446 protein-coding genes, 3 tRNA genes and 2 other RNA genes (2 of these 451 running past the window's edge) are annotated in these 447315 nt (G+C 63.4%); 217 read left to right on the top strand and 234 right to left on the bottom strand.

The features are described 5' to 3' along the window. A protein-coding gene (tyrS, locus tag ACO06J_RS05595) for a tyrosine--tRNA ligase (protein ID WP_421759717.1) crosses the window boundary here: on the top strand, nt 1–991 show its 3' portion. The gene continues 254 nt to the left of window position 1, outside the view; the window shows 991 of its 1245 coding nt (coding positions 255–1245); the start codon falls outside the window, past its left edge; the stop codon is at nt 989–991. Nucleotides 992–996: 5 nt separating this feature from the next. Here tyrS and ACO06J_RS05590 read toward each other — a convergent pair whose 3' ends face one another. Both ACO06J_RS05590 and ACO06J_RS05585 read right to left on the bottom strand, forming a co-directional pair. Further along, complete coding sequence (locus tag ACO06J_RS05590) at nt 997–1446, bottom strand: universal stress protein (protein WP_421759716.1); 450 nt, start codon at nt 1444–1446, stop codon at nt 997–999. A gap of 89 nt (nt 1447–1535) precedes the next feature. Continuing rightward, nucleotides 1536–5006, bottom strand: a complete 3471-nt coding sequence (locus tag ACO06J_RS05585) for a hypothetical protein (protein ID WP_421759715.1) — start codon at nt 5004–5006, stop codon at nt 1536–1538. A gap of 153 nt (nt 5007–5159) precedes the next feature. Here ACO06J_RS05585 and ACO06J_RS05580 point away from each other — a divergent pair, with 153 nt between their 5' ends. From ACO06J_RS05580 to ACO06J_RS05570, 3 genes are all read left to right on the top strand, one after another. Further along, nucleotides 5160–5675: a peroxiredoxin gene (locus ACO06J_RS05580; protein ID WP_421759713.1), complete on the top strand. Its 516-nt coding sequence runs from the start codon at nt 5160–5162 to the stop codon at nt 5673–5675. A 284-nt stretch (nt 5676–5959) separates the two neighbouring features. Then, on the top strand, nt 5960–6946 hold the full coding sequence (locus ACO06J_RS05575; protein WP_421759712.1) for a M23 family metallopeptidase: 987 nt from the start codon (nt 5960–5962) through the stop codon (nt 6944–6946). 110 nt (nt 6947–7056) lie between these two features. Beyond that, the gene (locus tag ACO06J_RS05570) at nt 7057–10368 is read left to right on the top strand and encodes a beta-ketoacyl-ACP synthase 3 (protein ID WP_421759711.1); all 3312 of its coding nucleotides are present in this window, start codon (nt 7057–7059) and stop codon (nt 10366–10368) included. Between the two features lie 25 nt (nt 10369–10393). On the opposite strand, the gene prfB is transcribed toward ACO06J_RS05570, so the two are convergent. Further along, nucleotides 10394–11522 (bottom strand): peptide chain release factor 2 gene (prfB, locus tag ACO06J_RS05565; RefSeq protein WP_421759710.1). Its coding sequence is split into 2 segments (ribosomal slippage): nt 10394–11452 and nt 11454–11522, totalling 1128 coding nucleotides; the frame shifts between segments, so codons are not numbered across the junction. 80 nt (nt 11523–11602) lie between these two features. On the opposite strand from prfB, the gene ACO06J_RS05560 reads away from it, so the two are divergent. Then, nucleotides 11603–12409 (top strand): NAD kinase, encoded by an 807-nt coding sequence (locus ACO06J_RS05560; protein WP_421759709.1) that lies wholly within the window; start codon nt 11603–11605, stop codon nt 12407–12409. On the opposite strand, the gene ACO06J_RS05555 is transcribed toward ACO06J_RS05560, so the two are convergent. The 3 genes from ACO06J_RS05555 to ACO06J_RS05545 all read right to left on the bottom strand — a co-directional run bounded on the left by ACO06J_RS05555 (nt 12406) and on the right by ACO06J_RS05545 (nt 15183). After that, complete coding sequence (locus tag ACO06J_RS05555) at nt 12406–13614, bottom strand: DUF2336 domain-containing protein (RefSeq protein ID WP_421759708.1); 1209 nt, start codon at nt 13612–13614, stop codon at nt 12406–12408. The genes ACO06J_RS05560 and ACO06J_RS05555 overlap by 4 nt on opposite strands. An 87-nt stretch (nt 13615–13701) precedes the next feature. Beyond that, nucleotides 13702–14541, bottom strand: coding sequence for a transglycosylase SLT domain-containing protein (locus ACO06J_RS05550; protein ID WP_421759707.1), 840 nt, complete (start codon nt 14539–14541; stop codon nt 13702–13704). 63 nt (nt 14542–14604) lie between these two features. Then, a complete protein-coding gene (locus tag ACO06J_RS05545) occupies nt 14605–15183 on the bottom strand; it encodes a nitroreductase family protein (RefSeq protein ID WP_421759706.1) in 579 nt (192 codons plus the stop codon). A gap of 114 nt (nt 15184–15297) precedes the next feature. Between ACO06J_RS05545 and ACO06J_RS05540 the strand changes: the two genes are divergently transcribed. From ACO06J_RS05540 to ACO06J_RS05520, 5 genes are all read left to right on the top strand, one after another. After that, complete coding sequence (locus ACO06J_RS05540; protein ID WP_421759705.1) at nt 15298–16308, top strand: hypothetical protein; 1011 nt, start codon at nt 15298–15300, stop codon at nt 16306–16308. A gap of 33 nt (nt 16309–16341) precedes the next feature. Beyond that, nucleotides 16342–16854 (top strand): YciI family protein, encoded by a 513-nt coding sequence (locus tag ACO06J_RS05535; protein WP_421759704.1) that lies wholly within the window; start codon nt 16342–16344, stop codon nt 16852–16854. A 24-nt stretch (nt 16855–16878) separates the two neighbouring features. Further along, nucleotides 16879–18165 (top strand): RNA polymerase sigma factor, encoded by a 1287-nt coding sequence (locus ACO06J_RS05530; protein ID WP_421759703.1) that lies wholly within the window; start codon nt 16879–16881, stop codon nt 18163–18165. Between the two features lie 96 nt (nt 18166–18261). After that, complete coding sequence (locus ACO06J_RS05525) at nt 18262–18513, top strand: PilZ domain-containing protein (protein WP_421759702.1); 252 nt, start codon at nt 18262–18264, stop codon at nt 18511–18513. 97 nt (nt 18514–18610) lie between these two features. Next, the gene (locus ACO06J_RS05520) at nt 18611–18967 is read left to right on the top strand and encodes a cupin domain-containing protein (RefSeq protein WP_421759701.1); all 357 of its coding nucleotides are present in this window, start codon (nt 18611–18613) and stop codon (nt 18965–18967) included. 39 nt (nt 18968–19006) lie between these two features. On the opposite strand, the gene thrS is transcribed toward ACO06J_RS05520, so the two are convergent. From thrS to ACO06J_RS05505, 3 genes are all read right to left on the bottom strand, one after another. Beyond that, entirely contained in the window at nt 19007–20980 is a 1974-nt protein-coding gene (gene thrS / locus ACO06J_RS05515) for a threonine--tRNA ligase (protein WP_421759700.1), read from the bottom strand. A gap of 141 nt (nt 20981–21121) precedes the next feature. Next, nucleotides 21122–21433: a membrane protein insertion efficiency factor YidD gene (gene yidD, locus ACO06J_RS05510; RefSeq protein WP_421759699.1), complete on the bottom strand. Its 312-nt coding sequence runs from the start codon at nt 21431–21433 to the stop codon at nt 21122–21124. Further along, a complete protein-coding gene (locus tag ACO06J_RS05505) occupies nt 21433–21882 on the bottom strand; it encodes an iron-sulfur cluster assembly scaffold protein (RefSeq protein WP_421759698.1) in 450 nt (149 codons plus the stop codon). The genes yidD and ACO06J_RS05505 overlap by 1 nt, the downstream gene beginning before the upstream one ends. A 161-nt stretch (nt 21883–22043) precedes the next feature. Here ACO06J_RS05505 and folE point away from each other — a divergent pair, with 161 nt between their 5' ends. From folE to hisI, 3 genes are all read left to right on the top strand, one after another. Then, nucleotides 22044–22667 carry a GTP cyclohydrolase I FolE gene (gene folE / locus ACO06J_RS05500; protein WP_421759697.1) on the top strand — a complete coding sequence of 208 codons (624 nt, stop codon included), beginning with the start codon at nt 22044–22046 and terminating at the stop codon, nt 22665–22667. A gap of 134 nt (nt 22668–22801) precedes the next feature. After that, nucleotides 22802–23635: an AraC family transcriptional regulator gene (locus ACO06J_RS05495; protein WP_421759696.1), complete on the top strand. Its 834-nt coding sequence runs from the start codon at nt 22802–22804 to the stop codon at nt 23633–23635. Nucleotides 23636–23676: 41 nt separating this feature from the next. After that, nucleotides 23677–24123, top strand: coding sequence for a phosphoribosyl-AMP cyclohydrolase (gene hisI, locus ACO06J_RS05490; protein WP_421759695.1), 447 nt, complete (start codon nt 23677–23679; stop codon nt 24121–24123). Here the strand turns inward: hisI and ACO06J_RS05485 are convergent. Then, entirely contained in the window at nt 24117–24332 is a 216-nt protein-coding gene (locus ACO06J_RS05485; RefSeq protein WP_421759694.1) for a SlyX family protein, read from the bottom strand. The genes hisI and ACO06J_RS05485 overlap by 7 nt on opposite strands. Next, nucleotides 24329–25078, bottom strand: a complete 750-nt coding sequence (locus ACO06J_RS05480; protein ID WP_421759693.1) for a rhomboid family intramembrane serine protease — start codon at nt 25076–25078, stop codon at nt 24329–24331. Before ACO06J_RS05480 ends, ACO06J_RS05485 begins: the two co-directional genes overlap by 4 nt. 182 nt (nt 25079–25260) lie before the next feature. On the opposite strand from ACO06J_RS05480, the gene ACO06J_RS05475 reads away from it, so the two are divergent. From ACO06J_RS05475 to ACO06J_RS05465, 3 genes are all read left to right on the top strand, one after another. Beyond that, a complete protein-coding gene (locus tag ACO06J_RS05475) occupies nt 25261–25932 on the top strand; it encodes a PAS domain-containing protein (RefSeq protein WP_421759692.1) in 672 nt (223 codons plus the stop codon). A 164-nt stretch (nt 25933–26096) separates the two neighbouring features. Then, complete coding sequence (locus ACO06J_RS05470) at nt 26097–26669, top strand: PilZ domain-containing protein (RefSeq protein WP_421762456.1); 573 nt, start codon at nt 26097–26099, stop codon at nt 26667–26669. Between the two features lie 148 nt (nt 26670–26817). Further along, complete coding sequence (locus ACO06J_RS05465; protein ID WP_421759691.1) at nt 26818–27450, top strand: transglutaminase-like cysteine peptidase; 633 nt, start codon at nt 26818–26820, stop codon at nt 27448–27450. Nucleotides 27451–27453: 3 nt separating this feature from the next. On the opposite strand, the gene ACO06J_RS05460 is transcribed toward ACO06J_RS05465, so the two are convergent. Beyond that, a complete protein-coding gene (locus ACO06J_RS05460) occupies nt 27454–27774 on the bottom strand; it encodes a DUF6949 family protein (protein WP_421759690.1) in 321 nt (106 codons plus the stop codon). Nucleotides 27775–27891: 117 nt separating this feature from the next. Between ACO06J_RS05460 and ACO06J_RS05455 the strand changes: the two genes are divergently transcribed. Further along, nucleotides 27892–28563, top strand: a complete 672-nt coding sequence (locus tag ACO06J_RS05455; RefSeq protein ID WP_421759689.1) for a hypothetical protein — start codon at nt 27892–27894, stop codon at nt 28561–28563. On the opposite strand, the gene ACO06J_RS05450 is transcribed toward ACO06J_RS05455, so the two are convergent. The 4 genes from ACO06J_RS05450 to ACO06J_RS05435 form a co-directional block, all read right to left on the bottom strand. Beyond that, on the bottom strand, nt 28564–28887 hold the full coding sequence (locus ACO06J_RS05450; RefSeq protein ID WP_421759688.1) for a YbjQ family protein: 324 nt from the start codon (nt 28885–28887) through the stop codon (nt 28564–28566). It lies immediately after the preceding gene. Next, on the bottom strand, nt 28887–29105 hold the full coding sequence (locus ACO06J_RS05445; protein WP_421759687.1) for a DUF3126 family protein: 219 nt from the start codon (nt 29103–29105) through the stop codon (nt 28887–28889). The genes ACO06J_RS05450 and ACO06J_RS05445 overlap by 1 nt, the downstream gene beginning before the upstream one ends. Before the next feature lie 117 nt (nt 29106–29222). Then, nucleotides 29223–30050 carry a serine O-acetyltransferase gene (gene cysE, locus ACO06J_RS05440; protein WP_421759686.1) on the bottom strand — a complete coding sequence of 276 codons (828 nt, stop codon included), beginning with the start codon at nt 30048–30050 and terminating at the stop codon, nt 29223–29225. A gap of 108 nt (nt 30051–30158) precedes the next feature. After that, a complete protein-coding gene (locus ACO06J_RS05435) occupies nt 30159–30917 on the bottom strand; it encodes an alpha/beta fold hydrolase (protein ID WP_421759685.1) in 759 nt (252 codons plus the stop codon). 153 nt (nt 30918–31070) lie between these two features. Between ACO06J_RS05435 and ACO06J_RS05430 the strand changes: the two genes are divergently transcribed. The 4 genes from ACO06J_RS05430 to ACO06J_RS05415 all read left to right on the top strand — a co-directional run bounded on the left by ACO06J_RS05430 (nt 31071) and on the right by ACO06J_RS05415 (nt 34992). Continuing rightward, complete coding sequence (locus ACO06J_RS05430; protein WP_421759684.1) at nt 31071–31316, top strand: zinc-finger domain-containing protein; 246 nt, start codon at nt 31071–31073, stop codon at nt 31314–31316. A gap of 6 nt (nt 31317–31322) precedes the next feature. Further along, nucleotides 31323–32558: an FAD-dependent monooxygenase gene (locus tag ACO06J_RS05425; RefSeq protein ID WP_421759683.1), complete on the top strand. Its 1236-nt coding sequence runs from the start codon at nt 31323–31325 to the stop codon at nt 32556–32558. 71 nt (nt 32559–32629) lie between these two features. Then, the gene (locus tag ACO06J_RS05420; RefSeq protein WP_421759682.1) at nt 32630–33943 is read left to right on the top strand and encodes a TCR/Tet family MFS transporter; all 1314 of its coding nucleotides are present in this window, start codon (nt 32630–32632) and stop codon (nt 33941–33943) included. 98 nt (nt 33944–34041) lie between these two features. Next, nucleotides 34042–34992 (top strand): ornithine cyclodeaminase family protein, encoded by a 951-nt coding sequence (locus ACO06J_RS05415; RefSeq protein WP_421759681.1) that lies wholly within the window; start codon nt 34042–34044, stop codon nt 34990–34992. On the opposite strand, the gene ACO06J_RS05410 is transcribed toward ACO06J_RS05415, so the two are convergent. After that, nucleotides 34989–35543, bottom strand: coding sequence for an NUDIX hydrolase (locus ACO06J_RS05410; protein ID WP_421759680.1), 555 nt, complete (start codon nt 35541–35543; stop codon nt 34989–34991). The two genes, ACO06J_RS05415 and ACO06J_RS05410, sit on opposite strands and share 4 nt — an antisense overlap. A gap of 14 nt (nt 35544–35557) precedes the next feature. Beyond that, the gene (gene gndA, locus ACO06J_RS05405; protein ID WP_421759679.1) at nt 35558–36976 is read right to left on the bottom strand and encodes an NADP-dependent phosphogluconate dehydrogenase; all 1419 of its coding nucleotides are present in this window, start codon (nt 36974–36976) and stop codon (nt 35558–35560) included. A gap of 219 nt (nt 36977–37195) precedes the next feature. On the opposite strand from gndA, the gene ACO06J_RS05400 reads away from it, so the two are divergent. Both ACO06J_RS05400 and ACO06J_RS05395 read left to right on the top strand, forming a co-directional pair. Continuing rightward, nucleotides 37196–37966, top strand: coding sequence for a glucose 1-dehydrogenase (locus tag ACO06J_RS05400; RefSeq protein ID WP_421759678.1), 771 nt, complete (start codon nt 37196–37198; stop codon nt 37964–37966). Then, nucleotides 37935–38495 carry a gluconokinase gene (locus tag ACO06J_RS05395; protein WP_421759677.1) on the top strand — a complete coding sequence of 187 codons (561 nt, stop codon included), beginning with the start codon at nt 37935–37937 and terminating at the stop codon, nt 38493–38495. The genes ACO06J_RS05400 and ACO06J_RS05395 overlap by 32 nt, the downstream gene beginning before the upstream one ends. Nucleotides 38496–38499: 4 nt before the next feature. Here ACO06J_RS05395 and ACO06J_RS05390 read toward each other — a convergent pair whose 3' ends face one another. Both ACO06J_RS05390 and ACO06J_RS05385 read right to left on the bottom strand, forming a co-directional pair. Further along, on the bottom strand, nt 38500–39030 hold the full coding sequence (locus ACO06J_RS05390) for a methylated-DNA--[protein]-cysteine S-methyltransferase (RefSeq protein ID WP_421759676.1): 531 nt from the start codon (nt 39028–39030) through the stop codon (nt 38500–38502). Between the two features lie 39 nt (nt 39031–39069). Then, complete coding sequence (locus tag ACO06J_RS05385; protein ID WP_421759675.1) at nt 39070–39630, bottom strand: TetR family transcriptional regulator; 561 nt, start codon at nt 39628–39630, stop codon at nt 39070–39072. A gap of 55 nt (nt 39631–39685) precedes the next feature. Here ACO06J_RS05385 and ACO06J_RS05380 point away from each other — a divergent pair, with 55 nt between their 5' ends. After that, nucleotides 39686–40213 (top strand): dihydrofolate reductase family protein, encoded by a 528-nt coding sequence (locus ACO06J_RS05380; protein WP_421759674.1) that lies wholly within the window; start codon nt 39686–39688, stop codon nt 40211–40213. A 235-nt stretch (nt 40214–40448) separates the two neighbouring features. On the opposite strand, the gene ACO06J_RS05375 is transcribed toward ACO06J_RS05380, so the two are convergent. The 4 genes from ACO06J_RS05375 to ACO06J_RS05360 all read right to left on the bottom strand — a co-directional run bounded on the left by ACO06J_RS05375 (nt 40449) and on the right by ACO06J_RS05360 (nt 42495). Further along, entirely contained in the window at nt 40449–40745 is a 297-nt protein-coding gene (locus ACO06J_RS05375; protein ID WP_421759673.1) for a hypothetical protein, read from the bottom strand. 22 nt (nt 40746–40767) lie between these two features. Next, nucleotides 40768–41751 (bottom strand): hypothetical protein, encoded by a 984-nt coding sequence (locus ACO06J_RS05370; RefSeq protein WP_421759672.1) that lies wholly within the window; start codon nt 41749–41751, stop codon nt 40768–40770. Between the two features lie 100 nt (nt 41752–41851). After that, a complete protein-coding gene (locus tag ACO06J_RS05365) occupies nt 41852–42202 on the bottom strand; it encodes a DUF1304 domain-containing protein (protein WP_421759671.1) in 351 nt (116 codons plus the stop codon). 110 nt (nt 42203–42312) lie between these two features. After that, nucleotides 42313–42495 (bottom strand): CsbD family protein, encoded by a 183-nt coding sequence (locus ACO06J_RS05360; protein ID WP_421759670.1) that lies wholly within the window; start codon nt 42493–42495, stop codon nt 42313–42315. Between the two features lie 216 nt (nt 42496–42711). Here ACO06J_RS05360 and ACO06J_RS05355 point away from each other — a divergent pair, with 216 nt between their 5' ends. Then, on the top strand, nt 42712–43098 hold the full coding sequence (locus tag ACO06J_RS05355) for a hypothetical protein (protein WP_421759669.1): 387 nt from the start codon (nt 42712–42714) through the stop codon (nt 43096–43098). Between the two features lie 39 nt (nt 43099–43137). Here the strand turns inward: ACO06J_RS05355 and ACO06J_RS05350 are convergent, their stop codons facing one another. The 3 genes from ACO06J_RS05350 to ACO06J_RS05340 form a co-directional block, all read right to left on the bottom strand. Beyond that, complete coding sequence (locus ACO06J_RS05350) at nt 43138–43620, bottom strand: hypothetical protein (RefSeq protein ID WP_421759668.1); 483 nt, start codon at nt 43618–43620, stop codon at nt 43138–43140. A 3-nt stretch (nt 43621–43623) separates the two neighbouring features. Continuing rightward, complete coding sequence (locus ACO06J_RS05345) at nt 43624–43908, bottom strand: hypothetical protein (RefSeq protein WP_421759667.1); 285 nt, start codon at nt 43906–43908, stop codon at nt 43624–43626. Between the two features lie 19 nt (nt 43909–43927). Beyond that, nucleotides 43928–44013 (bottom strand) — tRNA-Leu (locus ACO06J_RS05340). Nucleotides 44014–44118: 105 nt separating this feature from the next. On the opposite strand from ACO06J_RS05340, the gene ACO06J_RS05335 reads away from it, so the two are divergent. Continuing rightward, nucleotides 44119–44445 carry a type II toxin-antitoxin system RelE/ParE family toxin gene (locus tag ACO06J_RS05335; protein ID WP_421759666.1) on the top strand — a complete coding sequence of 109 codons (327 nt, stop codon included), beginning with the start codon at nt 44119–44121 and terminating at the stop codon, nt 44443–44445. Further along, entirely contained in the window at nt 44442–44720 is a 279-nt protein-coding gene (locus ACO06J_RS05330) for a helix-turn-helix domain-containing protein (protein ID WP_421759665.1), read from the top strand. Before ACO06J_RS05335 ends, ACO06J_RS05330 begins: the two co-directional genes overlap by 4 nt. Before the next feature lie 3 nt (nt 44721–44723). On the opposite strand, the gene gpt is transcribed toward ACO06J_RS05330, so the two are convergent. Then, nucleotides 44724–45227, bottom strand: a complete 504-nt coding sequence (gene gpt, locus ACO06J_RS05325; protein ID WP_421762455.1) for a xanthine phosphoribosyltransferase — start codon at nt 45225–45227, stop codon at nt 44724–44726. 63 nt (nt 45228–45290) lie between these two features. Continuing rightward, on the bottom strand, nt 45291–46064 hold the full coding sequence (locus ACO06J_RS05320; protein WP_421759664.1) for a competence/damage-inducible protein A: 774 nt from the start codon (nt 46062–46064) through the stop codon (nt 45291–45293). A gap of 192 nt (nt 46065–46256) precedes the next feature. Between ACO06J_RS05320 and map the strand changes: the two genes are divergently transcribed. Then, a complete protein-coding gene (gene map / locus ACO06J_RS05315) occupies nt 46257–47087 on the top strand; it encodes a type I methionyl aminopeptidase (protein WP_421759663.1) in 831 nt (276 codons plus the stop codon). 3 nt (nt 47088–47090) lie between these two features. Beyond that, entirely contained in the window at nt 47091–47813 is a 723-nt protein-coding gene (gene radC / locus ACO06J_RS05310; RefSeq protein WP_421759662.1) for a RadC family protein, read from the top strand. On the opposite strand, the gene ACO06J_RS05305 is transcribed toward radC, so the two are convergent. Beyond that, the gene (locus ACO06J_RS05305; protein WP_421759661.1) at nt 47791–49203 is read right to left on the bottom strand and encodes an MFS transporter; all 1413 of its coding nucleotides are present in this window, start codon (nt 49201–49203) and stop codon (nt 47791–47793) included. The two genes, radC and ACO06J_RS05305, sit on opposite strands and share 23 nt — an antisense overlap. A 121-nt stretch (nt 49204–49324) precedes the next feature. On the opposite strand from ACO06J_RS05305, the gene ACO06J_RS05300 reads away from it, so the two are divergent. Continuing rightward, nucleotides 49325–50215, top strand: coding sequence for a LysR family transcriptional regulator (locus tag ACO06J_RS05300; RefSeq protein ID WP_421762454.1), 891 nt, complete (start codon nt 49325–49327; stop codon nt 50213–50215). A 6-nt stretch (nt 50216–50221) separates the two neighbouring features. On the opposite strand, the gene ACO06J_RS05295 is transcribed toward ACO06J_RS05300, so the two are convergent. Both ACO06J_RS05295 and ACO06J_RS05290 read right to left on the bottom strand, forming a co-directional pair. Further along, the gene (locus ACO06J_RS05295) at nt 50222–51433 is read right to left on the bottom strand and encodes a GNAT family N-acetyltransferase (protein ID WP_421759660.1); all 1212 of its coding nucleotides are present in this window, start codon (nt 51431–51433) and stop codon (nt 50222–50224) included. Nucleotides 51434–51551: 118 nt separating this feature from the next. Further along, on the bottom strand, nt 51552–52289 hold the full coding sequence (locus tag ACO06J_RS05290) for a cytochrome c biogenesis CcdA family protein (protein ID WP_421759659.1): 738 nt from the start codon (nt 52287–52289) through the stop codon (nt 51552–51554). Between the two features lie 142 nt (nt 52290–52431). On the opposite strand from ACO06J_RS05290, the gene rpe reads away from it, so the two are divergent. From rpe to ACO06J_RS05265, 5 genes are all read left to right on the top strand, one after another. Continuing rightward, on the top strand, nt 52432–53112 hold the full coding sequence (gene rpe, locus ACO06J_RS05285) for a ribulose-phosphate 3-epimerase (RefSeq protein ID WP_421759658.1): 681 nt from the start codon (nt 52432–52434) through the stop codon (nt 53110–53112). Nucleotides 53113–53146: 34 nt separating this feature from the next. Next, nucleotides 53147–54469, top strand: coding sequence for an adenylosuccinate lyase (gene purB / locus ACO06J_RS05280; RefSeq protein WP_421759657.1), 1323 nt, complete (start codon nt 53147–53149; stop codon nt 54467–54469). Next, a complete protein-coding gene (locus ACO06J_RS05275) occupies nt 54469–54879 on the top strand; it encodes a GNAT family N-acetyltransferase (protein WP_421759656.1) in 411 nt (136 codons plus the stop codon). The genes purB and ACO06J_RS05275 overlap by 1 nt, the downstream gene beginning before the upstream one ends. After that, nucleotides 54876–55424 (top strand): RBBP9/YdeN family alpha/beta hydrolase, encoded by a 549-nt coding sequence (locus ACO06J_RS05270; RefSeq protein WP_421759655.1) that lies wholly within the window; start codon nt 54876–54878, stop codon nt 55422–55424. The genes ACO06J_RS05275 and ACO06J_RS05270 overlap by 4 nt, the downstream gene beginning before the upstream one ends. A gap of 268 nt (nt 55425–55692) precedes the next feature. Continuing rightward, on the top strand, nt 55693–55956 hold the full coding sequence (locus tag ACO06J_RS05265) for a DUF1344 domain-containing protein (RefSeq protein WP_421759654.1): 264 nt from the start codon (nt 55693–55695) through the stop codon (nt 55954–55956). 85 nt (nt 55957–56041) lie between these two features. Here ACO06J_RS05265 and ACO06J_RS05260 read toward each other — a convergent pair whose 3' ends face one another. Further along, on the bottom strand, nt 56042–56365 hold the full coding sequence (locus ACO06J_RS05260) for a DUF1476 domain-containing protein (protein WP_421759653.1): 324 nt from the start codon (nt 56363–56365) through the stop codon (nt 56042–56044). A 250-nt stretch (nt 56366–56615) separates the two neighbouring features. On the opposite strand from ACO06J_RS05260, the gene purC reads away from it, so the two are divergent. The 11 genes from purC to purL all read left to right on the top strand — a co-directional run bounded on the left by purC (nt 56616) and on the right by purL (nt 66363). After that, a complete protein-coding gene (purC, locus tag ACO06J_RS05255; protein WP_421759652.1) occupies nt 56616–57380 on the top strand; it encodes a phosphoribosylaminoimidazolesuccinocarboxamide synthase in 765 nt (254 codons plus the stop codon). 57 nt (nt 57381–57437) lie between these two features. Continuing rightward, complete coding sequence (purS, locus tag ACO06J_RS05250; RefSeq protein ID WP_421759651.1) at nt 57438–57680, top strand: phosphoribosylformylglycinamidine synthase subunit PurS; 243 nt, start codon at nt 57438–57440, stop codon at nt 57678–57680. Nucleotides 57681–57882: 202 nt separating this feature from the next. Continuing rightward, nucleotides 57883–59091, top strand: a complete 1209-nt coding sequence (locus tag ACO06J_RS05245) for a nucleotide disphospho-sugar-binding domain-containing protein (RefSeq protein WP_421759650.1) — start codon at nt 57883–57885, stop codon at nt 59089–59091. A 50-nt stretch (nt 59092–59141) separates the two neighbouring features. Then, nucleotides 59142–59315, top strand: a complete 174-nt coding sequence (locus tag ACO06J_RS05240; protein ID WP_421759649.1) for a hypothetical protein — start codon at nt 59142–59144, stop codon at nt 59313–59315. Nucleotides 59316–59464: 149 nt separating this feature from the next. Further along, nucleotides 59465–60547 carry an acyltransferase family protein gene (locus tag ACO06J_RS05235; protein WP_421759648.1) on the top strand — a complete coding sequence of 361 codons (1083 nt, stop codon included), beginning with the start codon at nt 59465–59467 and terminating at the stop codon, nt 60545–60547. Nucleotides 60548–60713: 166 nt separating this feature from the next. Continuing rightward, on the top strand, nt 60714–61382 hold the full coding sequence (purQ, locus tag ACO06J_RS05230) for a phosphoribosylformylglycinamidine synthase subunit PurQ (RefSeq protein WP_421759647.1): 669 nt from the start codon (nt 60714–60716) through the stop codon (nt 61380–61382). 6 nt (nt 61383–61388) lie between these two features. Further along, complete coding sequence (locus ACO06J_RS05225; protein ID WP_421759646.1) at nt 61389–62036, top strand: Pr6Pr family membrane protein; 648 nt, start codon at nt 61389–61391, stop codon at nt 62034–62036. Continuing rightward, nucleotides 62033–62671, top strand: coding sequence for a Pr6Pr family membrane protein (locus tag ACO06J_RS05220; protein WP_421759645.1), 639 nt, complete (start codon nt 62033–62035; stop codon nt 62669–62671). Before ACO06J_RS05225 ends, ACO06J_RS05220 begins: the two co-directional genes overlap by 4 nt. Before the next feature lie 59 nt (nt 62672–62730). Beyond that, a complete protein-coding gene (locus tag ACO06J_RS05215) occupies nt 62731–63603 on the top strand; it encodes a CHAD domain-containing protein (RefSeq protein ID WP_421759644.1) in 873 nt (290 codons plus the stop codon). Next, nucleotides 63603–64073 carry a CYTH domain-containing protein gene (locus tag ACO06J_RS05210; RefSeq protein WP_421759643.1) on the top strand — a complete coding sequence of 157 codons (471 nt, stop codon included), beginning with the start codon at nt 63603–63605 and terminating at the stop codon, nt 64071–64073. Before ACO06J_RS05215 ends, ACO06J_RS05210 begins: the two co-directional genes overlap by 1 nt. Before the next feature lie 67 nt (nt 64074–64140). Continuing rightward, nucleotides 64141–66363, top strand: coding sequence for a phosphoribosylformylglycinamidine synthase subunit PurL (gene purL / locus ACO06J_RS05205; protein ID WP_421759642.1), 2223 nt, complete (start codon nt 64141–64143; stop codon nt 66361–66363). 5 nt (nt 66364–66368) lie between these two features. Here purL and ACO06J_RS05200 read toward each other — a convergent pair whose 3' ends face one another. After that, nucleotides 66369–67355, bottom strand: a complete 987-nt coding sequence (locus ACO06J_RS05200; RefSeq protein WP_421759641.1) for a sodium-dependent bicarbonate transport family permease — start codon at nt 67353–67355, stop codon at nt 66369–66371. A 99-nt stretch (nt 67356–67454) separates the two neighbouring features. On the opposite strand from ACO06J_RS05200, the gene ACO06J_RS05195 reads away from it, so the two are divergent. The 7 genes from ACO06J_RS05195 (at nt 67455) to grxD (ending at nt 71228) form a co-directional block, all read left to right on the top strand. After that, nucleotides 67455–68297, top strand: a complete 843-nt coding sequence (locus tag ACO06J_RS05195; protein WP_421759640.1) for a LysR substrate-binding domain-containing protein — start codon at nt 67455–67457, stop codon at nt 68295–68297. Between the two features lie 84 nt (nt 68298–68381). Further along, nucleotides 68382–68894: a peptide-methionine (S)-S-oxide reductase MsrA gene (msrA, locus tag ACO06J_RS05190; protein ID WP_421759639.1), complete on the top strand. Its 513-nt coding sequence runs from the start codon at nt 68382–68384 to the stop codon at nt 68892–68894. 135 nt (nt 68895–69029) lie between these two features. Beyond that, nucleotides 69030–69263, top strand: coding sequence for a BolA/IbaG family iron-sulfur metabolism protein (locus ACO06J_RS05185; RefSeq protein ID WP_421759638.1), 234 nt, complete (start codon nt 69030–69032; stop codon nt 69261–69263). A 225-nt stretch (nt 69264–69488) separates the two neighbouring features. Beyond that, on the top strand, nt 69489–69593 hold the full coding sequence (locus ACO06J_RS05180) for a DUF559 domain-containing protein (protein WP_421762453.1): 105 nt from the start codon (nt 69489–69491) through the stop codon (nt 69591–69593). 158 nt (nt 69594–69751) lie between these two features. Continuing rightward, nucleotides 69752–70378, top strand: a complete 627-nt coding sequence (locus ACO06J_RS05175; protein ID WP_421759637.1) for an HAD-IA family hydrolase — start codon at nt 69752–69754, stop codon at nt 70376–70378. Continuing rightward, nucleotides 70375–70788, top strand: coding sequence for a GNAT family N-acetyltransferase (locus ACO06J_RS05170; RefSeq protein WP_421759636.1), 414 nt, complete (start codon nt 70375–70377; stop codon nt 70786–70788). The genes ACO06J_RS05175 and ACO06J_RS05170 overlap by 4 nt, the downstream gene beginning before the upstream one ends. A 104-nt stretch (nt 70789–70892) precedes the next feature. Beyond that, the gene (gene grxD / locus ACO06J_RS05165; protein WP_421759635.1) at nt 70893–71228 is read left to right on the top strand and encodes a Grx4 family monothiol glutaredoxin; all 336 of its coding nucleotides are present in this window, start codon (nt 70893–70895) and stop codon (nt 71226–71228) included. Between the two features lie 67 nt (nt 71229–71295). On the opposite strand, the gene ACO06J_RS05160 is transcribed toward grxD, so the two are convergent. Both ACO06J_RS05160 and ACO06J_RS05155 read right to left on the bottom strand, forming a co-directional pair. Next, nucleotides 71296–71754, bottom strand: coding sequence for a hypothetical protein (locus ACO06J_RS05160; protein ID WP_421759634.1), 459 nt, complete (start codon nt 71752–71754; stop codon nt 71296–71298). A 123-nt stretch (nt 71755–71877) separates the two neighbouring features. Next, a complete protein-coding gene (locus tag ACO06J_RS05155) occupies nt 71878–72198 on the bottom strand; it encodes a Dabb family protein (protein WP_421759633.1) in 321 nt (106 codons plus the stop codon). A 163-nt stretch (nt 72199–72361) separates the two neighbouring features. Here ACO06J_RS05155 and ACO06J_RS05150 point away from each other — a divergent pair, with 163 nt between their 5' ends. Together ACO06J_RS05150 and ACO06J_RS05145 are read left to right on the top strand one after the other, a co-directional pair. Further along, nucleotides 72362–73588, top strand: coding sequence for an MFS transporter (locus ACO06J_RS05150; RefSeq protein WP_421759632.1), 1227 nt, complete (start codon nt 72362–72364; stop codon nt 73586–73588). Between the two features lie 109 nt (nt 73589–73697). Next, a complete protein-coding gene (locus tag ACO06J_RS05145; RefSeq protein ID WP_421759631.1) occupies nt 73698–74951 on the top strand; it encodes a multidrug effflux MFS transporter in 1254 nt (417 codons plus the stop codon). On the opposite strand, the gene ACO06J_RS05140 is transcribed toward ACO06J_RS05145, so the two are convergent. The 3 genes from ACO06J_RS05140 to ttcA are packed head-to-tail and all read right to left on the bottom strand — an operon-like array spanning nt 74948 to nt 77444. Next, a complete protein-coding gene (locus ACO06J_RS05140) occupies nt 74948–75667 on the bottom strand; it encodes an SAM-dependent methyltransferase (RefSeq protein ID WP_421759630.1) in 720 nt (239 codons plus the stop codon). The two genes, ACO06J_RS05145 and ACO06J_RS05140, sit on opposite strands and share 4 nt — an antisense overlap. 32 nt (nt 75668–75699) lie before the next feature. Then, the gene (locus tag ACO06J_RS05135; RefSeq protein ID WP_421759629.1) at nt 75700–76521 is read right to left on the bottom strand and encodes an inositol monophosphatase family protein; all 822 of its coding nucleotides are present in this window, start codon (nt 76519–76521) and stop codon (nt 75700–75702) included. Between the two features lie 47 nt (nt 76522–76568). Continuing rightward, the gene (ttcA, locus tag ACO06J_RS05130; RefSeq protein WP_421759628.1) at nt 76569–77444 is read right to left on the bottom strand and encodes a tRNA 2-thiocytidine(32) synthetase TtcA; all 876 of its coding nucleotides are present in this window, start codon (nt 77442–77444) and stop codon (nt 76569–76571) included. A 127-nt stretch (nt 77445–77571) separates the two neighbouring features. On the opposite strand from ttcA, the gene sbmA reads away from it, so the two are divergent. Together sbmA and ACO06J_RS05120 are read left to right on the top strand one after the other, a co-directional pair. Continuing rightward, nucleotides 77572–78906, top strand: a complete 1335-nt coding sequence (gene sbmA, locus ACO06J_RS05125) for a peptide antibiotic transporter SbmA (protein WP_421759627.1) — start codon at nt 77572–77574, stop codon at nt 78904–78906. A gap of 192 nt (nt 78907–79098) precedes the next feature. Continuing rightward, a complete protein-coding gene (locus tag ACO06J_RS05120) occupies nt 79099–79788 on the top strand; it encodes an outer membrane protein (RefSeq protein ID WP_421759626.1) in 690 nt (229 codons plus the stop codon). Between the two features lie 166 nt (nt 79789–79954). Here ACO06J_RS05120 and rpsD read toward each other — a convergent pair whose 3' ends face one another. After that, nucleotides 79955–80572, bottom strand: a complete 618-nt coding sequence (gene rpsD, locus ACO06J_RS05115; RefSeq protein WP_421759625.1) for a 30S ribosomal protein S4 — start codon at nt 80570–80572, stop codon at nt 79955–79957. A gap of 416 nt (nt 80573–80988) precedes the next feature. Here rpsD and ACO06J_RS05110 point away from each other — a divergent pair, with 416 nt between their 5' ends. Then, complete coding sequence (locus tag ACO06J_RS05110; RefSeq protein WP_421759624.1) at nt 80989–81372, top strand: hypothetical protein; 384 nt, start codon at nt 80989–80991, stop codon at nt 81370–81372. Nucleotides 81373–81449: 77 nt separating this feature from the next. On the opposite strand, the gene ACO06J_RS05105 is transcribed toward ACO06J_RS05110, so the two are convergent. The 4 genes from ACO06J_RS05105 to ACO06J_RS05090 form a co-directional block, all read right to left on the bottom strand. After that, complete coding sequence (locus tag ACO06J_RS05105; protein WP_421759623.1) at nt 81450–82700, bottom strand: MFS transporter; 1251 nt, start codon at nt 82698–82700, stop codon at nt 81450–81452. A gap of 75 nt (nt 82701–82775) precedes the next feature. Next, a complete protein-coding gene (locus tag ACO06J_RS05100; protein ID WP_421759622.1) occupies nt 82776–83579 on the bottom strand; it encodes an RNA methyltransferase in 804 nt (267 codons plus the stop codon). Nucleotides 83580–83626: 47 nt separating this feature from the next. Beyond that, on the bottom strand, nt 83627–84232 hold the full coding sequence (locus tag ACO06J_RS05095; RefSeq protein WP_421759621.1) for a GNAT family N-acetyltransferase: 606 nt from the start codon (nt 84230–84232) through the stop codon (nt 83627–83629). A gap of 82 nt (nt 84233–84314) precedes the next feature. Continuing rightward, entirely contained in the window at nt 84315–84899 is a 585-nt protein-coding gene (locus ACO06J_RS05090) for a GNAT family N-acetyltransferase (RefSeq protein ID WP_421759620.1), read from the bottom strand. 110 nt (nt 84900–85009) lie between these two features. On the opposite strand from ACO06J_RS05090, the gene ACO06J_RS05085 reads away from it, so the two are divergent. Continuing rightward, entirely contained in the window at nt 85010–85336 is a 327-nt protein-coding gene (locus ACO06J_RS05085) for a TfoX/Sxy family protein (RefSeq protein ID WP_421759619.1), read from the top strand. Further along, complete coding sequence (locus tag ACO06J_RS05080) at nt 85333–85680, top strand: TfoX/Sxy family protein (protein WP_421759618.1); 348 nt, start codon at nt 85333–85335, stop codon at nt 85678–85680. The genes ACO06J_RS05085 and ACO06J_RS05080 overlap by 4 nt, the downstream gene beginning before the upstream one ends. A gap of 69 nt (nt 85681–85749) precedes the next feature. Here the strand turns inward: ACO06J_RS05080 and fabF are convergent, their stop codons facing one another. Both fabF and ACO06J_RS05070 read right to left on the bottom strand, forming a co-directional pair. Continuing rightward, nucleotides 85750–87018: a beta-ketoacyl-ACP synthase II gene (fabF, locus tag ACO06J_RS05075; protein WP_421759617.1), complete on the bottom strand. Its 1269-nt coding sequence runs from the start codon at nt 87016–87018 to the stop codon at nt 85750–85752. Nucleotides 87019–87081: 63 nt separating this feature from the next. Then, nucleotides 87082–87570: a MarR family winged helix-turn-helix transcriptional regulator gene (locus tag ACO06J_RS05070; RefSeq protein WP_421759616.1), complete on the bottom strand. Its 489-nt coding sequence runs from the start codon at nt 87568–87570 to the stop codon at nt 87082–87084. 701 nt (nt 87571–88271) lie between these two features. Here ACO06J_RS05070 and ACO06J_RS05065 point away from each other — a divergent pair. The 5 genes from ACO06J_RS05065 (at nt 88272) to ACO06J_RS05045 (ending at nt 93642) form a co-directional block, all read left to right on the top strand. Beyond that, a complete protein-coding gene (locus ACO06J_RS05065; RefSeq protein WP_421759615.1) occupies nt 88272–89486 on the top strand; it encodes an NADP-dependent isocitrate dehydrogenase in 1215 nt (404 codons plus the stop codon). A 2-nt stretch (nt 89487–89488) separates the two neighbouring features. Continuing rightward, a complete protein-coding gene (locus ACO06J_RS05060; RefSeq protein WP_421759614.1) occupies nt 89489–89947 on the top strand; it encodes a GyrI-like domain-containing protein in 459 nt (152 codons plus the stop codon). A gap of 96 nt (nt 89948–90043) precedes the next feature. Next, on the top strand, nt 90044–91582 hold the full coding sequence (locus ACO06J_RS05055) for a hypothetical protein (RefSeq protein ID WP_421759613.1): 1539 nt from the start codon (nt 90044–90046) through the stop codon (nt 91580–91582). Nucleotides 91583–91710: 128 nt separating this feature from the next. Continuing rightward, nucleotides 91711–92685: a DMT family transporter gene (locus tag ACO06J_RS05050; RefSeq protein WP_421759612.1), complete on the top strand. Its 975-nt coding sequence runs from the start codon at nt 91711–91713 to the stop codon at nt 92683–92685. 3 nt (nt 92686–92688) lie between these two features. After that, nucleotides 92689–93642, top strand: a complete 954-nt coding sequence (locus tag ACO06J_RS05045; protein ID WP_421759611.1) for a DMT family transporter — start codon at nt 92689–92691, stop codon at nt 93640–93642. 3 nt (nt 93643–93645) lie between these two features. On the opposite strand, the gene alaS is transcribed toward ACO06J_RS05045, so the two are convergent. Beyond that, nucleotides 93646–96288: an alanine--tRNA ligase gene (alaS, locus tag ACO06J_RS05040; RefSeq protein WP_421759610.1), complete on the bottom strand. Its 2643-nt coding sequence runs from the start codon at nt 96286–96288 to the stop codon at nt 93646–93648. A gap of 864 nt (nt 96289–97152) precedes the next feature. Then, nucleotides 97153–98232 carry a recombinase RecA gene (gene recA / locus ACO06J_RS05035; RefSeq protein ID WP_421759609.1) on the bottom strand — a complete coding sequence of 360 codons (1080 nt, stop codon included), beginning with the start codon at nt 98230–98232 and terminating at the stop codon, nt 97153–97155. Between the two features lie 332 nt (nt 98233–98564). Between recA and ACO06J_RS05030 the strand changes: the two genes are divergently transcribed. The 3 genes from ACO06J_RS05030 to ACO06J_RS05020 all read left to right on the top strand — a co-directional run bounded on the left by ACO06J_RS05030 (nt 98565) and on the right by ACO06J_RS05020 (nt 102453). Further along, nucleotides 98565–98900: a hypothetical protein gene (locus ACO06J_RS05030; protein WP_421759608.1), complete on the top strand. Its 336-nt coding sequence runs from the start codon at nt 98565–98567 to the stop codon at nt 98898–98900. A 157-nt stretch (nt 98901–99057) separates the two neighbouring features. Further along, a complete protein-coding gene (gene araD1, locus ACO06J_RS05025) occupies nt 99058–100050 on the top strand; it encodes an AraD1 family protein (protein ID WP_421759607.1) in 993 nt (330 codons plus the stop codon). Nucleotides 100051–100353: 303 nt separating this feature from the next. Further along, on the top strand, nt 100354–102453 hold the full coding sequence (locus ACO06J_RS05020) for a calcium-binding protein (RefSeq protein WP_421759606.1): 2100 nt from the start codon (nt 100354–100356) through the stop codon (nt 102451–102453). Nucleotides 102454–102499: 46 nt separating this feature from the next. Here the strand turns inward: ACO06J_RS05020 and ACO06J_RS05015 are convergent, their stop codons facing one another. Together ACO06J_RS05015 and ACO06J_RS05010 are read right to left on the bottom strand one after the other, a co-directional pair. Then, the gene (locus ACO06J_RS05015) at nt 102500–103498 is read right to left on the bottom strand and encodes an ABC transporter permease (protein ID WP_421759605.1); all 999 of its coding nucleotides are present in this window, start codon (nt 103496–103498) and stop codon (nt 102500–102502) included. 2 nt (nt 103499–103500) lie between these two features. Next, a complete protein-coding gene (locus tag ACO06J_RS05010; protein ID WP_421759604.1) occupies nt 103501–104241 on the bottom strand; it encodes an ATP-binding cassette domain-containing protein in 741 nt (246 codons plus the stop codon). Between the two features lie 315 nt (nt 104242–104556). Between ACO06J_RS05010 and ACO06J_RS05005 the strand changes: the two genes are divergently transcribed. The 3 genes from ACO06J_RS05005 (at nt 104557) to ACO06J_RS04995 (ending at nt 107333) form a co-directional block, all read left to right on the top strand. Then, nucleotides 104557–105528, top strand: a complete 972-nt coding sequence (locus tag ACO06J_RS05005) for a substrate-binding domain-containing protein (protein ID WP_421762452.1) — start codon at nt 104557–104559, stop codon at nt 105526–105528. A gap of 158 nt (nt 105529–105686) precedes the next feature. Then, complete coding sequence (locus ACO06J_RS05000) at nt 105687–106715, top strand: aldo/keto reductase (protein ID WP_421759603.1); 1029 nt, start codon at nt 105687–105689, stop codon at nt 106713–106715. 24 nt (nt 106716–106739) lie between these two features. After that, on the top strand, nt 106740–107333 hold the full coding sequence (locus ACO06J_RS04995) for an HAD family hydrolase (protein ID WP_421762451.1): 594 nt from the start codon (nt 106740–106742) through the stop codon (nt 107331–107333). Here the strand turns inward: ACO06J_RS04995 and ACO06J_RS04990 are convergent. The 9 genes from ACO06J_RS04990 to flgB form a co-directional block, all read right to left on the bottom strand. Further along, entirely contained in the window at nt 107325–108515 is a 1191-nt protein-coding gene (locus ACO06J_RS04990; protein ID WP_421759602.1) for a class I SAM-dependent methyltransferase, read from the bottom strand. The genes ACO06J_RS04995 and ACO06J_RS04990 overlap by 9 nt on opposite strands. 40 nt (nt 108516–108555) lie before the next feature. Further along, on the bottom strand, nt 108556–111120 hold the full coding sequence (gene cckA, locus ACO06J_RS04985) for a cell cycle histidine kinase CckA (RefSeq protein ID WP_421759601.1): 2565 nt from the start codon (nt 111118–111120) through the stop codon (nt 108556–108558). Nucleotides 111121–111244: 124 nt separating this feature from the next. Further along, on the bottom strand, nt 111245–112330 hold the full coding sequence (flhB, locus tag ACO06J_RS04980; protein ID WP_421759600.1) for a flagellar biosynthesis protein FlhB: 1086 nt from the start codon (nt 112328–112330) through the stop codon (nt 111245–111247). A 1-nt stretch (nt 112331) separates the two neighbouring features. Then, nucleotides 112332–113102 carry a flagellar biosynthetic protein FliR gene (gene fliR, locus ACO06J_RS04975; RefSeq protein ID WP_421759599.1) on the bottom strand — a complete coding sequence of 257 codons (771 nt, stop codon included), beginning with the start codon at nt 113100–113102 and terminating at the stop codon, nt 112332–112334. Between the two features lie 5 nt (nt 113103–113107). After that, nucleotides 113108–113374 carry a flagellar biosynthesis protein FliQ gene (gene fliQ, locus ACO06J_RS04970; protein WP_421759598.1) on the bottom strand — a complete coding sequence of 89 codons (267 nt, stop codon included), beginning with the start codon at nt 113372–113374 and terminating at the stop codon, nt 113108–113110. Between the two features lie 69 nt (nt 113375–113443). After that, on the bottom strand, nt 113444–113620 hold the full coding sequence (locus ACO06J_RS04965) for a flagellar hook-basal body complex protein FliE (RefSeq protein WP_421759597.1): 177 nt from the start codon (nt 113618–113620) through the stop codon (nt 113444–113446). 3 nt (nt 113621–113623) lie between these two features. Beyond that, nucleotides 113624–113770, bottom strand: a complete 147-nt coding sequence (locus ACO06J_RS04960; protein WP_421759596.1) for a hypothetical protein — start codon at nt 113768–113770, stop codon at nt 113624–113626. A gap of 11 nt (nt 113771–113781) precedes the next feature. Next, nucleotides 113782–114195: a flagellar basal body rod protein FlgC gene (gene flgC, locus ACO06J_RS04955; RefSeq protein ID WP_421759595.1), complete on the bottom strand. Its 414-nt coding sequence runs from the start codon at nt 114193–114195 to the stop codon at nt 113782–113784. 16 nt (nt 114196–114211) lie between these two features. Continuing rightward, nucleotides 114212–114613 (bottom strand): flagellar basal body rod protein FlgB, encoded by a 402-nt coding sequence (gene flgB / locus ACO06J_RS04950; protein WP_421759594.1) that lies wholly within the window; start codon nt 114611–114613, stop codon nt 114212–114214. Between the two features lie 176 nt (nt 114614–114789). On the opposite strand from flgB, the gene ACO06J_RS04945 reads away from it, so the two are divergent. Together ACO06J_RS04945 and fliP are read left to right on the top strand one after the other, a co-directional pair. Then, a complete protein-coding gene (locus ACO06J_RS04945) occupies nt 114790–115419 on the top strand; it encodes a hypothetical protein (RefSeq protein ID WP_421759593.1) in 630 nt (209 codons plus the stop codon). 88 nt (nt 115420–115507) lie between these two features. Beyond that, nucleotides 115508–116203, top strand: a complete 696-nt coding sequence (gene fliP / locus ACO06J_RS04940) for a flagellar type III secretion system pore protein FliP (RefSeq protein ID WP_421759592.1) — start codon at nt 115508–115510, stop codon at nt 116201–116203. Here fliP and ACO06J_RS04935 read toward each other — a convergent pair. From ACO06J_RS04935 to ACO06J_RS04915, 5 genes are all read right to left on the bottom strand, one after another. Further along, on the bottom strand, nt 116200–119574 hold the full coding sequence (locus ACO06J_RS04935) for a hypothetical protein (RefSeq protein ID WP_421759591.1): 3375 nt from the start codon (nt 119572–119574) through the stop codon (nt 116200–116202). The genes fliP and ACO06J_RS04935 overlap by 4 nt on opposite strands. A gap of 134 nt (nt 119575–119708) precedes the next feature. Continuing rightward, a complete protein-coding gene (locus tag ACO06J_RS04930) occupies nt 119709–120812 on the bottom strand; it encodes a MotE family protein (RefSeq protein WP_421759590.1) in 1104 nt (367 codons plus the stop codon). Beyond that, nucleotides 120809–121240, bottom strand: a complete 432-nt coding sequence (locus tag ACO06J_RS04925) for a DUF6468 domain-containing protein (RefSeq protein ID WP_421759589.1) — start codon at nt 121238–121240, stop codon at nt 120809–120811. The genes ACO06J_RS04930 and ACO06J_RS04925 overlap by 4 nt, the downstream gene beginning before the upstream one ends. Then, nucleotides 121240–122403: a flagellar motor switch protein FliM gene (gene fliM / locus ACO06J_RS04920; RefSeq protein WP_421759588.1), complete on the bottom strand. Its 1164-nt coding sequence runs from the start codon at nt 122401–122403 to the stop codon at nt 121240–121242. Before fliM ends, ACO06J_RS04925 begins: the two co-directional genes overlap by 1 nt. Further along, the gene (locus tag ACO06J_RS04915) at nt 122403–122894 is read right to left on the bottom strand and encodes a flagellar basal body-associated FliL family protein (RefSeq protein WP_421759587.1); all 492 of its coding nucleotides are present in this window, start codon (nt 122892–122894) and stop codon (nt 122403–122405) included. The genes fliM and ACO06J_RS04915 overlap by 1 nt, the downstream gene beginning before the upstream one ends. Nucleotides 122895–123172: 278 nt before the next feature. Here ACO06J_RS04915 and flgF point away from each other — a divergent pair, with 278 nt between their 5' ends. The 6 genes from flgF (at nt 123173) to ACO06J_RS04885 (ending at nt 129463) form a co-directional block, all read left to right on the top strand. Further along, nucleotides 123173–123910 carry a flagellar basal-body rod protein FlgF gene (gene flgF, locus ACO06J_RS04910; protein WP_421759586.1) on the top strand — a complete coding sequence of 246 codons (738 nt, stop codon included), beginning with the start codon at nt 123173–123175 and terminating at the stop codon, nt 123908–123910. A 12-nt stretch (nt 123911–123922) separates the two neighbouring features. Further along, nucleotides 123923–124708 (top strand): flagellar basal-body rod protein FlgG, encoded by a 786-nt coding sequence (gene flgG / locus ACO06J_RS04905; RefSeq protein WP_421759585.1) that lies wholly within the window; start codon nt 123923–123925, stop codon nt 124706–124708. A gap of 15 nt (nt 124709–124723) precedes the next feature. Continuing rightward, complete coding sequence (gene flgA, locus ACO06J_RS04900; protein ID WP_421759584.1) at nt 124724–125662, top strand: flagellar basal body P-ring formation chaperone FlgA; 939 nt, start codon at nt 124724–124726, stop codon at nt 125660–125662. Nucleotides 125663–125676: 14 nt separating this feature from the next. Continuing rightward, a complete protein-coding gene (gene flgH, locus ACO06J_RS04895) occupies nt 125677–126423 on the top strand; it encodes a flagellar basal body L-ring protein FlgH (RefSeq protein WP_421759583.1) in 747 nt (248 codons plus the stop codon). A gap of 209 nt (nt 126424–126632) precedes the next feature. After that, nucleotides 126633–128144, top strand: coding sequence for a carboxypeptidase M32 (locus ACO06J_RS04890; protein WP_421759582.1), 1512 nt, complete (start codon nt 126633–126635; stop codon nt 128142–128144). A gap of 56 nt (nt 128145–128200) precedes the next feature. Next, nucleotides 128201–129463 carry a PQQ-dependent sugar dehydrogenase gene (locus ACO06J_RS04885; RefSeq protein ID WP_421762450.1) on the top strand — a complete coding sequence of 421 codons (1263 nt, stop codon included), beginning with the start codon at nt 128201–128203 and terminating at the stop codon, nt 129461–129463. On the opposite strand, the gene ACO06J_RS04880 is transcribed toward ACO06J_RS04885, so the two are convergent. From ACO06J_RS04880 to ACO06J_RS04870, 3 genes are all read right to left on the bottom strand, one after another. Next, nucleotides 129464–130294 carry a transglutaminase-like domain-containing protein gene (locus ACO06J_RS04880; protein ID WP_421759581.1) on the bottom strand — a complete coding sequence of 277 codons (831 nt, stop codon included), beginning with the start codon at nt 130292–130294 and terminating at the stop codon, nt 129464–129466. It lies immediately after the preceding gene. A 235-nt stretch (nt 130295–130529) separates the two neighbouring features. After that, nucleotides 130530–130943, bottom strand: a complete 414-nt coding sequence (dksA, locus tag ACO06J_RS04875; protein WP_421759580.1) for an RNA polymerase-binding protein DksA — start codon at nt 130941–130943, stop codon at nt 130530–130532. An 84-nt stretch (nt 130944–131027) separates the two neighbouring features. Then, complete coding sequence (locus ACO06J_RS04870) at nt 131028–131456, bottom strand: flagellar assembly protein FliX (RefSeq protein WP_421759579.1); 429 nt, start codon at nt 131454–131456, stop codon at nt 131028–131030. 281 nt (nt 131457–131737) lie between these two features. Here ACO06J_RS04870 and ACO06J_RS04865 point away from each other — a divergent pair, with 281 nt between their 5' ends. From ACO06J_RS04865 to flaF, 8 genes are all read left to right on the top strand, one after another. Further along, nucleotides 131738–132820, top strand: a complete 1083-nt coding sequence (locus ACO06J_RS04865; RefSeq protein WP_421762449.1) for a flagellar basal body P-ring protein FlgI — start codon at nt 131738–131740, stop codon at nt 132818–132820. After that, on the top strand, nt 132820–133149 hold the full coding sequence (locus ACO06J_RS04860) for a rod-binding protein (protein ID WP_421759578.1): 330 nt from the start codon (nt 132820–132822) through the stop codon (nt 133147–133149). Before ACO06J_RS04865 ends, ACO06J_RS04860 begins: the two co-directional genes overlap by 1 nt. Beyond that, nucleotides 133146–133613 (top strand): hypothetical protein, encoded by a 468-nt coding sequence (locus tag ACO06J_RS04855; protein ID WP_421759577.1) that lies wholly within the window; start codon nt 133146–133148, stop codon nt 133611–133613. The genes ACO06J_RS04860 and ACO06J_RS04855 overlap by 4 nt, the downstream gene beginning before the upstream one ends. 103 nt (nt 133614–133716) lie before the next feature. Continuing rightward, nucleotides 133717–134058: a hypothetical protein gene (locus ACO06J_RS04850; RefSeq protein WP_421759576.1), complete on the top strand. Its 342-nt coding sequence runs from the start codon at nt 133717–133719 to the stop codon at nt 134056–134058. A 246-nt stretch (nt 134059–134304) separates the two neighbouring features. After that, a complete protein-coding gene (locus tag ACO06J_RS04845; RefSeq protein WP_421759575.1) occupies nt 134305–135735 on the top strand; it encodes a flagellin in 1431 nt (476 codons plus the stop codon). A gap of 258 nt (nt 135736–135993) precedes the next feature. Next, nucleotides 135994–137415 (top strand): flagellin, encoded by a 1422-nt coding sequence (locus ACO06J_RS04840; RefSeq protein ID WP_421759574.1) that lies wholly within the window; start codon nt 135994–135996, stop codon nt 137413–137415. A 163-nt stretch (nt 137416–137578) separates the two neighbouring features. Continuing rightward, nucleotides 137579–137965 (top strand): flagellar biosynthesis repressor FlbT, encoded by a 387-nt coding sequence (gene flbT, locus ACO06J_RS04835; RefSeq protein WP_421759573.1) that lies wholly within the window; start codon nt 137579–137581, stop codon nt 137963–137965. Continuing rightward, a complete protein-coding gene (gene flaF / locus ACO06J_RS04830; RefSeq protein ID WP_421759572.1) occupies nt 137955–138326 on the top strand; it encodes a flagellar biosynthesis regulator FlaF in 372 nt (123 codons plus the stop codon). Before flbT ends, flaF begins: the two co-directional genes overlap by 11 nt. Nucleotides 138327–138398: 72 nt before the next feature. Here the strand turns inward: flaF and ACO06J_RS04825 are convergent, their stop codons facing one another. The 3 genes from ACO06J_RS04825 to ACO06J_RS04815 form a co-directional block, all read right to left on the bottom strand. Then, nucleotides 138399–139901 carry a hypothetical protein gene (locus ACO06J_RS04825; RefSeq protein WP_421759571.1) on the bottom strand — a complete coding sequence of 501 codons (1503 nt, stop codon included), beginning with the start codon at nt 139899–139901 and terminating at the stop codon, nt 138399–138401. An 8-nt stretch (nt 139902–139909) separates the two neighbouring features. Further along, a complete protein-coding gene (gene flgK / locus ACO06J_RS04820) occupies nt 139910–141760 on the bottom strand; it encodes a flagellar hook-associated protein FlgK (protein WP_421759570.1) in 1851 nt (616 codons plus the stop codon). 65 nt (nt 141761–141825) lie between these two features. After that, nucleotides 141826–143598, bottom strand: a complete 1773-nt coding sequence (locus ACO06J_RS04815; RefSeq protein WP_421759569.1) for a flagellar hook-basal body complex protein — start codon at nt 143596–143598, stop codon at nt 141826–141828. A gap of 266 nt (nt 143599–143864) precedes the next feature. Here ACO06J_RS04815 and ACO06J_RS04810 point away from each other — a divergent pair, with 266 nt between their 5' ends. Together ACO06J_RS04810 and ACO06J_RS04805 are read left to right on the top strand one after the other, a co-directional pair. Then, nucleotides 143865–144731 (top strand): ATPase, encoded by an 867-nt coding sequence (locus ACO06J_RS04810; protein WP_421759568.1) that lies wholly within the window; start codon nt 143865–143867, stop codon nt 144729–144731. Between the two features lie 59 nt (nt 144732–144790). Further along, nucleotides 144791–145702: a homoserine O-succinyltransferase gene (locus ACO06J_RS04805; protein ID WP_421759567.1), complete on the top strand. Its 912-nt coding sequence runs from the start codon at nt 144791–144793 to the stop codon at nt 145700–145702. On the opposite strand, the gene ACO06J_RS04800 is transcribed toward ACO06J_RS04805, so the two are convergent. After that, nucleotides 145699–146847: a hypothetical protein gene (locus ACO06J_RS04800; RefSeq protein ID WP_421759566.1), complete on the bottom strand. Its 1149-nt coding sequence runs from the start codon at nt 146845–146847 to the stop codon at nt 145699–145701. The genes ACO06J_RS04805 and ACO06J_RS04800 overlap by 4 nt on opposite strands. Further along, entirely contained in the window at nt 146844–148790 is a 1947-nt protein-coding gene (locus ACO06J_RS04795; RefSeq protein ID WP_421759565.1) for a glycosyltransferase family 2 protein, read from the bottom strand. The genes ACO06J_RS04800 and ACO06J_RS04795 overlap by 4 nt, the downstream gene beginning before the upstream one ends. A 198-nt stretch (nt 148791–148988) precedes the next feature. Here ACO06J_RS04795 and ACO06J_RS04790 point away from each other — a divergent pair, with 198 nt between their 5' ends. From ACO06J_RS04790 to ACO06J_RS04775, 4 genes are all read left to right on the top strand, one after another. Continuing rightward, the gene (locus ACO06J_RS04790; protein WP_421759564.1) at nt 148989–150443 is read left to right on the top strand and encodes a YcjX family protein; all 1455 of its coding nucleotides are present in this window, start codon (nt 148989–148991) and stop codon (nt 150441–150443) included. Then, nucleotides 150440–151471 carry a YcjF family protein gene (locus tag ACO06J_RS04785; protein ID WP_421759563.1) on the top strand — a complete coding sequence of 344 codons (1032 nt, stop codon included), beginning with the start codon at nt 150440–150442 and terminating at the stop codon, nt 151469–151471. Before ACO06J_RS04790 ends, ACO06J_RS04785 begins: the two co-directional genes overlap by 4 nt. Nucleotides 151472–151585: 114 nt before the next feature. Then, entirely contained in the window at nt 151586–152179 is a 594-nt protein-coding gene (locus ACO06J_RS04780; protein ID WP_421759562.1) for an NADPH-dependent FMN reductase, read from the top strand. A gap of 80 nt (nt 152180–152259) precedes the next feature. Further along, a complete protein-coding gene (locus tag ACO06J_RS04775) occupies nt 152260–152601 on the top strand; it encodes a hypothetical protein (protein ID WP_421759561.1) in 342 nt (113 codons plus the stop codon). Between the two features lie 50 nt (nt 152602–152651). Here the strand turns inward: ACO06J_RS04775 and ACO06J_RS04770 are convergent, their stop codons facing one another. Then, nucleotides 152652–153212: a DUF2269 family protein gene (locus ACO06J_RS04770; RefSeq protein ID WP_421759560.1), complete on the bottom strand. Its 561-nt coding sequence runs from the start codon at nt 153210–153212 to the stop codon at nt 152652–152654. 127 nt (nt 153213–153339) lie between these two features. Beyond that, nucleotides 153340–153696 (bottom strand): winged helix-turn-helix transcriptional regulator, encoded by a 357-nt coding sequence (locus ACO06J_RS04765; RefSeq protein ID WP_421759559.1) that lies wholly within the window; start codon nt 153694–153696, stop codon nt 153340–153342. Between the two features lie 187 nt (nt 153697–153883). Between ACO06J_RS04765 and ACO06J_RS04760 the strand changes: the two genes are divergently transcribed. Beyond that, nucleotides 153884–154480: an NADPH-dependent FMN reductase gene (locus ACO06J_RS04760; protein WP_421759558.1), complete on the top strand. Its 597-nt coding sequence runs from the start codon at nt 153884–153886 to the stop codon at nt 154478–154480. 26 nt (nt 154481–154506) lie between these two features. On the opposite strand, the gene ACO06J_RS04755 is transcribed toward ACO06J_RS04760, so the two are convergent. Further along, nucleotides 154507–154827 (bottom strand): 2Fe-2S iron-sulfur cluster-binding protein, encoded by a 321-nt coding sequence (locus tag ACO06J_RS04755; protein WP_421759557.1) that lies wholly within the window; start codon nt 154825–154827, stop codon nt 154507–154509. A gap of 107 nt (nt 154828–154934) precedes the next feature. On the opposite strand from ACO06J_RS04755, the gene ACO06J_RS04750 reads away from it, so the two are divergent. After that, nucleotides 154935–155651 (top strand): class I SAM-dependent methyltransferase, encoded by a 717-nt coding sequence (locus tag ACO06J_RS04750; protein WP_421759556.1) that lies wholly within the window; start codon nt 154935–154937, stop codon nt 155649–155651. A gap of 90 nt (nt 155652–155741) precedes the next feature. On the opposite strand, the gene ACO06J_RS04745 is transcribed toward ACO06J_RS04750, so the two are convergent. From ACO06J_RS04745 to ACO06J_RS04705, 9 genes are all read right to left on the bottom strand, one after another. Continuing rightward, complete coding sequence (locus ACO06J_RS04745; protein WP_421759555.1) at nt 155742–156767, bottom strand: NAD(P)/FAD-dependent oxidoreductase; 1026 nt, start codon at nt 156765–156767, stop codon at nt 155742–155744. A 147-nt stretch (nt 156768–156914) separates the two neighbouring features. Beyond that, nucleotides 156915–158198: a phosphoadenylyl-sulfate reductase gene (locus ACO06J_RS04740; RefSeq protein ID WP_421759554.1), complete on the bottom strand. Its 1284-nt coding sequence runs from the start codon at nt 158196–158198 to the stop codon at nt 156915–156917. A gap of 218 nt (nt 158199–158416) precedes the next feature. Then, a complete protein-coding gene (locus ACO06J_RS04735) occupies nt 158417–160075 on the bottom strand; it encodes a nitrite/sulfite reductase (protein ID WP_421759553.1) in 1659 nt (552 codons plus the stop codon). Further along, nucleotides 160062–160370 (bottom strand): DUF2849 domain-containing protein, encoded by a 309-nt coding sequence (locus ACO06J_RS04730; RefSeq protein WP_421759552.1) that lies wholly within the window; start codon nt 160368–160370, stop codon nt 160062–160064. The genes ACO06J_RS04735 and ACO06J_RS04730 overlap by 14 nt, the downstream gene beginning before the upstream one ends. Continuing rightward, on the bottom strand, nt 160367–161758 hold the full coding sequence (gene cysG / locus ACO06J_RS04725; RefSeq protein ID WP_421759551.1) for a siroheme synthase CysG: 1392 nt from the start codon (nt 161756–161758) through the stop codon (nt 160367–160369). The genes ACO06J_RS04730 and cysG overlap by 4 nt, the downstream gene beginning before the upstream one ends. Nucleotides 161759–161930: 172 nt before the next feature. After that, nucleotides 161931–162314: a type II toxin-antitoxin system VapC family toxin gene (locus ACO06J_RS04720; RefSeq protein WP_421759550.1), complete on the bottom strand. Its 384-nt coding sequence runs from the start codon at nt 162312–162314 to the stop codon at nt 161931–161933. After that, complete coding sequence (locus ACO06J_RS04715; RefSeq protein ID WP_421759549.1) at nt 162311–162595, bottom strand: type II toxin-antitoxin system Phd/YefM family antitoxin; 285 nt, start codon at nt 162593–162595, stop codon at nt 162311–162313. Before ACO06J_RS04715 ends, ACO06J_RS04720 begins: the two co-directional genes overlap by 4 nt. 61 nt (nt 162596–162656) lie before the next feature. Further along, the gene (locus ACO06J_RS04710; RefSeq protein ID WP_421759548.1) at nt 162657–162977 is read right to left on the bottom strand and encodes a 2Fe-2S iron-sulfur cluster-binding protein; all 321 of its coding nucleotides are present in this window, start codon (nt 162975–162977) and stop codon (nt 162657–162659) included. Between the two features lie 106 nt (nt 162978–163083). After that, nucleotides 163084–163470 (bottom strand): Hpt domain-containing protein, encoded by a 387-nt coding sequence (locus ACO06J_RS04705; protein ID WP_421759547.1) that lies wholly within the window; start codon nt 163468–163470, stop codon nt 163084–163086. A gap of 452 nt (nt 163471–163922) precedes the next feature. Between ACO06J_RS04705 and ACO06J_RS04700 the strand changes: the two genes are divergently transcribed. Beyond that, the gene (locus ACO06J_RS04700; protein WP_421759546.1) at nt 163923–169241 is read left to right on the top strand and encodes a hypothetical protein; all 5319 of its coding nucleotides are present in this window, start codon (nt 163923–163925) and stop codon (nt 169239–169241) included. A gap of 229 nt (nt 169242–169470) precedes the next feature. On the opposite strand, the gene ACO06J_RS04695 is transcribed toward ACO06J_RS04700, so the two are convergent. From ACO06J_RS04695 to ACO06J_RS04685, 3 genes are all read right to left on the bottom strand, one after another. Then, the gene (locus ACO06J_RS04695; RefSeq protein ID WP_421759545.1) at nt 169471–170697 is read right to left on the bottom strand and encodes an MFS transporter; all 1227 of its coding nucleotides are present in this window, start codon (nt 170695–170697) and stop codon (nt 169471–169473) included. Between the two features lie 82 nt (nt 170698–170779). After that, nucleotides 170780–171805, bottom strand: a complete 1026-nt coding sequence (locus ACO06J_RS04690; RefSeq protein ID WP_421759544.1) for a glycosyltransferase family 4 protein — start codon at nt 171803–171805, stop codon at nt 170780–170782. A 165-nt stretch (nt 171806–171970) separates the two neighbouring features. Next, entirely contained in the window at nt 171971–172873 is a 903-nt protein-coding gene (locus tag ACO06J_RS04685; RefSeq protein WP_421759543.1) for a LysR family transcriptional regulator, read from the bottom strand. A gap of 123 nt (nt 172874–172996) precedes the next feature. Here ACO06J_RS04685 and ACO06J_RS04680 point away from each other — a divergent pair, with 123 nt between their 5' ends. Further along, a complete protein-coding gene (locus ACO06J_RS04680) occupies nt 172997–173851 on the top strand; it encodes an alpha/beta fold hydrolase (protein ID WP_421759542.1) in 855 nt (284 codons plus the stop codon). A 243-nt stretch (nt 173852–174094) separates the two neighbouring features. Here the strand turns inward: ACO06J_RS04680 and ACO06J_RS04675 are convergent, their stop codons facing one another. The 5 genes from ACO06J_RS04675 to acs form a co-directional block, all read right to left on the bottom strand. Beyond that, the gene (locus ACO06J_RS04675; protein ID WP_421759541.1) at nt 174095–174901 is read right to left on the bottom strand and encodes a UDP-2,3-diacylglucosamine diphosphatase; all 807 of its coding nucleotides are present in this window, start codon (nt 174899–174901) and stop codon (nt 174095–174097) included. 107 nt (nt 174902–175008) lie between these two features. Continuing rightward, entirely contained in the window at nt 175009–175512 is a 504-nt protein-coding gene (locus ACO06J_RS04670) for a cupin domain-containing protein (RefSeq protein WP_421759540.1), read from the bottom strand. A 26-nt stretch (nt 175513–175538) separates the two neighbouring features. Then, nucleotides 175539–176627 (bottom strand): glycoside hydrolase family 3 protein, encoded by a 1089-nt coding sequence (locus ACO06J_RS04665; RefSeq protein ID WP_421759539.1) that lies wholly within the window; start codon nt 176625–176627, stop codon nt 175539–175541. Between the two features lie 71 nt (nt 176628–176698). Beyond that, on the bottom strand, nt 176699–177259 hold the full coding sequence (locus tag ACO06J_RS04660; RefSeq protein WP_421759538.1) for a hemerythrin domain-containing protein: 561 nt from the start codon (nt 177257–177259) through the stop codon (nt 176699–176701). A 61-nt stretch (nt 177260–177320) separates the two neighbouring features. Continuing rightward, the gene (gene acs / locus ACO06J_RS04655; RefSeq protein ID WP_421759537.1) at nt 177321–179264 is read right to left on the bottom strand and encodes an acetate--CoA ligase; all 1944 of its coding nucleotides are present in this window, start codon (nt 179262–179264) and stop codon (nt 177321–177323) included. Nucleotides 179265–179415: 151 nt separating this feature from the next. Here acs and ACO06J_RS04650 point away from each other — a divergent pair, with 151 nt between their 5' ends. Beyond that, nucleotides 179416–179982, top strand: coding sequence for a hypothetical protein (locus tag ACO06J_RS04650; protein WP_421759536.1), 567 nt, complete (start codon nt 179416–179418; stop codon nt 179980–179982). Between the two features lie 147 nt (nt 179983–180129). On the opposite strand, the gene ACO06J_RS04645 is transcribed toward ACO06J_RS04650, so the two are convergent. The 4 genes from ACO06J_RS04645 to ACO06J_RS04630 form a co-directional block, all read right to left on the bottom strand. Beyond that, nucleotides 180130–181461 (bottom strand): lipopolysaccharide biosynthesis protein, encoded by a 1332-nt coding sequence (locus tag ACO06J_RS04645; RefSeq protein ID WP_421759535.1) that lies wholly within the window; start codon nt 181459–181461, stop codon nt 180130–180132. Further along, nucleotides 181458–182618, bottom strand: a complete 1161-nt coding sequence (locus tag ACO06J_RS04640; RefSeq protein ID WP_421759534.1) for a lipid II:glycine glycyltransferase FemX — start codon at nt 182616–182618, stop codon at nt 181458–181460. Before ACO06J_RS04640 ends, ACO06J_RS04645 begins: the two co-directional genes overlap by 4 nt. A gap of 114 nt (nt 182619–182732) precedes the next feature. Further along, nucleotides 182733–183425: a TerC family protein gene (locus tag ACO06J_RS04635; RefSeq protein ID WP_421759533.1), complete on the bottom strand. Its 693-nt coding sequence runs from the start codon at nt 183423–183425 to the stop codon at nt 182733–182735. A 170-nt stretch (nt 183426–183595) separates the two neighbouring features. After that, complete coding sequence (locus tag ACO06J_RS04630) at nt 183596–184096, bottom strand: ferritin-like domain-containing protein (protein ID WP_421759532.1); 501 nt, start codon at nt 184094–184096, stop codon at nt 183596–183598. 162 nt (nt 184097–184258) lie between these two features. Here ACO06J_RS04630 and ACO06J_RS04625 point away from each other — a divergent pair, with 162 nt between their 5' ends. Then, nucleotides 184259–184576, top strand: a complete 318-nt coding sequence (locus ACO06J_RS04625) for a hypothetical protein (protein ID WP_421759531.1) — start codon at nt 184259–184261, stop codon at nt 184574–184576. 6 nt (nt 184577–184582) lie between these two features. On the opposite strand, the gene ACO06J_RS04620 is transcribed toward ACO06J_RS04625, so the two are convergent. Further along, nucleotides 184583–184658, bottom strand: a tRNA-Lys gene (locus tag ACO06J_RS04620). Nucleotides 184659–184788: 130 nt separating this feature from the next. Here ACO06J_RS04620 and ACO06J_RS04615 point away from each other — a divergent pair. Further along, nucleotides 184789–185646: a mechanosensitive ion channel family protein gene (locus ACO06J_RS04615; protein ID WP_421759530.1), complete on the top strand. Its 858-nt coding sequence runs from the start codon at nt 184789–184791 to the stop codon at nt 185644–185646. A gap of 9 nt (nt 185647–185655) precedes the next feature. On the opposite strand, the gene msrA (ACO06J_RS04610) is transcribed toward ACO06J_RS04615, so the two are convergent. From msrA (ACO06J_RS04610) to ACO06J_RS04580, 7 genes are all read right to left on the bottom strand, one after another. Further along, nucleotides 185656–186300 (bottom strand): peptide-methionine (S)-S-oxide reductase MsrA, encoded by a 645-nt coding sequence (gene msrA, locus ACO06J_RS04610; RefSeq protein ID WP_421759529.1) that lies wholly within the window; start codon nt 186298–186300, stop codon nt 185656–185658. A gap of 124 nt (nt 186301–186424) precedes the next feature. After that, complete coding sequence (locus ACO06J_RS04605) at nt 186425–187381, bottom strand: endonuclease/exonuclease/phosphatase family protein (RefSeq protein WP_421759528.1); 957 nt, start codon at nt 187379–187381, stop codon at nt 186425–186427. A gap of 74 nt (nt 187382–187455) precedes the next feature. Beyond that, nucleotides 187456–188235, bottom strand: coding sequence for an SDR family oxidoreductase (locus tag ACO06J_RS04600; protein ID WP_421759527.1), 780 nt, complete (start codon nt 188233–188235; stop codon nt 187456–187458). Nucleotides 188236–188279: 44 nt separating this feature from the next. Beyond that, the gene (locus ACO06J_RS04595) at nt 188280–188735 is read right to left on the bottom strand and encodes a GNAT family N-acetyltransferase (protein ID WP_421759526.1); all 456 of its coding nucleotides are present in this window, start codon (nt 188733–188735) and stop codon (nt 188280–188282) included. After that, complete coding sequence (locus ACO06J_RS04590; protein WP_421759525.1) at nt 188732–189505, bottom strand: HpcH/HpaI aldolase family protein; 774 nt, start codon at nt 189503–189505, stop codon at nt 188732–188734. Before ACO06J_RS04590 ends, ACO06J_RS04595 begins: the two co-directional genes overlap by 4 nt. Before the next feature lie 18 nt (nt 189506–189523). Next, the gene (locus tag ACO06J_RS04585) at nt 189524–191098 is read right to left on the bottom strand and encodes a 2-isopropylmalate synthase (protein WP_421759524.1); all 1575 of its coding nucleotides are present in this window, start codon (nt 191096–191098) and stop codon (nt 189524–189526) included. A gap of 113 nt (nt 191099–191211) precedes the next feature. Beyond that, nucleotides 191212–191337, bottom strand: a complete 126-nt coding sequence (locus ACO06J_RS04580; RefSeq protein ID WP_421759523.1) for a hypothetical protein — start codon at nt 191335–191337, stop codon at nt 191212–191214. 144 nt (nt 191338–191481) lie between these two features. Between ACO06J_RS04580 and ACO06J_RS04575 the strand changes: the two genes are divergently transcribed. Continuing rightward, entirely contained in the window at nt 191482–191775 is a 294-nt protein-coding gene (locus ACO06J_RS04575; protein ID WP_421759522.1) for a hypothetical protein, read from the top strand. Between the two features lie 18 nt (nt 191776–191793). On the opposite strand, the gene ACO06J_RS04570 is transcribed toward ACO06J_RS04575, so the two are convergent. The 3 genes from ACO06J_RS04570 to ACO06J_RS04560 all read right to left on the bottom strand — a co-directional run bounded on the left by ACO06J_RS04570 (nt 191794) and on the right by ACO06J_RS04560 (nt 193786). Further along, complete coding sequence (locus tag ACO06J_RS04570) at nt 191794–192219, bottom strand: hypothetical protein (protein ID WP_421759521.1); 426 nt, start codon at nt 192217–192219, stop codon at nt 191794–191796. Between the two features lie 122 nt (nt 192220–192341). Further along, nucleotides 192342–193229: a PhzF family phenazine biosynthesis protein gene (locus tag ACO06J_RS04565; RefSeq protein WP_421759520.1), complete on the bottom strand. Its 888-nt coding sequence runs from the start codon at nt 193227–193229 to the stop codon at nt 192342–192344. A 62-nt stretch (nt 193230–193291) separates the two neighbouring features. Further along, complete coding sequence (locus ACO06J_RS04560; RefSeq protein WP_421759519.1) at nt 193292–193786, bottom strand: heme-degrading domain-containing protein; 495 nt, start codon at nt 193784–193786, stop codon at nt 193292–193294. A gap of 179 nt (nt 193787–193965) precedes the next feature. Here ACO06J_RS04560 and ACO06J_RS04555 point away from each other — a divergent pair, with 179 nt between their 5' ends. From ACO06J_RS04555 to ACO06J_RS04545, 3 genes are all read left to right on the top strand, one after another. Beyond that, on the top strand, nt 193966–194118 hold the full coding sequence (locus ACO06J_RS04555) for a DUF1127 domain-containing protein (protein ID WP_421759518.1): 153 nt from the start codon (nt 193966–193968) through the stop codon (nt 194116–194118). 86 nt (nt 194119–194204) lie between these two features. After that, nucleotides 194205–194363, top strand: a complete 159-nt coding sequence (locus ACO06J_RS04550) for a DUF1127 domain-containing protein (RefSeq protein ID WP_421759517.1) — start codon at nt 194205–194207, stop codon at nt 194361–194363. A 121-nt stretch (nt 194364–194484) separates the two neighbouring features. Beyond that, nucleotides 194485–194952: a DUF1003 domain-containing protein gene (locus tag ACO06J_RS04545; protein WP_421759516.1), complete on the top strand. Its 468-nt coding sequence runs from the start codon at nt 194485–194487 to the stop codon at nt 194950–194952. A gap of 6 nt (nt 194953–194958) precedes the next feature. Here ACO06J_RS04545 and ACO06J_RS04540 read toward each other — a convergent pair whose 3' ends face one another. From ACO06J_RS04540 to ACO06J_RS04525, 4 genes are all read right to left on the bottom strand, one after another. Further along, nucleotides 194959–195195, bottom strand: a complete 237-nt coding sequence (locus ACO06J_RS04540; protein WP_421759515.1) for a hypothetical protein — start codon at nt 195193–195195, stop codon at nt 194959–194961. An 84-nt stretch (nt 195196–195279) separates the two neighbouring features. Then, a complete protein-coding gene (locus tag ACO06J_RS04535; RefSeq protein WP_421759514.1) occupies nt 195280–195669 on the bottom strand; it encodes a carboxymuconolactone decarboxylase family protein in 390 nt (129 codons plus the stop codon). Beyond that, nucleotides 195635–196033, bottom strand: a complete 399-nt coding sequence (locus ACO06J_RS04530; protein ID WP_421759513.1) for a MerR family transcriptional regulator — start codon at nt 196031–196033, stop codon at nt 195635–195637. Before ACO06J_RS04530 ends, ACO06J_RS04535 begins: the two co-directional genes overlap by 35 nt. A gap of 82 nt (nt 196034–196115) precedes the next feature. Beyond that, on the bottom strand, nt 196116–196775 hold the full coding sequence (locus ACO06J_RS04525; protein WP_421759512.1) for a cysteine hydrolase family protein: 660 nt from the start codon (nt 196773–196775) through the stop codon (nt 196116–196118). A 213-nt stretch (nt 196776–196988) separates the two neighbouring features. Between ACO06J_RS04525 and ACO06J_RS04520 the strand changes: the two genes are divergently transcribed. Beyond that, nucleotides 196989–197957, top strand: a complete 969-nt coding sequence (locus ACO06J_RS04520; protein WP_421759511.1) for an aldo/keto reductase — start codon at nt 196989–196991, stop codon at nt 197955–197957. Nucleotides 197958–198029: 72 nt separating this feature from the next. On the opposite strand, the gene ilvC is transcribed toward ACO06J_RS04520, so the two are convergent. The 3 genes from ilvC to ACO06J_RS04505 form a co-directional block, all read right to left on the bottom strand. After that, complete coding sequence (gene ilvC, locus ACO06J_RS04515; RefSeq protein WP_421759510.1) at nt 198030–199049, bottom strand: ketol-acid reductoisomerase; 1020 nt, start codon at nt 199047–199049, stop codon at nt 198030–198032. A 111-nt stretch (nt 199050–199160) separates the two neighbouring features. Then, nucleotides 199161–199796, bottom strand: coding sequence for a TetR/AcrR family transcriptional regulator (locus ACO06J_RS04510; protein WP_421759509.1), 636 nt, complete (start codon nt 199794–199796; stop codon nt 199161–199163). A 102-nt stretch (nt 199797–199898) separates the two neighbouring features. Further along, nucleotides 199899–200321: a MerR family transcriptional regulator gene (locus ACO06J_RS04505; protein ID WP_421759508.1), complete on the bottom strand. Its 423-nt coding sequence runs from the start codon at nt 200319–200321 to the stop codon at nt 199899–199901. A gap of 70 nt (nt 200322–200391) precedes the next feature. On the opposite strand from ACO06J_RS04505, the gene ACO06J_RS04500 reads away from it, so the two are divergent. The 5 genes from ACO06J_RS04500 (at nt 200392) to ACO06J_RS04480 (ending at nt 206670) form a co-directional block, all read left to right on the top strand. Next, nucleotides 200392–202575, top strand: coding sequence for a heavy metal translocating P-type ATPase (locus ACO06J_RS04500; RefSeq protein ID WP_421759507.1), 2184 nt, complete (start codon nt 200392–200394; stop codon nt 202573–202575). A gap of 84 nt (nt 202576–202659) precedes the next feature. After that, on the top strand, nt 202660–204069 hold the full coding sequence (locus ACO06J_RS04495) for an MFS transporter (protein WP_421759506.1): 1410 nt from the start codon (nt 202660–202662) through the stop codon (nt 204067–204069). Nucleotides 204070–204184: 115 nt separating this feature from the next. Then, nucleotides 204185–205303, top strand: coding sequence for an NADH:flavin oxidoreductase/NADH oxidase (locus ACO06J_RS04490; RefSeq protein ID WP_421759505.1), 1119 nt, complete (start codon nt 204185–204187; stop codon nt 205301–205303). 161 nt (nt 205304–205464) lie between these two features. Beyond that, entirely contained in the window at nt 205465–206160 is a 696-nt protein-coding gene (locus tag ACO06J_RS04485) for a DUF7424 family protein (protein WP_421759504.1), read from the top strand. A gap of 84 nt (nt 206161–206244) precedes the next feature. After that, nucleotides 206245–206670 (top strand): hypothetical protein, encoded by a 426-nt coding sequence (locus ACO06J_RS04480; protein ID WP_421759503.1) that lies wholly within the window; start codon nt 206245–206247, stop codon nt 206668–206670. Between the two features lie 82 nt (nt 206671–206752). On the opposite strand, the gene ACO06J_RS04475 is transcribed toward ACO06J_RS04480, so the two are convergent. Then, nucleotides 206753–207958, bottom strand: a complete 1206-nt coding sequence (locus ACO06J_RS04475) for a multidrug effflux MFS transporter (RefSeq protein ID WP_421759502.1) — start codon at nt 207956–207958, stop codon at nt 206753–206755. Between the two features lie 245 nt (nt 207959–208203). On the opposite strand from ACO06J_RS04475, the gene ACO06J_RS04470 reads away from it, so the two are divergent. Further along, nucleotides 208204–208854, top strand: a complete 651-nt coding sequence (locus ACO06J_RS04470; protein WP_421759501.1) for a TetR/AcrR family transcriptional regulator — start codon at nt 208204–208206, stop codon at nt 208852–208854. A gap of 132 nt (nt 208855–208986) precedes the next feature. On the opposite strand, the gene ACO06J_RS04465 is transcribed toward ACO06J_RS04470, so the two are convergent. The 6 genes from ACO06J_RS04465 to ACO06J_RS04440 form a co-directional block, all read right to left on the bottom strand. Beyond that, nucleotides 208987–210639 (bottom strand): DUF4166 domain-containing protein, encoded by a 1653-nt coding sequence (locus ACO06J_RS04465; RefSeq protein ID WP_421759500.1) that lies wholly within the window; start codon nt 210637–210639, stop codon nt 208987–208989. Continuing rightward, the gene (locus ACO06J_RS04460) at nt 210636–211847 is read right to left on the bottom strand and encodes an FAD-dependent oxidoreductase (protein ID WP_421762448.1); all 1212 of its coding nucleotides are present in this window, start codon (nt 211845–211847) and stop codon (nt 210636–210638) included. Before ACO06J_RS04460 ends, ACO06J_RS04465 begins: the two co-directional genes overlap by 4 nt. Nucleotides 211848–211900: 53 nt before the next feature. Next, nucleotides 211901–213814 carry a potassium transporter Kup gene (locus tag ACO06J_RS04455; RefSeq protein WP_421759499.1) on the bottom strand — a complete coding sequence of 638 codons (1914 nt, stop codon included), beginning with the start codon at nt 213812–213814 and terminating at the stop codon, nt 211901–211903. Between the two features lie 216 nt (nt 213815–214030). Next, on the bottom strand, nt 214031–214636 hold the full coding sequence (locus ACO06J_RS04450; protein WP_421759498.1) for an NADPH-dependent FMN reductase: 606 nt from the start codon (nt 214634–214636) through the stop codon (nt 214031–214033). 307 nt (nt 214637–214943) lie between these two features. Then, on the bottom strand, nt 214944–215252 hold the full coding sequence (locus tag ACO06J_RS04445) for a hypothetical protein (RefSeq protein WP_421759497.1): 309 nt from the start codon (nt 215250–215252) through the stop codon (nt 214944–214946). 179 nt (nt 215253–215431) lie between these two features. Beyond that, nucleotides 215432–216190, bottom strand: a complete 759-nt coding sequence (locus ACO06J_RS04440) for a pyridoxine 5'-phosphate synthase (protein WP_421759496.1) — start codon at nt 216188–216190, stop codon at nt 215432–215434. A gap of 146 nt (nt 216191–216336) precedes the next feature. Here ACO06J_RS04440 and ACO06J_RS04435 point away from each other — a divergent pair, with 146 nt between their 5' ends. Further along, entirely contained in the window at nt 216337–216591 is a 255-nt protein-coding gene (locus ACO06J_RS04435) for a BrnT family toxin (protein WP_421759495.1), read from the top strand. After that, nucleotides 216581–216868, top strand: coding sequence for a BrnA antitoxin family protein (locus ACO06J_RS04430; protein WP_421759494.1), 288 nt, complete (start codon nt 216581–216583; stop codon nt 216866–216868). The genes ACO06J_RS04435 and ACO06J_RS04430 overlap by 11 nt, the downstream gene beginning before the upstream one ends. Nucleotides 216869–216874: 6 nt before the next feature. Here ACO06J_RS04430 and ACO06J_RS04425 read toward each other — a convergent pair whose 3' ends face one another. The 6 genes from ACO06J_RS04425 to ACO06J_RS04400 all read right to left on the bottom strand — a co-directional run bounded on the left by ACO06J_RS04425 (nt 216875) and on the right by ACO06J_RS04400 (nt 223615). Further along, nucleotides 216875–217762, bottom strand: a complete 888-nt coding sequence (locus ACO06J_RS04425; RefSeq protein ID WP_421759493.1) for a DMT family transporter — start codon at nt 217760–217762, stop codon at nt 216875–216877. A gap of 51 nt (nt 217763–217813) precedes the next feature. Continuing rightward, nucleotides 217814–218368, bottom strand: coding sequence for an acetolactate synthase small subunit (ilvN, locus tag ACO06J_RS04420; protein WP_421759491.1), 555 nt, complete (start codon nt 218366–218368; stop codon nt 217814–217816). Between the two features lie 78 nt (nt 218369–218446). Next, on the bottom strand, nt 218447–220216 hold the full coding sequence (locus ACO06J_RS04415; protein ID WP_421759490.1) for an acetolactate synthase 3 large subunit: 1770 nt from the start codon (nt 220214–220216) through the stop codon (nt 218447–218449). Between the two features lie 276 nt (nt 220217–220492). Then, complete coding sequence (locus tag ACO06J_RS04410; protein ID WP_421759489.1) at nt 220493–222325, bottom strand: ATP-dependent nuclease; 1833 nt, start codon at nt 222323–222325, stop codon at nt 220493–220495. Nucleotides 222326–222422: 97 nt separating this feature from the next. After that, nucleotides 222423–222782, bottom strand: a complete 360-nt coding sequence (locus ACO06J_RS04405; RefSeq protein ID WP_421759488.1) for a DUF2200 domain-containing protein — start codon at nt 222780–222782, stop codon at nt 222423–222425. Nucleotides 222783–223159: 377 nt separating this feature from the next. Next, the gene (locus tag ACO06J_RS04400) at nt 223160–223615 is read right to left on the bottom strand and encodes a DUF805 domain-containing protein (RefSeq protein WP_421759487.1); all 456 of its coding nucleotides are present in this window, start codon (nt 223613–223615) and stop codon (nt 223160–223162) included. 558 nt (nt 223616–224173) lie between these two features. On the opposite strand from ACO06J_RS04400, the gene ACO06J_RS04395 reads away from it, so the two are divergent. Continuing rightward, nucleotides 224174–224719, top strand: coding sequence for a hypothetical protein (locus tag ACO06J_RS04395; protein ID WP_421759486.1), 546 nt, complete (start codon nt 224174–224176; stop codon nt 224717–224719). A gap of 937 nt (nt 224720–225656) precedes the next feature. Beyond that, nucleotides 225657–225824 (top strand): hypothetical protein, encoded by a 168-nt coding sequence (locus ACO06J_RS04390; protein ID WP_421759485.1) that lies wholly within the window; start codon nt 225657–225659, stop codon nt 225822–225824. A gap of 248 nt (nt 225825–226072) precedes the next feature. Here ACO06J_RS04390 and ACO06J_RS04385 read toward each other — a convergent pair whose 3' ends face one another. Beyond that, nucleotides 226073–226279: a cold-shock protein gene (locus ACO06J_RS04385; protein WP_421759484.1), complete on the bottom strand. Its 207-nt coding sequence runs from the start codon at nt 226277–226279 to the stop codon at nt 226073–226075. A 217-nt stretch (nt 226280–226496) separates the two neighbouring features. Continuing rightward, nucleotides 226497–226847, bottom strand: coding sequence for a hypothetical protein (locus ACO06J_RS04380; protein WP_421759483.1), 351 nt, complete (start codon nt 226845–226847; stop codon nt 226497–226499). A gap of 221 nt (nt 226848–227068) precedes the next feature. Here ACO06J_RS04380 and ACO06J_RS04375 point away from each other — a divergent pair, with 221 nt between their 5' ends. Then, nucleotides 227069–228508 (top strand): MATE family efflux transporter, encoded by a 1440-nt coding sequence (locus ACO06J_RS04375; RefSeq protein WP_421759482.1) that lies wholly within the window; start codon nt 227069–227071, stop codon nt 228506–228508. Here the strand turns inward: ACO06J_RS04375 and miaA are convergent. Next, nucleotides 228505–229389, bottom strand: a complete 885-nt coding sequence (miaA, locus tag ACO06J_RS04370; RefSeq protein WP_421759481.1) for a tRNA (adenosine(37)-N6)-dimethylallyltransferase MiaA — start codon at nt 229387–229389, stop codon at nt 228505–228507. The genes ACO06J_RS04375 and miaA overlap by 4 nt on opposite strands. 27 nt (nt 229390–229416) lie before the next feature. On the opposite strand from miaA, the gene serB reads away from it, so the two are divergent. Then, nucleotides 229417–230289, top strand: a complete 873-nt coding sequence (serB, locus tag ACO06J_RS04365; protein WP_421759480.1) for a phosphoserine phosphatase SerB — start codon at nt 229417–229419, stop codon at nt 230287–230289. Continuing rightward, on the top strand, nt 230286–230843 hold the full coding sequence (locus ACO06J_RS04360; RefSeq protein ID WP_421759479.1) for a GNAT family N-acetyltransferase: 558 nt from the start codon (nt 230286–230288) through the stop codon (nt 230841–230843). Before serB ends, ACO06J_RS04360 begins: the two co-directional genes overlap by 4 nt. A gap of 16 nt (nt 230844–230859) precedes the next feature. Here the strand turns inward: ACO06J_RS04360 and ACO06J_RS04355 are convergent, their stop codons facing one another. The 9 genes from ACO06J_RS04355 to ACO06J_RS04315 form a co-directional block, all read right to left on the bottom strand. Next, nucleotides 230860–232350 carry a Do family serine endopeptidase gene (locus ACO06J_RS04355; RefSeq protein WP_421759478.1) on the bottom strand — a complete coding sequence of 497 codons (1491 nt, stop codon included), beginning with the start codon at nt 232348–232350 and terminating at the stop codon, nt 230860–230862. A 156-nt stretch (nt 232351–232506) separates the two neighbouring features. Beyond that, nucleotides 232507–233601 carry an SPFH domain-containing protein gene (locus tag ACO06J_RS04350; protein WP_421759477.1) on the bottom strand — a complete coding sequence of 365 codons (1095 nt, stop codon included), beginning with the start codon at nt 233599–233601 and terminating at the stop codon, nt 232507–232509. 3 nt (nt 233602–233604) lie between these two features. Next, entirely contained in the window at nt 233605–234696 is a 1092-nt protein-coding gene (gene hflK, locus ACO06J_RS04345; protein WP_421759476.1) for an FtsH protease activity modulator HflK, read from the bottom strand. A 61-nt stretch (nt 234697–234757) separates the two neighbouring features. Continuing rightward, entirely contained in the window at nt 234758–235282 is a 525-nt protein-coding gene (locus ACO06J_RS04340) for a dihydrofolate reductase (RefSeq protein WP_421759475.1), read from the bottom strand. Continuing rightward, entirely contained in the window at nt 235279–235758 is a 480-nt protein-coding gene (locus ACO06J_RS04335) for a GNAT family N-acetyltransferase (protein ID WP_421759474.1), read from the bottom strand. The genes ACO06J_RS04340 and ACO06J_RS04335 overlap by 4 nt, the downstream gene beginning before the upstream one ends. 4 nt (nt 235759–235762) lie before the next feature. Beyond that, nucleotides 235763–236080 (bottom strand): phosphoribosyl-ATP pyrophosphohydrolase, encoded by a 318-nt coding sequence (locus ACO06J_RS04330; RefSeq protein ID WP_421759473.1) that lies wholly within the window; start codon nt 236078–236080, stop codon nt 235763–235765. Beyond that, entirely contained in the window at nt 236080–237108 is a 1029-nt protein-coding gene (locus tag ACO06J_RS04325) for a DUF4424 domain-containing protein (protein WP_421759472.1), read from the bottom strand. Before ACO06J_RS04325 ends, ACO06J_RS04330 begins: the two co-directional genes overlap by 1 nt. 113 nt (nt 237109–237221) lie before the next feature. Further along, the gene (locus tag ACO06J_RS04320) at nt 237222–238736 is read right to left on the bottom strand and encodes a DUF5060 domain-containing protein (protein WP_421759471.1); all 1515 of its coding nucleotides are present in this window, start codon (nt 238734–238736) and stop codon (nt 237222–237224) included. Nucleotides 238737–238745: 9 nt separating this feature from the next. Further along, complete coding sequence (locus tag ACO06J_RS04315; RefSeq protein ID WP_421759470.1) at nt 238746–239150, bottom strand: DUF5605 domain-containing protein; 405 nt, start codon at nt 239148–239150, stop codon at nt 238746–238748. A 784-nt stretch (nt 239151–239934) separates the two neighbouring features. Here ACO06J_RS04315 and ACO06J_RS04310 point away from each other — a divergent pair. The 3 genes from ACO06J_RS04310 to ACO06J_RS04300 are packed head-to-tail and all read left to right on the top strand — an operon-like array spanning nt 239935 to nt 243154. After that, complete coding sequence (locus tag ACO06J_RS04310; protein ID WP_421759469.1) at nt 239935–240732, top strand: transketolase; 798 nt, start codon at nt 239935–239937, stop codon at nt 240730–240732. Next, nucleotides 240732–241688: a transketolase family protein gene (locus ACO06J_RS04305; protein WP_421759468.1), complete on the top strand. Its 957-nt coding sequence runs from the start codon at nt 240732–240734 to the stop codon at nt 241686–241688. The genes ACO06J_RS04310 and ACO06J_RS04305 overlap by 1 nt, the downstream gene beginning before the upstream one ends. Next, nucleotides 241685–243154, top strand: coding sequence for an FGGY family carbohydrate kinase (locus ACO06J_RS04300; protein ID WP_421759467.1), 1470 nt, complete (start codon nt 241685–241687; stop codon nt 243152–243154). The genes ACO06J_RS04305 and ACO06J_RS04300 overlap by 4 nt, the downstream gene beginning before the upstream one ends. Here ACO06J_RS04300 and thyA read toward each other — a convergent pair. Further along, nucleotides 243151–244065: a thymidylate synthase gene (gene thyA / locus ACO06J_RS04295; protein ID WP_421762447.1), complete on the bottom strand. Its 915-nt coding sequence runs from the start codon at nt 244063–244065 to the stop codon at nt 243151–243153. The genes ACO06J_RS04300 and thyA overlap by 4 nt on opposite strands. Before the next feature lie 173 nt (nt 244066–244238). Between thyA and ssrA the strand changes: the two genes are divergently transcribed. From ssrA to ACO06J_RS04280, 3 genes are all read left to right on the top strand, one after another. Beyond that, nucleotides 244239–244593: a transfer-messenger RNA gene (gene ssrA, locus ACO06J_RS04290) on the top strand. Nucleotides 244594–244674: 81 nt separating this feature from the next. Continuing rightward, the gene (locus ACO06J_RS04285) at nt 244675–245163 is read left to right on the top strand and encodes an SspB family protein (RefSeq protein ID WP_421759466.1); all 489 of its coding nucleotides are present in this window, start codon (nt 244675–244677) and stop codon (nt 245161–245163) included. 6 nt (nt 245164–245169) lie between these two features. Continuing rightward, nucleotides 245170–245382, top strand: coding sequence for a ribbon-helix-helix domain-containing protein (locus ACO06J_RS04280; RefSeq protein ID WP_421759465.1), 213 nt, complete (start codon nt 245170–245172; stop codon nt 245380–245382). Here the strand turns inward: ACO06J_RS04280 and ACO06J_RS04275 are convergent. After that, nucleotides 245379–248975 carry an AsmA-like C-terminal region-containing protein gene (locus ACO06J_RS04275; protein ID WP_421759464.1) on the bottom strand — a complete coding sequence of 1199 codons (3597 nt, stop codon included), beginning with the start codon at nt 248973–248975 and terminating at the stop codon, nt 245379–245381. The genes ACO06J_RS04280 and ACO06J_RS04275 overlap by 4 nt on opposite strands. A gap of 178 nt (nt 248976–249153) precedes the next feature. Then, complete coding sequence (locus ACO06J_RS04270) at nt 249154–251319, bottom strand: esterase-like activity of phytase family protein (RefSeq protein WP_421759463.1); 2166 nt, start codon at nt 251317–251319, stop codon at nt 249154–249156. 162 nt (nt 251320–251481) lie between these two features. Here ACO06J_RS04270 and ACO06J_RS04265 point away from each other — a divergent pair, with 162 nt between their 5' ends. After that, a complete protein-coding gene (locus ACO06J_RS04265) occupies nt 251482–253818 on the top strand; it encodes an ATP-dependent helicase (protein ID WP_421759462.1) in 2337 nt (778 codons plus the stop codon). 142 nt (nt 253819–253960) lie between these two features. Further along, on the top strand, nt 253961–254197 hold the full coding sequence (locus ACO06J_RS04260; protein WP_421759461.1) for a DUF2798 domain-containing protein: 237 nt from the start codon (nt 253961–253963) through the stop codon (nt 254195–254197). A gap of 35 nt (nt 254198–254232) precedes the next feature. Here the strand turns inward: ACO06J_RS04260 and ACO06J_RS04255 are convergent, their stop codons facing one another. Further along, complete coding sequence (locus ACO06J_RS04255) at nt 254233–255204, bottom strand: DMT family transporter (protein ID WP_421759460.1); 972 nt, start codon at nt 255202–255204, stop codon at nt 254233–254235. A gap of 155 nt (nt 255205–255359) precedes the next feature. On the opposite strand from ACO06J_RS04255, the gene cls reads away from it, so the two are divergent. The 3 genes from cls to ACO06J_RS04240 all read left to right on the top strand — a co-directional run bounded on the left by cls (nt 255360) and on the right by ACO06J_RS04240 (nt 258499). Then, nucleotides 255360–256790 carry a cardiolipin synthase gene (gene cls, locus ACO06J_RS04250; RefSeq protein WP_421759459.1) on the top strand — a complete coding sequence of 477 codons (1431 nt, stop codon included), beginning with the start codon at nt 255360–255362 and terminating at the stop codon, nt 256788–256790. A gap of 5 nt (nt 256791–256795) precedes the next feature. Beyond that, a complete protein-coding gene (locus tag ACO06J_RS04245; protein WP_421759458.1) occupies nt 256796–257503 on the top strand; it encodes an endonuclease/exonuclease/phosphatase family protein in 708 nt (235 codons plus the stop codon). Between the two features lie 126 nt (nt 257504–257629). Next, entirely contained in the window at nt 257630–258499 is an 870-nt protein-coding gene (locus tag ACO06J_RS04240) for a 50S ribosomal protein L11 methyltransferase (protein ID WP_421759456.1), read from the top strand. 334 nt (nt 258500–258833) lie between these two features. Here ACO06J_RS04240 and ACO06J_RS04235 read toward each other — a convergent pair whose 3' ends face one another. Beyond that, nucleotides 258834–258968 carry a hypothetical protein gene (locus ACO06J_RS04235; RefSeq protein WP_421759455.1) on the bottom strand — a complete coding sequence of 45 codons (135 nt, stop codon included), beginning with the start codon at nt 258966–258968 and terminating at the stop codon, nt 258834–258836. A 247-nt stretch (nt 258969–259215) separates the two neighbouring features. Between ACO06J_RS04235 and ACO06J_RS04230 the strand changes: the two genes are divergently transcribed. After that, the gene (locus tag ACO06J_RS04230; RefSeq protein ID WP_421759453.1) at nt 259216–261045 is read left to right on the top strand and encodes an aminopeptidase P family protein; all 1830 of its coding nucleotides are present in this window, start codon (nt 259216–259218) and stop codon (nt 261043–261045) included. Between the two features lie 254 nt (nt 261046–261299). Here ACO06J_RS04230 and ACO06J_RS04225 read toward each other — a convergent pair whose 3' ends face one another. The 7 genes from ACO06J_RS04225 to ftsZ all read right to left on the bottom strand — a co-directional run bounded on the left by ACO06J_RS04225 (nt 261300) and on the right by ftsZ (nt 270039). Then, entirely contained in the window at nt 261300–261788 is a 489-nt protein-coding gene (locus ACO06J_RS04225) for a hypothetical protein (RefSeq protein WP_421759452.1), read from the bottom strand. A gap of 94 nt (nt 261789–261882) precedes the next feature. Continuing rightward, a complete protein-coding gene (locus ACO06J_RS04220; protein ID WP_421759451.1) occupies nt 261883–262350 on the bottom strand; it encodes a DUF3828 domain-containing protein in 468 nt (155 codons plus the stop codon). A 61-nt stretch (nt 262351–262411) separates the two neighbouring features. After that, nucleotides 262412–264562 carry an NAD-dependent DNA ligase LigA gene (gene ligA, locus ACO06J_RS04215; RefSeq protein WP_421762446.1) on the bottom strand — a complete coding sequence of 717 codons (2151 nt, stop codon included), beginning with the start codon at nt 264560–264562 and terminating at the stop codon, nt 262412–262414. Nucleotides 264563–264624: 62 nt separating this feature from the next. Then, the gene (gene recN / locus ACO06J_RS04210) at nt 264625–266295 is read right to left on the bottom strand and encodes a DNA repair protein RecN (protein ID WP_421759450.1); all 1671 of its coding nucleotides are present in this window, start codon (nt 266293–266295) and stop codon (nt 264625–264627) included. Between the two features lie 102 nt (nt 266296–266397). After that, entirely contained in the window at nt 266398–267237 is an 840-nt protein-coding gene (locus ACO06J_RS04205; protein WP_421759449.1) for an outer membrane protein assembly factor BamD, read from the bottom strand. 82 nt (nt 267238–267319) lie between these two features. Continuing rightward, nucleotides 267320–268276, bottom strand: coding sequence for a UDP-3-O-acyl-N-acetylglucosamine deacetylase (gene lpxC / locus ACO06J_RS04200; protein ID WP_421759448.1), 957 nt, complete (start codon nt 268274–268276; stop codon nt 267320–267322). A 104-nt stretch (nt 268277–268380) separates the two neighbouring features. Then, nucleotides 268381–270039, bottom strand: coding sequence for a cell division protein FtsZ (gene ftsZ / locus ACO06J_RS04195; RefSeq protein WP_421759447.1), 1659 nt, complete (start codon nt 270037–270039; stop codon nt 268381–268383). Nucleotides 270040–270346: 307 nt separating this feature from the next. Here ftsZ and ACO06J_RS04190 point away from each other — a divergent pair, with 307 nt between their 5' ends. Beyond that, complete coding sequence (locus tag ACO06J_RS04190) at nt 270347–270592, top strand: hypothetical protein (protein WP_421759446.1); 246 nt, start codon at nt 270347–270349, stop codon at nt 270590–270592. An 80-nt stretch (nt 270593–270672) separates the two neighbouring features. On the opposite strand, the gene ftsA is transcribed toward ACO06J_RS04190, so the two are convergent. The 7 genes from ftsA to ACO06J_RS04155 all read right to left on the bottom strand — a co-directional run bounded on the left by ftsA (nt 270673) and on the right by ACO06J_RS04155 (nt 278759). Then, complete coding sequence (gene ftsA / locus ACO06J_RS04185) at nt 270673–271986, bottom strand: cell division protein FtsA (RefSeq protein WP_421759445.1); 1314 nt, start codon at nt 271984–271986, stop codon at nt 270673–270675. A gap of 2 nt (nt 271987–271988) precedes the next feature. Continuing rightward, nucleotides 271989–272951 (bottom strand): cell division protein FtsQ/DivIB, encoded by a 963-nt coding sequence (locus tag ACO06J_RS04180; protein ID WP_421759444.1) that lies wholly within the window; start codon nt 272949–272951, stop codon nt 271989–271991. Next, nucleotides 272939–273859 carry a D-alanine--D-alanine ligase gene (locus ACO06J_RS04175; RefSeq protein WP_421759443.1) on the bottom strand — a complete coding sequence of 307 codons (921 nt, stop codon included), beginning with the start codon at nt 273857–273859 and terminating at the stop codon, nt 272939–272941. Before ACO06J_RS04175 ends, ACO06J_RS04180 begins: the two co-directional genes overlap by 13 nt. Before the next feature lie 226 nt (nt 273860–274085). Continuing rightward, the gene (murB, locus tag ACO06J_RS04170; protein WP_421759442.1) at nt 274086–275084 is read right to left on the bottom strand and encodes a UDP-N-acetylmuramate dehydrogenase; all 999 of its coding nucleotides are present in this window, start codon (nt 275082–275084) and stop codon (nt 274086–274088) included. Beyond that, on the bottom strand, nt 275081–276505 hold the full coding sequence (gene murC / locus ACO06J_RS04165; protein WP_421759441.1) for a UDP-N-acetylmuramate--L-alanine ligase: 1425 nt from the start codon (nt 276503–276505) through the stop codon (nt 275081–275083). The genes murB and murC overlap by 4 nt, the downstream gene beginning before the upstream one ends. Next, nucleotides 276502–277599, bottom strand: coding sequence for an undecaprenyldiphospho-muramoylpentapeptide beta-N-acetylglucosaminyltransferase (gene murG / locus ACO06J_RS04160; RefSeq protein WP_421759440.1), 1098 nt, complete (start codon nt 277597–277599; stop codon nt 276502–276504). Before murG ends, murC begins: the two co-directional genes overlap by 4 nt. Next, nucleotides 277596–278759 carry an FtsW/RodA/SpoVE family cell cycle protein gene (locus ACO06J_RS04155; RefSeq protein WP_421759439.1) on the bottom strand — a complete coding sequence of 388 codons (1164 nt, stop codon included), beginning with the start codon at nt 278757–278759 and terminating at the stop codon, nt 277596–277598. The genes murG and ACO06J_RS04155 overlap by 4 nt, the downstream gene beginning before the upstream one ends. A gap of 151 nt (nt 278760–278910) precedes the next feature. Here ACO06J_RS04155 and ACO06J_RS04150 point away from each other — a divergent pair, with 151 nt between their 5' ends. Next, nucleotides 278911–280449 (top strand): glycosyltransferase family 39 protein, encoded by a 1539-nt coding sequence (locus ACO06J_RS04150; protein ID WP_421759438.1) that lies wholly within the window; start codon nt 278911–278913, stop codon nt 280447–280449. Here the strand turns inward: ACO06J_RS04150 and mraY are convergent. From mraY to ACO06J_RS04090, 12 genes are all read right to left on the bottom strand, one after another. Next, nucleotides 280446–281531: a phospho-N-acetylmuramoyl-pentapeptide-transferase gene (mraY, locus tag ACO06J_RS04145; protein WP_421759437.1), complete on the bottom strand. Its 1086-nt coding sequence runs from the start codon at nt 281529–281531 to the stop codon at nt 280446–280448. The genes ACO06J_RS04150 and mraY overlap by 4 nt on opposite strands. A gap of 27 nt (nt 281532–281558) precedes the next feature. Next, nucleotides 281559–282983, bottom strand: a complete 1425-nt coding sequence (locus ACO06J_RS04140; protein ID WP_421759436.1) for a UDP-N-acetylmuramoyl-tripeptide--D-alanyl-D-alanine ligase — start codon at nt 282981–282983, stop codon at nt 281559–281561. Between the two features lie 5 nt (nt 282984–282988). Continuing rightward, nucleotides 282989–284431 carry a UDP-N-acetylmuramoyl-L-alanyl-D-glutamate--2,6-diaminopimelate ligase gene (locus ACO06J_RS04135; protein WP_421759435.1) on the bottom strand — a complete coding sequence of 481 codons (1443 nt, stop codon included), beginning with the start codon at nt 284429–284431 and terminating at the stop codon, nt 282989–282991. Nucleotides 284432–284456: 25 nt separating this feature from the next. Further along, nucleotides 284457–286181 carry a peptidoglycan D,D-transpeptidase FtsI family protein gene (locus ACO06J_RS04130; protein ID WP_421759434.1) on the bottom strand — a complete coding sequence of 575 codons (1725 nt, stop codon included), beginning with the start codon at nt 286179–286181 and terminating at the stop codon, nt 284457–284459. After that, nucleotides 286182–286556: a cell division protein FtsL gene (ftsL, locus tag ACO06J_RS04125; RefSeq protein ID WP_421759433.1), complete on the bottom strand. Its 375-nt coding sequence runs from the start codon at nt 286554–286556 to the stop codon at nt 286182–286184. Further along, nucleotides 286553–287539, bottom strand: coding sequence for a 16S rRNA (cytosine(1402)-N(4))-methyltransferase RsmH (rsmH, locus tag ACO06J_RS04120; RefSeq protein ID WP_421759432.1), 987 nt, complete (start codon nt 287537–287539; stop codon nt 286553–286555). The genes ftsL and rsmH overlap by 4 nt, the downstream gene beginning before the upstream one ends. A 115-nt stretch (nt 287540–287654) precedes the next feature. After that, nucleotides 287655–288051: RNase P RNA component class A (gene rnpB, locus ACO06J_RS04115), an RNA gene on the bottom strand. Between the two features lie 46 nt (nt 288052–288097). Further along, nucleotides 288098–288796 (bottom strand): TerB family tellurite resistance protein, encoded by a 699-nt coding sequence (locus ACO06J_RS04110; RefSeq protein WP_421759431.1) that lies wholly within the window; start codon nt 288794–288796, stop codon nt 288098–288100. Between the two features lie 114 nt (nt 288797–288910). Further along, entirely contained in the window at nt 288911–289642 is a 732-nt protein-coding gene (locus tag ACO06J_RS04105; RefSeq protein WP_421759430.1) for a hypothetical protein, read from the bottom strand. Between the two features lie 139 nt (nt 289643–289781). After that, nucleotides 289782–290681 carry a methylenetetrahydrofolate reductase [NAD(P)H] gene (gene metF, locus ACO06J_RS04100; RefSeq protein WP_421759429.1) on the bottom strand — a complete coding sequence of 300 codons (900 nt, stop codon included), beginning with the start codon at nt 290679–290681 and terminating at the stop codon, nt 289782–289784. Continuing rightward, complete coding sequence (locus ACO06J_RS04095) at nt 290678–291646, bottom strand: metalloregulator ArsR/SmtB family transcription factor (protein WP_421759428.1); 969 nt, start codon at nt 291644–291646, stop codon at nt 290678–290680. The genes metF and ACO06J_RS04095 overlap by 4 nt, the downstream gene beginning before the upstream one ends. Nucleotides 291647–292305: 659 nt before the next feature. After that, nucleotides 292306–293436: a DUF2336 domain-containing protein gene (locus ACO06J_RS04090; protein WP_421759427.1), complete on the bottom strand. Its 1131-nt coding sequence runs from the start codon at nt 293434–293436 to the stop codon at nt 292306–292308. 230 nt (nt 293437–293666) lie between these two features. Between ACO06J_RS04090 and ACO06J_RS04085 the strand changes: the two genes are divergently transcribed. After that, nucleotides 293667–293855, top strand: a complete 189-nt coding sequence (locus ACO06J_RS04085; RefSeq protein ID WP_421759426.1) for a hypothetical protein — start codon at nt 293667–293669, stop codon at nt 293853–293855. Nucleotides 293856–293927: 72 nt separating this feature from the next. Here the strand turns inward: ACO06J_RS04085 and katG are convergent, their stop codons facing one another. Continuing rightward, nucleotides 293928–296111, bottom strand: coding sequence for a catalase/peroxidase HPI (gene katG / locus ACO06J_RS04080; protein WP_421759425.1), 2184 nt, complete (start codon nt 296109–296111; stop codon nt 293928–293930). Nucleotides 296112–296293: 182 nt separating this feature from the next. On the opposite strand from katG, the gene ACO06J_RS04075 reads away from it, so the two are divergent. Continuing rightward, nucleotides 296294–297193, top strand: coding sequence for a hydrogen peroxide-inducible genes activator (locus tag ACO06J_RS04075; protein WP_421759424.1), 900 nt, complete (start codon nt 296294–296296; stop codon nt 297191–297193). Here the strand turns inward: ACO06J_RS04075 and ACO06J_RS04070 are convergent. From ACO06J_RS04070 to ACO06J_RS04055, 4 genes are all read right to left on the bottom strand, one after another. After that, nucleotides 297181–297762, bottom strand: coding sequence for an MOSC domain-containing protein (locus ACO06J_RS04070; protein ID WP_421759423.1), 582 nt, complete (start codon nt 297760–297762; stop codon nt 297181–297183). The genes ACO06J_RS04075 and ACO06J_RS04070 overlap by 13 nt on opposite strands. Then, nucleotides 297759–298673: an EamA family transporter RarD gene (gene rarD, locus ACO06J_RS04065; protein WP_421759422.1), complete on the bottom strand. Its 915-nt coding sequence runs from the start codon at nt 298671–298673 to the stop codon at nt 297759–297761. The genes ACO06J_RS04070 and rarD overlap by 4 nt, the downstream gene beginning before the upstream one ends. Nucleotides 298674–298848: 175 nt before the next feature. Continuing rightward, nucleotides 298849–299361, bottom strand: a complete 513-nt coding sequence (locus tag ACO06J_RS04060) for a hypothetical protein (RefSeq protein ID WP_421759421.1) — start codon at nt 299359–299361, stop codon at nt 298849–298851. Nucleotides 299362–299493: 132 nt separating this feature from the next. Beyond that, entirely contained in the window at nt 299494–299901 is a 408-nt protein-coding gene (locus ACO06J_RS04055; RefSeq protein WP_421759420.1) for a rhodanese-like domain-containing protein, read from the bottom strand. Between the two features lie 94 nt (nt 299902–299995). Here ACO06J_RS04055 and ftrA point away from each other — a divergent pair, with 94 nt between their 5' ends. Next, nucleotides 299996–300958: a transcriptional regulator FtrA gene (gene ftrA / locus ACO06J_RS04050; protein ID WP_421759419.1), complete on the top strand. Its 963-nt coding sequence runs from the start codon at nt 299996–299998 to the stop codon at nt 300956–300958. Between the two features lies 1 nt (nt 300959). Here the strand turns inward: ftrA and relB are convergent, their stop codons facing one another. Both relB and ACO06J_RS04040 read right to left on the bottom strand, forming a co-directional pair. After that, entirely contained in the window at nt 300960–301193 is a 234-nt protein-coding gene (gene relB / locus ACO06J_RS04045) for a type II toxin-antitoxin system RelB family antitoxin (protein WP_421759418.1), read from the bottom strand. A gap of 41 nt (nt 301194–301234) precedes the next feature. Continuing rightward, nucleotides 301235–302080 (bottom strand): alpha/beta fold hydrolase, encoded by an 846-nt coding sequence (locus ACO06J_RS04040; RefSeq protein WP_421759417.1) that lies wholly within the window; start codon nt 302078–302080, stop codon nt 301235–301237. A gap of 131 nt (nt 302081–302211) precedes the next feature. Between ACO06J_RS04040 and ACO06J_RS04035 the strand changes: the two genes are divergently transcribed. Next, the gene (locus ACO06J_RS04035; RefSeq protein WP_421759416.1) at nt 302212–302571 is read left to right on the top strand and encodes an ArsR/SmtB family transcription factor; all 360 of its coding nucleotides are present in this window, start codon (nt 302212–302214) and stop codon (nt 302569–302571) included. Then, entirely contained in the window at nt 302571–303056 is a 486-nt protein-coding gene (locus ACO06J_RS04030) for an SRPBCC family protein (protein ID WP_421759415.1), read from the top strand. The genes ACO06J_RS04035 and ACO06J_RS04030 overlap by 1 nt, the downstream gene beginning before the upstream one ends. Here the strand turns inward: ACO06J_RS04030 and tam are convergent. Genes tam through ACO06J_RS04015 form a run of 3 tightly spaced genes read right to left on the bottom strand, consistent with a single transcriptional unit; the run spans nt 303053 to nt 304956 of the window. Beyond that, the gene (tam, locus tag ACO06J_RS04025) at nt 303053–303817 is read right to left on the bottom strand and encodes a trans-aconitate 2-methyltransferase (protein WP_421759414.1); all 765 of its coding nucleotides are present in this window, start codon (nt 303815–303817) and stop codon (nt 303053–303055) included. The genes ACO06J_RS04030 and tam overlap by 4 nt on opposite strands. Before the next feature lie 33 nt (nt 303818–303850). Next, complete coding sequence (locus ACO06J_RS04020) at nt 303851–304711, bottom strand: alpha/beta hydrolase (RefSeq protein ID WP_421759413.1); 861 nt, start codon at nt 304709–304711, stop codon at nt 303851–303853. Continuing rightward, the gene (locus ACO06J_RS04015; RefSeq protein ID WP_421759412.1) at nt 304708–304956 is read right to left on the bottom strand and encodes an antitoxin MazE-like protein; all 249 of its coding nucleotides are present in this window, start codon (nt 304954–304956) and stop codon (nt 304708–304710) included. The genes ACO06J_RS04020 and ACO06J_RS04015 overlap by 4 nt, the downstream gene beginning before the upstream one ends. 224 nt (nt 304957–305180) lie before the next feature. Here ACO06J_RS04015 and ACO06J_RS04010 point away from each other — a divergent pair, with 224 nt between their 5' ends. Then, on the top strand, nt 305181–305906 hold the full coding sequence (locus tag ACO06J_RS04010) for a hypothetical protein (RefSeq protein WP_421759410.1): 726 nt from the start codon (nt 305181–305183) through the stop codon (nt 305904–305906). Nucleotides 305907–305922: 16 nt separating this feature from the next. On the opposite strand, the gene ettA is transcribed toward ACO06J_RS04010, so the two are convergent. After that, on the bottom strand, nt 305923–307578 hold the full coding sequence (gene ettA / locus ACO06J_RS04005) for an energy-dependent translational throttle protein EttA (protein WP_421759409.1): 1656 nt from the start codon (nt 307576–307578) through the stop codon (nt 305923–305925). Nucleotides 307579–307674: 96 nt separating this feature from the next. Then, entirely contained in the window at nt 307675–308361 is a 687-nt protein-coding gene (locus ACO06J_RS04000) for a DUF2461 domain-containing protein (RefSeq protein WP_421759408.1), read from the bottom strand. A 303-nt stretch (nt 308362–308664) separates the two neighbouring features. Between ACO06J_RS04000 and ACO06J_RS03995 the strand changes: the two genes are divergently transcribed. Next, entirely contained in the window at nt 308665–309399 is a 735-nt protein-coding gene (locus ACO06J_RS03995) for a proprotein convertase P-domain-containing protein (RefSeq protein ID WP_421759407.1), read from the top strand. 64 nt (nt 309400–309463) lie between these two features. Here ACO06J_RS03995 and ACO06J_RS03990 read toward each other — a convergent pair whose 3' ends face one another. Both ACO06J_RS03990 and ACO06J_RS03985 read right to left on the bottom strand, forming a co-directional pair. Further along, a complete protein-coding gene (locus ACO06J_RS03990; RefSeq protein WP_421759406.1) occupies nt 309464–311092 on the bottom strand; it encodes a pentapeptide repeat-containing protein in 1629 nt (542 codons plus the stop codon). Beyond that, on the bottom strand, nt 311089–313263 hold the full coding sequence (locus ACO06J_RS03985) for an FdhF/YdeP family oxidoreductase (protein ID WP_421759405.1): 2175 nt from the start codon (nt 313261–313263) through the stop codon (nt 311089–311091). The genes ACO06J_RS03990 and ACO06J_RS03985 overlap by 4 nt, the downstream gene beginning before the upstream one ends. Nucleotides 313264–313417: 154 nt before the next feature. Between ACO06J_RS03985 and ACO06J_RS03980 the strand changes: the two genes are divergently transcribed. The 3 genes from ACO06J_RS03980 to ACO06J_RS03970 all read left to right on the top strand — a co-directional run bounded on the left by ACO06J_RS03980 (nt 313418) and on the right by ACO06J_RS03970 (nt 315463). After that, nucleotides 313418–313783 (top strand): YciI family protein, encoded by a 366-nt coding sequence (locus tag ACO06J_RS03980; protein WP_421759404.1) that lies wholly within the window; start codon nt 313418–313420, stop codon nt 313781–313783. Between the two features lie 103 nt (nt 313784–313886). Then, nucleotides 313887–314426, top strand: a complete 540-nt coding sequence (locus tag ACO06J_RS03975) for a cysteine hydrolase family protein (RefSeq protein ID WP_421759403.1) — start codon at nt 313887–313889, stop codon at nt 314424–314426. After that, nucleotides 314423–315463, top strand: a complete 1041-nt coding sequence (locus tag ACO06J_RS03970; protein WP_421759402.1) for a GlxA family transcriptional regulator — start codon at nt 314423–314425, stop codon at nt 315461–315463. The genes ACO06J_RS03975 and ACO06J_RS03970 overlap by 4 nt, the downstream gene beginning before the upstream one ends. On the opposite strand, the gene ACO06J_RS03965 is transcribed toward ACO06J_RS03970, so the two are convergent. Then, nucleotides 315451–316209 (bottom strand): hypothetical protein, encoded by a 759-nt coding sequence (locus tag ACO06J_RS03965; protein WP_421759401.1) that lies wholly within the window; start codon nt 316207–316209, stop codon nt 315451–315453. The genes ACO06J_RS03970 and ACO06J_RS03965 overlap by 13 nt on opposite strands. A 413-nt stretch (nt 316210–316622) precedes the next feature. On the opposite strand from ACO06J_RS03965, the gene ACO06J_RS03960 reads away from it, so the two are divergent. The 11 genes from ACO06J_RS03960 (at nt 316623) to ACO06J_RS03910 (ending at nt 329721) form a co-directional block, all read left to right on the top strand. Further along, entirely contained in the window at nt 316623–317975 is a 1353-nt protein-coding gene (locus ACO06J_RS03960) for an efflux RND transporter periplasmic adaptor subunit (protein ID WP_421759400.1), read from the top strand. A 37-nt stretch (nt 317976–318012) separates the two neighbouring features. Then, entirely contained in the window at nt 318013–321180 is a 3168-nt protein-coding gene (locus ACO06J_RS03955; protein WP_421759399.1) for an efflux RND transporter permease subunit, read from the top strand. A gap of 36 nt (nt 321181–321216) precedes the next feature. Further along, a complete protein-coding gene (locus tag ACO06J_RS03950; protein ID WP_421759398.1) occupies nt 321217–321861 on the top strand; it encodes an ankyrin repeat domain-containing protein in 645 nt (214 codons plus the stop codon). Nucleotides 321862–322257: 396 nt separating this feature from the next. After that, entirely contained in the window at nt 322258–323568 is a 1311-nt protein-coding gene (gene urtA, locus ACO06J_RS03945) for an urea ABC transporter substrate-binding protein (RefSeq protein ID WP_421759397.1), read from the top strand. 87 nt (nt 323569–323655) lie between these two features. Beyond that, nucleotides 323656–325287 carry an urea ABC transporter permease subunit UrtB gene (gene urtB / locus ACO06J_RS03940; protein ID WP_421759396.1) on the top strand — a complete coding sequence of 544 codons (1632 nt, stop codon included), beginning with the start codon at nt 323656–323658 and terminating at the stop codon, nt 325285–325287. Between the two features lie 175 nt (nt 325288–325462). After that, a complete protein-coding gene (gene urtC, locus ACO06J_RS03935; protein ID WP_421759395.1) occupies nt 325463–326641 on the top strand; it encodes an urea ABC transporter permease subunit UrtC in 1179 nt (392 codons plus the stop codon). Then, nucleotides 326638–327390, top strand: a complete 753-nt coding sequence (gene urtD, locus ACO06J_RS03930; protein WP_421759394.1) for an urea ABC transporter ATP-binding protein UrtD — start codon at nt 326638–326640, stop codon at nt 327388–327390. The genes urtC and urtD overlap by 4 nt, the downstream gene beginning before the upstream one ends. Before the next feature lie 178 nt (nt 327391–327568). Further along, a complete protein-coding gene (gene urtE, locus ACO06J_RS03925) occupies nt 327569–328273 on the top strand; it encodes an urea ABC transporter ATP-binding subunit UrtE (RefSeq protein WP_421759393.1) in 705 nt (234 codons plus the stop codon). A gap of 2 nt (nt 328274–328275) precedes the next feature. Beyond that, entirely contained in the window at nt 328276–329100 is an 825-nt protein-coding gene (locus ACO06J_RS03920) for an urease accessory protein UreD (RefSeq protein WP_421759392.1), read from the top strand. Nucleotides 329101–329108: 8 nt separating this feature from the next. Then, nucleotides 329109–329411: an urease subunit gamma gene (locus ACO06J_RS03915; RefSeq protein ID WP_421759391.1), complete on the top strand. Its 303-nt coding sequence runs from the start codon at nt 329109–329111 to the stop codon at nt 329409–329411. Between the two features lie 4 nt (nt 329412–329415). Next, on the top strand, nt 329416–329721 hold the full coding sequence (locus ACO06J_RS03910) for an urease subunit beta (RefSeq protein ID WP_421762445.1): 306 nt from the start codon (nt 329416–329418) through the stop codon (nt 329719–329721). A gap of 18 nt (nt 329722–329739) precedes the next feature. Here ACO06J_RS03910 and ACO06J_RS03905 read toward each other — a convergent pair whose 3' ends face one another. Further along, complete coding sequence (locus tag ACO06J_RS03905) at nt 329740–330132, bottom strand: hypothetical protein (RefSeq protein ID WP_421759389.1); 393 nt, start codon at nt 330130–330132, stop codon at nt 329740–329742. 133 nt (nt 330133–330265) lie between these two features. On the opposite strand from ACO06J_RS03905, the gene ACO06J_RS03900 reads away from it, so the two are divergent. After that, a complete protein-coding gene (locus tag ACO06J_RS03900; RefSeq protein ID WP_421759388.1) occupies nt 330266–330661 on the top strand; it encodes a hypothetical protein in 396 nt (131 codons plus the stop codon). A gap of 24 nt (nt 330662–330685) precedes the next feature. Here ACO06J_RS03900 and ACO06J_RS03895 read toward each other — a convergent pair whose 3' ends face one another. Next, on the bottom strand, nt 330686–331537 hold the full coding sequence (locus tag ACO06J_RS03895; RefSeq protein WP_421759387.1) for a cytochrome C: 852 nt from the start codon (nt 331535–331537) through the stop codon (nt 330686–330688). A 203-nt stretch (nt 331538–331740) separates the two neighbouring features. Here ACO06J_RS03895 and ureC point away from each other — a divergent pair, with 203 nt between their 5' ends. The 10 genes from ureC to ACO06J_RS03845 all read left to right on the top strand — a co-directional run bounded on the left by ureC (nt 331741) and on the right by ACO06J_RS03845 (nt 339408). Continuing rightward, a complete protein-coding gene (ureC, locus tag ACO06J_RS03890) occupies nt 331741–333450 on the top strand; it encodes an urease subunit alpha (RefSeq protein WP_421759386.1) in 1710 nt (569 codons plus the stop codon). Nucleotides 333451–333576: 126 nt separating this feature from the next. Further along, complete coding sequence (locus tag ACO06J_RS03885; protein ID WP_421762444.1) at nt 333577–333891, top strand: helix-turn-helix domain-containing protein; 315 nt, start codon at nt 333577–333579, stop codon at nt 333889–333891. After that, nucleotides 333888–334403, top strand: coding sequence for an RES family NAD+ phosphorylase (locus ACO06J_RS03880; protein ID WP_421759385.1), 516 nt, complete (start codon nt 333888–333890; stop codon nt 334401–334403). Before ACO06J_RS03885 ends, ACO06J_RS03880 begins: the two co-directional genes overlap by 4 nt. A gap of 73 nt (nt 334404–334476) precedes the next feature. After that, complete coding sequence (locus ACO06J_RS03875) at nt 334477–334824, top strand: MliC family protein (RefSeq protein WP_421759384.1); 348 nt, start codon at nt 334477–334479, stop codon at nt 334822–334824. Between the two features lie 5 nt (nt 334825–334829). Beyond that, complete coding sequence (locus tag ACO06J_RS03870; RefSeq protein ID WP_421759383.1) at nt 334830–335429, top strand: hypothetical protein; 600 nt, start codon at nt 334830–334832, stop codon at nt 335427–335429. Between the two features lie 135 nt (nt 335430–335564). Further along, nucleotides 335565–336053, top strand: coding sequence for an urease accessory protein UreE (locus tag ACO06J_RS03865; RefSeq protein ID WP_421759382.1), 489 nt, complete (start codon nt 335565–335567; stop codon nt 336051–336053). After that, the gene (locus ACO06J_RS03860; protein ID WP_421759381.1) at nt 336050–336709 is read left to right on the top strand and encodes an urease accessory protein UreF; all 660 of its coding nucleotides are present in this window, start codon (nt 336050–336052) and stop codon (nt 336707–336709) included. Before ACO06J_RS03865 ends, ACO06J_RS03860 begins: the two co-directional genes overlap by 4 nt. Next, nucleotides 336706–337134, top strand: a complete 429-nt coding sequence (locus ACO06J_RS03855) for a DUF3995 domain-containing protein (protein ID WP_421759380.1) — start codon at nt 336706–336708, stop codon at nt 337132–337134. The genes ACO06J_RS03860 and ACO06J_RS03855 overlap by 4 nt, the downstream gene beginning before the upstream one ends. Then, a complete protein-coding gene (gene ureG, locus ACO06J_RS03850) occupies nt 337131–337763 on the top strand; it encodes an urease accessory protein UreG (RefSeq protein ID WP_421759379.1) in 633 nt (210 codons plus the stop codon). Before ACO06J_RS03855 ends, ureG begins: the two co-directional genes overlap by 4 nt. A 94-nt stretch (nt 337764–337857) precedes the next feature. Continuing rightward, nucleotides 337858–339408 carry a methyl-accepting chemotaxis protein gene (locus ACO06J_RS03845; protein WP_421759378.1) on the top strand — a complete coding sequence of 517 codons (1551 nt, stop codon included), beginning with the start codon at nt 337858–337860 and terminating at the stop codon, nt 339406–339408. Between the two features lie 71 nt (nt 339409–339479). Here ACO06J_RS03845 and glgX read toward each other — a convergent pair whose 3' ends face one another. The 7 genes from glgX to ACO06J_RS03810 all read right to left on the bottom strand — a co-directional run bounded on the left by glgX (nt 339480) and on the right by ACO06J_RS03810 (nt 352798). Further along, nucleotides 339480–341768, bottom strand: coding sequence for a glycogen debranching protein GlgX (gene glgX, locus ACO06J_RS03840; RefSeq protein WP_421759377.1), 2289 nt, complete (start codon nt 341766–341768; stop codon nt 339480–339482). Beyond that, nucleotides 341653–343284 carry an alpha-D-glucose phosphate-specific phosphoglucomutase gene (locus tag ACO06J_RS03835; protein WP_421759376.1) on the bottom strand — a complete coding sequence of 544 codons (1632 nt, stop codon included), beginning with the start codon at nt 343282–343284 and terminating at the stop codon, nt 341653–341655. The genes glgX and ACO06J_RS03835 overlap by 116 nt, the downstream gene beginning before the upstream one ends. Continuing rightward, on the bottom strand, nt 343265–344725 hold the full coding sequence (gene glgA / locus ACO06J_RS03830) for a glycogen synthase GlgA (protein WP_421762443.1): 1461 nt from the start codon (nt 344723–344725) through the stop codon (nt 343265–343267). The genes ACO06J_RS03835 and glgA overlap by 20 nt, the downstream gene beginning before the upstream one ends. Nucleotides 344726–344757: 32 nt before the next feature. Beyond that, entirely contained in the window at nt 344758–346029 is a 1272-nt protein-coding gene (glgC, locus tag ACO06J_RS03825) for a glucose-1-phosphate adenylyltransferase (protein WP_421759375.1), read from the bottom strand. Between the two features lie 110 nt (nt 346030–346139). Next, nucleotides 346140–348368, bottom strand: coding sequence for a 1,4-alpha-glucan branching protein GlgB (gene glgB, locus ACO06J_RS03820; protein WP_421759374.1), 2229 nt, complete (start codon nt 348366–348368; stop codon nt 346140–346142). Next, the gene (locus ACO06J_RS03815) at nt 348341–350818 is read right to left on the bottom strand and encodes a glycogen/starch/alpha-glucan phosphorylase (RefSeq protein WP_421759373.1); all 2478 of its coding nucleotides are present in this window, start codon (nt 350816–350818) and stop codon (nt 348341–348343) included. The genes glgB and ACO06J_RS03815 overlap by 28 nt, the downstream gene beginning before the upstream one ends. A 135-nt stretch (nt 350819–350953) precedes the next feature. Beyond that, a complete protein-coding gene (locus tag ACO06J_RS03810; RefSeq protein WP_421759372.1) occupies nt 350954–352798 on the bottom strand; it encodes a monovalent cation:proton antiporter-2 (CPA2) family protein in 1845 nt (614 codons plus the stop codon). Between the two features lie 237 nt (nt 352799–353035). Between ACO06J_RS03810 and ACO06J_RS03805 the strand changes: the two genes are divergently transcribed. Together ACO06J_RS03805 and ACO06J_RS03800 are read left to right on the top strand one after the other, a co-directional pair. Beyond that, complete coding sequence (locus ACO06J_RS03805) at nt 353036–353974, top strand: nucleoside hydrolase (RefSeq protein WP_421759371.1); 939 nt, start codon at nt 353036–353038, stop codon at nt 353972–353974. Between the two features lie 47 nt (nt 353975–354021). After that, nucleotides 354022–354639 (top strand): LysE family translocator, encoded by a 618-nt coding sequence (locus tag ACO06J_RS03800; protein ID WP_421759370.1) that lies wholly within the window; start codon nt 354022–354024, stop codon nt 354637–354639. On the opposite strand, the gene ACO06J_RS03795 is transcribed toward ACO06J_RS03800, so the two are convergent. Beyond that, entirely contained in the window at nt 354640–356049 is a 1410-nt protein-coding gene (locus tag ACO06J_RS03795) for a phosphomannomutase (RefSeq protein WP_421759369.1), read from the bottom strand. It abuts the gene before it with no gap. 118 nt (nt 356050–356167) lie between these two features. Between ACO06J_RS03795 and ACO06J_RS03790 the strand changes: the two genes are divergently transcribed. From ACO06J_RS03790 to ACO06J_RS03770, 5 genes are all read left to right on the top strand, one after another. Next, complete coding sequence (locus ACO06J_RS03790) at nt 356168–356407, top strand: hypothetical protein (protein WP_421759368.1); 240 nt, start codon at nt 356168–356170, stop codon at nt 356405–356407. Nucleotides 356408–356448: 41 nt separating this feature from the next. Then, complete coding sequence (locus ACO06J_RS03785) at nt 356449–357015, top strand: DNA-3-methyladenine glycosylase (RefSeq protein WP_421759367.1); 567 nt, start codon at nt 356449–356451, stop codon at nt 357013–357015. A 75-nt stretch (nt 357016–357090) separates the two neighbouring features. Then, the gene (locus tag ACO06J_RS03780; RefSeq protein WP_421759366.1) at nt 357091–357393 is read left to right on the top strand and encodes a hypothetical protein; all 303 of its coding nucleotides are present in this window, start codon (nt 357091–357093) and stop codon (nt 357391–357393) included. A 24-nt stretch (nt 357394–357417) separates the two neighbouring features. After that, on the top strand, nt 357418–358542 hold the full coding sequence (locus tag ACO06J_RS03775) for a PQQ-dependent sugar dehydrogenase (RefSeq protein ID WP_421759365.1): 1125 nt from the start codon (nt 357418–357420) through the stop codon (nt 358540–358542). 74 nt (nt 358543–358616) lie between these two features. Then, nucleotides 358617–358692 (top strand) — tRNA-Ile (locus ACO06J_RS03770). Between the two features lie 122 nt (nt 358693–358814). Here the strand turns inward: ACO06J_RS03770 and ACO06J_RS03765 are convergent. The 8 genes from ACO06J_RS03765 to ACO06J_RS03730 all read right to left on the bottom strand — a co-directional run bounded on the left by ACO06J_RS03765 (nt 358815) and on the right by ACO06J_RS03730 (nt 366761). Continuing rightward, a complete protein-coding gene (locus ACO06J_RS03765) occupies nt 358815–359162 on the bottom strand; it encodes a hypothetical protein (protein WP_421759364.1) in 348 nt (115 codons plus the stop codon). Continuing rightward, nucleotides 359159–360160 carry a Gfo/Idh/MocA family protein gene (locus tag ACO06J_RS03760; RefSeq protein ID WP_421759363.1) on the bottom strand — a complete coding sequence of 334 codons (1002 nt, stop codon included), beginning with the start codon at nt 360158–360160 and terminating at the stop codon, nt 359159–359161. Before ACO06J_RS03760 ends, ACO06J_RS03765 begins: the two co-directional genes overlap by 4 nt. Before the next feature lie 74 nt (nt 360161–360234). Beyond that, nucleotides 360235–361410, bottom strand: a complete 1176-nt coding sequence (locus ACO06J_RS03755) for a hypothetical protein (RefSeq protein WP_421759362.1) — start codon at nt 361408–361410, stop codon at nt 360235–360237. A 10-nt stretch (nt 361411–361420) separates the two neighbouring features. Continuing rightward, complete coding sequence (locus ACO06J_RS03750) at nt 361421–362626, bottom strand: amidohydrolase/deacetylase family metallohydrolase (RefSeq protein ID WP_421759361.1); 1206 nt, start codon at nt 362624–362626, stop codon at nt 361421–361423. A gap of 76 nt (nt 362627–362702) precedes the next feature. Further along, nucleotides 362703–363782 carry a Gfo/Idh/MocA family protein gene (locus tag ACO06J_RS03745; protein WP_421759360.1) on the bottom strand — a complete coding sequence of 360 codons (1080 nt, stop codon included), beginning with the start codon at nt 363780–363782 and terminating at the stop codon, nt 362703–362705. A 67-nt stretch (nt 363783–363849) separates the two neighbouring features. Next, nucleotides 363850–365010, bottom strand: coding sequence for an ABC transporter substrate-binding protein (locus ACO06J_RS03740; protein WP_421759358.1), 1161 nt, complete (start codon nt 365008–365010; stop codon nt 363850–363852). A 70-nt stretch (nt 365011–365080) separates the two neighbouring features. Then, entirely contained in the window at nt 365081–365929 is an 849-nt protein-coding gene (locus ACO06J_RS03735; protein WP_421759356.1) for an ABC transporter permease, read from the bottom strand. 7 nt (nt 365930–365936) lie between these two features. Continuing rightward, a complete protein-coding gene (locus ACO06J_RS03730) occupies nt 365937–366761 on the bottom strand; it encodes an ABC transporter ATP-binding protein (RefSeq protein ID WP_421759355.1) in 825 nt (274 codons plus the stop codon). Between the two features lie 301 nt (nt 366762–367062). On the opposite strand from ACO06J_RS03730, the gene ACO06J_RS03725 reads away from it, so the two are divergent. After that, entirely contained in the window at nt 367063–367992 is a 930-nt protein-coding gene (locus ACO06J_RS03725) for a MurR/RpiR family transcriptional regulator (protein ID WP_421759354.1), read from the top strand. 178 nt (nt 367993–368170) lie between these two features. Then, entirely contained in the window at nt 368171–369478 is a 1308-nt protein-coding gene (locus ACO06J_RS03720; RefSeq protein ID WP_421759353.1) for an alpha-L-fucosidase, read from the top strand. Between the two features lie 61 nt (nt 369479–369539). Here the strand turns inward: ACO06J_RS03720 and ACO06J_RS03715 are convergent, their stop codons facing one another. After that, nucleotides 369540–370532, bottom strand: a complete 993-nt coding sequence (locus ACO06J_RS03715; protein ID WP_421759352.1) for an N-acetylglucosamine kinase — start codon at nt 370530–370532, stop codon at nt 369540–369542. A gap of 107 nt (nt 370533–370639) precedes the next feature. On the opposite strand from ACO06J_RS03715, the gene ACO06J_RS03710 reads away from it, so the two are divergent. From ACO06J_RS03710 to ACO06J_RS03695, 4 genes are all read left to right on the top strand, one after another. Next, the gene (locus ACO06J_RS03710) at nt 370640–371569 is read left to right on the top strand and encodes a MurR/RpiR family transcriptional regulator (protein WP_421759351.1); all 930 of its coding nucleotides are present in this window, start codon (nt 370640–370642) and stop codon (nt 371567–371569) included. Nucleotides 371570–371589: 20 nt separating this feature from the next. Continuing rightward, nucleotides 371590–372339 carry a sugar isomerase domain-containing protein gene (locus ACO06J_RS03705; protein ID WP_421759350.1) on the top strand — a complete coding sequence of 250 codons (750 nt, stop codon included), beginning with the start codon at nt 371590–371592 and terminating at the stop codon, nt 372337–372339. A 65-nt stretch (nt 372340–372404) separates the two neighbouring features. After that, the gene (gene ngcE, locus ACO06J_RS03700) at nt 372405–373781 is read left to right on the top strand and encodes an N-acetylglucosamine/diacetylchitobiose ABC transporter substrate-binding protein (RefSeq protein ID WP_421759349.1); all 1377 of its coding nucleotides are present in this window, start codon (nt 372405–372407) and stop codon (nt 373779–373781) included. 11 nt (nt 373782–373792) lie between these two features. After that, complete coding sequence (locus ACO06J_RS03695; protein WP_421759348.1) at nt 373793–375685, top strand: ABC transporter permease subunit; 1893 nt, start codon at nt 373793–373795, stop codon at nt 375683–375685. A gap of 2 nt (nt 375686–375687) precedes the next feature. Here the strand turns inward: ACO06J_RS03695 and murQ are convergent, their stop codons facing one another. After that, nucleotides 375688–376614 (bottom strand): N-acetylmuramic acid 6-phosphate etherase, encoded by a 927-nt coding sequence (gene murQ / locus ACO06J_RS03690; RefSeq protein ID WP_421759347.1) that lies wholly within the window; start codon nt 376612–376614, stop codon nt 375688–375690. A gap of 32 nt (nt 376615–376646) precedes the next feature. Further along, nucleotides 376647–377810 (bottom strand): N-acetylglucosamine-6-phosphate deacetylase, encoded by a 1164-nt coding sequence (gene nagA / locus ACO06J_RS03685; RefSeq protein WP_421759346.1) that lies wholly within the window; start codon nt 377808–377810, stop codon nt 376647–376649. Between the two features lie 422 nt (nt 377811–378232). Here nagA and ACO06J_RS03680 point away from each other — a divergent pair, with 422 nt between their 5' ends. Beyond that, nucleotides 378233–379360, top strand: coding sequence for an S-(hydroxymethyl)glutathione dehydrogenase/class III alcohol dehydrogenase (locus ACO06J_RS03680; protein WP_421759345.1), 1128 nt, complete (start codon nt 378233–378235; stop codon nt 379358–379360). 63 nt (nt 379361–379423) lie between these two features. Here ACO06J_RS03680 and ACO06J_RS03675 read toward each other — a convergent pair whose 3' ends face one another. The 4 genes from ACO06J_RS03675 to ACO06J_RS03660 all read right to left on the bottom strand — a co-directional run bounded on the left by ACO06J_RS03675 (nt 379424) and on the right by ACO06J_RS03660 (nt 384178). Continuing rightward, nucleotides 379424–380632, bottom strand: coding sequence for an MFS transporter (locus tag ACO06J_RS03675; RefSeq protein WP_421762442.1), 1209 nt, complete (start codon nt 380630–380632; stop codon nt 379424–379426). Nucleotides 380633–380788: 156 nt separating this feature from the next. After that, on the bottom strand, nt 380789–381421 hold the full coding sequence (locus ACO06J_RS03670) for an outer membrane protein (protein WP_421759344.1): 633 nt from the start codon (nt 381419–381421) through the stop codon (nt 380789–380791). A gap of 101 nt (nt 381422–381522) precedes the next feature. Next, nucleotides 381523–382962 carry an aldehyde dehydrogenase family protein gene (locus tag ACO06J_RS03665; RefSeq protein WP_421759343.1) on the bottom strand — a complete coding sequence of 480 codons (1440 nt, stop codon included), beginning with the start codon at nt 382960–382962 and terminating at the stop codon, nt 381523–381525. Between the two features lie 61 nt (nt 382963–383023). Further along, nucleotides 383024–384178, bottom strand: a complete 1155-nt coding sequence (locus ACO06J_RS03660) for a fumarylacetoacetate hydrolase family protein (protein ID WP_421759342.1) — start codon at nt 384176–384178, stop codon at nt 383024–383026. 259 nt (nt 384179–384437) lie between these two features. Between ACO06J_RS03660 and ACO06J_RS03655 the strand changes: the two genes are divergently transcribed. The 3 genes from ACO06J_RS03655 (at nt 384438) to ACO06J_RS03645 (ending at nt 388458) form a co-directional block, all read left to right on the top strand. After that, nucleotides 384438–385166, top strand: coding sequence for an SIMPL domain-containing protein (locus ACO06J_RS03655; protein ID WP_421759341.1), 729 nt, complete (start codon nt 384438–384440; stop codon nt 385164–385166). Between the two features lie 265 nt (nt 385167–385431). Next, the gene (locus ACO06J_RS03650) at nt 385432–387753 is read left to right on the top strand and encodes an OmpA family protein (RefSeq protein WP_421759340.1); all 2322 of its coding nucleotides are present in this window, start codon (nt 385432–385434) and stop codon (nt 387751–387753) included. Nucleotides 387754–387909: 156 nt separating this feature from the next. After that, nucleotides 387910–388458 (top strand): TIGR00645 family protein, encoded by a 549-nt coding sequence (locus tag ACO06J_RS03645; protein ID WP_421759339.1) that lies wholly within the window; start codon nt 387910–387912, stop codon nt 388456–388458. A gap of 77 nt (nt 388459–388535) precedes the next feature. Here ACO06J_RS03645 and ACO06J_RS03640 read toward each other — a convergent pair whose 3' ends face one another. Then, nucleotides 388536–389000, bottom strand: coding sequence for an Lrp/AsnC family transcriptional regulator (locus ACO06J_RS03640; protein WP_421759338.1), 465 nt, complete (start codon nt 388998–389000; stop codon nt 388536–388538). Between the two features lie 267 nt (nt 389001–389267). Here ACO06J_RS03640 and ACO06J_RS03635 point away from each other — a divergent pair, with 267 nt between their 5' ends. The 3 genes from ACO06J_RS03635 to ACO06J_RS03625 all read left to right on the top strand — a co-directional run bounded on the left by ACO06J_RS03635 (nt 389268) and on the right by ACO06J_RS03625 (nt 391935). Then, nucleotides 389268–389948 (top strand): tellurite resistance TerB family protein, encoded by a 681-nt coding sequence (locus ACO06J_RS03635; RefSeq protein WP_421759337.1) that lies wholly within the window; start codon nt 389268–389270, stop codon nt 389946–389948. Nucleotides 389949–390035: 87 nt separating this feature from the next. After that, nucleotides 390036–391079 (top strand): LLM class flavin-dependent oxidoreductase, encoded by a 1044-nt coding sequence (locus ACO06J_RS03630; RefSeq protein WP_421759336.1) that lies wholly within the window; start codon nt 390036–390038, stop codon nt 391077–391079. Between the two features lie 115 nt (nt 391080–391194). Further along, complete coding sequence (locus ACO06J_RS03625) at nt 391195–391935, top strand: glycosyltransferase family 25 protein (protein ID WP_421759335.1); 741 nt, start codon at nt 391195–391197, stop codon at nt 391933–391935. Between the two features lie 4 nt (nt 391936–391939). Here the strand turns inward: ACO06J_RS03625 and ACO06J_RS03620 are convergent, their stop codons facing one another. From ACO06J_RS03620 to ACO06J_RS03585, 8 genes are all read right to left on the bottom strand, one after another. Next, nucleotides 391940–392161, bottom strand: coding sequence for a hypothetical protein (locus ACO06J_RS03620; RefSeq protein ID WP_421759334.1), 222 nt, complete (start codon nt 392159–392161; stop codon nt 391940–391942). Nucleotides 392162–392251: 90 nt separating this feature from the next. Further along, the gene (locus ACO06J_RS03615) at nt 392252–393208 is read right to left on the bottom strand and encodes an endonuclease/exonuclease/phosphatase family protein (RefSeq protein WP_421759333.1); all 957 of its coding nucleotides are present in this window, start codon (nt 393206–393208) and stop codon (nt 392252–392254) included. Nucleotides 393209–393281: 73 nt separating this feature from the next. Then, entirely contained in the window at nt 393282–393575 is a 294-nt protein-coding gene (locus tag ACO06J_RS03610) for an HlyU family transcriptional regulator (protein WP_421759332.1), read from the bottom strand. 75 nt (nt 393576–393650) lie between these two features. Further along, nucleotides 393651–394277: a GyrI-like domain-containing protein gene (locus ACO06J_RS03605; protein WP_421759331.1), complete on the bottom strand. Its 627-nt coding sequence runs from the start codon at nt 394275–394277 to the stop codon at nt 393651–393653. Between the two features lie 141 nt (nt 394278–394418). Next, entirely contained in the window at nt 394419–396500 is a 2082-nt protein-coding gene (gene rpoD / locus ACO06J_RS03600) for an RNA polymerase sigma factor RpoD (protein WP_421759330.1), read from the bottom strand. Between the two features lie 211 nt (nt 396501–396711). Further along, nucleotides 396712–398664 carry a DNA primase gene (gene dnaG / locus ACO06J_RS03595; RefSeq protein ID WP_421759329.1) on the bottom strand — a complete coding sequence of 651 codons (1953 nt, stop codon included), beginning with the start codon at nt 398662–398664 and terminating at the stop codon, nt 396712–396714. Nucleotides 398665–399203: 539 nt separating this feature from the next. Continuing rightward, nucleotides 399204–399722, bottom strand: coding sequence for an AAA family ATPase (locus ACO06J_RS03590; protein WP_421759328.1), 519 nt, complete (start codon nt 399720–399722; stop codon nt 399204–399206). A gap of 41 nt (nt 399723–399763) precedes the next feature. Then, entirely contained in the window at nt 399764–400330 is a 567-nt protein-coding gene (locus ACO06J_RS03585) for an HdeD family acid-resistance protein (RefSeq protein ID WP_421759327.1), read from the bottom strand. A gap of 152 nt (nt 400331–400482) precedes the next feature. Between ACO06J_RS03585 and ACO06J_RS03580 the strand changes: the two genes are divergently transcribed. Both ACO06J_RS03580 and ACO06J_RS03575 read left to right on the top strand, forming a co-directional pair. Beyond that, entirely contained in the window at nt 400483–401658 is a 1176-nt protein-coding gene (locus tag ACO06J_RS03580; RefSeq protein WP_421759326.1) for an MFS transporter, read from the top strand. Between the two features lie 13 nt (nt 401659–401671). Further along, nucleotides 401672–402826, top strand: a complete 1155-nt coding sequence (locus ACO06J_RS03575) for an MFS transporter (protein WP_421759325.1) — start codon at nt 401672–401674, stop codon at nt 402824–402826. Between the two features lie 20 nt (nt 402827–402846). Here the strand turns inward: ACO06J_RS03575 and ACO06J_RS03570 are convergent, their stop codons facing one another. Beyond that, nucleotides 402847–403296, bottom strand: coding sequence for a GatB/YqeY domain-containing protein (locus ACO06J_RS03570; protein ID WP_421759324.1), 450 nt, complete (start codon nt 403294–403296; stop codon nt 402847–402849). A 132-nt stretch (nt 403297–403428) separates the two neighbouring features. Here ACO06J_RS03570 and carA point away from each other — a divergent pair, with 132 nt between their 5' ends. Both carA and ACO06J_RS03560 read left to right on the top strand, forming a co-directional pair. Further along, nucleotides 403429–404646, top strand: a complete 1218-nt coding sequence (gene carA / locus ACO06J_RS03565; protein WP_421759323.1) for a glutamine-hydrolyzing carbamoyl-phosphate synthase small subunit — start codon at nt 403429–403431, stop codon at nt 404644–404646. A 3-nt stretch (nt 404647–404649) separates the two neighbouring features. Next, complete coding sequence (locus ACO06J_RS03560; RefSeq protein ID WP_421759322.1) at nt 404650–405435, top strand: hypothetical protein; 786 nt, start codon at nt 404650–404652, stop codon at nt 405433–405435. Nucleotides 405436–405501: 66 nt separating this feature from the next. On the opposite strand, the gene ACO06J_RS03555 is transcribed toward ACO06J_RS03560, so the two are convergent. Continuing rightward, on the bottom strand, nt 405502–405747 hold the full coding sequence (locus ACO06J_RS03555; RefSeq protein ID WP_421759321.1) for a hypothetical protein: 246 nt from the start codon (nt 405745–405747) through the stop codon (nt 405502–405504). A gap of 372 nt (nt 405748–406119) precedes the next feature. Further along, entirely contained in the window at nt 406120–407058 is a 939-nt protein-coding gene (locus ACO06J_RS03550; protein WP_421759320.1) for a neutral zinc metallopeptidase, read from the bottom strand. A gap of 186 nt (nt 407059–407244) precedes the next feature. Here ACO06J_RS03550 and ACO06J_RS03545 point away from each other — a divergent pair, with 186 nt between their 5' ends. From ACO06J_RS03545 to ACO06J_RS03530, 4 genes are all read left to right on the top strand, one after another. Next, nucleotides 407245–409212, top strand: coding sequence for a bifunctional 2',3'-cyclic-nucleotide 2'-phosphodiesterase/3'-nucleotidase (locus tag ACO06J_RS03545; protein WP_421759319.1), 1968 nt, complete (start codon nt 407245–407247; stop codon nt 409210–409212). Nucleotides 409213–409623: 411 nt separating this feature from the next. After that, nucleotides 409624–410424 carry a ribonuclease T2 family protein gene (locus ACO06J_RS03540; protein ID WP_421759318.1) on the top strand — a complete coding sequence of 267 codons (801 nt, stop codon included), beginning with the start codon at nt 409624–409626 and terminating at the stop codon, nt 410422–410424. A 100-nt stretch (nt 410425–410524) separates the two neighbouring features. Then, complete coding sequence (locus ACO06J_RS03535) at nt 410525–411292, top strand: ABC transporter ATP-binding protein (protein WP_421759317.1); 768 nt, start codon at nt 410525–410527, stop codon at nt 411290–411292. Continuing rightward, complete coding sequence (locus ACO06J_RS03530; protein ID WP_421759316.1) at nt 411289–412824, top strand: permease; 1536 nt, start codon at nt 411289–411291, stop codon at nt 412822–412824. Before ACO06J_RS03535 ends, ACO06J_RS03530 begins: the two co-directional genes overlap by 4 nt. Here ACO06J_RS03530 and ACO06J_RS03525 read toward each other — a convergent pair. Both ACO06J_RS03525 and ACO06J_RS03520 read right to left on the bottom strand, forming a co-directional pair. Further along, nucleotides 412821–413978: an MFS transporter gene (locus ACO06J_RS03525; RefSeq protein WP_421759315.1), complete on the bottom strand. Its 1158-nt coding sequence runs from the start codon at nt 413976–413978 to the stop codon at nt 412821–412823. The two genes, ACO06J_RS03530 and ACO06J_RS03525, sit on opposite strands and share 4 nt — an antisense overlap. Before the next feature lie 91 nt (nt 413979–414069). Beyond that, nucleotides 414070–415245, bottom strand: a complete 1176-nt coding sequence (locus ACO06J_RS03520; protein WP_421759314.1) for an MFS transporter — start codon at nt 415243–415245, stop codon at nt 414070–414072. Nucleotides 415246–415357: 112 nt separating this feature from the next. On the opposite strand from ACO06J_RS03520, the gene ACO06J_RS03515 reads away from it, so the two are divergent. Together ACO06J_RS03515 and ACO06J_RS03510 are read left to right on the top strand one after the other, a co-directional pair. Beyond that, a complete protein-coding gene (locus tag ACO06J_RS03515) occupies nt 415358–415717 on the top strand; it encodes an ArsR/SmtB family transcription factor (protein WP_421759313.1) in 360 nt (119 codons plus the stop codon). A 5-nt stretch (nt 415718–415722) separates the two neighbouring features. Further along, nucleotides 415723–416181, top strand: coding sequence for a GNAT family N-acetyltransferase (locus tag ACO06J_RS03510; RefSeq protein WP_421759312.1), 459 nt, complete (start codon nt 415723–415725; stop codon nt 416179–416181). A gap of 148 nt (nt 416182–416329) precedes the next feature. On the opposite strand, the gene ACO06J_RS03505 is transcribed toward ACO06J_RS03510, so the two are convergent. Next, nucleotides 416330–416659, bottom strand: coding sequence for a DUF6665 family protein (locus tag ACO06J_RS03505; protein WP_421759311.1), 330 nt, complete (start codon nt 416657–416659; stop codon nt 416330–416332). A 115-nt stretch (nt 416660–416774) separates the two neighbouring features. Between ACO06J_RS03505 and ACO06J_RS03500 the strand changes: the two genes are divergently transcribed. Together ACO06J_RS03500 and clpS are read left to right on the top strand one after the other, a co-directional pair. Next, nucleotides 416775–417677, top strand: a complete 903-nt coding sequence (locus ACO06J_RS03500) for a DMT family transporter (protein WP_421759310.1) — start codon at nt 416775–416777, stop codon at nt 417675–417677. An 84-nt stretch (nt 417678–417761) separates the two neighbouring features. Beyond that, a complete protein-coding gene (clpS, locus tag ACO06J_RS03495; protein ID WP_421759309.1) occupies nt 417762–418067 on the top strand; it encodes an ATP-dependent Clp protease adapter ClpS in 306 nt (101 codons plus the stop codon). 57 nt (nt 418068–418124) lie between these two features. Here the strand turns inward: clpS and ACO06J_RS03490 are convergent, their stop codons facing one another. Next, nucleotides 418125–419240, bottom strand: a complete 1116-nt coding sequence (locus tag ACO06J_RS03490; RefSeq protein ID WP_421759308.1) for an SH3 domain-containing protein — start codon at nt 419238–419240, stop codon at nt 418125–418127. 195 nt (nt 419241–419435) lie between these two features. Between ACO06J_RS03490 and ACO06J_RS03485 the strand changes: the two genes are divergently transcribed. The 6 genes from ACO06J_RS03485 (at nt 419436) to ACO06J_RS03460 (ending at nt 423203) form a co-directional block, all read left to right on the top strand. After that, complete coding sequence (locus ACO06J_RS03485; RefSeq protein ID WP_421759307.1) at nt 419436–419939, top strand: hypothetical protein; 504 nt, start codon at nt 419436–419438, stop codon at nt 419937–419939. 164 nt (nt 419940–420103) lie between these two features. Then, complete coding sequence (hpt, locus tag ACO06J_RS03480) at nt 420104–420640, top strand: hypoxanthine phosphoribosyltransferase (RefSeq protein WP_421759306.1); 537 nt, start codon at nt 420104–420106, stop codon at nt 420638–420640. A gap of 25 nt (nt 420641–420665) precedes the next feature. Beyond that, nucleotides 420666–421016, top strand: a complete 351-nt coding sequence (locus ACO06J_RS03475; RefSeq protein WP_421759305.1) for a hypothetical protein — start codon at nt 420666–420668, stop codon at nt 421014–421016. 134 nt (nt 421017–421150) lie between these two features. Then, nucleotides 421151–421282 (top strand): hypothetical protein, encoded by a 132-nt coding sequence (locus ACO06J_RS03470; protein WP_421759304.1) that lies wholly within the window; start codon nt 421151–421153, stop codon nt 421280–421282. 100 nt (nt 421283–421382) lie between these two features. Continuing rightward, a complete protein-coding gene (locus tag ACO06J_RS03465; protein ID WP_421759303.1) occupies nt 421383–422894 on the top strand; it encodes a winged helix-turn-helix domain-containing protein in 1512 nt (503 codons plus the stop codon). Between the two features lie 102 nt (nt 422895–422996). Further along, nucleotides 422997–423203 (top strand): hypothetical protein, encoded by a 207-nt coding sequence (locus ACO06J_RS03460; RefSeq protein ID WP_421759302.1) that lies wholly within the window; start codon nt 422997–422999, stop codon nt 423201–423203. 8 nt (nt 423204–423211) lie between these two features. Here ACO06J_RS03460 and ACO06J_RS03455 read toward each other — a convergent pair whose 3' ends face one another. After that, nucleotides 423212–423478: a DUF2277 domain-containing protein gene (locus ACO06J_RS03455; RefSeq protein WP_421759301.1), complete on the bottom strand. Its 267-nt coding sequence runs from the start codon at nt 423476–423478 to the stop codon at nt 423212–423214. A gap of 115 nt (nt 423479–423593) precedes the next feature. After that, a complete protein-coding gene (locus ACO06J_RS03450) occupies nt 423594–424496 on the bottom strand; it encodes a prohibitin family protein (RefSeq protein WP_421759300.1) in 903 nt (300 codons plus the stop codon). Nucleotides 424497–424784: 288 nt separating this feature from the next. Here ACO06J_RS03450 and ACO06J_RS03445 point away from each other — a divergent pair, with 288 nt between their 5' ends. Further along, complete coding sequence (locus ACO06J_RS03445; protein ID WP_421759299.1) at nt 424785–425150, top strand: DUF423 domain-containing protein; 366 nt, start codon at nt 424785–424787, stop codon at nt 425148–425150. Here the strand turns inward: ACO06J_RS03445 and ACO06J_RS03440 are convergent. Further along, nucleotides 425147–425695 carry a dihydrofolate reductase family protein gene (locus tag ACO06J_RS03440; RefSeq protein ID WP_421759298.1) on the bottom strand — a complete coding sequence of 183 codons (549 nt, stop codon included), beginning with the start codon at nt 425693–425695 and terminating at the stop codon, nt 425147–425149. The two genes, ACO06J_RS03445 and ACO06J_RS03440, sit on opposite strands and share 4 nt — an antisense overlap. A gap of 205 nt (nt 425696–425900) precedes the next feature. On the opposite strand from ACO06J_RS03440, the gene carB reads away from it, so the two are divergent. Continuing rightward, nucleotides 425901–429227: a carbamoyl-phosphate synthase large subunit gene (gene carB / locus ACO06J_RS03435; protein WP_421759297.1), complete on the top strand. Its 3327-nt coding sequence runs from the start codon at nt 425901–425903 to the stop codon at nt 429225–429227. 144 nt (nt 429228–429371) lie between these two features. Further along, a complete protein-coding gene (locus ACO06J_RS03430) occupies nt 429372–430232 on the top strand; it encodes a DMT family transporter (RefSeq protein WP_421759296.1) in 861 nt (286 codons plus the stop codon). A gap of 27 nt (nt 430233–430259) precedes the next feature. Here the strand turns inward: ACO06J_RS03430 and ACO06J_RS03425 are convergent, their stop codons facing one another. Beyond that, the gene (locus ACO06J_RS03425; RefSeq protein WP_421759295.1) at nt 430260–431213 is read right to left on the bottom strand and encodes an HD domain-containing phosphohydrolase; all 954 of its coding nucleotides are present in this window, start codon (nt 431211–431213) and stop codon (nt 430260–430262) included. Between the two features lie 608 nt (nt 431214–431821). Between ACO06J_RS03425 and ACO06J_RS03420 the strand changes: the two genes are divergently transcribed. Both ACO06J_RS03420 and ACO06J_RS03415 read left to right on the top strand, forming a co-directional pair. After that, nucleotides 431822–432601, top strand: coding sequence for a sulfite exporter TauE/SafE family protein (locus ACO06J_RS03420; protein WP_421759294.1), 780 nt, complete (start codon nt 431822–431824; stop codon nt 432599–432601). 211 nt (nt 432602–432812) lie between these two features. Next, nucleotides 432813–433607, top strand: coding sequence for a phytanoyl-CoA dioxygenase family protein (locus tag ACO06J_RS03415; protein ID WP_421759293.1), 795 nt, complete (start codon nt 432813–432815; stop codon nt 433605–433607). A 57-nt stretch (nt 433608–433664) separates the two neighbouring features. On the opposite strand, the gene ACO06J_RS03410 is transcribed toward ACO06J_RS03415, so the two are convergent. After that, nucleotides 433665–434570 carry a methyltransferase gene (locus ACO06J_RS03410; RefSeq protein ID WP_421759292.1) on the bottom strand — a complete coding sequence of 302 codons (906 nt, stop codon included), beginning with the start codon at nt 434568–434570 and terminating at the stop codon, nt 433665–433667. Between the two features lie 434 nt (nt 434571–435004). On the opposite strand from ACO06J_RS03410, the gene ACO06J_RS03405 reads away from it, so the two are divergent. The 8 genes from ACO06J_RS03405 (at nt 435005) to ACO06J_RS03370 (ending at nt 441984) form a co-directional block, all read left to right on the top strand. After that, nucleotides 435005–435214, top strand: a complete 210-nt coding sequence (locus ACO06J_RS03405; RefSeq protein WP_421759291.1) for a cold-shock protein — start codon at nt 435005–435007, stop codon at nt 435212–435214. Nucleotides 435215–435925: 711 nt separating this feature from the next. Then, nucleotides 435926–436399 (top strand): transcription elongation factor GreA, encoded by a 474-nt coding sequence (greA, locus tag ACO06J_RS03400; RefSeq protein ID WP_421759290.1) that lies wholly within the window; start codon nt 435926–435928, stop codon nt 436397–436399. Between the two features lie 150 nt (nt 436400–436549). Then, nucleotides 436550–437500 carry a thioredoxin-disulfide reductase gene (gene trxB / locus ACO06J_RS03395; RefSeq protein ID WP_421759289.1) on the top strand — a complete coding sequence of 317 codons (951 nt, stop codon included), beginning with the start codon at nt 436550–436552 and terminating at the stop codon, nt 437498–437500. A gap of 3 nt (nt 437501–437503) precedes the next feature. After that, a complete protein-coding gene (locus ACO06J_RS03390) occupies nt 437504–438397 on the top strand; it encodes a LysR family transcriptional regulator (RefSeq protein ID WP_421759288.1) in 894 nt (297 codons plus the stop codon). A gap of 235 nt (nt 438398–438632) precedes the next feature. Next, nucleotides 438633–439133 (top strand): hypothetical protein, encoded by a 501-nt coding sequence (locus ACO06J_RS03385; RefSeq protein WP_421759287.1) that lies wholly within the window; start codon nt 438633–438635, stop codon nt 439131–439133. A gap of 604 nt (nt 439134–439737) precedes the next feature. After that, nucleotides 439738–439953 carry a hypothetical protein gene (locus ACO06J_RS03380; RefSeq protein WP_421759286.1) on the top strand — a complete coding sequence of 72 codons (216 nt, stop codon included), beginning with the start codon at nt 439738–439740 and terminating at the stop codon, nt 439951–439953. A 367-nt stretch (nt 439954–440320) separates the two neighbouring features. Beyond that, complete coding sequence (locus ACO06J_RS03375; RefSeq protein ID WP_421759285.1) at nt 440321–441439, top strand: hypothetical protein; 1119 nt, start codon at nt 440321–440323, stop codon at nt 441437–441439. 95 nt (nt 441440–441534) lie between these two features. Beyond that, nucleotides 441535–441984: an SRPBCC domain-containing protein gene (locus ACO06J_RS03370; RefSeq protein WP_421759284.1), complete on the top strand. Its 450-nt coding sequence runs from the start codon at nt 441535–441537 to the stop codon at nt 441982–441984. A gap of 30 nt (nt 441985–442014) precedes the next feature. Here ACO06J_RS03370 and pip read toward each other — a convergent pair whose 3' ends face one another. From pip to ACO06J_RS03355, 3 genes are all read right to left on the bottom strand, one after another. Continuing rightward, nucleotides 442015–442959, bottom strand: a complete 945-nt coding sequence (gene pip / locus ACO06J_RS03365) for a prolyl aminopeptidase (protein WP_421759283.1) — start codon at nt 442957–442959, stop codon at nt 442015–442017. Nucleotides 442960–442966: 7 nt separating this feature from the next. Then, nucleotides 442967–444169 (bottom strand): pyridoxal phosphate-dependent aminotransferase, encoded by a 1203-nt coding sequence (locus ACO06J_RS03360; protein WP_421759282.1) that lies wholly within the window; start codon nt 444167–444169, stop codon nt 442967–442969. An 89-nt stretch (nt 444170–444258) separates the two neighbouring features. Further along, on the bottom strand, nt 444259–444726 hold the full coding sequence (locus tag ACO06J_RS03355; RefSeq protein ID WP_421759281.1) for a DUF4864 domain-containing protein: 468 nt from the start codon (nt 444724–444726) through the stop codon (nt 444259–444261). Between the two features lie 168 nt (nt 444727–444894). On the opposite strand from ACO06J_RS03355, the gene ACO06J_RS03350 reads away from it, so the two are divergent. Together ACO06J_RS03350 and ACO06J_RS03345 are read left to right on the top strand one after the other, a co-directional pair. Next, the gene (locus tag ACO06J_RS03350; protein WP_421759280.1) at nt 444895–445308 is read left to right on the top strand and encodes a hypothetical protein; all 414 of its coding nucleotides are present in this window, start codon (nt 444895–444897) and stop codon (nt 445306–445308) included. A 130-nt stretch (nt 445309–445438) separates the two neighbouring features. Further along, nucleotides 445439–447315, top strand: the 5' portion of a protein-coding gene (locus tag ACO06J_RS03345; RefSeq protein ID WP_421759279.1) for a hypothetical protein. It continues 31 nt past the right edge of the window; only the first 1877 of its 1908 coding nucleotides appear in the window; its start codon is at nt 445439–445441; its stop codon lies off the right edge, out of view.

Below are 447315 nucleotides of genomic sequence, written 5' to 3'. Positions count from 1 at the left end.
CTTCCGCGATGACCAGCGGCAGTTGCTGACCGTCGAGAAGATCGCTGCCAATATCGACAGCATCAAGAAGGTGTACGCAAACATCCTTGACTATAATGGCTCAAATCCAGCCATCATGGTCAACAATGCCGACTGGCTGCTCAAGCTCAACTATGTCGAATTCCTTCGCGACGTCGGGCGTTTCTTCTCGGTCAACCGCATGCTCTCGTTCGACTCGGTCAAGACCCGGCTCGATCGCGAGCAGTCGCTGAGCTTCCTTGAGTTCAACTACATGATCATGCAGGGCTACGACTTCGTCGAGCTCAACCGCCGCTACGGCACCGTCCTGCAGATGGGTGGCTCCGACCAATGGGGCAATATTATCAACGGTGTAGACCTCAGCCACCGCATGGGCGGCGCGCAGCTCTACGCCCTGACGACGCCACTGCTCACCAAGTCATCCGGCGAAAAGATGGGCAAGTCCGCCTCCGGCGCCGTCTGGCTCAACGGCGATCTCTTCTCGCCCTACGATTTCTGGCAATACTTCCGCAATACTGAGGATGCCGACGTCGAAAAGTGGCTGAAGATCTTCACCCGGCTCCCGCTGGACGAGATAGCGCGCCTCACCGCGCTCGGCGGTACCGAGGTGAACGAGGCCAAGAAGATCCTCGCAACCGAAGTCACCGCCATTGTCCACGGCCGCCAAGCTGCTGAACAAGCTGCGAAAACTGCCGCGGCGACGTTCGAGTCCGGTTCGCTCGACCTGTCCCTGCCCACCGCAGAAGTGCCAGGCCTCCCAGAAGGCATCGGCTTGCTCTCGGCGCTGGTCACCTCAGGCCTCGCCGCGTCAAACGGTGAAGCCCGTCGTCACGTCCAGTCCGGCGCGGTGCGGGTGAATGATCAGCCCGCCACCGACGAGCGGCGCGCCTTGGCCGCTTCCGACCTGCTGCCGGAAGGCGTGATCAAGCTCTCCGTCGGCAAGAAGAAGCACGCTTTGCTGAAGCCGATCTGACCGGCTTAACGCGTTACCAGGACAGGGATTTTCGAGTGCGCCAGCACCTCGTTGGTTTGGCTGCCCAGCAGCAGCCGGCCCAGCGCGCGACGGCCATGCGAGCCCATGACGATCAGCGTGGCGCCAATGCTCTCAGCCGTCGAGATGATCCCCTCGGCCGCAAACGCATTCTCCACTAGGACGGTTTTCACCGCTACCCCGGCAGCCGCGACGCGCGCCTCAGCTGCCTTCAACAACTGCCGCGCGCCTTCGAGCTGCGCTTCAAGCACTTCGGGCACCGGGTCGAACGTCGTACCAGCAATGCCTGCATAGCCGCCCATGTAGACGTTCAGCGGATCGGTCACGGTAACGACGGTAATGGTCGACCCCGCCAGCATTGCGAGTTCAATTGCGTGGTCGAGCGCCCGCATGGCAAGCTCGGAACCATCTGTAGCAACAAGCACTTGAGCGTACATTCGCGCCTCCAAATCTGATTGGGCGACACTGCCCTAAAAGATGTGGGGCTGCCTTGACCAAGATCAAGAGGGAGTGCGATTGGCCCGCGCTACTCGACCCGCGGGATCTCTTTCGCACGATACTCAAACATCCGGCGGAACGCGCCTGGCGCCAGCGCCGACATCGGGTTGACCTTGAAGTCCGGCTTGTCGAGCGGCCCACGAATGGCGAACGTCACGCCAAACAGCCCCTCGTTCTTCCGCCCGGCCAATGGCCCAAGCAGCTTGGCAAAGGCATTGTTGAGCCCAAACAGCGGGACGTAGGTGCCGGTAATGTCGTATTGGCGCTTGTCCGTGTAGATGAACCCACGCGCCGTACCGCCCACCGTGGAACCCGCCAGCACGGCATCCGTGATCTCGACGCGGTCGCTTCGGCGCACGAAGTTCACTTCCCCGCTCTTGAACTCAAGCTTGTTCGACTTGGCAATCAAGGCTTTGGATTCACTATGGTTTCCGAGAATTTTGGCAACCGTCGCCTCGTTGACGAAGGCAAAGTTCTTCAGAACGAACTGCCCTGAATCCGTCCTCTGCTCGGTGTTGGTAGCCATCACCAGGCTACCCTCACCACCCTCCACATTGGGGTAGACGCCAAGCAGCCGCAGCAGCGTACCGAGGTCGTTGAACGCCACCGACATCACCTTGCCGTCGGGCGAGGGATTGGTCGTCACGGAGACACTGCGATCCCCACCGAGGTTGGCTTGCAGATTGACGCTCCGCAGATCCGCGCCGTTCAGCGACAGGTTCAGATTGACGTTGAACGCCGTCGTCTTGAAAAACCCAAGTGCCCGCTTGAGTTCGACATCGGCGACAATGGTCTGCTTGATCGCGGTGGCTTGCGGACCGCCCGTCGAATCTGCGCTCAACCCAAAAAAGCGCCGGAACATGGGCTTGAGATCAAGCTGGTTGCCTCGCACCTTGATCTGGTAGCCGCCCTTCACCGGCGCTACGGACAACTGAGCGTCGTCGTCGGGACTCAAGGCGAAGGTCGTGAATTCGGCTGACTGTAGTCCGTCCTTGGAGTCGTACCCGATCCCGCCATTCAGCCTGACATCCCCGAACGCCACCTCGATGTGACTGATGTCCACAAGGTCGCCAGTCTGCTTCACGGCTGCCTGGGCCGAGCCAGCCACTCCGGCCGCCTTTTCGATGCCAAGATCCTTGATCGTTACCTTGGCCTTCTGCAGATCCAGCGCCACCTGCAGCGTGCCATCGGCCATCGGCCGCGCAACAAACGTCACCGACCCCGACATGAAAGAGGATGCATCGAACCCCATCTTCTTGAGGTCTGCGGCGTCCAAAGTGGCGCTCAAAAGGATATCCGGCGGCGGCGCCCCAACGGCGATCTTGCCGTCCACGACCAGATCGGCAGGCAGGCCATCGACCTCGGCCGTTCCTGTCAGGCGATAGCCGGCCTGCGAAACGAGGAAGGACAACTGCCCGTTGCCGATCGTCCGCCCCTGAAGGGGAGCGGTGGAGCCAAAATCCTGCACCACGCCATTGATCGCGTAGTCGACGCTCTTGGTCGCCCCACTGGCCTTGTCGAGCACGATGGTCGAAACTAGGGAGAGCGTGACACCACCCTTAAGAGCCGAAACGTCGAGCGGTAGTTTTGCGTTTTTCAGGGCGTCGGGCTGCTGCTCATTGGCAAAAGCCACCAGCGCCGGAATGCTCCCCGAGAGATCCCCGGAAATCTCGAACAGCGACTCACCAGGGACTTCCGATTTGATCACCAGCGCCGCATTGGCGACGGCCAGCCCACCCGCTGGGGTTTCGAGTTGCGCACCGCCAGCGGAAATCGTGACATTGGCTTCGCGAATAGTGAGCTTGGTTTCACCATCAATGGAGATGGGCGCCATCGTCGCCGTCGGCTTGACCGTCACCCCCTCGCCAACCAGATCGATCGATAGTGATCCGGGCGGCAGGGGCTGATCCTTCACCGTGGGGTCGAGCGACCCCACTGGGAAGTTGTACCGCATAGACGACGCCTTCAGGCGGCCGCCAACCACGTTGTTCACAAACCAGGCTCGCGAATCCGCAGAGACAAACGCCGGCCAAACCCGCTTCAGGTCGTCCGCACTGACGCCATCGCCAGCGATCGTCATCTGAAAGCCGACGCCCTTGCGGATCATATCGACCCGCCCAGTGGCCGCGATCTGACCGCCGTCCGCTGTCTTGAGTTCAAGCTGGTCGATACCGGTCGCGCCGTAGAGCGGCGCTGACCAGCCAGAAAACGTGAGTGAACTGAAAGGACTAGCAGGCGCGCCAATGTCCGAATAGATGGCGATATCCCGCGCGCTCATCTGCATGCTGATCGTGGGTCCATACTGAGCGTCAAGGCCGAGCCTGAACACCCCCTGCACGTAACCCGTATTCATCCCGACGCTGACCTGGGTTTCTGCCATTGTGAACTGGCCGAGCTCGGGCTCCCAGTGCACCTCAGCGATGGAGGTCGCAACGGGGAAATACTGACCTGCAACCTTCAGATCCATGCCCGTCATATCAACATGGAAGTCGCCGCCCGTCAGTTTGAGGCTCTGGGCGTCAAAGCCCACATCGATCGAGACCGCCATGGTACCGACCAGTTCTGCTGCAGCCCCCGTCTCCCCAGCCGCAGGCGAAAACGCCGAGGGATCGAAGTTGGTGATCGACATCTTCATGCGGTCATCGTTGGAGGACCCAGGCACCCACTCAACGATGCCGTTCATGATGGTGCCGGCAAACTCCGCGGTGAAGTTTCCGGCAGCAGACTTGGCATCGGCGCTCGGAGCAATTTCGACGTTGATGTCCTTGAAGGTCCGGAACACGCCATAGACGGCGTCGTTCATTTCGAGGGTGCCACCACGAACCACCAGTTTGGAGAAATTCCCCAACCGCGCCTGTTCGATGATCCCTGCAATGCCCTTACCGGCCGCCTCGAGGTTGTAAACCAACCAGTCGTTGTCCGACCTGATGCCAAGTTTGGGGTCCGGAACCGTTCCCTTAACGTCCACGCCCTCCGGAGAAAGCGTTACATCGGGGAACGAATCCTGCCCCTCGATAACCCGGACCGTCCGCGAACCGTCTGGCGCATCCTCATATTCGAACTTGGCGAGCCGCGGCCCGAACAGGTCCTGATTGACCTGCAGATGCGGCCCGACGATCGTCACCGTCGCCCCGGGCTGCCCGACCAGCGCCCGAACCGGCGAAAAACCAACCTCGAGCGCGTCCATGCTGACGGCGCCACCGGTCTTGTCGTCCTTATACGTCACCGGCTTGAACTGGATGACCGGCCAGACGTAGTCCTCCAGCGCCAGGGCCATATCGCCCAGCTCGAGCTGGCTGCCTGCCGGCATTGAATTCACGACGATATTTCGTACCTGCTCGCTTACGAACGGCAGCGGAATAGGCGTGACCAGCAACACCACATAGAGCACAGCAACAAGCACGACGGGCGCACCAACAGCTGCCGCCGCAATCCTGCCCAGAATGCGCCATGCCGAGCGCTTGCGGTGCTGGAGGCCAGGTGCTGGTGTGGGTTTCACTGCGTTCCGACTTGAGAGGGCCCAGTTCGCTGCCATAATCTAGAATCAGAATTGGGCAGCCATTCACTGGGTGATGATACCGGCTGTAATATGGCACCAACACCCCTCACTTCCGTGAGTTTACACCTTCCCAGCCCAAGGCGAGCAAATCCGATGTCTGTACCTGCCATTGGCACTCCTGCCCCAGATTTTGAACTGATGACAGACAGCCGGGAGTTGTTTCGTCTGTCCGCTCACAAGGGGCAGATGGTTGTCCTCTACTTCTATCCCCAGGATGACACTGAGGGTTGCACGCTGGAGAACATCGAGTTCACCGACCTTTTGCCCGAGTTCAAAGCCTTGAAAGCCGCAGTGGTGGGGATATCGCCCGACACCATAGAAAAGCACTGTACGTTTCGGGACAAATACAACCTCGGCGTGCCGCTCGCTTCAGACCCCGACCGCACGGTCATTTCCGCCTACGGCCTTTGGCAACTCAAGAAACTGTACGGCGTCGAGTTCATGGGCGTGAAACGGGCCACGGTCGTCATAGATACCGAAGGCAGGATCGCGGAGGTCCTTTATGCAACCCGGATCAAGGGGCACGCAGAAAAGGTACTCGCAGCAGCCCGGGCACTCGCCAATCCTACCGATCAAGCTGGCAAAACCCCCAGCAAAACCAAGAGATAAGCGGTTCAACTGAGGGTTTTTCGCGTTTATTAACCTTAACGCTCCATGATCACCGGACGAGAGTTGCGTCCCGGAGTTCCATTGTGCGTACGAAGTTGAGTAGCGCAAAACACGGTCACAAGGTGTTCAGCCGGCCCCACGTGAAGCCGGTGCCGCACCCGCACAAATCTGGAATCCGTCCGGCAGTTTTCTACGGTTGTTTTGCCGCCCTGTTCGCCACCAACGTCGCCACTCTCGTTGGCTTCCTAATGGCCCCAGACATCTCAGCACTCATGAGCGGCCGCATGGACGTGGTAGTTTCTGCCTACGAGGATCGCATTTCGCAACTGCGTGTCGAGGTAGACCGCCTTCACTCGCGCCAGTACGCCCAGACCGGTGACATAAACCTGCAACTGCAGGAAGTGACCCAGCAGCAGGAGTTGCTGCTCGAACAGCACCAACTGGTCAAGCAATTGGCCCAGAAAGCCAACGAACTCGGCATCGACACCGAAAACCTGCCCGAGCGCGAGGATGCCGCTGAGGCCGCGCCTGCGGTGCAACCCGGCTCGCCTACCGGCAACCTCGACCTGGCCCAGGTGTCCGCCAGCATGACCTCGATGATGGATGACAGCCGCCTGGCTCTCGCGACGTTGAACGAGACCGCCACGGAATCTACCGACGCGATTCTTGGCACGCTGGGCGGGCTCGGCATAAAGCCGAAGATGCCCAAGGACCTCGACAGCGGCGTCGGCGGCCCGCTGCTCCCCGCTGTCGATGCGCCGGACGACTCGAGCTCGATTGTTGACGACGCCAACGAAGTCTACCTCGCCCTCGCCCGCTTCAAGGCGGCACGCGGTGCCATCGACATGGCGCCGATTCACGGCCCAATGGACCAGATGACCCGCATCAGCTCCGGGTTCGGCAACCGCACCGATCCGTTTACCGGCGGCCGCGCCTACCACGCCGGCCTCGACTTCCCAGCGCCCAAGGGCACAATCGTGCTGAGCGCAGGCTATGGGCAGGTGACGTTTGTGGGCGAACGCTCCGGTTACGGCAACACTTTAGAGATCACCCATGGCTCAGGTCTGGTGACGCGGTACGGCCACCTGTCGGCCTTCCTCGTCAAGGAGGGCCAGGTGGTCGATACAGGTACGCCCATCGCCCGGGTCGGCTCAACCGGCCGCTCAACCGGACCACACCTGCATTTCGAAGTCCGGCAACGGGATGTGGCTGTCGATCCCGGAAAATACCTGTCTGCTGGCAAGGCCTTGGCCCGATTTCTCGGAGCTTGAGCCCGGCGCACTTTCTGTTGACGCCAACTGTTGCAAATCAGCCATGCACAGCGACAAGGGAGACACTTGTTCTGGTTTTTCTCGCCGGGCGGGTTTAGGGTCGCGCCACAATGCTGATGACCTCAGATATTCCGACGATGCTCAGGCTGCATCGCGCGATGTTCGTCGCGCGTGAGGTGGACCGCGTTGAACAGGACCTCGTCAAACAGGGACTGGCGCATTTTCATGTTTCCGGGGCCGGGCATGAAGCGACGGCACTTGTCGCCGACTATCTCGGGCCGCAGGACTGGCTGCACCTCCATTATCGGGACAAGGCGCTGCTGCTGGCGCGCGGCCTGCCAATCGCAGAGTTTTTCCGCAGCCTCCTTGCTACTGGTTCTTCGCACTCGGCCGGCCGGCAGATGAGCGCGCACTTTTCGGCGCGTGACCTGCAGATCACCTCGATGGTCGGTCCTGTCGGCAACAACGCGCTGCACGCGGTGGGCAACGCGCAGGCCGTAAAGTACCACCCAGATGCACCAGTCGTGATCTGCTGCGTCGGCGATGGCACAACGCAGCAGGGTGAGTTTCTTGAGGCGGTGGCCGAGGCGGTGCGCTCGGAAGCGCCAGTTGTCTTCATCGTCCAGAACAATCGCTGGTCGATCTCGACGCGCACGTCGGGGCAGACCTTCTTCGACTTGCCCGGCGGGCCGGCGGAGAGCCTTTTCGGCCTGCCGATCCGGCGTGTCGATGGCGTTGACCTGAGCGCCACTCGTGCCGCTTTCGAAGCTGCCGTCACAGAGACGCGCGCCAATCGCGCCCCGACCCTTCTGCTGCTCGACGTGGAGCGCCTGTCCGACCACACGAACGCCGACGATCAGGCGCTCTATCGTACCGCTGACGATATCCGTGCAAGCCGCACGCGCGACCCACTTGAGGCCATTCGACAGTCGCTGCGTGAGTCGCAGATGGGCGACGCCGCCCTCGCGATGCTGGAGACCAGCCTCATTGCGGAAGTTGCCGCTGCGGCCGCCGAGGCGCGCGCCGATGCGGCGCCGACTGTCGCGGGGAGCGCCAAGGCGCCCTACCCAGCCGAGTTTACCAGCCGCCGGGAGTACAGAGGCGATGCCAAGGCACCGCGTCTCACCATGCGCGAAGCACTCAATCGCGTGCTGCGCGACCAGTTGGACAACAACCGCGATATTTACCTGCTCGGCCAAGACATCGAGGATCCCAAGGGTGACGTCTTTGGGGTAACCCGAGGGCTATCGACGGCGTTCCCGGGCCGCGTGCACAATGCTGCGCTGTCGGAGTCGACCATCGTCGGCACATCCATTGGACGCGCCCTCGCTGGCCAGCGTCCCGTGGGTTTTCTCCAATTCGCCGATTTCCTGCCGCTCGCGTTCAACCAGATCATCTCCGAGCTCGGCTCGATGTTCTGGCGGACCAATGGCGCCTGGCAGGTCCCGGTGATCCTGATGGTCAGCTGCGGCGGCTACAAGGCGGGCCTCGGCCCGTTCCATGCGCAGACGCTGGAATCCATTCTCGCGCATGTTCCGGGTATCGACGTCGTTATGCCCTCAAGCGCCGGCGACGCAGCAGGCCTTCTGAACGCCGCCTTCTCCTCGGGACGGCCGACGGTTTTTCTCTACCCCAAGAGCAGCCTCAACCTCGCCGACCGGCGCACCTCCGAGGACACAGCCGACCAGTTTGTCCCTCCCGGCAAGGCGCGAACTGTGTCGCAGGGCAACGATCTGACGCTCGTCACTTGGGGCAACCCGCTGTTACAGAGCGTGCTGGCCACGGAAACGCTCGGCGCCAATGGAGCAACCGTCGAACTCATCGACCTGCGTTCGATTTCGCCGTGGGATCAGGACTCCGTCCTCCGCTCGGTGCGCCGCACTCGCAAGCTGCTCGTGGTCCACGAAGACAACCATACCGCTGGTTTTGGCGCAGAGGTACTGGCCACTGTGATGGAGCACGCCGGTGTCCCGGTCATGGCCAAGCGGGTCACACGCGACGACATACACGTGCCATTCCAGTTCGAACGCCAGATCGAGACGCTCCCGTCCTATCGCCGCATCATGCAGGCGGCGGCGGAACTGCTCGAGTTCGACCTGAGCTGGGAAGTCGAAGCCGCATCGACCGGCCCGGTGGCAATCGCCGCAATCGGCTCCGGCCCTGCTGACGATGAGGTCGAGATCGTCGAGCTGTTGATCAAGCCCGGTGACCACGTCAAGATCGGCGACCTGATCGCCGTGGTAGAAGCCACGAAGGCCGCCGTCGACGTGCAAGCAACCGTTTCGGGCAAGGTTCTGGTGGTCCCAGTCGCATTGAAGCAGAAGGTGCCCGTGGGCGCCCCTCTGGCTTATGTCGAGGCCGATGCAGGCTCGGTTCGACAAGCTGTGACAGTCACCAGCGAGCGGATCGATAAAGCCATTCTCACGCGCCGTGCCGCCGTGCAGTCGGCGCCCATCATTGGTCGCGCCGAAGTTCCAGTTGGCGTGGCCGGAATTGCGGGCGTGTCCGGTGGTCGCAAAGTCCAAAATTCCGATCTCAGGGGGAACTGGCAGACCCGCGACTCTGCGGACATCGTCAAGCTGACCGGGATCGAAAGCCGGCGCTGGGTTCAGCCCGGCGAGACGGTCTTGTCGCTGGCTGCTACCGCTACGGAAAAGCTGCTCGGCGAGCAGAAACTTGAAATCGGCGATATCGATCTGGTGATCGCGGCCACCGGGACGCCGGATGTGATCACGCCATCGCTGGCCTGCCGAGTTGCAGACCTGATGGCGAAGGGCAGCCGCGCCAACCTGCCCGCGTACGATATCAACGCCGCGTGCTCTGGCTATCTCTATGCGCTGGCGCAGGCCCGGGACTTTGTGACCAACCACCCGCAGGCGCGCGTGCTGGTCGTGACGTCGGAGGTCCTGTCTCCCCTGCTCGACCAGAACGACTTCAACACCGCGGTATTGTTCGGTGACGCGGCGACGGCATCGCTGGTGCAAAGCGGCGAGCGAGAAGTGCTGTTCACCTACGCCCGCCCGACCATCGCCGGAGCTCCGGAGCCCGGGGAATTGCTGAGTGTGCCGCGCGCTGGCGAGGGCTATATCACCATGAACGGCCGCGAGGTGTTCGCCGATGCCGTTCGAGCCATGACGCAGACCCTGATGTCGGCCTGCGCTTCCGAGGGCATCACCATGGAGGACATCGACCTGATGGTCCCCCATCAGGCCAATCAGCGCATTATTGATGCCATCGCACGCCGCTCTGGCCGCCCGGCGCATTCGATCATCCGCACCATGGGCAATACCAGTTCATCGACCATCCCGATGGCGCTGATGGACGCCTTGCCGACACGCAAGGCGGGCGATCGCCTCGGCCTCGTAGCCTTCGGCGGCGGCATCACCTACGCCGCCGCGATCGCGACAGTCGGCCAGTCGTAACTGGCCGACGCTTGCCAAGACGCGATCAGTCGACGTCTGTGACCCTGTCCGCGTACCCGGTGACTCGCGCCGCGAGTGATGCTTCCATGAAGTCGTCCAGGTCGCCATCGAGCACGGCTGACGTATTGGACGTCTCGTGGCCGGTTCTGAGGTCCTTGACCATCTGGTAGGGCTGCAGCACGTAGCTGCGGATCTGGTGCCCCCAGCCCACGTCGGTCTTAGCGGCAGCCTCGGCATTTGCCGCCACCTCGCGCTTCTGCAACTCCGCCTCGTAGAGGCGAGCTTTCAGCATTGCCATGGCCGTTGCGCGGTTCTTGTGCTGACTGCGCTCCTGCTGGCATGCCACGATGATGCCCGAGGGCACGTGGGTGATGCGGATGGCCGAGTCGGTCGTGTTGACGTGCTGGCCGCCGGCACCGGACGAACGATAGGTATCGACCTTCAGGTCGCTCTCGTTGATCTCGATGTTGATGGTGTCGTCAACCACCGGATAGACCCAGGCGCTCGAAAAGCTGGTGTGCCTCCGCGCTGCGCTGTCGTAGGGCGAAATGCGCACCAGGCGATGCACGCCGCTCTCCGTCTTCATCCAGCCGTAAGCGTTATGGCCGGTGACCTTGATCGTAGCGGACTTGATCCCGGCTTCTTCGCCGTCATGAATTTCCATCGTCTCGACTTTGAACTTACGCCGCTCCGCCCAGCGCGTGTACATGCGCAGGAGGATATTGGCCCAGTCCTGGCTTTCGGTGCCGCCCGCACCCGAGTGGATTTCGACATAACAGTCATTGGCGTCAGCTTCGCCTGACAGGAGCGTTTCCACCTGCGCGGACCGTGCTTCCTTCAGCACTTCGCGCAAAGCATCCTCTGCTTCCTTGACGACTTCGGCGTCGCCCTCGGCGTCGCCCATTTCGATCAGTTCGCGGTTGTCGCGGATCGCGGCTTCGAAGTGCTTGACCGCCTTGACCTGCACGTCGAGCTCATCACGCTTCTGCATGATCGGCCGCGCCTTCTCGGGATCGGCCCAGAAGTCTGGGTGCTCGGTACGGGCGTTCAGGTCATCTAGGCGAGACTGGGCAGTATCCCAGTCAAAGATGCCTCCTCAGCAGGCTTATGACCTGCTCGATTTCAGTGACGATTTTCTCAATTTCGGCGCGCATGGCTATCCTCAAAACTCTTGCCGTTCATGTAGTTGAGAGACGGCATCCGATCAACCCGTTCTTCCCCGCCTGCCAGACGCATGCTACGCAACTGGGCCAGCACAAGGGGCGATGCCGTGCCTACGATAGCAGAGATCAGTTTCGTCTCGAGCGGGACCCCCGAAGCAGACGCCGCCGCTGAGGCCCTGCGCCAGCGCTACGGCAACGTACCGTTTGCCGATGCCGGCGTGGTCGTTGCCCTCGGCGGCGACGGTCTGATGCTCCAGACCCTGCACCGCAAGATGGGCCAGGATGTTCCGGTCTACGGGATGAATTTCGGCTCGGTCGGCTTCCTGATGAATGACTACTCTGCCGAAGACCTGGTGGCCCGCCTTGCCGCCGCCAAGCCTACGCACATTTATCCGCTCGAAATGAAGGTGCGGCTTGAGGACGGTAGCGAACACGTGGCGCTCGCGCTCAACGAAGTCTCGCTGTTCCGCATGACCTATCAGGCGGTGAAGATCGAAATCATCGTCGATGGCCACACCCGGCTTGAGGAATTGATCTGCGACGGCGTGCTGCTATCCACTCCTGCCGGGTCCACCGCCTACAACCTCTCGGCACATGGCCCGATTCTGCCGATCGACTCGCCGCTCCTGGCCTTGACGCCGATCTCACCGTTCCGGCCCCGACGCTGGCGCGGCGCCATCCTCAACAATGCGGCCACGGTGACGTTTCGGACGCGCGAGGAGGCCAAGCGGCCGGTCAGTGCCGTGGCCGACAATGTCGAGTTCCAGCATGTCGTTGAAGTGATCGTGCGTGAAAACCGCAGCAAGCGGGTGACGCTGCTGTTTGACCCTGGGACGGGTTTGGACGAACGGGTGCTCAGCGAGCAGTTCCGCTACTAGGCAGCGGGCAATGCCAGCCGCTCTTCGAACCCGAGTTCAGGCAACGGCATTTCAGACTGCGTTTCTCCCGCAAAGGCCGACATCACCCCCCGTGCTGCACGGCGTGCCAGAATGACGTTCTGCTCCGACAGATAGCCAAACGCCTCTTCGAGATCCGCCGGGATCATCCCCTGATGATCCGCGATCAGTTCTTCGGTCAAAGCTGTGACCACAAAGTGCCGGGCCGCCAGATCGTCGGCAAGATCGGCCACCCGGGCATGAAAGATCAGCCGTGCCAGCAGGTTACGCACCGGTTCGGTCAATCCACAGCGGGAGAACAGAGCGTTGAGGGCAGCACGGCTGCCAGACTCAAGCAGCGTGAAGACCTTCTCGCGCGGCGTTTCGCCGAGTTCAGCGACGCAATCGGCGAAGAACAACACATGACCCTGGACGATCGCGTGCAGCAGTACCCGCGAGGACACCTGTTCGCGCTCAACCAACTCGCTAGCATAGGGCGAGCGCCCGGCCACAGCCTCTTCCTCGCCAATCCCGGTCAACGCTGTGTCGGTCGCATCGCGGAGCAAACGGTCCAGTCGCTGCGGCGCGATGGCACCCTTGACGATCCGCAGGTGACGCAGCGCCGAAGCGACGGCCTGCACCAGCAGGAAACGGCCCTCTGCGGGCAGATCAGAGCGGGCCAGAAGTGCGCCGCGTATCTCTGCGTCAGCAAGTCCCGCGCCACCGGCAAGGCGGACCAACGCCGAGGTGGAAAATTCAATGTCTGGCCGGCCCAGCAGTTTGAGCGTCAGCCCCCTGTCGCCAACATCGAGAAGTGCTTCGGCAACGCGGGCGCTCAGATGCTCCCGCATGGCGAGTGCCAGCAGCATGGTTGGCTCGCCAGCGCGAACCAGCGCCATCAGGTCGGCATCGACCAGCGCCGGGGAATACTGGGCAACGGCCCTCGCAATGACCGGGCTATCCTGCAGCAGCGCCAGGATGATTGGGCGTGGCGCATCGCCGGCATGCAGCAGGCCATAGGCCAGTGCGCCACGCACCCGAACTGACGGATCATCGAGGAACCCTATGAGAGCGGCATAGAGCGCGGCGTGTTCATCGGCAGGACCTTGGTGGCCGATATACGCCATTGCCGCCAGGTGGGCCGCTTGACCGCGGTCCTCGCTGTCACGCGACTGGCTGAGGGTGACAAAATCCTGGTACGCAACCATCAAACTCTCCGGCCGAACCGACCGGAAACCAAGCTAGCCGCGAAGGCTTAAGGAACGGTTCACCCTATTTGTTCAGGGCTCGCTAACCTACTGTTCGGCGCCACCCTGCCCATAAAGCTGGGTGAACAGCGCATTGCCTACCGCCTCATCCGCTGGGCTGATCAGCGCCCTGCCCGGCAGCGACGACTCGTTTGAGAACAGCGACGTGAACGACATGTCGTCGGTCGAAAACCGGGAGGGAATTGGCGTGGTGTCGGGCCATTTGCCGCCGGGAACGGCCGCCAGTTGCTGCGCGGCAAAGTTTACATCCGTGCCAGTCGCCGCGTCGTGCTGGGCCACAAGCGACTTGTAGACCTCCCGCACGCTGCGCGCCTCTCCGTTGGCATAAAAGATCGACCTATTGGCTTTCGCCTGTCTCGGAAACAGCGGCGCCGCCGCCTGATCGGGGTCGGCCAGCCCGGCCTTGAACAGCTTCTCTGCCCCCTGTGCTCCGAGGAAGTGGGCGATGTAGAGCTCGCCAGGACTTGGCATCCGCCCAAACTTTTCCTGCAGGTAAGCGCCGTTGCTGCGCGTATAAGCGGCCGCCAGATCGGCCGAGATCTGCGGGTCTTCACGTAGTTTCAGAACTTGCTGCTTCAGCGCCTTGTCGGCAATATAATAATCGCCGTCGGCATCGGTCTGGATGGCATCGGCATAGGCCTGATAGCCGAGCCTGGGGCCTTCTTGCTTCATCACCTGCAACCAGGTGCTATCAAGAAACTGGAACAGCCCAGTGGCGCTCGACGTCTGTGCCTTCGCCTTGGGATCGAGGCTGCTTTCGCGAATAGCCGTGTTCAACAAGTAGTCGAAGTCGACGTCGCTTTTGTCGCCTGCAGAGTCGATTGCGTAAGCGAGCGGCTGCGGCACCGAGACCGGTAACACCCCCATTGCTCGCCCCACCGCTCCGCTAACCTTTAGTTAACCAATGCACCGAGGCTGGTTAACAAATGGTTACGGAGCCCAGTGAGTCACCACGCTGTCGATTGAGGGCCGCTCGCGGTCCTCGGGAACGATTGTCGCGGTGCCGATATGCACAAACCCGACAAACCGCTCCCCGCCCTTGGCGCCCAGCATGGTCTGCGCCTCGACATTCTGGCCGTACCAGCGATTGGTCCAGCTCGCCGCATAGCCCATGGCAAAGGCCGCGTGGGACAGGTTGAAGCAGACATTGCCCGCCGACAGCAGTTGCTCGGTTTCGGACGCTTTGGGGTTGGGTTTGGGGGTGAGGATCACGCCTACCGTCAGCGGCGCCGGAAGGAACTGCCGTCGCTCGATCTCCAGCCCTGCTTCGTCGAGGTCAGGCCGCAGGCGCTTGGCAATTTGGGCGAGCTTTTCTCCAGCTTCCAAGCGCGCCGCGCCCTCGATGAGAATCAGCCGCCATGGCACGAACTTTCCGTGATCCGGCACACGGACGCCGATAGTGAGGATTTCCGAGAGCTCCTCAGGCGTCGGACCAGGGTCCTTGAGGAAGCCAATGCCAACGGAGCGGCGGGTTTTGAGGTAGTCACGAAGAGCAGCGTTGATGGGCATGTTCCAGTCCTTGCAGGGGGTGTCCGCTTATGACACAGCTTTTCCCTATTCCAAGGGTATGGGACGTTTTCTCAAGAAGCGAGCCGTCCCTTGCGGTCGGTCGGAGTCCTGCGGGTGAAACTCAAATTCCTGATCGGCATGCTCGGAATTGCGGCGATGCTCGCACCGATGCTGTCCTTTGCCGAGACCGCGCCGTTGCCGCTGCCGCGACGGGCCGATCGCATGCCGCAGGCAATTTCTGCGACCGCCGACCCGGCTGCCGAGGCCCCACCAGCGGCCGAGCCTGACGCCCTCGCAGAGGCGCCTCCCGCCGCCGAAACGCCCGCAGTTGCGGCGACTGAGGCGATAGCTGCAATCCCCGCCGATCCCCAGCCCGTGACGCTCGTCGCCAAGATCACCGATTCAGGCGGCGACATTCCCGAGGGCGTCGTCTGGCGGGTGTTCGAGACCAAGACCGACGCCTCGGGCAATCTCGCGTTGGCAGCCAAGTCCGAGGATGCTGAAGCACACCTGAGCCTCGTCCCCGGGAACTACGTCGTGCATGTCGCCTATGGCCGGGCGCAAACCACCGACACAATTACCGTGGGTGAAGGCGACAATACGAAGGCGCTGGTGATCGACGCAGGCGGTCTTCGCCTCAATGCCGCCGTGACCGGAGATGTGGCGATCCCGATCAACCTCCTCCGCTTCGATATCTATACTGCGGGAAGCGAAGCGGATCGCGTGCTGGTGGCACAAAACGTCAGCCCCAGCGATATCGTCACGCTCAATTCCGGCACTTACCACGTCATTTCCTACTTCGGCGACGTCAACGCGGTGGTCCGCGCCGACCTGCGCGTCGAGCCAGGCCAATTGACCGACGCCACACTTTACCACAAGGCCTCGCAGATCTCGTTCAAGCTGGTCAGCGAGGCCGGTGGCGAGGCGATTGCGGATATCGACTGGACCGTGAAAACCGCGGACGGGCAGACTGTCTTTACCAACACCGGCGCCTTCCCCTCTACCGTGCTGGCAGAGGGCGATTACCTGGTCTTCGCCAAGCAGGGCGAGAAGGTCTACAACCGCCAGTTCCAGGTCATCGCCGGCGCCAGCAAAGAGATCGAAGTGCTGACCACGGTCTACTGACCGTCCCTCGTAACAAAGCAGCCGCAAGTTTTCTTGGGCACCAATGTCGATTGGCAGCGTTACGGTTCGTTGTCCTATTGCACGGCGGGACAGCAGCCCGCCACAACAAGGAGATTGCAAATGCGCTTCATGATGATCGTCAAAGCCAGCGCCGACAGTGAAAATGGTGTCATGCCCCAGCCCGAAGTCTTCAAGGCCATGGGCAAGTTCAACCAGGACCTCATCGACGCAGGAATCCTGCTGGCGGCAGAAGGACTTCATCCGTCCGACAAGGGCAGCCGGGTGACGTTCAAGGACGGCAAGCATGTGGTCAAGGACGGGCCGTTTGCAGAGACGAAGGAACTGATTTCCGGCTTCTGGATTATACAGGTCAACTCGCAAGAGGACGCGCTGCAATGGGTCAAGCGGATCCCAATGGGCAATGGCGAAACCATCGAGCTGCGCCGGGTCTTTGAGGCAGCGGATTTCGCAGAGGTCGTGCCGGAAAAGGAAATCGCCAGGGAGCAGGCCTGGCGCGATGCCAACCAGAAACCGATCACCGGCTGATCCTTGCGCAGGTGATCCGCCCCGATGAGCCAGATTGAAACGCGTCAGGCGGTAGAGGCGGTGTTTCGAATCGAGCGGGTTCGGCTCATTGCCGGCCTCGCTCGGATTGTCCGCGACATTGGGCTCGCAGAAGAACTCGCGCAGGACGCGCTGCTGGTCGCGTTGCAGGTGTGGCCCGCTAGCGGTGTCCCCGCCAACCCCGGGGCGTGGTTGATGACCACGGCCAAGCGCCGGGCACTCGACTACTTCCGTCGCAACAAGATGGCAGCCCGCAAGCTCGAGGAACTGGGCTACGATTTGCGTGAGACCGAGGCAACAGCGCCGGATCTCGACACCCCGCTCGATGATGACATCCGCGACGACATCCTTCGGCTGATCTTCACCTCCTGCCACCCCGCGCTGTCCGAGGAAGGCCGCATCGCGCTTACTCTGCGGGTTGTCGGCGGGCTGAAGACCGATGAAATCGCACGCGCTTTCCTGCTCTCCGAAGCGACGGTGGCGCAGCGCATCGTCCGCGCCAAGCGGAACCTCGCCGAAGCCGGATTGCCTTTTGAGGTCCCCACCGGCGATGATCGGGCAGCGCGGCTGGCCTCGGTGCTCGAGGTCCTCTACCTCATCTTCAACGAAGGCTATGCGGCAACAGCAGGCGAAGACTGGACCCGCCCGCAACTCTGCGAAGAGGCGATGCGACTGGGGCGGATCCTCGCCCGCCTGATGCCGGATAGCGCCGCAGTGCATGCCCTGCTCGCCCTGATGGAACTGCAGGCCTCGCGCTTTCCAGCCCGCCAGAAAGCGAACGGGGAGCCCATCCTGCTGCTCGAACAGGATCGTACGCGATGGAACCAGACGCTGATCCAGCGCGGGCTCGCCGGGCTTGGTCGCGTCGATGCACTAGGCGGGGCCGACGACCCCTACGCCATCCAGGCCGGGATTGCTGCCTGCCACGCCCGGGCCGCTCGCGCGGCCGATACTGACTGGGGGCGCATTGCCGGCCTTTACGACCGGCTGGCGGTCGTCACCCCCAGCCCGGTCATCGAACTCAACCGGGCGATGGCCCACGCGATGGCGTCCGGGCCGGCGTCGGGCCTGGCCATTGCAGACAGCGTTGCCGATGACCCCCGGCTTGCGAGCTACCATCTGCTGCCGACTGTGCGCGCTGACTTGCTTAAGAAACTGGGCCGGACAGAAGAGGCTGCCGCGGAATTCGAGCGAGCGGCGGGCCTGACGCGCAACGAGCGGGAGCGGCAGGTATTGCTGGAACGCGCAGCCGCATGCGGTCGTTCAGGAGGCGCTGCTGGCCTTCCCAAATGAACCATTTCTCGACAAAACCATTACAACTCTAATCACGCGGTAAGGTCTTTCCCAAGTTTCTGCGACCACAGTGCCGTCAAACCAGAGGCGGTGCAGATGGATGTTCGGCTTGAGAAGCGGCTAATACCGCGACGGAACACAGCGATCGCGGCGGCCATCGTGTTCGATGGTGGACGGCAGAAGGTCAACTGCATCATTCGCAACATGTCCGAAAACGGCGCCAAGCTTGAGGTCGCCTCGGTGACGCGCATCCCGCGGGTGTTTGACCTCGTGGTCCCCAAGGTCCCCGCGCAGCCATGCTTCGTCATCTGGCGAAGCATGAAGGAACTGGGCGTCCAGTTCACTTGAAGACGTCGGCAAGATAGTCCTGTTCAAGTGCGGTTCATCAGCGCACAAATAAACGCACGAAGCGGAGAGGGGCACTTGTTCCGCTGGGCGTTGAAACATGTCGAGACAGGCATTCTTTGTTGCGGACGGCAAGATCGTCCATATCGCAAATCCCTGCGATGCAGGGCTGCAGTATCAGGCGCACCAGGCACTGGTGCGCGGGAACGAGGTGTTCGGCCCGTTCTGTCATCAGACCTCTGAGACCGTAGTGCTGGTGCGTGAAGGCACTATCGAGGTGATGATCAACGGCGCTATCTGCGTCGTGAGGGCGGGAGACTTCGTGCGTGTTGCGCCAGGCCTCCACTACGGCTATCGCAACTACGGCGATGCCCCTGCCCGGCTGCTGATCCGCATAGCGCCCGAGCCGCCGCGGCGGCGCTGCCGCAAAATCACCATTGAGATGACTGCCGCCTGAATGGCGAAGGCCGCCCGGAGGCGGCCTTCTTGAATTGGGTCAGGCAGCAGACTGCTTGAGGTCCGGCGGGACGGCCTCGGCCATCAGTTCGATGATCGCGTCGGTCGACGGCATCACCTTCTGGCCTTCGGTACCGAGGCGACGGACGGACACGGAGCCCTCCTCAGCCTCGCGCTTGCCGACCACGAACATCAGCGGCACCTTTTGCACCGAGTGCTCGCGCACCTTGTAGTTGATCTTCTCATTCCGCACGTCGAGCTCGGCACGGATGCCGCCGGCCTTGAGCTGCTTGACCAGCTTGGCCGCATAGTCGTCGGCCTCCGAGACGATGGTGGCGACCACCACCTGGACCGGCGCCAGCCACATCGGCATCTTGCCGGCATAGTGCTCGATCATCATGCCGATGAAGCGCTCGAGCGAACCCAGGATGGCGCGGTGCAGCATGACCGCGTGCTTGCGGGTGCCGTCTTCGGTGACGTAGGTCGCGTCGAGCCGCTCGGGCAGCACGTAATCGAGTTGGAGCGTACCAACCTGCCAGGAGCGCCCGATGGCGTCCTTGAGGTGGAACTCGAGCTTGGGGGCATAGAAGGCTCCCTCGCCCTCGGCGATGACGAAGTCATAGCCGGTGGCGCGGAGCGCGTCGCCCAGGGCCTTCTCCGCCGCGTCCCAGCGCTCGATGGTGCCGCCGAACTTTTCCGGCCGCGTCGCGAGCTTGATGACGACGTTGTCGAAGCCCATGTGCTCATAGACCGAATAGAGCAGATGCACGAAGTGCTCGGTCTCGGCCTGGATCTGGTCTTCGCGGCAGAAGATATGTGCGTCGTCCTGGGTCATTTGGCGCACGCGCAGCAGCCCGTGCAACGCGCCGTGGGCCTCGTTGCGGTGGCAGCAGCCGAACTCGGCCATGCGGATGGGCAGGTCGCGGTAGCTCTTGATGCCCTGGTTGAAGATCTGGATATGGGCCGGGCAGTTCATCGGCTTCAATGCCATGAGCTCTGCCTTGCCCGACAGAACCGGGCCTTCTTCTTCGGTGCCGGGCACTTCGTCGGGGACCACGAACATGTTCTCGCGGTACTTGCCCCAGTGGCCCGAGGCCTCCCAGAACTTGGACGACATCAGCTGCGGGGTCTTCACCTCGTTGTAGCCAGCCGCGTTCACCCGGCGGCGGATGTACTCTTCCATCTGGTTATAAAGTACGAACCCCTTGGGGTGCCAGAACACCGAGCCGGGGGCCTCTTCCTGCAGATGGAACAGGTCGAGATCCTTCCCGATCTTGCGGTGATCGCGCTTTTCGGCCTCTTCCAGCATGTGAAGGTACTCATCGAGCTCCTTCTGGCTGGCAAAGGCCGTGCCGTAGAGGCGGCTCAGCACCGGGTTATTGCTGTCCCCGCGCCAATAGGCACCGGCCACCTTGGTCAGCTTGAACGCCGTGCCGATATCTTTGGTTGAGCGCATGTGCGGGCCACGGCAGAGGTCGAACCACTGGCCCTGCTTGTAGATCTTGATCATCTGGTCCGCCGGAATGGCATCGACCAGTTCGACCTTGAAGTTCTCGCCCTTGGCGGCAAAGACCCGCTTGGTCTCATCGCGCGTCCAGACTTCCTTGGTGAAGGCCGCACCGCGGGCGACGATCTCGGCCATCTTCTTTTCGATGACCGGGAAGTCGTCTTCCGAGAATGGCGTGTCGCGCTTGAAGTCGTAATAGAAGCCGTTCTCGATCACCGGACCGATGGTGACCTGCGTCGTGGGCCAGAGTTCCTGCACGGCTTCGGCAAGGACGTGCGCCGCGTCGTGACGGATCAGCCCGAGCCCATCCGCGCTATCGCGCATTACAAACTCAATGCGGCCATCGGCCTCGAGGGGATCGGAAAGGTCCGAAAGAACCCCGTTCCACTTCATGGCGACAGTCTTCTTGGCAAGGCTGGGAGAGATCGACTCGACCACGGTGGTCCCGGTGGTGCCACGCGCATAGTCGCGAACTGCACCGTCGGGGAACGTCACCTTGATCGTCATTTTCATCTCCAATGGGTTGTTGCCGGAGCATTGCCGACAAGGCGGCGTGTCTAGCACGCGTTGGCGCGCACTGTCACCACGTGCCGAAGCGGCGGAAGTTGGGAGCTCAGGCGAGCGAGTCTCTGCGGAGGTTCGCAGGCTTCACTTCCAACGCCCGTAGCCCCATGGCGCGTACCAGTGCGCCGTCACCGGAACCGCATCAGGCACCGGATCATAGCCGTGGGTGCCGCCCGGCCGGCAACGGACGATGCGGGCAAGACCCATCCAGCCGCCGGGCCAGAAGCCATGCCGCCAGATGGCGTCGCGCGTGAACTCCGAACAGGTCGGCGCGTGGCGGCAATTGCGCCCCATGAACATCGACAGCGAATAGCGATAGCCCTGGATCAGCCCGTAGGAGATGACGCGGAAGGGCCAGTCGACAATGCGCCAGAACAGGCGGACGACGTCGTGCATCAGGTGGCGGCCGTCTGTGCCTGCTCGGCCTTGTCGATCGCCTCGGTGACTGCCTCGAACACCAGCAGGGTTGAGGTATGACGCGGGCGGTACTCGCGCACCGGCTCCAGGTACTTGAGGTCAACCCAGCGCTCGCCCACAGGCGGCGCGCCGTCGGCCTTGAGCATCGCCGTCATCTCGTCGCGTACGCGGCGGAATTCCGCGACCGGCGTGCCAACGACATGGGTGGCGACGATCGCAGCCGAGGTCTGGCCGAGCGCGCAGGCGGATATCTCGTGGCCGTAACCAACAATGACCCCGTCACTGAGCTTGATATCGACTTCGATCGATGACCCGCAGACGCGGCTGACTTTTCGCGACGACGCATCAGGATCGGCAAGCCGGCCCGGCCGGGGCTGGTTGCCGGCGATCTCAAGGATCCGGTCGGAGTAGAGGTCGGTGAGCTCCATCGGCCACACAATTCTGTTTCTTGAGCCAGATAAAACAACACCTATATAGTGCCACCAGGGTGGGAAGTCAGCGGGCACCCGAATATTCGTGCGCCTTACTGGTCCGGGAACCGATTGCCCCCGTAAAGCGTCTTGTATCCCGTGCGAACAAGGAACAGCGAATGGACGCGATCGTGACGCCCTTGCAGGCGCAGCATGCTGCCTCCCACTCAATCCGGCGTCCTAGCAAGGAAGAGGCCGAAGCCGCCGTACGCACGCTGATTGCGTGGGCAGGCGATGACCCGACCCGCGAAGGGCTGCTCGATACGCCCAAGCGTGTCACCAAGGCCTTTGGCGAGTTCTTTGCGGGCTACGAACAGGACCCGGCGGAAACGCTGAAGCGTACTTTCAAGGAAGTGGGCGGCTACGACGATATCGTGCTGGTCAAGGACATCCCGTTCTCGTCGCACTGCGAGCACCACATGGTGCCGTTTGTGGGCAAGGTGCACATCGCCTACCTGCCCCATGACGGCGTCGTTGGCCTGAGCAAGCTGGCACGTCTCGTCGAGGTGTTCGCCCGGCGCCTTCAGGTGCAGGAGAACATGACGGCGCAGATCATCGATGCCATCAATGACCACCTCAACCCGCGCGGCGCCGCCGTAATGGTCGAGGCGGAGCACATGTGTATGTCGATGCGTGGCGTACGGGCCCACGGCGCATCGACGATCACTCATCGCTTCACTGGTGTGTTTGCCGAAGACCGCAATGAGCAGGACCGCTTCTTCATGATGGTCGGCAAGCGCTGATCAAAGCGCCTCATTTGAACACGAAACGCCGCCTTCACCGGCGGCGTTTTGCATTTGAAGAGAAGTGGGCGGCAGCAACCACGATCAAGTCGACAGCGTCGCCGGGACGCATATGATGGGCACGGGAGAGCATCGTGCAGGCCATCGCGAAAACCATCTGGATGATCGAGTCTCGCTTCGGCATGCCGCTGTCGCTTGACGACCTGGCCCAGCACGCGGCCCTCTCCCGCGCTCATCTTTCCCGACGCTTCGCGGCTGAGACCGGCATCAGCATCTCGGCCTACATCCGTGGCCGCCGGTTGAGCGAGGCGGCGAGAGCGCTGGCCGCCGGGGCGCCGGATATTCTCGCCGTCGCACTGGATGTGGGCTACGGCTCGCATGAGGCGTTCACCCGGGCGTTTCGTGACCAGTTCAATGCGACCCCAGAAGCGGTGCGGCTAGGCGGCAGCTTGGGCGGACTGACGCTGGTCGATCCGCTGCCGATGGACTTCGCGGTCGCCGCACAACTCGGGCCACCGCGGATCGAGCAGCACCAGCGCATGCGGGTGGCGGGTCTGCTGGAACGCCACGATCTCAGCCGGGGCAACCCAATCCCCGCGCAGTGGCAGCGCTTTTCACCCTATATCGGCAATATCGACGGCGCTGTGAGTCGGGCCACCTACGGGCTGGTGGGGCTGAGCGAGGGCCCCTTCTGCGACTACATGTGCGCAGTCGAGGTCGGTGATGGCGCTGAGATTCCGCCGGAACTGGCGATAGCTGAACTGCCACCAGCCCGCATTGCCCGGCTCGGGCACCGCGGCCATATCACCTCGATCCGTTCAACCATCGAGGCGGTGTATCGCGAGTGGCTGCCGGGTTCGGGTGAGGTGCAAACCGACCCCAGCCGCTTCCTTGAATTCTACAGCAGCGATTTCAACAACCGCACGGGGCTGGGCACGGTCGAGATCTGGATCGGGCTCAAAGGCTAGCACGACTGGCAAAACCGCCCTGCCCGCGCTAGATGTCGCCCATGAGCACGCCATTTGCCGACCCCAGCACACTCTCCCACGAGGCCATCGAGGAAGGCGCGACCTTTGCGCCGAAGTTCGATGCCAACGGGCTGGTCACCGCCATCGCGCAGGAGGCGGGGAGCAATCGTGTGCTGATGGTGGCGCATATGAATGCCGAGGCGCTGCGCCTGACGCTTGAGACCGGCGACGTGCACTACTATTCGCGCTCACGCAAAAAGCTCTGGAAGAAGGGCGAGAGTTCCGGCGAGGTGCAAAAGCTCATCGAGATGCGGACCGACTGCGATCAGGACGTGGTGCTTATGCTGGTCGAGCAGACCGGCCGCGGCGCCGCCTGCCATACCGGGCGGAAGAGCTGCTTTTATCGGATTGTCGAGGGTACCCACACGCTGCGCCAGAGCGGCGAGCCACGGCTGTTCGACCCCAAGGACGTCTACAAGGCTCAGTAGTGCGGCGGTGGCGGCTCGCGCCCGGTGGCGAGTGCCGGGTGCGACTCGACGTCGCGCAGTTGTGCGCCGAGGTGCTTGAGTTCACGGCGAAGCGTCTCGATCTGCCGGTACTGCTCGGCGAGCGCCTGGCTAAGTTCCTCGATGGTCTGCTCCTGGAACGCCAGCGTGGTCTCCAGCGCCTCGATCCTGCTGTCGGTATCCTGGCTCACAGCCCCGTCTCCTTGGTATGGCGCTCGAACAGCGGCACCATCAGCAGCCCGGCGATGAACCCGGCAAGGTGCGCCTGCCAGGCGATGCCGATGCTCTCACCAAACAGCAGCGGCACGAAGGGCACAGCAGCATTCAGAATCAGCCACATGGCGATGAAGAATCGCGCCCTGCCCTCGCGCATCAGCTCCATCAGGCTGGCTGTGCGCCGGCCGAGCACCAGCACCTCGCCAGTCTCCGGATTGCGCGAGGCGAGGACAGGCTGGAACATGAAGCGGCAAGCTGCACCAGTGAGACCGGCAATGCCGCCAGAGGCGCCAATCAGCACCTGAACCTGCGGCAAGGTGGTGGCCGCAAACAGCGCAGCGCCAGCGATGGCGCTTGCACCAAACAGAATCAGCAGCGGCACTGCCCCGTAGCGGCGCGCCACGGGCGTTCCGAAGATCGCCAGCCACGCACAATTGATGATCAGGTGCTCCCAACCGGCATGAAGAAACGCATGGGTGATCGGAGTCCACAGCAAGGGCAGCCATCCGCCATCGAGTTGTCCACCGGCGATCAGGCGCACCGGGATGAAGCCGAACCAGGTGACGAAGTTGAGGTCGCCCACTTCGTTAAGAACGAAGGTCCTGCCGAGGTGTACGGCCACCATCAACCCCAAAAGCGCGGTGATCACGGATGGCAGCAGAATTGCCGGTTGATGCGCGGTTTCGCCTTGATTCTGCTTAGGGTTCTGGGAGTCGGTCATCGGGCATCCTGGGTTGGGCCTCTTGTAGCTTAATTAACCGGTTTATCCACACGGGGCCGCCCCGTTAACCTTAAGACTTGTTTAATGACGATTTTGCGCCCCGCTTTTGACAGTGTGCATTCGGCGGCGGCACTCCCCCACTCTCGGTCGGAGGCTGTGTTGAGTTTGGGAACAGGTCTGATATGCAAAAAGCCAGCACCAAGGCGCTCTTTGACTACTGGAACGCCCTTCGCGGCTCGCGCAGCGCACCCGACCGGCGGGATATCGACCCCACCCGGATCCGCTCAGCACTCGCCAACACCTTTATCCTCGAATTGAACGACGCCAACGAGTTCGACTTCCGGCTCGCCGGATCGCACCTTTGTTCGGCCTACTCGCGTGAACTGAAGGGCCGTTCGTTTTCAAAGCTCTGGCACCAGCGCGATCGCGATGCGATGGACACGCTGGTCCGCGCCGTCACCGAGGATCACGCCGCCGCGCTGGTGACGTTTGAAGGCACCACTGCCGTTCACACGCGCCTGTCGGTCGAAACGATCCTGTTGCCGCTGCGCCACAACGGCACAACTCACTCGCGCCTCCTCGGTGCGATGACCACACTCGATGAGCCCTACTGGTTTGGCGTGCAGCCGATCATGGAGCAGCGCATCACCGGCCTCCGGCTGATCTGGCCCGACGATGTCGGCATGGCTGATCTCGCCCGCGACATGTCTACCCCGGTGCCGCAGCGCCAGGACTCAGACCTGGCCTTTGCTACAGCCAATTCTGGCATCCCCACACCCATGACAGCGACCGTCTATGGCCGTTCGGCGCGCCGCTATGCGCATCTGGCGGTGATTGACGGTGGCCGCAGCTGAAAAACGTCAGCATTGGGGCAAACTTAGGCCCCTGTCTTACGTTCGGTTAACCAAAAGCAATTAGCCTCTACTGATCACGAGTTTCGATCAGGTGCCGGCTTACAATGCTCAGCGACGATCCAGCACCGCAGCGCCTCTCCCGCCCGACGCGCACCTATGTGCAGATGCCGCGGTTCCAGCGCGTCAAAGTCTCCATCCTGGGCCGCTACATGCTGGCGGACCGGAGCGAGTTCCCATGCCAGATTCTCGAGATGTCGCCCGGCGACGCCGTGGTGATTGCGCCGGTGGCCGGAACGGTTTCGACGCGTGTCATCGCCTATCTCGACCATATCGGCCGTATCGAGGGTGACATTACCAGCCTGATCGATGGCGGCTTCAAGATGGATGTCGTCGCCTCGCCCCGCAAGCGCGAGAAGATGGCGGCCCAGCTCACCTGGCTGGCCAACAAGGATATCCTCAACCTGCCCGAGGATCGGCGACATGAGCGCGTCGTGCCCGATAACCGGCACTCAACGGTCGTGCTCGATGACGGCCGGCGCTACAATTGCAAGATCATCGATATCTCGCTCTCCGGCGCGGCGATCGAACTGGCGGTTCGTCCGGCGATGAACACGCCGGTGACGCTCGGCCGCATGCGCGCCCGGGTCATCCGTCACTTCCAGGATGGGGTTGCGGTCGAGTTCGTCTCCGCCCAGGAGATGATGACCGTGGTTCAGCAGAACCTCCGCATCAACTGACCTCGCGGCCGGGTTGGCCGCCTCCAGATTTCGTATGGCTAACAGGTCCTTTCCGGGACCGTTCAAACTTGCATAAAAACTAGCTTGCAGTTTTCGCGTCGGGGCAATTTGGCCCGGGCATCGTGGCGTCCGTCAGGGGACAAACACGATGTCGACGATCAAGACCTTCATCACCGCAGCCATCGCAATCGGAATGGCAGCTTTCATCATCGCGATGCCGGCTCGCGCCGACACCACGCTGGTAGATTTCGCCAACCCGGCATTCGCGCCAGTTGGCAAGACCACCAGCATCCCGATCGGGGCGGCTGAGTTTTGCAAGACGCACAAGGCGGATTGCGCCAAGAACCTCAAGCCGGTTGAAGCCATGGCGCTCAGCGACGCACGCTGGAACCAGTTGGTCGACACCAACAACCTCATCAACACCGCCGTGGTGCCCGAGACTGATCAGGATCTCTACCATGTTGCCGAGTTCTGGGCTTATCCCGATGGCGCCGGCGACTGCGAGGACTTTGCCCTCGCCAAGCGCAAGGCGCTGATCGGCGCGGGCTGGAACCCCTCGACCCTGATGATCGCCGTGGTGCGTGAGCGCAATGGCAACGGGCACGCCGTGCTGATGGTCCGCACGGACCGTGGCGACCTGGTGCTCGACAACCAGGATGGCCGCGTCCTGCTCTGGAATGAGACGCCCTACCAGTTCCTCAAGCGCCAGACCCAGGCCAGCGCCGGCCAGTGGGTGGACATCCTCGACAACCGCCCCACGGCCGTCGTCGCGTCGAAGTAGAACTTATCCGACGATCGTGAAATACCCGCCGACAAAGATCAGGCCGGTGATAAAGGCCCAGCCGAACGCTACGAATGCCGACAGCAGCGCCATGCTCATCGTCAGCGTACCGCCCGCCTCCTGGCGCCAGCCCATCTGCAGCATGATGTAGGGCCCGCAGACAAAGCTCATGGCCAGGTTGCCAAAGGCATGCAGGAACGTCTTGCCATCGTAGCGCAGCATCGCCTGCTGCTTGGCCAACCACTGGTAGAGATGAGTCCCCATCCCCGCGATGCTGAGCCCAACGGCCATCAGAAACCCGGCCAGCAGCAACTCTTTCAGCATGAACGCCCCCAATGGCTTAACACCGCACCAAATCCTAGACGCGGATTAACGATTTGTTAAGCATAGTTGGCGCCTGTTCAACTGTCACGCGACCTCCGCCAGACTGGTTAATGCGACATGCCGGGCAACGCCCACACGAGACATCACCCGCAGGGCTCTATCGGTTTCAACCTCGGCGCCATCATGCTGGTCGTCGCCATGCTGGGCCTCGGCGGCGCCTATCTGATCGACGCTGCCGGCCGCGCCGACCGCCACCCAACTGCCGGCGATGACACGCAGACCACCCTGACGCGCACGCTGGGCGGCAAGGACCTCGAAATCCCGCAGGCCTGGTTCCGCTATGACGAGCAGCGCGTCGAAGGCTTTGCCAAGCAGATCGACCTGCGGTTGCAATTGCCGCTGGGCGCCAGGGGCAAGCTTGAGGCCATTGACATCACCCTGCTGCCGCGCAGCCGGGTGCGCCCGAGCGCCAGCCTGCTCGATGGCGTCTATCTGCACCAGTTCCTGCCCGAACAGATCGCCGGCCCGCCCGGCCTCGTCGGCAAGCCACTGCGTGCCGATGACGGCTATGAGGATGAAATCGTCTGGTACGATGCACTGGCGGCCGATCCGTTCGTCGCCAAGTGCAGCAAGCCGGTGGTGGAAACTGAGGCCTCCCAATGCCTCAGGACTGTCTATCTGGGCGAAGGGATTGCCGCCGTCTACGCCTTCCCGGTGGCCGTGCTCGAAAACTGGCGGCAGTTCGACCCGGAAGTGAAGGCCCGGCTGGGAAAGATCGGCGCGCTCTAGCTAGAACTCTTCCACCACCACGGCCGTCCCGTAGGCCAGCATCTCCGTGATGCCGTCGGTGATCTCGTTGGCGTCGTAGCGCATGGCGATGATGGCGTTGGCGCCCATATCTTCAGCATGCGCGATCATCAGGTCGAGCGCCTCCTGGCGGGTCTTTTCCGCCAGCGAGGTAAAGAGTGTGATGTTGCCACCAACCAACGACTGCAGCGCGCCGCCGATCGTGCCGAACACGCTCCGCGACCGCACGGTGATGCCGCGCACCAGCCCAAGCGACCGCACGATGCGGTAGCCGGCCAGATCGTTGGTGGTCGCAACGATCATCATCAGATCACTTCGTCCAGATCGACGTCGAGAATGGCCATCTGGAAGTTGTACGAACGGTCGCCATCTTCGTCGTCGACATATATCAGGCCGAGAAACTCATCGCCCAGATACACTTCCACGCTGTCGTTCTGCTTGTTGCGCGGGCGCACATCGATGGCGCGGTTACCGAATTTCTGCTGCAGAAATTTCTGCAGCTTGATGATTTCTGGATGAGTCACCGGGTGGTCCTTGGAATGTTGGATGAGTGGCTTGATTGCGCGCCACAATAGGCATTGCGCGCAGTCGGGCAATCCCGCCGCGGCTTTTTCCCATGTGGAGTGGCTAAATTGCGGCGGTCAGCCGGTCATGTCCTGAACGGTCGCGACCTGATCCATAACCGACGCCGGGTGTGCGTGCACCGCCTGGCCGATGATCTTGGCAGGAACGCCAGCGACGGTAACCCGCGGTGGCACTTCCTTCACGACAACCGAGCCCGCGCCGATCCGGGCGCAGTCGCCGATCTTGATATTGCCCAGCACCACCGAGTGGGCACCGATCAGGACGCCATTGCCAATCTTGGGATGGCGGTCTTCTTCTGACTTGCCGGTGCCACCCAGGGTCACGCCCTGCAGGATCGAGACATTGTCACCGATGACCGCCGTCTCGCCGACAACGAAGCCGGTTGCATGGTCGAGCATGATGCCCTTGCCGATACGGGCGGCCGGGTTGATATCGACCTGGAAGACTGAACTCGACCGGCTCTGCAGATAGAGCGCGAAATCGCGGCGTCCACCCATCCAGAGTGCATGGGCGAAACGGTGGGTCTGGATGGCGTGAAAGCCCTTGAAATAGAGGAAGCAATCCACCGCCTTGTGCAGCGCGGGATCGCGCTCGAGGGTGGCGGCGAGATCGGCACGCGACTCAAGCCCGATCTCCGGGCGCATCTCCAGCGCGTCGTGGAACGCCTGACGGATCAGATCGGCGGACACGTCGGAATGGTCGAGCCGCTCGGCCAGCCGGTGCGCCAGCGCATGCTCGAAACTGGGGTGGTTGAGAACGTTGGAGTAGACCAGATTGGCGAGCGACGGTTCGCTCTGCACCACCTGCCGCGCGCCAGACGTGATCGCGTCCCAGACCGGATCGATCGCCCGCACTTCAGCGGTTTTGGTGTTCGTCGAGCTCATCGGTCTCTCCATCGCAGGATGCCGATATAAGGCATCTTGTTCCCCATATCCAACCCTTAGCGCATAAAAAGTCGCGCTGCCGCACTCGGCTGGATGAATGGTTACTCTTCACAGGTCCATGTGACGGGAGAGAAACGCCAGCGCCGCCTGCTTGAACTGCTTGTCGCCAGTGGCGCGCATATGGTCTCGCCGCTCGATGGTGAAGGCTTCGGCATCGGGCATCAGATCGGCCAGCGCCTGCGCCGAACCGGCCATCACGTCATCGCTGCCCACTGCAACCAGCACAGGCACCGAAATCGCGCGCACCTGCGTCTCACTCATTGGCTCACGCGAGTTCACCATGCAGGCGGCCAGCGCCGCGCGATCGGCCTTGTTGTGATCGGCAAAAATGCGGAACATCCGGCCGGTGCGGCCCGTGACCTGATCGAGCGACTCGGCAGTGAGCGCGGAAATGATCTCCTCGCTGTCTTCGAGCCCCGAGATCAGGTTGAGCCCCATGCCACCGAACACCGCGCAGCTGACCATTTCCGGATGCGCAAGGGCGAGGAACCCGGCGATGCGCGCCCCCATCGAATAGCCGATGACCGGACACCGGTCGATGCCAAGATGCGCCAGCAGCCGCTGTGCATCGAGCGCCATCTCGTGCGCGAAATAGAGCTGCGCGTCATAGAGTTTGCGGGAGGCACCATGGCCGCGATTGTCGAAGGTGATCGGCTGGTATCCAGCGTCGACCAGCGTTTCGACCCAGCCGGTGTCGATCCAGTTGACCTTACCCGAGGAGCCGAAGCCGTGGATCAGGAGGATCGGGCGGCCGGTGCCGTGCACCTCATAGGCAATGGCGATTCCCTGGGACGAAAACTGTGGCACGGCGCACCTCTGGCTCAAGCGTGCCTTCTAGCAACGCCGCCGCGCTTGGCCAAGCCGCGTGATCAAGGCACTGCAGCGCTCTGCCGCTCCCTTCCGCCTTCCAATCGCCACCGCGCTTGGATATGTTCGCGCCAAATCGAACCGAGGCTGACGATGGCACACGAGAGCACTCCGCATTTCCACAATACCGAGGGCCTTGCCCGGATCGAAATCGGGTCCAAGGAATTTCAGTGCGTCGGCGCCCTGCCCCCGTTTGACCACCCGCATGTCTATCTCGACATGGGCAAGGACAACGAGATCGTCTGCCCCTATTGCTCGACGCTCTATGTGTTCAACAAGGCGCTGGCCGCCGGGACCTCCGAACCGCTCTCGGCGATCTATCACTCCGAAGCGGCCTGATCCAAAATGTCCGGCAACGGACGCACCATCTATATCGCGGGCGCCGGCATCGCGGGGATGACGCTGGCGCTAGCGCTGGCCAAGTTCGGCGCCACCGTGGTGGTGCTCGAGCGCAACAAGCAGGTACAGGATGTCGGCGCCGGGCTGCAGATCAGCCCCAATGCCCGCCACATCCTCAACCGGCTGGGCCTCGACAAAGGGCTGACCACCCGCGCCTTCGAGCCTGACGGCATAGATATCTACCCCTATGGCGCCAAGCACCCGCTGGTAACCATGCAGCTTGGCCGCGCGATGACCGACCTGTTCGGCGCGCCCTATGCCGTGATGCACCGCGCTGATCTGGCTGATCTCTTGCACCGCGCCTGCAAGCGCTTCGCCAATATCGACATGCTGTTCGGCGTCCGCGCCTATGATGTGGTGAGCCATGCCCGCGGCATATCGGTGACGGTCGATGAGGCCGACGGTAAATCCCGCTCCGCCCGCGCCTTCGCCTTTATCGGCGCTGATGGCGTCAACTCGCGCACCCGCACCGATGTGCTGATGGGACCGGCTTCGACGTACTCCGGCATGGTCGCCTGGCGCATCACGCTGGAGCAGTCCGCGCTCGAGGGCGTTGTGGCGCCCGACCGCACCAGCGTGCTGTTCGGGCCCGGCTTTCACGCCGTGTGCTACCCGCTACCCTATCGCAAGCAGTTCAATCTGGTGCTCTTCACCAAGATGTCCAGGGAGCAGGCGCTGGGCGGCGCTGCCCCCAAGACACCACAACTGCCATGGGCGGCAGCGCCGAGCCCGCGCTTCAAGGCGCTGCTGGCGGCTGCCGGCGACAACTGGGGCTTCTGGCCTTGCTCGACCGTTGAAACCGACGACTGGTACGAGGGGGGCGTCGGCCTGATCGGCGATGCAGCCCACGCCATGCTGCCGTTCCAGGCGCAGGGCGCGGTGATGGCCATCGAGGACGCGGCGATCCTCGCGCCGCTGCTGATGACTGAAACCGGCCCCGAGGGCGCGCTACGCCGCTATGTGTCGCTGCGGCGCGAGCGCGTTGCCAAGGTGAAAAAGCTCTCGGCCAGCAACGGCTTCGCCTTCCATATGGAGTGGCCGCTGACGCTGGCGCGCGACGCAGTGATCGCGTCGCAAGGCACTCGCGGGCACCTCAAGCGCCTCGCCTGGCTTTATGGCTACGACGCTGCGCCCGATCCTGCGACACCACCGCCAAGAACGGTGCGTTCGGGCGCCAATTGATCGCCACCCGGCTTGCCTAAGCCAAGTTCGTTGTATCAACTGCCCGCCTCAAAGAAGGTCAAAGCACCCGCATGCCTGTCTCGCCGCAATCCAAGCTCACCCTCATCTGCGTTCTCGTCACGATCCTGCTCGACATGCTGGGCTACGGCATCATCCTGCCGGTGCTGCCGCAACTGATCAAGCAACTGACCGGCGGCGGGCTGGCCGAAGCGGCCGTGATCGGCGGCTGGCTGGTGTTTGCCTATTCGCTGATGCAGTTCATGTTCGGCCCCGGGCTCGGCAACCTCTCGGACCGCTTCGGGCGCCGCCCGATCATCCTGATCGCGCTGGCCGGGCTGACGATCGACTACACCATCATGGGCTTTGCCAATTCGCTGGTGCTGCTGTTCATCGGCCACACCATCGCAGGCATTTCCGGCGCCTCGGTTGCCACCGCCACCGCCTATATCGCCGACATCACCAGCAAGGAAAAGCGCGCCCAACGCTTCGGCCTGATCGGCGCGGCAGTGGGCCTCGGCTTCATCATCGGCCCAGTGGTGGGTGGCTTGCTTGGCGAGCTCGGCCCGCGTTGGCCGTTCTACGCCGCCGCAATCCTCGCCGCGAGCAACCTGCTGTTCGGCTTTTTCGTGCTGCCCGAGAGCCTTGCGCTCGACAAGCGCCGCAAGTTCAACATCCGGCGCGCCAACCCGTTCGGCGCGCTGTGGAGCCTCAGCCGCAACCCGCTCGTGCTCTGGCTGCTCGCCGCGCTGGGACTGTTCCTGCTCGCCAGCCAGTCCTTTCCCTCGGTCTGGAACTTCTTCACCATCGAAGTGCTGAACTTCTCGTCCAGCCAGATCGGTATCGCGCTCGGTGCCTTCGGCCTCGGCTTCGCGCTGAGCCAGGCGCTGCTCATCAGCCCAGTGATCAAACTGATCGGCGAATGGCCCACGGTCCTGCTCGGCATGGGTGCGGCCACGATCGCGTTGGTCGGCACTGCCTTCATCCACTCCGAAATCGCGCTCTACGGCTTTCTGGTGTTTGGCTCACTCGCCGGCCTCGCCGGTCCCGCCATCAACTCGCTGATGTCGCGGCAGGTACCCGATGACGCACAGGGCGAGTTGCAGGGTGCCATCAACGCCACCAACTCGCTGGCTGCTATCCTCGGCCCGCTGCTCGCCACCCAGTTGTTCCGCTTCTTCACCCAGGCCGAAAAAGACGCCCCCGGCTACTTCCCCGGCGCGCCGTTCCTCGGCGCAGGGATCCTGGTGGTGGCCGCTGCCTTGGTGTTCATCTACACCGTCCGCCGCTTCGACCTCTCGCACCGGCCAAGCGTCGCCAAGACAGCACATGTCCACGAGACCGCCCAGCCTGGCCAACAGCAGATGCCGCCGCACGAGGGGAAATAGCCCCCTCGTCAAAATCGTACGTCCTGACGGCGAATTCCCCTTTACCTCAACCGTGGTTGAGGTGCGATCTTCCGCAATACGTTGCCTGAGACTGTACGATGCCCCTGCTTTTGACCGATACCGATCTGGCCCGCCTGCCGACGATGCAGATTGCCATTGCTGCAATCGAGGAGGCGATGGCGGCACGGACCGCCGGAACCATGGTCGCGCCCCCGCGGCACTCCGTGCCCTTTGCGCCACAGGGCGGCCTGACCTTCACCATCGGTGGCCGCTCTGGTGGAGACGGCATTGCCGGTTTCCGGGTCTACGACACCTTTGGAGGCGAGGTTGAAGACCAACTGGTTGCAGCCTGGTCGATCGAGACCAAGCGCCTGCTCGGCGTCTATGTCGGACGAACCCTGGGCGACATCCGGACCGGGGCGATCGGTGGCGTCGCCGTACGGCACCTATGCTCCGCCGATGCAGACAGCGTCGCCGTCATTGGTACAGGCGCGCAAGCCCGCACGCAGCTCGCAGCGGTAGCCGCAGTGCGTCCACTCCGCGCGATCCAGGTCTTCGGGCGCAATCCGGCCCGCCTCGAGGCCTTCGTTGCTGAAATGAGTGCTGAGCTCAAGCAACCGGTCACCGCAGCCTCATCAGCACGGGCTGCAGTTGCCGAGGCGGCCATCGTCATCTGCGCCACCACCAGCTCCACACCGGTCCTTGAGGCCGGCTGGCTGCGGCCAGGCGCCCATATCAACACTGTCGGTCCCAAATCTGTCACCGGCCACGAACTGGGGCTCGACGTGGCCGAGCGCGCGGTGACTATTGCCACCGATTCACCCGACCAGGTGCGCGCCTACGACCCGCCCTTCTTCCTCGATGGCACTTCGATGGGGGCCCGGATGATCGACCTCGCCGACATAGTCAGTGGCAAGGTGAAGCCTCGGCCGCAAGGTGATGAAATGACTCTGTTTTGTTCAACGGGGCTGGCCGGTACCGAAGCCCTGGTCGCGGCCAGGGTTTTCGCCGCCCACCTGGCACGGGGCAAAGCTCAGACCGACCGCTAAAGCCGCCTGATCCGCTCCAGCCCACGCACAGAGATATCGGCCAGTGTGCCGATTGGCTGCCACTGCGCGGCGTGCACTTCTTCGAGTTGCGCGACGAGCGGCTGCGCGGGATCGGCGACGAAAAGATATTGCAGGTCGTGGTGCACGTGATCGACCTCGCCGCGCGACGGCTTGCCCGGCACGTCGTGGCTATCGATGACGAACGGGATGTCGGCGTCGCCATGCCAGGGGTGGAGCCGCAGCCCGGCGACGCCGGTTTCCTCCACCGCCTCCCGCGCCGCTGAGTCTGAGAAGCGCGCTGCGGGTTCATAGTGCCCGCCCGGCTGCAGCCAGCGGCCGATGGTGACGTGGTCGATCAGGAGGATCTGGCTGTGGTCGGGGGAGACGACGAAGGCGCTGGTCGTGACATGACCCGGAAGCGTCGTGCGATCGTCGAGCGCGTGCCCGGCCGCAATCTGCCAGCGCAGCAGCGAGAGCCGCTCACGCGGCCCCGCCACCTGAAGGCGATAGCGCTCGACCGCATAGGCGAGCGCTTCAGGAAAGGACGGCATCGCCGCCCTGCCCCTTACTTGCCGAGCGTTGACGGCCAGGTGCCGTGCTGCTCACCCTCGCGGTCGATCAGGATGAAGCCGTGGGCGCCGAAGAAGTCGCGCTGGCCCTGCGTCAGGTTGGCCGTGCCCAGCGCCTGACGGTAGCTGTCGAAATAGGCGAGCGAGGCGGACAGGCAGATCATCGGGAACTCGCCGATCGCCGCCGCGGCGATGATCTTGCGCAGCGACTTGTGCGCGTCCTTCATGATCACCACGAAATCCGGCACCATCAGCAGGTTTGTCGCCTCGCCCTTGGCATAGGCCGCCGACATCTGGTCGAGGAAGCGCGAGCGGATGATGCAGCCGGCGCGCCAGATCTTGGCGATGGTGGCAAGCGGCAGGTTCCAGCCATGGTCTTCCGACGCCTTGGCGAGCACCGCGAAACCCTGCGCATAGGACACGATCTTGCCGGCTAGCAGCGCCTTTTCGAGTTCGTCCAGCGATACGTCGGCCTTGCCCGCGGCGCGCTTGCCATAGACGCCCTCGGCGGCAATGCGCTCGTCCTTGCGCGACGAAATCGAACGGGCGGCCACCGCGCCTTCGATGGCGGTTGCCGGCACGCCCAACTCCTGCGCTGCGATGGCGGTCCAGGTGCCGGTGCCCTTCTGGCCGGCCTTGTCGAGGATCAGTTCGACCAGCGGCTTGCCGGTCTTGGGCTCCACCGCCTCCAGCACGTAGCCAGTGATTTCGATCAGGTAGGAGTTCAGCGGTCCGCCATTCCAGCCCTTGAACACGTCGGAGGCGGCCTTCGGGGTCATCCCCAGTCCGTCGCGCATCACGCCGTAGACTTCGGCGATCATCTGCATGTCGCCATACTCGATGCCGTTGTGGATCATCTTGACGAAGTGGCCCGCTCCCCCCTCGCCGAGATAGGCGCAGCACGGCTCGCCATCGAACTTGGCCGAGATGGCCTCGAGGATCGGCTGGGCGTTCTTCCACTGCTGCTCGGCGCCGCCGACCATGATCGAGGGGCCGTGGCGCGCGCCCTCTTCACCACCGGAGACGCCAATGCCGAGATAGCCGATGCCCTTGGGGGTCAGGTAGTCGAAGCGGCGCTGCGTATCGGTGAACAGCGAATTGCCGCACTCGAGGATGGCGTCCCCGGCTTCGAGATGCGGCAGCAACTGCTCGATCATCTCATCAACCGGCTTGCCCGCCTTGACCATGATGATGATCGACCGCGGACGCTTCACCGACTGGATGAACTCCGCGAGGTCGGCTTCCGGCACCACCTTGCCATCGAGCCCCTGCTCCTTGGCCATCACCACAAAATCGTCGATCTTGGAGGCGGTGCGATTATGGACCGCGATGGTGTAGCCTTTTTCGGCGATGTTAAGCGCCAGGTTCGAACCCATAACTGCGAGCCCGATCAGGCCGATATCGGCGGATGCCATCATCTTCTCCACTGCAAGCCATTGTGTGCTTTTCTTGCGCGACTTTCTGGCACGCCGGGGGGCCGATTGCCACCCCCAAGCGCAAGCCGGAGACTGACTTGTGCACGTGGCCAAACGGTGGGGTTACCACTTTGGCTTGGTTGCACTAGGGTGCCCGCCAACACATCGAGACCCGGTCGCCAGTGAAGCGAACCGGCACCGCCTGGGAGGGCTTCGTCGTTGAATACACTGTCGCAATTCAGCCTCGCCGGAAAACGCGCGCTGGTCACCGGATCGAGCCGCGGCATCGGCTTCGGCATTGCCACGGCGCTCGCCGGTGCCGGAGCGGAGATCCTGATCAACGGCCGTGACCAGGGCGCGCTGGGTGAAGCCGCCGTCAAGCTGGCGGAATCAGGCGCCACCGTGAAGGCGCTGGCATTCGACGTGACCAGCGAAGAGAGCGTCGAAGACGCCATCGCGCACACCGAAAACGAGATCGGGCCGATCGACATCCTCGTCAACAATGCCGGCATGCAGCACCGCACGCCGCTCGAGGATTTCACCCTCGACAAGTTCGAGCAGGTGATGTCGACCAACCTCACCTCGGTGTTCCTCGTTGGCCGCGCCGTGGCGCGCGGCATGATCGGCAGGAAGACCGGCAAGATCATCAATATCTGCTCGATCATGAGCAACCTCGCCCGCCCCTCCATCGCCCCCTATGCGGCGAGTAAGGCAGCTGTGGCCAACCTGACGCGCGGCATGGCGGTCGACTGGGCCAAGCATGGTCTCAACGTCAACGGCATCGCGCCCGGCTATATCCGCACCGAGCTCAACGAGGCGCTGCTCGCCAACCCCGAGTTCAACACCTGGGTCGAAAAGCGCACCCCGATGGCCCGCTGGGGCGAGCCGGGCGAGTTGGGCGGCGCTGCCGTGTTTCTTGCATCAGACGCTTCCAGCTTCGTAAACGGACACATCCTCTATGTCGACGGCGCCTTCACAGCCACGGTTTGAACCGGCTCGCATCATCATCGCCATGGGTGTCTCCTCGTCGGGAAAATCGGCGACCGGAGCGGCCATCGCGCGCCGTCTCCACGCCCCTTTCCTCGATGGCGACGGCTACCACCCGCCCGCCAACAAGGAAAAGATGCGCGCCGGCATCCCGCTGACCGACACCGACCGCTGGCCCTGGCTCGAAACCCTGGCCGGTGCGCTGCATGAGGCTGCCGACCAGAAAGGCGTCGCCGTCGGCGCCTGCTCGGCGCTGAAACGCGCCTATCGCGATTTCCTGACCGAGAAAGCCGGAGAGCCAATCCTCTTCGTCTTCCTCGACGGCGACATCGAAGTGATCCGCAAGCGCATCGAAGCCCGCGCCCATGAATTCATGAACCCCAAACTGCTCGACAGCCAGTTCGCGACACTTGAGCGCCCGGCGCCCGACGAGAACGTGCTGGCGGTGGATGTCACCGACCCGGTGGAGACGATCGCCAGCCGGGTGGTAAAGGAACTGGGGCACCTCAAGGTGTTCAAGCGCGGTCAGTAAGCGCCTAAAACCCAAGCGAAAACTGACCATCCGGCGTCGCGGCACGCTCAAGTGTCAGCATCCGCATCTTCGATGTCACACCGCCGGGCGCGGAAAACCCGCCGGTCCTGCCATCAGCGGCAAGCACACGGTGGCACGGGATGATCAGCGGGATCGGGTTGGCGCCCATTGCAGCGCCTACGGCACGTGACAGGCCCACATCGCCCAGCCGTCGCGCTATCGCGCCGTAGGTGGTGGTTTCACCCCATCCAAGCTGCCGGATGTCGTCGTAGCAGCGGCGGTTGAACTCGGAGATGCCCGCCAGATCGAGCCGCACATCGGCAAAGGCATCGGACTCACCCGCCGCATAGGCGACGATCCGCTCTTCGAGTTCAGCCATATCGCGCTGCGGCTCATCAGCCACCCCGCCAAGCCGCAGCATTCGTGCTTCGGCATCGGTCGCGTCATCGCCCGGAAGCGCAACACGACAGACACCGGCCTCGGTCCAGCCGAGCCCGAAGGTGCCGATCGCAGTGTCGATGAGGCAGTAGAGCATGGGCAGAGACTAGCCCAACCACCTCGCGGGCGAAACGCGTTACAAGCCGAGCGCCGACAACCATTCGCGAAGTTCACTCCCCAAGTGATCGGTCAGCCTCCCGTCGCGGGAAAAACCCCACCACAGCACAGCACCCTGCCACTGGCTGGCCATCAGCCGGCCCAGACGCTGCTGGTCCGCCGCGTCGTCGCTGAGCCGCCGCCCGAGCGCCGTCGCGAGCGCAACGTTCCAGGCGGCCCCGCGCGCCCGCAGCACCGGATCGCGATAGTCCTCGCGCAGCAGCAACAGCCCCTCGGCGGCAGCCTCGCCCGACCCGTAGCCGGCGGAGAGCTGGGTCAGCACATCGATTGCCCCCTCAGCAGAGATTGCCTGCGCCGCATCGGCGGCGGCGGTCTCGCGATCCGCCTGATCCCACATCGAGAGCAGCGCCGCGCGCAAGAGAGCGTCACGGCTGCCAAAGCGCTGCACCAGGGTCGCAGGCGAGAGCCCGGTTGCCGCAGCCGCCGACGCAAAGGTCAGCCCGCCCGGCCCCGTTTGCACAAGGAGCGCGGCCACGGTGTCGGTGACACTGGCATCAGAGATGGTTCGGGGTCTGGACATAGCCACTATTATAAACGAACATTCATTTATAAACCAGATACAGGGAATCGCGCCTGTGGCCAGGATCGTCGGGTACATCGCCGCCAGCCTTGATGGCTTCATTGCAGACCACAACGAGTCGCTGGATTGGCTGACAGAACGCACAGATCTCGATCTGGGCGAGCACCACTATGATCTTTTCATCAATCACATCCGCACCGTCGTGATGGGCCGCAACACCTATGACTGGCTGGCGCGCCAGCCCATGGACTGGCCCTATGCCGCGCAGCGATGCATCGTCGTCACCTCGCGCCCTATCCCAGGCCCGACGGGCAAGATCGAGGTGCGGAACGATATCGACGCACTGGTCGCCGAACTGCGCGCGCTGGATGACGGCGACGTCTGGATGGTCGGCGGCGGCCAGCTGCAAATGGCCTTCATGGAACGCGGCGCGCTCGACGAGATCGAGGTCTTCGTCATCTCGCACCTGCTGGGCGGCGGCGTCCCGCTGTTCCCGCCGACGGGATTTTCGCGCAACCTGCGGCTGCTTTCGGCAAAGCCGCTCGGCGCCGGCTGTGCGCGGCTACATTATAGTTTCGAGTAAAGGGGCTGCCGGCCCATGATCCTCTGCGTTCGTCTCGTCGGAGTCATCACCACTCCCTTCTCCCCTTGTGGGAGAAGGTGCCCGAAGGGCGGATGAGGGGTTCTCTCCGGGCGCTCTGTCGCTCGTCGCTTCGCTCCGATCGCGCAACACAAAGGTGTTGCGAACCCCTCATCCGGCGCTACGCGCCACCTTCTCCCACAAGGGGAGAAGGCAAGACTGCGGCCCCGAACCTTTGCTAAATCGGCTGGCTCTCCAAGACGATCTGCCAGCGATCACCAATCGCCAGTTGAATCTCCGACACAACAAACGGCAGCAGCGCGTTGAACTCGTTGCGGTCGCGCTCGGAGATGCGCCACAGCGGATCGTTCGGATCGTCCCAGTTGATCTGCCGGTCGTAAAGTTCGTTGAGCCGGGTCAGCCGACGCAGCACGTCGGAGGAAAAGCCCCAGAATCCGAGTTCCGTCGGATGGCCATCGACGAACAGCGGGGCAAGGCCGTGGCCGACCATCCCGTAGTCCACCAGAAATGTCACTTCCTTCAACGCAGTACGGGCCTCAGCGTGAGGTGCCCATGCCCCCCTGGGCACCGCGTCCGCCCATCCATTGGACGGCTCTCTCTTTGAGCTCATTGAACTTGCGCGATACGCCAGAAATGCGGCTCTCCCACTCCGGATCAGGTGCCTGGCCTGCAGTGGTCCGGAAAAACACCTGCATCATGCAGGTGATGGCGAATGGTTCGATCAACGCTGCCTTCACCGCCCAGGCAAAGATCAGCGCAAAAACAAAGCCGCCCGCCGACCAGCCGCCCGGGATCAACCAGACGACAAATGCCGCGGGGGCGAGCATGAACAGGAACACCACGAAGCTCAGCCCATAAGTGATGATGGTGAGCCAGGCGGCGTTCTTCAGCATGGTCGGATAATTCTGCGCGTAGAGCACCAGCGCCTCCTGGGCCGACGCCCAGGGGTTCGCCGCACGAGTGCGGATGGCATGGGCGAGGATCACTTCATCGACGAGGCCGATTGCGATGCGCAGGAACCCCTTGACCAGTTGCACCATGCCCTGCAGCCCGGGAATAGGAAGGAACGACGCGATGCCCTGGATCAGGCCGAGAATGGCGGCGAGCACGCCCTTTATCAACTGATCGATGGCAAACAACACATTGGCCTCGGCGAAGCGTTCTTTCACCACCGCCGTCGCGAAATTGATCTGGTTCTGCCCCTCGGGCACCAGCTCGCCATCCATCAGCTTGACCAGCACCGCGATGTGCCCGGCCTTCACGATGTAGAGGATGTATTCGCGCATGAAGTAGAGGACGCCGGCCGTCAGCCCGAAGCCGATCACCCCGCCCCAGACGGTGCTGCCGGCCCGGAATTCCTCATCGCCGAAGGCGCCGACACCCCAGCCGACCCCTGCCCCGACGCCGGTGACCAGCACATAGGCAATGGCGATACCGGCATAGACGATGATGCGCAGTACGATGAAAGGGAGGGTCTTTCCCATCAGTCCAAGTGCCTGACTGATGGAAAAGTCCCACATCCGGTTATCCTCAGGTCCGCCGTCGCACCTGAAACGTTACCCGCAAGTTCAGCGGCAGAACATATCTATCGCCTCACGCGCAGCGACGCTGTGAATAACTCTAGGTCAACAGCACAGCGATAAGTGCCAGAACAGCCGGAACTGTCTGTACAAACAAGATCTTGCGGCTCGCAGTCGCGGCTCCGTATAAACCCGCAGTTGCGACGCACAAAAGGAAGAAGATCTTGACCGGATCGCCCGCCTCGCCGAGCCAGATGCCCCAGATCAGCCCGGCCGCGAGAAACCCGTTATAGAGCCCCTGGTTGCCCGCCAGCACCTTCGTTTGGGCGGCAAACTCCGGCGTGGTGCCAAAGGCCTTCATCGCGCGCGGCGTTTCCCACCAAACCATCTCGAGGATGACGATGTAGACATGGATGAGCGCCACGACGCCCGTCAGGATGCTGCCGATCATGTTCCCGCGACTCCCCACTCGTGTCGCGCAACATTATGCGACCACCGGAAAAACCAAAAGGCCGCCCATTGGGCGGCCTTCGGTGTCTGTCGGGGGAGGATCAGACGAACTTAGTTCTTGAGGGCGTCGCGCGCGGCTTCCTTGACCTTGCCGGCAGCCTTCTGCACGGCGCCTTCAACCTTGTCGGCTGCGCCATCGGCCTGCAGCTTCTTGTCGCCGGTGGCCTTGCCAATGGCGTCCTTCACGTTGCCGCGGGCTTCCTTGGCAGCGCCTTTGATCTCGTCCTTGTGCATGACAAACTCCTCAGTTCGTGTTGTCGAAAAGGAAAACGAGGACTGATGAATATGGTTCCGGGCTTGCAATCATTTTGCGTCTGGACGGTCGAGCGACACTCTGCGGTCGTCTGAGTGCACGAACCTCGGGTATCGAGTTTAGAATTCATCAACCATTCCCAGCCGAAGCGGGGGATGAGGGCGCAACGGTCATGGGTCCGCCTCGTTTGAAACGGCATGACTACTCACATGCCAAGCTTCACCGGCCAAAGCATCGATATCGAGGACCTGCTGGTCTGGGCCTTCCGCGACCAGGCGGTCGAGCGCGCCCTTAGTCCGCATCCTGACGCCACGACCGTCTACTGGGCAGTGCTGGCGCTGCCCGCCGCGCACCTCCGCGTCATCATCCATTTCGCCAAGCTGGGTGCAGGTCCGGAGTGGCACGCCGGACCTGACCACGTGGTGTCGCTCGAAGCGGTGCGGAAGTCGCGCAGGCTCTACACCGAGTGGGTGCGCGCCATGGTGGTGCTGCAGCGCACGCTGGACGGCGCGCTTTCGCACTACCGGGTCAGCGGACCACGGCTGGAAGAGACGCCGTGGCGGGGTTTTGGCGCCAGAGCCTGACCTTCCCCAGCCACTCGGCGCAGAGCCCACCGGCCCCGATCAGTGGCAGGCCTGCAAAAGCGCACCGATCGCCTTGGAAGACCCCTCGAGCGAGAACTGGTGTTCGGCAAATGCGCCGGCCGCATCGCGAACCGACAGCGACGTGCCCGACTGCAGCAATTGGACAAGTGGTGCATCGGCTGAAAGGCTGGTCGCGTGACGGCCGTCCATCTCCTCGTAGATCATCGCCAGCGTCTGCGAGCCGCCTTCAGTCGTAAAGTTCACGTCAACGGGCGACCCCGTCAGATCGGCCGACTCGTCGGTCGCAAGGTCCACTCGCAGCCCGAACTCACCCCCGTAGCAGGTCAGCAGCAGTTCAACATCGGGCGCTTCGGTGGAACACACATGGGCCGTCAGCACCGGCCCACCCTCGTCCTCCAGCATCTCCGCGGCCCAGCGTCCGCAATCCTCCGCGGCCACCGCCGGCAGCGCGGACGAGGCCATGATGGCGATCATCAACCCCTTAAACAGCAAACCCCTCATCACTCACTCCTCCCCGAGAAAGCTCACTTCGATGCGGTGAAACAACGGCCCCTCTTTCATCGTATCCAGCCAGCGCCGGAAAGCCGGGATATCGGCAAAGCCAGCGGCTCTCGCATCAACCTCTGTCACGTCATCAGGAGACATCTCGTCGATGCGGCCGATCCTGAGCAACCCGATCCGCGTCTTCAGCGTGCCACCGGCCTTCACCGAAGGCCGCGTCCAGCGCCGGAACTGCAGCGTGATCTCACCCCGCCGGATCGCCTCAAGCACCTCAAGCTTCAGCAGCATTCTGCGCTCCTATCTGGCCTGGTACGGGCGGCGGGACTCGAACCCGCATGGGGATACCCCCTCCGGATTTTAAGTCCGGTATGTCTACCATTCCATCACGCCCGCGCACGATACGCCGTTTCCCACAGGTGGTGGCAAAACTCAAACGATTGGTGGAACAGACCGCAAAGGCATGTTGAACAAATATAGCATATACGCTATATCATTGGCATGAGCTGGACGGTCGAAACACTCGACGATCGGGTCGACGCTGAGATTGGCGCCCTGCCGCCTGGTCTTCAGGCCCGGCTGGTGCGTCTACTCGAAATGGTAGAGTCGATCGGCCTGGAGCAACTGCACGAGCCACATGTGAAGCACCTTGGAGGCAAGCTTCGGGAACTGCGGGCCAAAGCGAAGGAAGGCATCGCACGGGGACTGTACGTGACCATGACGGGACGTCGCGTTGTCGTGCTGCATGTCTTCGTCAAATCGTCTCAGAAGACACCAGCTCGAGCGCTTGAGATCGCACGTGAACGGATGAAACAGATATCAAAATGACCAAACTGGCAGACCTCAAAGCCAAGCTCATGGAAGACCCTGCCTTTAAGGCGGAGTACCCTGCGGCCGACGCCGAATATGCGTTGATCGAGGCATTGGTCGGCGCACGTACGCGCGCCAAACTTTCGCAGGCGGAACTGGCGCGTCGCATCGGCACCACTCAATCCGCAGTCGCCCGCCTCGAAGGTGGACACGTCTCGCCTTCGCTCGCAACGCTGAGAAAGTATGCTGCTGCGACAGGCGCTACCCTGCAAATCGATCTTGTGACGCGCTAGTCGTCAGTCCGTGGCACCGGAAATCGGCGGCACGTACGCCACGTCAAGGTCCCAGGGGAAGAAGATCCAGGTGTCCTGGCTGACTTCGGTGATGAAGGTGTCGACCATTTCGCGGCCCTTGGGCTTGGCGTAGACGGTGGCGAAGTGTGCGCCAGGGAGCATTTCGCGGACCACGCGGGCGGTGGCGCCGGTATCGACAAGATCGTCGACGATCAGAATTTTGCCGCCGCTGCGAGCCTTGGCCAGCAGGTCTTCGGTGATCGGCTTCAGCACCTGGATGCCGCCCTGGTTCTTGTGGTCGTAGCTCTTGACCGACACGCACTCGACGACGCGGATGTTGAGTTCGCGCGCCACGATCGCCGCCGGAACCAACCCGCCACGGGTGATCGCCACCAGCGCGTCGAACGGGCCGAGCCCCTGCAACCGCCAGGCGAGCGCCCGGCTGTCGCGGTGGAACTGGTCCCAGGTGACGGGGAAGGACTTCTGGCCGGTCTGGTTCACTTTAATCTCCTTGAGCGGTTATGCCGCCGCAATTGCCTATGGGCCGCGAGGCCCGGATAACGGGACGTCTCAGGTGACGTCGATTTCTTCCGGCAGCCCGGCAGCGCGATGGGCCTCGGCCACCATGGCTTTGACCGCTTCGGCCGCTTCGGCGAGCCGCGTCTCGTCGGACGAGCGCAGCACCAGTTCGGTCATCACGAAGGTCTGCCCCATCTGCGGATAGCTCCCCATCTTCACGTCGGGGAAGGCCTCCTGCAGCCGGCCGAGCGGGCCACCAATGGTGCCCTCGCCCACCCGGCAGCGGATGGTCGTCGACTTGATTTTCTTGCCGCCCTTCAGCGTCGGCGCGATGGCTTCGAGCATCGCCGCCATGATCTTGGGAACGCCCGCCATCACATGCACATTGCCGATGCGGAAGCCGGGCGCGGCGCTGACCGAATTGACGATCAGCGAGGCGCCTTCGGGGATCCGCGCCATGCGCAGCCGCGCCTCGTTGACCTCGGTGCCCATGGCCTTCCAGCGCGCCTCAAGCATAGCGCGCGCCTCGGGGTTGATCGGCAGCGCCACGCCAAACGCCTTGGCGATGGCGTCGGCCGTGATGTCGTCATGCGTCGGCCCGATGCCGCCGGTCGTAAAGATGTAGGTGTAGCGCGCCCGTACGGCGTTCACCGCAGCGACGATGTCCTCTTCCACGTCTGAGACGACGCGTACTTCGCGCAACTCGATCCCGAGGTCGGTGCAGAAATCGGCAGTGGCACCGATGTTGATGTCCTTGGTCCGGCCGGAGAGGATTTCGTCGCCGATGACGACGAGACCGGCGGTAACAATTTCAGGCGTGGACATGGGTGACCTTGGCTGGCGCAACAAGGCACAATCCATTGCCCCGCGCGCCCAAAAAGGTCAAGCAATCCGGGCGGCCCTCCTCCGCGATTGCCACAGCTATGGCAGCGTTCTGTGGGCGTGATGCCTCAGCGCTGCGCTGGCCCTTCCAATCGCTGGGCTTAGCGCCTATTTTCGCCCTGAACGGAGCCGCAGATGATCACCTTTGTAGATGCCGAAGCCAAGAGCCGCCGAACGTCGGGGGTCATCCCCCTCCATGGCGAAGCGGGATTTGCTGGCATGCGCAAGGCGGGCCGGCTGACGGCGGAGGCGCTGGACCTTCTGGTAGATGCAGTGCAGCCCGGTGTGACCACGCTGGCACTCGACAAACTGGCCTATGAGTTTGCCCGCGACCACAATGCCATCCCGGCAACGTTGTTCTACAAGGGCTACCGGCACTCGATCTGCACGTCGATCAACCATGTCGTCTGCCACGGCATCCCCGAAGACCGCCCACTTCGTGAAGGCGACATCGTCAATATCGACCTGACACTAATCGTCGACGGCTGGTACGGCGACAGTTCGCGCATGTATCCGGTGGGCGAAATCAGCCGCAAGGCCGAGCGGTTGATCGAGGTAACCTACGAGAGCCTAGAGGCGGGCATCGCCGCTGCCAAGCCCGGCAACACCACAGGCGATATTGGCGCGGCCATCCAGACCCATGCCGAGGCCGAGCGCACCAGCGTCGTGCGCGATTTCGTCGGCCACGGCGTCGGCCAGCTGTTCCACGATGAGCCCAACATCATGCATTTCGGCACCCCCGGCACCGGCGTGCCGCTAAGGCCGGGGATGATCTTCACCATCGAGCCGATGATCAATCTCGGTCGTCCGCACGTCAAAATCCTCGCCGATGGCTGGACCGCCGTGACGCGCGACCGGACGCTCTCCGCACAAGCCGAGCATTCAATCGGCATCACCGAGACCGGCAACGAGGTCTTCACCCTCTCCCCGCGCGGGCTCTTCAACCCGCTCGATGCCCGCCGCTAGCCGATGAGCAAACGCGGCGAGGCGGAACCGCAGGGTCTGAGCGAAGCGGCGGAGCCGCTCCATCTTGGTCATCGCGAACGCGCCCGCCAGCGCTTCCTCGCAGTCGGCGCCGACGCCCTGCAGGATTACGAACTGCTCGAGCTGGTCCTGCAGATCATCATCCCGCGCAAGGATACCAAGGCCATCGCAAAGGGCCTCCTGGCCCGATTCGGATCGTTCTCCGGTGTTCTGGGCGCCCCGCCGGCCCGGCTCGCCGAGATCAAGGGCTTGGGCGAAATCTCCGGCACCAACCTCAAGATCATCCAGGCCGCCGCGCAGCGCTTCGCCAAGGACAAGGTCACCCCAGACCTGCCGATCCTCAGTTCGTGGTCGGCACTGATCGAATATTGCCGCTCGCAGATGGCCTTCAACGATGTCGAGCAGTTCCGCATCCTGTTCCTCGACAAGAAGAACCGGCTGATCGCCGACGAAGTGCAGCAGACCGGCACGGTCGACCACACGCCGGTCTATCCGCGCGAAGTGATCAAGCGCACGCTGGAGCTCAGCGCCACTGCGCTGATCCTCGTCCACAACCACCCTTCGGGCGATCCGGCCCCCTCGTCTGCCGATGTGCAAATGACCCGCCAGATCAACGACATTGCCCGCCCGCTCGGGGTGACGGTGCATGACCACATCATCATCGGCAAAAACGGCCACGCCTCGCTCAAGGGGCTGAAGCTGCTTTAGGTCGTCCAGCCGCTGCGCCTGCCACCGCGATCCATGCCGCAACCGCCAGCAACAGCGCCGCCACCGCAAAGGTGATGGCCATACCCGAGCCCACCGCAGCGGGCGCTGCCTTGGTGACGTCGTCACTCAGTGTCGCCAGAGCAAAGATCGCACCCATCAGCGAAGCGCCGGTGATAAGACCCAGATTGCGCGAGAGGCTCAGCAACCCCGACGTGACGCCGCGCCGCTCAGGCGCGACATCCCGCATCACCTGCGTCGTATTCGCGGCCTGGAACAACTGATAGCCCGGCGTCAGCACGGCAATGCCGACGATATAGCCGCCCACGCCGAGCAGCGCCGGCAACGCCACCAGCGCACCTGCTCCGATCACCATCCCGGCCAGCCCGGCAACCGCAGTCCGTGAGGCTCCCAGCCGGTCAACCAGCCGGCCAGCAAACACCCCACTGACCGCCGACACGATCGGGCCAATCGACATCACCGCTCCCACCAGAGCCGGCTCCAGTCCCAGCGCGCGCGACAGATAGAACGGACCAACGACCAGAGTTGTCATCATGACCGTTGCAACGAGGCCGCTGGTGGCAAGACCGGAACGCAGGCCGCCATCGGCAAACATCGCCAGGTCGATAAGCGGCGACGCCGCCCGCCGCTCAACCACAAGGAAAGCTACGGTTCCGAGCAATGCCACCAGCAAGAGCCCGAGGTTGAGTAGTCCAAACTGGCCCTTCCCGAGCGTCATGGCGAGCGCATAGGCGCCGAGCGTCAGCGCCAGCACGGCGGTACCCACCAGATCGAAACTCTGCTGCACGCGCCGCTCTGGCTTTCCGTCCGGCAGCCCCCATGCGGCGAGCACCACCGCCAGCGCCCCAAGCGGCACGTTCACGGCAAACAGTGCCGGCCACCCGAACGTGGCAATCAGCACACCACCCAGCGACGGCCCAAGAGCGGTGCCGAGCGCCGACATCGTCCCCAGGAGCCCCATCGCGCTGCCGAGCCTCGCCTTGGGCACCGCCTCGCTGACAAACGCTGTGCTCAGCGCCATCATCACCGCCGCTCCCAACCCCTGCGCTGCGCGCGCCGCAATCAGCACCCACAGGGACGGCGCCACGGCGCACGCCGCTGAAGCGATGGTAAACAGCCCAATGCCGCCAAGGAGCAGCCTTTTCCGGCCGAACAAGTCCCCTAGCCGCCCCACACTGACGATCAGCGTCGTGATGGCGAGCAGGTACGCCAGCACCACCCACTGCACCGCCTGGAACGACACCCCGAAGGCCTCTGCGAAACTGGGCAAGCCGACATTGGCAATGCTGGTCCCCAGCGATGACAGCAGCATCGCCAGCGACAGGCTGGCGAGCCCCCACCGGGGGGCACGTGGGGTCGATGGAACAGTCATTACAGAACTCCGTGTAGGCAAGCCTCAGCGTTAGCCCTGACCACTCGATTGCGGAACACGCAACGAATGCACTTCATTGCTGCGTTTGACGCCATATCACGGCACCAGCTACACTTCCGCCATGGCCCATCCCGATCTCAACCTGCTGATCACCCTCGATGTCCTGCTGGCCGAAGGCAGCGTCGCGGGTGCAGCGCGCCGCCTCAACCTCAGCCCGTCCGCGATGAGCCGGGCGTTGCAGCGGCTGCGGGACACAGTGGGCGATCCGCTGCTCGTGCGCGCTGGCCGGGGTCTCGTGCCGACGCCGAGGGCGCTCGAATTGCGCGAACAAGTCGGGCAGATCGTCGAGGACGCCGAAGCGGCCCTGCGCCCGAGCAGAACGCTCGACATCACCACGCTGAAGCGCAGCTTCACCTTCCGCAACCGCGACGGCTTTGTTGAAGCTTTCGGTGCGGCGGTGCTGGCTCACGTCACTGCGGAAGCGCCGGGAGTGCAGCTGCGCTTTTTGCCCAAACCCGACCGCGACAGCACCCCGCTGCGCGAGGGCAGTGTCGACCTCGAAACCGGCGTCGTAAGCCAGTTCACCGGCCCCGAATTGCGCACCCAGGCGCTGTTCAAGGATCGCTTCATCGGTATTGTCCGCTCCGGACATGCATTGGCGACCGGCACCGTCACATCGGAACGGTTCGCGGCAGCGCGCCACATCATGATTTCGCGCCGAGGCTTGGAACGTGGCCCGGTCGATGATGCGCTAGCGCCGCTTGGGCTGGAGCGGCAGATCGCCACCGTCGTCGGCAGCTTCTCCGAAGCGCTGTCGTTGGCCCGCTGCACCGATCTGGTCGCGACTGTCCCCGAGCGCTACACCGCCAGCCTTCGGGGCGGCCTCGCGAGCTTTGACCTGCCGGTCGCCCTGCCCGGGTTCACCGTCTCATTGCTCTGGCACCCGCGCCTCGATGCCGATCCGGCCCATCGCTGGTTGCGCGGCATCATCCGCGAAATCTGCGTCGCCTGATCGATATCAGTGCGCCTCGCCCGCCTCCGCGGGCTGGTTCTTGTGCAATCTTGCACGCAGCCGCTTGGCCAACGCCAGCAGCGTCTTGTTCGCCTTGATTTTCGCCCTGAGCCACTGCGTGCCGCGATGCCCGGTGGCAGCCGCGGTGCCGAGGGCGGTCAGCGGCACGTAGTGGTGCCTGAGCGGCGTCTGCACATTGCACCAGTGGCGCTTTTCGTCGGTGAACCCGGCGCCCATGTCGAAGACGCCGAAGCCGGCGTCGAACACCGTCTGCATGACCCGGAGAAGGCATTGCTTGCCCGGTGAACCCGTCTGGATCTCCAGACAGTCGCTCATCGAGGAAATGAGGCAGAACATGCGGTCGCCATGAGCGACGTTGTAGCGCATGGCGACGATCTCGCCATTGAGCCGCAGCACGTGCAGCCGTACATCGACGCCCGATTCGGCCGCAATCGTGGCGTTGTAGAACTTGCGCACCGAGCAGGCGAACGGATCGGCAATCCCCATGTCGCGGAACCGCGCGGCCCGCTGCCGGAACAGCACTTCGAGGAGATCGGCGGACTCGGGACCGGCTTTGATCTCCTCAAAGCTAACCTCGCCCAACGCCTCCAGCCGCTCGCCCTGCTGCCGATCGTGCTTGCGGCGCGATTTCGAGCGCTGCGTGGTATTGGCCTCGTCCCAGTTGGCGAACACACTGCGATACAGCGTTTCCGCCGCGAGTGACTGGCCAAGCTCTGCAAAGATATCGACGCCGTCGACTATCGTCTCGGGTATTGCCCGGAGGTAGAGCATGTCCACACCCTCCAGTGGCCCCAGCAGCGCCGACCAGAGCGCGGCACGCTCGACCGAACCCATCCGCGCGAGGCGCGCGCTGTCGACCAGAGGCGCGTTGCAGCCGACATGGTCGCCTGGAAAGAACGAAAGAACGCGCACGCCTTTGACCCGCCGCCGATAGACCGGCAGCAGCGCTAGCGGGCATCCATCGAGCTCGGCGACGAGGAAGAACTGGTCCGCTTCCTGAATCTCCAGCGCACCAATCCAGGTGCGGACAAAGCCGATATCCTGCCCCGGCGAGGCAATGTCCGCCGCTGCCAACGCCACCCACGCGTCGGCGACCTCATCGAGATTGTGCGACAGGTGCACCGAGACACGGGCGTGCTGCGCACGCACCGGCATCGCGAGCTGCGGCTCGTCGTCAATCAGCGTTTGAATAGCCATGGTGGCCCTGCCCCGTCCAGAACGGCCGCATCGTGGGGGCCTTGGGTGAATCGCACGTTGACATTGCCGTGAACGGCGCGCCGGCGGCGGGGTTTTGGCGAGGACAGTTAAGCGGGCGTTACCCGAAGGTGGACAATATCGGGAACGTTTCGAGGAACCAGTACGAGATGCGGGTGAACTGCCCGGTAATAAACAGCAATCCCGTCACCACCAGCAGCGCGCCCATAATCTTTTCCACAACCCCCAGATGCTTTTTGAAGTTGGAAAAGAACGTCAGGAACGGGCCAATGGCAATTCCGGCCAACAAAAACGGCACCCCCAGCCCGAGCGAATAAATGGCGAGCAGCCCCGCCCCCTCGAACGCCGTGTTCTGGCTCGCCGCTACCGCCAGCACAGCCGCCAGCACCGGCCCGATACAGGGCGTCCAGCCAATGGCAAAGGCAAGACCGAGCAGGAAGCCACCAAGCGGGCCGCTCGCGACTCCCGGCCCATTGTGGCGCAACTGCCGGTCGAGGAACCCGATGCGGAACACACCGAGGAAATGCAGCCCCATCGCGATGATGACGATTCCGGCGAGCGGCGTGATGATCGGCAGCGCCTGCCGGAACGCCTGACCGAACGCCGTGGCGGTGGCCCCGAGCGCGATGAACACTACCGAGAACCCGAGGATGAAGAACAGCGAAGTGAAGACGCTCCGCCGCCACAGCACGCCCGCGCTCACCCCATCGGCGCGCAACTGGTCGAAACTCGCGCCGCTCATATAGGTGAGGTATGGCGGCACCAGCGGCAGCACGCACGGGCTGAGGAAACTCAGCACGCCGGCCCCAAAAATCAGCGGGAACGAAAACCCGTCCATGTCGCCTCCACAAAGCCCGCCTCTCTTAGCCCCTCCGCGTCCGAACGCAATGCGTCGTCGCGCCGCTCGCCGCCTTGTGAAGCGCGGGCGGAGGGGATAAGCAGCCTTTAGGTCACCCGTCGTTACCAGCTGCGAGCCCCGCATGGCGTCCCGCCCGATCCGCATCGCTCCCTCGATCCTCTCAGCCGATTTCACCCGGCTCGGCGAAGAAATCCGCGCCATCGATGCGGGCGGCGCCGACTATATCCATGTCGATGTGATGGATGGCCATTTCGTCCCCAACATCACCATTGGCCCGCTGATCGTCTCGGCCATACGGCCGCTGACTAAAAAGGTCATCGACGTCCATCTGATGATCGCGCCCGCCGACCCTTTCATCCACGATTTCGCCAAGGCCGGTGCCGACTCGATCACCGTGCACGCCGAAGCCGGTCCGCACCTTCACCGCTCGCTGCAGGCGATCCGCGCCGAGGGCAAGCGCGCTGGCGTCGCCATCAACCCGGCGACCCCCGTCACCGCCATCGCGCACGTCATCGCCGATGTCGACCTGGTGCTGGTGATGAGCGTCAACCCTGGTTTCGGCGGGCAGAAGTTCATCCCCGAAAGCCTCGAAAAGATCCGCCAGGTCCGCGCCCTGATCGGCCACCGCAACATCGACCTTCAGGTTGATGGCGGTATCAGCACCGACAATGCCCGCGCCCTCGCCGAAGCCGGTGCCGATCTCTATGTCGCCGGCACCGCAGTGTTTTCCGGCAACGACCCCAAGACCTACGCCACCCGCATCGCGGCCATCCGCAATGCTGCACAGACCCTGACCGCGTAACCGATCTGTTACGCGAGAAAACGAGCCCAAGCCCATGATTCCGCGCTATTCCCGCCCCGAGATGGTCGCCATCTGGTCCCCCGAGACCCGCTTCAAGATCTGGTTCGAGATCGAAGCACACGCGACCACGCGGCTGGCGGAACTGGGCGTGGTGCCGAAGGAAGCGGCGGAAACCATCTGGGCCAAGGGCGGCACCGCCACCTTCGATGTGGATCGCATCGACGAGATCGAGCGCACCACCAAGCACGACGTCATCGCCTTCCTCACCCATGTGTCGGAGATCGTTGGGCCCGAGGCGCGGTTCCTCCACCAGGGCATGACCTCGTCCGACGTGCTCGACACCTGCCTTGCGGTGCAGTTGGCGCGCGCCTCTGATATCCTGCTCGGTGATATCGACCGCCTGCTCGCCGCTATCGCCAAGCGCGCCAAGGAGCACAAGTACTCCATCACCATCGGCCGCAGCCACGGCATCCACGCCGAGCCAACCACGTTCGGCATCAAGCTGGCCGAAGCCTACGCCGAGTTCGCCCGCAACCGCGCACGGCTGGTTAGTGCGCGCGCCGAGATCGCCACTTGCGCCATCTCCGGCGCCATCGGCACCTTCGCCAATATCGACCCGCAGGTGGAGGCCTATGTGGCTGAAAAGCTGGGCCTCGCGGTCGAGCCGATCTCGACCCAGGTGATCCCGCGCGACCGGCATGCCATGTTCTTTGCGACGCTCGGCGTCATCGCCTCCTCGATCGAGCGCATCGCCACCGAGATCCGGCACCTGCAGCGGACCGAAGTACTCGAAGCCGAGGAGTTCTTCTCGCCCGGCCAGAAGGGTTCGTCGGCCATGCCGCACAAGCGCAACCCGGTGCTGAGCGAAAACCTCACCGGCCTCGCTCGCCTGGTGCGCGGCATGGTGACCCCGGCGCTCGAAAATGTCGCCCTCTGGCACGAGCGCGACATCTCGCACTCCTCGGTCGAGCGCATGATCGGCCCCGATGCGACGGTGACGCTCGATTTCGCGCTCAACCGACTCGTAGGGCTGATCGACAACCTGCTCGTCTACCCCGAGAACATGAAGCGCAACCTCGACCTGTTGGGCGGGCTGCACAATTCGCAGCGCGTGCTGCTGGCCCTCACCCAGGCAGGGATGAGCCGCGAGGACTCCTATGCAGCCGTGCAGCGCAACGCCATGCAGGTCTGGCAGGCCCGCGGCGACCGCGCCGGGCTGTTCGCGCAATTGCTGAAGTCAGACCCCGAGGTCTCTTCAAAACTATCCGCCAGCGACATCGATGCGATGTTCGACGATTTCTACCATTTGAAGCATGTCGACGCCCTGTTCGAACGGGTGTTCGGACCCGCAGTCTGATGGCGATCGTCTACGCCCGCGAAACCAGCCTGAGTGCCGACGAGTATATCGCGGTGCTCTCGGCCACGACCATGCGCAGCAAACGCCCGCTCGCCAATCGCCAGCGCATCGCTGCCATGCTCGAGGGCGCAAATCTTGTTGTCACGGCGCGGGAGGACGGTGTTCTCGTCGGCCTCGCGCGCTGCCTCAGTGATGACGCCTGGGTCTGCTATTGCGCCGAACTGGCCGTGCGTGAAGACCAGCAGGGCAAGGGGATCGGCCGCGGCATCCTCGAGCAGTGCTATGAACTTCTCGGCCCCGGTATGGGCCTCATTCTTGCGGCGGAGCCCGAGGCCGCGGCGTTCTACGAGCGGATCGGCATGGATCGGGTCACACACGCCTTCTTTCATCCAAGGACTGATCGCGCATGAAGATCGCTGACGCTGACATCCTCCTCGTTCCAGGCCTCGGCAACTCCGAGCCGACCCATTGGCAGCGTCGCTGGGCCGATCGCTTCTCGACCGGCAAGGTGATCGAGCAGGACGATTGGGATAATCCGGACGTCCGTGACTGGACGGCCGCCATCGTCGAAGCCGTAGAGACCGCTGAGCGGCCCGTGGTCCTCGTGGCCCATTCCCTCGGCGTATCGGCGCTCGTCCATGCCGCAGCCCGCTTTCCTGCAGGCAAAGTGCGCGGCGCCCTGTTGGTCTCGCCGCCCGATCATGAGAGCGACAAGCTACCGGCGGGTACACGGAGCTTTGACAACGTGCCGCGCGATCCCCTGCCCTTTCCCTCGCTGCTGGTCGCTTCCAGCACCGACCCGTTCGTAACCACGCTCCGCGCCGCCGATATGGCGAGCGCCTGGGGCAGCGAGTTGCACCACGCGGGCGACGCCGGCCACATCAACCTCGCGTCCGGACACGGTCCCTGGCCCGAAGGACTGCTGATGTTCACCCGGCTGATGCAGCGGATTTAGGCAGCGCGATACGGCGGCAGGCAGCTGCCGCGAATCCTGCCTTATAGTCGCCAGAAAGCCGTCTCGATTGGCTTGATTGCGGCGGCGACCTTACCCCGACTTTACTTATATGTAAGTTGATTAGGCCAAGTATATCAATAGTTTGTCACTCACGAACTGGGTGGCGCCGGCAGTTATTCTCTCAGAGACACTGCGACACGACGCGGCTGGTCAGTTCGTTACCGGGGCGAGCCTTGAGGGGCAGCTCCGCCTAAAAGGACAAATCGAAATGCGTAAGTTCATCCTCCCCTTGTTCCTCATCGTCTCGGTTGCTGCTCCGTCGCTGGCCATGGCTGCCGCTACGCCGAACACTGACATCGGCACCATCAAGGCGCTCAATGCCAAGGCCCTGACGCTGACCCTCAGCGACGGCTACAAGTTCAAGCTGACCAAGAAGATCAGCCTGGCGGACCTCAAGGTCGGCGAAAAGGTGAAGATCACCTGGGTGAAGCTCCACGGCATGCGCAAAATCGAAGCCATTCACGCCGAGTAATTCGAGCCGGCAAGACTTGGGGCGGCGCTCGCCACGAGCCCGCCCCATTTAATTCCCGGAAATGCCGCTCGCTGCAGGCAGCGACTCAGCCTTCGGTCAATACCTGCTGCTGCGCGACGCCGACCAGTTCGGCCATCTTCGAGCGAATCACGTCGTCACCGACCGCCGCGCCCTTGGCCTTGAGGTCGCCCGCGATCTTGCGGAAGACATCCTCGTCACCGGCTTCCTCGAAATCTGCCGCCACCACTTCGGCGGCGTAGGCCTTGGCGGCCTCTTCGGAAAGCTTCATCAGCCCCGCAGCCCACAGCCCCAGGAGCTTGTTCCGGCGGGCTTCGGCCTTGAAGGCAAGCTCGGAGTCATGGGCGAACTTGGCTTCCTGACCTTTTTCACGATCGTCAAATCCCGACATCTACTGCTCTCCGCATTGTGCGCCCTGTTGCCGGGCCCTCGTGTGCCTTGCACATATGATGGAAAGGGGGTCAAATCAACGCCAACAGCGCGCGGCATTCCGTCAATCTCCGGCCCCGGGCACCCGAAGACGGGATGCTGAATCTGCCAGCGATTGCAACGGCAAGGCTGGTGGTCCGTGAAAAGGCTTGCAAAAAGCGTACTTTCTGGCGCATGAACGCGCCAATTCATCCCCACATGGCAGAGCCCCAATGACCCGCCGGCGCAAGATATATGACGGTAAGGCCAAGACCCTTTATGAGGGTCCCGAGCCCGGCACGCTGATCCAGTATTTCAAGGACGACGCGACCGCCGGCAACGGCGCCCGGCACGAAATCATCGACGGCAAGGGTGTGCTGAACAACCGGATCTCCGAGTTCATTTTCTCCAAGCTCAACGGCCTCGGCATCCCGACCCACTTCATCCGCCGCCTCAACATGCGTGAGCAGTTGATCAAGGAAGTCGAGATCATTCCGCTCGAAGTGGTGGTGCGCAACGTCGCGGCAGGTTCGCTCGTCAAGCGCCTCGGCCTCGAGCCCGGCACGCAGCTGCCCCGTTCGATCATCGAGTTCTACTATAAGGACGACGCCCTCAACGACCCGATGGTGTCCGAAGAGCACATCACGGCGTTTGGCTGGGCGACCCCGCAGGAACTCGACGACATCATGTCGCTCGCCATCCGCGTCAATGACTTCCTCACCGGCCTGTTCATGGGCGTCGGCATCCAGCTCGTCGATTTCAAGATCGAATGCGGCCGCCTCTACGATGGCGACCTGATGCGCATCGTCCTCGCCGACGAGATCTCGCCGGACAATTGCCGGCTGTGGGACATCAAGACCCGCAACAAGCTCGACAAGGATCGCTTCCGCGAGAACCTCGGCGGGCTCGTCGATGCCTATCGTGAAGTGGCCCAGCGCCTCGGCATTCTTGTGGAAACCGAGAACGCGTTGACCACTGGCCCGCGACTCGTGCAATGACCGCGCCATCAGCATGAATGACGGGGCATCGGAGCCCCGCCAACAACGGGAACGTCGATGAAAGCCCGCGTCACAGTCACCCTCAAGTCCGGCGTGCTTGACCCGCAGGGTCAGGCCATCGAAGGCTCGCTAAAAAGTCTCGGCTTTGGCGGGGTTGGCGCGGTGCGCCAGGGCAAGGTTTTCGACGTCCAGCTGACCGAGACCGATCCGTCACAAGCTGAGGCTAATGTGCGGGCGATGTGCGAAAAGCTCCTCGCCAACACGGTCATCGAGAATTTCGCGATCGAAATCACGCCTTAAGATTCACCGCTTATGGTGCACGGCGCACTGCGTAAGTGTGCTCAAGTTTCAGTAAAGACCATCCGATGATCAAGACCTTCTCGCTCTCGATTGCCTTTTTCCTCGCGCTCGGCCTGCTCTTTGCGGCCTATGCCTCGGTTCCCGTCTAGCCCTTAGCTTTATGCCGTCATAGGCTATTCCCGCTTGAGCGGGGGCCTGGGCAATGTCGAAGATCGTCGTACTGAGCATGCCGGCCTTCGGACACATGATTCCGATGCTGGGGCCGGTGGCCGAACTCGTACGCCGTGGCAACGACGTGGTGGTCTATAACTCCATCGAGTTTGAATCGCTGGTGCGCGGCACTGGCGCAAGCTTCGTGGCGTACCCGCCAGCGCTTAATGCGATGGATTTCGCCAAGCGGCTGAAGGATGGCAACCTGATTGCCGCCTTCGAAATGCTGCTGCGCGCCACCGCACCCCTCACCGATTTCGCGCTCGAACGGCTGCCGCTCGAAAAACCCGACGTGGTGGTGTTCGATTCCGCCGCCTTCTGGGGCTACATTGCGACGAAGACGCTGAAGCTCCCGAGTGTTTCCGACTCGCCAATCTTCGTCTTCGAGCTGTTCCGCAACCTCACCAGCTGGCGCGAACTCTGGGGCCACGCGAGGAACTTCATCCCTGGCGCCCCGCGCCTGGCGCTCGCACTCATGAAGCTGGTGCGCTTTGGCGTCAGCAACTGGCCGCGCAGCATCCCGATGGTTCCGCTCCGCGGCGACCGCACGATCGTCCTCACGAGCCGAGAACTGCACCCCAAAACGCCGCTCGCCAACGATCCGACCTGGGTCTTTCCAGGTGCTTCGATCGACGCCCGCACCCGCCCCGACCAGTTCGACTTCTCGCGCCTCGATGGCCGCCCGGTGATCCTTATCTCCATGGGCACCGTCCAGTTCCTGCACGACGCCTTCTTCAGGCGCTGCCTGGATGTCTTTGCCGACTACCCGGCACAGTTCCTGCTCGCCGCTGGTCCGGGCAGCGACACAACGCGTTTCGGCACCATCCCCGACAACTTCATCGTGCAGCAGACCTTCCCGCAGATGCCGGTCCTGGAGCGCGCCACCGCATTCATCACCCACGGCGGCCTTGGCAGCATCCACGAGACGCTCTGGAACGGCGTTCCGTTCGTCTCTGTGCCTCAGCACTTCGAGCAACTGCGCAACACCCTCGCCGCGACCCGCCACGGCGCCGGAATCGTCCTCGACGGCGAGTGCTATGGCCGGCCAATCGAGGGCCCCGCGATATACGACGCCCTGCAGCGCGTCCTCGCCGATCCGTCCTATCGCGCCAACGCCAAAAGTCTGGGCGACACGCTCCGCGCGGGCGGTGGTTATACCAAGGTCGCAGATGTGATCGAATCCGTCGCGATTAACCACTGACGTTCAGTTTTCATTCAGTCGGCTGGGTGCATTGGAGGCATGCGAACGGGATGGCTATCGCGTCCCGGCAAACAGACTTACCTAACCGAAATCTCAACCAGCGCGACCGGCCATCGGCGACGCGCAGAACGCGACTTAAAATGCTCAAGACCTTTTCGATCTCCGCCATGTTTTTCATGACCATGGGCGTCCTCTGCGCCACCCATATCGGCCTGCCGCTCTAGCTCTAGCCGCCGGCCTCGCGTCCTCTCCAAACTCTCGATCACAGCTCAGGCCCGCCCGTTAAGCACGCGCCTTAAGCCTGTTTCGAGGTTTGCCTGATAACGCTGCCACAACGCGTTAAAGTGGACCATACGTTACAGGGTCCACCACCATGCCTACCTCGCCAAACCGCCTCGATTGGGTCGACACCGCCAAGGGCCTGTCGATCATTCTGGTTGTGATGATGCATTCCGCCTATGGCGTGGGCGAAGACCTCAACAACACCGGTATCCTGCACTACATTATCGGCTGGGCGACGCCCTTCCGCATGCCGGAATTCTTCCTGATTTCGGGCCTGTTCCTCGGCCAGGTGATCGCCCGGCCATGGACGCTGTTTTCGGACCGCCGCGCCGTCCACTACCTCTATTTCTACTTCCTCTGGGCTGTGCTGCAGATCCTGTTCAAGGTTGGCCTCGGCACCGGCGACCTCGGCGAGTCTGCCCGGCAGATCGTCAGCACCGTGATCGAGCCGTATGGCGTGCTGTGGTTCATCTACATGCTTGCCGTCTACTCGATGGTCACCAAGCTATTGTTCACGCTGCGGGTCCCGCACTGGCTCGGCTTTGGCGCCGCTGCGCAGCTGATGCTGGCGCAACCGGTGACCGGCATTTCGATCATCGACCACTTCGCGTCCTACTACGTTTATTTCTACGCCGGTTACGCCTTCGCCCCGCTGGTGTTCCGTATCGTCGCCTGGGCTCAGGATCACGTCGCGATCACGCTGGTTGCCCTCATCGCTTATGCAGTGCTTGAGGGCCTGCTGGTGTTCGGCGGCGGCTCTGAGATGCATCCGCGCGGCATCACCATGGGCTTTGCCGCCTTCCCGCCGCTGCACCTGGCGCTGGGCTTTGCTGGCTCGCTCCTGATCTGCCTTACGGCTGCGCTCCTCGTCCGGCTCCCCCGGATGGATTGGCTGCGCTGGCTCGGCGAGCACTCCATCGTGGTCTACCTGAGCTTTTCGATCCCGATGGCCGCCATGCGGACGCTGATCCTCAAGACCGGCCTGGTCAACGACACCAGCGTCGTCAGCCTCATGGTCATGGCCGTTGCCCTGGTCTCGCCGCTGATCCTCTACGCGATCATCCAGAAGACCGGCTGGGGCAAGTTCCTGTTCGAACGCCCGGCCTGGGCACACTTGCCCGGCACCCCTGGTTCTCGCAACCCGGCACAGGCGCACCCGCAGCCCGCAGAATAGCCTCTGCGAATACGGTACCGCGGCTCTTTGAGCAGTTTCTGACGGCCACCACCTGTGCCGAGCGGCCACCTTCGACGTCGCAAACACCTTGGCATAGTGCGACGTCGCCCTTGCTTTTGACCCTGAGACTCATCAAAGCATCGGCATCGCTTCACAGGAGCAGCCGATGAAAGCCGCCGTTGTCATGTTCCCCGGCCTCAACCGCGACCGTGACATGATCGCCGCCCTGACCAAGATCGGCGGCGTCGCGCCCACCCTGGTCTGGCACCAGGACGCGGAACTGCCCGACGTCGATCTCATCGTCATTCCCGGCGGCTTCTCCTACGGCGACTATCTGCGGGCCGGTGCCATCGCCGCACGCTCCCCGCTGATGCAGACCATCCGCGAGCGCGCCGCCAAGGGCGTCAAGGTGCTGGGCGTCTGCAACGGCTTTCAGATCCTCACCGAGGCGCAACTGCTGCCAGGCGTACTGATGCGCAATGCCTCCCTCCGCTTCGTCTGCCGCGAAGTCACGCTCTCGGTCGAAAACGCCGCGACCGACTTCACCAGCGGGTACACCCAGGGCCAGTTGATCCGCTGCCCGGTCGCCCACCACGACGGCAATTACTTCGCCGACAGCGAGACCCTGGCGCGCATCGAAGATAACGGCCAGGTCGCGTTCCGTTACGCCGATGGCACCAACCCCAACGGCTCGATGCATGACATTGCCGGGGTGTTCAACGAGCAAAAGAACGTCCTGGGGTTGATGCCACACCCTGAAAACCTGATCGAGCCTGCCCATGGTGGAACGGACGGCCGCGCACTGTTTTCAGGCATCCTGCAACTCGCCGCGTGAGTTGAGGTGAATAGCTTCGTTGTCTTGATTGGCTTGATCCTCGGCGTCGCCGGGCTGGCCATCGACGCCGCGTCGATCTTTCCCGCCGTGATGACTGTGTCCGCCGAAAACCTTCAGGCGCGCTCGCTGCTCGACGCGTTTGTCTACTTCTGGAGCTTTTTCACCCACCTCACCAACCTGCTCTTGCTGCTGGTGTACATCTCGGAGCTGACCAACTGGCGGGCTTTGGCCTGGTTCAGGAGCGCTCAGGCTCAGGCGATGGCGGCCAGCTACATCATGCTCGTCGGGCTCTATTTCCACTTCATGCTCTCGCCCTACCTCCATCTCGAAGGCGCGCTCGGCATTGCGACGTGGATTCTCCACTACCTCACCCCTGCCCTCTACATGCTCTGGTGGCTGGGCCTTGCGCGCCACGGTGCCCTGGCCTTTCGCGCCATCCCGATGCTGCTGGCCCCTGGCTTGGTCTATGTGGTCCTTATCCTCATCCGCGGCGCGTTCACGGGAGAGTACCCCTACGAAATTCTCGATGTGGGCAAGAATGGCTATGGCGGGGTAGCTATTGGCGTCGGTGTTCTGGTGCTTGCCGTCGCGATCTTTTCTGTGATCATCGTTGCCGCAGACAAACTGTTGGCGAGGCGAAGTCGACCGGCATGACACTCAAGCGCGTCATCACAACGCTGGCCTTCGCTATCACCCTCGGGGTGCTGGTGTTTCAGGTTGTGCTGACCGTCAACCAGCGCCTTTCCAATGGCGACAGCCTGATCGGCGCGCTGGTCTACTACTTCACCTTCTTCACCATCCTCACCAACCTGATGGCGGCGGCGGTCTACCTGTCGGACCTTGTAAGATGGGCCTGGCTCCAGTGGTGGCGCACGCCATGGGTCCGCGCCATGACAGCCGGAGCAATCGTACTGGTGATGGTCGTCTATCACTTCCTGCTGTTCGGCCTTGCCGACTTCGACATCTGGTTCACAATCGCCGACCGCACGCTGCACTATGTCGACCCGACGATGTATGCGCTGTGGTGGGTCCTGTTTCAGGCTCACGGCCAGCTCAGGTGGGCTGAGTTGCCCAAGATGCTGGTCTATCCCCTAGTGTATGTCATCTGGGCGATGGCGCGGGGCGCTGTGGTGAATGAGTACCCCTACCCCTTCCTCGCCGCTAACCAGCTTGGATACGGCCCAGTGCTGCTCAACGGGCTGGGGGTCCTCGCGGGCTTTGTCGTGCTCTACGCCGCAACTATAGGCCTTGACCGCCTTCTCGCACGCCGCACGCCGCTAACACCCTGACTTGTTTGTGACACGCGCGTGCCGTTAGTCTCGCGCGACGCAACCGCGCCGGAGTGAATATGGCCTTCGAATGGACCCGGACGGATGTCACCTTTGGGGAAGGGTTCCTTCGCATCGCCCGCGAGCAGGTGAGCCGGGCGGTGGCAGCTGCTCTCGACGAAGCCACCATCCCCGCCCAGCGCATCCATGAATCGCGCCGCCGCTGCAAGAAGTTGCGCGCTCTGTTCCGCCTCGTGCAACCCGACTTCCGCCGCTACCGCGACGAAAACACCAATGTGCGAGACGCTGCACGGCACCTGTCCGAAGCACGCGACGCCAATGTGGTGCAGCAAACCCTGTTCGACCTGATGCAAGCCGCCGGCCGCCCAATGCCGGCTATCGAGACAGAGCCGGCCAACGAGGCAAAGGAACACGCCGCCTTAGTGCGCTTTGCCGCCGAGATGGAGGATATGCTCAGCCGCAGCCAAGACTGGAACATCGCAAAGATCGACCAGCACACTATCGAGGACGGGCTTGAGCGCACCTATCGCGCCGCCCGCGACGCAGGCAAGGCGACGCTGGCCGATCCAAGCGACACCGGTTTTCACGAGTGGCGCAAGCTCGCCAAATACCATTGGCACCATCTCAACTTGCTCGAACAGTGCGCCGAAGCCATGCTCGGCTCGGAGGCAAGCGCTTCCGGTGACCTCGCGGAACTGCTCGGCGCACACCACGATCTGGCGGTGCTGGCCGAAATCCTGGCTTCTGATCCTGACCGTCTCGGAACCAACCTGGATATTGCCTTCATCCAGGATGCCATCAAGCAGCGCCAAACCTTGCTTGAGGCCGAGATCACCCCGCTCGGCGCCCAGGTCTTTGCCGAAACTCCCAAGGCCCTGCGCAAGCGCTTTGCCGCCTATCTGACTGCCTGGCGTGCCTACGAGGCGGCATAGTGGCGATAGAGGTCGAACGGAAATTCCTGGTCGAGGGTGACGGCTGGCTCCCCCATGTCATTCGCACCGAACAACTGCGCCAGGGATATCTCTCCACTGGCGGCGGCGTCACGGTCCGCATCCGCACCATCAATGATGCCGCTGCCTTCATCACCATAAAGGGCGGTGGCTCGGCGCTGGCTCGCGCCGAGTTCGAGTATGCGATCCCCATCGAGGACGCGCGGCAACTGCTCGGCTACTGCAACAACCAGCCCATCCTCAAGCGCCGCCATATCCTCAACCTCCCCGGTGGCGACTGGATCGTTGACGCCTTCGAAGGCCGCCATCTCGGCCTGACTCTCGCCGAGGTCGAACTGAAGCCCCCTTTCGGCGCGCTGGACTTGCCCAAATGGCTTGGCCGCGAAGTTACCAGTGACCCGCACTACTACAACTCAACCCTCGCCGCCGCGCCGAGCGGTGGAGAAAACTAGCTGCGGCTATGTCGCACCGGGAGCGCTTGGGCTATAGCGGGCTTGTCCCTCCCCCCGGATTCTCCTGATGACCTTCGACAACCACATCGCGATTACCCCGCAGCTGGTCGCCGACCACGGCCTCAAGCTCGACGAGTACCAGAAGATCATCCAGCTCATCGGCCGCGCGCCGACCTATACCGAGCTCGGCATCTTCTCGGCGATGTGGAACGAACACTGCTCCTACAAGAGCTCCAAGCGTTGGCTGCGCACGCTGCCCACCACCGGTGAGCGCGTCATCCAGGGTCCGGGTGAAAATGCCGGCGTCGTCGATATCGGCGATGGCCAGGCGGTGGTCTTCAAGATGGAGAGCCACAACCACCCCTCCCATATCGAGCCCTACCAGGGCGCGGCTACCGGCGTCGGCGGCATCCTGCGCGACGTCTTCACCATGGGCGCCCGCCCGATCGCCGCGATGAACGCCCTGCGCTTCGGCGACCCCTCGCACGAAAAAACCCGCCACCTCGTCTCTGGCGTCGTCGCCGGCGTCGGCGGCTATGGCAACAGCTTTGGCGTGCCCACAGTGGGCGGTGAAGTCGAGTTCGACGAGCGCTACAACGGCAACAACCTCGTCAACGCCTTCGCGGCGGGCCTCGCAGACACCGACAAGATTTTCTATTCGAAGGCCGAAGGTGTCGGCCAACCGGTCGTCTATCTCGGTGCCAAGACCGGCCGTGATGGCGTCGGCGGCGCCACCATGGCGTCCGCCGAGTTCGGCGACGACATCGAGGAAAAGCGCCCCACCGTGCAGGTCGGCGACCCCTTCACCGAAAAGCGCCTGCTCGAAGCCTGCCTCGAACTGATGGCCACCGGCGCCGTCATCGCCATCCAGGATATGGGCGCCGCCGGCCTCACCTGCTCGGCAGTCGAGATGGGCGCCAAGGGCGACCTCGGCATCGAGCTCAACCTCGATATGGTCCCGGTCCGCGAGACCGCCATGACCCCCTACGAGATGATGCTCAGCGAAAGCCAGGAGCGCATGCTCATGGTGCTGCACCCCGAAAAGGAAGCCGCCGCACGCGCCGTCTTCGAAAAGTGGGAACTCGATTTCGCCACCGTCGGCAAGACCACCGACGACCTCCGCTTCCGCGTCCTCTGGCAGGGTGAGGAAGTCGCAAACCTCCCGATCAAGGATCTCGGCGACGCCGCCCCCGAATATGACCGCCCCTGGACCGCCCCAAAAATCCCGGCGCCGCTCGCCGCCGACGATATCCCGCAGATGGATGTCGCGGACGCCGTCCTCCGCCTTCTCGGCTCGGCCAATTCCAGCTCCCGCCGCTGGGTCTACGAGCAGTACGACACATTGATCCAGGGCAACTCGCTGCAGCGCCCCGGCGGCGACGCCGGCGTCGTCCGCGTCGAAGGCCACCCCACCAAGGCCCTCGCCTTCACCTCCGACGTCACCCCCCGCTATTGCGAGGCCGATGCCTATGAGGGCGGCAAGCAAGCCGTGGCCGAAGCCTGGCGTAACCTCACGGCTACCGGTGCCGACCCCATCGCCGCCACCGACAACCTCAACTTCGGCAATCCCGAGCGCCCCGAAATCATGGGCCAGCTCGTCCACGCCATCAAAGGCATCGGCGAAGCGTGCCGGGCGCTGGCTTTCCCGATCGTTTCAGGGAACGTCTCGCTCTACAACGAAACCAACGGCCGCGGCATCCTGCCCACGCCGACCATCGGCGGCGTCGGGCTCCTGCCCGATTGGTCGAAGATGGCGCGGATCGGCTTTGCCGCCGAGGGCGAAGCCATCCTGCTGTTCGGCGCGCCGGATTGGTGGGGCACCCACCTCGGCCAGTCGATCTACCTCCGCGATCTCTTCGGCCGCCGCGAGGGCACCCCACCGCCGGTCGATCTCGACCACGAAAAGAAGGTCGGCGACCTCGTCCGCATCCTGATTCGCGACGGCGTCGCCACCGCGGTGCACGACCTCTCGAGCGGCGGCCTCGCCCTCGGCCTCGCCGAAATGGCCATGGCCTCCGGCATCGGCGCCAAGGTCAACCAGCTCGACGGCGGCGACCCCATTCCGCTGTTCTTCGGCGAAGACCAGGGCCGCTACCTCGTCACCATGAGCCGGGACAACCTCGATAAGTTCTACGAAGAGGTCTACCCCTACGCCGGCGTCTTCGCCCCCTGGATCGGCAACACCGGCGGCACCACGCTGACCCTGGGCGAGGCCCGCCCCGTACCTGTCGCCGACCTCAAGGCAGCGCACGAAAGCTGGTTCCCCAACTACATGCAGGGCGAGATCTAGCCCCCTCACTTCAACACCATCTCAGCAGCCCAGAGATAGAGCGGGATGCCGAGGCTGATGTTGAACGGGAAGGTGATGGCGAGCGACAGCGGCAGGTAGATCGCCGCTTTCGCCTCGGGCAGTGCCAGCCGCATCGCTGCGGGCACCGCGATATAGGACGCGCTGCCGCACAAGACCATGAACAGCGTGCCCGTCCCCACATCGAGCCCGATCAGCCGAGCGATCAGCAGCCCTGCGCTTGCGCCGAGCAACGGCATGTAGAGGCCAAACGCGGCCAGCGGCAGGCTGAACGACTTCATGTGGTGCAACTGCCTGGCCACCATCAGCCCCATATCGAGCAGGAACAGCGCCAGGATGCCCTGGAACGGCGTCACCAGGAACCCTTCCATCTTCTCAAGCCCGGCCTTGCCCGACAGCATGCCGATGATGAAGCTGCCGAACAGCAGCAGGATCGCGCCATTGGTCAGAATCTCCCGCAGCAGCCGGCCACTGGCTTGTTTGCCGGAGGCTACGGTTTCCGGCGCTACCCGGTGCGCGATGAAAAGCGCGGAGAGAATGGCTGGCGCCTCCATTAGTGACAGCACGGCCACCATGTAGCTCTCGTAGCCCACCCCGGCCTGCCCAAGGAAGCTGACCGCAGTGACGAAGGTCACGATACTGACCGAACCATAATGGCCGGCGACTGCTGCCTGGGTCGGCGCGTCCAGCCGCGTGGTGGCCTTCAAGAGTCCGAAGGCGGCAAAGGGCTGCAGAAAGCTCATCGCCAGACCCGCGACCAGCACCAGCACCAGCGTCAGGGTAATCGCCCCCGTGCCGACAATCGCCGCTCCGCCTTTGAACCCGATCGACATCATTAGGTAGATCGAGAGGTAACGGCTGATACTTTCCGGCACCGTCAGGTCGGACTTGAGCCAGCCAGCCAGTATGCCAAGCGCGAAGAACAGGATGGCGGGGGACAGCAGGTTTTGCGTGATGATTGACAGGAATTCCATGGCGACCTCGAGGGACCTCGTTTGGGGGTTGCCTGCTCCTACCCACCCGTGCTTCATTAGGAAAACGCGTAATACATATAGTTTAGATCAGAAAATCGAATGATCTTTGACGCCCTGACCCTTCGCTGCTTTCTCGAAGTTGCCGACGGCGGCAGCTTCACCCGCACCGCCGAGCGCGTCGGCCGCAGCCAGTCCGCCGTCAGCCAGCAAATCGCCAAGTTGGAGGATCTGCTCGGCAAGCGCCTCGTCGCGCGCGGCAAGACCGTGTCGCTCACTGCCGACGGCCAGATCTTCCTCGCCTATGCCCGCCGCATCCACGATCTCCAGCGCGAGGCGCTCGACCGCTTCCGCGAGCCCGATCTCGAAGGCGAGGTGCGCTTCGGCCTCCCCGAGGACTTTGCCAGCGTCTACCTCTCAGGCGTCCTCGCCGAGTTCGCCCGCATCCACCCCCGCATCCTGCTTTCGATCGAGTGCGACCTGACGGTCAACCTCTTCAACCGCTTCAAGTCGGGTGATTTTGATCTGGTGCTGGTCAAGATGAACCGGCCCGAGGATTTCCCGAACGGCGTCGACGTGCTGGACGAGCCTCTCGCCTGGGTCGGCGATCCAACGCTCGTCGCCGGCAATGGCCCACTGCCGCTGGTGCTCGCGCCGCAACCTTGCGTCTATCGCGCCGCCGCCTTGCGCACCCTTGAAGGCGCGGGCCTGCGCTGGCGCCAAGCGCTGGTCAGTCCCAGCCATGCGGGTACCATCGCCGCCGTCCGCGCCGGCCTCGGCCTCACGGTGCTGCCGCGCCCGATGATCCCGGACCGGCTCTCCGCCCTGCCGGCCGGCCTGCTGCCGAGCCCCGGCGATATCCATGTCTCGATGCTCAAGCACGAGACCGGCAACAGCGTCATCAACTCGCTCGAAGATTTCGTCCTGCGCCGCTTCCGCAACTGACACTTGCCGATTTCGTGATCGCTGTAACGAAATCGGACCGCAATGCGTATATATCGTTGCGAACCAAACATGGGAGACCTGAGCATGACGACCACAACCGAGCGGGCAGTACTGGCTGGCGGGTGCTTCTGGGGCGTGCAGGAGCTGTTGCGCAAGCGCGACGGCGTGATCTCGACCAAGGTCGGCTATTCCGGCGGCGGCGTCCCCAATGCCACCTATCGCAATCACGGCACCCATGCCGAAGCCGTCGAGATCATCTTCGACCCCACCCGCTTCAGCTTCCGTGACCTCCTGGAGTTCTTCTTCCAGATCCACGATCCCTCGACCAAGAACCGCCAGGGCAATGACGTCGGCGCGAGCTATCGCTCGGCCATCTACTACACCTCCGACGAGCAGAAGCGCGTCGCCGAGGAGACCATCAAGGACGTCGACGCCTCCGGCATCTGGCCGGGCAAGGTGACCACCGAACTGCAGCCCGTCGGCCCCTTCTGGGACGCCGAGCGCGAGCATCAGGATTATCTGCAGCGCATCCCCAATGGCTACACCTGCCACTTCGTGCGCCCCAACTGGAAGCTCCCCAAGCGCCAGGCGGCCTAAGCACCAGCCTGCTCCCTCCCCCTCCTCAGGGGGAGGGTTGGGTTGGGGTGGGGGTCACCACGCACCGCCCCCTCCGTTGAACGCCCCCTCCCCGCATGCCATATCTGAGGCCACTGCATCCTCGGGAGACTCGCCATGGGCATGGCCGCCAACGAAATCGAAAAACGCATCCTCGCCGCGATTCCCGACGCCAAGATCGAGATCCGCGACCTCGCCGGCGACGGCGACCACTACGCCGCCACCATCATCTCCGAAGCCTTCCGCGGCAAAACCCGCGTCCAGCAACACCAGATGGTCAACGCCGCCTTCGGCACCGACATGGGCACCACCCTCCACTCCCTGGCGCTGCAGACTAAAGCGCCGGATTGACGGCTCCTTCCTGATCCTCCCCCGTTCACGGGGGAGGGGGACCGCCGAAGGCGGTGGAGGGGGCAGCCCCACACTGGAGAGCAGGGATGCGGGCACCAGAGGACATTATCAAGCGCGCCAAGCGACTCCGCCGCGAAATGACCCTGCCGGTGGTCGTCCTTTGGCACCACTTGCGCGTCACCGCCTCGGCAACTTCGTTTTCGCCGCCAGCATCCCGTAGGGCACATTCACGATTTCTATTGCGCCGCAGCAAGGCTCTGCGTCGAAGTCGAGGGAACTGATCACGACAGCCCAGAACAAGCTGGGCACGACGAGCGCCGCGATTTTTGATTGGAAAAACAAGGTATTAAAGTTTTGCGCTTCAAGGCCACGGACATTTTGGAGACCTCGAGCCTTGAAGGCGTCCTCCAGCAGATTGCGCTTGCCGCCGCCCCCTCCACCGCCGTTCCGGCGGTCCCCCTCCCCCGCTTTGCGGGTGAGGACCACCCATGACCCGTACCGTCCTCTTCGACGTCGATGGCGTCCTCATCCACGGCTACCACACCAAGCCCGAAAAGCAGGTCCGCTGGGATGCGACGCTGAAGGCCGATCTTGGAGTCGATCCGGATCAGTTCCGCGCCGAGTTCATCTTCGACGTGTTCGTCAAGAAGGTGCTGGTCGGTCAGGTCTCGCTGCTCGAAGCGCTGGAACGTGTGCTGCCGCGGCTTGGCTATCGAGGTCCGGCCATGGCGTTCGTCCGCTATTGGCTTGAGCATGACAGCCATCTCAACCAGCCGCTGCTCGATGTCGTGGCGTCCCTGAAAGCCAAGGGCACACCGCTGTTTGTTGCCACCAACCAGGAGCATATGCGCGCCCAGTGGTTGTGGAAGAACCTCGGTCTTGAAAACTACTTCGATGACATGTTCCATGCCGCCCGCGTTGGCGCTCTCAAGCCGACCAAGCCATATTTTGAGTGGGTGAACGCCCGGCTGGGCCCGCAAGCCGAACCACCGCTGTTCTTCGATGACACACCGGAGGTGTTGAAGGCCGCCCGCACCCACGGCTGGGAAGCCGTGCAGTATGACGATCTCAAAGACGTCACCACCCACCCCTGGATCAAGGACCGCCTCGCGTGACCAAAGCCTACACCCTCGTCGCCCGCCTCCCCACCGTCACCGAATTCTGCGCCCTGCGCCTCGGCGCCGGCCTCAGCGCTAAATCCGAAGCGGCTGCGGCCAAGGGACTCCCAAACTCGCTCCACGCGGTCGTCGTCGAGCATGAGGGCAAGGCCATCGGCATGGGCAGGGTTATTGGGGACGGCGGCACGGCCTTCCAGATCACCGATATCGCGGTGCTGCCCGAACATCAGGGCCAGGGCCTCGGCAAGCAGATCGTCGCCGCGCTCGTCGCCTGGCTCAAGGCCGAAGCCCCGGCCACCGGCTATGTCAGCCTGATTGCCGACGGCGAGGCGAGCCGCCTCTACGCCCAGTTCGGTTTCGCTCCCACCGCGCCCGAGTCGATCGGCATGTATTTGCGGATCACCTGATCTCCATCGGCTTTTGACGATGCGCATCTCGACAGTAGGCCTCGCGAGGACTATTTAACCCTCAGCGGGCCGGCATCCTCCCCGGCGACACGAAAGGCATGACCATGAGCGACATCAACGCGTTCATCGACGACAAGGTGAAGAACAACGACATCTACCTGTTCATGAAGGGCACGCCGGATTTCCCGATGTGCGGCTTCTCGGGCCGCGTCGTGCAGATCCTCAACTATCTCGGCGTCGACTACGACAGCGCCAACGTGCTCGAGAACCAGGACCTGCGCGAAGGCATCAAGGCCTACGCCAACTGGCCGACCATTCCGCAGCTTTACATCAAGGGCGAGTTCGTCGGCGGCGCCGACATCGTCACCGAAATGTTCCAGGCCGGCGAACTGCAGCAGCACCTCACCGACAAGGGCATTGCGGTCAAGCAGACCGCCTGACGCACGATTTCTATTAAGCGATTGAGCGCCGCGCCCCACGGGACGCGGCCCTTTTTTGGAGTTTGGCTCAGTACGCCAGCCCGAACTGAATCTCGATGCGGTGGTATTTGGCGCCCTGCCCGGCCCACTGGTGGTAGATTTCGCGGCTTTCCCCCGAGAAAGTGTGTCGGGAGTGCTCTATTTCCCGAACCAGCGGTGCGTAGCCCTGCGTGAATAGTGTGCGCATTGGTCCCTGGTAAATCGCGCTGGCCACCATGATCGGCTCGAACTGGTGCGTCTCGAACGCCCCGACATAGTCGCTGGCGCTTACGACTGGACGGCAGAAGCGCACGTCGAAATCGGTGCTGCCGTCTTTCGGCAGGTTCTGAGCGACAAACACCCAGGGACCGGCAATCTCCAGGTGATCGCGCTTGATGTCCGCATCAATCGCCGCGGTGATCTCTGCGGCCACGCTCTTCACCTGCGGGATGGTGAGCGTCCTTCTGGCACTCAGCACCAGCATCGGCTCGGCTTCCTTGATTTCCATCTGGCGAGTCCCCAATGACCGGCTGAAACTCGCGCACGCCGAGTTGGGCGGCAACCTGGACGTTAGATTCTTCGTCCGCAGATCGTAGATTCTTCTACGTCCGTTAGAAAAGTCTACCACGACTCATGCCGAGCGGCGCACCTTTGCGGCTACCGCCTCGCGCGCCGCAAAGTCGGCCGCGAGGCGAACCTCGCGCAGCGGCCGCACCCGGCGCGTTGCCTCCGCGTAAGTCGGATGCGCCTTGTAGGCGTAGAGCGCCGCCTCGTCTGCGAACTCCGCATAGACCACCACATCCACATCATTGCCGATCTGGTCGAGCTTGCCGTTCCGGCTCACCTCGAAGTGCTGGCTGTGCGGTATCGTGCCCAGAAGCTCCAGCCCCGCAACGATAGCATCGATATCGCCTGAATCCCTGGCGGTGAAAAACACGATGTGACGGATCATGGGTAAGGCTCCAAACGATGCCCTCTAGATAGGGCTCCGCCGGGATTGGTCAACTGTGGCATGGCGGCGCGATCAATTCGCGTGATCCTCGCCATCAGGCAAATGCGTTTCACCGTGAAGACCGCCGCGGGTATGTACACTGCGCACTACCGGGAATCGCGCCATGTCCATCGTCTCTGCCGATCGCTCCATCTCGCGTCCGCTGCTGACCCTGATCATTGCCGGCTGCATCATCGCCGCCATCACCAACGGCATCCGCACCAGCTTCGGGCTCTTCACCCTGCCGGTGACCGCTGATCTCGGCATCACGCGCGAAACCTGGGGAATGGCCATCGCCATCCAGAACCTCGCCTGGGGCGTTGCCCAGCCTTTTGCTGGCGGCATCGCAGACCGCTATGGCACAGCGCGCGTCGTGGTGTTCGGGCTGATCGTCTACGCGCTCGGCCTCGCACTGATGGTCCTTTCGCCCACCGGCACGCTCCTCAATCTGTCGGCGGGCGTCCTCACCGGCGTCGGCATCGCTACCTCGTCCTTTTCCATTGTCATGGCCGCCTTTGGCCGCAACGTGCCGCAGGAAAAGCGCAGCCTGATCTTCGGCGTCGCCACCGCCGCGTCCTCGTTCGGCCAGTTCGTGTTCGCGCCGATCGGCCAGTCCTTCATTTCCAATTTCGGCTGGCAGAGCGCCCTGCTCTATCTCGCCACCATCCTGATCCTTGCCATTCCGCTCGCCTACGCTCTGCGTGGCCGGGCGGAGCACACCACAGGCGGCGCCGACCTCAAGTTCATGGAGGCGCTCAGCCGCGCCATCGGCCATGGCTCCTACCGGCTGCTGGTCGTCGGCTTTTTCGTCTGCGGCTTCCACCTCGCCTTCATCAGCGTTCACATGCCGGCCTATCTGGTGCAGTGCGGCCTCTCGCCGGCTGTCGGCAGCTGGTCGATCGCCGTGATCGGGCTGTTCAATATCGCGGGCTCGCTGCTCTCGGGCTATCTCGGCAGCCGCCTGCCCAAGCATTTGCTGCTCGCCACCATCTACTTTAGCCGCGCCGTTGCCATCGGGCTCTTCGTGCTGTTCCCGGTCACCGAGGTCACGGCCTACGTGTTCTCGGCCGCGATGGGCCTCCTCTGGCTCTCCACGGTGCCGCTCACAGCCGGGCTGGTCAGCCTGTTCTTCGGCGCCCGTTACATGGGCATGCTCTATGGCCTCGCCTTCTTCAGCCACCAGCTCGGCTCGTTCATGGGCGTCTGGCTTGGCGGGTTCGTGTTCGACCAGACCGGGTCGTACAGCCTCGTCTGGTATCTCGGCATCCTGCTCGGCCTCGGCTCCGCCGCCTTGCACCTGCCGATCCGCGAACGCGGCGCCCGCTCTTTCGGCATGGCTGCCGCCGAATAGAATTAGTTTGGATCATCACAATTTGCGCTCGCCGGGTTGCAAAAATCCGGCCGAGCGTTCATCGTAAAGCACCGATGGCTCATCCCCCCGCCATCCAAGAGCACTTCACATGACCGATTCTGCCGTCGCAACGCGGGACCTCTCCCGCGTCGAATTCATTATCCTCATCGCCGCCCTGATGGCGTTGAACGCCCTCGCCATCGACGTGATGCTGCCTGCGCTCCCCTACATGGGCGAAGCGCTTGGCATCGCCAACGAGAACGAGCGCCAATACGTGGTCGGTGCATACATGCTGGGCTTCGGCATCGCGCAGTTGGCCTTCGGTCCCCTCACCGATCGCTACGGCCGCCGCGCCCCGCTCCTCGTCGGGCTCGCGCTCTATCTCGTCTGCGCCTTTGCCGCGACCTTCGCGCCAAACTTCGCCGTTCTCCTCGCCCTGCGCTTTACGCAAGGCCTCGGCGCGGCCGGCACGCGCGTTATCGCCACCGCCGTGGTGCGCGACAAGTTCTCCGGCCGCGAGATGGCCGAAATCATGTCGCTGACCTTCATGGTCTTCATGGCCATCCCGATCATCGCACCGGGCATCGGCCAGGTCATCCTCCTCACCGGCCCATGGCAGTACATCTTCCTGTTCATGAGCGGCCTCGCGCTGCTCATCAGCATCTGGGCCTTCCTGCGCCTGCCCGAGACCATGCACCCCGAATATCGCCGGGCACTGAGCTTCAAGTCGGTGACCGATGGCTTTGCCATCGTGCTGACCAACCGGCAGGCGCTGTTCTATGGCCTCGCCGGCACGTTCCTGTTCGGCGCCATGTTCGGCTTCATCTCTGCCAGCCAGCAGATTTTCGTCGAAATCTACGGCTTGGGGCCATACTTCCCGGTGGCTTTCGCCGTCATGGCCAGCACCATCGCCATCGCACAGTTCATCAACTCGCGCGTCGTGCGCCACTTCGGCATGCGCCGCATCAGCCACACCGCCATCCTCGTCTACGTGACGATGGCGTTGATCTGGGCAGGCTTCGCCCTCGCCGGCCCGGTCCCCTTCCCGATCTTTTTCGGGCTGCTGCTGGTCATCCAGTTCTTCTTCGGCTGGGCTGCGTCGAACATGAACTCGCTGTCCATGGAGCCCCTGGGGCAGGTCGCCGGCACCGCTGCCTCGGTCTTCGGCTTCACCCAGACCGTCGGCGGCGCCCTCATCGGCACCTATATCGGCCAGCACTACAACGGCACGCTACTGCCCAATGCGCTGGGCTACGCGGGTATGGGCATTGCCGTCCTCACCTGCGTGCTGATCGCTGAAAAGGGCCGGCTGTTCGGCGTCGGCGCACAATACGCGCACCCCGAGCCCAGCGGCGGACACTAGTCCGCCGTCCGCCCCACAAAGATCGTCCAGCCGAGCATCGGCCGGATATGCCGCTGGTAGTGCACCCAGTCGGCGCGGCTCTTCTTCAGCACTTCGGCATGATCCGGGTGGCCGGGATTTTCCCGGCCCCAGGTCAGCGTCGCGTGCCGGTGGTGGCTCGCATAGCGCTCGAAATCCGCCTCTGATGCACTGATCGTCGCCGACACTTCCGCGCCATGCCGCTCCACCACGTTCATCATCGAGATCGTATCAAGCGGCAAGATCTCGCCCCGGTGCACTACGGGCGCATGCCTGAGCGTCAGGTCGCCCACCACCACCCGCCCGCCGGGCTTGGCTGCCTTCACCATCCAGTCCAGCGCCTGTGGAAAGTCCCCCAGCGTGAATGTCGCACCGAGGCACATCACCACGTCATAGCTCTGCGGCGCGACCGAGAACCCCGACATCGAGCGGTTGTGAAACGTCAGCCTCCCCCGAGCCGGTGACTTCCGCCGCGCCACTTCGAGAAACCGCGCGTTGACGTCGATCCCCACGCCCTCGATGGCGAATTTCTCCGCCCACTGCCGCATCAGCCAGGCCTTGCCACAGCCGATGTCGAGCACGCTCAGCCCGTCGCGGATGTCGCAGTAATTATCGAGCAGCCGCAGCTTCCGGTCAGTAACCGGATTCTGGATTTCGATATCGCGCTCGGCAATCGCCCAATAATTCAACGGATCCAAACCGCGTCTCCCCTCGACGGTTCAAGTCCCTACTATAGCGTGAACACCTCGCGCCGAAGCAAGTCCCACGTTTCGCGATCCGGCGTCAGCAGCAGCCCGCCATCGCGATGGCTGGGGAGGTACCGCGAACCATCAAAGCGCCGCACATACGCCCCGACCTCTTCCGAGATCAGCGTTCCGGCGAGGTGATCCCAGGGCATCAGCTTGTTGAACACCACAAAGTGCGTGTGCCCGCCCGCAAACGTCCGGTAGTCGTGGCCCGCAACGCGATAGTTCCCCGCCACCCGCACCTTCACGAGGTTCTGCATGATCTGCGGCTTGGCCGCCATGGGGAGGAAACTGATCGACACCGTCCCCACCATTTGGTCGAGCGCAGGCGCCGTCGCCACCTTCAGCCGCCACTCGGATCCATCCGGCCGCCGCTGCCAGGCGCCGCTGCCCTTTTCGGCCAGCACCCAGTCATCGCCCATCGGATCGTAGATGATGCCGGCAATCACCTCGCCCTTCGAGACCACCGCCGCCATCACCGCAAACAGCGGCAACCCGGCCGCGAAATTGGCCGTGCCATCCACCGGGTCAACGACAATCGCCAGGTCGGCCTCGTTGAGCTGATCGAGCAACTCAGGCCGCGCCGCCACCGATTCCTCACCCACGAACAGCGCCCCAGGCCAGAGCGCCGCGACCTGAGCCTTGATCCGCCGCTCCGCCTCGATATCCGCCTCAGTCACGAGGTCGATCGCCTCGGTCTTCTGATGCACCATACCCGGCTCCAGCCGGCGAAAACGCGGCAGGATTTCGGTCTTCGCCGCGTCCCTCAGGATCGCGGCGAGCTGCTGGATATCAATGGCGGGCATGGGCAATCCTCGGCGGAATTCCGCCGGCTTGGTGTTGGAAACGCGCCTCAGCGCCCGGCGACAACCGGTGCGGTAGCGGCAGAGAAATCGAACAGCTTCGGGTCGAGCAGATGGCTGGCGTTGACGTTGCCCAGCGCCCGGATCATTACATCCTTGCGGCCCGGCATCTTCTTTTCCATGTCGTCCAGCATCGCCTTCATGGCATTGCGCTGCAACCCATCCTGGCTGCCGCAAAGGTCGCAGGGGATGATCGGGAAGGCCATGTGCTCGGCAAACCGCGCAAGGTCCGGCTCGCCGCAATAGATCAGCGGCCGCAGCACCTCGACGTCGCCGTCGTCATTGAGCAGCTTGGGCGGCATCGCTGCAAGTCTGCCGCCATGGAACAGGTTCATGAAGAACGTCTCGAGGCTGTCTTCACGATGGTGCCCCAGCACCAGTGCGGTACAGCCCTCCTCCCGCGCGATCCGGTAAAGGTGCCCGCGCCGCAGCCGTGAACAGAGCGAGCAATAGGTCGCCCCCACCGGCAGCTTGTCGGTGACGATCGAATAGGTGTCCTGATACTCGATCCGGTGCTTCAGCTCATATTTGTCCAGCCACTCGGGCAGGATGTGCTTGGGAAAGTTCGGCTGCCCCTGGTCGAGATTGCACGCAATCAGCTCCACCGGCAGCATGCCGCGCCACTTGAGGTCATGCAGCAGCGCCAAGAGCCCATAGCTGTCCTTGCCGCCCGAAATCGCCACCAGCCACCGATCACCCGGCCGCACCATGCCGAACTTTTCGATCGCCTCGCACATATTGCGCATCAGGCGTTTCCTGAGCTTGTTGAACTCCACGGTCCGCGGCGCATCCCGAAACAGCGGATGCGCGCCGGAGAGCTCTTCGGCGTCGGCTTCGATCTGGGTCTGCGCAACGATCTCGTTCATGGCCCGCTGAATACTCCGCCACGACGACAAGGGAAAGACCCAAGCGCCGCAGATGCCCGCCATCCTTGGATTACATCGGGGTAAGGTCCCACGCGATTCCTTGCGGGTCAGGAATTTAGTCAGTTACATGACGGAATTACCCTCGGTGCCGCAGGAGTCGTTCGTGTTCCGCTCGTTCTTCCCCAACCCCAGGCTGTTCTTCGGCTCGGCAATCATCTGGACAGCTGTCGCAATGGTGATCTGGTTCACCATTGGCAGCGCGATCGAGCCCTACCTGAGCCTCGGCCCGTGGCTCGGCCAACCGGTTGTCGATGGCGCACCTCCGCCGTTCTTCGACACCCACAAGGTCTGGCTCTATCAGTACGTTCTCGCTGCCGGATACCTCTTCTGCGTCCCCTGGTTCTTCCTTGGCGACAACAGACGCTGGTACTGGTGGAGCGTCGTCGGCACCGTCACCATCATCGAGGTGGTCTATTTCAACGTGCAGGTCGATGCCTGGTTGAACGACTGGTATGGCGATTTCTACGATCTGATCCAGACAGCGCTCGGCGCACCCAACACCATCAGCCTCGACTCATTCCTGGGGAAGATCGGCACGGTCGCGGCCGTCCTGGCCGTGAACATTTTCGTCCTTGTCATCAATGCATTCCTCAACGCGCACTACCTGCTGCGGTGGCGCCGCGCGATGAGCTTCTACTACATGGCCAACTGGCAGAGTGTTCGCACCATCGAAGGTGCCTCGCAGCGTATCCAGGAGGACACCCAGAACTTCTCCTCGATCGTCGAAAGCCTCGGCCTGAACATCGTCTCGTCGCTGATGACGCTGATCGTGTTCCTGCCCATTCTGTGGGGCCTGTCAGACCACATCACCTCGCTGCCATGGATCGGCAACGTACCTCAGGGAAGCCTTGTCTGGCTGGCCCTGTTCTCGGCAATCGCCGGCACATTCCTGTTCGCCGTGGTGGGCATCAAGCTGCCCGGGCTGAACTTCGCCAACCAGCGCGTCGAGGCTGCGTTCCGCAAGGAACTGGTCTTCGGCGAGGACGACGCCGGCCGCGCCCAGCCCGTGACGGTTCGGGAGCTGTTCAAGAACGTGCAGCGGAACTACTTCCGTATCTATTTCCACTACACCTACTTCAACGTCGCCCGGTACGCCTTCATCAACGCGTCCCAATTCTTCCCCTATCTGGCGATGGGGCCGGCCGTCGTTACGGGTGCGATCACGCTGGGCATTTTCCAGCAGATCCTCAGCGCCTTCAGCCAGGTCTCGGACTCGTTCCGGTTCCTGATGAACTCGTGGACCACGATCATCAACCTGATCTCCATCTACCAGCGCCTCCGCGGCTTCGAAAAACAGATCCCTGAAAGCGGTCGAGTCGATGCCAACGACTACGACGACCCGCGCTACATGGACACGGGCACGGTGGCCCCAGCCATGGCCCCCGTCGTCGCGCCGGAGTGAGTCGAAAGGGGCCGTCGCCAGTACAGCGCGGCCCCTTCCCACCTAAGCAGGCCCGGCCTGTACCCAAAACGTCCAAGAATTTGGTGGGTATTCCTGCAACAGTCCACTGCAATCGCGCTCCCGGTTCCGGTACGTGATTTGACCCAGGCGACGAACGGGCGCCCTCGTAAGGTGCATCTAAAGGAGCCTATAATGAACAAATTTGCATTGGCCGTTCTGTCGGTCGCGCTACTCACCGGCACTGCATCGGCAGCGGACCTGATCATTGACGCACCCGCCCCCGAAGCCATGGCCCCGATGTCCACCGACAGCGCTATGTACTTTTCGATCTTCGGCGGCGTGAACCTGCTCGACAGCATCGACTATGACTCGACCGGCGGCGGCGGCACCAGCGGCGAGCTGAACTTCGACAGCGGCTACAGCATCGACGCAGCGCTCGGCGTGAACCTCGGCGGCGGTCTTTCGCTCGAAGGCCAGCTTGGCTACCTGAACGCTGACCTGACGGACGGCACCTATGGTGGCACCCCGTTCGGCGCTGAAGGCTCGGCTTCGGCCGTCTACGCAATGGCCAACGCCTGGTATGGCATCGATCTTGGCGGCATCACTCCGTTCATCGGCGCTGGTGTCGGTATCGCGAACCTGACGCTGGATTCCCAGTACGACGCGCCTTTCAATAATGCATCGTTCGAGGATTCAGGCGTCACCTACGCTGCCCAGGTCGGCGCCGGCGTGTCGCTGAACGTCACCGACAACATGGCGCTGACCGCTCGCTATCGCTACCTCATGACCGGTGATGTCGATTTCACCGACGGCGACGGCGACACCGTGACCGGCCACCTCGCGACCAACATCGTCGACGTTGGTCTCAAGATTTCATTCTAAGGTCTGATTGCATGCAGACCCAACGGGCGGCCTCGGCCGCCCGTTTCTTTTTGGGCGGATTGCAGGTTGGCCCAGCCCCCCTCTGAAAACAAAAAGGGCAGCCGCACAAAGTGCAGCTGCCCTGTAAGTCACGTCCCCAGCGCCAGCGGCGCCAGGAGGTTCGCGATTAACGCGAGTAGAATTCAACCACGAGGTTGGGTTCCATCTGAACCGGATACGGCACGTCGGCCAGAGCCGGGATGCGTGCATAGACGGCGGTCTGCTTGCCGTGGTCGACTTCCAGATAGTCCGGAATGTCGCGCTCGCCGAGCTGGTTGGCTTCGAGCACGATGCCAAGCTGCTTGGAACGTTCCTTGATCTCGACCTTGTCGCCAACCTTCACCTGGTATGAAGGAATGTTCACGCGCTTGCCGTTGATCAGGATGTGGCCGTGCGACACGAACTGACGCGCAGCGAACACGGTCGGCACGAACTTGGCGCGGTAAACGATCGCGTCCAGACGGCTCTCGAGCAGGCCGATCAGGCGCTCGCCGGTGTCACCCTTGACGCGCGAAGCTTCGGTGTAGAGCTTCTTGAAGGCCTTTTCGGTGATCGAACCGTAATAGCCCTTGAGCTTCTGCTTGGCGCGCAGCTGCAGACCGTAATCGGAGGTCTTGCCCTTGCGGCGCTGGCCGTGCTGGCCGGGGCCATAGGCACGGTTGTTGAGCGGGGACTTCGGCCGGCCCCACAGATTTTCGCCCAGACGGCGGTCAATCTTGTACTTAACTGAATCGCGCTTCGACATCGGAATCCTTTCAAAGATCGTCGAAAGAGATTGCGCCCTCCTCTGCCCTACCTTGCGGCGAGAGCCGACAGATCGCTGAAATCCAGCAAATCCCGGGTGCGCTCGTGGAACCTGACGGCTCAACAAGTTGGCGCGTGATAGAGCGCATGGCTCCGGAAGTCAAGCGAAGCTGGCCTGTCCACCTATCTCGCCGCGCTGCTCCGAACTCTCACGCGAGCTCATTGGCTGATGAGACTCAATCCCCAATCCGTTCCAAGTCCAAAAGTCGGCACGTCCTGCGGGCAGCTGAGGGAGCAGATGCACTTATCCGAAGGCCATTGGTTCCCGTTCCGAGACACAAGTTACTGTGATCGGCCATCCGGAACGATAGCTGATTCAATGGGTTGTGCTCTCGGATACCAACCGGAGTACATCCCATGAAGACCTCTTTTGCTATTGCCCTCGCCACTGTTCTCGCCATCGGCGCCCCCACCTTTGCCCTCGCTCAGGACACTCCTGCTAGCGACGAAATGATGTCGTGCAGCACGCTCGGCAATGCGACCCAGATCGCAGCCATGGAAAAGGTTGACGCCGCGACCATCGCAGCCGCGACCAAGGTCAACGTCATCCTCGTTTCCGAGTGTGATTCCGACACGTCTTCTGCCCTGCAGACCAAGGGCGCTGGCGTTGTCGAGCAGCTCGGAATGAACGAAGCCGTCAAGACCGCCATCCAGACGCGCAACGCAACCGTCGGCGATCTGCTCGGCGCCACCTACGAAGGCGACACCCTGACGGTCTACGTGCTGAACAAGGCGTCGTAAGCCTATCGCATAACGCCCGATCTATCGGGCGCTGAGCGAACCACCGTCCTTCCCCTGGGACGGTGGTTCTTTCTTTGTCAGCCTTCGACCATCGCCTTGTCGAGGGTCCGCTGCTTGCGGATACCGGGAAAGATCTGGCTCCAGATCCCCGCAACGGCCACGGTGGCCGCGCCGCCAAGCGCCACTGCCGCTGAGGCGCCGATGACCGTCGCCATCATGCCGGCGCGGAACTCACCCAACTCATTGCTCGCCCCGATAAACACCGAGTTCACCGCGTTCACCCGTCCGCGGACGCTATCTGGCGTCCACAGCTGCATGATGGTCTCCCGGATCGACACCGAAACCATGTCGCATGCCCCGATCAGCGCCAGCAGCGGCACCGAGAACCAGATCGAGGCCGAGAGCCCGAACAGCATGGTAAAAAAGCCAAACCCGGCGACGAAGATGAACAGCGTCACCCCGGCATGGTCACGCACCGGAAAGCGAGAGAGGAACAAGGCCGTTGCGATAGCGCCCACCCCCGGCGCCGCGCGCAGCAGCCCCAGCCCCCAGGGCCCCGTCTCCAGAATATCGCGGGCAAAAACCGGCATCAGCGCCACTGCACCACCCATCAGCACCGCGAACAGGTCGAGCGAGATGGCACCAAGCACCACCTTTTCGCCCCAGATATAACGGAACCCTGCAAGCAGCGTCGTGATGCTGGTTTCCTGGTCGTGTGGCTTCTGCACCGGCGCCTTGATCATGCTGACGCTGATCAACGCCGCCACCACCAGCGCCGCAGCGACGCCATAGGCGAGCCAGGGCGAGACCCCATAGAGCAATCCGCCCGCCACCGGCCCGACGATTGTTGCCAGCTGCCAGGCCGTCGCGTTCATCGCCACCGCGTTCGAGAGCGCCGGCGCTGGAACCAGATTGGGCGCCAGCGACGATCCCGCCGGTCCGATAAACGCCCGGGCCGTGCCGAGGGTGATCAGCACCAGGTAGATCGGCCACACCTCGTGCGCGCCACTGATCGAGGCAAACGACAGCAGCACCAGCGAACAGCCGATCTCGACCGCAAGGCTGATCTGCATGATGCGCTGACGCGAAAACTTGTCCGCCGTCAGCCCGGTGATCAACACCAGCACCAGCGCCGGCAGGAACTGCGCCAGCCCGACCAGTCCAAGAAAGAACGGATTGCGGGTGATATCGTAGACCTGCCACCCAACCGAAACCGACATGATCTGCGCGGCAAAGCTCGCGGCGCAGATCGTGGTCCAGAAGTAGCGATAGCTGGGGTAAGAAAAAGCCCGTTCGGAGGGCGTCGAGGCGGGATCGTGTGTGGTCATGGTGGCGCTGAAATGCCACGCGCGCCGCCTGCGGTCAAATGACACATTCGTCTTGTTAGGGCAGCCCTCAGGGCCTCACTCGCCCTCGTCCTCAGACGGCATCCGCTCCGGACGGTGCCTCAGGTGCGCACGGTCAATCGATGATATCACCCCGCGCAGCGTACGGATTTCCTGGCTCGACAGCGTCGCCCGCGAAAAAATCGCGCGCAGGTTGTCGACCATCGTCGGCCGCTTGTCCTCAGTCTTGAAGAAACCCGTGCGGTCCAGCGTGCCTTCGAGATGCGAGAACAGCCCGAGCAGTTCCTCGCGCGGCGCTGCGGGATCGAGCCCGCCGGTAAACGGCAGTACCTCGCCCTTGTCCGCCTGCTGCCGCCATTCATACGCCATCAGCAGCACCGCCTGCGCGATGTTGAGCGAGGCGAACGCCACCTCTACCGGGAACGTCACGATGGCGTCCGCCACAGCGACTTCCTCGTTATAGAGCCCCCACTTTTCGCGCCCAAACAGCAACCCTGCCCCAGCGCCAGTCGCGATATGCGATACCACGCGCTGCGCCCCTTCCTCGGGGCCATACACAGGCTTCTGCAGATCCCGCCGCCGCGCCGTCGTCGCAAACACCAGCGATAGATCGGCAATCGCCTCCCCGACGGTGTCGAACACCCTCACCTTCTCGATGACATGATCAGCTCGCGATGCCGCCGCCACTGCGCGCTCATTGGGCCAACCGTCACGCGGATTAACCACGCGCAGGTCCCACAGCCCGAAATTGGCCATCGCCCGCGCCGCAGTGCCGATATTCTCGCCCAACTGCGGCTCGACCAGAATCACCGCCGGGCTGGGACGAAGCGTAATTTCCTGCGATCTGTCGGTACCGGCCATGGTCTACCCCTTGCTGCCCGGCAAATACGGCGCAAGCAGGCCAAAGATCAAGCGGCGCTGTTGGCAACGCTATAGCGCGTCAATTCCGTCACCTTGTTCCCGCATCGCCACTCGCGGTCCAGAAGCGCGAAATGCAGTTCATCGTCCCACTCGCCCTGGAACAGCTTGTGTTCCTTGAAATGGGCCTCAAGCCGCATCCCAACCTGCCGCAGCAATTGCGCCGCCGGCGCATCCTTGGCGCTGCAGCGCGCAAACATCCGATGGAACCCAAGCCGGTCAAAGCCCAGTTCCAACGCCGCTTCCACCGCTTCGCGGGCATAACCCTGCCGCCCATAGATCGGGTTAAACACAAACCGCAGTTCCGCCTGGTTTGCCGTGGCATCCGTCCAGCGCAGCACTACATGCCCGATCACCACGTCGTCGACCCGCCGCACCACTGCCAGCGCCAGCGCATCGCCCGGCCGCTGCAGCCGTTTCTGGTTGCGCAGGCTGTCGAGGGCACGTTTGACATCGCCCCCATCCCGCGCAGTGATATCGAGATAGCGCTGAACCTGCGGCAGGACGTAATAGTCCGAGATATCTGCCAGGTCGTCAGCGCTGAAAGTTCGTAAAGCAAGCCTGTTGGTCTCAAAAGGCAGGTCGGGCCGGTCCATATTCAAGCCTCCTACGGGATATGGTGGGTGCAATTCCCCATCCTTCAACGCAGTGGCGACCCTTCCGTTCCCCTGGTGCGTCTCACGCCGCCCCCGGCGCGCGCGCCTGGTCGGCCCGCCATTTGTCCTCGATAATGCCGTAAACCAGTTCCTCGTCCCAGGCGCCCTTGACGAAAACGTGCTCGCGGAAGTGCGCCTCCTGCGCCATTCCGAGCCGCTCCATCACCCGCGCCGATGCAAGGTTCGCCGCCGCGCACCGGGCGTAGATCCGGTGCATGCCGGCGCCGTCGAACCCCATCCGCAGCAGCTCCCGCGCCGCCTCCGTCGCGTAGCCCCGCCCCTGAAAATCCGGATGAAAGATATAGCCGATCTCGGCCTGCCGGTTCGCCTCGCTGCGCAGGATCAGCGTCACCTCGCCGATGAGGCTGTGGCCCTCCCGCAGTTCCACCGCGAGAAATATCTTGTCCCCCTCGGCCACCAGCGCCGTGTGCCCGATCCGGGCCTGCACCACCTCTGTGACCGCCTCGCGATCCATCGTCTCGTCGAACAGGTACCGCGCCACTTCATCGAGCCGGCGGTAGGCATAGACCGCGTCCACGTCCCCACGGGAGAATGGCCGCAGCCGGAGCCGCTCTGTTTCGATGGGAAAGGCGGGTGCGTAGACCATATCCTGCTCTACGAGGCTCCCACGTCCGGATCAAGCACCCCGCTTGCATCCCCGACGCCGCTGCGGCAGATTTCGCGCTGCGTTGCTGCAGCGCATCCGATGGAGTCGTCATGACCGCCGCTTCCGACGCCCTTGCAGATCGCCTGCGGCCCCTGCTGCCCGCCCTTGCTGCCAAGAGCATGTTCGGTGGCGTGGGCTTCATGCTCAATGGCAACATGGCAATCGGCACCACCGCCAAGGGCGCCCTGCTCGTCCGCATCGATCCAGCGCACCAGGCCGAAGCCCTCGCGCGCCCCGGCGCCTATGAGATGCATATGGGCCCGCGCCCCATGACCGGCTTCATCGCCGTCGCCCCTGAAACGCTGGCGGACGAAGCGGAACTGCGCGGCTGGGTCGCCTACGCCCTCACCTATGCGGAGACGCTGCCCCCGAAATGAAATCCGCCTCCACCACCATGGATCACCTCGCCGATCGCATCCGCGACCTGCTCGACGGCGATCCGCGCATCACCGAAAAGACCATGTTCGGCGGCCTGACGTTCCTCCTCAACGGCCACATTCTCATCGCCGCCAAGAAGGATGGCAACGTCCTGCTCTCTGTCGGCAAGGACCACAACGACGAAGCCCTCGCCCGCCCCGGCACCACTCAGATGGTCCACGGCGGCCGCACCATGCGCGGCTTCATCTGGGTTGACGGCGACGCCATCGAAGACGACGACGCCCTCCGTGACTGGCTCGACACAGCGACGCGCTGGGTAGCCCAGATGCCGGTGAAAGGCTGAACTCTTCCTTCCCTCTCCCCTTGAGGGAGAGGGTGCCCGAAGGGCGGGTGAGGGGCAGTTTCTGTTCTGCTACACCGCCGAAAACACCAGCGACGCATTCACCCCGCCGAACCCGAACGAGTTCGACAACACGTGCCGCAACGTCTTCGCCTTGGGAACCTTCGGCACCAGATCGAACCGCTCGCCAACGTCCGGTTCTTCGAGGTTCAGCGTCGCCGGCACCAATCCATGCCGCATCGCCTCGATCGAATAGACGGACTCAAGAGCCCCCGCCGCACCCATCAGATGCCCCGTCGCCGACTTCGTCGATGAAATCATCAGGTCCTTGCCGCGGTTGGCAAACAGCGTCCCGATCCCCGCCAGTTCCGCTGCATCGCCTACCCCGGTCGAGGTGGAGTGGGCGTTGATGTAGTCGATCTCGCCCGTAGACACGCCCGCCATCTTCAGCGCATTGCGCATCGCCGCCTGCGCCCCTACGCCGCCCGGCTCGCCTGAGGTCAGGTGGTAGGCGTCTGCCGAAGTGCCGTACCCGGAAAGCACAGCCAGCGGTGTCGCGCCCCGTGCCAGCGCATGGCTCAACCTCTCGATCACCAGCACCGCCGCGCCTTCCGCGAGTACGAACCCATCCCGCGCCCGATCAAACGGCCGCGACGCCGCCTTCGGATTGTCATTGAAGGCCGTGGACAGCGCCCGCGCCGCGCCGAAACCACCTACCGAAATCGGATCGACAGAACCTTCGGCGCCACCGACCACCGCCACTTCGGCTTCACCTGTGAGGATCAGCCGCATCCCGTCGCCGATCGCCTGTCCCGACGCGGCGCACGCCGTAACCGGGGCACCTATCGGCCCCTTGAACCCATAGCGGATCGAAATCCATCCGGCGGCCAGATTGGCCAGGAACGACGGCACCGTGAACGGCGACAGCCGCCGCGGGCCTTTCTCGATAATCGTTTCCACTGCTGCCGCCATTACCGGCGAGCCACCTACCCCCGTGCCGATGATCGTTGCAGTCGCGGCGCGATCTTCCTCGGTCTCAGGTGCCCAGCCGGCCTGCGCCAGCGCTTCCTGCGCCGCCACCAGCCCGTACTGGATGAACAGGTCCATCTTCTTGATGTCCTTGGCGTCGATCGCCACCAGCGGATCAAACCCGTCCGGGTCGTCGGACTTGGCGGGCACCAGCCCGGCGATCTTCGCCCCATAATTGGTCACATCGAACCGCGTGTTGCGCACCACCCCGCTACGGCCCGCAATCAGCCGCGCCCAGTTGGTCGCAACGCCAACCCCAAGCGGGCTCACAGCGCCCATGCCGGTAACAACGATCGGATCAGATTGGCTCATTTGAAGCTCCATTTATCGTGTATATACACAGCATCGGCAGATCGTCGCCTTGCCGACATAGGTCTACATCGCGGCCAGCCGCCGCAAAGTCTTGAGCGTGTCGTCGAACCCGCTGTCCCCAAGTTCAGCGCGAATCTCCGCCTGCGCCTTGCGCCAGTGCGGCAGCAATTGCGCCACCAGTTCCCGGCCCTTGTCTGTCAGCCCGCAGATCCGGCCGTTGCCCTGCTCCGCGGCATTCGAAGCAATCAGCCCCATCTTTTCCAACCGGTCGAGGTTGCGCGTCAGCGTCGTGCGCTCAAACCCGCGCTCTTCCGCCAACTGGCTCACGGTCTGGTCGCCCGCCGCAACGATCGTCCCCAGCAGCGAAAACTGCGTCGAGGTGATCCCGAACGGCCGCGCATAAGCATCATACCGGCGCGTAATTGCCCGCGCCGCCATCCGGCTGTTCGAAACCATGCAAAGCGAGAAGTCGTCTTTCATCACGCGATAGATAGAGTGTATATGCACAGTGTCAAGGTTCTGCTCCGCCAGGAACCAATCGCCGCTCGTCATCCCAGCGAACGCTGGGACCCATGCCTAGACCCTTACTGGCGGAAAGTTGGGTCCCTGCCCTCGCGGGGATGACACTGAGTGTCTTTCAAGACGCGGCCCCCTCGGTCCCCTCTACCCTCATGGGGAGAGGGCTAGCGACGCTAGGCCCGTCAGGGCCGTAGCAAAGCTGGGTGAGGGGCTTTTGAGCGTCCGAAGGCAAATCAGTCCGATGGACTGATTTGAGCGAGAAAGGCCATGAGAGCTATGCTTGAGTGGCTAGGGACTGGAGCCTCAGTGCATTGACACTGCAGAGAAACCCCCAACTTATCCCCGCCTCTCCAACCTGCGCTATTCTTCCGGTGTCCCCCACACGGGCGCGGTCGCGACGAACGAACGGTGGGGGGATCAGGGGCCAGGGAAGTCGTTTCCTGGCGGGCTGATGGTATTGGCAACCGACCGACCGGTCAGGCTCCGTCTTGGTAACAAGTCGCGAGGAGCGCCGGCCAGTACGCTCCCCGATACCGGAGGTCTCACAAAGACCCCGATGGTTCCGGCGTGGCGACGGCCATACAAAACTGCGGACTACCCGCGTCGGTCAACGCCGCGCCGGAACCCGCCTACACCTAAATCCCGAGGGCTCAGCGCCAGTCGGGCGCTTTCGCGCGACCATTTTCATGCTATGAGCGCTGCATCATTTTCACGCGCTGCCGAGGAGCCCAAGCATGGCCAAGATCAAAGTTGCCAACCCTGTCGTCGATCTCGATGGCGACGAGATGACCCGCATCATCTGGCAGGCGATCAAGGACAAGCTGATCCTCCCCTACCTCGACCTGAAGATCGAGTACTATGACCTCTCCGTCGAGAACCGCGACGCCACGTCCGACCAGGTAACCGTGGACGCTGCGAACGCCATCAAGAAGCACGGCGTCGGCATCAAGTGTGCCACCATCACCCCCGATGAGCAGCGCGTCGAAGAATTCAAGCTCAAGAAGATGTGGAAGTCGCCCAACGGCACCATCCGCAACATCCTGGGCGGCGTCATCTTCCGCGAGCCGATTATCTGCCAGAATGTCCCGCGTCTCGTGCCCGGATGGACCTCCCCGATCATCGTCGGCCGTCACGCCTTTGGCGACCAGTACAAGGCCACCGATTTCCGCTTCCCCGGCAAGGGCAAGCTGACCATCAAGTTCACCGGCGATGACGGCAAGGTCATCGAGCACGAAGTGTTCGATGCGCCGTCCGCAGGCGTCGCCATGGGCATGTACAACCTCGACGACTCGATCCGCGATTTCGCCCACGCCTCGCTGAACTACGCCATCAACCGCAAGGTCCCCTGCTACCTCTCCACCAAGAACACCATCCTCAAGGCTTATGATGGGCGCTTCAAGGACATCTTCCAGGAAGTCTTCGAAGAGCACTACAAGGCCAAGTTCGATGAGTTGAAGATCTGGTACGAGCACCGCTTGATCGACGACATGGTCGCCTCGGCGCTGAAGTGGTCCGGCGGTTACGTCTGGGCCTGCAAGAACTATGATGGCGACGTGCAGTCGGACATCGTCGCCCAGGGCTTCGGCTCGCTCGGCCTCATGACCTCTGTGCTGATGACTCCCGATGGCAAGATTGTCGAGGCGGAGGCCGCCCACGGCACCGTCACCCGCCACTATCGCCAGCATCAGCAGGGCAAGGAGACCTCGACCAACTCCATCGCCTCGATCTTCGCCTGGACGCGTGGCCTCGCCCACCGCGCCAAGCTCGACGACAACGCCGAACTGCTGAAGTTCGCGCTGACGCTCGAAAAGGTCTGCGTTGATACCGTCGAAGCTGGCCAGATGACCAAGGATCTCGCGCTCCTCGTCGGGCCGGACCAGAAGTGGCTGTCCACGATCGGCTTCCTCGACGCCATCGACGCGAACCTCCAGAAGGCCATGGCTGCCTGATCATGACCAGCCACGTCGTTACGCTCGGAACGGCCGAACCGATCCCGCTCGCTGCGGTGCGTCGCGAAGTGCCCCGTTCCGCAGTGTACGACGCGGTTATCGGCGCCCCCATCTGGGGGCTCGCCGAAGCGCGCGGTATTCCTCTGCTGATGCGAACCGTGGTCATCTTCCACGGTTCGCGATACCCGGCCGACGACACAATCGTGACCCTGGACGTTGGCCTCGCCGTCGCCGAGCCGTTCGAATCCGATCTGCAATTGCAGTCGATCGCGACGCCATCGGGCCGCACCGCCGAAGCGACCCTTGTGGGCGACTACGAGCGTCTGCCGGAAGTTCACCACGCTATTGCCCAATGGTGCGCCGCGCACGGCCATGTGCCAACTGGCGTCAACTGGGAAATCGTGACCTGGCACGAAGAGCCTGAAAAGCGCTTCACCAAGGTCTACTATCTGCTGGAATAGAAACGCGCTCGCCTCGCTAGATGTCGGCGAGCCCAAGGAGTCTTGCATCACCGACGTCAAATGCTCGACAGTTCAGGAACGGGGGGGAATACTGAGATGACGAGACTGACTATAGGACTGGTCGCGTTGTTCCTGGCGCTTGCCTGGGGACCAGCGCAAGCGGCGACGATATCGATCGTCTCCATGCAATATTCCGCCGCCCACCCGGTTCCCCACATCCACTACGAGGGCGAGACGGTCGCCGGCGATGTGGCGACCCTGCAGTCAGTCTACAACAGCTTCGTCAAATGCCGCCTCGCCTGCAGCGGCCCCGATGGCAGCGCAACCGCTGTACTCACGCTGAACGGCCCCGGCGGCAGCTATAGCGAGGGGCTGGCCCTGGCCGACTTCCTCCGCGCCAATCACATCGCCACTGTCGTTGAGCGCGGCGCCCAGTGCTACTCGGCCTGCGCCTTCGCTTTCCTCGGCGGTTCCGCCTATTCCAGCCAGGAGGGTATGGGGACCTATATCGACCGCATGGTCGAGCCCGGCTCCGTCGTCGGCTTCCACGCCCCCTATTCCGACGAAAATTCCTTCCTGCAAGCGCTTCAGGAACGCGGCGCGATGGAGACCCAGGGCGAGACCCGCGACAGTCTCGCTTTGATGGTCAAGGAACTGGTGAAGTGGAACGTCGACCCCGAAGTGCTGTTCTACATGGTCGGCATGGGTCCGGACGAAACCTATAATCTTCTGGCCGCCGACGACCTCTACCTCGCCCGCGTCGCCCTGCCCCCGACCCCAACCTCCAGTTGGATCACGGATCTGCCCAGCGCGGTCAAGAACGTCTGCGAGCGCCTGCTTGCCATCGATGAGCGAGCAGACCCGCTCGATATGGTCGAGCGCTTCCAGTCCGACTACACTACCGATATCGGCAAGACCCAGTATTCCGGCGCGCTCTCCGGCTACAAGCTTGGCGACCGTCCGCTGGCAATCGGTAGCTGCGCGATTACCGAACAGTCGCTAGCAACCGATGGCGACTACGAGATTGCGCTCTACTACACCCCCGGCCTCGATGGCCTCAACGCTCCCGGAACCAGCTTCTTCAACCGCCAGCGCGGCTGGTCCAGCGCCGGCACCGGAGGCGATCCGCTGAAGCGCATCCTGCAGAAGGGCCCGCTCAACTCGTACTTCCTCCCCATGGGCGTCAAGATCGATGACCTCGACTTGCCGGGCGAGGCGGAGATCGACAAGAACCGCTTCAACGCCCTGCTTCCTCCGCTCCTCGCCACCATCCCGGACGAGTTGACCATCGACAACGTCACACCATCTTCGCGTGTCTCGCATTCGGGCAATGTCTTCGTCTTCGAGCGCGTCGGCTCAGACCTGGTGTTCGATAGCGCGCGCGCCAAACCTGTCCTTGGCCGCACCCTAACCAACGACGCCGGCAACGACGTGAGCTTTGTCCGCGAAGGCACCTACGACGATACCGGCGCCAGCTTCTCCTGGTTCGGCTTCAAGAACGGACCCGACAGCACCGTGATCGAGGCAGTCATCGTCACGCCCGACAATAGCCCCGCAACCGCCGACGACCTGGACACTCTCCGCCGCGTTCAATGCGCCATTACCTTCGAGGACCTCGCACTCGACTGTTCATGAAACGGCGACCAATCGAGACGAAATAATTAGTCGCTGTGCCCTTCGGGCCCATCGACGCCTCGGGGGCACGCGCGTATAGGATCGTACATAATTCGCCGTCGTTCCTCCCCAATTTCGGATTACCAAAGATGCCCGTCGGCGTCGCTTTCTCCCTTGTTGCGTACTTCCTTTATTCCTGCTGCGACGCCATCATTAAAGCGTTCGGCAGCGGCCTGACCGTCTTCGAAATTGCTTTCTGGACCGCACTGTTTTCCTTCGTGCCCGCCATTTTCACCAAACCAAAAGGCGAAAACTGGCTGCGCTTCTGGGACATGAAGCATCCGTACCTGGTCAATCTGCGCAGCATCACCGGGCTCGTCGGCAATTTCTGCATCATCTTCGCCTTCACCCACATCCCGTTGGCCGAGGTCTACTCCATCGCCTTCCTCGCCCCGATCTTCGTGGTGGCCCTCTCCATCTTCTTCCTCCACGAAGAGGTGCGCTGGCAACGCTGGCTATTCCTCGCCGCCAGCTTTTGCGGTGTGCTCCTCGTCGTCCGTCCCGGCTTCCGCGACCTGCAACTCGGCCACCTCGCCGCGCTCTGCGCTGCGCTGATGGGCGGCGTGACCACCACAACGCTGCGGAAGGTCGCTCCCGTCGAAACCCGCGTCAGCCTTCTTGGCATCCCGCTGGGTTATATCGTCCTGGTCAACGGCCTACTGATGCTGCCGACATTCCAGTGGCCGTCGCTGCAGGAGTTCATCATGCTGATGACCATCGGTGCCATCGGCGGCACTTCAAACATCATCTTCATCGCCGCCACCCGTCGCGCGCCCGTCAGCCAGATTGCACCGGCGCAGTACAGCCAGATCGCCTGGGCGGTGATCTTCGGCGCCATCTTCTTCACCGAATACCCCGACCTCATCACTTACATCGGGCTCGCGGTTGTCGCAGGTGGCGGGATCATGAACGTGATGTCCGACGAAACCCGCATACGGATCTTCTCCCGCCTGTCGGTCTTCGGCCCGGCGAGCGCGATATCTGAGGTCAGCCCGCCGCTGGGCGACGATGCCAAGCCCCAACTGCGTCCCGGCGACGATGCAGCAGCTGCGGTAGGCAAGTAGCTCATGCGTGGCCTGACGCAGACATCGCTGGGCGTTATCCTCGGGCTATGTGCCTACGCCGCCTATTCGACCGGCGATGCGATGGTCAAAGGTCTCGGCAGCACGCTGGGCGTGTTTGAGATCGGCTTCTTCACCACGATCTTCTCGGTCCTCCCTGCGGCCTTTACCAAGCCAAAAACCGAGCGTTGGCGCGACACCTTCAAGCTGAGCCACCCGGCTCTCGTCCACCTGATCGCTGTCTGCCGTACCATAAGCGCGATCCTTGCAGTGTTTGCGTTTGTCACGATCCCCTTGGCAGAGGCCTACTGCATCATCTTCCTGATCCCGGTGTTCATCACCATCCTGTCGGTTTTAGTGCTGAAGGAGGAGGTCAGCGCGGGGCGGTGGGGACTGGCGGTGCTGAGCTTTGTGGGTGTGCTGATCGTCGTCCGGCCCGGGTTCCAGGCCCTCCAACTCGGCCACCTCGGCGCCTTTGCCTGCGCCATCACCGCCGCGATATCGGCCACCGCTACGCGGCTGATCTCGGGGACGGAGAAGCGCACCAGCCTGTTTGTGATCCCGGGGCTTTATACGCTCGTCGTCAATGGCGCATTGCTGGTGTTTGGCTTTACCGCACCGACATGGTTCGAGCTCGTGGCCCTGCTGGTGTGCGGCGTGCTGGGCGGGGCAGGCTATCTGTTCCAGATCGCAGCGCTGGTGAAGGCGCCGGCGAGCCGGGTGGCGCCGATGCAATATAGCCAGATCGTCTGGGCGCTGATTTATGGCGCTCTGTTCTTCAAGGAAGTGCCGGACGCGGTTGGTCTGGTCGGGCTGTCGATCGTCGTCGCTTCCGGCATCGCCGGGATTTTCTCCGATGGTGCCCGCGCCCGTATTGCCGGGCGCTGGGCAGAGTTCCGTGGGCGTCGCAGCGAGGTCGCGAGACCGGGCGATGTTGGTCCCGGCCCCGACGCAGTCTAGCCCCTAGAGCGCCGCGCGGACGGCTGCGATGGCGGCGTCGGCCTTCGACCCGTCAGGGCCGCCGCCCTGCGCCATATCGGGACGGCCACCGCCGCCCTGCCCGCCAAGTGCAACCGTTGCGAGCTTGACGAGATCAGCCGCCGACTTGCGGGCGGTGAGGTCTTCGGTGACACCGATCGCGACTGTACCCTTGCCATCCTCGCTGACGAGGATGAGGGCAACGACGCCTGAGCCGAGCTTCTTCTTTTCGACATCGATCAGTCCGCGCAGATCCTTGGCCTCGACGCCACGCACGGTGCGGCCAGCAAAGGCGATGCCGTTGACGGTTTCGGCCGCAGGCGCGGCTTCGGCACCGCCGCCACCACCGAGCGCCAGCTTCTTGTTGGCTTCGCTAAGCGCCCGCTCGGCCTTCTTGAGGCTGTCCTGCACCGCTTCGATGCGATCAAGCACCTCGTGCGACTGCGTGCGGAGGAGGCTGGCGGCCGCATCGACGATCCGTACGTGGTCGTTGCCGCGATGGCGCGCGGCCTTGCCGGTCAGGGCTTCGAGACGACGCACGCCGGCGGCGACGCCCGCTTCGGCAACGATCGAGATGAGCCCGATATCGCCAGTGCGGCGCACGTGGGTGCCGCCGCAGAGTTCGACCGACCAGCCAAGGCCGTTGCCGGTCGGCTCTCCCATCGACACGACGCGCACTTCATCGCCGTACTTTTCGCCGAACAGCGCCCGCGCACCCGAGTTCTTGGCGTCATCGACGCTCATCAGACGGGTTTCGACGGGAGTGTTCTGCAGCACGATCTCGTTGGCGATATCTTCGATCTGGACGAGTTCCTGCGCTGTGATGGGCTTGGTGTGGACGAAGTCGAAGCGCAGGCGGTCGGGCGACACGAGCGAGCCGCGCTGCGCCACGTGATCGCCCAGTACCAGGCGAAGCGCTTCGTGCAGCAGGTGCGTCGCGGAGTGGTTGGAGCGGATGGCCGAGCGGCGTGTGTGGTCGACGGCCAGGGCGAGGCCCTGCCCGAGCTTCAGCGTGCCCTGCTCGACCGTTACCTTGTGGCCGAACACGCCATGATGCTTGCTGGTCTCGAGCACGGTCGCGGCAACGCCATCCCCGGTGATCCGGCCGCTGTCGCCAACCTGGCCGCCGCTCTCACCGTAGAACGGGGTCTGGTTGAAGACCGCAAAGCCCTCGTCACCGGTGGTCAGCACCTCGACCATCTGGCCACCCTTGACCAGGGCGACAATCTCGCCTTCCGCAGTCTCGGTTTCGTAGCCGAGGAATTCCGTGGGGCCGACTTTGTCCGCGACGGCGAACCAGACCTGATCGTCTGCGGCTTCGCCAGAACCCGCCCAGCTCTTCCGCGCCTCGGCCTTCTGAGCAGCCATGGCGGCATCGAAACCGGTGGTATCAACGGTGATGCCGCGGGTGCGGAGTGCATCCTGCGTCAGGTCGAGTGGGAAGCCATAGGTGTCATGAAGCTTGAAGGCGACGTCGCCGGCCAGCACGCCACCTTCGCCAAGGTCCTCCGTCTCGTCGGAAAGAATCTGGAGGCCACGGCCGAGCGTCTTGAGGAACCGGTTCTCTTCGAGTTCAACCGTTTCAGAAATGCGGGATTCGCCTGCCACCAGCTCGGGATAGGCCTGCCCCATCTCGCGTACGAGGGTCGGTACGATCTTGTAGATCACCGGCTCATTCGCGCCCAGCAGCGTTGCGTGACGCATGGCGCGGCGCATGATGCGGCGCAGCACGTAGCCGCGACCTTCGTTGGAGGGCAGCACGCCTTCGGCGATCAGGAAGCTCATCGACCGCAGGTGGTCCGCAATGACGCGGAGACTCGCCGTCGAGCTGTCACCATTGAAACCGATGGCCTGCTGCGTCGACGCGATCAGCGACTTGAACAGATCAATCTCGTAATTGTTGTTGGTGCCCTGCATCACGGCGGCAACGCGTTCGAGACCGGCGCCAGTATCGATAGAGGGCTTCGGCAGCCCGGTGCGCGACCCATCGGCCGCCTGCTCGAACTGCATGAAAACGAGATTCCAGATCTCGACGAACCGGTCGCCATCTTCCTCGGGCGAGCCCGGAGGGCCACCCCAATACTTGTCACCATGATCGTAGAAGATTTCCGAGCACGGACCGCAAGGGCCGGTGTCGCCCATCTGCCAGAAGTTCGACTTGGCGCCGAGTCGAACGATGCGCTCTTCGGGCAGGCCGGAAATCTTCTTCCACAGCGCCATCGCCTCGTCGTCGTCCTGGTAGATCGTCGCCGTCAGCTTGTCCTTGGGCAGGCCCCACTCCTTGGTGAGGAGGTTCCAGGCGAGCTCGATTGCGTGTTCCTTGAAGTAGTCGCCGAACGAGAAATTGCCGAGCATTTCGAAGAACGTGTGGTGGCGCGCCGTGAACCCGACATTGTCGAGGTCATTGTGCTTGCCGCCTGCGCGCACGCATTTCTGCGAGGTGGTGGCCGTCGAATAAGGGCGCTTTTCAACGCCGGTGAAGACGTTCTTGAACTGCACCATGCCCGCGTTGGTGAACATCAAAGTCGGGTCATTCCGCGGCACCAGCGGGCTCGACGCAACTGCCTCGTGCCCATTCTTTTCGAAATAGGAGAGGAAGCTCGACCGGATATCGTTCACACTCGTCATTTGGGGTCTCTTACAGACAAAAGGCGGGGCCGAGGCTCCGCCGTAAACAACAGGAAAAGCCTTCTATCGCGGGGGTCGCGCCTCTGTCCAGCGCGCGGGCAATAGACTGTAACAAAATGGACACGCGAACGCGCCCGCTGGCCACATGGCTTCGGGTGAGAACCAGTGAGGACGAGCGCCGGCGAGGCCCAGGCCTCAAGGCGGGTAGTCCGCAGTGTGTGCGAGGTCGGACCTCGCCGGCGCGATCGGACGTTTCCACCTCGCTCCGGCGGACCGCGGGGACTTCCCCGGAACCGCAGTGCCTGGCCACCGGCGGATCGCTCCGACCGGCCTCCCGAAGGAGGGGGGCTTATCCCCGCAGTCCAGATCCACGGAGCCAAAACCCCGGACGTTTCTGCGCAGGCACCCCGGCTCCCCGTGAGGGGAGCTCGGCCCCTGGCCGCCCGAAAGCGGCCGTGACACCACTGGCGGCCCTCGTCCACCCTTTGGGGAATGGCATCCGGCCGGCCGGAACTTCGGCAAGGAGGGTGCGACAACCTCCATCCGATCCTGTCCCCGCAAACCGTTCGCTCGCGATCCCGTCCAGCGCGGGGGCAGTGAGCGCAGTATAGTCCGGCGTGAAGGCGCGGGGATAAGTGGGGGGTTTTGTTAGGGGATCAAAGCACTATCGTGGCTCCGCACACCCCCTCCCGGCCTCCCCCATCAAGGGGGAGGTGCTGATCGAGCGTGTGGCACGCCCGTTGCGAACCGCACCAGCTGGCACCCTCCCCCTTGTGGGGAGGGTTGGGGAGGGGGCGGCGCGTCCCCCAAAAGCGAAGGGCGCCACTGGGGCGCCCTTGGGATGCGTAACGGAATGCGAACCGATCATGCGTCCGCGTCGTCGGCCTCGTCGCCTTCCGGAGCGGCCAGGAGCGCTTCGCCGAGGACGCCGGAGCTCTGGCGGACGCCCTGCTCGATGAGGTCGGCGATCTGCGGGTTGTCCTTGAGGAACTGGCGCGAATTCTCGCGGCCCTGCCCCAGGCGCTGGCTGTCATAGGAGAACCAGGCGCCGGACTTCTCGACGATGCCAGACTTCACACCCAGGTCGAGCAGCTCGCCGGTCTTGGAGATGCCTTCGCCATACATGATGTCGAATTCGACCTGGCGGAACGGCGGGGCAAGCTTGTTCTTGACCACCTTGACGCGTGTCTGGTTGCCGATCACTTCCTCGCGCTCCTTGATCGCGCCGATACGGCGGATGTCGAGACGAACCGAGGAGTAGAACTTCAGCGCGTTGCCACCGGTGGTGGTTTCGGGCGAGCCATACATCACGCCGATCTTCATACGGATCTGGTTGATGAAGATCACCATCGCCTTGGACTTGGAGATCGACCCGGTCAGCTTGCGCATAGCCTGGCTCATCAGCCGCGCCTGAAGGCCCGGCATGGAATCGCCCATCTCGCCTTCAAGTTCGGCCTTGGGCGTCAGCGCCGCAACAGAGTCGACCACGAGGATATCCACTGCGCCGGAGCGCACCAGCGTATCGGCGATCTCAAGCGCCTGTTCACCCGTATCGGGCTGCGAGATCAAGAGCTCGTCCACCTTCACACCGAGTTTCCGGGCATAGATCGGATCCAGAGCGTGCTCGGCGTCGATGAACGCGGCTGTACCACCGTTCTTTTGCGCCTCGGCGATCACGTGCAGTGCCAGCGTCGTCTTGCCCGAGCTTTCTGGCCCGAAGATTTCGACGATACGGCCACGCGGCAACCCGCCAATTCCGAGCGCAATATCGAGGCCGAGCGAACCGGTGGAAATCGCTTCGACCTGGGCAATGGCGCCCTCGCCGAACCGCATCACCGTTCCCTTGCCGAAACTCCGCTCGATCTGGCTCAGCGCTGCAGCGAGCGCCTTTTCCTTGTCCATCGATCCCTCAACCACGCGCAACGGCGTAACAGCAGCAGCCATCTTCGGTCTCCTTATTCCACTTCGGTTCGCCCTACGCAAACCAAGCGCTTGTCCATGTAACGTACCTAATCTGTTCTCATTTTGTTTCTAAATCGTCAAGGGACAAAATAAGAACAGACAGCTTTATGTGGCCGGCACTTCAGTCGGGCGCTGTAGTTGCATGATTCGACGAAAGGCCGGTGGGCATCGCTCCAGGCTGTTCCGCGGGAGATTGCGATGAAATCTCTGCGATCAGCCCCAAGGACCTGCTGTTGAGCGTCGTCTCAGCTTTATGGGGGGCAAGCACGAGCGCGACGGATCCCCACTCACAGCAACCTTCAATGGACACACCCATGTCGACCAAGATCGCCGGTATCGCCGCCCTCTCGTTCCTGCTTTTCGCCGTGCCTGCAACCAGTGCCCTGGCGCTCGATCGCCATGTTCTGGTGACCAACGACACCTCGTACACAATCCGTGAGTTCTACGCGTCCAATGTCGGCGCCAGCTCGTGGCAGGAGGATATCCTCGGCAATGAGGTACTGGCTCCGGGGGACACCATCAACGTCAACATTGATGATGCCAGCGGCTATTGCAAATATGACTTCCGCGCCGTCTTCGACGATGGCACCGAGGCCACCAAGCCCGCCGTCAATGTGTGCGAGGTCGCCAAGTTCACTTTCACCGAGTGATGCCTCTCGGGCCGGACTGGAAGCAACACCGGTCCGGCCCCGTATATCGGCCAAAAGTTGCAGTGTACCGGTTGGTGATACACACCCAAAATGCGGATGCGTTCCCCGTCGCGCCGCGCTATAGGGACACCACCAAAAACCGGGGGACCCCAGCACCATGCATCTGATCCAGTTCCAGGACGAAACCGGCGCCCGCGCCGTTGCCGCGACCGAAGGCACAACCACCAGCGTCGTGACCGGAGCCACCAGCGTCTACGAGCTTGCGACAGAGGCCGCCGAGCGGGGCCTGACGCTGCGTGCGGTGGTTATCGAAAAGGGTCTGGGCAGGAGCGTTGACCGCGCCGCGCTGGCTCGCGAGGGGCGCCTGCTGGTGCCGGTCGATCATCCCGATCCGGCCCATCTTTATGTCACCGGCACCGGCCTTACCCATCTTGGTTCGGCCTCGACCCGCGACGCGATGCACAAATCCAACCAGCAGCAGGCAGAAGCCCCGCTGACGGACTCGATGAAGATGTTCCGCATGGGCCTTGAGGGCGGCAAGCCCAAGGCTGGCGAGATCGGCGTACAGCCCGAGTGGTTCTACAAGGGTAATGGCTACGCCGTCGCCGCGCCGGGCGCGCCGATCCCGTCGCCGTCCTTTGCCAAGGACGCTGGCGAAGAGCCGGAAATCGCCGGCATCTACCTGATCGGCAAGGATGGCACACCCTTCCGCCTCGGCTTTGCGCTGGGCAACGAGTTTTCCGACCACGTGACGGAGCGGGTGAACTACCTGTTCCTCGCCCATTCCAAGCTCCGCTTCTGCTCGTTTGGGCCGGAACTGCGTGTCGGCGAGTTGCCGCGCAATGTGTCGGGCATGTCGCGCATCCTGCGTGACGGCAAGGTGATCTGGGAAAAGCCGTTCCTCAGTGGTGAGGACAACATGAGCCACACCATCGCCAACCTCGAATACCACCACTTCAAGTACGACCTGTTCCGCCAGCCCGGCGATATCCACGTGCACATGTTCGGCACGGCAACGCTGAGCTTTGCCGATGGGATCAAGACCGAGCCCGGTGACGTGTTCGAGATCGAGGAGGCCCAGTTCGGCCTGCCGCTGAGGAACGCCGTCGCCTGGGACAAGGAGCGCCCGGTGGTGATCCACCAGCTCTAGGTAGCTTCAGGTAGACCCATGTTCTGGCCGGGCACGTTGCCCGGCCAACTGCTTAGTGCCCCATCGGCAACATCTCAAAATCGACGCGTCGTGGCCGTTTTCGTGCCCGTCCTTCGCCCCATTCCTCCGCCCTGATCGAGATGCGCAGACTGCTCCGGCCCCTTGCCGGATGGTCATTGGGATGATTTTCGCCAAATCCAACCTATCGGACAGAGGCCTAATTCATCCAGCGCAGCAAGTGTGCTTGGCGCGGTGGGTTGGGAGGCTTTCGCACCAGTTGTAACCGAGGCGAAGGGCCAACTCATGATCTATGTTTCATCGACAACGACGGCTGCCGAACTGCAGGCCATCATCGATTCGGCGCCGGCCGGAACCACCATCCAGCTGGGCGCAGGTGACTTCACGTTCGACCGTACGGTGGTGATCAACCGCGACGATATCGCAGTGGTCGGCGAGGGCTCGGATGCCACTACGATCAACCTCGTGGGCAATGCCCGCGCCGGTGGCGCCTTCCAGATTGGCGGGGTGATCGACCAGGAGACCTATAGCGGTAGTTTCGACCTGGTGAGCACTGCGGCGGAAGGCAACAAGGCGCTGCACCTCGCGGATACCACAGGGCTCAAGGCCGGTGATGTGCTATGGGTGGAACTGCCCAACACGCCCGAATATCTCGACTCGATCGGCGACACCCAGTGGCGCGAGGACAAACCGCTCCGCACCTCGATGGTCGAAATCGCGTCGGTGAACGGCAATACCGTAACGCTCGTCAATGGCCTTGCTTTCGACTTCACCGAAGACGCTACCGTGCAGCGGATCGAGGTTGCCGAGAATGTGCGCGTCGGCGGTTTCACTATCGATTCGGGACTGGCCGATGCGGACCCGGCCGTGTTCGAAAATACCGTCGCGGCCTTCGACCGCTCCAATGTGATTTCGATCTCCGCTACCGCGGATACGCGGTTGTTCGACGTGGTCATCCACAATGCGCCCTCGAACGGAGTGACGATTTCGCAGTCGATCCTGGTCGATGCCTCAAACATCACCGTAGATGGCGCGATCAACAAGGGCGACGGCGGCAACGGGTACGGCATTCAGCTCAAGGCCGTGTACGACAGCAGCCTCGTCGGGCTCGAGGCCTATGACACGCGTCATGCGGTGCTGTTTGCCAGTTGGACCAGCGAGGCCAACAATACCATCAATGTGCGCGGCACCAATCGCGACATCAATTTTCACGGTGGCGCCGACCATGACAACGTGGTCGAGGTGGTGACCTCGTCGCGCACCGACGCCGAAGCTGGGTATCTGTCGCCAACGCTGTTCGTCAATTCGGACGGAACCAGCTACGGCGCTCCGACGGATCCAAACGCCAATACCGTGACGTTCCGCTACGTCAACGGCACCAACAAAGCCGAGGTGCTGGTGGCCGATCCGCTGGGATCCGAATTCCACGCCCGGTCTGGTGCCGACACGCTGATCGGCGGCAAGGGCGTCGACCTGCTTTACGCAGACAAAGGCGACGACCTTATCTACGCATCGGGTGGCAATGACCGGATCGATGGCGGGCTGGGTAACGACAGGCTCTACTATGATGGCGACCAGTCCGGTTTTCAGATCACCAAGTCGCTCGACGGCGGATACATCGTGCACAAGCCCGATGGCAGCTATGACCGGGTGGGCGGAGTGGAGACACTGGTGTTCAACGATGGCAGCGTCACCGTTGCGAGCCTCACCAATCTCGGCACGACATATTTCGGCACAGGCGATGCTGACCGCATCACCGTCACCTCGAGCAATGACGTGGTGCTGGCCGGGGACGGCTATGACCGGATCGTGTCGGCGGTCAGCTTCACGCTCGGCGCAGACAGCGAGGCACTGGAGTTCACCGGCACTGCAGCAGTCAACGGCTACGGCAACGAAGGCGCCAATTCGTTTACCGGGAACGATGCAGCAAACCAGCTCTTCGGGCTTGGTGGCAACGACCGGTTCTTCGCGCGCGGCGGCAATGACTACGTCGCTGGTGGAGACGGCAATGACGAGCTTTATGGGCAGGCTGGCAACGACCGGCTGTTCGGCGGCGATGGGCTCGACACCCTCAATGGCGGCTCGGGGAGCGACACGTTCGTGTTTTCCCGCGGCCACGACGAGGTTGAGGATTTTTCGAGCAGCGCGAAGGACCGGGTGGATATCGGATTGACCAGTTTCACCAACGCTGCGGACTTCTACGCGGCTTTCAAGCTGGCCGCCAACGCCAGTGGAGATACGCTTGCGCAATATGGCATCGACGTGAATGCCCACGGCTCTCAGGTCGATATCTACGTGACCGATGCGAACGGCGAGGTGCTCTCGATGTCGCTGCATGGCGCAGCGTTGCAAAGCCTGTTGGCCAGCGGCGACTGGATCGTTTGATGTGTTGCCCCCGGGACAGCGGCGTCCCGGGGGTATTCCGCCTCGATCAGTCGCGCGCCCGGAGCTGGCGGACCCGCTCGAACGCTACAGCGATGATGATGAAGCTGCCGATGAAGGTGCCCTGCCAGAAGGCACTGATGCCGAGGAGGCCCAAGCTGTTACGGATCACTTCGATCAGTGCAGCACCAACCAGCGCGCCGAGCGCCGTTCCCGCGCCGCCGACAAGGCTGGCCCCGCCGATGACCGCAGCAGCGATCACCTGCAGCTCCATCCCATTGCCCAGATTGGTGGTCACCGCGCCGAGCCAGCCGGTCTCGATGATGCCGCAGATGCCTGCCGTCAGGGCCGAGATGATATAGACCGCGACCTTGATGGGCTTGACAGGAACACCCGTCAGCTCAGCCGCGCGCTCATTGCCGCCGATGGCAAAGATATGGCGGCCAAACCGCGTCCAGCGCAGCATGAAGCCAATAATCAGCGCGAGAACGATCGTGTAGATCACCGGATTCGAAATGCCGAACACCCACGCCCCGCCGCCGAGGGCAAGAAGCTTGTCGTGATCGGGCCCGAACTGGAACACCACGGTGTTGTTGGACGCCACCATCGCGAGACTGCGGGCGATCGACATCATGCCCAGCGTCACGACGAAAGGTGGAAAGCCGAGATAGGCGATCAAGACGCCGTTGATGGCGCCGACGATGACGGCCACCAGCAGGGTTACCGCGATGCCAATCTCGATGCTGAAACCGGCATGCATCACCACCGCCAGCACCATGCTGCAAAGGCACAGCACCGAGCCAACCGAGAGATCGATACCCCCGGTGATAATCACCACAGTCATGCCCAGGGCGATAATGGCGGTGAAGGTGAAGTTGCGTGTGATGTTGTAGATATTCTGAGGTGTCGCGAAGGCTTGCGTCGCAAAGCTGAGGAATACGCAGGCCAAGAGGATAGCGACGATCACCCACAGCGCCTGGCTGTTGAGCGCATTGGTGAACCAGTTGTTCTGCTTGCGCGCGATGGTTTGTTCGAGGGTCATGGCCATCTTTACACCTGCTCAATCGCGCCGGTGATGAGACCGGTAACTTCTTCGGGCGAACTCGCCGCAACCTTCTTGTCGGCAACCTTGCGGCCGCGGCGCATGACGATCACGCGGTCGGCCACAGTGAAGACGTCGGGCATGCGATGGCTGATCAGCACAATGGCGATGCCCCTGTCGCGCAACTGCTTGATGTGGTTGAGCACTTCGGCCACCTGCCGCACGGAGATAGCGGCAGTGGGCTCATCCATCAGCACGATTTTGGCGTCTGACAGCATGGTTCTCGCGATGGCCACGGCCTGGCGCTGGCCACCTGACATCATCTTGATCAGGTCGCGCGGCCGGGTCTCGGATTTCAGCTCCGCAAAGAGCTTGCCTGCCTTTTCGTACATGCCGGCATAGTCGAGCACGCTGAACGGCCACACCCCACGGCGCAGTTCGCGACCGAGGTAGACGTTGGCGGCAGCGGTCAGGTTGTTGCAGAGCGCCAGATCCTGGTGGACGATCTCGATGCCATGCCGGCGCGCGTCGAGCGGGCTGTGCAGATGTACGGGCTTGCCGTCCATGCGCATGCCACCACCCGAGGGCGGGAAGTTGCCCGCGATCATCTTGACCAGCGTCGACTTGCCAGCGCCGTTGTCGCCCATCAACCCGACGACCTCGCCGGGCTCGATCGACAGCGACACATCGGTGACCGCGTGGATCGCGCCGAAATGCTTTGAAATGTTTTCTAGTTCGAGAACCGCCACGGCTCGTCAATCCTCCCCTGGATGCAGCCGGTGACCTTGCTGGCCTTTCGTGCTGCAAAAAACGCCGCCGGCAGGATCCTCCATCCCATCGGCGTAGCTGACCTGATTAATGCAGAACCCCAAAAACGCGTCAACTTGAGGGAGCGTCAAATAGTACGACTTTTTGGCAGTTGATGGGTTGACGTACGTAACCGGTCAAGATTAGCTGATAGACGGGAGGGTTGTTCTGCCTGTCACCACGGTATCAAGCCGGGGACGTCAGTACATCGCCCTCTTGTTCCAAGGGAGGGAAATATGAAAGCACTGAGTTTATTGATGATTGCTGGCTTCGCGGCTTTGACCGCAAGTCCCGCACTCGCAGAAAAGAAGCAGCTGGTGATCGTGGTCAAGGGCCTCGACAACGCCTTCTTCGAAGCAATCCACCAGGGTTGCGAGAAGTGGAACGGGGAAAACGCCGATTCCGAATACGAATGCTTCTACACCGGCCCGGCATCGACCTCCGATGAAGCAGGCGAGGCCCAGATCGTGGCCGACATGCTTGCAAAGTCGAGCACTGCCGCCATCGCGATCTCGCCGTCCAACGCGCCGCTGATCGCCCAGACCCTGAAGTCTGCCAATGCGACGATCCCGGTGATGACGATCGACGCCGACCTCGCCAAGGAAGATGCCGGCCTGCGCAAGACCTATCTCGGTACCGACAACTATCTGATGGGCAAGCGCATCGGCGACTACATCAAGGCTGCCGCACCTGAAGGCGGCAAGATCTGCACGATCGAAGGCAACCCGGCTGCCGACAACATCCTGCGCCGTGCGCAGGGTATGCGCGACGCACTGTCGGGCAAGGAAGGCCTGGCAGCGCTGGCTGGCGAAGGCGGCTGGACCGAAATCGCCGGCTGCCCGGTGTTCACCAACGACGATGGCGTCAAGGGCGTCCAGGCAATGAGCGATATCCTCGCTGCCAACCCCGACCTTCGCGCCTTCGGCATCATGGGCGGCTGGCCGCTGTTCATGGCACCGCAGCCCTACCGCGATCTGTTCAAGCCTCTGGCTGACAAGATTGCGTCCAACCAGCTGGTCATCGGCGCTGCCGACACCATTGGTGACGAAGTTGCCATCGCCGGTGAAGGTCTCGTGACCGCCCTGGTGGGTCAGCGTCCGTTCGAAATGGGCTACCTCGCTCCCAAGACCATGATCTCGCTGATCAAGGGCGAAGCTGTCGCCGACCCGGTGTTCACCGGCCTCGACGAATGCACCAAGGACACGGTTGCGACCTGTATCCAGAAGTAAGTTTTCGCTCCGGCGGAACGAGAGGCGCGCTTCGGCGCGCCTCTTTCATTTTGGGCCTAGCACCTTTGGAGAGTTTACCCTAACCAACTGACATGTCAGTGTCCGCCGCCGCTGCAACCCTAGTCGCAGCCGGCTCGACCATGGGAGAGACTTGCTAAATGAGCGCTACCAAATTCAAGACGCGCCGCGTCGGGACCACCAACCTCGAAGTGACCGAACTCGGACTGGGCAGCGCGACGCTCGCCAGCATCTTCCAGGCCGTTCCGGATGATCAGGCGCGGGCCACGGTGAGCGCGGGCCTCGACGCGGGTATCAACTATTTCGACACGGCGCCGCAATATGGCTACGGCCGCGCCGAGCATCTGGTGGGTGATGCCCTGCGCTTCCGCCCGGAGCCTAAAATACTCTCGACCAAGGTCGGCAGACTGCTGCGCCCCGTGCAATCGGAAGCTGAGCGCGACTACGGCCACGCATGGGTCAACCCGTTCCCGTTCGAGCAGGTGTACGACTACACATATGCCGGTGTGATGAAGTCATACGAGCACAGCCTGGCACGGCTGGGACTGAGCAAGATCGACATCCTGTTTGTCCACGATATCGGGGTCGCGACCCACGGCGCGGAGCAGAACGCCATCTACTGGAGGCAACTGGCCGAAGGCGGTTACCGCGCGCTGACCGAACTGAAGGCGTCGGGCAAGGTGTCGGCAATCGGGCTTGGCGTCAACGAATGGGAAGTCCTGATGGACGCGTTCGAACTGGGCGACTGGGACGTCTTCCTGCTCGCCGGCCGCTATACGCTGCTGGAGCAGACCTCGCTGAACCCGTTCCTCTCGACCTGCCTCAAGCGCAACGCTTCGGTTGTCGTCGGCGGGCCGTTCAATGGCGGCGCTCTGATGGGCACGGGCATGTGGAACTACGCCAAGGCGCCTGAGCACGTGATCCAGCGCGTGGCCGACCTCAACGCCACCTGCGCCGAATTCGGCGTGCCGCTCGGCGCCGCAGCCCTGCAATTCCCGCTGGCCCACAAGGCCGTCTGCAACGTGCTCCCCGGCCCCAAATCGCCGGCAGAGCTGGATGGCATTTTGAACTGGTGGAACACCAAGATTCCCGACGGACTCTGGGATGCCTTGGCCGACCGCAAGTTCGTCGCGCCAGGTACGCCGTTGCCGAACGGGCGCACTGCTTAGGTGAAGACGCCTGCCAAGGTCCTGATGATGGACGTAGACGGAGTGCTGGTCAGCGGCCGCCCAAGCGACGGCCGGCATCTGTTCGCCGAACTCGAGAGAGACCTCGGTTTGTCGCCCGACAAGCTTCGGGAAACTTTCTTCGCGCCATTCTGGGAGGCCATCGTTACCGGCCGCGAAGGACTGACCGAGCGATTGGCACCAGTGCTCGCGGAGATCGCGCCAAGGGTCTCCACAGAAAGGCTGATAGCCTACTGGTTCGAAAATGACTCGAGAGTGGATGAGGGTGTGCTGGCGGCCTTGGCTCAGTATCGCCAACGCGGCGTGCCGGTGTTCCTCGCGACGAACCAGGAGCATATGCGCGCCGACTACCTCATGAAGAAAGTTGGCCTGGTCAACCATGTAGACGGCATCATCTACTCAGCCGCACTTGGTCACCGGAAGCCCGACGCCGAGTTTTTCGACCGAGCTGCAGCGATCGCGGGAGCTGAGCCGGAAGACCTCGTGCTCGTCGACGACACTCTTGCAAATGTAGAGGGTGCCAGGAGACGCGGATGGGGTGCCGTTCACTGGACCGGCGAGCAAGCATTGACCGACGCGTTAGCGCCATTCTTAGGCTGATACCAAGAGCCCGGCCGCCTCTTCGAGATAGTGGCGGCGAATGCCGAAATAGGCTTTGGCGTCGGCCAGCTTCTGCAGCGCGGCGGGGTCCCTGCCCCGCTTGGTGCGGGTGCCGACGATAAGCACGTTCTTGGGCGTATGGAGGTCCGAGATGAACTCGAAGACCTTGGTGCTGTAGCCAAAATACTCAAGGATCATGGCGCGCATCGCGTCGGTGACCATCTCGGCCTGCCGTTCGACGAAGATGCCATGCTTCATCAGGAAATCGAGGTCGTTGCCGGTATTGGCCGTCTCGATCTCGCGCCGGATCTGCTTGTGGCAGCACGGCGCAACGACGATCAGTTCAGCTTCCGCGGCGATGCCCTTCGCGATGGCATCATCGGTCGCGGTATCGCAGGCGTGGAGAGCGATCAGCACGTCGGCGCCGGTGGAATCATAGTTCTCGATGGTGCCGGGAACGAATTCCAAGTTGGCGACGCCGGTGCGCTCGGCAATGTCGTTGCAGAGCGTCACGAGGTCAGGCCGGAACTCGACGCCGACGACCTCAGTCGGGAAATGCAGGGTGTTGGCGAGATAGTCGGCGACGGCGAAGGTCAAATAGCCCTTGCCGGCGCCCATATCGACGAGCTTGCGCAGCCGGTCTTTCGGAATCGCCTTGAGGAGCGGCGCGAGGATTTCAACGTAGCGGTTGATCTGGCGGAACTTGTCGCCGGAGTTCTTCAGCACGGTACCATCGGCATCGGTGACGCCGAGCGCGGTGAGATAGGATTTGCCACCGGCGGGGATCAGGCGGGTTTTGCTGCGATCATGCGCCAGCGACGGCGGTGCCTTGCTGGTGGGAGCGGTTTGCTTCAGCCGAGGCGCCTTGCCCTGCGTATCGAGCAAAAGATCGAAGCCGGTGGTGAAGAGATAGCCTTGTTGAAAATCCGTCGTCAGTGCCTTGCGCAACTGCCCGATTGCACCGGCCGGCGGATGGTTCTGCACCAGGTCTTTGGTCTGGTGATGCATGGTGAAGCCGAGCTTCACATCGCCCCGGATCAACACCGGCTTGATGTCGACGCTCTTCAGCGTCTCGTCGGGGCCTACGGGATTGCGCAACGCCAGCCGCACGAAACTGCCATCGGCGACGGCGGTCTCAAGTGTGGCAAGGAACTGATCGAGTTTGCTGAGCGTGCTATCCATTCATGCGATATAGGCGCACGCCGCGCAAAACGCTACCGCACTACTCGCTCGAATTGTCGATCTTGCCGAGCACGTCCTTGACCTTGGAGTTGATCTGGTCGAGCGAGTACGGCTTGGGCAGGAACTCGACGCTCTGGTTGTCGGCGATATCCTGGCGCACGTTTTCCTCGGCATAGCCGGAAACGAAGATCACCTTCAGCTCCGGCATCCGCTGGCGCACTTTGGTGAGGAGCGTCGGCCCGTCCATTTCCGGCATGACGACGTCCGAGATCATCAGGTCGATCTTGTAGTCGAGCTCATCGAGCACATCGAGCGCTTCTTCCCCGCCGTCGGCCTCGAACACCTCGTAGCCGGTGGCGCGCAGGGCGCGGGCGGAGAAGGCGCGGACGCTATCCTCGTCCTCGACGATGAGGATGCGCTCGTGCCCGGTGAGATCCTTGACCGGCGCGGCAACCACCTTAACTGGCGCTTCGCCTTCGGTGGGGATGTGCCGCGGCAGGAAGATGCGGAAATTGGTACCCTTGCCGACAACCGAGTCCGGGTAGATGAAGCCGCCGGTCTGCTTGATGATGCCATAGACCGTCGACAAGCCGAGCCCGGTGCCCTTGCCCAGCTCCTTGGTTGAAAAGAACGGCTCGAAGATTTTCTCGAGCACTTCGGGCGGCATGCCGGTGCCGGTGTCTTCGACCTCGATCAGTACGTATTCGGCCGGGGGCATACCCGTGTAAGTGAGGCCAGCGGCTTCGGATTCGGTCACATTGCGGGTGCGGATGGTGATGCTGCCGCCATTGGGCATGGCATCGCGGGCGTTGACCACAAGGTTAACCACCACCTGCTCAAGCTGCACGAGGTCTGCCTTGACCGGCCAGACAGAGCGGCCATGCTCGACGCCCAGGGTGATCTGCTCGCCAATCAGGCGCTTCAGCAGCACCGTCAGGTCATCGACGTGGCCGGGGATCTCTAGCACCTGCGGTCGGAGCGTCTGCCTGCGCGAGAAAGCCAGGAGCTGGCGGGTAAGGCCGGCGGCGCGGTTGGCGCTGTTCTTGATCGACATCAGGTCGGCGAAGGAGGGATCGCCGGGCTTGTGCTTGAGGAGCAAGAGGTCGGAGAACCCGATGATGGCAGTGAGCACGTTGTTGAAATCGTGCGCCACGCCGCCGGCCAGCTGGCCCACGGCCTGCATCTTCTGGCCCTGCGCGAACTGCGCCTCGAGCTTGCGCTGCTCGGTCATATCCAGCGCATAGACGTTGACCCGCTCGTCAGAACCCTCGACTTCTTCTGAGCCCGAGACATAGAGCCGGACTGCCTGGTCGCCGCCATTGGGGAGGGTGGCATCGACCGGCTCGATTTCGGAGCGTTCGGAGACAGCGGCGGCAACGGCTTTGCCAAATCCCTCGCGGCTCGCCTCACCGATCAGATCGGCCATCGGCTTCAGGTCGATAGAAGCCTCGCCGCCGGCCCAACCGAAAATCCGGCTGAACGGCGCGTTGGTGCGGACGATGCGGCCGGCTTTGTCGAGCGTGGCGATAGCGAAGGGCGTGTCGTTGAAAAAGCGCGAGAAACGCACTTCAGAGGCGCGCAGGGCCTCTTCCTTGTCGGCGCCGTGGCGGCGGTCGAGAACCAGCGTACGGGTTTCACCCAATTCGCCATCGGCGAGGCGGGCTGCGCGGTGCATCAGGCGGACGGGAAAGCTGGTGCCGTTGCGGCGGACGAGGTCGATATCGATGATCTCGGTGCGGATTTCACCATCGCTGCGGCCGCGCATCAGGAGGCTGGCGCCATCGCCGCGCACCACATCGTCGAGCCGGATCGCATCGCTCTCGAATTCGGCAAGGTCGTAACCAAGCCAGTCGGCCAGCGTCGAGTTGAGGTACTGGATCCGGCCCTTGGCATCGGCGGAAAAGAACCCGGCAGGCGCGTGGTCCAGATAGTCGATGGCGCGCTGCAACTCGAGAAAGGCATTGTCCTGCCGCTCGCGGTCGCGGGTGATATCCTCCACCGACCAGAGGACCAGCGGCTTGCCGCTGCCATCGATTTCCGGCAGAGCGCGGACGCTGACGCGATACCATGATGGCTTGGCGCTGCCACCGGCTGAACCGCCCAGACCGCCGACGATGCGCACGTCCTCGGATGCCGGACGGCCATCTCTGGCAGCACGCGAGATGCGGTAGATGGCTTCGCTGGCTTCTGGCTGGCCAGCGAACAGACGGGGCACCGAAACCGGTACGCCGTCGCTGACGCCACCGGCAAACTCGCCATAGTGCGCATTGACGTAGGAGATCTTGCCGTCTCGATCGGTAACGACAGCGCCGAACGGCAGGCTGTCGACGACGACGCGGCTAAGCGAGGTTCCCTCTTCCGAGCCGCCGAGGCGAAACAATCCCGCGGCAATGCCGAACAGGCAGAACACGCCGACCACTGCGAGCAGGCCAAGGAAGATCAGAATGAGGTCGGGTGGGATGTGATCGCCCATGGTGGAGAGCAGCACGGCCACGAGAATGAAGAACGCCGCCAGCGCCACAACGCGCCAAAGGCCGGTGCTTCCTCTGGCCCGGCTCAGCAGCGGGTTGGGATAGTTGTCTTCGTCGAGCGGCAACGGTGCCATGCGCTGGTCAGGTCCCCGAAAATCACGGCGAATCAGGCACTCAAAGGTCTAGCAAATGGGCTCGTCGGTTGGGTAGCAGCAAAGGGGTTATCCCCGATCTGCGCGACACGATTGTGGCGAGCGCCTAGCCCGCCGTGCGCCAACCCCTGGATTTCTTGAGCCGCATCACAAAGCCGATGACTTCGGCCACAGCCTTGAAATGCTCGCCCGGAATGCTCTCGTCAACATCGACCGCCGCATAGAGCGCGCGGGCCAGCGGCGGGTTCTCGACGATGGGCACATCGTGTTGCCTGGCGAGTTCGCGGATACGCAGAGCAATGGCGTCTGCGCCTTTGGCGACACATTGCGGCGCGCTCATCGTGCTGTCGTACTTCAGCGCCACCGCATAGTGGGTCGGGTTGGTGATGATCACTGTCGCCTTGGGCACGTTAGCCATCATGCGCTTGCGCGCCCGCTCGTGCCGGATCTGGCGAATACGGCCTTTGACCTTGGGATCGCCTTCCTGCTGTTTGTACTCGTCCCGAGTCTCCTGGACCGTCATCTTGAGCCGGCTCCACCAACGGTTGCGCTGGTAGACGTAGTCGGCAATGGCGATGATGGTGATGATGGCGAGCACCGCGCCAAAAATCTTCATGGAAAGCTCCATGAAATCGGTGAGGATCGCCGCCACATCGAGCGTCGCGGTGGCTTCGAGCTTGTCAAACTCGGGTGCCAGCACGAACCACAGCACGGCCGACACCAGCCCGAGTTTCAGCAGCCCTTTGACGAAGTTGACCAGGGCATCGCGTGAGAACAGCCGCTTGGCGCCCTCCAGCGGGTTGATCTTGGAGAGCTTGGGCCTGAGCGGCTCCAACGAAAGCAAGGGGCGGTGCTGGATCAGGTTTCCGGCGACGGCGAAGGCGGTCAGGATGGCGCAGGGGACCAGCGCCACCATGAGGATAGAGGACGCGAGGCTGCCCCAGAACGCATTGAGCGCCTGGCTGCCGACCTCGTATTTTTCGGCATTGCCCATCAAAATGGCGAAAGTCGACATCAGGCTCTGGCTGGTCGGAACCGCCAGCATAGCAAACACCAGGGCGGAGCCTGAGAGCAGGAACCAGGTGTTGACCTCCTGGCTCTTGACCACATCGCCCTTTTCATGGGCGTCACGGAGCTTTTTTTCCGAAGGGTCTTCGGTTTTTGATGACTGTTCCGGTGCGTCGTCGCTCATCTCAGGCGACGCCGCGCAGCATGGCGAGCGTCGACTCGAAATGCATCAGGTAGAGACCCATCATCATCGAGAGCAGCAACGCCATCAGGAGCAGGCCCACGCCAATAGTGGCAGGCATGGCGAGAAAGTAGACCTGCAATTGGGGCATGAGCCGGCCCAGAATCCCGAGGCCCAGGTTGAACACCAGCCCGAAGATGATGAAGGGCGCCGACATCTGAACCCCAACGACGAAAGCCGAAGCGATGACTTCGATCACCGTCTCCGCCGCATCGCCGAACATCAGCGGCTCCTTGGGCGAAAAGATCATATAGCTGTCGTAGATGGCCGAGATCGCGACGTGATGGAGGTTCGACGCAAAGATCAATGCTACCCCGAGGAACGACAGGAACGCGCCAATCAAGGCGCCCTGCGCCCCGCCATTGGTTGGATCGGCCGCCTGCGCCAGCGAGATTCCCGCCGATGACGCAATGATGGCGCCGGCAACCTGCGCACTCATCACCGAAAGCCGCGCGATGGCTCCGATGAGCAGCCCGATCGCGATCTCGTGCAACACTACGACAATGGTGGCGAAAATATCGGCCGGTGGCGGCGGAAGTTGGGGCGAAATACCGGGATAGAGGACGAGCGAGAGTGCCAGCCCGAAAGTCAGACGTAAACGCGCCGGAATCGTCGTCTCGCCCAATGCCGGAATGAGCATCAGGGCCGAGCCAACGCGCGCGAAAATCAGGATGAAGAAGTACGCAGTCTCGGGCAGCCAGTTGAGCGAGATCATGCTGCTCAGCCGCCCGCTATGACCATATCCGCAAGCCGGGTCATGTAGTTGCCGAGCGTCGCCCCCATGAAGGGCAACGTGATGATCATGGTCACGAAGATCGCAAGGATTTTCGGAACAAACACCAGGGTCTGTTCCTGGATTTGGGTGAGGGCCTGAAACAGCGCCACCACCACGCCGACCACGAGCCCGACGATCATCATCGGCGCCGCGACAATAATCATCACCCAGGTGCCGTCACGGGCCAGATCGAGAATTACAGGTCCGGTCATGAGTCGCGCTCCTGCGCCAGTGGCTATCCTTGGCGGATAGAGATACCGAGTCGGCTCGTTGCAGAAGGCCTAGATCGGCATCCGCATGATTTCTTCGTAGGCGGAAATGACCCGGTCACGAACGGTAACCATGGTCTCCATCGCCAATTCCGTCTGGCTGATCGCGGTGACGACATCGACCATGTCGCCCTTGCCGTTAACGACATCCATCGCCTTGGCGTCCGAAGTCTTTCCGGAATCGACCACGCCCTAGACAGCCTGGCTCAACAGTTTGCCGAAGTCCTGTCCACCACCGGTGGAGGCGACCTGATCGACGGCGGGCGACTTCAGCGCCTGGGTCATCAGCTTGGCGGCGTTGGAATAGGCGGCAGCGGCAGCGTTCAGTGGGATTGCCATCAGTCAGATCCTCAGCCCTTGAGCAGGTCGATGGTCTGGCCCAGCATCTGCCGGGTAACCGTGACGACGTTAAGATTGGCCTCGTAGCTACGCTGGGCCTCGCGCATGTCCATCGTCTCGATCAAGGCGTTCACGTTGGGGTACTTCACGTAGCCATTGGCGTCAGCGGCCGGGTGGCCGGGCTCATAGCGGCTCTGGAACTCGCTCTGGTCGAGCGCGATCTTGCCGATCTTGACCACCTCGCCCCCGATGTCGTTGTCCATCACCGACTTGAAGGTCGGGATCTTGCGCCGGTACGGATCCTCCCCCGGCGTCTTGCCGGCAGAATCCGCATTCGCAAGGTTCTCAGCGAGCACTCGCATCCGCGCCGTCTGGGCGTGAAGGCCGGTTGCAGCGATCCGCATGGAGGAGAGGAAGTCGTTCATCCTGGTGATCCTTGGCCTAAGCCGACTTGCCGAGTGCGGTCTTGATCAGCTTGATCGAGTGCGTGTAGAGCGCCGTGATGGCCTGGTAGTCCATCTGGTTGGAGGTGACCTTCATCATCTCGTCTTCGAGGGAAACCGCATTGCCCTCGGGCGTGACCTCGAAATTATTCGAGACCGTATCGCCGAACCCGTTGATCCCAGCGCTTGACGACACCGAGAAATGCCCCGGCTGCGTCGCAGTGGTCGATACGGTCGCGACCGACAGTGGCTTCATCTGGTCAGAGAACGAGGGCTGCTTCAGATCGCGGCCCTGGTACCCGGGGGTATCCGCATTCGCGACGTTTTCAGCGAGAAGCGTCTGGCGCGCCTGATGCCACTTCATTTTTTCGGTCAATGTGTCGAGCAATGCTAGCTTCATCGAACGGGCCCAGAATCTCCTGCAACTGGGCAAATCCTGCCTATCAGAAGTTAACCACACGTTAACCATGGGGTCCGACAGCCCTGCTGTCTCGCAATCTGCGCAATTTAGGCGCTATGCTCGGCAATAACTGCCCTGCTTCGCGCCAGTGGCCACCCGGCGAGATGGAGACCAAGATGCAATTCCTCACCAGCCTGTTTGGAGAGACCGGCAACACGGTGATTACCACCGCGCTGGCGCTCGGCATCGTGCTCGTCCTCATCGTTCTGGGCCTTTGGGTTCTTAAGGTCACCATGAAATCGACCAGCAAGCTGGGGCGCGGCCGCGCTCGACGACTGACGGTGGTCGACCAGTTGCAGGTCGATGCGCGGCGGCAACTGTTGATTGTCCGCCGGGACGATGTCGAGCATCTGATCCTCACAGGCGGTCCGCAGGACCTCGTGGTGGAAAGCGGCATCGAGGTGCAGCGTCCAGCAACGCCGGCGAGAAGGCCGGGGGTAGTGCCCGAGACTATCGACACGCCAACCGCACCCGTGCCGCCCCGCTCACAGATGGAAAAGCTCAAGGAGATGGCGCGGCCGGACGGCCTGCGCCGGTCACGCTCGCTGCGCCATACCGGCCTGTTGCGGCCGATCAGCACCATGGAACCCGCGATTATTCCCGTACCGCCGATGGCTGGGGATAACTCAGGCCGCTACGAACAAGACTCAGCTACAAGGCCCAGAAGCATCGACGACAAGGGGCGAACTGGTCTTGGAACTGGTCTTGGCGCGACACCCGGCGCATCGCGCGACTCAATCAGCTGACGGACTCCCCGCTTCCGGGGCACCGGCTTCGCGGCACCTCGTTACGAAACGAACCCTGACGCTCATTGCCTTTGTAGGCGCGATCGTCTTGCCCAGTCTGGCCTTCGGTCAGGACGTTTCCATCAGCTTTGGCGACGATGCTAGCGTGACGCAGCGCGCCGTCCAGTTGGTCGGGCTGGTAACGCTTCTGTCTCTGGCGCCGTCGATCCTGGTGATGGTCACCAGCTTCACCCGCATCGTGGTGGTGCTTTCACTGCTGCGCACTGCCATCGGTTTGCAGTCCGCCCCGCCCAACTCGGTAATGGTCAGCCTCGCCTTATTCCTGACGCTGTTCGTCATGGGGCCAACGCTGCAGCAGAGTTACGACAACGGCGTCGCCCCGCTGATTGCCGGGAACATCCAGGTCGAGGAGGCCTTCAACCGCGCCTCGCTGCCGATCCACGACTTCATGGCCGCCAATGTGCGGGAGGAGGACGTGAAGCTCTTTTACGACATGTCGCAGACCGCGCCGCCGGAGGACGCCAAGACGATCCCGCTGCAGATTCTCGTGCCGGCGTTCATGATCTCCGAGCTTCGCCGCGCCTTCGAGATTGGCTTCCTGCTGTTCCTGCCCTTCGTCATCATCGACATGGTGGTCGCGTCGGTCCTGATGTCGATGGGCATGATGATGCTGTCGCCGGTGGTGATCTCCCTGCCCTTTAAGCTGATCTTTTTCGTGCTCGTCGACGGTTGGCACCTCGTCGCGGGCTCGCTGATCCGAAGCTTCGTCGCTCCCGGCAGCTAGGCGGCGTTCGGGGCCTTGGCGCCGTTTGGTGCGATGCTGCCATCGGCGTAGATCGCACGATACGTCGTCAGGAAGGCATCGAGCGGATCGATCCCTGATACCTCGTGCAGCGCCTGGCGGAACTCGGCGCTCTGCGGCGAGATATCGCGCGTCACGAAGTCAAAGAGCGGCCACTCGGCAGAATTGGCCATCTGGTCGCCGAGCTTGGTGCGGAGGCGCGACAGCCCGATCTTGTCGCCTGCCAGCACAAAGCCAACCGCAGCCTTGATGACATTGAGCCGCTCCGCCTGCGTCATCTGCGGCGCGCCGGGCTGCGGGGTGTAGAGCACTTCGAGCAGTTCCGAGGCCAAGGCGTAGTTCTTGGACTTCCAGTAGCCATCGACGCGCAGCAGGTCGGCATCTTTGCCGGTGAGCTTGGAGATCAGGTCAAGCGCAAGGTCCTGCCGCCCGGAATCGATGAGCGCCCGCGCCTCCAGCACGCGGCGTTGCCGGTCGAGCAATGGCGAAAGGTCTGCCATCCGCGTCCGGTTGAGCACGCGCAGCGCGCTCTCAGGGTCGCGGTCGGCAATGCGGATGATCGCGAGGTCAGCGGCCACCTGGGCCTTGGCCACTCCGGCCAGACGGCTATCGACCTGATACTCGAGGAGATCGCCGGCCTGGGTAAGCAAGCCCGCCTTGACCAGCCGGCGCACCAGGTTACGGATCATCTCGTCGCCGCGGGCGCCCGGCGGGGTGAACTCACGGAAATCGTAATAGAGCGACAGCGCGCTCACGTCGTCCAGCGCGTCCGCCGCACCATTGAGATAGAGGTCTTCGAACGTTTGTGATGCGTCCGCGATCAGGCTGCCAACGGCCTCAGAGTTCGGGAAGCTGGTCGAGGCCTGCTTCACCGTGTCAAAGCCGAGCCGGTAGTCCTTGTGCTTGAAGTAGAGCTCGCCGAGCAGCTTCTGCATGTCGGCCTCCAGCCGGCCGCCGCGCCAGGTCATCGCCTCGGTGGCGAGCGTATCGGTGGCTTTGGCGAGATCGATGTCGCCACTCTTTTCGAGCATCAGCAGCGTGCGGTAGACGGCCTCGGCCCGCGTCGGGCGCACATCGGTGGCGATCACCTGGCCATAGCTGTCCAGCGCCTCCTGCTGATGCCCTTCAAGCTCGGCAATGCGGCCCTGCATCAGCTCATAAAGGCTCACTTGATCCAGATCGAGCTTTGCAAACTCGATCTCGCCGATGAGCCGCAGAGCCATCGGCGTATCGCTGGTTTCCACGGCGGCAAGGAGAGCCGCAAACTGGAACTTCTGCTGGATCCAGACAGGATAGCTCGCGACCACCGGTTCGGACGCCAGCGCATCGGCGCGGGCACCGACGAAGTCTCCCCCATCTGCCTTGGCCATTGTGCGCCACATCAAGGCATCCGACTGGTCAGGAAAGCCGTTGCCGTTGAGGATGGTCAGCGCATCGGCATAGCGCCCGGCCAACGTGTCTGCGATCGAGCGCGACAGCATCAGCTTGCGCCGCTGGTCTTCGCTGGAGAGTTCCTTTTCGGCGACGTCGAGGACACCCAGAGCCTCGTAGCTGAGTTGGTTTGCGACGAGCAGATTTGCGAGCTCCAGCCGTGCGACGTCTCGGAGGCGCCCTTCGGCCGATGACGCCTTGCCGATCAATTCCTCACGCTTTTCAGCGAGCTTGCCGAGATCCTGTTCCTGGAACAGCCCAAGATCGACATAGCTTTCTCGCAGGTCCGGGGCGATGCCGGCATCAAGGGTGCGCGCCGCTTCGGCTGCCGACAGCACCAGCCCGTCCTTGCTGCTGATCTGCGCGACCTTGTCGGCGATCGCCACGTCCAGACTATCGGTGAGTGGCTTGATCACGAGGCCATGCGCTGACTGCAGCGCATCGAAATCGACATAGTGCAACTCGCGCACCAGACCTCTGGCGGGCGGCATCACGGTGACGACGCGAAGGGTGTCGCCAACCACGGGATCGCGCAGCATGTGAACCTTGCCGGGCCGCTGCAGATCGGCGGTCATGATGTAGCGGCCATCCTCGCCGCGCGAGCGATCGAGAGTCACCGGCTCGGTAGCGTTGAGCAGCACGTCGCCAAGCGACAGCACCCAGGCCCTGCCCTCTGAGCCGAGGGTTGCGAGCCGATCAGCCGCAAGATCGAGGCGAACGACGGTGGTGTCACCGGCCGCAACAACTTTCAACGAGGACGCGACGCTGGAAAGCGCCTGGGAGGGCGGTGGGTCGGAAATGGACTGATCGGTGTCGAACACCATCCACACCGTGTCGCCACGCCGAAATACGGCGGACGCCGTGTCCTTGGCGAAGGGGAACGAAATGCGGACCGTGTTTCCAGCGGTGGTGACCTGCGGCACGATGGGCGCACCGGCAACTGCGGCGACCTCGCCGCCCGTGCCGTCATTCACATTGGCCGGCTTATCGTCATGACCGGCTTTTGCGGCCGCTTCAGCATCTGCGGCCTGCTTGGCCTTCTTGGCCGCCTCCTCAGCCGCCAGCGCCAGCTTGAGCCCGTCTTCAGCGGCGATGTCGATATCGACGACGAAATTCCTGGGGCTGAGCTCGTAAAAGCGTGGCACCACACCATCGGCCAGTTTCATGGACACCCGCGAGCCTGCCGGGCTGACATCGTTCGTCGCGCTCTTGATCTGCTTGGGCAGATCGGCCTTCAGTTCATAAAGATCCACCGGAACCGGCCAATCGAACATCAGCGCGCCCTCACCACCCGAAAGGGCAAAGCTCGCCTTGGTATCGACGTTCCAATCGAACTCCATGCGGATGAAGGTCGGATTGCGACCCATGCGCACCGTCGCGACCGGCTTCAGCGTCTTGGCTTCCTCGGCCTTGCGGTTCTGTTCGGCAATGATCGCGGCATTCTTGGCGCGTTCTACCAATTGGGCGACGACTTCTGGGGGCAGTGCCGGCGGCATGCCCTGCCAATCGGCGGGCATCAGATCGATGAAGAGCTTCTCGCCCGCCTCCATATGGTTGAGGTTGAACGCCGCGCGGAGCCCGATACGGATGCCTTTGCCGTCGGGATCCTGCCGGGCGATGGTCGCATAACCCGGCATGGTTGCGGCCATGTCGGGAAGCGCAATGCTCACTGGCGACTGGAATTCGATGGCAAGGACGCCATTGTCATATTTGATCTTGTAGGGCGGCAGCTCGATGCGGTCTGGAAAGGTCAGGACCAGCCGGCCAAATCCGGCCTCTTCGGTAGCAAGAATCTGGGCACGGTCAGCGGCGTTCGCCCCGTCGATGAACAACATCCATCCGCAGATGAACGCGAGCAGCAGCGTCAATGCGCGCCACGGGGACGACACGCCCCCTCGCTCTGCTGGTTCGCGACTAATCATGACCGGCTTCTGCCGCTCCGCCTTCTGGTGAAAGCGAGCATAAGGAGGCGGGCTTAACGTGGGGCTAACCGGACCACGTGGGATTGCGCATGAATACTACCCGTCAAACGCGGCCAGGGCGGAGTTGGGCAACCCTACTTCCCGACGATTTGCGGCAGGTTCGCGAGATCGGCGCCGGTCAGGTCGCCGCCGTTCTGTTCGGCCTGCTGTGCGGCCATCCCATCGGTCAGGGCCTTGGCCTTGAGCGGATCCATTTTCGCCAGAATTGGCCCCATCTTCTTGGGATTCATCGCTGAAGCCACCTTGATCAGGAGCGGAGTCTCAAGCTCGTTGAAGATCGTCGCCGCGTCCTTGGGCTTCATCTGCTCGTACATGGCAACGATCGAGGTGAACTGCTGCTGCTCGGCTGACTTCTTTTCCTCGACGAGCGCGTTGACCTTTTCTTCGATGGCCTTGAGTTCCGCCGTGCGATCGTCGAGCTGCTTCTCAGCTGCCTTCAGCAAATCCTCACGCGCGGCAAGTTCGGCCTCGCGCGCATCGAGATTGTCGCGACGTTCGCCGAGGCGCTGCAGCACTGCTGGTTCCGACCCAGCGCTCTCCTGCGAGAGGGGCACGATTTCGCCTTTGGCATTCTTGATCAAGGCAAGAGCGTCGCCCTGCGCATTGGTACCGGGATCAGGAATGCAGTTTGGGGTAGCGGCGGCTGAGGCGGCAGCAGCATCTGCTGGCGTTGCGCCGTGCGCCGACGCATCTGCCGGTGCAGGAGCAGCGCCGGGTGCAGCGCCAGAGGCGGTCGCGTCCGGTTGCGCGACGGTATGCCCGTTGGCGTCCAGGACGGGTTCTTCTCTCGGGCAGAACTGCTGTGCAACAAAGCCGCCATCGGCAGGCACCGTGTCGGCTGGTGCGGCTGCGGGGTCCGCCGGCGCGGCTTCAGCCGTCGCAGCGGCTTCACCGTGCGCGGCAGCCGGGTCGGTGAGCGGCATGGTGGCGCTCTTGTCATCCAGCACCGGCGCCGTGTCGGTCATGGTCGCTTCCTGGGGAAGCGCCATGGTCGGGTCGGTGCTGCCAGGTTGGGCCTCCGCACCGCCACTGGCGGCCGTGTGACCGCCGCCCTCGGCAACCGCGACGCTCGTTCCGGTGAGCACATAGCTGCCAGTCGTAAGGAGGCCGATCCCCTTGAGGATCAGCAGCGCTGTCGTGGCGGCGATGACGACCGGAATGAGCCGAGGTGATTTCACGCGGCGTTGCCCCGGATACGGGGGCGCATCGACAGCTGCTGCAGCGCCGACTGCACCTTGTTGGGCTCGGCGAGGCGATCTTCCATCGGCTGACCGTTGCGCGCCACGCTGGTGATCCGCGCGATCTTGTCCATGATCTGCTGGCCGGCCGTGACATGGTTCGCGAGTTCGATGCCAAAGCGTTCGGCTTCGCCGAGACGGGCTTCGAGTCCGATCTCGGCTTCCTGCGCCGTCGCCTTCAGCTCCTGGATTGCCGCATTGGCGAGAGTGGTTGCCGAGACCAGATCGGCCACCATCTTGCGAAGTTGATCACGATCGCCATGCAGCCGCTTCAGCCGCTGGTTGAGCACGATGCAATACCCGATCGTGGTGGCCAGCAGCACGGCAACCAGTGTCTCGACCAGCATTCCAAGCGACATGCCAAGCATCAGCGCACTTCCTGTTTTTCGTCGATGGCCTCGAAGGCGGCCATGGTCACTTTCGGTGGGTTCAAAGGCCGCGCGACGCGCACCGATACGTTCTTGCCAATGTGACCCATGATGGCATCGGTGAGGTCCGTGTCGCCGCACCGGAGCCGGATCGGATCGCCGGGCGCCCGGTCGAACATTACCGTGTCACCGGGTTGCATCTTCAGCACTCGGCTGAGAGGCAGATCCATTTCGTGGAGGATTGCGTCGATCTCGACATCGGCTGAGTAAATCTCGGTCGCCAGATGCCCTTCCCAGATCGGGTCACGACCAAACTTTTCGCCCATATACATCTGCAGCAGCTGCTCGCGGATGGGCTCAATCGTGGCGTAGGGCAGAAGGATTTCGATCTTGCCGCCGCGGTCGTCCATCTCGATGCGGAGCTCGATCAGGATCGCTGCGTTGGCAGGACGGGAGATGGCGGCAAAACGTGGGTTGGTCTCCAACCGCTCGATCTTGAAGTTTACCGGCGTCAGAGGCTCGAATGCCTTGTGCGTGTCTTCAAGAATAACCTCGATCATCCGCCGGGCGAGCGCCATTTCGATCGTCGTGTACGGCCGTCCCTCAACCCGGATGGTGCCCCCAACGCGGCGGCCGCCGAGCAGCACGTCGATCATCGAGTAGATCAAGGGCGAGTCGACGGTGAGGAGACCGAAATTATCCCATTCCTCAGCCTTGATCACCGAAAGGATCGCAGGCAGCGGGATCGAGTTCAGGTAATCGCCGAAGCGCACCGAGGAGATGGAATCCAGCGCCACTTCGACGTTGTCGGAGGTGAAATTGCGCAGCGAAGTCGTCGCCAGCCGAACCAGCCGGTCGAAGACGATTTCGAGCATCGGCAGGCGTTCGTAGCTGACAAGAGCCGAGTTGATCAGCGCCTGAACGCCGGTGAGCTCCGCGCCGCCCCCGGCATTGGGATCAAATCCGAGAAGGCTGTCGATCTCGTCCTGGTTGAGGACGCGGTCGCCGGTCCCTTCAGCGGCCTCGTCGTTTTGCAGCATTGCCGCCCAGTCGGCGGTAGCGTCGTCGCTGTCCTCGGTGGCCTCTGCTGGTGAGGCATCGAGAATTTCGGCACCAAGGCCCCAGTCGTCCGAGAGTTTGTCCTGCTCGCCCGGGCCGGCCATTACTGCACCAGGATTTCTTTGAACAGGATGCTGACCACCTGTTGAGGGAAGATCGCGATATTGACGCGCCGGCGCAGCTCTTCCTTGAGACGATAGATACCAGCCGATCCCTCGAGGTCGCTGACCCGGAGCTCACGCAGATAGACCTGGAAGGCGTCGACCACTTTGGCCATGCGCGGCTGGATCTCGGTCATCACCTCTTCATTGGCCACTTCGAGCGCAATGGTCAGCTTCATGAACTGCGCAGCGCCGCCGTCGGCACTGAGATTTACGGTCATGGTGGGCAGATTGAAGATGAAGGTCTCAGGAGCTGCGGCAAGCTCGCCTTCGTGCGCAGCATCCTTGCCACCTGAAAAGAACAGGAAATAGGCAGCCCCGCCCACCCCGAGCAGCACCACCACCGCGCCGATGATGGCGATGAGCATGATGGGCAGCTTCTTCTTGGCCGCTGGTGCGCCTTCACCCGCTTCGATTTCGGCTTCCGCGGCCATACCCAAGACTCCAGGGCGCACCGGACGATTCCGCTGCTGCAAGGAGCTAAGCGCCCGAGGGTTAACGATTGGTTACGATACGCCCCAGACCGGCACAAATTGCCGGGCAGTTTTTACCGCCGACCGCCCTGAGCAGCGGTTCCTGCCTGGTGCATCCGCAGTCTAAACCATTGATGAATAACGATATCCAGACTTGGCATGGTTGCTGCAATGTTAACAGCGAGCCGGACGGCCTGGGGAGGTCGGATGGTTCTGGGACGTAACGGGGACTCTGCGCCATGGAAAATGCGCAACTCATCAGCTTGTCGCGCCAGGTCGCCTTGCAGCGGCAGATGGACGTGGTGGCCAACAATATCGCCAACATCAACACAACCGGTTTCAAATCCGAGCAGTTGCTGTTCGAGCAGTACATGATGCCTGTCGCCAAGGATAAGGACTTCTCCTTTCCCGACCAGCAGCTGAGCTTTACCGACGACTGGACCACCATTCACGACATGTCGGGCGGCCCCCTGTCACAGACCGGCAATCCGCTCGACGTCGCGCTCGAAGGTAAAGGCTTCTTCGTGGTCAACACGCCGCAAGGCGAACGCTGGACCCGCGCCGGGTCCTTCGCCATCAACTCCGCCGGCACCCTGGTCGATCTCGATGGCAACCCGGTGATGTCCGAAGGCGGCGAGGTCAAGTTCTCAAATAACGAAACCGACATTGCCATCGGCACCGACGGTTCGATTTCAAGCAGCGCCGGCGTCAAGGGCAAGCTGCGGGTCGTCGAGTTTGATGATCCGCAGGCCACGGTGCGCGAAGGCAACAACCTCTATTCCGGCGGCACTCCCGTCGCGGCCACGCAGACCCGCGTCGTGCAGGGCGCAATCGAAAAGTCCAACGTCTCAGGCGTTGGTGAAATGACCGAGATGATCCGGGTGCAGCGCGCCTACGAGAACATCGCCTCGCTCATGCAGGAGCAGGACGACATGCGCCGTTCGGCAATTCAACGCCTCGGCTCGCTGGCCGCGTAAGGAGATTTCGACATGCAGGCTCTCTATATCGCTTCCAGTGGCATGGCCGCTCAGGAACGCAACGTCGAGGTGATCTCCAACAATATCGCCAACATGCGGACCACTGGCTACAAGCGCCAGCGCGCCGAGTTCCAGGACCTGCTCTACCAGAGCTTCCGCCGCGCCGGTTCGACCACCTCGGCCACCGGCACCGAAGTACCCGTTGGCATCGAGATCGGCTCGGGCGTCAAGACTGCTGCCACACCGCGCGTCATGAGCCAGGGCGACGTGGCGCCGACGGAAAAGGAACTCGATATCGCCATCCGTGGCGAGGGCTTCTTCGCCGTGTCCCTGCCCGACGGCCGTACCGGCTACACCCGTGACGGCTCGTTCGAACGTGACTCCAGCGGCCAGCTGGTCAACGTGGACGGCTATACCATCCAGCCGGGCATCGTCATTCCGAGCACCGCCAACTCCGTCTCCATCGCCCCTGATGGGACCGTCGAGGCCTACCTCAACAACTCGACCACCCCGACGACCCTGGGCCAGTTGCAGATCGCTCGCTTTGCCAACAAGGCGGGTCTCGAATCGATTGGTAACAACATGTTCGTCGAAACCGGCGCCAGCGGCCCGGCACAGAGCGGCACTCCGAACTCGGATGGCATGGGCGACCTGCTCCAGGCCTATCTCGAAAGCTCGAACGTCAACTCCGTCACGGAAATCGCTGACCTGATCGCCGCTCAACGCGCCTACGAGATGAACGCCCGCGTCATTACCGGCGCCGACGAGATGCTCCAGGCCACGACGCAGATGCGCTGATAGGGGACCCTGATCATGAAACTCTCGCTCATCGCCCTCACCTTCGCACTCCTTGCCACTCCGGCTCTCGCGGCTCCCATCCTAAAGTCCGACGTCACGGTAACCGGCCCGCTCGTGACCCTGGGCGACATGTTCGACGACGCTGGCGCCCTTGCAGCGACGCCGCTGTTCCGCGCCCCTGCCCCCGGCACCTCAGGTCTGGTCGGCCTTGACGCGATCCGCCAGGCAGCCAGCAACGCAGGACTCGTGGATTTCGACCGCCACGGCCTTCTCGAAGTTGGGGTCGCCCGCAGCGGCACTGTGGTTGACGGCGTCATGCTCAACCGGCTGATCGCAGACGAGCTGCAGCGCCGTGGCCTGCTCTCTGAGGGCATCGAAGTCGAAGCCCGCTTCAGCCAGCAGGACCCGAGCTTCAATGCCGAGGCGGTGGCAGACCCGGTCCAGTTGGCCAACCTGCAGTATACCCCCGGCAGCAAGAGCTTCGCCGCCCGCTTCACAATCGCCGGCATGGCGCTCCCGGTCGACGTCAGCGGCACGATCGACCTGATGATCGAAGTGCCGCACCTCGCCAACAACCTGCAGGCCGGGGCCGTGCTGACCCCCGCCGACATCGAGATGAAAAAGGTGCCCGCCGACTACGCGGACGCAACCGGCGTCGACACAGTGGACCAGTTGGTCGGCAAGGCTCTGCGGCGCAATGCACGCGAAGGCCTGATGCTGAAGCTGAGCGATGTTACCGAGCCACTCGTGATCAAGCGCAATGCCGATGTGCTGGTGCTGTTCCATTCCGGCCCGATGACCTTGAGCCTTGAAGGAAAGGCTCTGAGTGACGCCAGCACCGGCCAACTTGTGCAGATCCTCAACCCGGTGAGCAGGAAGATCTTCACCGGCACCGCTACCGCTACCGGAACCGTGGAAGTCGGTTTCTCCTCCACCAAACTTGCCGGCCTGTGACGGGCACAAGGGACATGATCATGAACATCCTCAAGCTCTCTGCCACCGCCGCCCTCGTCTCGCTCCTCGCCGGTTGCGCCACCATCGACAAGCTGGCCTCGGTCGGCGAAGCGCCCAAGCTGACCGCCATCGCTGACCCGACGGCACAGCAGGGCTACCGCCCGGTGCAGATGCCGATGCCGGAAGTGGTGCCGGTCTCCTACCAGGCCAACTCGCTGTTCTCGACCGATGCGCGTGGCTTTTTCAAGGACCAGCGCGCCCACAAGGTCGGCGACATCCTGACGGTGACGGTGACGATCGACGACAGCGCCAAGATCTCCAACACCACCGACCGCAGCCGCAGTTCATCGAGCGAAGGCAGCGTTGGCGGCGTCCTGGGCTCGATCTTCGGCGGCAAGGTCCCGCTCGCCGACGTGGAGGCCAGTGGCAAGCTGAGCACCGAGGGCGCTCTGGCCGACAGCGGCACCGGCTCGGTGAACCGCAAGGAAAGCCTCGAAACTCAGGTGGCCGTCGTGGTCACCCAGGTCTTGCCGAACGGCAACCTCGTCATCGAAGGCCACCAGGAAGTGCGTGTGAATTTCGAAGTGCGCGACATGATCGTCGCCGGCATCGTCCGCCCCGAGGATGTGCAATCGGACAACACCATCGCCTCGTCCAAGATCGCCGAAGCGCGGATCTCCTACGGCGGCCGCGGCCAGATCACCGATGTGCAGCAGCCGCGCTACGGCCAGCAGATCGCGGACGCCATCCTGCCTTTCTAAGGCGGATTACAAATCGCTGGCGGCACAATCCCCCATTGGTGCCGTCAGCCTTAGGCAGGTTCCAGAATAGAACCCGCCATCTCAGGGCGCAGTCTCCCCGGCTGCGCCCTTCCCAATTTCCGAAAGTATAGTCCGGACAGCCCGGATTAGGGTTCCAACGGGAGCGCCTATTGGCTATTCGCTAGAGGCAGTTGCCGATGGAGTGTTAGATGTCCGCCAATTCCGCCTTTGCCAAACTCGATGCCCTGGGGAAACGCCTGGAGGCGATAGAGCACGCGCAATCGATGCTGGGCGTCGACGAGGCGGTGATGATGCCGACGGGTGGCGGCGAAAAGCGCGCCGAGGCCATGGGCACGCTCGCTGGCATGTATCACGAGATGGCCACGTCGCCCGAGGTTGGCGACTGGCTGGGCGACGCCGAGGCCGAGCCGCTCGATGCGATGCAGGCCCGGGCTGTGGCTGAGTTCCGCCGCGTCTACACCAACATGACGTGCCTTTCCTCGGAGTTTGTCTCCCGCCAGGTCAACGTCCGCATCCGCTCCGAGCAGCTCTGGCGCCAGTTGCGGCCAACCGGCGACTGGAAAGCCTTCCTGCCGGCGTTTGAAGGCGTTGTGGAAATTCTGCGCGAGGAGGCGGCGCTGCGCGCCGATGTCCTCGGCCTCACGCCCTACGATGCGCTGATGGAACAGTATGACCCCGGCAACCGCGCCGCCGATATCGAGCCTGTGTTTGCCGATCTCAAGCGCTTCCTCAAGGGCTTCATTCCCGAGGCTATCGCACGCCAGACCGAGAAGCTGGCGCGTCGGCCGCTCAAGCCATTCAACGCGCCGTTCCCGATCGAAAGGCAGAAGGCGCTCGGCCTCGCCATGATGGAGGCGGTCGGCTTCGATTTCGACCACGGCCGGCTCGATGTCTCGCACCACCCGTTCTGCGGCGGCGTGCCGACCGATGTGCGCATGACCACGCGCTATGTGGAAGCCGAGTTCATCTCGTCGCTGATGGGCATCCTGCACGAGACCGGCCACGGACTTTACGAGCAGGGCCTGCCCAAGGAGTGGTCGCACTGGCCGGTGGGCAAGGCACGCGGCATGACCATTCATGAGAGCCAGAGCCTGTTCGTTGAAAAGCAGATCGCCCGTTCGGCCGAGTTCTGGGAATGGGCGATGCCGCATGTGCGCACCCATCTCGGCGACGGCGCGCTGGCCGGCTGGGACCTCGAAGACGTCCTGGCGCAGGTGCACCTGATCGAGCCCGGCCTGATCCGCGTCGATGCAGACGAGGCAACCTATCCGCTGCACGTCATCCTGCGGTTCGAACTCGAGCAGGACCTGGTCGGCGGCAAGCTGGCGCCAAGGGATGTCCCCGAAGCCTGGGACGCCAAGATGCGCGAGTATCTGGGGCTCTCGACCATCGACAACATGAAGGACGGGCCGATGCAGGACGTGCATTGGCCGAGCGGCGCGATTGGCTACTTCCCGAGCTATACGCTTGGCGCGATCACGGCCGCCCAGCTCTGGGCCACCATCGAGCGCGAGAACCCCAATGCCCGTGACGACATGCGCCACGGCCGCTTCACCGGCCTGAACGACTGGCGCCGCGACCATATCTGGAGCGAAGCCAGCCAGTACCCGACACCCGAACTGATGGTGCGCGCGACCGGCGAAAAGCTGAACGCCCGCCATTTTCAGGATCACTTGCAGCGCCGATACCTGGGCGCGTGACACGCAAAGAGGGACGCACGATGAACATTACCGGGATAGTGGGGCGCCTTGTCGCCATGGTCGGCGCCACCATGATCATGCTCCGCCGCCAGGATGGCGATGCGCTGCCGCAGGCGTTTGGCCCCAGCCCGGCCATTCCTGAAGCCAAGCCGCAGGGTATCCCCACCCTCAAGATGCCGACCGCCAAGGGTTGGGTCGCCGGCCAGTTGCCGGTTGCAGCGCCCGGTCTCAAGGTCAACGCCTTCGCCACCGGGCTGAAGCACCCGCGCGAACTGCATGTGCTGCCGAATGGCGACGTTCTGGCGGCAGAGTCCCTTACCGCGCCTGGCGGCATCCGGACGGCGTTCGACTATGCCCAGTACGCGACAATGAAACGCGCCGCCGCCGTCGGACCGAGCCCTAACCGCATCATGCTCTTGCGGGATGCGGATGGTGACGGGGTCGCAGAGGTTCGCGAAACCTTTCTCGAGGGCCTGAACCAGCCCTTCGGCATGGCCCTGATCGGCGAGACGCTCTATGTCGGCAACACTGACGGCATCGTCGCCTACCCCTACAAGGGCGGTGAAACTAGGATCACTGCGCCGGGCAAAAAACTCACCACCTACAAGACCAACGGCCACTGGACGCGCAGCCTGATCGCCAACCGCGACAAGACCAAGCTCTATGTCGGTGTCGGATCGCTGGGCAATATCAGTGAGAACGGCATGGCGGCAGAAGTCGATCGTGCCCTCATTTCTGAGTTTGATATCGCCACCGGCACCAGCCGCACCTTCGCCTCGGGCCTGCGGAACCCGGTCGGCACAGCTTGGGAGCCGACAACCGGGGCGCTGTGGACTGTGGTCAACGAGCGCGACGGGCTCGGCGACGAGACGCCACCGGACTACCTGACCTCGGTCCAAGATGGCGGCTTTTACGGCTGGCCCTACTGCTACTGGGGCCAGACCGTCGATGATCGCGTTCCGCAGGATCCCGCGATGGTGGCAAAGGCCATCCAGCCGGATTTTGCGCTGGGCGGCCACACGGCCTCGCTGGGTCTCTGCTGGATGCCGGCAGGCACCCTGCCCGGCTTCCCCGACGGCATGGTCATCGGCCAGCACGGCTCATGGAACCGCAGCAAGCTGAGCGGCTATCGGGTCGTGTTCATCCCGTTCGAGAACGGCAAGCCATCCGGCGCGCAACGCGATATCCTCACCGGCTTCCTCTCCCCGGACGAGCGCGACTCCTACGGCCGCCCCGTCGGGGTCAAGATCGGACCCGACGGGTCGCTGCTGGTGTGCGACGACGTTGGAGACGTGGTCTGGCGCGTAACTGGTGCCTGATCAGCCCGTTGCGCGGGCGACGGCGGTGTCGATTTCGTCAGTCACCACGTTGAAGCCGACCAGTGTGGTCGGGCCGAACTGGGTGGACAGAGCGACGTCGGTGGCATCGCGGCCGATAGCCATGAGGATGCGGCCAATGCGCGGGCGATTGTTGCGCGCGTCTGCAGTGTACCAGTGGCCACCCAGGTAGACCTCGAACCAAGCGGAAAAATCCATTGGCGCAGCGGTTACCGGAACGCCGATGTCGCCCAGATAGCCGGTGCAGTAGCGGGCCGGGATGTTCATGCAGCGGCAGAACGCGACCGCGAGATGGGTGAAATCGCGGCAGACGCCTTCCTTCTGCAGATATCCGCCATAGGCCGAACGCGTCTTGTCGGCGCGCATGTAGTCGAATCTGATGTGGTTATGAACGAAATCGAGGATCGCCTGCACGCGGGGCCAGCCCGGTTGCGTGTTCTGGAACAGGCGCCAGGCGATGTCCGAGAGCACGTCGGTTTCGCAATAGCGCGACCCCAGCAGGTAGACCAGCGTATGGTCTGGCAGGTCCTTGATGTCGTGCTGGATGGCATCGTGGGGAATGTAGTCCTGTCGGCCGGAATCGTGGATCTCGAACGAGGTGGAGATCGTCAACCGGCCAGCAGGCGCAGTCAGCCGGGTGCACACGTTGCCGAAGCCGTCGGTATAGTCCCAATGCTCGACCGGCGGGTCGAAGGTCAGCACTTCCGGCGTCAAAAGGTCTGCGCGCCGTGAGGGATGGATTTTGAGCGCCAGGAGAGTGGGGGTGGGCGCGGGACATTCGTAGGTCAGCGTGTAACCAGCTTTAATCTGCATGAATGTTCCCTAGCCAATGCAGGCGCCCAAACGGCACCTTCTCAATCACAACTCGCGAAACACCTCCCTGTTCCCTTGCGAGAACCAACTTTCGTCGGCGGCAACGGGGTCTGCACGCGCGTCAATCAACTGAACTGAAAACAAGCTATCACGGATGAGCACAAAGCCCTAACCGCAATACAAAAGGGCCCGCGCGTCCGCAGGCCCTTCCAAACTCTCGTGAGGCCGAAGCCCCTTACTCGTCGCGATAGACCTTCTCGCGGCGCTCGTGCGTTTCCTGCGCCTCAAGGCTCAGGGTTGCGATCGGGCGTGCATCGAGACGGGCGAGCCCGATGGGCTCACCGGTTTCTTCGCAATAGCCGTAAGAGCCATCTTCGATGCGCTTCAGCGCTGCGTCGATCTTGCTGATCAGCTTGCGCTGGCGGTCACGCGTCCGGAGCTCGAGGGCCCGGTCGCTTTCGGACGAGGCGCGATCGGCCATATCCGGATGGTTCTGGTTTTCTTCCTGCAGGTTCTCAAGCGTTTCGCGGCTTTCCCGGAGGATATCCTCCTTCCAGCGCTCCAGCTTCTGCCGGAAGTAGTCCCGCTGGCGCGGGTTCATAAACGGCTCATCTTCGCTGGGCCGGTATTCAAGAACTTCAGTAGACATTCCTGACTCGATTCCTAACGCCCCTACTGGCGCGCCTTATAGTGGCGCAAGGGGCTGGTGGGCAAGCGCTGAACGGCGCGGTTGTTAACACAGGCAGCCTGCAGGGAAGAGCCCGCGCTTTGCGAGCTCAACCCGTACCCTGAGTTCTATGTCATCAAGAAGACTATCGAGACCCGGCTCGCTTTGCTCGCGCCCCTCGCTGATGATCGACATCAACTGCGTCAGTTTCGCCTCGCTGAAGCGGCCGACGAGCAGATCGCTGCGCACCTCATCCAGCCCATCAAGGAGGCTCGCACCACGGCGAACCAGCTTCTTCTTTTTGACCAGTGGGTCTTCGACCGCTTGCAACGCCAGTAACGCATCAAGGCTCGCAACCGATGCAATCGCGGCCGCAGGACGAGCGGTCGCAGTCGTCGGCCCCTCCCCGATCTGGAATGGCACGCCGGACGCAGCAGCGCCGACGCCAGCGCGCGCCGCCACATTGCCAACCCGTCCATTGCCGTCGATGCGCACCGGACTCACCCCTTTGCTCGCAGATGGGCAAAATCTGCCGCAACCGGTTAAGCAAACGTTAATTCACCCGGCAGGAACTGCCCGGGAAGGGGCGCCGTGATGCCAATCGAGAGAAATAGACATTTAATAACAGGGAGATAGTCACATTAGTCCGACTTGGCACGGATTTCGCAAGTTGGATATCGAACGTCGGCCCATGGGGATGGGTCGCCACTTCGGGGACTTAAGGCATGAAACGCTCACTCATCACCCACCTCGGCCGGCGGTGCTTCGCAGCCCTGATGACCGCCGTGCTGCTGCTGCAGCCGTTCGAGGTCCAGGCCGCATCGGCGCGCATCAAGGATATCGTCAATATCGAGGGTGTGCGCGAGAACCAGCTGGTGGGCTACGGCCTCGTGGTCGGCCTGAACGGCACCGGCGACAGCCTGAACAATTCCCCGTTCACCAAGCAGAGCCTCACGGCCATGCTCGAGCGGCTGGGCGTCAACACCCGCGGCGAAAACATGCGCACCGCCAATGTCGCCGCGGTCATGGTGACGGCGAACCTCCCGGCTTTCGCCTCGCAGGGCTCGCGTCTCGACGTCAACGTGGCGGCGATCGGCGATGCATCGAGCCTGCAGGGTGGCACGCTGCTCGTTACGCCCTTACTCGGCGCTGACGGCGAAGCCTATGCCATCGCGCAGGGCTCGATGACCATCAACGGCTTTTCGGCGAAAGGTGATGCGGCGTCCGTCGTTTCCGGCGTCCCGACGACGGGCCGGATCGCGTCAGGCGGCTTGATTGAGCGCGAAATTGGCTTTGTGCTCGGAGCGCAGCGGACGTTGCGGCTGTCGCTGCGCAACCCGGACCTGACCACGTCGCGGCGCGTCGCCCTCGCCATCAACGACTTCATCGGCACGCCCTGCGCCACGCCTGAAGACCCGACGAATATCAGGATCACCCTGCCCCGCAACTTCAACGGCAATATCGTCGATCTGCTGACGGACGTTGAGCAGCTGGTGGTTCAGACGGACCTGCCGGCGAAAATCGTCATCGACGAGAACTCCGGCATCATCGTCATGGGCCAGGACGTGCGGGTCTCGACGGTCGCTGTGGCGCAGTCGAACCTGACCGTTACCATCGCCGAAAACCCGACAGTGGTGCAGCCCAATCCGCTGAGCCAGGGACAGACGGCGGTGCAACCGAGCACGACGCTCAACGTCAACACCGTCGACAGCAACCTCGCGGTGATCCCGGACTCGGTGACGCTGCAGCAGTTGGTGGATGGCCTCAATGCCCTCGGCATCGCGCCCCGCGACCTGATCGCAATCCTCCAGGCCATCAAGGCCTCAGGTGCGCTGCAGGCCGAAATCGAGGTGCTCTGATGCTCAACGCACTCGCCTCCTCAACCAGCAAAGCCGGCACCACATCGCCTGCCCAGATTGGCCATCTGAAGCAACAGGCCCAAGACCTCGAAGGCATGTTCATCAACACGCTGATGAAGGAAATGTTTTCCTCGCTGAAGACCGACCAGAAATCGGGCGGGGGCGGCGACGCAGAGGGCACCTGGCGCGGCATCCAGGCCGAGCAGATGTCCGACGCCGTGTCCAAGGCCGGCGGCGTTGGCATTGCCGACGCCATCTATTCCGACCTCCTCGCCGTGCAGGAGGCCTCCCAGTCCACCCAGTCGTCTACCGGAGTATCAAGATCATGACTGCAGCTGAACGCCTCGCGGCCATCGATTCCCTGCCCGCACTGGAACTGTGCACCCTCGTGATGCACACGCTCGACACTCTCGTCGGCATCCTGAACCAGGAAACCACCCTGCTCCGCGCCGGTCGGCTCAAGGATGCTGGCACGCTCACAGCCGAGAAAACTCGCCTCGCCCAGGACTACATGGGCTTTGCGCGGTCGGTGCAGCGGCAACTGCCACGGTTGCGGCTGGAAGCGCCGATGGCAGTGGAGCAGTTGAAATCGGGGCACGAGCGGCTTGCGACCCAGATGGCAGAGAACCTGCGGGTCATCGCTACGGCGCGCGCCGTGACCGAAGACCTGCTCACCGACGTCGCCACCGCGCTCGGCGCGAAGTCCCGCCCCAAGACCTACGGCGCGACCGGACAGGTGGGCGGCAACAGCCCGCCGCCTGCAAGCGGCGTATCGATCAACCGCGCGCTCTAGTCCATCCTTCCAATTTGCATCAAATTGCCCTTGGCCGCTAAAGCCGGGGGCAATGGCTTTTTGACCATGCTGTCAGCGGACGTGGCCAACAAGGATGCGGGTCATGAGCGCGAGAATAGCGCCAGAACCGGTAAGCGCAGGATCTAGTGTCGTCGGAGACTACCGCTCCCGGACGGCGACTGGCGATTCCCGCAATTGGGATGCGACGGTCACGCAGAGTGGCTCGAAGCAGCAATTCATGGTGCTGGAAAAGACCAGCGCTGCCGCCGATATCCTGCCACCGCTACCAAAGCCACCTGCCCCTCCCGGAGCTGCCTTCGCGGTCGCGCTCCTCTCGGGCCAGCTGCTGCCCAGGCCAACCACCGAGCGAGAGATTCGCATGCGGCTGGGAAGCGCGGAATTGCCTGCCCAGGGCTCGCTGGCACTGCATGACAGGCGAGTCTAGGTGGCCGATTCTGGGTCATAACGGCTCGGATTGATTAACCGCCGGTCTGCTGAGCAAGTCGCAGACGATCGGTGATTTCGCTATTTAAGCTATTAGCAACAGTGACTTAAGGTCCATGTTATCGCTTGGTCGAAGACAAAATTAACCTTACCAAGAAGCCTCTCGTTAACCATTCTTAAGCGGCTCCCAACTACAGTGGTGGCATCTCAGGAAGAGACACCTACTTAGCCAGGAGGGATTGTCCCCATGTCAGACGTGAACCTCTCGAAAGCGGTTCGTTCGAACCTTTTGAGCCTACAGTCCACCGCGGCCAACATGGCAAAGACGCAGGAGCGTCTTGCCACTGGGCTGAAGGTGAACTCTGCTCTCGATAACCCGACCAACTTCTTCACCGCGGCCTCGCTGAACAGCCGCGCTGGAGATATGGGCAACCTTCTCGACTCGATGTCGAACGGCATCAAGACGATCGAAGCGGCCGACAACGGCCTGACTTCGATCACCAAGACCGTCGAGACCATGCAGTCGACCTTGCGTCAGGCCCGGCAGGACAAGTCGTTCCACACCGCGTCATACGCAATCGATACCGCACTGACGACGGGCAATATCTCGTTCTCTGGCGGTGCGGTTGGCACGACGCCGATCGATGTGTCGCTCACCAAGACCACCAAGACGACTGCCGCGGCAATTCCGCCGGTCGTCGTCGGCGACAACGGCAAGCAGTTTACCGTCAGTGACGGCACCACGGCCACTGCCGACATCACTCTGGCGACGGGCGATACCGTTGATGCCATCGTCACCAAGATCAACGCGGCTACCGCGCTTGCTGGCAACGGTATCACTGCCAAGAATGACAACGGTTCGATCACGCTGACGAGCACCGCTGGCGCTGCGATTACCGTGGCCAACGGTACCACCACCGGTGGTGCGACCGTCCTTGGCTTCGGTGCCGACGTTCCTGTTGCCAAGACCGCCGATGAGTTCGTCGCCGAGATCAACAACACGGCGAGCCTGCAGGGCAAGATCCGGGCCTCCAACGACAACACCAAACTGCGCATCGAGAACCTCTCGACCGCCGAACTGACTGTAGACGGTGTTTCGGCGCTCGGTACGACCGACGGTGTGTCGACGGCAGCTTCGACGGTGGACGGAAACAAGGTTCGCAAGAACCTCGTGACTCAGTTCAACGAACTCCGCGATCAGCTTGATAAGTTTGCAGATGATGCCTCGTTCAACGGTATCAACCTGCTCCGCGGCGACAAGCTGAAGCTGACGTTCAACGAGACCGGCACCTCGACCATCGACATCCAGGCAAAGGATGAAGACGGCAATTCCACAGCGATTAACAACACCACGCTGGGCATTGATTTCGTGGTGAATTCCGATTTCGACAACGACACCACGCTGGACGGCAAGCTCGGCACCCTGTCCGATGCCCTTGGCAAGCTGCGCTCGCAGTCGTCGGCTTTCGGTTCCAACCTGTCGATCGTGCAGAACCGCACGGACTTCACCAAGAACATGATCAACACGCTGGAAACCGGCGCGTCGAACCTGACTCTTGCCGATACCAACGAGGAAGCGGCCAACCTGCTCGCGCTGCAGACGCGCCAGCAGTTGTCTTCAACCGCCCTCTCGATGGCGTCGCAGGCAGACCAGGCAGTACTGCGCTTGTTCGGCTGATCTCGCTCAAACGATCTGGGATTGCCAAAACGGCGGGCTTCGGCCCGCCGTTTTTGTTTTCCGGCATTCGCGCGGATTACTCTGTGCCATCCCGGCGCATATACGGAAGATTTCGTTAACCGCTGTTCACTCCAGACGAACAATTTCGAATTGCGGGGAGCGGTTTAAGGGTTTTTTACGGAGCTGACTCCAATGATGCCCCCACGTCTCAGGAAGAGACGGTTGTAAAACGTGTTCGACCCCAGAAAGGGACCTACAATGGACGTCAATCTCTCAAAGGCAGTTCGTCAGAACCTGCTCAGCCTCCAGTCCACCGCTGCCTCGATGGCCAAGACGCAGAATCGTCTCGCCACCGGTCTGAAAGTGAACTCGGCTCTGGATAACCCGACGAACTTCTTCACTGGCGCGTCGCTGAACAGCCGCGCCGGCGACATGAGCAACCTGCTCGACTCGATGTCGAACGGTATCAAGACGATCGAAGCAGCCGACAACGGCCTGACCTCGATCACCAAGACTGTTGAATCGATGCAGTCGACGCTCCGTCAGGCGCGCCAGGACAAGTCGTTCAAGACGGCCTCGTACGGTGTTGATAGCGCTGTGACCACCGGCAACATCTCGTTCTCCGGCGGTGCTGTGGGATCGACCGCTGTCGACGTGAGCCTAGTCAAGACTGAAAAGACCACTGCCGCAACCGTTCCGCCGGTTGTCGTTGGTGACAACGGCAAGCAGTTCACCGTTTCCGACGGTACCACTGCGACTGCAGACATCACCCTCGCGACTGGCGATACTGTCGACACCATCGTCGGCAAGATCAACGCCGCCACGACCACTGCCGGCAACGGCATTGTGGCCAAGAACGACAACGGCTCGATCAAGCTGACCAGCTCTGCTGGCGCAGCCATCACCGTTGCTAACGGCACGACCACTGGCGGTGCCACGGTCCTCGGTTTTGGTGCTGACGCTTCTGTTGCCAAGACGGCCGACGAGCTGGTCTCCGAGATCAACACGACGACCGCTCTCGACGACAAGGTCACTGCCTCCAACGACAACGGCAAGCTCCGCATTCAGAACCAGTCCACTCAGGATCTGACTGTTGACGGCGTGTCGTCTTCGGGCACGACCGACGGCGCTTCGTCGGGCTCGACCATCAAGGGCAATGATACCCGCAAGAACCTGGCCAAGCAGTTCAACGAACTGCGCGACCAGCTGGACAAGTTCTCTGATGACGCGTCCTTCAACGGTATCAACCTGCTCCGTGGCGACAAGCTCAAGCTGACGTTCAACGAAACTGGCACTTCGACCATCGACATCCAGGCTAAGGATGCCAACGGCGCCGCCACTTCGGTGAACAACTCGACGCTGGGCATCACCACTGTTGCCGACACCGACTTCGACAGCGATACCTCGCTCGACGCCAAGTTGGGCACTCTGTCGGATGCCCTTGGCACGCTGCGCTCGCAGTCGTCCGCCTTCGGCTCGAACCTGTCGATCGTTCAGAACCGCCAGGACTTCACCAAGAGCATGATCAATACCCTCGAGACCGGTGCTGCGAACCTGACGCTCGCTGACACCAACGAGGAAGCCGCCAACCTGCTCGCTCTGCAGACCCGTCAGCAGCTGTCTTCGTCGGCACTGTCGATGGCCTCGCAGGCCGATCAGGCCGTGCTGCGCCTGTTCTAAGAACTCCAAAGTCGACTGGAAAAGGCGGGCTCTCGGGCCCGCCTTTTTCTTTGGGCGGCAGCCATGAGAAACAGCGGCGCCGTCATTCGAGCGTTGAAAGTAGCGTTTTGGGAACCCGTTAGGTACATAATGCGGGCTCCAAATCAGATGAAGAGCCAGCCTCATGTCCCTCAAAGTCGAGCTCAAGCCCGGTGAGCGCCTGATCATCGGCAACTGCGTGATTACCAACTCCGATCAGCGCACCCGGCTGTTCATCGATGGCAAGGCTCCGATCCTGCGCGAAAAGGATATCCTGACGCCAGACACTGCGAACAGCCCTGCCCGGCGCATCTACCTCGCTGTGCAGCTGATGTATATCTATGAGGATGTAGAACGCATGCGGAAGGATTACTTCCAGCTGATCAACGACATCGTCACAGCGGCGCCATCGACTATCCATCTTGTAGACGAAATTAATAACGAGATATTAACTGGCTCGCTCTACAAAGCTCTGAAGGCTGCAAAAAAGCTGATCCAGTACGAGCAGGAACTCCTGACCCATGCAACATAGTGCGGCGCACGCCTACCAGCAGGTAGGACGGCAAACGGTTAATCCGCGTATTCTTGAAGCCAATCTCCTCTCCAAATCCGCTGGCCAGTTGCAGCGCATCCGGGATGACTGGGACAATACCCGGCCCGAGCTTTATGCAGCGCTGCTCTTCAACCGCAAGCTGTGGACGGTGTTCCTGAGCTCGGTGACCGGGGAAGACAGCGCCCTGCCGAAGCCGCTCCGCGAAGCGATCGCCAACCTGGGGATCTTCGTGATGAAGCAGACCATCGCCATCCAGGACAAGCCCGAGGCTGCCAAGCTGACTGTGCTGATCAACATCAACCGCGAACTGGCTGCCGGGTTGCGAGCCGACCCCGCCTGAGCGCAGAACCACTGACAACAAAAAGGGGCCCGCAGCGATGCGGGCCCTTTTTGTTTCAGCGGTTTGCCCGCCCTACTTCATGTAGTTGACCAGCGAAAGCTGGCTGATGATCGAGGTGGTCTGATAGCTCGCCTCGAGCCGAGTTTTCAGCGCCAGAAGCTCCATCGCCACCGTCTCGCCCGGCGCCGTCTCAATGCTCTCGAGCATGTTACCCAGCTGCGCCTTATGGGCGGTGTGCCGTTCATCGATAGCACCGGCGGTCGTTTTGGCGAGACCGAGTTCCACCGAGATCACCGCGATCGAGCCGGAGCTGTTGTCCTGGGTGTCGGCCAGCCGGGTGGAGTTGCGCGACACCATTGCCGAGAACCGGTCAGCGGAAGTGGGATCGGCATCGGGGAAATTCTGCACCGCCACTGCTGCAAGCGAGCGGAGCAGATTGACAATGCCGCCCTCATTGGCCTGCACGCCGTAACCTACGGTGGTGCCATCCCCGACCTTGGCGGTGATGGTGTGACGAGGGTCAGTACTATCCTCGCCCTTGTACCAAAGTACAGTATTCGCGGCAGTTGCTGCGATCTGCCCAGTGGCGGTGTCGTAGGGAGGGCCATCGACCCGCATCGAGGTCTGCCCCTGCCCATTGAAGAAATCGTCAGCAGCGGCGAAGGCCGAGGCGGCTACCAGCTTGCCCTCAGCCATCTGCTTGACGGAAGCAGAGAGTGCGGTTCCAAAATTTGCGGCCGTCGTATTGGCGTCGGCGCCGATCTGAAATTCGCCGGCAACGGGTGTGCCGGTTGTCGCGACCATAACCACCTGCTCTTCGGTGCCGTCGGGCATGGTGAGGCTGACCGAAACCTGCTCACCGGCCACTGGCAAAGTAGCCCCGAACTGGACCGTGAGCGATTGGGGACTGCCTGTGGGCGAGGTCACGGCGATGTTCGAGGAGGTCGTCGAGATGGTGCCGAGCTTCATGCCGAACGGCGGGGCGTTCTCTTCGGCAAAGGTCACAGTATCGGCTGCAGTGGTGACCGTGGTGCGCCCCATGTGCGTGGCGCCGAGATCGGCCTGTTTGCGCTCGCCGGCAATCTGCTTGAAGCCGGCCCGGCCGCCAATTCCGTTGAGCACCGTGTAAGGCTCTTCGACTGGCTTCGACTCTGTCAGCCCGCCACCGAACATGTAGCGCCCGGCGATATCGGTGTTCATCAGCGTCAGCACTTCGTCAAAGCGCGAGGCGGCCATTGTCGGCGTGGTCTGGTAGTTCGCGCCGGTCGAACCGCCGCCGCCAGCGCTGGCCGCCGCACGCGCATCGGACTCGATCGTATCGAGGCGTGTCATCACCGTATCGAGCACTTCGAGGCGCAGGTTCACCGTCTTCACGCTGCCCTGATAGCCGTCGATGCGCGCCACCCGCTGGCGCAGGGCGAGATCGAAGTAACGATCTGTCCCCATCTCGGCGAGGTTGGACGCCTTGAGACCCGTCGCGAGCTGCGTCTGAAGCTTGTCGTAGCTCTCTTTCATGGTGGTGATATTCTTGATCCCGCTGGAGAGTGGGAACATCGATCTGCTGACAGTGGTCATCGCCTACCTCACGCCGCCTGCAACAGGGATTGGATGAGTTCCTGTGCGATCGACATCACACGGGCATTCGCAGCAAAGGCGTTCTGAAGCTCCATCAGGCGGGCCATCTCTTCGTCGACATCGACCCCGTATTCGCTCTCGAGCCGTTGTCCCAGCGCATCGACGGTAAGACCCTGTGTTTCATTGTCCGAGATTGCTGTTTCAGCAGCGTTGCCCTGGTAGTTGATGGCCTGGGAAATGAAGTCACTGACAGTGCCGGCCAGCCGGGAACTGGGGCTGCTGCCTGTCTTTCCGAGGGCACCGGCAAAGCGCATCTTGTCGAGGCTGTCGACGATGTTGTCGACGCGCGCCGAGTCACCCAGGGACGTGGTCGGGGTGTACTGCACCAAGAGCTTGCTGTCGTTGAGGATGGCGCTGTTGACGTTGATGCGGCCAGCAAAACCGAGCTTCTGGCCGCTGCCGTTGAGCGCGTTGGTGTAGTCGGCATCGTTATAGTCGACAAACAGCGAGATGCCCAACGAACCGTCCTGCATCCCGCTCGATGTGGTCCGCGTTTCGAGCGACATCATGTCGGTCGTGCCCGAAGCGCCATCGTCCACGATCTGGATATTGGTGCCCGACGGGTTGGAGACGGAAAGGCCAGAGCCGAGTTTGGCCTGCAATTGGGTCGCGATGGCTGCCGTGCCGCCGGAAAAATCGAGCCCGATCACCCGCGCGCCGTTGGCATCCACGTAGTCGAGCGGCAGCTTCGACGTATCGTCGACACGGAGGACGCGCACGGTCTTGTTGGTGCCATTCTCTTGATACTTGAAGGAGAACTCGTTGCCGTTCCGCACATCGGCGATGTCCACCTGATAGCCGTTCGAGGCGCCGGCGGTCACCTGCGTGCCGGCGACGGTGTTGGACGACATGGCCAGTGACAGCGAAGAGGCGATTTCGTCCAGTTGGTCCTGAGCCTGCACGAGGGTCTTGTCCCGCAGCTCGATCAGCCCGGCCAGTTCGCCTGAACTGAGGACGTTCTGCTTGACCAGATCGATCTTGAGACCGGCAGGGGTCATCATGGTGAGCTTGCCGACGCCAGTCTTGGTGTCATCGGCATTGAATTGAGCGTTGGCGTTCAGCGCGCCCGCACTCTCAAACGTCAACTGCGAGGCGCGGCCATCGAGAATGCCGACACCGGCGCGGGTCATCAGCGCGACGGTATCGTCTTTCCGATAACTGACGCGGATGTCCATCTGCTTGCTGAGGCTTTCGATCAGACGGTCGCGCTGATCGAGCAACGTGGCGCGCGAACCGGGGTCGATGCCCTGGTCAGCGAGGCGGTTGTTGATCTTCTCCATCGATTGCAGCTGGCTGTTGATGTCATCAACGCTGGTCGACAGCTTGCTCTCGATCTCCTGACGCAGCGACTGCACGTCGGTGGTCATCCGGTTCAGCGTTCCGGCCAGCACCTGAGCCTTCTGCACTGTATCTGCCCGATTGGCAAAGCTATCGGGGCTGGTGGCCATGGCCGACAGCGACGTCTGGAATTCGTTGTAGGCAGAATCGAGCGAGCCGACGGTGCCAGGCTTGCCGAACAGCGTCTGGACCCGGTCCATGAAGCTGGAACGCACGCTGGCAAAACTCGAGTCCGACACGGCCTTGGTGTAGTGCGTCTGGAGGCTCTGGTTGAAGGTACGGGTCAGCGCACCTTCGCGGGCATAGGTCGAGCCGACGCCGAGAGTATCGATGACGCTGATCGACCGGCGGTGGTATCCAGGCGTGCCGGCATTGGCGACGTTGTGCGACAATGTATCGAGCGCACCCTGGCCGATCTTCATGCCGGAAAGCGCGTTGCTCAGCGTTACTGAAAGACCCATACGAACCTACTCCTGTCGCCTTATGCCCGGCGCCGCGTGCGACGCCGGGCCGTTCCCCATCCGCCTTAGCGGAGCATGTTCAACGCCTGCTGCAGCATCTCGTCCGCAGTCGAGACGATCTTGGTGCCGGCGGCGTAGGCCTGCTGGGTGACGATGAGCTTGGTGAACTCTTCGGAGATATCGGTGTTCGATGCCTCGAGCGAAGACCCGATGACACCGCCGCCATTGTCGAGAATCGGCTCCCCGGATTCTGAGGTGGCTGCAAACAGCCCGCCATCCATGCGCTTGAGCTGGTTGACGGCGTTGAAGTTGGCGGTCACCACCTGTGCGACTTCGAGCTGCTGGCCGTTGTTATACGAGACCACCACGCGACCGCTGTCATTGACGGCAACGGAGACGAACTCGCCGGCCGGATAACCGTTCTGCTTGATCGTCGTCACCTCGGCAGTGCCGTTGGGATCGGCGAACTGGGTCAGGCCATGTGCGCCGTGCTGCAGGCGGATATCGCCCACCAGCACACCGTTCACAGTGAGGTTCGGCAGGTCGGTATGGTCGATCGCCGGGCTGGGCGAACCGTCGGCACCGAAGGTGTAGTCGCCGCCCATGCGGGTCCATGCCGTGCCACTGCCCGTCGCATTGCCGTTGGTGAGCACAAACAGGTTCCAGCGCTCGGCGCCGCCGTTTTCCGTCGAATTGACCTTCGCCCAGCGCATCTGGATCTGCGCGGGAGCGCCGTTGCTCGAGTAGACAGTGATGGCGCCACCGGAGACGGACTGATTGAGGAAGTCGTCGGTCTGGTCGGCCGTGACGGTGGCCACGCGAGCCGCAAGCGCGGTCGAGGTAGCGACCGTCGGATCGGTCGTCCCGTTGGCAAGGTTGAACCCGGTGGCGGATGTGCCCGAGGTGCCATCCGTAACGGTGATCGTGTCGGTGGCATTGCCAGCGGTGATCGCGATCTTGCCCGTACCATCGAGCCCAACTGTAGCGCCGGTTGCGCCCGCGGTCACGAGATCGGCCTGGATGGCGGCCAGCACTTCGCCGATGGTATCGGTCGACGTATCGGAGATATCGATCGCCGGCATCGTGGTGCTGCCACCGGAGTTGAAGGTATACGTCCGCGAGGTTGCACCGATCTGGATCGTCAGCGTCTCGCCCGCAGAAGCGAGCGACGACGTGGCTGCACCAGCGGTGGTCGCTGCGCCCGTCGTCGTTGCCGCCTGGTCTGGCGTGAGGGTCATGAAATCGGTGGCGGACAGCAGTTCACTGCCAGAGGACTGCGACGCCTGGTACTTCGGCGTCTTGGGAAGCTGCGGCAGGTTCAACTCGTAGTTGACGCGTGTGGTCTGCTGCGCCGGCAGGAAGGCATTGGAGACCTGCAGGACCTGAGGCACCGAGCCCGAGATATTCTGCGTCGCCGCATCGATGGGCAATCCCTTGAGATAGTAGCCCGCGCCGTTGACGAGGTAGCCCGATTTATCGAGTTCGAAGTCGCCGCGGCGCGTGTAGAAGTTGGCGCCCGAAAAGGTCGCCGAACCGTCCGCCTGGCCCGCACGCGGCTCAACGACGAAGAAGCCGTTGCCGTTGATGGCCATGTAGGTCTCGGTGGCCGCGCCCTTGACGTCGCCCTGCACGTTATTGGTCGAGTGCGCCTGGGCGAGCACCGAACCTGACGTCTGACGCTTTGGCGCCGCATCCGGGATCAGATCGACGAAGTCGGTGTCGATGCGCTTGAAGCCGATGGTCTGGCTGTTGGCGATATTGCCCGAAACGTTTTCGAGCGCGAAGGATTGGGCGCGAAGCCCGGTGACTGCGGTCGAAAGTGCGCCGTAGATGCCCATAGAAAACTCCAAAACCCAGATTGCGTGGCGACACGCCTGTTCGTGGAATTCAATGCAAGGGTGATGCCAAACTCTGGGCCCATTGATTTTGCTTGCGTTTCCACGCCGGTAGTAACGCTTGCGGCGACAAAGAGGCAAAAGAGTCCGGGCCGAGCGGCAGGAATTGCCCAGCGCATGAGGCCAACCGGCGGAGCGCCCGAGCCCGGGAGCTTGTCCGGACCCCGCCATTGGGCTAAACGCTTGCCCCGGAACCCGGATTTTTCGCCATGCTGTTCAAGTCGCCAGACGAGTTTCTGAACGCCCCGCACCATGCGGTGACGGTGTTCGGCATGGCTGGCGTCGGCAAGACACGGCTGGCGGCATTGCTGCGCAACAACCAGTGGTTCCACTACTCCGCCGACTACCGCATCGGCACGCGTTATATGGGCGAGTTCATCGTCGACAACTTCAAGGCCGAGGCCATGAAGGTGCCGTTCCTGCGCGAGTTGCTGCGGTCGGACTCGATCAAGATCGAGAGCAACATCACCTTCTCCAACCTCGCCCCGCTATCGACCTATCTCGGCCGGCCGGGCGATGTGACGCGTGGTGGTCTGCAACTCGCCGAGTACCAGCGGCGGCAGGAGCAGCACCGGGTGGCGGAGATCGACGCCCTGTTGGATGTTTCCCGCTTCATCGAGCGCGCCGAAACGCTGTATGGCTACAAGGACTTCATCGCGGACACCGGCGGCTCACTGATTGAGGTCGTTGACCCCACCGACCCCGACGACCCGGTGATCAAGGCGCTGACGCGCGACACGGTGCTGCTCTATATCCGCGGCACTGAGGCGGATGCGGCGGAGCTCGTGCGCCGCTTCAAGCACAGCCCCAAGCCGATGTACTACCAGCCGCATTTCCTTTTGGAGAAGTGGGCGGAGTTCAAGGCACTCAACAAGGTCAGCAACGACGCCGATGTCGACCCTGAGGCTTTTGGCGCCTGGGGCTTCGAGGCCCTGCTGCATGACCGCCTGCCCCGCTATCAGGCGCTGGCAGATAATTTCGGTTATGCTGTCGAAGCTGCGGACCTTGCAACGGTGCGCGACGGTGACGAATTCCTCGACCTGGTAGCGGGCGCGATCGGCAAGCGAATGCGATAGCGCCACCCGGCGCCGCAATCCGCTCACCGCTCGTTTTCCGAACCTCAAAGAGGCAAACCATGCCCATTCGTATTCCCGACCACCTGCCCGCCCGCAAGACCCTCGAAGCTGAGGGAGTGACCGTCATGGATTCCTCCCGCGCCGCCCGCCAGGACATCCGCCCACTGCAGATCGGGTTGCTCAACCTGATGCCCAACAAAGAGCGGACCGAGACCCAGTTCGCCCGGCTGATCGGTGCCACACCGCTGCAGGTCGACCTGACGCTCGTGCGGGTGACCGACCACAAGGCCAAGAACACGTCGGAAGAGTATCTCAACAGCTTCTATTCGACCTGGGAGCAGGTCAGGGAACGGAAGTTCGATGGCTTTGTGGTAACCGGCGCGCCGGTGGCCAACATGCCGTTCGAGGAGGTCAAGTACTGGTCCGAGATGCTCGAGATCATGGACTGGACGCAGACCAATGTGCACCACACGATGTTCATCTGCTGGGGCGCCCAGGCGGCGCTGCATCACTTCCACAAGGTGAAGCGCTACCGCATGGCGTCGAAGGCGTTCGGCGTGTTCCGCCACCAGTTGGTGGGGCCGCAAACGCCCTGGCTGCATGGGTTCTCGGATAGCCCGATGATCCCGGTGAGCCGGTACAATGATATCGACCGCAGCAGCCTTGGAGATGGTCTCGAGGTGCTGATCGACAACGAGGACATCGGCGTCTGCATGCTGCGCGACCTAACGCGGCCGGCGCTCTACATGCTCAACCACCTCGAATACGACAACCGCTCGCTTGCCGACGAATATGAGCGCGACCGCAACGCCGGCCTCGACACGCCGCAGCCGGTCAACCTCTTCCCCAACGGCGACACCAGCGTTGAGCCGGAGAACCGCTGGCGCAGCCACGCACATCTGCTGTTCCAGAACTGGATCAATGAGATCTACCAGACGACGCCCTACGACCTGGCCGAGATCGGCCGCTAGAGCAGTGCTGGCAACAGGGATCGGAGCCAGACCAGCCCCGGTCCCAGCACCCCGTCGAGCCAGGCGGGGTCGTCGATGATGCCGCCGTAGCGGAAGCCCAGCCAAACGCTTGGGATCATCAGCAGCACGCCCGCAAGCCGCATCATCCAGTGCAGCCTAGTTACCGTCAGCCACGCCGCAAAGCAGAACAGCAGCGCCGTCGCGGGTGTCCAGTACGGCAGCTGCCAGGCAAAAGCTGCTTGCCCCATAGCCAGATAGACCGGGAAGCCGACAACCGCGAGGGCGCTCCACGCCTCACGCCGTCGATCCGGGATCAGGCAGTAGAGCAGCGGCACCAGCGCCATCGGCGAGGCGAGCGCCAGCGGCAGAAGTCCACTGGCCCAACGCTCGGGATGCATGCTGGTGAACACAGTGGCATAGCGCGCGAGGACGGTCCCCAGGTCGTGGCCCGCACGGAGGCTGAAGCCGACAATACCGACGACAATTACGAGGCTGGGCACCACGGCAACGATGAACATCGCCAGAAAGGCGCGAACATCATGCCGCGCGTCCCGGTTGGACGCGGCGCAGAGCACCGTCAGCGGCAGGATCAGCGGCGCCGTTTCCGGGCCGGCCAGCAGCAACAGTGGCAGCGTGAGGCCGAGCGTCACTTCCGATTGCACGTCACCCACGGCAGCCACCCGCCGGATCGCCGGAATGAGCAGCGCAAAAGCCACGTAGATGGGAATGGGCAGGGTTGCCGCAGTGACCGTGTAGAGGACCAGCGGGTGAACCGCGAGGATCAGCACGACGATGGCTGCGCCAGGAACCGTCCAGCGGTTGCTGCGCATCGCATGATACTGCGGGCCCAGAAGCCCCCCGGTCAGGGTGGCCGCGAGGAAGCTCAGCACCAGCTGCTGCGTCGCCTCGCCCGGCAGGAACCGGACAAAGAACAGCAGTAGCTGCGACAGCCAGTCGCCATCGCGCCAGGCCGCACTGCTGGCGCGCAGACTGAAAACCTCACCGTTGGCATAGCCGCCAACCAGCAGACGGTAGACGAGGTAGACCAGCCAGACGGTAGCAGCGACGCCGATCAGAAAGCTGACGCTCCCCCGAAGGGACAGTGGCTTGGTGACGGCTCGCGGCGGAAGCGCCATATCGCTCACGTGTCGCCCCCCGACAGTTTGTCGAGTGTCTTCTGGGTGACGGTCGAGGTGCCGTGCTCGGTCTTTTCCCAATAATGCGGGTTATAGAGGAGCTGCCACAGCGCCTTGTAGGCCGCGACCGAGTGGAGGATCCAGTAGAACGGGTGCAGCAGGCCGCTGGGAACGAGGTCGTAGTAGCGGCGCTTGAGCGCTGCGACGACGCCGAAGTAGATCAAAAACAGATTGCCCAGCAACAGGTTGAACAGCGCCAGCGAGCCAAAGGGCTCGGGAAACAGCCAGCCGAAATCGAAGGTGGAGGTGAACCAGACGAGGAGCGTCACCACCCACAGGATCGGGTTGAGCAGCATGGTGAGCGGGGGCGCGCCGATGAAGAACTGAAACGCCAGGAAGCCCTTGGTGCCCAGCGATCTCCACAATCGGTACGGGTGGCGCATGTGCACCAGCCAGGTCTGCATATAGCCCTTGATCCACCGCGAGCGCTGTTTGACCCAACTTGGCAGCACGCCGTTGGCTTCTTCATAGGTGGTCGAGTTGATGACGCCGACCGAGTACCCCTCCTGCGCGAGGCGGATGCCAAGGTCGGCGTCCTCGGTGACGTTGTAGGGGTCCCACGCGCCCACCTGACGCAGCACGTCGAGCTTGAAGTGGTTGGAAGTGCCGCCCAACGGGATGGGGACCTTCAGCCAGTCGAGGCCCGGCAGCAGGAAATCGAACCACTGCGAGTATTCCAGCGTGAACATCTGCGTCAGCCAGTTTTCGGAGCGGTTGAAATAATTGAGGCGGGCCTGGACGCAGGCGAGCTCCGCCGGGGCGTTGCGGAAGGCGAGCACGGCCTTTTTCAGCTGGTCGGGCTCGGGCTGATCCTCGGCGTCATAGATTGTGATGTACTCACCGCGGCAGAACTGCAGCGCGTAGTTGCAGGCCTTGGGCTTGGTCTTGGGCTGACTGGCAGGAACGCGGACGATTTCGAAAGAGCCGGGCAATTTCAACGCCTTGGCGGCCTCGATCGTCTCGGTATCGTCCTCTTCCAGAACCAGCTTTACCTCTAGCCTGCTCGAAGGATAGTCGAGCCGCCGCAGCGCATCGACCAGCAGCGGCAGCACTTTGGCCTCGCGGTACATCGGGACGAGCACGGTGTAGACCGGCAGGCTCCGCACATCGAGATCGGCGATCTCCTCGGGCCGGATCACCATATCGACCTGCCGGCTCGAGCCGATCCATGTCAGCGCGAACTTGAACACAAAGGTCAACGTGTAGAGCGCTGTCGCTGCCGACATCAGGACGACGGCCGTCACCTTCGTCGCGACTATGAGGAATGCCAGGAGCAGCGCGAGCGCCGCCCATGTCGCGATCTTCTGCGAACGATCGAACGTTACCTTCGCAGAGTGCTCAGGCTTCCACGAAAACAGCGCCTCCCGGGCGAAGAAACCGTCCCAGTCGCGGAACAGGCTTTGCGTTTGCCACAGGATGTCGAACGGAGAAGTGATAACGAAATCATATGCATCCGCGCCAAATTTGGCGTCCGCCCAAGCAATCTGGCTGGCGGTAACCTCGGTCGTTGCCAGCAGCAGCGTCCCCACCACCCGGCGCCAGGGCATGATGTTCAGCTCTGCGTAGGCCGCACGGTCGAGGACGCTGGTCAGCGCCGGATCGACGGGCTGCTCCATCAGATTGACGAACTGCAGGCCGTAGACATCAGCGACGGCCCGGTAGTAATCGACGCGCCGCACGTGACCATCGGCCACCAGGATGTGAGCGAGATCTGAACCTTCGGTGGCGCGCTTGTTCAGCGAGCGGGCCAGTCCGGTAAGAGACAGCAGCTTTCTGCCGAGCAGGATCTTGGCGACTTCCAGCTGGAAAGAGTCAAAAACGGTGCTCTTCCGATCGACCCCGACAAGGTCCTCGGTGTTGGTGACAGGGGATTGGAACGCAGCAAAGGCCATGTTCCGGAAATTAATCGAGGACTACTAATTTTTCGCTCCAGCCACACTGCGGCAAGGCGCGTCGCTCAGCATTTTTCTCAAACCGGCCCATAGTATAAGCTGGTTTTGGGCCGTGGGGATAAGTGGGGCCAAGCACCTGTTGCGCCGATTGATTTTCGCCGTGCACTCCCCACTTGTGCAGCATCGAGAGGACCTGCTGTGCCACAAGCGCCGACCACCCTGTCTGACGAGATCGGTATCGCGCTGGGCAACCTCGCCGATGCGGCGGCAGCGCCGTTTACACCCACGCTGCGGCTTGGGGTGACGGGGCTAAGCCGTTCCGGCAAAACGATTTTCATCACTGCCCTAATCCACGCCCTGCTGACCGGTGGCCGCCTGCCGGGTTTTGCGCCACTCACCGAGGGCCGGTTTATCGGGGCACGCCTGGCTGAGCACCCTGATGCCGGCATTCCGCGTTTTGCCTATGAGGACCACCTCGCGGCGCTGACCGGAAAGACCCCCGTCTGGCCAGAATCCACGCGCAAAATCAGCCAGTTGCGGCTGGTGTTGAAGTTCCAATCGAAACGTCTTTTCGCCGGAATGTTGGGGCCGACGTCGCTCAATCTCGACATTGTCGACTATCCGGGCGAGTGGCTGCTGGACTTGCCGCTACTCTCGCAGAGCTTTGCGCAGTGGAGCGCCAGTGCACTTGGAAGAGCGTCAAAGCCACATTCCAACCACGAAGCTGAAGGATTTTTGAACGCGCTCGAAGGGCTCGATCCGGAAACTGAAGCCTCCGACGTTACCGCCGAGCGGCTCGCCAAAGCGTTCACCGAATATCTGCGGTTGAGCCGCGAGGACGGGCGGGCGCTGAGCACCCTGCCCCCGGGTCACTTCTTGTTGCCCGGCGACATGGAGGGGAGCCCGGCGCTGACCTTCGCGCCGCTGCCGCCGCCCAAGGGTCCGGTGCGGTCCGGCAGTCTCTATGCGATGCTGGAGCGGCGCTACGAGGCCTACAAGGCACTGATCGTCCGACCGTTCTTCCGCGACCACTTCGCGCGGCTGGATCGGCAGATCGTGCTGGTGGATACGCTGCGCGCACTGAACGCGGGGCCGGCTGCCGTAGCCGACCTCGAAACGGCCTTGACCGAAATCCTCGGCTGCTTCCGGCAGGGCGAGAACAACCCGCTGACTTGGCTGGTAGCGCGGCGGATCGACCGGATCCTGTTCGCAGCGACCAAGGCCGACCACCTCCACTCATCGAGCCATGACCGGCTTGAGGCGGTGATGAACCGGTTGGTGGCTGGCGCGGCGCGGCGGGCCAAGTTCGCGGGCGCTGAGACGCGCTCGATCGCCATGGCGGCCATCCGCGCCACCCGTGAGGGCGTGGTCGATGATCGCGGCAAGCCGCATGAGGTGATCGTCGGCACGCCCATGGCGGGCCAGATGCTTGATGGCGTCACCTATGACGGCAAGACCGAGATTGCCTTGTTTCCCGGCGACTTGCCGGAAAGACCGGATTCATTGTTTGAAGACAGCACGCCCGTATCGCTCAACTTCCTTCGCTTCGTGCCGCCGCAGAAGCTCGACCGGAACGCCGAGGGCAGCGTGGTGTTGCCTCATATCCGGCTCGACCGGGCGCTGGACTTCCTGCTCGGGGACAAACTCAGATGACTGAGCCCTTTGCCAAGCCCGTTGGCGGCGTCACCAGCGACACTGAGACGTTGCGGCGTCCGCGCGTCTTCGCACCGACCGAGGCGGCAGACCTGCCGGCGACGATCGAGGCGCTGAGCGAGGACGACGTCACCGTCGATGCCATCGCCAAGCCGCCGCGGCTGCTGGGCTGGCTCGGGCGCATCGTGTGGACCGCTGGTGGCCTCCTCGTGTCGATGGCGCTGGGGCTTGCCGCCGAGCGGCTGGTGGCGGATCTGTTTGCCTCGAACGCGTGGCTGGGCTGGCTAGCGGTTGGGTTGGTGGCGGTGCTGGTCGTGGCGCTGATCGCGATCATCATTCGCGAGGCGGCGGCGTTGATGCGGCTCCGCGCACTGGATCGGCTGAAGCGCGATGCCGCCGCGGCTCTGATCTCGGACACGCCGAAGGCCGGCAGTGCCGTCACCACAGAGCTGCTGACGATCTATGCGGGCCGCGCCGACCTCGCCCGGAGCCGACAGCAACTGGAGGCGGACCAGAGCCAGGTATTCGATGGCGCCGAGCATGTAAAACTGGCCGAGCGGCTGCTGATGACGCAACTCGATGCCCGCGCCAAGGCGCTCACTGCCGCCTCGGCACGACGCGTGGCGCTGGTGACGACTGTCTCGCCGCGTGCGCTGATCGACATCGCCTTCGTAATCTTCGAGAGCGTGCGGCTGGGCGGCGATATCGCGCGGCTCTACGGCGCGCGGCCGGGCATCATCGGCGCCTGGCGGTTACTGGGCGCGATCCTCGCGCACCTTGCCGTCACCGGCGGGCTGGTGCTGACCGATGGTGTGGTCGAGCAGCTGCTCGGCCAGGGCCTCGCGGCAAAGCTCTCGGCACGCCTTGGCGAGGGCGTGGTCAACGGGTTGATGACGGTGCGGGTCGGCATCGCGGCTATGCGGGTGGTCCGCCCCCTGCCCTTTGCTGCCCTGCCGCAGCCGATGGTCAAGGACTTCATCCCCGAACTTGCCAATGTGCTGAACGCGGAAAAGCGCAACCCATTGTAGCCGCCGCGTCGAACAGTGTGTCGCGCGGTTACACCTGTGTGCCGTCTTGCATCTTGTCCGCCGCAGGCACACCTCTAGCCCCAGTTACGGTTTGATACCAAGGGCTGGATAATCATGTACAAGGTCGCAGTCATTGTCGGGAGCACGCGCCCGACCTCGAGCAACCTCAAGCTCGCCAAGGCGCTGGAAAAGCTGGCTGCCGGCAAGCTGGAGTTCAACTATATCGATATCGCGTCGCTGCCGTTTTACGACGACGCGCTGTGGAACGACCCGCCGGCCGAAGTGATCCGGCTGAAGCGCGAAATCCTCGACACCGATGCGGTACTGATCGTGACGCCCGAATACAACCGGTCGATCCCCGGCATCCTCAAGAACGCGCTCGATTGGCCGTCGCGGCCCTATGGGGAGAGCGTGTGGAGCGGCAAGCCGGCGGCGATTGCTGGGGCTACCGGAGGCGTCAGCGGCACGGCGGCGGCGCAATCTCACCTGCGGTCGATCCTGCCGATGATCGGCCTGACGCTGATGGGCACGCCGGAAATCTACTTCCAGTCCAGGCCCGGTGCGTTCGATGACGACGGCAACGTTGCCGACGACCGGATCCGCACCAATCTCGGCATTTGGGTGGATCGCTTCGTCGAGTGGATCGCCAAGACCGGTACGCCGCGCCGGGCGCTGGAAGAGGTCGAGCGCGCGTCGTCAGCCGCCTGACCTTCACATTCTGGTCGCAGGAGCGCGGTACCGCTGCTCGCCTATCCGGCACGGGGCCGGCTCAAAGGGGAGACCACACCATGTCCGCTTACCTGTTTGTCTACCATGGCGGCGCCACGCCTGAAGGTGACGAGGCCGAAGCCGCGTCGCTTGAGGCCTGGAACGCGTGGATGGAGAGCATTGACGACCAGTTGATCGACGGCGGCAATCCGGTTGGCGAGAGCAAGGTGCTGAACGCTGACGGTTCGGTAGGCGAGGCCCCGGCGAACCGCGTTTCCGGCTACTCGATCGTGGTGGCCGACGATATGGACGGCGCGCTGGAACTGGCGCGCAACTGCCCCGTGTTCGCCGAAGGCGGCAACGTGGAAGTTGCCGAGTTGCTCGATATGGGGCTCGATCTCGATGAGGACGAGGAGGAATAATCTCCCCGAATCCGGTCAGGGGAGAGCCAGGCTCTCCCCCACCACTCGAGTTACTCGGCGGGTGTCGCCTGCTCGTCGGCGGGCTTGAAGCCCGTACCGAGAAAGACCACGGCGGCCAGCACCAGCACCGTCGCCATGATGGCAAGCACCAACACATCGCCCCAGGTCGGCTTCAGCACCATCAGGGCGATAACCAGCGCCATCAGCACGTAGTCGAACTTGCTGATCTGCATGATGCGGGCACCAAGCGGAGCCGCGAGATCGGGGCGCCCCTCCGCATTGCGGGCCGCAATGGCTTCCGACAGCGGCTTGATGGCAAACAGGCCAGTCGAGAAAGTGCCGGCGAACCCAAAGAGACCCAGCACCACCCAGGCGTCGCCCCAGAGGTTGCCGAGGAACGTGGTCATGAGCCCGAACATCAGCGTCAGCAGCGAGGTGGGCACAAACCAGCGCGGTCCCAGGAACGCCACGTGATTGACGGCGCTGTTGAGCGACGCGAAATCCTTGCGCATCCCGTACATCAGCGCCAGCGCAAAGAACGTCAGCCCGCCACCCAACCAGGCGATTGCCGACATCACATGCAGAAACTTGAAGATAGAATAGAAGTCCATTTTTGCCTCAAACCAGTACGCCCCCCGGCGAAGGAAGGAGCGGATAGAGGGGCGAGGCTGAACGGCAAATGAATACTGGGACGGTCCGCGCGCATGCTTGAGCTCAGCAAGCAGGCCGTCGTCAGAACTACCAGGCGAGGGAGCGCGCTTCAGCCTCACGCTTTGCGAATTCCTCGCGGGCAGCTTCGACGCGGTGACGGTTGGCATGCGCCCAGTCGCCGATGGTGCGAAGCGGCAGGTGCAGTTCCGAGCCCATCTGCGTCAACTCATAGTCAACGCGCGGTGGGATGCTGGGCGTCACCTTGCGGGTGACGAAACCATCCTTTTCGAGATCGCGCAGCGTCGACGTCAGCATCTTCTGCGAAATGCCGTCGATCTGCCGTTTGATCTCTGAGAAGCGCCGCGGCCCGTTGCTCAGCGACTGAATGATGAAGATGGTCCACTTGCCGCCAATCTGCGCCAGCACCTCGTGCACGGGGATCATCGCCCGGGTGCATTCCTCGAAATTCCTTGGTTCCCTGGGGGTGACTTGGTGGTGCACGGGTGACTCCGGTCAACAAATGGTGCCGTCTTGCGGCTCAATTACAGGCACCAATATAGTGTCAGTTACCAATGGTGACTAGGTCTCCGTTGGTAGCTGCCCCCTGATTTTCCTGATAGGCAATTTCAAAATGACCAAGCCCAAGATTGGCATCATCCTCTCCAGCACCCGCCAGAGCCGCTTTGCGGACCGACCGGCCAAATGGGTGCTCGACATCGCGGCCGCACGCGGCGATGCGGACTACGATATCGTTGACCTGCGGGACTATCCTCTGCCGTTCTTCGATGCGGTGGGATCGCCGCGCTTCGTGCCGCTGACCGACGAGGCGCAGCTGCGCTTCGTGCGCAAGATCGCCGCGTTCGACGGCTATATCTTCGTCACTGCCGAATATAACCACACGCTTCCGGGCGTGCTGAGCAACGCCCTCAGCTTCATCTTCAACGAGACCGAAAAGAAGCCGGCGGCATTCGTGGGCTACGGCACCGTGGGCGGTTCGCGTGCGGTCGAGCACCTGCGGATGCTGGCAGTAGAACTATCGATGGTACCGACGCGCTTCGCGGTCCACATCAACATGGAACCGCTGCTTGGCATGCTGCGCGGCGGTAAGGACTTTGGCGACTATGACTATCTCGAACCCACTGTGACCACGATGCTCGACGAATTGAGCTGGTACACAAGGGTGCTGAAGAGCGGGCGCGAAACCACAGCGCTGGAAAAAGCCGCGTAGACCTCTGTCCGACTGGGCCGTCGCCGTCAGTCCTTGGCGGCGCTCTGCGCCAGAGTGACCTTCATGCCGTCCAGCTCGTCGGACAACAGGATCTGGCAGCTAAGACGAGATGTAGGCTTCTTGTCGAGGGTGGAGAACAGCAGGTCCTCCTCGTCGTCGCTGGGCGGCGGCAGTTTGTCGAACCAGGCTTCATCGACGTAAACGTGGCAGGTGGCGCACGAACACGCGCCGCCGCACTCGGCCTTGATGTTGAGGCCCCAGTCGCGGATCACTTCCATGGTCCGCCAGCCATCGAGCCCTTCGAGCTCGTGTTCGATTCCGTCCTGATCGGTGACGATGATCTTCATGGGCTGGGCCGGTCCGCTTGCTGACGGCGCCCTATTACCATAGGGACACCGCCGCGAAAGCCACAATTTAGGCTAAGGCCTGCGGAAGGTGGCTTGGGGAGGACATCATGACGGACGGATGGGAAGAATCGGCCGCGGGCTGGATCGCTGATGTCGGTGATCGGGGCGACACTGCCCGTCGCTTCGTGCTCGATGCGCCAATGCTGGCACGTGTCCGCGACCGCGGCTTCAGGACCGCTCTCGATGTCGGATGCGGCGAGGGTCGCTTTTGCCGCATGCTACGCCCGCTCGGCATCACGCCAATCGGTCTTGATCCGACGGTGGCGATGATTGCGGAAGCCCAGCGCCGCGACCCCGATGGCGACTACCGGGTGGGCGCTGCCGAGCAGATGGACTTCGCCGACGGCAGCTTCGACCTCATCGTCTCCTACCTCTCACTCATAGATATTGCCGATATCGGCCGCGCCATCGCGGAAATGGCGCGCGTGCTCCGGCCCGGCGGCACGCTGCTCATCGCGAACCTCAACAGCTTCACCACGGCAGCCTCCCCACCGGGCTGGCGGCGCGACAGCCAGGGCAAGCGCACCCACTACCCTGTCGACAATTACATGGACGAGCGCGCCGAATGGGTGGCGTGGCGCGCCATCCGCATCCGCAACTGGCACCGCCCGCTCAGCACCTACATGCGGCTGCTCCTCGCCGCCGGGCTGGAACTCCGCCACTTCGACGAGCCACAGCCTAGCCCGGACGCGCCGGCCGACGAGATCGACCAGCACCGCCGGGTGCCCAATTTCCTGATTATGGAGTGGCAGAAGGCAGCGTAGCGGATCAAGATCGCCGCCCCCCTCCACCGCCTGCGGCGGTCCCCCTCCCCCGTGAACGGGGGAGGATCATGGAGAGGTCCGCGCTGTGCCTTACGCCACCCCGAGCTTCTTCTGCAGCTTGGTCGAGCTGGTGGTGTACTGGAACACCACGCGCTCGCCCGGCGAGACGATCGCCTTAGCGGCCTGCGCCATCAGCGCGGCTTCGTGGAAGCCCGAGAGGATGAGCTTCAGCTTGCCGGGGTACTGATTGATGTCGCCGATGGCGAAGACACCCGGCACCGAGCTCTGGAACTTTTCGGTATCGACGGCGATGAGATTGTCGTTGAGCTCGAGCCCCCAGTCACCGACGGGACCAAGCTTCATGGTGAGCCCGAAGAACGGCAACAGCCGCGTCGCGGGGACCGAGAGATCGCCCGAATCCATGGTGATATGGATGTGGTCGAGCTGGCCATCATTGCCTTCGATGCGGCCGATCTGGCCGAGGAGGAAGTTGATCTTCCCCGCCATAACCAGTTCCTTCATCTTGCTCACCGAGGCCGGCGCCGCCTTGAAGGCGTCGCGCCGGTGCACCAGCGTCAGCGAACGGGCGATGGGCTGCAGGTTCAGCGTCCAGTCGAGCGCCGAGTCGCCGCCGCCGACGATCACTACGTCCTGGTCGCGGAAATCTTCCATCTTGCGGACAGAATAGAACACCGACTTGCCTTCATAGGCCTCGATGCCTTCGACGGGCGGCCGCTTGGCCTGGAACGAGCCACCACCGGCCGCGATCACCACCACCTTGGTGAGGAACACTTCTTCGGCGTCGGTGGTCAGCCGGAAGGTACCGTCGGTCAGCTTTTCGAGCCCGGTGATCATCCGATTGAAATGGAACTGCGGCCCGAAGGGCGCGATCTGCTGCATCAGGTTATCGACCAGCTGCTGGCCGGTGACCACCGGGAAGCCGGGAATGTCGTAGATCGGCTTTTCCGGATAGAGCTCGGCGCACTGGCCGCCCGGCCGGTCGAGAATATCGACCACATGGCATTTGAGATCGAGCAGCCCTAGTTCAAACACGGCAAACAGCCCCGTCGGGCCCCCGCCGATGATGACTACGTCCGTGACGATTTCGTTGCTCATTTGCTTCTCAGTCGTTCGCGGCCGTCGCACGGCCGTGGTTTCAATCCAGCGTCATCCCTGCGCAGGCAGGGACCCATTTCCCGGCTAGCTCAGGTGGCGCCATGGGTCCCTGCTTTCGCAGGGATGACACCCGTGTTTGGGGTCGTCTCAGACCGTCTCCACCGCGCGGCGGAGGAAGGGGCGGGTGCCGACGGGGATCTCGGTGGTGCCGACCGGCTGGTAGAAGATATCGACGGTGGCGAGCTTGCCTTCGATGAGCGCCTTGCGGGTCGGCTCGTGCTTGACCACGAACGCCGTGATGCCGCAGCGGCGCATCAGCGGGACCTGGTCCTGGAGGACGTCGCCCACGGCCCGGAGTTCACCCTTGTAGCCATAGCGCTCGACCAGCAGCCGCGCGCTGGAATAGCCGCGGCCATCGGTGAAGCCGGGGAAGTTGATGGCGACGGAAGCAAAGCGGCCGAGGTCTTTTTCGACGAGTTCGACATTGTCGCCCGGCGAGACCAGCAGTCCCAAGGGATGCGGGTTGGCAAGGAACGCCTCGCGCTGCTCGAGGAAGACCTTGAGCGGCACGTGGGTGTAACGAACCGAGCCCGCGTCATCGCCCTCGGCCCAGGTGCGGAACGGATCGGCGATGAAGGCGCCGTCCTTGAACAGATTCAGCTCTTGAGCAGCCATGGGTTTGGCGATCGCCCCGTTGAAATCGAAATGGATGCCGCATTCTTTCTTGTTGAGCCCCCGCCAGCGGCCGGCACGGGGATCTTCGCCTTCGGCGACAACAGACGTGCAGGGCGCACAGCCGATCGACTTGTAGCCCATATTGTAGAGCGGATGCTCGGGCAACCCGTACTTCAGTTTGTAGGCCGTGACGTCCGCATCGGAGAAATAGGCTAGCGGATTGACCTTGATACGGTCATCGCTCGTGAGCTCAAAATGCGGCAGCACGCCGCGTTCCTTCGTCTGGTAGCGTTTGCGGCCGGTGACCCAGCCACCAAGGTTCGTCACCACGGCATCGAGCGGCTCGGTCTTCCTGATATGGCAACACGAATCCGGGTCGGTCTCCCAAAGGTCTCCGGCTGGATCGAAGCGGACAATGTCTTTGGCATCCGGCGTCAGCGCGATGACGTTGGTGAGCCCCAGATGCTGCTTCAGCGTTTCGACGTAGGCGAGCGTTTCAGGAAAGTGCTTGCCGGTTTCGAGGAAATAGACCGGCAGGCTGGGATCGACCTGCGACACCATGTGCAGCAGCACCGAGGAATCGGCGCCGAAGGACGAAACGATCGCGACGTCGTCTACCAGCAGCTCGGTCACGGCCTGGCGGAGAACGGACACGCCATCCATCTCGTCGAACATGCCGTTGAGCGCCATGATCCCCAGCGCCCGGAGCTTGTCGGGCTTGGGCGCGGATGCGATCTGGAAACTAGCGGCGGCCATGGGGAGCCTCCTCTGAGAGGGTACGCACCCCTTCCCTTCTCCCCTTGTGGGAGAAGGTGGCGCGCAGCGCCGGATGAGGGGTCCGCAACACAATGGTGTTGCGCGATCCGAGCAAAGCGAGGAGCGTCTCGCGCGCGCGGAGAGAACCCCTCATCCGCCCTTCGGGCACCTTCTCCCACAAGGGGAGAAGGCGATCACCACCAGCGTCGTGCGAGAGGTCACGCACTGCCATAGAGCGCCTCCTTGAACGGCTCTGCGCCGAGGCGGCGGTAGGCGTCGATGAAGGTTTCCGCAGGGCTCTGGCGGCGGGCGATGTAGGTGTCGACCAGCTTTTCGATGACACCCGGCACTTCCTCGACGACAAAGCCGTGGCCGAGGATCTGGCCGATGGCGGCGTGCTCGGTGGCGTCGCCGCCGACAGTGATCTGGTAGAGCTCGGTGCCCTTCTTTTCGACGCCCAGAATGCCGATGTGGCCGACATGGTGGTGGCCGCAGGCATTGATGCAGCCCGAAATCTTGATCTTCAGATCGCCGATTTCCTTCTGGCGCTCAGGCGAGGCGAATTTCTTCGCGATGTCCTGGGCCAGCGGGATGGAGCGTGCATTGGCCAGGGCGCAGAAATCGAGGCCGGGGCAGCAGATCATGTCCGTGATCTGGCCGACATTGCCATCGGCTAGGCCTTCGGCCACCAGCACCTCGTAGATCGCCGGCAGGTCGGTGAGCTTGACGTGCGGCAGCACCAGGTTCTGCTCGTGCGTGACGCGGATTTCATCGAACGAGTAACGCTCGGCGAGATCGGCGACGACCTCCATCTGCCTGTCGGTCGCATCGCCGGGTGCACCGCCGATCGGCTTCAGCGAAATGGTAAGCGAGGCATAGCCGGGCTGGCGGTGGGCGTTGAGGTTGCGCTCGAGCCAGCGGCCATAGGCCGGGTTGAGGATCTTCTCACGCGCCACATCGACCGTCGTCTGGTTGATCAGCTCGTACTTGGGCGCCGCGAAGTACTTGGTGATCCGGTCGAGTTCTTCCTGCGGCAGGCGCAGCACGCCGCCCTTCACGTGGGCGAACTCCTCCTCGACCTGCTCGCGGATGGTGTCGATGCCGGTCTCGTGGACGAGGATCTTGATGCGGGCCTTGTACTTGTTGTCGCGCCGGCCATAGCGGTTGTAGACGCGCAGGATGCTCTCGAGATAGGCGAGCAGGTGCTCGTGCGGCACAAACGGGCTGATCTGCTTGCCGATCATCGGCGTGCGGCCGAGGCCACCGCCGACCCATACCTGCCAGCCAATTTCGCCGGTGGCGCTGGTCGTTGCCTGCAGGCCGATATCGTGGAAGCGGATAGCGGCGCGATCGTTGGGCGAGCCGGTCATCGCAATCTTGAACTTGCGCGGCAGGAACGTGAATTCCGGGTGGAGGCTCGACCACTGACGGAGGATTTCCGCCACCGGGCGCGGGTCGATGATCTCGTCGGCGGCGGCACCCGCGAACTGGTCGGTGGTGATGTTGCGGATGCAATTGCCCGAAGTCTGGATGGCGTGCATCTCGACCGAGGCGAGATCCGCGAGGATCTTCGGGATGTCGCGCAGCTTGGGCCAGTTGAACTGGATGTTCTGGCGCGTCGTGAAGTGGCCGTAGCCGCGATCATAATCGCGCGCGATCTTGCCCAGCATCCGCATCTGCTTTGACGACATCGTGCCGTAGGGCACGGCGATGCGCAGCATGTAGGCGTGCAACTGCAGGTAGAGCCCGTTCATCAGCCTGAGCGGCCGGAACTGGTCCTCGTTGAGCTCCCCCGTCAGCCGGCGTGCCACCTGGTCGGAAAACTGCGACGTGCGTTCCTTTACGAACGCGGCGTCAAACTCGTCATATCGATACATGGCCGTCCTCGTCGAGATGCTGGCGTTCAAAGCGCGGAGCCGTCGGGCCCTCGGCGCGGATACGCTCACGGATGCGGTCGGGGTGAATGACGCCGTCGTGCAGCGTCACGCTCTCGATCTCAATGGAATTGATGCGCTGCGTTTTCTTGGTCGCGGCAATTGCACCGTCACGCGCCTCCGCCTCTTCAGCCACGAACACGCGCGCCTGCTGCAGGTCTTCGACCCAGTTGCCGGCGCGGTCGAGATAGACAGTCGCCCCGCTCATCAGCTCGTTGCCGGTGAGGATTTCCATCATGCCACCCTGAATTCCTGCACGGCGAGATTCACCGCTGCCTCCCAGTCACCGTGCGCAATCGAGTTGCCCACGAAAATGATTGCCGGACCATCGTCCAGCTCGACCTGCCCACTCGCCAGCGAGCCAAGCGTGCCGCGATAAAGCTTACGCGTCTTGCGCCCCGCCCGGATGACGACACCGACCGGAATGAGCGGGCTGGCCCCCTCCCCGATCAGACGCGCCGCCGTCGGTGCGGCAACGCTCTTGCCCATGTACAGCGCGAGGGTCAATCCGGCAGAGGCGAGCGCCGCCCAATGCTTCAGTTCTTCCGAATTGGCACCATGCGCCGTCGCCAGCACGAAGCCGGTCGAGACTTTGCGCAGCGTCACCGGCGTTGCGGTGTCGGAAGCGGCCGCAAGCGCCGCGGTAATGCCCGGCACGATCTGATAGGCGATCCCCGCGCCGCGCAGCGCCTCGAGTTCCTCGCCAGCGCGCCCAAAGATCATCGGGTCGCCGCTCTTCAGCCGCGCCACCCGCTTACCTTCGCCACCCAACCGCACCAGCAGCGCGTTGATTTCGGCCTGGGTGAAGGAGTGATGGCCCTTCTGCTTGCCCACCAGAATGCGCTCGGCATCCCGTCGTCCCATGTCGACCACGGCGGTCGGGACCAATTGGTCATGAACGATGACGTCAGCTTCCTGCAGCAGCCGCTGCGCCCTGAGCGTCAGCAGGTCCTCAGACCCCGGTCCAGCGCCAATCAGCCAGACGACGCCCGGTGCCTTGCCGAGAGAAGCGTGCTGCGCCAGTACGGCTTCCGCCTTCTCGGCCCCCTGCCCGCGGATCAGCGCTGCCTCAACCTCGGGAGAGGTGACCAGCTCTTCATAATAGCGGCGTGCGGCCGCCCCTTCGAGCACCGCCGCAACTTTGTCGCGCATCGCACCCGCAAGTGCGGCCAACGCGCCGACATGCGGCGACAGCACCGCTTCGATCCGCGCCCGGATCAGCCGCGCCAGCACCGGCGCGTCGCCTTCGGACGCAATCGCAATGCTGATCGGCGCGCGGTCGATGATCGACGGGGTGTAGAAATCGCACTCATGCGGCACATCGACAACATTGAGCGGGATACCGCGTGACCGCGCTGCGAGCTTGGCAGCTTCGCCATCCGGACCTTCGTCCGCGACAAAAACCAGAGCTGCGCCAATGAGATCGTCCGGCTCGAAGGGCCGCTCCAGCACCGTCACCGGCAGCTCGGAAAAGTCGATTTCCATGTGAGCGGCTATAATCACGACTGATGCAGTCGTCTTAATGGCCAACCGGGCTTTGTTGAGAGCTTCGTCGCCACCGCCGACAATGACGATGCGCTTACCCTCGACTTTATAGCTGACAGGAAATGTCTTCAGCTCACCCATCTGCGGCCTTTCGGAAGCCGGATACATACTGATTACCGGTCGTGGGAACAAGCTATTGAAAATCAATAGCTTTAATGTTTCCTGCCTGAGCCGCGTATTAGAATGGCGTTGAGGGGAAATACCCGCGCCCGCGAAAAGAATCCACGGCTTCGTATGGCAGTGGAATGCGTGGCTACAAAACGCTCGTTATATCGGTCTGGCTGAAGTCGTCGCCGATGAACAGCAGCGGACAGCCCAGTTCTTTAGCGGCAGCGTATGAGAAGCAGTCCCCGAAGTTCAGGCGGGCAGGATGTCGACCCTTGCCATATTGGCGAAACGCAACTAGCGCGAGGCGCGCGGACGCCTCTGTCACGGGTACAACTAAGGGATCGAGTTCCTCGATCAGCAGCGCCATTTCCGGACCGACGCCTTTGTGCTCCGATGTGACAAAGGCCTCCGTCATGGTTCCTGCTGAAATATGCAGCTCTCGCTCCCCTTGCAGGGCCTCGATACACGCTTCTCGGCTCGGCTCACCCAGCACAATGGCAAGGAGAGCCGAGGTATCGACAACGATCATATCGGCAGGCCAAACGCGTCGTACATGTCATCGTGACTGGACGATGGCACCTTGCCTGGAGGGAACTTCGCCACCGCCTGCCTCGTAATCTCGTCAATCCGCTGGCGCCACTCATCCGATCCACGTGCCGGGCGAGCATGGTCCGCAGCTATCGCCGCGGGAACGGGACCGATCCGGGCGACCGAGCGTCCATCACGCGTGAGGATAATCTCTTCGCCGGCTTCAGCGCGATGAACAAGTTCCTCCAACTGCTCACGTGCAGTGGCAATGGTGACGTCCATGGACGGTCCTCGCGCAGGTCTCACGAAGCCAATATAGTGCAAAATAGAGCGCTCGGACAGATCAGCCCTGGCGGCTCGGCACGTGGACGATCAGGCCGTCCAGTAAGTCCTTCACCTTGATCTGGCAGCTGAGCCGCGAGGTGGGTTTCACTTCGAAGGCGAAGTCGAGCATGTCTTCTTCCATCATCGACGGGCCGCCGACGGTTTCGGTCCAGGCGGCATCGACATAGACGTGGCAGGTGGCGCAGGTGCAGGCTCCGCCGCACTCGGCGACAATGCCGGGAACGCCATTGATGATCGCAGTCTCCATGACGGTGGAGCCGACCTCACCCTCGGTTTCGTGCCGGGTGCCGTTGGATTCGATATAGGTGATGTGGGGCATGAGACGCCTTGCCTTGAGACCAGCCGCATATAGCGACGCGAGGCGGGCTCGGCAAGCCAGCACCGCCGCGGCATCCCGTCAGGCGGGCATGCGGGGGGCTGGAACCTTAGTGCGCTGCCGAGGGCTGGATCGCTTCGATGAAAGCGTTGCATTCCTGCACGGTCATCGCGAGGTCGGCGATCAGTTCCGGATTGACCGGGGCGCCGGTGAGGAGGCCATCCTCAATGGAGCGCGCCAGATCGCGCACAGCCCATGCCCCGATGCCCGCCGCAGCGGCCTTCAAGGTGTGCAGGTGCGGAAGCAGTTCGGCGATGCTGGTGCTGGTCTCGATACGCTCCAGATAGAGGCGCGACATCTGGGTGTAGAGCAGCAGGATTTCCTCGGCGAGGCCGGTATCGCCGAGTGCCTGGCGGCTGACATGCTCAAGATCGATCGGCCCCGGCGTAAAGCTGGAGGGTGCCGACGGTACGACCTCTGTCAAAAGTTTCGCCATGCATGCCACCCTGATTATAAGTCCGCCCGTTTGCGGGGCAATTGGGTGGCGACGATAGGCGAGGCGGGTGAACAGGCTCTTAAATGGATGGGGACAAGGCAGTGCGTGCCCTTAACCCGCCCCAGTCCTGCCCATATTAACCTTCTGTTAAGAAAACACGCGGTTTGCCTCAAATTGAATGTATATCTGAGGTCCACCTAGCGAGCGGCGGCGTGGGTTTAGGACGGATGCGGGGCTTTTGAATCGCATTTTACCAAATTTGGATGTCATCCCCCAACGGGAGAGGGTGTCCAATGACAACTCACAAGGCCCGATAGTGCCACTGGCACCCCGTCGGTCGAAGTTATTTCAAAGACTTCAGACCACCTGGCGGAATGCCGAACGAGGATAGGACGCCCTGCCCGTGGCCACACGGGGTAGCCGTCCGAGCCGATGCGAGAGTTGTAAAGAGTATGGCTAAGAAGTCGACGACCACACAGAACGACCCTGCAACTCTGGCATTCTCGGCGGTCGAGGACGCTCTCAAGGACTCGGTGTTTGCTGGTCTCGACCAGCCTGAAGAACCCCAAGCGCAGCAGGAACGGCCCGGCCCCAAGCCGATGCCTCGCGATAATTCGCCGCGCTCGGAACGCCAGCGCACCGCGGACAAGTTCGCCGCGCAGACCGGCTCGGTCGCCAATGACGACCGCTTCCAGAGCTCAAAGATCCTCTACGGCCTGCAAACCAAGAATTCCGGCGCGCCGACCATGATTGCCGCGCTCATCGCGCTGGGCTGGGTCGCCGCTATCATCCTCGTGGCCATGATCCGCAACGGCGCAGATATGGGCTCGGCCGACTTCTGGGGGTCCAACGACTTTATCGGCCTTGTCGCGCTCGCCGTCGTACCGGTTATCGGCATCTTCGCTATTGCCGCCCTGATCCGCCGCGCCCAGGAGCTGCGCAATGCCGCGGCTGCCGTGACCCAGGCCGCGATCCGCCTTGCCGAGCCCGAAACCACGGCGTCCGAAAAGGTCGCCTCCGTGGGCCAAGCCGTGCGCCGCGAAGTGAATGCCCTTGGCGATGGCCTTGAGCGCGCCCTGAGCCGCGCCGGCGAACTCGAAGTGATGATCCACAACGAGGTCACCGCGCTCGAACGCACCTATTCCGACAATGAATCGCGCATGCGCGCCCTGATTCAGGAGTTGGCCAGCCAGCGCGAAGCCGTCATCACCAATACTGAGCGCGTCCGCGAGGCCATCACCGAGAGCCACACGGGCCTCGTGTTCGACCTCGACATGATTTCGCAGCGCATCGCCGGCACCATCGTCGAGTCGGGCGGCAACCTCACCAAGGCGCTCGAAACTGCCGGCAACTCGCTCAACGGTGCGTTCGGCGAACGCACCGAAAGCTTCGTATCACTGATCGACCAGCGCACCAGCCACCTGCTCGTCGCGCTCGACGATTCGGCCTCGCGCCTCAACATCACGCTCGAAGACCGCGCCGCGACCATCTCGAACGCCTTCGAGAACCGCACCGTGGAACTGAGCTCGGTGATCGATGGCCGCATGCAGTCGCTGACCGAAGCGCTCGACAGCCGCGCCGTGACATTGTCGGACGCCATCGACAACCGCACATCTTCGCTGGCGAAGCTCCTGAGCCAGGGCGGCATCACCCTGCTCGACCAACTCCGCGACCGTGGCCACGAAGTGTCGAGCGCGCTCGACATGATCGGCACGCGCATTGCCTCCGACATTACCGGCCGCTCGCGTGAAGCCGAACAGCTGCTCTCTGGCCTCAGCCATCAGCTTGATGAGCAGGTGCAGATCCAGGTCAACTCGATGGAATCGCGCCTGCAGTCGGCGATGATTGAGCTGTCTGGTGCCCTTGACGACACCACCGAACGCGCCCGCGTCACCCTGATGGGCGCCGGCTCGCAGAACCTCAGCCAGTTCGATGCCCGCCTCGACGAAATTGCGGTTGTGATTGACACCCGCCTGCAGGCTCTCGATGGCGTCATCGGCGACAAGGGCGACCGCTTGGTCGCTGCGCTCGACAAGCACAATGCCGGCTTTGCCGCCCGCGCCAACGTCCTCGAAATGGCGCTCGACGAAAAATCCGAGCACTTCAACGAGATCGTCAGCCAGCGCACCCGTGAGATGACCGAGACCCTCGGCCAGCGCACCAAGCAGATCACCGAGACGATTGCCAACCGCAGCCGCGAAATCTCGGACTCGCTGGAAGGCCACACCCAGGTCATCGCCGACGCCATCGACGGACGCACCCAGTTGCTCAACGAGACGCTGCAGAGCCGCAATGTCGACTTCTCGGAGACCCTGCTCGGCCGGGCCCGCGAGATCGACGACGCGCTCTCTGGCCGCACCCGCGAGCTGGAACTGGCGCTGACGACGCGCACCAATGAGCTTGAGCAGGCCATCACCACCAGCACCACGGCCTTCGGCCAGACGCTGGGCGGTCACACCACTGAACTGAGCCAGACTCTCGCTGCGCGCACTGCCGAATTCGCACAGACGCTGGCTACTCGCACCACTGAACTCAGCCAGGCCCTCGTCGGCCGTGTCGGAGACGTGGCGCAGGCCCTGGCCCAGCGAACGAGCGAGCTCGACCAGGCCATTTCCGGCCGGGCCCGTGAACTCGACCACACCCTCACTCAGCATGTCACCGTGTTCGACAAGACCATTTCGGGTCATGCCCAGGCGCTCGACACCAACCTCGTTGGTCATGCCGCCAACATGGATACGACGCTGATCGCGCATGCCGCCAACATCGACACCACGCTCGGCAACCAGGCCAAGGCGCTGAGCGATACACTCGACCAGCGCACCCAGGTGCTGGCGCAGACGGTCTCGACCCGCTCGGCCGAACTTGCCGACGCGCTCAACTCGCGCACCCAGCAACTGGCCGAAACCCTCGGCAGTCACACTGTCGGCATCGCCGCTGCGATCGGCGACCGCACCACCGAACTCGCCCGCACCATTGACGCCCAGGGCGCCACGGCGCGTGACCGGATCGATGCGAGCCTGCGCAGCGTCACCGACACAATGGGTGACCGCGCCGCAGCAGTGACCACTCTGATCCAGTCCAAGGTCGCCGAAGTCAGCGAGAACCTCGGCCGCGGCATCGACAACGCCATCCTCCGCATCGCGGACGCCGAATCGGGTGTCACCGCCCGCATCGACGGCGCGGCAGCCACCGTTGGCGACAGCGCCCGCAAGGCTTCCGACATCATCGAGACCGGCGTCAATTCCGCCCGCAAGGCGATCACCGATATGGTGGACCAGCGTCTCGGCACCCTGCCCGAGGCCATCACCGCCCGCGCCGATATCACGGCGGAGCGCCTCGCTTCGCTGAACACCGCGATCAACACCGCCCTCGTGCAGTCGATGACCGACCTCGAGGCCGGTGCCGACCGCATCGAGGAAACCATCTCCCGCCGCATCGTGGCGGCGACCGAAGGCATTGCCCAGGACGTCACGGTCACTGCCGAGCGCATGGACGTTGCCGTCCGCAGCGCGCTCGAACGCATCCAGCAGGCCTCGAGCAATATCGATGAGCTGATCTCGATCAAGGCCGTGGCCGCAGCCGACGCGATTGGCGGCAAGGTCGCCGAGATCAACCGCGTCGTCAGCGAACAGACCGATGGCTTTGCCGCCCTCGTCTCGGATCGCTCGGCTCAGCTCGAACTGGCGCTGCAGAACCACAACAACGTCCTTACCCAGGCGCTGGGGCAGAATGCCCGTGACGCCGAAGAGCTGATGAGCCAGTCGACCTCGCGCATCCTCACCGATGTGACCGCGGCGCTGGGCAAGCTCAACGACAGCAATATCCTTCTGCAGCGCGTGCTCGACGCCTCGACGGCAAACCTCGCCAACCTCGAGACCAGCGTGGCCCAGCAGACCGCCAGCTACTCTTCGACCGTCCGCGAAGCGATCGGCTCGACCGAGGAAGCAGGCCGCATGGTCACCGAGCATGTCGGCGCCCTCCAGACGACGATTGCCGCCATGGTCTCCGAGTTTGGCTCCATCCTCGGCAACCTCAACGCCGAGGCCGTGGGCCTCGACCAGACCGCACAGAACCTGACGGCGACCGGCTCGATGACGCTGGGCATGCTCGATGAGCGCCGCACCGCCATGGACAGCCTTGCAATGAGCTTCACGGCTCGCGCCGACGAGATCGACCAGCGCATGCGCGGCTTCGCGCAGTCGATCGTCGACACCGTCGATGAGACCGAGCAGCGGCTGCTCAATGCCCGCGAGTTGATGGAAACGCTGCTGGCAACAACGACCACCAACGTTGCCGAAACGCTCGAAGCCACCACCGGCTCGATCAACACCGCTCTGTTCGAAAGCACCGAGCAGTTGCAGAGTGTCCTTACCAGCACGACCGGCCAGCTGCAGAGCGCGCTGAGCAGCACGACAGACCAGCTTCAGGGTGTGCTGACCAGCACGACCAACCAGGTTCAGGCTGCACTCGCGGATACGACCAGCCAGGTCGATGGCGTGCTTGGCGCGACGGCCCAGAAGGTGCAGTCCGCCCTCGCAGACACGACGCAGAAGCTGGACGCAGCGCTCACCGCCACCTCGACGCGTGTCGAAACCGCGCTTGGTGCCTCGACCGAACAGTTCGAAAACGCACTGGGCAAGAGCACCAACCTCCTCGAAGAGGCGCTGGAAGGCACCTCGCAGCGGGTTGCGACGCAGCTTGGCTCGTTCACCAGCACCGCCGGCAACGAGAGCCAACGTGCCGCGGACGCCCTGCGCCAGACGCAGGCAACGATGATCCTCGAAATGCAGTCGGCGCTCGAAGAAGCCACGCAGCGCTTCAACGAAACCGCCTCGGCCATGCGCGCTACCGCAAAGGAAGTGGGCTCGGAACTCGAAGCCACCCGCTCCGAACTGGCGCGCGGCGTCATGGAGCTGCCCGAAGAGACCAAGTCGAGCGCCGCCGCCATGCGCCGCGTCGTCGCCGAACAGATCGAGGCGCTGGCCGAGCTCAACGCGATCGTCCGCTCGCAGCCGGCAACGCATGATCTGCACGAACGTCGCCCGCCCGCAGCCCCGACCCGTCAGTCGATCGCTCGCGACGACGTCCCGGCCAGCCGTCCTGAGCCGCGTCAGGAGCCGGTTCGTCCCGAGCCCGCTCGCATCGAAACCCCTCGCGTCGAAGCTCGTGCGGCTGAAACGCGCGTCATTGAAACCCCGCGTCCGCGCTTTGTGCCGATGCCGGATGTTCCGACGCCCGCACCGGTCGCCGCAACGCCGCGCCCGCAGCCAGCACCAGTTGAGGCCAAGGCCGCGCCGGCACCCGCTCCTGCAGCCGCCAAGGCTGAAGACGGTGGTGGCTGGCTCCGTGACGTGCTCCGCAACGCATCGGGTCCGGCAGCCCCCGCCGCTGCCCAGCCGGCGCCCACCGCACCTGCTCCTGCAGCGCCGCAGCCGCAGAACCTCAACACGCTGACCGATGAAATCGCACGGTCCATGGACCAGGCCGCACTGGCCGAAGCCTGGCAGCGGTATCAGGCCGGCGAACAGAACGTCTTTTCGCGCCGGATCTACACGCTGACCGGCCAGGCGACCTATGACGAAGTCAGAAAGCGCATCCAGCGCGACCAGGATTTCGCCCGCACCGCCGCAACCTACATGGCCGAGTTCGAACAGTTGCTGAAGCGCGCCGCCACCGGGTCTGACCCGGCCGGCGAGACCCGCGAGTACCTGCTGTCGGATCGCGGCCGCGTCTACACCATGCTGGCCCACGCCAGCGGCCGCCTCGGCTGACCTATCTGAGAGTAGACCTCCAACTTCAAGCCCCGCGACAGTGTCGCGGGGCTTTTTCTTGCCTTCTCCCCTTGCGGGAGAACGTGGCGCGCAGCGCCGGATGAGCGGTCCGCGGCACCTTGGTGTCGCGCGTTCCGAGCGCCGCGAGAAGCGATGGAGTGCGTGGAGAGAACCCCTCATCCGCCCTTCGGGCACCTTCTCCCACAAGGGGAGAAGGCAAGGTGGTGCCTCAGGGCGTTGCGTCGCCGGTGCGGGGGATGTCTTCGACCGCGGCCACCGGCACCGGATGAGCGGTCGGCGGACGGAGCCGGATCGACAGCAGCACGAGGCCCGCGCCGAGCAGCGTGTAGATGCCGAGCGCCAGCCACGCCCAGGCACCGAGTGCGGTGACCACCCAGCCCATCGCCACCAGCGCCAGCACCGAAATCCCCTGCTGGACGAAGTAGGAAAAGCCCTGCGCTTCGGCCGCGATATCTTCGCTGGTCCAGTTGGCGATGAAGTACATGCCGCCGAGATACCCCATCGCGTAGGTGAAGGCGTGGAGCGTTTGGAGCAGGAACAACACCCAGACCGGCGGTGAAAAAGCCATGGCGGTCCACCGGAAAGCCGCGATCAGGCAGGCGAGAATGATGAGGTTGCGCGCCGGTATTTTAAGCTTCAGCCGCTTCCACAGGAACATCATCAGGGCTTCGGCCGCAGCCATGGTGGCGACCAACGGCCCGATGATCTCGCCGGGAATGCCCTGATCGCGCCAGAGCAGCGCCGAGAACGCGCCGAAGGCGCTGTGGGTCGAATAGAGGACGCCCATGCCCAGCAGCGTCAGCATGAACCACGGCTTCAGCACCGCCTTGAGCTTACCCGGCGTCACGGCCTTGCGCACATGGTCGGGCGCGCGGAACTGCGGCAGTTGCAGCGATAGCAGGCCGCGCAAAAGGGCGAGCGCAATGAACAGCGGCGCGAAGGCAGCGTCGCCCAGCCAGGCGATCAACGGCCCGGCAGCGCCCGTCGCGATCATGAAACCAACCGTGCCCCAGGCGCGCACGAAGCCGAAATCGCTGCCCCGCCGCTGCGTCAGGCGCATCGTCGCCGCATCAACCAGCGGCACAATCGAAAACGCCGGGATCACCGACAGCGACCAGATCAGCAGGATGCCCCAGAAACCGGAAACGAAGAGCAGGCCGATGGGGATGGTGGCCGCGAGCAGCGACAGCGCGATGATCATCTGCCGCCAGTCCTTGGCGCGATCGGCGAGCCGGCCGACCACCAGGTTGACCAGCAGCAGACCAAGCACCGGCACGGCATTGATGATGCCGATCTCGTCGGGGCTGATGCCGCGGTTACTGAGCCAGATGGCAAAATAGACCGATGCAACACCGGTCGAGCCGAAGACTGCAAAATGATAAATCGCGGCCCGCAGCTCCGGCACAATGCGCGGCTCGGCCAAACTGGTTGTCATTTGAAATTCGTGTCCAGGCGGGAGAATCCGCCATAGCGTCTGAATGTGCCGGGGCTCAGGGCAATGTCAACGCAACTTGCCTCTAGGCGGCTTCTGCCAGCTGCAAACGCACCGGCACCAGCACCGACAGGAAGATATCGGCGCAGCGCGCCCATGAATATCCCAGCGCATGCCGCCGCGCGGCGGCGCGATCGAGCGTCAGCGCCCGACGCACCGCCACCGCCAGATCCTCGTCCACCGCGCCCGCCGCTGGGTCGGTGAGAATATCAGCGGGTCCGGTGACCGGATAAGCGGCGACCGGCACACCCGACGACAGCGCTTCGAGGATGACATTGCCGAAGGTATCGGTGCGGCTGGGGAAGACGAACACATCGGCCGAGCGGTAGTGCGCAGAGAGCGCTTCGCCGGTCTTCAGCCCAACGAAATGCACATCGGGATAGCGCAGTTCGAGCTCAGCGCGGGCCGGGCCATCGCCCACCACGATTTTAGTGCCAGGCACATCGAGGGTAAGGAACGCCTCGATGTTCTTTTCCACGGCGACGCGGCCGACATAGAGCAGGTGCGGGCCGGGCAGATCGAGAAACTCGGTCTTTTCGCCGGGAGAGAAATAGGCGTGATCGACACCCCGGGTCCAGAGCGCCAGCGTGCCGAACTGGCGCAGCGTCAGCTCGTCCTTCAGCGATTGCGTCGGCACCAGCGTCGCCGCCGCCGGAGCATGGAACCAGCGCAGGAACGCATAGGTCCAATCGGTCGGGATCGGCAGCCGCGCGGCCAGATATTCAGGAAAGCGCGTGTGGTAGCTGGTGGTGAACGCCAGCCCCTGCTCCACCGCCACGTAACGCGCCAGGAGGCCAAGCGGCCCCTCGGTCGCGATGTGGATATGGTCGGGCGCCTCGCGGGCAATGGTCGCGGCGATGGTGGTGGGCGTCACCATCGAAATGCGGATTTCCGGGTAAGTCGGCAGCGGCACCGTCCAGAACCCATCCGGCGTCAGGTAGCTCACCACATGCCCGCGTGACGCGAGCTCCCGCCCCAGATTCTCAAGGCACCGCACCACCCCATTGGTCTGCGGCAACCAGGCATCGGTAACAATAAGGATACGCGCCATCTGAACCTCGGACGAGGGAGGAGACGGCAGAAGAGATAGACCTCGTGGATGTCAGGCGGATGAAGGGGGATTGAGGAGGCAACTACCCGATCCCGGGAGCGCCACTCCATCAACGTCGCGGCCGCTTTGCGGTCAACCATGAAGCGACCCAAAAGACTACGCCCACTACGCCTCCGCGCGTGCTCCCTTCAGCACCTCTCCCAACTCAGCTGACAAAAAGTCGGCCACCCGTCGTATCCGAGCGTTGTTGCGCACCTCTTCGCTCATCACCAGCCAGACCGGCAACGCTCCAAGGCCGATGCCACCATCGACCTGTTCGAGCTCCTTGTGGCGCTGCGCGAGGATAACTTGCCCGACGCCTATGCCTGCGCCGGCCAGCATGAGATTCCAGGTCAGGAGGCCATCGTCGGTCCTGAGGGCGAAGTCTTCGCGCGCCAGGGCGATGCCATAGGCTGCAAAGCCGCGGATCAGGAAATCGCTGCGATCAAGACCGATAAGGTCGTGCTGCAGGAGGTCCTCCTTAGAACGGATGCGGCCCCGCCGATCGAAATATTCGCGGGTGGCAAACAAGCCGATCGGCGTGTCGCCGAGCTTGCGGGCAATGAGGGCGTTCTGGGTTGGATCGGCCATGCGGATGGCGATATCGGCGTCGCGACGCAACAGGTTCTGGTTGGTGTCCGAGGCCACAATCTCGATCTGAATGCTCGGCTCCGCCTGCCGGAAAGCCGCCACAATGGGCGGCAGCATCAGGTTGGCGACGATCACCGACGCCGTAATCCTCACGGTGCCGAACAGTTGCTGCGAGCGGCCCTGCGCCTTGAGGTTCAGGGCTTCGGCGGCTGCGCCCATGGCGCGGGCATCCTCGATCAGGCCTAGCGCCGCGTTGGTGGGATCGAGCCCTTGCGCCGACCGGGTGAAGAGGATCACCCCCAGCGCCGTTTCCAGTTCACGAATGTGCCGGCTCAGCGTCGGCTGGGTCGCGCCTGTCTTTTTGGCGGCTGTGGACAGGGAACCGCCCTCGACCACGGCGAGGAAGGAGCGGAGCAGTGTCCAGTCGAGGCTATCCATTTTTGGAATGACGCTATCGTTTCTTGGCCGATTACCATCCAGAAATAGGGCAGCTACATTGGTGAGGTCAACAACAGAGATCGCGGCACAGCCCGGCGGTCGACCCAACCGAGAGAGACAGAAATGAACACCACCAGCACCCAGACCAAGTTCGTCACAACTGAAGGCGGCCGCGTCGCCTTCGAGGACACCGGCGGCAATGGCCCGGCCATCCTCGCCATCCCCGGCATGGGCGACCTGCGCTCCGAGTATCGCCTGATCCGCCCGGCCCTGCAGCAGGCCGGCTACCGCGTGATCACCATGGATGCGCGGGGCTTCGGCGAAACCTCGGCAAAGTGGAGCGACTACTCGGCGCGTGCCGTCGGCCGTGACGCAGTGGCCGTGCTCAAGCATCTGGGTGTCGGCCCTGCCACGATCATGGGCAACTCCTTTGCCGCCGGCTCGGCACTGTGGGCGGCGCAGGACGCACCGGAACAGGTCAATGGCGTCGTGCTTGTCGGGCCAATCGTTCGTGACCTCGAAGCCTCGTTCATCCAGAAACTCTCCCTGAAGGTCGGCTTTGCCGGACCCTGGAAGGTTGGGTTCTGGACCATGTATTGGGACACCCTGTTCCCCACCCGCAAGCCTGCTGACCATGCCGAGGTCAAGGCCGCGATCACGAGGAACCTGAAGGAGCCGGGCCGCGTCGACGCCCTGATCGCTATGCTCGGGCTGTCGAAGGCGGACACTGCGGCCATCCTGGAGCGCACCAAGGTCCCGGCACTGGTCGTCATGGGCACCAAGGACCCGGACTTTGCCGATGCGGTCGAAGAAGCGCGCATGCTCGCCGGCAAGCTGAAGGCCGAGACCATCATCGTGGATGGCGCCGGGCACTATCCCCATACCGAAATGCCCGATCTGGTCGCGCCGAAGCTCCTGTCTTTCCTCGGAGGTCTTCAGCGCAACGGTTCCAAGACCAATCTGCGCACCACCGCCTAAAGCAGGTTACCCCCACGCTTCGGCGCCACCCGCGACACCGCGAGTGGCACCCCAGCCCCCGCCATCCCCACGGCTCCACCCACCTCGACAATACCGAGACGTTTTCGGGTTGGCTGGTGTGGCCGCTAGAGGGCCTGTTCAAACCGAACGAAGCGCGCCGCGCCAACGGTTGTGATGGGTTCAATCAAGCCCTGAAACAGCGGGTAGAGGCGAAGTCCATCCGCTAAGCACCGGCCGCGTCCGTCACCGCGCCGGCGCGCGGCGCAGCCTCAGTCGCCGCGGGGTGCGCGGTTGAGGGGTTTCGGTCCAGCGCAGGAGTTCCAGCACGCCATCTTCGGTTTCGGCGACTGCCGTGCAGCTTTCCACCCAGTCGCCGGTGTTGACGTAGTGGATGCCCATGCGCTCGTGCATATCGGCGTAGTGGATGTGGCCGCAGATGACGCCGTCGACGCCGCTTTCCTTGGCTTCGAGGGTCAGCGCTTCCTCGAAGCGGCCGATGACGCTGACGGCGTTCTTCACCTTGTGCTTGGCCCAGGCGGACAGTGACCAGTAGGTGAGGCCCAGCCGGCGGCGGACCCAGTTGACCACGAGGTTGACGCGCAGCGCGAAGCGATAGGCCCAGTCGCCCACATAGGCGAGCCACTTGGCGTGGGCGACGACCACGTCGAATTGGTCGCCATGCATGACGAGATAGGTCTTGCCGAGCGCCGTGGTGTGGATGGTGCGATCAACGAACTCGACCTCACCGAAATAGGTGCCGAGATACTCGCGCAGGAACTCGTCATGGTTGCCGGGCAGCACGACGATGCGGGTGCCGGCCAGCGCCTTTTCGAGGAAGAGCTCGACCAGTTGGTGATATTCGGCCGGCCAGAACCAGCTCTTCGCCAACCGCCAGCCATCGACGATGTCGCCGACGAGGTAGATCGTTTCGGCCTCGTGCCAGCGCAGGAAGTCGTTGAGCTGGGTAATCCGGGTCGGCCGCATGCCCAGATGCACGTCGGACAGAAACAGCGCGCGAACCCGCCGAACCTCCCTGCCCTCATCGATCATGTGCATGCCCTTCGAAATATCGGAGTTGGAGACTACCCCATTCAGCTGTCGAGGCAGAGCGCTTTAACACCCAGCGCGCCGCCAGATGGGGAAAACTTGTGACGGCCTTATGTCGCCTCGGGCGTCAGCCGGGTGATAACGGCCGCGTGCTGGGGGAATTTCGCCAGCAGTTCGGCGCGGGTGACGAGGATCATGTCGTCCATATCCCAGGCCGGAGAAACCACCTCGCTGACAAGGCCATAGGACCCTTGAGGCAACTCCGCTGCCTTCCACACACCGCCGGCAACGGCGAGGCTCGGGACCTGGCCTGCCGCCAGATCGGGCCCCAGCACCACCGCTTCGTAGCGGCCATCGGGGTGGATCAGGTGGTAGGTCAGCGGCGCGCCCATGTGATGGTACTGGATGCCGTCGGAGTGCTTGGTGTGGAAGTGATCGACCGGCGAGTCGTCGGTGAGCATGTAGTAGATCGAGCTCATGGTGCCGCGCGGGCCGTGCTCGGTGGCAAACGGCGCGCGGTGTTCAGGTCGGAAGGTCTCGCGGAAATAGCCGCCCTCGAAATGATCCCTGAGGCCGAGGGCCGCGATGATCCCGGCCTTGTCCAATGTCGTCATGTGCTGCTCCGGCGCTTCCGGCGGGCTTAATGCCCGATCCGCGCCTTGAGCGCCACTATGCGCGCGTAGCTTTCTTCAATCCGCGCCTTGAACGCCGGATCGGCCTCGGCCTCGGCGACGAGGATGGCGCGCACTTCATCGCCCAGAGTGATGCGCGGTTTCACCGTGTTGGAGAACAGCAGCACATCAACCCCGGCATTGACCGCCTTGATCACCGCATCCTTCAGCCCGAAATGATCGCGGATGGCGCCCATCTGCAGATCATCGGAAATCACCACGCCCTTGAAGCCGAGTTTGCCGCGCAGCACACCATCGATCCAGGGCTTGGAGAGGCTGGAGGGGAGGCCGGAGGGATCGACCTTGGTGTCGATCAGGTGCCCCACCATCACGAAATCCTGGTAGCCGCCCGCGATCAGCTCCCGATAGGGTTCGAGTTCGGCATCGCTCCAGGTGCGGGTGATATCGACAAAGCCCTCATGGCTGTCGGCGGTGGATGAGCCGTGGCCGGGGAAATGCTTGAGCGAGGTCAGAAGGCCCGCCTCGTGATGGGCAGCGATCACCTCGGCGGCGTAGCTCGCGACAACGTCCCCGGTCTTGCCATAAGCGCGACCGAACTTGGCGATCACTTGATTGTTGGGGTTGACGGCGAGATCGACCACCGGCGCGAAATTGACGTTGAAACCCCAATCCTTCACCCCTTGCGCCAGCCCGGCATAGACGGCACGGGCCTCGGCCGGGGTGTCCGTTTTGGCGATGGTCGCCGCGTCAGGCACTTCGGTAAAACCCACAGCTCCGGTGAGCCGCTCAACCAGCCCGCCCTCCTGGTCGATAGTGATGAACGGCGGCAGGTCGGGCGAAGCGCCAACGAGCGCCGCATTGATCGCCGTCACGGCCTTGCGGTTCTTGACGTTGGTCTTGAGGAACATCACGCCACCGAGGTCACCGGCGGCGATCTCCTTGGTGAGCGCCACCACGGACTTGTCGGCCACGTCATCGCCGGTAAAGCCAATCACGATCATTTGGCCAGCCATCTGATCGAGGCTCTGGGCAGACGCAGGATGAGCCGCCAGCGCCAGGGTTAGCGCTGCAGCAAGGCCGATGGAAAATCTGGGCATAGGGTCCCGCAAGGTGTGAATCGCTTTGGCTCACACTCTAGACTGAAAGCGGCGGAAACCGGGATGGGCCGCTACATGCCAATGCCATAGAACCCAATCGCATCGCCGATCTCGTCTTCCTCGTAGACAAAGTGCGAGAGCAAAACCCGCTCCAGCGCTTCGTAAGTCTCACGGCAGATCTCGAAATTGTCGCGCGTCGGCGCATCGGCCAGCTCACCGATGGCAGCCATCAGACGCACCAGCAACTCGTGCACCACGCCGTGCTCCGCCTCCAGCCGGTCCGCAACTCGTGCCAACAGTTCGCTCTGATCGCGCAGGGCGGGGAAGAACACCTGATCCTCGATCGAGTGGTGGCCATGGATCATCTGGCAATGCTGGCCGCACAGCGTGCCGAAGCGCCGGTAGTTCGTCACCAGCGACAGCGCTTCTGCCTCAGCGGTCAGCTCCGCACCGCTCACCGCGCCGGCGCTCGCCCGCTCGATCAGGCGCCGGAGCAGCGCCATCTCGCCACGGAAATGTTCGTGCACCATCCTGAGGTGCTCGCCCGGCGCGCGCTGCTCCGGCGTCAGACCGGTAAGTTTGGGAGCAACCGGACGAGTTGAGTCATCAAGAAAACCGATATCGAGCAGCATGTGGAGGTTCCGCGCCGGAGGGAGAGACCTAGATCGGCGCGGAAGCCTCGTTTTGCAAGCGCTAGCGATTCTGCCGGTTCTCGACGAGGTCGGTCACCACGCCCGGATCGGCGAGCGTCGAGGTGTCGCCCAGTGCGCCATAGTCGTTCTCCGCAATTTTGCGCAGGATGCGGCGCATGATCTTACCCGAGCGAGTTTTCGGCAGGCCCGGTGCGAACTGGATCAGGTCGGGCGAGGCGATGGCGCCGATTTCCTTGCGGACCCAGTTGCGGAGCTCGAGCTTCAGCTCGTCGCTGGAGGCCTCGCCCGCCATCAGGGTGACATAGCAATAAATGCCCTGCCCCTTGATGTCGTGCGGATAGCCGACAACGGCAGCCTCCGAGACCTTGGGATGCGCCACCAACGCGCTTTCGACCTCGGCCGTGCCAAGGCGGTGACCCGAGACGTTCAGCACGTCGTCGACGCGGCCAGTGATCCAGTAGTACCCGTCCTCGTCGCGCCGGCAGCCGTCGCCGGTGAAATAGTAGCCCTTGTAGGTCTCGAAATAGGTCGAAACGAACCGCGCATGGTCGCCATAAACGGTGCGCATCTGGCCCGGCCAGCTGTCCTTGATGCAAAGCACGCCTTCGGCCTTGGTCTGCTCCTGCAGCTTGCCTTCGGGCGAGAGCACCAGCGGCTGCACGCCCGGCATCGGCAGCGTCGCGGAACCGGGTTTCGCAGCGATGGCGCCAGGCATGGGCGAAATCAGGATGCCACCGGTCTCGGTTTGCCACCAGGTATCGACGATCTCGCAGCGGCCCTTGCCGACGTGCTTATGGTACCAGAGCCAGGCTTCCGGATTGATCGGCTCGCCAACCGAACCGAGCAGCCGTAGCGAGTCCATCGCGTACTTGTCGACCCAGTCGGGACCGGCACCCATCAGTGCGCGGATGGCGGTGGGGGCGGTGTAGAAGATGTTGACCTTGTGCTTTTCGATCACCTGCCAGAAGCGCGAGGCATCGGGATAGCTCGGGATGCCCTCGAACATCAGCGTCGTCGCGCCATTGGCGAGCGGGCCGTAGACGATATAGCTGTGCCCGGTGACCCAGCCCACGTCTGCCGTGCACCAGAACACTTCGCCCTTTTTGTAGTCGAACACCTTTTCATGGGTGTACGACGCCCAGACGGCATAGCCGCCCGTGGTGTGGAGCACGCCCTTGGGCCGGCCTGTCGAACCAGAGGTGTAGAGGATGAACAGCGGGTCTTCGGCGTTCATCGGCTCGGGCTCGCAGAACGGCTCGACGCCTGCAGCCGCCTCATGCCACCAGACGTCGCGGCTGCCCTTCATCGCGACATCGGCGCCGGTATTGTGGACGACCAGCACCTTTTCGACGCCGGGCGCATTCTTCAGCGCCTCGTCGACGTTCTTTTTGAGAGGAATGGTCTTGCCGCCACGGCGGCCCTCGTCGGCAGTGATCACCACGCGGCTGTCGCAATCGTTGATGCGGCCCGAGAGCGAATCCGGCGAAAAGCCGCCGAACACCACCGAATGCACGGCCCCGATCCGCGCGCAGGCGAGCATCGAATAAGCGGCCTGCGGGATCATCGGCAGATAGATGGTGACGCGGTCGCCCTTCTTGACGCCCAGCGATTTCAGCACGTTGGCGCAACGGCTGACGCGTTCGTGGAGCTTGCGGTAGGTGATCAGCTCCTGGGTACCGGGCGTATCGCCTTCCCAGATGATCGCCACTTCGTCGCCGCGCTCGGCGAGGTGCCGATCGATGCAGTTGACCGAAAGGTTCAGGATGCCATCCTCGAACCACTTGATCGAGACGTTCGGGTATTCGTAGCTGGTGTTCTTGATGATGGTCGGTGGCTTGATCCAGTCGAGCCGCTTGGCTTCCTCTTTCCAGAAGCCGTTGGGGTCGCTTACCGACCGCGCATAGGCATCGGCGTACTGCGCCGCGCTGGTCAGGGTGTGGGCCTTCGCCGCCTCACTGGGCTCGAACACCAGATTGTCACTCATAGTCGTCCTCCTCATTGCCTCCGTTCTAGCCAAGGCACCGAGGCCGGGCAAGCAGACCACTTGCGGCCTTTAGGCGTATGGAAACCTTGGCGATAAACGGTTTGTCGGCGGTTTTGTGCGACAAGCAGATGGAAATCACGCGGAGGCAGCGATGCCCGAACTTGGCTACCACGCCGCAAGGCCCGACGAACTCGACATGATCCACCGCGAATTGATGGCGGTGATCGATGAGTCCCCCCACTATTCAGACCGCTTCAAGGCACACGAGAAGGGCCGCCTGACCAAGGGGTTCCTCCGCGCCCTGCAGCGGGTCGACCCCTTCCACGTCATTATTCTGACCGTCGATGGCGAAGCTGGCGGCGGGCTGATCTCGGGGCCGGAATGCGGTGCGGTGTTCCGCTACTGGAGCTGGATTTTCCCCTCGCACCGGAAGACCCGTCTCGGCCTCCATGGCATGCGGATTTTTGACGAGCACTGGGACAACGGCAAGTTCCACAAGGCCTTCACCTGGGTGCGCCCGGAAAACGAAGTCGCCCTCGCCCTGCTCCGCCGCTACGGCTACGAGCAGAGCGCTTACCTCAAGCAGCAGCTTTTCGGGCAGGACTACGTGGTGATGGAAAAGTTCTACACCAAGGTCACGGAGGACTATGACTCCGGGATGAGCATGGGCCGGGTGGCGCGCTGGCGGGCGCGGTTTGATACGCTGCTGGGGCGCTAGACGAAGCGTCGGAGCGGGTTGCCCACCCCACCCTTGATCCCTCCCCATCGAGGGGAGAGAGACGACTGATGCTCCAACGAACCCGATCGGCCTCCCTCCCCCTTGTGGGGAGGGAATGAGGGTGGGGGGTGCCCCGCGCGGCGGCGCCTAGACGTCCTTGACCTGTCGCCCCGCCAGCAACTCACGCAGCCGCGGCAACACCGACACATCCACACCCGCGAGCCGCCGTGCAGTCAACCACATCGCCGCCGACCACAGCGTCTGCGCCGCGAGCGCCGCCAGCGCTGCGCCCATCAGCCCAAGCGACGGCACCAGCAGCAGGTTGCCCCCGACCAGCACGGCCATGCCCAACGCAATCGCCGGAAGCGGCGCGTAGGGACGGTCGTGGATGGACAGCACCAGCGCCGCTGGACCGAAAGCAGACCTGACGCAGAGCGCGAGGCAAAGCACCGCCAACGGCGCCTCGCCGGCGGCAAAGGCAGGTCCGAACAGCATCAGGAGGATCGGCGCCCCTACGAGTACTCCGGCAAACAGCGCCAGCGAGATGCCGCAGGCGAGGAGGTTCGCCTCGCCGATCTGTCGGACAAAGCCGGGCCGGTCGCTCGCAGCGTTGCGCTCGAACATTTCGGGCAGGACGATCGCATAGACCGCCGACACACCGAACGCGACGATCGAGAACACCCGCGTCGCCACGCCGAACACCGCCAGCGTTTCGCGATCGAGGAGGTTCGAGATGATCAACAGATCGATGTCGAAGAAGAAGTCGGTAGCAAGCGCAATCACAACCCACGGCAACGCAAATCGCCACCAGCGGCGAGGCTCCATCGTGCTGGGAGCAGTTCCTTCCGGAACCGCCCGTACTGCACGCAGCACAACCATGAACTGCCCGGCCGCGACCGCCAAGAAACCAATGGCCAGCAGCCAGACCAGCGCGTCGAGCCGTTGCACACCAGTGAACGCGAGAGTCGCTCCACTGATGACCAGAACGATCAGCAGTGGCCGGAACAGTGTATCGGCGAGAATGCCGGCGAGTGGGCGCTTCAGCCCGATGAGGATCGCGCTGTTGGTGTAGACCACCGCCGTCGCGGCTGCCATTAGCACGCCGGGCACCCAGTGCTCCGCCAGCACCCTGCCCGGCTCACCCACGAGCCCGACCAGCGGCGCCCCCAGCACCAGCAGCGCCAGAGCCGTGATCGCCACGAAGCCATAAGCGCGCGCCATGAAGCGTTTGAGCAGCACAGCCTCACCTTTGGCTCGATAATCAGCCGCGAAATACGTCCCGATCGTCTGAAATCCGAGCGGCAATACCACCGCAACGATGTTCACACTGGCGATGATGACAAGGTATTCGCCCAGTTGCTGAGCGCCCCAGAAGCGCGCGATGGCGGCCTGGGCGAGAAAGATCACGCCCGCGCCGAACAGGCGCGCTGCGAACAACAGGCCCGATTGCGACAGGAGGCGCTGGCGCAGCCCCATCATGGCCGCCGGTGCTGATCGGGCTTGGCCCGATCGGGTCGCAACCGGTCGATCCAGCGGTTGACCCGGTGGAGCAGTTCGCGCCCGGCAAATGCCGTCTCGCCGACGAGGCGAGGCCAAAGGCGCGCCGCATAGTTGGCAACGGGCGGCACCGGACGGATCAAACCGCGCGCGCCGACCATCCCCTTCTTGAACTGGTGCAGCCCCTGGAACCCATCGGTGCCGCCGAGATCGTACCAGCAGGCAGCGGTGTTATCACGGAGCCAGCCGATGATCTTCCAGTGCAGGAAGTAGCCGGCCCTGAGCTCCAGCGCCTCCGCGCTGGTGGCGCCGTAAAGATAGACCGCGCGGTCACCTGCCTTGAAGATGATAGCACCGGCAACGATTTCGCCGCTATGCCGGACGAAGAAGAGCTCGGGCCGAAGCAGCGGGTTCTCGAGCATCATCAGCTCGCGCACGGTGTCGAAGGCTGAGTGATCGGGGAATCTCTTGCGATCGACCATCTGCTCGTAAAGCGCGTTGAACGCGTCGAACTGCTCGGGACCAGCAACCTCGAAACTCAGATCGGCTCGCTCCGAGCGCTTCAGATGGTAGCGCCACTTTTGCTCGAAGCTCTGCAAGTGCTCGGCATCGGTGAGCTGCAGATTGACCAGATAGCGGTTGGGAAACAGCAGCCGCGCACCCTTGCGGAAGCCGCGGCTCAGCAAGTGGGCGTAGTCGGAATTGTCGGCACCCAGTGACGCACGCGGCAGCACTGAAAGCATCATGCCGCATCGCTCAGCGTACTCGGCGGTAAGGGCGTCGATCATGCCGCGATAGATCGCTGCGGCATCCGGATGTTCAGTGTCGCGCAGCATCGGCGCCCACTTGGTCACCGCGATGGCGCCAAGCCGCAGCGGCAGCGGCTGCACCATCACCAGGCACCCACCCACCAGCTCCTCGCCGCGATAAAATAGCACCGGCTCCTGCACCACGCCCGGCCAGCGCGAGCTGGCAAAGGACGAAAGCTGCTCCTGGCAAACTTCGTCAAACGCAGCAACAGCGCCGTCCCATTGCGCGGGAGCAATCGACTGCATGGTGAGTTCCGCTGGCCGCGCCGATGCCAGCTGCGGCGCCTTTGGCGCAGTTTCAGCAGCAAACGTGAGTGTGGCAGACGGCATGCGCGGGCATCCATATCGGATATTGTCCCGGCGACCCTATCGTCCTGATAGTGATGACTTTCCTTACCGCACGGCGCCAAAGCGCACAAAAAGCACGCCTTGGTTAGGAGAGGCTTAGTGCGGCAGCGGCGGTGGCCCCTTGATCAGCGGGATCATCGGCAGCGTATGCCCCATCAATTGGTCAGCGCCCTCGTACAGCATCTTCAGCGACACGTAGAAGATGATGGCAAGACCGACCCAGGCGATCCAGCGAAACCGATGGAGGAGGCCAGCAATGAACGAGGCGGCAACGCCCATCATCACCACCGACAGCGCGAGACCGAAAACCAGTGCCTCGATATGGTGCTGCGCCGCGCCGGCCACCGCCAGCACGTTGTCGAGCGACATCGATACGTCGGCGATGATGATCTGCATCACCGCCTGGCGCAGCGTCTTCTGCGGCGCGCGGCCGCTCACCTTGCCATCGGCATCGAGATCTGCGTTCGCCAGCGCCTCGGCGGCATCCTGCTCATGGGTATGAGAGCCGAGCTCGCGATACATCTTCCAGCAGACCCAGAGCAGCAGCAGCGCACCGGCAATCAGCAGCCCACCGCCAAGCGCCAGCAGTTGGGTGGTGACCAGCGCAAAACCGATGCGCAGAACGGTAGCGGCTGCGATGCCGATGAGGATCGCCTTTTGCCGCAGAACCGACGGCAACCCGGCCGCCGCCAGCCCGATCACCACGGCATTGTCGCCCGCCAGCACCAGATCAATCAGGATAACCTGGAAAAACGCAGCAAAAGCCGAAGGTTCTAGGCCGAAAGGCATGCTGGTTTCGCTCCGGAAACGTGAGGATTAGGACGTTTATGTAGGGGCTGCACGGCAGGCTGTGAAGCCCTGCACACAAGATGGGCTCGGAAAACGGCTGGCGCGCCCGCGCGTTGGGCCAACTGGCCAAAGAAAACGCGGCGGAAATGCCGCCGCGTTTATTCATTCCATCACGCAGCCTTGGCGTTGTCGCCGCCGGCTTCTGCGAGCTTGGTCAGGGTCTGGTCGGTGGTGCGCTCTTCAAGCAGCGTTGTCTCGAGCAGCTTGGCCGCATCGGCATAGCCGAGCTGCTCGGCCCAGGTGCGCAGCGTGCCGTAGCGGGCCATCTCGTAGTGCTCGACGGCCTGAGCGGCGGCGATGAGGCCGGCATCGAGGGCGATGGTGCCCTTGTAGTCTTCCATGATCGACTTGCCTTCCTCGAGAATGCCGAGGATTGCGTCGCAGGTCTTGCCGCGGGCCGGCTTGCCGATGATCTCGAACACCTGCTCGAGGCGTTCTATGTGCACCTCAGTCTCGCCCATGTGTTTTTCAAAGCCCGCCTTGAGGCTCGGATCCTGAGCGGCCTTTGCCATTTTCGGCAGCGCCTTCACGATCTGCTTTTCTGCGTAATAGATGTCCTTGAGCGTATCGATGAACAGATCCTCAAGACCCATTTCCGTTTTGACAGCCATTTGTCGTTTCTCCGGTTTGAGTATGGGGGAACAACAACGATCCGCACGAACCGTTCCCACTAGTTTTCGAAGAGATCATGTGGGCGCCACCGGCCCTTCTCAATGCAGGCAGGCAACCTATTGGAGGGTAACGCCGTTGCGCCTTTGAACCGGGATTGCCACATGATCGAGCTTGAAAGTAACCAGGACCGCGAGCTTCTGGTCTTTGAAACCAACGCCCAGCTGTGGCGGCTAGAAGCACACCGATTTGCCAACGCGCTATCCGAACAGGCCGCTTTCGGCACCGCGCCCGATCAGGCGCTCCGTACCAGCGCCATGGTCGCGCTTGACGGGATCGAGATGGAAATCGCGCGGTTCCAGAAATTCGCGACCAGTAACCCCGGCCGGGCACTAGACGTGCTGGTGCGGCTCGCCGAGGTCGCTGTGGCGCTGCAGGCGGCCCGCACTCGTCTCACGAGTGCGTTGAAATTCAACGATTAAGGGGATTGGTGGGTGCGCACGGGATCGAACCGTGGACCCGCTGATTAAGAGTCAGCTGCTCTACCATCTGAGCTACACACCCGGTCCGAGCGGGGGGATAGCAACATCATGGGGGGGTGTCCAGCAATAATGTTGCCTGCTCGACACTTTCGTAGTTTTGGCCGATTGGTAGGTTAACAACCGCCCGTCCCGCCCTCGTCCGCAAAAGCCCCATGCCCCACGTTTCTGACTTCGCATCGGCTGTCCTCGCCTGGTTCAGCACCAACGCCCTTCCCATCGCCATCGCCCTCGCGATTTTGATCGGCGGCTGGAACGTCGCGCGTTGGGCCTCAAAGATGATTCAGCGGCTGCTGCCGCGAGCCTATGGGGTAGACAAAACCTTCGCCCCCCTGCTTGCCCAGGCCGCGCGCTACGGCATCATCATTTTTTCGCTGGTCACCGCCCTGAGCGTCGTCGGCGTTTCGAGCGCCTCGATCTATGCCGTGCTGGGCGCGGCCGGCCTCGCCATCGTGCTGGCGCTGCAGGGCACGCTTTCAAATATCGCAGCCGGCATCATGCTGATCTGGCTCAGGCCCATCGCGGTTGGCGAGTACATCGTCGGCGATGGTGTTGCGGGCATTGTGGTCGAGATCGGGCTATTCGGCACAAGGCTCCGCTCATCGAGCGGACTTTTCATCTTCACGCCGAATCAACGGCTGTGGAACTCCACCATCACCAACCACAGCCGGGAGAAGCGACGCCGCATCGACGTCAACATCAGCCTGCCCGACACCTCGGACATGGGCCAGGCCCGTAAGGCGATGCTGCGCGTGGCAGCCTCCGACAAACGCGTTGAGGTGGACCCCGCCCCAACCGTGCACGTCGATTCCTTCGCAGGCGACCGCATCGTTCTGCAACTGCGCGCCTGGGTGCCGACGCCGGAATATCTCCCGGCGCTCCGTGACGTGACGGAAAAAGCCAAGCTCGCCATCAACAAGCAGCTGGCGCAGGCCGGCGAACGCGCCGAAGTGACCCCGTCGGGCGACCCGCACAGTCAGTTGCCGGGCGGCCAGGCGCCCGACATTTCGTAGTCAGCCTCCTCAGGCGTGCCCGTCGAGGCCCTTGAACGCCTCCTTGCCCCAGATCGCCTCGACCTGCGCATTCTTCCCGCAGCCGATGCGATAGCGCATGTAGTGCTCCATCCGTGTGAGCCCGTTATTGAGCATCTCCGTGCCGCGCCAGAAATTCTGATGGTACTCTTCGGCGGGCCAGAACGTCGGCGCCATGGCGATGACCGTGGCGACCGGCTTGCCGAGTTGCTTGGCAACGTCTGCCTTCTCAGCCTCTGCCACCTTCATCTCCGCTTCGCTGCCGACATAGACGGCAGTCGTGTAGCTCTCGCCAAAATCGCAGAACTGGCCGTTCTTTTCCATCGGATCAATCACGTGAAAGAACGTGTCGACCAGCTTGTCATAGCTGGTGATTGCCGGATCGTAGACGATCTTGACCGCTTCGCGGTGCCCGGTGGTCTCGGTCACCACCTGCTCGTAGGTGGGGTGGTCGACATGCCCGCCGATATAGCCCGAAGTGGTCGAGATCACGCCCGGCGCATGGTCGAAATCGCTTTCGATCGACCAGAAACACCCGCCGGCAAAAATCGCGGTCGCTGTCTCGGCGCCCTGTACGCTACAGGTGGCCATGGCGCCGACAACGGCGATCGCGACGGCAAGCTTGTTGGTCTTCATGGAAATCTCCCGGAATTGCTGCCCAAACGTGGACCCGGGAGGCGCCGCACTCAACACAAACTAATGTGCACCGGCGCCCTGTAACCTCGGGCGCCCCTTGTACGAATGAACTTCATCAGGCCGATCACGGCGCCGCGTCGCCCGCGATCGAAATATCCGCAATCAGCCCGCGATGGTTGGAACCCAGCGCATCCGGCATCGCCGAAATATGCGCGATCAGCAGCGGCGAGCGGGTCCACATGTTGTCGATCGGCACGCCAAGCATGCCGGCCCGGATCGGCCAGGTTGCGGGGTAGAAGGGCCCAGGGATCAGCGTTTCGGACTTCGCAAGCCGGTCGATATTGTCCGACCATCCCGCCGCGTTGAAGTCTCCCGCCAGCACCAGCGGGCCCTTCAGCGCCTGTATCGCCTGGCGCAGCACATAGACCTCACCCTCGGCAAAATCGTCGAAATAGGGCTTCACCAGATGCGCGCCAACGAGATTGATCGTCTGCCCGCCGATCACCGTGGTCGCTGTGATCAGCCGGTTGCTCCACACCGGGCTCATCGAGCGGATCTGCACATCGGCGAGAGGTGTCTTTGAGAACAGGATCGTCTCGCAGCGGTTCACCTTGTCCTCGCACCCCGCACGGCTGGGATAGGTCTCTGCCAGTTTATCAATGAAGGGCTGCACCGGCCCCGCTTCCAGCAGCAGCACCACATCAGCGCCCGAGGCGAGGATGTAGTCGGTGATCTTCTGACCGCTATCGAGGTTGGATTGCAGCGTGTTGAAGCTCAGCATCCGGAACAGGGGCTTTGCCGCCGCGGCGCCGATGATCTCGCGCCGCTGCTGCTGCTCAAGCACGATCGCCGCACCCTCCCCGGCGCTCAGGCCGAAGACCACTACAAACAGCAGCGCCCGCCGCCATGCACCTGTGAGAAAAAGGACCAGCACGATGGCCAAGAGGCCCGCCGCGATGTGAAAGCGGATCGATTGCAGCAGCGCCTGACCGGGCACACCCAGGTTGACGCTGACCGCGACCAGCACCCCGGTGATCACCAGCGCCAGCGCGGTGATCGCTCCCCTCAACTCGCGTAGCACGATGTCCCGGCCCCCTCAGCTAGGGCGCACCCTAGCTGGCTCCGCGAAAGGCACAAGCCACCCCGAGCGCAACCCTAGAATGCGCCGGGGAAAGCTCCGCCATCGATCAGGAGGTTTTGCCCTGTGATGTAGCCGGCATGCACTGAGCAGAGGAAAGCACAGGCCTGCCCGAATTCTTCCGGCGTGCCAAAGCGCTGTGCAGGGATGGCCTTCCTCCGCTCGGCTGCCAGCGTTTCGATATCGATGCCGCGTTGCTGCGCCGTACCAGCCATGCCGCCGCGCAAACGGTCGGTATCGAACGAGCCGGGTAGCAACTGGTTGATCGTGACACCGGTGCCCGCCACCGACCGCGCCACACCTGCGAGGAACGCCGTGAGCCCGGCCCTCGCGCCCGACGAAAGATCAAGCCCCGCGAGAGGCGCCTTCACAGAACTGGAAGTGATGTTGACGATCCGCCCGAACCCCTTGCGGCCCATCGGCCCGATGGCGCGCTGCACCAGCTCGATGGGCGACACCATGTTGCCGATGACGCCGGCGAGGATCTTTTCGCGGTCCAGTTCGCGGAAATCGCGGTACGGCGGGCCGCCATTGTTGTTGATGAGAATGTCCGGCTCGGGACACGCCGCGAACAGCTTGTCCTGCCCCTCTTTCGTCGCGACGTCGGCCGCCACCGCAACGATCGTCGCGCCAGTCGCAGCGCGCAGTTCGTCCGCTGTTCGCTCCAGCCGGTCCGCATCACGGCCATTGATCACCACGACGCACCCGGCTTCAGCCAGCGCCATCGCGCAGCCGCGCCCGAGCCCCTTGCTTGAGGCACCGACGATGGCCCATTTGCCCGCAATTCCGAGATCCATTCCTCGCGCTCCCTTGCCGATCCTCAGGCGCAACGCGCCGCAATCTAGATCGGTTTCACCATCTGCACGCACTTGCTGGCGATGCCCACCAGTTCTTCGGCATCCCAGACCTGCTGCTGCCAGCCGTTCTTTTCGTAAAAGCCGAGCGCCGTGCGCGCCGCATTGACCTGCAGCAGGCGCACCCCGCGCCGCTTCGCCTCGTGGACCGCCAGCGCATCAAGCATCCGGCCGTGACCACGCCCCTGCTCCGCCGTCAGCATGCCGACCAGCCGCACAACGGCCGTCTCGCGATGAAAGTCCAGCCGCACCACGCCTATCGGCCGGCCATCGAGCTCCAGCAGAAAAGGCACGTGGCCATCGGCGCGATCGTGCGGATGGTTCTCGTCATAAACGACGGTGTCGGCGTGCCGCCCCGGCGCAAACAGCGTATCGCGGCGGATGGCGTGCATGGCCTGCCAGTCCGCGTCTGTCGCGAGTCGGCGCAGGACGTAGCCTGTCACCGGCCAAAGTCCTTGAGCAACTGCTTGGCATACCGGCTCATCGACGCGGTATCGCCGCCCACAGCGAGGAAATTGAAGCCCTCCGCGAGGAGTTTCTTGCAAGTCTCTAGATTGAAGTCGAGCATCCCCGCGGCCTTGCCGCCGGCCTGGGTCAAGGCCCGCGCCTCGTCGATCTTCGCCAGCACTTCGGGGTGCTGTGTGCCCCCCAACCGTCCCATATTGGCCGCAAGGTCATTGGGCCCGACGAGAATCCCGTCGACCCCGCCATGGCGGCAGTATTCGGGAATAGCGGCAACTGCCTGCGGCGTCTCGACCTGGAGGATGATGCAGATGTCTTCATGGGCGGTCGGGTGATACCCGGCCTGCATGCCATACCGAGACGAGCGCGAATTGCCAGAAAAGCCACGGATCCCGTCTGGCGGAAAGCGCGTTGCCGCTACGGCAAGCGCCGCCTCGGCCTCATTCTGGACGAAAGGATACATGAACGAGCGAACGCCAGCGTCGAGCAGGCGTTTCACAAGGATCGGGTCGATGCTTGGAATGCGCACCACAAACTCGGCGTCCCCGCCATGCCGAGCCGCGAGGAGATGCCGCTCGACCGTTTCGAGGTCATAGGGGCTGTGCTCCATGTCGAGCAGCACCCAGTCATAGCCGATCCCCGCCGCGATTTCGGTCGCGGCGAGGCTGTTCATCGACAGCCAGAAGCCAAGCTGCGTCGTGCGGTCGGCAAGCCGCCGCTTGAAAACGTTCGGCGCCAGTGGTCTGAGCATATTCCCCCCAAATGGATTTTAGCCGGCCAGCGCCCCTTGCGCCGACGCGCCGCGTTCGAGCAGCAGGCGATTATAGGCGTTGATATAGGCGCGGGCCGATGCGACCAGCGTATCCGGTTCTGCGGCATTGCCCGAAACAATGCGGCCGTTCATTTCCAGCCGCACATGCGCGCTCGCCTGCGCATCGGTGCCGCCGGTGACGCCGTCGATCGCGTAGAGGACGAGGTTCGGGTCCTTGCCCACCGCCTGCTTGATGGCGTTGAAGATCGCGTCCACCGAGCCGGTGCCATCATAGGTGGCCTTGGCCTCGACCCCGTCGATCGCCAGCGTCAGGTCGCACCGGTGCACGCCGCCAGTCTTCGAAATCACTTCCATATCGACCAGCTTGATCCGGTCATCGACCGAACCCGCTTCGTCATCGACCAGCGCCACGATATCGGCGTCGTAGACGTGCTTTTTACGGTCAGCCAGATCCTTGAAGCGCTGGAAGGCTTCCTGAAAGGCATTGTCGCCCAGCTCGTAGCCCAGTTCCCTCAACTTGTCCTTGAAGGCGGCGCGGCCCGAATGCTTGCCCATGACCAGGGTGGTTTCCTTGATCCCGACGCTTGCCGGGGTCATGATTTCGTAGGTCTGGGCGTTCTTCAGCATCCCGTCCTGGTGGATGCCGCTCTCATGCGCGAAGGCGTTCTTGCCCACGATCGCCTTGTTGTACTGCACCGGGAAGTTCGCCGCCGCCGATACAATCCGGCTGGCACGGCTGAGATGAGTAGACTCGATCTCGGTGTGATACGGCAAGGCATCGGCGCGGGTGCGCAGCGCCATCACGATCTCTTCGAGTGCGGCATTGCCCGCCCGCTCGCCCAGCCCGTTGATGGTGCACTCCACCTGCCGCGCCCCACCCCGCACCGCCGCCAGCGAATTGGCAACTGCGAGGCCCAGATCGTTGTGGCAGTGGGCGGAAAAGATCACCTTGTCGGCGCCCGGCACCCGCTCGATGATCGAGCGGAACATCGCCTCGTGCTCGTCGGGCACCGCATAGCCAACCGTGTCGGGCAGGTTGATCGTCGTCGCACCGGCCTTGATGGCGAGTTCGACGCAGCGGGCCAGGAAATCGAACGGCGTGCGGGTCGCGTCCATGGCGCTCCACTCCACATTGTCGATCAGGTTGCGCGCCTGCGCCACGGTGCCGGTGATGATCTCCAGCACCTGCTCCTCAGTCTTTTTCATCTGGTGCGCCAGATGGATTGGCGAGGTCGATACGAACGTGTGGATGCGGCCACGCTTGGCGTGGCGTACCGCTTCACCGGCCCGCGCAATGTCCGCCGGAATGGCGCGGGCGAGTCCGGCCACCACGGAACGCTTGACGTGCTTGGCAACGGCGACCACGGCCTCGAAGTCGCCGTTCGAGGCAATCGGGAAACCGGCCTCAATGATATCGACGCCCATCTCGTCGAGCGCCTCGGCAACCTGCAGCTTTTCTTCCAGCGTCATCGTCGCGCCGGGGCTCTGCTCGCCATCACGCAGCGTGGTGTCGAAGATATAGACGCGATCCTTGTTTGAAGGATTTGCTTTATTGGTATCGGTGGTGGTCATTCTCGTTTTCCTACCTGACGGCCGGGCATGAAAGCCTCGCGGCCGGACAAAATGCTGTTCGGCTTGCAGTCGTTATCCCCTGACCACCCGCTCGCATACCGAGCTGTCGGTTATCAGGGGCTGATAAGAAGGAGAAGCAGGGCGGCCGGCAGCAGCAGCAAGCTCGCAGCAAGGATCAGCTGGCTCTGGCGAGCCTTCTGGTCGGCGACTGCGATGGCAATGGCGCGATTGCGCTGCATGGCTGAAATCCGTTTACCGCCAGTAGTATTGCGCGAGAATCCGAACAAAGGCAACCGCCCGTGCACAAAAACTGAGCCGACGGCTCCCTGCATTGCCACCGGCCCTCCTCCGGGCCACACTGGCGCCGCTCTGGAGGGCTGCCTATGCCGGATTTTCTGCTGCTCATGCACAACGACACCAAGGCCGACGAAAGCCCCAAGCTCTGGGAGCTCTACCTGCAGTCGCTGCGCACGATCGGCGCCTTTGTTGGCGGCAGCGCCGTAGGCGGCGGCACCACAATCCGCCGCTTCGACATCGCAGCCCCGCTAACCACCCATGTCACCGGCTTCATCCGCATCACCGCAAAGGACCTCGACGAGGCCAAGCGCCTCGCCGAGGGCAATCCGGTGCTTGAAGCGGGCGGTACCATTGAGATCCGCGAACTGATCCCAGATTGATAAGCCCGCACTCAAGGATCAGTTGAAGGCGAACACCGCCGACAGGATCACCACGGCGAAGGCGACGCCGGTCAACTGCCCGAACATCTTGGATGCCTTGGCGGCCGCCATGTCACCCGTGCGCGCCTTTTTCTGGTTGATCTCGTTGAGGCTGATAAACACCAGCATCCCGACGATGCCCAACATCTTGATCCAGAACCAGAAATTTGGAACCACAAAGTTCCACTTGAGCCACAGCACCAGGATGCCCGTGACCAGCAGCGTCGCCATCGCGTACTTGCCCACCTTGGCGACGGCATCGACGACCGAGATCAGGCTTGCGCGTACTTCAGGTGTCGCTGTTGCCATCTTCGGTCCAAGGATGGGCATCAACACGCTGTTGGCCCCGCCCGCAACGAACGCCACGATGTGAATGAAAAACAGAATCAGTGCGATAATTTCCATGTCCAAGCCCTCCAGCTCGGCGCGAAACTTAGCTGAGCCGCAAAAGCTGGGCTAGTCCGCACTGCGGCAAAAGGCAGCACAGTTGAGCTGGCTATCGCGTGCTGACTGGAGCCGTCGAACCCCTAGTCGCCGAGGTCCAGCGTCCCCTCGCCCACAATGATGGCGTGTCCGCCAATGCCGCCATGGGTCAGCACGTCGCCATCCTTGCGCAACTGGATCGAGATCAGGCTCGGGCGGCCCATCTCATAGCCTTGCCGCAGCTTGAACTCGGTTTGGCCCGGCCCGGCAAAACGGCCCAACAGCCCAATCAGCGCCGCCGCAGCTGCCCCGGTCGCGGGATCCTCGCCGATGCCCATTCCAGGCGAGAACATCCGCGCCGCGAAATCGATGCCACGTTCCTCGGGGGTCTCGGTGAACACGTAAACCGATCCATGCCCCGCCGGGTAGACGTGCTCCCATCCCCGCCGTTCGAGCTTGATAGCCTTCAGCACCGCCGCATTGCGCACCGGCACCAGGTAGAATGTCACCCCGGCCGAAAACACCGCCGGCTGGTAGAGCCCGCAACCAATATCCTCCGGCGCAATGCCAAGCGTTTCGGCGATCGCCAGCTTGTCGGGCGCCTTGCCGATCTCCTCGGGCAATTGCGGCAGGGCGAAGCGCGCGTGCCCCACGTGCTTGTCCACCCGCTCGATCACGCAGGTGACGACGCCTATTTTTTCTTCGAGCCGCACCGCAGTGGAGCGATTTTGGAGCCCCAGCACTACCGCAGCACCGACGGTCGGATGACCGGCAAACGGCAATTCCACCTGCGGGGTGAAGATGCGCACCGCCGCAGCGTGGCGATCCGATTTCGGCTTTGAAATGAACACGGTTTCCGAGAGGTTGAACTCCCCGGCAATCGCCTGCATCTGGTCGTCCAGCAGCCCGTCGGCCTTCAGCACCACCGCAAGCGGGTTTCCCGCCAGCCGCGTCGTGGTGAACACATCAAGTAAAAGGTAATTAAGCTTCATCCGCTGCCCCGGGTCATGCCCAAATGCCGAATCGACAATAACCCATCCGCCTTCACGGAGCGTTATTTGGCGAGCGTGAATGCCGCCTTGTCGAGTCCCAGTTCCTCGCACACCGCATCGACCGCAACCTGGTGATCGTCGCGCTCATGCAGCCCGGAAATGGTCAGGCAGCCGATCGGCCCAAATCCCTTGATCCGCAACGGAAAGCCACCGCCTGCAAGCACATAGTCTGCTGCGTCGAGCGCCCGCGTCGGCGGAAACAGCCGGTCCTCACGATTCTGCTCGAGCACTAGGCGATAAGTCGATTTCTGCAGCCGCCGCACCACGTTGAATTTGCGGCGCACCCATTCCGGATTGTCAGCCGTGGTGCCGGGCATGGCGCAGTAGAACATCGGCCGGTCCCAGGTGCGAATATCGACGACGAGGCCCAGCTTCTCGCGCACCGCGCGCTCGCGCACCCTCGCGCCGAGCGAAAACGCCATCGACTCGTCGAACTGGGCGAACACCAGCCCCTGCTCCTGCTCGATGATCTTCGCGATGTCCTCAGCAGCAGCCATGGCCGTTCAACTCCCCGTGTGATGGGTCGCGATATAGCCAGTGCGTCGCCTCAACGGCAAGGCGGCACGACCAATCTCCTCGCCGTCACCGTTTCGACATTCATGTGCGGTTCACCGCCGCCCTCTATGAGAGCGCGCCGCGGCACCTGTAGCTGCAAATGAAGAATGAAGAGACCACAATGAACAAGCTTATCGACTCCCTCATGCTCGAAATGCGCCGCCGCTCGCAGCGCGCCCATCTCGAGTCCCTCGACGACCGCCTGCTGGCTGATATGGGCCTCACCAGAGATGATATTCGCGGCAAACGCCGTCAAAACAGGAATGCGTTCTAATTCGCCTGCTGTTCATAGAACATTCATCCACAGAACGGCATAAGCCGATCGCCACTAAGGCACACTGAAAAAGGAAGGAAACCCAAATGTCCCTGCTGACATCCCTGTTCCGCCGTGCGGAACGCAAGAAGGTCTTCGCCGACCTGATCAAGTACGACGACCACCTGCTCCGCGATATCGGGCTCACCCGCTCCGACGTTGCACTGATGCGCGCCGGTCGCAGCGCTTTCCGCGCCCATGAGTAAGAAACCAGCCGGCGATATGCCACGCTGAAAGGGCTCCGAGATCATCGGGGCCCTTGTTGTTTGTAAGCCCGGTTGCGCCGCCAGCCTGATAGAAGACCATCGCGCAACCTGCGAGATGCTCATGACCACACCCACCCAGTCTGAAACCGCCCGGCGCTTCAGCCTCAGGCATATCAATCCCGATCAGTTGCCGCGTACCACCGGGGAGTTCCTCGCCGATCGCATCGCGGCGATCATGGGCTCCTGGCGCTTCATCATCGTGCAATCGGCGCTGCTGGCGCTCTGGATCGCGCTCAACATTATCGCCTGGGTCCAGCACTGGGACCCCTACCCATTCATCCTGCTCAACCTGGTGCTGTCGTTCCAGGCCGCCTTCACCGCGCCGGTGCTGATGATGGCGCAGAACCGCCAGTCCGCCATCGACCGGCAGAAGGCGCAGCTCGACTATGACGTGAACCTCCGCGCCGAACTCGATATCGAAGCGCTGCACGAAAAGATCGACCTGCTGCGGCAGGAGGACATCACCCGGCTCGTGGGACTGCTTGAAATGCTCACCAAGGAGCGCATCGAAAAATCCGAGCGCCCCTGACCCGCCTCACGAATCGCGGAACCGGATCCCCAGCACCGCGCCGATGAACAGCCCCGGTGACCCGAAGCGCAACGCCGAGAGCCAGTCGCCGCCGGTGACCACGATCTGCAGCACCAGAAACGCGCTCCAGAACACCACCACGCCCCAGATGAACCAAGGGCTGTAGCGCACCACCCGACGGGCGGTGAGTTCAAGGCTAGGCGGCGCGTCGGGGTCAGACGGGGGCGGTTCGATAGTCTTCATGTGCTGTAGTCCAGTAAGGCTCTGGAGGCCTGATGGCCGCAAAAGGCTTGGAAATCCAGCTCACTGTCAAGCCTGCCGCGGGCGTCACTCCGCCGCTGCAAACACCTCCCTCGCGGCGAACAGCCCATTGAGCGCTGCGGGAAACCCGGCATAGACAGCCATCTGCATCAGCACCTCAATAATCTCCGCCCGCGACAACCCGACATTGAGCCCGGCTTGGATATGTACCTTGAGCTGCGGCGTCGCGTTGCCCAGCGCGGCGAGCGCGGCAATGGTGGCGATCTCCCGCGCCCTCAGGTCGAGGCCCGGCCGGCTGTAGATATCGCCGAACGGAAACTCGAGCACGTACTCGGCAAAATCCGGCGCGATATCGGCGAGCGCGGCCACCACGGCCTCGCCGCCCGCGCCATCGATCATCGAGAGTGCGCGGCGTCCGCGTTCAAGCCGGCTTTCGGCGTTTTGGGAAAGCGTCATTGTTCATAATCCTCTGGCTGTCGGCGGCATAGCCGGCGATCTTTTTGTCGAGGACGAGCAGGCAGGCCTGAAGTTCGGCGACATGGGCTCTGACGTGGTCACGGTGCTGCTCCAGCATCTGCTGGCGCTCCGGCCCGGTCACCCCTCCCTCCGCCCTGAGCGCGGCGTAGCGCAGCATGCCGCTGATCGGCATGCCGGTGGTCTTGAGGTTGCCCAGAAACTCGATCCAGCTCAGAAACGACGCATCATAATCCCGCTGCCCGGATCGATCACGAACCGCATAAGGCACGAGCCCGATGCGCTCGTAATAGCGAAGCGTGTGCGCCGATACGCTGGTCCGTCTGGCCAGATCACCGATCTTCATTTCTGCCCGTTCTCGTTGCGACGCCCATACCGCTACAGCTTCGAGCGCACTCTAAGTCAAGGGCGTTTGAAGAGACTCTTCTTCACCCCACGCGGCTGGCCGGCACTGCGGCCCAGCTGCGCTCCACCTGCGCCAGCTCCACCACGAAGCCGAACATCCAGGCGATGCCGAACAGGGCGTAGTGGTTGCGCTCGGGCAGGAACTCGGCCACCGCGTCCTTGACCACATAGGTGCCGTAGTCGCGCTGTCCAGCATCGCGCGCCGTGGTCTCGACGCAGATATTGGTGGTCACCCCGCACATGATCAGGTTGCGGATCCCCATGCCAGTCAGCACCGGCTCGAGCCGCGTGCCATAAAACGCGCTCGGCCGCGACTTGTCGATCACCACCTCGTCGGGCCTGACGCCCAACTCGGGGATCAGCTCGATCTCGTCGGTGCCATAGCCCAGCGAATTGCCCGCAATGCGTGCCTCGGGAGCCACGCCATGCCTGGCCCCGAAATCCACCATGCCCGGCATGTACACGTAGCGCGTAAAGATCACCGGCACCCCGCTCGCCCGCGCCAGGTTGACCAGTTTCACGCATCCCGGAATTGCGGCGCGGAGTGGCGACACATCGATCCCTGAGCGCCCGAACGAGTCCGTGTCCGACATGAACGCCCGTTGCATGTCCACTACCAGCACCGCCGTATCGTGCTTGGGGACATCGCCGGCAAACGGCAGGATCGGGTGGAGCTCAGCCATGGCATATCCTCGCAGTTTCAATTGTTGATTTCGACATCATCACACATCAATGGCTGAAACTTGGCAAGTGGCCTACGTCGCGTCCTCGCGCCTTCCGTCTCGTCCTTTGGAACGGGTTGCCCCCGAAGGCATTTCCCCTCAAGCTTCATCGCAATCGCGACGGGCACGCAAATCTGCGCCCGCGCCCGATTTCAGAACATCGAGGGGATTTTCATGCAGTACACCCATCTGGGCCGCAGCGGCCTGAGCGTCAGCCGGCTCTGCCTCGGCACGATGAATTTCAGCTGGACGACCGACAAGCCCGAGTCGTTTCGCGTCATGGACAGCGCCCACGACAAGTGCATCAACTTCTTCGACACCGCCAACCGCTATGGCCGCCCCGTCCCGGGCGTTACCGAAGAGTGGATGGGCGAGTGGTTCGCCCAGGGCGGCAACCGCCGCGAAAAGACCGTGCTCGCCACCAAGCTCTACGGCGATATGGGCGAGTGGCCCAATGAGGGCAAGCTCTCCGCCCTCAACATCCGCCGCGCGCTCGACGCCAGCCTCAAGCGGCTGAAGACCGACTACATCGATCTCTACCAGTTCCACCACATCGACCGCGCAACGCCCTGGGACGAGATCTGGCAGGCCATGGAAGTGGCGGTAGCGCAGGGCAAGATTCTCTATGCCGGTAGCTCCAACTTCGCCGGCTGGCACATCGCCAAGGCGCAGGCCGCCGCCGACAGGCGCAACTACACCGGGCTCATCTCCGAGCAGTCGATCTACAACCTGATCGAGCGCACCGTGGAACTCGAAGTGCTGCCCGCCGCCATGGATTTCGGCCTCGGCGTCATCCCCTGGTCACCGCTCCAAGGTGGGCTGCTCGGTGGTGTGCTGAAAAAGGAACAGGACGGCCATCGCCGCCTCGAGGGCCGCTCGCTCGAAACCCTCAATCGCCTCCGCCCGCAGATCGAGCAGTACGAAGCGCTCTGCTTCGAGCTCAGCGCCCAGCCCGGCGACGTGGCACTGGCCTGGCTGCTCCACCAGCCAGCAGTCACTGCACCGATTATCGGCCCCCGCACCTCCGAACAGCTCGACGCCGCCGAACGCGCCGTCGAACTCAAACTCACCCCCGAAACCCTCGCCCGCCTCGACACGATCTTCCCCGGCCACAAGACGGCACCGGAGGATTACGCGTGGTGAGACTTTGGCTCGCACAAACAAAAACCCCGGGGTCATACCCCGGGGTCAAAACTTCGTTTGGAGAGGTCAGGCTTAGTTCTTCGCCTTGTCCACCAGAGCGCCGGCCTTGATCCACGGCATCATGCCGCGGAGCTTTTCGCCGACTTCTTCGATCTGGTGCTCGTCAGCAAGGCGACGGGTGGCCTTGAAGCGGCTGCCGCCCGACTTGTGTTCCTGCATCCACTCGGAGGTGAACTTGCCAGACTGGATGTCCTTGAGGACGCGCTTCATCTCGGCCTTGGTTTCCGAGGTGATGATGCGCGGACCCGAGACGTATTCGCCCCACTCGGCGGTGTTCGAGATCGAGTAGTTCATGTTGGCGATGCCGCCCTGGTAGATTAAGTCGACGATCAGCTTCACTTCGTGCAGGCACTCGAAATACGCCATTTCGGGCGCATAGCCGGCTTCCACCAGCGTCTCGAAGCCGCCACGGATCAGCTCGACAAGGCCGCCGCAGAGGACGACCTGCTCGCCGAACAGATCCGTCTCGCATTCTTCGCGGAAGTTGGTCTCGATGACGCCCGAACGGCCGCCGCCAACGCCCGATGCGTAAGCCAGCGCGATGTCATGCGCATTACCCGAGGCGTCCTGGTGCACGGCGATCAGGCACGGCACGCCGCCACCCTTCTGGTATTCGCCACGCACGGTATGGCCCGGGCCCTTCGGCGCGATCATGATCACGTCGACGGTCGACTTGGGCTCGATCAGGTTGAAGTGCACGTTGAGGCCGTGGGCGAACGCCAGCGCTGCGCCATCACGGATGTTGGGCTCGATGTGCTCTTTGTAGATATCGGCCTGCAGTTCGTCCGGCGTCAGCATCATGATGACGTCGGCCCACTTGGCAGCATCGGCCACCGACATGACCTTGAGGCCTTCGCCCTCGGCCTTCTTGGCCGAAGCCGAGCCAGGACGCAGCGCGACGACGACGTCCTTGACGCCGGAATCGCGCAGGTTGAGCGTGTGCGCATGGCCCTGCGAGCCGTAGCCGACAATCGCGACTTTCTTGGACTTGATGATGTTGAGATCGGCATCCCGATCGTAATAGACGCGCATGTTGGTCTCCCTTGTTGTGCGTTTTGGCCAACTGGCCGATTGCTTCAAGCCGCCACCTGGCGGCCCGTTTTGGTCTGCCTGCGCCGCCACGTGTGGCAGCCGGCGAAAACTTCAGTCCTTCTCCACCCCGTAGATCGCAAAGAACTGCCGCGTGGCGTCCGCCGCGTCCCGCGCGATTTCCTCATCGCCGAAAACGATCATCTCGCCCAGCAGCAGACGGATCTGCACATCGCGCACCACCAGCCCGAAAAAGCTGCGATAGGCCTCTTCCGACGAGTCGAACCGCAACAGCCTTGCCTCGCGCCCGGCCTCCAGCACCGGCTTCAGCCGGTTGCGGATGGCGAGCGGTCCGTTCTCGAGTACGATCGCCCCGAGCCCGTGCTTTTCCGCACCGGCATGCCCGACCGCCAGCCGGTTGAGCGTCACCGACACCTCACCGACGATGGTGGTCAGCAGGTCGCGGGCAAACTGCTCGACGCTGCCGCGCAGCGTCACCCCATCGAGCCGACGCCGGTCGACATGCGGCACCCGCACCTTGGCCGCCTGGAACTGCACAGTGGCCGTCAGCAGCCCGTCACGGTCGCCAAACCACTTGTAGAGCGTTTCCTTGGAGCACGAGGCGCGCCGTGCCACCGAGGTCATGGTCAGCCGGTCGCCTTGCTCCACCAAGAGCTCGAGCGCTGCCGTCAGCACCTGCTGCTGGCGCAGCGTAAAGCCGTCCTCGCGCTGAACAATGGCCACCGTCACGGCAAATCCCCCTGCCCGCGATCTTCGTCGCGCTGCATGAACGCATCCGTACCGTAACGTACGGTTCGGCGCAAGGGGGTGCGAGAGTCACTGTCATGCCCCCTAGTGCGCGTGATCTGTCGCGCACCTGCTATGGTCAGCCAGCGCCTCGATGATCTGGCAATCACAGATCCGCCCGTGGTGGCACTCGTCGATCATCCGGCTCAGCTCCCCCCGCAATGCCGTCAGGCTGGCGATTCGCCGGTCGACTTCGGCGAGGTGATTGCGCGCAATGCTGTCCGCCTGGTGGCAAGACGCCTGCGGCTCGGCACTCATCGCGAGGAGCTCGCGGATATCATCGACCTCGAACCCCAGCTCTCGCGCATGGCGGATGAAGTTCAGCCGGTCCACCTCGGTCTTGCCGTATCGCCGCTGGTTGCCCTCAGTCCGCGGCGGCGTCGGCAGCAGTCCGATCTGTTCGTAGAACCGGATCGTCGGCACTTTAACCGCCGTACGTTTTGCCAGCTCGCCAATCGCAATATTCATCACTTCGCCTCTTGATCCTCTAGTGGCTAGAGGTTCTAGCATCCACATAGGTGCAGTGAAAGGCGGATCGATGACAGAGGCAGTGCGGACGAAATACCGGGTCGGCGGCATGGATTGTGCCGCCTGCGCGACCAAGATCGAAACCGCCGTCACCCGCCTGCCCGGCGTCAGCGAAGCCGGTGCGTCGTTCACCGCCGGCACCCTCAACGTTGTCCACACCAACGTCCCCTCAATTGCTATCGAAAAGGCGGTCCGCACCCTCGGGTACTCCATAGCCCCTGCCAATGCCCCGACTCCCGCCAGCGAAGCGCCTCACGAGCATGATCACGACCATGACCACGGCGATCATGACCACAGCTCACCCGCCTCGCACTCCGAGATCGGTGACGGCCCGTGGTGGCAGAGCCGCAAGGCAAAGCTGACCGCGCTCTGCGGCGTCGCGCTGCTCCTCGCCTACGGTGTCGGCCAGCTCATCCCGGCAGCCGGCCACTGGCCGTTCATCGCTGCCCTGCTCGTCGGCCTCATTCCCATCGCCCGCCGCGCTTTCGCAGGCGCGCTTGCCGGTACGCCCTTTTCCATCGAAACGCTGATGACCATCGCCGCAATCGGCGCCGTCATCATCGGCGCCACCGAAGAAGCGGCGACCGTCGTGCTGCTGTTCCTCGTCGGCGAACTGCTCGAAGGCGTCTCCGCCAACCGCGCCCGCGCCAGCATCAAGGGCCTCACCGCCCTACTCCCCCGCACCGCCTGGCTCGAACAGAACGGCGCGCTGCGAGAGGTGCCCGCCGCCGACCTCGCCATCGGCGCCATCATCATGGTTCGCCCCGGCGACCGCATCGCTGCCGACGGCATCATCACCGAAGGCAGCAGCCATATCGATGAATCGCCCGTCACCGGCGAGAGCGTCCCCAAGCGCCGCACTGTCGGCGACACCGTCTTTGCCGGCACCATCAACACCGACGCCGTGCTGAAGTTACGCGTCACCGCCGGTGCCGCCGACAATTCCATTGCCCGCATCGTCCGCCTCGTCGAAGAGGCGCAGGAGAGCAAGGCCCCGACCGAGCGCTTCATCGACCGCTTCTCGCGCTACTACACCCCGGCGGTGCTGGTCGCCGGCGCCCTCGTCGCCATCGTCCCGCCGCTGCTTTTCGGCCAATCCTGGAGCGAGTGGGTCTACAAGGGCCTCGCCGTTCTGCTCATCGGCTGCCCGTGCGCCCTGGTGATCTCCACCCCAGCCGCCATCGCTGCCGGCCTCTCCGCTGGCGCCCGGCGCGGCCTGCTGCTTAAGGGCGGCGCCGTGCTCGAGGGCCTGCGCAAGATCACCACCATTGCCTTCGACAAGACCGGCACCCTCACCGAGGGCAAGCCCGTCGTCACCGACATCGTCAGCTTCGGCCGCGACGAGCGGCAATTGCTGGCGCTCGCTGCAGCACTGGAATCCGGCTCCTCCCACCCGCTCGCTGTCGCCATCCTCGCCCGCGCCGCGGCCGACAAGGCGCCGATCCCACCCGCCGCCGCCGCGAAAGCCATCGCTGGCAAGGGCGTCACCGGCAAGGTCGGCGGCGAGGAAATCTCGCTCCTCTCCGCCCAGGCCGCCGAAGCCATCACGGCTCTCACCGACGCCCAGCGGACCCAGATCGCCGCCTTCAACGACGCCGGCAAGACCGTCTCGGTCCTCCTCGCCAACGGCAACCTGATCGGCCTCTTCGCCATCCGCGACGAAGCCCGCCCCGACGCTGCCGCCGCCCTCAAAACCCTCCGCGATCGCGGCATCGAAACCGTCATGCTCACCGGCGACAATGCCCGCACCGCCAAAGCCATCGCCGCCACGCTCGGCATCGAAGCGCGCGCCGAACTCCTCCCCGAGGACAAGCAGGCGATCGTCAAAGAGCTGCAAGCCCAAGGCAAAGTCGTCGCCAAGGTCGGCGACGGCATCAATGACGCCCCCGCGCTTGCCGCCGCCGATATCGGCATCGCCATGGGCGGCGGCACCGACGTTGCGCTCGAAACCGCCGACGCCGCCATCCTCCATGGCCGCGTCGCCGATATCCCCGCGATGATCGCCCTCTCGCAGGCCGTGATGAGCAACATCACCGTCAACATCACCATCGCGCTGGGGCTGAAGGCGGTGTTCCTCGTCACCACGCTCATCGGCATCACCGGCCTCTGGCCCGCCATTCTCGCCGACACCGGCGCCACGGTCCTCGTCACCGCCAACGCCCTCCGCCTCCTCAACTGGCCCGGCCGCCGCTGAGCCGACCCCCGCCGCAAGTATTAGCTGGCATGGCGCATTCGTGGGTGTATCGGTATCCCGTCACCGAGTTTTCCGCCGCCTCTCATGTCCAGCTTTTCACCGCAATCCCGAAACGTCGCGCTGGTCGTCGCGGCGTCTTTCTTCATGCAGATCCTCGATGGCGTGATCATCGTCACGGCGCTGCCGCAGATGGCGCTGAGCTTTGGCATCACCACGCTGGAAATGAGCGTCGGCGTCACCGCCTATATGCTGGCAACCGCCATCTGTATCCCCGCCGCCGGCTGGATCGCCGACCGCCTCGGCGCGCGCCGCGTCTTCATTGCCGCCATCGCCATCTTCACCCTCGCCTCGCTGGCCTGCGGCCTCGCCACCGATCTCGGCCAGTTCGTCGTCGCCCGCGCCGTGCAGGGCGCCGGCGGCGCGCTGATGTTCCCCATCGGCCGCATCCTCGTCCTGCGCACCGCGCAAAAATCCGAAATCGTCCGCGCCATCGGCCTCACCGTCTGGCCCGCGCTCTTTGCCCCCGTCATCGGTCCGGCGCTCGGCGGCTTCCTCACGCTCTATGTGAGCTGGCACTGGAACTTCTGGATCAACATCCCGCTCGGCCTCATCGGCATGGCGCTGGTGGCCCGCATCGTGCCCCTCGACGGCGAGCCAAAACGTACCCCTTTCGACGGTCCGGGGTTCCTCCTCTGCGGCCTGACCCTCGCCTGCCTCCTCTATGGCTTTGAGTCCCTCGTCCAGGGCACCCTCACGCCGATGCTCGCAGCCGTGGTGATTGCCGTCGGCCTCGTCACCGGCACTGCCGCGCTCCTCTGGCTCCGCCGCCGCGACCATCCGCTGCTCGACCTGACGACGCTCCGCGTCCAGACCTTCGCCGCCTCCGAAGCTTTCGCCGGCGCGGCCCTCCGGCTCTCGATCAACGCCACACCGTTCCTGCTGCCGCTGATGTTCCAGGTCGGTTTCGGGCTCGATCCGCTGCAGTCGGGCGGGCTGGTGATCGCCTACTTCCTCGGCAACCTGCTGATGAAGACCTCGACCACCCTGATCCTCCGCCGCCTCGGCTTTCGGAATATCCTCGTCTACAACGGCACCCTTGCGGCGCTGTCGATCGCGGCCTGCGGGCTGCTCACGCCATCAACGCCCTATGCGGTCATCGTCACCGTGCTGTTCATCGCCGGCCTCACCCGTTCGATGCAGTTCACCGCGCTTGCCACTCTGGCCTTTGCCGATATCGACGCGGCCCAGCGCAGCTCTGCCTCGACGCTCTCCTCAATGTTCCAGCAGATCGCCATGGTCTTCGGCATCGCCTTTTCCGCGGGCCTGCTCAACCTCTCACAGCTGGCGCGCTCTGCACCTGCCCTGGCGCTCGACGATTTCCGCAACGCCTTCCTCGCCGTCGCCGCCATCTGCCTCGCCGCCTCGCTGCAACTCCTCACCCTCCCCGCGCACGCCGGCGCCGAAGTCTCCGGTCATCACAAGCTCCCGGCCTAGGCAGACTTTTGCGCAACGGCCCGTCACGACAGAACAATCGCCTTTCATCGGCACTTGCCGATAAAGCGCTGGAGGTGCACATAGGGGGTCTCCTCTCGACCAGCAGATTGTCCCCATGTCCCAGCTCTTTTCCCCCCTCACGCTCCGCGGGCTGACGCTTCGCAACCGGACGGTCGTCGCCCCGATGTGCCAGTACACATCGCAGCACGGCTTCGCCAACGACTGGCACTTCGTCCATCTCGGCCGCTTCGCCCAGGGCGGCTTCGGCCTCGTCATTCTCGAAGCCACGGGCGTGCTGCCTGAAGCGCGCATTTCCTATGGTGACCTCGGCCTCTGGGATGATGCCCAGATCGAGCCGCTGGCCCGCATCGTCGATTTCCTCCACGCCGAAGGCGCTGCCGCAGGCATCCAACTCGCCCATGCCGGCCGCAAGGCCGCGACGCCCATCGCCTGGCGCCACGGCTTTGACGAGTCAGAAGACGACAAGGTCAAATACGCCTTCGAGACCTGGGTGCCGGTCGCGCCCAGCGCTATCGCCCACAATGCCAACCCCAGTTTCCAGACCCCAACGGCCCTCGACACCGCTGGCATCAAGCGCACCATCCAGGGCTTCGCCGATGCCGCCATCCGCGCCGAAAAGGCCGGCTTCGACACCGTCGAAATCCACGCCGCCCACGGCTACCTGATCAACCAGTTCCTCTCCCCGCTCGCCAACCACCGCACCGACGAATACGGCGGCAGCCGCGAGAACCGCATGCGCTTCCTCCTGGAAGTGACGGACGCAGTGCGTGCCGTCTGGCCTGAGCAAAAGCCCCTCCTCGTCCGCATCTCGGCGACCGATGGCGTCGAAGGTGGCTGGACCATCGAGGACAGCGTTGTGCTCGCCAGCGAACTCAAGTCGCACGGCGTCGATGTCGTCCACGTCTCCTCGGGCGGCTTTGACGGCGCCAGCATCAAGCCCAGGGCGCTCTATCAGGTCGAGCTCTCCGCCGAAGTGCGCAAGGCCGGCATCAAGACCATCGCCGTTGGCCTCATCACCGAGCCCAGGGACGCCGAGGAGATCCTCGAAAAGGGCGAAGCCGATCTCATCGCTCTCGCCCGTGGCGCGCTGGAGGACCCCAACTGGCCCATCCACGCCCACCACGTCCTTGATGGCGCCGAATACGACCTCTGGCCCAAGCAGGCCCGCGCCCGCATGCGCGACAAGGATCGTGCCTTGGGTATCCGTCAGTAATCGGTCATCGACGGTTCATCTACCGCGCCTGGAGCGTTTCCAGGAAAAGTGGCAACAGTTTTCCGGTTCGGAAACGCGACAAAACAAAGACTCAGATTACTTCACTGTTTCAACGAAACGGTGAAGTAATCTAGGTTCTCCCAAACTGGGGGAACCACACCATGCGTCTCAAACTGCTCGCCGCCCTGTCGGCCCTGCCGCTCCTCGCCGCGTGCGCGCCTGAAATCGAGTCGACGCTCTATCTGAAGGACGTCCTGGCCGCGGTCTCCGACGTCAGCGTCAAGCACGTGCCCGCAGTGCTCCGCATCCCCCAGTCGAGTGAGGAATCCTGCAACAAGGGCCTGACCGCGCTGATCGAGAAGTTGAGGCCGCTCGCGCCGGTAACAGGCGACGGCAAGTGCGTCGAAAAGAACGGCGACCAGCTCGCCGAAATTGAAACCCAGCTCGATCTGGTACCCGATGGCGCGACCAGCGACAGCACCAACATCTTCTTTGTCGACATCCGCCTGGCCGCCGACGCCACGACCGACGCGCCCCGCCTCGCCCTGTCGTTCCGGCTCGGCATGTCGCTGAGCGATGTGATCACCGCGCTCGCCGCTGATTCCAGTGAGCTGACGGCAGATTTCGACCCGGCAAAGTTCATCTTCACTCTCAACAATGACGTCGAGGGCCAAACCCTGGATGTCTCCCCGCAACAGGTTTTCGCCGATCGTGCCCCCGCCATGCCAGGCGATCCGCCGATCACGCTGGGCTACCGTGACCAGACCGAACTGATCCTGTCCGACGTCGCCTCCGAGTATGTCTCGAAGGCTAAGGCCTATGAGTTCGCCATCATCGCGCCGACCACCGCTGACTGAAATTCGTCGCAATTGCTGCGCTCAATCTTGTGGGTGCGCTGCGGCGTACCCATGTCCTCAAGTGCCAACGGAGAACCCCGCGCCATGACGAGCAAAGCCGCCCTGTTCGCGCTGCTGACCATGTGGGGAGTTGGCGCCGGCGCCTGCCTCCCATCCTATGCCGAAGAAGCAATGGCGGAAGCGACCAGCGCCATGGCGCCTAACGCCAAGCCCGGCTTCACCGACCGTGTCTGGAGCAAGGTCGATGACGGCGGCCTGCCGGGCGTCATGAAGATTTTCCTCTCCGACGGCACCCTCGTCCAGGATTCGTGCTGGGAGACCCACCGCCTCAGCCAGTGGACGCTGACCTCCGATACCGCGGTGAAGTGGAATGAGGACGGCATGGACATCACCGCCCAGATCGTCTCGCTGGCGGACACCGAACTGGTGCTCAACGTCAACGGCATAGGCGACGAGAAATACACCGCCGCCGCTGTCCCCTACCTCTGCCCGGATATGCCTAAAGGCTGATCCTGCGGCCCCGCAGTTCACCAAACAAAAACGCCCGCACCCATCACTGGCTGCGGGCGTTTCCTTGTTTGGAGGTCGCGGCTTATTCGGCCGGCACTTCGCTCAGCTGGCGCGGCGCGCGCAGTGTCAGCATGGTGAGGATGAACGCCAGCCCGGCGCAGATCGCGAATGCCGTGACCATCGGGATGGCGGTGCCGTTGAAGAACGCCCCAACCACGCCCATCACCCCAGCACCCGCCACCATCTGCAGCGTGCCCATCAGCGCCGACGCCGTGCCGGCAATCTCGCCATGCGCGTCCATCGCCAGCACCGCCGTCGTCGGCAGCACCAGGCCGAGGAAACCGAAAGCGACGAACATCAGCCCGCTCAGCACCCACATATTGTCGACGCCCGAAAGGAAGATCGCTGCCAGCAGCACCATCGCGGCCGCAAACCCGGTAACCGCGACCCGCACCACCGACTGCAGCCCAAAGCGCTTCACCAAGACGCCGGTGGCCTGCGATACCGCAAAGAACGAGATCGCATTCACCGAGAAGGCAAGGCTGTATTCAGTCGGCGTCAGGCCGTAATGCTCGATGTAGATGAAGCTCGAGTTGCCGATAAAGGCCATGAAGCTCGACATGCCGAACGCGCCGATCAGGCTCAGCCCGACAAAGCGCATGTCGGTGATCAGCATGGCATAGCCCCTGAGCGCGCTCATCACGCTGCTCTCGACCCGGGCCGATTTCGGCCGCGTCTCCTTCAGCCCTACGATGCACAGCAGCAGCGCCAGTGCGCCGACCACCGTCATCACCCAGAACAGCAGGCGCCAGTCACCAAACGCGATCACCACACTGCCCGAGAGCGGCGCGAGGATTGGCGAAATCGAGAACACCAGCATCAGGAGGCTCATCAGTTGCGCTGCTTCAGCACCTGTATAGTTGTCGCGCACGATGGCACGCGGCAGCGCCATGCTGGCGCAGGCGCCAACGCCCTGCACAAAACGGAAGACGATCAGCCATTCGATCGAGGGCGACAGTGCGCACCCGATTGAGCCGATGACGAACACGCCGATACCGAAATAGAGCGGCGGCTTCCGCCCCACCATGTCGCTGACCGGCCCGTAGAACAGCTGGCACACGGCAATGGCCGCCATATAGGCCATCAAGCTGAACTGCACTTCGGCCGTGGTTGCGCCCAGTTGTGCGGCAATCGCCGGCAGCGCCGGCAGGTACATATCGATGGCGACCGGCCCGACCACGGACAATAGTCCGAGGATCACGGCGGTCCTGAGAATTTGCATATTCATTTCAGCGGCTCCCAATGTGCGCTGGTTTGCAACCGTGCGGTGCAAAGCCGCCGGCCCCAAACTCGAGTGTTTGCGAACGTCCCGCGAGCGGCTGCTCGTCCCCTCACCCGGGCCGCGGCCGTCTCCTGCCGGGCTATGCCGGATTGAGCGGATATAGACTCAACCGTCCATGAATTTGGACGATACTGTCCAAATCACTATTGGACACACTTGTCCAATCCGTCAACCCTCTCTATCATGTCTTGATGGAGATCAGCCACCTGACCGAGCACAGCCCTGCCATGCAGCGGGGCAATTACCAGAAGCGCTGCGCCATCATCACGGCCGCCACCGCCGTGTTCGTGCGCGATGGCTATGTCGGCGCCAGCATCGACGCCATCGCCGACAAGGCCGGTGTCTCCCGGCAAACCATCTACAACCAGATCGGCGACAAGGAAAAACTCTTTGCCGAGGTCGTGCGCGGCATCAACGAACGCTCCAGCGCGGCGCTTGTCTCCACTCTCGCCAGCTTCCCCGATAAGCCCGATGACCTCGAAACCGAGTTGACGGCGTTCGCCATCCGCATGACCAGCAATTGCCTCTGCGATGACGACGCGCGCACGCTGCGCCGCCTGATCGAAAACGAGGGCCAGCGCTATCCTGAACTGTTCGATGCCTGGAAGGACTACGGCCCCGGCCGTGACTGGCCCGCCATCGCCGCCCGCTTCTCCCGGCTCGCGCAATCCGGCGCCATCGAGGCCGACGAGCCCGAACTCGCCGCCCGCCAGTTCATGGCTTTGATCAGCGCCGATCTCCCCAACGAACCCGGTCGCCGCGTCGCCCCCTCGCAAGTCGAAGCCGCCGCCCGCAACGGCGTCAAAACCTTCCTCCGCGCCTTCGGCCCACGCCGCAGCTAGGCGGTTCTTTTCGATGTGAGGCGCGTTTCGCTCCGGTCTGCCTTCTCCCCTTGTGGGAGAAGGTGCCCGAAGGGCGGATGAGGGGTTCTCTCAGCGAGCTCCGGCCGCACCTCGCGGAACTGCATCTGATTTCTAAACGACCAGATATCCCCGGTATGCCACCAGCCGGCCCAGTCCCGGCACCGAGATGTCCACCTCGAACCGGTGCCGCCCACCGTCATCGACACGCTCCTCGGCCGTGATCCGGGGCAACAGGAACTTGGGCAACGGGACTCCATAAGCCGTGCCCGAAACCAGCTCCATATTGAGCCCGTCGCCCCGTGGCACCAGCCGCATCCGCATCGCCACTGAGCCGAAGCGTTCCTCGACGATCCCTGCCTCCACAGCCCGCATCGTCGAGCGCATCGGCTTGCCGTCAAAGAACCGCGTCCAGTGCTCGCGCCCCTCGCGCGATTCGATCACCACCCGAACCGGTACCCGCGCCGCTTCTGCAGGAAACCCGAACCCCTTGGCCACCAACCGGCCAAGCCAGTTCTCAGCCCCCGCCACCGCAGCTTCGCCATCGGCGATCACCGCCGGCCGACCCCGGTGCAGATGCCGCGTCACCTCCGGCAAGCGTTCAAATCCCTCACCCATCACGCGCCGATAAAGCGGCTTTTCGCCCCGGAACGCCGCCTGCTTGATCTCGATGTTGAGCCCTTCAAGCCACGGCCGGATCTGCTCAATGCTGAGCACTCCCGCCGCCGCCCGTGCCCCCGGCAGCACGCCGCGCCCGAGCGTCAGCGCCTCGATCAGCGCTGCCGCAGGCACCACCGGCACATACGGTCCATCGCCTTGCGAGGCCTTCAGCGACCATCGTACCACCCGCGTTTCCCCGCGCGCATCCTGGCCCGCCGCCTCGATCAACATGCCGCCCTGATCCGTCCCAAAGCGGCCAAGCCGGTTGGCTACCCAGAGCCCGAGCCCGGTCAACAGCCTTGCCGACGGCAGCAGGCGCCAGCGCACCAGCCACCCGGCCAAACCGATCATCCAGTTCAGCACGCCCAGTTCCATCCCGGCCTCGAAGCTGGCCCGCACCCGAGTCTGAAACCGCTTTTGCAGCAAGTCGAGATCCGGCACATCGGCCAGCGCCGCCATGCGCCGGTTGAGCCCTTCGATCACGACACCGCTAGGGTCGGCCCAGCCCCGCCGCTCCTGCCACTCCCCCTCGCGAAACACCCGAACCTTCTGGCCCACCCAGGAGAGTATCCCCGCCACTGTCGCCCGGCCCCGCGGCGCTTGATTGCCCGGCACCATGGCAATATCGATGCTATCCACTGTCAGCCACGCACTCGTGAGGTGATCGAGCACCGCATGCGTCAGCCCAGGCGTCGTGCTCGCCCCGCTGGTGATCGAAATCCCCACCGCCCGCGCCGCGCTGTCGAACTTTCCGATCCCACCCGCAAACGCCCGCGAGTCCGCGATATCGACATAGGCCACGCGCGCCCCGATCGCCGCCTCGATCAGCGCCGTCGTGCCCGTCTGGAACGGCCCGCTGCAATCGACCACCACGTCGCAGCCGAACTCCTTCAGCTTGTCCGCCGTGATCCGCTCGCGGTCGACCAGGATAAACGCGAACTCGCCCTGTCCGTCGATCGATCGCAATTCGCGCTGCAGCGCCACCGCCTTGCTCTCGGTCCGCCCCCCGATGCTCACCCGAAACGCGTGCCGCCGCGCCAGCAGCCGGGCCAGCCGGCTACCGAACACCCCAGCGCCCCCGATGACCAAAACGTGTGGCCGGCTCATCGCGTTACCTCACGCGAGCGTTGAGCATTCAGCCCCACCGCGTTGAGCGGACTCAGCAACTGCCCCGCCACCATCGTCGCCAGTAGCCGCGACACCGGCGGCACCTGCGACAACGCGCTCATGAACACATCGCGCATCACCGGCAGCACCTTGCTCTCGGACTGATAGAACGGCGTCAGCAGCAGCGACAACGCCTGGTAGAGCCGCACATGTCCCCGCCGCATCTGCGCATAAAGCGACAGCGCCTCGGCAACGCTTCCCCCCGCATCGATCGCGTGCGTCAGCGCCGCCGCATCCAGCAGAGCCATATTTGCACCCTGCCCCAGTTGCGGGCTCGTCGAATGCGCACTATCGCCGACAAAGGCGATCGCCTCACCCTTGGGCACAGGCAGCGTGAAATGCGCGTAGCGCGCCAGAGTCAGGCCATCGAAATCGCTCACCGCCTCAAGATGCGGCGCAACTGCGGGCCAATAGCGCAGCACCTCGTCTCGCCATTTGTCGAAGCCGCCGGCCTTGACGGCAGCATAGTCCGCAGGCTTCAGGCTCCAGAAGAATGCCGCCTGCGCGTCTCCCGTGACGTTCTGCCGGCCCACTGGCATCACCCCGACCATCACCTTCGCCTTGTGATACCGCTGCGTCAGCGCCGAGCCGTTAAAGCCCGTATCGAGCCACGGCACCGTGCCCCAGACCGCCCCGAACTTCAGCGGCGTCGCCGTACCCGGTCGCTCGGCTTCCCCGCGCAGCGGCGAACTCGCCCCCATCGTATCAACCACCAGGTCGAACGGCCCCTCGAGGCCCCGCGGCCCGATCAGCCACGCCTTGTCCTTGTCGCGCTCCATGCGCGTGATCGGATAGGCGGTTCTCAGCGGCAGCTTCGCCGCCACCACCGCATCGTGCAGCACCTTGAACAGCGCCGCCCGGTGCACGCCGAGCGCATGCACCCCCATCCCCAGCGGCGCATAACCCACATCGAGCACCACGCGTCCGGTCTGGGAATCCGTGCCGACCAACCGGCTGATGCGCACGCCGAGTTCGGCCATCGCATCCAGCAGCCCGAGGTCAGCCAGCACCGCCTGCCCCGTCGGCTGCAGCATCAAGCCGGAGCCCACCGGCTGAGCCCTCACAAACTGCTCGAACAAATGCACCTTATGCCCGGCGCGGCTGAGATACAGCGCCGCGGCGAGACCAGCCGGCCCCGCTCCCGCGATGGCAATGTCCAGTGCGTTCCGCAGCTTACCAGCCCCCGGGATCTTGGGGATAACTAGATCATCACCTGCGTGCCGATTTCAACCACGCGTCCGGTTGGAATGTGGAAGTATTCGGTGGCATCGGTCGCATTCTTGGCGAGCCCAATGAAGATCCGGTCGACAAACAACGGCATCCCGCCCTTCGGCGAGGCCCTGAGCGACCGCCGTGACAAGAAGAACGAGGTCGACATGATGTCGAACTTCCAGCCCAATTTGCGCGCCAGTGCCAGCGCCTTGGGAATGTTCGGCGTCTCCATATACCCGAACGTCACCACCACGCGGTAGAACAGGTCGTTATAGGCGTCGATACGCACCTTCTCATTATCAGCCACCGTCGGGCTCTCCGACGTCATGACCGTGAGGATGACGTTGTGCTCGTGCAGCACCTTGTAGTGCTTGAGGCTGTGCAGCAGCGCCGTCGGCGCGCCCTCAATATCAGAGGTGAGAAACACTGCCGTACCGGGCACGATCGTCGGCTTCTTCTTCGAAAGGTTCTCGACCAGGAACTCGAGCGGCACCTCGTCGCGGCGCGTCTTTTCTGCCAGCCGCCGCCGCCCGACGATCCAGATGGTCATGAGGCTCGCGAGCATCGTCGCCACCACAGCCGGCACCCAGCCGCCCTGGGCGAACTTAGCCACGTTGGCGACAAAGAACCCGATATCGATCACCAGCAGCGGCGCAATTACGATCGCTGCCAGATAGACGCTCCACTTCCACAGCCGCCACATCACGATGAACAGCAGGATCGCCGTCACCAGCATCTCGCCCGTAACCGCGATGCCATATGCCGCCGACAGCGCACTCGAGCTCTTGAACCCGATCACCAGCAGCACCACCGCAATGAGCAGAAAGCCGTTCACCTGAGGCATGAAGATCTGCCCAGCCACCTCTTCCGAAGTGTGGCGCACTTCCAGGCGCGGCAACAGGTTAAGGTGCATCGCCTGGCGCACCAGCGAGTACGCGCCCGTGATCACCGCCTGGCTGGCGATAACGGTCGCCAGTGTCGCCAGCGCGATCATCGGGATCAGCGCCCAGTCCGGCTGCATCTGGAAGAACGGGTTATCGAACTTGCCCGCATGCTGCAGCACGAAAGCGCCCTGCCCGAAATAGTTGAGCAAGAGGCACGGAAACACCAGGAACAGCCACGCCGCAATGATCGGCTTGCGGCCGAAATGACCTAGATCCACATACAGCGCCTCAGCCCCCGTCACCGCGAGGAACACCGCACCCAGCACCACCACGGAAATGCCGGCATGCTGATAGAGGAACTGCACCCCCAAAAGCGGGTTCAGCGCCTGCAGCACTTCGGGTGCGTCAAAGATATGAACCAGCCCGGAAACGCCCAGCACGATGAACCAGATCGCCATCACCGGCCCAAACACGGTCGAGACCTTGGCGGTGCCAAAACGCTGGACCATGAACAGTCCGAGCAGGATCAGCACTGTGATCGGCACCACCCAGGGCGTCAGATCGGGCGCCACCACCTTGATGCCTTCTACAGCTGAAAGCACCGATACGGCCGGCGTAATGATGGCGTCGCCCAGAAACAGCGACCCTCCGATGATTCCCAGGGCGAGAATCCAGGTCGGGCGCTTGGCAAAGGCATTGCTCGCCAGAGTCATCAGGGAAAGCGTGCCACCTTCGCCCTTGTTGTCGGCGCGCAGCACGAAGCCGACATATTTGACGGTCACTACCATGGTCAGCGACCACACGATCAACGACAGCAGCCCCAGCACAGACTCGGGCGCACTGTGGCCGCCCGAGGCATGCAGGGCTTCGCGGAACGCGTAAAGCGGGCTGGTACCGATATCGCCATAGACGACACCGAGCGCTCCCAGCACCAGCAATGGAAGATTGGACGTGGCGTGGCCGGCCTGTTCGGTCGCCGCAGCGCCGGCGTTGCCGCCGGACGGAGTGCTCTGCGTCATATGCCCTTTGCTCACCCTGTTAGCGGGTGGTCCGGTCTCTACACCTCAAAGCGGGTGCACTCAACCGGGCAAATGCACGCAACCGCCGCATTTGAGCCATGGACGAAGGCCAGGGGCGCGGCATCAAGGACTCACAAAAGAAATTGGAGCGACGCGAGAGGGCGCGCGTCGCTCCGGATTCGAGGCCCCAGAAGGAGGGGGAGGCCTCGGAAAGGCTTAGGCGACCTTGCTGGCCGCAGCAGCGTCAGCTTCGCGAGCCGTCTTGGTGGCGTTGGTCCACCAGACGAGGTTGTTCAGCAGGTCAGGCACGAAACCATCGAAATTGGCCTTCACGTCGTCCCAGGTCTTCTGGCCCATCATGATCGGGAAGAAGTCCGAACCGCCGATGTGGATAGCCTGGCGAACGCCGGCCAGCTGCAGTTCGGCAGCAATGCCGCGCAGATGTTCGACGGCGCGGGCACCGCCCACCGAGCCGTAGCCGATAAAGGCAGCGGCCTTCTTGGCGAACGGGGTATAGGCCCAGTCGATCGCGTTCTTGAGCGCGCCGGTGATCGAGTGGTTGTATTCTGCAACCACGAAGATGTAGCCGTCGAACTCATTCAGCTTGGCCTGCCACTTGGCGGCAACCGGGTTCGGGGTCGGCATCCAGGCGTCAGACGCCGGAGCGTCGAACAGCGGCAGGTCGTAGTCGCGCAGGTCGACAATCTCGACGTCGATATCGCTGCGAGCGGCAGCATGGGCCGCAATCCACTTTGCCGGCTTGTCGCCGAAACGGGTCGGACGGGTCGAGCTGATGATGACGCCGATTTTTGGTTTGGACATTTGTTGCACTCCAGTATCAAAAGGTAACTGAGGCGCAATATGTGACTTTCTTTGATCCTCGCAAGTGGGCACCTTCATGGCTCAGGGGCACACCAGCCTGCGCGAGGCACACGCCTGTCACCTGCTACCCAAATCGATAGCAAAGGCATTCCGGGGTATTTGCGGCCCCAACGCTCAAGAACCACCCGCGAAGCACGGTTTGGTCGCCAACTGGAAATGCACTGTCCAAATATCCCGAACAGTGGACTGAGCAACACGCCAACTGTTTACGTCAGCAGTGTTGAACTTGGAGCGTGAGGCGCCGGACTCAGCGCAGCCCGAACGAGAACGCCCAGCCCAGCGCCTTCAGTCCCTGCGCGTCGAGTTCCGGATGCCTCGGCGCCAGCGCCTCGATGGCGCGTTCCGTCACCGATTTCTTGCTGCGTTTCTCGGGCTCAGGCACCGGCTGGCCCAGTTCCTCATAGAGCATCAGGATCCGCGCCTTGAGGTCAGCCGCCATTTCGGCGCCATAGCGCGTCACCAGATCGCCACCTCGCGCCCGCGGAAACGGCGATTTGCCGTAGCCGGTGTATAGCAAAATGGCCTCGTTGATCACGTCCAGATCAACGGCAGGCATCGCTGATTCTTTGAGCGCCACATTTCCCATGGGCGGAAATTACGCGGCCAATCGCGGCGAAGAAAGGGCGGAGTCCCCATCGTCCAACGCTCGCTGCAACCATACCTAACCGGCGGTTGTCCGGTTGCACGCATGTTGCACGCAGTCCCTCAACTTCTCCGAAATGCCTGTGGCTGGTTTCAGGCGCACGCTGCCTTGTAGAGCCGCACGGCCTCCGCCATTCCGTTGATCAGCGCATCAGCCGTAATCGCGTGCCCGATGGAAACTTCAGCCAGGTCCGGCACCGCTGCCTTCAGCAGCGGCAAGTTGACGAGGTTCAGGTCGTGCCCCGCATTCACCTTCAGCCCCTGCCCTCCAGCACGCGCATTGTGCCCGGCCTCGCGCGCCGAATCGGCAGTCGCCTTGAGCGCGGCGAGATACTGGCCCTGCTCCACCGGCCGTTGCGCACCGCCAAAGGGCCCGGTGTAGAGTTCAACTCGATCAGCACCGACCGCGCTCGCCGCCGCCGGCGCGCCCGGCTCGGCATCGATGAACAACGACACCCGCACCCCAGCCTTGTGCATGCGCTCAATCGCCGGCACCAGAAGCGCTTGGTTCGCCTCGATGTCCCAGCCATGGTCCGACGTCGCCTGCAGCGGATCATCCGGCACGAACGTCACCTGCTCCGGCGCCGCCCGTTCGACCAGCGCCAGGAAATCGTCGCTGGGATAGCCCTCGATATTGAACTCCCGGCCCGGATAATCCTGCTTCAGCAGCGCCGCTAGCTCGAACACATCTGTGCGCCGGATGTGCCGCTCATCCGGCCGCGGATGCACCGTAATCCCATCTGCCCCCGCATCGAGCGCAATCCTCGCCATCCCGACAACACTCGGCCACGGCACCGACCGGCGATTGCGCAGCATGGCGATGGCGTTGAGATTGACGGACAGATGGGTCATCGGAGCTCTCGAAAAGTCAGGCAGGAGCCTTACCCCATCGCCATCCCCTCGGCCAATCGAACGTTTTGATAGGCCGGATAACTCCCAGTGAGCTGGTTTTCGTACACGGATATTGCCGGGCGTGCCTTTTCCGTGTACGGTAACTCATGCTGATCCAGTGGGACGAGCCCAAGCGGCTGGCTAATCTCGACAAGCACGGGCTCGACTTCGTCGACCTGACGCTCGAGTTTTTCGCTCACGCTGTGCTCCTGCCAGCCAAGGATATGAGAATAGCTGCCATCGGTCGCCTGGCGGATGGCGCCGTGACCGTGATTTTCGCGCATCTGGGGTCAGAAGCCATATCCGTGATCTCGATGCGACCAGCGAGCCAAAAGGAAAGGAGGCTTCTCAATGACCACTAAGAAGTTCGTGCCCGGGCGGGGCTACACCGAAGCTGATTGGAACGACGTCGACAGTCCCGACCTCACCGACGAGCAACTCGCCCAGGCCAAGCCCTTCGCCGAAGTCTTCCCCGAGCTTGCCGCCAGCATCAAGCGCAGCGTCGGCCGCCCGCGGCTCGACAATGCCAGGCAGGCGGTAACCCTGCGGGTGACCCCCGAAACCCTGCGCAAGTTCGAAGGCCTCGGCCCCGACTGGCGCGCCCGCATGGCCGAAATCTTGGAGAAGGCGAAGGTCTAGTTCGGCCTAAGCGACCACGGTCATCCTGCGCTTCCGCTCATCCAGCGCCACGATGGTCAAGCCACTCGCCACCACCAGCGCGATGCCGGCAATCGCCAGCGCATTGGGGAACTGCTGGAACACCACCAAGCCAGACACCACCGCCCACACCGTGAACGTGTAATAGAACGGCGCCACCACGCCCGTCGGGCCGATGCGGTAGCTCATGAAAATGAAAAAGTGCCCGGCAATCAGGAACGCTCCGGCCCCTGCGACAAGCATCAGATGCCGCGGCTCGGGCGTCACCCATTGCTCAGTCAGCACATGCGCCACCCCTGCCCCGACCAGCACCACCAGCACTGCCGAGATCGCGACGATCAGCCCCGGCACCTCCGCCGCCACCCGGCGCCCGGCAATATCGCGCGCCGCACAGAACACCGCGTTCGCCAGCGCCAGCAGCGCATAGATCGAGATCCCCTGCATCGAGGGCTGCGCGATCATCAGCGCGCCCAGAAAGCCGGTGCCGATCAGCGCCATCCGCACCCCGCCGATCTTTTCGCGAAACAGCACCGAGGCGCCCAGCAGCACCAGCATTGGCGTGATCTGCCCCAGGGCCGAGCTATCCGCGATCGGCATATTGGTCAGCGCCAGCATGTAGCAAAGGATAGCGCCCAGCTCGAGCACGTTCCTCAGCAGCACCCGCCTGTCCGCCAGCTTGGGCAACTGCTTGCCGTACCCCAGCAAAAACAGCAGCGGCACGCCCCAGATCGTCGCCCCCACGCCGCGCAGGAACAGCACCTCATAGGGCGGCAACCCGCCGGTCGCGAGCTTCATCAGCGTGTCGTTGATCACATAGGACCCGCAGGCGATGACCATGAACAACGGCCCGCGGAACGGGTGCGACGACAACGACACGATAATTCCCCCAGAGAGACAAAGGCCGGGATCGCTCCCGGCCCAGTCTCCTTACATGCCTTCCGAACCGCGCGAAATCGCCGCGAGCCCGGTGCGCACCACTTCGATCAGCCCCAGGGGCGCCATCAGTGCGATGAAGCTGTCGATCTTGGAGGGCTTGCCAGTCACCTCGAACACGAAGCTCTCGGTTGTCGCATCGACAATCTGCGCCCGGAACGCATCGGCCAGCCGCAACGCCTCGGCCCGCGGCTCTCCCGCCCCGCCCACCTTGATCAGCGCCAGCTCGCGCTCCAGCGATTTGCCCTCGGCCGTCAGGTCATGCACCCGGTGCACCGGGATCAGCCGCTCGAGCTGCAGCTTGATCTGCGTCAGCACCTTGGGCGTTGCAACCGTAACCACCGTGATACGGCTCAGCCCCTTGTCGTGCTCGGTTTCTGAGACCGTCAGGCTGTCGATATTATAGCCGCGCGCCGAGAACAGCCCGACAACTCGAGCGAGAATCCCCGGCTCGTTGTCGACCAGCACCGAAAGCGTATGCCGCTCCGGCTTCTGCGTCTCAGCCGCCAGAAAATAAGCCGAACCACTCGGCTGCAGATGTGCGTTCATGGATGTGTTCCTTGTCAGGCTGGAGGCATTGTTCTGCCCCACTCACCGGTGTCATCCGGGGTGGAGAAAGATCAGTCCCTAGACCAGCTGCCTTCCCTTTGCGTCGATAATATCCCCGATATTCTCCGTGAAATCGGGCAGGATCATCTCGTTATGCGGCTTGCCCGACGGGATCATCGGCAGGCAGTTCTCGTGCTTTTCGACGAGGCAGTCGAACAGCACCGGGCCGTCATAGTCGATCATCTCCTGGATCGCGTCATCGAGCAGCGCCGGGTCCGAGCAGCGGATGCCCTTGCCGCCATAGGCTTCCGCCAGCTTGACGAAATCGGGCAGGCTCTCCGAATAGGAGTGCGCATAGCGCCCGCCATGCAACAGGTCCTGCCACTGGCGCACCATGCCCATCCGCTCGTTGTTGAGGATGAACACCTTGATCGGCAGCCGGTACTGCACCGCCGTCGAGAGCTCCTGCATCGTCATCTGCACCGAGGCTTCGCCCGCGATATCGATGACGAGTGCGTCAGGATGGGCAACCTGCACGCCAACTGCCGCCGGCAGGCCATAGCCCATCGTGCCGAGCCCACCCGAAGTCATCCAGCGGTTCGGCGCCTCGAACGGAAAGTGCTGCGCCGCCCACATCTGGTGCTGGCCCACTTCGGTCGTGATGTAGACATCGCGCCCCTTGGTCGCCGCGTGCAGCCGCTTGATCGCGTGCTGCGGCTTGATCACCGTCGCCGAGTTGCGGAACCCGAACGAGTTCTTGCCGCGCCATTCGGTGATCTCGGCCCACCACGGCGCCAGCGCCTCGGTGCGCGGTGCGTTGGTCTTGCTCCGCCACACGCGGATCATTTCCTCCATCACCAGCCCGCTGTCGCCGACAATGGCGAGGTCGGCCGGCACGTTCTTGCCGATCGAGCTGGGGTCGATATCGACGTGGATCTTGGTCGAGTTCGGCGAAAACGCCGTGATCTTGCCGGTGATGCGGTCGTCGAACCGCGCCCCGATGCAGATCATCAGGTCGCAGTCATGCATGGCCATGTTGGCTTCGTAACTGCCGTGCATGCCCAGCATGCCCATCCACTGCGGGTTCGAACCCGGGAACGCGCCGAGCCCCATCAGCGTCGAGGTCACCGGAAAGCCGGTCAATTCCGCCAGCTCGCGCAGCTTCTCGCTCGCCTCAGGGCCGGAGTTGATGATGCCGCCGCCGGTATAAAAGATCGGCTTTTCCGCCCGCAGCATCAGGTCGACCGCCGCCTCGATCCCCGAAGCGTCGCCCGCCGTTGCCGGGTGATAGCTCTTGTGCCGGCTCGCGCCGATCTCGTCAGGCCCGAGATACATCCCCAGCGCAAACTGCACATCCTTGGGAATATCGACCAGCACAGGGCCGGGCCGCCCCGAGCGCGCAATATGGAACGCCTCGTGCAGCACACGCGGCAGGTCCTCCACGCGCTTCACCAGATAATTGTGCTTGGTGCACGAGCGGGTGATCCCCACCGTGTCGCATTCCTGGAACGCGTCCGAGCCGATCAGCGCCGTCGGCACCTGCGCGGTGAGGCACACCATCGGGATCGAATCCATCAGCGCATCGGTCAGCCCCGTGACCGCATTGGTCGCGCCCGGCCCCGAAGTCACCAGCACCACGCCGACCTTGCCGGTCGAACGCGCATAGCCCTCGGCCATGTGCGTTGCGCCCTGCTCGTGCCGCACGAGGATATGCTCGACCTCGTCCTGCTGGAACATTGCGTCATAGATCGGCAACGCCGCCCCACCGGGATAGCCAAAGATATGCTTGACCCCCTGGTCCACCAGCGCCTGGATCACCATCTCCGCGCCCGTCATCTGCTCGCCCATTTTTCAGTCCTTCCTCGCCGCCTCCCCTTCCTTCCCCTCTCCCCTTGAGGGAGAGGGTGGCCGCGCAGCGGCCGGGTGAGGGGCAGTTCCCTTTTTGACACCACCGGCGCGCTAACCGCTCGCCGGAATCCAAGGCAATAAAAAAGGCCCCCTTCGGGACCTTGTTTTCGGCGCACCAGCCATCCGCGGGGACCTTTACCCCACGCGACCGATGCGCCCCACTACTACGAGAATGTTCTTCAGCACGGCTGTGCTCCGACGAATTGATGGCGGGGTTTATGGGCGCGAGGGGTGGGCGGTGTCAAGGGGTGGCTTGAGCCATACGAGAGCATCACTGAAGACCGCATCAATGATCGAGAGGTCCAAGGTCTTGTGAGCGGCATCGACAAAAGCCCCCTTAAGGTCGTCCTGCACTCCCCTGGACCAAAACCAGACGTCGGATCCCGCCAGTGCGGTTCGCAACGGAAGACTCGCGGACTGGGGCATCCCAGTATGATAAAGCTGATACAACTCTGCACTGACCACTTTTAGTTTCGCCTCGTCCAACAGCGACTCGTATATTTTTCCGGCAGCGTTGGCCTCAAATAGAAATTCGACGGTAAAAAATGCTCTTTCCATAGAAATCACATGCTTGGCGCGAAATGCTTCGAACTCAGCCGGCCAAGGCAGGCACCACGCGCCGAGTTGTTTTGCGATAAGCTTGGGTTGCGCGAGCGGGTTCTTGGATTTTGTCAACGCCTCGTAAGCCGCTCTCCCGGCAGAGTCATTGTCAAAGAGGAGTAGGGTGCGGGCGTCGGACACCAAGCCTCCCTCAAGCAACTTAGGCACTATCTCCGCTGCGGTTTTGGGAGTTCCGTCTAGAGTGCGGATCGAGAGGTCGTTTGCTGCGAGACCAGCTCGCTTAGCAGCAAGCTCGAAGATAGTTTTGTCGTGCGGCCCCTCTACAAACAACGTCGGACGCTTAAGATCGGCCAATTGACCCAAGAGCCGCTGACCATCCTTCTGTAACTGGTCGTTCTGCTCCTTCATCTCCTTCCACCGCCGGATAACAAACGGCAACTGAAGGAGACTCGCCTCTTTCATGCGGCTTTCAGCCTCATCAAGCGAGTCCACATTGCTAATCGCGTTCTTCGGGTCCACCTTCTGGGAGCCCGCCATTTTTCTCTGTAAAGATACGAAGTACCTTCGAACCACGTGACCAACGTGCTGCGAGTCAGCCAGATAGAATGCAGGGGAGTGGCTTGTGATAAATATCTGAGTATCAGAAGAGTTGGAAATTTCAGAAAAATTGGCAGCCTCTAGTTCAGCTGCGCCAAAATCCAGCGAATTCTCTGGCTCTTCAAATCCCCAAATAAAATATTTGTATGGCTCTCTCTTATTAATGTATCTTAGTAGTTCTGGAAGATGGCGCGCCTTTACACCATCTCCTTTTTGCCGAAGCAAGGAATGACCATCCTCTCCATGGGAGAAGTCCAAAGATCGAAACAACGCCCCCATATCGCTTGGAGCAGCAAGCGCGGTACTTACGCCGAATAGCTTACTTAAAGCAAATGACAACTGTTCAGTCTCACCCCTAATTGCACTTACAAACTCAGAGCTTGCCGAAGTAAGACCCGAACTATCAGCTGCGGCCGAGTACATCCTTTCAATCAGATCAGCAAATACTGTCTCGTCCTTAATTGCAGGAATATATGTAAAATCGATCTGATTCAGAAACTTACGCAACTGAATCTTCGACCCAGTAGACATATTCTTGGGTAGTGTTTCCGACATCTCCCCATCAATATTCCACTGACGCTTAACTGATACGGACGCACCAAGAGATGGTTGGTAATTTTTTGGCACAGAAAAGTCGATACGTACTGAGATAAACTGTCTTCCTTTTGCCGCGACCGCCTCGGCTCGTCGAATATCAGAAAAATCCAAACCAAAATCGTCGCGGGCCTCGTCCGCCAATTTCGGGTTGAAGAATTGGTCGAGTGCCCGTAGCACGTTCGACTTGCCGGCATCGTTTCTGCCGAATATCAACGTCAGATCACCTGGCTCGTCGAGCACAGCATGATAAAGGGAACGTAGATAGTTTACTTCAATTCGGCGAATTAGGCGCATAGATTCCTCCGCCGTGAAGCTAAGCGCGTGCTTTGGGAGTCTGCAACCCCATACAACCGGTCTTCATTGACTTCCCCGGCCTTGGATTTGCAATCCCTCACCCCCGCAATATCTTCCCCATCGCCTTCCCCCTCGCCAGCTCGTCGATGAGCTTGTCGAGAGTGCGGATCTCCCGCATCAGCTGTTCCTCGATCTCCTCCACCCGCACGCCGCAGACCACGCCGGTGATCAGCGCACGGGCGGGGTTGAGGGCCGGGGCGGTGGTGAAGAAGCTCTCGACGCTCGTCCGCTCCGCGAGCTGTTTTTCGAGCGACGCGTCGGAATGCCCGGTCAGCCAGCGGATGATCTCATCCACCTCCGCCTTCGTCCGCCCCTTCCGCTCCGCCTTCGCCACGTAGGCCGGATAGACGCTGGCAAACGGCATCGCATAAAGCCGCGCATTGTTCCTGGCGTTCATGGGCTCCTCCCGTTTGGGCAGGGCAATCGGATCTGACTGATCATGGTGAAGCAAAGGCCTCCTCACCCGGCCTTCGGCCGACCTCTCCCCCAAGGGAGAGGTAGCGAGGTGGCGCTATCGTGCCCCAGCTTACCTCTCCCTTTGGGGGACTTCGAGGCGGCCCGAAGGGACAAATCGCTCCAGTGGAGCGATTTGAGAGGAGAAGGCCATGAGACCTGTGGTCGAATGGCAAGGTCGGCGCGCAGCGCCGGGTGAGGGGGCCTTCTTTTTTCAAATGCGATTGCTCCTCCTTTTTGGGCGGAGCTTAGTGGATCGTCAGCGTCAGGGAAGCGCGAACCGCACCGCGCGCTACCGAGGCTGCGCACCATCCCTGCCCGTCACGCCGTACGTTGCCCGATCTGCTGCAGCAGCATCTGCGCCCGGTTCGGCAGCGCCGCGATCGGCGTCCGCGTCAGGCCCGGAGCATGGTAGCGCGGGTCTTCGCCATAGCCGTTCATCCCCACCCCATCCGGCCCGGCACACATCAGCACCAGCAGCCAGATCGAGCCGATCAGCGGCACCATGCCGATCAGATACCACCAGCCCGAGCGCCCGCTGTCATGCAGCCGCCGCACCGTCACCGTAATCGATGGCACCGTGTGAAAGATCACCGCAAACAGCGTCGGAAAACCCATGTCCTCGGCCCGCGGCACGCGTCCGGTGAGCTTGGCTTCTGCCAGCACTGCCCCGACAATCAGCGCCGTCATCGTCAGCTGGAACATCCAGTACTGCGTGCGGCTCGTCCGTCCCGAAAACTCGAAATAGCGCAACAGCGCGTCGAAATACCCCAACATCTCTGCCCCCAGACCGCCCCCTTCTGGTGCGGATGCGAGGGAAAATAGCGTAGGACTTTCAAGGATCGGTGCGGCAGAAAGTTACAATTTTATCGATCTGCGCCCAGCACTCCTCGCTCGGCGTCGCTCCTCGGCATCATCGTCTGGCCCTGCTTCCTCGGGAGCCACTTCGCTGTGCCGGGAGTTGGGTAAGCGCAAGCCGCACCCCCTCCACCGGCTACGCCGGTCCCCCTCCCCCGTTTCACGGGTGAGGATCAGGGCCGCACCAGCTGCAGCAATGTGCACAAATGGCGCCACAGCAGATCCTCACCCGTGAAACGGGGGACTTCGCGGCCGATCGACCGCAGGTCGATGAAAGGCTCCAGTGGAGCCTTTCAAGGCTAGAAGGCCATGAGAGCTATGCTCGAATGGCTTGGCCCAGACGAAGTCTGGTGGAGGGGGCGCAGCAACCCCAAAAACAATAAGGGCCCCTTTCGGACCACTTTTGGAGTTCCCCCCACTTATCCCCCTCCCCCAAAACCGTCGTATCCTGCTCCTCAAACCCTCGAGGACCAGATCATGCCGACGCCTGCCGCCCCCACCCACACCCCGCCCCCGTCGCGCCGCCTCACCCAGCGGTTTGAGGCGGTGCTGGGGGCCGTGGTCGCGGAACTGGAACTGATCGAGGATCACCCGGAAAATGCGCGCATGCCGCTCGGCAGCGAGGCCCAGGCCGGCATCACCCACCTCCTCGATACCGCCGAAGCCGCGCTGGCCCGCCACCTGCCGCCGCACTGGCGCAAACGCTGGCCGGCCAACCAGATGGTCACCGGGCGCGACGCCCGCATCGAACTGCTGATGGCGCTGCACGCCCTCGTCATGGTGCTCAAGAAGCTCAACGACCAGAAGCCGCCGCAGCCCATCCGGAAACCCCGCCGCCACACAATTGTCGGCCGCGAAGTCTTCGGCCCCCCACTCCCCCTCCCCCTGATCCCCGACCCGCCCGAGCCGCCCCCACCGCCCCCAGAACCCGCCCGCCCCGTCTCCCCCCGGCCACCCAGCGAACGGATCGAAGTCAATCTCGGCCTCGCCACCCAATTCACCCCCCGCATCCGAGCCACCTAGCGTGACGTTCCCACCCCCTCCAACCACCGGCCCACTTGCGGGGAAGCAATCGCATATGACCGAAGCGCCTGAAAGGAAGGCCCCCTCACCCGGCCTTCGGCCGACCTCTCCCCCGAAGGGAGAGGTAAACTGGGGCACGATCGCGCCACCTCTTCAGCTCTCCCTGGGGGGAGAGGTCGGCCCGAAGGGCCGGGTGAGGGGGCCTTCCCCTTCATTTGCGATAGCCCTCCCCTTTGGAGCGATCTGAGCGAGAAAAGCCAGCCCCTCGGTCCCCTGAGGGGAGAGGGGACTGCGGCCTCAACGTATTGAAAACAAACCAAAACACCCAACTTATCCCCGCCGCCCTAACCCGATGTATATTTCACCCGTCCCCCACACGGACGCGGTCGCGACGAACGAACGGTGGGGGTATCGGGAGCCAGGGGAGTCGTTCCCTGGCGGGCCGAAGACATTGGCAACCGACCGACCGGTCAGGCTCCGTCTTGGTAACAAGTCGCGAGGCGCACTGGCCAGTACGCTCCCCGATGCCAGAGGCCTAACTCAGACCCCGATGATCCGGCGTGGCGACGGCCATCCAAACTGCGGACTACCCGCGTAGGCTGAAGCCACGCCGGATCCGTCTACCCCCGAACCCCGAGGCCAATGGCCGTCGGGCGCTTTGCCTTGCCTCACCAGCCCATCCGGAGTCCCCTCGCCCCTTTGGGGACTTCGAGCCGTCCCGAAGGGTAAAAGGCGCCAGTGGCGCCTTTTGAGGGGAGAAGGCCATGAGACCTATGGTCGAATGGCAAGGGTAGCGACGCTAGGCCCGCTGGGGCCGTAGCAAAGCTAGGGTGAGGGGTTCTTCTTCAGTGGGGGCGGCTATCCACCCCTTTGATCCCGATCAATCCCCCCACCCCATCCGCGCTTACACTCCCTCCACCAACTCAGGAGCCTCATCATGGAACGCATCCAAATCACCCAGCACTCCTCGCTCGGCGCCGCCTGGTTCGCCGGCTGGCTCTTCACCATCGGCTACCTGCACCTCGATTTCTGGATGGGTCTTCTCGGCCTCATCGTCTGGCCCTGGCTCATCGGCAGCCACTTCGCGGTGCCGCTCGCAGGGTAAGCGCAGCCCGGCGCCCCCTCCACCGGCTCCGCCGGTCCCCCTCCCCCGTTTCACGGGTGAGGATCCGCTGTGGCGCCATCGGGGCTGAACGCGGCGCCAAGCACCGGCCTGATCCTCACCCGTGAAACGGGGGAGGGGGACCGCCGAATGGCGGTGGAGGGGGCGCAGCAAGCTCAAACAAAAAGGGCCCCTTTCGGGACCCTTTTCGCTACATCGTCGTCGCCATTGCGGCCGGAGCCGCGTTCGGCTTAGAGCGCCTTGAGGTTCGTCGCCGAAACCTTGCCGTCGCGGCCCTTTTCGAGCTCGTACGAGACCTTCTGGCCTTCGTTGAGCGAGGACAGCCCGGAGCGTTCCACGGCCGAAATATGGACGAATGCGTCCTTCGAACCATCGTTCGGCTGAATGAAGCCGAAGCCCTTGGTGGTGTTGAAGAACTTGACGGTGCCTTCGATCATGATGGCCCCCTTTCAATTGTCGTGCGCCGAGATATCACGGTCTGCACGCGTTCCAAGCTGGCGACATGCCGGCCGGGTCTAAACGTTCACAATATCGAGGGTAGCAAATTGGAGCGGCAAGCCGATCCGATCAGATAGCGCGTGATAGTAGCGAAACGTACGGCAGGTCTATAGCGCAAGAATCGATGCTTGGAAAGGCATTCTCGTCATCGCTTGTTCACGTCGCGGGCGAAAGGTCCTGTTCCTCGACAATCCGCTCAAAGCTCTCCGCATCACTGCGTACCCGGTAGAGCAGCGGCCCCACCTCATGCGGCACCAGCGCCGTCACCTTGCAATAGGCCTCGGCCCGCGCAATCGTCCGCCCGCCATGGCTGACGCGCAGCTTCTGGCCGACGCGGTAGCGGTGCAGCGCATGCGGCGTCACCGGCTGGGGCTGGCGGCGAAACGCGCCAACCGTGCCGCCTGCCGCATTGTCGTCGGTCGGCGTGGGGCGCCCTGCCCGCTTGATGCGGCTCAGCGCCGTCTTGCGGGTAACCGGGATGGCGATGCTCTTGATGGTGTCGTCCATGGTGGCGTCCTTTAGGCTCGTTCGAGCGCAGTAAGTCCGGCGCAACAAGGCGCAACACCGGTGAGGACCGGAAGCAGCCGGTTGTTCATCCTAGCACAGCACGTGCCTCTCCGCCGAAAAACTTGTCCCCGCCCCCACAACCCGTGCCATACTCCTGCCCGCACCGCTTCCCCGCAGGCACGAACCACGTTATGCGTCGTCCCGCGAATGGGAAGACGATCATGCATGAGACCATCACGACGCCCAAGGGTGCGGCGGGCGCCGCCGGCACACCTGTCGCAGGTCACAGCTGGGGCCAGGAGTTCCGCGCCCTGTTCCAGCTCGGCTGGCCGCTGATCGTTGCGCAACTGGCGCAGAACGCACTGATCACCACCGACGTCATCATGGTCGGCTGGCTGGGCGGCAAGTACCTCGCCGCCGCCGCGCTGGCCAATGCGCTGTTCATCTGCATCCAGCTGTTCGGCGTCGGCGTCACCAGCGCCGTCGCCCCCATGGTCGCCCAGGCCATCGGCGCCGGTGACCTCCGCCAGGTCCGCCGCACCGTCCGCCAGGGCTTCTGGGTCGCCATCGTGCTGGTCGCCCTGCTCTTTCCCATCGCCTGGAACATCGGCCCGATCTACACCGCCATCGGGCAAGACCCCGAGCTCGTGGCGCTGGCCGAAATCTTCGTCCACTACGCCATCTGGCTCTTCGTGCCCGCCTTCATGCTCATCGTCGCCCGCTCGTTCCTCTCCGCGCTCGGTGCCACCCGCGTCATCCTCGTCATCACGGTTCTGGGCGCAGTGCTGAACTTTCTCGCCGATTACGCGCTGATTTTCGGCAACTGGGGCTTTCCGCGCCTCGAGCTCGCCGGTGCCGGCATCGCCACCACACTGGTCAACCTCGCCATGCTGGCCATGATGCTGGGTTACATCGTCACCCATCGCCGCTACCGCCGCTACCACATCCTCGCCCGCTTCTTCGAACCGGACTGGTCGCGCTTCTTCGAAATCTGGCGCATCGGCGGCCCCATCGGCTTCATGCTGCTTGCCGAAGTGGGCCTGTTCACCTGCGCCGCCCTGCTCCAGGGCTGGCTCGGCACCGCCGAAGTCGCCGCCCATTCAGTGGCGCTGCAACTGGCCGCCATCGCCTTCATGGTCCCGCTCGGCCTCGGCCAGGCCACCACCGTCCGCGTCGGCATTGCGCTGGGCGAAGCCAACCCCGAGGGCATCCGCAAGGCCGGCTGGGCCGCGCTGCTCGCAACGCTGCTCTTCATGTCGCTCACATCCGCCGTGCTGTTCGCTATCCCCCACCAGCTCGTCGGCCTCTTCCTCGATCCCACCAACCCCGAGAATTTCCGTATCCTCACCCTCGCCGCGAGCTACCTCGCCATCGTCGCGCTGTTCCAGCTGGCCGATGGCGCACAGGTCGCCATGGTCTCGGCCCTGCGCGGTATCAGCGACACCAGGGGGCCGCTCATCATCGGCATCGTCGGCTACTGGGGCGTCGGCTTTCCGGTGGCCTACCTGCTCGGCTTCCACACTGAGCTTCGCGGCGTCGGCATCTGGCTTGGCCTCGCAGCAGGCCTTGCGGTTGTCGCCATCGTGCTGATCATCCGGTTTGCCCGCAGGGGCCACTTCGGGGTCCTCCGCAATCTCGCGCTGTCGTCACAGCCAGCCTAGTTCGGCTCAATCCAGGTCCAGTCGGCCATCCGGGAGCGGAACCATGTCCGCTGCCGCTTGGCATATTGCCGCGTCGCAATCACCGCCCGCTCAATCGCTTCTTCCGCCGGCAATTCCCCTGCCAGCCACGCCGTAATCTCCGGCACCCCGATCGCCTTCATCGCCGGCAACTGCGGGTCCAGCCCAGAAAAAAGTAATCCCCGCACCTCTTCCACGGCCCCATGATCCAGCATGGTCGAGAATCGCCTGGCAATACGCGCACGCAGCACATCACGGTCCGGGTTGAGCACAATGCGCTCAAGGGCAAACCCCTTAAGCAGTCCAGCCTGCGCCTCGTCCTGGAAACTTGCCAGCGACCGACCGGTGGCAATGAGCACCGCCAGCGCCCGGATCACGCGCTGCGGGTCCGGCGCCTTCAGCCGCGCCGCCACCAGGGGATCGCGCGCCGCAATGAGCCTGCCCCGTTCGTCCCCATCAAGGCCCTCCACCTCAGCCGTCGCCGCCAGCACCGCCGCTTCCGGCACGTCCGGTACATCGGCAAAGCCGTTGAGGAGCGCTTCGAAATAGAGCCCCGTCCCACCCACGAAGATCAGTTCGCGATCGCCTTCCGCCGCAATCACCTCTGCGGCAGCGCGCGCCCAGTCCCCTGTCGAAAACCGGCGCGAGGGCGGCACTGTGCCATAGAGCCGGTGCGGGGCTTCGGCCATCTCGGCTTCGCTCGGCCGCGCCGTCAGCAGCCGCAATCCGTCATAGACCTGCAGCGCATCGGTGTTGACGATCAGGCCGCCGCGCTCGCGCGCCAGCTTAAGCGCCAGCGCCGACTTGCCGCTGGCAGTCGGACCCGCTATCAACACCGCTCGCTTTTGCGGGCCTTTGCCCATTCTTTTCAGGCCTTTCGCAGGTGGTTCATGACAGTCCTCGTCCTTCTCGCCAATCCGGCCGATCCGGAACTTGACGCAAAGCTGGTTTCGGCGATCCAGCACGAGACCCTGGGCGAGATCAACTGGTTGCACCAGCGCATCGCCTGCGAGATTCGCCATCCGTCCGCGCCCGACCCCGTGGCCGCCGCCCGCGATGTGATCGGCCGCCGTGCCGTTGACGCCGCTTTGGTGCCCATCGCCAACCGCCGCAAGAAAATCCTCGTTGCCGACATGGATTCGACCATGATCAACGAGGAGTGCATCGACGAGCTCGCAGATGCCGTCGGCATCAAGGCCGAAGTGGCAGCCATAACTGCTCGCGCCATGAACGGCGAGCTTGATTTCGAACAGGCGCTCCGCACCCGCGTTGCCCTGATCAAGGGGCTCGAACGCCACGTCATCGAAGAAGTGCGCCGCGAGCGCATCACGCTAGCCCCCGGCGGCCGCGCCCTGATCCAGACCATGAAGGCGTTTGGCGCCTACACCTCGCTTGTCTCGGGCGGCTTCACCTTCTTTGCCGATTACTTCGGCAAGCGCATCGGTTTCGACGAGGCGATCGCCAACGTTCTCGAGTTCGACGGGGACAAGCTGAGCGGCACGGTCGCGAGCCCGATCGTCGACAAATCCACCAAGCTCAATCGCCTCACCACCCTAGCCGCCGAACAGGGCGTGCCGCTTGCAGCCACCATGGCGGTCGGCGATGGTGCCAACGACCTCGATATGATCAAGGCCTCCGGCCTGGGGGTCGCACTTCACGCCAAGCCGCATGTTGCCGCCGAGGCGCATGTCCGCATCGACCATGCCGATCTGACCGCCCTGCTCTACCTCCAGGGCTTTGAGGAGGAGGATATCGTCAGGTGAGACTGGAAACCGCGCGACTGGTGCTTCGCGAATGGCGCGAGGCCGACAAACCGCTCTACGCCAAGATCATCGGCGACCCGGTCGTCCGCCGGTTCTTCGTCCAAACCGGCACGCTCGCTGACGCATCCATTGGCATCGACCGCGCCATGGATCGCCTGCGCGATGTCGGTTTCACCTTCCTAGCCGTCGAACGCAAGGCCGATCAGGCCTTCATGGGCATGCTCGGCATGGCCCCCCTCAGCGATACACTCCGTGCCACCATCGCTGGGGCACCGCGAGTCGAGATCGGCTGGCAACTCGGCCAGGAATTCTGGGGTCAGGGCTACGCCCCCGAAGGCGCCCAGGCCATGCTCGATTTCGCGTGGTGGAAGCTGCGGCTGACCGAGGTCGTCGCCATCACCTACCAGGGCAACACACCGAGCCGCCGCGTCATGGAAAAGCTCGGCATGATCTACGATGCCAACGCCGATTTCCTCCATCCGGACGTGCCGGAAGGCCACCTGCTCCGCAACCACGTGCTCTACCGCATCGCCAATCCGGTGCTGAGCGGCTGATCCCGTCGCATGGCGGTCAGTTGATCCGCACCGCAATAAACCGCGTTGCCCCGGTCGGATCGGTCACCTTGAACAGCACCGCCGGCCGCCCGGCTTCCTTCGCCATGCTCACCAGTTCGGTCACCTCATCCACCGTCCCCACCAGCTTCTGGTTCACCTCGGTGATCACCAGCCCCGGCATGAACCCCTTCTGATCGGCGTCCGACCCGCCCGTCACCGTCGTCACCACAATACCAGTTGCTTCCGGCGCAATCCCGAACTCGGCTCGCTTGGCATCATCGAGCGGCGCGGCCTCGAACCCCACCAGGTCCAGCAGCCCCACTGGCGGCGCATCGACGACCTCGTCGTCACTGGGCGCGTCCGCCGGCGGCGGCGTCTCAGTCTTGCTGTTGTCCGCCACGACCGCCTCACCGACCTCAAGCCGGCCAAGCGTAATATCCAGTGTCATCTCCGCGCCGTTGCGCAGGATCTTGACCGGCACGGCCTTCCCGACTGCGGTCTCCGCAACCACACGCGGTAGGTCGCGCATCTGCGTAATCGGCTTGCCGTCGAACTCGACGATGATGTCGCCATCGAGAATCTTGCCGTCCGACGGCCCGGTCTTGGTGACATCGATCACCAGCGCTCCAGCGGTGGTCTTCAGGCCCAGGCTGGAGGCGATGTCGTCGCTGACCTCCTGAATGCCCACACCCAGCCAGCCCCGCCGCGTCTCGCCGAACCGCGATAGCTGGTCAATCACCGGCCGCGCCAGGTTCACCGGCACCGCAAAGCCGATCCCCAACGAGTTGCCACCCTGCGCAATGATCGCCGTGTTGATGCCGACCACCTTGCCTTCCATGTCGAACAGCGGGCCGCCGGAATTGCCCTGATTGATCGCCGCGTCCGTCTGGATGAACTGATCATAAGGTCCCGAATGGATGTCGCGATTGCGCGCCGAAACGATCCCCAGCGTCACCGAGCCGCCGAGCCCGAACGGATTTCCGATCGCCATCACCCAGTCGCCCACCACCGCCGAGTCGCTGTCGCCCAGCTCGACGAAGGGCAGGTCCCGCCCCGCCTCGATCTTCAGCACCGCAAGGTCCGTCTTGTCGTCAGCGCCCACAATCTTGGCCGGCAGCCGGGTCCCGTCGGTCAGGTAAACCTCGATCTGCTCCGCCCCCTCGATGACGTGGTTGTTGGTCACGATCGTGCCGTCTGCACCGATGATGAAGCCCGAGCCGAGGCTGCGCGCCTCCTGCATCTGCTCTTCACCCTGGCCATTGTTCGGGTTGTTCTCGTCAAACATCTCGTTGAGCGGCGAACCTTCGGGCAGGTTGGGAAACGGCACGCCCGGTCCACCCGGCACATGCCGCGACGTCCCGATATTGACCACAGCGGGCGAGAGCTTTTCAGCCAGAGCCGCCACCGATTCCGGCCCCTTGGCAAAGGCGGTCGTCACCAGCGACTGCGAACCAACAATCACCATCGCCAGCGCCGCAGCCCGCAATACGCCCTTAGCCGAAACCATATCTCGTCTCCCAACACTGCTCTGGCCGTGGCCTCAGGCCCAGCACATGAGAGCAAGTCTGCGCCCCGCGCAAGCCACCCACCCGCACGAAAAATTGAGGCCGGTGACTGCTCACCGGCCTCTGATTGTCTCGCTAAGTCGTCAACGCCAGCACCGTTACGGCGTCGCTGCCGCCGGCTGGTCGGTCGTCACCGCCGGGAGGTCCGCTGGCGTCGTCGTAATCGCCGGAGTTGCCTGGTCAAGCGACACTGCAGGCACTGTCGGATCGACTGGGTCAACCGTCGTAGCTATCGGCGCCGCTGTATCTGGCACCGGCACGCTCAGCGTGCTCGATGCCAGCGGCGCGATCCCGTTCGGCGCGGCCGGCACCGGGATCTTGCCGTCAACCGTGTCCGCGCCAAAGTAGCGGAAGAACTCGCTGTCAGGCGTCAGCACCATGGTGGTGCCATTGGCCGCCAGCGCTTCACGATACGACTGCAGCGAACGGTAGAACTCGAAGAACTCCGGGTCCTGGCTGTAGGCGCTGGCGAACACGGCGCTTCGCTGGGCCTCACCCTCGCCTCGAAGGATTTCACTGTCCTTCTGCGCGGCTGCCATGATCTCGACAGCCTGGCGATCGGCGATGGCCTTGAGCGACTGCGCCGCCTGCTGACCACCGGCACGAATGCGGGCAGCCTCGGCATTACGTTCGGCGGACATCCGCTCGAAGGTCTGCTTGGAGACATCCTCCATCAAGTCGGTCCTGAGAATTCGAACGTCCGTCACGTCGATACCCAGTTCGGCCATACCCGGTCGGATCAGGTCACGCGCTTCCCGCATCATCGCCGGTCGTTCGGCCGAAAGCGCCGCGTCGAACTTCCTCAGACCATAGACCTGACGCAGCGCCGCATCGAAACGAGTCGAAATGCGCTGTTCGGCAAGGCCAAGTTCACCTTGCACGCCCTCACGGAATTTCACCGGATCGGCAATGCGATAGGTCAGGAACGCGTCCACCACATAGGTCGCACCATCGCTCACCTGCAGCTGCATGTTGGCAATATCGTAGCGCAGCAACCGGTTCTCGATGATCTGAACCGAGTCGACGAGCGAGGTCGGAATCTTGAAGTAGAGTCCCGGCTGGGTCCGCACTTCGGTGATCTGGCCGAAGCGCAGAACGATCGCCTGCTCGCGAACGTTGACGATGTAGATCGACGAGAACACCAGGTAGAGGACGGCAATGGCGGCAACGCCAAGGGCAATGAGTCTGTTCATGGCTCAGTTCCCCGTCGTGGTAGTGGTCGCGGCCTTGCCCTGAAGGGCAGGCAGCGGCAGATATGGAACCACGCCACTTCCGGCGGCCCCGGGCGACACGATCACCTTCTCGGATCCACCGAGCACCTGCTCCATGGTTTCGAAATAGAGACGCTTGCGGGTCACTTCGGGAGCTTTCACATACTGGTTGTAGACCGAGATAAAGCGCGACGCCTCACCCTCGGCTTCCTGCACCACGCGGTTCTTGTACGCGGCGGCATCTTCGCGGATCTTAGCGGCCCGGCCGTTCGCATCGCCGAGCAATGTATTGGCGTAGCTGCGGGCGTCTTCCTGGAACTTCTGCTGGTCCTGCTGCGCGCGCTGCACTTCGGCGAACGCGTCAGCCACTTCGCTCGGCGGAGCAACGTTCTCGACCGTCACCTGGTTGATGTGCACACCGAGTTTGTAACCATCCAGAATGGTCTGCATGATTTCCTGCACTTCGGTCTGGATGCCGGCACGATCAGAGCGGAACACCTGCTGCGCCGGGCTGCGGCCGACGACTTCACGCATCGCGCTCTCGCCTGCCGCCCGCACCATGTCGTCCGGATCCTTGACGTTGAAGAGATACGCCTTGGGGTCTTCGATCCGCCACAGCACCGCGAACTTCACTTCGACAATGTTCTGGTCTGCCGTCAGCATGACGCCGTCGCTGTTACGCGACGAGCTCGTCGAAGAGCCGATCTCGGTCTTGTTTTCGGTGATCGTCACCTTCTCGACGCTCTGGATCGGCCACCACAGGAAATGCAGGCCCGATGTGCTGAGCTGGTCGCTCGGCTTGCCAAAAATGGTCTCGACGCCAACTTCTTGCGGCGCCACCTGATAAACCGAGTTGTAGCCCCAGAATGCCAGCACCGCGATGACCGCGCCGGCAATTGCCCAACGTCCACCGGGAAGTCCGCCCTGGAAACGATCGCGGCCGCGGGCGAGGATGTCCTCTAGGTTTGGTGTGCCACCTGGTCCCTTGCGGCCACCGCCGCCACCGGGTGCCTGCCCCCAAGGTCCGCCATTGTTCGAATTGCGGCCCCCTCCACCCGTATTATTGTCCCAGGGCATCTGCCACCTTTCAGTCGTTATTGCTTGTTGCCGATCTATATAGGTGCGCGGGCCCGCGTGATCAACGTGCGCTTCCGTCGCGCCTGCGATAGATTGCAACCCGGAAGTCCGCATTGTCCCGCTCGGTGCGCAAAAGCTCCGGCCCGGCCTCGATCTCCCACACCTTTTCGTCGATCAGCGGAAACAGTGTATCGCCCTCCGGCGAGAGCGCCACATGCGTAATATACAGCCGATCGGCCTGCCCCATCGCCTCTCGATAGACCTGCGCCCCGCCCCCGATCATCACCTCATCGGCCCGGTCCGCCGCCGCAATCGCCTGCGCGTGGTCGAGTGCTGCATCCAGTGTATCGATCACCAGCACGCCATCCGGCTGATAGCCCTTCTGCCGCGACACAACGATATTGGTCCTGCCGGGCAGCGGCCGTCCGATACTCTCGAACGTCCTGCGCCCCATGATCAGCGGCTTGCCCATCGTCATGCGCTTGAAAAAAGCAAAGTCCGTCGGCAGGCGCCACGGGATCGCACCATCCGCGCCAATCACGCCATTCTCGGCTACTGCCGCGATCAAGGCGACCGGCACGCTCACGGCGCACCCAGTTGGGCCAGTGCCTCACCGCTGACCCGGCAGCGCTCCCACTCATCGAGGAACACCGCGCCCTGCGACTTGTAGAAATCGATCGAAGGCTGGTTCCACTTGAGCACCGCCCACTCAAAGCGCCTCAGCCCTTCCCGCACGCAACGCTGCGCGAGGTTGACCAGCAACCCCTTCCCCGCGCCATAGCCCCGTGCCTCGGGATCGACGAACAGGTCTTCGAGCCAGATGCCGTGACGCCCCTGGAACGTCGAATAGGTGTAGTACCAGAGCGCAAACCCCACCGGCTTGCCGTCCCACTCGGCAATCTCGCAGAACACCCGCGGCGCGGCGCCGAACAGGTCGCGCCGCACATCGTCGGCCGTCGCCACCGCCTCGTGCGCCAGCTTCTCGTAAACTGCCAGCGCCATGATGAACTCGACGATCAGCGCCGCATCATCCGGCACCGCACTGCGGATTGTAAGGGTCATGGCGTCACGGCTGCTTGTTCAGGTGAGAGAACCATTTGCGCTCCAGCGCCGCTTCGACGTCGATCCCGTTGTGCTGGCAGAACAGCAGAAGCTGCGCGAAGAGGTCCGCAGCCTCGTCCGCCAATGCCGTCCGGATCTGCTCAGCGCTGCGCTCACCGATCCGGCCCCGCCCGCTGCCGCGAAGGTATTCAGCGACGAGTTCGCCCGCCTCCTCCTGCAGCTTCAGCGCAAACCAGTCGTCGTCGCGCCTAATGTCACAGCGCGCAGCATAGAGCTGCGACACCTGCTCGATGCGGGCAGAAAGTTCAGCGAGACCCGCCATTAGCCGACATTCGGCGTCGGATCCTGCTTGTTCAGGATCAGGATTTCGAGCTCGTGGTCATAGGGCGGGTACCAGTCGGTGGCGTTCATTTCGAACGTCGTCGGCGAGGTCTTCTTCACCTCCCCGTCCCAGCAGAACGACACCAGGTTCTGTGGCAGGCCCTTGTCGATGGTGAGGTGGAACTTGCCGATCGGCCCGCTCCAGTTGCTGCCCGTCGACCAGATGTACGAAATCCAGCTCTCGGTGAACGGCGCGCCATAGCGCTCGTTCGGATCGGGCAAGGTCTTTTCGACGGTCTTGATGAAACTGTCGTCCGTGCAATAGCGCTTCTTGTAGTCGCCGGCCTGATCATAGCCTTCGCTCGGCGGCGCCAGGAACGTCACGCCCGTGGTGCCTCCCACGCTCGGCTTGTAGGTGTGGATCACTTCCGCAGTGGCCCCGGCTTTGAAGTCGGCCTCCCACGTATAGGTCGATTTCAGCGTCCAGATCGGCGTGTAGTCTGTCTGCAGGCCGTTGCCGGCGTCGTACTCCATCGGGATTACCATCCCGAGGTGAATGAGCTTCTGCTGATTCTCCGCCCCCAGCGCATTGAGCGCATCGGTCGTCGTGGCTCCAAAGGGCGCGAGGGGAATATTGAGGCTTTTCAGCAGTTCCGTCTGGTCGACGCCGAACGCAAAGACATACTGGTGCAGCGTCACATCTACCGGCTCACCATCGAAAGTCGTGGTGAACCCGAACAGGTTCTCCGGGTCCTCGCCCGGGATCGACACCATGAAGTCGCCGTCCCCGGTAATGTCCGGCAGCGGGAACGACACCAGCGCATGCTCGTCCTTATCGCCGTTGTTCTTGAACTCGTAGACCACCTTCACCTGCTCGGGCGACACGGTAAGGTCTTCCGATTGCATCGCTACATTCTGCGAGGTGAGGAACACCAGTCCGCCCGTACCAAGTTGCGACATGGTGTCGTTGGCAAGCGCCGGGCCGGACAAGGCAGCAAGAGTCACAAGCGGGAAAAGAACGGCTCTCATGCGTCGACCTCGGCGTTGATCTCAGAGACGCGGACCATACCCGCTGATCGCAAAATCTTCCAAGGCGAAATCGGCCGGGCGGCCCTGCCGCCGCCCGGACTCTTCATTAGCGCTCAGTCCAGTTGCCGCACGCGGATCGCCAGATAGGGTGAGCTCGGCAGCTCCACCCCAAACGCCGCGTCCGCCTTGCCACCGCGCACGACCTCACCATGACGGGTTGGATGCGGCACCACGGCGGCGATCCTTTTTGCCGGGGTGATCGTCATGTTCCAGGTGTCGATGATGTCGACCTGATAAGCGCCGTCTTCCTTGGGCAACCCGGTCGTCCACTGATCGGGCTGATGTTCGCCCAGATAAATGTAACGCACCTTGCCGTCCTCGGCGCCGGAGACTCGGCTCCACGGCCACGAGGCATTGCCGCCCAGCGGCGTCAGGCCGTGCTGGACGTCCTCCTCCACGATACCGCGCAGGAACGCGATGCGCTTCCACGCCTCGCCCTTGAGCTTGCCACCCTTGGCCCACCAGATCAGGTCTTGGGGGTCCGAATAGGTCTCACCGTGCCCGGCATAGCCGCCGCGCATCACCGTGATCCAGAACCTGTGCACCAGTTCCTGCGCTGTGATGTTGCCCCACGACGGCCAGATATTGCCCTCGTATTCCGGCTCGTCATTGACCACCGGCTTGCCATAGGCATCGCGCCATTCCGGCGTCCGCTTTACGTCCCAATGCTGGATGCAGACATGGCTGACCCAAGCCTTGCGATGGTCGAAGTTCATCGACTGGTCGCCATTGTGGATCGACTTCAGATGCCCGTAAGGGTCGTTCTCTTCGAGAATGTGGAAGTACCGATCCCACTGCCCCATCGGCTTGATGTCGAGCAGGAAGTCATACTCGTTGGCGAGCGACCACCAAACGTTGGAGTAAGCCCCAAGCCGCGCCGCCAGATAGGCGACGTAGCGGAAGTCCTGCTCGGCGCTCATGTTGGAAAAGCCCCAACGGTCATAGGGGTGGAAGATGATGATATCGGCCTCGATCCCCATATCGCGCAAGCGGCCGACCTGGGTTTCGAAGTGCCGGAACGCCTCCGGATTGGGCCGGTCATAGTCAAAGCTCCCATCGGCGTTCTGCTCGTAGACCGGCAGCAGCGGCTCGTTGGTATTGAACGGATAGTCCTTGGGAAACACCCCCATGCGCAGCTTGTTGAACCGCGCCTTGCCCAGCGTTTCCAGCGTCTCGTCCTGCATCGCGAGCGGCTGATGTGTCCACGCATAACACGTGGTTCCGAACGGGAAATACGCCGTGCCGTCGGCATGCGCGAAATGGAACTTGTTCGCGACCGCCACCGGCCCGTGCATGCCCTGTCGGGCAGCCACGGCGGTAAAAGACCCCGTCTTGCCGTCGAGTTCGCTCGTCTTGCTGCGCGTCCTGAACGTCCACTCCCCCGGCGCATCCGGCATGAAGCGGACGCGATAGGTGCCGTCCCCATCGTAAAAGCCCGGCACCCGAACCTCGCGCGAGTGCTGCGAGAACACCGTGTCAAAGCTCACATCGAGAAACGGGTTGCCCTGAGACGGCCCCGAAAAGCTGGCTTCGAAAAAATCATAGATCGCAACGGAGGCAGTCATCATTGTCTCTCTTCAGTCGATGCGCTTGAACAGCAGCGCCAGATAGGGTTTTGGAGCGAAATTGAGCACGTCGCCGCGCTGCACGCTGGGGCTCAAAAGCGTCTCAGTCATTTCCCAGGTGTCGATCAGCGTCGCGCTGTAACGCTCGTTGGGCGGCACCGTGACCACCGCCTCGCTGGGCTGGTTCTCACCGAAATAGCTGAGATAGTAGCGGTGAAGCTGCCCGGCCGTCGGCCACCACGCCATGGCCGGCGACCATCCGTCCTCGCCCTCAGGCGGCACGAAGAGTTGCTCCAGCGTTACATTGTCGAGCCCTCCCATCATCGCAATCCGGTAGGCACCGGTCGACTTGACCGGGTCGAGCCCCTCGTCCGGCCGCGCCTCGAGGATCTTCCGCAGGAATGCGATACGCGGCACGCTCTCCCCGATCAGCTTGCCACCTTTGGCCCACCAGATCGTGTCGGTGTCATTGCCGAACGTCTCGCCGTGCGTGACGTAGCCAAGCGTTACCGCACGGCGCCGCTACCCTGCGGCAGCATGGCGCGAAATCGGTTTCCCCCGTCCTCCAGCGCCAACCCAAGGCGCATCGCAAGCAATATGTTTTCGTGTTCTACGTTTTTTTTGCGATTTGTTAGAGCTACGATGGGGTGCGGAACGAGTCAATACCTCATTGCCATTAGGCGGCGCCCATTCGAAAGCATTCGAAGGAGCAGGCGTTGGACTTGCAACCGAAACGGCCGCTTCGACCTGACAAATGCCATCTACTCGCCAGCATTCGCAGCCTCTGCACGCAAAACGAGAGACAGCAGCCGCTGTTTCCATGGCCCAAATCGAAATCTGCCTGATGGTTGAACCTGTTGGTCGCCATCTGACGGCGCTTTTTCGACCGGTTCCAACCATAACTCACGTCTGAAATGAAAACTTTCCTCAGCAATCGATGATTTTCCGCATTGCTAACGTGGTTCGCCAACGCTAGTTGTGATGCCACTAGGCACGGCCCGGAACATCACAGCCATAAGAAGCTGAGGGCGGTGGGAGGATATGGTGGCGCATGAGCGGACATCGTTCGCTCGGCAGCGCCCGCCAGCACCTGATCACCGGGCACGGCCAGATCTGTTTCAGCGGTAGGAAAAACCCAGTGTCTTCATTGGTATCTGACTCTTCCTTGGCATCCGACGATCGACGAAACGATCCCTTGGCGATGATCCGTGCGAAGGCCCTGTGGATCCGCCGGCGCAGCTTCCAGATGGTCTACGAGGCGCAACTCGGCCATCCAGGCGGCGACTTCAGCTCCGCCGATATTCTCGCAACGCTCTACTTCGGCGTCCTGCGCTTCAATCCGCAAACCCCCAGGGACCCCACCCGCGACCGCTTCGTCATGAGCAAGGGCCACTGCACCGGCGCGTTCTATTCCGTTCTCGCGGCCGCCGGCTATTTCCCCGAGGCTGACCTCAACACTTACATGCAGCCCCTCAGCAAGCTGAACGGCCACCCGAACCGGAACTATCTGCCTGGTGTCGAAACCAACACCGGCCCCCTCGGCCACGGCCTCCCAGTAGCCACCGGCATCGCCATCGCCGGCCAGATCGACAATGCCGACTTCCGCACATTCGTCCTCACCGGCGACGGCGAACTGCAGGAAGGCAGCAACTGGGAAGCAGCGCTGACCGCCGGGCACCGGAAACTCGAAAACCTGACCCTCATCATCGACCGCAACCGCCTGCAGCAGGGCGCCCGCACCGAAGAAACCGCGAGCCTCGATCCCCTCGACGCCAAGTGGGCAGCTTTCGGCTGGGACGTGAAGGTGATCGACGGTCACGACCACGCCGCCCTCCTCGCCACCCTGAGCGCCTCTCCCAAAGGACGCGGCAAACCGCTATGCGTCATCGCGAATACCTTCAAAGGCAAGGGCGTGAGTTTCATGCACGACAATGTCGCCTGGCATCACGGCGTCCCCACCAAGGCGCAGTTCGAACAAGCCATGGCGGAGTTGGTCTAGTGAGCGCAGCAGCCCCCTCCTCTGCCGGCCTTTTCGATTGCCGCGACAGCTTCGCCTCAACCATTGAATCTCTCGCCGAAGCCGATCCGCGCATTGTCACCGTCGTCAGCGATAGCGTCGGCTCCTCCAAGCTCACCGGCTTCAAGAAGAGATGGCCCGAGCGCATGGTCAATGTCGGCATCGCCGAACAGACCGTGGTCGCCGTGGGCGCAGGCCTCGCCAATGGCGGCAAGGTGCCGTTCGTCTCCGCCGCCTCATGCTTTCTCACCGGTCGCGCCCTTGAGCAGATCAAGGCCGACATCGCCTATTCCAACGTCAACGTGAAGCTGATCGGCCAGTCGAGCGGTGTTGCCTATGGCGAGCTCGGCCCGACCCACCACTCCATCGAGGACATGGCCTGGCTGCGCCTCCTCACCAACCTCACTATCTTCGTCCCCGCCGACCCCTGGCAGACCGAACAAGCCATCCGCGCTGCGGCCGCCATGGAGGGCCCGGTCTTCGTGCGCATCAGCCGCATGCCGGTGCCCGCCCTTGATCGCACCAACCCCCGCTTCGAGATCGGCAAAGCCGAGACCCTGGTCGAAGGCTCTGACGCGACGATCATCGCCAACGGCACCATGGTCCACCGCGCCGTCGCCGCCGCCAAGATGCTGGCGATCGATGGCGTCTTTGCCCGCGTCGTCAACATGGCCACCATCAGCCCGCTCGACGAGGCCGCCATCATCGCGGCGGCCGAGACCGGCGCCATCGTCACCGTTGAAGAGCACAATATCCGCGGCGGCCTTGGCGGCGCGGTGGCGGAAGTCGTGACCGGCAACACCCCGGTCCCCATGCGCATCATGGGCTTTCCCGGCTTTGTCCCCACCGGCTCGGCTGACTGGCTGATGGAGCATTTTGGCCTCAACGCGGCTGGCATCGCCGACGCCGTGCGCCACACCATCGCCCGCAAGAAATGACCCCGAGCCTCGTCCTCGCCATCGACCAGGGCACCACCAACACCAAGGCCCTGCTGGTGTCGGCCGATGGCCGCATCCACCACCAGGCCTCAGTCCCCAACCGCGTCGACTATCCCCAGCCTGGCTGGGCCGAACAATCTGCAACCGAACTCGTCCAGGGCGTCCTTGAGGTTATCCGCGAGATCGTATCGCAGGCAGGCGCCGACTCCATCGCCGCCGTCGCGATCTCCAACCAGCGCGAATCCATCATCGTCTGGGACGCCGAAACAGGCGAGCCCATCGGCCCCTGCGTCATCTGGCAATGCCGGCGCTCCGCCCCCCGCTGCGACGCCCTGCGCCTCGCCGGACATACCGAAACCATCGAGGCCAAGACCGGCCTCGCGCTCGACCCGCTGTTTCCCGCCGGCAAGATCGCGTGGCTGCTCGACAACACTCCTGGCGCTCGCGCCCGCGCCGAAGCCGGCGGCCTCCTCGCCGGAACCGTCGACAGCTGGGTGCTCTGGACCCTCACCGGCGGCACGGTCCACGCCACCGATCACTCCAACGCCTCGCGCACTCAACTCTTCAACACCGCAACCCTGAAGTGGGACGAAGAACTCGGCCGCCTCTTCGACGTACCGCTCTCGATGCTACCGGAACCCCGCCCCTCCAACGCTGCGTTCGGCCGCGTCGCCGCCGGTGTCTCCGCCCTCCTCGCCGGCATCCCCATTCACGCCATGATCGGCGACTCACACGCCGCGCTCTACGGCCACGGCGTGCATGCGCCGGGCATGATCAAGGCGACCTACGGGACCGGCACATCGCTGATGGCCCTGACCGGAAAACGCGTCCGCTCACGCCATGGCATCTCCAGCACCATCGCCTGGAGCACCGACGCCGGCCCGGTATACGCGCTCGAAGGCAACATCTCCGTGTCCGGCCAGGCCGCCGCCTTCATGGCCGATCTCCTCGGTGTGGATGACGCCGCCGCCCTCTCATCCCTCGCCGCCTCCGTCGCGGACAGCAACGGCGTCGCCTTCGTCCCCGCCCTCGTCGGCCTCGGCGCCCCGCACTGGCGGGCGGACGCCCGCGGCACCATCACCGGCCTGTCACTCGGCACCAAACCTGCCCACCTCGCCCGCGCCGCGCTCGAAGCCATCGCCTTCCAGATCGCTGACGTCTTCTTCGCCATCGAGCAGGATATGGGCGCACCACTCACCGAACTACGCGCCGATGGCGGCGCCTCGCGCAATGACATGCTGATGCAGTTCCAGGCCGATATCATCGGCCGCCCTGTCGCTGCCACCGCCGCCCCCGAAGTCAGCGCCCTCGGCGCCGCCGCCATGGCTTTCTGCGGCCTCGGCATCGAAATGGCGCCCGTGCCGGTGTTGGCCAAATACAGGTCCAGCATGTCCACCGCTGAGCGCACCCAGCGCCTCAAGCACTGGCACGACGCCGTGGCGCGAACACTCCTTCAGCCAGCCTAAACCGCCACGTCCGCTTGTATGGGATCGTGCGGGGCATACCCCTCGACGACAAAATCCTCGATGCGGTAGCCATCGATGCTGTCGGGCTTCCGCACCAGCCGCATCGTCGGCAGCTCGCGCGGCGAGCGGCTGATCTGCAGCCGCGCCTGCTCCAGATGGTTGAGATAGAGGTGCGTGTCCCCCGCCATCCAGATGAACTCCCCCAGATCACACCCGACCTGCTGGGCAATCATCAGTTGCAGCGCCACCCCGCCCACGAAGTTGAACGGCGCCCCCAGCAGCACATCGCAGCTCCGCTGATAGAGCAAGCAGCTTAGCTTGTTATCCGAGGTCATGTAGTACTGGTAGACCATATGGCACGGCGGCAGGGCCATGCTGCCGATCTCGGGCACATTCCACGCATGAAACAGGATGCGCCGGCTCGCCGGGTTCGACCGCAGCATCGAGATCACTTGCGCGATCTGGTCATACTCGCGCCCGTCAGTGCCCAGCCACCGCCGCCACTGCTTGCCATAAACCGGCCCCAGCTCGCCCCACTTCGCGGCAAAGTCGTCGTCGGCAACAATGCGCGCCTCAAAATCCCGCTGCGAAATCTCTTCGCCGCTGGCCTTCCGATAAGCCGCCAGCGGCCAGTCCGTCCATATGCGTACGTTCTCCTTGAGCAGCGCCTGGATATTGGTGCCGCCGGTCAGAAACCACAGCATCTCCTTGACCGCCGTCTTCCAATAGACCCGCTTGGTGGTAAGGATCGGCACCTGCCCCTTCGACAGATCGAACCGCACTGACGAGCCGAAAATCGCCTTGGTCCCGACGCCGGTTCGATCAACGCGGGTGTCCCCGCGCTCGAGGATCGTCTCCATCAGCTCAAGATATTGCAGCTCGGGGTGCCTCACAACGAGCCTCCCCGCAATGCGCAGAGGTCAACGACAGTATCGGTCGAGAAGGGGCTGGAGCGGTGCATCATCACGCCATTCTACGCGATTCGCCCCTGCCGACGCCTCTAGAACGCCGCTTCCTCACTCGCTCGCGGCTGTTTTCGGATGAGGAACACGCCGCGCGTGCTTCGGTGAGCTTTGGCGCCTAACGGATTGCAACGCCGCCGGAACGCTCCTATATCTCCGGTGCCGGCAACGGCTATGGCGATAAACGGCTAGCGTAATAAACCTATTGGACCCGGGGGCAGTGCCCGGCGTCTCCACCAAAACCTCCCGCATTGGCGGGTTTGCATGGGGACGAAACAGGATCGACAAGGGCGTAAAGGTTAGACTTTTGCTCGGCATGGTACCACCGATATCGGGCCATCCTAATAGTTGCCAATGACAACTATGCTCCGGTCGCTCTCGCTGCGTAAGCGGCGCTAGCACTGGGAATTCAAGTCCTCCACTCCTCGCAGGGTGACAGGCGGGGTTCGCAGGCACCTGGCAACAGAAGCCTGCACTTTCCTGTCTTTGGCCTTGAATTGTAACGTGCCGCGCGGTGATATGCGCCCCAGGGGATTCCCCCGTTTTTTAGAGATTTCCATGGCCGAAGACCTGATCCGCTACGACATTCTTGCTCAGGAAGCCTTGCGCGGCGTGGTCCGCAAGGTGCTGTCGGAAGTGGCGCGGACGGGGCTCCCCGGCGAACACCACTTCTTCATTTCCTTCGTCACCCGCGCCCCGGGTGTGCGCGTCAGCCAGCGCTTGCTGGAGCAGTACGACAAGGAAATGACCATCGTGCTGCAGAACCAGTTCGGCAATCTCAAGGTCACCGAAACCGGCTTCGAGGTACAGCTCTCCTTTGACGGACGCCCGGAAACGCTGGTGGTTCCGCTCTCCGCCATCAAGGGGTTCTTCGATCCGTCGGTGCAGTTCGGCCTGCAGTTCGATGTCGAGCGCGCCGAGTCCGACGAGCCGGAAGTGCTTGAGCCGGCCACCGCCGATAATACCTCCAAGCCGCCGGCCATTGCCGATGCCCCCGAGACCCCGGGCGAAAAAGTTGTCAGCCTTGATAGCTTCCGCAAGAAGTAATCGCGGGTGCAAAAGCGCTCGCTGACTATTGCCGGACATCGTACCAGCATTGCGCTTGAACCCGAATTCTGGGAGGCGGCAGAAGCACTTGCGCTGTCGCGCGGCCTGCCTCTCGCAACCCTGATCCGCGAGATCGACGAGGCCCGCGAGGCGCCGAACCTCTCGTCCGCCGTGCGCGTCGCCATCCTGAAATCGCTGCAGGACCGGGCGGGCGCCTAGTTCCCCAGCCCCAGGTCCATCGGCTTGGTCAGTTCCTCTTCGGCCTTCTTCCGGGCAGCCTCTTCAGCTGCCGCCTTGGCAGCGGCTTCGTCAGCAGCCTTCTGCTTGGCAGCCGCGTCCGCTGCAGCCTGCTTGGCAGCGGCCTCATCGGCAGCCTTCTTGGCCGCTGCTTCGTCGGCGAGCCGCTGGGCTTCGGCAGCCTTCCGGGCCTCATCTTCGGCTTTCAGGGCCTCCAGACGGGCGACTTCGGCCTCGTAAGCTTTGACCATGACGGCGTCGACGAGGGCCGAGGCATCGATCGTGCGCTCGGGAATAAGCAATGTGCCGCCGAGGGTTAGAGAAAGTTTGGCGGAGGCGGCGTCGACCAGCGCGGTGGGGAGGAGGTCGGTGGCCGAGAGCGAATAGCTGCCGCCCAGCACCAGGTCGGCGAGGCGGAGGGTGCCACTGCCGAACAGCAGGCCCCCGGCGCCGGAAATAGGCACGTTGGGGCTGCGGAGCGTCCCGCCGGCAATGGTGAAACTACCGATCATCTGCGGGGCGGAGAACGTGCCGCCCTCCAGCTTTTGTTCAATTAGATCAGTGACTTGATCTGGCTTCTGATCGACTATCCCCTCCAGCGAGGTAACCGCCGCGATGGCGCTGGGGTCGAGGTGGGCGATGGTCAGCTGATCGACCGAATAGGTCCCCTCCCCGGTCATCGCCTCCATCAGTCCCGCGACACTGCTGGCTGTGCCGGCGAACTGGCCGGAGGAATTCACCTTTCCATTCAATGCGTTAGCAACAGCCTCAGGAACAATGGCATCGAGATCGACACCGGCGAGTGCCACCCGGCCGCTAAGGGTCTTGTCGCTGAGCGGCCCGGCGCAGCAGAGTGCTGCCTCCAAGGTCACATTGCCATCGCCAAGCGTAGCCGCAAAGTTACGCAAGCGGGTCGCCGTCGTGTCCCAGTCGAGATCAAAGCTGATATTTTCCAGTGACTTACCGGCGACCATCGCAAGGCTCGGCGCGGTGATATGCACGCGGCCGGACGTCGTGCGCGGCGCGTCGCCGGTGCTGAGCGGCCCATCAGGCCAGAGCGAACCGCTGCTTTTGAGCAGGGCCGCCGGGCCCGCGAGCGTCTGCAGCAGCCCGCCAGCGTCCAGATCAGACGCCGCGATTTCGCCGCTGACCTGCCGCGAGTCAACCCCGCCGATGAACGACAGATGACCGGAAAATCCATGGCCCTCCGCACTGCCGGACAATCCTGTCAGCGAGATCGATTTGAGCCCGTCGAAAGTGAGCGTCGCCGTTCCGTTGAGCGGCGGCAGGCTGATGCCCGAAACCCCAAATCGTGACGCCAGACCCTCGAGGTCGGTCAGCGACGCCTTGAGCGTCCCGCTACCCGAAAACGCATCCGGATTGGTAACCACCAGGTTGCCGGAAAAGCCCAGCGAGTCCCCCTGCCCGTCGACCAGCATGGTCGTCGCAAGGCTGGTGGCGACATTACCCTCGATCATCCCGACGAGATGCATCGGCCCGCCGCCGGGCACGAGGCCGACGTCGCCGAGCCCCAACTGAGTGGTCATAGCCGTCGGATCCGCCGAGCGCGCATCGACCCGCACCTTCATCTTGCCCGACAGGGCCCGCAGGAACCCCGCTTCGAGACCGGCGTCTGCCGAGATTTCAGTGGCGCCGGCAGTGCCCGAGAGCGTCAGGTTCTGCGCCCCGTTGCCGCTCGGCGCGCCGAGGCGAAAGGCGAGGTCGAGTGGAAAGGTCCGGGCGAGGAAGCCGGACACCGCGGGCGGCGTGTCGAGGCTGGCGAGGAACGCGGCCGTCGCAGGCGCAGCCGCCGAGGCAATGGTCACCGTGCCGGAGCCCGAGAGTTCGGGCTTGGCGAGCGTGCCGAACACCGTCGCCGAAACCTGCAGTTTCGCGCCGCCCAAATCGTCGGCCGCGAAATTGTCGATGACCAGCACCCCTCCATCCCACGAGCCCTTGGCGACCAGGGCCGTGCCGTCGAGATCGCCGAGCGTCATGAGGTCGGCAACGATGTCGAACTCGCCCTTGGGAAAGGTCACGGGGAACGCGAAGTCGGCAGAGAGGTCGGGCAAGAGCGCCACCAGCGCCGCGCTGCGGGCCGCATCGAGTGCGCCGATATTGGCCGTCAGGTGCAGGTCGCGCTCATTGCCGATGCCCACCTGCGCCGCAAAACCGCTGCTCGTCCCATCAAGCGTCACCTGCCCGCTGCTGACCGAAAGCGTTTCGCCCACCAGATCCAGCCGCGCCGAAATCTCGCCCGGCATCGCAAACAGCGGATTGCCCTCCGCCGGCTTCCGCCACAGCGTCGAGAGCGCGTCGAGCCGCTGCGACTTGAGCGAGAACGTCCCGGCAAAGTCCGGTCGGCCAGTCGGCATGGTGATCTCGCCCGCCAGCGACACCGTGCTGTCGCCCGGCAACTCGCCGCTGAACCCAGTCACCGTCCACGCCGCGTCATGCGCCCGGGCATCGAGCCGGACATTGCGCAGCGAGAAGGCGCGGAGGTTGAGCTCCGCTATATCCACGCCGATCTTTCCGGGCAGGCCCGGGGCGGCGGGGATCGGCAACTCCCGCAGCAGCCGCACCAGTTCATAGGGCTCCACCGCCTGCTCGGTGGTGGCGTCGCGCGGCGGCAGCGCCACCAGCCCGCCGGAAATGACGGCGTTGAAGGCCATCTCGGCCCCCAGCGTCACATCGGCAGCACCCTGCAGGCGGGTCGCCGCGCGGTTCTCGTCCGGCGTCAGCAGATACTCCGAGAGGAGGATCTTGGACGGCGTCGCCTCCACCTTGCTGGTGATCACCAGATCGCCCTGCCCGGCATCGGCAGCCGCCGGGTCAGCCGGCTTCGGCGGCGGCTGGCGATAGGTCATCGTGCCGGAATAGGCGGGCCGCACCCCGGTGGTCAGGAGGCCCTCTGTTGAAAAGTTGAAGCGCTCATCGGCTGCGCGCAGAGTTGCCGACACTTGCGCCGTGCCGTCGGGCTCCAGCGCGCCTGAACTCAGGCGCAGGCTATAGGCGACGCTGCCGACCTCGCCTGTGCCCTGAAAGCTGAAGGGGCCGCGCAGGGCTTCCAGCCTTACCGCGCCGGCCACATTGCTGGCCGTGTAGGTCTTGCCCGAGCGCGCATCGCTGAGCCGCACCGTGCCACCGGTGACCTGCGCATCGGCGATCGAGATATTGGACGTGCTGACCTGCTGCGCCAGCGTCACCCCGGTGGCAACCGAGCCATCGGCGGCCACCCTGATATCAACCACCGGCTGCTCAAGCGTCAGGCTGGTGACGGTATAGCGGTCACGGACAAAATCGATCAGCGAGAACTCGGCCACCACCCGCTTGATTGTGAGGCTCGGTGCCTCCGCTGCCCCGGCGGTGACATCGACGAACTCCAGCTTGGGCTGTGGCAGGAGCGAGAAATGGATGTCGCCGGCAATGCTCACCGGCTCGCCGAGTACTTCGCTGGCAATCGCCGCCATCCGGTCGCGGTAATCGCCCCACGGAATGAACGCCGGCACGACGAATGCTGCCGCCAGCGCCAGAATGGCGATGACGCCGACAACGATGTAGAGCCGGTTCAGCACGGGACTTGGGAATCTCCGCCAATCTCAACGGAGTGTAGGCAAAGCCTCATCCCGCGTCACGCGGCGATGGAGGTTGTCCGGTCACGAAAGTGCCGTGTGTGGCAGCGGCGCACCGCGACCCAAAAACAGAGGAGGCCGGCCCCGAAGGACCGGCCCCAAAACCGCACGAGCAGGCGGCTTATTCGATCTTGCCGACCGACCAGAAGAAGGTTTCGCCCGAAGAGTCGGCGACACCGTCATTGTCGGTGATGACGTAGCCGGTGCCGGCGGCGTCGATGGCAAAGCTTTCGACCTTTTCGGCCACAAAGCCGTTGTTCTTGGCGAGGTCAGGGATCAGGTCGCGAACCTCTTCCTTCTTGACCACCGGCAACTCGGTGCCGATTTCAGCGCCCTTGAGGTCGGCAATCGCGACGCGGAAGATCTTCTTCAGCGCGGCCTTGGCGCCGACCTGGTTGTCGCGCTCGATCAGATAGACATAGTCGCCATGCGCGGTGATTTCGCTCAGCCCGTTCCAGGCGCCCTCAGCGGCGGCCTCGAGCGGGTAGTGCACGGCAGTCCACTTCTTTTCCTTGGTGTCGTAGCCGAGGAGCTTCACCATCCCGGCCGGATCGTCCTTCCACTCACGCTGGATCGCCACCCAGAGCGTGTCGCCGATCTTGGTGACGCCTTCCGAGCCGTAGCGGATTTCGCTCGGCAGCAGCGCCTCGGGGAACGCCACTTCTTCGGTGATCTTGCCCTCGGCATCGACGTGGTAGAGCGCGTGCGGCACCAGCTTGTCGCTGCGGCCTTCCGAGGCGAGCCAGAAGCCGCCATCGCCATCGAGCGTGATGCCTTCAAGGTCGAGCTTCTGCGCGGCGTCGCCGCCGCGGGTGACCACGGTCTTTGCCGTGATGCGGGCCGGTGTCGCGGTCGCATCAACGGTGTAAATCGAGGGCTGGGCCGAGAGGAAACTGTCGGAGACGACATAGAGGATACCGGGCTTTTCAGCGTCGGCTACAGCGCCGGAGAGCGCCACCCAGCCGATCGGATGACCATCGGCATCGAGATCGGAGACGATCTGCGGGTAGATCGGTGCAGCATCTTCAAGCTGGTAGAGCATCACGTGCGAGCGCGCGCCGCCATCGGCGCCGAGATCTAGCTCGTTCGCGGTGGCCAGCAGCTTCCGCGACGGGATGGCGACAAGGCCTTCCGGCGAAATGCCCGAGGGGAGCGACTGCAGGTATTCGGGCTCAACGCCGGCACCATTGTCCTTGAGCACGGCGATCAGCGACGAGCGCTCTTCGGCGACAAAGAAATAGTTGGTGCCGTCGATGGTCGCGGTCTCGAGACCTTCGGGCTCGACGCCCTTCTTGTTGCGGCTGTCCGGATAGTGGCCCATACGCGCGGCTTCGAGTTCGAGCTTGGGTCCGCTCTCGTAGGCGATGGTGCCGTCCTTGTTGAAGATGGTGATGCTGCGCGAGCCGCCCTTCCAGTCGCCTTCATTGGCGACGACGAGGCGGTTGTCATCGAGCCACTTCACGGCGTCGGGCTCACGGGCGACGTCTTCCATCTTGCCGGTGAACTTGAGCGCGCCATCCTTCTTGGTGTCGATATTTTCGACCGTCACCTTGCCGGCCGAAAAGTGCGCCGTCACCGTGCCGGTGTTGCCGTCGATAATGACGATCTCGTTGTTTTCCTGCAGCGTCAGCGCCACTTCGTCGAGGCCGTTGATCGACACGAACTCGGGTTCCGGATCATCGCCAGCGACCTCAGACAAGCCGGTGACTTCGACCTTCTTGAGGCTCGCCGCATCAAGCGCGCCGTCCTTGAGGTTGAGCAGCACGAGATAGCCGGCCGGCAGCTGCGGCAGGTCGCCGTCATTGACCTCTTCATCGCGCTCGTTCTCGATAGCAATGGCGATCAGGTCACCCTTGGCGTTGTGCGTGATCGAATCGGGCTGGCCGCCGAGGTCCACTGTCGTCTCGATCGCCTTGGTGGCGAGATCGACGACCACCAGCTTGCCAGAGGGCTTGGCCTTGCTTTCCGAGGTATTGACCGCCGCATAGACCTTGCCGCCGATGATGGTGACCGAAGTCGGCTCGCCATCGAGCGACAGGAAGCCGGCAGCCTTGGGCGCCTTGGCGTCGGTGATATCGACAAAGCCGATGCCGCCGGCCGGGCTATCGGAATAAACCAGCGTCATGCCGTCGTCCGATGCGGCAATGATTTCGGCCGAAGTCGCCTTGGCCTCGGCGTTATTGAGCGCCACGGGGAAGCTCGCGACGCGGTTGAACACCGGCGCGGCATAGGCGGATGTGGCGAGAAGGCTGGCCGTGGCGGCGGCGAGAATGGACTTGGTGAACATGGTGCGCCTCTTTCAAATCTGATCAATGCACTCCGCTTAGGGGCCGTGCATAAAACCGAAATGACAGCGGGATGACGGCTCCGTGACAATGGCCGCGCATATACATCGGGTGGGTCACTCCCTATATTCGCCTGAGAACGAAACAGGATTCGTCAACCCTTCATGACTGCTGAACCCACCCGCATCGAGCGCCCCGCCAAGGGGTCGATCACCAGCCAGCTCGGGCGGGGTGCGCCGGATTATCTGAAGGGGCTGAACGAAGAGCAGCGCGAAGCCGTGCTGACCACCGAGGGCCCGTTGCTGGTGCTCGCGGGCGCCGGCACCGGCAAGACCCGCGTGCTGACGACGCGGATCGCCCATATCCTCACCTCGCGGCTGGCCTGGCCGTCGGAAATCCTGTCGGTGACCTTCACCAACAAGGCGGCGCGCGAGATGAAGGAGCGCATCGGCGTGCTCGTCGGCTCGGGCGTCGAGGGCATGCCGTGGCTCGGCACCTTCCACTCGATCGGCGCGCGCATCCTTCGCCGCCACGCCGAACTGGTGGGGCTGAAGCCAGATTTCACCATTCTGGATAGCGACGACCAGATCCGGCTGATCAAGCAGCTGCTCGAAGTCGCCAACATCGATGAAAAGCGCTGGCCGGCCAAGCAATTCGCCGGGATGCTCGATGGCTGGAAGAACCGCGGGCTGCTGCCGCGCGATGTGCCCGCCGCCGACCTCTCCTACTTTGCCAATGGCCGCGCACCGGACCTTTATCAGCAATACCAGGACCGGCTGGCGACGCTGAACGCCACCGATTTCGGTGACCTGCTGCTGCTCTGCATCGGCCTCTTCCGCGACCACCCGGACGTCCTGGCCGAGTATCACAAGCGCTTCAAATACATCCTCGTCGACGAGTACCAGGATTCAAACGTCGCCCAGTATCTGTGGCTGCGCCTGCTTGCGCAGGGAAAACCGGCGCCCGAGGCCAATCTCTGCGTCGTCGGTGACGACGACCAGTCGATCTATGGCTGGCGCGGCGCTGAGGTGGACAACATCCTCCGCTTCGAAAAGGACTTTCCGGGCGCCAAGGTGATCCGGCTCGAACGCAACTACCGCTCGACCTCCAACATCCTCGCCGCCGCCAGCCACCTGATTGCGCATAATGAGGGACGGCTGGGGAAGACGTTGCAGACCGATGTCGGCGAGGCGGGCGATCTCGTCGGCGTCACTTCGGTGTGGGACAGCGAGGAAGAGGCGCGCCAGATCGGCGAGGAAATCGAGCAGTTCCAGCGCCAGGGCGATGAGCTCAACTCAATGGCGATCCTCGTCCGCGCCTCGCACCAGATGCGCGAGTTCGAAGAGCGGTTCATCACGCTAGGCCTGAGCTATCGCGTCATCGGCGGCCCGCGCTTTTATGAGCGGAAGGAAGTGCGCGATGCACTGGCCTATCTGCGGCTGGTCGCCAACCCGACCGACGACCTCGCCTTCGAGCGCATCATCAATACGCCCAAGCGCGGCCTTGGCGATTCAACGCTGAAGATCCTCTTCGACACCGCCCGGCACCAGCGTATCCCACTGTTCAACGCCGTGCGCATGCTGATCGAGACCGAGGAGTTGAAGCCCAAGCAGCGCACCACGCTGCGCGATCTCGCGGCGCAGTTCGACAACTGGGCCGAGCGCGGCCGCACCATCGACCACGCCGAACTCGCCCAGCAGGTGCTCGATGAGTCTGGCTACACCGAGATGTGGCAGCTCGACAAATCACCGGATTCCGCCGGCCGGCTCGAGAACCTGAAGGAACTCGTGCGCTCGATGGAGGGGTTCGAGAACCTTGCGGGCTTCCTAGAACACGTCTCCCTCGTGATGGAGCGCGACACCGGGGCCGGCGAGGACGCCGTCTCGATCATGACGCTGCATTCGGCCAAGGGGCTGGAGTTCAAGACCGTGTTCCTCCCCGGTTGGGAGGAAGGCCTGTTCCCCAGCCAGCGCACCCTCGATGAAGGCGGCCGCGCCGGGCTCGAGGAAGAGCGGCGGCTCGCTTATGTCGGCCTGACGCGGGCACGAAAACGCCTCCGCGTGTTCCTCGCGCAGAACCGGCGCATCCACGGGCTCTGGCAATCGGCGATCCCGTCGCGCTTTCTCGATGAGCTTCCGGCCGAGGCGGTGGAGGTCAAGGACACCGGCTCATCCTACGGCGGCTATGGTTATGGCGGGCGCAACGCCAACCGGTTCGATACCCGCGATCCGTTCGATTCCGTTTACGAGACCCCCGGCTGGCAGCGCGCCCGCGCCCAGTCCGGCCAGCGCAAATCCGCCGGTCCGCTGACCATCGACGGCGACCTCGTCGCCCGCTCCGTCGACGACGGCCGCGGCTCCGCCTACGACCTCGGCCAACGCGTCTTCCACCTCAAATTCGGCTACGGCCGCGTCGACGCCATCGAAGGCAACAAGCTGACGATCGAATTTGAGAAGGCAGGGCGGAAGAAGGTGCTGGATAGCTTTATTCAGAAGGGGTGAGGGGCTTGTCGGCCGCTGGGGGCGGAGCTATTCAAGCACTGCTGCTCAGCGAGCTCCCGTAAGCGTTTGACGTCAACCAACGCGCAACCCGCCGCCGGCGGAGTGCGCTTGTGCGCGACGCGCGGTGAACTGGAGTGTTCCGATGACTTTCAAGAAACTGCCCGCCCGCTATGCAGCGGTGGTGACACCGTTCCTGCTGTCGCTGCTGATGACCTGCGTGGTCTCCGCCGTCAGCCTGCTGCGCAGCCGCGGGCTCGACGCAACCGCCCTCGCCCTCTGGCCCTCGGCCTGGGCCATCTCGTGGGTAGTGGCCTTCCCGGTACTGCTGGTGGTGCTGCCGCTGGTGCGCCGGATGACGGGGATGATCGTCGACGTCTGACCCTCAAGGGGCCCTGCGCAACAGCCGGGGCCACCCTACCCTTCCGGCGTGCTCACTTCCTTGGCCTTGGTGTTATCGAGCCCCAACCGGTGCTCGCGGAAGATGATGTAGATGCCAGCGCCGACGACGATGAGGCCGCCGACCAACATCGGCAGCGTCGGGATATCCTGGAACAGCAGGTAGCCCACGATGATCGAGAGGACGAGCGAGGTGTACTCGAACGGCGCCACCACGCTCATGTCGGCGTGGCGGTAGGACTCGGTGAGGAGAATCTGCGCGATGCCGCCAGTGATCCCCGCGCCCACCAGATAGGCGAACTGCAACGGCGTCGGCGTCACCCAGTCGAACAGCAGCGTCACCGAGCCGATCAGCGCCGAGGTGACGGAAAAGTAGAGGACGATAGTCGCCGAGCGTTCGGTCTGCACCAGCCGCCGCACCAGCAGCATGGCGGTCGCAGCAAAGACGCAGGCGATGAGCGACGAGATGGCGCCCAGCGTCGCCCCCTGCACATCGGATATGCCGCCCGAAAAGACGCTGAGCCGCGGCCAGATGATGATGATCACGCCCACCAGCCCAACCGTTACCGCGCTCCAGCGATAGAGCCGCACGCGCTCATGGTAGAAGAGCGCGCTGAACACCACGATGACCAGCGGCGTCGCGTAACTCAGCGCAATCGCCTCGGGCAGCGGCAACTGCGTCAGCGCGTAGAACCCGAACGCCATGCCGCCGGTGCCCACAAGGCCGCGCCAGACATGGCCGAGCGGATAGGCGGTCTTGAAACCCACGATCAGCTCGCGGCGAACGGCGAGATAGATCACCACCGGCACGATGGCGAAGGCCGAGCGGAAGAACACCAGCTCGCCCGCCGGAATGCCCTGCGAGGCTTTCAAGAGGCTCGACATGACGAGAAACACGCAGACCGAGGCGACCTTGAAGGCAATGCCCCTCAGCGGGGTGTGGCGCGCGTCCGTGATGATGTCGGACGGGCTATCGGGGGGCACTGACACGCGAAAATCCGAAGCGGCCGGAGAAGAGGAGCATCTTTGTCGCCCCGTTCCCCGCGCCGTGCAAGTTGATCATACGTAGGGCCACGCGATGGTGGCGCTGCCGCCGCGCCATGCGATAAGACCGAAACAGCCCTTCGCCGGAGCGCCCGCGACTCATGCTCAGAGCCCTCGCCGCCAACCTCCATATCGTCGCCGCGATCATCGCCGCCATCTATCTGCTGGCGGCAGTGTGTGCGGTGCGCGAAGTGATGGCGTCGCGCACCTCGCAGGGCTCCATCGCCTGGCTATTGTCCCTGTTCTTCCTCCCCTTCCCCACCGCCTTCATCTACCTGGTGTTCGGCTGGAAGCATTTCGACAGCTACACCAAGACGCGCCACAAGATCCGGCACAACCGCATCCTCCGCTCCGAGGATTTGAAGGTCATCGACCGCGAGACGGGCAAGGCCTGGCCGGTGCTCATCCGCGCTGCCGGCATGCCCTTCACCGATGGCAACCGCACCGAACTGCTGATCGATGGCCACGCGACGTTCGAGTCAATCTTTGCCCGCATCGCCGAGGCCGAGCACTACGTGCTGGTGCAGTTCTATATCGTCCGCGACGATGCTCTGGGCCAGCGCCTCGCCGATGTACTGATCGAGCGGGCGCAGGCGGGCGTTGCGGTCTACATGCTCTACGACGATGTCGGCAGCTCCGGCCTGCCGCGGGCCTATCGCGAGCGGTTGAGGGCGGGCGGCGTCAAGATTTCCGGTTTCAACCAGCGCCACGGCTTCATCCGCCTGTTCGGGCCGATGCGCATCAACTACCGCAATCACCGGAAAAACGTGGTGGTCGATGGCAAAGTCGCCTGGGCCGGTGGCTCCAATATCGGCATCGAATACCTTGGCGAAGACCCCAAGATCGGCGATTGGCGCGATACCCAGATCCTCATCGAAGGGCCCGCCGCGCAGGCCTTTGCCCTGGTGTTCCGCGAAGACTGGAGCTGGGCAGCGGGTGAAGAACTGGTGCTGCCCGCCCCCGAAAAGCTTGAAAGCCCGGGCGATGCCTCGGCGCTGCTGATGGCCACCGGCCCCGCCGACAAGTTCGAAGCCTGCGCCATCGCCTTTACCGATATGATCGCGCAGGCGCGCACGAGACTCTGGGTGGTGAGCCCCTATTTCGTGCCCGATACCGATGTACGCACCGCGCTCTACGCAGCGCAGATGCGTGGCGTCGATGTACGGCTGATGCTGCCGGCCAACCCGGACCAGTTGCTGGTCGGCCTCGCCACGACCGCCCATGCCGATGCCATGGTCAATCACGGCATCGAAGTCTACCGCTACACCAAGGGGTTCCTGCACCAGAAAGTGCTGCTGGTCGATGACGTGATGGCGAGCGTCGGCAGCGTCAATTTCGATAACCGCTCCTTTGCCATCAATTTCGAGCTGACCCTCTGGCTGCCCGGCGCAAAAGAGATCGCCGCTGTCGAAAAAATGCTCCACGACGACTTCAAGAACTGCACCCGCGTCACCCGCGAGGATGTCGAAAAACGCGGCTTTCCGCTCCGCTTTGCCACCCAGGCCGCCAAGCTCCTCTCTCCTATTCTCTGAGACCCATGTTCAAAGTCGCCTCCTACAATATCCGCAAGAGCCTCGGCACCGACCGGCAGCGCCGCCCAGACCGGATCATGGGCATCCTCGCCGAAATCAACGCCGACGTGGTGGCGCTGCAAGAGGTCGACCGCCGCTTCGGCCAGCGCGTCTCGACGCTGTCTGCCGACGCCATCATCGACAACACCGCCTACCTCCCCGTCCGCTTCGGCATCCGCGAGCAGAGCCTCGGCTGGCACGGCAATGCGCTCCTGGTGCGTAAAGGCATCGAAGTGGTGAACCAGCAACTCGTCGAAATCCCCGCCTTCGAACCGCGCGGCGCCGTGCTGGCCGACCTCCGCATCGGCGATAGCCTCGTGCGCATTGTCGGCATGCACCTGGGGCTGATGGGCAGCTCACGGCTGAAACAGGCGCAGGCGATTGTCGCCTACCTCGAAAAGCTCGAAGGCAAGGTGCCGACCATCATCATGGGCGATCTCAACCAGTGGGCCCCCGATGGCGGGTGTCTCGCGCAGTTTGCCCGCCACCACCAGGTGATCGCGCCCGGCCGCAGCTTTCACTCGCGCCGCCCCATGCTGGAGCTCGACCGCATCATCACCAGCCGCGATATCAGGCTCGAGACCGCCGGCGTGCACCATTCCGCCCTGTCGCGGCTCGGCTCCGATCACCTGCCGGTCTGGGCCAATCTGCACCTGCCTGAACGATCCGCTTAACGCTGGCGCGCTCCGGCTGTTGACTTCGCGGCGGCGGCGGGCACAACAGCGGCGGACTTGAATTTGTCGCGTTTCCGAACCGGAAAACCGTCGCCACTTTTCCTGGAAACGCCTTAGGATTTGATCATGACCCTCTCGCAAGTTTCGACCCCGCTCACCAAGGACCAGGCCTATGCATTGGTCGACGCCGTGATGGCGCGCGACGACGTCGCCGTCACCGCCTCGGCGCACGAGGATGCCGAGACCGGCGAGTGGGTGTTCGAGGCGACCTGCATCGAGGAGCCGGATCTCGAAGTGTTCAACCAGTTGGCCCGCGAAGTGCTGGGCGGCGACGTGACCTTCGGGGTCGAAGCCATCGACCCCGAGGTCAACTGGGTGGCCAAGTCGCTCGAAGGCCTGAAGCCGGTGATCGCCGGCGGGTTCTACGTCCACGGCAGCCACGATGCCGACGCCATCCCCGGCGGCGTCACCGCCATCCGCATCGATGCCGCGCAGGCCTTCGGCACCGGCCACCACGAAACCACCGCCGGATGTCTTGAAGCCATCGACAACGCCCTGAAGCGCCGCCGCTTCCGCTCCATGCTCGATGTCGGCACCGGCACCGGTGTCCTCGCCATCGCGCTCGCCAAGCGCACTCATCTGCCGGTGATCGCCAGCGATATCGACCCCATCGCGGTCACCACCACCGCCGAAAACGCCCGCGACAACGGCGTCGGCCGCTTCGTCATCGCCATTGAGGCCACCGGCCTCGAACACCGCCAGATCGCTGCCGGCGCGCCCTACGACCTGATCGCCGCCAACATCCTCGCCGGCCCCTTGGTCGCCCTCGCACCCGCCATGCGCAAAGCCGCCGGCAAGGGCGCCACCATCATCCTCTCCGGCATCCTCAACCACCAGGCGCCCAGAGTTGTCTCCGCCTATGCGCGCCAGTCGATGGTGCTCAAGCACAAGATAATCAAGAAGGAATGGTCGACGCTGGTGCTGGAGCGGGTATAGGCGCGAACCTGCCGGGCTCCCTCCCCCTCCTCAGGAGGAGGGCCGGGGTGGGGTCGGCTCGCGCAGGGGGCCGCTACGGTCTTCCTTCTCCCCTTGAAGGAGAAGGTGGCGCGCAGCGCCGGATGAGGGGTTCGCAACACTTAGTGTTGCGCGATCCGAGCATCGCGAGGAGCGGCCGTTGCGGAGGAGAGAACCCCTCATCCGCCCTTCGGGCACCTTCTCCCTCAAGGGGAGAAGGAAGTCGGCCACTGCACCCCCCAAAACGAAAACCCCCGGACTCACATCCGGGGGTTTCACAATCGTTCATTCCAAGTCGGGCGCGTAGCGCCTCGGCTTAGTTCGGGCGCTTGGTGAAAGCGCCGAGCAGAAGGTGCTCGCGGTGACGGCCGATGCTGCGAGTTGCCTCGCGGCCCCGCGCTTCGATCACGCTGCCAAGCGCCTTGTGGAAATCGTTCTTGCTCTCGGGCATCATATTCTCCCGGTCCTTCTCTCAATGCGGCGGTTCTGCCACGACGCAATAGATAGTCTCGACCGGCCTCCGCAGTAAGTCCTTGTTGCGAAAGGCAGCCATGCCGTCGATGCAGGGCGCGTTAATGACAAGTGAATCGAATCAACCCCCACAAAGAGCTGGAGACGGGATTGGGCTCAAAGGCAGGCTCTGCTAGGCTCAAATCCCTGTTCGACCCCCGCTTTTGAGCCAGAAAGCCTGCCCCGCCATGTCCGACCGCGCATTTGAGCCGCCCGTTTTCCAGACCTTTGACATCCGCACCACGCCAAAAACCGTGGCCGGACGCCTGAAGGCGCTGCGCGCGGCGATGACTGAGGCTGGGCTCGATGGCTTTCTCGTGCCGCGCACCGATGCGCATCGTGGTGAGTCGGTGCCGCAGAGCGAGGCGCGGCTGGCCTATATGACGAGCTTCAATGGCTCGGCCGGCATTGCCGTGATCGGCGCGAAGAAAGCGGCGCTGTTTGTGGACAGCCGCTACACGCTGCAGGCGCCGGCCGAAACCGACACGCGGAACGTCACCGTGATCGAGACCGCCCAAGGCGGGTTGTCACCACGCATCGCCGAGTTCGTGCCGCCCGGCGGCAAGCTCGGTTACGATCCGTGGCTGCATACGCCCAGCGAAATCGCGGACCTTGGCCTGAAGCTCGCCGGCAAGCTGACGCTGGTGCCGACTGCCAACCTCGTCGACACCATCTGGGCTGATCGCCCCCTGCCCCCCAACGGCATGATCGAGTTCCTCGGCCACAACCGCGCCGGCAAGCTCGCCGCCGACAAGCTGGCCGACGTGCGGGCGCTGCTGGCGGCCGACGATGCCGATGCCGTGGTGCTGACCATGCCGGAATCGATCAACTGGCTGTTCAACATGCGCGGCCGCGACGTGCCCAACGTGCCGGTGGTGCTGTGTTTTGCGCTGGTGCCGAAAAAGGGTATGCCGACGCTGTTTTTTGCCAAGGACAAGATCACGCCCGAACTGCGCCACGGGCTTGAAGGCCTCGCCAAGGTGGCTGACGTTTCGACCATGGTAGCCGCGCTGCGGAAGCTCGGTGCCGGCGACAAGCGCGTCATGATCGACCCAGCGACCGTGCCGCTCGCCATCGCCAACGCGATCAAGGGCGTGAGCGAGGCAACGCTGATCGAACGCCGCGACCCGACGCTTTTGGCCAAGGCGATCAAGAACGATGCCGAGCTCGCCGGCATGCGCGAGGCGCACAAGCTCGATGGCGTGGCGCTGGCAAAGTTCCTCTGCTGGTTCGATAACGAGGCGCCCAAGGGCAAGCTCGACGAGATCGGCATCGTCGCTGCGCTCGAAAGTTTCCGCCGTGAGGAGTCGACGCTGGTCGATATCAGCTTCGATACGATTTCGGGCGCCGGCCCGAACGGCGCGATCGTCCACTACCGGGTGAACCGGCAGACCAACCGTGTGCTGAACCCGGGCGAGTTGATGCTGGTCGATTCGGGCGCGCAATACCTGATGGGCACCACCGACATCACCCGCACGCTCTATACCGGCAAGCCGACGGCCGAGATGAAGGACCGGGTGACCCGCGTGGTCAAGGGCATGATCGCCATCTCGCTGGCGCGCTTCCCCAAGGGCACGTCTGGCGCGCAACTCGATACCCTGGCACGGCAGTTCCTGTGGCAGGACGGCGTCACCTACAGCCACGGCACCGGCCACGGCGTCGGCGCGTTCCTTTCGGTGCACGAAGGCCCGGCGGGCATTTCGAGCCGCTACACCACGCCGCTCGAAGTGGGCATGGTGATTTCCAACGAGCCCGGTTTCTACAAGGCAGGCAGCTTCGGCACCCGTACGGAAAACCTCGTGACCGTGGTGGAGAGCGCGGTCGGCGATGGCGGCTTCCTCGAGTTCGAGACGCTGACCCTGGCGCCCATCGACACCCGCCTGCTCGATGAAAAGCTGCTGACCCGCGCCGAAAAAGACTGGCTCAACGCCTACCACAAGCGTGTCTACAAGGAGATCGGCCCGCACCTGAAGAGCAAGGTGAAGGACTGGCTGAAAGAAGCGACGCGGGAGATTTAGGCTCCGCCTGCTCCCTCCCCCTTGTGGGGAGGGCCGGGGTGGAGGTCAGCGCATACGGAAAGAAAGGCCCCCTCACCCGGCCTTCGGCCGACCTCTCCCCCAAAGGGCGAGGTGAGGAGGTGGCGTGATCGTGCCCCCGCTTACCTCTCCCTTCGGGGGAGAGGTCGCCGCGGAGCGGCGGGTGAGGGGGCCTTTCTTCAAACCGTCCAGACCTATGCGATCAGGCGGCGGCGGATGGGAACCTGCCCCGCCCCTCATTTCACGCTGAACGGGTCGTATTGCAGCAGCCAGGAGAGCAGCCAGTTCTCGCCGCTGCCGAGCGAGGCGACATCATCGACTTTCCAGCCGGCGGCTTCCTTGACCATCGCGATGCTGAGAAGGCTCGCGTGGTCGAAATTGTGAAAGCTCACCGTCGCGACGGCGCGGTCGCCACTGATCACCGGCTCGCCCAGCACCACATCGAGCATCAGCGAGTGCTGGCCCTCGATGAACGGATCGAAGGTGAGCGCGGCGGCAGCATTGGGGTCGATGGTTGCGCCCGACTCGTCGACCGCCTGCTTGGCCGCATTGGCCGCAAAGATGTCGCGCAGCCGCTCGGAGTAATATTGCTCGTTGCCGGTCGGAGTCTGCCCCGCGATGTAGGGCGCGTAGATTGCGCTGAGCAGCGCCTTGGGGTCGTCATAGGCATTGGCGGCGCTGGCAAAGCCGAGAGCCATCAACAAGGCGGCGAGCAGATGACGCATGGGACCCGTCGTGCTGGAGTTCGATAAGTGCCAGCTAGCAACGCGATGGGGCGCCATCACGGCAGTGCCGCGCCACAATTGCGGCAGGTAGGCCTCAGGGCATCGGGGCCTGCAGAATGTCGAGCAGGTCATAGGAATAGTCGGCGCTGCTGGCCCAGACGTCATCGATCTTCCAACCGCCCTCCTCCTTGACCAGCGCATAGCCGAGGTCCTGCGGGGTATCGAAATTGTTGAAGGTGACATGGACGATCGCCTTGCCGCCCGCATAGAGCGGCGGATCGATCTTGAGCTTGGTGATCGTGTAGTCTTGGCCGTTGATATAGGGGTCGAAATCGATCCGCCCGATATCGCCATTGGCCTCCTTGATGTCCTTTTCAAACAGCCCGTTCAGCCGCGCGCTCTGCATGGCATCGATCGCGTCCTGGTCGGGGAACTCGTGCGTCGGCGCATAGCCCTCATAGAGCGCGGTCAGGAGCGCGACGGGGTCGGCATAGGGTTCAGCCGCGTTGGCGAGTGCCGTCGTGGCGAGGAGAGCGGCGGTAGCGAGGACGAGCAAGCGCATCGAACAGACTTCCATAACTTAACGACAGCCGACGGCCGTCTTGTGACGATCGGGGACGCTCTCAGCGGGCGACAAGCGCCAGCCAATCATCCTCACTGAGTATACGCACGCCGAGGCTCTGAGCTTGGGTAAGTTTCGAGCCCGCACCGGGACCGGCTACCACCATATCGGTGTTCTTCGACACCGAACCCGCCACTTTCGCCCCGAGCCGCTCGGCCATGGCCTTGGCCTCACCCCGCGTCATCTTTTCGAGGCTGCCGGTAAAGACCACAGTCTTTCCAGCCACTTCGCTGTCGGCGGAGATGTCGAGGACGTAAGGCTTAGGGTGCACTTGAACTAGCAGCGCATCGAGCACATCGTCATTGCGAGAATTGCCGAAAAAATCGATCAACGCCCCGATCACGGTGTCGCCGATGCCGTCGACGGACGGAAAAACCGCATGCGGATCATCAGGTTGCGCGGCAGTCGCCTTCCCCACCTCAATGAGCTTCTCGATAGTCGAAAACGTCCGCGCCAGGACCGCGGCGGTGGTTTCGCCGATGTGGCGGATGCCGAGGGCAAAGATGAAGCGGTCGAGCTCCGGCTCGCGCCGGGCATCGATGGCGGCAAACAGCTTGTCCAGCCCACCAAAATTGCGGTCCTCCACGCTGCGCACATTGGTGCGGGATTTGCCCGAGGCTGTCTCCCGCTCCCGCGCCTGCGCCTCACGCCGCTCGGCCAGCGCCTGCTGCACGGCGGGGCGGCGGTCCTTGAGGGTGAAGATATCAGCGGCGGTCTTGATGAGGCCAGCGTTGAAGAACAGATCAATGTTCTCCGCCCCCAGCCCTTCGATATCCATGGCCCCGCGCGAAACGAAATGCCGAAGCCGTTCAACGGCTTGCGCGGCGCAGATCAGCTCGCCGGTGCAGCGACGGCGCGAATCTTCCTTGCTGGTCTTCTCGTTGATCTCCCGCGTCGCCGCCGAGCCGCAGACCGGACAGACATGCGGGAACTCGTAGGGCACAGCGTCGGCCGGGCGCTTTTCCAGCACCACGCGGACGATCTGCGGGATCACATCACCGGCACGCTGGATCACCACAGTATCGCCGATGCGGATGTCGATTGGCACCTCGCCGCGGATCGGCGCGCCGGTCGAATCGATGCCCTTGATGTAGTCCTCGTTGTGGAGCGTGACGTTTTCAACGACGACACCGCCAACGCTGACCGCCGCCAGCCGCGCGACCGGCGCCAGCGTGCCAGTGCGACCGACCTGGATATCGATCCTGAGCACGGTCGTCGTCGCCTGCTCGGCCGGGAACTTGTGCGCCACGGCCCAGCGCGGCTCGCCGGTGACGAACCCCCAGCGGCGTTGCAATTCGAGGTCGTCGACCTTGTAGACCACGCCATCGATATCGTAGCCGAGCGAGGAGCGCTGCGCCTCGATGAGGCGGTATTGCGCGATCAATTCCTCGACCGAAGTGGCGCGGACCATAAGCGGGCTGACGGCAAAGCCCCACTCCGCGAACTTCTGCACCGCCTCGAACTGCGTCGGCGCCGGATCAGCGCTTGCCGCGCCCCAGGCATAGGCGAAGAACCTGAGGTTGCGGCTCGCAGTGACCGTGGGGTCCTTCTGGCGCAGCGAGCCGGCCGCCGTATTGCGCGGGTTGACGTAGTCCTGCCCGCCACTGGCCGCTGAGCGGGCCTTCAGCGCCTGGAACTCGGCATAGGTCATGTAGACCTCGCCCCGGATCTCGATGGTCTCTGGCCAGCCCGAGCCTTTGAGCCGATGCGGGATATCCGCGATGGTGCGGAGGTTTGCGGTGATATCCTCACCCACTGCCCCATCGCCGCGCGTCGCGCCCTGGACGAACACGCCGTTCTTGTAGAGCAGCGACGCCGACAGGCCGTCGATCTTGGGTTCGGCGGTGAAGACGAGCGACAGGTCCTTGTCGCGCTCGAAGAACCGGCGGCCGCGCTCAATAAAGTCGACCACGTCCTGATCGGTGTAGGCCTTCGCGAGGCTGAGCATGGGCACCGCATGGCGCACCTTGGCAAAGCCTTCGGCCGGAGCGCCGGCGACTTTTTCACTGAGGCTATCGGCACGCTTCAGTTCGGGAAACGCGGCTTCGATCGCCTGGTAGCGCCGCTTCATGGCGTCATAGGCGGCGTCGGTAATGTCGGGCGCGTCGTTCTCGAAATAGGCGCGGTCGGCAGCGCTCAGGAGCTCGTGCATCCGGTCGAGTTCGGCCTTGGCCTCGGGCTCCGAATAGCTTTCGACTTCAACGTCAGGGGCGCTCACGAGACCTCCGATATGAGCTTGCCGGCGGCGGCGCGGGCTTCGTCGGTGACCTTGGCTCCGGCGAGCATGCGCGCCACCTCTTCCTGCCGCGCCTTGCCATCGAGGCGGCGGACGTGGGTGCGGACGAACGCCCCCTCTTCGATCGCCTGCTTTTCGATGAGCAAATGGCTCTGGGCGCGTGCGGCAACCTGCGGCGCATGAGTCACGGTAAGCACCTGCACCTTGCGGGAAAGCCGCGACAGCCGGCGCCCGATGGCATCGGCCACAGCGCCACCGACGCCGGTATCGATTTCGTCAAAGATCAGCACCGGCGCCGAGCCGCGATCGGCGAGGACAACCTTTAGCGCCAGCAGGAACCGGCTGAGCTCGCCGCCCGAGGCGACCTTGAGGATGGGCCCCGGCAGCGTGCCTGGGTTGGTCTGCACATGAAACGCAACCTGGTCATAGCCGCTGGCGGCCACGCGGCTTTCATCGGCCTGCATTTCGACGATGAAACGCGCCGCACCGAGCTTGAGGTCCGGCAGTTCAGCTCCAACGGCGGCGCTGAGCGCAGTGCCAGCCTTGTAGCGCGCGGCGCTGAGGGCGGTAGCGGCAGCGACATAGGCGGTGCGCGCAGTGGCAGCAGCGGCCTTGAGTGCCTTGAGGCTCTCCTCTCCACTCTGCAGCATCTCCAGATCCGCCCTGTAGCGGGCAAGGACGTCCGACAGGCCGTCGCAGGTGGTCTGGTGCTTGCGGGCGGCGGCGCGGAGCGCAAACAGGCGCTCTTCGACCCGTTCTAGATCGGCCGGATCGAACGCCATCTCGCGCTTTAGCGTTTCGAGCGCGTCGGAGGTGGCATCGAGGGCGACGAGCGTGGTGTCGAGTGCTTCGACCACCGGCTGGAACACGGCCGCGCCAGCATCCGCCTTGCGGATAAGGCGGCGCATCAGCGCTGCGAGGGTCGGCCCGGGCGCCATGGGTCCGTTGAGGATCTCATCGGCGTCCCGCACTTCTTCGGCGGCGCGTTCAAGCTGCATCAGACGCTGGCGGCGCTCGGCGAGAGTCTCCTCTTCGCCGGCTTCGGGCGCGAGATCGCCCAATTCGGCCACGACGTGGCGGGCATACTCTTCGCGCGCCAACGCCTCGTTGATCACCGCCTGCTGGCCGTTGACCGCCGCATCAGCCTCGATCAGCGCCTCATAGGCACGCCAAGTGGCCGATACCAGCGACTCATGTCCGCCAAAGGCATCGAGCGCCGCACGGTGGCTGGCAACGTCCACCAGCGCCCGGTCATCATGCTGGCCGTGGATCTCGACCACGAGACGGCCGATGGCCTGCAGCAGGCCGGCAGAGACGGGTTGATCATTGATGAAGGCACGCGTACGGCCATCGGCGAACTGCACGCGGCGGAGGATGATGTCTTCGTCATCGGCGATGGCGTTTTCGCGCAAGGCTTCGCGGGCCGGATGGTTACGGGGCAGTTGCACGACGGCGACAACCTGCCCGCTCTCGGCCCCTGCCCTGACCAACGCCGCATCGCCGCGGCCGCCGAGTGCCAAGGTCAGCGCATCGAGAAGAATCGATTTGCCGGCGCCCGTCTCACCGGTGAGCGCCGTGAGGCCAGCTTCCAGGGAGAGATCGAGCTGGTCGATCAGCACGATGTTGCGAACCGAAAGCGCGCTCAGCATTCGGGATGGGCCCCTCGCAAACCTGCCGGGTAACGCCGGCACAATCCTGCCGGCGAAACTAACGCGCTAGGGAACAAACAGGCAACAATATTGTTGCCCGGATCAGCTCTTTTGCAGCTTGGCCAGCGAACTGCCGCTGTTGAGCTGCGGCGTCACGCCCTGCTTCTGCAACAGGTCATAAGCCTGCTTGTACCACATCGAGTTGGGGTAGTTATGCCCGAGGACGGCAGCAGCGGTCTGCGCTTCCGAGATCAGGCCAACGGCGAGGTTGGCCTCGGTCAGGCGGAACAGCGCTTCCTCGATATGGGTCGAAGTCTGGTACTGCTCGGCGACGACGCGGAAGCGGTTGATGGCAGCGGGGTAGTCGCCATTGCCTTCGTAGTAGCGGCCAACTGACATTTCCTTGCCGGCGAGCTGATCGACGGCGATGACCAGCTTGTCCTTGGCATCGGCAGCGTACTTGCTGTCGGGATAGTTCGAGATCAGCAGGGTGTAGGTATCGATGGCGTCGCGCGAAATCTGCTGGTCACGCGTGATGTCGGTGATCTGGCCGAAATAGGAATTGCCCTTGAGGTAGAGGACGTACGCAGCTTCCTTGGAATCCGGGTAAAGCGCCATATAGCGGTCGGCCGCAAGGATCGCGTCAGGGAACTTGCCAACGCGATAGTTGGCGAAAGTTTCCATCAGCTTGGCCTTCTCGTTGAACTCCGAGAAGGGATGCTGACGTTCCAGTTGGGCAAGCGTTCCGATGGCCGTCTGGTAGCGCTGCGCATCCATATCGTCGATGGCCTTCTGGTAGAGGACCTCCGGCGCGACGATTGGCTCTTCCTTGATTTTTGGCTGGCCAAACATACTGCAGCCGGCCAGAACCGCCACTGTTGCGCCAATCAGCGCGAAACGGGCGATACGGCCCAAAATACCTGCATGCTGAGAGATCGTCACGACCTGCCCCGTCCCTTCAAGCGCCACCGAAACCGGGAGGCGGACTAATAGCAAATAAGATCAAAACTGTGGCGCTTTGCTGTCAGCCCACAGAGCGGAGATAGGGCCTGACATTGATGCCTTCTGGCATGTCGTCGAGCGAGTCGAAGAGCTGCGGCAGCTCGTCGGCCGTCACGATCTCGTAGTTGGCCTCACTGGCAAACAGGCCGTGAAGGACAAGGGCATTGAGCGCATGACCGCCCTTGTAGGAACGGAACCGCCCGTAGATCGGCAGGCCGCAGAGGGCGAGGTCGCCAATCGCATCGAGCAGCTTGTGGCGCACGAACTCGTCCTCGTAGCGCAAGCCACCCGGATTGAGGATCCGGTCTTCGTGCACGGTGATGGAGTTTTCCATCGAGGAGCCGAGCGCATAGCCCGCCTGCCGGAGAATTTTCGCATCGCGGACGAACCCAAAGGTGCGGGCGCGGGAGACGTCGTCGTAATACTTGCGCGGCGTCCAGTCGAAGATCATCCGCTGTCGGCCGATGACACGGCTGTCGAAATCGATCTCGAGGTCGAACATCCGGCCGTTATAGGGCTCGAGCGCGGCCGAAGCCTCGTTGTTGCGCACCAGCACCTGGCGCATGATCTTGATGAAGCGGCGCGGTGCCGGCTGCACCGTGAGGCCCACGGCCATGATGCCTTCAACGAACGGCCAGGCGCTTCCATCGATGATCGGGCACTCGGGGCCGGTGATGATCAGGTGGGCGTTATCGACCCCAAGGCCGGACAGCGCCGAGATCACATGTTCGACAGTGGCGACGGCAACGCTGTCGCCAAGGTCGAGCGTCGTGCACAGCGTGGTGCGCGTGACGCGGGAGAAATGCACCGGGATCGGGCCCACCTTGCGGCCGTCTTCGACGTGCCGGGTGATGGTGTAGCCACTGTCGGGGGCCGCAGGTTCTATGACGAGAGTGACAGGGGAGCCTGAGTGAACCCCGATACCACTGAATTCGAGCGCATCCGCCAACGTCCGCTGCCGCGCCGAAAGTTTGTTCATGCTGAAGGACTCCAGCCCCGCTAACCCGAAGCACTCATAGACAATAAAATCCCGGCGCGGAAGCCGCGCCGGGAGATGGTCTACCTACTATCCCCTACGGCTGCCTAGCCGTGTTTCCGGAGGAAAGCTGGAATTTCGATATGTTCCTTCGCCTGCGGCTGCGCAGCAGGGCGGCCCATGGGGTCGAGATTGCCGCGAGCCCCCTCGGGAGCCCCGGAAACCCGCGTATTCCGGGACGCGCCGGCCTCGATGGCACTGCGCGCAGCAGCATCGTCGGCAGCCTGGTTCACGGCTGGCTCGTTGCGTGCAGGCTCGCTGGGACGAGCGCCCAGACCCACATTTGAAGCGAGGCGCTTGAACAGAGCACGGGCATTGCGCGGCTCGACTTCATGCTTTTCTTGTTCGGTGAGTGACCGTCTTGCAACAACCGGCAGCTCTTCGGTACGCGGCATGCGCCGCTGACCGTCGGGACGCTCGGCGCTGGAGGGCACGTAGGCACTGGGAATCGGCGCATCGACGACGCGCGGCGCCTCTTCGACATGGGTGTGGCTGGCGGCCGGGATATAGGGCTCGACGGTGACGCCGTCGTCTTCATATTCGGCGTAGGACTGCTGCTCGAAGGTGATGGCTTCGGCGACAGCCTGCTGCACCTGAGTCTCGATCGGCTCGGGCTCGGGTTCCGGCGCACGCTGCTGCGCAATCTGCTGCTGCGGCTCGGGAGCCGGGCGGCGCATCTGGGTGGCCTGGAGCGGCGCGCGGGACGGATTGGCCTTCATCGGCTCAAGCGCCTGCACCATGGTCGCATCGGTACCGGTCGCAACGACCGAGACGCGGATCGTGCCGCTCATGTTCGGATCGAACGTCGCGCCAAGGATGATGTTGGCGTCTGAGTCGACTTCCTCGCGGATGCGGCTTGCAGCCTCGTCGACTTCATAAAGGGTAAGGTCCGGACCGCCGGTGATGGAGATCAAGAGGCCACGTGCACCCTGCATCGACACGTCGTCGAGAAGCGGGTTGGCGATGGCGGCTTCTGCCGCGTGGCGGGCACGATCTTCGCCCGAGGCTTCGCCTGTTCCCATCATCGCCTTGCCCATGCCACGCATCACGGCGCGGACGTCGGCAAAGTCGAGGTTGATAAGGCCTTCCTTGACCATGAGGTCGGTGATGCAGGCGACGCCTGAATAGAGCACCTGGTCGGCCATCTTGAACGCATCGGCAAACGTGGTCTTCTCGTTGGCGACGCGGAAAAGGTTCTGGTTGGGGATGACGATGAGCGTATCGACATGGCGATGCAGCTCGTCGATGCCATCCTCCGCAAGCCGCGCTCGGCGGTTGCCTTCAAAGCTGAACGGCTTGGTGACCACACCGACGGTGAGGATCCCCTGCTCGCGGGCCGCGCGGGCCACGACCGGCGCAGCGCCGGTGCCGGTACCGCCGCCCATGCCCGCGGTGATGAACACCATATGCGCGCCCGAGAGGTGGTCGTTGATTTCGTCGTAGCTTTCCTCGGCTGCCGCGCGACCCACTTCAGGGTGCGAGCCGGCGCCAAGGCCTTCGGTAACTGAAACACCGAGCTGGATGATCCGCTGTGCGCTGGACAGCGCGAGCGCCTGAGCGTCGGTATTGGCCACCACAAAATCCACGCCGGTCAAGCCCGACGCGATCATGTTGTTGACCGCGTTGCCGCCTGCGCCGCCGACACCGAAAACGGTGATGCGGGGTTTCAGTTCCTGGATGTCAGGGATGGTGAGGTTGATCGTCATGATGGCCCCGTATGTGGCGTGTGGGACCAGTATTAGTCGCCAATTCGTTAACCAGACCCTAACAATGCGCACCAATCCGTTAACGTGATAGCAAAATGCGAGACCGCGGAATGGCTTGGTAAGGTTACGTTAAGCATGAAGATGAGGGACGGAAGGGTGGGGTTTGGGGAGCGGGTGGGAGGGAATCGGGGGGATTGGGAGCTTAGGGCGACAGTTCCCGCCCCACGCCCTGCCATCGTGTGGGAGGCCTTGACGGCTCTTGGCGTTGACGCTCCATTCCACAAAGTCAATTTGGAGCGGCCTAGACTTGAAAACCCAGCTGGCAAACTACCAGAAAAAGATACTCCGGAAGTGCCTAGGCGCCAGCTCCGCTGAATGGATCGGAAAGATCGCGGACGGGAGCATCTCGGATTCCGACGCCGAGTTCTTGATCGACAAGCTCAGCGAAGAGTTCCACTTGCAAGGCATCGACAAGAACTGGGAAGCGACTCGCTACGGAAAAGAAGTCTGGAGCGTAGTCGACCTCGTCAACGGGCCTAGGCTGGCCAAGTAAGCAACCGCCCCACCAACGCGCACTAACCTCGGGCGCCGGGTGATCATCCAGGGCTCAACGAAGGTCCAGCCCCTCGCCCCCTAAAAGCTCGTCCTGAGCCAGTTCCCCACCCGAGCAAAATACCCATCCGTCCCGGTGAGCTTGGCTGCGCGGCGGGCTTCGACGTATTCCTGGGCGCAGACTTGCGGGTAGATCAGCATGCCGGAGACGGTGGCGAAGCCGGCGCCCTTGGCCATGTCGGGGAGGCCCGAGATGCCCATCGGGCGGCCGTTGCGGACGTTGCGGGCGAGGACGCGGCGGGCGACTTCAGGCAGGCCCGTGAGCTCGCTGGCGCCACCGGTGAGCACGAACCGGCGGCCGCAGATATCCATCATGCCGGTCGCCTGCATGCGATCCTTGATGGCGGTGAGCACTTCCTCGATTCGCGGCCGGATGATGCGTGTGATGTGGGAACGCGGGATCTGCCCCGGCGCTTCGTCGCGCGTGGCGCCGACAGGCGTGATCGAGATCATCTCGCGCTCATCGGCCTGGCCAGGCAGCACCGAGCCATACATGGTCTTCAGCCGCTCGGCATCGGCAATGCCGACCGAGAGCTGGCGGGCGATATCGAGCGTCAGGTGCTGGCCGCCGATGGCGATGGCATCGGCATAAACGAGCTGGCCTTCGGCAAACACCGAGACCGTGGTGGTGGCGCCACCGAAATCGAGGCAGGCAACCCCAAGCGAGCTTTCGTCATCGACCAGTGTCGAGAGGCCCGAGGCATAAGGGGTGGCGACCAGCGCTTCGATCTGGAGGTGGCAGCGGTGCAGCACCAGCTCGATATTGCGCATGGCGAGGGTTTCGGACGAGACCACGGCGACATCGACGGAGAGCTTTTCGCCGACCATGCCGCGCGGGTCCTTGACGCCCTTCTGGCCATCGAGCGCATAACCGATGGGGAGCGCGTGGATGATCGAGCGCTCGGGGCGCACGGAGCGTTCGTTGACGGAGCGGAGCACGCGCTGCACGTCGGCACGCTCGACTTCCTGGCCGCCCAGATTGACGGTTGCTGAGAAGGTTTCGGAGCCCAGCCGACCGGCGGTGACGTTGACCACCACGGACTGCACGGTGACGCCGGCGGCGCGTTCGGCCATGCCGACCACGGTGCGCACGGCCTGCTCGGCCTTGTCGAGATCAGTGATGACACCGCTTTTGACGCCTGCGGATGGGCCGTAGCCGAAGCCGATGACTTCGACCATGTGGGTGCGGCCGCGGAGCGACTTGCCCTCCGGACGGGGCACAAGGCGCGCGATGACGCAGCAGATCTTGGTCGAGCCGATATCGAGCACGGAAACCAGCGAGGTGCGTCCGGGCTGCACGGGCTTCAGCCGGGCGGTCATGGCATCGGTCATCATGGTCAGTGTGTCCCGGTTGTCCCGTCGGCCTTTTTCTCGGCCGCTGTCTCATATTCAGACGAACCCTTGGCCTTATGCGGCTTGTTCGTCTCGGCAACCTGCGCAGCAGCAAGTTCGCCCGGCTTCAATGTCACAAACCCCTGGACGCGCATGTCGATCTCGGTGACGTCGCGGTCGAGGAGGGCATAGTCGCGCTGGTACATTTCCAGCCGGTCAAGCGCCTGCGCCACGCCCTGCTCGGGCAACTGGATGCGGAGGCCGTTGCGATAGATGAGGTCCCAGCGGCGATCGCCGATGCGGCTGAGCGCCGCGAGTTCGTTCTGCAAAGTCGGATGGCGGGCGAGGATGCGGACCATGGCGACGGCATCGTCGCCGGCCCCCTCCCCGATCACCAGTGGCAGCTCGGTATAGGAGGCGACGTCAGTGCCGATCTTGGTGCCCTGCTCATCGACCAGCCACGTCGTGTCGCCAATGCGCCAGCGCAGCACCGGCGTCTTTTCGACGATGTCGACGATGATCTGGTTAGGATAGACCTTGCGCACGGTGGCGGACTTGACGGCCGCGAGCCACTGGAGCCGCGCCTGCGCCTTCTGTGCGTCGAAGGTGAGGGTCGAGTTGCCGGCGCCCAGCGTCAGGAGCGTAATCACGTCCTTGTCGTCGGTGAGCGTCTGGCCGGAAATGTGGATGGCCTCGATGCCGAACCCGGCCTGGGCGAATTCGCCCTGGACGAAACGGAAGCCGGTCACGCCCGCCTGCACCATGGCATCGCGCGCTTCGAACGCGCCGACGGCAAGCAGCAATGCGAACACGGCGCCGATGCCGCGCATGATCAGCTGGCGATGCAGAACCCAGGTATGATTGATCCGCACCAGCGCGCGGCGCGCCGGGCGGCTGAGCGGAACGGGAAGGTGGCGAGGATCGACGGCCTGGGCGGTGGCGAAACTCTGGGCCCCTACCTGTTGCAACTCGCGTCCTCCACCATCCAGGCGACCATCTCCTCGAACGAATGCCCTGCAAAAAGGGCCTGTTCGGGAGCCAATGACAAAGGTGTCATGCCTGGCTGGGTGTTGATTTCGAGACAGACGAGTTCCCCGTCCGGCCCGGCTTGATCGTTGAAGCGGAAATCCGTCCGCGATACGCCTCGGCACCCAAGCGCAGCATGCGCCTTGAGACTCATCTTCTGCACTTTGTCGTAAATTTTCGATGAAATCTGAGCCGGGAGCACGTGATGTGATCCGCCTTCGGTGTATTTCGCCTCGTAATTATAGAAGGCGAGGTCGGTGATGATCTCGGTGACGCCCAGCGCCACGTCTCCCATTACCGCGCAGGTGAGTTCGCGGCCGGGGATATAGCGCTCGACCATCAGCTCTTCGCCACCCTTCCACTCGGTGCCGAGGATCTCCTGTGGCGGGTGGGTCTGGTCGGCCTTGACGATCAGGATGCCGACGCTCGATCCGTCGGCGACGGGTTTGACCACATAGGGGGGCTGCATGACGTGCGAGCGGCCGACTTCAGCGCGCGAGGCGATGACATGGTCGGTGACGGGAATGCCTGCGGCCTTGAGCATGATCTTGGCCTGATGCTTGTCCATGGCCAGCGCCGAGGCGAGGACGCCCGAATGCGTGTAGGGAATGCGCAAGAACTCAAGCACACCCTGGATGGTGCCATCCTCGCCGTATCGGCCATGGAGCGCGTTGAACACCACATCGGGCTTCACCTCGCGCAGGCGCTCGGCAATATCGAACCCGACATCGATTTCGGTGACTGTGTACCCGGCACGACGCAATGCGGCAGCGCACTCATGCCCCGAGGAGAGCGACACCTGGCGCTCGTTGGAGAGACCACCTTTGAGGACGGCAACGTGTTTGGTCATTTACAAGGTCTCCAACGGATACACACAAAGCTGCGGGTGTCGCCTTCTCCCCTTGTGGGAGAAGGTGCCCGAAGGGCGGATGAGGGGTTCTCTCCGCACACTTCAGTCGCTCGTCGCTTCGCTCCGAACGCGCAACACGAGGTGTTGCGGACCCCTCATCCGGCGCTGCGCGCCACCTTCTCCCACAAGGGGAGAAGGGAGGCCGGTGCAAGCGGCCCGTAATCTTCTAAACCGCCCCGGTGAACGGTGCGCCGTCCATGAACTCGCGGACTTCGCGGCCATCGATGAAATGGCCCATGCGGCGGATTTCCCATTTGAGGTCGATGCTCTGGGTCTGGCGCACCTTCTGGCGCACCATTTCGCCGAGCGTCTCGACCTCGAACGCATCGGCTTCGCCGAGGTTGAGAAGGAAATTGGCGTGGAGTTCGCTCATCTGCGCGTCGCCGAACTTTAGGCCACGGCACCCGGCGGCGTCGATCAGCTTCCAGCTCGAGTGGCCCTCGGGGTTCTTGAACGTCGATCCCCCGGTCTTGGCCTTGGTCGGTTGCGAGCTTTCGCGCTTTTCGGTGATCTCGCGCATGCGGGAGAGGATGTCGTCCTTGTCGCCGGCAAAGCCCTGGTAGACTGCCGAGACGAACACCGCGCCGCGCGGGCCGTTGGACTTGCGGTAGAAGTAGCCCATGTCGGTATTGGTGAGCGTGACGATCTCGCCCTCGCGGGTGACAGCGCGGAGCTCGACCATGCGGTCGCGCGTTTCGGTGCCGTAGCAGCCGGCGTTCATGTAGAGCGCCCCGCCGATACCGCCCGGGATGCCGCGATAAAAGGTGAGCCCGTCGATCCCGGCTTCGGCCGCAGCAGTGGCGACCTTGACGTCAGGCAGCGCGGTGCCGGCGCGGAGCCGGTGGTTATCGAGGATTTCGATATTGCCAAAGCCCTTGGCGGAGAGCCGGATGACCACGCCATCGAGCCCGCCGTCGCGGATCAGTAGGTTGGAGCCGAGCCCGATCACCGTCAGGCGAATGTCGGTGGGCAGGTTCTTGAGAAAGAACGCCAGATCCGCTTCGTCAGCTGGTTGGAAAAACAGCTGCGCCGGGCCGCCAACGCGGAACCAGGTGATTTCGCTGAGCGGCTGATTGGGGATCAGCCGGCCACGGACGTCAGAAATCCACGGCGCAAAGCTCGGGATCAGGTCGGGCCAGAGTTGAGCCTTGGTGTCAGCGATCATGGCAGCTCGGGCTCCTTGCCCATCAGCGCCCCAAGCTCCGCCGGGAGCGAGGCCGCCCATTGGGTGATGTTCCCAGCGCCGAGGCACACGACATAGTCGCCATCGGCAACGCGGCTCGCGAGCAGTGGCGCGAGGACTTCCGGCCGGTCGATGACGCGGGCGTCACGATGGCCACGGGCTCGGATGCGGGCGACCAGTTCTTCGTGGGTGACGCCGTCGATCGGCGCCTCACCGGCGGCATAGATCGGCGCCACGAGTACGGTATCGGCGTCGTTGAAGCAGGTGGCGAACTCGTTGAAGAGGTCATGCACTCGGCTGTAGCGGTGCGGCTGCACCACGGCGATGACGTCGCGGCGGGTGGACTGGCGCGCAGCTTTGAGCACCGCCGAGATCTCGACCGGGTGGTGACCGTAGTCATCGATGATAGTGACGCCGCCGACAGTACCGGTGCGGGTAAAGCGCCGCTTGACGCCCGAGAAGCCCTTGAGGCCCTTGCGGATCGCTTCGGCGGGGACCTTGAGCTGGTCGGCGACAGCGATAGCTGCCGTAGCGTTGAGCGCGTTGTGCTCGCCCGGCATGGGGAGTTCGAGCCCCTCGATCCTGAGATGCGTCATCCGGATGCGGTCGCGGATTTCGACCGCGAAATGCTGTACGCCGTCGCGGTTTTCGAGATCGACCAGCCGCACATCGGCCTGCGGATTGCGGCCATAGGTGATGACGCGGCGGTCGCGGATCTGGCCGACCAGAGCCTGCACTTCGGGATGATCGAGGCACATCACGGCAAAGCCGTAGAACGGCACGTTCTCGACGAAGTTGAGGAAGGCCTGCTTCACCCCGGCGAAATCGCCATAATAGTCGAGATGCTCGGGATCGATATTTGTGACGATGGCAACGTCGGCGGGAAGCTTGACGAAGGTACCGTCGCTCTCGTCGGCCTCAACCACCATCCACTCGCCATCGCCGAGGCGGGCATTGGTGCCATAGGCGTTGATGATGCCGCCGTTGATGACCGTGGGGTCCATGTTGGCGGCATCAAGGAGCGTTGCGACTAATGTAGTGGTCGTCGTCTTGCCATGGGTGCCGCCGATGGCGATGGAGTTCTTGAACCGCATGATCTCGGCGAGCATTTCGGCCCGGCGCACCACCGGCAGGTTGCGGGCACGGGCAGCAGCCAACTCAGGGTTGCCCTTCTTGATCGCCGACGAAATGACGACGACGGCGGCGTCCTTGAGGTTTTCGCCCTTCTGCCCGATGGCGACCTCGATCCCCATGGCGCGCAGGCGCTGCACATTGGGGTTCTCGGCGCTATCGGAGCCGCGCACCTTGTAGCCCTGGTTGTGCAGGATTTCGGCAATGCCGCTCATGCCGATGCCGCCGATGCCGACAAAATGCACCGGACCAATATCGCGCGGCATCTTCATGAATTCGTCCCCTTCTGGGCGATGCGTTCGACAGCGTCGGCGAGCTTTTTGACGGCGTCCGGCTGACCGAGGGATTTGGCCGCTGCTGCAGCCGTGATGAGTGAGTCTGGCTCACTGAAAAGTGACAGCAAGCGAGTGCCAAGCGATAGCGGCGAAACCGTGGCCTGCTCTTCGATCCACCCGCCACCGGCAGTTTCGAGCACCAGCGCGTTGTTCTTCTGGTCCGCGTCGAGCGCGCCCGGCAGCGGCACGAGGATGGCCGGCCGGCCGATGGCGCAGAGTTCCGCAACCGTCGAGGCGCCGGAACGGGTGATCACCAGATGCGAACTGGCGATGCGCTCGGGCAGATCAGAAAAGAACGACGCGAGTTCGACATTCACCTTGGCCTGGCGATAGGCCTCGGTGACGCGGTCGAGATCCTCGGGACGGCATTGTTGCACGATACGGAGGCGGGAGCGGATTTCCGGTGGCAGTTCGGAGATGGTGGCGGGGAGCAGATCGGAGAACACCCGGGCACCCTGGCTGCCGCCGACGACGAGAATGTTGAGCGGCGAGGTTGCGGTGATCGCCGGATAGGGCGTTTTGGCCGCAACCAGCACGCGGTCGCGCAGCGGATTGCCGACGAGGAGGCTCTTGTTGCCAAAGGGCTCGGCATAGGCGGTGCGGGCAAAGCTCAGCGCGATCAGCTTCGCACGGCGCGCCAGCGCCCGGTTGGCGCGGCCCATCACAGCGTTCTGTTCATGGAGGACGCCCGGGATACCGAGGAGGCTTGCCGCAACGAAGGGTGGGAATACCGGATAGCCGCCAAAGGCAACGACGGCATCGGGCTTGATGGCGAGGAGCTTGCCGAACGCCACCGCCGTGCCCCAGACCAGCTTGATCCCCGCCAAAACGAACTTGACCGGGTCGCGCACCGATGGCGTTGCCGACGGGATGATGTGCGTGGCGCTGGCGGGAAACTCGCCATAGGCCCCCACCCGATGATCGGTCATCAGCTGGATATCGTGCCCACGCCGGCGCAATTCCTGCGCCAGCGACATTGCCGGGAAGAGATGGCCTCCCGAACCGCCTGCCATAAGGATGAATCTGCTCATTCTGCGGGGGATAGCACCGCACTGCGGTAGGCGGGAAGCCCGGTGACCAAACGTTCTTCAGGCTTCTTGCGGGTAAAGGCCAGCATCAGTCCCATGCCGAAGGCGATGGCGATCATCGAGGTGCCGCCGTAGGAGACGAATGGCAGGGTCATGCCTTTGGGCGGAATGAGGTTGAGGTTCACCGCGAGGTTGATGCCGCACTGGAGCCCGAACTGCAGCGCCAGGGTCGAGGCGGCGAGCCGGGCGAAGAGGCTCGACTGCTGCTGCGCCCCGATCAACGCCCGCACGACGATGAAGCCGATCAGCGCCACGAGGAACAGGCAGAAGAGGATGCCGAACTCACCGGCGGCGGCCGAGAACACATAGTCGGCGTGAGCGTCGGGGATGACTTTCTTGGCCAGCGACTCGCCGGGACCGCGGCCGAACCAGCCGCCTTCGAGCAGCGAGTTCAGCGCCTTGTCGACCTGATAGGTATTGCCGCCGCCTTCGGGGTTCATGAAGCTATCGATGCGTTTGGCAAAGTGCGGAAAGATCGTATAGGCGGCAAACATCAGGCCGACGGCCCCTGCCCCAAGCCCGAAGATCACGAACCAGGAGATGCCCGAGACGAACAGCAGGGCGCCCCAGGTGGCAAGGATCAGGGCCGTCTGGCCGATGTCAGGCTGCAGCAGCAGTCCGCCGACAATCGCCAGCATGATGCCCATCGCCATCCACCGGGCCGGCACACCCTTCTGCTTCATGCTCTCGGAAAACAGCCATGCTCCGATGACGGCGAAGGCGGGTTTGACGAATTCGGACGGCTGCACCGTGTTGCCGGCGAACGACACCCAGCGCTTGGCGCCCTTGACCTCAACGCCGACCTTAAGTGTCAGCCAGAGCAGGATGAGAAATACGATGAGCGTGCCGAGCGCCGCAAAGCGGGCCGCGCGATGCGGCAGCATCGAGGTCGCAAGCATCACCGGCAGTGCCAGGGCAGCAAACATCGCCTGCCGGATGATGAAGTGCCAGGGGCTGAGACCCAGACGCTCGGCGACGGGCGGGCTCGCGGCAAAGCTCAGCAGCACGCCCACGATCATGAGGAGGACCAGAGCACCCAAGAGAGCCTTGTCGATAGTCCACCACCACTCGGCAATGGCGGTCTTGCGCTCGCGTGCAAACATGGAACCCGCGCCGCCCTGCCCGGCGGCCTCCCCGTATGGTTGACAAGCGCTCACACTAGCGTCGATAGGGTTAGCAACCCGTCACCAAACAATGCCCCTTTGGGGGCTCTTTTGTGTCGGGATGACGCATCACCCGAGCGAGGACGTGCCGGTGGCAGATCAATCGAGCCCTGCTGAACCGTCGGTTCTCGCCTCGCGGCACTCGAAGCTGACCTGGGGGCTTGGCCTCGCCATTGTGCTGGCGGTGCTGGCGCTTAAGCTGGCCATTGCCGGCACGCTGAACCTCCGCTCCGACGAAGCCTATGTGTGGACGTGGTCTCACGAAAACGCGCTCTCTTTCCTCGACCATCCGCCGATGATCGCCTGGTTCGCACGGCTGGGGACGGCGCTGTTCGGGCAGAACCTCCTGGGGGTGCGGCTACCGATCATCGTGGCGCTGCTCATCTCCGAACTGCTCCTCGCCGACATCGTGAGGCGTCGCACCGGCTCGCTGGGGGTGGGGTTGGCGGTGGCGCTGATGATGGAAGCGAGCGTCTATTTCGGCGTCACCGGCGTGTCACTGGAGCCCAGCCTGCCGATGATCCTGTTCCTGAGCCTGATGTTCTGGGGCCTCTGTCGGCTGGAGGAAACCGACGATGGGCGCTGGTGGCTGCTGGTGGGGCTCGCTGGCGGACTGGCGCTGCTGTCAAAGTACATCGCGCTGCTGTTTGTCCCGGCCGTGCTGATCTTTGTGCTGGTGCCCAAAGCGAACCGCAAATGGGTGCTGACGGCGTGGCCGTGGCTGGCGGTGCTGCTGGCGATTGCGGCGTTTTCGCCGGTTCTGATCTGGAATGCGCAGCACGATTGGGCCTCGTTCCGGTTTCAAGGCGTGCGCGTCACCGAAGCGCGGGATTTCAGCCTGGGGCTGTTCGCGAGCTTTCTGACGGTGAACCTCGTCGCCATCGGGCCGATCCTGGCGCCGTTGGTGACAGTGGGCGCGATACTCGCCGGATGGCGGGCACTGCGCCGAGGCGATGGCACGGTGCTGGCGCTGGCGGCGGGGTTTGTCACCATACTCGCCTACCTTACGATGCGGTCGTTTACTCTGACCATCAACACGACCTGGCCGGTGGCGATGTGGCCGTTCGGTATTGCGGCGATGGCGACGCTGCTGGCAGCGCCAACCGTGGGCTGGTGGCGGCGCGTGGCGGTCGCCGGGGTGCTGACGAGCCTGCTGTTCTCAATAGTGTTCGACTATCACCTCCTCGCCAATCCCAATCCGATCAGTGGTCGCAACGACCCCGTCGGCCGAGATGACGGCTATGACGCGCTGGCGGAGAGTGTCAGGGCACAAGCGAAGGCGACTGGTGCGAAGTGGATCGCGGCGAGCGACCGGCGCACGGCGGCGCAGTTGCGCTGGTTCCTCGGGTCAGAGTTTCCGGTCGTGCAACTCAACGAGCGCAGCCGCTTCATGGACTTTGCGGTGCCAGATGTGGCCGGCAGGCCTGGGCTCTACGTGCATATCAAAGGCAATCGCGAGGATGCCGTCGACGCGGAAGCGGCCGGCCACCTGACGCCAATCGGCGAGGCGGACCGCGTCTGGCGCGGCGTCAGCTTCGGGACGTTTGAGATCGAGCGCATTGAGAGCTGGGCACCGGATCTCAATCCGCCGCCCGGCTCATCGCTATTTGTGTGGCCGGACCTAGTTTAGCGCAGCTTCAGCGAACTGAGGCCGATCAGCGCCAGGACAAACGAGATGATCCAGAACCGGATCACCACCTGGCTCTCCGTCCAGCCCATCATTTCGAAATGGTGGTGGATCGGCGCCATTTTGAACACACGCTTGCCGGTGAGCTTGAACGACGCCACCTGGACGATCACCGACACCGCCTCGAGTACGAACAGCCCGCCGATGATGGCGAGGACGATCTCGTGCTTGGTGGCGACCGCAATGGTACCGAGCGCACCGCCAAGGGCGAGCGAACCCGTATCGCCCATGAAGATCTGGGCCGGGGGAGCGTTGAACCAGAGGAACCCCAGCCCTGCCCCGATCAGCGCGCCGCACACAACGGAAAGCTCAGCGGTACCGGGCACGAAGTTGATCAGGAGGTATTCCGAAAACGTAATCGAGCCAACCAGATAGGCAATGAGCCCGAAGCACGCAGCGGCGACCATTACCGGCACGATAGCGAGGCCATCGAGACCGTCGGTAAGGTTCACCGAGTTGCCGGCGGCGACGACGACGAAGGCGCCGAACAGCACGAAGAACCAGCCAAGGTTCAGCGCCAGGCCTTTGACGAATGGAAAGAACAGCGAAGTTGAAATCGCCGGATCGCCGAGAATGGAGATGAAATAGCAAGCGATGGCGCCGACAATGGCTTCCAGCATCAGGCGCTGACGGCCGGAAAAGCCGTTATGCGACATCCGCTTGACCTTGAGATAATCGTCGTAGAGCCCGATGGCACCGAACGAAACGGTCACGAACAGCACCACCCAGACATAGCCATTGGCAAGGTTTGACCACAGCAGAATGGATGTGACGGCGCTGGCGAGGATCATCAGGCCACCCATGGTGGGCGTGCCCTTCTTGGTCAGCAGATGCCCCTGAGGGCCATCCTCACGGATCGGCTGGCCGCGGCCCTGGCGGATGCGGAGCGCCGCGATCATACCCGGACCGAACATGAAGACGATGAACAGCGCAGTAATGACTGCGCCCGCCGTCCGGAAAGTAATATAGCGGAACACGTTGAAGGCGGCGAGGCTCTCGCCTAACTGCCCAAGAAAATACAGCATCCGTTGAGTGTCCCACCCGTGGCGCGATCAGACGTCCGTAAACTTGTCCCGGATCTGTTGAACCAGACCTGCGAGCCGGACGCCGTTTGACCCTTTGACCATAACTGCATCACCATAGGCAAGGCCCGTAAGAACCGAGCCCGCGATCTCGTCCACACTGGCGAAGTGGGTTACGGGCGGAACGTCGCGATCCGATTGCCGCCGCTCATCAAGTGCATCGGCCAGCGATTTCATCACTGGCCCAACGAGATAGACCTCCGTCGCACCGGTAGCGAGCACGGCGCCGAGGAGCCCGGCATGGAGCGACGGCCCCTGCGGCCCGAGCTCCAGCATATCGCCGAGAATGAGCACCTTTCGCCCGCCGGGGGGCGTTACGGACCGATAGAGGTCCATCGCCGCGTTCATCGATGCCACATTGGCATTGTAGCTTTCGTCGACCAGCAGCAGCGGCTTTTCAGACGGGCCGAGCCGCAGCGTCAGTCCCCTGCCCTCGGGCGCGCCGAACCCGGCCAGCGCTTCGATGGCAGTGCTGAGACCCTCGCCCGAAAGCTGCGCTACGATAAGCGCCGCGACCGCATTGGCAACCATGTGGCGGCCAGCGACCTGCAGGTTCAGGAAATGCCGCTGCCCCTCATGAAAGACTTCAACGCGGGTCCCGCTCCCAGCCGCATCGACACGGTTGATCCGCCAGTCGGCGCTGTCATCGAACCCGTAGGTGATGACCCGCCCGACCTCAGCCGCCCGGGCGTGACCGAAGAGAATATGCAGATACTCGTGATCGCAGTTGAGCACCGCCGTGCCGCCGGGCTCAAGCCCCAGGAAAATCTCCGCCTTGGCGGCTGCTATCTCGGCGACTGACGAGAAGAACTCAAGATGCGCCGCCGCGACCGTGGTGATCACCGCTACATGCGGGCGCACCATTTTGACCAGCGGCGTGATCTCGCCAGCGTGGTTCATGCCGATCTCGAACACGCCGAACTGCGCTTCGCGCGGGAGGCGCGCCAGCATCAGCGGCACGCCCCAGTGATTGTTGAAGCTCTTGATCGAGTAGTGGGTTGGGCCGAACGCGGCCAGCACCGTGCGGATAGCTTCCTTGGTGGTGGTTTTTCCCGCGCTGCCGGTCACTGCGACAATCTGGCCGCGGTTGCGGGCACGCGCTGCGACCGCCATCTGCCCAAGAGCCTTGAGCGGATCGGGAACGACGATCAGCTGACGGCCGCCATTGGCCGAGAACCAGGCCTCGGACACCAGCGCCGCCGATGCACCGGCGGCGAGCGAGCGGGCCACGAAATCGTGCCCGTCATGCACATCGCCCTTGATGGCGATGAACAGCGCCTCGGGCGCGATCTCACGGGAATCTATCGAGATCGAGGTGAGCGGCACATCCGACAGCCCTTCGGCCCGGCCGCCGGTGACTTTGATGACCTCGGCGACGGTCCACAACGGTGTCATCGGAGCTACTTCCTCTTCAGCGTCTCCAGAACCACTTCGTGGTCGGAGAAATGGTGCTTGGTGGTGCCGATGATCTGATAATCCTCATGGCCCTTGCCAGCAATCAGCAGCACATCCCCGGGCTTGAGCTCGGAAATCGCCGTTTCAATGGCAAGCCGCCGATCGCCGATCTCACGCGCCTTGGGGATCGCGGCGAGGATTTCGGACCGGATCGTCTGGGCGTCCTCGGTGCGTGGGTTGTCGTCGGTGACGATGGCCACGTCTGCGAGCCGCGCAGCCACTTCGCCCATCATCGGGCGCTTCGCCTTGTCGCGATCGCCACCCGCACCGAACACCAAACGCAGGCGTTTCCTGGCGTACGGGCGCAATGCCTCAAGCGCAGTCTCGAGGGCGACCGGCTTATGTGAATAATCGACAAAGATCGCCGCGCCATTGTGCTCGGCGACCAGTTCGAGTCGACCTCGAGCGCCCTTGAGGTGGTTGAGCGCCTCCACCGCCTTTTCAGGATTTGCACCAGTGGTGATGGCGAGCGCCAACGCAACGCCAGCATTGTTGACCTGGAAGGCGCCGGTGAGCGGCAACAGGAAATCGACCGGCTCGCCGACCATCCGTCCGACGACGCGCTGGCCATAGCCTTCGTTGGTGATGCTGGTGATTTCGAGGAAAGCCCCTTCCGTCCCGACAGTCAGCAGCGTCGCACCGCGATCGAGCGCGGCGAAAAGGAACGGCATGTGCTCGGGATCATCGGAATTGACCACAGCCGAACCGCCATCAGCGATCAGGTCGCGGAAAAGCCGCAGCTTGGCATCGCGGTAGGCGACCATTTCGCCGTGATAGTCGAGGTGATCGTGGCTGAGATTGGTGAAGGCCACGGCGTTGAAACGGATGCCATCGACCCGGCGCTGGTCGAGCCCCTGACTGGAGGCTTCCATCGCCACATGGCCAATGCCGCGCTCACGCAGCTCAGCGAGATCGCGGTGCAGCGACAGCGCATCGAGCGTGGTGAGTTCGCGCGGGCTGATACCCGACTTGGTCTCGACGCCGACCGTGCCAAGGCTTGCCGCTTCGATGCCGCAGGCCGTCCAGATCTGGCGGACGTAAGAGACAATGGAGGATTTCCCGTTGGTGCCCGTGACAGCAACGGAGACCTCGGGTTGCGGGGCAAACTGGCGCGCCGCGGCGCGGGCGTAGGTGGCCCGCACATCTTTGACCAGCACCACCGGAACACCGGGATCGGCGGCAGGCTTTCGGTCTGAGACGATGGCGACAGCGCCACGCCCCACTGCCTGGGCAGCGAAGCCGTCGCCATGCACTTTGGTGCCGGGCAAGGCGAAGAACACCTCGCCGGAGCCGACGGCGCGGCTATCGGCGTTGATGCCATCAACTTCGAGGGCCGGCACCTTCTTGGCGCCCGCTCCCGCAAGGAGGTCTTTGAGTGCGAATGGCACCTCCACGATCCCTTCTGGAATAAGTTTAGCGGAGTTCTGCTGGGACAAGCTCATCATCCAACATGTCGCTGAAGTCGGGGCTGATGCCAAGCATCGGCGCGACTCTTTGCACGATTCGGCCGGTCACCTCGCCAGCATTCCAGCCGGCGGTGTGACCCGATTGCGGGTTTTCGTTCTGCGGATTGTCGACAAGGATGACCATCGCATATTCAGGATTGTCGAGCGGGAATGCCGAGGCGAACACCGCGAGCGTTTGACTGGACGAGTACACCTTGCCCACCACCTTTTCGGCGGTGCCGGTCTTGCCGCCGACGCGGTAGCCATTGGCGAACTTGTTCATGCGCGTACCCGATCCTTCGAGCGCATTGAGCCGCATCAGGTAGCGGATTTCCCGGCTGGTCTCGGGCTTGATGACCGGCACATAGAGTTTTTTGGCGTCTTCCAGCGAACGGCGATAGATGGTCGGGGTGACCATGTTGCCGTCGTTGACGAAGCCGGCGACAGCGCGAAGCATGTGCAGCGGCGAGATCGACAGGCCATGACCGAAGCTCGCGGTGGCGGCGACGATCTCGGAGAACTTCGCCGGCACGTTAGGCTTCCGCATTTCAGGCAGTTCGAACGGCACCTGCGTGTCGAAACCGACCTTGCTCAAAAAGCTGCGGAAATTGTCCTTCCCGAACTGCTGCATCACGTGGATGGTGCCGATGTTGGACGAGTATTTGTAGATTTCCGGCACCGACAGGATGCGGTGCTTGCCGTGGAAATCGTCGATGGTGAAGCGGCCGAACCTGACCCCGAAACGGGCATCGAACTTGTCGGTGATCCGGACGAGACCGCTGTCGAGCGCCCCGGCCATGGTCACGGTCTTGAAGGTCGAGCCGAGCTCGTAAATACCTGAGGTGATGCGGTTGAAGCGCTGGTTCTTCAGCCCGTCATAGTCCTGGAACAGCGTCGAGGGATCGTTGGAGTCAAAATCGGGCAGCGAGGCCATGGCGATGATTTCGCCCGTCTTGATGTCCATCATCACGCCGGCCGCAGCGATCGCCTTGTAGCGCGTCAGCGCATCGGTCAGCTGCTCGTACATGGCGTGCTGAACGCGCAGGTCGATGGAGAGGTTGACCGGCGTCATCTCGTTGCCACGGGCGAGGCCGAGCGACTGCAGGAGCGCCAGGTCTTCATCATCCATGTGCTTTTCGATGCCCATGGTGCCCTGGTTGTCGATATTGACCGCGCCCATGATGTGCGAAGTCTCGCGGCCATCGGGGTAGAAGCGCTTGCTCTCGGTGACGAAATCGAGCCCGGGCACGCCGAGGTTGAAAATCTTCTCTTCGATCGCCGGGGTGAGCTCGCGCTTGATCCAGACAAAACCCTTGTCACCGGTGAGACGCTTGCGCAGCCAGTCTTCGTCGAGATCTGGCAAGACGGTGCGCAGCTTCTGCACCGCCTCTTCCACATCGATGATGCGGCGCGGCTCGGCAAACAGCGACGGCACGCGGATATCGACCGCCATCTCAAGCCCGTTGCGATCGAGGATCGGCGGGCGCGAGGCAGTGATGATATCGCGGGCGACACCCTCGATGGCAGAGTCGGAAACGGTGGCGCCGAGCTGGATCAGGCGCGCGGACACGATGCCGAAGATCAGCACCAGCGCAAAGATCACCCAGCGGATGCGGGCCTTGGTGAGGTTGCCCCGCGCCTTGCGGGTGCCGTCGAGTGCGATCGGGGCGTCGCCTGCGGTGATGATCGCCATCTAGTTGGCCTCGATGATCTGCTGCAGCGGATCGACACCCGCGTCGAGCGATTCAAACAGTGTGTCGAGGGCTGCCGTGTCGGGAGCGGCCGGACGCATCGGCAGGTTGCTCATGCCGCTGAACTGCTCCGCTTTGGTCGGCTGCAGGCCGAGCGCATCGAGGTGCCGGGCAACAATCGGCGCCACGTGAGCGGGCTGGTTGAGATAGGCCCAGTCGGCCTGCAACAACGACAACTCGCCCTGCTGGCGCTCGATCTTGCGCTCAAGGGCAGATTTCTCGCTGGCAATATCCTCGACCGAATATTTGAGCGCATAGACGCCGACGAGGCCGACCATGCTGGTGAAGACCATGATGGCGTTGAGGGTCTTGATCATGCCGCGCCCCTCACTTCGGGAACGCCGAGACCTGCGGCACTGACCGGGCGGACAGGAACCGCGGTGCGGAGCCCGGAACGGAGCGTTGCCGAGCGGGAACGCGGGTTGCGGTCGGTTTCGGCAGCGGAGGCTTTAACGGCCTTGCCGACCTGCTCCCAACCCAAGGGGGCCCGTGCGATCTGCGGCAGGTGCCGCGACTGGGTCGGCTCGGATTTCTCCGGGGCAAAGAAGCGTTTGACGATGCGGTCTTCGAGCGAATGGAAGGTGACGACCGCCAGCCGTCCGCCGGGCGCCAGCAGGCGCTCGCTGGCGAACAGCGCTTCGACCAGTTCGTCGAGTTCGCCATTCACGGCGATGCGGAGAGCCTGAAAGCTCCGGGTCGCGGGATGCGCTTCGCCGGGCTTCCTGCCGATCGAGCGTTCGATCAGGCGGGCGAGTTCGGTGGTGGTGGTGATCGGCCGCGTTCCGCGCGCCATCACCAGCCCATGGGCAATACGGCGCGACTTGCGCTCTTCGCCAAAGGCGAACAGCAGGTTGGCGAGTTCGGCTTCTTCGAGCGTATTGACCAGATCGGCAGCCGAAACGCCCTCGGACGACATGCGCATGTCGAGCGGGCCTTCGCGCATGAACGAGAAGCCGCGTTCGGCTTCATCGAGCTGCATCGACGAAACGCCGATATCGAGGACGACGCCATCGACCGGGCCACCAGCCAGCTCGTCAAGCCTGGAGAAGGTGCCGGCAACGAAGGTGAAGCGGTCGGGGAATTCGGCGCGGAGCTTTTCGGCAAAGGGAATGACGTTCGGGTCGCGATCGAGCGCCACGACACTGGCACCGGCTTCCAGCAGCGCCCGGGAATAGCCGCCTGCCCCGAAGGTGCCATCGAGGATGCGGGCGCCATCAAGCGGCGCCAGCGCCTCAAGCACTTCGGCCAGCAGTACTGGCACATGTGGCCCCTGCTGCTCGCTGGCTTCCGGCTTGACCATGATCCGCCCGTTACTCCACTCCGGCCAAAGCCGGTACGCGCAACCACCCCAGAATGGGGTATCGGCGCACTTTGCCCATTGGAGGTTAAGGTTCTGTTGAGCTTAACGAGGTCGAAGTGCCAGTTGACCTATAAGCCGGGTTCTGTAGGGCGGGTTTGACCCCGCGTGGCGACCATTCATCTAGGAGCGCCATTGCTGACGCCCTCCTGCAACCAACCCGGGTGACTGACCTCGAAAACCGGCCGGCGAACTGGTTGCCCAGCGCACCACGTCACCCCTATTTGGTCTTGCTCCCGGTGGGGTTTGCCGTGCCGTCCCTGTTGCCAGGTCCGCGGTGCGCTCTTACCGCACCCTTTCACCCTTACCGGCCTCGGAAGGCCGGCGGTTTGCTCTCTGTGGCACTTTCCCTGGGGTCGCCCCCGCCGGCCGTTAGCCGGCACCGTATTTCGATGGAGCCCGGACTTTCCTCCCCACCAGAATAAATCTGGCGCAGCGGTCACCCGGTCAACTGGCGAGCGCATGTAGGGGGCCACAGGACGGCGCGTCAAGCGGGCTGGGTCAGGCCGCCGGCTTCATGATCTGGTTATAAGCGTTGTTGATCGCCGCCATCCGTGCCGTCGCGACATCGATCAGCTCTTCCGGCACACCCTTCGCGATCAACCTGTCGGGGTGATGCTCGGCGACGAGCAGGCGATAGACCCGCTTGACCTCGTTGCGGTCAGCGTTCGGGACCAGCCCCAGAACGATGTAGGGGTCGGCACCGCGATCGAACAGCACGTGGGCAGAGGTAATCTGCTCGAACCGCGCTTCATCGAACCCGAAGATGTCACTGACATTCTTGAGGTAATCGAGTTCAGACTCGTGGATCATGCCGTCGGCAGAGGCGATGTAGAACAGGCTGTCGAGCACATGCTCCAGCGTATCGGGGCTGTCGATGAAGAAGCGCCGGACCTTGCGCGCATAGGCCTGGTAACCGGCGACATCCTGCTGGGCGAGCTTGAAGAGCTTGTCGACCTGCTGTTCAACGCCTGCGGGAATCTCGACCGTGCGGTAGAAAGCCCGGATTTCCGAAGCCGTCACCACTCCATCGGAGACCGCCATTTTTGCGGACAGGGCAATCAGCGCCAGCGTGAACGCCGCATCGCGGCCACCGGGGAGCCAGGTATCGGGGTCAAGCGCATTGGCGATCGAACCGGCAATCCCGGTCCTCTCGGAAAACGAGCCAACAAACGCACTCAACCTCTGCCAGACAGACACAGGATTCTCCGCTTTGCGGGAACAATAGCTCGCGAAAGGAAAACTAATAACCTTGAGACATGCGGCAGAATGCACTTTCATACCCCCAGGTACGACGACCCACAGCGACCTGGATCAGAACAGGAAGAAGTCCTGAAGTGGCCGTGCCCGGGTTTGCGGTTCCGGGTCACCGATATAGATATCAGCGTCATCGCTGCTGGACGACTGGGTCGCGGAATTGTCAGAAAGCAGACCCTTCTTGGCGAGATAGTCAGCCAAGGAGCCCGAATCCCATTCCTCCAGCTGATCGCTGCCGATTTCCGGCGCCGCCGCTGGCGCGTTGTCGCTGAGCGGGAACGGTTCAACCGGGGCTTTCGGTGACACCGCAGCCACCTTGTTCTCGTCAAGGATCAGGGGCTTTTCTTCAGCCGGAGCGGCGGCGGTGTTCGTCCACTTGGGACGCGCACTGCGCGGCAGCGGCACCGGCGGGGTTTCGGTATTCGGTGACACGCTGGCAACTTCTACCGGCTTTGCAGCATTGGTGGTCGCCGGCGCTGTCTTGATCGGCGTGGTAGCGGCGCTATCGGCGTCCGAGATGTAGCTCGGCAGCTTCTTGCCCTTGTCGATATAGACCTTGACCGGATCCTTGCCATCGACGCTGGCTGTCTCGATCGGGTCGACACCGCCCTGGGGCTTGGCGAGGACTGGTTTGGTCGCAGCTGTCTTTGCCGGCGCCGCGACAGTCGCCGTATTGGCGGTCGCGCTGCCGTTGGACTTGCCCAAAAGGATGTCGGCGGAGGGGACGGCCAGAATAACCACCAGACCGGCCCAAGCCAGTCCGCCCTTCAACTTTGCATCGAGTTTCATAGGCTGCTGTCCTTATACAGTGCCCCCGCACCGATGGTGGAGAGAGAGCAAATCAACGTGGCCATTTTGTGGATGGCGCCACGTTAAGCCCTAGCCGCCGCTATCTGAACCTCTGCTGAACAGCACCTGAATGGGCCGCTCAGTCGGGCCGCACTCCGAGCAGTCTCGCCAGCGCCAGCACCAGATTGGAGCGGTTGAGCGTGAAGAAGTGAAACTCTGTAATCCCGTTGTCGACCAGTTCCAACACCTGCTCGGCGGCGACCGCCGATGCAACCAGTGCATGGGTCTCAGGGTCCTCGTCGAGCCCTTCGAAGCGCTCGGCCAGCCAGCCGGGAATGGACGCGCCGCAGCGGGCCGCAAAACCGGAGATCTGCTTGAAGCTATGGATCGGCTGAATGCCGGGAACGATCGGCGCGGTGATGCCGGCGGCCTGAGCCCGGTCGACCAGACGGAAATAGTCGTCGTTGTCGAAGAACATCTGGGTGATGGCGCGGGTGGCGCCGGCATCAAGCTTGCGCTTGAGGTTGTCGATTTCAGCAGCCCAGTCAGGGCTCTGCGGGTGCTTTTCCGGGTAGGCGGCGACCGAGATATCGAAGTCCCCGAGCTTGTTCAGCCCGGCCACGAGATCCGCGGCGTTCTGGTAGCCTTCAGGATGCGGGGTGAAGGGCTTGCCCATCCCCTCGGCGGGATCGCCACGCAGCGCCACGATGCGGCTGATGCCAGCCTCCTGGTAGCCCCGGACCACGGCATCGACCTCGGCCTTCGAAGCCCCGACACAGGTGAGATGCGCTGCGGCATCGACACCCGTATCGGCCTTGATACTGCTGACCATGCGCAATGTACGCTCACGGGTGGAGCCGCCGGCACCATAGGTGACCGAGACAAAGCGCGGATGGAGCGGCGCGAGCTTGGTGATCGAGTCCCAGAAGCGCTCTTCCATCACGTCGGTCTTGGGCGGAAAGAACTCGAACGAGACCTGGAAACTCGGACGCTCGGCAGCCGGCTGGCGGCTGGGGCGATCAGCGGTGTCGATAGTCATTGGGTCTGGTCCTTACGCGCGTCGACAAGACGCCAGAGGCATACGGTGAGCCCTTCGGCGATGCTGCTGTCGGGGGGGAAACTCTTGAGATCGGCGACGCTGAGATCCGCCGCGCGCGCCCACCCGGCCATCTGCGTATCGGCGAGACCGAGCCGGCGGTGCGCGTGGTGGGTACGGAGGAACTCGAGCCCGTGCGGCGCGAAATCGACGATCAGCATCTCCCCGCCCGGCTTCAGCGCGCGCCGTGCCATACTGAGCATGCGGCCGGGATCATCGAAATAGTGCAGCACCTGATGGATGATGATGAGGTCCGCGCGCCCGGCGCTGAGATCGAGATCGGCGATATCGCCCAGCCGCACCTGCGCGTGCCCGATGGCGGCGGAAGCGAGCTTGGCGCGGGCGATGGCGATCATCTCCCGGCTGGTATCGATGCCGATGGCGCGCTTGTAGTGCCCGGCGAGCAGTTCGAGCATGCGGCCGGTGCCGGTGCCGAGATCGACCAGCAGATCGACCTTGCGGGTGCCAACGGCGGCAAGAATAGCCGCTTCCACGGCGTCCTCGGAGACGTGCAACGAACGCAGCAGGTCCCAGCTTTCGGCCACTTTGGCGAAATAGGCCGCGGCCTGCCCCACCTGCGCGTCACGCACGGCCTTCAGCCGTTCAAGGTCACGCTGGTGTTCCGGGTCATCGACCGACAGACGCCCGATCAGCCAGCGGGCGAGGTCGCCGCCTGCGCCACCGGCCGCAAGGCCATAATAGGCCCAGGCCCCCTCGGCATTGCGATGGATCAGCCCGGCATCGGCGAGAAGCTTCAAATGCCGCGAAACGCGCGGCTGGCTCTGGCCGAGAATTTCGGTAAGGTCCTTCACGGACTGCTCGCCATCGGCAAGCAGCGCCAGAAGCCGCAGCCGGGTGATCTCCCCTGCCGCCCGCAACACCTCAACCAAATCCGCAGCAGCGCTCAAATCAACCTCGCGAGATATAAAGATATCTTTATATGCGTTGCGGATCAACGTCTAGGGGGAGTGTGCAGAGGCGCCCGACAGCCATCGGCCTCGGGGTTTGATGGGTAGACGGATCCGGCGTGGCGATTGCCGACGCGGGTAGTCCGCAATTTTGTATGGCCGTCGCCACGCCGGATCATCGGGGTCTGAGTTAGGCCTCCGGCATCGGGGAGCGTACCGGCCGGTGCGCCTCACGACTTGTTACCAAGACGGAGCCTGACCGGTCGGTCGGTTGCCAATGTCTTCGGCCCGCCAGGAAACGACTTCCCTGGCTCCCGATACCCCCACCGTTCGTTCGTCGCGACCGCGTCCGTGTGGGGGACGAGGAGAGAATAGCGCAGGTGGAGGACGCGGGGATAAGTTGGGGGTTTTGCTGGTGGATCAACGCACTGTCTCCAGAGCGCTCATTGCGCTGCTTCTCACTGAGCGCATTCCGAGAGACCTCACCCCTCACCCAAGCTTTGCTACGGCCCTGACGGGCCTAGCTGCGCTACCCTCTCCCCTGAGGGGCGAGGGGACGGAGAAACCGGCGTCTCAGGTAAACAGCCCAGAAGTCAGCGACCCCAAAAAAAATGGGCGGCCGTGGGGCCGCCCAGTTGGGACAGTCAGGATTGGGTGTATCAGGCGGCGCCTGCTGCGGCTTCTTCGTGCGGCATGCGGCGGCGGAAGGCGTGGGTGCGCCAGAGTTCGAAGATGCCGACGGCTTCATCCTTGCTCAGCGCTTCGAAGCGGCGGCGGACGTTCTGCAGATCCGCCTGGCTGGGCATATCGCGCCAGGGCAGCGAGGCGATCATGGCCTCGAACAGATCGGGCATCACGCCGAGCGCACGGAGCGCCACGGTGATGGCGACATAGTCCTGCATGGCCAGCCACTTGACGAACACTTCCGGCCCGACATGCAGCATGATGGTGAGCGCAGCGGCGGTGTGATGACCGTAACCGAAGCGGGCAAAGCGGATCAGCGCCTTTTCGTTCAGCTGCTTGCGATCGGCCAGCGCCTTGACCTGATTATAGGCCACTTTCCAGTCGTGACCCGAGAACCCGGCACGGTTGCGCATGCGGTTGTAAACGACCGCCGAAACCTTGCTGGCGGTAACCGGATCGATATGAGGATCGAGCGAAGTGATGGTTTCCATCACCTGGTCGCCGACCAGATTGATCTGGCCGTTGAGGCCCTTCCAGTCGATGTCTTCGCGCCCACGCAGATCGGCGGCGATTTCGGCGTCCTTGGCGGCGCGTTCAACCAGCTTGCTGATCGCCTCGCGGCCAAACTCGGCCTTGGGGTTACGAACCAGCCGCACCACCGAGGTCGTCTCGCCGAACTCGACGATCGCATCACCGACGCGCTCGGGCACGGTCGGCCGGCCGGCGATGGCCGTGCGGTGGTCCTCGCTCTGGTTGGAGATGATGTCGATCAGGTCGTCGTCGCTGAGCACATTGGAAAATTCGAGCAGTGGCCGGGCCACTTCGATTGAATCGTTGGCGAGCTTGACGACCACATTGCCCGGAGCACGCTCCAGCGGCGCCAGCAGCTTGGCGACATGCGCCCTCGCTTCGGTTTCAACCAGTTCGGCCAGTTGGCACAGCACCTCGTCATATTGCGCGACCTGCTCGTCGTCGCAACGATCCGATACGTAGGAATAGAGCTGCGCCATGTTGCGGAACAGCTGATCGCGCTCGACGATGTTGGCATCGCCGTTAAGCACCCTGAACGTCGAAAAGGCGCGGGTGCCTTCTTCCATCTCGGTCATGTCACTTCCCTCCGGCTTCTGCCGTCTACACCGCATTAGTCGCAGGCGAGTGAGAGTGTGCGCTGAAGGTGGCGGCGCGATTTTGATTCAAATTGAATCCAGTTTTGCCTCGGTATTGCGCATCAAGGCAGCTTGCGCCGTTAATATTTTGTTAGGAATTTATTCAGCCTGGCGTCAGGCTCGGAGCAGAGGGTTGGCAGCGAGGCAGAACGCCTCATCAGGAGAAAGTCATGAATATCTCTAGCGTCGGCTCCGCCCCGGTCGCTCGTCCGGTTGCACCGGTGAGCAGCGGCGAGGCTGCAGAAGCACCCGGCGCACCGGATAATGACGGCGATGCCGATGATGTCGGCCACGCTGTGTCAGCGGCGCCTGCACCGGCTCCCGCCGGCATGGGCAAGATGATCGACAAGGTCGCCTGACCAGCCGTCGAAAACATGGAGGCCCGACCGCAAGGCCGGACCTCCGGAATTCAGTGCCCGTGCAGCGGGGTCTCAGACCGAACGGAGATCGAACCGGTCCGCGTCCATGACCTTGGCCCATGCCGCGACGAAATCGGCGACAAAGCGGCCCTGCCCGTCCCCTTCGCCATAAGCCTCGGCCAGCGCCCGCAACTGCGAGTGCGACCCGAAAATCAGATCAACGCGCGTGGCAGTCCATTTGACTTCGTTGGTGTCGCGGTCACGACCCTCATAGACCCCATCGGACCCCTGCGACGGCGCCCAGACGGTGCCCATGTCGAGGAGGTTGACGAAGAAGTCGTTGCTCAGCGTCTCCGGCCGGGCGGTGAACACACCGTGCGCCGGCTGGCCTGCCTTGAGGACGCGGAGACCACCGACCAGCGCCGTCATCTCCGGTGCGGTCAGCCCGAGCAACTGCGCCCGATCGACCAGGTTTTCCTCAGCCGACAGGCGCGATTTGCCGCTCTGGTAGTTGCGGAAACCGTCGACGGTGAGCTCCAGCGGCGCGAAGGAGTGCGCGTCGGTTTGCTCCTCGGACGCATCCGTGCGCCCCGGCGTGAACGGCACGGTGACGGCTTGGCCCGCATCGCGCGCCGCCTTCTCGATCCCTGCGGCACCGCCGAGGACGATCAGGTCAGCCAGTGAAACGCGCTTGCCGGTGGCATTAAACTCGGCCTGGATGGCTTCGAGCGTCCCCAGCACGGTCGCGAGCTGCGCCGGCTGGTTGATCGCCCAGTCCTTCTGGGGGCTGAGGCGGATACGTGCGCCATTGGCACCGCCGCGCTTGTCGGAACTGCGGAAGGTCGCAGCCGAGGCCCAAGCCGTGGTGACCAGTTGCGAGACCGAGAGGCCGGAGCCCAGGATCTTGGCCTTCAGCGCCGCGATATCGTCGGCGCCGATCAGCGGGTGATCGACGGCCGGGATCGGGTCCTGCCAGATCAGCTCTTCGGCCGGAACTTCAGGACCGAGATAGCGGGCCTTGGGGCCAAGATCGCGGTGCGTCAGCTTGAACCAGGCGCGGGCGAAGGCGTCGGCAAACTGATCGGGGTTTTCGTAGAAGCGCCGCGAGATCTTCTCGTATTCGGGATCGAAGCGGAGCGCGAGATCGGTGGTCAACATGCTGGGCGCGTGGTGCTTGGCAGGATCATGCGCATCGGGGACAGTGCCCGCGCCCATGTCATGCTTGGGCTTCCACTGATGCGCACCCGCGGGGGACTTGGTCAGTTCCCACTCGTAGCCGAAGAGGTTCCAGAAGAAGTTGGTGCTCCACTTGGTGGGGGTGGTGGTCCAGGTAACCTCAAGGCCGCTGCCGATACTGTCGCCGCCCTTGCCGGTGCCATATGCGCTCTTCCAGCCCAGCCCCTGCTGCTCGATCTCGCCGGCTTCGGGCTCGACGCCAACGAGGGTCGCGTCACCGGCGCCATGGGTTTTGCCGAAGGTGTGGCCGCCAGCGATCAGCGCCACGGTTTCTTCGTCATTCATCGCCATGCGCGCGAAGGTTTCGCGGATGTCACGGGCTGCGAGCAGCGGATCGGGATTGCCGTTCGGGCCCTCCGGGTTGACATAGATCAGCCCCATCTGCACCGCCGCCAGCGGGTTTTCGAGATCGCGCTCGCCCGAATAGCGCTCGTCGGCCAGCCACTTGCCCTCGGCGCCCCAATAGATCGACTGCTCGGGTTCCCACTGATCGGCACGGCCACCAGCAAAGCCAAAGGTTTTGAAGCCCATCGATTCCAGCGCGACGTTGCCGGTCAAGACCATCAGGTCGGCCCAGGAGATCTTGCTGCCGTACTTGCGCTTGATCGGCCAGAGGAGGCGGCGGGCCTTGTCGAGGTTGACGTTGTCCGGCCAGCTGTTGAGCGGGGCAAAGCGCTGCTGCCCGCCCCCTGCCCCGCCACGGCCATCACCGACGCGATAGGTGCCGGCGCTGTGCCAGGCCATGCGGATGAAGAGCGGGCCGTAGTGCCCGAAATCGGCCGGCCACCACTCCTGGCTATCAGTCATCAGCGCAGTGAGGTCGGCCTTCAGTGCGGCGAGATCAAGCGACTTGAAGGCCTCGGCATAACTGAAGCCCGTGCCCATCGGGTTGGAAAGCGCCGAGTGCTGGTGCAGCACGGAGAGGTCGAGGTGCTTGGGCCACCAGTCGCGATTGCCGCGGCCCTTCGGGCTGTGATCGACCGGGCATTTGCCGGCATTGTCCTGAGTTCCGTTGTCCATGATTGTTTTCCCCTTGGGTGGTTTGAACACAACGACACACCCGCGAGCCCCTCCGCCGGTCTAGCAGACTGGCGGGGCGCGCGACGGACTGAGCCATTGCTGAAATGTCTCTTCCAGCATGAACCAACACACCGAATAAGGCCAATTGATTGCGCTACTAAGCGTGATAACCTGACATTATCATGACGTTGACCCTGAGACAGATGCACTATGCCGCCGTGCTCGCCGAAACCGGCCATTTCGGCCGCGCGGCAGAGCGCTGCCATGTCACCCAGCCGGCGCTCAGCCAGCAGATCCGCCAAGTCGAGCAGATCTGCGGCACGGCGCTGTTCGACCGGCTGGGCAAATCCGTGCGGCTGACGCCGTTTGGACGCGAGTTCCTGAGCCGGGCCCGCACAGTGCTGGAAGCTGCCGACGCGTTGGCCGCGTTCGCGGAGGGGCACGCAGGCCTTCCCGAACGCCCGATTCGCTTTGGCTTGATCCCGACGGTGGCGCCCTACCTGCTGCCCGAGATTTTTCCGGCGCTGGCCGCGCACCTGCCCGAACTGGAGTTCACCATCAGCGAGAACCGCACGGAGGCGCTGCTGGCGGGGCTGGAGGACGGCACGCTCGACATTGCGCTGATCGGTACCGAACCGCCGCAGGACGGGGCACGGCTGGTGGTTGCGCCGCTGTTCGAGGATCCGTTCGTCTTGGCGACGTCGCGCCACGAAGTCACGGGCGTGCCGATCTCGCTGACCTCGCTGGCTCCCGAGCGCATCCTGCTGCTCGACGAAGGACACTGCTTTCGCGACCAGACCATCGCCGCCTGCCGACTCGACGGCGAGCGCGGTATCCGCACCTTTGCGGCCACCTCGCTATCGACCATTGTGGAGTTCGTCGCCAACGGCCAGGGCGTGACGCTGCTGCCCCGAATTGCCTTGCGCAAGGAAGCGAGCGACGCGCGGATCGCTATCCATGACCTCGTCGAGCCCGGTGCGGGCAGAACGCTGTCACTGGTCTGGCGCGACGCGACGCCGTTTGCTGAAACCTATGAGCGCATTGTCGAGGTGATCCGGGACGGACGCCCTCAGCCCGGATAAAGCGTCTGCCGCCAGGTCAGCGCGGTGACCGCATCGCCCGGTCGAATCATGCCTTCACGCTCCACCCAACCAACGAGGCCGCGCTTCTGGCGGGCGGCAGCGACAAAGCCGAACTCGATATCGGGCCGGTCGCTAATTGCTGCAGCGATAGCCTTGCCCGATTTCCGGCACGGGCCATTGTCGCCATCGATACGGATGGTGGCGCCGCTCGGGAACATCAGCAGCGTGCGCGGCGGCAAGAGGCTGAGGTGGGGGATGCCACCCAGCAGCAGGTTGGCGCCGATCCACTCTGGCAGAAGTTGATCGATTTGAAGGCCTACCGCGATCTCTGCAAGGTCCTCTTGCGAGACGATCGAAAGCTGCCGCTCATTCCGCATCGGCGTGCCACGCGTGTACCACGGCTCGCGCGCGCCGCTCTTGCGGGTGAGGCCGGAATGGCTGTCGCCGGGAATGCCGGCATAGGTCAAAAAGACTTCGGGATACGGCGCCGAGACGAAGCCGCCATCGAGTGCTGCATAAGTGCCCAGAACGGTGCCGGGCAGCTTCAGCGAACGGATTTCCTCCGTCACGGAGCAACGACCCGCGCCCGCCGCCGCAGCACGGAATCGGCGGTGTAGACGGCGAGGGATAGCCAGATCAGGCCAAAGCTGATCAGCCGCGTGCCGTTGAGGTGCTCGCCGAACACCACGATGGCGAGGATGAAGGCAATCGAGGGCGCGAGGTATTGCAGCATGCCGATGGTGGTCAGCCGCAGGCGCTGCACCGCGTAGGCGAACAACAGCAGCGGGAAAGCCGTGCCCGGGCCGGTGAGCATCAGGAGCCCCAGAGTGCCCGGATCGGCATGGGGGCCAATGCCGCCATCGCGGATGAAGGTGAAGATCAGCCAGAGCAGCGCCAGCGGGCTGAGCAGCAGCGTTTCAACGAACAGCCCCGGCGTCGAGGACGCTTTGGCGGTCTTGCGCATGTAGCCATAGGCTGCAAAGGACAGCGCCAGCGCGATGGCGATATAGGGGATGCGGCCGAGGCCCAAAGTCTGGAGGCCGATGGCAACCACGGCAATGGCGATGGCAACAGCCTGCCAGCGGTTCTGCTTTTCCCCCAGGAGCACCATGCCAAGCGCGACATTGACCAGCGGGTTGATGAAGTAGCCAAAGCTCGCTTCCAGCACCTGCCCGGTCTCGACGGCATAGATGTAAAGCAGCCAGTTGGAGGCAAGGAGCAGCGCCGCGATGCCCATGTTGCGCACGGTGACAGGATCGCGCAGCACGGCGCGGATTTCGGCGGTTCGGCCGCCGACCATCAGGATGGCCCCGACCAGCAGCAGCGACCACAAGGTACGGTTGGCGACCAGCGTCATGGCGCTGACGTGGTTGAGCGCCTGAAACAGCAGCGGCAGGAAGCCCCACATCAAGTATGCGGCGAGCCCGGCCGCGAGTCCGCTTTCCGCGCGTTGCGGCTCTGTCTGGCTGATCGCGCTCAAGGGGATAGTCCTGGGGGAAGAGGTGGAGTGAGCACCTTCTAGCAGCCCAGGACGCCCCGGACCAATCAGAGTTTGTGATCGGGGCGAATGGTTTGACTGATCGAACGCCGCCTCAAAATGAGAGCAGCCCGGCGCTGCTGCACCGGGCTGCGCTGAAATTTGGGAGCGAAAAACGCTAGTTGAAGGCCACGTCGGTCAACATCTGTCCGGCGCGATAGGCGGCCGCTGTCGCTGCATCGGGCAGACTCCAGAAAATGAACTGCGTCGAGCCGAAGCCCGGCTGTACATAGTAGAAATTCTGGAAGATATAGCCGCCGCCTTGCTTTCCCACCTGGTACTCAATCACGTTCCACGGCTTACCGCCGACATTCTCGATCCGTTCCGAAAGAATGTTTACGTCGTCTATTGTTGCTCCGTCACCGGCCCCAGAAACAGCGTTGGCAAGAATAGCGGAGCGGAAATCGGAGACTGGGAAAGTCTCCTTTTCGGTGATCAAAGTGAAGGCTAGCGTTTGATCGGCGTTGTAGTAGAGCAACTCCTGCGCCCCTTGCGGCGCCTGCAGAACCCAGTCGGTATCATCGACGCACACGGACATCTTGACGACCTTGCTGTTGATCGTGTCGCAGGCCCATGCGGGTGCAGCCATCAATAGTACCGCACCGAGCCCCCAAGCCAAACTCTTCATCATCTGTGTGTCCCTCACATATAGTTCCCGGCGAGAGATTGCGGCGGCGTTGCGGCAATTGGCAAGGCCTTTTCGGCAGGGCGGGCGGCATTTGAACGTCTTGCCCGTTTCCGCCCCGCGGCGGACGGGTATTGTCTATTGCGCCGGTATCGAGCCCGTTTCCAGCGTCAGGCCTTCGTCGTGCCAGCCGGTAATGCCACCGATCATCTCCTTGACCGGCAGCCCGAGTTCGGCGAGCCGGATGGCCGCCTTGTTGGCGCCATTGCAATGGGGCCCTGCGCAATAGACCACAAACAGAGTCCCTGCCGGCCACTCCGTCATCCGCCGCGCCGTCATCTTGCCATGCGGCAGGTTGAGCGCGCCGGGCACGTGCCCGGTGGCAAAGAGCGCCGGCCCGCGCACATCGAGGAGGACGAAATCGACGGCGCCGGTGCGGAAGGCATCGTAGACATCCCGGCAATCCGTTTCGAAGCCGAGCTTGCGTGAAAAGTAGGATAAGGCCTCGGCGGAGGCGGCGGCTGGGACCTGGCTGACAGCGCTCATTTGGATCTCCTGTGTGCTGATGGCGGGAACCTGCCGGAAATTGGCTGCATCCGGCAGTGGCGGGAATGCCAATATGCGGTAAGATATCGCCATCATGAGCCCAAACCGCCACGTCGCCATCCTCGCCTACGACCAGCTCTGCATGTTCGAGTTCGGCATTGCCGTGGAGGTCTTCGGCTTGCCGCGGCCCGAATTCGCCGACCTGGGCTGGTACACCTATGAGATCGTCGGCATAGAGCCCGGCCCTTACCGTTCGACCGGCGGCATCAGCATCGATGCGCCCTATGCGCTCGACAGGTTGGCGGATGCAGGGCTGATCGTGGTCCCCGGGTGGCGCGGCGCAAAGACGCCAGTGCCCGAGCCCCTGCTTCAGGCGTTGCGCGCAGCCCACGATCGCGGTGCCCGGATTGCGACGCTGTGCTCTGGCGTATTCGTCCCTGCCCGCGCCGGGCTGCTGGACGGTCGCCGCGCCACGACGCACTGGCGCTATGCCGAAACGCTCCGGGCCGAATGCCCGGCGGTCACGGTTGAGCCCGACATTCTGTATGTCGAGGACGGCACCCTGCTGACGGCAGCGGGATCAGCCGCTGGCATCGACCTTTGCCTCCACATTGTGCGCCAGGACTTCGGGCGCGATGTCGCCAACCAGGTGGCGCGCCGCCTGGTGTTGCCGGCGCATCGCGACGGCGGACAGGCCCAGTTCATCGCCCGCCCGGTGGCGCGGGAGCGTGTCGGACGGCTCAGCGCCCTGCTCGACCTGATGAGAGAACGTGTGAACGAAAACTGGACCATCGCGAGAATGGCAGACGCCGCGGCACTTTCGGAGCGGACCTTGATTCGCCACTTCCGCGACGCGACCGGCCAGAGCCCGCTCAACTGGCTGATCGCCGAGCGGGTGGAGCGCTGCAAGGAACTGCTGGAAGACGGCGAGTTGCCACTCGACGCGATCGCTGAAGCGGCGGGTTTTCAGAGCCAGGAAACGCTGAGGCACCACTTCCGGACGAGGCTCGGGGTCAGTCCGGCAGCGTACAGGAGGAGCTTTGGCGCCGCGGCTTAGCTCAACCGGCGGCCCTATCGCTCTCGTCGAGTCTATCGAGTTCTGCCTTTACGTCTTCCCAGTCGATCCGCTTGCCCATGGTCTGCAACCGCTCGACAGCGATGGCGTAGTCTTCCATGTCCTCAAGCTTTTCGAGGATGGCTTCGCGGGCGAACGCACTTTTCGTTCGGCAGGTCTGTTTGGCGATGGCGTCGAGGCGCGCCTCGATTTCGGGCGGCAAACGTACTGTGAGCATGGGTCAGGTCTCCATGTTGAGCAGAAGCTGCCCCGCTTCAATCAGTCCCCATCCTCATCACCCACATCCGCCTGCCCGGTCACGGCCTCAAGAAACTCCAGCAGCAGCGGGTTGAAGAGGTCGGGGCGTTCGAGGCTGGGGAGGTGAGCGGTGTCTTCGAGGATCACAGCAAAGGCGTTTTCGAGTTCTTCAGACAAGTCCTCGTGGCGGGCAATGATATCGGGGAAATCGAGTTCGCCCACCACCAAGAGGCTTGGCGCGGCGATGGTAGACAGCGACAGGTCAGCATCGTCGGGCTCTTCTTCCTGCGTCAGGTCCGGATGGTGCAGCGCGATGGCATTCATCTTGAGGAACAGTTCGCGCGCCGGACCCTGGACACGGCCGGATTCGCTCAGTGGCCCGTCGAGCCACAGATGCGCCTCGATGCGATTGACGGTTTCGAGGTTGCCACGCTCGGAAGCGTAGTCGAGCGCGTCTTCGAGTTCGGCCACCTCCTCGGGGATTTCGGCGCTGTCGCCGCCCGAGATCGCGGTGCCGATGAGGACCAGCCCGATGGTGCGGCCGGGGTTTTCGATGGCGAAATCGATGGCCAGCGCGCCGCCCATGGAGCAACCGACCAGCACGGCCGCATGGATACTCAGCCGGTCGAGCACCGCTTCCAGATCGACCAGATGGCTGAACGGCACGTCGCCGGTTTCGGTCTCGCCAAAACCGCGCCGGTCATAGGAAATGACATGGTAGCCCTCTTCGGCCAGCGCGCGCATCTGCTCGGACCACATGCGCCGGTCGGCGACGCCGGCGTGGAGGAACACCACCGGAATGCCAAAGCCATCCGCCTCGCCGCGCAGGACGGCGCCGTCGAACGGGATCTCGAAGGGGGCAGACATGGCAGGCTCCGGTTTAAGCGACAAAGCCGGGACGTAACACTCCCCTGCCGGCGATGCCAGAGGGTGAGGGATTGACGGGCGGATCAAAGTCTCATATTTAGCCAACAACGTAATTAGCCAATAGCGCAAATATGGATGACCATCTGAGCGTGACCTTTGCCGCCCTCGCCGACCCGACGCGGCGCGCCATGCTGGCGCGGCTGGCGCAGGGGCCGGCGACGGTGAATGAGCTGGCCGAGCCATTTGCGATCACACTGCCATCGGTGTCACGGCACCTGAAGGTGCTGGAAGACGCAGGGCTGATTTCCAAGGCGCGCGAGGCGCAGTTCCGCCCCTGCAAGCTGGAGGCCGCGCCTTTGGCGGCCGCAGAGGGCTGGATCGCTCAGTATCGGCCGTTCTTTGCCGAGCGCTTCGATCGGCTTGAGGCGCAACTGCAAGCCATGATGGAGCGGCGCGACGCTGCCAAAAACAGCACCGAGGGAGACACCTGATGCAGCCCAGCTTGACCAGGAAAATAGGCTTCACCCTGACGCGCCAGCTCAAGGCGCCGCCGGACCTGGTGTTCAGGGCCTGGACCGACCCGGCTTACCTCGTGTGGTTCTTCAACCCCGGCTGGCCGACGGATGTCGAGACCAGCGTCGACCTGCGCGTCGGCGGCCAGTGGCGGCAGCAGATGATCATCGATGGCACCACCCGCTACATCACCGGTGGCATCTATCGCGAGATCGTCCCCAACGAAAAACTGGTGTTCAGCTTCGGCGCCATCGGCGGCTGGCCGGAGCTTCACCCCGACCGGCTCGAAGACAGTCTCGTCAGCACCGTCACATTTACCGCCAACGGCGCCGGAACCGAGATGGCGCTGACCCTGCAGATGCCCGACCACATGGCGACGCCCGAGGCGCTCAGCATGTTCAACATCCAGATGCGGGCCGGCTGGGGCATGACCATCGACCGCCTGGTCGGGTTTGGGCTCTAGCGCTGCGCCACGATGAACAGCCGCGGGAAGCGCAGCAGCACCTTGCCGTCCACAGCCTTCGGATAGGCGGCAGCGAGTTCCGCCTCGTAGCGCGCGAGGAACGCGCTGCGTTCGACCCCAGCGAGCGGTTCGACGAACGGGCGGAGGCCGGTGGCGCTGACCCATTCGACGATTGCGGCGGCATCGGCCAGCACGTGGTTATAGGCCGAGTGCCAGATATCGAGGTGCGCGGCATGCGGTTTCAGCGCGTCGTAATAGGCTTTGACCGGCGGCAGCGGGAGGCGCGCGGCGTTGGCGAGTTTGGCCGCCCAGGGCCCCTCCGCCGCCACCTTGCGCATCAGCTGGTGGCTCGGCTCGGCCATGTTGTCCGGCATCTGCACGGCGAGGACAGCGCCGGGGCGCAGCGCGCCGAGCACATTGGCCAGCGCCGGAATATGCTCGGGCACCCATTGGTAGATGGCGTTGGCGAACACCAGGTCGACATCCGCCTCCGGCACCCAGGTCGTCGCGTCAGCCTCGGCGAAACTCGCGGCCGGGAGGCGTTGGCGGGCGGCGGTGAGCATGGCTGGTGAGCTGTCGAGGCCAACCACTTGCGCCTCAGGAAACCGCTCCACCAGCAGCTCGGTCGAGTTGCCCGGCCCGCAGCCCATATCGACAACACGCCGCGGCGCAGCCAGCGGCACCTGCGCGAGGAGATCCCGCGCCGGGCGCGTGCGCTCGTCTTCGAACTTGAGATAGGTGGAGGGCGACCAATCGGCCATGGCGGTTTCTCCCTGCGTTTCGACGGGTGATACCTAGCGCCAGAGCCAGCGCAGTGTCGCCGCAAATGTCGCTGCGCCGTGCCTGAGGTCGTGGGCGCCGAGGCCGAACTCGAAGCGGCTGTCATAGCCCTTGAGGCGGAGCGCGGCGGCCATGTCGAAATTGGCGGTAGCCCAGTGGCCGGCCGGGCGGTCGAGATCGTTGGCGCCCGACTGGAGGAACACGCGGATCGACTTGGGCTCAGTGAGGCGGACATAGGACGAGTAGACGTGCCCGCCGCGGATATTGGTGAAACTACCGCAATGGCTGATCACCTTGCCGAACGCATCGGGCCGCTCCCACGCCGCGTTGAAGGCGCAGATGCCGCCCGAACTCATGCCGCAGATAGCGCGCTCAGCCGGATCGGCCGACACATTGAGCCCCACCAGCGCCTCGGGCAGCAGCTCATCGAGGAGGTAAGTGACATAGGCCGCCCCGAGCGTATCGTACTCGACCGATCGGTTGCCCCGGCTCTGCGCCGCATTGCCCGGCAGATCGCCCGGCTGCACGAACACCGCCACCATGGGCGGAATGGCCCCCGACGCCATCAGCGCATCGAGCATCGACGGCGCGCGGAACTTTTCGGGCTCGGTGTAGAACCGCCCATCCTGAAACACCAGCAGCGACGCCGGCTTGGCCGGATCGAGCCCGGCGGGAACGTAGACCGCATAGTCGCGCGCCACACCGGGATAAACGCCCCGGCTCTCATGTCGGCGCCACGTGAGTTGGCCGACGGGCTCAGCCGCAGCCTCGGGCGGCAGCGGCGGAGACTCGCTCTCGCGGGCGGCGGTGAATATCGCCTCGTCGGCGGGAGTAGAGGCCGCGGAGGGTGGGTTTTCGTGGTGGAGGGTGTTCATGGGGTGGGTCTCTTTGGGTAGCTATTTAGCTGAGGCCACTCCGAAATGGCATCCACAAAAGTCTGATCGTCATCCGCTATTGGGCTCGCGGCGACCAAAAGGGACTGACGATGCGCCTCTGCCCGAAAGACATCAGAACGCGTACTCGTCACCACACCAGCACGTGACGCAAGCCCTGCGCGCAACTGTGCTCGGCGCTGTAGCGCCTTTCCGCGGGGTGACTTGGGCCTGAACGAACCGGTCATCGTTGCCTCTTGAAAGGGCTACGGCAACCTAGCGGAAGACTGTTACAAGCAGAATGCCGCGCGAAAGCGCCACCCTCGGGCGGCCTAAGCCAGTAACTTGCAATTGCTTTGTTGCGACCGATTTTCGTCGTGCTCGGCTTCATTTCGCTAGCGATCTAGACTGGCTCCATACAAACTGAGAAGGTTTCGCCCAGATGGAGCAATTTCTGCTAGTGAGCCCCGCAATGTCTGCAAACGACGATAAACGCCTAGACTACTACCTAATAGCAATAATCGACTACCTACGAAGTGAGGAGCCGTCTTCCTTTTCGTTACAAGAGGCAGTCCATCATTGCGCTGGCTTTGTAACAGGCGAACTCAGAATAAAGAAGGGCCTACCGGTCGCTGTTGGCGCTCTTCAGAGGATGATTGAAATCGGTGTTATTGAAGCGATCGATGACGAGTTCGCCGGACCACACTATATAGTTTTAGGTTCAACCGACGGTTTGGAGGACAAGCTCCTCGCGAACTCAGCCGCCTTGCGGAGCTATTCCAAATTGGGTGACAACGCGCCCGAATGGCTCGGCCAAGCATTCATAGGTATAGAGCTAAGGAAAGAGGCACCTACGGAAAAGGCTGCCATCGCTGCCGACAAATGGGAACCACTGCAGCTGAGCATTGACCTTCCCGAGGTTCAGGAAGCGATAGGAAAAGCTAGAAACGCCCTAGAAGCCATAAAGGCCGACAACGGATTTGCTGTTGAGCATCCTGCCGAAAGAGACAACTTGGTCAGGCATGCAGAGGCAACGCTTAGTGCGGCCGCAGCCGGTAGTGTCACCAAGCCGCAACTAAAAGAGCACCTCGTGAAGGCAGGGAAGTGGCTTGCTGACAAATTTGGTGGCACCGCTATTGGGGCGTTGGGCAGCGAGTTGGTGAAGTGGGGGCTAAGACTACTCGGGTTTGTCACCTAGCTCCCTAGCCCTGCCGTTACCGCGTCAGCTTCTTATACGTCGCCCGGTGCGGATTGACGCTGTCCGCGCCCAGCCGCCGCACCTTGTCCGCCTCATAATCCGCAAAGTTCCCCTCGAACCATTCGACATGGCTGTCGCCTTCGAAGGCGAGCATGTGGGTGGCGAGGCGGTCGAGGAACATGCGATCGTGGGAGATGATGACGGCGCAGCCGGCGAATTCTTCCAGCGCTTCTTCCAAGGCCGCCAGCGTTTCGGTATCGAGGTCGTTGGTGGGCTCGTCGAGGAGCAGGACGTTGGCGCCCGCCTTTAGCATCTTGGCAAGGTGCACGCGATTGCGCTGCCCGCCTGAGAGGTTGCCGACCTTCTGCTGCTGGTCGGTGCCCTTGAAGTTGAAGGTCGAGGTGTAGGCGCGGGCGTTCATTTCGCGCTTGCCGAGCAAGAGGATCTCGTTGCCGCCGGAGATTTCCTCATACACCGTCTTGTTCGGGCTGAGGGTGTCGCGGCTCTGGTCGACATAGCCGAGGTTGACGTTGTCGGCGACGGTGATCTCGCCGGCATCGGGCTTTTCCTGGCCGGTGATCATGCGGAACAGCGTGGTCTTGCCCGCGCCGTTCGGCCCGATGACGCCGACAATGCCGCCCGGCGGCAGCTTGAAGGTGAGGTTGTCGATCAGGAGCCGGTCGCCATAGCTCTTGGAGATGCCCTCGAGGTTGATGACGTTCTGGCCCAGCCGTTCGCCCGGCGGAATGATGATCTGCGCGGTGGATGACAGGGTCCGCGCCTCGTTGATCTTGACCAGCTCGTCATAGGCCTTGAGACGCGCCTTGGACTTCGACTGGCGGGCCTGCGGGGACTGGCCCATCCACTCCTTTTCGCGCTCCAGCACCTTGGCGCGGGCGGCGTCTTCGGATTTTTCCTGCGCAAAGCGCTTGGACTTGGCATCGAGATAGGCGGAGTAATTGCCCTCGTAGGGCACGCCCCGGCCGCGATCGAGCTCGAGAATCCAGCCCGTGACGTTGTCGAGGAAGTAGCGATCGTGGGTGATGATCAGCACCGCGCCGGCAAACTCGCGCAGGTGGTTTTCGAGCCAGGCGGTGGTCTCGGCGTCGAGATGGTTGGTGGGCTCGTCAAGCAGCAGCAGGTCGGGCTTCGATAGCAGCAGCGCGCAGAGCGCGACGCGGCGGCGTTCACCGCCCGAGAGCTTTTCGACATCGGCATCCGGCGGCGGACAGCCCAGCGCTTCCATCGCCACTTCGACCTGCGATTCGAGATCCCAGAGGTTTTCGGCGTCGATCTGATCCTGGAGCTTGGTCGCCTCGTCGGCGGTCTCGTCGGAATAGTTCATCATCAACTCGTTGTAGCGGTCGACGATGGCCTTCTTTTCCTTGACCCCGGTCATGACGTTGCCGAGGACATTCAGCGCCGGATCAAGCTCCGGCTCCTGCGCGAGGTAGCCGAGCTTTGCGCCCTGCGACAGCCAAGCCTCGCCGGTGAACTCGGTATCGATGCCGGCCATGATCTTGAGGAGCGTCGATTTACCCGAGCCGTTCGGGCCCAGCACGCCGATTTTGGCATCGGGGTAAAAGCTCAGGTGGATGTTGTCGAGCACCTTCTTGCCGCTGGAATAGGCCTTCGACATTCCGTGCATGTGGTAGATGAACTGGCGCGCCATGAGGCACTGCTCCCGCCGCTGATCGATGGATTTCGAGGGCCGTATGTAGGGGAAGTGACGAGGCGGGGCAACCGCCCTGCCCGCGCCAGATCACGCTCAGGTAGCGACTTCCTCGATCAGCCACTTGGCGAGCGGCCAGGCATTGGTGAAATGCGTCATGCAGAGATCAGCAAAGCCGGGCTCAGTGGCGACGCTCGACGGCAGTTCCATGCCCACGGTGATGCCTTCATAGAGGAGGTACTCGACGCGATCGGCCGGCGCCTCGAAGCCACGCGGCATGAGTTTGCGGGTCTTCTGGCCAATCTGGTAGTCGCCCTTTGATTTCACCGCCTCCACCGCCGCCAGCAGCGCCTTACCGGAACGGGGGTGGATCACCGACTGCCGGTAGGTATCGAGCGTCTCCTTGTCGAACTGATACATGCCGACGCCGAGGAACACGCGTTCCACTCCGACATCGACATAGAACCCCGGCAGGTCCCAACTGCGCTTTTCGCCATGCCAGAACCACAGCGCCAGGTGGCTCTTGTAGGGCCGCTTGTCCTTCGAAAACCGCACGTCGCGATTGATGCGCGAAATCGAGCCGTTGATCTTGGGGTCGAACTGCACGTCAGGCGACAGGGCCCTTATCTTCGGCCCGATCTCGGTCACAAACGCCTTCCCCGGCGCCACGTAGCCCGCCTCGTAGAGCGGCCGGTTGGCATCAAACCAGATCTTCTCATTGTGGTCGGTGATGCCGGAAAGGAAGGCGAAGGTCTCTTTGGGGAAGCCGGGAAAGCCAGACATATGAGGTCCTTGATAGTCCAGCAGCCACCGTCGCTGCGGCCGCTATATCGCACAAACTAGCGGGCGTGGGACATCAAAGTCCAACATCCCGCCCCTCCAGCGGCACTGCCCTGCCGGCCAACAGGTCCGCGCTCGCCGCATGAGCTATCGGGAAACTGCAGGTCATCCACCCAGTCTGACACTATAAATATTTGGATATCCTCAAGAATATCAGATCTCCACAAAATGCTTTATTCACTTCAAATTCAGGGTAGTCTCCAAACATGTCCGCAATGCCTGTGGATATATTTTGGGGGGAAAAGAATGAAACGATCAGTTTCGGTCATCATCGGGCTGTGCCTGATGTTTTTTGGCACGATAGACTTAGCTGCAGCAGAGCAGCCTGGTATCCGGTGCGTACAGAACCAGCTCAATGCACTTGGGTTCAGTCTAGGGACGGCCGATGGCACAATCGGCGGCAAGACGCGCACGGCTGCCGAGGCATATCGGGCATGGATGTCTGGTGGCGCAGGGGAACCGGGGTGGAGTCAGCCGCCACTTACTGCGTTGAATGGTGAGTTCTGGTGCGAAAAGGTCGGCCAGGCACATCCGGAAGTCGCAAAATATGCCGTGGTGGCTTCAGGGCCGCGCTATGAAGTCAGCCCCGGCGAGATGCTGGCCAGTTTTGAAGTGCCCACCACCGGCAAGATCACCAAGTGGAAGCTATTCTTCGAGTTCAAGACGCAATGCGAGAATGACCATCGCATTACTCTTGTCTCACCCAGTGGAAGATCGCTGACAGTTATGGAGCGCGGGCTCAACCGGTGCTCGGGCAGGACCGAGACCTTCACCAGCGACAACACGGAAGACAACGGCGTTTTCGTGGGGACGACGGCCCAGGGCGTCTGGAAGTTGCGGTTTCAGGACCTCGACGCGAACAAGTATACCGGCGCGTTGACCAAGGTGCGCATGGAACTCGCCATCGCGGACGGAGATGCGACGACCAAATATGTTGTTGTGCTCAAGGGCCTGCCCAAGAAGGTGCCAAATCCGGAGTAGCGCCTGAAGCTTTGGAAGGGCCTGCTATTGCGGGCCCTTCCAGAGTTCTCTCTTTAGTGCGCCGCTAGCTGAAATCCTTCACCCGCACGATGCGGAAGGCCGGCTTTTCCTCCAGTCCATCGAGCCACGCGTCCGCCCAGCGCGGATGCAGCGCGAACTGCTCGGCGGTGATGGGTTCGAGGCTGAAGCGGGTGGGATCGAAGCTGTCCGGCACGGCCTGTTTGGCGAGCACGTCGAGGAAATCGGGCGCAAACACCAGCGCGCCATCGAAATCGACGCTCTTGAGGCTGGCGCCGGTGAAATCGGCCACACCGAAGATGGCGTTCCGGAAGGTGCTGCCGGAGAGGTCCGTGCCCTTGAAATCCACCTTGTGCAACACTGCGCCATCGAAATTTGTGCCAAAGCCGCGGCTGCCATCGAAGGCCACGGTGTTGAGGCGCGCACCGGAAAAGTCAGTGCCGGAGAGTTCGGCACCGCGCACCATGGCCGCCAGTTCGCTGCCCGGTAGTGTGGGGAACGTGAGGGTCGAGAACCGGCTACCGCTGATCTGCGCGTTGCGGAAGCGCGCGTGCTCAAGATAGGTGCCATCGAAGGTGCAGCCGATCAGCAGGCTGTTATCGAAATCGGAAAAGCGCAGATTGGAAAAGCCGAACACCAGGTTGTTGAGCTGCGGCGCCCGCACTTCGGCAAAACTGAAATCGGCCCCGCCCAGCTCCGACAGGTCGGTAAAGCCACTGCTGACGAGTATAGTGATGAGCTGCCCGCGTTCCGGCGATAGCGGCCGGTCCGACATCACGCCCAGTTGCTCGCCGGTGAACTGCGCCTGTCCGAGATCTGCCTGCAGCCGCTCGCGCAGCACGGCGGAGGCCGGCAGGTCGGTGCGCCGCAACAGGCCTGACGACATGATGGTCTGCTCATCAAGGTCGAGCAGCGGCGTGCGGAGATAGCGGTATGGGCGCGCCGCAGTGGTTGCCGCAAGAATGCGGGCTCGTAGCGACTGGCTGAGGTTGTCGATAGTCGGCAATGCGGTGCCAGAGGCACGCAACCGCTCGACCTCGGCGCCGACCAGCGCCCCGATCTCGAGGATTTCGGGCACGATGGCCGTCGAGCGCTGCGCTTCGCCGAGCTCGATCTGCGACTCGATCAGCTTGTTCTGCTCGCCCAGCCGGCTGGTCTGTTCGGTGAGCAGCGCGTTCTGGGCGCGCAACAGCTGGTTCTGCTGGAACAGCAGCGCCGACCCGGCAAGCGCCGCGATGGCTGCGATCAGGCCCGTGATGGTGCCCAGCAGCCAGCGCCTTGTGGAAACCCAGGCGTAGCGCGCCAGCACCAGTTCGGCGAGGTCGCGCGCCGCGCCGGTCGCCTGCTGCACATCCTGCTCGGCGGCGAACTTCGCCACATCGGCCAGCGGCCGGGCAAAGCGATCCATCTCGATTTCGGCGCGATGAAAGATGGCGCCCCAGATCTGCTTGCGGAAGAAGGCGATGGCGCCCGCGATCAACAGGATGATGAGGAAGACGCCGAACAGGACCGCGAAGACCTCCCCCGCGTACCGCACCAGCACATCGGCGCCCATATTGGCGATCGGGATGCCGACGATGACGCCGAGGATGAAGACGATGATCGACGTGCCGGCGATGCCGATGCCGTGGCTGTCGCGTGACTTTTTTGGTTTCGGCTCGCCCGCTTGGCTCATGGCTGGCGTTCGATCCAGACCGGCACCGACTTGAAGGCCGGCGTCTTCGAGCGCGGGTCGACGGCAGTGCCGCAGAGCACATTGGCTTCGGGGTAGTAGGCCAGCGCCGAGCCGCGCGGCAGATCGAACGGGACGATCGTGCCTTCCATACGGCCGATGTCGGAGGCCAGAACCGCGCGCTCGCCTTCACGCACCCCGAACGCCGCCATGTCCTCGCGGTTGAGAAAGATCGCGTCGCGCCCGGCCTTGAAGCGGTAGCTGTCGGTGTCTTCGTAGATGATGGTGTTGAACTGGCCTTCGCTGCGCACCGTGGCAAGCGTCAGCGGCGTGGCGGCGACGGGCGTTGGCGTCACCACGAACCGCGCCTTGCCGTCAGCCGTGCCGAAGCGCGGCGTGTGCATCACCCGGTTCTTGATATGGAACTCCTTCTTCGCCACATCGATATCGGCGAGTTGCTCCAGCCCCGGCACGATGGTGGCGATCGCCTCGCGCACCTTGCGGTGCTGCTTGAAGGCCGCAAAATCGATCGGGCAATCGGGGACCAGCAGCGCGGCGAGATCGCAGAGGATCACAGTTTCGGGCCGCACATTGTCGAGCCGCTCGATGCCGCCATCTGAGAGGCGGACGTAGTTGAACATTGATTCCTGCGTGGTGGGCGACCATTCCTCGTCGCGCGCTGTGACCGGCAGGATCAGCGCTTCGCCATCGCCCAGCCCGTGCACATGGCCACGGTTGAGGGTCGTGGTGAGGAAGAGCTTGAAGCCAATGGCGCCCATGGCGCGGCTCGAAAAGGCGGTGTCAGGGGTCGCGCCCCAGAGGTTGCCGCCCATGATGATTGCGGCGTCGATCTCACCTGCCTCGGCAGCCTTGAGGCCGGCCATGGTGTCGAAACCCTTGTCGCGCGACAGCGTCACGCCGAAGGATTTCTCCATTGCCGCAAAGACTTGCTCGGAAACCACCGGCTTGACCCCGATGGTGCCGATGCCCTGGACGTTGGAGTGCCCGCGCAGCGGCAGGAGGCCGGCGAAGCGCTTGCCCAGCATACCGCGCAAGAGAGCGAGATTGGCGATGGCTTCGACATTGGCGGTGCCGTGGAGGTGGTGGGTCATGCCCATGCCCCAGGCGAACACCACATTCCGCCGCTCGGCATAGCGGGTGGCGACGCGCTCGATATCGGCGCGCGCAACGCCGCAAAGCGCGACGATTTCGTCCCAGCTGAGGGCCTCAAGATCTGCCCGAAAGCTGTCGAAGTCTGTGCAATAGCTGTCGATAAACCCGCGATCTTCTGCGCCGATGGCGAGCACCGCCTTCATCAGCCCCTTGAACAGCGCAATATCGGAGCCGATGCGCGGCTGGAGGTAATCGGAAGCGATCTCGGTGCCGCCAGTGAGCATCGAGCCGGGGCTCTTGGGCACGGCAAACTTCACCAGCCCCGGTTCCTTCGCCGGATTGACGACGATGACGTCCCCGCCCCGGTCACGGCAGTTCTTCAGCATGTGGATGAAGCGCGGGTGGTTGGACGAGGGGTTGGCGCCGATGACGAAGATCAGGTCGGCGCCGGTCAGGTCCTCGAGTTCCACCGTCGAAGTACCCTTGCCGATGGTGGTGGCGAGGCCCTCGCTGGTCGCCTGGTGGCAATAGTAGGAGCAGTTGTTGACGTTGTTGGTGCCCCACACCCGCGCCAGCAGCTGGAACACAAAGCCCGCTTCGTTCGAGGAACGGCCGGAGGAATAAAAGAAGCTCCGCGCCGGGCTGACGGCTCTCAACTTCTCAGCGGCGTGCGCGATGGCCCAGTCCCAGCTCACGGCCGCATAGCGGTCGCCGCCGGCGGGCTTGAACATCGGGGTATTGAGCCGGCCGAGCTTCTCCATCTCGCGGCCAGAAAGCTCCTGCAGTTCGGCGAGCGGACGGGTGAAGGAGGCCTCGGGGATGGCGGGCTGGATATCGGTCGATTGCGCCTGGACGGATTTGTTGCACACCGAGGGGAACTCGCCCAGCTCGTTGGTCATGCCGCCCTTCTGCCCGCCCATCCCGTAGGCGCAGGCCTTGCAGGTATTGCGCGCGGTCAATGCCTTGGCGGCTTTGCCTACTCCGATGCGCCGGATGGTATCGGCCGCATAGAGCAGTTTCTTGGCGCCACCGCCGACAATGGCAGACCGGTCTTCAGGCATGCGTAGTCCTCCGTCTGGCGACCATAGCAGAGATCGGAAAAACGCAAAGGTTGACCCTAGCGCGACAAAAGCGTCCGCTCTTGTGCGGGCAAATGTCGATCCGGCGCCGCGCCGCTCGACTATCCGCACCTCAACCGAGCCAAGGACCCGGCCGATGCAGTTCCATTGCATGATCTATTTCGACCCCAAGGAGGTGTTCGCCAGTACGCCCCAGGCGCAGGCGCTGCTGGCAGCCATCGGGCCGCATACGGCGGAGTTGACGGCCAGTGGCAAGCTGGTGCTGTCGCTGCCGCTGAACCTGCCCCAGGAGGCGGTGACGGTGAAGGTGCGCGAGGGCGCCATATCGACCACCGACGGACCCTTTATGGAGACCAAGGAGGTGATGGGCGGGTTTGCGATGATCGAAGCCAAGGACCTGGCTGAAGCGATCGAGATCGCCGCCACCATGCCGCATGCCAGCCTCGGTCATGTCGAGGTGCGCCCGGCCATCGACTTTAGCAAGCCACGGCCGCAGTTCTGAGCGAGATGGCGTTTTATGTCCGCTGCCTGTCCGAGGATTGTCTTTCGGAATAAGCAGGAAGGGCCTAGCGTTGCCACAGTTCGTAACGCCATGAGGTCTGAAAATGTCCGATACCGCCCTGCTCGTTATCGATGCCCAGGAATCGTTCCGCCAGCGCGCCAGCTGGTTCGAGGTCGATGAGGCGCCCTATATCCGCAACCAGCAGGCGCTGATCGACGGCGCCCGCGCCAAGGGCTGGGCGGTGGTGCGTATTCTCCATGTCGAGCCCGAAGGCATCTTCTCGGATGCCTCCGGGTTCGTCAGGACGCTCGACGGGCTGTCACTCATGCCGGATGTCGAGTTCAAGAAGACCCGCCACTCGGCGCTGGTCGGCACCGGACTCGATGTCTGGTTGACCGAACACGGCATTCGCCGCGTGGTGATTTCCGGCATCCGTACCGAGCAGTGCTGCGAGACCACGGCCCGGCACGCCTCGGACCTCGGTTGGCAGGTCGACTACGTCACCGAGGCGACCCACACCTCCGCCATCACCGATGCCCATGGCACGCGCCATTCGGTCGAGGACATCAAGGCCCGAACCGCCGCGGTGCTCGATGGCCGGTTCGCCCGGGTCTGCGCCATCGCCGAGGCGCTTGCACGATGAGTCCGGCACCCCGCCGCATTCCGGTATTTGTCGTGCTGCCCGCGCACACGCTGCTGCTGGATGTGGCGGGGCCGATCGAGGTGCTGCGCAAGGCCAACCAGCTGCAGAGCGAAGTGGCGTTCGATGTCCGTTTCGTCGGCGCCCTGCCCGAGGTCACGAGTTCCATCGGCCTGCGCCTGAGCGGCATCGAGCCCCTGCCCGAACATGTGCCGGATGGCGCCATGGTGGTGCTGTCCGGTGATACCGACGCGTTGCTTGGCGCGGAACGGCTGGAGCACATGGAAGCCCACCGTGCCGGATCCGACCACGTGGTGGATTGGCTCCGCACCGCAATCCGTCCCGGCATGCGGCTGGTCTCAATCTGCTCAGGCGCGCTGCTCGCGGCGCGCGCTGGCCTGCTCGACGGCAAAGCCTGCACCACGCACTTCACCGATTGTGCCCTGCTCGCCGAACTCGCCCCGGCAGCGCGGGTGCTGGACAACCGGCTCTATGTCGAGGATGGCGAGCGCTATTCCAGCGCCGGGATCACCGCCGGTATCGACCTGATGCTGCATATTGTCGGGCAGCTGACGAGCCCCGCGACTACGGCTGCCGTGGCGCGCTACCTCGTGGTGTATCTGCGCCGTGCCGGCACTGACCCGCAGCTCTCCCCCTGGCTCGAAGGCCGCAATCACATCCACCCGGCCATCCACCGCGTGCAGGATGCAATCACTGCCGACCCGGCGCGCGACTGGTCGCTCGACAACCTCGCCGAGATTGCGATCACGAGCCCGCGGCACCTTTCACGCCTGTTCAATGATCACGCAGCGATGAGTCTGCCCGACTACATCAACCGGCTGCGCGTCGCGCTGGCGCAGCAACTGCTCACCGAAACCCGGCTCGACATGGAGCACATCGCTGAGCGCACCGGCTTCGCCTCATCGCGTCAACTGCGGCGCGCCTGGGGCCGGATCAACACTACCCCGCCGAGCGCAGCCCGGCGGGGTGATACCGTTTCAGTGCGCCCCGCGCGGGGCGCTACCGGCTACAACACGTAGACAGTGAGCTGGCCGCCACTGCGATCAACCGCGAAGACGTTGGATGAGCGGTATGAGCTCCGGTCGAGGGAGGCCGAGATCAGGGCGTCACGGTCGACCGCGTTGCGCAGCATCATCACCTTTTCACTCGAGCGCAGCAGCTGGGCGACCTGAGCGCGGGTGGCGGTGCACAGCTTCACCGGCACAATGCGGACATTGGCCGAACGCTGCCACGCAGCAATCGCGCCGGGCGTCACGCTGGTCTGCGAGGCCAGCACCAGCACGCGGCGGCCGTCCTGCAACGAACACGCGACCTGGAAACCAGCAGCGCCATAGGCCCCCGCACCATTAGGGCCGCCAATGGGGCCGCCGGGAACCCCAGGCTGGCCACCACCACCACCGCCACCGCCGATGCCGACACCAATGCTAACGTCGAGACCGAGGTCCGCGATCAGCGTGGCGTCGAGGAGACTGTCACCCAGAAGGTTGACGTCTGCTTCGATGGCCCCGCCGCCGATGTTCACATCGGCGAGATTGCCATCGCCGCCCAGCAGGTCCACGTCGATGAAGCTGTTGCTATTGGAGCCACTGCTGCCGCCGGAACCACCGCTGCCCGAGCCGCCTCCGCCGCCAATACTTACATCGGCGTTGATGCCTGAGCCCCCACCAATGTTCACACCAAGCAAACTGGCCGCCTGTGCTGTACCGGTTGATACTGATGCCAGAAGCAACACGCTAAGTGCGATCCGTCCAAACTTGTATGCCATGATACATGTCCTCTCATCAGCAGCTTCGACGCTGCAGAAAAAGCAACGTTTGCGATGTCTGATAAGTTGCTAATCGATGACTATCGTCATGAAATTTAAATTTCCGGAGTATTTACAATTTGTATTGGCATTTGAACTGCCATTGTCTCGAATGCGGCGCAGTAACCGCAGTAATCAACTGGGCCGAATTTTTCATTTTTCAAGGATTTTTCGATCTGTCAGCGAGCAGGACGACGAAGGGATTGCGACGACGGGTCACTCAAGCGCGGCAGACGCAGCGCGGCCGTGCCGCTTCAAATCCAAAGGGTTACGTGGAATTAATGTGCCTACGGCCTGCGTAATGTTAGATTGCTAAGTGTTTCGATCATCGTCCTTTTTTTCAACGCACCGGGATATCTCGCTTGATCAGGCAAGTGCTGGTTTCACTCGTCATCGTCGCGGCCGCCATCGTCGGCTATGTGTTTCTGGTGCCTGGTGCACCGGCACAACTCGCGAAATTTGGGATCAATCTGCCGATTGCGGCCCCGGCTGAGGCCAGCGCGCCCGCAGCGGCGCAGGCGCCGGCCGGCAATAACCAGCGCCCAACCGGCGCAGGTGGCGGCAACGCTAGCGCCGGCGGCGGAGGCAATCCTGGCGGTGGCGCAGGTGGCCCCGGGAGCGGCGGCAGAGGTGGCAACCGCACCATGGTGGTGGTGACCTCCCCGGTTGTCATGGCGACCATCAACGATAAACTGACCGCCATCGGCGACGGGCAGGCGGCGCATTCGGTGACAGTGATGTCCCCTGCCAGCGGCACGCTCACGGAATTGCTGGTCAAGCCGGGCGACCGGGTGGCGGCCGGCGCCGTGCTCGGACACCTCGATTCCGAGGCCGAAACGATTGCCTATCAACGTGCCCTGCTGGCCCAGAAAGACGCGCAGTCGACGCTGACCCGGGCGCAGGAACTGGCCAAGGCCAACAGCGCCACAACGGTGCAGCTGAACGCCGCGCAACTGGCCGCCGACAACGCGGACCTCGCATTGCAGACGGCCGATCTCGACCTGAAGCGCCGCACCATCACCACGCCGATCGCCGGCACTGTTGGGCTCTTCCAGATCAACCCGGGTAACACCGTGACGGCCCAGACAGTGGTCACCACCATCGAGGACGATTCCGACATTCTCGTCTCGTTCTGGGTGCCTGAGCGCTATGCGACATCGGTGAAGCCGGGAATGGCAGTGACCGCCGAGGCCGTGGCGCTTCCTGGCCAGACGATCAGTGGCGAAATCAGCGCCATCGACAACCGCATCGATCCTGCCAGCCGCACGCTGCAGCTGCAGGCCCGCATTTCCAACACCGATGGGCAATTGCGGCCCGGCATGTCGTTTTCGGTCTCGCTGGGCTTTGCCGGAGAGAGCTTCCCGGCCGTCGATCCGCTGGCCATCCAGTGGTCGTCCGACGGCGCCTATCTCTGGCGCCACGTAGAGGACAAGGTAGAAAAGGTGCCGGTCGAGATCATCCAGCGCAATTCCGATGGTGTGCTGGTGCGCGCCGACCTGAAAGCGGGCGACGAGGTGGTGACCCAGGGCGTGCAGCAATTGACCGCCGGCGCCACAGTTCGCCTGCTCGATGCGCCAACGGCCAAGGCCGGTGGGGATGGCGCTGGCAAAGCTCCCGACGCCGCGTCGACGTCCGACACCAGCAAGGCACCCGCTGCAGGTTCGACATCCGATGCCGGCAAGGCGGGCGGCGGCCAGGGCAAGCACAAGCCCAAGGTGGCATCTTGATCGCCCCGCTTCCCCTCACCCGTCCGGAGATCAGCGCATGTCGATAGCGGGCCAGAACCAGCGCGGTGGCGCATTTGCAGCGCTCTTCGTTAGGCGGCCGGTGCTCGCCATCGTCATCAGCTCGCTGATTATCGTCGCGGGCCTTGCGGCCTTCTTCGGGGTGGAGGTGCGCGAGCTGCCCAATGTCGAGCGGCCGACACTCTCGATCACCACCAATTATGATGGCGCTTCGGGTGAGACCGTCGATCGCGAGATCACCGCGGAAGTCGAGGGTGCTGTGGCGCGCGTGCAGGGCGTCGCATCGATTTCCTCAACCTCGTCCTATGGCCGCAGCCGCGTCACGCTGACCTTTACCGATGGTACCAATCTCGATGGCGCGACCTCCGACATTCGCGACGCGCTGAGCCGCATTACCGGCCGGCTGCCCGATGGCGCGGGCGACCCTACCATCGTCAAGGCGGACTCCAACGCCCAGGCGGTGATCCAACTCGCCGTGACTTCCGACACCATGACCAAGGACGCTCTCACCGCGCTGGTCAACGACGTCATCTCCGAGCGCCTCGCCGCGGTCAGCGGCGTTGCCGACGTGCAGATCAACGGCAGCCAGGACAAGGTATTCGAGATCGACGTCGATCAGATCAAGCTGGCGAGCCTGGGCCTGACCGTCGCCGATATCCGCAATGCGCTCTCGAGCATCGCTTTCGACAGCCCGGCCGGATCGCTGAACGGCGCCAACCAGAACATTTCCATCCGCGCCACCGCCGAGGTGAACACGCCTGAAGAGTTCGAGAACATCGTCATCAAGGGTAAGACCCGCATCGGCGATGTGGCGAGCGTGGTGTTTTCTGCCGGCGCTTCGACCTCGGGTCTGAGGTCCGACGGCAAGTCCGGCATCGGCCTCGGCATCATCCGGCAGGCGCAATCGAACACGGTGCAGATCTCGGAAGACGTGCACAAGGCCGTGGAGGACCTGAAGACCTCCCTGCCCGCCGGTGTCGATATCAAGATCTCGTCCGACGACTCGATCTTCATTTCGGGCGCAATCCATGAGGTGGAGCGTTCGCTGATCATCGCCGTGCTCGGCGTCATCGCCATCATGTTCCTGTTCCTGCTCGACTGGCGCGCCACCATCATCCCCGCCATCACCATGCCCGTGGCGCTGATTGGCACGATTGCCGGAATCTATGCATTCGGATTTTCCCTCAACATCCTGACTCTGCTCGCTTTGGTGATTGCCACCGGGCTGGTGGTCGATGACGCGATCGTGGTGCTGGAAAACATCACCCGCCGCCGGGCCATGGGGCTCGGGCCGCGCGCCGCCGCCGTGCTGGGCACGCAGGAAGTGTTTTTCGCAGTGATCGCGACCACGGCGACGCTGGCGGCGGTGTTCATCCCGATCTCGTTCCTCCCCGGTCAGACCGGGCAGTTATTCCGCGAGTTCGGTTTCACTCTCGCCATTTCAGTCGGCCTCTCGGCACTGGTGGCGCTCTCGCTGGCCCCAATGCTGGCCTCGCGGCTGCTGAAACCGCACAAGGAGCGCAAGCCCAACCTGCTGGAGCGCTTCGGCGGCCTGCTCTCGGCACTCTACCGTAAGACCCTCCACATCAGCCTCGCCAACCCGATGGTGGTCGTGGTGATCGCCGTACTGTTCGCTGGCGCTGCAGCACTGGCCTTCGGCACCCTCCGGCAGGAACTGACCCCGACCGAGGATCGCTCCTCGATCGCCATCAGCGTCAGCGCCCCCAATACGGTGAGCCTCGATTTCACCCAGACCCAGATGCAGAAGATCGAGGACCTGGTGGCGCCCTACAAGGCAAGCGGCGAGGCGACCAGCATCTTTTCGATCTCGGGGTTCGGCGCCAGCACCAATTCCGGCTTCATCATCATCACGCTCGCCCCGTGGGAGCAGCGGACGCGCACGCAGCAGCAGATTGCCAACGAGATCAACGGTAAGCTGACCCAGGTGCCCGGCGTGCGCGCCACCATCCGGCAGGGCAATAGCCTCGGCATCCGCGGTGGTGGCTCGGGCCTGCAGTTCGCGCTGGTGGGCGACAACTACCAGACGCTCTCCGATGCCGCCCAGAAGGTGAAGTCAGAGCTCGAAAAGGACGACAAGTGGGGCCGAGTCAGCGTCAACTATGAGACGACGCAGCCGCAGATGACGCTGACCATCAACCGCGAAAAGGCGGCGCAACTGGGGATCGACATCAACGGCCTCGGCACCACCATGCAGGCGATGATCGATGGCTCCGATGTCGGCTCGGTGTTCATCAACGATGCCAGCTACTCTGTCCGCATGCTCTCGACCTCGAGCCCGGTCAACGATCCGGGCGATCTCGAGTCGATCTTCATCAAGACCGCCGATGGCCGCTATGTGCCGATGTCGACGGTAGCGTCGATTTCCGAGGCACCGATTGCGCCCTCGCTTGGCCGCGAGCAGCAGCGGCGTGCGGTGACCATCACCGCTGCGCTGACCGATGGGTTTGCGCTCGGCGACGCCTATACCGAGGCGGTCAAGATCGCCCAGCCGCTGCTGCCCCCCGGCGGCGGTATCATCCCCATCGCCGAGGCCAAGACTATCGGCGACAGCAATACCGGGCTGCTGACGACGTTCGGCTTTGCCATCGTGGTGATCCTTTTGGTGCTGGCGGCGCAGTTCGAAAGCGTCTGGAGCGCCATCATCGTCGTGGTGACGGTGCCGTTCGGGCTCGCCTGCGCGGTGTTCGCCATGTTGCTCACGGGGGTGACCCTCAACGTCTATAGCCAGATCGGGCTTATATTGGTGGTCGGCATCATGGCCAAAAACGGTATCCTGATCGTCGAGTTTGCCAACCAGTTGCGCGACCGCGGGTTGAGTGTGCGTGAAGCAGTAGAGAATTCGGCGAACATCCGGCTGCGGCCGGTGGTGATGACCATGATCGCCACAGTGCTGGGCGGCGTGCCGCTGATCCTTGCGGGTGGTGCAGGCTCGGAGGCGCGCGCGGCGCTTGGCTGGATCATGGTGGGCGGGCTGAGCCTTGCTGCAATCTCGACGCTCTATCTGACGCCAGTCGCCTATCTGCTGCTGGCGCGGTTTTCGAAGCCGAAGTCAGAGGAAGAGGCTTATCTGCAGCGCGAACTCGATCTGGCCGCGACAATGGAGGCCGGGCCCGACCCACACGCACCGGTCTCGCACGGCGGGCCGCAGGCAGCCCCGGCGGAGTAGCTTTTTCGTCCGCCGGAGCGATGCTAGGTTGAGCGCATGACCGATCTGTTTGAGCTCGTGGCGCGCAACGATATCTCCGGCCTCGCTTCGGCGCTGACTGCTGATCCTTCGAGTATTGCGGCGCGGCATGCGTCCGGCGCGTCGCTACTGGCCTGGTCCGCCTATGTCGGCAACACCACTGCCCTCTCCATACTCCGCAAGCACTGGGCCAAGCTCGACCCTTATGAGGCGATTATCGTCGGCGATCTACCGGTGCTCACGGCGGCTGTCGCGGATGGCTGGGATGGCAACGCGCTCTCCCCGGATGGGTTCACCCCGCTGGGCCTCGCCGCGTTTTTCGGCAACGAACCTGCCTTCGACCTGCTGCTGCCGCTGACACACGATGTGAACCAGCAGGCGACCAATCCGCAGAAGGTCGCGGCGCTTCATGCCGCCACGGCGCGCCGCAGCGGTGCCATGGTGCAGAAACTGCTGAAGGCCGGGGCCAACCCCAACCTGCGGCAGGTGCAGGACGTCACCGCGCTGCATGTCGCCGCCGCCAATGGCGATAACCCGATTGCAGTGATGCTGCTGGCATCCGGCGCCGACCCATCCCTCAAGGATGCGGCCGGACTCGACGCCGCCGCGCACGCTCGCGCCAAGGGCCACGTCTGGCTCGCCTCACGGCTCGAACAGGCGTGAATCCGGCGTTTCTTGCCCCCTCAAAGCAAAAGCCCCGCGCCCTTGCGGACACGGGGCCGAGGGTGTCGGTGCAAACAACCTCTGCCGGAGCGCGAACTCCGGTGCTTTCACGCTAGCAGGATCGGCAGCCCCGGTCACGAACTAGGCGGCGCTCGTACACCGCCTGTTCGCTGTAACCGCGAGTGGGCGCGCCCATGCCCAAAACTTAAGCATTCCCTAAGAGTGCTGCTCAGAGAACCAGCACAAAATTCCGTGAGCCGCCGAACTGCATACAGCGGCTACGCACTTCCACTCTGTCTAGCTCAACAATATCAACCTCTTAGCTCAGATTTCAGGTCGTGGCACGGCGATTGCAACTTTCATCGCGGTGCAAACAACCAAACTGTCGGAGGTAATATGACAGAAGTTAAACGCATTCTCGCCGGGCTCGGTCTTGGCATTGCGATGACTGCTGGGGCGCTCGCGCCCGTCACCGCCATTGCGGCGGACGATACGATCAAGGTCGGTATTCTGCATTCGCTGTCAGGGACTATGGCGATTTCGGAAACCACCCTGAAGGACACCATGCTCTTCCTGATCGATGAGCAGAACAAGAAGGGCGGCCTGTTGGGCAAGCAGCTCGAAGGCGTGGTCGTCGACCCCGCTTCGGACTGGCCGCTGTTCGCTGAAAAGGCCCGCGAGCTGATCGCTGTGGACAAGGTTGCCGCCGTGTTTGGCTGCTGGACCTCTTCCTCGCGCAAGTCGGTTCTGCCGGTCTTCAAGGAACTGAATTCCATCCTCTTCTACCCCGTCCAGTACGAAGGCGAAGAGTCGGAAAAGAACGTGATCTACACGGGCGCCGCTCCGAACCAGCAGGCCATTCCCGCCGTCGACTATCTGATGAGCGAAGAAGGCGGCTCGGTGAAGCGTTGGGTCCTCGAAGCGACCGACTACGTCTATCCGCGCACCACCAACAAGATCCTTGAGCAGTACCTCAAGGACAAGGGCGTGCCGGCTGAAGACATCAAGATCAACTACACCCCGTTCGGGTTCTCTGATTGGCAGACTGAAGTTGCCGCCATCAAGGAATTCGGCTCGGCCGGCAAGAAGACCGCCGTGGTTTCGACCATCAACGGCGACGCCAACGTGCCGTTCTACAAGGAACTCGCCAACCAGGGCATCAAGGCCGAAGACATCCCGGTCGTGGCCTTCTCGGTCGGTGAAGAAGAACTGGCCGGCATGGACACCACCAACCTCGTTGGTCACCTTGCCGCCTGGAACTACTTCGAGAGCGTCGATACCCCGGAAAATGCCGCGTTCATCAAGTCGTGGCACGAGTACATCAAGAACGACAAGCGCACGACCAACGACCCGATGGAAGCGGCCTATCTCGGCTTCAACCTGTGGGTGAAGGCCGTGGAAGCTGCCGGCACCACCGATACCGATGCCGTGCTCAAGGCCATTGTCGGGCTTGAAGTGCCGAACCTCACGGGCGGCATGGCCAAGGTTCTCCCGAACCACCACCTGACCAAGCCGGTTCTGATCGGCGAAATCCAGGCTGACGGCCAGTTCGAAATCGTCAAGCAGACCGACCTCGTCCCGGGCGATGCCTGGTCCGACGTTCTGCCCGAAGACAAGGGCATCGAAGCTGACTGGACCGACCCAATGACCGGTTGCGGCCACTTCGATACCGCCACCAAGACCTGCGGCGCGGCTCCCGCTCCCTGATCTGATGACTTCGGTGAAGGCGGGTCTCCCGCCTTCACCTCCCTCTCCAAACGCCCCATTCCAACAAACGGCGAACGAGCGATCACGATGGCCACCCGTCTTTTCAAGCTGATTGCCTTCCTGATCGCTATCCTCGCGGCGCCCGTATTTTCCACCACCACCCCTGCTTTTGCGCAGGCTGCCGATCTCAGCGCCATGGTCGATGCGCTCGGCCAGGGTGGCTTTCCGGAACGTCAGAAAGCCATCGACGCACTGGTCGCTTCCGGAGACGAACACGTCCCGGCGATCCTCCTCGCGCTCTCGGACGGCAACCTGTTCGTGCGAAAAGCTGACGCCAAGGTGGTTCTTGCCACCAAGGCGGGTTCCGACCTTGCGCTGACCAGCCCAGTTGACGGCAGTGACCTCGGCACAGCTGCGAGCGGCGACCTTGAAAAGATCAAGGTCAACAACGGCCTACGCACCAAAATCCGCACCGCCATTGGCAAGCTGACCCTGCTCAGCCCCGACCGCGCCACCCGCCTGTCCGCCGCTCAGAGCATCTTGAAGAACGCCGATCCGGCGATGAAAGATCTGCTTGGCCAGGCGATGGCAGCGGAGACTGACCCGCAGATCAAGAACACGATGGAACTGGCCGACGCCGTCATCGTGCTGAAGACTGACGCCGCGCTCGAGGAAAAGCGCGCCGCGGTGACCACAGTTGTCGGCCACGGCGACCGTGCGGCGCAGACCGTGCTGATCAATTCCCTCGCCGGCGCGCCTGACGAGCTTAAGCCGGTGATCCAGACGGGCATCGACTCGATCGGCCGGACGCTCGCCGTCTGGGATGTCGGCCAGAACCTCCTCTACGGCATCTCCCTCGCCTCGGTGCTGTTGCTCGCCGCCATTGGCCTCGCCATCACCTTCGGCGTGATGGGCGTCATCAACATGGCGCATGGCGAAATGGTGATGCTGGGCGCCTACACCACTTATGTGGTGCAGAACATCATCACCATCGTCGCGCCCGGGCTGATGGAATATTCCCTCGCCTTCGCCGTTCCCGCCGCGTTCCTGTTCACCGCTCTGGTCGGCGTCTGCATCGAGCGCGGCATCATCCGCTGGCTCTACGGTCGCCCTCTCGAAACACTGCTCGCAACCTGGGGCCTGTCGCTGATCCTGCAGCAGGTGGTGCGCACCATTTTCGGGCCGACCAACAAGCTGGTGCAGCCACCGCAATGGATGAGCGGCACCTTCGATATCGGCAATCTGAGCTTCACCTGGAACCGGCTCTGGATCATCGTTTTCGCCATCGCCGTGTTCTTCGCGCTGCAGATCATCCTCAACCGCACCCCACTCGGGCTGCAGATGCGCGCCGTCACCCAGAACCGCCGCATGGCCTCGGCCATGGGCATCCGCACCCCGTTCGTCGACGCCATGACCTTCGGCCTCGGCTCGGGCATTGCCGGCATGGCGGGTGTGGCGCTGAGCCAGATCGACAACGTCTCCCCGAACCTCGGCCAGGGCTACATCATCGACAGCTTTATGGTCGTAGTGTTCGGCGGCGTGGGGAACCTCTGGGGCACGCTGATCGGCGCGCTGACGCTGGGCGTCGCCAACAAGTTCCTCGAGCCCTATGCCGGCGCCGTGCTCGCCAAGATCGCCATCCTGGTGCTGATCATCCTCTTCATCCAGCGCCGCCCCCGCGGCCTCTTCGCCCTCAAGGGCCGGGCGATCGAGCAATGATGTTGTTTGTCGTGGCAAACGCCCCCTCACCCGTCTCGGCCTACGGCCGATCCACCCTCTCCCCGACGGGGAGAGAAATAGTGCCCAGATCAACCCACAGCGGTTCTTCTCCCCGTCGGGGAGAAGGTGCCCGCAGGGCGGATGAGGGGTCTTTTTCTGTGCGTGGTGATTTCCAATGCTGACCCAAATGTTGTTCCGGGCGCTCGACAGGAAGGCCATCTGGCTGGTGGCCGCGCTGGTGCTGATCGCCATCGCCGTGCCAGTCGCCAACCTTGTCATCCCCGAGGGTAACCCGCTGCACCTGCCGAACTATGCGGTGCCGCTGTTCGGCAAGTATCTCAACTATGCCATGCTGGCGCTCGCGCTCGACCTGGTCTGGGGCTATTGCGGCATTCTCTCGCTTGGCCATGCGGCGTTCTTCGCGCTCGGCGCCTACGCCATGGGCATGTACCTGATGCGCCAGATCGGCGCCCGCGGCGTTTACGCCAACCCGGTGCTGCCCGATTTCATGGTGTTCCTCAATTACCATGACCTCCCCTGGTTCTGGAACGGCTTCGATCAGTGGTGGTTTGCCTTCCTGATGGTGCTGTTCATCCCGGGGCTGCTTGCCTTCGTCTTCGGCTTTCTCGCCTTCCGTAGCCGCGTCACCGGCGTTTATTTGTCGATCATCACGCAGGCGATGACCTATGCCCTGCTGCTCGCCTTCTTCCGCAACGACCTCGGCCTGGGCGGCAATAACGGGCTCACCGACTTCAAGGATATCCTCGGCTTCAACGTCCAGGCAGCGTCGACCCGGGCCGCGCTGTTCGCGGCCTCCGCGCTGGCTTTGGCGCTGGCGGTGATCATCTGCTCGGCCATCGTCAACTCGAAGCTCGGCAAGGTGATGGTGGCGGTACGCGATGCCGAAAGCCGCACCCGCTTCCTCGGCTGGCGGCCCGAGAATGTGAAACTCTTCGCCTTCGTCGTCTCGGCGGTGCTCGCCGGCATCGCCGGCGCGCTCTATACCCCACAGGTCGGCATCATCAACCCGGGCGAGTTCGACACCAGCAACTCGATCGAAGCGGTGATCTGGGTCGCGGTCGGCGGCCGCGGCACAATCATCGGCCCGATCATCGGCGCCGTCATCGTCAATGCGGGCAAATCGATCTTCACCGGCGCTTTCCCCGACTGGTGGCTGTTCGTCCTCGGCGGCCTGTTCGTCGTGGTGACCCTGTTCCTGCCCAAGGGCATCATCGGGCTGATCGGCCAGATCCGGTCGGGCAGCGTCAAGCGCAACTCGACCGCGCTTGACCAGCAGAGCGCGGACGCCGAAGCCGGCATCGAAACCAAGACCACGCCGGAGCCGGCCGAATGACCATCAGCAAAGACCAGACGATGCTCTATCTCAACGGCGTCTCGGTGTCGTTTGATGGCTTTCGGGCTCTAAACGCGCTGTCGATCATCGTCCACCCCAACGAGATGCTGGCGATCATCGGCCCCAATGGCGCGGGCAAGACGACCATGATGGACATCATCACCGGCAAGACCCGGCCCGATGATGGCGAGGTGCTCTTCGATGGCCGCACCGACCTCACCAAGCTCGACGAAGCCGATATTGCCAATCTCGGAATCGGCCGCAAGTTCCAGAAGCCGACGGTGTTCGAGAGCCACACCATCTGGGACAACATCGTTCTGGCGCTCAAAAAGCCGCGCGGCGTGTTCTCCGCGTTCAGCTACATGGCCTCCGGCGCCGACACCGCCCGCATCACCGAAATCCTCGACACCGTGCGCCTCACCAAGCGCAAAGACGACCTCGCCGCCAATCTGAGCCACGGCCAGAAACAGTGGCTGGAAATCGGCATGCTGCTGGCCCAGGACCCCAAGCTGCTTCTGGTCGACGAGCCTGTCGCCGGCATGACCGACAGCGAAACCTTCGAGACCGCGAAACTCCTCAAGGAAATCGCCCTCACCCGTTCAGTGGTATTGGTCGAGCACGACATGAGCTTCGTCCGCGAACTCGGCACCCGCGTCACCTGCCTCGCCGAAGGCACGGTGCTCGCCGAAGGCACACTGGATCAGGTCAGCGCCAATCCGGTGGTGATCGAACGGTATTTGGGAAGATGAGCGGCATGACTTCCGAGCAAGTGGCGCCCCCCTCCCCATCCCTCCCCGCAAGGGGGAGGGTGCCGATCCAGTTTGTGTCCCGCCGTTTGCCACTCACACCAGTCGGCACCTCCCCCTTGACGGGGGAGGCTGGGAGGGGGTGCGCCACGCACTCCGACGCAACGATGGAGCACCTCACATGACCACCGCTCTCTCCATTCGCTCCATAGATCTACACTACGGCGCTGCGCAAGCGTTGCGGGGTATCACCATCGAGTGCCAGCCCAACAAGATCACGGCGGTGCTGGGCCGCAACGGGGTGGGGAAATCCTCGACGCTCCGCGCCGTGACCGGCATCAACAACGTCTCCTCGGGTGAGATCGTCTTCAACAACGAGATTTTGAAGAAGGCCCCACCCTATAAGCGCGCCCGCATGGGCATAGGCTACGTGCCGCAGGGCCGCGAGATCTTTCCGCTGCTGACGGTGAAGGAAAATCTCGAGACCGGCTACGCGGGGCTCAAGCTCGGTGACCGCAACATTCCGGCCTATATCTTTGAGCTGTTCCCGGTGCTCAAATCCATGCTCGGCCGCCGCGGCGGCGACCTTTCCGGCGGCCAGCAGCAACAGCTCGCCATCGGCCGGGCGCTGGTGACGCGGCCCAAGGTGCTGGTGCTCGATGAGCCCACCGAAGGCATCCAGCCCTCGATCATCAAGGATATCGGCCGGGCCCTGCAATTCCTCCGCGACCAGAAGGGCATGACCATCCTGCTGGTCGAGCAGTATCTGGACTTCTGCCGTGAAATCGCCGACGACATCTACGTGATGGATCGCGGTGAAATCATGCATAAGGGCCCAGCCTCGGACCTCGACCTGCCAGACGTGCGCCGCCATTTGATGGTGTGAGCGTGCCTGCTGCTACAGCATTGTTTGCCCTGCCCCGCCACCAGCGCGCACGCGGCATTGGCCGTCTCGCGACGCAGACCCATGGCGGCCGGACGCGGATAGACACGCTGTTCCAGGAAGGCTGCGCCAAGATCCGGTTGCCGCACACCCACGACGCGAGCCTACAGGCGGTTCTGATCAACACCGCCGGCGGGCTGACCGGCGGCGACGATGTCGCCTGGGCCGTCGACGCTTCGGAAGGCGCCAGGGTTGTGCTCACTACCCAGGCCTGCGAGCGCGTCTACCGCTCGCTCGGCGATGACGCGAAGGTGCGGACGAAGCTCACCGTTGCCGCGGGCGCGCATCTCGATTGGCTGCCACAGGAAACCATCCTCTTTGAAGGCGCCCGGCTCGATCGCGGACTGGAGGTCGACCTCGCAGAGGGCGCGAGCCTGTTTGCCATCGAAGCGATCCTCCTCGGCCGCGAGGCCATGGGCGAGAGCGCACGCGGCGCGCGCCTCACCGACAACTGGCGCATCCGCCACAACGGCCGCCTGATCCACGCAGAAGCGACGCGGCTTTCGGCCGATCCGCTCGAACGCGACAATCTCTCTCTGCTCGATGGCAGCACCGCCTTCGCCACCCTGCTCTATGTCGGCGCCGATGCCGAACGCCGCTTGGATCGGGTGCGAGCGATGCTCTCGGGGCGCGCCGGGGCCAGCGTCATCGGCGAACGCCTAGTGGTGCGCGCCATCGCACAATCCGGGCTTGCGCTGCGCAAGCTGATCACGCCAATAATTGCAGAACTCTCCGGTGCCGGGACTCTCCCGCGCCTCTGGCATCTATAGGATCCCTGATGAACCTGACGCCCCGCGAAAAAGACAAGCTGCTGATCTCGATGGCCGCCATCGTGGCGCGCAAGCGCCTCGAACGCGGCGTCAAGCTCAACCACCCCGAAGCCATCGCGCTGATCACCGACTATGTCGTCGAAGGCGCCCGCGACGGCCGTTCGGTCGCCGACCTGATGGAAGCCGGCGCCCATGTGGTGACCCGCGCCCAGGTGATGGAAGGGATCGCCGAGATGATCCACGATATCCAGGTCGAAGCCACCTTCCCCGACGGCACCAAGCTGGTGACCGTCCACGAACCGATCAGGTGAAATGATGATCCCCGGCGAAATCTTCACGGTTCCAGGCGAGATCGAGCTCAACAAGGGCGCGGTGCAGACGGTCATCGAGGTGGCCAATACCGGCGACCGGCCGATCCAGGTCGGCTCGCACTACCACTTCTTCGAGACCAACAATGGCCTGGTCTTCGACCGCGCCAAGGCGCGCGGCATGCGGCTCGATATCGCCGCCGGGACGGCGGTGCGCTTCGAACCTGGCCAGACCCGCGAAGTGAACCTCGTACCGCTCTCAGGCAAGCGCGAAGTCTACGGCTTCCAGCAAAAGATCATGGGCAAGCTCTGAGACCGGGCGAGCAACTGCCTACAGATCATCGGCATAGAGAATCGCCGCGCCATCGCTGGCAACGCTCAGGTAGATGATCTGGTCGAGCGTCACGCCCGAGTATTTGAGCACGTGCATCGCGGTCCAGTTGAGCTTGATGTTGCGCTGTAGATAATGGATGGCACGCGCCTTGGTTCGGCTTTCGATAATCTGCTCAAGCCGGGCAGCGCTCTGGCGGGCGCCAGCAAGAGTTGAAAGCCGGATGATCCGGACCGAGGGAGAATTGCTCACCTCGTCCGCCTGATCGTAAAATTCGACACTCGCAATCCCGGCGATCACCGCGTTCAGATCCATCGGCTGCCGCGCCGAGGCTGCGGCGGGCGCGAGGACCAGCGCCAGGGTGAGCATAGTGGCGACGAAGGCGGATTTCATTCGAGTCTCCTGTGGTCCGGACAACGCAATAGTTGGCTCGGGGCAAAAACCCGGCGAATTGCCCGCCGTGAGCTTTGGCATTTGCTCAGATTTCGGATAGGGATGCGCAAAACGCAAGGTCGGACGAGGAATAATGCCCACTAAGGAAGAAGAGTTCAAAGAGCGCTTCATCGCCATGATGCAGAACCTGCGCACGATCGGCATCAAGGACATGGAAGCAGTTTGGCTGACAGGCAGCCTGGCGGTTCGCCTGATCGACCGCTCGCGCTCGGTCAGTTGGAAGCAGTTCAAGACCGCACAGACCAAGCGCGGCTTCGACAAGCTGCTTGCCGACTTTGAGGTTCAAGGCAACGGATTCAACACTCAGGGCAAGAAAAAGCAGGCTTACGCCATCCAGCTGCTCGCCATGTCGCTGATCGTCCAGAAGCAGAAGGACCCCGATCTGAAGATCGGCGAGGGCCTGCTCGACGACATGATCGACTACATGATCGACTATTATCGCAAGAACAAGCAGGCGCCCGTCAACTGAGACGGAACGCCTGCCTTTTAGGCGTTATTGCTTCGGCATGTCCTTGGCGGGCAGCCCCCGCAGGTACAGCACGATCGCATCGAGATCGTTGTTGCTGAGGTTGGCGTAGTAGGCCACCCCCATCGGCGGGAAGAGATGGCTGCCATCAGGGCGGACGCCCTTGGTGATGATGGCCTTCAGCTGATCATCGGAATAGCCGCCGAGCCCGGTCGGCGTCAGGTTTGCCGCCACCGATGTGCCCCATGGGCCTGGGAAGGCATTGCCGCCTGCGCCAAGCAGCGTCTCGAACTGCGGGCGTCCCTGTGCATCGAACGGCGTGTGGCAGACGATGCAGTGCCCGAGCGGGCCAGCGAGATAGGCGCCATACTCAGCCGTCACACCTTCTGGAACAGCCGCGACGCTCTCGATCGCCGGCCCGTAAGCGGGCGGCAGCGGGATGTGATAGACGGATTTCTCGGTCCTGTTCTCGACCGCCGGAATGGTGCGCAGGTACATCACGACCGAGGCCAGATCATCGTCCGAAATGCCCTTGTAGACTTCAAACGGCATCGGCGGGCCGATGAGCGACCCATCGGGACGGATGCCCTCGCGGATGGCCTTGGCTAGTTGCGCGTCGGTCCAGCCGGCGATCTCGCCGCCAGGGGTGATATTGGCCGAAATCGCCTTCATCGCCGCGCTGTCATCGACGACCATGCCGCCGGCCAGCACCTTGTCCATCTCCGGCCCGTTCGGCCCCACGGGTGTGTGGCAATTGCCGCACCCCATGATCGAATTGACGAGGTAATCGCCCCGATCTACGGACGGCGCGGCCACGGCAGCATTGCCCGGCAGCGACAGCGCCGCAATAGTCAAAAGCACTGCAAGCTTCGTTGACATCGTGATATTCCCCAAGACTATGAAACAACGCGATATTTCGCGGACCCGGATGACAGAATAGCGACAAACTGACGCGTGACAAAACACATTTTAGGTCACTGGTCCGCGGCTGCACATCATTGCCGATTTTTCCGGCAAAGCGCTGGACAGCCTCATAGTTAGGCGATTGAAATAGACCGTACGCGCCGCCCGAAAGGACCACTATGCCCGCTCGCATTTCCCGCTCCACCTACGCCCAGATGTACGGCCCGACGACCGGCGACAAGGTGCGCCTCGCCGACACCGACCTGATCATCGAGGTTGAGAAGGATCTCACCACCTATGGTGAAGAGGTGAAGTTCGGTGGCGGCAAGGTGATCCGCGACGGCATGGGCCAAAGTCAGGCGACTCGTGCCGAAGGCGCCGTCGACACGGTGATCACCAATGCGCTGATCGTCGACCACACCGGCATCTTCAAGGCCGATGTCGGCCTGAAGAACGGCCGTATCGCCGCCATCGGCAAGGCCGGCAACCCCGACACCCAGGCCGGCGTCACAATCATCATCGGGCCATCGACCGAAATCATCGCCGGCGAGGGCAAAATCCTCACCGCCGGCGGCATGGATAGCCACATCCACTTCATCGCGCCCCAGCAGATCGAAGAAGCGCTGATGAGCGGCATCACCACCATGCTGGGTGGCGGAACCGGCCCGGCGCACGGCACGCTCGCCACTACCTGCACCGGCGCCTGGCACGCCGAACGGATGATCGAGGCGTTCGATGCCTTCCCGATGAACCTGGCGCTCGCTGGCAAGGGCAACGCCAGCCGCCCGGCCCCGCTCGAGGAAATGATCCTATCGGGCGTCTGCTCGCTGAAACTGCACGAAGACTGGGGCACCACCCCGGCCGCCATCGACAATTGCCTGTCGGTGGCCGATGCCTTCGACGTGCAGGTGATGATCCACACCGACACGCTCAACGAGAGCGGCTTTGTCGAAGACACCGTGGCCGCCTTCAAGGGCCGCACCATCCACGCCTTCCACACCGAAGGCGCCGGTGGCGGGCACGCGCCTGACATCATCAAGGTGGCGAGTCTTCCCAATGTGCTCCCCTCATCCACCAACCCAACCCGGCCCTACACGGTGAACACGCTGGCCGAGCATCTCGACATGCTGATGGTCTGCCATCACCTGTCGCCATCGATTGCCGAAGACGTCGCCTTCGCCGAGAGCCGCATCCGCAAGGAGACCATCGCAGCCGAGGATATCCTCCATGATATCGGGTGCTTCTCGATGTTTTCCTCTGACAGCCAGGCCATGGGCCGCGTCGGCGAAGTGATCATCCGTACCTGGCAAACCGCCGACAAGATGCGCAAGCAACGCGGCCGCCTGCCGGAAGAAACCGGCGACAACGACAATTTCCGCGTGCGCCGCTACATCGCCAAATACACCATCAACCCCGCCATCGCGCAGGGGATGAGCGCCCATATCGGCTCGATAGAAGTCGGCAAGCGCGCCGATCTGGTGCTGTGGAGCCCGGCGTTTTTCGGCGTAAAGCCCGAAATGGTGCTGCTCGGCGGCTCGATCGCTGCTGCCCCGATGGGCGACCCCAACGCCTCGATCCCCACCCCGCAGCCCATGCACTACCGCCCCATGTTCGCCGCCTATGGCAAGCTCCGCACCACCTCGACCGTCACCTTCGTCAGCCAGGCCTCGATCGACGCTGGTCTGCCCGGCCGCCTCGGCGTCGCCAAGGGCATGGTCCCGGTCAGCAACACCCGCGGCGGTATCGGCAAGGCGCAGATGATCCTCAACAACGCCATGCCGCATCTCGAAGTCGATCCCGAGACCTACGAAGTGCGCGCCAACGGCGAGTTGCTGACCTGCGAACCGGCGACGGTGCTGCCGATGGCGCAGCGGTATTTCCTGTTCTGATCTGGATGCCTCTTGCAATTTGGGAGGCTGTCGCTTATTTTGACATCATGATACGTCATTTGGAGCGTCAAAATGCGCGAACTTGGTTTCAGGGAAGCGCCGCAGGCAATCTGGGCGGAGGACGGCATGGCCGACGAAATGGCGGAACGGCTGGGCATCAACAAGCGTGACCTCGCCGAAATGGCGGGGCTCGCGGCCGCCACCTTGCAGCGCAAGGACCGGGCCAGCGCTCCGGCTACCCTCGCGCGCTTGGGCGAAATGAGCGATATCATCGCTCGGGTGAGTGCATGGGCCGGCGGCGAGCGTCAGGCGGGCGCCTGGTATCGGGCGCAGCCACTGGCGGCCTTCGGCGATCGCACCGCGGAAAGCCTGGTGAAATCGGGCCAGGCGGGCGCACTGCGCGATTATCTTGATCATCTGGCGCTGGGCGGATTTGCGTGAAGTACAGCGGCGCTGCCTATCGCGCCCTCCATCCCCGCTGGTCTTTCGCCCCGCTTTCAGGTGAAGGCGCAGCAATCCATGGCGGCCGCTTCAACCCCAGGGGCGTGCCCGCCCTCTACCTTGGCACATCTGTGGAAGTTGCGTTTCTGGAGGCGACACAGGGCTTTGCCTTCAAGTTCAGCCCTCTGACCATGTGCAGCTTCGAAATCGACTGCGACGACATCGTTGATCTGCGCGATGACCCGCAACGAGAGGCGGTAGGAGTACGCGCCCAAGACATGTCCTGCGCCTGGTTCTCCGCCATCGCCGACGGTAAGCGTCCGGCATCGTGGGCCATCTACGAGCAGCTGAAAGGCAATGCCGCCGGTATCCTTGTGCCCTCCTACGCTCCCGGCGTTTCGCCCGCCATGAGCAACCTCGTGCTGTGGGATTGGGCGGCGGCAGGCCGACATGCCGTCACCCTGCACGACCCCGACCGTCGCTTGCCCCGCGACGGGCGCTCCTGGGAATAGCCTGGCGTGTGACCGGATCAGGCTCGAATCAGCTAGCGTCCACCAGGGCCTGATGCCTCGGGGATGACTTACGATGGAACTGCTGCCGCTCGCGACCGCTGCCCTCATGGGTAATGTCGATGTCTCCGCCCAGATCGTGCTCTCGCTCACCGGCAATTTCGAGCGTAACACGGTGCAGTATCAGTGCGAGGGCATCGATCCGTTCTCCGTCGATTTCATCAACGCCGCGCCCAACTTCATCGCCCTAGTCCCCATTGGCCAGCAAAAGCTGGTGTTCGTCAGCGTCATGTCCGCATCAGGCGTCAAGTACGTCTCTGGCCAGTTCGAGTTCTGGACCAAGGGCAGCGAGGCGACGCTCACCGACCTGCATGTCGACAACGGCGGCGCTCTGTCCTGCACCGAGGTCACCGAAACCCCGTAATCCCCATGCAGACCGTCACCCCGGCCACCGCGCTCGAACTGTTCGGCCATGTCCGCATCGTCATGGGCATGGTGATCGGCCTTGGCGTCACGCGCATTCTGCTCGGTGCTGCCGGGCTGGTACAGCATGCCAAGCGCGCCAAGCTATCGCTGGTGCACATGCTTTGGGCGGTCTCGATACTCATCGAGCTGGTGCTGTTCTGGTGGTGGGAATTCGAGCTGCGCGACCTGCAAAGCTGGTCCTTCGGCACCTTCGCGTTCCTCATCGGTTACGCCATCACGCTGTTCCTGCTGGCAGCGATGCTGTTTCCCGACAAGATCGACGACTACGAGGGGTACGGCGACTTCTTCTTCAAGCGCCGGAAATGGTTCTTCGGCCTCCTCGGCCTGACCTTCGTGCTCGATATGGTCGATGCGTTGATCAAGGGCGCGCCGTATTTCGATACCATCGGCATCGAGTACCTGTTCCAGGTACCGATGGGTCTCGTCATCTGCGCCATTGCCATCCGCAGCGCCAACCCGCGCTTCCACCTCGGGCTCGTCCTCGTGCACATGACTTACCAGGCGGCCTGGATCGCAGTGCTGTTCAACGCGCCGATCCAGTAGCAGATGCAACGTGGAACCGCTGAATGCGCGTGTCGCCCCGCACCTTCAGCGCCGATAAGGAGTTCGACAAGCGGCCTCTTTGGCGGCTAAACTCCGGCCCAAGGTTGGGAAGCCTCACTTCGACTGGTAGTTTTCGTGCCTCAGACATTTCGCGCCGTCGCCTACCTGCCGACCGTCGGGACGGCAATTCCGTTCGATCTGGCAACGCTTGTGCATGATGAGCGCCGTGTGCGCCGTCGCATGCTGACGCTGATCCATGGTGATACGGTTCTGGTCGACTTTGCCGAGCCGATCACCCTCGCCCACGGCAGCGCTTTGCAGCTTGAGGATGGGCGGCTGGTGGAAATCATTGCCGCCGAAGAGCACCTCTACGAGGTGCGCGGCACCGACACCGCCCACGTGATGCGGCTCTGCTGGCACCTGGGCAACCGGCACCTCAAAACCCAGATCGACCAGGAACTGGACGGCAGCTTCCGCATCCTGATCCTCCGCGACCATGTCATCCGCGACATGCTGCGCGGGCTGGGCGCCACGGTCACGGACGTCAGCGAACCGTTCCATCCGGAAGACGGCGCCTACGCCCACAGCCACGGCGAGCCGGCGCACGCGCTGCTCAACCGATGACCGAGCCGCAAGCGCTGCAAAAGCTACTGACGTGGCTGTCGCCGGCCTTTCCGGTGGGGGCCTTCGCCTGGTCGGCCGGACTTGAGACCGCGATTGCAGATCGCGTCGTAACCGACTCCACCGCCTTGGAGAACTGGTTGGCCGGAACGCTGGCCCATGGCGGCATCCGCACCGATGCCATCCTCCTCGCCCAAGCCCACCGTACGACGAGCGCCACCGAGCTCGCAGAACTTGCGGACCTCTGCCTCGCGCTTACGCCCGCCCGTGAGCGGCTGAGCGAAACCAGCACCACCGGCAACTCTTTCGTCACCGCGACCAGGGCCTGGCCGGCCGAAATCCTAGAGCGCCTCCCTGACCCCTGCCCCTACCCTATCGCGGTTGGCGCCATCGCGGCTGCGCACCAGATCGATCTCGATGATGCGCTCCTCGCCTACATCACCGCGGCCACACACGGCCAGGTTTCGGTCGCCGTGCGCCTGGTGCCGCTGGGCCAGACCGACGGCCTGCGCGTCATGGCTGCGCTGGAGCCGACCATTGCCGCCCTCGCCCGCGCTGCGGCCATAGCGACTCTTGCCGATCTTGGCTCAATCGCCTACGCAGCCGATATTGCCCAGATGCGCCACGAGACGCTGGAGCCGAGGATTTTTCGCTCATGAGCATGCTGCTCTCCGCCCTGATGTTTGTGCTGCTCCTCGCCGTGGCGCTCGCCCACCTGGTCTGGGCGACCGGCGGCGCCTGGCCGATCCGCGAAAAGTCCATGCTCGCCAGCGTCGTAATCGGCCGTCCGGGCGTCACCGAAGTGCCGCGCCTCCCCGCATTGGGCGTTTCCATGGCGGCCCTCATCGCCTCGATCATCGCTGCAGCACTGGGTGACCACGATGCCGGCGGCGTGCTGCTGAACGCCGTTGGCGTGCTGCTCGGCGCCCTGTTCCTCGCCCGCGGCGCCATCGGCTATACCAAGGGCTGGCGCACCCGCTACAGCGCCGAACCCTTTGCCACTCTCGATCGGCGCAACTACTCTCCTCTCTGCCTGTTCCTCGGCGCGGGCCACCTCCTCCTCGTCATCATGAGGCTGATATGAAATCGCTCAACGGCCCCCTCCGCGTCGGCATCGGCGGCCCTGTCGGGTCGGGCAAGACCACCCTGTGCGAAATGCTGCTCAAGGCGATGCGCGATCGCTACTCGATGGCAGTGGTCACCAACGACATTTACACGAAGGAAGACGCGCTGATCCTCAACCGGGTGCAGGCCATCTCCGAGGACCGCATCGTCGGCGTTGAAACCGGCGGCTGCCCGCACACAGCGATCCGCGAGGATGCCTCGCTGAACCTTGCCGCCATCGCGGACCTCAACAGGAAGTTCCCCGATCTCGACATCATCCTGATCGAATCCGGCGGTGACAATCTCGCCGCGACCTTCTCGCCCGATCTGGCGGACATCACACTCTATGTGATCTCGGTGGCCCAAGGCGAAAAGATCCCGCGCAAAGGCGGCCCCGCGATTACGCGCTCGGACCTGCTCATCATTACCCACACCGACATCGCGCAATACGTGAACGCCAGCCTCGATGTGATGGTCGCCGATACCGAACGCGTCCGCGAGGGACGTCCCTATGTCTTCACGGACTTGCTACGCCGCGAAAACCTCGACGAGATCATCGGCTTCATCGAGAAGATGGGCGGCCTGACGACGGCGCAGGCGGCTGAATAAAAGTACGTCGGCCGGGCCGAGCGCCCGGCTCTATTAGCTGTCAGTTAAGCCAAATGGGTCAGTAATCGTTCAAATCCAATTTATGGGGGAACGAATGGGCTTGTTCGGCGTGAGCAAGGCAGTAATTGCCAAGCAGCAGCAGGAAACTGATACCAAGATCGCTGGCCTGCAGGACACTGTTGAGCTGATGGATATTCTGGGCCGTCACGCCGGTGTCGGGCTGTGGGATGCCAAGCTGCACGATCGCGACGCCATGGCACCAGAAAGCAAGTGGACCTGGTCCTCCGAGTTCCGCCGTCTGATGGGTTTCGACAACGAAACCGATTTCCCCAATGTCGTGCAGTCCTGGTCTGACCGGCTGCATCCCGAAGATGCGCCCGCCACCTTTGCCGCGTTTGGCGCATCGCTCGATCCGAGCTCCAAGGGCTACGACGTTACCTACCGCCTCAAGATGAAGGACGGCTCCTACCGCTGGTTCCGTGCCACCGGCGGCGCCGTGCATAAGGACGGACAGGTCCGCTGCTGCGGCTCGCTTGTCGATATCCACGCCCAGAAGGTCGCGGAGATGGACCAGAAGCGCGTTGTCCATGAGCAGAACGAGGCCGTCTTGGCCCTCGCTGCGGCGATGGATCGCTTCGCCGGCGGTGATCTCGAAATCGAGCTGACGCAAAAGTTCAGCGGCGAGCTGGATGGCCTGCGGCAGTCGTTCAACCAGACGGTCACCACCTTCGCTGACGTCATCCGCAAGGTGCGCGACACTTCGGGCGCTCTTCGCCTCGCGACCGCCGAGATCCTCACCGGCGCCAACGACCTGTCCGAGCGCACCACCAAGCAGGCCGCAACCATTGAGCAGACCACCGCTGCTGTCGAACAGCTCGCCAATGCGGTGAAGGAAAACGCCGAGCAGGCCCAGGACGTCGCGGGCCGCACCCACTCTGCGGCTCAGCTCGCCAACGAAGGCGGTCGCGTCATGGCCGAGGCAAACGAGGCGATGACGCGCATCACCCAGTCCTCCGGCAAGATCTCTAACATCATCGGCCTGATCGACGACATCGCCTTCCAGACCAACCTCCTGGCACTGAACGCTTCGGTCGAGGCCGCTCGCGCCGGCGATGCCGGCAAGGGCTTTGCCGTCGTCGCTGTGGAAGTGCGCCGCCTGGCCCAGTCGGCCGCCAACGCATCGTCCGAGGTCAAGATCCTGATCGAGCAGTCTTCAACCGAGGTCGGCGGCGGCTCGCGCCTCGTTCAGGAAGCGGCGAACAAGCTCGAAGCCATCCTCACCGCCGTGCAGGAAAACTCCACCACCATGCAGTCGATCTCCAGCGCCACCCGCGCCCAGAGTTCGTCGATCGACGAACTCTCGACCGCCATGCGCCAGATGGACGAGATGACCCAGCACAACGCGGCGCTGGTCGAAGAGACCAATGCGGCCATCGAACAGACCGAGGGTCAGGCAGCGGAGCTCGACCGCGTCGTCGAGGTCTTCCAGGTCTCTGGTGGCAATCACGCCGCCCCATCCGGTCGTGGCGCGCCCGCGACGCGTACCGGATCGGTCCGGGCGCAGCAGGACAAGGTTCGGCGCGCGGCCAAGACCTACGTCACCAACGGCAACGCCGCCGTCAGCTCTGACTGGGAATCGTTCTAAGCACCCAGCCCAAATGAAAAAAGGCTGCAGTCGCGATCAGCGGCTGCAGCCTTTCCATTTGATCCGGTCCGTTATGCTTCGCGCGGTGTCTCTTCCGGCGGCGTCTCGACCGGCGCCTCGTCGGGAACATTGTCGGGGACGCCGACCGGCTCTTCCACCGGTTGCGGCTGTTCGGGCTGCGGCGGAGTTTCCTGCGGTGGGCTTGGCGGCACCTCCGGCGGGTTCTCGGGAATCTGCGCCTTGACCAGCACCACCACTGAGCGCGGCGGCAGCGTCACGGCACCATCGGCAAGCGGCACCACCGCCTTGTCATCCGACACCAGCCCGAGCGTCCAATAGCCCTGCGGCAACCGCCCCAGCACCGGCTCGATCCGGCGGTTGAACCACACGATCAGGTCCTCATCGCTGGTCTGCAGCCGCATCCCCAGCACCGAACCACCCGCATCATTCCAGTCGCCGTCGTTCATCTCCCGGCCGTCCGGATGCAGCCATTCGACATCGCGAACGCCGTTCTTGGTCTGGCCGCTGAGGAAGTGATCGTGCGTCAGGGCCTTGTGCTTCTTGCGAAACGCACTGAGAGCGGCGACATAATCCACCTGGTCGCCGTCCGCCTTTTCCCAGTCGACCCAGGTGATCTCGTTGTCCTGGGCATAGGCATTGTTATTGCCCTGCTGGGTGCGGCCGAACTCGTCGCCCTGCTGGATCAGCGGCACGCCACGCGACACGAACAGCGTCGCGAGCAGCGCCCGCACGTCCCGATGCCGAGCGGCATTGATCTTTTCGTCGTCGGTCGGGCCTTCGACGCCGCAGTTCCATGAGTTGTTGTTGTTGTGGCCATCGCGGTTCTGCTCGCCATTGGCCTCGTTGTGCTTGTCGTTATAGGCAACGAGATCAGCGAGCGTGAAGCCGTCGTGCACGGCGAGAAGGTTCACGCCTGCGCTCGGCTTGCGGCCAGCGAAATTGAAGATTTCTGCCGACCCGGCAACCTTGCCCGCCAGCGCCCCGATGCGATGCTGGTCGCCGCGCCAGAACGAGCGCACGTCATCGCGATAGGTGTCGTTCCACTCGCGGAATTCCTTGCCGAACTGGCCCAGCTGATAGCCGCCTGGACCCGGATCCCAGGGTTCGGCAACGAGGATCGACTTGCCCAGCACCGGGTCGGCCTTGATCATCTGGAGCAATTCAGCGTTTGGGTTGAACCCCGGCTCCCGCCCAAGGATCGGCGCAAGGTCGAACCGGAAACCGGAGACCCCCATATCTTCGACCCAGTACTTGAGGCTGTCGATCACCAGCCGCTGCGTTGCCGGATGGTCGCAGCGTAGCGTGTTGCCGGTGCCGGCATCGTTGACGAGGTGCTGCTTGCCGTCCACTTCCACGTGCCGGTAGTAGGTCTTGGCATCGAGCCCCTTGAGGCTGAGGATCGGCCCGTTATGGTCGCCCTCCCCGGTGTGGTTGTAGACCACGTCGAGGATCACCGAGATCCCCGCCTTGCGGTAGACATCGGTCATGTTCCGCAATTCCTGCGGCCCGCGTGGCGCAAGGCGTGGATCAACCGCGAAATAGCTGACCGGGTTATAGCCCCAGGCATTGGTCAGCCCGAGCGCCGGCAGGTGGCCATCATCGATGAACGCCGCAATCGGCATCAGCTCGACGGTGTCGACGCCGAGGAACTTCAGGTGGTCGATAACGCGCTGCGTCGTCAGCGCAGCAATCGTGCCACGCAGCGGCCCCTGCACCGAGGGGTGGCGCATGGTGAAGCCGCGCACATTGAGTTCGTAAAACAGGGTCGGCGCCTTGCGCCGCGGCATCACCGGCGTGTTCTCGGCACCCACCACGATCGCCTTTGGGATCAGCGGAGCGGTATCCACCCCCTCTTCCCGCGATAGGCGCAGGCGCGGCGAGCGCACGAATACGCGGTCGAGCCGGCGTGCATACGGGTCGACCAGCAGCTTGTGCGGATCGAAATAGAACCCCTGGTCCGGATTGTACTCGCCATCGGCGCGAAAGCCGTAGCGCGCTCCTGCGCCAATCCGCGCGACAAGGCCGTGGTGGACATTGTTGTCGTGGCCATCAAGCTCGAACCGGCCAATTTCCTTGTCGAGCTCATCGTAGACCGAGACCCACAGGGCGGATGCGGTTTCCGAATAAACCGCGAAGTTCACCCCTTCGGGCGTCAGAGTTGCGCCCAATGTGGCGGCAGAACCGCCGCCCTTGACCAGGTCTGGCTTCAAATCTGCAGCATCCTCAAGTGATAACGCTCGGCGCATCACGGCCGGTGCGGGAACGAATTCCGGCGAGTCCATCGGCGATGCTGATGAGGGACGCCAGGGCAGATTGGGTGTCGAGATCGTGCTGTCCATGTGGGGGCTCATACCGTTCGAGGTATAGCCGCAACGTTGCGCCAACCGTCCCGGTTCCACTCAGCCGAACAACAATGCGGCTGCCGTCCGTAAACCCGATGCGCACGCCCTGCTTGGCGCTCGATGAGCCATCGATAGGGTCGTGATAGGTGAAGTCGTCCGCAAACGCGACTTCGCGTCCCTCAAGCCGCGTGCCGGCAAGACTCGGCAGCTTGGCACGCAGATCTTCCATCAGCGCATTGGCGGCACCGCTGTCGACCTCGTCATAATCGTGTCGGGTATAATAGTTTCGCCCATAGGTCGCCCAGTGATCGACGACGATCGCATCCGCACTCTGCTTGCGCGCTGCGAGGATGTTGAGCCAGAGCAGCACCGCCCAGAGCCCGTCCTTTTCGCGCACATGGTTGGAGCCCGTTCCCGCGCTCTCCTCGCCGCAGATCGTCACCCGGCCTGCATCCAGCAGGTTGCCGAAGAACTTCCAGCCCGTGGGCGTCTCGTGCATCTCGACGCCGAGTTTTTCCGCCACCCGGTCCGCCGCAGCGCTGGTCGGCATAGATCGTGCGATACCGGCGATACCCGCCTTGTAGGCCGGTGCGTAGGGCGCGTTGGCGGCAAGAATGGCGAGAGAATCCGATGGCGTCACGAACCGGCCGCGCCCGATGATCAGGTTGCGGTCGCCATCGCCGTCCGAAGCTGCGCCGAAGTCCGGAGCATCCGGCCCCATCAAGAGGTCGTAGAGCGGCTTGGCGTAAACGAGGTTGGGGTCGGGGTGCCCACCGCCAAAATCCGGCAACGGCGTGCCGTTGATCACCGTGCCGACCGGCGCCCCCAGCATCCCCTCGAGGATCTTGTGGGCATAAGGTCCAGTGATGGCGTGCATGGCATCGAACTGCATCCGGAAGCCCGAGGCGAACATCGCCCGGATCTGGTCGAAATCGAAGATCGTCTCCATCAGCGCCGCATAGTCGGCCACCGGGTCGATGACCTCGACCACCATGCCGGCCGAGTGGTGCGTGCCGATACAGTTGAGGTCCACATCGGGTGCATCGACGGTCAGGTACCGGTCGATCACCTTGGTGCGCGCGAACACCGCGTCGGTGATCTGCTCGGGCGCCGGCCCACCGTTCGAGACATTGTACTTGATGCCGAAATCGCCATCCGGTCCGCCCGGATTGTGGCTGGCAGAGAGGATGATCCCGCCGAACGCCTTGTGGTGGCGGATCACATGGCTCGCGGCGGGCGTCGAGAGCAGCCCGCCCTGCCCCACCAGCACGGCACCAAAACCATTGCCGGCGGCAATCTTGATGATCTTCTGGATCGCGACGTCGTTGAAATACCGGCCGTCCCCGCCCAGCACCAGCGTCTTGCCCTTGATCCCGTCGAGGCTGTCGAAGATCGACTGCACGAAGTTCTCGACATAGTTGGGCACCATGAACGCGGCCGTGCGCTTGCGCAGGCCCGAGGTCCCTGGCTTCTGATCGCCAAACGGCTTGGTCTCAATCGTCTGTATCGGCATCGCGTTCCAGCCCCAGAATGTCCGCGTATAGGTCGGCGTATTTTTTGGCGCTCAACTCCCAGGACACGTCCGACTTCATCCCGCGCCGCTGCATCTTGTGCCACACCTTGGGGCGCTCGTAGAGCGCTATGGTGCGGCGGATGCCTTCTGCAAATGCGTCGGCTGTCGCCGGTGCAAACACCACGCCGGTGGCAACGCCCGCCTCCACCGCCGCTTCGTTGGCATCAATCACCGTATCCGCCAGCCCGCCCACCCGACTCACCAGCGGCACGCAGCCATAGCGTAGACCATACAACTGCGTCAGCCCGCACGGCTCGAACCGCGACGGCACCACCATCACGTCCGCGCCCGCCTGGATCAGGTGGCTGAGCGCTTCGTCGTAACCAATCTCCACCCCGACCTTGCCGGGGTGCCGCGACGCAGCGGCCTTGAAGCCATTCTCGATCTCCGGATCGCCCGAGCCGAGCACCAGCAGCGTCGCACCGCGCGCCACCATCTCGTCGATCAGCGGCACCATCATATCGAGTCCCTTTTGCCAGGTGAGACGGCTCACCACCGCAAACAGTGGCCCGCTCCCCGGCTCGATGCCGAAGCGGCCGCACAGCGCATCCTTGTTCACCGCACGCTGCGGGATGCTGGCGGCGCCAAAGGTCTGCGGCAGCGCCGCATCCTTCATCGGGTCCCAGGCGAGGTCGTCGATGCCGTTGAGGATGCCGTGCACCTTGTCGGCGCGCACCTGCAGCAGGCCCTCGAGCCCCATCCCGAAGGCCGGGGTGCGGATTTCGTTGGCGTAGGTCGGGCTCACCGTGGTGATCGCGTCGGCACAGGTAAGGCCCGCCTTGAGGTAGCCAATGCCGCCAAAATACTCGATCGCACCCTCATTGGCCGAGCGGTAATCGAGCTTCAGCGAATTGAACACGTCCCAGCCGAACCGGCCCTGGAAGGCAATGTTGTGCACGGTCAGCACGGTCTTGGCCGGTGTCGGCGCGTTGTAGATGTTGTAGGCGGGCACCAGCGCGGCCTGCCAGTCGTGACAATGGAGGATCTGTGGCTGGTAGCCCTCGACCGTGCCGCGCGCCAACTCATAAGCGGCAAAACTCAGCGCCGCAAAGCGCTGCGCATTGTCCGGCCAGTCGACGCCGGCACTGTTCACATAGGGGTTGCCCGGCCGGTTGTAGAGATGCGGCGCATCAACCGCGATGACATCGAGCCCGCCTGCCCGCCCGGCGATGAGGCGTGCCTCACCGCCAAAGAAGTTGGAAAAGTACCAGACCTCACGCCCGCCGGCCAAGGCCTCCATGACCTTGGGATAGCCGGGCATCAGCACCCGCATCGAAACCCCGTGTGGGGCCAGCGCCGCCGGCAAAGCGCCAACGACGTCGGCCAAGCCGCCCGTCTTGATCAACGGATAGGCTTCGGAGGCGACCGACAGGACTTCGATCATGGGTACTCACTCGTTGTACTGACTGATGCTTACTTGGTCGCCAGATAGCGGTCGATCATCGGCTGGGTGACGAGCGTTACGCCTTCTGCGGTGCGGCGGAACCACTGTGCGTCGAACTCTGGATCCTCACCGACGACAAGCCCCTCGGGGATCTGCACTCCACGATCGACCACGACCTTTTTGAGCCGCGCTCCGCGTCCGATGGTGCAATAGGGCAGCACAACCGCCTCATGCAGCTCGGAATAGGAGTGAACGCGAGATCCTGTCGAGAGCAGCGTCCGGTTCAGCGAACCGCCCGAAACGATGCAATCGCCCGACACCAGGGAGCTCACCGCAGAACCGCGGCGGCCGTCGAAATCGTGCACGAACTTGGCGGGCGGCGTGATCTCGGCAAAGGTCCAGATCGGCCAGTCGCGGTCGTAGAGATCGAGTTGCGGCAGCACGTCGGTGAGGTCGATATTGGCCTTCCAGTACGCATCCACGGTGCCGACGTCGCGCCAGTAGGCGACTTCTTCGTTCGCGGAGCGCACGCAGGAGCGTGGGAAGCGGTGCGCCCAAGCCGAGCCGTTCTTGACGATATAGGGGATGATATCCTTGCCGAAATCGCGGCTCGAGCCTTCGGTCGCGGCGTCACGGCGCAGCTGTTCCATCAGGAAGCGCGTCTCGAACACATAGATGCCCATCGAGGCCAGCGCCATATCCGGCTTGTCCGGAATGCCCGGCGGATCCTTGGGCTTTTCGACGAAATCGACGACGCGGTCGCGCCCATCGACATGCATCACGCCAAAGCCCGAGGCTTCCATGCGCGGCACCTCAAGGCAGCCGATGGTCACATCGGCACCGGTGTCCACATGCTGGCGGAGCATGATCTCGTAGTCCATCTTGTAGATGTGGTCGCCCGCCAGCAGCACGATGTAGCGCGGGCCGTAATCCTCGATGATGTCCATGTTCTGGAACACCGCGTCGGCCGTGCCTTCGTACCACTGCGTTTCCGACACGCGCTGGCTCGCCGGCAGCACGTCAAAACTCTCGTTTCGCTCGGTGCGGAGAAAGTTCCAGCCGCGCTGCAGGTGGCGGATCAGGCTGTGCGCCTGATACTGCGTCGCCACCGAGATACGGCGGATGCCGGAGTTCAGCGCATTGGAGAGCGCGAAATCGATGATGCGCGACTTGCCGCCGAAATACACCGCCGGCTTGGCGCGGCGATCGGTCAATTCGAACAATCGTGTTCCACGGCCGCCAGCCAGGACATATGCCATCGCTTCGCGGGCCAGAGGCGACGGGGTACGGTAGTCAGCCATGCTTATTTCCTCCCAGAGCGTGATCCAGATTTCCAGCCAACGGTTCAGGTCTGGTCACGCGTTACTCCAATATTTGCCCCGCTTGTGCGGGGTCGTGCTTAGGTTCGTTTCTAACTCGGGTCGTACTTCAGATAGAGCGTCGACAGCGGCGGCAGGAACAGGTCGGCATAGGGTCCCAGACCCTCCACTTCGCTGGATTTTGCCACCACCCTGCCCTGGTTGCCCTTGTTGCTGCCGCCATACCAGCCGGCATCGGTATTGAGCCGCTCGACCCAGTTCCCCGCCAACGGCATCGGTACACGGTAGTTCTCGCGCGGCACCGGCGTCATGTTCGAAATCACCACCACCGGATGCTGGCCGGGTGCCTTGCGGGCCCAGGCAAACACCGAATTGGCGTGGTCATTGCCGATCAGCCACTCAAAGCCTTCCGGCTCGTTGTCGCGTGCATGGAGCGCTGGCACTTCGCTATAGACGGCGTTGAGATCGCCCACGAGGCGGCGGATCCCGTCATGCGCGCCGGCCTCGAGCAGCCACCAGTCGAGCCCCTTGGCCTCGTTCCATTCCTCGCGCTGCGCGAACTCCTGGCCCATGAACAGCAGCTTCTTGCCCGGCCAGGCCCACATGAACCCGTAATAGGCGCGCAGCCCGGCAAACTGCTGCCAGTCATCGCCGCCCATCTTGGCGAGCAGCGAGCCCTTGCCGTGCACCACTTCGTCGTGGCTCAGCGGCAGGATGAAGTTCTCCGCAAAGCCGTAGAGCGCCGCGAAAGTCATGTCGTTGTGGTGGAACCGGCGATGGATCGGGTTGCGCTCCATGTAGCGGAGCGTGTCGTTCATGAACCCCATGTTCCACTTGAAGCCAAACCCGAGCCCGCCCGCGCTGGTCGGCGCACTGACACCGCTCCACGAGGTCGATTCCTCGGCGATCATCATCACGCCGGGGTGCAGCCGGTAGGCCTCCGCATTGACCCGCTGCAGGAACGCCACCGCCTCGAGATTATGGTTGCCGCCGAACTGGTTGGGCACCCACTCTCCAGCCTTGCGCGAGTAGTCCAGATAGAGCATCGACGCCACGGCATCGACCCGCAAGCCGTCGAGATGGAACTTGTCGAGCCAGTAGAGCGCGTTGTTGACGAGGAAGCTCGTCACTTCCTTGCGCCCGAAATTGTAGATCGCCGTGTTCCAGTCCGGATGGTAGCCCTGCCGCGGATCGGCGTGCTCGTAGAGCGCCGTGCCGTCAAAGCGCGCCAGCCCATGCTCGTCCGTCGGGAAGTGCGCCGGCACCCAGTCGAGGATCACGCCAATCCCGGCCTTGTGCGCGCTATCCACAAACCGCGCGAAACCCGCCGGATCGCCAAACCGCGCCGTCGGCGCATAGAGCCCCGTTGGCTGGTAGCCCCAGCTCGGGTCAAACGGATGCTCGGTGATCGGCAGCAGTTCGAGATGGGTGAACCCGAGGTCGGCGATGTACGGGATGAGCTGCTCGGCCAGCTGGTCGTACGACATGAAGCCGCCATCAGCGCGCCGCCGCCACGAGCCGAGATGCACCTCGTAGATCGACACCGGCTTCCGCCGCCAATCGACCTTGGCGCGTTCCGCCATATAGGCGGCATCAGTCCACTCAAAGGGCTTTGGATCGGCAACCACCGAAGCGGTCTTCGGCCGCATCTCGGATTGCCGCGCAAACGGATCAGCCTTCAGCGGCCGAAGCTTGCCGTTCGGTCCGACGATTTCGTATTTGTAGACCTCGCCCGGGCCGACCAGCGGCACGAACACTTCCCAGATGCCGGTATCGATGCGGCAGCGCATCGGATGGCGCCGCCCGTCCCACTCGTTGAACGGTCCGACGACGCTGACGCGCTGCGCATTGGGCGCCCACACCGCAAAATGCGTGCCGCTGACACCCTCGAAATCCATCGCATGGGCGCCGAGCTTGTCGAACAGCCTGAGGTGCGAACCTTCGGCGATGTAATAGTCATCCATCGGCCCGAGCACCGGCCCGAAGCTGTACGGATCGAGCACGTTCCACTCGCCGCCCGAATTGCGGGCATGAAAGCTGATCGGCTGCAGCTTGTCGATGGCGACCTCGCCCTCGAAAAACCCCGCGGGGTCCCGCTGCGCCAACTCGCCCAGGAGGCGATTGTCGAGGGTACGAGCGGAAATGGATTCGGCATGCGGGACAAACGCCCGCGCCACCCACTTGCCATCATATTCGTGCAGCCCCAGCACCCCGAACGGATCGGTGTGGCGCCCTTCGACGATTGCCCTGATTTCGCTTTCGTCAGTCTGCCACTTTGCTTTGCTCACGCCTGTTACCTCCCGGGTACCGGGACTCCCCATATCTCCTCGGCATATTGCCGGATGGTTCTATCAGAGGAGAAAAAGCCCATGTGAGCCGTGTTCCGGATCGCCATGGAATACCATTTACGCGGCGTGATCCAGATGTCGTCGAGCTTTCTCTGCGCGGCGGCATAGGCGTCGAAGTCGCGCGCCACCATGAACCAGTCGTGGTCATAGAGCCCGCCGATCAGATCGCGGTAGCGGTTCGGATCGTCCGGCGAGAACACACCGGTCGAGATCGCTTCGAGCGCCTCACGCAGCATGGGCGACGCCTCGATTACCGACCGCGGCGGCACGTTGGCCGCCCGGACCTCGGCCACCTGTTCGGTGGTGAGCCCGAAGATCACCATGTTGTCCGGGCCAACCTGCTCCAGCATTTCAACGTTGGCGCCATCGAGCGTGCCGATGGTCACCGCACCATTGGCCATGAACTTCATGTTGCCGGTGCCGGAGGCTTCCATGCCCGCTGTCGAAATCTGCTCGCTGAGATCAGCCGCCGGCATGATCCGCTCGGCGAGACTGACGTTGTAGTTGGGGAGGAACACGACCTTGAGCAATCCACGCACGGCCGGATCGTTATTGATCACTTTGGCCACATCGTTGATCAACTTGATGATCAGCTTTGCGTTCCAATAGCCCGGTGCGGCCTTGCCGGCAAAAATCTTCACCCGCGGCACCCAGTCCTTTTCCGGGTGCGCCCGGATCATGGAGTACTGCGCCACCGCTTCGATGATGTTGAGCAGCTGGCGCTTGTACTCGTGGATACGTTTGACCTGCACATCGAACAGCGCATCGGGGGAAACCACCACCCCGAGCCGCTCCTTGATGATCTTGGCGAGGTCTTCCTTATTGGCGCGCTTGACCGCTGCGAACCGCTCCTGGAACAGCGGATCATCGGCGTGCTTGTCGAGCCCGACGAGGAGATCCATGTTGTCCTGGAAATCCGGCCCGATACGCTCGGCAACGAGACTAGTGAGCCCCGGATTGCACTGCATCAGCCAGCGCCGCGGCGTCACGCCATTGGTCTTGTTGTTGATCCGCCCCGGATAGAGCCGGTTGAGATCGGAGAACAGCGTCTTCTTGACGAGGTCCGAGTGCAGCGCCGAAACGCCGTTGATCGAGTGTGAGCCGACGAACGCCAGCTGTCCCATGCGAACCCTGCGGCTGCCGCCTTCGTCGATCAGCGACAGGTTGGCGATCTGTGCGTCGGTAAAGCCGCCCATCTTGCGCGCCTCACCCAGCACTTCAGCGTTGATGGCGTAAATGATCTGCATCTGGCGCGGCAGCATGCGCTCGAGCAGCGCCACCGGCCACGTCTCCAGCGCCTCGGGCAGGAGCGTATGGTTGGTGTAGCCGAACGTCGCCTTGGTCAGCTTCCAAGCCGGTCCCCATTTGAGGCCGTGAATGTCGATCAGGATGCGCATCAGTTCGGCAATCGAGATCGCCGGATGCGTATCGTTGAGCTGGATCGCCACCTTGTCGGACAGCGAACCGAGGTCGCCATATTGCTGCATGTGGCGGCGCACGATGTCCTGCAGCGAGGCCGAGGAGAAGAAGAACTCCTGGCGCAGCCGCAATTCCTGGCCGGCCGGCGTCGAGTCGGCGGGATAGAGCACCCGGGTGATCGATTCCGCCCTCGCACTCTCCTGCAGCGCGCCGATGTGGTCGCCGGAATTGAACTTGTCGAGCAGGATCGGGTCGATCGGCTGGGCCGACCACAGACGCAATGTATTCACCCGCGCCCCGCGCCAACCGACGATCGGCGTATCGAAGGCCACCGCGAGCACGTGCTCGCCCGGCTGCCATTCGAGCCGCGTCGAGCCATCGGGCTCGGGGATCGGCACGACCTTGCCGCCAAAGCCGACTTCGTAGGAACTCTCGCGCCGCTCGAATTCCCACGGGTTGCCGTGAGCGAGCCAGTCTTCGGGCAGTTCGACCTGCCAGCCCTCGCTCATTTCCTGCCGGAACAGGCCATGAACGTAGCGGATGCCATAGCCATAGGCCGGGATCTTGATCGAGGACATCGATTCAAGAAAACACGCCGCAAGGCGGCCGAGGCCACCATTGCCGAGCGCCGCATCGGGCTCGAGATTGATCAGGTCGCCCAGGTCGACGTTGAAGTTCTTCAGCGCCTCGCGCATCGGCTCCATCACGCCGATATTGCTCATCGCATCGCGCATCAGGCGGCCGATGAGGAATTCGAGGCTGAGGTAGTAGACCCGCTTGTGCGACGTCCGCCAGGTCTCGCGACTGGACTCCATCCACTGATCGATAACCCGGTCGCGGACGGTGAGGATTGTCGCCCTCAGCCAGTCATGCGGCCGCGCAACGATCGCGTCCTTACCTATTGAATAGGTGAGATTTTCAAGGATCTCAGACTGCAGCGCCTCAACACTGAGCGCGCGCTTCTGAGGCTTGGGGGCATCCAATACGATCGGCTTTTGCGGCATTGTCGCAATCCATATTCATGGCGATGTAGTCCCCTCTACGCCTGAACTGTTGCATTGAATCGACACGGAAGGAAGTCCCATAAAATCCGAGTCATCAGGCTGGTAAAGCAAGTGCCGCTTGCAGTCTGACAAGCCCTACCGCGCCGCGTCCGGCGTGGGTGCGAGGATCGGGTCGGTTGGCCCCGCCACCGTGCCGCTTTCGCGCGCCTGGTCCTCGGCATTCGACAGCAGCAGGTCGCGGCTCGCCATCATGCCGCCTACGATCTGCGCCGAGAACCGCTGCCGGTCGCGCTCGCGCACACCCAGCACAATCTCCGCGACTTCGTCCTCATCGGACCCCAGCGCCTTGAGCGTTTCTGCCCCGAACTCCAGTGCCGATTCGTACACCTCACGGATCTGGTAATCGACGCCGAGCTTGACCAGCTCGATTGCGTGGCCACGGTCGAAGGCGCGGGCGAACACCTTGGCGAGCGGAAACTCCCCCTTCACGAGATCGACAATCGCCGAAGCCGCGTGCTTGTCGTCGACGCAGATCAGGATCGCATCGGCACTCGACGCTCCGGCGGCGTGCAGGATATCGAGCCGCGTGCCGTCGCCGTAATAGACTTTCATCCCGAACTGCCCGGCGGCCCGGATCATGTCCGTGTCATTGTCGATGATCGAGATCTTGTTGCCCTTGGCAATCAGCGGCTGCGACGCGATCTGGCCGAAACGGCCAAAGCCGATGACCAGCACATTGCCCAGCAGTCCATCAGGTTCCTCGACCCCGTCCATCGACTGTTCGGGTTCGGGAATGAGCTTGAGCAGCATGGTCGAAAACGGTGTCAGCGCCATCGAGATGATCACCGTCGCCGTCATCATGGCGTTGGTCTGCGCTGTGAGTATTCCGCCCGCCGTCGCCGTGGTGAACAGCACGAAGGCGAACTCGCCGCCCTGCGCCATCAGCACCGCGCGCTCCAGTGCGTCGGATTTGCTCGATTTGAGCAGCCGCGCCAGCCCGTAGATCGCGCCGCCTTTCACCAGCATGTAGCCCACCACCAATGCGGCGATGATCTGCCAGTTCGCGGCGACCACGTTGAGGTCCAGCGACATGCCGACCGCGAGGAAAAACAGCCCCAGCAGCAGCCCGCGGAACGGCTCCACATCGGCTTCAAGCTGGTGCCGGAAGGTCGAGGTGGAGAGCAGGACGCCGGCAAGGAACGCGCCCATTGCCATCGACAGCCCGCCCACCTGCATGATCAGCGCGGCACCCAGCACCACCAGCAGCGCCGCCGCCGTCATCACTTCGCGCGCCCGTGCCGCCGCCAGAATCCGGAACACCGGGTTCAGCACCCAGCGCCCGGCAAACACCACCGCCACCACCGAAACCGCTGCAAGGCCAACGCTGAGCCAACGCGACCCGGCATCGCCCCCCGCCCCGGTCGAAGGCGTAATCAGCGCCAGCACAGCCAGCAGCGGCACGATGGCCAAGTCTTCAAGCAGCAGGATCGAAACGATCTGCTGTCCGCCCGGCGTCTGCATCTCACCCCGCTCGGTCAGCAGTTGCATGACGATCGCGGTGGAGGTGAGGACAAAGCCCATTCCCGCCACGAACGCGACCGTCGGCGGAAAGCCCAGCACGATCCCGACAAGCGTCAACAGGATGCCGCAGAGCGCCACCTGCATGATGCCAAGGCCGAAAATTTGCTTCCGCAGCGCCCATAGCTTGGAGGGCTCCATCTCGAGCCCGACGATGAACAGGAACATCACGACGCCCAGTTCGGCCGCATGCAGCACCGATTGCGGATCAGCGACCAGCTTCAGCCCGAACGGCCCCACCACCAGTCCGGCCGCGAGATACCCCAGCACCGAGCCGAGGCCCAGCCGCTTGAAGATCGGCACGGCGATGACCCCGGCGGCCAGCAGCGCCACCACCTGGGTCAAGTCGACGCCACCACCATGCGCCACCGCCTCGACAACCTGTGCTACGTCGCCTGCCATACCAACCTCATGAATAAGGTTCCGATGGTTGGGGATTCAGCCCTTCGCGTCAAGGCTGCCAGAGTGGGCAGGTGCCGTGCGACTGGGCCTTGGCTCCCGGCGCGTCCCGCCTGAGACGTCGACAGCATTAACGGCCGGCACACTCAAAACGTCCGGTCTTGTCGACGCCGCGCCCATGGCTTCGTAAGATGGGAAAAATGATTCACCAAACTGACTCACTCGGAAGGGCCTGGCCTGATGGCGCGCAAGATTATTATCGACACTGACCCCGGCCAGGACGACGCCGTCGCTATCCTGCTGGCGCTCGGCTCGCCCGAGCTTGAAGTGCTGGCGCTGGTGGCCGTTGCGGGCAATGTCCGCGTCACGCAGAACGCCCACAACGCCATGCAGATCCTCGAGGTCGCCGGCCGCCCGGATGTGCCGGTCTATATCGGCTGCGAGCGCCCGATGCGGCACCCGCTGATCACCGCCGAATATGTCCACGGCAGCAGCGGGCTCGATGGCCCCACCCTGCCCGAGCCGACCACCCCGTTCCAGACCCAGCATGGCGTCGACTACATCATCGACACGCTGATGGCGCATGAGCCAGGCACGATTACGCTCTGCTGCCTTGGGCCGCTGACCAATATCGGCATGGCCATCGTCAAGGCACCGCAGATCGTGTCGCGCATCAAGGAAATCGTGCTCATGGGCGGCGGCTGCTTTGAAGGCGGCAACATCACCCCCGCGGCCGAGTTCAACATCTATGTCGACCCCGAAGCCGCTGACCTCGTCTTCCGCTCGGGTGTCCCGATCACCCAGGTGCCGCTCGACGTCTCGCATTCCATGCTGACCACCAAGGCGCGGGTGCAGCGCTTCCACGATATGGGCAACCGCGTCGGCACCGTCACCGCGGAGATGCTGGAATTCTTCGAGCGCTTCGACGAGCAGAAATACGGCTGGGAGGGTGGCCCGCTGCACGACCCCTGCGTCATCGCCTATCTGCTGAAGCCCGAATTGTTCAAGGGCCGGCACATCAACGTCGCCATCGAAACCGCCAGCGAGTTGACCCGCGGCATGACCGTCGCCGATTACTGGGGCGTCACCGGCCGCGCCAAGAACGTCAACTACCTGCGCTCGGGCGATTCCGATGGCTTTTACGCCCTGCTGTTCGAGCGCCTCGCCCGCCTGCCCTGATCAACCGGCCCCAGCGGCCTTCGCATGCCTGACTGGACCGCCCTGATATGGACCTGCTGACCCTCACCGCCTTCACCGTGGCCTATCTCGTCGCGGTGCTGGTTCCCGGCCCCGGCGTTGCGGCGATTGTCGCCCGCGCGCTGGGCGGCGGCTTCAATGCCGCCCTCCCGCTGGTTGTCGGCATATTGGTGGGCGACCTGCTCTATTTGATCTTTGCGCTCTTCGGCCTCGCCGCCATCGCGCACTGGTTCAGCCCGATCATCCTGATCATCCGATGGGCCAGCGCCCTCTACCTGCTCTACATCGCCTGGCAGTTCTGGAGCGCCAAACCAGGCTCCGAACAGATCGGCGCCAAGCGCGAGGAGAGTGCGTGGAAGTCCTTCCTCGCCGGCTTCGCGCTGACCCTCGGCAACCCCAAGACCATCGTCTTCTATCTCGCCCTGCTGCCCACCGTGGTGCCGCTTGACCAGCCCATCACCGTTCTCGGCTTTGTCGAGCTGACCGCCGTGGTCACCATCGTGCTGCTGGTCGTCGGCTGCGGCTACGCCTGGCTTGCCGCCTTGGCACGCGACTTCTTCCAGTCGCCCAAGGCGCTGCGCCGCCTCAATCGCGGCGCTGGCGTGATCATGGCGAGCGCCGCGGTATTTGTCGCGCTGCGGGGCTGACTACCGGACCATCACCGCAGCAGCGTTCATCCCCCAGGCCAGCAATTCCTGCGCGCGCTCCGGCGTCACGCCCTCGACATAGCACCTGAGCTCCGGCGCATTGCCCGAAGCGCGGTAGTGTACGCTATCGCCTGAGGCGAGCGAGAAGCGCGGACCATCAATGGTAGAAACGCTTTCCACTTCACCAACTGCGCTGAAATACGTCGCCGCGTGGCCCGGCGCGACCAGGTAGTTAAGGAACGCCGCGCTCCGCTCGTTCGGCACGTCGGCCAGCCGGTCGCTCAGCGCCGCACGCACCGGCAATGTCGCGATCAGTTCAGCCACGGAGAGCCCGAGCTTGGCCGCGCTCCCCAGCACCGCGAGGATCGGCAGCACCGCATCGCGCGTCGGCAACGCGGTCAGCACCCGGCCCGAGAGCTCCACATCGCTCCCCAGGAGCACCCCGCCATTGGCCTCGAACCCGACGATCGCCCCGCCGGGCTCTGCCGCCGCGGTAGCCATGCCGCCGATCACATAGGGCGAACCCACCCGCGTGCGGATCACCTGCCGGAACCAGCCGACGCCCTCGATCGCCGAGTTCGACGTCACCGGCGTCACCACCCGGTCCGCCCCCACAAACCTTGCGGTCAGCAGCCCCAGCACATCGCCGCGCACAAACGCGCCATTGCCATCGATCAGCAGCGGCCGGTCGCCATCTCCGTCAGTCGAAACGATCGCATCGAGATGGTGCTCGGTAATCCAACGCAGCCGTGGTTCATAGATCGGGTCCGACACCGCTTCGGTATCCACCGCCACGAACGTCTCCGACCGCGCAAGCCGTACCACATCAGACCCGGCTCGCGTCAGCAGCGACACCAGGAGGTCGCGTGCCACCGAGGAATGCTCAAACACCCCAACCCGCCACCCGGCGAGCGCATCAGCCGCCAGCATGAACCTGTAACGCTGCCGGTACCGGTCTCCCGCCAGCGCCACTGCATCGGCCGGCCGTGCGGACCCGCTCACTGCCTGCGCTGGTAATGCCGTGAGAATCCCCGCCTCGTCCGCCTTGCTGATCTCTCCGGCCGGGACATAGAACTTGAGCCCGTTCCGGTCCGCCGGAATATGGCTCCCCGTCACCATGATCGCCGCCGCGCCCAGCGCCATCGCATGCAGCGCCAGCGCCGGCGTCGGCAGCACCCCGCAATCCACCGCCTCGAGCCCGGCCCCCGCTATCGCCGCCGCGCAGCCCGCCGCAATGGACGCACTCGACGCCCTGAGGTCCCGTCCCAGAAACACCCGGCCCGATCCCAACTGCCCGGTCGATCGCAAATGGCCCACGAACGCCGTGACATACCGTTGCGTCGCCGCCCCGCTCAGTTCCGACGCGAGGCCGCGCAGCCCGCTGGTTCCAAACTTCAGAGAATCCACCATCCATCACCCCAAACCGACACCCCAGTTTTGGCATGCCGCCCGTGACGCGCAACCCTCGATCTGCGTCATGTTGTGTCACGTTAAGGATTCGTTCATCCGCATGGCTGAACATTGCCCAATGCAGATTCAGAAACGCACGATGAACTGGCTGCCCCGCGCCTCGCTTTTCAACGAGGCCGAGGCCGCACGCATCAAGCGCAAGGCGCAGGCGCAGGCCGACATCGCCAACGCAGCCTCGATGAATTCCAGCCTCATCTCCGCGGGCCTGTCGGTCACTGGGGATTCGGTCAACTTGAGCTTCCGCATCGCCGCCAACCGCATCCAGACCAAGTCCACCAAGAAGGTCGGCATCTCCTAAGCCGGGCTTGATTTTGCCGGACGCCTGGGCTCAATCGCCCCATGTCCCGCGCCATCGATCCAATGTTCTTCGATCGTGAAGTCACCCTCGTCGCCCGCGACCTGCTGGGCGCGACGCTGCTCGTCGACGGCGTCGGCGGCATCATCGTCGAGACCGAGGCCTATCACCCCACCGAGCCCGCCTCCCACGCCTATATCGGGGTAACCGCCCGCAACGCCTCGATGTTCAAGGGGCCGGGCACGGTCTACATCTACCGCTCCTACGGCATGCACTGGATGTTCAACATCGCCTGCACAGATGCCGCCGCCGTCCTGATCCGCGCCCTCGAGCCCACTGAAGGCATCGAGCGGATGGCCGAACGCCGGGGCCTCAGCGCCCCACGTCAACTGGCGTCCGGGCCCGGCAAACTCTGCGCCGCCCTCGCCATCGGCAAGCGCCATGATGGTCTCAGCATCGCCGATCCCCTCTTCACGCTCACCCTCGCGGCAGAGCCACCGCCAATCGTGATCGGCCCGCGCATCGGCATCTCCAAGGCAGTCGACCTCCCCTGGCGCTTCGGAATTGCCGGCTCCGCCTTCCTGTCGCGGCGCTTTGCCGCCTCAGCCTGAGAGGGCACGCGGCGGGTTCCATCCCGCGCCGGGTTTGTTTAGGGTGCGCGCCAAATCAAATAAGGAGAATGCCCCGTGCCGGTCGACGCGCTGATCAAGGAACTGCTGCAGTCTGGCAGCATGAACGAAGACACCACCGCCGATCTCAATCGCATGCTGGGCGAGTTCACAGCTGGCACGCTCCACGCCGACGATGCCGCCTATATCGCTGCACTCCATGCTCGCCTCAGCGGCGCCCCGCTCCCCGAAGAAGCCGCGGCACCCGCCGCCGAAGCCGAGCTCGACGGCCTCAGCATCACGCAGTGGCGCGAGCGCGCCCTCGCCGCCGAAGCGCAGCTTGCCACATTGACGTCGGCTTCTGCCCCCACGGTGAACTGACCCGTCCACCGCTCCGGAGTTGTCATGCGCCTCGCCCTGTTGCTCGCCGCCGCTCTTGCGGCGATCTCCGCCAACCTGGCACAGGCAGCGCCCGATGTACGGCTTGCCCCTGAACTGCTCGCCGAAAATCTCAGCCTGCCGGTCGCGCTCACCGCCCCGGCGGGCGATCCCCGGCTCTTCGTGGTCGAGCAGACCGGCCGCATCGTGATCCTCGCCGACGGCAAGCGCACCGAAACGCCATTCCTCGATATCAGCAGCAAGGTCAGCTCCGGCAACGAGCAGGGCCTCCTCGGCCTCGCCTTCCACGCCGACTACGCCAGCAACGGGCGCTTCTTCGTCGACTACACCGACCGCGGCGGCACGACGAAGATTGTCGCCTACAAAGTCTCGGCTGACCCCAACGTCGCCGACCCAGCCTCAGCGACCGAACTGCTGTCGATCAAGCAGCCCTTCGCCAACCACAATGGCGGCTGGATCGCCTTTGGGCCAGATGGCCTGCTCTATGTCGGCATGGGCGATGGCGGTGCCGGTGGCGATCCCGGCAAGCGGGCGCAGAACCCCAGCGAGTTGCTCGGCAAGATCCTGCGCATCGACGTCAACGGCGGCGCTCCCTACGCCATTCCTCCCGGCAACCCGTTTGCAGCAGGTGGTGGCGCGCCCGAAATCTTCGCCCTCGGCGTCCGCAATCCCTGGCGCAACGCCTTTGACGGAGATCACCTGATCATCGCCGATGTGGGGCAGGACAAGTGGGAGGAAATCTCGACAATCCCCCTCGCCCAGCCTGGCGCCAATCTCGGCTGGAACCGCATCGAAGGCCCCGCCTGCTTCGGCGCTGCGACCTGCGACAGGACCGGCCTCATCGCCCCGATCTACAGTTACGCTCACGCTGATGGCGGCTGCTCGATCACCGGCGGCCAAGTCTATCGCGGCAAGGCGATCCCGGAACTCGCAGGCCAGTATTTCTTCGCCGATTTCTGCGCCGGGTTCGTCCGCTCCTTCGCCATCGCCGACGGCAAGGCCGGCGAGGTGACCGATTGGACCCCGGCCCTCGGCGTCGGCGCCATCACCTCGTTCGGCACGGACGCGGCAGGCGAACTCTACATCACCAGCATCGAAGGCAATCTCTTCCGCATCACCCGCGCCAAGTGATGCAAGCCGGTCGCGCCATCTCCGGTTGACCTCTCCGGTACGCCTGCTATTTGAGGCCTGCTGCGTTGTCGGCAGGGCCTATAGCTCAATGGTTAGAGCCGACCGCTCATAACGGTCTGGTTCCAGGTTCGAGTCCTGGTGGGCCCACCAATCTTTTCAATCACTGAACTCGCAAGACACGTGGGGTCTGCAACGTCTTCCCCAACCTCATGCCGCTTTTCGAGCGGCGTGACCCGTGCGGCAATCGCCTGGCCTTCCACCCGAAAGAGCACTCAGTTGCCGAACCAGCCCTCCTTGAGGTAGCGCATGTACTCGAAGATCGCCCCGTGCTTGCGCACGAAGACGACCTCAAGGAAGTCGCCAACAACGAACGGCGGGATAAGGATTTCGACGCCGGCGGCCTCGATATGCGGCTGGAGATCGGCGACGCGGTAGGCGACATGTGGGTTGTAGCGCACGGCGTCTGGTACTGTGCTGTCGTCCCGATAGCGCAGGAATTCGATGTGCTCGGGGTGGTTGCGCGGGTTGGTCACCCAGATCCTGCTTGCCTCCACCCAGTCTTCCTGGGGCTGCGCGGTCGTCGTGGTGATGCCGACATGGTCGAAGACGAAGTCGCTCATCCGATCCTCACGACATTGCCGGTCCGTGCCGACTCTTCGGCCGCGAGTGTTGCCTCGAGCGCGGCCGTGGCGTCCTCCGGCGTGCCGATAGTGACCGTGCCGCCGCTTAGCGCGGTGGCCGCGAAATAGTTGAATTCATCGCGCAGCGCGCCGCCGCGAACGCCGTTGAACATTGGCCAGTAGGTCGTGTCGGGCGAGTGCAGCTTGCCGCCATCGACAATACCGAGGTTGGGAAAGGTATCCTGCACGTGGATGATGCCTTCGGTGCCGATGATCGACATGCGTTCATCGATGTCGAACGGGGTCTTTTCTGGCATGCACCACACCGTCTCCAGCGTGGCGGTGGCGCCGCCCTTGAAGCGGTACATGGTCTGGCCGATGTCGGGATGCTTGAGGCCGCGCACGTCGACCGTCTGGGCATAGGTCGAGGCGATCCGGTCGCCGGTGAACCAGAGCATGATGTCCGTATCGTGGATGGCGTCGCCGACGATCGGCCCGATCTTGTTGAGGATGGTCGGTGTCCAGGCGGCGGGAATGTTGCGCCGCGAGGAGAGGGCGACGATCCTGCCGATGCGGCCCTCATCGATCGCCTGCTTGGCCATGCGGTAGCGCGGATTGAACCGCACCACGTGCCCTATGAAGAGAATACCCTTCGAGCCTTTCGAGGCTGCGGTGATCTTGCGCGCATCCGCAACGGTCGAGGCGATGGGCTTTTCGAGAAAGACGTGTTTTCCGGCTTTGAGAGCGGCAATCGCCGGCTCGGTATGCTGGTCCCACATGGTGCAGATCGAGACGGCGTCGATGTCGGGGTCGGCGAGCATATCGTGATAGTCGCGATAGAGCTTCCTGACGCCGAATTTTTCGCCCAGGGCTGCGAGCCGGTCGGGCGTGCGCGTGCAGAGCGCCGCCAGTTCGAGATTGGGTACGCCGGCAATGGTCTCGGCGTGGATTTCGCCGAACCACCCCAGCCCGATGACACCAATGCGCAAACGATCCATGTGTGCTTCCCCTCAGAAGTCTTCGCGTGTGAGTTCCCATGCCAGGACAGTGGAGCCGGCCAATGCTCGGCTCATCATTGTCCGCCCAGCGCCGCACCGATCCATTCGAGGTTGGCGCGGCGCAGGTGCCCGTAATTGTAGAAGGCGAGTTCCTCGACGCCGCCCTCCCGCAACGCCGCGACGGCGGCGATAAACTCGCCTGCGGTCGAAAGGTCAGGAAACGACGGGCGGAGGATGCCGCGCAGTGTCGTTCCCGTGTCGATGCGACGGCGGATGTCGAAGAGATCGGCCTTCACCCGCACTGGCGAGGGCTCGTAAAAGCAGGTCTCGATGATACCGGCAGTGGCACCCAGGGCGCGAAGGTCGCTGCCCTCGTACCAGGCACCGGCGGTGGGCCGTGCCACTGATGGGATCACTGCCACCTTCACATCTTTGCGCACTGCGGCGCGGATATCGGCGACCAGAGAGGTCACCACGTTGCTGCGGAAATCGATGTAGCGGCGGAGATCGCCATCGGCGACGACATCGGCACGCCAGAAGGCCTCGGCCATGTCAGGCGGGAAGTCGATGTCACTGTCGAGATAAGCCGCGATGTCGTGCGCAACCTGCGCCTTGAGACGGCGGGCATCGATGCCCTGGGCTTCGGCCGCCGCGACGCAGTGGTCGCAAAAGCAGAGCCCCAGCAGGTTCTCGAGCCAAATGTTGGAGCGGAGCAACGCGAACTCGTGGTGATAGCCATGCGCATAGGGCGTAAAGCCCGGTGCTTCGATGGAGATCCCAGCAACCGGATAGCTTTCGGTGACGTCCCGGGCGAGGCCGATGGCGTACGCGCGGGCCTCGGGCGCCGAGGGGCAGAGGTTATAGTAGTAGGGATCGCCGAAGGCGTTGCGCACCACCGCCTGCGGATGCGCCATGCCCAAGTGCGTGTTGTGCAGCAGCACCAGCCATACGTTGACCGCCATGCTATTCTGCGCCGTCAGTTCGCCCAGCACATCGCGTTCGGCGAGGAGACTGTTGGCGATCGGTTTGATGGCGCCGTATCGCGCCGGGCCGGTGTGGAAATAGGCCGTGCCGTCTTCCGGGAAATAGACCTTGCCTGCCTTGCCGTGCGGCCGCAGAAACTTGCCGGCGTGATAGCTGCCGGCAATCGTTACCGTATCGAGGCCGAGACGTCGGAAATCGGCGACGCAGGTCGCAACGCCATCCTCGGCGAGGTCCCAGGCGTAGGTATAGATGGCCCTGTAGCTCATTGCCGCATTCTCAATGGTTGTGATGATGCCCCTTGAGGAAGCTTTCCTCGAAGGGGCGGCGGCTGACTTCCATCTCCTTGCCAGCGAGGTAGACCGCGACCGGCTGCAACAGGGTCGAGCCCTGGCGCCGGGTGCCGACCACGTCGGAGAACACGTAGTCGCTGTCGTACTCGCGAAGGACGGTGAGATCGGCGGGGGAGCCGATTCCGAGCTGGCCAAGCTCCGGGTGCCGGATGGCGAGTGCCGGGCGGCTGGTCGACATGCCGATCACCTCGGCAGCGGTCAGGCCGCAGTTGAGCAGCTTGCTCATCGTATGGAGCATGTCATAGCCTGGCCCCTCGACGGCGATGACGTGCACGTCCGAGGAAATAAGGTCCGGCTTGAAGCCATCGCGGAGCGCCGTCTCGGCGGTGTCGTAGCCGAAGGCGCCCATGCCGTGGGCGATGTCGAACAGCACGCCACGCTCCCGCGCCTGCCACACGGCATCGAGCACCTTGCCATCCGGCCCGATGGCCGAGTTCGGCTCGGGACGGTAGCAGTGGGTGAGGATGTCCCCGGGCCGCAGCATGTCGACGACATCGGAATAGCTCGGCGGAGGATGTCCTATATGGGTCATCAGCGGAAGCGAGACCTCGTTGGCAGCTTCCAGCGCCAGCTCTAGTGCACCGAGACCGAGGTCGCCGGTGACGATGCCGCCGATGCGGACCTTGACCCCGATGATGCGGTCGCGGTTGGCCTCGATCTTTTCAACGCACCGGTGTACCGGCAGCATCGCACGTGCCGTCGCCTCGCCGATCGAGACATCCTTGTCGAAGCCGAAGATGCCGGGAAACGAGATATTGAGGAACGCAAGGATCCTGTACGGCGAGTGGGCCATCACATAATCCCGGAAACCGTCATAATTGCCAGCCCCGGCGCTGCCCGCATCGACCAGCGTCGTGCAGGCGGAGCGACGTGCGATGAAGCCGGGATCGACGCTGAGCGAGGTCGCCTTGTGGTAGACATGGGTGTGAATGTCGATTAGCCCGGGGGCAACGATGCAGCCCGAGACGTCGCGCACCTTGCTCGTTCCCGGATCGATGCTGGCCGCCACTGCCGCGACCTTTCCGGATCTGATGGCGACGTCATAGCGTCCGTCGAGACCGTTACGTTCATCGATGACGCGGCCACCTCTAAGGACGAGATCGTATTCGGGCGATGGTCCAGATACCGACATCTGGGAAACTCCGGATGCGCAGCGCCGGGCGGCGGGCACGTTCGCCCGTCGCTGGAATGTCTGCGTTTATGGGTGATCAGGCGAGTTCGACAACCCGCTTCTCGTTGATGCTCTGCTCTGCCGCCAGTACGATGCGGAGGCTGTTGACCGCGGCATCCATCGAGGCCGAGAGATCGAGGTCTTCGACGATCGCCTTGAGGAAATAGGCCTGCTCGCGATCGCAGAGTTCCTGATGGTTGGGCTCGTCTGTCATGGTGAAAATTTCGTCCTTGCGCAGGAAGCTCTTGTCACCTGGCGCAACCTCGGCGTGGTGATACTGGATGGCGTCGGTCTTGGTGTGCTGGTCGATGTCCGACGAGTCCGACACGCCATCCTTGTGCGCCTTTGGGTTCGGCACGATGGAGACGGCGCCCTTTGGCCCCACCACGTCCTTCACGAAATAGGCGACCTCGCTCATCATCGGGCCCCAGCCCGCCTCGTACCAGCCCACCGAGCCGTCATCGAACTCCACATGCAGGTGGCCGTAATTCTGCTTGTCCGCCTCGGCCCAGAGTTTCGCGCCAATGCCGTGCACCCGCACCGGCTTCGCGCCGGTCATCTGGCACATGACATCGACATAATGCACGCCGCAATCGACGATCGGGATCAGGGAGTCGATGAGGTTCTTGTGCCAGTCATAGGTCGGGCCACCCGACTGCTGGTTGAGATTGAGGCGCATCACCAGGGGCTTGCCCAGCGTCTGCCCCAGCTCGATGAACTTGATCCAGCTCGGATGCACGCGAAGGATATAGCCCAGCACCAGCTTGCGATTTTTGGCCCGCGCCGTGGCGACGACCTTTTCCGCATCGGCCACCGTGGTGGCTATCGGCTTTTCCATGAACACATGGGCGCCGGAATTCATCGCCTTGATGGCATATTCGGCGTGAGTATTGGGCCAGGAATTGATCGATACGGCGCCAGGCTTGGTGGCCGCGAGCGCAGTGTCAAAGTCCTCGTAGAGGGGGTAACCCTTGAGCTCTTCGGGCATGGGCTTGGACTTGATCGTGCGGCTCATGATTCCGACGATCTCGAACCCCGGGTTGCGGTGATAGGCGCTCGCATGGGACTTGCCCATGTTCCCCAGCCCGACCACCAAGACGCGCACCTTATCGGCCATCCGGCCCTCCCCAATCAGATTAAGTCAGAGCGTGGGCGGCAAGGTGCCGCCCACGACACTAGAGATGTCAGGCAATCGCCTGATCGAACAGCTTGGCCTGCACGGCAGCAACGTCGACGGCCGCGAGATCGGCCGGCAGCTCGACAGCAAGCGCGTCGGCCTTGACCTTGTCGTGGTCGAAGTCGTTGGCGGCCGTGATGCAGGCGTTGGTGACCACGTCCTCAGCCTTGACCGGGTTCTTGACCTGGCCGAGTTCATGCACCTTGTCGAAGAAGGTCTGCCAGGCAACTAGGTCGTGATCGCCCCAGCCCTTGCGCTTGGACATGTCGCCCCGCACCACATTGAGGTTCTGCAGCAAGGACATGGTGCCCTGCTCTGGCCCGTTAGCCTTCGCCACAGACGGGAACTGCTCGAACACGGCGTGCACGGCAGCGCGCGGGTTTTGGTAGGAAGCTTCCAGGCCCATCGACCAGGCGCGCAGGTACTTGTCGAGGAACGCCTTCTTGTCAGGGTCGTCGAGATCGGCGGCGCGTGCCACGTAAGTATTGGCAAACAGCGGCGACCGCTGCACGCCCAGCCAGTACTCGAAGTCGAGCCCAGTCGAGATCCACTCAGCCCTCAGACCTTCCCACGCCAGCGCGGCGTCGCCCTGGCCAGCGGCCAGCGCCGTGCCCCAGGTCGGCCAACCGGCTTCGACATACTTCACCTTGCTGATGTCGACGCCCTGCACGGCAAGCATCGGATCCACGATCGATTGCCAAGCTGCCGAGCCGAGGAGGATTGTCTTGCCCTCAAGCTTCTTGAGGTCATTGCTCCCCTCGCCCTTACGGAACGCGAGGCTGAACGTGTCGAGCGCGCCCCAGTGGAACACCGACTTGAGCTTCATGCCGTTCTCTAGGGCGAACGAGAAGATGCCTGGCGAGGGAAAGCCCATGTCGGCCTGTCCGACGTCGACGAACTTGACCGTGGCGGTACCGTCAGACGGCCCCGGCTGCATATCGACCTGGACACCCAGATCGTCGAAATAGCCCAGCTTCTTGCCCATCCAGAAGCCGAAATCGTCGAGCACTTCCAGCGTGCCGCGCGGCGAGATCCAGGTGAACTTCGAATACGGCGCGGCGACGGCGCGACCGATGCTGCCGAGCGCGGTCGCGGTGACGACGCCGGCGGCAGAAACTTGGAGGAACGTGCGGCGGCTCATGCCGCCGGGAGTCAGAAAGCTAGCCATAGTCTTCCCCTGTTGATGGTTCATTTCGTACGTCCTTCGGGCCGTCGCCTCCCTTGACGACGGGGCAGTCTCAGGCCTCCCAACTCGCGAACTTCTTTCCGAGCAGAAAGAAGAGCACGTAGATCAGGATGCCCAGGATGGAGAGGATCAGCACCACAGCGAAGAACTGCGGCATCTGGATCATGGATGAGTATGAAGTGAGCCGGTTGCCCAGCCCGAAGCCGCCGCCAACCATTTCGGCGCCCACTGCGGTGAGCAGCCCGAAGATCGAGCCGACCATCAGGCCGACAAAGATCATCGGCAGCGCCATCGGCGCCCGGATCTTCCAGAAAATCTGCAGCGTCGACGCCCCATAGGAACGCGCTAGCGCGATCTTGCCGCTGTCGACGCGGCGGAACCCCGTGGCGGCGTTGATCATCACCATGGGCCCCGAGGCCAGCGCCACCGCGATGATGCGTGGCTCGTAGCCGAAGCCAAAGCGCAGGATCAGCAACGGGACAAGCGCCAGCATTGGCGTTGTGACGAGCAGCAGGATGTAGGGGGTGATGATCTTTTCGGCGAAGGGGAACTGGGTGATGACGGCGGCAAGGATCAGCCCCACCACGGCGCCGATACTGAAGCCGGCAAAGAGTTCGACCAGCGTATGGCCGAGATGCGGCGCGATGAGCGGGAAATCTGAGACCAGCGCCACTGCGATTTCGCTGGGCTTGGGCAGCACGTATTGCGGTACCGCAAACAGGTTGAGCAGCAGTTCGGTGCCACCGATGATGATGACGGCGACGAGCACGATGGCGAGCACTTCGCGCAGCGACCGTATGCCCGGCCCGGCGGCCAGCGCCGACATGCCCCCGGCAAGGCCGACTTCGGCCCCGCCACTGCCCTGGCGTTTGAATTCTGGAATGGCGTCGGTCTCGCTCATCTGGTTCTCAAGGTGCGGGCTGCGCCATAGAGGCAGTTGGAGCCTTGCCGTATCGGCTCTGCTGCTTGCCGACGATTTCGAGCTTGATGGTGTTGGTAAGGTCGAAGACCTCCTTGGTCGACATGATTTCCAGCGAGCGCGGCCGGGCGAACGGCACCTCGTGGATACTGGCGACGCGCCCCGGTCGCGGGCTCATCACGACGATGCGGTCCGACAGGAAAATCGCCTCGTCGATCGAATGCGTGATGAGCACAATGGTGGTCGGGCGGTCCATCCAGATTTCCTCCACCAGCCGGTTCATCTCCTCGCGAGTGAAGGCATCGAGGGCACCGAAGGGCTCGTCCATCAAGAGAACTGACGGTTTGAACGACAGCGCACGCACCAGCGCTGCGCGTTGTTGCATGCCGCCGGAAAGCTCGCGCGGCATCCGCCCGCCAAAGCCATCGAGGCCGACACGGTTGAGCAGTTCGTCGATCCAGACGCGGTCAGGTCGAGTGCCCTTGATCTCGAAGGGGAACTTGATGTTGCCGTCGAGATTTCGCCACGGCAGCAGGTTGGCGTCCTGGAACACCATGCCGATCTCGGGGCTCGGTCCATTGACCGGCGCACCATCGAGCAGCACTTCGCCGGAAGTGAGCTTGTGCAGCCCCGACATCGACCAGAGCAGCGTGGTCTTGCCGCAGCCCGACGGACCCACGATCGAGACGATCTCCCCGGCTTTGACGTCCAGCGAACAGCGGTCAATCGCCAGGAGGTCACCCGAGCGCGTCGAGTAGACCTTGGTGGCGTTATTCACCCTGAGCTTGGGCTGGATGGAGGCAGCGGCAGGCATCGTCCCTCACGATTTTCGGCCAAAGTCGACGCCCCTTCGCCACTCCCTATCAGGGGGTGACGTCGTCAACGGCAGCAGTCTGTAACTAACCTACATTGCGAGTCAAGCACGCTGGACGGCGGAACCGAAAAACTTGAAAAACCCCTGAAATGCTGGAATATTCAGAGTTGAAAGCTGTGTAACCTTCCTACATTATGGTCGCTTGACGTTCAGGGCACTGGATTATTCGGTGTTGGAAAACAGTGAAATCGCACGCGAGAATGCTATAGGCACGGTGGAGTCCAATCTGCGGAAAGGCGCCATGATGCGCACGCACGTTCCTGCCGAGCCGCGAAGCGATGGCTATACCAAGCCGATCCCCGACATTCTGTCGATCATCAAGGATTCTTACGCCGAATTGCGTCCCGCCGAGCGCCGCGTCGCCGACGTGGTGCTGGCCGACGTGACCTTTGCGGTAGGCGCTTCCAACGCCGAGATCGCCCGCCGTGCCGAGGCGAGCGAACCGACAGTGACGCGGTTTTGCCGGGCCATCGGCTGCGAGGGCGTGCGGGATTTCAAACTCAAACTGGCGCAGAGCGTCGTGGTTGGCCGCCTTTACCTCGCGCCGGGCGAACCGAGCCCGCCCACCACCGATGGCTCACCACTGTGGAGCGTCGTCTTCGGTGAAGCCCGTAACGCCATAGCCGCTGTCGAGCGGAGCATCGATCCCGCCGAGATCCTTCGGGCCGCCGACATGGTCGCCAATGCCCACCAGGTAGTCGTGTTCGGACTCGGAGGCAGTTCGACCTGGCTGGCCAATGAAACCCAGAATCGCTTGTTCCGCTACGGTGTTGTCGCCATCTCCCATTCCGACCCGTACGTCCTCAAAATGACGGCAGCGACACTCAAGCCGAACGATCTGGTGATCGCCATTTCCGGCACCGGGCGCACGCGCGAAGTGATCGAAGTGGTCGAACTCGCCAAGCACTACCGCGCCAGGGCGATCGGCATCACCGCGCCCGATTCTGAACTGGCAGCCATCTGCGACGTCAAGCTGACGGTCGACATCCCGGAGTATCCTGATCCACTCAAGCCCACAGCGTCCCGCTACGCCTTCCTGCTGATTGTCGACCTGCTGGCGACAGCGGTCGGCTATCGCCTCGATCCCTCGGCTCGCGAGACGCTCCGCCGCATCAAGTACACTGTGCTCAACCATCGCAAGGGTAAGGTGCTCGAACCGCTGGGTGACTGAGTTGGATGACTGAGGGCTTCGATGCGGCAGTGATCACGCCACTGGGCGCGGGGACTGGCGCTAAAGTGCTCCCAAGGCAACAGTCGGCGATGTAGGAAGGCACATACCGCGTGTGGCAGGCGCTTGATAAGCGAGACCTACGTGGTACTTACCAGCTTTTCCAGTGCAGGAGCCGCCCATGACCGACGCAATACCAAGCGAACTTTTCCTGCCGGAGGAGAAGAAGGCATGGTTCAAGAATGACCGCTTCGGCATGTTCATTCACTGGGGAATCTATTCGCTCGCGGCGCGCCACGAGTGGGTGAAGAACCGCGAGGAGATCGACGACGCCGGGTATCAGAAGTACTTCGACAACTTCGATCCCGATCTCTACGACCCCAAGGAATGGGCCCGTCGAGCTCGCGAAGCGGGCATGAAATACGTGGTGCTGACGGCCAAGCATCACGATGGCTTCTGCCTTTGGGACAGCGAGGCGACGGACTATAAATCGACCAACACGCCGTATGGTCGCGATCTGCTCCGGCCCTTCGTGGACGCGTTCCGGGCCGAAGGGCTCAGGATCGGGTTCTACTATTCGCTGCTGGACTGGCACCACCCCGATTTCGCCATCGACATGTACCACCCCCTGCGCAACCGGGAGGACGCAGCCGAACTCAACAAGGGGCGCGATATCACCCGGTACGCCGCCTATATGCGCCAGCAGGTGACGGAACTGCTGACCGGCTATGGCAAGATCGACGTCATCTGGTTCGATTTCAGCTATTCGGGCCGCACCTACAAGGGCCTGCCGGGCAAGGGGCGTGACGACTGGCAGAGCCTTGAACTGCTCAGGCTGGTGCGCAAGCTCGCCCCCGATATCATCGTCAACAATCGGCTCGATCTTGAGACCGACACACCGGATGTGATCACACCGGAGCAGTACACACCGCGCACGCCGCCCCTGATCAACGGCAAGGAGCCGGCGTGGGAGATGTGCCAGACCTTTTCTGGCTCATGGGGATATTATCGCGACGAAGAAAGCTGGAAGAGCGCCGCACAGCTGATTCAGATCCTCATCGATGGCGTGTCGCTGGGCGGCAATCTGCTGATGAATGTGGGGCCGACGGCCCGCGGCACATTCGACCAGCGCGCTATTGATGCGCTTGATGCCTATGCGCGGTGGATGCGTCTGCACAGCCGGGCCATCTATGGGGCCGGGCGCTCCAACTATCGGGCGCCCGATGGCTGCCGCTTTACCCAGAGGGGCAATCGGCTCTACCTCCACATTTACAACTGGCCCAACCGCTACCTGCATCTCGACGGCCTAGCCGGCAAAGTAAAGTACGCGCAGTTGCTGAATGACGCGAGCGAAGTGCTGTGGGTTGGCGCGCAGACTGATCCGCACTTTGTACCGCCGGTCGGAGAGACGACGCTCACCCTCGATCTGCCGGTCAAGCAGCCGGACGTGGTGGTGCCGGTGGTGGAGCTGATCCTCAAGGAAGGCTGACCAAACGTCGGAAGGCAATCAGAGCGCCGCCGGCTGCCTCGCCAGCCGGTGGCGCGCGCTTTCAGACCGAACTGAGCCCCGCGATCGAAGCGATGATTTTCTGCAGCATGGCCTCGTCAACGATGATGTCGGCGTGCCTGAGCGCCAGAACCACCGCCCCCACTGAGCCGTCCTTGACGAGGCGGATGTCGGGCGTGTGCCCGGCGGCACGCAGCACTTCGGCGATTGCCGCGGGCAAATTGGACATGTGCGTCGCGACGCTGCCGCCGAGCACGACGGGGCCGAGCATTGCCGGATCGAACACCAGGCGGAAGTCCTCGATCAGGTAGCGTTCCGCCTGGGCAACCAGCTGCGCAGCAACGGCGTCGTCACGGCAGGCAATAACCAGCGGAGCGAAGGTCGCGAGCTCGATCGGGCGCATGTTGTAGATCGCGTCGATGAAGTGACGGAGAGCTTCGGGTCGGCTATCGGCAGCGCGCTCCCCGCTCACCGCAATGCGAAGGTGGCCAAGTACGGCCTCCGTCAGCGCCGTTTCCGGGCCCCTGCCCTCAAGGGCAGCCGTGACGGCAATGGCGGCATGGTGGCCGAGCCAATATCCGGAGCCCAAATCACCAAGGAGGTAACCGGCCGCGTCGATCACAGCCTCTGTCTCGCCATGGCGCACCCTCACCGCGCCCGACCCGGTACCGCTGAACACACAGTAACCTTCTGTCGCGGCCGACACAGACGGCAGCATGGCGTGGGTATCACCCGTCAGCAGCAAGGGACCGCTGAGGCCGAGAGCGCGAAACCCTTCCTCAAGGCGACGGCGCATCTCGGCGTTACGCGGTCCGGCAATGGCGAGCAGCGCCAATGAAATATCGACAGCGCCTCCTGCCTGAGCAACGGCGGTTTGTGCAGCGGCAATGATGGCGGCAGCCGCCTGCTCGGGGGGATTGGACCCGGGATTGCCGCCACGGTTGCGACCTTGGCCGAGGCAGTTGCCCCGTCGGTCAACGACGATGGCGCGCGAGTTGGAGCCACCGACATCGATGGCGAGCAAGGCTGTGATCATTCTGTCATACGCCCGCTTGTCAGACCCAAACTTGCTGGATAAGAATTGTTTTCATCGAAGGGCCGTTTTGACTGAGAGCGATTTTCAGGCATGGGTGCGTACCATATATGACAGCTGTCGCGAAGACGTTCAGCGTGCTTGATCGCATCGAGACTTACCAGTCTCAGATGCCGGCAACGATGGCGAAAATTGCGGCTGTGCTGATGGATGACCCCAAGGCGCCACTCAGTCTTTCGATCACGGATCTCGCCGGTCGCGCGGGCACCTCGGCAGCCAGTGTGACGCGCTTCTGCCGGATGATCGGCTATACCGGGTATGGCCAGTTACGCGTGGGAATTGCCGAGGACGTCGGCCGGGGCGGCTCGAAAGCTGCCTGGATTGCCGATATCGGCCGGTCGTTCGGACCAGGCGACCCGCCTGAGCAGGTCCGCACGGTGCTGCTGAACACCCACACGCTGTCGCTGCAAACCACGGCTGGGATGCTTGATCTCGATACAGCAGTTCGGGTTGCACAAGCCATCGGCAAGGCGCGCCATGTCGATGTCTACGGCGTCGGCGGCTCTTCCCTCACCGCTCTCGAAACGCAACACCGGCTCTATCGTATCGGCATAAACGTCCACACCTGGGCGGAAGTGCACAATGGGCTGACCAGCGCTGCCATCCTTGATGAGTCCTGTGTGGCGGTAGGCATCTCCAATACCGGGCGCACTGACGAAACCATTCAGATGCTGAGCGCGGCCAAGGCCGCCGGGGCCTATACGGTGGCCATTACCGGCAACCCCGAATCCCCGCTGGCGCGGCTCGCCGACGATGTGCTGACCGCTGCATCGCCTAATGGCTACCTGCAGCCGGCCGATCTTTCGGCGCGGCATTGTCAGCTGTTTGTCGTCGACTTTCTCTACCTCCTGATCGCGCAAGCCAATTTTGAGCGGACCACGCGTCTGCTTGCTGCCTCGGCTGCGGCAGTGGCGCCGCGTCGCCGACCAGCCCGCGGCATTGCCCTTGCCAATTTCACCGCTCGTCCTGCGACGGCATAATGCTCGAAAGAATTGATCCTATGACTGATCTGAACGCACAATACCTGAAAGAAGTGTCGACCCGCCTTGAGCGGCTTGCCGGTCCCAACGCGGCGATAGACGCCGCTGTCGCAGCGATCGCCGACTCGCTTGAGAACAATGGCGTCGTCCAGGCCTTCGGCACCGGCCATTCCGAAGCCTTTGCCATGGAAATCGCCGGCCGCGCCGGTGGCCTCATCGCTACCAACCGGATTGCGCTACGCACCCTCGTGCTGCGTGGCGACCGGGACGTGTCGGCTCTCGGTGGTGCCGATTTTGAACGCGACCCCAATGTCGGCGAGAACCTCTTGGCGCTGTTTGACGTCCAGCCCAATGACGTGTTCATCATCGCGTCAAATTCGGGCGTCAACGGCTCGATCCTCGGGGTGGCGCTGGCAGCAAAGGCGCGCGGCCACAAGGTGATCGCCGTGACCAGCCTCGACCACACGCTGAAGGTGTCGCCCAAGCATCCGAGCGGCAAGCGTCTCAGCGAAGTGGCCGACATCGTCATCGATAACCTCGCGCCTTATGGCGACAGCACCATGACGCTGGAGGGCGGCATCGGCATCGGCGCCGTATCCTCGATCACCGCAGCCTTTATCGCCCAGCGCATCACCATCGGCGTAGCCGAGACGATCCGCCAGCGAGGCAAAACGCCCCCGGTCTATATTTCTGCCAATATCCCGGGTGGCGATGAGCACAACACAGCTCTCGAAGATCTTTACGGCGAGCGGATCCGCAGGGAAGCCTGAGTGGCTTGCAGAGCCGCCCGACGTGGGGTGTAGTGGTTCAGACGACAACAAGGGAAGGTAATAGAATGACATTCAAGAAGACTTTCGACCGCCGCACATTCCTGCGCGGAACAACGGCACTGGTAGCGGTGGCACCCTTCGGTGGGCTGCTGGGCTCGACCAGCGCGTTCGCCCAGGACGCGGCCAATCCGTTCGCACTCGCCGATGGCTCTGCCGTTGATGCGGTGATCTTCAATGGCGGCTACGGCATCGACTACGTCGAGTTCGCTGCTAGCCTGATGCAGAAGAACCACCCGACCGTCACCGTCAAGGTGTCGCCGTCGACCCAGATCGCGCAGGAACTGCAGCCGCGTTTCCTCGGCGGTAACCCGCCCGACCTGATCGACAACTCGGGTGCCCAAGCCATCGGCTTCTCGGCTATCATCGACCAGCTCGAAGACATGAACTCGGTCCTCGACGCACCGAGCCTCGAAGGCGTCAAGATTCGCGACACCCTCGTGGGTGGCGTCGAAAAGCCCGGCACCTTCGGCGACAAGTTCATCGCGCTCAACTACGTGATGACGGTTTACGGCATCTGGTACTCGGCACAGCTGTTCGAAGACAATAGCTGGACTCCGCCGACGACCTGGGCCGAAGCCATCGAACTGGGCAAGAAGGCCAAGGAAAAGGGCCTTTACCTGTTTGGCTGGGGCAAGGAAGCCGCAACCTACTACCGCACGACCGCTGTCGCTTCGGCGATCAAGGAAGGCGGCGACGAAGTGCGTCTGGCCGTGGACAACTTCACCCCCGGTTTCTGGTCGCACCCGGCGTTCCAGTCGGTCTTCACCTCGCTCTACGAGATCATCCAGGGCGGCATGATGAAGCCCGGTGGCGCTGGTACCCAGTTCACCGCTGCGCAGGCGCAGTGGTCGAATGACCAGTCCTTCCTGCTCTATCCGTCGGGCTCGTGGATCGAGAACGAGATGAAGCCGGCCACCAAGGAAGGCTTCCGCATGACCGGTATGCCGGAGCTCTCCGTCTCCGATAACGGCAAGCTGCCCAAGACGGCTCTCCACGCCACTGCCGGCGAGCCGTTCATCATCCCGCTCGGCGCGCTCAACCTTGCCGGTGGCAAGGAACTGCTCCGCACGATGCTCTCGAAGGAAGCCGCGACTAACTTTGCCAAGAGCAAGCTCGCCCCGACGATCGTCAAGGACACCGTTCCGGCAGACGGCTTCGGCTCGACCGCGCTCGTTTCGCAGAGCAAGCTGCTGGCCGACGCTGGCAATGACGTCTTCACCTGGAACTCGTTCGATCTTTACGGCACGAACCAGGACGAACTCGTCGTCTGGAACAGCTTCCTCGATGGCAAGCTCGATGTGGCGGCCTTCACCGCTGCGCTCGAGGCCATCACCTCGGCCGTCTACAACGACGCTTCGGTCACAAAGGTTGTCGTGAAGTGATGGACAGCACGATGGCGAGGGCACCGGTCGCAAGACGTCGCTGGAAACTACCAAGCTTCGAGAATACCGGCTTCATGCTGGTCTTTCTTGGGCTTCCAGTGGCAATCTACGTGATCTTCGTGATCTCGCCATTCGTGCAAGCCTTCTACTATTCCATGACCGATTGGTCAGGCTTTTCGAAGAAAATGAACTTCGTGGGCCTGACCAATTATCTCACCCTGCTGACCGACCCGGTCTTCACCAAGGCCGTTTACAACAGCATTTTCCTGGTTCTGGTGCTGCCACCCCTGGTCATCGTCCTCTCGTTGACGCTCGCCACACTGGTGACCATTGGCGGCGTGACCAAGGGCGAAATCCAGGGCCTGAAAAACGCCGGCATCTACAGGGTCATCTCATTTTTCCCCTACACGGTGCCCGCCATCGTCATCGGCATCCTGTGGGCGCAGATGTACGACCCGTCGAGCGGCCTGCTCAACGGCATCCTCACGGCAATGGGGTTCGGCTTCTTCAAGTCCTTCGCCTGGCTTGGCGACGAGCGCACCGCCATGGGCGCCTCGATCTTCGTCATCGCCTGGTCGATGGTCGGCTTTTACATGGTGCTGTTCATCGCAGCGATCAAAGGCATTCCTGCCGATGTCTACGAGGCGGCGCGCGTCGATGGCGCCGGCCGCTTCCGCACCGCGATCAGCATCACAGTGCCGATGATCCGTGACACCATCCGCACCGCCTACGTCTATCTCGGCATCCTGGCGCTCGACGCTTTCGTCTACATGCAGGCCCTGAACCCCTCGGGTGGTCCCGCCAATTCCACGGTCGTGATTTCTCAGCACCTGCTCAACACTGCCTTCAAGAAGGGTAAGTTCGGCTACGCGACCTCGATGGGCGCGGCACTTGCCGTCATCACGCTGGTGTTTGCGGCCATCGTCTTCCTGGTGTTCTGGTGGCTCGGCCGTCCCGCAAAGTGGGGGAAGGTCGGCCCTCTGATCGCCCCGACCCAGCGCACCGCCCCTGGCCCCCCTGCCGCATCGGCCCGTCCCGCCGCCCAACGCGAGCGGCCCGTCGCCAAGCGCGAGTTCTGGACCGACAAGAAGGTCGCCACGATTTCTCACGTCGCCCTGATCGCATGGGTCGTCGTCATCTGTGCCCCACTGCTCTGGGTGCTGATGAGTTCGTTCAAGACCACGCAGCAGATCTTCGGCTCGCCGTTCTCGCTGCCCACCAGCTTCAACTTCGAGAACTACGTCTCCGCCTGGACCACGGCCAGCATCGGCACCTATTTCGTCAACACGGTCATCGTCGTTGGTGGCGCGCTGGTCATCGTCATGCTGCTGGGTGCGATGTGTGCCTATTACCTCGCGCGATACGAGTTCAAGGGCAGCAAGATCATCTACTACCTGATGCTGGCGGGTCTCACCTTCCCGATCTTTCTCGCCGTCGTCCCGCTGTTCCAGACGCTGCGCGGTTTTGGCCTGCTCAACACATTCCCCGGCCTGATCATCACCTATGTAGCCTTCGCGCTGCCGTTCACGGTGTTCTTCCTGTTCGCTTTCTTCAAGACGTTGCCGCAGGAGATTGCCGAGGCAGCCATGCTTGACGGCGCTGGTCCGTGGCGCGTCTTCTTCACCATCATGCTGCCCATGGCGACGCCCGGCATCGCATCGGTGGCGATCTTCAACTTCCTTGGCCTGTGGAACCAGTTCCTGTTGCCAATCGCCCTCAACACCAACACGGCAAACTACGTGCTGAGCCAGGGCATGGCCTCGTTCGCCTCGCAGGCGGGCTATGCGGTCAACTTCGGCGCGCTGTTTGCCGCTGTGGTGATCACGGTGCTGCCGGTGCTGGTCACCTACATCATCTTCCAGCGCCAGTTGCAGGGGTCAGTGTCCCCAGGCCTGCTGAAATAGCGCTAGAGCGCCGCGCCAGCGATGGCGCGGCGCAACACGCCCCCGGCCTGCGCCAGGTGCTGCTTCGCCGTAGCAGCGTCCTGGCCGGTCAGGATCATCAGGATCGCCAGCTTGCTGTCGTTGGCAGCGCGCGCGAGGGTCTGCTCGGCGTCAGCGACGCTGCATCCCGTTGCTTCACTCACCATGCGGACGGCACGGGCGACTAGTTTCGCATTGCTCGCGATCATGTCGACCATCAGGTTGCCGTAAGTCTTGCCGATGCGCACCATGCTCGCGGTCGAGAGCATGTTGAGCACCAGCTTTTGGGCGGTGCCCGATTTCAGCCGCGTCGAGCCAGAAATCACCTCCGGACCCACGACCGGCGCGATCGAGATATCTGCCATCGACGCGATCGGGGAGTCGGGATTGCAGGTCAGGCCGATCGTGGTGGCGCCCTGCGCCTTAGCGTAGTGCAGCGCGCCGATCACGTAGGGCGTACGTCCGCTCACCGCAATGCCAACCACGACGTCGCGCGCCTCGAGGGCGATAGATCTGAGGTCGGCAGCGCCGGCTTCGGCGCGATCTTCCGCCCCCTCTGACGCATTGACCAGCGCATCGAGCCCGCCCGCGATGATCCCGACGACGAGACCAGGAGGGACGCCGAAGGTTGGGGGACATTCCGAAGCATCAAGCACCCCGAGCCGGCCACTGGTCCCGGCGCCGATATAGACCAGCCTGCCACCCCTATTGAAGGCGCCGACAATGGCATCAACGGCTTGCGCAATGTGGGGCAATGTCTCGCCAACGGCAGCGGCAACGCCCCGGTCCTCGGCATTCATGGTGGTGACGATGTCGAGACTGGACATCAAGTCGATATCGGCTGTGCGGGGGTTACGCCCCTCCGAGACCAGCCGCTGGAGTTGGGTCTGCAGGTCTTCGGCAACGCCCATGGCGGGTCTCCGGCTATGTTGGTAGTGGACTCTCAGAGCTGCGTCGTGGACCAGGCCGTGGATCCGCCGATGATGGTGGTCAGCACCTCCAGATCGTCGCTCAGATGCACGAGGTCGGCGCGCAGCCCGGGCGAAAGCGCGCCGCGCTCATGCGCCACACCCAGAGTCTGGGCCGGATAGAGCGACGCCATCCGCAGCGTCTCTTCTAGCGGCAGCCCGATGGTCTTGTGCACATAAGTGACGGCCTGGATCATGGTCAGATCTGCCCCGGCCAGGGTGCCATCAGCGAGCCGGAGCGCGCCGTTCTTCCGATAGACAGTCTGGCCGGTGAGAACGAAGCTCTCCGCATCGGTACCGGTTGGCGACATGGCGTCGGTCACGAGGAAGACATGACCGGGGCCGCGCTTGGCACGGAGGGCGACCCCCAGCGAGACCGCGCTGACATGGATACCATCGGCTATCACGCCTGCCGAGACCTGGCCCAGATCGAGCGCTGCCCCAACCACACCGCCGTCGCGATTGCCAAGCTGGCTCTGCGCGTTGAACAGATGCGTGACCATAGTCGCCCCTGCCTCAATGGCGGCGCGCACCACCGGGTACGGTGCGTCCGAATGGCCAATGCTGACCACGATGCCGGCATCGGCGAGACGCTTGATCTGATCTGGCCTGACGGTCTCTGCGGCGACCGTGATCAGCAGGTTCGGCAAGTGCTGACGCCCTGCGACCAGAGCCAGCAGGTCGGCCTCTTCCATGGGCCGGATCAGCGCCGGGTCATGCGCCCCCTTGCGTGACACGGCAAGGTGCGGGCCTTCGATGTGAAGGCCGAGAAAGCCGGGCACCTTTTGCTCTGCCGCAGCGGTGCCGGCGGCGATAGCGAGCCGGTTCTTTTCAGGTGTATCGGTAATCAGCGTGGGCAGCGTCGACGTGGTCCCGAAACGAGCGAACGCGCTGCAGATCGTGGTTATGGTGGGCACGTCGGGCGTCAGGTTGAACAAGGCCCCTCCCCCGCCATTGACCTGCAGATCAATGAAACCTGGAGCCAGGATGCCGCCATTGAGCGCCACTCGCTGTGCGTCGCTTGGCGAGTCGGCGGCAATTATGCCCTCGATGCGATCGCCATTGACCACCAGCGCGGACCGCTCCCACCATTGCTGGCCATCAAAGATACGGGCTCCGGTATACGCGATGCGGCTCATGGGGTTCCGTTACTTTCTCTGTCTGGGTCGGGCGCCAGCGTCGCGCTCCACAGCATCTGAACGCCACGACAGCATGACACGAAGGCTGAGAATCGTCGATCAATCAAGGCTCGGGGTGAAATGGAGCAAACCACTTCAAGTCCTCAACAATACCAATATAAGGCCATTTATCAAGCCAAACTAGAAGCTTTCTCTGCGGCGCGATTGGTTTCCATCACTCGCGGGCTCTTCGCCCGCGGCTCTCTCGCATTTCATCCCCAAACGTTTCCACAATGAAATACCGTGAACAAGCAGGCATTGTGTGGGACGGCCGTGTGGGAAAAGCCCTGAAAATCTGCGACACCCCTGCAGAAACCTGCCGCTCATAACGGCGCGGTTCGAAGTGCGAGTGCTGGTGCGCCAGATTTTCCCGGAGGATGACCATGAAGACCCGTGCCGCCGTTGCGTTTGAAGCCAAGCGCCCGCTCGAAATCGTCGAGGTCGATCTCGAAGGCCCCAAAGCCGGTGAAGTGCTGGTTGAGATCAAGGCGACAGGTATCTGTCACACCGACGAATTCACCCTGTCGGGCGCCGATCCGGAAGGCCTGTTCCCGGCCATCCTCGGCCACGAGGGTGCGGGCATCGTGCTGGAGGTTGGACCCGGCGTCACCAGCCTCAAACCCGGCGACCACGTCATCCCGCTCTATACGCCCGAATGCCGCGAGTGCCCGTCTTGCCTTTCCCGCAAGACCAATCTCTGCACCGCCATCCGCGCCACCCAGGGCAAGGGCCTGATGCCCGATGGCACCTCGCGCTTTTCCTACAAAGGCCAGCAGATCTTCCACTACATGGGCTGCTCGACCTTTTCCAACCACACGGTGCTGCCCGAGATCGCGCTCGCCAAGATCGATCCCAAGGCGCCGTTCGACAAGGTGTTCTACATCGGCTGCGGCGTCACCACCGGCGTCGGCGCGGTGATCAACACCGCCAAGGTCGAGGCCGGCGCCACTGCCGTGGTCTTCGGGCTGGGCGGCATCGGTCTCAACGTCATCCAGGGGCTGAGGATGGCCGGCGCTGACATGATCATCGGCGTGGACGTCAACAACGCCAAAAAGGTCTGGGGCGAGCGCTTCGGCATGACCCACTTCGTCAACCCGCGCGAAATCGAAGGCGACGTGGTGCTCCACCTCGTCAACCTCACCAAGCGCGGCGCTGACCAGATCGGTGGCGCCGACTACACCTTCGATTGCACCGGAAACACCACCGTCATGCGCCAGGCCCTCGAAGCCAGCCATCGCGGCTGGGGCAAATCGGTGGTCATCGGCGTGGCCGGCGCCGGTCAGGAAATCTCCACCCGGCCGTTCCAGCTGGTCACCGGCCGCACCTGGATGGGCACCGCCTTCGGTGGCGCCCGCGGCCGTACCGATGTGCCAAAGATCGTCGACTGGTACATGAACGGCAAGATCGAGATCGACCCGATGATCACCCACACGCTGCGGCTTGAGGACATCAACAAGGGATTTGACCTGCTGCACGCAGGCGAAAGCATCCGCTCCGTGGTGCTGTTCTAGCCAGGAGCGTTTCCAGGATAAGTGGCGACGGTTTTCCGGTTCGGAAACGCGACCAAGAAAAGCTTACCCTTCCAGCGTATCCACCTTCCTGAGGCTGGGAAACAACCCGGCCCAGAGGGCGACGATCACCAGCGTACCCACGGCGCCGAACACCCCTGCCCCGACCGGCCCCAGCAGCGCTGCTGCCATGCCGGATTCGAACTCACCTAGCTGGTTCGAGGTGCCGATGAACAGCGAGTTCACCGCATTCACCCGCCCGCGCATCTCGTCCGGCGTCAGCAGTTGCACCAGCGACGAGCGGATCACCACGCTCACCGTGTCAGCAGCGCCCAGCGTCACCAGCGCCGCGATCGAGAGCGCAATGTTGCTCGAGAGCGAGAATACCAGCGTCGCCACCCCGAACAGCGCTACCGCACCCAGCATGGTCTTGCCCACATTGTGCCGCAGGGGGAAGCGTGCCAGCACAAGCGACATCGTCACCGCCCCCACCGCCGGGGCCGCCCGCAGCAGCCCCAGCGCCCAGGGTCCGGCATGCAGGATATCGCGCGCGAACATCGGCAGCAGCGCCGTGGCGCCGCCCAGCAGCACCGCAAACAGATCGAGCGAGATCGTCCCCAGCAGCACCGGCTTGCTGTGGATGAAGGCGATGCCCGCGAACACCGAACTGAGGGTGGGCTTCGACCGCACTGGAACGCGCTCTGCCTTGGCGATGCTTGAAACGCAGAGGCTGGCGACGAGGAACATCATCGCAGCAGCCGCAAACGGCGCCACCGGATGGACCCCATAGAGCAGCCCGCCCATTGTCGGCCCGGCAATGAACGCCGCCTGCATGAACGAGGTGGAGATCGCGATCGCCGATTGCAGCATCGAGGAGGGCATCAGCCCTGGCAGCAGCGCCGCCATGGTCGGCCGCTCGAAAGCCTGCGCCGCACCCAGCACCGCGACCGCGACGAAGATTCCCGGCGTGCTCAGCCAACCCTGCCAGACGCCGAGCGCAATGATCGCGACAACGCTGGCTTCAACGATCTGGCAGATCAGCCCGATCCGCCGGCGGTCGAACTGATCGGCCACATGCCCCACCACAAAGGTCAGCACCAGCATCGGCAGAAACTGCACCAGCCCGATCAGGCCAAGGTCGAACGCATTGTGCGTCCGGTCATAGACCAGCCAGCCAATGGCAATCCCAGTCCCCTGGAACGCCATCGACGACAGCACCCGGGAGGCAAGAAACCGTTGAAAGGAAGCATGGTCCCGCAGCCGCATGCGCGGCATCACGGGCGAAGAAACAGCGTCAGTCATCGCTCATGCATGAGCGGGTTCGCGGCTCCGTGCAAGTGAACACTATGGCTAAGCCACTCTGCAAAATCACAAACAAAAACCCGGCGCGCCTGAGACGCACCGGGTCAATTGGTGAAGACTGCAGCCGTCTCAGAAGCCGAGCTTAACGCCCACGAGAACCGTGCTGGTCGGCGCCTGGATACCGTAATCGTAATCGTCCGAGTCCGGAGCGAGATCGAACGTGTTCTGATACCGGTACTCGGCAATTGCCGTAATATTATCAGTCAGCTTGGCGCCAACACCGGCGATCAGCTGATAGCCGAGGCCGCCGTAGCTATCGGGTGTAGAGTCCGGAAACTGGTAGCCAATAAACCCGAGACCGGCGGCGCCATAGACGCTGAACATGTCGTTCAGCGGCACTGTGTACTTCAAGTTGCCCATTATGCTGGCGCTGGACACGTTGTAGTCACTGCTCGATTCGTAATCCCGCTTGGTATACATCGCGTCTGCTTCGACGGAGAGGCCATCCATGACGACGACGCCAACGGTGCCCGCAATCGCGTAGCCTGCCTCAAATGCGCTCGTGCCCAGATATTGGTCGTCGTCGTAATAAAAATCGACGTCGCCCGACAGCACCGCGCCGCCAAGCAGCTGCACGTAGATGCTGCTGTTGACCAGGCTCGTATCCATCGGCGCCGCCGCATCGTCAACGATGAGGTCGGCGGCATGTGCGCTCATCGCGCCCGCGAGCACCAAGCCACCGGCAATGGCAAACTTCCGCATGTAGAATCTCCGTCCAGAATCAATAACCAATAATTGCAGCATTCTTGCCACAATTTGTGGCGCGGGGCTGTATCTGCCGCGCCACAAACATGGAAAATGCCTCAGCCCGCCGCTGTATAAGCCGTCTTCACCTGCGTGAAGAATTCCGCCGCGTACTTGCCCTGCTCCTTGGGGCCGTAGCTCGAGCCCTTGCGGCCGCCAAACGGCACGTGGAAATCGACGCCTGCGGTCGGCACGTTGACCATCACCATCCCGGCTTCGGCGTTACGCTTGAAGTGCGTCGCGTACTTGAGCGACGTGGTGACGATACCCGCTGAAAGCCCGAACTCGGTGTCGTTAGCGACCGCGAGGGCCTCCTCGTAGTCCTTCACCTTGATCACCGCAGCCACCGGCCCGAAGATTTCTTCGCGGGCGATGCGCATGTTGTTGTTCACCTCGGTGAACAGCGCCGGCTGGAGGAAGAAGCCCGGATTGTCGCGCTTCACCAGATCGCCGCCGACCACCAGCCTCGCGCCTTCGCCCTTGCCGATCTCGATGTAGTCGGTGTCCTGCTTGAGCTGGCCGGCATCGACCACCGGCCCGATCTCGGTTTCCTTCGAGATGGCGTCGCCGACCTTGAGGTTGCGGATACGCTCGGTCAGCGCCGCCACGAACTTGTCGTGGATGCCTTCGGTAACGATCAGGCGCGAGGACGCCGTGCAGCGCTGGCCGGTCGAATAGAAGGCGCTCTGCGCAGTCGATTCCACCGCCACCTTGAGGTCGGCGTCATCGAGCACGATGGTGGGGTTCTTGCCGCCCATTTCGAGCTGGAACTTGCGCATCACCTTGACGCTGGCTTCCGCAACGCGGCGGCCGGTGCCGACCGAACCGGTAAACGTCTGCGCCGCGATATCGCGGCTGTCGAGCATGGTCTGGCCCACTACCGAGCCCTTACCCATCACAAGGTTAAGCACGCCCTTGGGCAGCCCGTTGCGATGGAGGATATCGACAATCGCCCACGAACAGCCCGGCACCAGGTCCGCCGGCTTGAACACCACGGTGTTGCCGTAGCAGATCGCTGGCGCGATCTTCCAGGCCGGGATGGCGATCGGGAAGTTCCACGGCGTGATGATGCCGACAACGCCAACGGCCTCGCGGGTCATCTCGACGCCGACGCCCGGCCGCACCGACGGCACGCTCTCGCCCGAAAGGCGCAGCGCCTCACCGGCGAAGAACTCGAAAATCTGACCAGCGCGAGTGGCTTCGCCAATGCCCTCGGCGAGCGTCTTGCCCTCTTCGCGGCTCAACAGCATACCGAGTTCTTCGCGGCGGGCGAGAATTTCGTGTGCGGTCTTGGAGAGCACTTCCCAGCGCTGCATGATCCCCGAACGCGACCAGGCGGGGAACGCCGCCTTGGCGGCAGCGATGGCATCCAACGTGTCCTGGACGCTCGCCCGTGCATAAACGCCCACGACCTCGTTGGTGTTGGACGGGTTGATATTGTCGATCCCGTCGCTTCCCACCCACTCGCCGTTGATGAGGTTCTTGTGCAGTTCGGTCATGGTCGTTTCCTTGGCTAGCGGTGCCGCGGCACCGAATTTCTTCATAGGCGCAGTCGATTGGCTACAGCAGCCCGGCACTCGCCAGATCGCGCAGCAGGTGGCTCGCGCCATATGTCCAGGGCGCGGCCTCAGTCGAGAGCCGCACCGTGTTGCTCAACGTGCCCAGCGACGGCGTCGAGATCGACACCACGTCGCCGAGCTTGTGGGTGAAGCCCTTGCCGACCCCGCCCCGATCCTTCACGGGGGCAAACATCGTGCCGAGATAGAGCACCAACCCATCAGGATATTGGTGGTGATCCCCGATTGCGGAAGAGACAAGCGACTCCGGCGAGCGCGAAATCTGGCTCATATTGCTGACCCCTGTCAGCTCGAATCCATCTTCGCCCAATACGGTCAGCGCAATATCTGCGGCTTTCACCGTCTCGATCGTAAACGCGCCATCGAACAGCCGGATGAATGGGCCGAGCGAAGCGGACGCATTATTGTCCTTTGCCTTACCCAGCAGCAGGGCCGAACGGCCCTCGACGTCACGCAGGTTCACGTCATTGCCCAGCGTCGCGCCAACGATGGCGCCCGATGAATTCACCACCATCGCCACTTCCGGCTCGGGGTTGTTCCACTCGGAAATCGGCAAAATGCCCACATCGGCGCCGTACCCAACTGACGCCATCGGCTGGCACTTGGTGAAGATCTCGGCGTCCGGCCCGATGCCGACCTCGAGATACTGGCTCCACACGCCGCGTGAGATCAGCGTCTGCTTGACCTTCATCGCCGTCTCGGACCCCGGAACCAGCTGGCTGAGATCGGTACCGATCAGCCCCAGGATATCCTTGCGCAGCAGGTCTGCCTTGACCTTGTCGCCCCGCGCCTGCTCCTCGATCACCCGCTCGAGCAGCGACACGACAAATGTCACGCCCGCCGCCTTCACGGCATGGAGGTCAATCGGCGACAGCAGCGCCGGCGCGTTCTCGTCACTCTTCCCCGACCATGAATTGGCCAGCACCAGATGCACGCTCCCCACCACGTCGCCCTCGGCTGCTGCCACATAGGCGGCTGGGTCGGCCATCTCGGTGATGTCGCGCACCAGCGGGGCGGTCTTGGACGTGATGTCGACAAGGTCGGTGCCCCGCACGGTCACAACACGCGGATAGTCGAAGCCCGGCAGGCGGGCTCGGCCAAGCAGAACGCCCTCGCTCGGAATGATCGGATTGGTCACAGCGGCCCCCTCAATTTAGCCCGCGTACCTAACCCGCCACCCCCCGCCCTGTCCAGCAAACCGGGAGGTACGTGCCTCAGACTTTCGAACGGCAGAGACACAAAATCTCGCCCCTGCACCCAAGGATCGCCGCGTCACAGCCGTCCAACGAAGTGAGAGTGCGGACTGAACATCCGTTCAACCCCCGTTCAGCATCGCCGCAATACCACCCCCATTGGCTGGGACCATCTGCCCCGCCACGATTCTACAGGAGCCAATAATGCGCCCATTTACAGTTCTCATCCCCCTGCTGCTCGCCACTGCGCTCACCGCGCCCGTTTTTGCTGCGGAGGATATCGTGGGTACACTTTCGATCGCCGGTCAGGGCCAGGTCACCGCCGCTCCAGACACCGCCTTCGTTACTTCCGGCGTCATGACCGAAGGCGCCACCGCGCGTGAGGCGCTCGACGCCAACACTGCGGCGATGACCAGCCTGATGGACACACTGAAAGCCGCCGGCATCGAAGCCCGCGACATCCAGACCTCGGGCTTCACCGTTGCGCCGAACTACGTCTATTCCGATACGCGCGACGCCAATGGCTACACCCTGCCGCCCAAGATCAATGGCTACCAGGTCTCCAACACCGTCAGCGTTCGTGTCCGCAAGCTCGCAGACCTCGGCGCTGTGCTCGACAAGGCCGTGACTGTGGGTGCCAACACCATCAACGGCATCAGCTTTGCTGTCGAAGATCCGACCAAACTCTACGACGAGGCCCGCAAGGCCGCCTTCGCCGACGCCCGCCGCAAGGCCGAACTCTATGCCGAAGCCTCTGGCAGCGACCTGGGCAAGATCCAGTCGATCAACGAGCAGCAGGACCTCGGCCAGCCGCAGCCCTACATGATGAAGACCATGGCCATGGACGCCGCCTCGGCGCCCGTTCCGGTCTCGGCGGGCGAGCTCAGCTACTCGATCAATGTGAATGTCACCTGGGTGCTTGACGATAAGTAAGTGGTCGTCCTCTGAATGGTACAGCCCCGGTCCATTGGCCGGGGCTCACACCCATTGTGTTGCCAAACCAGCCCCACTGACGCCACCTTTGGCGTTTTTCCTGCCTATCCATGGAACGTTCCGCAACCCGCTGCGTTTCTGTGGCGATCGCCATCAACGAGGGCATTGAGGGTAAAGAATTGCCGGCCATTCAGACCCCGTTCAGCCGCGTTCTTCCATTTCTCATCCAACTGACTCGATAGTCTCCACAACTAAGGAAACATCCATGCGCCTACGAAACTGGCTCCTCACGAGCACCAGTCTCGCCGTCCTCGCCTTTGCGCCGCTCCCGGCGCAGGCACAGGATGCCGAACTGGCCGCGGCCTACCAGGCCTACGTCGACGCAAACGGCGAGGGCGATGCCGCCGCCGCTTTCAAGGAACTCTGCATCGTCAAGGGCTTCGCCTCTGTCGATGAGTGCATTGCCTCGTTGCAGGCCGCTCCGGCCGAACAGGCTGCTCCCGCTGAAGAAGCTCCTCCTGCCGAGGAGCCCGCCGCCGAAGCTCCGGCCGAAGAGGCTGCCCCAGCCGAGGAAGCCGCTCCCGCTGAGGAGGCCGCTCCTGCTGAGGAAGCTGCACCCGCAGAAGAAGCCGCTCCTGCTGAGGCTGCGCCTGCTGAGGAAGCTGCTCCTGCCGAGGCCGCTCCGGCTGAGCCCGCCGGCCCCACCGCTGAAGAAATTCAGGCCAAGTTCGTTGCCGATCTGAACGCCGCACTGGCCGACTATCAGGCCGCAATCGATGAAGCCGCGACCGGTACCGACTACGACGCCGCCAAGGCCAAGGCTGACGAAGCTGCCGCCCGTGTGCTCGATCTGTGCACCACCAACGGTTACAGCGACATCGCAGCCTGCATCGGGCAGGACCTGCCGCCCGTACCTCCGGCTCCGGAAGCCGCACCGGCTGAGCAGGCTGCGCCCGCCGCGGAAGCACCGGCTGCCGAAGCTCCGGCTGATGCCCCTGCTGCAACCGACGCTCCGGCTGACCAGCCCGCCGCTGATGCGCCGGCAGACGAGCCTGCTCCGGCCGCTGACGACCCGAACGCGCAGATCCAGGCTGACCTGAACAAGGCAGCCGAACTCTATGGTGTTGGCGCCAGCCAGCTCGATGCTGGCGATCCGGCCGGCCAGTCCACCGTCGACGCCGCCAACCAGCAGTTCGCTGATATCTGTGCGGCCGCCGGTCTCACCGACGTCGCTGCATGTCTTGCCCAGTTCGGCATCACTCTGCCGCCGCTGCCCGCAGCCCCCGTTGCTCCGACAGAACCGGCCGGCACCCCGATCGCCGATCTGCCAGGCGCCAACGAGGACGTCACCCCGGACGCGGTTGAGGTTCTGCCCGAATCCGTCGCGCCGGAAGCCGCTGCGCCCATCCTCGACAGCTCCAAGGATGCAGCAACCGATGAAGCCGGTGGCGTGACCCCGCCTCCCGCCGTTGCGGAAGAGCCCGCAGCACCCCCGCCGACCGACGACAAGTCCGCTCAGGCCTTTGCCCCGGTCGAGGTGCAGCCGGTGGCTCAGGAACAGGGCGAAAAGATCGACGCCGCTGCCCTGCCTCCGATGGAGGTGCCGCAGAACGTCACCATCATCAACAACGTGACGAACATCACGAACGTCACCAATAACACCACCAACAACACGACGAACAATAACGGCACCACACCGGCCAAGCCAGGAAAGCCTGGCAAGCCCGGCGACAACTACACGAACTCTGGTTTCATCTTCCAGATCGGCATCAACCTGGTCATCTCGAACCCGGCCCAGGATTTTGACCGCATCACGAACGATGACGAAGACACCGTGTACTACGAGCGCCTGTCCAACGGCCGCGTGAAGGAAACCGTCGAGCGCCCCAATGGCGTGCAGATCGTCACCATCCGCAACCGCTACGGCGAAGTGCTCAAGCGTTCGCGCATCACGCCGGATGGCCGTGAGTACATCCTCGCCTATTACGACGAGAGCAACGACGACGAAGACAGCTTCAGCAACTGGCGTGACCCGGGCGACGACCTGCCCCCGCTGCGCCTCACGATCCCGATCCGCGACTACATCATCGACGCCGATGATTCCGACGAGGAAGACGTGGAGTTGTTCTTCCGCAAGCCGCCGGTGGAGCAGGTGCGCCGCATCTATACCATCGACGAGGTCAAGCGCTCTGCCCGTATCCGTGACACGGTCCGCCGCGTCGAAGTGGGTGGCCTGACGTTCGACTCGGGTGCCGCGACCATCTCGCGCAATCAGGTCGGCGCCCTCAGCAAGGTTGCCAACGCCATGCTGAAGCTGCTTGAGGACAACCCGGCTGAGACCTTCCTTATCGAAGGTCACACCGATGCCGTAGGCGGCGAGCAGGCCAATCTGGTCCTGTCCGACCAGCGCGCCGGCACGGTCGCCCGTATCCTCACCGACTTCTACGGTGTGCCGCCGGAAAACCTGGTCACCCAGGGCTATGGCGAGCGCTACCTGAAGGTAAAGACTGAAGGCGATGAGCCGATCAACCGCCGCGTTGACATCAAGCGCATCACATCGCTGATCACCGTCGCCGACCAGAACTAATCTGGGCTGACACGAACCAGACGGGCCGGAGCAAGTCTCCGGCCCGTTTTCTTTTGCCTGCTGCCCTGCGTTCTCGAACGGTGTCCATGCAATCGGCGCCCCTTACCTCGACCGCATTTCTCCCTAAGTCTGCATGAGCTTATCTTGGAGAACCGCATGCCCAAACGCCTCGAACTGGTCATCGAGACGATCATTCTCGCCTCCCGCTGGCTCCTGGTGCTGTTCTACATCGGCCTCGCCATTGCCCTCGCGATCTACGCCCTGACGTTCGGGGTGAAGCTGTGGGACTTCGTCTCGCACGCCTTCGAGATCAAGGAATCCGACGCCATCCTGAAAATGCTTGGCCTGATCGATGCCGCGCTGGTAGCGAGCCTCGTGGTGATGGTCATCATCTCCGGCTACGAGAACTACGTCTCGCGCTTTGATGACGACGGCGCCGTGCACTGGCTGGGCGAAATCGATGCCGGCTCGCTCAAGATCAAAGTGGCCTCGACCATCGTCGCCATCTCGTCGATCCACCTGCTGCAGATCTTCCTCAATGCCTCGACCCAGACCGCCGAACACCTGATGTGGTACACCATCATCCACATCGCCTTCGTCGTCTCGGCGCTGTTCCTTGCTTATGTCGATCGCGTCTCTGCGATGACAAAAGCCTTGGGAAAATCGGGCAAGGAGCCTGCGCAGGCGAAGAGCGAGAACGCCTGAGGCGCATCTCCCGGGGGTGCAATTGAAGGCCGCGCGGCCCGCCTCAGCAGCCGCGCGCCCTCGATCAACATGGCCGATTAGCCCCGCAGTGCCACCACGTTGGTATCTTTGGGCGACGACAACACGATCAGCGTTTCGGTCCGCTGCATCCCCGGCACGGTCTTCAAAACGTCTGTAAAGAACGCCTCAAGGTCGCGATTGGTCTTGAGCCGCACCTTCAACAGGTAATTCCAGGCTCCTGTGACGTGGTGCGCCTCAAGGACTTCCGCGGTCTCCCCGATACGCTCAAGGAATCGCTTCTCCGTCGTCGGGTCGCTCCAGCCCACAAATACGTAAGCGAGCAGGTCGAGCCCCAGCTTTTCCGGATCGACCTTGGCGTGAAACCCCGTAATAACGCCGAGCTTCACCAGCCTGCGAATCCTGTCGTTCAGCGTCGAAGGCGCCACGCCCAGCGTCTTGCCCAGTTCCGCCACGGGAACGCGGTCGTCCTTTTGCAGCAATCCGAGCAGTTTGTAATCGATTTCATCAAGGCCAGCAGCCATAGGGCACCTTCGATAAATTAATGAATGTCTATTCGGAAAGATCATCGGCAAAGGCAATATGGTTGCCGCCTTGGGCGGCTTGCCGATAACGGAGGCGTGATGGTGCGAAGATGACTCGACATCCTCGCTATGTCCAGTCGGGCTAATCACCCGCGCACAAGCGCGATCGTCGCTAATCGCAGGCCGGGACATTTCGTCACCCGCAGCGAACCTTGCCAAACCCGGTAGCCGTCCCCAAGTGCCTCCTATCAGATGAGGGAGAGCGCCATGTTCAACATCGATAGCATCATCAAATCCTTGCAGACCGACACCAACCTTCAGCGCACCGCCATCACCGGCGCCGCCGGCCTCGCCGCTGGCATGCTGCTATCGGGTGGCGGTCTAGGCAAGCTGGTGGGCAACACTGCCAAGCTCGGCGCCGTCGCCGCCATTGGCGGTCTCGCCTACTCCGCCTGGCAGAAACACCAGCAGAACCAGCAGGGTGGCATGGCACCTGCCCCCGCCGAAGACCGCTTCGTGCCGCCGCTCTCCGCCGAGGCCGAGCGTGAAGAACTCGGAAAGTCGCTTGTTCGCGCCATGATCGCCGCCGCCAAGGCGGACGGGCAGATCGACGCCGCCGAAAAAGACGCGATCTTCAAAAAGCTCGAAACCATGCCGCTCTCGCCCACCGAGAAAGCCTTCGTATTCGACGAATTGGCGAGCCCGCTCGATATCAACGCCGTCGCCTCGCGCGCCACGACGCCCGAGCACGCCGCCGAAATCTACGCCGCCTCGCTTGTCGCCATGGTCAAGGACACCCCGTCCGAGCACGCATATCTGGAGGCGCTGGCCGACAAGTTGCAGCTCGACGCAGGCCTCGTGGCAGAGATCCATCGCGCCGCGGGTCAACCGCTCCCGGGCACCTCTCCTGCCTCAGGGTCGAGTTTTATCTCTCCCAGCAACGTTTAGCGGCAGCGCCGGTATCACATCTGTGCGTTCTTGCGTCGATCGGGGTGAGCCGCCATCTAGGGCGTTCAATCAGGAAAGCGACCTGCCATGGAAATCGGCCTCTATTCGTTCGCAGAAAACACCCCGGACCCGCTCAACGGCGGCCATCTCCAGTCCCCTGCCGAACGGCTGAAGGACCTGCTCGAAGAGATCAAGCTCGCCGACGAGGTTGGGCTCGATTTCTACGGCCTCGGTGAACACCACCGCCCCGATTTCGTCGCCTCTGCCCCGGTCACCATTCTCGCCGCCGCAGCCGCCATCACCAAGCGCATCCGGCTCTCCACTGCCGTCACCGTGCTCAGTTCCGAAGACCCGATCCGGGTCTGGCAGCAGTTCTCCACCCTCGACCTGCTCTCCAACGGCCGCGCCGAGATCATGGCCGGCCGCGGCTCCTTCATCGAGAGCTTTCCGCTCTTCGGCTACGACCTCGAAGACTACGACACCCTGTTCGAGGAAAAGCTCGCCCAGCTGCTGAAAATCCGCGAGGGCGGCAAGGTCTCCTGGGAGGGGAGCGAACACACCAAGCCCATCCCCGGCATCGCCATCTATCCCATGCCGATCCAGGATCCACTCCCGCTCTGGATCGCCGTCGGCGGCACGCCAAACTCCGTCGCCCGCGCTGCCTATTTCGGCCTGCCGCTGATGCTGGCCATCATCGGCGGCAACCCCAAGCAGTTCCAGCCCTTCACCGAGCTCTATCGCGGCACCGCGGCAAAAGTCGGCCATGACGTGACCAAGCTCCCGATCGGCATTTCTTCGCATGGTTTCATCGCCGAAACGTCGCAGGAAGCCCGCGATCTTGCCTTCCCGGCCCACAGCGAAGCCATGAGCCGGATCGGCAAGGAACGCGGCTGGCCGCCAACCACCCGTGCCCAGTTCGAAGCCGGCGCCGGGCCCCAGGGCGCCTACTTCATGGGCTCCCCGCAGGAAGTCATCGACAAGGTGCTGATGCAACATGAGTGGTTCAAGCACGACAGGTTCGGCCTTCAACTGAGCGTGGGCACCTTACCGCATGCCAAGGTGATGAAGGCAATCGAGTTGTTTGGCACAGTGGTCAAGCCCGCCATCAACAAAGCTCTCGGCAGCCCCTGAGCATCCGCAACCGCACAATCTGGACAATCCGCGCACCATATGCAGACATGGACTCGCTCAATTGAGCGAGTCCATGTCTATTAATAAGTGCCAGCATTGGCTTTGAGGTTAGGATTTGCGGCGGCAGCTTCCGGTTTTCTATATAAATTCTCCAGAACGTCAGGATTTACGAAACCTGATGGAGGAGCAATTCAATACACTGCAGATTGTAGCCGAACGTTTCCAAGCCATCGACACTGCAGCCATTCATTATACGTTGCGTGACAAATACTACGTATCCAGCAAGTGGCCCCAGCGCAGCCCGGAGCAGATCGCCGTCGGGCTGAGCCACCTGGCGCTCTGGCAGCTCATGGCCGAGCGCCGCCTGACCGGCGCTGTCATCTTCGCCGACACGGTGACGATTTCTCCGCGTCTGCCGCAGTTTCTCGATCGGCTCGGTGGCGATCTGCCCGATCGTATCGCCGTGCTCCGGCTCGATACGACGGGCGATCAGGTGAAGCTGGGCCGCCACAACCAGCGCACCATCGGCCCCGTGCTGGCGCAGCGCCTTCTCAGCACCCACTCGGGAATTGGTGGCTATGTGATTTCCGCCGAGTTTTCCCGCCAGATCGCCGGCCACAGGCGGCTTCACGACGCCGATTTGGAGACGTTCCTGTTCGGCCGGGCCGGTCCGCTCTTGCATGTCAGCGGTGTCTATCAGGCCGTCCCGGCGCTGGGCCTCGCCACGGCGCCGCAAGCGCCAAGGCCCGCCGTGCCGCCTCTTGCTTCACGGCTGCTGCACACAGCGCGCGACCTCGTCTATTTCGGTCGAGAGGCACTCACACCAGCGCGGGCCATCCCCTTTGCCGGCCCGTGAACTGCTACTTGCCGGAACGGCGCAGCGACTTGATCGGCAGCGGCGGCAGGCCGGATTTCTCGGCGATAGCGCGGTCCTGTTCCATGATCACGCCACGCGCCGCATCATCGCCCTCGAGCCCGCCCAGGAGCGCTGCATCGACCTTGCGGTTCGAGCGCTGGCTGCCATCTTCATAGATCACGTCGAAGAAAACGTACTCGACACGCGCTGTGGGTTTCTTGGCCATTGCTCTTCTCCGGTGCGGTGCATCCGGAAGATGCAACTGAGGCTGCTACCCTCTAGTTCCCGCAGGCCCGCATAGCAAGGCCACTGCCGGTCAGAACGCCAGCCGCGCGTAGCTTGAGCGATGATCGGACGGCCACGGCGTCACCACAATATCGGCCTCCGGCATCTTCTCACCGACGATACCCGCCTCCAAAACCTTCAGAGCGGCAGCGCGCCCAAAGGTGAAGTCGATCCGGTCGTGATGATCTTCCGGATCAGTGTCCGCCGTGGTCGGCGTCCAGGTAAAGCCGGGCTTGGCCACCGGATCGGGGAACACGGCACGGAACATGTCGACAAAGCCCCAGCTCTCGATCCGCCTGGTCGTCGGGAACGCCACCTTGATCGGGTGGGTCCCCTTGGCCGCCGTGGCATCGGTCCAATCGAGATCACTCGGTTCGTTGAAATCGCCGAATACCAGCATCAGGTCAGCGTCGCCGGTTGCCTTCATGTCAGCCTCCAGCAGGTCGAGCGCCTTGCCGCGCGTCGCTGTAGCAGCAGCCACTGCCTCGTCCTCGGTCTTGAGGAACGGTGAGTCGCCATATGGGATATGCGTGAGTTGATAGGGTTGGTAGGGCGAGTCATCGAGATGGATGTTGAACACCTCAACCTTCCGCCCCTCGACTTCCACCGAAACGCCCAAACCATTTGGCGTCATCGGACCGATCGGGAAGCGGCTGAGGATCGCGTTGGCCCAAAGGGCATCGTTTGTCGCGGTCTGGTCGACGTAGTAATAGCCCAGCGCGTCCGCGATCGCCTTGGCGACGCTGGTGCCTACGGCTGGGCACACATCGGCCGTGCACGGGTCAGCCTCAAGCCGGGTTTCCTGGATGCCGATAATGTCCGCGCCCACGGCCTTCAGGACGGTAACGGTCTCATCGACGGACTTGCCTTCGTTGGCCCCACCGCCCCAGATGTTGAAGCTCTGCACCTTCAGTTCGGTCGCCAGCACCGGCGCCACAAACCCCAGTCCCGCCAGCAGCGCCAACCCGGCAATCGTCTTGGTCATCATCGCGATTCACCTCTGAAAATTGGGGTGAACGCTAGGCAATCGAAGTGACGCAGCCGTGACAGGCGGCGTAGTGTCAGGGCCGGAAAATGCCTTCGCCCTGCTCGTCGATGATCTGCCGGCCCTTGGCCAGCGCGAACGAGACGACGTCTTCCTTCGACGAAAACCGGTCGGCGCGGACGAACTTGTAGCTCTTGGACTCCCCGCCGATATCCTTCTCGATCATCCCGGCCAGCTGATATTCGCTGCCCGCCTGCATGATCAGCGCCTTGACGGTGAAGCCCTTGTAGCTCTCCTCACCCACCACCGCCGGCTCAATCGACTTGGGCGCCGCGTCACCACCCCCAAAGAGCTTCTTCAAGAACGACATACTGCCTCCCGCTGGTCCAATCGAGTTCGCGAAAAGCTTTAGTGCGGCGGGCGGGGGATGTCTACCAATGGGTCATCAAAGCTTCCGCACCGGCTGCCTGATCACGGTCTTCAGCTTGCCGGGCGCCGAGCGTCTTGGGTCGCCGATGTAGATTTCGTGATGATGCCCGGTCTCGACCAGCTTGTTCGCCGGCAGGAACTCGCTATGGAGCCGCGCGATGGTCGGCGCTTCGTTGGCATATGGCCCGATATGCATGATCTGCACCGACAGCCCCTCCTCGAACGGCTCGAACCGAAGGCTTTGAGGCGGCGTCCCAAGCTTTTCGCGGGTCGCGGTCACGGCCTTGCCGAACATCGCTTCCGTGATCCAGTCCGGCTGCATGATCATGGCCGTCCATAGCCAGTTCGATTTGTCGCCCTGCGTGAACGCCTCCATATCCTCGGCCCACCATAACCCCTCGAGCGGCGCCACCCCATAGTCCTTGGCGAGGTCGCCCTTCGAGCGGAACTTCAGCGCGTAACTGAGGCTGAACAGCCACTCCACCGCCTGCAGATAGGCTTCGGAGCTATTCGGGTCGCCTGCACCATCGATCTTGATGAAATTGAAGCGCGGCACCGAAACGATCTGGAACCGGTCCACCGGCGGCTGCCAATACGGCTTCATCTGCTTTCTAAGGTCGATCTTTTCGACTATCGGCGGCACGGCACCCTCCCCTGGCTGGTGGAGAGAGCTTAGCCCCTTCACCTCGCGAAAACTTGCCGCCGATCAATGCCGCGACACAAGAAAAAGGGCGGCGCCGCAGCACCGCCCAAACTTGAACCTTCAAGACAGGTCCGCCCCGCCTCAGTTGTCGAGGAAGCTCCTGAGCTTCCGCGAGCGGCTGGGGTGCTTGAGCTTCCTGAGCGCCTTGGCCTCGATCTGCCGGATGCGCTCGCGCGTGACACTGAACTGCTGGCCTACCTCTTCGAGCGTGTGGTCGGTGTTCATGCCGATGCCGAAGCGCATGCGCAGCACGCGCTCCTCGCGCGGCGTCAGCGACGCCAGGACGCGCGTCGTCGTTTCGCGCAGGTTCGACTGGATCGCCGCATCGATCGGCTGGATCGCGTTCACGTCCGGGATGAAATCGCCGAGGTTCGAATCTTCCTCGTCGCCGATCGGCGTTTCGAGGCTGATCGGTTCCTTGGCGATCTTCAGCACCTTGCGGACCTTGTCCAAGGGCATCTGCAGCTTTTCGCTGAGCTCTTCGGGCGTCGGTTCGCGGCCAATCTCGTGCAGCATCTGGCGCGAAGTGCGGACGATCTTGTTGATCGTCTCGATCATGTGCACCGGAATACGGATGGTGCGCGCCTGATCGGCGATCGAACGGGTGATCGCCTGCCGGATCCACCAGGTGGCATAAGTCGAGAACTTGTAGCCGCGGCGGTACTCGAACTTGTCCACCGCCTTCATCAGGCCGATATTGCCTTCCTGAATAAGATCAAGGAACTGCAACCCGCGGTTCGTGTATTTCTTCGCGATCGAGATCACCAGGCGAAGGTTGGCTTCCACCATTTCCTTCTTGGCGATCGCGGCTTCGCGCTCGCCCTTTTGCACTTTGTGGACGATCCGGCGGTACTCGACGATATCGAGACCGGTTTCCGTCGCCAGCGTCTGGATGTCGCTGCGGATTTCGAGCGCCGTATCGGCCTCCCGCTTGACGAACTCGGCCCAGCCCTTGCCCGGCAGCGCCGAAACGGTCACCAGCCAGTTGTGGTCCAGTTCGCTGCCATAATAGTTCTCGAGGAACGACTCGCGCTTGACGCCATAGCTCTCAGCAAGGCGCAGCAGCCGGCCTTCGAGCCGGACGAGGCGCTTGTTGATGTCGTAAAGCTGCTCAACGAGGCTCTCGATACGCGAGGTGTTGAGCGACAGCGACTTCACGTCGGCAATCACTTCCGACCGCAGCACGTCGAGCTTCTTGAGATCGCCAGCGCTCGCCTGTGCATTGCTGGTCATGCGGTCTTCGGCATGCCGATCCTGCATCTTGCGCATCTTGCCATAGGCTTCGGCGATGCGATCGAAGGTCTCGACCACCTGCGGCTTCAACTCCGCTTCCATCGCGCTCAGCGACAGGGCGTTCTCGAAGTCGTCGTCCTCTTCCTCGACCGGGTCCTGCGGCGCGGTCGGCTCCTCGGGGACGTAATCGTCCTCGTCGTCACCTGACTTCGGCCGCGCCTTGGGGGCAGCCTGACGAGTCTCGGGCGCCGGAGCGGCCTTGAGGTCCATCAGGTCGGGCGACACCACGGGCGCCGCCTGCTTGGCGTCGGGGCCGGCATAGGTCGCTTCGAGATCGATAATGTCGCGCAGCAGAATTTCGGCGTTGGCCAGCTGGTCGCGCCAGATGATGATGGCCTGGAAGGTCAGCGGGCTTTCGCAGAGCCCCTCGATCATCGTCTCGCGGCCGGCCTCGATGCGCTTGGCGATGGCGATTTCGCCCTCGCGGCTGAGCAGCTCGACCGAGCCCATCTCGCGCAGATACATGCGCACCGGATCATCGGTCCGGTCACTGCCCTCGCGGGTATTGGATTTCGACGCAACGGCGGTGCCGGTCCGCTCGGCAACTTCCGAGCTTTCCTCTTCGGCCGTATCGGGTTCCGGCTCTTCAACCTCATCCTCGTCGATGACGTTGATGCCCATTTCGGAGAACATCGCCATGATGTCTTCGATCTGGTCCGGCGACACTTCTTCCGACGGCAGGACCGCGTTCACCTCTTCATAGGTGACGTAGCCGCGCTTCTTGGCGGTCTTGATCAGCTTTTTGACGGCGGCATCGGATAAGTCGAGCAGCGGGCCATCGGGCGCTTCGGTCGCGCTGCCGGCTGCGGCACCGGCTTCGGGCTTCTCGTTATCTTTGGCTTTGGTCTGGGTCGCTGCCTTGGTGGCCATCTAGCTTGCTGCTCCGGGGGCCCTCTGGGGTGGGCGCCGATAGTCGTTACGTGGTCGCGGCTTGAAACAAGGTAAAGGGAACGGGTTTCGTGACGGTTTCCTCAAATCTGAAATCGTCGCTGGCTCGTTGTCGGTGCAGAGTCTCGCTCACACAAGGGTCCCGCTTACAAGTGATTCGCTCATAAACGAAACCGCGCGTACCCGTAGCCCGTCAAAAGCTCCGTGTCGCGCGCCCCGATAACGAACCAAACCCTTCGATCAATGCCTCTGTGCCATCGACGGTGGTGATCTGGTTCTGGATGTCTCGCAGCCGTTCGAATGTTTCCTCGCTCGGGTCGTCGCCCAGCGCCAATTCGGCTGCTTTCAGAGCCTTATTTAGCTCAACGGATTTGTAATGCAAGGCCAGCGCATGCACTAATCCGATCTCGGCGTCCGGATCGGCCACGTCGGCGGCACTCTGCCACACGCCCTGGCGCGCCAGAACGTGCTGCATTTTCTCCATCGCCTCGCCAAATCCGCGCGCCCCCAGCGCCGCAGAAAGTGATTCGGCCGTGATATCGTGATCACGCGTCACCAGGTCGAGCAGCGCACCCAGCAAGTTCCGCGCCGCCGGTGATGACAGCTCCACCGCCGCCAGCGTTTCGAGCCGGCTTTCCACCAGCGCCGGGTGGTTGACCAGCGTCATGATGATCGCTGCCTCGCGCGGCGTCGCATCGATCCCGCGCCCCGGCTTCAAGAGCCGCGAGTTCCTCAGCGTATCCGACACCACCAGCCGCGGTGTCCCCAGCGCCTGCCGGGTGAACGCCCCGCCATTGCCGCGCCCATTGACCTGCTGCTGCCGCCCGCCGCCGCGCCGCTCGTCATAGCGCTGCCGCCGCACCGGCGCGAAAAACGCCTGCAGCTTCTCGTCGAACGCCTGCATGTAGTGCCGCTTCACCGATTGATCGCCGATCGAATTGGCTCGCGCCCTTAGCCGCGCCTCGAGCGCCGCCCGCGCCTCCGGCGTCTCCGGCACCACCCCGCCTGTCTCCACCGACCAGATCATGTCAGAGAGCGAGCGCGCCCGGTCGATCACCTCGGCAAACGCCCCCCTGCCCTCGGCCTTGATCAGGTCATCCGGATCCTGCCCTTCTGGCAGCGTCGCAATCCGCACCGTCCGCCCAGCCTGGAGATGCGGCAACACGATATCGGCCGCCCGCTCCGCCGCCCGCTGCCCCGCGCCATCGCCGTCAAAGCAGAGGATCGGCTGGTCGCTCATCCGCCACAGCATCTGCACGTGCTCCTCGGTCAGCGCCGTCCCCAGCGGCGCCACCGTGCCCTCGAACCCCGCCATCACCGCCGCGATCACGTCGAGATAGCCCTCGACCACGATCACCGGCTTGCCCGCCCGCGCCGCTTCCTTGGCCGTCTGGCCGTTATAGAGCGTCATCCGCTTGTGAAAGAGCTCGGTCTCGGGCGAGTTGAGATATTTCGCCGGCACATCCGCCGACATCGCCCGCCCGCCAAAGGCGATCACCCGGCCGCGAAAATCCATGATCGGGAACATTACCCGGTTGCGGAACCGGTCATACGGCAGCGGCTGCTCCTCGCGCACCACCACCAGCCCCGTGTCGATCATCTCCTGCGCCGTCACCCCATTGGCCGCGAGATGCTCCTTCAGCCCGTTCGAGCTATCGGGCGCAAACCCGATCCGGAACCGCGTCTGCGCCGTGGCGCTCACCCCGCGCTCATGCAGATAACCGCGCGCCCGCGCCCCGATATTGTGCACCAGCGCGGCTTCGAAATACTTGGTGGCGATTTCCATCACGTCATAGAGGTTGCGCCGCACCTCCTGCCGCTCGGCATCCCGCTCGTCCCGCGCCGGCATCGGCAGCCCGGCCATCCCGGCGAGCTTTTCCACAGCCTCGGGAAAGCTCATCCCGGCCTTTTCCGTCAGAAACCGGAAATGGTCGCCGCTGACCCCGCAGCCGAAGCAATGGTAGATGCCGCGCTTGTCGTCGGCATGAAAGCTCGGCGATTTCTCGCCATGGAACGGGCAGCACGCCCACATATCCCCGCGCTGCGGCTGGCTCTTCCGCTTATCCCAAATGACATGCTCTCCCACCACCTGCGAAATCGGCAGGCGCTGTCGGATCTCATCAAGAAAGCCATCGGAAAAGCGCATCGCACACAGATAGGGCGTGTGAGGACGGAAGTCAGCAGGGTTGGTGGAAGTGCCGGGGGATTTGGGTTGGGTGGGAGTGCCCACGCCCGAGGTTAGGGTGTGGGGGTAGCGTCGCTTGTGGGGCTTGAACAGTCATAGTACGACTGCAGAGTAAATTAGCACGGGGACAGCGGCTCAAAGTGAAGCCCCTGATTAGTGTTTCTGCAGTGATATTCGTCGCGGCACTGGCTCTTATGACAGCTACGGTCGGTCTGCTTTCGCTTGTTCCTAAGGCGCCCTATTTGGCGGCGGCCGGTGTCTTGGCGTTGCTTGTTTACATAGGGTGGGTAGTGTCGCACCGGGCTGATGGTTGGATGCCCCGCTTCTTGCTCTTCGTTGCGGGATTTCTGGGGGGCGCGGTTCTCATAACTGCCACGGTGGCGCTTCTTTTGGCGCTTCTTTTCAACGTCCTACCAGGCTCGTAGGGGGCTAGACGCCTCCACAAGCCATGATGTGGCGTGGGGTGCTAAACTAGTTTCCCGACTTGCGCGTGCCCGAGCCTATCCATTCGCAACCGCCAGTATCACATCCACAACATCCGCGAGCGCATGGGTCGCATCCACCCTTACCGCCTCGCGCGGCACGTCCTCCCCCGTCGCGTGCAACTGCGATACGAACGCGCGTTCTTCCGCCCTGCCGCCAAACTCATCCGCGGGCCGGGTCGCCAGCCGCCGGTTCAGTGTGTCGAGGTCAACCTCAAGCACGAAAACCCCGTCAAACAGATCGATGAAATGCCGGAAGTTTCTGGAGCCGCCGCAGAAAAACGAGATCGCATGGCTTCGGTCCGCGACGATGGCCCTGACCTTCTGGATGTCCCAGATGTGGTGCTCATGCCCCCAGGCGAAGCTGCCCGCCGTCGCGCCGGGCCGATCCAGCGGCACGCCCGTCTCGGGATCGCCCACATAGGACAGTTCACGGTCGCCATGGACGACGTGATACCCACGCCGCGCCAACTCCTCCGCCACGCTGGTCTTGCCGGTGCCCGAGACACCCTCGATCAGGTAGTTCCGGACGCCCATCTCAACCCTGCGTAGCGATCAGATAGCGCGGCTGGGGTCCGTCACACCCCAGCGCTGGCCGCCTTGTTCAGCCGCCACGCCATCGCCAGTAGCCCCACCGCGAACATGATCATCAGCACCCCGCCGATCGTCACCAGCAGGAGCGCGCCGAACAGGGGCGCGAACAGCAGCGCGATACCGAACAGCACATGCAGCGCACCCGACAGCAGCACCGGCCAGATCTTGGAATAGTGTTCGCGCTCCTTGTAGATCACCCACATTTCCATCGCGCCCACCACAATCGACGAGAACGCGATGATGTAGATGAGGAACGTCGCCGTCAGCATCGTCGCCATCAGCGGGCTCAGAAGGATCAGCACGCCGAGGACGATCGCCAGCGCGTTGTGCACCACGTCGAACCAGTAATTGCCGGTTTTGGCGCCGCCGAAGGTCAGGCTCCAGAGCCCCAGCACGCCATCGATCAGCAGCAGCGCCCCGCCCCAGATCACCAGCACCGTCAGCGCCGCGCCCGGGCTGAACACCGCATAAAGCCCGCCGATCAGCATCAGCGCCCCGCGCAGCCCCATGATCAGCGCCCAGCGCTTCTTTGCATCCACAAGATTTGCCATGACCCGACTCTCCAAATTGAGATAAGTACACCCAACACTACTCGCGTCCGCTGCCACAATCCAACGGCTCGGAGCGACCGCCGCACAGCTTGCCGTGCCGGCGCGCCGATCATCCTCTCAGCTGCCATCCAGCCAATGTTGTGAGACCGCCCATGCCTTTGGCCATTTACGCCCTGGCGCTTGCCGCCTTCGCTATCGGCAGTGCCGAGTTCGTCATCTCCGGCATCCTGCCTCCCTTGGCAGCCGACCTTGCGGTCTCGATCCCCACCGCCGGCCTCCTCGTCACCGCCTATGCGGTCGGCGTCGCCATCGGTGGCCCGATTCTCTCGGTGATCACCGCCCGCTATCCGCCCAAGCCCATCCTCATCGGCGTGATGCTGCTCTTCACCCTCTCCCAGGTGCTCTGCGCGCTTGCGCCCGATTACAACATGCTGCTCATCGCGCGCCTGCTCTCGGCCTCGGTGCACGGCCTCTTTTTCGGCGCCGGCGGCGTCTTCGTGGCCAATCTCGTCCCGGGTGAAAAGCGCGGTGCGGCCTTTTCGCTCTTCGTCAGCGGCATCACCATTGCCAACCTCCTCGGCCTCCCCGGCGGCAGCGCCATTGGCTTTCACTTTGGCTGGCGCGCCACCTTCCTTGCCGTCGCGGTGATCGGCGTCATCGGCGTCCTGGCGCTCACCTTCATGCTCCCCGCCGCCAAAGCCGAAGATCCGCAGCAGGCGAGTTTTCGTGCCCAGTTCCGCGAACTGCGCCACCAGCAGGTTTATCTCTCCTACATCACCATCGCCTTCGTCATGGTCGGCGCCCTCGCCTTCGGCACCTTCCAGGTCCCGATCCTGCTCAACATCACCCACGTCAGTGACACCATCGTGCCGTTCTACCTGCTGCTGGGCGGCGTCGGCTCGATCCTCGGCATCTTTCTCGGCGGCCGCGGCACCGACTGGAAACCCATGCCGGCGCTGATCACAGTCCTCCTGCTGCAGGCCCTGCTCTACTTCACCATGATCTTTGCCATGCACGATCTGGTGTGGATGACGGTCAACCTCTTTGCCTCCTCGATCGTCGGCTACGCCTTCTCGACGCCGCTGCAATCGCGCGTGCTGAGCGCCGCCCACGCCGCGCCCAATCTCGCCTCGGCGCTGGTCTCCACCGCCTTCAACATCGGCATCGCCGGCGGCGCCTTCATCGGCGCCACGCTGCTCAATGCCGACGTCTCCTATGCCGATCTGCCCGCCGTCGGCGTCGTCAGCGCCCTCTGCGCCGCGGCCACCGCATCACTCTCCTATTGGCTCGAGCGGCGCGAAACCGCCCGCACGGCCCTCGCACACTAGTCCGGAACCCCCTATGCCCCTGCCCCTCCTGGCCCTGTTTCTCGCCGCCTTCGGCATCGGCACGGCCGAATTCGTCATCGCCGGGCTGCTGCCCGCCGTCTCCACCGATCTCGGCGTCTCCATCCCGACGGCAGGCCTCCTGATCAGCGCCTACGCCATCGGCGTCGCCATCGGCGGCCCCATCGTCACGCTGCTGGTCGCAAAGCTCTCACGCAAGACCGCCATCGTCATCCTCGTCGGCGCCTTCACCGCCGGTCAGGCGCTCTGCGCGCTCGCCCCCGACTACACCATGCTGCTCATCGCCCGTCTGCTGGTCTCCATCGGCCATGGCGCCTATTTCGGCGTCGCCGCCATCTCGGCCACCAAGCTTGTGCCACCCGCCCAGTCCGGCCGCGCCGTCGCCATGCTGCTCGCCGGCATCACCGTCGCCAACATCATCGGCGTGCCCGCCGGCACCGCCATCGGCAATGCGTTTGGCTGGCGCGCCACCTTCTGGGCCGTCGGCGCCTTCAGCGCCCTGGCGCTCGCCGCCATCACCCTGCTCGTTCCCGCCGATGCGCCCGAAACGCACGCTCCAGCCAGTCTCGGCAACCAGTTCCGCGTCCTGACCCGGCCGGCCATCTACATGTCGTTCGCCATCATCGTCAGCGCCGCCACCGGCCAGTTCGTGCTGTTTTCCTACATCGCGCCATTCCTGATCGAGGTGACGAAAGTCCCCGTCGATCTGGTCCCCTGGCTCTTGCTGCTGTTCGGCGTTGGCTCCACCGCCGGCGTCTTGATCGGTGGCCGCCTCGCCGACTGGAAGCTGATGCCCAGCCTCATCGGCATGCTGCTGGGCGCTGCTGTGGTCTACGCCTTGATACTCGTCTTGAGCGGCAATCTCATCGCCATGGCCCTGCTGATCCCGGTCTGGGCCGGACTCAGCTTCGGCTTCGGCACCCCGGTGCAAACCCGCATCCTCCGGGCCGCCGCCGACGCGCCAAACCTCGCCTCGCCATTGATCCCCACCGCCTTCAACATCGGCATCGCGCTCGGCGCCATTTTCGGCGCCTACGCCCTCGAGCGGAACTGGGGCTATTTGAGCCTGCCGGTCATCGCCATCGTCACCGTGCTCATCGCCGCCCTCCTCGCCATCGTCTCATGGCAAGGCGAGCGGGCAAAAGCCTGAGCCCAAAAGTCTGAGTCGACTCAGCCCAGCGCCGCCTTCACCTTGGCGCTGGCCTTGCCGAAATCGATCCGGCCTGGAAAGTCCGCCTTGAGGCTCGCAATCACCTTGCCCATGTCCTTGGCCCCGGCAGCGCCGGTCTTGGCAATCGCCGCCGCAATCGCTGCCTCGATCTCGGCTTCGCTCATCCCCGCCGGCACGAACTCGGTGAGAATCGCGATCTCCTCGCGCTCCACCACGGCAAGGTCGTCGCGCCCGGCTTTCTCATAAATCCCAAGGCTTTCCTCGCGCTGCTTGATCATCTTCTGCAGCAAGACGATCAGGTCGCCATCGCCGAGCGGGTCCTTGCCCAGCCCGCGCGCCTCGATGTCCTTGTCCTTGATCGCCGCATTGATCGACCGCAGCGTCGCCGTGCGGCGCTTGTCACCTGCCTTGAGCGCCGTCTTGTAGCCTTCGCTGATCGTTTCGCGCATGTCCCGCATCCTCTTGCCGTGCTCGTTTGACGCTCCATATAGCGCAATAAAGCCGTTGCGCCACTTGCGCTCGTATGGGCCGCCTTCTAAGGAAAGGCCTCAACCACTATGACCGAACCTTGGAGACCCGCCATGACTGGCTGGCAGCACAAGCCTGCGACCGCCCTCCTGATCCTCGCTGACGGCACGCGCCTTGAGGGTCACGGCATAGGCGCTGTAGGCCACGCCGCAGGTGAAGTCTGCTTCAACACGGCGATGACCGGGTATCAGGAAATTCTGACCGACCCATCCTATGCCGGCCAGATCATCACCTTCACCTTCCCCCATATCGGCAATGTCGGCACCAACGACGAGGATATCGAGACGGTCAACATGGCCGCCCTCTCGGGGATCCGGGGCGCCGTGCTACGCGCCGATATCACCAACCCCTCCAACTATCGCGCCGCTGAAAAGCTCGATGCCTGGCTGAAAAAGCGCAACATCATCGGCATCGCCGGGATCGATACCCGCGCGCTCACCGCCCGCATCCGTGAAAACGGCATGCCGAACGGCGTCATCGCGCATTCGCCCGATGGCTTCTTCCACGAGCCCTCGATGGTCGCCGAGCTCAAGAACTTCCCCGGCCTCGAAGGCCTCGATCTCGCCAAGGAAGTCACCACTGCCCAGACCTATTCGTGGGACCAGACCTCCTGGTCGCGCACCGAGGGCTATGGCCGGGTTGAAAACCCCGAGTTCCACATCGTCGCCATCGACTACGGCGCCAAGCGCAACATCCTGCGCCAGCTCGCCGATCAGGGCGCGCGGGTCACCGTCGTTCCCGCCACCGCTACCGCCAAGGATGTGCTGTCGCACAACCCCGATGGCATCTTCCTCTCGAACGGCCCCGGCGATCCGGCCGCGACCGGCAAGTACGCCGTGCCGACGATCAAGACGCTGATGGAAACCGGCAAGCCGATGTTCGGCATCTGCCTCGGCCACCAGCTGCTCGGCCTCTCGGTCGGCGGCAAGACCGAAAAGATGCATCAGGGCCACCACGGCGCCAATCATCCGGTCAAGGACCTGACCACCGGCAAGGTCGAGATCACCTCGATGAACCACGGCTTCGCGGTCGATACCGAAAGCCTGCCATCCGGCGTCACCCAGACCCATATCTCGCTGTTCGATGGCTCGAACGCGGGCCTGTCGGTCGATGGCAACCCGATCTTTTCGGTGCAGTACCACCCCGAAGCGAGCCCCGGTCCGCATGACAGCCATTACCTGTTCACGCGTTTCCTGAACCTGGTGCGCGCGCAAAAGGGCCTCGCCCTCGAGCCCGAGCACGTCAAGGCCGGCGAAGACGCCGCGGCCTGAGCCATGGCCGGGCACGACTATCACCTGAACCCCGCCAGCCTTGTCGGGGAACGCTTCGGCCCAGGTGTGTTCGGTGACATCCGCATCGCGCTGGTGGGCTATTGCCCGCCACCCAAGGCGTTGGACGATTATGCGCCAGAGCGAGTGACCGACCAGCACTTCATCCACGTGTCGCCCGATAGCGTACGCATCCTCCACCATCAGGGGCGGCGCCTGCTGTCGCTGGCCCACGTCTATGGCGGCCCGGTGTCTTCCGCGACTGTGGAAGAACTGGCCTATTACGGCATCACCCACATCTTCGCCTACGGGTTGGCTGGAGGGCTCGGCACCAAGGGCCTCGCCATGGGCGATTTCTACCTGGTGGACACCGCACTCGCCGCCGATGGCACGACCCCGCACTACACAACCGACAGGACAATCTCCGCCGACCCTGGCCTGCGGGATCTGGTGCTGGCCTCGTGGACGGGCGCACCAATGACGCCAGTGCGCGCCGCCACCGGCGATGCCATCTATCGCGAAGACGACGCCATGCTAGATCGCTTCCGGGCCGAAGGCTGTGATGTGGTGAACCTCGATTCCGCGCATCTCTACGCCGTGTCGCGCACCAACCATGCCCGCCGCTCTGTGGCCACGATACAATGCGGCGTTCTCTCCGATATCGTCAGCGCCGATACCTCGGAAAGCACGCTCGGCACCATGCTCGCGGGCGGCACCACGGCGTTCAACCCGCTGGAACGGACCGGCGACATCGTCCGCTTCTACATCGAGACGCTGGCGTCAAAGCTCTAGCAAAATCAGCCAAACAAAAAGGGCCGCCCGAAGATCGGACGGCCCCTGAAAAGCAGTGCCGGGCGCTTACTGCGCGGCGGGCAGTGCCGCGACATAGGCGTCGAATTCGGTCTTGTCCAAGGCGCCGTCCTTGTTGGTGTCGGCGGCGTCAAACGCGTCCTTGGTCAGGTCGGGCCAAGCGGCCTGCGCTTCTGCGAGAGTGACCGTTGCGCTCGTGTCGGTATCGGCCGACTCAAATGTTACGGCTGCCGTCTGGGCGAAAGCCGAGCTGGTGAGACCGATGGCGGCGAGAGTGAGCAAAATCTTCTTCATGGAGAATATCCCTTCCATGTGGGTGAAAAGCGGTGCCCGAAACCGGGCTCCGGTGAACGACCTCAACGCCGTCCACACCCCGAATTGACCGCTCCAATGTGCCCACAAAGGGGCCGTTCATGGGCTTTGCAGGGACCATTTCCGGCCCATTCTGAGGACTTTTGAAATTCGATCGATGCCAGGAACCAATTGGATTTTCACGCGTTTCTGAAACTTTTGTCCAGACCGCACGCTCCGTGATTACACGTACTGAACTCCGTGCCTTCCACAACAGCGCCAAACAGAAAGGCCGCATCGCCTCAGCGATACGGCCCCCAAAATGTTGTTCCACGACGCAGGTCGGCCCCCCTCATTGGCGAGGGCGACATGTCCTCAGATACTGCCTTTGAACGTATCGCACTGGCTCACGTCACCGGTATCCATGCCCTTCTTCAGCCACGCCATGCGCTGCGCCGAAGTGCCGTGCGTGAAGTTGCGCGAAGAGACCTGGCCGCGGGTCAGCGTGTCGTCGCCGATCTGGTTGGCTGCCTTGATCGCTTCCTCGGCATCACCCTGGTCGAGGTAGTTCTGCTTTTTGGCATAGTTTGCCCAGACGCCCGCATAACAGTCCGCCTGCAGCTCGACCCGCACCGAATAGGCATTCTGCTGGTCCTGGCTCATCGAGCCGCGCTTGGCGTTGAATTCGGGTAAAATGCCTGTCTGGTCCTGCACCGCGTGCCCGATCTCGTGCGCAATCACATAGGCCTGCGCAAAATCGCCGGGCGCGCCAAACTGCTGGCGGAGCTGATCGTAGAACGCCAGGTCGATATAAACCTTCTTGTCATTGGGGCAGTAGAACGGCCCCGAACTGGTCTCGGCCGTGCCGCAGGCAGACTGCGTCTGGTTCGAAAACAGCACCACCGTCGGCGGCTTGTAGGTCAGCTTGTTCTCGGAAAACACTTCACCCCAGAGGTTCTCGGTATCCTTGGTGACGACGCCGACAAAATTAGCCAGCTCATCTTCCTGCGCGTTGGTCGACGGCGCCCATTGGCCTGACTGAGTCGAGCTCGACGTCGTCGTCCCGCCACTGCCGGTCAGCACTTCGAGCGGGTTCTGACCCGTCACGAACCAGATGATGCCCAGCACCACCACGATGCCCACAAGCCCGAGGCCGCCGCCGCGCGCGCCGCCAATCCGGCCACCGCCCAAGGGGCCAAGCCCCCCGCCCATGCCGCCGCCCAGTCCTCCACCAAGGCCTCCACCAAGCCCGCCGCCACCTTGTGACCGGCGATCTTCGATGTTGGAGCTGCGCTCACGTCCCTGCCACTTCATGTGATTTCTCCTTGGCCCCGGCGAGCGCTACCATAGCCGCTCGGAGCTTGCCCGCAAAATACCCTCTGCGCGTCATTGCAGCGTCACCCCGGCGGGGCATCTGAAAGGTGAGGCAGCAACGGATAACGGAGCCAAACCGTTGCGTCGTCTACCATGGGCTCATCATTGTTTTTAGGGAGACTGTCGATGACCTATGCGATTTCTCGTCGTGCCTTTCTCGCCGGCACCGCCACTCTGGGCGCCGCCGTTGTCATGCACCCCTTCGCCGTGCAGGCCGCCGCAGGACAGGCCCATCTGCGCCTGATGGAAACCACCGATCTCCACGTCGCCGTTTTCCCCTATGACTATTATGCCGATAAGCCCAACGACACGCTCGGCCTCGCCCGCACCGCCGCCATCATTGATTCGATCCGCGCCGAAGCCGGCAACTCCATGCTGATCGACAATGGCGACGTCATCCAGGGCAACCCGATGGGTGACTATGTCGCCTTCGAAAAGGGCCTCGACACCGGCCCGCACCCGATCATCGCCGCCATGAACACCCTCGGCTATGAAGTCGGCACTCTGGGCAATCACGAGTTCAACTACGGCCTCGATTTCCTCGACAAGGCACTGGCCGGCGCCAACTTCCCCATCGTTTCGGCCAACCTCGCCAAGGGCACGCTCGGCGCCGATCCCCTCTCCGACACCACCTATGTCGCCCCCTACAAGATCATCGAAAAGCAGATAGTCGATGGCGCGGGCAAGAGCCTCACCATCAAGCTCGGCTTCATTGGCTTCCTGCCGCCCCAGATCATGACCTGGGATTCGTCCAACCTCGTCGGCAAGGTCGATACCCGCGACATCATCGAAACCGCCAAGGCCTACATCCCCAAGATGCGCGCTGAAGGCGCCGAACTCATCATCGCGCTCTCCCACTCCGGCATCGCCGCTGACGCCGGCCCGGGCGCCGAAAATGCCTCGCTGCAGCTCGCCGCGCTCGACGGCATTGATGTCGTCTTCACCGGACACCAGCACCTGGTCTTCCCGAACTCCAAGGACTTCGAGGGCCTCGAAGGCGCCGATCTCGAAAAGGGCACGCTCGCCGGCAAGCCCGCCGTCATGGCCGGGTTCTGGGGCTCCCACATGGGCCTGATCGATCTGTTGCTCGAACAGGGCGCCGACGGCAAATGGGCCATCGTCTCCCACACCGCCGAAGCCCGCCCGATCTCCGAGCGCGTCGATGGCAAGGTCAAGCCGCTGGTCGAAAGCGTCGCCACCGTCCTCGCACCCGCCCAGGCGGACCATGACGCAACGCTCGAATATGTCCGCCGTCCGGTCGGCGAAACCGCCGCACCGCTCCACTCCTACTTCGCGCTCGTCGCTGACGATCCGTCCGTCCAGATCGTCAACATCGCGCAGAAATGGTACCTCGAAAAGCTGCAGAAGGGCACCGCCTGGGATGGCCTCGCCATCCTCTCCGCGGCCGCCCCGTTCAAGGCCGGCGGTCGTGGCGGCCCCGATTACTACACCGATGTCCCCGTCGGCCCGGTGGCGATCAAGAACGTCGCCGATCTCTACCTCTACCCCAACACCATCCAGGCCGTGGTGATCACCGGCCAGGACGTCCAGAACTGGCTCGATCGCTCCGCCGGCATCTTCAATCAGGTCGCCGCCGGCGCCGCCGACCAGCCCCTGATCAACCTCGATTTTCCCGCCTACAATTTCGACGTCATCGACGGCGTCACCTACAAGATCGATGTCTCGAAGCCCGCCAAGTACGGCCCCAAGGGCGAGGACATCGGCAACACAGATAGCCGCATCGTCGACCTGATGTTCAACGGCAAGCCGATCGATCCAGCGCAAAAGTTCGTGGTCGCCACCAACAACTACCGCGCCGGAGGCGGCGGCAGCTTCCCCGGCGTCGGCCCCGACAAGATCGTCTTCAAGGGTCCCGATACCAACCGCGACATCCTCGTGCGCTACATCATGGCCGAAAAGACCATCCAGCCCAAAGCCGACAGCAACTGGTCCCTCGCCCCCATCGGCGCCACGGTCCTGTTCGAAACCGGCCCCAAAGCCGCCGACCACCTCGCCGACGTCACCGCCGTCAAGATCGAATCGACCGGCAAGACCAGCGACGACGGCTTCGGCATCTACCGCATCACCCTCTGACCCTCTTCTCCCTCCCCCTCCTACAGGGGGCGGGCCGGGGTGGGTACACGCGCACCAGCGCTTTCCGCAAAGGCCCCTCACCCGGCCTTTCAGGCCGACCTCTCCCCCAAGGGAGAGGTAAGCAGAGGCACAATCGCGCCACCTCGCTACCTCTCCCTTTGGGGGACTTCGAGGCGGCCCGAAGGGACAAATCGGTCCAGTGGACCGATTTGAGAGGAGAAGGCCATGAGGCCTGTGGTCGAATGGCAAGGTCGGCGCGCAGCGCCGGGTGAGGGGGCCTTTCTTCTGATCCCCGCAGGGAGCCCCCCACTCCCCTTCCCCCACCATTTCAGCTTAAGCTCCCTCCACACCCGTGGGGGATTCGATGCGCAGGCCCGTTGATCCGATCTGCCCCGCACCACCGGTCGCCGCATGAACCCGCGCTTCATCCTCGTCCTCGCGCTGACCTTCCTCCTTGGCGGCGGCGTGGTCCTCATGCTGAAACCCCAGCCAACCACAGTCGCCCCGCCGCCGATCGCCACGCCCTCAACCCCGGCGCCCGCAACGCCCGCAGCACCGTCCTCCAAAAAACAGTTCCTCATCCTCGCCGCCAGCTGGGAGCCTGCCTTCTGCGAGGGCGCGCCGGACAAGCCAGAATGCCAGTCGCTCGGCTCCAAGCGCTTCGACGCCAGCCATTTCTCGCTGCACGGCCTCTGGCCGCAGGATGAGTATTGCGGCGTCTCCACTACCCAGGTCGATCGCGACAAGGCCGGCCGCTGGTCGCAACTGCCGCCCGTTGAACTGGATACCGCAACGCAGGCCGCGCTCGATGCCGCCATGCCCGGCACCCGCTCGCAGCTGGAACGGCACGAGTGGATCAAGCACGGCACCTGTTTTGGCACCGCAGCCGGCCCATATTTCAGCACTGCCATCCTGCTGCTCGCCACCCTAAACGGCTCGCCAGTGCGCGATCTCTTCGCCCAGAGCATCGGCAAGGAACTCTCCACCTCCCGCATCCGCGCCGCTTTTGACACGGCGTTCGGCGCAGGTGCTGGCGATCGCGTGCGTGTCGCCTGCAAGGACGATGGCGACCGCCGCCTGATCACCGAACTCACCATCGGGCTCTACGGCAACTTCAACGACGCGCCGAACCTCGGCAACCTTATCCTCATCGCCAACCCAACCGACGCGGGCTGCAGCAAGGGCGTCGTCGACGCCGCTGGTGCGCAATAGTTCAGCCTTTGTTTACCGCTCGGCTTCAGCCGGTTTCAACGGCTTCCGGCTACTCTCGCCGCTATGTCCGCGCCCTCGGCCGGACCAGGGAGACTTCTCCATGCCGTCCGCCGCCCCCGCCCTCGACATTGTCGGGCTCCGCAAGAGTTTCGATCGCCCCGTCGTCATCGATCTCGATCTGCAGGTTCGCGCGGGCGAGTTCTACGCGCTGCTCGGTCCCAACGGCGCGGGCAAAACCACCATCCTCCGCATGGTCGCGGGCCTCCTCCGGCAGGACAAGGGCGCCATTTCGATCTGCGGCATCGACACCGCCACCGACCCGATCGGCGCCAAATCGATTGTCGCCTGGGTCTCGGACGAGCCCATGGTCTACGACCGGCTCACCCCGATGGAATATCTCGAATTCGTCGCCGGCCTTTGGCGAGTCGAGCCCCGCGAGGCCGAACGCCACGCCCGCGAACTCATCGACTGGCTCGGCCTCGGTCCCCACGCCAACCAGCGCTGCGGCGGCTTCTCCAAGGGCATGCTGCAAAAGGTCGCCCTCGCCGGTGCCCTCGTCCACGATCCGCGCCTCATCATCCTCGATGAGCCGCTGACCGGCCTCGACGCCGGCTCCGCCCGCCAGGTCAAGGACGTGCTGAAGCAGAAGGTCGCCGAAGGCGTCACCGTCATCATGACCACTCACATCCTCGAGGTCGCCGAACGCATGGCCGAACGCATCGGGGTCATCAACCACGGTCACCTCGTCGCCGAAGGCACGCTCGCCGAACTCCGCGCCCAGGTCGGCCGCGAGACGACGCTCGAGGAGATCTTCCTCGATCTCGTCGCGCAGAAGGAAGCCGACACTATGGAATCCAAAGCCGCATGACTGCCGAGCCCATCCGCCTGACCTGGTTCGCCGCGCACGAATTCCGCCTCGCCTGGCGCGACTGGCTGGCCATGACCACCGGTGGCAAGCGCGTCCGCGGCATCGTGCTGTTCGTGACGCTCGGCCTGTTCTACCTGGGCCTCCACGCCCTCGCCAACGCCCTCATCGCCCCCTGGGTCAAGGCCGGCATCACGCCGGACAAGCCCACCCTCGTGCTGCTCACCGGCTCCGGTTTCCTGTTCTGGACCGTAATGCTGAGCCAGGCCCTGGAATCGGTCACCCGCGCCTACTACGCCCGCTCCGATCTCGATCTCCTGCTGAGTTCCCCCGCCTCCTCGGCCCGCATCTTTGCCGTGCGCACCGCCGCCACCGCCTTCGGCACCATGCTGCTCGCCTGCCTTCTCGCCAGCCCGCTGATCAATGTGCTGGTCGGCTACGAAGGCCCCAAATGGTTCGCCGCCTATGGCGTGCTCGCCGCCCTCGGCGCCCTCTCGGCCGCAATTTCGGTCGCCGTCACCATCGGCCTGTTCAAAACCATCGGCCCCCGTCGCACCCGCCTCGCGGCCCAGATCATCGCCGGCATTGTCGGTGCCGGCTTCGTTATCGGGGTCCAGGCCGCCGCCATCCTCAGCTTCGGCAATATGGATCGCTTCGCGGTCCTCCAATCCCCCGCGTTCGTCGCCGCCGCACCTGAACCGTCCAGCCTCATCTGGCTGCCGGCCCGCGCCGCCATGGGCGATCTCGGCGCCCTCGCGCTCATCGCCACCATCGGCATTGGCGCGCTGGTCGCCGTCATCGCCTGGTCCTCGGGCAGCTTCGCCCAGCACGCCATCGCCGCCGCCGGTGTCTCCCAGACCCGCGTCCAGCAGGGCGCCTCAAAGCCCTTCCGCAAGGCCAGCCAGCGCCACGCGCTGCGCGTCAAGGAATGGAAGCTCCTCCGCCGCGACCCCTGGCTTCTCAGCCAGACGCTTATGCAGATCCTCTACCTGATCCCGCCCGCCCTTTTCCTCTGGGTCTCCTACGGCCAGAGCGCCGGCACCTATGTGGTCGTCATCCCGGTGATCGTCATGGCCGCCGGCCAGCTCGCCGGTGGCCTCGCCTGGCTCGCCATCTCGGGTGAAGATGCGCACGATCTGGTCGTCACCTCCCCCATCTCTCCGCGCGCCATGCTGATCGCCAAGATCGAGGCCGTGCTCCTCACCATCGGCGTCATCTTCGGCCCCATCCTCGTCCTCGTCTGGATCGCCAGCTGGGAACTCGCCTGGGTCACGGCGCTGTTCGTCGTCATTTCCGCCGGTTCGGCCACCGCCATCCAGCTCTGGTTCCGCATTCCGATGCGCCGCGCCATGTTCCGCCGCCGCCAGGTCGCCTCCCGCGCCGCCACCATCTCGGAGGCCCTGAGCTCCATCATGTGGGCAGGCACCGCCGTGCTGGTCGCCGGTGAACAGGGCCTCGCCATCCTCCCCGGCGTTCTCGCGGTCATCGTGCTCTTCGTCGCCTGGGGCCTCAGCCCCAAGGGCAAGCGTGTCTAGCGCCCGGGCTCCTTTGGCCCCAACCAGATCAGCAGCAAGCTCGCTGCCGCAATCGCGGCGGCGACCGGTCCGAGCCACATCGGCCCCAGCCGTTCCAGCACGGCCCCACCCACCAGCGCTGCCAGAGCCCCACCGAGATTCATCGCCGTCAGGTTCAGCGACGCCACCAGCACCGCCGAGCCCGGCGACAATGCCGCCAGCCGGATCAGTTGCGGCGGGAAGAACGCCCACGTCACCACACCAAACAGCGCCACATGCACCAGAAACACCGGCAGCACCAAGCCCTGCGGCAGGCCGGCGATCAGCGGCGTCAGCGCCAGCTCAATGATCCCGGTCCCCATCACCAGCAACTGCGTTGGCCCCGCGCCGATCCTGTCACACAGCCGTCCGCCAAAATACCCACCGGCAATCGCCCCCAGCCCGAACATCAGCAGCACCAGCGGCATCACGCCCGCGTCGAGCCCCAGCGCCACCGTCACGATCGGCGCGAGGTAGATCATGAACACAAACAGTCCCATTACCCCCACCAGCGATGACAGCAGCACCATCGGCACGCCCGGCTCCTTCACCACTGCCAGCCGTTCCCCAAGGCTCCGCCCATCACCCACAATCGTATCGGGCAGCCGCCGGAGCATGGTGATGGCAGCAAGGATCGCCAAGACGCCAATGGCAAAATAGGTGACCCGCCAGCTGGTCAGATGCCCCACCAGCGCACCAAGCGGCGAGCCGAACGCCACCGCCACCGAACCACCCATGACCACAATGGCCAGCGCCCGCCCGCGCTCGCCCGGCCGCGCCATCCCAACCGCCGCAGCCTGCGCCGTCGAGGTAAAGAGCCCTGCCCCAACCGCCAGCAGCGTCCGCGCCGCGATCAGCATCGGCAGGCCCGGCGCCAGCGCCATCAGGATCGCGCCGAGCCCGAACACCAGCTCTGCGCCAACCACCACCCGGCGCCGGTGGTGCCGCCCAAACAGTGTCGAAAACAGCGGCGTCCCGAACCCGTAAGCCAGCGAATAGGCGAACACCATCAGCCCGGCCTGCGCCACGCTGGACCCGGTCTCGGTCGCAATGTCGGGCAGAAAACTGACAATGACAGACGACTCTACGCTGCCGGCGAATGCCCCCAGCGCCAGCCACAAGAGCCGCGAATCCATTATCTTTTTCCCTCGTCCCCAGCAGCGATAACAGCCGCTCGGAACACCCGGGTCAATTGCGCCTTTCGCTCAGTAGCGAGCCCTGAGCTCGCTATCCCAGCCGCGGCATCTGCAGCGCCCGCGACGGCCGGCTGGCATAGAGCACCAGCAGGGCAAGTACCGGAAAGGCCGCGGCCACGAGGCCGATCTCATTGACCCCAAGCTGCTCGATGACCTGGCCGCCGACCACCGCACCAAGTGCCGTCCCGAGATAGAGCGACGATGCATTCAGCGACAACGCCAGCGGCGCCGACGTCGGCGCCATCGCCACCAGCCGGCTGACCTGCGCCGGCAGGAACGTCCACGCCACCACACCCCACACAAACATGAATATGAAATAGACCGGCCCAACCACCCCGGCAGGCAGCATCGGAATTGCCGACAACAGCACCAGCATCACGGCACTGGCAACCGACGCAAACACCACCGTCCGCGTCGCCCCGAGCCGGTCCGCCAGTTGCCCACCCAGCGTATTGCCGATTGCCGCGCCAACGCCGAACGACAGCATCACATAGGGCAGCAATCCCGGCGCCAGCCCCATGCCCTTGGTCGTGATCGGCCCGAGGTAGACGAACGCCGCGAACGGGCCGACCATATAGAGCAGGATCGTCAGCAGCGCCGGCAGGATGCCCGGCACCGAAAGCACCGCCAGCCGCTCGCCAATGCTCCGCCGGTCGCCTTTGATCCCCGCAGGCAGCATGAACCAGATGGCGATCGCCGTCAGGTAACCCACCACCGCGATAGCAAAATACGTGCCGCGCCAGCCTGCAACACCACTGACCAGCGCCCCGATGGGTGCACCGAACGCCACCGCCATGGTGGTCCCGGCAACCACCAGCGACACCGCCCTCGCCCGCCGCTCAACCGGCGCCAGCGACACCGCAGTCGCTTGTGCGGTCGCCGCATAAAGCCCGGCGCACGCCGCGATGATCACCCGCGCCAGCAACAGCATGCCATAGCCCTGCGACAGCGCCGCAAACAGTGCGCCCGAGCCAAACACCACCGCCACCACTGCCAATAGTGCCCGGCGATCGAACTGCCCCGTCACTGCCGACAGCACCGGCGATCCGATCGCGTAGGCAATGGCGTAGGCGAAAACCAGATACCCCGCCTGAGAGATACTGACACCGAGATCAGTAGAAATGGCCGGCAGCAGCGTCGCAATGACGAACCCCTCGACGCCGATGGCAAAAGTGCCCAAAGCGAGCCAGACCAGCCGCTTGTCCATAGCGAATATCCTTAGTTCAATGATCGTTGAACAAATGAACCTCGCACACGCCGCTGTCAACCCTTGTTCAATGATCGTTGAACTTTGCTCACAAACCGCCTATTTTGTCCCCATGAGCACAGCGCAACCCGCACTGCCGCACCCCGATGCGGACCAGATCAACCTCTCGAACGTCCTGACAGCGCTCGGCGATCAGACGCGTCTCGCGATCATCGGCCAACTGGCTCGCGATGAACTGCGCGGCATGACCTGCGGGCAGTTCACCGATCTCGCCAGCAAAACCAGCATCACCTACCATATCGCCAAGCTGCGCGAGGCGGGTGTGGTCAACGTTGCTCCCGAGGGCACACGGCGCCGAGTCACCCTGCGTCGCGGCGATCTCGACGCCCGCTTCCCCGGTGTCCTCGACTCGATCATCGCCAACACGCGCGGCCTCGTGCTCGAAGGTATCGACGAGCAAGAGCCGGCTTGAGGAACATGACCAACCTGATCTTCCACGACGCCCGCCAGGACGACCTTGGCTTCATCGTTCGCCTGATCGTTGAAGACAACGTAGTGGCGTCAATGGACGAACCCGACCGCCCGGATCACCCGCGCTACCTCGCCGCCTTCAACGCCATCAACGCCGATCCCAACCAGCGCCTGATGATTGCCGAACTCGATGGTGAGGCGGTGGGCACCCTGCAACTCACCTTCATACCCGGCATCAACCGCCTCGGCGAAACCCGCTGCCTCGTTGAAGCCGTCCATATCTCCCCGTCTCACCGCAGCAAGGGCCTTGGCGGCCAGATGATGCAATGGGCCATCGCCGAAGCCCGCGCCCGCGGCTGCGGCCTGATGCAGCTCACCTCCAACAAATCCCGCCTCGACGCCCACCGCTTCTACAAACGCCTCGGCTTCGCCGCGAGCCACGAAGGCTTCAAGCTGGCGCTCTGAAGTTGAAGGTCACCGGCCTCTCAGTACTCCCTCCCCCGAAGGGAGAGGTGTGCTGAGGCACCATCGCGCCACCTCGTCACCTCTCCCTTTGGGGGAGAGGTCGGCCGCAGGCCGGGTGAGGGGGCCTTTCCTTTAGGCAAAGAAGCCCCTACCGCTCCATCGCCCCAAGCCGCACCAGCACCTCATTCGGGATCCCATAAATCCGGATCGCCTCCCGATGATCCCGAACCCCACAAAGTTCCCGCTGCACGAAATACGACCACACCTCGCGCGCCCCCGCCTTCACCAGCTTCAGCCGCTCCTCGGCGCTCCCCTTGCCCGCGTCGAACGCGCGCAGCGCCGCCATCGCCTTTTCCACCTGCCGTCCGTGGTGCCCGAGTGAGGCCGCCTTTTCGCCCTGTACCTCAACTTCGATCGCGGAAAACCCCGCCTGCAGCGATTGCTTCAGCGCTGCAATCTCCGCAACCGTCATCGCCATCGTCCTGTCTCCTGTGAACCGGGCAAAGTTAGGTGGCTCCCGTGGCGCTTTCAACGGCCGCAGCGCTCACAAACTCGCCATGGCGATCCGGCCGCCGCCGGGCTAGAAACCTCCCATGACTCGCGCCCTAACCCGCCCCGCTGCCACACTGATCGGCTTCTCTGCCGTCTCGCTCTGGGCGTTGCTCGCCTTCCTCACTGCAGCCAGCGGCACCATGCCCGCCTTCCAGCTCACCGCCATCACCTTCGGCATTGGCGGGCTCGCCGGCGTCGCGCTCTGGCTGCTCCGCCCCCAGGCCATCAAGGCGCTAAGGCAGCCTCTCCCCGTCTGGCTGCTCGGCGTCGTTGGCCTCTTCGGCTACCATTTCTGCTACTTCTTCGCGCTGAGGAACGCCCCGCCGGTCGAGGCCGGCCTCATCAACTACCTATGGCCGGTCCTCATCGTCGTCTTCTCCGCCCTGCTCCCCGGCGAAAGGCTGAAGCCGCAGCATCTCATCGGTTGCGCCCTCGCCGTCATCGGCGCCGTGCTGGTCATCACCAAGGGCCAGGGCTTCAGCTTCGATCCGCAATACGCCCTCGGCTATGGCGCCGCCCTCGCCGCTGCGCTCATCTGGTCGTCCTACTCGGTGCTGTCGCGCCGCTTCGCCGCCGTCTCGAGCGATGCCATCACCGGCTTCTGCCTCGCGACCGCCGTGCTCTCAGGCCTCTGCCATTTCATCTTCGAGCCCACCATCTGGCCCGCCAATCCATGGCAATGGGCCGCGATCGTTGCCCTCGGCCTCGGCCCGGTCGGCCTCGCATTCTATGTCTGGGACATCGGCGTCAAGCGCGGCGATATCCAGATCCTTGGCGCCACGTCCTACCTCACGCCCCTGCTCTCAACCCTGATCCTGATCCTCACCGGCTACGCGCAATACAGCCACTTCGTGCTGGTCGCCTGCATCCTGATCACGGCCGGCGCGCTGATTGCCGCCAAGGATATGCTGCTGGCCGGACGCCGGCCGCGCCCCGCGCCCTGATCCATTCGATCGCCTGCCAGTCGCCTTTCTGCCCTTCCGGTGCTATATTGCATCAACCGGAAGCAGTTTCGGACACCACCCAAAATGACCGATACCAACATCAAGCCGCGCCTCAAGACCGTGCCGAAGGTGGCGCGTCCGCCGCTCCACAAGGTGATCCTCGTCAACGACGACTTCACCCCGCGTGAGTTCGTCGTCCGCGTCCTCAAGGCCGAGTTCCGCATCACCGAGGATCAGGCGAACCGCATCATGATCACCGCCCACACCAAGGGCAGTTGCGTCGTCGCCGTGTTCACCCGCGAGGTCGCCGAGACCAAGGCCACCCGCGCCACCGAAATGGCCCGCAGCGAAGGCTTCCCGCTGCTCTTTGCCACCGAGCCCGAAGAGTAGCCGCGCAAAGAAAAAGGCCCGGTCTCCCGGGCCTTTCCATTCCAGTGCCGAAGGCCGTCAGTTGGCCCAGGTGGTATAGCCGATCTTCATCGTGGTGCCCGCGAAACCGTTCACGCGGAACTCCGAAATCCGGCCCTCGTTCGTCTTCACGCAGATATAGCTGCCGATCGGCGCATCATCGAGTGCCAGCTTGGCATTGGTGAAGGTCGCTGACTTGCATCCGTTCCAGCCGTGCTGGCCGAAATCGCCGATCGAGATCTTTGCGCCATTGCGGGGCGTGATGTACTTTTCGGTGTCAGTCACCGCTTCGTACCAGAGGTCGTTTCCGGGATCGTCACCTTGCGCGCCATTGTCGAGGTTGATCTCCCAGGTCTGCTTCCAGTTGATCCCACCGGTCGAGAACGTCACAGGCATCAGCGGGACGATGATATCGGGGTTCAAAACGATATCGGGGTTCAAAACGATCGGCGGCACAGGCTCGGCCCCGGTGAACACCTGCACCGAGTTCGCCTTGTTATCGATCTGCCCCGGCAGGTCTTCTGTGTCGGTGGTCACGGTCTTGCAATAGCCGCCGAGATTGTTGTCGACGCAGAGCTTCACCTTCAGCACGCCCGACACCTCGACCGAGGTGATCTTGTCCTTGAACGTCGAATTCAGGCTGTTCTTGGTGCCCTCGCTCATGCAGAAGCTGCTGCCGTCAAATCCGGCGTCTACATAGAAGCACGCCTGCGGACCATCTGCCTCTTCCTCATCATCGGCCGGCGGTGCCGGTGGCGCTGGCGGCGGCGGTGCGTCACCGCAATTGATCGAGAGGCTCGGCTTGCCGTCCGGCCCGATGGCAAAGCCGAAGCCGCAATCGGGGTTCGATCCGCCGCCATCGCTCTGCTCGCCCTCGTCATCGGCAGCATCATCGGGTGCCGTCAGAAACGTGGCGCTGACCCATCCATCCGGACCACTGTGCTCGACAAAGCACCAGCCCGAAGGCGCGCACTCGGAGACCGTCACCGCCTCGCCAGCATCCAGTTTGTCGACGACCCCGAATGTCTTGCCAGGGCCAGTCCGGACATTGACCGGCGACTTGGCGACGGCGTCAAAGGCGAGCGCACTGCTCGCCCCTGCAAAAAGAGCGGCCGCAGCGATGGCGGCATAGACTGCAAGTCGATGTTTGAACATTTCCCTCAAGCCCCTTTGTCTGACGCGAATGTATCGCGTGATGGGAACAAGAACAGCAGTTTTGAAATGAACCGGCTGTGAATGCTTGTGACAGACTCGCCCGGAACGCCCCGCCAACCGACTTCCGCCCGCCACAGTCCCAAGATAGACTTGCCGCTCAGATCGAAATCTCACTGATTCCGGAGCTGCTTACAGATGCCCAAGCCCACGCTGCTCGCTCGCCTGGCCCTCGCCGCAATGTTTGTCCTTCCGGCCACCCTGCCCGTCCTTGCCGGCTCCGCCGAAACCGCCCTCCTCGCCTCCTATGCCGGCACCTGGACGGGTACGGGCGTCGCCGCCGGCCCCGACCCCGGCGACGTCAACTGCCGCATCACCTTCAAGTCGACGTCAACGGGCAAGCTCATCTATAATGGCCGCTGCTCGTTCAGTTCCGGCGCCGCGAGCTTTAACGGCACCATGATCTACAACGACGCCGCCAACCGCTTCGAAGCCGCCTCCAGCTCCACCGGTTTTTCCGCCACCACCATCGGCAAGAAGCAGGGCAGCAACATCGTCTTCTCCATGGAAGGCCAGGACACAACCTACGGCACCGCCTCCTCAACGATGACCCTGGGCAGCAAGTCGATCAACATCACCTTCAAGCTGGTCGACAAAAAGGGCGAAACCACCTCCTCCAAAATCACCTTCACCCGCAGCTAGGCGGGCATCGCGATAGTGAAGCAGGCGCTGTAGTTCTTCTCCCCGTCGGGGAGAAGGTGCCCGAAGGGCGGATGAGGGGGGCCGCGTGCGCGAAGCCATCCACCCGCTGGAGCCCATCGCAACAATCGCCTATACATCGGCGCCAACGAGGGGCCCTTCCTGCCATGACCACGCCGAATTACGTGATCGATGAACTGATCTCTGCCAAGGCCATCGCGGCCCGCGTCGAAGCGCTCGCGCGCGACATCGCCGAGTTCTACAGCGGCACCGAAAAGCTCGTGGTTGTCGGCCTCCTGCGCGGCTCGTTCATCTTCATCGCCGACCTCGTGCGCGAACTCGATCTGCCCGTCGAAGTCGATTTCCTCGAAGTCTCGTCCTACGGCAATTCCACCGAATCGAGCCGCGAAGTCCGCATCCTCAAGGACCTGCGCGGCGAGATCGAAGGCCGCGATGTGCTCTTGGTCGAAGACATTGTCGATACCGGCCACACCCTGAAGCACGTCCTCGAAATCCTCGCCACCCGCCACCCCAAGCGCATCGAAGTCTGCGCCCTCCTCGACAAGCCCTCGCGCCGCGAAGTTCAGGTGAAGGCCCGCTGGATCGGCTTCGAAATCCCCGACAAGTTCGTCGTCGGCTACGGCATCGACTACGCCCAACGCAACCGCAACCTGCCCCATATCGGCGCGGTACGGTTCGTCTAGGGCAACGCGTCGAGGCGAGAACGGGATGACCATCGAAGAGATCGCCCGTTCATTACCCAACGGTTTCCACGACGCCGAGCTTTCCGGCTACTCGATCAGCTTCATCAAGCAAACCGCGCACCTGGACCTTGCGGTGTGGACTGGCAGCCCAACGCGCATTGAGACCTATCGCCCCGCGTCGCTGGACCTCGAAGGGCTGCGCTTCTGGATCATCCAGCCGCCCGACGCTCGCTATGATGCCTCTGCAGGAGAACTGGTGATCGACATCGGCAACGTGGCTGATCTCGATCCGCCCCCGGCCGTCCAACTCCCGCCAGTGCCACCGACAGTGCCGGTGAACTGGCTCTACGTCCGCGACTGGAACGCCTTCATCTAATTCGCGGCGGACAGCGCCAATCTCCGTTGGCTGGGGGACGAACAGGATCGTCGCTCCTAGCCGACGCCAGCTGAACGTCAACCAATAGTAGCAACAAACGCGGCGATCTCATCCCGGCTGGTCGGCGCCGCGAAGTGCAGGTCAAGGCCCGCTGGATCGGCTTCGAAATCCCCGACAAATTCGTCGTCGGCTACGGCATCGACTACGCCCAACGCAACCGCAACCTGGCCCATATTGGCGCGGTCCGGTTCCTGGAAAAGCTCTAGGCGCCTGGCGAACAACGCATCGGCCGCGGCGGTCAGTGATACCTGAATACTGGCACTCCACTATTTCTGTCCGCCACAGACTTGCTGTATGACTTCTGTCATGACAGAGCCGCGACATGCCTTCGGCCCGTTTGTCCTCGAGCCCGCTGCAGGGATACTGCGGCGGGATGGGGTGGCCGTCGCCATCGGCCAGCGTGGCCTCGCCTTGCTCGACAGCCTCCTCGCGGCGGCCGGCGAGCCGGTGGGCAAGGATGATCTGATGGCAGCCGCCTGGCCCGGCCTGTTCGTCGAGGAGGCGAACCTTTCGGTGCAGATCGCGGCACTGCGCAAGGCACTGGGCAAGGCGCCCGACGGGCAGGAATGGATCGCGACGGTGCCGCGCGTCGGCTATCGCCTGCCCCGCGGCCCTGCCCTGGCGGACAGCACGCCCCGCCCGACGCGGCCCTCGATCGCCGTGCTGCCCTTCGACAGCCTCCCCGAGGACGAGTATTTTGCCGATGGCATGGTCGAGGACATCATCACCGCCCTGTCGCGCTTCAAGACCTTTGCGGTGGCGGCACGCAATGCGGCCTTCCCCTTCAAGGGCCGCACCGATACTCGCGCCGTCGCCACAGCGCTCGGTGTCCGCTACCTGCTCGTCGGCACCATCCGCCGACGCGCCGACCGGCTGCGGGTCAGCGTGCAGCTTGTCGATGCCGATACCGCCACCCAGCTCTGGGCCGAGCAGTTCGATGGCGAGCCCTCAAAACTGTTCGAGTTCCAGGACAGCATCACCGAATCGGTCGTCGGGCTCGTCGAGCCGGAGGTGCGCCGCGCCGAGATCGAGCGGGCCCGGCGCAAGCCGCCCGGCCGGCTCGACGCCTATGACCTTTATCTCCGCGCCCTGCCGCTGTTTCGAGGCACCAGCCCCGCGGTCCGCACCGAGGCCATTCGCCTGCTCGAGGCAGCGGTGGAGCTCGACCCCGGCTTTGCCATTGCCGCTGTCCACGCGGCCTGGGCCTATGAGCGGCAGGACGTTTTTGGTGGCGGCATGACGCAGGCGGAACGCCACCGCGCCATCGAACTGGCGGAACTGGCGCTCGACGCCGGCCATGACGATCCACTGGTGGTCGCCATCGCCGCGCTGGTGTTTCTGAATGTCGCAAAGGAGGCAAATCGATCGCTGGCCATGCTGCGTCAGGCGCTGGCCGCCAACCCGAACAACTCGACCATCCTGTCGTTCAACGCCTTCAGCAACGTCATGGTGGGCGACCTCGAATTCGGCCGCCAGTGCTTCCTCCGCGCCCTGCACGTCGCCCCCGGCGCCCTCGACAATTACGAATTGCTGCTGGGCATGGGCGTGGCGCACCTGTTCAAGGGCGAGTTCGAAGCCAGCCTGGATTGGTCGCTGCAAGCCCTCGCCACCAACAGCGAATGGCTCCCCACCTACTGGCACATCGCCGCCGCCTACGCCCATCTCGACCGCATGGACGAGGCGCGCGCCACCATCGCCACCTTGCTGGCCAAGGCTCCGATGATGCGGATGGGCGATATCGAGCGCATCGCCAGCCGCTTTGGTCCACGCCTCGTCGCGTTGGTCGACGGCATGCGCAAGGCCGGCCTGCCCGCCTAGCCACGGTTTTGGGAGATTTTGGCGCCCGTTTTGGGACGCAAACCGCCCTCGTGACCGATGCTCTCCCCATCGAGCCAGCCCGGCCCGACGGAGGAAAAGCAAATGACCCACACCGATTTCCAGATCGCCGCGTCCGCCAAGGCTCAGTCCGAAACCACCTTCCGTCCTCTTGAGGCGCTGAAGCTCTGGTTCCGGAACGCCATCGCCGAACGGCTTGCCGAACAGCCCCAGGACCCCACCGCCTCATTCGGCCCGCGCGACTGGGCCGACATGCCGGTGTATCACCCGGCGACGGCGGATGGTGAATGAGCGGGGGATCAGCCGTAGCGCAGCCGGGCCTTCTCCCGTGCCTTCGCCGCGACGATCTCGCGATCCTTCGGCGGCGCATTGGTCTCCAGCGATTTCAGCAACCGCTTGACCACCTTTTCGATGTCCTCCACCGCCTCCTCGAACGCCGCCTGGTTGGCCTGCGACGGATGGGTATAGCCGCTGATCTTGCGCACGAACTGCAACGCCGCATCATGCATCTCGTTGCCCGTCGCGGGCGGCTCAAAATTGAACAGCGGCCTGATGTTCCGGCACATGGCGGCCTCCTCGTCCTGGCAAATCTCCGCCCAGAGTGGCACCGCGCTACGCCCCAGACAAGTTTCGGCCGGCCAGGGAGACCCGGCCGGCCAATTCAGTTCCAGATAGACGTCCTTACGGCGCGGTCGCCGCAGGCGTCAGGTTGAGGAACGGCACCGCGCCGCCCGGCGGCATCGTCGTCGGCAAGACGCCATCCCACCGCTCGGCCTGAATCAGGGCCACCACGCCGGGGTTGTCGCGCAGCGCCTTGCCACGGTTGGCAATGACGGCCGCCTCGGCGTCACCCTTCACCTGGATGGCATGCGCCTCGGCATCGGCCGCCAGCTTCACCGAGGTTGCCGCGGCCGTTGCCTGCGCCACCTGCGCGTCGGCCTGCGCCTGCGCCTGGGTAACCGTGATCTCGGCCTGCACCTTCTGCTGGGCGAGCTCCTGCTGGCGCTTCTGCACCTCAACCGTCGCCAACTGCTTTTCTTCGATCGAGTTCTCGTAGGCCGCAGAGAACTTGATGTCCTCAACCTGCACGCTCTCGATCACCAGCGGCTCGCCGATACCAGCCTGCAAGGCCGCCAGCCCATCAGCATTGAGCTTGGCACGCTGCTGGATGGCGCCCAGCGCGTCATACTGGCCGAACACGTTCTTGAAGATCGCGGGCACCCGCGGCTCGACCAGCCGGGCAATCATGTTTTCGGTCGAGCCGTACTCGGCATAGACCTTGCCGCCCGAGCCCGGGATGATGTGATAGCTGACGCTGAGGCGGATCTGCGCCGGCTGCTGGTCACGCGAGTACGATTCCATCTGCTCGAAGGTCTCGGTATGCGATTGCAGCGAGACTTCCTTCACGTCTTCGATCAGTGGAAGCTTGAAGTGCAGGCCCGGACCCTCCGTCCCAACTACGGCGCCTGTGCGCAGCACCACGCCCTCTTCACCCTGGTCGATCTGATACCACGACCCGAAAAACAGCACTGCTGCAACGGCGATGATCACCACCGCAATTGCGATACCTCGAAAGTCCTTCATTTACGCCCCCTTCAATGCCGCAAACCCTCGCGGCCAGTGTCCAATGTGTCAGTCAAATCGCTCACAACACTATGACACGGGGTAAATAAGCCTCGCTGAATGCTGGCTGAACTTGTCCGCACCCCGATATTTCGGGATTCCGGGTCTTGCACGACCACCACCCGGGGACCACTTGCCGTCACCGCGGACGTAGGTCACATCGTGCCGACCCGGTGCGGCATTGACCCCGCTGGACTGATGCCGCGACCCGTCGCAAATAGAGCAGCCATTCCGCGCCGGATGAACCCGATGACCACGCTGCCCGACCGCAACCGCCTGCTCGCCGCCATCGCCGGCCTCGTCGGCGCCGCTGGCGTCTGCATCGCTGCGGCCGCCAGCCACAGCGGCGACGCCAACCTGACGATCGTCTCCAACTTCCTGCTCTTTCACGCGCCGGTGCTGCTGATCCTCAGCTTCCTCAAGGCCAACCGCATTGCCACCCTCGCCGCCTACGTGCTGATCCTCGGCCTGCTGCTGTTCTGCGGCGATCTCGCCATGCGATCCCTCGCCGGCCATTCGCTGTTCCCCATGGCCGCCCCCATCGGCGGCGGCACCCTGATTCTGGCCTGGCTGCTGGTCGCGGGCTCGGCGTTCACCGGTCGCCCCACCGCCTAGACCGCCCGATACCGCGCCAGCACCACGCCCTGGTCCAGCACCTCGGTATCGATCAACTCCAGCTTCGGCCGCGCGCCCACCCCGAAAAACGGCTTACCGCCGCCCAGCACCACCGGCATCAGGTAGAGCTGATACTCGTCGATCAGCCCCAGCGACGAGAGCGCCGCGGCGATCTCTGGCCCCGCAACTTCTAGCGTCCCCTCGACCTTCGCCTTCAAGTGCCGTACCGCCGCCCCGATATCGGCATCCAGCAGCGAGGCGTTCGGCCCCAGCTCTTTCAAAGTCCGCGACGCCACCCACTTCTGCTTTTCGCGCCAGGCCGATGCAAAATCCTCCTCGACAGCCTCAGCTCCAGGGTGGTCCTCATCCCAATAGGCCATCACCTCATACATCCGCCGCCCGTAGATGATCCCCGAAAGACCGCGGACCTTGTCGTTGAAATGCTGGTGCAGGGACTCGCTCGGCATCGGCAGCCCTGGACCGTGCCCCGTACCTTCGATGTAGCCATCAAGCGACTGCATCATCCCATAGATCAGTCTGGCCATGCGCCAACTCCTCATCTCACACTGCTGCGACATCATAGACATAACGTCCTCGCGTGGCAGAGGGGTTCCCTTCCCCCGACTCTTCCGCTAGACAGCGGCCTTAACCTGCAGAGTCCGCCCCAGAACAACGCGCCCCCCGCGCGTCTTTCCGCGCGCCCGAACGACCCCAGCGCGTCTTCCGCGCGCCCCGAACGAAGAGACCGAGATGCCAAAACGCACCGACATCAAATCGATCCTCATCATCGGCGCGGGCCCGATCATCATCGGTCAGGCCTGCGAGTTCGACTACTCGGGAACTCAGGCGTGCAAGGCGCTCAAGGACGAGGGGTACCGGATCATCCTCGTCAACTCGAACCCGGCGACGATCATGACCGATCCCGATCTCGCCCACGCCACCTACATCGAGCCCATCACCCCCGAAATCGTTGCCAAGATCATCGAGCGGGAGCGCCCCGACGCGCTGCTCCCCACCATGGGCGGCCAGACCGCGCTGAACTGCGCGCTGAGCCTCAAGAAGATGGGCGTCCTCGACAAGTACAACGTCGAAATGATCGGCGCCGATGCCGAAGCCATCGACAAGGCCGAGGACCGCGAACTGTTCCGCGACGCCATGAAGAAGATCGGGCTCGAAACCCCCCGCTCCATGCTCGCGCACAACACCATCGAAGCGCTGCAAGCTCTTGAAGTGATTGGCCTGCCCTGCATCATCCGGCCCAGCTTCACCCTCGGCGGCACCGGCGGCGGCATTGCCTACAACAAGGAGGAATTCCTCAACATCGTCGAAACCGGCGTCGACGCCTCGCCCACCGATGAAGTGCTCATCGAAGAGAGCGTGCTCGGCTGGAAAGAGTACGAGATGGAGGTCGTTCGCGACAAGAACGACAACTGCATCATCGTCTGCTCGATCGAAAACCTCGATCCGATGGGCGTCCACACCGGCGATTCCATCACTGTCGCGCCAGCCCTGACGCTGACCGACAAGGAATACCAGATCATGCGCGACGCCTCGATCGCGGTCCTGCGCGAGATCGGCGTCGAGACCGGCGGTTCGAACGTGCAGTTCGCCATCAACCCCGATGACGGCCGCATGATCGTTATCGAGATGAACCCGCGCGTCTCGCGCTCCTCGGCGCTGGCATCGAAGGCCACCGGCTTCCCCATCGCCAAGGTCGCCGCCCGCCTCGCCGTTGGCTACACGCTCGATGAGCTCGAAAACGACATCACCGGCGGCGCCACGCCCGCTTCGTTCGAGCCCACCATCGACTACGTCGTTACCAAGATCCCGCGTTTCGCCTTCGAAAAGTTCCCCGGCGCTGACCGCCGCCTCACCACGTCGATGAAGTCGGTGGGCGAGGCCATGGCTATTGGCCGCACCTTCCAGGAATCGCTGCAGAAGGCCCTGCGCTCGCTCGAAACCGGACTCACCGGTCTCAACGAAATCGGCATCCCCGATTACGTCGCCGGCGCCCCCGAGGACGATAACGAAAACGCCGTGCTCGCCGCGATTTCGACCCCGACGCCCGATCGCCTGCTCCACGTCGCCGAAGCCATGCGGCTTGGGTTCTCGGTCGAGGATATCTACGAATCCTCCAAGATCGATCGCTGGTTCCTTGAGCAGATCAAAGGCATCGTCGACACCGAAAAGAAGGTGCGCGAATTCGGCCTGCCCGACACCCCCCAGCAGCTCCGCTCGCTCAAGGCCATGGGCTTTTCCGATCGCCGCCTCGCTGACCTCTCCGGCAAGTCCGCCAAGGACGTGCGCGGGCTGAGGAAGCAGTTGGGCGTCCGCCCGGTCTATAAGCGTATCGACACCTCGGCCGCCGAATTCGCCTCCCCCACCGCCTATATGTACTCGACCTACGAAGCCCCCTTCGCCAACGGCATCGTCGAGGACGAAGCCCGGCCGTCTGATCGCAAGAAGGTCGTCATCCTCGGCGGCGGTCCCAATCGTATCGGCCAGGGTATCGAGTTCGACTATTGCTGCTGTCATGCGGCTTTCGCGCTGGCCGACGCCGGCTACGAAACCATCATGATCAACTGCAACCCGGAAACCGTCTCCACCGACTATGACACCTCCGACCGGCTCTATTTCGAGCCCCTGACCGAGGAAGACGTCATCGAAATCCTCGAGACTGAAAAGCAGAACGGCACGCTGCACGGTGTTATCGTCCAGTTCGGCGGCCAGACCCCGCTCAACCTTGCCGATGCCGTCGAGCGCGCCGGCGTCACCATCCTCGGCACCCAGCCCTCCTCGATCGATCTCGCCGAGGACCGCGACCAGTTCAGTAAGCTGATCAGCCGGCTCGAACTGGCTCAGCCCAAGAACGGCATCGCCTACAGCCTCGAGCAGGCCCGCCTCGTTGCCGAACGCCTCGGCTACCCGCTGGTGATCCGGCCGTCCTACGTGCTCGGCGGCCGCGCCATGGCCATCGCGCACTCGCCGTCCGATTTCGAGCGCTACGTGCAGGACACCCTCACCGGCCTCGTCCCGCCCGATATCCTCAACCGCTACCCCAACGACAAGACCGGCCAGATCAACTCTGTCCTCTCCGACAACCCGCTGCTGTTCGACGGCTACCTGTCGCGCGCCATTGAAATCGACGTCGATTGCCTCTCTGACGGCAAGGACGTCTTCGTCTGCGGCATCATGGAGCACATCGAGGAAGCCGGCATTCACTCGGGCGACAGCGCCTGCTCGCTCCCCTCCGTCCACCTCTCGGACGAGGTGATCGCCGAGCTCAAGCGCCAGACCACCGAGCTCGCCTTGGCGCTCAAGGTCGGCGGCCTGATGAACGTGCAGTTCGCATTGAAGAACGGCACCATCTTCATCCTCGAAGTGAACCCGCGCGCCTCACGCACCGTGCCGTTCGTCGCCAAGGTGATCGGCAAGCCCATCGCCAAGATCGCGAGCCGCATCATGGCCGGCGAGAGCCTTGCGAGCTTCAACCTCGTCGAGGAAAAGCTCAACCACATCGCCGTCAAGGAAGCCGTCTTCCCCTTCAACCGCTTCCCCGGCGTCGATACCGTGCTCGGGCCGGAAATGAAGTCGACCGGCGAGGTCATGGGCCTCGACTACAACTACCCCATCGCCTTCGCCAAGAGCCAGCTCGGCGCCGGCAGCAAGGTGCCGCGTGAGGGCGTCGTCTTCATCTCCGTGCGCGATGACGACAAGCCGCTGATCCTCGATTTCTGCCGCCACCTCGCCGAGGTCGGGTTCAAGATCGTCGCCACCTCCGGCACCCACAAATACCTGATCGAAAACAGCATCCCGGCGACCAAGGTCAACAAGGTGCTCGAAGGCCGTCCGCACATCGTCGACTCGATGAAGAACGGCGGCGTGCAGCTGGTGATCAACACCACCGACGGCTCGAAATCGATCACCGACAGCCGCGACATCCGCCGCACCGCACTGATGGGCAAGATCCCCTACTACACCACCATCCCCGGCGCCGCCGCCGCCGTCGAAGGCATCATCGCCTACCGCGAAGGCAACCTGACCGTAAGGCCGCTACAGGACTACTTCGCGGCCTAAGCCTCTCCCTTGATCCTCCCCCGCAGAGCGGGGGAGGGGGACCACGCGCAGCGTGGTGGAGGGGGCAAGGACTCCCGCAGTCGTCACCCCTCCCCCACCCCGAAAATCTAGTCTACCCTCCACGCGCCAATCTGGACCGGCGCCATGAAGCTCACCACCCTCACCACCATCGCCATGCTGGCCTTCGCCGCCAACTCCGTGCTGGCGCGGCTGGCGTTCGTTTCAGCCAGCGCTGATCCGCTCACCTACACCGGTGTGAGGCTCGCCAGCGGCGCCCTCGTCCTCCTGGCCCTCGTCATCGCTCGCCAGGATCGCGGCAGCCGCTTCCAACTCGCTGGCAGTTGGGCCGGCGCCGCGGCCCTCACCGGCTACGCCCTCGCTTTCTCGGTCGCCTATATCCTCCTCGGCGCCGGCACTGGTGCCCTCATCCTGTTTGCCAGCGTCCAGTTCGGCATTCTCGGCTGGGCCGTCATCAAGGGTGATCGCCCGGGCCTGCTCGAGTGGATCGGCCTCGCGATCGCCTTTGCCGGCCTCGCCTACCTCGTCTCCCCCGGCCTCGTCGCCCCGCACCCGCTTGGCGCGCTGCTGATGCTCATCTCCGGCCTTTGCTGGGCCGCCTACACCCTGCTCGGCCGTGGCTCCCGTACACCGCTGCGCGACACCGCCGGCAACTTCACCCGCAGCATGCCGCTTGCTCTGCTGCTGATCGTGGGCGGGCTGCTGACCCATGCCCTGAGCCCAGCCGCCCTCGCCTACGCCGCCGCCTCCGGCGCCATCGCCTCGGGGCTGGGCTACGCCATCTGGTACGCCGCCCTCCCCGGCCTCACCCGCACCCGCTCCGCCATCGTGCAACTGACCGTCCCCGCCATCGCCGCCACCGGCGGCGTCCTCTTCATCGCCGAACCCCTATCCCCCCGCCTCCTCATTGCCTCCGCCGCCATCCTCGGCGGCGTCGCAATAGCGCTTTCGGTCGCAAGCAGACGGCAGGCCCGCAAGGCAGTCTGACGACGGCCTGAGCTCCGCCCCCTTGGTCTAGAACAATTCCTCATCCGGCAATTTAGCCGGGCTTTCGGCGCGCTTCTGGTTGCGCACCACCAGGATCGTCGGCGGCAGCTTCACCGTCTGCGCCAGCGACAGCAGCCGCCGTGCGCTCAACTCGTTCAGCTCGGTGCCTGCCGAAAGCAGCAACTGCCCCTCCCGGTCCGAAAGATCATGCACCAGTACATCTCCCGGCCGTCCCATCATCGGGTGGATTTCGATCTCACCCTCGCCCGGCCGGCGTTCAGGCACCAGCAGCACCTCATAGGCTGTGTCGAACACCGCCGGGTCGTAGCGCTCACGGTGTGCCGCCATTTTTTCGAAGGCGCCGGCGCGCGTCCTTTGCGTGCCCGTCGCTGCGTCGGCAAGGTCGATCAGCACCTTCAGAATCCGCGCCGATTGCGGTAGCTCATCGCCGCTCGGCCCATCCTTGGGCCAGCCTTCGCCATTGTAGCCCTTCCGCGCATAAAACACCGTCCGCGCCACCCCATCCATGCGCGGCATGTTGGCAATCAGCCGCGAAGCGACCAGTGCGCTCTCCTCGATCCGTAGCGCCTCGTCTTCACTGAGTGGCTGGTCGGCCGCATACTTTGCCGCAAGTTCGTCCGGCAGCGAGATCACCCCCAGCGGGTAAAGCAACGCCGCAAGGTCCAGCTCCCACCCTTTTTCGACATTCATGTGCTTGGCGAGGCGTCGCGCCCAGCGCTGCACCTTGGCGGCCTTCTGGAACACTTCGGGCCGCGCCGACGCCAGAATGTCCGTCATCAGCTTGACGCCACCACCGAGCAGCCGTTCCTGCGCCTTGGTGGCCATGGCCAGTTCCCTGCCTCTTTCCAACAGCGCTGCTTCAGCCGCATGACGCGCGGTCTGTTCGCTTTGCAGCCGGCTGAGCACCATCTCGATGGTGACGCGTCCGTGGGCGTCCGACTGGGGCACTGAGCTACGCATTCTGCCTCCCGGGCGTTCTGCCGCCCAACGCCCTTAGGGAACAAACTAATCGTGGCCAAACAATTGTCCAGCGAGCCACGATTCGATTGCTTTTTCTTATTTTCGACTCTGCCGCTCAATTAAGTCACCAGTTTGGCGCTAGATTAGCCAAACATACGGCCACGATTTCATAAAATTCCGCCACCGCTTCGGTTGAACGAACGCGTCAAAACAAGCAGATTTGTGTACTATTACTTATCTGCCATCTACCTGAGGCCGGACGGGTGCCCAAATCCGCCAAAGCCACCCGTACCGTCGATAGCTACGGCGCCTCGAAAAAGCACATCCGGCACCGCCCGCTCTTGAGGCCCGGCTCGCGCCCTACCGCAGCGGCAAGGACACCGTGCAGTTCACATAAGCCGCCCCCATCCCCTACGATCTCATCGCCGAAATCGCCCGCGGCCGCATAAAGCCAAAGTCCTGAGACGCCTCCCCAACCGCGGCTGGGCGGGCACGATTTTGCTCTGCCACAGCGTCCCTGCGCCAATCCATCCTACCGGCAACACTGGTGTTGCAACGCCACCCCCACTAGGTTGCGCACCGTTGCGGGCGGGGGCGATCGATAATCTGTGTGGGCGATTGACCCTCTTTACAGCCTCTCCGGCTTTGCCGTGGGCGTCATCGTCGGCCTGACCGGCGTCGGCGGAGGCTCGCTGATGACGCCGCTGCTCATCCTGCTGTTCAACATCCATCCGGCGACCGCCGTCGGCACCGATCTGCTCTATGCGGCTCTGACCAAGTCTGCTGGCACGGCCATGCACGGCTTCAACCGCAACATCGATTGGTCCATCGTCGGCACGCTCGCCCTGGGCAGCGTCACCGCCGCCGCCATCACGCTCTATTTCGTGTCAAAGGCCGGCGGTTCCGACCCTGCCTTTGCCCACACCGTGTCGCTGCTCCTCGGCGTCATGCTGCTGCTCACCGCGCTGTCGCTGATCTTCCGCCGGCGCCTCTTCGGCTTCGTGCGCAATCATCGCGAACTGCCGCCCCGGGTGCGCTTTGCCGTCACCGTCGCCTTCGGCGCTGCGCTCGGCGTCCTCGTGTCCATCTCCTCGGTCGGCGCCGGCGCTCTCGGCGTCACCGTGCTGATGCTGCTCTATCCCCGCCTGCCGGTCATGCGCATCGTCGCCACCGACATCGCCCACGCCGTGCCGCTCACCCTCGTCGCCGGCATCGGCCACTGGATCATCGGCAATGTCGATTGGCACATGCTGGCCTCGCTCTTGGTCGGCTCCATCCCCGGCATCCTCCTCGCCAGCTTCTTCGCCCCCAAAGTCCCCGAACGCCTGCTGCGCATCCTCCTCGCCACCGTACTGGTCCTCGTCGGCATCAAGCTCGTCCTCGCCTGAGCCATCCCGGTTGAGGCGCCTCCGCCCACCGTCCCGCCGTCGGCTTGACCTTCCCAGCAAGTCGGCTGTAGTTTTCGGGATCATGATGATGATCCGCCATTTCGCATCGGTCTTCCTGCTCGCCTGATCGCGAGCCTTGACCGCGTCCCCCCAAGGGGACCCTTGCCCGCCGCTCGATGGCGCGCGGGCGCATGCAAAATGGACAATCACAATGACCACTACTGGCCAACCCGCGCTTTCTGCTGCGCAAATCGATGCTTTCGTCACCGATGGCTTCGTCCGCCTCGATGCCGCCTTTCCCCGCGAACTGGCCGACCAGTGCCGCGCCATCCTCTGGCGCGCCACCGGTCTGGACCCCGATGCGCCGCAAACCTGGACCCGGCCCGTCGTCCGCGTCGGAGACATTGCCCTTCCGCCCTTTGTCGCCGCCGCCAACACGGATCGCCTCCGCTCGGCCTATGACCAACTCGTCGGCATCGGCCGCTGGCAGCCGCGCGGCAGCCTCGGCACGTTTCCCATCCGCTTTCCTTCACCGGACGACCCAGGGGACGCCGGCTGGCACGTCGACATGAGCTTCGGCTGGGAGGACAACCCGTCCGATTTCCTGTCCTGGCGGGTCAACATCCACTCCCGTGGCCGCGCCCTGCTCATGCTGTTCCTGTTCTCCGACGTCGGCGAGGACGATGCACCCACGCGCATCCGCGTCGGCTCACACGCCGATATCGCGCGCCAACTTGCGCCTCATGGTGACAACGGCATGTCCTTGCGCGAACTCGCAGTGGATGGCTTTGCCGGCTCGCGACACCGCCCCGAAATGCTGGCAACAGGTGCCGCAGGTACGGTCTACCTCTGCCACCCGTTTCTCGTGCATGCCGCCCAGCCCCATCGTGGAAAGCAACCCCGCTTCATGGCACAGCCAGCCCTGCTGCCTGATCCGGCATCGGGCGGAGACGCGTCTGACGACAACAGCCCCGTCCAAGTCGCTATCCGGCTCGCTCTGAAGTAGGCGCACAGCCCGCAGCGCCGGCCTCGACCTCATGGGTTGAGACCGGCCTCGCCTGCCCTAACCCGCCCGCCCCAGCACCAGCAGCCCCTTCACCGGCACCCCGCGATCCAGCCGGATCACGCAGTCCTGCTGCACGATGGCGTCAAATCCGGCCCGAGCGCACGCCTCCAGCGCCAGTTCCGGCTGGTGCGCGTAGCGGAGGTTGGTCTGCAGCCGCAGCGGTTCGGGGCCGTCGAACACCTCCAGCGAAAACCCGAACCATCCCCCCGGCACCAGCACTGCGCGCACCGCCGCCAGCACCGGAGGCAGCGCGCCGGTATAGTTGAGCACATCCGCCGCCGTCACGAGATCGGCCTTCTCCTCCCAACCAGCGAGGAACTGCGTCAGTTCGCCCTTGTGCAGCCGGTCATAGATCTGCTTCCGCCGCGCCTCCGCCAGCATCGCCTCCGAAATATCGACCCCTTCGAGCCGCCGCGCCATCTTGCGCAGCCGTTCCCCCACCAGCCCCGTCCCACACCCGAGATCGAGCGCCAGCCCCACCGGCGGCGGCACCATTGCCGCGATCATCTCCGCCAGTTCATCCGGCACCGAATAGCCCAGCCGATCGACCAGCGAGGTCTCGAAGCGCGACGCATAATCGTCGAACAGCGTTTCGACATAGGCCGAGCCATCCACCGCTCCCGCCTCGCCATGCGCCGCAAGTTTCAAAGCCGCGCCATACTGTCCCTCGGCATCGAGCGCCGCCGACCTGCGCCACGCCACCTTGGCGCCCTCGATGTCCCCGGTCTCTTCGCGATATCGGCCAAGATTGTGCCAGCCCGCCGCCCAGTCCGGCACCAGCTCCAGCGCCTGCACCACCACTTCTGCCGCCTCGTCATAGGCACCCTCCGACGCCAGCGCCTCGGCATAGCGGCCGCGGCGATCGGCGACGAGGTCGCCCGAGGAGTGCTGGAGCTTGCGCAAGTGGAGCCTTGAGGTTGCGCCAGCGGTTTAGCCCACCGCCCTGCGAACAGGAAGTGATGCATAAAGCGAAATTCCGCTTTGCCGTCATATTGCAGCGGCATAGATTGTCTATCAGACGCCTGCAGCCATGCCGCGTCGTGCGGGCATTGCGCCCATTTCCTAGACCCCAGAGCCGCAACTTCCCGCGGCTCGGGCACTACAAGACGATGCGCCGTAGACCCCGTTGTGGACCATCTGCACCGGGGCTTTAGGTGTTTTCACTCGGTATTGATAGCTGGACTGTTTCGCGCTAAAAGTTAACAGTCGAATACTGCGGCCGACACTTCGTGCCTGGCGTCTACCTACGCCTGCTGAGGTTATTCCAAGAATTCGATTGGCAAAGGTCTCCATTGGGGTGGAGACCGCCACCACGGCAGACTGCGAGAGGGACTTATATGGCTACCGGCACTGTAAAATGGTTCAACGGCCAGAAAGGCTATGGCTTCATCCAGCCCGATGAGGGCGGGGCGGACGTCTTCGTGCACATTTCTGCTGTCCAGCGTTCGGGCCTTTCCGGCCTCGACGAAGGCCAGAAGGTGACCTACGACATCGTCAACGACAAGCGCACTGGCAAGGCTGCTGCAGACAACCTGCAGCCATCCTGATCGGCTACTGAGCAGTAAATATAGGAGGCGCAGTTCCGGAGGGAGCTGCGCCTTTGTTACATCTCGTGGGCCGGGAGGCGCGATCTCTCCGTGGTCCTCACCCGCCAAGCGGGGGACTTCGCGGCCGGTCGACCGAAGGTCGATGAAAAGCTCCAGTGGAGCTTTTCAAGGCAAGAAGGCCATGAGAGCTATGCTCGAATGGCTTGGACCGGCGTAGCCGGTGGAGGGGGCGGCAAAGCGCACTGAGCTTCACCTCTTCTCATGGACGGACGCATGTTGGATCGCAGCCGTCGCCAACTTGAAGGGTGACGATAAGTCCGCGCATACAGTCGCCCCCTCCACCGGCTACGCCGGTCCCCCTCCCCCATTTCATGGGTGAGGACCACGGGGGCTGCTGCAGACAACCTGCAGCCATCCTGATCTGCCCCTGGGCCACCGAACACCTCATCTGACGCGGCCCCCAGGCTGCGTCTTTTTGTTTGTGAGCGGCCTCGTCTGGCCGATGCCGCCTGGGCCAGTGTTCGCGCCGCTTGATTTTCTGGCCCGTGATCCGATATCCCTTCCGTGTCGAGTGCAGCGCGGGTTCCCGCGCCATGCTTGACCAACGCCCATCGCGCGGGCACTTTGTGTACTGACGCTTCCCCCTATGATCAGGTCATGGATCACGCCGACTGAGTTGGCAGGGAAGTTTTTATTCGAACGGAGACGGCAATGGACAAGATCCCGATGACGATCAGCGGGCACAAGGACCTGACGGAAGAATACCGTCGGCGGACTTCTGAAGATCGTCCCGCGATTATTGCTGACATCTCGGAAGCCCGTGCCCACGGCGATCTCTCGGAAAATGCCGAGTATCATGCCGCCAAGGAGCAGCAGAGCCTCAACGAGGGCCGCATCAAGGAACTCGAAACGCTCCTCGCGCTCGCCGAAATCATTGACGTGACCAAGATCTCCGGCTCGACCGTCAAGTTCGGCGCCACCGTCAAGCTCGTCGACGAGGACAGCGAGAAGGAAAAGTCCTACATGATCGTCGGCGATGCTGAAGCCGATTTGAGCAAGGGCCGCATTTCCATTTCCTCGCCCATCGCCCGCGCCATGATCGGCAAATCGATTGGCGATTCGTTTGAGGTCGCCGCGCCCGGTGGCTCAAAGAGCTACGAAATTCTTGAACTGAAGTTCGTCTGACGTCAAAAACCGTCTGCACACCGCCATTGGTGTGACTTTTCGGTGAGTCCGCCCGGGCCTTTGGTCCGGGGCAACCGAACCGGCCTTGAAACCAAGGCGCGGAACCCACTATCTGTCTGTACGTTGTATTCAGTTTGCCGGGAGCGTCAGGTGCACGCCAAAGTCGTCATTATCGGGTCAGGCCCGGCAGGCTACACGGCAGCCATCTATGCGGCGCGCGCCATGCTTGAGCCCGTCATGATCGCCGGCCTCCAGCCCGGCGGCCAGCTCACCATCACCTCAGACGTCGAAAACTATCCCGGCTTCGCCGATGTCATCCAGGGCCCCTGGCTCATGGACCAGATGAAGGCGCAGGCCGAGCATGTCGGCACGAAGTTCGTCAACGATATCATCGTCGAGGTCGATTTCGACCAGCGCCCCTTCGTCATGATCGGCGACAGCGGCACCCGCTATACCGCCGATGCGGTGATTATCGCCACCGGCGCCCAGGCCCGTTGGCTTGGCCTTGAATCCGAGGAAAAGTTCCAGGGCTTCGGCGTCTCTGCCTGCGCCACCTGCGACGGCTTCTTTTATCGCGGCAAGGAAGTCGTGGTTGTCGGCGGCGGCAACACCGCTGTCGAGGAAGCGCTGTTCCTCACCAACTTCGCCTCAAAGGTCACAGTCGTCCACCGTCGCGGTGAGTTCCGTGCCGAGCGCATCCTCCAGGAACGCCTGTTCAAGAACCCCAAGGTCGAGGTCATCTGGAACGCCGCTATCGAGGAAGTCTACGGCGATACCATGCCGCGCTCGGTCAAGGGCGTGAAGATCCGTGACACCGTCACCGGCCACATTACCGAGAAGAATGTTGACGGCGTCTTCATCGCTATCGGCCATTCTCCTGCCACCTCAATCTTCGCCGGCAAGCTCGACATGAAGCAGGGTGGGTATCTCAAGGTTGTTGCGGGTGGCACCGCCACCAACATTCCGGGCGTCTTCGCCGCCGGCGACGTCACCGATGACGTCTACCGCCAGGCGGTCACCGCCGCCGGCATGGGCTGCATGGCGGCCCTCGATGCCGAGGAATACCTCGCCGCCCATCAACTCGCCGAAGCGGCGGAATAGTCGATGCTCGATTGGGACAAGCTTCGCATCTTCCACACTGCCGCTGAGTCCGGGTCCTTCACCCACGCCGCCGAACGGCTGAACATGAGTCAGTCAGCTGTCTCCCGCCAGATTTCCGCGCTCGAAGACGATCTTGGCCTGAAGCTCTTCATCCGCCACGCCCGCGGCCTCGTCCTCACCGAAGTCGGCGAGCAGCTGTTTCGCACCGCCCACCGCATGCACTGGGAGTTGCAGCAGGTCGAAACCCAGATGTCCGAAAGCCAGGACGTCCCCACCGGCCCGCTCCTCGTCACCACCACCGTCGGCATCGGCTCGACCTGGCTGAGTTCGCGCATCCACGAGTTCCTGCGCCTCTATCCAGAGATTCAGATCGAGATCAAGCTCAACGACGCCGAACTCGATCTCGCCATGCGCGAGGCCGACGTCGCGATCCGCCTGCACCGGCCCAACCAGTCCGAGATGATCCAGCGCAAGCTGTTCACCGTGCACAACCACTTCTACGCCTCGTCCAACTACATCCAGGAATTCGGCGAGCCGCAGGCCGTGGAAGACCTCGACAGCCACCGCATCATTTCCTTCGGCGAGCCGGTCCCGTCCTATCTCGGTGACATCAACTATCTCGAGCGCCTCGGCCGCCCCGATTCCTCGCCGCGTCGCGCCGCCATGAAGGTCAACGCCATCAACGGCATGATGCAGGCCTGCCGTGCCGGCCTCGGCATCGCCATGCTGCCCGACTACGTCACCGAAAACGAAGAAAAGCTGACGCGGGTCCTCCCCGGCATCGAGTTGCCGGCGTACGAGGCCTACTTCGTCTATCCCCCTGCCCTCAAGAACTCCAAACGCGTCGGCGTCTTCCGCGACTTCCTCGTCGGCAAAGCCCGCGAGTGGTCGTTCTAGCCGTCGTCCCCGTTTCCCTCTTCACCTCTCCCTTGGGGGACTTCGATGCGGCCCGCAGGGACAAATCGCTCCGGTGGAGCGATTTGAGCGGAGAAGGCCACGAGACCTATGGTCGAGTGGCAGGGTCGACCCACTTGGGTCGGGTGAGGGGGCCTTGCCTTCCGCCCATGCGTCAGCATTCAGAGCCTGTTCATCCGTTTGGTTGCATTGGGGCAAGACCAGCAAGGGTCCCACTATGCGCATAGCTCCGATTCCCGTTCTCCTGTTCGTCGGCCTCTTCACGCTTCCCGCGGCGGCTGAACCGCTCCTGGTCACCCCGGCGCAGATCGGCGAAGCCTTCTGCCTCTCCCGCCTCACTGGCGACACCGGCCCGATCACCGGCCTCCTCACCCCCGAACTCACGGTCGCCATCGCCGACGCTGAAGCCAAGAACGACACCATCCAGAAGCAGGCGCCCGACGAAAAGCCGCCGCTTGGCGACGGCATCCCGTGGCAATCGTGGACCGACTACGCCGACAAATGCACCGTCGGCGCCGTCACCCTAATGCAGAACGAGGCCAAAGTGGCCATCGACTATGCGTTCACCGAGTACCCGGAGGCCAACTTCACCGACACCCTCGAGCTCAGGCTGATCCCCGGCCCCTACGACAACACCTTGTGGCGTCTCGACAATATCGCCTACGCCACCGACAGCGACCTGAAAACCGTCCTCATCAGCGCCTTCCTGCCCAACTAGCCAGAACGCCTCCGCATGCGCCGAACGCATAGCTCCCATGATCACTTCCCAATTGTGAGCTAGGGCCCGCGGTCCTATACCCCCGCTCGACAGCGGCTGAGCGCATCTCCCTCCTCCTAGCGCTCGCTGATTGTTCCTCCTTGCAGTCATACTACTGCAACACTGGCCCCGCTCTCCCCTCGAGCGGGGCCTTGTTTTTTCTGCTGGGCAGTAAATTTTTACGTAAATTCATTGAGTTACGTACATCACGGCGCCGTGAACGCAGGTCAGCAACACTGACCTATACCTGCGCAGAGTGCATGGCTGACATACCCCCGGACGCATTGCTGACCAAATGGTCAAAGCGCATATTGGGTTTGTCGATGTGAGCCGCACCGTTTCCTCCTCCCTCGGTCCTGCTCTGCGACACCGGTTCGAAGCCCTCTCCTCCTCCCTGGGCCTAGGACCACCGGCAGATGGCGTATCCTCCTCCCTCGTCCGTCTGCCACCACTTTCGATTTGGACTTCGGTCCCAGTCATCGGCCCCATCTTCGGATGGGGCCTTTTTTTTGGTCCTATGCCCCGTGGCGCCTCCTGCCCGGGCCTGCTCTCCCGGTGAGGTCGTGTGGACACGTTGACGTTGTTTGGATTGTTCGCCGTCACCGGCATGCTGGTGACCTACGCGCTGGAGCGCAAACACCGGCACTATGTCCTCGCCTTCGCAGTGTTCTGCGCTCTCGGCTCGATCTACGGCTTCCTCCAGGGCGCCTGGCCCTTTGGCCTTGTCGAGGCGATCTGGAGTCTCGTCGCCCTCAACCGCTGGCGCCGCGCCGCGCGCTGATTGCGCACCGTGCATGGCAGCCGTTCCGAGTTCGCGTTTGTCGGACTCGTCCCCGGCAATCATATTCGACCCCGAGAGATGACGGCCTCTCCTCCTCCCTGGCCGGCTTCTCAGAGATTGCGACCGTCCTCCTCCCTGGTCGCGTTCTCATGGGTGTGCTGCTTCGGCGGCAAACCCCTAAGGCCTCGCTCATCCCCTCGAGCGAGGCCTTTTTTTATGGCCCGATCCGGAATGCCCCGGCAGTTCTTGCCCACTGCCCGCAATGCCCGCCAACCCGGCAGGTTAAAGCGCTGATCTAGCTGGTGTTTTAAGCACTCCCGACTGGCACGGCTGATGCATCGTCACAGGCACCACGCGGAGCCTCAAGATGAGCACCATCACCAGCAGCACCAGCAGTTCCAACGGCGCCGCCACTTACGCCGCTATCCTTGCTGCCGCCCAAAAGACGGCAAAGGCGACCGCCACCACAACCACCACCTCCGGCTCTCAAAGCAGTGCGACCAACCTCACCCTCTCCGATGCCGCCAAGGCCGCCCTCGCGCTCAAGGATTTCACCACCGTCATCGCCGACGCCCGCGCCACCCTCGACCAGTTGCTGGCTGATGCCAAAGTCCAAAGCCCGCTCAAGGACGGCGCGCTGACCATCGATCTCTCCAAAGTCGATCGCCGCGAGCTGTTCGCCATCAGCACCAATTCTGGCCAGAAGTTCACGGCCGACGAACAGAAGTCTGCGGCCATCGAGCTGCAGAACCGCTTCGATCAGGCCCTTGCCGGCCCCACTGCCGTCGGCCGCGTCACCGGCTCCATCAAGGGCCTCTACACCGCCGCCCTCGCCTATTACGACCAGATGGGACCCGAGGAAAAAGCCAGCGCCGCCTATGCCGACCAGCGCGCCGCGCTCGAAAGCATGCTGACCCAACTCAGCAGCAATCCCAAGACCTTACCTGTCGTCGACAACGATCCCGTCGCCGCCTACATGACCCGCCTCAGCGCCGGCGAAACCGGCCAGCCCCGCGCCATCGCCGATGTCGGCAACGACGCCCGCAGCACGCTCGATGCCCAATACGCCGCCGGCGCATCGCTCGCCGACTACACCGATTTCGACAGTCGCTCGCTGGCAGCAGTTGCCCTCAACACCGGCGGCAACTTCACCGCCACCGAGGTGCGCAACGCCTCATCCGAGATGCGCTCCCGCAGCGGTGCCGCCCTGCTTGCGGGGCTGAAGAACTCGGGCACCTCATCCGACCCTGCCGCCTTCGCCAGCAACATCATCTCGCTGTACGGCGCCATGAGCAGCGAAGAACGCGCCGCCGCCGGCTGGTCAGATAAGCTCTACGAATCCGCCGTCGCGAACTATCAAACGGCCACCAAGCTCGCCAGCATGCTCGGCTCCACCACCGGCTCGTCGGTCTGGGGCGGCAGCAACGAGACGACATCGAGTTCGTCTTCGAGCTCCAACACCATGAGCATCCTCAACTATCTCTGAGCAGCGCACTCGCGACTGCAAAGCTCTGCTACCGACAGCCGCTTGATATTGGCCGTTTCGTTGGTTAAGTTATCCCTTAACTAACGGAGCCAGCCATGCATCTCACAGACGACGAGGCCGCCCGAACCGTCATCAGCACCCGGGTCATCGACGCCCCGGTCGATGCGGTATTCGACGCCTATGCCAATCCCGAAAAACTCGTCCGCTGGTGGGGACCGAACGGCTTTACCCTTGAGACGGAACACATCGACCTGCGCGAAGGCGGCGACTGGCGTTTCACCTTCACCGGCCCCGACGGTAAGCAGTACAAGAACTACCTGGTCTTCAAGACCATCGAACGCCCGCACCGCTTCGTTGTCGACCATCGCAGCGGCCCCTACTATCTCGGCACCGTCACCTTCGAAGACCTCGGCGCGCAGACACGCATCACCATGTACTGGACATTCGAGAACGCGGACTTTCTCCTCAAGCACCGCAAGGTCATCGAGGACGGGAACGAGGGTAATTTTGACCGTGTGACCGAAGTCATTCTGGGTCGGCGGTAGACCGGGAGAGAGCACTCACACAGGCTCTCGCTAAGCGAACCGCTCAAGCGCCTCGACGATCGCGTCTTCCATCCCGGCGTCGGAACTGGAGTGCCCGGCACCCTCGATAATCCGAAGCTCCGCTTCCGGCCACGCCCGAGCCAGTTCCCACGCCGTGACCAGCGGTCCCTGCAGATCAAGCCGCCCCTGCACCAGCACACCAGGAATTCCGGCTAGTCGCGACGCCCCCTTGAGCAACGCGCCGTCCTCCAGCCATGCCGCGTGCCGAAAGAAGTGCGTTACAATCCGCGCCCGCCCAAGCACCCGATTGATCTCGCTCTTCGGCACCTCACGCGCCACGGGCATCACGGAAGCGCTGGCATTGTCCCACGCATCAAAATCCCACGCTGCCTTCTCCCGCACCGCAAGGTCCGGATCGAACAGCAGGTCATGGTAGGCAGCGATCATCCCATCCTCGGGCGTGCCCACCGGCACCCCGGCACGAAACCGCGCCCACTCTTCCGGAAACAATGGCGCCAGTCCCCGATACAGCCAGTCGATCTCGCTGCGGCGCGTCGTCGTGACCCCGGCAAACACCATCCCCGCCACCCGCTCTGGGGAAGTCTGGGCATAGGCCAACCCCAGCGTCGTCCCCCACGACGCGCCATAGATCACCCAGCGCTCCACCCCGAGATGGCTCCGCAAAACCTCGATATCGCTGATCAGATGCGCCGTGGTGTTGACCGAGAAGTCCACACTCTCTCCCGACGCATGCGGCGTACTCCGCCCGCAGCCACGCTGGTCAAACCCCACGATCCGGTAGCGCGATGGGTCAAAGAACCGCCGCGCCTTTGGCGAAAAGCCCGAACCCGGGCCACCATGGAGGATGAGCGCCGCGACACCGTCCGGCGTTCCTGCCTCCTCCCACCAGATCTGGTTGCCATCGCCGACATCCAGCAGTCCGCTGGCCGTCGCCTCGGTGACGGGGTGGGCCATCGGCGCCTTAACTCACCCGCGCGCAGAATCCCTGGATGCGCTGCACCGCGTCCTCAAGCTGCGCGTTGCTGGCCGCATAGCTGAGCCGCATATGCCCAGCGAGCCCGAACGCCGAACCGTGCACCAGCGCCACGCCGGTCTCTTCGAGCAGCGCCAGCACGAAATCCGCGTCGGTGGTCAGCGCCCTGCCCCCGCCAGATGTCTTGCCCAGAAGCCGCTTCACCGACGGGAACACATAGAACGCCCCCTCGGGTGTCAGGCAGTCGAGCCCGGTATTGGCGTTGAGCCCGCGCACCACGAGGTCGCGCCGCCCCTGGAACACGTCGCGCCAGCCCTTCAGGAACTCCTGCGGCCCGTTTAGCGCTTCCACTGCCGCCCATTGCGAGATCGAAGACGGATTGGTGGTCGATTGGCTCTGCAGCTTCAGCATCGCGCCCAGGAGCGGCTTGGGGCCGGTGCAATAGCCGATGCGCCAGCCGGTCATGGCATGCGACTTCGACACGCCGTTCATCGTCAGCGTCCGCTCGCGCAGCTTCGGCTCGACCCCGGCAATAGTCGCGAACGTGCCGCCGTCATAGACCAGCACTTCGTAGATATCGTCGGTGAGGATGTGCACGTGCGGGTGCCGCAGCAGCACATCCGCCAGCCGGCGCAATTCATCTGCAGTGTACGCGGCGCCCGTCGGGTTCGAAGGCGTATTGAGGATCAGCCACTTGGTCTTGGGCGTGATCGCCGCTTCCAGCACTTCCGGCTTGAGCTTAAACCCAGTCGAAGCATCCGCCACCGCAAACACCGGGTTCGCATCGCACAACCGCACGATTTCCGGATAGCTCACCCAGTACGGCACCGGGATCACCACTTCGTCACCCGGATTAAGCGTCGCCATCAACGCATTGAAGATGATCTGCTTGCCGCCAGCTGACACAAAGCAGTCTGCTGCCTCGACATCCAGCCCGTTGTCGCGCCGGAACTTCGCCGCTACCGCTTCCTTGAGTTCCGGAATGCCATCGACATTGGTGTAGCGCGTCTTGCCGGAGTTGATCGCCCGGATCGCTGCCTCGCGAACATGCTCTGGCGTATCGAAATCCGGCTCGCCCGCTGCCAGCGAGATCACATCTTTGCCTTCGCGCGCCATATCGGCAGCCTTGCGCGAAATCGCAACGGTTGCAGAGGGTTGGATGCGCCCCAGCGCGTCAGACAGAAAGGCCATGTGATCTACTCCCGGCAAAGTCAGCCGAGACAGATATTTCGCTCACCGCAAATTAGCAATCACTGGACTTGGGGGCATCAGCGTCCCCGTCAGATCCCGATCGCGTTCTGCTTGATCAGTTGCACGCCCTGCACGCGCCACCCGGCCGGCTCTTCAGCCAGCTGGTAGAACGCCTCATAGAGGCTCTGGTCCGTGCCGACAAACTTCACTTTCTGCACGACCACCTTTTCGCCGGTCTTCTCGAACGTGCCAAAACTGTGCGACCGCGACTCCATGATCGGCGCGTAGCCTGACCCGATGATGGCCACAAAGAACGCCTCTGGCGTCGGGAACGCCGCCTGGAACCCCGCACCTGCCCACTTCAACGCGTCCTTGGCATCCTTGTGCCGAAACGCCTCGATCTGGCTGGTGATCACCTCCTGCCAGGGCTCAACGGCGACCACGGCTGGGCCCGCCGCCATCGCCGAATCCTCGGCTTTAGCAGGCATCATCCCAATCACGGCGGGCATCATTCCCACCACCAAAAGCACACGCAAACTGGATACGAGCGAGTTCATCAAGACCTCCTGCGTTCGTCGCGCGCCGATCGGGGTTAATGTCCATTTACCAGTCGGCCACACGATTGCCGCCAAATGGTACGCGCTTCACCACCTAAGCAACGAGAGTTCTGCGCATTCAGATGGCCTTATCACCGCGTTGTGAAGTCGTGAGTGAGGCCACCCAGAATGCGTATCCCCAGCATCGCCAAGTCGAGATTGAAGGCGCGGATCAAATCGAGGAAGCAGGCGATCGCCCTGCTCCCGTCCCCCGCCACTGCCGGAGCGGCCAAAACGACCGCCCACACCGCTCATCCAGCATCGCCCGCAGGCAGCGTCTCCGCCGTCGCCACCATCACGTTCGCCCTCGTTTTCCTCGGCGTCATCGCGGCATTCGCCCTCGGCGCCCTGCCATCGGAAGCGCTGACCTTCGGCGGCAATGTCGAAGCCGGGGTGGTCCTCCTCTTTGTGCCGCTCTGCGCGCTGATTTTTGCTGTACTCGTCGAAGTCATCCGCAGCGCGCTGACCTCAAGCTTTGGCCCGCACCAGTCGCGGGCGGACGGGCCTATCCTGAACTGGCGTCCGGGACACGGTGAGGGCTGAATTCGCGACAGGTTCAACCCCTGCGTTCATCTTGCAGACAGCATTGGTGTGAGACACAATGGCCGGGCCCTCCCCCGGTCATTACTATGTGCCGAGACAGAAGTGTCCCTTCGAGATTGAGGAAATCACCATGACATCATCCTATCCCGCGGCGAGTGCCGTCCGTCGCACCGCCCGGGCCCTCCTTCTGGGCACGATCTTCTCCACCGGCTTTGCGGCCGCCGCCAGCGCGGAAACCCTGACCGTCATCGATATCGCGACGCAGGATGGCGCCGCCTACACGCTCAAGGTCCCATCCATCACCGTCGTCGATGGCAATCTCAGCGAACCCGCGATCCGCACGCTGTTCTCGTCCACCCCCAACGGCGCTCTCGGCGATCTGGCCCACCTCACCGCCAAGTCCATCACCATCCCCGAAATCAGCTTCCAGGCCCTCATTCCGGGCGAAGCCACCCCCACAGTGTTCACCTACCGCGACATCGAACTCAGCGACGTGACCGATGGCGTGGCGACATCGGCCAGCATCGGCGGGGCAGAACTGACGGGCACAGCCAACCTTGTGGCGACGTTCAACGAGATGTCGACCGGCCGCTTCGATATCGGTGGCATGCTCGGCTTTTACGGGCTGACGGCCAACACCGGCTCCACCGAAATGAAGCCCATCTACTCGGACTTCACCTTCGCTGGCGGCAAGATGAGTTCCGACCAGTTCTCCTGCGACATCGGCGCAGCAAAGACCGGCACGTTCAGCGCCCGGCCCCTCAAGCATTCCCTCGCCGAACTCTCGGCGATCAGCGAGCAGCTCCAGGCCGCCGAAAAGGCCAGCACCCCGCCCTCTCCCGAAATAGTAGGGACGCTGATCGGCTTTTACACCGACATGCTGACCGCCTTTTCCTCCGAGCCCGTCACCTTCGACGGCTTCTCGTGCTCGGGTAAGAACGAGACCGGCGCGGCTGTGACCGTCGCGTCCGGCACCATTACCGTCGGCGGCTTCCAGCCCGGCATCTATCCGCCGATCAGCCTCAATGATTTCGATGTGGCCGTCGCCGACGACGGCGAAGTCAAGCTGGGCAACCTCACCTGGAAGCAGATGGACCTCAATGGCCCCATCAAGGTTCTTCAAGCGCCCGGCATTGTCTTTGACGAAGCCTGGTTCGCCGCCAACTGGCGCAAGCTGATCCCCGCCATCGACGGTCTCAGCGCTTCCGACGTCACCTACGACGTCCCCTCGCCGGAAGCCGAAGGCGCCCGCAACACCGGCACGTTCGGCAATTTCGACGTCACGCTGGGCAACTACATCAACGGCATACCTGCCGCCATCTCGCTCGCCCTCGATGGCAGCAACATTCCGCTGCCGCCCGATCTCGCCAACGGCCCTGCTGCGCCCTTGCTTGCCGCTCGCGACATCACCGCCATCAAGAGCGACACGCATGTCAAACTGCACTGGGATGACGCCACGAAGACCATCGTGATCGACGATCTTCTCCTCGACACCGCCGACTTCGGCCGCGTCGCCATCACCGGCACCATCGGCAACGCCACGTCCGATCTGTTCAGCGACAGCGACACAACTGCCCTGACTGCCGCCATGGGCCTGACGGTCCAGACGGTGACAATGGATCTCGAAGACCGTGGTTTCTACGACCTCATGCTGCAGATGACTGCAGCCGAGAGCGGCCAGCCCCTCTCCACCTCGCGCACCGCACTTGCCGGCATGGCACAGGGCATGACCCTCGCCGTCCTCGGTAACGACACCGATTCGCTGGCCGCCGTGGCCGAGATCGGCAAGTTCCTCGCGGGGCAGAACTCGAAGCTTAGTCTGACGATCACCTCCAAGGACGCCGCCGGCATCAGCCTTCTCGATTTCAGCGCCCTCGAGACCAACCCCGCCGCGTTGGCCGGCCGCGTGTCCATCGCCGCTACCGCCAGCGGCGACCCGGTCCCCGTGGCAGAAGTGGCGCCGGCCGCGACCGAACCTGATGCAACCGACACCGAGCAGGAAAAACT

The sequence above is a fragment of the Devosia sp. genome (assembly GCF_965229025.1).
In the GTDB taxonomy this organism is placed as follows: Bacteria; Pseudomonadota; Alphaproteobacteria; order Rhizobiales; family Devosiaceae; genus Devosia_A.
This window is presented reverse-complemented; position numbering and strand designations above follow the sequence as displayed.

What these genes read in the sequence shown, in the direction of transcription:
- ACO06J_RS05590 (WP_421759716.1), bottom strand. Translation starts at nt 1,446, where the DNA reads ATGTACGCTCAAGTGCTTGTTGCTACAGATGGTTCCGAGCTTGCCATG.
- ACO06J_RS05580 (WP_421759713.1), top strand. Translation starts at nt 5,160, where the DNA reads ATGTCTGTACCTGCCATTGGCACTCCTGCCCCAGATTTTGAACTGATG.
- ACO06J_RS05575 (WP_421759712.1), top strand. Translation starts at nt 5,960, where the DNA reads ATGGACGTGGTAGTTTCTGCCTACGAGGATCGCATTTCGCAACTGCGT.
- ACO06J_RS05570 (WP_421759711.1), top strand. Translation starts at nt 7,057, where the DNA reads ATGCTGATGACCTCAGATATTCCGACGATGCTCAGGCTGCATCGCGCG.
- ACO06J_RS05560 (WP_421759709.1), top strand. Translation starts at nt 11,603, where the DNA reads ATGCTACGCAACTGGGCCAGCACAAGGGGCGATGCCGTGCCTACGATA.
- ACO06J_RS05555 (WP_421759708.1), bottom strand. Translation starts at nt 13,614, where the DNA reads ATGGTTGCGTACCAGGATTTTGTCACCCTCAGCCAGTCGCGTGACAGC.
- ACO06J_RS05550 (WP_421759707.1), bottom strand. Translation starts at nt 14,541, where the DNA reads ATGGGGGTGTTACCGGTCTCGGTGCCGCAGCCGCTCGCTTACGCAATC.
- ACO06J_RS05545 (WP_421759706.1), bottom strand. Translation starts at nt 15,183, where the DNA reads ATGCCCATCAACGCTGCTCTTCGTGACTACCTCAAAACCCGCCGCTCC.
- ACO06J_RS05530 (WP_421759703.1), top strand. Translation starts at nt 16,879, where the DNA reads ATGAGCCAGATTGAAACGCGTCAGGCGGTAGAGGCGGTGTTTCGAATC.
- ACO06J_RS05525 (WP_421759702.1), top strand. Translation starts at nt 18,262, where the DNA reads ATGGATGTTCGGCTTGAGAAGCGGCTAATACCGCGACGGAACACAGCG.
- ACO06J_RS05520 (WP_421759701.1), top strand. Translation starts at nt 18,611, where the DNA reads ATGTCGAGACAGGCATTCTTTGTTGCGGACGGCAAGATCGTCCATATC.
- thrS (WP_421759700.1), bottom strand. Translation starts at nt 20,980, where the DNA reads ATGACGATCAAGGTGACGTTCCCCGACGGTGCAGTTCGCGACTATGCG.
- yidD (WP_421759699.1), bottom strand. Translation starts at nt 21,433, where the DNA reads ATGCACGACGTCGTCCGCCTGTTCTGGCGCATTGTCGACTGGCCCTTC.
- ACO06J_RS05505 (WP_421759698.1), bottom strand. Translation starts at nt 21,882, where the DNA reads ATGGAGCTCACCGACCTCTACTCCGACCGGATCCTTGAGATCGCCGGC.
- folE (WP_421759697.1), top strand. Translation starts at nt 22,044, where the DNA reads ATGGACGCGATCGTGACGCCCTTGCAGGCGCAGCATGCTGCCTCCCAC.
- hisI (WP_421759695.1), top strand. Translation starts at nt 23,677, where the DNA reads ATGAGCACGCCATTTGCCGACCCCAGCACACTCTCCCACGAGGCCATC.
- ACO06J_RS05480 (WP_421759693.1), bottom strand. Translation starts at nt 25,078, where the DNA reads ATGACCGACTCCCAGAACCCTAAGCAGAATCAAGGCGAAACCGCGCAT.
- ACO06J_RS05475 (WP_421759692.1), top strand. Translation starts at nt 25,261, where the DNA reads ATGCAAAAAGCCAGCACCAAGGCGCTCTTTGACTACTGGAACGCCCTT.
- ACO06J_RS05470 (WP_421762456.1), top strand. Translation starts at nt 26,097, where the DNA reads ATGCCGCGGTTCCAGCGCGTCAAAGTCTCCATCCTGGGCCGCTACATG.
- ACO06J_RS05465 (WP_421759691.1), top strand. Translation starts at nt 26,818, where the DNA reads ATGTCGACGATCAAGACCTTCATCACCGCAGCCATCGCAATCGGAATG.
- ACO06J_RS05460 (WP_421759690.1), bottom strand. Translation starts at nt 27,774, where the DNA reads ATGCTGAAAGAGTTGCTGCTGGCCGGGTTTCTGATGGCCGTTGGGCTC.
- ACO06J_RS05455 (WP_421759689.1), top strand. Translation starts at nt 27,892, where the DNA reads ATGCCGGGCAACGCCCACACGAGACATCACCCGCAGGGCTCTATCGGT.
- ACO06J_RS05450 (WP_421759688.1), bottom strand. Translation starts at nt 28,887, where the DNA reads ATGATGATCGTTGCGACCACCAACGATCTGGCCGGCTACCGCATCGTG.
- cysE (WP_421759686.1), bottom strand. Translation starts at nt 30,050, where the DNA reads ATGAGCTCGACGAACACCAAAACCGCTGAAGTGCGGGCGATCGATCCG.
- ACO06J_RS05430 (WP_421759684.1), top strand. Translation starts at nt 31,071, where the DNA reads ATGGCACACGAGAGCACTCCGCATTTCCACAATACCGAGGGCCTTGCC.
- ACO06J_RS05425 (WP_421759683.1), top strand. Translation starts at nt 31,323, where the DNA reads ATGTCCGGCAACGGACGCACCATCTATATCGCGGGCGCCGGCATCGCG.
- ACO06J_RS05420 (WP_421759682.1), top strand. Translation starts at nt 32,630, where the DNA reads ATGCCTGTCTCGCCGCAATCCAAGCTCACCCTCATCTGCGTTCTCGTC.
- ACO06J_RS05415 (WP_421759681.1), top strand. Translation starts at nt 34,042, where the DNA reads ATGCCCCTGCTTTTGACCGATACCGATCTGGCCCGCCTGCCGACGATG.
- ACO06J_RS05410 (WP_421759680.1), bottom strand. Translation starts at nt 35,543, where the DNA reads ATGCCGTCCTTTCCTGAAGCGCTCGCCTATGCGGTCGAGCGCTATCGC.
- gndA (WP_421759679.1), bottom strand. Translation starts at nt 36,976, where the DNA reads ATGGCATCCGCCGATATCGGCCTGATCGGGCTCGCAGTTATGGGTTCG.
- ACO06J_RS05395 (WP_421759677.1), top strand. Translation starts at nt 37,935, where the DNA reads ATGTCGACGGCGCCTTCACAGCCACGGTTTGAACCGGCTCGCATCATC.
- ACO06J_RS05390 (WP_421759676.1), bottom strand. Translation starts at nt 39,030, where the DNA reads ATGCTCTACTGCCTCATCGACACTGCGATCGGCACCTTCGGGCTCGGC.
- ACO06J_RS05385 (WP_421759675.1), bottom strand. Translation starts at nt 39,630, where the DNA reads ATGTCCAGACCCCGAACCATCTCTGATGCCAGTGTCACCGACACCGTG.
- ACO06J_RS05370 (WP_421759672.1), bottom strand. Translation starts at nt 41,751, where the DNA reads ATGTGGGACTTTTCCATCAGTCAGGCACTTGGACTGATGGGAAAGACC.
- ACO06J_RS05365 (WP_421759671.1), bottom strand. Translation starts at nt 42,202, where the DNA reads ATGATCGGCAGCATCCTGACGGGCGTCGTGGCGCTCATCCATGTCTAC.
- ACO06J_RS05360 (WP_421759670.1), bottom strand. Translation starts at nt 42,495, where the DNA reads ATGCACAAGGACGAGATCAAAGGCGCTGCCAAGGAAGCCCGCGGCAAC.
- ACO06J_RS05355 (WP_421759669.1), top strand. Translation starts at nt 42,712, where the DNA reads ATGACTACTCACATGCCAAGCTTCACCGGCCAAAGCATCGATATCGAG.
- ACO06J_RS05350 (WP_421759668.1), bottom strand. Translation starts at nt 43,620, where the DNA reads ATGAGGGGTTTGCTGTTTAAGGGGTTGATGATCGCCATCATGGCCTCG.
- ACO06J_RS05345 (WP_421759667.1), bottom strand. Translation starts at nt 43,908, where the DNA reads ATGCTGCTGAAGCTTGAGGTGCTTGAGGCGATCCGGCGGGGTGAGATC.
- ACO06J_RS05335 (WP_421759666.1), top strand. Translation starts at nt 44,119, where the DNA reads ATGAGCTGGACGGTCGAAACACTCGACGATCGGGTCGACGCTGAGATT.
- ACO06J_RS05330 (WP_421759665.1), top strand. Translation starts at nt 44,442, where the DNA reads ATGACCAAACTGGCAGACCTCAAAGCCAAGCTCATGGAAGACCCTGCC.
- ACO06J_RS05320 (WP_421759664.1), bottom strand. Translation starts at nt 46,064, where the DNA reads ATGTCCACGCCTGAAATTGTTACCGCCGGTCTCGTCGTCATCGGCGAC.
- map (WP_421759663.1), top strand. Translation starts at nt 46,257, where the DNA reads ATGATCACCTTTGTAGATGCCGAAGCCAAGAGCCGCCGAACGTCGGGG.
- radC (WP_421759662.1), top strand. Translation starts at nt 47,091, where the DNA reads ATGAGCAAACGCGGCGAGGCGGAACCGCAGGGTCTGAGCGAAGCGGCG.
- ACO06J_RS05305 (WP_421759661.1), bottom strand. Translation starts at nt 49,203, where the DNA reads ATGACTGTTCCATCGACCCCACGTGCCCCCCGGTGGGGGCTCGCCAGC.
- ACO06J_RS05300 (WP_421762454.1), top strand. Translation starts at nt 49,325, where the DNA reads ATGGCCCATCCCGATCTCAACCTGCTGATCACCCTCGATGTCCTGCTG.
- ACO06J_RS05295 (WP_421759660.1), bottom strand. Translation starts at nt 51,433, where the DNA reads ATGGCTATTCAAACGCTGATTGACGACGAGCCGCAGCTCGCGATGCCG.
- ACO06J_RS05290 (WP_421759659.1), bottom strand. Translation starts at nt 52,289, where the DNA reads ATGGACGGGTTTTCGTTCCCGCTGATTTTTGGGGCCGGCGTGCTGAGT.
- rpe (WP_421759658.1), top strand. Translation starts at nt 52,432, where the DNA reads ATGGCGTCCCGCCCGATCCGCATCGCTCCCTCGATCCTCTCAGCCGAT.
- purB (WP_421759657.1), top strand. Translation starts at nt 53,147, where the DNA reads ATGATTCCGCGCTATTCCCGCCCCGAGATGGTCGCCATCTGGTCCCCC.
- ACO06J_RS05275 (WP_421759656.1), top strand. Translation starts at nt 54,469, where the DNA reads ATGGCGATCGTCTACGCCCGCGAAACCAGCCTGAGTGCCGACGAGTAT.
- ACO06J_RS05270 (WP_421759655.1), top strand. Translation starts at nt 54,876, where the DNA reads ATGAAGATCGCTGACGCTGACATCCTCCTCGTTCCAGGCCTCGGCAAC.
- ACO06J_RS05265 (WP_421759654.1), top strand. Translation starts at nt 55,693, where the DNA reads ATGCGTAAGTTCATCCTCCCCTTGTTCCTCATCGTCTCGGTTGCTGCT.
- ACO06J_RS05260 (WP_421759653.1), bottom strand. Translation starts at nt 56,365, where the DNA reads ATGTCGGGATTTGACGATCGTGAAAAAGGTCAGGAAGCCAAGTTCGCC.
- purC (WP_421759652.1), top strand. Translation starts at nt 56,616, where the DNA reads ATGACCCGCCGGCGCAAGATATATGACGGTAAGGCCAAGACCCTTTAT.
- purS (WP_421759651.1), top strand. Translation starts at nt 57,438, where the DNA reads ATGAAAGCCCGCGTCACAGTCACCCTCAAGTCCGGCGTGCTTGACCCG.
- ACO06J_RS05245 (WP_421759650.1), top strand. Translation starts at nt 57,883, where the DNA reads ATGTCGAAGATCGTCGTACTGAGCATGCCGGCCTTCGGACACATGATT.
- ACO06J_RS05240 (WP_421759649.1), top strand. Translation starts at nt 59,142, where the DNA reads ATGGCTATCGCGTCCCGGCAAACAGACTTACCTAACCGAAATCTCAAC.
- ACO06J_RS05235 (WP_421759648.1), top strand. Translation starts at nt 59,465, where the DNA reads ATGCCTACCTCGCCAAACCGCCTCGATTGGGTCGACACCGCCAAGGGC.
- purQ (WP_421759647.1), top strand. Translation starts at nt 60,714, where the DNA reads ATGAAAGCCGCCGTTGTCATGTTCCCCGGCCTCAACCGCGACCGTGAC.
- ACO06J_RS05220 (WP_421759645.1), top strand. Translation starts at nt 62,033, where the DNA reads ATGACACTCAAGCGCGTCATCACAACGCTGGCCTTCGCTATCACCCTC.
- ACO06J_RS05215 (WP_421759644.1), top strand. Translation starts at nt 62,731, where the DNA reads ATGGCCTTCGAATGGACCCGGACGGATGTCACCTTTGGGGAAGGGTTC.
- purL (WP_421759642.1), top strand. Translation starts at nt 64,141, where the DNA reads ATGACCTTCGACAACCACATCGCGATTACCCCGCAGCTGGTCGCCGAC.
- ACO06J_RS05200 (WP_421759641.1), bottom strand. Translation starts at nt 67,355, where the DNA reads ATGGAATTCCTGTCAATCATCACGCAAAACCTGCTGTCCCCCGCCATC.
- ACO06J_RS05195 (WP_421759640.1), top strand. Translation starts at nt 67,455, where the DNA reads ATGATCTTTGACGCCCTGACCCTTCGCTGCTTTCTCGAAGTTGCCGAC.
- msrA (WP_421759639.1), top strand. Translation starts at nt 68,382, where the DNA reads ATGACGACCACAACCGAGCGGGCAGTACTGGCTGGCGGGTGCTTCTGG.
- ACO06J_RS05185 (WP_421759638.1), top strand. Translation starts at nt 69,030, where the DNA reads ATGGGCATGGCCGCCAACGAAATCGAAAAACGCATCCTCGCCGCGATT.
- ACO06J_RS05175 (WP_421759637.1), top strand. Translation starts at nt 69,752, where the DNA reads ATGACCCGTACCGTCCTCTTCGACGTCGATGGCGTCCTCATCCACGGC.
- grxD (WP_421759635.1), top strand. Translation starts at nt 70,893, where the DNA reads ATGAGCGACATCAACGCGTTCATCGACGACAAGGTGAAGAACAACGAC.
- ACO06J_RS05160 (WP_421759634.1), bottom strand. Translation starts at nt 71,754, where the DNA reads ATGGAAATCAAGGAAGCCGAGCCGATGCTGGTGCTGAGTGCCAGAAGG.
- ACO06J_RS05155 (WP_421759633.1), bottom strand. Translation starts at nt 72,198, where the DNA reads ATGATCCGTCACATCGTGTTTTTCACCGCCAGGGATTCAGGCGATATC.
- ACO06J_RS05150 (WP_421759632.1), top strand. Translation starts at nt 72,362, where the DNA reads ATGTCCATCGTCTCTGCCGATCGCTCCATCTCGCGTCCGCTGCTGACC.
- ACO06J_RS05145 (WP_421759631.1), top strand. Translation starts at nt 73,698, where the DNA reads ATGACCGATTCTGCCGTCGCAACGCGGGACCTCTCCCGCGTCGAATTC.
- ACO06J_RS05135 (WP_421759629.1), bottom strand. Translation starts at nt 76,521, where the DNA reads ATGCCCGCCATTGATATCCAGCAGCTCGCCGCGATCCTGAGGGACGCG.
- ttcA (WP_421759628.1), bottom strand. Translation starts at nt 77,444, where the DNA reads ATGAACGAGATCGTTGCGCAGACCCAGATCGAAGCCGACGCCGAAGAG.
- sbmA (WP_421759627.1), top strand. Translation starts at nt 77,572, where the DNA reads ATGACGGAATTACCCTCGGTGCCGCAGGAGTCGTTCGTGTTCCGCTCG.
- ACO06J_RS05120 (WP_421759626.1), top strand. Translation starts at nt 79,099, where the DNA reads ATGAACAAATTTGCATTGGCCGTTCTGTCGGTCGCGCTACTCACCGGC.
- rpsD (WP_421759625.1), bottom strand. Translation starts at nt 80,572, where the DNA reads ATGTCGAAGCGCGATTCAGTTAAGTACAAGATTGACCGCCGTCTGGGC.
- ACO06J_RS05110 (WP_421759624.1), top strand. Translation starts at nt 80,989, where the DNA reads ATGAAGACCTCTTTTGCTATTGCCCTCGCCACTGTTCTCGCCATCGGC.
- ACO06J_RS05105 (WP_421759623.1), bottom strand. Translation starts at nt 82,700, where the DNA reads ATGACCACACACGATCCCGCCTCGACGCCCTCCGAACGGGCTTTTTCT.
- ACO06J_RS05100 (WP_421759622.1), bottom strand. Translation starts at nt 83,579, where the DNA reads ATGGCCGGTACCGACAGATCGCAGGAAATTACGCTTCGTCCCAGCCCG.
- ACO06J_RS05095 (WP_421759621.1), bottom strand. Translation starts at nt 84,232, where the DNA reads ATGGACCGGCCCGACCTGCCTTTTGAGACCAACAGGCTTGCTTTACGA.
- ACO06J_RS05090 (WP_421759620.1), bottom strand. Translation starts at nt 84,899, where the DNA reads ATGGTCTACGCACCCGCCTTTCCCATCGAAACAGAGCGGCTCCGGCTG.
- ACO06J_RS05085 (WP_421759619.1), top strand. Translation starts at nt 85,010, where the DNA reads ATGACCGCCGCTTCCGACGCCCTTGCAGATCGCCTGCGGCCCCTGCTG.
- ACO06J_RS05080 (WP_421759618.1), top strand. Translation starts at nt 85,333, where the DNA reads ATGAAATCCGCCTCCACCACCATGGATCACCTCGCCGATCGCATCCGC.
- fabF (WP_421759617.1), bottom strand. Translation starts at nt 87,018, where the DNA reads ATGAGCCAATCTGATCCGATCGTTGTTACCGGCATGGGCGCTGTGAGC.
- ACO06J_RS05070 (WP_421759616.1), bottom strand. Translation starts at nt 87,570, where the DNA reads ATGACGAGCGGCGATTGGTTCCTGGCGGAGCAGAACCTTGACACTGTG.
- ACO06J_RS05065 (WP_421759615.1), top strand. Translation starts at nt 88,272, where the DNA reads ATGGCCAAGATCAAAGTTGCCAACCCTGTCGTCGATCTCGATGGCGAC.
- ACO06J_RS05060 (WP_421759614.1), top strand. Translation starts at nt 89,489, where the DNA reads ATGACCAGCCACGTCGTTACGCTCGGAACGGCCGAACCGATCCCGCTC.
- ACO06J_RS05055 (WP_421759613.1), top strand. Translation starts at nt 90,044, where the DNA reads ATGACGAGACTGACTATAGGACTGGTCGCGTTGTTCCTGGCGCTTGCC.
- ACO06J_RS05050 (WP_421759612.1), top strand. Translation starts at nt 91,711, where the DNA reads ATGCCCGTCGGCGTCGCTTTCTCCCTTGTTGCGTACTTCCTTTATTCC.
- ACO06J_RS05045 (WP_421759611.1), top strand. Translation starts at nt 92,689, where the DNA reads ATGCGTGGCCTGACGCAGACATCGCTGGGCGTTATCCTCGGGCTATGT.
- alaS (WP_421759610.1), bottom strand. Translation starts at nt 96,288, where the DNA reads ATGACGAGTGTGAACGATATCCGGTCGAGCTTCCTCTCCTATTTCGAA.
- recA (WP_421759609.1), bottom strand. Translation starts at nt 98,232, where the DNA reads ATGGCTGCTGCTGTTACGCCGTTGCGCGTGGTTGAGGGATCGATGGAC.
- ACO06J_RS05030 (WP_421759608.1), top strand. Translation starts at nt 98,565, where the DNA reads ATGTCGACCAAGATCGCCGGTATCGCCGCCCTCTCGTTCCTGCTTTTC.
- araD1 (WP_421759607.1), top strand. Translation starts at nt 99,058, where the DNA reads ATGCATCTGATCCAGTTCCAGGACGAAACCGGCGCCCGCGCCGTTGCC.
- ACO06J_RS05020 (WP_421759606.1), top strand. Translation starts at nt 100,354, where the DNA reads ATGATCTATGTTTCATCGACAACGACGGCTGCCGAACTGCAGGCCATC.
- ACO06J_RS05015 (WP_421759605.1), bottom strand. Translation starts at nt 103,498, where the DNA reads ATGGCCATGACCCTCGAACAAACCATCGCGCGCAAGCAGAACAACTGG.
- ACO06J_RS05005 (WP_421762452.1), top strand. Translation starts at nt 104,557, where the DNA reads ATGATTGCTGGCTTCGCGGCTTTGACCGCAAGTCCCGCACTCGCAGAA.
- ACO06J_RS05000 (WP_421759603.1), top strand. Translation starts at nt 105,687, where the DNA reads ATGAGCGCTACCAAATTCAAGACGCGCCGCGTCGGGACCACCAACCTC.
- ACO06J_RS04995 (WP_421762451.1), top strand. Translation starts at nt 106,740, where the DNA reads ATGATGGACGTAGACGGAGTGCTGGTCAGCGGCCGCCCAAGCGACGGC.
- ACO06J_RS04990 (WP_421759602.1), bottom strand. Translation starts at nt 108,515, where the DNA reads ATGGATAGCACGCTCAGCAAACTCGATCAGTTCCTTGCCACACTTGAG.
- cckA (WP_421759601.1), bottom strand. Translation starts at nt 111,120, where the DNA reads ATGGCACCGTTGCCGCTCGACGAAGACAACTATCCCAACCCGCTGCTG.
- flhB (WP_421759600.1), bottom strand. Translation starts at nt 112,330, where the DNA reads ATGAGCGACGACGCACCGGAACAGTCATCAAAAACCGAAGACCCTTCG.
- fliR (WP_421759599.1), bottom strand. Translation starts at nt 113,102, where the DNA reads ATGATCTCGCTCAACTGGCTGCCCGAGACTGCGTACTTCTTCATCCTG.
- fliQ (WP_421759598.1), bottom strand. Translation starts at nt 113,374, where the DNA reads ATGACCGGACCTGTAATTCTCGATCTGGCCCGTGACGGCACCTGGGTG.
- ACO06J_RS04960 (WP_421759596.1), bottom strand. Translation starts at nt 113,770, where the DNA reads ATGGCAATCCCACTGAACGCTGCCGCTGCCGCCTATTCCAACGCCGCC.
- flgC (WP_421759595.1), bottom strand. Translation starts at nt 114,195, where the DNA reads ATGAACGACTTCCTCTCCTCCATGCGGATCGCTGCAACCGGCCTTCAC.
- flgB (WP_421759594.1), bottom strand. Translation starts at nt 114,613, where the DNA reads ATGAAGCTAGCATTGCTCGACACATTGACCGAAAAAATGAAGTGGCAT.
- ACO06J_RS04945 (WP_421759593.1), top strand. Translation starts at nt 114,790, where the DNA reads ATGCAATTCCTCACCAGCCTGTTTGGAGAGACCGGCAACACGGTGATT.
- ACO06J_RS04935 (WP_421759591.1), bottom strand. Translation starts at nt 119,574, where the DNA reads ATGATTAGTCGCGAACCAGCAGAGCGAGGGGGCGTGTCGTCCCCGTGG.
- ACO06J_RS04925 (WP_421759589.1), bottom strand. Translation starts at nt 121,240, where the DNA reads ATGCTTGGCATGTCGCTTGGAATGCTGGTCGAGACACTGGTTGCCGTG.
- fliM (WP_421759588.1), bottom strand. Translation starts at nt 122,403, where the DNA reads ATGGCCGGCCCGGGCGAGCAGGACAAACTCTCGGACGACTGGGGCCTT.
- ACO06J_RS04915 (WP_421759587.1), bottom strand. Translation starts at nt 122,894, where the DNA reads ATGGCCGCGGAAGCCGAAATCGAAGCGGGTGAAGGCGCACCAGCGGCC.
- flgF (WP_421759586.1), top strand. Translation starts at nt 123,173, where the DNA reads ATGGAAAATGCGCAACTCATCAGCTTGTCGCGCCAGGTCGCCTTGCAG.
- flgG (WP_421759585.1), top strand. Translation starts at nt 123,923, where the DNA reads ATGCAGGCTCTCTATATCGCTTCCAGTGGCATGGCCGCTCAGGAACGC.
- flgA (WP_421759584.1), top strand. Translation starts at nt 124,724, where the DNA reads ATGAAACTCTCGCTCATCGCCCTCACCTTCGCACTCCTTGCCACTCCG.
- flgH (WP_421759583.1), top strand. Translation starts at nt 125,677, where the DNA reads ATGATCATGAACATCCTCAAGCTCTCTGCCACCGCCGCCCTCGTCTCG.
- ACO06J_RS04890 (WP_421759582.1), top strand. Translation starts at nt 126,633, where the DNA reads ATGTCCGCCAATTCCGCCTTTGCCAAACTCGATGCCCTGGGGAAACGC.
- ACO06J_RS04885 (WP_421762450.1), top strand. Translation starts at nt 128,201, where the DNA reads ATGGTCGGCGCCACCATGATCATGCTCCGCCGCCAGGATGGCGATGCG.
- ACO06J_RS04880 (WP_421759581.1), bottom strand. Translation starts at nt 130,294, where the DNA reads ATGCAGATTAAAGCTGGTTACACGCTGACCTACGAATGTCCCGCGCCC.
- dksA (WP_421759580.1), bottom strand. Translation starts at nt 130,943, where the DNA reads ATGTCTACTGAAGTTCTTGAATACCGGCCCAGCGAAGATGAGCCGTTT.
- ACO06J_RS04865 (WP_421762449.1), top strand. Translation starts at nt 131,738, where the DNA reads ATGACCGCCGTGCTGCTGCTGCAGCCGTTCGAGGTCCAGGCCGCATCG.
- ACO06J_RS04860 (WP_421759578.1), top strand. Translation starts at nt 132,820, where the DNA reads ATGCTCAACGCACTCGCCTCCTCAACCAGCAAAGCCGGCACCACATCG.
- ACO06J_RS04855 (WP_421759577.1), top strand. Translation starts at nt 133,146, where the DNA reads ATGACTGCAGCTGAACGCCTCGCGGCCATCGATTCCCTGCCCGCACTG.
- ACO06J_RS04850 (WP_421759576.1), top strand. Translation starts at nt 133,717, where the DNA reads ATGAGCGCGAGAATAGCGCCAGAACCGGTAAGCGCAGGATCTAGTGTC.
- ACO06J_RS04845 (WP_421759575.1), top strand. Translation starts at nt 134,305, where the DNA reads ATGTCAGACGTGAACCTCTCGAAAGCGGTTCGTTCGAACCTTTTGAGC.
- ACO06J_RS04840 (WP_421759574.1), top strand. Translation starts at nt 135,994, where the DNA reads ATGGACGTCAATCTCTCAAAGGCAGTTCGTCAGAACCTGCTCAGCCTC.
- flbT (WP_421759573.1), top strand. Translation starts at nt 137,579, where the DNA reads ATGTCCCTCAAAGTCGAGCTCAAGCCCGGTGAGCGCCTGATCATCGGC.
- flaF (WP_421759572.1), top strand. Translation starts at nt 137,955, where the DNA reads ATGCAACATAGTGCGGCGCACGCCTACCAGCAGGTAGGACGGCAAACG.
- ACO06J_RS04825 (WP_421759571.1), bottom strand. Translation starts at nt 139,901, where the DNA reads ATGACCACTGTCAGCAGATCGATGTTCCCACTCTCCAGCGGGATCAAG.
- flgK (WP_421759570.1), bottom strand. Translation starts at nt 141,760, where the DNA reads ATGGGTCTTTCAGTAACGCTGAGCAACGCGCTTTCCGGCATGAAGATC.
- ACO06J_RS04815 (WP_421759569.1), bottom strand. Translation starts at nt 143,598, where the DNA reads ATGGGCATCTACGGCGCACTTTCGACCGCAGTCACCGGGCTTCGCGCC.
- ACO06J_RS04810 (WP_421759568.1), top strand. Translation starts at nt 143,865, where the DNA reads ATGCTGTTCAAGTCGCCAGACGAGTTTCTGAACGCCCCGCACCATGCG.
- ACO06J_RS04805 (WP_421759567.1), top strand. Translation starts at nt 144,791, where the DNA reads ATGCCCATTCGTATTCCCGACCACCTGCCCGCCCGCAAGACCCTCGAA.
- ACO06J_RS04795 (WP_421759565.1), bottom strand. Translation starts at nt 148,790, where the DNA reads ATGGCCTTTGCTGCGTTCCAATCCCCTGTCACCAACACCGAGGACCTT.
- ACO06J_RS04785 (WP_421759563.1), top strand. Translation starts at nt 150,440, where the DNA reads ATGACTGAGCCCTTTGCCAAGCCCGTTGGCGGCGTCACCAGCGACACT.
- ACO06J_RS04780 (WP_421759562.1), top strand. Translation starts at nt 151,586, where the DNA reads ATGTACAAGGTCGCAGTCATTGTCGGGAGCACGCGCCCGACCTCGAGC.
- ACO06J_RS04775 (WP_421759561.1), top strand. Translation starts at nt 152,260, where the DNA reads ATGTCCGCTTACCTGTTTGTCTACCATGGCGGCGCCACGCCTGAAGGT.
- ACO06J_RS04770 (WP_421759560.1), bottom strand. Translation starts at nt 153,212, where the DNA reads ATGGACTTCTATTCTATCTTCAAGTTTCTGCATGTGATGTCGGCAATC.
- ACO06J_RS04765 (WP_421759559.1), bottom strand. Translation starts at nt 153,696, where the DNA reads ATGATCCCCGTGCACGAGGTGCTGGCGCAGATTGGCGGCAAGTGGACC.
- ACO06J_RS04760 (WP_421759558.1), top strand. Translation starts at nt 153,884, where the DNA reads ATGACCAAGCCCAAGATTGGCATCATCCTCTCCAGCACCCGCCAGAGC.
- ACO06J_RS04755 (WP_421759557.1), bottom strand. Translation starts at nt 154,827, where the DNA reads ATGAAGATCATCGTCACCGATCAGGACGGAATCGAACACGAGCTCGAA.
- ACO06J_RS04750 (WP_421759556.1), top strand. Translation starts at nt 154,935, where the DNA reads ATGACGGACGGATGGGAAGAATCGGCCGCGGGCTGGATCGCTGATGTC.
- ACO06J_RS04745 (WP_421759555.1), bottom strand. Translation starts at nt 156,767, where the DNA reads ATGAGCAACGAAATCGTCACGGACGTAGTCATCATCGGCGGGGGCCCG.
- ACO06J_RS04740 (WP_421759554.1), bottom strand. Translation starts at nt 158,198, where the DNA reads ATGGCCGCCGCTAGTTTCCAGATCGCATCCGCGCCCAAGCCCGACAAG.
- ACO06J_RS04735 (WP_421759553.1), bottom strand. Translation starts at nt 160,075, where the DNA reads ATGTATCGATATGACGAGTTTGACGCCGCGTTCGTAAAGGAACGCACG.
- ACO06J_RS04730 (WP_421759552.1), bottom strand. Translation starts at nt 160,370, where the DNA reads ATGATGGAAATCCTCACCGGCAACGAGCTGATGAGCGGGGCGACTGTC.
- cysG (WP_421759551.1), bottom strand. Translation starts at nt 161,758, where the DNA reads ATGGGTGAGCTGAAGACATTTCCTGTCAGCTATAAAGTCGAGGGTAAG.
- ACO06J_RS04720 (WP_421759550.1), bottom strand. Translation starts at nt 162,314, where the DNA reads ATGATCGTTGTCGATACCTCGGCTCTCCTTGCCATTGTGCTGGGTGAG.
- ACO06J_RS04715 (WP_421759549.1), bottom strand. Translation starts at nt 162,595, where the DNA reads ATGGACGTCACCATTGCCACTGCACGTGAGCAGTTGGAGGAACTTGTT.
- ACO06J_RS04710 (WP_421759548.1), bottom strand. Translation starts at nt 162,977, where the DNA reads ATGCCCCACATCACCTATATCGAATCCAACGGCACCCGGCACGAAACC.
- ACO06J_RS04705 (WP_421759547.1), bottom strand. Translation starts at nt 163,470, where the DNA reads ATGGCGAAACTTTTGACAGAGGTCGTACCGTCGGCACCCTCCAGCTTT.
- ACO06J_RS04700 (WP_421759546.1), top strand. Translation starts at nt 163,923, where the DNA reads ATGGCTAAGAAGTCGACGACCACACAGAACGACCCTGCAACTCTGGCA.
- ACO06J_RS04695 (WP_421759545.1), bottom strand. Translation starts at nt 170,697, where the DNA reads ATGACAACCAGTTTGGCCGAGCCGCGCATTGTGCCGGAGCTGCGGGCC.
- ACO06J_RS04690 (WP_421759544.1), bottom strand. Translation starts at nt 171,805, where the DNA reads ATGGCGCGTATCCTTATTGTTACCGATGCCTGGTTGCCGCAGACCAAT.
- ACO06J_RS04685 (WP_421759543.1), bottom strand. Translation starts at nt 172,873, where the DNA reads ATGGATAGCCTCGACTGGACACTGCTCCGCTCCTTCCTCGCCGTGGTC.
- ACO06J_RS04680 (WP_421759542.1), top strand. Translation starts at nt 172,997, where the DNA reads ATGAACACCACCAGCACCCAGACCAAGTTCGTCACAACTGAAGGCGGC.
- ACO06J_RS04675 (WP_421759541.1), bottom strand. Translation starts at nt 174,901, where the DNA reads ATGATCGATGAGGGCAGGGAGGTTCGGCGGGTTCGCGCGCTGTTTCTG.
- ACO06J_RS04670 (WP_421759540.1), bottom strand. Translation starts at nt 175,512, where the DNA reads ATGACGACATTGGACAAGGCCGGGATCATCGCGGCCCTCGGCCTCAGG.
- ACO06J_RS04665 (WP_421759539.1), bottom strand. Translation starts at nt 176,627, where the DNA reads ATGCCCAGATTTTCCATCGGCCTTGCTGCAGCGCTAACCCTGGCGCTG.
- ACO06J_RS04660 (WP_421759538.1), bottom strand. Translation starts at nt 177,259, where the DNA reads ATGCTGCTCGATATCGGTTTTCTTGATGACTCAACTCGTCCGGTTGCT.
- acs (WP_421759537.1), bottom strand. Translation starts at nt 179,264, where the DNA reads ATGAGTGACAATCTGGTGTTCGAGCCCAGTGAGGCGGCGAAGGCCCAC.
- ACO06J_RS04650 (WP_421759536.1), top strand. Translation starts at nt 179,416, where the DNA reads ATGCCCGAACTTGGCTACCACGCCGCAAGGCCCGACGAACTCGACATG.
- ACO06J_RS04645 (WP_421759535.1), bottom strand. Translation starts at nt 181,461, where the DNA reads ATGATGGGGCTGCGCCAGCGCCTCCTGTCGCAATCGGGCCTGTTGTTC.
- ACO06J_RS04640 (WP_421759534.1), bottom strand. Translation starts at nt 182,618, where the DNA reads ATGCCGTCTGCCACACTCACGTTTGCTGCTGAAACTGCGCCAAAGGCG.
- ACO06J_RS04635 (WP_421759533.1), bottom strand. Translation starts at nt 183,425, where the DNA reads ATGCCTTTCGGCCTAGAACCTTCGGCTTTTGCTGCGTTTTTCCAGGTT.
- ACO06J_RS04630 (WP_421759532.1), bottom strand. Translation starts at nt 184,096, where the DNA reads ATGGCTGTCAAAACGGAAATGGGTCTTGAGGATCTGTTCATCGATACG.
- ACO06J_RS04625 (WP_421759531.1), top strand. Translation starts at nt 184,259, where the DNA reads ATGATCGAGCTTGAAAGTAACCAGGACCGCGAGCTTCTGGTCTTTGAA.
- ACO06J_RS04615 (WP_421759530.1), top strand. Translation starts at nt 184,789, where the DNA reads ATGCCCCACGTTTCTGACTTCGCATCGGCTGTCCTCGCCTGGTTCAGC.
- msrA (WP_421759529.1), bottom strand. Translation starts at nt 186,300, where the DNA reads ATGAAGACCAACAAGCTTGCCGTCGCGATCGCCGTTGTCGGCGCCATG.
- ACO06J_RS04600 (WP_421759527.1), bottom strand. Translation starts at nt 188,235, where the DNA reads ATGGATCTCGGAATTGCGGGCAAATGGGCCATCGTCGGTGCCTCAAGC.
- ACO06J_RS04590 (WP_421759525.1), bottom strand. Translation starts at nt 189,505, where the DNA reads ATGCTCAGACCACTGGCGCCGAACGTTTTCAAGCGGCGGCTTGCCGAC.
- ACO06J_RS04585 (WP_421759524.1), bottom strand. Translation starts at nt 191,098, where the DNA reads ATGACCACCACCGATACCAATAAAGCAAATCCTTCAAACAAGGATCGC.
- ACO06J_RS04580 (WP_421759523.1), bottom strand. Translation starts at nt 191,337, where the DNA reads ATGCAGCGCAATCGCGCCATTGCCATCGCAGTCGCCGACCAGAAGGCT.
- ACO06J_RS04575 (WP_421759522.1), top strand. Translation starts at nt 191,482, where the DNA reads ATGCCGGATTTTCTGCTGCTCATGCACAACGACACCAAGGCCGACGAA.
- ACO06J_RS04570 (WP_421759521.1), bottom strand. Translation starts at nt 192,219, where the DNA reads ATGGAAATTATCGCACTGATTCTGTTTTTCATTCACATCGTGGCGTTC.
- ACO06J_RS04565 (WP_421759520.1), bottom strand. Translation starts at nt 193,229, where the DNA reads ATGAAGCTTAATTACCTTTTACTTGATGTGTTCACCACGACGCGGCTG.
- ACO06J_RS04560 (WP_421759519.1), bottom strand. Translation starts at nt 193,786, where the DNA reads ATGGCTGCTGCTGAGGACATCGCGAAGATCATCGAGCAGGAGCAGGGG.
- ACO06J_RS04555 (WP_421759518.1), top strand. Translation starts at nt 193,966, where the DNA reads ATGAACAAGCTTATCGACTCCCTCATGCTCGAAATGCGCCGCCGCTCG.
- ACO06J_RS04550 (WP_421759517.1), top strand. Translation starts at nt 194,205, where the DNA reads ATGTCCCTGCTGACATCCCTGTTCCGCCGTGCGGAACGCAAGAAGGTC.
- ACO06J_RS04545 (WP_421759516.1), top strand. Translation starts at nt 194,485, where the DNA reads ATGACCACACCCACCCAGTCTGAAACCGCCCGGCGCTTCAGCCTCAGG.
- ACO06J_RS04540 (WP_421759515.1), bottom strand. Translation starts at nt 195,195, where the DNA reads ATGAAGACTATCGAACCGCCCCCGTCTGACCCCGACGCGCCGCCTAGC.
- ACO06J_RS04535 (WP_421759514.1), bottom strand. Translation starts at nt 195,669, where the DNA reads ATGACGCTTTCCCAAAACGCCGAAAGCCGGCTTGAACGCGGACGCCGC.
- ACO06J_RS04530 (WP_421759513.1), bottom strand. Translation starts at nt 196,033, where the DNA reads ATGAAGATCGGTGATCTGGCCAGACGGACCAGCGTATCGGCGCACACG.
- ACO06J_RS04525 (WP_421759512.1), bottom strand. Translation starts at nt 196,775, where the DNA reads ATGGCTGAGCTCCACCCGATCCTGCCGTTTGCCGGCGATGTCCCCAAG.
- ACO06J_RS04520 (WP_421759511.1), top strand. Translation starts at nt 196,989, where the DNA reads ATGCAGTACACCCATCTGGGCCGCAGCGGCCTGAGCGTCAGCCGGCTC.
- ilvC (WP_421759510.1), bottom strand. Translation starts at nt 199,049, where the DNA reads ATGCGCGTCTATTACGATCGGGATGCCGATCTCAACATCATCAAGTCC.
- ACO06J_RS04505 (WP_421759508.1), bottom strand. Translation starts at nt 200,321, where the DNA reads ATGAATATTGCGATTGGCGAGCTGGCAAAACGTACGGCGGTTAAAGTG.
- ACO06J_RS04500 (WP_421759507.1), top strand. Translation starts at nt 200,392, where the DNA reads ATGACAGAGGCAGTGCGGACGAAATACCGGGTCGGCGGCATGGATTGT.
- ACO06J_RS04495 (WP_421759506.1), top strand. Translation starts at nt 202,660, where the DNA reads ATGTCCAGCTTTTCACCGCAATCCCGAAACGTCGCGCTGGTCGTCGCG.
- ACO06J_RS04490 (WP_421759505.1), top strand. Translation starts at nt 204,185, where the DNA reads ATGTCCCAGCTCTTTTCCCCCCTCACGCTCCGCGGGCTGACGCTTCGC.
- ACO06J_RS04485 (WP_421759504.1), top strand. Translation starts at nt 205,465, where the DNA reads ATGCGTCTCAAACTGCTCGCCGCCCTGTCGGCCCTGCCGCTCCTCGCC.
- ACO06J_RS04480 (WP_421759503.1), top strand. Translation starts at nt 206,245, where the DNA reads ATGACGAGCAAAGCCGCCCTGTTCGCGCTGCTGACCATGTGGGGAGTT.
- ACO06J_RS04475 (WP_421759502.1), bottom strand. Translation starts at nt 207,958, where the DNA reads ATGAATATGCAAATTCTCAGGACCGCCGTGATCCTCGGACTATTGTCC.
- ACO06J_RS04470 (WP_421759501.1), top strand. Translation starts at nt 208,204, where the DNA reads ATGGAGATCAGCCACCTGACCGAGCACAGCCCTGCCATGCAGCGGGGC.
- ACO06J_RS04465 (WP_421759500.1), bottom strand. Translation starts at nt 210,639, where the DNA reads ATGAGCCGGCCACACGTTTTGGTCATCGGGGGCGCTGGGGTGTTCGGT.
- ACO06J_RS04455 (WP_421759499.1), bottom strand. Translation starts at nt 213,814, where the DNA reads ATGACGCAGAGCACTCCGTCCGGCGGCAACGCCGGCGCTGCGGCGACC.
- ACO06J_RS04450 (WP_421759498.1), bottom strand. Translation starts at nt 214,636, where the DNA reads ATGTCCAAACCAAAAATCGGCGTCATCATCAGCTCGACCCGTCCGACC.
- ACO06J_RS04445 (WP_421759497.1), bottom strand. Translation starts at nt 215,252, where the DNA reads ATGCCTGCCGTTGATCTGGACGTGATCAACGAGGCCATTTTGCTATAC.
- ACO06J_RS04440 (WP_421759496.1), bottom strand. Translation starts at nt 216,190, where the DNA reads ATGACCCATCTGTCCGTCAATCTCAACGCCATCGCCATGCTGCGCAAT.
- ACO06J_RS04435 (WP_421759495.1), top strand. Translation starts at nt 216,337, where the DNA reads ATGCTGATCCAGTGGGACGAGCCCAAGCGGCTGGCTAATCTCGACAAG.
- ACO06J_RS04430 (WP_421759494.1), top strand. Translation starts at nt 216,581, where the DNA reads ATGACCACTAAGAAGTTCGTGCCCGGGCGGGGCTACACCGAAGCTGAT.
- ilvN (WP_421759491.1), bottom strand. Translation starts at nt 218,368, where the DNA reads ATGAACGCACATCTGCAGCCGAGTGGTTCGGCTTATTTTCTGGCGGCT.
- ACO06J_RS04415 (WP_421759490.1), bottom strand. Translation starts at nt 220,216, where the DNA reads ATGGGCGAGCAGATGACGGGCGCGGAGATGGTGATCCAGGCGCTGGTG.
- ACO06J_RS04410 (WP_421759489.1), bottom strand. Translation starts at nt 222,325, where the DNA reads ATGCGCCTAATTCGCCGAATTGAAGTAAACTATCTACGTTCCCTTTAT.
- ACO06J_RS04405 (WP_421759488.1), bottom strand. Translation starts at nt 222,782, where the DNA reads ATGAACGCCAGGAACAATGCGCGGCTTTATGCGATGCCGTTTGCCAGC.
- ACO06J_RS04400 (WP_421759487.1), bottom strand. Translation starts at nt 223,615, where the DNA reads ATGTTGGGGTATTTCGACGCGCTGTTGCGCTATTTCGAGTTTTCGGGA.
- ACO06J_RS04395 (WP_421759486.1), top strand. Translation starts at nt 224,174, where the DNA reads ATGCCGACGCCTGCCGCCCCCACCCACACCCCGCCCCCGTCGCGCCGC.
- ACO06J_RS04390 (WP_421759485.1), top strand. Translation starts at nt 225,657, where the DNA reads ATGGAACGCATCCAAATCACCCAGCACTCCTCGCTCGGCGCCGCCTGG.
- ACO06J_RS04385 (WP_421759484.1), bottom strand. Translation starts at nt 226,279, where the DNA reads ATGATCGAAGGCACCGTCAAGTTCTTCAACACCACCAAGGGCTTCGGC.
- ACO06J_RS04380 (WP_421759483.1), bottom strand. Translation starts at nt 226,847, where the DNA reads ATGGACGACACCATCAAGAGCATCGCCATCCCGGTTACCCGCAAGACG.
- ACO06J_RS04375 (WP_421759482.1), top strand. Translation starts at nt 227,069, where the DNA reads ATGCATGAGACCATCACGACGCCCAAGGGTGCGGCGGGCGCCGCCGGC.
- miaA (WP_421759481.1), bottom strand. Translation starts at nt 229,389, where the DNA reads ATGGGCAAAGGCCCGCAAAAGCGAGCGGTGTTGATAGCGGGTCCGACT.
- serB (WP_421759480.1), top strand. Translation starts at nt 229,417, where the DNA reads ATGACAGTCCTCGTCCTTCTCGCCAATCCGGCCGATCCGGAACTTGAC.
- ACO06J_RS04355 (WP_421759478.1), bottom strand. Translation starts at nt 232,350, where the DNA reads ATGGTTTCGGCTAAGGGCGTATTGCGGGCTGCGGCGCTGGCGATGGTG.
- ACO06J_RS04350 (WP_421759477.1), bottom strand. Translation starts at nt 233,601, where the DNA reads ATGAACAGACTCATTGCCCTTGGCGTTGCCGCCATTGCCGTCCTCTAC.
- hflK (WP_421759476.1), bottom strand. Translation starts at nt 234,696, where the DNA reads ATGCCCTGGGACAATAATACGGGTGGAGGGGGCCGCAATTCGAACAAT.
- ACO06J_RS04335 (WP_421759474.1), bottom strand. Translation starts at nt 235,758, where the DNA reads ATGACCCTTACAATCCGCAGTGCGGTGCCGGATGATGCGGCGCTGATC.
- ACO06J_RS04330 (WP_421759473.1), bottom strand. Translation starts at nt 236,080, where the DNA reads ATGGCGGGTCTCGCTGAACTTTCTGCCCGCATCGAGCAGGTGTCGCAG.
- ACO06J_RS04325 (WP_421759472.1), bottom strand. Translation starts at nt 237,108, where the DNA reads ATGAGAGCCGTTCTTTTCCCGCTTGTGACTCTTGCTGCCTTGTCCGGC.
- ACO06J_RS04320 (WP_421759471.1), bottom strand. Translation starts at nt 238,736, where the DNA reads ATGATGACTGCCTCCGTTGCGATCTATGATTTTTTCGAAGCCAGCTTT.
- ACO06J_RS04310 (WP_421759469.1), top strand. Translation starts at nt 239,935, where the DNA reads ATGATCCGTGCGAAGGCCCTGTGGATCCGCCGGCGCAGCTTCCAGATG.
- ACO06J_RS04300 (WP_421759467.1), top strand. Translation starts at nt 241,685, where the DNA reads ATGACCCCGAGCCTCGTCCTCGCCATCGACCAGGGCACCACCAACACC.
- ACO06J_RS04285 (WP_421759466.1), top strand. Translation starts at nt 244,675, where the DNA reads ATGGCCGAAGACCTGATCCGCTACGACATTCTTGCTCAGGAAGCCTTG.
- ACO06J_RS04270 (WP_421759463.1), bottom strand. Translation starts at nt 251,319, where the DNA reads ATGTTCACCAAGTCCATTCTCGCCGCCGCCACGGCCAGCCTTCTCGCC.
- ACO06J_RS04265 (WP_421759462.1), top strand. Translation starts at nt 251,482, where the DNA reads ATGACTGCTGAACCCACCCGCATCGAGCGCCCCGCCAAGGGGTCGATC.
- ACO06J_RS04260 (WP_421759461.1), top strand. Translation starts at nt 253,961, where the DNA reads ATGACTTTCAAGAAACTGCCCGCCCGCTATGCAGCGGTGGTGACACCG.
- cls (WP_421759459.1), top strand. Translation starts at nt 255,360, where the DNA reads ATGCTCAGAGCCCTCGCCGCCAACCTCCATATCGTCGCCGCGATCATC.
- ACO06J_RS04245 (WP_421759458.1), top strand. Translation starts at nt 256,796, where the DNA reads ATGTTCAAAGTCGCCTCCTACAATATCCGCAAGAGCCTCGGCACCGAC.
- ACO06J_RS04240 (WP_421759456.1), top strand. Translation starts at nt 257,630, where the DNA reads ATGACCCTCTCGCAAGTTTCGACCCCGCTCACCAAGGACCAGGCCTAT.
- ACO06J_RS04235 (WP_421759455.1), bottom strand. Translation starts at nt 258,968, where the DNA reads ATGCCCGAGAGCAAGAACGATTTCCACAAGGCGCTTGGCAGCGTGATC.
- ACO06J_RS04230 (WP_421759453.1), top strand. Translation starts at nt 259,216, where the DNA reads ATGTCCGACCGCGCATTTGAGCCGCCCGTTTTCCAGACCTTTGACATC.
- ACO06J_RS04225 (WP_421759452.1), bottom strand. Translation starts at nt 261,788, where the DNA reads ATGCGTCATCTGCTCGCCGCCTTGTTGATGGCTCTCGGCTTTGCCAGC.
- ACO06J_RS04220 (WP_421759451.1), bottom strand. Translation starts at nt 262,350, where the DNA reads ATGCGCTTGCTCGTCCTCGCTACCGCCGCTCTCCTCGCCACGACGGCA.
- ligA (WP_421762446.1), bottom strand. Translation starts at nt 264,562, where the DNA reads ATGCACGAGCTCCTGAGCGCTGCCGACCGCGCCTATTTCGAGAACGAC.
- recN (WP_421759450.1), bottom strand. Translation starts at nt 266,295, where the DNA reads ATGCTGAGCGCGCTTTCGGTTCGCAACATCGTGCTGATCGACCAGCTC.
- lpxC (WP_421759448.1), bottom strand. Translation starts at nt 268,276, where the DNA reads ATGAACAAACTTTCGGCGCGGCAGCGGACGTTGGCGGATGCGCTCGAA.
- ftsZ (WP_421759447.1), bottom strand. Translation starts at nt 270,039, where the DNA reads ATGACGATCAACCTCACCATCCCTGACATCCAGGAACTGAAACCCCGC.
- ftsA (WP_421759445.1), bottom strand. Translation starts at nt 271,986, where the DNA reads ATGATGACCGATGCCATGACCGCCCGGCTGAAGCCCGTGCAGCCCGGA.
- ACO06J_RS04175 (WP_421759443.1), bottom strand. Translation starts at nt 273,859, where the DNA reads ATGACCAAACACGTTGCCGTCCTCAAAGGTGGTCTCTCCAACGAGCGC.
- murB (WP_421759442.1), bottom strand. Translation starts at nt 275,084, where the DNA reads ATGATCGCTGACACCAAGGCTCAACTCTGGCCCGACCTGATCCCGAGC.
- murC (WP_421759441.1), bottom strand. Translation starts at nt 276,505, where the DNA reads ATGAAGATGCCGCGCGATATTGGTCCGGTGCATTTTGTCGGCATCGGC.
- murG (WP_421759440.1), bottom strand. Translation starts at nt 277,599, where the DNA reads ATGAGCAGATTCATCCTTATGGCAGGCGGTTCGGGAGGCCATCTCTTC.
- ACO06J_RS04155 (WP_421759439.1), bottom strand. Translation starts at nt 278,759, where the DNA reads ATGTTTGCACGCGAGCGCAAGACCGCCATTGCCGAGTGGTGGTGGACT.
- mraY (WP_421759437.1), bottom strand. Translation starts at nt 281,531, where the DNA reads ATGCTGTATTTTCTTGGGCAGTTAGGCGAGAGCCTCGCCGCCTTCAAC.
- ACO06J_RS04140 (WP_421759436.1), bottom strand. Translation starts at nt 282,983, where the DNA reads ATGACACCGTTGTGGACCGTCGCCGAGGTCATCAAAGTCACCGGCGGC.
- ACO06J_RS04130 (WP_421759434.1), bottom strand. Translation starts at nt 286,181, where the DNA reads ATGGCGATCATCACCGCAGGCGACGCCCCGATCGCACTCGACGGCACC.
- ftsL (WP_421759433.1), bottom strand. Translation starts at nt 286,556, where the DNA reads ATGATCAAGACCCTCAACGCCATCATGGTCTTCACCAGCATGGTCGGC.
- rsmH (WP_421759432.1), bottom strand. Translation starts at nt 287,539, where the DNA reads ATGGTCAAGCCGGAAGCCAGCGAGCAGCAGGGGCCACATGTGCCAGTA.
- ACO06J_RS04105 (WP_421759430.1), bottom strand. Translation starts at nt 289,642, where the DNA reads ATGAAACTCGATGCAAAGTTGAAGGGCGGACTGGCTTGGGCCGGTCTG.
- metF (WP_421759429.1), bottom strand. Translation starts at nt 290,681, where the DNA reads ATGACTATCGACACCGCTGATCGCCCCAGCCGCCAGCCGGCTGCCGAG.
- ACO06J_RS04090 (WP_421759427.1), bottom strand. Translation starts at nt 293,436, where the DNA reads ATGACCGAGATGGAAGAAGGCACCCGCGCCTTTTCGACGTTCAGGGTG.
- ACO06J_RS04085 (WP_421759426.1), top strand. Translation starts at nt 293,667, where the DNA reads ATGAATATCTCTAGCGTCGGCTCCGCCCCGGTCGCTCGTCCGGTTGCA.
- katG (WP_421759425.1), bottom strand. Translation starts at nt 296,111, where the DNA reads ATGGACAACGGAACTCAGGACAATGCCGGCAAATGCCCGGTCGATCAC.
- ACO06J_RS04075 (WP_421759424.1), top strand. Translation starts at nt 296,294, where the DNA reads ATGACGTTGACCCTGAGACAGATGCACTATGCCGCCGTGCTCGCCGAA.
- ACO06J_RS04060 (WP_421759421.1), bottom strand. Translation starts at nt 299,361, where the DNA reads ATGATGAAGAGTTTGGCTTGGGGGCTCGGTGCGGTACTATTGATGGCT.
- ACO06J_RS04055 (WP_421759420.1), bottom strand. Translation starts at nt 299,901, where the DNA reads ATGAGCGCTGTCAGCCAGGTCCCAGCCGCCGCCTCCGCCGAGGCCTTA.
- ftrA (WP_421759419.1), top strand. Translation starts at nt 299,996, where the DNA reads ATGAGCCCAAACCGCCACGTCGCCATCCTCGCCTACGACCAGCTCTGC.
- relB (WP_421759418.1), bottom strand. Translation starts at nt 301,193, where the DNA reads ATGCTCACAGTACGTTTGCCGCCCGAAATCGAGGCGCGCCTCGACGCC.
- ACO06J_RS04040 (WP_421759417.1), bottom strand. Translation starts at nt 302,080, where the DNA reads ATGTCTGCCCCCTTCGAGATCCCGTTCGACGGCGCCGTCCTGCGCGGC.
- ACO06J_RS04035 (WP_421759416.1), top strand. Translation starts at nt 302,212, where the DNA reads ATGGATGACCATCTGAGCGTGACCTTTGCCGCCCTCGCCGACCCGACG.
- ACO06J_RS04030 (WP_421759415.1), top strand. Translation starts at nt 302,571, where the DNA reads ATGCAGCCCAGCTTGACCAGGAAAATAGGCTTCACCCTGACGCGCCAG.
- tam (WP_421759414.1), bottom strand. Translation starts at nt 303,817, where the DNA reads ATGGCCGATTGGTCGCCCTCCACCTATCTCAAGTTCGAAGACGAGCGC.
- ACO06J_RS04020 (WP_421759413.1), bottom strand. Translation starts at nt 304,711, where the DNA reads ATGAACACCCTCCACCACGAAAACCCACCCTCCGCGGCCTCTACTCCC.
- ACO06J_RS04015 (WP_421759412.1), bottom strand. Translation starts at nt 304,956, where the DNA reads ATGACCGGTTCGTTCAGGCCCAAGTCACCCCGCGGAAAGGCGCTACAG.
- ACO06J_RS04010 (WP_421759410.1), top strand. Translation starts at nt 305,181, where the DNA reads ATGTCTGCAAACGACGATAAACGCCTAGACTACTACCTAATAGCAATA.
- ettA (WP_421759409.1), bottom strand. Translation starts at nt 307,578, where the DNA reads ATGGCGCGCCAGTTCATCTACCACATGCACGGAATGTCGAAGGCCTAT.
- ACO06J_RS04000 (WP_421759408.1), bottom strand. Translation starts at nt 308,361, where the DNA reads ATGTCTGGCTTTCCCGGCTTCCCCAAAGAGACCTTCGCCTTCCTTTCC.
- ACO06J_RS03995 (WP_421759407.1), top strand. Translation starts at nt 308,665, where the DNA reads ATGAAACGATCAGTTTCGGTCATCATCGGGCTGTGCCTGATGTTTTTT.
- ACO06J_RS03990 (WP_421759406.1), bottom strand. Translation starts at nt 311,092, where the DNA reads ATGAGCCAAGCGGGCGAGCCGAAACCAAAAAAGTCACGCGACAGCCAC.
- ACO06J_RS03985 (WP_421759405.1), bottom strand. Translation starts at nt 313,263, where the DNA reads ATGCCTGAAGACCGGTCTGCCATTGTCGGCGGTGGCGCCAAGAAACTG.
- ACO06J_RS03980 (WP_421759404.1), top strand. Translation starts at nt 313,418, where the DNA reads ATGCAGTTCCATTGCATGATCTATTTCGACCCCAAGGAGGTGTTCGCC.
- ACO06J_RS03975 (WP_421759403.1), top strand. Translation starts at nt 313,887, where the DNA reads ATGTCCGATACCGCCCTGCTCGTTATCGATGCCCAGGAATCGTTCCGC.
- ACO06J_RS03970 (WP_421759402.1), top strand. Translation starts at nt 314,423, where the DNA reads ATGAGTCCGGCACCCCGCCGCATTCCGGTATTTGTCGTGCTGCCCGCG.
- ACO06J_RS03965 (WP_421759401.1), bottom strand. Translation starts at nt 316,209, where the DNA reads ATGGCATACAAGTTTGGACGGATCGCACTTAGCGTGTTGCTTCTGGCA.
- ACO06J_RS03955 (WP_421759399.1), top strand. Translation starts at nt 318,013, where the DNA reads ATGTCGATAGCGGGCCAGAACCAGCGCGGTGGCGCATTTGCAGCGCTC.
- ACO06J_RS03950 (WP_421759398.1), top strand. Translation starts at nt 321,217, where the DNA reads ATGACCGATCTGTTTGAGCTCGTGGCGCGCAACGATATCTCCGGCCTC.
- urtA (WP_421759397.1), top strand. Translation starts at nt 322,258, where the DNA reads ATGACAGAAGTTAAACGCATTCTCGCCGGGCTCGGTCTTGGCATTGCG.
- urtB (WP_421759396.1), top strand. Translation starts at nt 323,656, where the DNA reads ATGGCCACCCGTCTTTTCAAGCTGATTGCCTTCCTGATCGCTATCCTC.
- urtC (WP_421759395.1), top strand. Translation starts at nt 325,463, where the DNA reads ATGCTGACCCAAATGTTGTTCCGGGCGCTCGACAGGAAGGCCATCTGG.
- urtD (WP_421759394.1), top strand. Translation starts at nt 326,638, where the DNA reads ATGACCATCAGCAAAGACCAGACGATGCTCTATCTCAACGGCGTCTCG.
- urtE (WP_421759393.1), top strand. Translation starts at nt 327,569, where the DNA reads ATGACCACCGCTCTCTCCATTCGCTCCATAGATCTACACTACGGCGCT.
- ACO06J_RS03915 (WP_421759391.1), top strand. Translation starts at nt 329,109, where the DNA reads ATGAACCTGACGCCCCGCGAAAAAGACAAGCTGCTGATCTCGATGGCC.
- ACO06J_RS03910 (WP_421762445.1), top strand. Translation starts at nt 329,416, where the DNA reads ATGATCCCCGGCGAAATCTTCACGGTTCCAGGCGAGATCGAGCTCAAC.
- ACO06J_RS03905 (WP_421759389.1), bottom strand. Translation starts at nt 330,132, where the DNA reads ATGAAATCCGCCTTCGTCGCCACTATGCTCACCCTGGCGCTGGTCCTC.
- ACO06J_RS03900 (WP_421759388.1), top strand. Translation starts at nt 330,266, where the DNA reads ATGCCCACTAAGGAAGAAGAGTTCAAAGAGCGCTTCATCGCCATGATG.
- ACO06J_RS03895 (WP_421759387.1), bottom strand. Translation starts at nt 331,537, where the DNA reads ATGTCAACGAAGCTTGCAGTGCTTTTGACTATTGCGGCGCTGTCGCTG.
- ureC (WP_421759386.1), top strand. Translation starts at nt 331,741, where the DNA reads ATGCCCGCTCGCATTTCCCGCTCCACCTACGCCCAGATGTACGGCCCG.
- ACO06J_RS03885 (WP_421762444.1), top strand. Translation starts at nt 333,577, where the DNA reads ATGGCCGACGAAATGGCGGAACGGCTGGGCATCAACAAGCGTGACCTC.
- ACO06J_RS03875 (WP_421759384.1), top strand. Translation starts at nt 334,477, where the DNA reads ATGGAACTGCTGCCGCTCGCGACCGCTGCCCTCATGGGTAATGTCGAT.
- ACO06J_RS03870 (WP_421759383.1), top strand. Translation starts at nt 334,830, where the DNA reads ATGCAGACCGTCACCCCGGCCACCGCGCTCGAACTGTTCGGCCATGTC.
- ACO06J_RS03860 (WP_421759381.1), top strand. Translation starts at nt 336,050, where the DNA reads ATGACCGAGCCGCAAGCGCTGCAAAAGCTACTGACGTGGCTGTCGCCG.
- ACO06J_RS03855 (WP_421759380.1), top strand. Translation starts at nt 336,706, where the DNA reads ATGAGCATGCTGCTCTCCGCCCTGATGTTTGTGCTGCTCCTCGCCGTG.
- ureG (WP_421759379.1), top strand. Translation starts at nt 337,131, where the DNA reads ATGAAATCGCTCAACGGCCCCCTCCGCGTCGGCATCGGCGGCCCTGTC.
- ACO06J_RS03845 (WP_421759378.1), top strand. Translation starts at nt 337,858, where the DNA reads ATGGGCTTGTTCGGCGTGAGCAAGGCAGTAATTGCCAAGCAGCAGCAG.
- glgX (WP_421759377.1), bottom strand. Translation starts at nt 341,768, where the DNA reads ATGGACAGCACGATCTCGACACCCAATCTGCCCTGGCGTCCCTCATCA.
- ACO06J_RS03835 (WP_421759376.1), bottom strand. Translation starts at nt 343,284, where the DNA reads ATGCCGATACAGACGATTGAGACCAAGCCGTTTGGCGATCAGAAGCCA.
- glgC (WP_421759375.1), bottom strand. Translation starts at nt 346,029, where the DNA reads ATGGCTGACTACCGTACCCCGTCGCCTCTGGCCCGCGAAGCGATGGCA.
- glgB (WP_421759374.1), bottom strand. Translation starts at nt 348,368, where the DNA reads ATGGGGAGTCCCGGTACCCGGGAGGTAACAGGCGTGAGCAAAGCAAAG.
- ACO06J_RS03815 (WP_421759373.1), bottom strand. Translation starts at nt 350,818, where the DNA reads ATGCCGCAAAAGCCGATCGTATTGGATGCCCCCAAGCCTCAGAAGCGC.
- ACO06J_RS03810 (WP_421759372.1), bottom strand. Translation starts at nt 352,798, where the DNA reads ATGGCAGGCGACGTAGCACAGGTTGTCGAGGCGGTGGCGCATGGTGGT.
- ACO06J_RS03805 (WP_421759371.1), top strand. Translation starts at nt 353,036, where the DNA reads ATGGCGCGCAAGATTATTATCGACACTGACCCCGGCCAGGACGACGCC.
- ACO06J_RS03800 (WP_421759370.1), top strand. Translation starts at nt 354,022, where the DNA reads ATGGACCTGCTGACCCTCACCGCCTTCACCGTGGCCTATCTCGTCGCG.
- ACO06J_RS03795 (WP_421759369.1), bottom strand. Translation starts at nt 356,049, where the DNA reads ATGGTGGATTCTCTGAAGTTTGGAACCAGCGGGCTGCGCGGCCTCGCG.
- ACO06J_RS03790 (WP_421759368.1), top strand. Translation starts at nt 356,168, where the DNA reads ATGCAGATTCAGAAACGCACGATGAACTGGCTGCCCCGCGCCTCGCTT.
- ACO06J_RS03785 (WP_421759367.1), top strand. Translation starts at nt 356,449, where the DNA reads ATGTCCCGCGCCATCGATCCAATGTTCTTCGATCGTGAAGTCACCCTC.
- ACO06J_RS03775 (WP_421759365.1), top strand. Translation starts at nt 357,418, where the DNA reads ATGCGCCTCGCCCTGTTGCTCGCCGCCGCTCTTGCGGCGATCTCCGCC.
- ACO06J_RS03765 (WP_421759364.1), bottom strand. Translation starts at nt 359,162, where the DNA reads ATGAGCGACTTCGTCTTCGACCATGTCGGCATCACCACGACGACCGCG.
- ACO06J_RS03760 (WP_421759363.1), bottom strand. Translation starts at nt 360,160, where the DNA reads ATGGATCGTTTGCGCATTGGTGTCATCGGGCTGGGGTGGTTCGGCGAA.
- ACO06J_RS03755 (WP_421759362.1), bottom strand. Translation starts at nt 361,410, where the DNA reads ATGAGCTACAGGGCCATCTATACCTACGCCTGGGACCTCGCCGAGGAT.
- ACO06J_RS03750 (WP_421759361.1), bottom strand. Translation starts at nt 362,626, where the DNA reads ATGTCGGTATCTGGACCATCGCCCGAATACGATCTCGTCCTTAGAGGT.
- ACO06J_RS03745 (WP_421759360.1), bottom strand. Translation starts at nt 363,782, where the DNA reads ATGGCCGATAAGGTGCGCGTCTTGGTGGTCGGGCTGGGGAACATGGGC.
- ACO06J_RS03740 (WP_421759358.1), bottom strand. Translation starts at nt 365,010, where the DNA reads ATGGCTAGCTTTCTGACTCCCGGCGGCATGAGCCGCCGCACGTTCCTC.
- ACO06J_RS03735 (WP_421759356.1), bottom strand. Translation starts at nt 365,929, where the DNA reads ATGAGCGAGACCGACGCCATTCCAGAATTCAAACGCCAGGGCAGTGGC.
- ACO06J_RS03730 (WP_421759355.1), bottom strand. Translation starts at nt 366,761, where the DNA reads ATGCCTGCCGCTGCCTCCATCCAGCCCAAGCTCAGGGTGAATAACGCC.
- ACO06J_RS03725 (WP_421759354.1), top strand. Translation starts at nt 367,063, where the DNA reads ATGATGCGCACGCACGTTCCTGCCGAGCCGCGAAGCGATGGCTATACC.
- ACO06J_RS03720 (WP_421759353.1), top strand. Translation starts at nt 368,171, where the DNA reads ATGACCGACGCAATACCAAGCGAACTTTTCCTGCCGGAGGAGAAGAAG.
- ACO06J_RS03715 (WP_421759352.1), bottom strand. Translation starts at nt 370,532, where the DNA reads ATGATCACAGCCTTGCTCGCCATCGATGTCGGTGGCTCCAACTCGCGC.
- ACO06J_RS03710 (WP_421759351.1), top strand. Translation starts at nt 370,640, where the DNA reads ATGACAGCTGTCGCGAAGACGTTCAGCGTGCTTGATCGCATCGAGACT.
- ACO06J_RS03705 (WP_421759350.1), top strand. Translation starts at nt 371,590, where the DNA reads ATGACTGATCTGAACGCACAATACCTGAAAGAAGTGTCGACCCGCCTT.
- ngcE (WP_421759349.1), top strand. Translation starts at nt 372,405, where the DNA reads ATGACATTCAAGAAGACTTTCGACCGCCGCACATTCCTGCGCGGAACA.
- ACO06J_RS03695 (WP_421759348.1), top strand. Translation starts at nt 373,793, where the DNA reads ATGGCGAGGGCACCGGTCGCAAGACGTCGCTGGAAACTACCAAGCTTC.
- murQ (WP_421759347.1), bottom strand. Translation starts at nt 376,614, where the DNA reads ATGGGCGTTGCCGAAGACCTGCAGACCCAACTCCAGCGGCTGGTCTCG.
- nagA (WP_421759346.1), bottom strand. Translation starts at nt 377,810, where the DNA reads ATGAGCCGCATCGCGTATACCGGAGCCCGTATCTTTGATGGCCAGCAA.
- ACO06J_RS03680 (WP_421759345.1), top strand. Translation starts at nt 378,233, where the DNA reads ATGAAGACCCGTGCCGCCGTTGCGTTTGAAGCCAAGCGCCCGCTCGAA.
- ACO06J_RS03675 (WP_421762442.1), bottom strand. Translation starts at nt 380,632, where the DNA reads ATGCCGCGCATGCGGCTGCGGGACCATGCTTCCTTTCAACGGTTTCTT.
- ACO06J_RS03670 (WP_421759344.1), bottom strand. Translation starts at nt 381,421, where the DNA reads ATGCGGAAGTTTGCCATTGCCGGTGGCTTGGTGCTCGCGGGCGCGATG.
- ACO06J_RS03665 (WP_421759343.1), bottom strand. Translation starts at nt 382,962, where the DNA reads ATGACCGAACTGCACAAGAACCTCATCAACGGCGAGTGGGTGGGAAGC.
- ACO06J_RS03655 (WP_421759341.1), top strand. Translation starts at nt 384,438, where the DNA reads ATGCGCCCATTTACAGTTCTCATCCCCCTGCTGCTCGCCACTGCGCTC.
- ACO06J_RS03650 (WP_421759340.1), top strand. Translation starts at nt 385,432, where the DNA reads ATGCGCCTACGAAACTGGCTCCTCACGAGCACCAGTCTCGCCGTCCTC.
- ACO06J_RS03645 (WP_421759339.1), top strand. Translation starts at nt 387,910, where the DNA reads ATGCCCAAACGCCTCGAACTGGTCATCGAGACGATCATTCTCGCCTCC.
- ACO06J_RS03640 (WP_421759338.1), bottom strand. Translation starts at nt 389,000, where the DNA reads ATGGCTGCTGGCCTTGATGAAATCGATTACAAACTGCTCGGATTGCTG.
- ACO06J_RS03635 (WP_421759337.1), top strand. Translation starts at nt 389,268, where the DNA reads ATGTTCAACATCGATAGCATCATCAAATCCTTGCAGACCGACACCAAC.
- ACO06J_RS03630 (WP_421759336.1), top strand. Translation starts at nt 390,036, where the DNA reads ATGGAAATCGGCCTCTATTCGTTCGCAGAAAACACCCCGGACCCGCTC.
- ACO06J_RS03620 (WP_421759334.1), bottom strand. Translation starts at nt 392,161, where the DNA reads ATGGCCAAGAAACCCACAGCGCGTGTCGAGTACGTTTTCTTCGACGTG.
- ACO06J_RS03615 (WP_421759333.1), bottom strand. Translation starts at nt 393,208, where the DNA reads ATGATGACCAAGACGATTGCCGGGTTGGCGCTGCTGGCGGGACTGGGG.
- ACO06J_RS03610 (WP_421759332.1), bottom strand. Translation starts at nt 393,575, where the DNA reads ATGTCGTTCTTGAAGAAGCTCTTTGGGGGTGGTGACGCGGCGCCCAAG.
- rpoD (WP_421759330.1), bottom strand. Translation starts at nt 396,500, where the DNA reads ATGGCCACCAAGGCAGCGACCCAGACCAAAGCCAAAGATAACGAGAAG.
- dnaG (WP_421759329.1), bottom strand. Translation starts at nt 398,664, where the DNA reads ATGCGCTTTTCCGATGGCTTTCTTGATGAGATCCGACAGCGCCTGCCG.
- ACO06J_RS03590 (WP_421759328.1), bottom strand. Translation starts at nt 399,722, where the DNA reads ATGGGCGTCCGGAACTACCTGATCGAGGGTGTCTCGGGCACCGGCAAG.
- ACO06J_RS03585 (WP_421759327.1), bottom strand. Translation starts at nt 400,330, where the DNA reads ATGGCAAATCTTGTGGATGCAAAGAAGCGCTGGGCGCTGATCATGGGG.
- ACO06J_RS03580 (WP_421759326.1), top strand. Translation starts at nt 400,483, where the DNA reads ATGCCTTTGGCCATTTACGCCCTGGCGCTTGCCGCCTTCGCTATCGGC.
- ACO06J_RS03575 (WP_421759325.1), top strand. Translation starts at nt 401,672, where the DNA reads ATGCCCCTGCCCCTCCTGGCCCTGTTTCTCGCCGCCTTCGGCATCGGC.
- ACO06J_RS03570 (WP_421759324.1), bottom strand. Translation starts at nt 403,296, where the DNA reads ATGCGCGAAACGATCAGCGAAGGCTACAAGACGGCGCTCAAGGCAGGT.
- carA (WP_421759323.1), top strand. Translation starts at nt 403,429, where the DNA reads ATGACTGGCTGGCAGCACAAGCCTGCGACCGCCCTCCTGATCCTCGCT.
- ACO06J_RS03560 (WP_421759322.1), top strand. Translation starts at nt 404,650, where the DNA reads ATGGCCGGGCACGACTATCACCTGAACCCCGCCAGCCTTGTCGGGGAA.
- ACO06J_RS03555 (WP_421759321.1), bottom strand. Translation starts at nt 405,747, where the DNA reads ATGAAGAAGATTTTGCTCACTCTCGCCGCCATCGGTCTCACCAGCTCG.
- ACO06J_RS03550 (WP_421759320.1), bottom strand. Translation starts at nt 407,058, where the DNA reads ATGAAGTGGCAGGGACGTGAGCGCAGCTCCAACATCGAAGATCGCCGG.
- ACO06J_RS03545 (WP_421759319.1), top strand. Translation starts at nt 407,245, where the DNA reads ATGACCTATGCGATTTCTCGTCGTGCCTTTCTCGCCGGCACCGCCACT.
- ACO06J_RS03540 (WP_421759318.1), top strand. Translation starts at nt 409,624, where the DNA reads ATGAACCCGCGCTTCATCCTCGTCCTCGCGCTGACCTTCCTCCTTGGC.
- ACO06J_RS03535 (WP_421759317.1), top strand. Translation starts at nt 410,525, where the DNA reads ATGCCGTCCGCCGCCCCCGCCCTCGACATTGTCGGGCTCCGCAAGAGT.
- ACO06J_RS03530 (WP_421759316.1), top strand. Translation starts at nt 411,289, where the DNA reads ATGACTGCCGAGCCCATCCGCCTGACCTGGTTCGCCGCGCACGAATTC.
- ACO06J_RS03525 (WP_421759315.1), bottom strand. Translation starts at nt 413,978, where the DNA reads ATGGATTCGCGGCTCTTGTGGCTGGCGCTGGGGGCATTCGCCGGCAGC.
- ACO06J_RS03520 (WP_421759314.1), bottom strand. Translation starts at nt 415,245, where the DNA reads ATGGACAAGCGGCTGGTCTGGCTCGCTTTGGGCACTTTTGCCATCGGC.
- ACO06J_RS03515 (WP_421759313.1), top strand. Translation starts at nt 415,358, where the DNA reads ATGAGCACAGCGCAACCCGCACTGCCGCACCCCGATGCGGACCAGATC.
- ACO06J_RS03510 (WP_421759312.1), top strand. Translation starts at nt 415,723, where the DNA reads ATGACCAACCTGATCTTCCACGACGCCCGCCAGGACGACCTTGGCTTC.
- ACO06J_RS03505 (WP_421759311.1), bottom strand. Translation starts at nt 416,659, where the DNA reads ATGGCGATGACGGTTGCGGAGATTGCAGCGCTGAAGCAATCGCTGCAG.
- ACO06J_RS03500 (WP_421759310.1), top strand. Translation starts at nt 416,775, where the DNA reads ATGACTCGCGCCCTAACCCGCCCCGCTGCCACACTGATCGGCTTCTCT.
- clpS (WP_421759309.1), top strand. Translation starts at nt 417,762, where the DNA reads ATGACCGATACCAACATCAAGCCGCGCCTCAAGACCGTGCCGAAGGTG.
- ACO06J_RS03490 (WP_421759308.1), bottom strand. Translation starts at nt 419,240, where the DNA reads ATGTTCAAACATCGACTTGCAGTCTATGCCGCCATCGCTGCGGCCGCT.
- ACO06J_RS03485 (WP_421759307.1), top strand. Translation starts at nt 419,436, where the DNA reads ATGCCCAAGCCCACGCTGCTCGCTCGCCTGGCCCTCGCCGCAATGTTT.
- hpt (WP_421759306.1), top strand. Translation starts at nt 420,104, where the DNA reads ATGACCACGCCGAATTACGTGATCGATGAACTGATCTCTGCCAAGGCC.
- ACO06J_RS03475 (WP_421759305.1), top strand. Translation starts at nt 420,666, where the DNA reads ATGACCATCGAAGAGATCGCCCGTTCATTACCCAACGGTTTCCACGAC.
- ACO06J_RS03465 (WP_421759303.1), top strand. Translation starts at nt 421,383, where the DNA reads ATGACAGAGCCGCGACATGCCTTCGGCCCGTTTGTCCTCGAGCCCGCT.
- ACO06J_RS03460 (WP_421759302.1), top strand. Translation starts at nt 422,997, where the DNA reads ATGACCCACACCGATTTCCAGATCGCCGCGTCCGCCAAGGCTCAGTCC.
- ACO06J_RS03455 (WP_421759301.1), bottom strand. Translation starts at nt 423,478, where the DNA reads ATGTGCCGGAACATCAGGCCGCTGTTCAATTTTGAGCCGCCCGCGACG.
- ACO06J_RS03450 (WP_421759300.1), bottom strand. Translation starts at nt 424,496, where the DNA reads ATGAAGGACTTTCGAGGTATCGCAATTGCGGTGGTGATCATCGCCGTT.
- ACO06J_RS03445 (WP_421759299.1), top strand. Translation starts at nt 424,785, where the DNA reads ATGACCACGCTGCCCGACCGCAACCGCCTGCTCGCCGCCATCGCCGGC.
- ACO06J_RS03440 (WP_421759298.1), bottom strand. Translation starts at nt 425,695, where the DNA reads ATGGCCAGACTGATCTATGGGATGATGCAGTCGCTTGATGGCTACATC.
- carB (WP_421759297.1), top strand. Translation starts at nt 425,901, where the DNA reads ATGCCAAAACGCACCGACATCAAATCGATCCTCATCATCGGCGCGGGC.
- ACO06J_RS03430 (WP_421759296.1), top strand. Translation starts at nt 429,372, where the DNA reads ATGAAGCTCACCACCCTCACCACCATCGCCATGCTGGCCTTCGCCGCC.
- ACO06J_RS03425 (WP_421759295.1), bottom strand. Translation starts at nt 431,213, where the DNA reads ATGCGTAGCTCAGTGCCCCAGTCGGACGCCCACGGACGCGTCACCATC.
- ACO06J_RS03415 (WP_421759293.1), top strand. Translation starts at nt 432,813, where the DNA reads ATGACCACTACTGGCCAACCCGCGCTTTCTGCTGCGCAAATCGATGCT.
- ACO06J_RS03405 (WP_421759291.1), top strand. Translation starts at nt 435,005, where the DNA reads ATGGCTACCGGCACTGTAAAATGGTTCAACGGCCAGAAAGGCTATGGC.
- greA (WP_421759290.1), top strand. Translation starts at nt 435,926, where the DNA reads ATGGACAAGATCCCGATGACGATCAGCGGGCACAAGGACCTGACGGAA.
- ACO06J_RS03390 (WP_421759288.1), top strand. Translation starts at nt 437,504, where the DNA reads ATGCTCGATTGGGACAAGCTTCGCATCTTCCACACTGCCGCTGAGTCC.
- ACO06J_RS03385 (WP_421759287.1), top strand. Translation starts at nt 438,633, where the DNA reads ATGCGCATAGCTCCGATTCCCGTTCTCCTGTTCGTCGGCCTCTTCACG.
- ACO06J_RS03375 (WP_421759285.1), top strand. Translation starts at nt 440,321, where the DNA reads ATGAGCACCATCACCAGCAGCACCAGCAGTTCCAACGGCGCCGCCACT.
- ACO06J_RS03370 (WP_421759284.1), top strand. Translation starts at nt 441,535, where the DNA reads ATGCATCTCACAGACGACGAGGCCGCCCGAACCGTCATCAGCACCCGG.
- pip (WP_421759283.1), bottom strand. Translation starts at nt 442,959, where the DNA reads ATGGCCCACCCCGTCACCGAGGCGACGGCCAGCGGACTGCTGGATGTC.
- ACO06J_RS03360 (WP_421759282.1), bottom strand. Translation starts at nt 444,169, where the DNA reads ATGGCCTTTCTGTCTGACGCGCTGGGGCGCATCCAACCCTCTGCAACC.
- ACO06J_RS03355 (WP_421759281.1), bottom strand. Translation starts at nt 444,726, where the DNA reads ATGAACTCGCTCGTATCCAGTTTGCGTGTGCTTTTGGTGGTGGGAATG.
- ACO06J_RS03350 (WP_421759280.1), top strand. Translation starts at nt 444,895, where the DNA reads ATGCGTATCCCCAGCATCGCCAAGTCGAGATTGAAGGCGCGGATCAAA.